This is a genomic window from Olivibacter sp. SA151, from assembly GCF_054130995.1.
This window is the reverse complement of the sequence record NZ_CP096391.1, coordinates 4093609-4554981: the sequence shown is the minus strand read 5'-3', so window position 1 is coordinate 4554981 and position 461373 is coordinate 4093609. Positions and strand designations below refer to the sequence as shown.

The window sequence follows — 461373 nt, the reverse complement described above, 5'->3', positions numbered from 1 at the left end:
GCCGTTATTTGACGTATCTTGTTTCCGTCCATATCATAAAGATAAAGATGGTTGTACCCGTCGTGTTCGCTTGTTAATAAGAATTGCTTGCCATTTCGTAGGAAAGTGAGGTCGTCATTGACATTAATATAGTATTTGTTTTCCTCCGTGAGTACCACTTTCGAAGTGCCGGTGGTTACATCCGCAAATAGGTAGTCGAGCTTATTTTGGTGCCGATTCATGCGCAACACGCAAAGCAAATTCGGGTTTTGCGTCCATTTTATGCGAGGAATGTACTGATTTTGCTCATTCCCAACATCAATGCGTGTTGTCTTCCCATCTGCCAATTGATAACAATGTATGCTTACAAGCGAATTTTTCTCTCCTGCTTTTGGATATTTATATTGATACTCGTGTGGATACAATTGCTCGAATATCGTCATCGAGTATACCGGCACCTCGGTTTCATTGAATTTATAATAAGCAATTTTTTTGCTGTCAGAACTCCAGAAAAAGGCCTTTGCAAAAGCAAACTCTTCTTCATACACCCAGTCAGCCCCACCGTTTATTATCTTGTTGGAAGCCCCATCTTGGGTGATTTGCACTTCTTGTAGGTTAAGCAGGTCTTTAATAAAAATATTATTATCACGTACAAAGGCTACTTTACTACCATCCGGTGAAAAAGTCGCAAACTGCTGTTTTCCTTTTGAAGACACTTCCGTAATTTTCTTTGAAGCTAGATCAAAAACATAGTAATTGGCTTTTGATGATCGGCGATAAATCGGTTCACTATCGGCAGCAATCAGCACTTTCGTTTCATCCTGATTAAAATCTGTACTGAGTGGCAGCTTTTTGCCTTTAAATATAATATCCTTTTCGATATAGATCGCTTCGACAATTTTACCGTCGCGGTAGTTGCTTTTGGCTACATAAGCGATTTTAGTTTCCGGATTGCTTTCTATCGATACATATGTTTTTCCGTCTCGAAGTGAACGTAAGCCGCTCACCGTTTTGGTATCAAAGGTGCCCTTCTGAAAAATATCCTCAAGTGTTATGTTTTTAGGAGATTGGGCAAGCGCTGTACTTCCCATAAGCATCAATATGATTAAAGGTAGTTTCATTTTATGGTATTATAAATATGTAATTTGTCTTTGCAAGGTTTAGTATGCTATTCTGAGTTCTTTGCTATAGCGGTGTTATTAATAGATATTGTTTTAATGAGACAGCAAACATGGCGTCTAAATTACAAAATATCATAGGAAATCTAATTATTGTAATAGCATTGTTGAATTTATACCAATGCAAAGCGTTTAAAGAACGCTTAGTTTTCATTCTTCAGTGGTAAGTCCTCTTCCAATATCAGGTAATCGGTTTTGATCTTCCATGCATCGTAGCTCATGTCAGGGCCATAGTGCTCAAATTGCCCCTTCAAGGATGGTGTGGCTGGTGCTAGGTGATCCATTACGATCCGATCTTTGTCCTTTTCGTACTTCATTAACATCGTAGCACGGGCATTATAACTATAAATCAACCGGGAGGCCGTAGCAAATGCAGGGTCTTTGAAAATTTTCTTACCAAATGCAACGGAAGATTCAGTAAGATGAAGTACATCAATTACTTTCTGTGTCACCTTAGGTGTTGTGCCGCGCCAACCCAATAGTAGGTAATGCTGAGGTAAACCCTTAATAGGAATTATATCATAATATTGGGCCCCGTACCAATTGTTATTGTCTAGAGAGGCTTCCTCCGGTTTATCTATAAGAGGAGATTTGTCAACCAGTGCCTTTAAACTGAGCGATCCATCTTTTGTTCGCCATTGGATTGCTCCGTAATATCTATAGGAGCCGTCATTTAATCGGATATGCCATGAAAAAATGCGGAAATTGTTTTTCGGCTCTCTTCGAATGGCTATCATCTTTAAGGTATCCAGGTTGGTATCGTCGATCGAATGCGGACTTTTTAAGTATTGGACTAAGGTTTTAATGAATATGTAATTGGCTTGCAAACGCTCCGGTTCGTTGGTTTCGTTATACATTTTGTAACCCAAGTGGTTCAAGCTATCGAGTAACACATGATTGACTTCGATCGTTTGAGCCCTTAGACCTGATATGTAAATGATTGATATAAAAAATAAAAGTAGCGGTGCCCGTTTAGCATTTAGTCGCATATTTTCAATTTCAAGCTTTACTATTATGACAATCGTTCAATTACGAGTGCACTCGCACCGCCTCCGCCATTACAAATTCCTACAACGCCGAGGTCTCCGTCTTCCTGTCGCAGAACTGATAGCAGTGTTACCAAAATACGGGCACCGGAGGCACCCAGTGGGTGCCCGAGCGACACAGCACCTCCATAAATATTAACCTTTTCGGGATCAAGTTGAAGAAGCTGATTGTTTGCGATCGATACCACAGAAAAGGCTTCATTAATCTCATAATAATCAACTTCCTTTGCCGATACCCCGGCTCGTTCTAAAGCTAGTGGAATTGCCTGTGCCGGGGCGGTAGTAAACCATTCCGGATCTTGCTGTGCGTCCGCATAGCCTAAAATACGGGCCAGCGGTTTAACACCAAGCTGTTCGGCCTTTGCTTTGCTCATGAGCACCAGTGCCGCAGCGCCATCGTTTAGTGTAGAGGCATTGGCTGCCGTAACGGTGCCTTCCTTCTGAAAAACGGGTTTTAATGAAGGAATCTTGTCAAAAAAAACATTGTTTATTTCTTCATCGGTGTCAATAGTTGTTGAATTTCCTTTTTTATCGGTTACCTCAAGAGGTATGATCTCCTGTTTGAACTTGCCATTCCGTTCAGCTTTTTGAGCTCGTTTATAAGAAGTAATAGCATATTGATCCTGTTCTTCTCGGGAAATTTTACAAGAAGAAGCACATAATTCGGCCGCTGACCCCATATGGTAATCATTATACACATCCCACAGACCATCTCTGATCAAGCCATCAATTGCCTGTTGATGGCCTAATCGATACCCTGTTCGAGCTTTATCTAGATAATAGGGTACATTGCTCATGCTCTCTGTACCGCCGGCAATGATGATATCTTGATGACCTAAAGCTATGTTCTGAGCAGCGAGCATTACTGCTTTTGTTCCGGATGCACAGACTTTGTTGACCGTTGTTGCAGGAATATTTCCCAGTCCAGCCAATTTAATGACCTGGGTAGCCGGAGCCTGCCCTAGATTGGCTGATAATACATTACCGATATAAGCTTCCTGTATGTCGTCGGCTAATAGGGAGGCTCTTTTTACCGCTTCTTTTACGGCAAGCCCCCCCAATTGTGTAGCTGTAAAGCCGGCAAGACTGCCTCCGAAACTACCAATAGGCGTTCGAGCAGCAGAAACAATGTATACTTCGTTTGTCATGTGGAATGTATTGGTTATGAAGACAAGATAGTCAAAATCTAAATTTTTTGCTAGTCATCCGAACTTTTATTGGTATCATTGGTTTTTCGCCGCATTTTTTTCCGCGTGCGGAGTGCTTCGTGTAATATATACTCGATTTGACCATTGGTGCTTCGAAATTCGTCGGCGGCCCAAGCTTCTAATTCTTTCAGCATATCCGAATTGATTCGTAAAGCAAATGCCTTTTTATCTCCCATAATACATCAGCTGGCGAATGTCTCGCTACTTTTAATTATAAAGTGTTCCGGTATTGACTACCGGAGAAACGCTCTTCTCTCCACATAATACAACCAGTAGATTGCTCACCATGGCTGCTTTACGTTCCTCATCAAGTTGCACGATATCTTTAGCAGATAATCTTTCCAATGCCATTTCAATCATTCCTACAGCGCCCTCTACGATTTGCTTTCGAGCAGCTACCACTGCGGTAGCCTGTTGTCTTTGTAGCATGGCACTGGCTATTTCGGGCGCATAAGCCAAGTGTGTTATCCTTGCTTCGATAACGTCTATACCGGCCCTTTCCAGTCGTTCGTTAAGTTCTCTTTCGAGCATTTGGCTAACCTGTTGTGCGCCATCTTTTAGCGTGATAGTTGCTTCTTCGTCTTCAAAGTTATCATATGCAAATAAATTGGCCAAATGTCGTACTGCAGCTTCGCTTTGCACTTGAACGTACTGAATGTAATCGTCAACTGCAAATAACGCTTTTGCGGTATCTTTTACCATCCATACTGTAACGGCTGCTATTTCTATCGGATTTCCCAATTTATCATTTACTTTCATTTTATGCCCGTTTAGGTTGCGCGCTTTTAGTGATACTCTCTTCCTGACCGCAAACGGATTGATCCAAAAGAAGCCTTCCTTTTTCACTGTTCCGATATAATCTCCGAAGAGAATCAGCACGTTTGAGTCGTTCGGATTAATAACCGTAAGACCTTTAAGGATCGCCAACGAAATCGGAATGCCAAGAGCAACCATCCAAGTGTTATTGTACACGACGCCGGCAAAGATCGCAATTGCAACTATCAAAAGCACAACAATAGCTATATAGCCTGATACCGCAGTAGTAGATTTTTCTTCTTTCATGATTTTCATATTTTATAATGATATCACAATGATATCAAAATAAAATGATAAAATCAAAAAAGAGCTCGCGTTAACAGGATAAAATATTCATAAGAATAGACCAAAAAAAACCTTCGTTAATATAAGTCTCTTGTTAAATGTCTTGTGTTTGGCGCGCAAAATTTTATGGGCATCGCCCTATATAAAACAATTTTCTATAAGTTTGTATTAGGTTTTAAAGAAATCAAATCAAAAAAGTGTCAAAAAATAGAAGGACTCCATCTGTATATTCAAATAACCCGGCCGTTTTTAAATATGGGATGATGGTGCTCAGCGTCATCGTTATCTGCATATTTTTACCAAAACAACCGCGGTTTAGGTTTGAGTACGAAAAGGGTAAAATATGGATGCACGAAGATTTAATCGCACCCTATAATTTTGCCATCCTTAAAACGCCGAACGAGATAAGGGCAGATCGGGAACAAGTGCTTGAATCTGTATATCCAGTTTACGATAACCATACAGAAACCAAGGGGGAGGAGACTGAACGCTTTTTAGCTGAATTTGAAGGAAAGTGGAAGGGAAGTGGGCAGGAAGATCGGGAGATGGGGCTCTATAGTCAAACAGTCACGCAAATTTTAGCACATATTTATGATCGTGGAGTTATTGGACTGACTAAAAAGTTCCAAACAAAAGGAGAGCATTATAATTTTAATCTGGTAACGAATAATATAACGGAAAAAAAGAACACAGCGGAAGTATATACGAGAGAAACTGCCTTAGCCTATGCCAACAGTATCATCGATTCTAAAAGCAGTATAACTGAAAAAGATTGGTTAAAAAGCTTAGTAGGCGATTATATACAGCCCAATTACGTTTACAACGAGCGTCTTACGGATAAACTGATTGCCGAGGCTATTAATAATATATCTACTACTCGGGGGATGGTTCAACGCGGAGAGTTGATAGTAGCAAACGGCAGTATGGTGAATAACGAAGTTTTTCAGAAGGTCGAATCGTTGCGAATGGCTTATGAAGAAGAAGCAAAGATAGGTGGGGATAGAAATGTGGTGGTGATCGGGCAATTTCTAGTAGTAGGATTGGTTGTCACCTTGCTAATGGTTTTTCTTTATCTCTTTAGGATTGACGTATTTTCCAATAATCGTCTATTGTCCTTAATTTTATTGGTGGTTACCGGAATGTTGATCGTTTTATCATGGTCCCTTAAATTAAAGCTGTCAAGTTTATACTACATTCCGTTCTGCATCGTGCCGATCATCGTTCGCATTTTATTTGACACGCGTTTGGCGCTCAATATTCATCTTCTCATGGTGTTGGTATCGGGTTTCTTTGTGCCTAACAGTTTTGAATTTGCCTTTTTACAAGTAACTGCCGGGATGGTAAGTATATATAGCATTAAGACATTGATTAAAAGAGAGCAATTTCTGATTTCATCGGTGATTATTTTGCTTACCTATTTTGTAGCGTATCTTGGTATAATCTTAATCCGGGATGGTTCGATCGAAGATGTAGGTTATGCTTCGTTTGTTCCATTTATTGTCAGCGTTGGCTTGACCTTGTTAGCGTATCCGCTTATTTATGCATTTGAGCGACTATTTGGTATCACATCGGACGTAACCCTTATGGAGCTCACCAATACCAATTCTTCCCTATTGCGTGAATTATCCTATAAGGCACCGGGTACTTTTCAACATTCATTACAAGTTGCCAATTTAGCCGAAGCGGCCATTTATAAAATTGGCGGAAACGCCTTGTTGGTAAGAGCAGGTGCCCTCTATCACGACATAGGTAAAATGCAAAATCCGCAATATTTCATTGAAAATCAGACAAAGGGATATAATCCCCACGATGGGCTAACCTTTGAGCAAAGTGCTCAGATCATTATTTCACACGTAAGTAAGGGCATCGATATGGCGCATAAACACCAACTGCCGGAGTCGATCATTAGCTTCATTCGGACACATCATGGAACTACCCGTACCGATTATTTCTATAATGCTTTTATTAAAGCGCATCCTGATAAAATTGTTGACGAGCAAGTTTTCCGTTATCCCGGGCCCATTCCTTTTTCAAAAGAAACGGCGGTTTTGATGATGGCTGATTCGGTAGAGGCGGCTTCCCGGAGTATTAAGGAGCCTGATGCAGAAAATATAAGTAACTTGGTCGATAAAATTATTGATGGTAAATTAGCGCAAGGACAGTTGCGAAACAGTAATATAACGCTACAGGAGGTAGAGGCTATTCGAGCCATATTTAAGCGAATGCTGATGAGTATTTACCATGTGCGGGTAGATTACGATGTGAAAAAGACACGGGAAGTGGAATAAAGAAGATTATCACCTTGAGCTCCAAAATGATAGCGATTTAATTATAAAAATCTGTGGTTTTGCCATGGAGAAAATTTGAAATAATAATTTTTTGTATTAGGTTTGCAGTCCCAAAAGGGAGGTGAGGTGCCTGAGAGGCCGAAAGGAACAGTTTGCTAAACTGTCGTACTGGAAACGGTACCGCGGGTTCGAATCCCGCCCTCACCGCCAATCTTGTTAACCAACAACATAAAGGCCTGTAAATCCTATTTACAGGCCTTTATGTTATTGGCATTACGATTAGGCTAATACCGATATGCTCAAGATGAAAGCTTCACGTGAACGTTATGACAAGCCAGTAGCTGTATGAATACCTATTATTTACCTGATGATATTTTAGATGACTCTGCTACCAGTGCAGATGAGGTAATCATCCGTTCCTATACCTCGATGCATGATTCTGTTAAGAACAGGATCGTTTTAAATCAAAATATGATCAACCTGTTGGTTAGCGGTACAAAAACCGTAGTTTACCCGGATGCTACGGCCGTAGTGAACGCTGGTGAACTGGTGGTATTATCAACCGGAAACGTGCTCACTTCAGAACTTTTAATAGGGGGCCGGCAGTTTAGCAGCATCCTGTTTTACTTCAGTAACGAGTTGTTTAATAGGTTTCTAATCAAGTATGACCATTTGCTGCAAAGTGTCACTCCGCTAAGCGGTAAACAACCTTTCCTCATTTTTAAGCAGGATAATTTTGTGAAACAATTTATTTCTTCGATACAGGCATTAATAAATGCGGAAAATCAGTTACCAGCTGCGATAAGACAGATCAAACTCGAAGAACTGCTTTTGTATCTTTTACATTCCGATCCTGTACGCTTTCGGGCTATTCAGATCATTACGAAAGATAAGGAGCAATTGCAGGTAAAGAAAGTGGTAGAAAGCCACATCGGCCAACGGATAACGGTCGATGAACTGGCGTTCCTTTGCCATATGAGCACCTCCACTTTTAAAAGACGGTTTAGCGAAATCTATCATACGACTCCTCAAAAATGGTTGCTCAGCAGAAAAATGGAACTGGCTGCCGAACTGCTTAGATCGGCAGATGAGAGCCCCTCGGACGTTTATCTGAAGGTTGGTTACCAAAACCATTCCAGCTTTTCGGAGGCTTTTCGTAACCACTTCGGTAATACACCAAGCGATTATCATTTACAACATTTGAACGTTGCACCGTAATATCTGAACGTTTGGCCCTAACTTGCATCCGCCGCATGCCGGTACATTTGTTTCATCAAAACAATAAAAATTGAAAACGATGATAGTAAACAATAAAACTGTGGTGCGTCGCTTTAACAAAGAAGTAATTGAGCAGGGAAATGTCAACAGTTTCAAGGCACTAATAGACGATAAGTTTGTAAACCGGTCGGCCCCTGCTGGTATGGACAACGGGCCGCAAGGCATGATCTACTTCTTTAATGAGGTCTTACGTCCGGCCATACCGGATGTAAGCGTGACCATACATGACCAGGTAGCGGAAGGCGAAATGGTCGCCACCCGTAAAACCATCAGTGGTACGCAAACGGGTCCGTTGTTAGGTGTTCCCGCGACTGGAAAGAAAGTGAGTATTGAGGTGATCGACATAGTAAGGGTAAAAGACGGCAAATACGTTGAGCACTGGGGCATTACTACATTACCTGAACTTCTTGCTGCTTTATCAAAAATCTAAGCAAAAGCCATGCTTGCAGGAAACTTGAACAGAGAAGTCTATTTTCCGTTGCAACGTGAAAGATCATAACGGAAAGAACTGTTGGACGAAAAGCCAGGATATCCTAGAAAGTTTCCCAATTGCCAAAAATAATTAAGAGTAAGCAAGCGAGGTTTAAGTTTTTGGATCAATATTGAACATTGACGACGATGTGGCAGGAGTTGATCCCTCTTACTGAACGGTAACTTAATCACTAAATATTTTTTAAAATGATTTGGTGTCATTACTAAAAAAACTATTTTTGTGGCACATTCAGGGAAATTAGCTCAGTTGGTTCAGAGCACTGCCTCGACAAGGCAGGGGTCACAGGTTCGAGCCCTGTATTTCCCACTTATTATTATTTATCGTTCTCTTCTTTGTATCCTCCTTTCACTGAAAGTTATTGAACACATTTTTTGACTGTCGCTATGCATGAATATGTTTTTTGCGATAGACTAGAAAAAGTGCTTTAATAAATGTTAAATAGACATCAAAAATAGTCGTTTCTATAAATTTAGCCTACCTTTGTGGCAACTAATCAAGAGAATGCATATGGATATAAGCCTTTCCCCAATTTATAAAAGCCTTTCGTTCGTTTTATTTTTATTAGCTCCCTTTATCGCTTTGGCCCAAGATACAGAAGGGAATCTCTTTCCTGATGGAACAAAAATTCCTAAATGGTTTTCTGATACTTCCAAGGTTCCGTTAGAAAAGTTGGGAAAGCCCTATGTGATCACAGATTTTGGTGTTTCTGCGGATAGCACGATTGTACAAACGAAAGCTATTCAGCAGGTGATAGATCGAGCAGCAGAAAACGGTGGCGGTGTTATTATAGTCCCTAAAGGAACGTTCATGAGTGGTGCGTTGTTCTTTAAGCCTAAGACCCATCTGTATGTTGCTGATCGTGCTGTTTTAAAAGGCTCTGATAATATTGCCGATTACCCTAAGATTCCCTCAAGAATGGAAGGACAAAACCTCGATTATTTCGCAGCGTTGATCAACGCTTATGGAGTAAACGGCTTTACTATATCCGGAAATGGGGTGATTGATGGGAATGGACTTAGGTATTGGGAAGCATTTTGGAAAAGAAGGGAAGAAAATCCAAAATGTACTAATTTAGAAGTTTCACGGCCTAGATTGGTGTTTATTTGGAAGTGCAATGATGTGCAGGTACAAGATGTCAAACTGAGAAACGCCGGTTTTTGGAGCAGCCATTATTATCAATGCCATAATGTTAAAATTTTAAATGTACGTATTACTTCTCCGCATGCGCCGGTCAAAGCACCAAGTACGGATGCCATTGATTTAGATGTTTGCACCAATGTGCTAGTCAAAGGGTGTTATTTGTCGGTTAACGATGATGCCATTGCGCTGAAAGGAGGGAAGGGGCCTTGGGCTGATCGCGATCCCGGTAATGGCGGAAACTACAATATCCTTATTGAAGATTGTGAATTCGGTTTTTGCCACGCTGCTTTAACTTGTGGAAGTGAAGCTATTCACAATAAAAATATCCTGATGCGGAATTGCAGCGTGAACGATGCCAAAAGACTGTTATGGTTGAAAATGCGACCGGATACGCCGCAAAAATACGAATTTGTGACAGTGGAGAATATAAAGGGAAACGCTTATAGTCTGATTTATGTAAAGCCTTGGACGCAGTTCTTCGATCTGCAAGATAGAAAGGATGTACCGCTGTCATATTCGGAAAATATTACCTTACGGAATATAAATTTGACTTGTGAGGTCTTTTTTGATATAGACGTAAATGAATACGATAAATTATCAAAATTTACCTTTGAACATCTCAATATCACAGCGAAGGATGCGAGCTATAACAAGGGCTTGGTTCAAGATCTTTCCTTAGTCGATGTGAAAGTAAACGAGCAGACGATACGTTAATAGATAGTAGAGAAATTTAACCTTGCTAATAATGCCGCGGACTTAGGTGCGTCCAAGTGGAATGTATTTTAATACAACACCATAACGTGTAGTAAAGCAAAATCCCTGCTAATTAATGCTTATTTATATTGGATATTTCAAAGACTTTTGTAACTTTGTAATTCAAAGTACTTTTATGAAGGAAAAAGACCTGATGGCGGAATTAAGCTCCATCCGCAGCTTAATGGAACGTTCTGCCAAATTTATATCGCTCCATGGTTTATCCGGTGTGCTAGCGGGCATTTACGCGCTTATCGGTGCATATATCGGATACCGATTAGTTTATCGGACCGATAACGGCATGACTTATGACAATTATTCCCTACACGATCAGGAAACTATTAGCAAGCTTGTGGTAGTCGCCGTCTTGGTACTCATACTGTCAATTACCACCGCGGTCGTATTGAGCGCACGAAAAGCGCAACAACGTCATCAGAAGATCTGGAATACGGCAAGTAAGGCCTTATTGCTCAACGCAGGTATACCTTTATTAACGGGGGGGCTATTAATTCTGATTTTATTATATCGAGGCTATTTCGGAGTGATCGCGCCAGCTTGTCTTATTTTCTACGGCTTGGCATTGATTTCCGGTAGCCATTATACATTTAACGATGTGAAATGGTTGGGTATACTGCAAGTGATTTTAGGTCTTTTTGCAGCAATGATGCCTGGATATGGGTTATTATTTTGGGCAGGTGGCTTTGGGGTCCTTCATATAATTTATGGTTCGGTAATGTATGCTAAATACGATAGGGCAAAATAGTGTTAGAACAATTTAATAAAGCATTTGAAAGTCGTATACGCTTGCAGATCATGAGCGTATTAGCAGCAAATGAAAGTTACGACTTTAGTTCGCTCAAAGACTTATTAGAAGTAACAGATGGTAATCTTGCTTCGCATTTAAAGGCGTTGGAAAAGGAAGAATACATATCCGTTAATAAAAGCTTTATTGGGCGCAAACCCAATACTCGTTATGAGGCAACGCAAAGAGGGATAGAAGCCTTTAAAAAGCATTTGGAATCACTGGAAAAGCTTATTAAACAACAAAAATAATTTTTTTTATCTATTCACTTTGAAATACAAAGTACTTTTAATCTAAAAAAATGGAAAATCAAAAAGAAAAAAATGGCTTACTAACTTGGTTAAGGAGGTCTGCAACAGCAAAATTAGCAATGGTTGGTTTCCTCAGTTTGCTATTACTTATCCCTTCTTCATGGGTAACTGATCTTATCCGTGAACGGCAAGGGAGGCAGAAGGAAGTCATGGACGAAATAGCAAAAAGCTGGTCAGGTAACCAAAATGTAATCGGTCCTATTTTGGTTATACCATATACGGCATTTCAACGGATCAAAGATGATAAAGGCAATATTACTATTGAAGAAGTTAAACAACATGTATTTCTAATGCCTAATAATCTCCACGTCCACGCAGACGCTCTACCGCAGCTTCTACATCGCGGAATATTTGATGCGGTCGTTTATAATGCGAAAGTATCGATTAAAGGCGACTTTGAAGAATTGGACTTAAAAAAATTAGGTATTGATCCGCAACATTTATTATGGGATAAAGCCCAGCTTTTGGTAAATGTACGAGATGTTAAAGGGCTTAAAGAGATTCCAAAGATTAATTTGGGCGATACAACGGTTGCAATGGAACCCAGCTTTTCTGATGTACGTGTCTTCAAAAATAGTCTCGCCAGCGCTATCGATTTAAGTAAAAAGAGAAGTACCCAACGTTCTTTTAGCTTTGAACTCCAGCTTAGAGGAAGTGAAGGGTTTTCTTTAACACCTATTGGAAAGAATACCCATTTTGAATTAACCGGGAAATGGAAAGACCCTAGCTTTATCGGTAGCTATTTGCCCGAAACACGGAATATTTCTGACTCTTCTTTTGCTTCCCAATGGAACATTCCTCATTTTAATCGTCCTTTCCCTCAGCAATGGGTGGATAATGATGGCGCTCGCTTAAGCGACGCTGAATCCGGAAATAGCTGCGGGGTAAATTTCCTGTTACCGGTAGACCAGTATCAGAAAAACATGCGTTCTGCAAAATATGCCATGTTAATTATTCTGCTTACGTTTGTATCACTGCTATTTACCGAGTTTATAACAAAAAGCTTTGTGAATATTGTGCAATATGTGTTGATTGGCTTGGCGATGGTGGTTTATTATACATTGCTTTTATCTTTTAGCGAGCAGCTTGGTTTTACATGGGCCTATATCATTGCCTCTTTGGCTACTATTATATTAATTGGTTCTTTTATTTCCACTATTCTTAAAAAGGGGAAATCTGCTATGCTGTTAACCGGTATTCTTGCAGTTTTTTATATTTTCATATATGTTATAATTCAATTGCAGGAAATGGCTTTGTTAGTAGGAAGCATTGGCTTATTTATTGTAATAGCCATGCTCATGTATGCTTCCTCCAAGATTTCTTGGGAAAATAATGATTAGCGGTGTCTAAAGGTACCATCGAACCGTTCATTTCGATCATAGTGCCTGTCTGCTAAGGCAGGCAGGCACTATGTTTTTCAACCCCATTCCGTAGGCTAGTATCCGCGGGATGATATTCGGAATGATATGAAAGAAGATGACGTTTTAGCCCTTTTAATAGTTAAGCTTATGAATTGCCGTAATGGTCCCGCCCTCTACTTTTAAACCTTTTTTAGCCGTTGCCAAATTTGCGTCAAACACATATACGAAGCTGCCTTCACTCGCTGTAGTAATGCCAATATAACCCCGTATACCGTCTAAAGGGACAAAATTGTTAATGGTAGTTACACTGGTAATGTCCTCCGGTGTCCCTGTAACCCATTTAAAGGATTTATTGCTGACATCTGCAATGGCAAATTTTCTGGCTTGTCCGTCTGTGCTATTGGGTTCGGCATATAGGGTAAGTATGAATTTATTTTCGCCTAAATAGGTCCAAGCGGCAATGTGGTAGCCACCTGAAACTTCCTCCACATTGAAAAAGTAATTTTGGTCGAACTCTTCCGTGGTACGGTTAATTCGTACAATCGCGGAAGGATTCGTTGTTGTAAGCTGCGAATTGTTTGTAGCAGCGGCAGGGGAAAACGCATACACTTCACCTAACTCGGTTTCAACCAAACCATTTAGAAAGTAATCGCCAATGTAGCTGGTGCGATTATCTCGGATAACTTTTTCCACCTTTAACTCCGGGTAAGACAATACGGCTACCCAACTACTGTCGGGAAAAGCTGTTCCGAAAGCATCACCGCAACAACCCTTGATACTCATATACGGCGCGTATATTTTATTACCAACTTGGGTTGCCCAGGTAAAATGTGCCCGTTCGCCATTTCCAGCCAGTTGAACAATGTTTACCTGCTCTTCACCAACTACACGATATTGTCTGGCATCTACGCGATACATTTGCGAAAATTCATTACCGGATCGAGGCACTTTCATGAGGAGAATGTCGTTTTGTGCCGGTGCAAAAACCTGTACGGTTTCCGATTTAAAGTCGGAGACCTTAACTAATTTGCCCAATGAGTCGAGGCGGTACGTTGTTACGGCACCTGGATTCCCTTGTCCGTATAACAAGCTAAAAAATCGGTTTCGATGAGTTACATAATAACGATACGACCCATCCTGCTCTATACCATTTCCCTGCGTGGTTATCATGCCGTTCTCTAAGTCATCTGCCAGCAATAGGTAATCAGCGACGCCTTGCGTGCCTACCGGGGTAGCAGTCACGACATATTTAGACTTGCCTGTCAGCACATCGTCCCCGTCATTTACATTAAAATATTCGAGCGGTTCATCACATGCCGCCAATTGCAAGGCAGCAAAAAAGAAAAGTAAAGATTTATAGCGTGTTTTCATCGTTTGATCAGTTTTAATATTTATTAATAAAATAACGCAGTTTAACATAGAAGGCCCGGCCTGGTTTCTGTAGCGAGAAATTGTCGTATAGTCGGTTGTTAACGATGTTTTTGCATTCTAAACCGATATTATATTTTCCATTCGCTAAGGTGTAGGTTACATTTACATCCTGATTCCATTGCCGCGGAATATCACGTTTTGTCTGGGTATCCCCCTGGCTTGGCCAGGATAAATAATAAGCGTGTACATAAAGGATATTATACCCTAAACTAAGCGTATTGCCTTGTTTTCCCACATTATTAAAGAATAAGGAGGCGTCGCCATTGCCAAAAAGATAAGGCATATTGGGAATTCTATCACGGTATAGCGGACTTTCCATGGTGTATCCGTCTTCATATTTTGTATTATTGCGTAAATTCTGATAAGTCATATTTACGCCCGCCGTAAAAATATTCTTAAATGAATAACGTACTTCACCATCAACGCCCAAATTGGTGACATCTGCCAGGTTTCCTAAGAGTTGCTTCGTTTCGTTCGGATTTAAACGTGGTCTGATAAAATCTTTCGCATTGCGATAAAGTAGATTTCCGTCGAAACTAAAACGATGAACTTGGTTGATATGCGTTTGGTAGCTGAAACCAACGTTGAAATTATCACTTTTCTCGGGTTTCAAGTCAATATTACCCTCTAAATTCAGTAAATCACCGAATAACTCTTCTGCTTCAGGTAGTCGATAACTGCGTTCGTAAGACGCCTTCAATTGTAGATTTGGAAGAATAAAATAGGTGCTGGCAATGCCATATCCTATTTTATTGATACTGTTGCTCAATTGATTATAGGCCACATCTCCCCAACCACCACTTGGATTATAACTCTGAGAATAATCAGTACGTTGGTAAAAGTGCTTAGCAAATACAGAAGTATTCCATTTTTCGTTAGCAGCAAACCGATACCCAAAGCCAAGTACATTCTTTCGTGTCTTCCGTGGTTGATCATAATTCTCATCTTCCGGAAATAATTCATCCGAGCCTTTGCGATTAAAGGTGGTTACTACATTGTTTAGGTTGAAAGAATGTTGCTCGTTCAATCTGTAGGCTAGATTCGCCGTTACGATCCCATTGTTGTTTTTATATTTATACATGGACCGTTGCCTTTCGCTGCCCTCCCCAGGGTATTCTTTAAACTGCCCAAACCAGTTATAACGACGATATGCCGTATCAATGTTCTGTTCTTCTCCGAGATTAATATTTCCGGTAATTCGTAAATCCAAACCTTTAAGAAACAGATCCTTTTTTATGTATTTAACGCTTGGCATTACAATGTTTCCTCGCCGATGCCAAGCACCGAAAACACTTTCCATGCGGGCTCCCGTCTGCACTTCGGAGAAGTTTTTACCTAGCGTCACGCCTAATAATAATTGATCAGCGAATGACTTGTTTACCACACCTGCATTGGCAATGACTGTCTCATTGTGATAATTATCATGAAAACGTCTTACTTTAATGTTTTGGTAAATTTGTTGGGTATACAAATCCGTTTCGGTCACGGTTACTTTGTAGTCGTTATCTGAATAGTTCTGAAATGCATTTAAGCGAAAAGTAAAACCTTTAGGTGACGTATATGCCAAATTAACGGCAGATCGATGCGTATTGAAAGAGCCATACGAATAGGAGGCGTCTAGGTAGTTCTGCTTACTGTTGTCGGTCACGATGTTTGCGGCTCCTCCTAAAGCATCAGATCCCAACCAAACAGGCACGACCCCTTTATAAACTTCCACGCGTTCAGCAAGGTTGATCGGGATATTGTTTATCTGAAAGGACGACCCGAAATTATCCATCGGTATGCCATCAATAAAAAACTTTACTTGTCTTCCGGTGAAGCCGTTAAGTGAAAAATTAAAGGTCGATCCTACGCCGCCGTTTTCCCGTACACGCACACCGGATACCCGATCCAATGCATGAGATAAATCTAACGTAGTATTGTGTAATTTGCTAGCATCCAAAGATGTCACATTGTAAGCCTGTCGATTGATCTCTTGATTGGAGGTGCGACCGATTACCGTAACTTCTTCCATTTGATTAATGTCTGGAGTTAAGCTAAAATCGACAACTAGATCGCTATTATTAAGTTGTATTGTTTTTTCTGCCTTTTTGAAACCAACTACCGATACAATTAAACGATGTTTTCCATTTGCTACTCGTTGAAGCAGGTAAATACCCTGTCCGTCGGTATGTGCAGCTGGACCATTAGTGATTTGAATGGAGGCGCCTACAACAGGAGCCCCGTGTTCATCCATGATTTTTCCCGAAATGGAAGGTGCCTTTTTTTGTTGGGAATAGGTTGAGAAAAACAGGAGGCATAAGCTTCCCATTAGCAAAATTTTCTTAATTTGCATTGCTTTTAATATTGACTAAGTGTTAAAAGTTACCTGACAAAATGTTAGGAGGCTATACAGGTGCGAACTGTATGGCCTTTATTTTTGCCAAAGATAGCATCTTATTTAGAATAATTAAAAATAAATAAAATCTTTAATCAGTCGCCATCAACAGCTGGTGTTCTTTTCCCCATTTTTCTAACATTCCAAGTATTGGCTTCAACCGCTGTCCGCTTTCGGTTAATTCATATTCAACACGAGGCGGGACCTCCGCGTAGACGGTACGTTTCACCAACTTATTTTCTTCCAGCTTTCGTAGTTGTAAAGTCAACATACGCTCGGTAATGTTCGGAAGTTTCTTTTTTAGCTCACCGAAGCGTAGTTTTCCATTAATTAGATAGCAGCATATCGCTAATGTCCATTGTCCACCAATAAGGTTTGCTGCATATACTTCCATGCATTCGGAGCTTAGTGCTTGTTTATTTTCGAAATTAGTTGAGCTTTCCTTTATTTTCGTCATACTTACATTTTTGTTGGTACCAAACAATGGGATGCTAATATACCAAATCGATAGTTACCACGCTATTTTTGTGTGAAAGATATACAAGCGATATGAAAACATTAATAATCGTAATTCATTCTGATCTTAAAAATTCGGTTATCAACAAACGCTGGTTGGAAGAATTAGCAAAGTATCCCGATCGGTATGTTGTGCATGACTTACACCAGGTCTATCCGGATGAAAAACTGGATATTATAAATGAGCAGCAGTTAATGGAGGCTTATGATAAAATCGTATTCCAATTTCCGTTTTATTGGTTCAACTGTCCACCCCTTTTTAAGAAATGGTTAGACGAAGTGTTAACTCATGGATGGGCATATGGCAAAGGTAGTAGTTATAAATTACAAGGGAAGAAGCTGGCCATGGGCATTACGGCAGGTATTGAGGCGGAAGACTATCATCCTGCCGGAAGGTATAAATATACACTGGAACAGTTAGTCGCCCCGTTTGAGATAACGTTTGAATATGTACGGGCCGATTACCGATCTTTCTTTGCCTTTTATGGAGCAGAACATCGAGCCATCCCTCAACGAGTGGAACAAAGTGCCCTCGACTATCTTGCTTTTATTGATGCTTTGTAAAGAGAATGCGTTGCTAATTAATAAAGTTTAACCAAGACAGGTTTGTGCGACCTGTCTTGGTTAAGTGAATAAAAAGCAGAACCCTCTTTATTTCCAAGTAAGTCTGGATGTGATATGCCTCTTAATACTGCTAGAAGGCATAACGTAGTCCTAATTGCACTTGAAAAGGATTGCCATTTAAATTAGACACACCGGTCGTGCCATTCATGTTATAGACATACTGTAATGCATCCGGGTCGAAACTCTTAATGCTGTAAATGTTCTGTTTACCTAAGTTATGTCCTACGCCCCAGTTTTTATTGAACATATTGGCAATGTTGAAAATATCCACAGACACTTCCAGCCCATGTGTTTTATAGAAACGAAACATTTTGGCGAGGCGTAAATCGAAAACCCCATAAAAGTTATTGATACCACCATTACGTTCTGCAACTTTGCCTAGGTTTTTATTAATATAATCTTTTACGCTTTGTTCAGCTTCCGGATTATTTAAGATGGCATTGATACCGTCACGAATATATTCCGGTGTATTTGGGCTATTGGGATTATAAATAAAGGCAAGATCGTTCGATGAAACGAAATCGCCGTTCATGTTGCCGGCTACAGCAAGTGAATAACGTGTACCGCCAATGCCACTAAAACGTAGACCAATCGTGATGCCATGGATACTCGGCGCCGTACCGTAGAAGACGACCTTATGGCGGAATTGGTTGTCAGAATAGGCCATGCCACTTAGGTTTCGAGGATCGTCGCGCACCATCAGCGATAGCGTGGCGGTATTAGCAACATTACCATTATATGAAGTATTGTCTTTTGTATCGTTCCAAGTGTAGGAAACATTGATTTGCCCATCCTTATAGTAGCGATAGGTTCCGTCTACAACAAAGGTATAAGAGTTTACTTTGCCATCGCTATTCATTTCCAAAACACGCCCTAATTTAGATGTTTTTCGGCTATTTACCCAGTTGGCAGCACCGTTGTCTTCCCGGATACTTTCTGCAGGTACGTAAACCCCTCTATTATCCTCCGCAGCAATCCTAAAATAAGGTTGATCAACCATATTACGATCAACGTACATATAATTGTTCCGTGCCCATGTTCCATAGGCACTGATGCCTATCCGCAGTGTCGGTGTGAAAAAATGGTTGATGGAGAGGTTTGCTTTATAAACTGTTGGTACTTTAACGTCTGCGCTGTTTGTGTTAATAGTGACAAGCTTTTCTATGCTAGAGTTGTTGATTAAATCACGTCCAGGGGCAGTGTTTGGATCATTACGGTAATTGGGGAAGTTTACCGTAGGCATCAAGCTTGGATCGGTAATGTCTACACCCGCTATACGAGTACCATCAAATAACATATTGTTCAACATGGAGTAAGGATTCAGGTTGGAACCGAAAATACCCGCCCCGAAACGAATAATGTCTTTTCCTTCATCGTTTATATTCCAATTGAATTGGATACGTGGTTGAATTTGAAACGTATTGATACCGTTGTCGGTAGCAATACTCAACTCATCGTAAACGAGCTGATTGAAATTGGCTTTTCGTAAGTAGCGGGTATTATCAAATCGGATACCTGCCACCAGATCCAAGCCCATTGCTAGTCGGGTTTCCATCTGCCCGTATATCCCCGCGGCCAAATTGTTCACTTTTGTATTTTCATGATCGGTCATATACACATCGCGTGCATAACGATAAGGCGCTAGGTCGTTGAAATTGTCAAGTCCGGTAAAATAGAAACGACCGTTCATTTCACTCCCGTACCTGAAATTCATGTCTGTGTACATAATGTCAGCACCGAATGTATATTTTATCTTCTCTGTGTTATAATATAGATTGTTCACTAATTGGAATACATTGCCTTTAAACCATTCGGGAGCAAAACGTTGTCCACCCATTTGAATGGAGTTATAATATTTCTTATCACCGTCGATGGATTCTACATTCTCAACAATAACTCGTGGGATACTTTGGTTTTTTCCTATACCATCCACATTATGCATAACCTCCGTACTCTCATAGAAGTGTTGTACTTTCAAATCATTTGTAAGCTTCGAGTTGACGGAGCTACGTAGCGAGGCCATCAAACTATTGTTGATGTTTTTACGATTTACGTAAGATTCGAAAGCGTTGATGCCCGAATTATCACCCTCTTGCTGATTATCCATATCATAGATAAAATTGTTTCGGATGGTCAGCAAGTTTTTTTCATTTAACTGCCAATCCACCCGCGCAAATGCCGCATCGGTTGTTTTACTCTTATCAAAGGCACCAAAAAGAGCATTGGAATTAAACCCATATTTTTCTCGGGCTATACGGGTAAATTCATCCAGCGTTGGCTGTGTCACTTTGTATCGACCGATATCCGCAGGATTTTGGATGTCCGCTATATAAAGTGGACGCGAATCCGCCTGATGATCCCAAGCAACAAAGAAGTGCGCTTTATCCTTAACGATCGGTCCTCCTAAAGAGAAACCATATTGATAAGTCGAAAATTTTTGGGAACGAGGGGTCCCATTTAAGTTGTACTTACTCGATAACCAGTCGGTACGTACAAAAGTAAACGCACTTCCCGAAAGCGTGTTAGTGCCTGATTTTGTAACGGTTGTAATACTTCCACCACCACTTCTTCCATTCGTTACGTCATATTCATTCGTAACCACTTTGAACTCCCTGATCGCTTCCATAGAAATAGAATAGGCTCCACCACTATTGCCGCCCGCAATGGTACTTCGGGATGTCATACCATCTACTGTATAGTTGGTTGAAGACGCAATCTGACCAGCCAATGTATTTCCGTTGCTTACAGGAGAAAGATCGATCAAGGACGAGAAATTACGTCCGTTTACCGGTAGTTTAGTCAGTTCGGTGGCGGTTACTGCCGTGGAAGCTCCTAAAGTTTTAATCGCATTTCTCATATCGTTACCTTGTACAACCACTTCGTCTAATTGGTTGGAGCTAGCGGCTAATTTGAAATCGACTACTAGCTCATCGCCATAATTGAGTGTATAACCCGTTTTTTTCTGCTCTGTATAACCAATGTAGGTTGCTGTAACTGTATAAGGAGACCCCAAGGGTAATTGTTGAAAGGTATAATTGCCTTTTTCATTCGTCATTGTCGTTACTTTAAAACCGGTCGATTCATTTTTTACCGTAATGGATACACCGGAGACGGGACCTTCGGTTTCTGATACGGTACCTAAAATAGTAGCTTCGGTTCCTTGCGACCAAGCGTGCATCATGGGTAATAAAAATAATGCTAACCATGTAAAAAATGGGATAGATTTTGCGTTCATTTGTCTGTCTTCGAGTTTACTTGCTAATAGTGGATAATTGAAAAATTGAGATGCGGATCATCGTTATGCATTTTTACCGATTGTGTTGCCGGCAAAACTAGTATGCAAATGTTTGGACTTCGTTAAGAAATGATTAACCTTTGTTGATCTTAAAGGTAATTGAAGACAGGGACTAATAGGTGAGGGGATTGAAAAGCTATTCGAAGAGAGCGGGTCGGACACCCGATTGAAGTGGGTGGATTAATTGGGTTTGGATCGACAAGCTTATCGCCTATTCTATCACTGTTCGGGAACCAATAGGTTTTTAAGTAAAGATAGAAAATGTTCATTGGCAGTATAAAAATACCGATAATTAATAATGAGATAAAGAATGCCGGCATAACCATATCTGATCCGAATAGGCTTCCAAAAAGCGCCAAAATTCTTTACTGATGCAGGTGTATAATGCTCATCAAAACCGTAATACAGTTCTTCAATATTGCTTAATGGAATGCGCTTGTATTCACTCCCATCTAAAATTATATCTGCGTCAGTTAGGACGATATGTCCTTCATGTTTGGCAAGCGGAGGAGTAAATGAAAAATGTCGTATGGTAAATCGTTCGTTGTAGCCCATTTGTTGGATCTCAAAATCATGTATCCATAATGCACGCCCTTCGAAAAGTAGTCGTTGGTTCATTGTCGATAAAATTACAAATTAATATACACGCCGTTCCATCATGTTTTCAGGATGGGCTAGTGGTTTAAAACCGTACTTTTTATATAACCCGTGAGCATCCTTGGTTCCCAAAGCCCATCGTTTTATTTGCTGAAGATCCGGATGTTCCATAATCGTAGTAATCAGTTTTTTACCTAAACCGAGGCCTCGATAATTGTCGAGAATGAAAACATCCAATAGCCAGGCGAAGACGGCATAATCTGTTATGACACGTGCAAAGCCAACTTGCTTATCTGTCGAGTCCAAAAGCGTGAAGCAGAGCGAGTTTGTCACGGATCGTTCGACAGTCTCCCGAGACCGGCCCTGTGCCCAATATGAATCGTTATGTAAAAAGTTAAAAACGATCTCCATATTTATGAGTGATTTATCCGTTGATATATAATAAAGCTCGTTTTTCATCAGAATATCTTCTTTAACTTCTTAAATATAATAAATTTACGCTTTTATCATTCGGGAAAAATCAAAAAAAGGGTGGCAGGAATAAACGTAGTTTAATCCTGTCACCCTGAACTTAAAAATTGGAGCAATTTATTCTTTGGGTATCTTACAACATCATTCCTCCTGAAACCTCAATGCGTTGACCATTGATCCATTTAGCATCTTCAGTACATAAAAAGGCCACTACACCGCCGATATCGTCAGGTAAACCGACTCGTCCTAAGGCAGTAACACTAGCGACATGGTCATTGATTTCTTTATTATCCCGTACACGACCGCCACCGAAATCCGTTTCGATGGCGCCTGGTGCCACAATATTGGCGGCAATACGGCGAGGACCCAGCTCTTTCGCCAAGTACCTCGTAAGCACTTCAATTGCTCCTTTCATAGAGCCGTAAGCAGAAGAACCGGGAAAAGAAACCCGGGCCAAACCGGATGAAATATTAATAATACGGCCGCCATCGTTAATAAATGGTAAAGCCTTTTGTGTTAAGAAAAAGACCCCTTTATAGTGGATATTCAACACCTCATCAAATTGCTCTTCTGTTGTTTCTGCAAAGGGAGCATAAAGTGCGGTTCCGGCATTATTAATAAGAAAATCGAAATGCTTGTTCCCATTCTGTTCTGTCAAATAATTGCTTACACGCAGCAAAAAATCGTCAAAGGATTTGATGTTACTGGTGTCCAATTGAAAAGCGATTGCCTTTTGGCCAAGCGATTGAATTTCTGCTACCACATTGTTTGCCTCGCTTTGATTGCTGTTATAAGTAAGAATCACATCAATTCCTTTTTTAGCAAGATTAATGGCCATATTTTTGCCTAGTCCGCGACTGCCGCCGGTTACCAAGGCAATTTTACTTTTTGTTGTCATTGTTTATCTCTTTTTATTTGATAACACAAAGATCTAGCAAAACGTGAGGAGATGTTTGCAAACATCAATCGGCTCTTTGCAAAAATCAAATAAGATAATTACGATCGGAACGTCAATGGCGCTAAGGAAGTTTGCTTCTTAAAAAAGTTGGAAAAATGCGCCACCTCTTCAAAACCTAAGCTGTACGCAATTTCTGAAATGTTCCAGTCTGTTTGTTTGAGTAGTATTTTTGCCTCTTGTGCTATACGACTGCTTATAATGTCGGTTGTTGTTCTACCTGTATGTTCTTTCAGCACCTTATTTAAGTGATTTACATGAATGGCCAGCCTCTCTGCATATTCTTTCGCAGTGCGCAACATCAAACGCTGATGGGTCGAATCAATAGGAAATTGGCGTTCCAATAATTCAATAAACAAAGAAATAATACGCGTGGCAGCGTTTTGATGAGCGTGGAGGATAGTAGCAGGTTGTAATTTCTGTCCGTAATGAATCAATTCCAATACATAATTGCGGATTAAGTCATACTTATATGCGTAATCAGACGCAATTTCTTTTTGTATTTTTTTGAATATATAAGCTATCTCTTCAGCCTCTTCGTCCGTTATTTCAAAAACGGGATAACCTCCCACTTGAAAAATGGGCAATTCGTCTAGCACAACACCCGATTTGTTTTTTATAAGGAACTCGTCTGTAAATACGCAAAAAGATCCTCCCTGCTTTTCATCCAATGGAATCCAGTGATAAGGTACTTTGGGCGTCGCGAACAGTAAAGCATTTTTCTCGACGTTAATTACTTTATCTGCATATTCGGCCCGATTCTTACCTTTAATAAAGCTGATTTTATAATAAGCCCGACGATTATAGGGCATAACTTGTTTTTGTTTTACCTGTTGAATTGTTTCGGCGATATCAAACACATTAAAATGGCCTATTTCTTTATTAATGCCTCGAGGTAAAAGCGTTTGTATTTCCCTGCCGGTAAACTTGGCAGCCTCCCGATAAAATTCATCGAGCGATGTGCTTTTAATGTTCTTTGCCATAAGAAGGTATTTGCAAAATTCAAAGATAGCAAAGAAGAAGTTGGATTGCAATTTATTCCTTTATAAAGACACCTGCCTGCCGGCAGGCAGGTAGGTGTCAAGACATAAGTATCAAGACAAGTAGTGCAGCCTTTGCTTGGAACGTATAACTAGAGCCTATAACTGAAGGAATAGTAAATAAATTAATGTAAACTTAATACGCTTTGCGTCAGCCAAAGCCTAGTTATTTTTTAGTTTTGTTGCCCGAGTGCAATATGGCATTAATACCATGGTCAACCCACCGTTTCAGGAGGACAAAAAGCTTCAAATCTCAGAGGAAAATTATACCTCTATTTTCAATGCACATTGGAAAAAGCTCTATATTATTGCTTACAGAAGATTACAAGATGTAGCGCTGGCTAAGGATATGGTGCAGGAAGTATTTGTTTATTGCTGGCAACAACGTGCAACTATCCAAATAAATACCAGTATTGATACCTATTTGCGAACGGCATTGCAATATCAACTGATTGCTCATTTCAGGAAAATGGATATTCAGGATCGTGCATTCAGCTATCTTTATCAAAGGATGGTAGAAGTACATGGTCAAATGCCAGACCTTTTAACGCAACACGATCTACAAGCAGCCTTGAATCGTGAATTGCATCAAATGCCGGATACCATGCGCGAAATTTTTAAGCTTCGTATTCAGGATTATAGTGTTGACGAGATTGCAAACTCACTCAACCTCGCCGAAAAAACAGTCAGAAACAATATCAGCAAAGGCCTCCATCAATTACGAAAAGCACTTGCCAAGGACTTTCCGGAAGACTTATCCGCTATTTGTTTGGTTCTTTACATTTTATTAACCTAAAGTTAATTATTTATTAATCGATTTTATCGGGACGGATGAGCCCTAAGTGCTACTTACTGGTAGAACACGGGATTTACCCTGCTCTTATTTTCGCATGGATAAAAATGAATTCAAACGGTTAATGGATGGTTATCTTCAGGGTAAGCTGTCTACCGAGAAGCGTGAACTCCTGCAACGCTGGTATGACTCTTTTGGAGAGTCGGAAGTGGGGGTGCCCGGTATGGAAGATCAGGAGGGCATGACTGCGTTAAAAGAGGAACTCTACGGACGTATTCATGGAGCTATTCAACCGAAAAAGATGCCCCTCCGGAAAATAGCTGTTTTTCGCTGGGCGGCCATCGCAGCGCTGTTCGTACTGGCATTGGGAACTATGGTTTGGCTTTATAGCCACCAAAACGATAAATTCGGCGAAACTTCCACTCATGTTGTAAGTGCATACCATCAAATCAGAACAGGAATCAAGCAAATAAAGAAAGTCGATTTACCGGATGGTAGCATGCTCTATGTCAACGCGAATTCTACAATTCGGATTCGTGAACCTTTGTTGGCGAATAAACGAGAAATATTTCTTGACGAAGGTGAAGCTTATTTTGAAGTTGCACGAGACAGTCTCAGGCCTTTTATTGTTCACACACCAAGTTTAAAGATGGAGGTTCTTGGTACAGCCTTTAATGTGAAATCATATAAGACCTTGGACGATGTGACGATAGAAGTGCAGCATGGAAAAGTACGTGTAAGTGATTCGCAGCGAGTTCTTGATGAACTTACTGCTTTTAAGGGACTTAATTACCGAAAGGCGAATGGACAGACAGAACGTATCGGCTTAAATAACGATGAGGTTAATGCATGGGCAAGAGGAATTGTTGTCTTACAAAAAGCGGACTTTAATGAACTTGCACAGACCTTATACAATCTTTACGGTGTGCATTTGGAACACGGGGAGGGAAGAACCGCGAATCATCATTACAATTTAACCATACATGCAGACCGATCTTTAGAGGAAACCATGGCCATCATCTGTGGTATCCATAACACCAAATATAGGAGGAAAGATAATGTAGTAACGATATATCCTTGAAGAAAACAGGCGTCAAAGTGGCGCCTGTTTAATGATCTACGCTATGCACTAGCTTGAGACCCTACGCATAGCTCCTTAGCCCTATTTTTTAACTAAGAAATACAAACTTATGAATAAAAACGCACTGTTCATACGGGAAGTTATGCGCATTACCATTTTAATTTATACCGTTATCATCTCGTTTTCGCAACTTTTGCTTGCGGAACCTTCTAATGGGCAGGTCCTGGAGAGGTCGGTAAATATCACCTTTAAGAATAGCACATTATATGCGGCGATTCAGCACCTTCAAATGCAAAGTCAAGTCGAATTTGCCTTCGATGAGAAATTGTTAAAACTGGAAAAAATCGATGTTAAAGCGAAGCATTTTCAGGCCCGGTCTGTAGCGCATGTATTGGACGTGTTATTAGAAGGTACACCCATTACTTACGAGGAGCGAGACCCTCATACGGTAGTCTTACGCAAAAAACAACAAAATGGCACTGTCAGCGGCCGCGTAATCGACGGTGAGGGATTGCCTTTGGCGGGCGCCAATATTCGAATCTTGGAATTGAATAAAAGTGTGAGCACAAATGAAGAGGGGCATTTCTCCCTCAGTATACCTCCAGGAGCCTATACCATCCAGGCATCCTATATAGCCTATCGGCCGCAGCAAAAAGCGCAAACAATTGTGGCGGCAACCAACGTGCTGATAAATTTTACCTTAGCAGAAGATGTGGCTGCGTTGAATGAGGTGGTCGTGGTTGGATATGGAAAGCAACGAAAAGCAAATCTAACGGGTTCTGTATCGACTATTGACAGCGAACAGTTGGAGAGACGGCCAATTGTTTCAACTTCTACCGCATTACAGGGCTTGGCACCAGGTGTCACCGTCACTTCACAAACAGGCTCGCCGGGAGGAGATGGCGGACAGATACGCATACGTGGTGTCAACTCATTCGGCGGATCTGATAGCTCACCCTTGGTTTTAATCGATGGTATAGCCGGTTCCATTGATATGGTAGATGTCAATTTAATTGAATCTATTTCTGTATTGAAAGACGCCGCATCGGCCGCTATTTATGGTTCTCGCGCTGCAAATGGTGTCATCTTAATAACTACCAAGAGGGCTGCTGACGGCAAATTCTCACTTAATTATAAAGGATATGGCGGTTGGCAAAAGGCTACACGCATACCGGAAGTGACGGATGGCTTAACATTTATGAACGTTTTTAATGAAGCTAACATGAATGATAATGGCTACGAATTGTATAGTGAAGAGGCCATTGCAGCGTTTCAAGAACAATATACGGCTGACCCTGATAATTTTAATTGGCAAAAAGCTATTCTTAATGGTTCCGGTTTTACAAATAATCATTTTGTGTCATTGTCGGCTAACGCCGGTAAAATTCGGGTTATGCCTTCGATAGCTTATGTAAGCCAAGATGGGATTATTAAGAACACCGGGTTTAGACGTTATGTGGTACGGAATAATATGGACATTGAGCCTAATGATAAATTATCTGTTAAATTCGACATCTCGCTCACCAATAGTAATAGACTCCAAATTGCAGATGAAGGAGATATATGGAACTACCTTGGTCGAATGCCGACCAATATTCCAATCAGGAGAAACGGGTTGTGGTCAGAAGGTTGGGTAAACAAAAATCCCGTTGCTTTTATCGAAGAAGGAGGAAATAGAAAGGGAAACACGTTGGAGCTTATCGGAAATTTCAATATCAGCTACCGACCTGTAAAATGGCTCTCTTTAACGGGGATCGCAGCCCCGCGTTATCGAACAAGAAATTCGCATGTGTTTGTAAAGAGCGTGATGACCTACAATGACGACGGTACGGAAGCGGGTGCTGCCAATACCTTTACTTCCTTGACAGAAACTGCTTATCGCTACTTCTTCGGAAATTATCAATTTCTTGCCTCAGCAAATCATTCTTGGAACAATCATAACTTTAAACTCCTGATGGGAGCATCTCGTGAAACTTATGATGAGAAATATCTGATGGGCTATCGGCGGGATTTTACGTATGATACCTACGAAGTTTTAACGGCCGGTGCTGATAACGAAACAAAAGATAATAATGGTACCCATGACCAGTGGTTGTTGGTTTCTACCTTTGGAAGGTTCAACTATGATTATAAAGATCGTTATCTTTTTGAGGCGGATTTCCGTTACGACGGGACTTCACGCTTTATAAAGCGGAATCGCTGGGCCTTCTTTCCGTCATTTTCAGCGGGATGGAGGGTTTCAGAGGAGTCATTTATGGGAGATACAAAAAGTTTCCTTGATCAACTGAAACTACGGGCCTCCTGGGGGAAACTGGGCAACCAAAACATAGGTAGCTCCTATTACCCTTTTACCGAAACACTAGCTGTGGGCAGTATTTCCATGGCGGATAAGATTTATCAGCTTGTCACTTTAAATACCATGTCGAACCCAGACTTAAGATGGGAAGAAACAACGATGACAGGTGTGGGTTTGGATGCAACCTTGTGGAAACGCTTTTCATTTACTGCCGATTGGTACAAAAAAAATACGGACGGCATTCTGCTCACTTTGTATACTTCTCAGTTAACCGGATTAAATGCTCCTTATCAAAATGCGGCGAAGGTACGCAATACGGGTTGGGAATTCAGTAGCCGCTACGATAATCAATGGGGAGATTTCAGCTTGGGGGTCGGTTTAAATATCTCCGATGTTAAAAATGAGATCATGGATATGAAAGGTCAAACCTCTGGAACTTTGCTACGTCAGCAGGAAGGCTATGCCGTTAACTCCATCTATGGATATGTTGCTGACGGCCTTTACCAGTCGCAGGAAGAGATTGATGCCGGTCCCACACAGTTCGGAACCTTACATCCCGGTGATATCCGGTACAAGGACCTTGCCGGTGCATTCGACGAGCAAGGGAACCCCATTCCTGATGGCAAAATAACCGATGATGATAAGGTCGTTATCGGTAGCACTATTCCTCGCTATACCTATGGATTCAACTTGGATTTCGGTTGGAAAGGCCTCCGATTGAATGCCTTTTTTCAAGGGGTAGCTAAGGTAGATGGGTACCTCAATTCGCACTATGTTATACCTACTGTTAATTCAAGTGCTATTAAACCTTGGCAATTGGATTATTGGACGGAAGAAAATCGAGATGCGGCTTTTCCGCGCTTGTCCATTACATCGGCTAATAATACGCAGAATTCATCTTTTTGGATGCGAAGCGCCTCCTATTTGCGGTTGAAAAACATACAACTCGGTTATACGGTGCCTAAAAATTGGCTAAAAAGCATAGGCGTGAGCGACTTGTATATCTATGTAAATGGACAAAACCTGTTTACTTCAACAAATTTTTGGCAAGGATATGATCCGGAGATTGCATATGATGCCGGTGCGGCCGATGGTGTATCCCTAGGAGGGGCAGCCTATTATCCTCAGGTTAAAGTTTATTCATTTGGTATTGATGTCAAATTCTAAAAAAATGATTGCTATTAAAAAAATATTATCGACCGCGACATTAATAAGTGTTGTACTTTTTTCGGGCTGCGAACTGGATAAGTTCCCCTTAAATGGCCCAACAACAGGCACTTTTCCGGCGACGGAAGAAGAAGCAACAATGGGCTTATATGGTGCCTATAAAGGCTTGACCTTGTTGGATGCAGCCAGTACGCCCATCTGGCATGTGATGGATAATATAACCGATATCGGCTATGCGCGTCCGGGGAATAACTATACGTCGCCGATAACCAGTTCATTAACTACTGATAATGCCTTAGCCATCAAACCTTGGGAGGCGCATTATAAAACGATTGCCCGATGCCATTCGGTACTTGACAACTTAGAAAATATAAAAGTGGAAATGCCGGAAGATAGCTACTATCAACTGGATGCAGAGTTAAGGGTGATCCGCGCTTATTGTTATTCACAACTAATTGAATTATATGGGGATGTGCCACTTGTATTACATGCACTTGGCTTAAACGATACCAATCTGCCCCGCACCGCTAAAATGGAAATTCAGCAATGGATTATCGACGAAATGACAGCGGTGGCTGATCGTCTTCCGATAGCGCAAACGCAATATGGAAATGTACGGGTTGGAAGGGTAGCCGCTTATATGTTAAAAGCACGCGTGGCCTTGTATAGCGGCCAGTATACGGTTGCTGCTGAGGCTGCGGCCAAGGCCTTGGAACTGGCAGAAGGTGTTTATGAGCTCACGGCATTTGATGCTTCTTTGGATTATTGTAACAAAACCCATGCGGAAGGTGAACCGGCTTGCTCCAATATTTTTGGATATGCAGGCTATCAATCCAGTAAAGAATGGATTTGGGTGGCCGAGTATAACCAAACCATCAGCGGTAATACCCATAATCAAGGGTATTATATGGCTTCGCGATTAGGGAAAGGCGCAAGTTATTGGGGGCCTACACAAAACCTGATCGACTCTTTTCAGGCAATCGATGGGCTTCCCATTGATGAATCTCCTTTGTATGATCCGGCCAATCCGTTTGTCAATCGAGATCCGCGACTGGATATGTACTGCGCTCGCCCTCATGCGCGCTTAATGGGAATACAGTATGAACCGAACGCAAACTTCGCGAAAGTGAATAACTATTGGCCCGTTATAGAGGGGCAAAGCAATACACCTGCGGTAGTGAACAATACCGATGCAACGAATGCTTATCGTTCCTTTAGCGGTTATTTGTGGAGAAAGCATACAGATAACGCGGATTATGCGATCAACTCAGCATCCGGCGTGTCTGATTTGAATGTTGGTATTTTTCGCTACGCTGAATTGCTGTTGATTTATGCAGAAGCTAAAATAGAAGCGAATGACATAGACGAATCCGTTTATGAGGCTATCAATAAGATCCGTTCAAGGGCACACATGCCGCCGATTGCGTCAAATTTATCACAGTCTCAATTGCGTACGGCACTTCGTTACGAACGTAAAATTGAATTGTGTAACGACGGTCTTCGCTGGTATGACATCCGACGTTGGAACTTGGCTCCTCAAATCATGAACGGTTATCTTTATCTAAATCGATCCGCCAATACGTGGACGAAAGACGTTCTTGTGGATATTGACGAAAATTACTCACCCATATATAACCATGGTAAGGCCTCCCGGTATTTTAATACCCAGGAACTTGTTTATCGCGAAAATAAAGATGAACTATGGCCCATTCCACAAGCCGAAAGGGATGCGAATAAGAGCTTGACCCAAAATCCCGGTTATTAAACGATTACTAATTTTAAAACAAATAAAATGAAAAGAATTTTTTCTATACTGCTAGCCCTAAATCTGTTTTTTTTCATAAAGGTTGCTACAGCGCAAGAAGCTTACCGTAAACCTGCCTTGGAAAAGAAGGATTCCTGGTCTATGATTATGATCCCCGATCCGCAAAACTATGTGAAATGGAGCAGAAATCAACCCATACTGGATTTAATGATGGCCTGGATCGAAGAAAATATCGATACCCTAAACATTAAAATGGTGATGTGCGTTGGCGATTTAGTCGAACAGAACGATATTATCAATAGAGGTGAAGACGGTAATCAATCTGCAGAACGGCAGTGGGAAGCAATCGCTAGATCATTCGGTAAATTGGATGGCAAAGTTCCATATATTACAGCAACAGGAAATCACGACTACAGCATTGACCGGGAAGGCAAACGTTCATCACAGTTCAATAAGTTTTTTAAAATTGATAAGAATTGGATGAACAGAAAGATCATAGCACAAAATGGTACAAATGAAATAGGCGAACCGACTTTGGAAAATTCAGCTTACGAGATGCGTTCACTGAATGGGAAAGACTATTTATTTCTAACTATCGAGTTTGCGCCACGGGATACCGTGCTGACATGGGCCAAAACGATTGCCAATATGGAACAATATAAGAATCATCGTATTGTATTGATGACGCATGCTTACCTGAACAACAAAGATGAGCGAACAACGGGCAAACCAAAATGGTTTGTCTATGAGCCTTATTCCATCCATAATCGCATACAAAAATCACCAACCATTGAGCTGCCTTCTGCCAATAATGGAAAGCAGATATGGGAGAAACTGGTACAGCCGGCATCAAATATTGAGCTTGTTTTTTGTGGCCATATTTCGGGCGAAGGTTATCGGGCTGATAAGAACACAGCCGGTAAGAAGGTGCATCAGATGTTGTTTGATGCCCAGTCAATGGGAGGAGGCCATCGTAATGGAAATGGTGGAGATGGCTGGTTACGTATCTTGGAATTTTTTCCTGATAATAAAACCGTAAAAGTGAAGACCTTCTCGCCATTTTTTGCCGCTTCACCAACCACACAGCAATTTGCCTGGAAAACTGATAGTAGGAATGAATTTATTATCGAATTTGATTAATAAACTTAAAGGGGGCGATCCCCCTTTTTTTCTTGACCATCGTTAAGTAAACTAACGCATTCCAGACGAGATGTTTCAGCTAGACAGATTGTAATTTATTCTTTTTTGCGTGCTGAATAGAAAGCGAAATTTGGAAGATCATACCAAGGATAATCACGAGCATACCACTAAAACCGTAGAGATTTGGTAGAGAAGCGTTGATTAACCAAATTTCACCGATTAATGTGAAAAATATTTCGAAGACCTGCGTAGCTTCTACAGTCGCTAATGCTATCGGATCGTGCTTCACCATCTGAGTAGCTTTATAAAAACCTACTCCACCCAGAAAACCGGAGAATATGGCTGAGTAAAAAGATGCCTGCAATTGGGGTCCGGGAGCCATACCTACTTGCGAAAAGGCATAGGTGGCAAGTACTAACCACAAGGGAAGAGAACCTACCGTTAAACCCAGCACTCTTTGCATGGCATTTAGCGGCACCTGTCGGCTATCCAGTTCTATTAATAATTTGCGATTGGCAAGTGGCCAGACAATGGCTCCTACGAGCACCAAAACGAAGCTGATCATCAAGGAGCGTCCGTCATGCAATTGTATAAGTTTATCAAGTTGCATGATCAGCACGCCGAATACAACTAATAAGGAAAGTGCCAAAGCTCTAACTGGAATTTTCTTTCGATGATCGTTATAAAGAAAGGGTGCTAAAAGCACGCCTGCTAAGATGTTAATCTGAAAGGTTGCTGCAACTAGCCAACCGGGAATAAGCAAAGAAGCCAATGCCATACAGGTATATAATCCCCCAAATCCGATGCTCCCCCATTTAAAAAATAAAAGAGGATAACGCTTTATGGCCTGCCAGAAAGTTTTGAATTTCTTTGTAACCAATAACGGGAGAAGCATTACAGGAATCATAAATAAGCTTCTTAAGCAAGCTGTCCATGCCCAATGACTACCGGTATGGGCTAATAAACTATTGATGGTAAATGTAGAGGATAAAAATAGCGCGGAGATAATGCCTATTATTATTGCCAAAATTGTATTCCGTTGTGCCTTCATAGGAAGGCAAAAATACAAGTCATGCGAACAGGGCTATAGTGATTTCCTGTTAATGTCCGGTACTTTTAGGCACTGTGTATCGCTCTATACTTAAGTGGTGTGAATCCGGTGACACGCTTAAAAAAGCGGCCGAAATAAGCGGGGTCATTGAATCCTAGATCAAAAGCAATCTCTTTTACGCTGTTCGAAGTGCTCAACAGCGCCATTTTTGCTTCTGTTAAGAGCTTATCTTCGAAAAGTTCATGAACCGTTTTCCCGGTTGCTTTCCGACAAATCCTATTGAGTGTTTTCGCTGGCACATGAAGCATATTAAGGTAAAAATTAATTCCATGTGCATCGCGGTAGTGCTTTTGGATCAATTTCCGCAAATCCAAGAGGACTTTACGCTCCGGATTCGATAAAATCACCGACTTTTTCTCAGAAGCATGTTTGGTGTTCAATAGTAATAAGAGGCTAGCTGTTAAATGAAAAAGCATATTCTTACCTAGCGGTTTTTGATTCTGCTCTAACAAAAGAAGCTGAATAATATGTCTAAGAAAGCGTATTGTATCTTCATCCATATCAACAAAAGGCTGCGTACTAAATGTATCAAAAAGGCCTTTGCCTTCTTCCTGTGGATGTAAGCTGAAAAAGTATTGCATTAATTCTTCACTGATCAGAAATATCCACCCTGAGCGTTCAAATTCCGGGAATTGGTGCACCTGCCCGAGCTGAAGGAAATATATACGATTCCGTTGAAGCGGATAGGGCTTAAAATTAATAAAGTGTTCACCATCCCCTAGGGCCCAAACCAGTTCGTAATGATCATGGCGATGCGGTGTGGCAGATAGATTTTGATAGTCTTTCTGTAAGCGTTCGATCCTCAGGTAATGTTCTCGAATAAGTGTCTGTACCGGTAATTTTTTGAATTTTTGCATGCAAACTGTTCCTGTATCATTGAAGTTTGATGTCAACGAAAATATGAAAGTCGACGAGTGAAAAAAAATCGGTTAGTAAAACAAATCTGATAAAAATGCGTTATTGAGATAAGGTTTAGGTTGATTATAATACACAAAGGCTGTCGTTACTCAAAACGCAGCCTTTGTGATTTCTCGATTTCTTCTAAATCGTTATTCTCCAAGCGCGTGTACAATGGCATTCCTTTGTACGGTGTCTTTTTCTTGAAATTGTATACTACGTTTATACGTATCAAAGGTGAAAAAAACCTCACCGGGGCTCGCTGTGTCATCATCAAAAAACAATTTAAAACTGTTCGTTGAAGGTTTGTTGGGATCAAAAGACTTCTTATTCGACGAAAACGCCAAGGGCTGAATAGGGGCTGCTTTCATTTTCCGAATGCCATCTACTTTCCATAAGCTCGCTAGCGCAGTTACAAATGCGTCACTCGGCGCTCCGGCACTTTTAAAGGTGATGCTTCCTTTTTTAAAGCCATCTTTCTGATTAACAGAACCATCTTTGTTAATGCCGGCAGGAATGTTTTTACTAATCTCAACTAAAAAACTGACGGTGTCGTTTTGATAAAGCCCTTTGGCGGTATACGCAATGGACGTATCACTATCTTTTTTGTCTGTTAAGCTGAGATAGATTACAGACGGATTATCTGGATTGCTGGCTATTGGAAACAATCTAACGGTTTCAGTTTTAGTCGCGTCTGCGCTTTTAGGCTTATTGTTGCAGGAAGTAAGCAAAGTAATTGCCGAGAGCATCACAAGGGGCCAACCCAATTTGTTATATGTATTCATTATATAAGCGTTTAGAAAGGTTTTATTCTATTTTTAGAAACGTTGCAAGTTACCTTTTGTTTTTGATTCTTACTCCGTTTTTAAAGCACCTGACGTGCAAGCTTTCAACGAGTTATTTCCATGTTATAAACAAAATATAAAATAAGCTATAATAAACATAAAACAGATCTTATATAAAGATTCAATTTTATCGTTTATTAACCGTTTTTTTATCGTAAAATCATCGTATTTTTTATAGTAAATTTACGATGAAAAAACGATGATATTACGATTATTTTGGATATTTAACCATTTTCATATTCTTTTTTCTATGTCTTTATAACCTAAGTTATGGTAAAGAACTGGTTACAGTGGGTGAAATAACATGAGACCCTGTTACCTATATCCGGTACGAGGTTAAAGATTCAAGGCGGTATAGATTCGAGAAAGGTATTAACGATTTTCAGGCTTCAGCGTAAATTTCTTTCCGATATCATTTTATAGTTGGCAATACTTTCTCTTAGTGCGCCGATTTTTTCATTTAATTCTTGATCAAAATCTTTATCGCGTCCCAACTGGGCTCTATGGGTTGGGTCTGTTAAAGTTTCCAATTCTGCAACCCGCTTGGATATCTGATCAAGCATTTTAACCGATAGTCCTTTTTCACTTAGCGTAAGTTCTGTTAAACGGGGCAATAAGGCAATCAATAAGGTAAATACAGAAGCTAAAATGAAGTAAGCGTAGGTCTGTCCCTCTGTGTGCTTATCATCGCGAATAAGGGCATAGACGAAAATGAATATAGGAAATATTAATAAAATCCGGTTATCAATTTTTTTCATGATCGATTATCTTTAAACCTCTCTTTTTAGTACCAGCTTTTCCGTACTGATTTCGCAGATAGTATATTGCTCTTTATTATCGGTATCAAAACGTAAAATGAGTTTATCTTGCTCCAGCTGCCACGATCCCGTGTCAGATCGGGGTACATCATCGCGGCCGGGATGTGAATTGACCAACTTCCCGTCTTCTTCCAGGTTGATTTTATCACGTCCTCTAGCCAGGGGCAATGAAAACCCCTCAGGTCGATAAACCATTTCATCGCCGCTGTCCTCTTCAAAAGAGTGAACCCATTTCCCTTTTAAATATTCTTTATTCATTGTCTTCAATGGCTGGTTTTGTCGCGAGTAACGAGGCGCGCGGGCCGAGCAAAGTGGCTTTCATCCTAGCGGCTTGTCCCTTTGTGAACATAAACATACTGTCGTCATCCACATAATCCATGTAGTTCATAAACATGTCGCCATGGGGAGCATTGTTACAGGAAATTTTCGGAAAAGTAGGCTTTTCATAATTAGGTCCCAATTGGTTTGGCGTATCTTCTACATAATCGGTATCTTCACAGGAATTGCTTCTTCCGTCGCCGAAGATATGGGAAAGATTCAGGTAGTGCCCTACCTCATGCGTGGTAGTCCGCCCCAAATTGAAAGGTGCTTCGGCTGTACCCATGGTACCAAAGGCCCTGAAATTAATGACAACGCCATCTGTATCACTTGGACCGCCAGGAAATTGTGCATAACCTAGGAGACCTTCCTGTAGGTTGCAAACCCAAATATTTAAGTATTTGTCGGTCGGCCAGGCGTCAATGCCACCCATCTCGGTGCTTTTCACTGCATTGTCGGTGCCAAAAGAGGCCACTTCGGTCTGTGTTCTCGTAATGCCGTCAGGAGCCAGTTCAAAATCAATAAAACAATCCGCGGCCAATTCTTCCCATACGGAGGGTACTTTTCCCTTATCCGTATTCTGTCGGCGAAAATCGGCGTTCAACACGTTTATTTGACTTCTTACTTGCTCATCCGAAATATTTTCCGTTGGTGTATGATAAACGATATGCACAACGACCTGAATCTTAGCGGGAGCAGCAAACCGTAAGGTCTTGCGTCCCTCTAAAACCTTGTCGATATCACTTTCAATAAGTGCTTGCGCCCGCATATACTCGGGGAAAATATTAGCTTGGCGATGAAAAACTTCCATCGTGGCGCAGTGCCGTCTTTTTTTGTCTTGCTTCATTTTAGGTCTTTTTTTATAAAACTTTTTTTTCTCGTTTTAGTTTCAACAATAGGTTTAAATTTTTGTTAAATGCAATGAGCCAATATCTCATGTATGAAAATGCTTTCTCTGTTCCTAGACCAAATTCAACGCGTTAGTGATCGGCAAAAAGATAAAAAGATCTCATCGGTTGAGAAATCTTCCGAGATAAAAAATAGGCCGTTAACAGCGGTCAATCCATTAGATCTAAGCAACTATTTAAAACAGCATGATCTTTCCGTCGAACAATTTATCAATGATCCGAATTTTCAGGAGCGGATCATCGGACGGAACGATTTATTGAATGTCCATTATTTACGCAAGGGAGCAAAAGCAGCGCAGTCGGTTTGTCGAATTCATATTACATCGGACGTCGGACCTGCAGGTTTTGGAACCGGGTTTTTAATTGCTCCGCAAATTCTGCTAACTAATCATCATGTTTTGCCTACAACCGAATGGGCGCGATATTCCAGTGGCGAGTTTAACTATGAGGAAAACGAAACAGGTGCAGTTTTACGAACAAGTCAGTATCGTTTTGATGCTGATAAGCTGTTCTATACCAATGAAGTCCTCGATTTTACAATTGTATGGGTGGATCACAACGATAGACAGGGAGTAGTCCTTTTACAGCAATTCGGTTTTCTACCTTTGCGCAGTGATTTAGGCAAAATTAAGGAGGGTGATTACGTATCCATTATTCAACATGCTGACGGTTCCCCAAAACAAGTCGTGTTACGTGAAAACAGTGTGACGGATTTATCGCTCACTCAATTTGTTCGCTATGTTGCCGACACAAAAAGTGGTTCTTCCGGAGCCCCGGTTTTTAACGACGATTGGGAAGTGGTAGCCCTTCATCATGCGGGTGTTCCCCGTTATAATACAGCAGGTCAGATTTTAAACCTTGCCGGAACGGTATGGGACAGCGCGGAAGGAGAAATGCAGATCAATTGGCAAGAGAACGAAGGCGTACGCGTCAGTAGTATTATACATGACATCAGAAGCCATGCTATTAAGCAATTTTCCTTTTTAGCTGAATTTTTTGCGCCGCTTTCTGATCTGTCTATTATAGAAAAAGAGTCGGGAACCCAACCGGTCGAGTTAACCGACGAGCTTTATTATCCACAGGCTGACGATGAAGAAGACAAAAAGAGATATTATCGAGAAGTTGGCGATGTGGGGAAGGCGGATTATAACCGATTACAACGACTGTTGGAAAGTAGTCATACGAATCCCTTATCCTATCAACCGTCTAAATATGTGTATCCAAAAGTAGATATATACCCTGATGGGCTGTTAAGAAGTATCTATTCGGGCAAATCCTTCACCATAGAGGAGTTGCAATTGGCTGATCAACGTATTGATATCGAACGTAAGCTTCGGTTTATAGAATGGAGTAAAAAAGCCGGCACAATGAACCGTGAGGATTATCGGAGCGAGCTTAAGACAATCGAGAAGGCCCTGCCCTATAATTGCGAACATGTTGTTTGCCAATCTTGGTTTGATGCACGTGAACCAATGCGGGGCGATTTACATCATCTGTTTGCCTGCGAACCTCGGTGCAATAGTTTTCGAAACAATCATCCCTATTATGATTTTGAGGGATACAAACCAATACCATCGCAAATGGAAAAAGAAATGGCTACTTGCGGCTATATGGAAGATGATCAATTTGAACCCGAAAATAACAAAGGAATTGTGGCCCGGGCTACTTTATACTTCCTGCTGCGGTATCCGAATGCAATAAGTGTTTATAAAGACGACGATATTGTGCTATTGAAGCGATGGGCAAAAGAACAAGCCGTTACGCTTTACGAGAAACATCGTAATCGGGAGATATTTTTGTTGCAAGGCAATAGGAATCCTTTTATTGACTTTCCGGAGCTGATAGATTCTATAGACTTTCAAGTGTCTGAAAAAATACTAGCGGCAGTACCTCACACTGCGAGAGAGGTAAAAAGTAGGAACTTGGCGGCGGATGTCAAACGAGCGGTTCTAATGCGTTATGGTTACGCCAATCCGGATCCCTCCGTTGTAGAAGACACGAAGGCAATGACCGATTTTGAATTCAGTGATAATCAATATTTGATGCTCACCGCGTCATTTAACGATATAGCCGTCAGGTATCGCGCCAAGCCTCGTAAAATTACCGTCAGCGAAGTACAGGCGTGTGGCAGTATAAAAGATTGTATTGATTTAGTGTATGCAGCAATTGCTTAATCAAACTTTGAATACGATGAGGAAAACAATCTTATATTACTTCTTACTATTTGGAAGTAACGTGGCCTTTTCACAACCTTTAGACCGGTCAAACTGGTTTGAAAGGAATATCAAAATTAGGCAGTCGATGGAAACCGCCGAATTTCGGGAAGTACCCGCGCAGTTTCAGATAACTTTGCCAAAAAGTGATAGCAGCTCTTGGTTGGTGAACGTAGGTGTATCGATGAACCTCAGCAGCAAAAGTACCCGTTGGATTTCCTCGTTGATTGCCGAATACCACAAAAATACCCTCACAGCGGTCGAACAACACAATATGCAAGCTGCTTATGGCTTCTCGGGATTAATAAAACGGGGAGCAAAAAAGTCATGGTTTCTCAACGGCAATGCCGGTTACACCTATGATGAGATAAGTCGTAGTCATTCATTGATGGGTAATTTTCTGTTTACGTTTATGGGTGATCGTGGCCCAATCAACACCTATAAATTTGCCGCTGATACCGGCAGTCGTTTTTATATTTCCCCATTTTTAGGATTCCAGATACAGGAAACTATGCAAGCCTTTGATGAGGCTAGTCAAGGGTTACTTTTGCGTCCTTTAATTACCCTTTCCGCTTACTTCGATATTATCCGAAAGAAAACGCTTACACCGGATCCTTTGCTGCGTATTGCCGTTGACTATACCGGGCGTACCGATTTAGTTAATTCAACGAATATTGACGAGGGTTATACACAGTTATTGCAAAGTGGGGTTGAGTGGTTTCTGGTTGATAAACCGATTAGAGTGAGCTTGGGTGGTTCTTTCAATTACGGTTCCGATCCACTAAGGGGCTTAGCGAAGCAACAATATTGGTTATTGTCTTTAAATCTCTATAAGTGACTTGCTGGCTACTCATCGCTTAAGGCTTGCATAAAAGCGACGATATCCCGAATTTCCTGCTCGGATAAATTCAATTTTTGATCCGAAAGTGTTTGGTTGTCTAAATGAATACCAATCCCGGCACCGCCTCCGCGGTTATAAAAGTCCACTACTTCTTCTAACGTTTTATAAACCCCGTTATGCATATACGGAGCCGTTTTCGCAATATTTCTCAGTGTCGGTGTCTTGAAAGCGTAAGCGTACTGTTCGTATGGATTTAACAAATACCGACCCATATCCTTATCTAAGGTTGCATGCAGTGTATCCGGTTTTTCCGGGACACCCAACACTTCTGCCTCTGTCTTATCGAATAGAGGTGCCGGGCTTCCGTTGAAAAGTGGTATAAAATGGCAAGTAGCACATTTGGCTTTTCCCATAAACAAGTTGGCGCCTATTTTTTCTGATTCATTTAATTGTTTAAGGTCGCCTTCCATATATCGATCAAACTTTGAGGTGAAAGGCGCCAAAGAGCGAATATACGCAGCAAGTGCATGTTGAATCTTCCATGGATTGATCTTTCCGGAACTAGTACCGTAAGCTCGGTCAAAAAATGCTACAAACGTGCTGTCTTTCTGCAGTTCCTCAGCGGTCATGGTCAATTCACCTTTCATTTCCATTTCATTGTGTACTACATCTAACGCTTGGTCCTCCAGTGTGCCTGCTTTATGATCGTAAAAAAATGCTCGTTGAAAACCGGCATAGGTAAGGGTGGGTGTATTGCGAAGTAAGCTCTTTTTAGTGTCAATTCCCCTTGCTTTTACCAGCCCATCTGTAAAGGCCTTATCAGCATGATGGCAACTGGCGCAACTTTTCCGGTTTCCGTTTGATAGACGGACATCGTTAAAGAGAGCTTTACCAAGTGTCGCCTTTTCGTTAGAAAAATAGTCGTTTTTATTGCTGACAAACTTGTTTACGTTTAAAGCTGAGCTTCCGAAAAGACTGTTGGCATCGTCATTCAGCGCAGAAAGACTCGGTACGGTAGGCAAGCCTAATTGTTTGCGTAATTTTTGTAGAGACGCATTGAGTGGATTCAAGTAGTCCGTAATAAAGGTCAGACGATCAAAGCCATTAAAACTATTATGGTCTTCTAAATAGGAGATATGGTCTTCTAAATAGGAGATTGACCGGTCGATAGCTGTTAACACGTCATCATGTTTTGTATAAAGGGAGAGCGTGTTTCGTAAACCTTCCAGAGAGGCAGCGGCTTCGGGGAGAGACTCTAAAGATAAGGGAGCGTCAAATCCGGTAATGCCTAATGCGGTGATCCGGAAAATCTCCAAGCGCATCGCATCAAATACTTGCGCACTAGTAATGGTATAATCTAACTGATATTGCTGTATCCGTTTGAGCGCTACACTTAATTTTTTGATTTCATTAATCATTTCGGCACGAGCGGCGGTATCTAATTCATTATAGAGATAATCTTCAATGACCTGAAATCCTCCTGGAGGCTCTATTAAATTTTCACCAAGTTCAATCTCCGCTATGGGAGGGCCATTCAAGGCTTTCACCGTCGTGGGAAAAAAATACTCCAAGTAATATTCAATTTTCTTGAATTGTCTTCTACATGCCAAAAAAGATCTTTTAACAGCTGTTATGTCCTTGCCTTGTTGAGCTAAGGGCATCAATGAATCATTTACAAGAACGGTAAGCTTTTGTATCTCTATTGATGCATAATCCTTACTATTTGCAGCTGTATCTGTTGCATTGGGCGAACAAAGCGTTGCCAAAAAAATGAGTGCGACAAGCAAAGTCGATAGAATAAAATGCCGATGCGCCATAAGCGATATAAAAACTAAAATACCCTTGTAGCAAGGCTACAAGGGGAAAACAGGTAGATGTGATGAAATTAGTTATTTAGCAATTCCTTGTACAATGACCACTTGTCCGCCTTCTTTGTTATCTGTCAATCGGGCTTCGCCTCCATCTGCATTTAAGTATTTGTCATCTTTCCACGTGTGCGGGTGAATATTGACGATAAAGGTATTGGGTTTACCGATTAGATCAGATATATCATACATAGCCCCATACTCCCAAGTGCTCAACGTTTGAACGTTATCCGGATTGTATTTTGCGTTAAAAGCTGCTTCATTTCTTCGGTGGTTCATTTGAAGCATCGGTTTCAACTCTTTTGTTGCTATGGCGTATTGCCAAATCGTTCCATCATGTTTGTTTTCTTTATAGAAAGAGTCGCCGTCCTCCTGAATGTATACGAAATTCTCCGTTACGCACAGGTTATCTGGATTTACGATGCTCTCACCTGGGTTATCGATGCCGTCAACAGCTATTTCCAATTTTCCTTTCAGCGGGTTGTCTGCGTCTAAAACCAGTTTATAAACGCGGCCCCACATGGTTTTCCCTGTTACAGGTGTCAATTTATCAGACTGACTTACGCCGGTAGCGGTAAAGTAAACCTCCCTGCCATTGGCTCCTCCACCTTTTTTATAGTCGATATCCTCTACGCGGGCAAACATAATGGCGTTTTTTTCCACGGTTTGTTGTTGTAACTGCGCACCGGTGCTGGATTTTACGTTATCGAGTTCAACAAACTCTACATCATAGCTGTTCCCTTTCTCGATATCCGTTTCAACAGTGTTATTGTCACTTCTCTTTAGTACATATAGCTTGCCATCTTCCAGGTTGCCCTGATTATTCGATACGTACATGGCCACCTGTCCATCCCCTTCATCTTCGCCAATGAGGACCACGGTTTTTCCTGAATAGGCATCTTTAGGTAATGGTACAGCATTCTCAGCGCTCCAACGACCAAAGGCAAGATTTGTACGTTGCGTGTTTTTTTTATCAATCGGCCCTAATGGGTCAATCACATGGATTAAAGATTCAGCGCCGCTTTCCCCCGCAGTGAGGAATAACGGTTTTGAAAAGCCGTGCTCTTCCGGTGTTGCCAAGGTTGCCGAACATAAACGGGTCATGCCCCCATCCGAATCTACAATGTATTCGCCTTTGACCGGTCTTAATTCGTTGTTTAAGTATACTCTTGAAACCGATTGCAGTATCTCATGATTATTGATAAGAATGTAGCCGCTTCCATCCGGATTTTTAAGCATGCCTGCACCATCAGGTTGCGCACCAAAGATAAAGTCCGGTGATTCCGGTAACACGTCATCGCTGCTAATGAGCGTAGTGATTTTTAGATTGTCGAAACCCGCAAGGGTTTTTATTAAGGAAGGATTAACCGACTGATCAACAATTTCCAATTCCGGGTTTGTTTCATTGTCATTTTTGTCGTCGTCTTTACTACATCCCCCTATCAATGCGGTTGAAAGTACAAAGGATGTTATACCTAATCGTAAAGCATATTTAGCGTTTATGTTTAGCATAGTCTTCAATATTGATTTGCTATAAAAATAGTTGGTCAATATGAGCTAAGATTTAAGACTATGTTAATTCTTGGTTGATAAAAAAATGGATTCTTTTGAAGAACGTTTATTCAACTACGCGTACAACTACCGGTTCCCCGTTAGCCATACCACTTACATTACCTGCATTATATTGAATCGTATAGGTGCCTGGTTGAGTAATGCCATATCCTTTCATGATCGAAAAGCGTATACTGTCCGATGTGGAAGGCGCCACCGTACAATAGCTCTCGGCGGGAGGGGGCATCACTCTTTTCGCCATAGCACCGAGATAAGGCACTTCTGTTCCTTGTGTATTGGTAATGGTGAGAAAATTGCTTATAAAGCCTTCAAACGGTGTATGGTATTGCGTAAAACGCAAGGTATCCTTTGTGGGGTTGTATACTTTGAACACGATGGGAAGGCTATCCGATAAACGGACAACGCTATCGATTTCCAATACGGCAACCAGCGTAGTGTCTCCATCCATCATCGATTCCGCTTGTTTGGCCCGAAGGCTTTCAGGTTCTTCGCCCTGCTTAGTTGCATTTTGTTGGCACTGAGTGAAGGTGAGCAGTAAGCCGGTCACTAATAGGGAATAACAAATACTAAATTTCTTCATCATATACCACAAAGGTAAGTTTTTTAAATTAACTACAAGTTCCTGAACTAATACGTAAACAAAGTTATGGGTTAGCGGGAATGATGGTCTAATGACAATGCAGTCAGGTAACGATGCACTACTGTTTGTTAAGAAGTGCATCGCTAATTTTAGCATTAGGCTGCTGAAATTGAAGCAGGTCCAAATTCCTCGAAGTGTATCGAATCTTTTGAGATTCCGATAGACAAAAGGTAATTATAGTGTGTTTTTATGAATGGGCCAGGACCGCAGATATAATATTGGGCCTGCCGATACAAGAACTCCTCCGGAATCTTATTAAGGGAAACCCATCCTGGCAGGATATCTCCTGTTTTCGAGTCGCTAACAACGTCGTAAAAGATATGCTGTTGTAGCTTACCGTGTTGTGATGAGATATGATGTAGATGTTGTTTAAAAGCGTGTACTTGCTCGTTACGACATCCATGAATCCACGTGATTGGTACCGGAGACTTCCGGTCGACTAAATGTTCTAGCATGGATAGGAGGGGTGTTTGACCAATTCCGCCACTAATAAACACTTGTGGAGACGTTTCTCCTTGCTTCAAAATAAAATTCCCCGAGGGTGCTGAAAGATCAATAATAGCACCTTCTTCAATATGTTGATGCAGACGATTACTGATCATGCCATCCGGTTGTTTCGCTCCAATTTCTTTTTTAACAGATATTCGATAATAGATACCGTTTGGTTTGCAGGATATACTATATTGTCTGGGCTGCAATAACCCAAGTTCAGGAAGGAATAAACGTAAACTGACGTATTGGCCTGGAAGAAAATCTGCCACTGGTCCGTTGTCAGTTGGGTAAAGATAAAAGGAGGTGATTTCTGCAGATTCCTTTATTTTTTTCTCCACTCGGAAGGGACGCCAGCCAACCCAGCCACCGCTTTTTGTTGATTTTTCTTTATATAGTTTCTGTTCGTGTCCGGACATGAGCTGTGCAAGTTCATGATATGCCTGCTCCCAAGCTTTCAATAAATCTTCTGAAGCTGCATCTCCCAGCACTTCTGAAATAGATGCAATGAGGTGTCCACCCACAATGGCATATTGTTCCGGCCTTATGTCGAGACTGGTGTGTTTCTGTCCAATGCTATCAACGACTGGCATCAGTATACCGGGATTATCGATATGCTCGGCATAGGCGAGCACAGCCATCGCAAGAGCCGTTTGTTGTTTTTTATTTTGCTGATTCCCCATATTGAATACGTGTTTCAACTCGGGATTGTGCTTAAACATCCTTTCGTAAAAGTGAGTAGTTAGTAGTACTCCATTCTCTTTAAGTACCGGTACGGTACCTTTTACAAGTGCTTTCTGTTGTTCATTCATTTTTATTTCAGTTGTTAATAAAAGACTTTAAAGTCTTTTATTTGGGTAAAAAAACTATTTATTTAATGTAAGCTGCCCTTTGATAAGTTCTGCATTGAACTGACCAATGGTCGTGTTGCGTAACATCAGCGTGATCTGATTTCGAACTTTTTTAAATTCGCCATGTAAGGGACAAGGATATTCTTCCGAACAATAAGATAGACCCATTCCACAACCTTTAAAAATCGTGTCACCTTCCACCGCTATTACAATGTCTGCTAAAGGGCGACTAAAGCCTGAGGTATCAATATAAAAGCCCCCATTAGGGCCTTTAACCGATTGAATTAGCCCTACTTTGCTTAATTTTTGCAGTATTTTCGCTAAAAAAGCTTCCGGGGAATTTACAGCATCAGCTATCTCCTTGATACCTGTACGCTGCCCTTCGTGTGATCTTTGTGCAATGTAGAACACAGCACGCATTGCATATTCTGCCGTTTTAGAAAAAATTCCCATAGCTTTCGTGTTCTTACAGTTATCCTGTGACAAATATAATGCATGTAAAATAAAAGACAAAAATATCTTTTATTATTCCGCTAACTTTTAATATAAGTTCCAACCCGTTTTGCAAGATTGTTGTTTTCTGCATTACCTGTAGGCGTATAGGTTGATGAATAAAGATCAGCATAAAAAGCAAAGATGACTGACTAATAAATGCCGAATGGTGATTACCTTTGAGTTTCATCAAATAGGCCAGTTATGCAAAAATCAGGATGTATATTGTCTACACTTTTCGTCACTATATACGTTTGGATGGCGGGGATGGGTGTAATACGTGCCCAAGATGCTCCCTATCCATTAGAACATGCTAAGCGAATATTGTTTCTCGGCAATAGTATAACTTATGGTGGAGATTATGTTTCAATATTTGAAACATCATTAAGCGTTAGCTACCCAGCTAATAATCCCGAAGTTATCAATCTGGCTTTACCAAGTGAAACGGTTTCTGGTCTTAGCGAGCCTGATCATGCTGATGGAAAATTTCCGAGGCCCTGCCTTTTTAGCCGAGTAACCAGCGTGCTTCAGAAGAGCAAACCGATCGATATTGCTTTTGCCTGTTATGGAATGAACGATGGGATATACTTGCCTTTTGACATGAATCGCTTTGAAGCGTATAAACGAGGTATGATTAGATTACGTGATTCGTTAGAAGCGGCGGGGGTTAAACGTATCATTTTTATGACACCGCCCATACATGATGATAAAGATAAGGGTTTAGGAGGCTATAATCTTGTTTTGGATAAATATGCAGAATGGTTGTTAGCTCAGCGGAAAGCGAGAGGATGGGAGGTAATTGATGTACATTTTCCAATGCGTGCTTATTTGGAAAAAAAGCGTCAGAAAGATGCTGACTTCAAACTTGCTGAAGACGGCGTGCATCCGGGCAAAGAAGGACACTGGCTAATAGCAAAGGCTCTGTTACAATATTTTCATTTACAAGGAGGATTAGTTAAAACATTAAACGATTTTCTGGAAAGTCAGCCTTATATTGTTAATTTATATACATTGATAGGTAAACGGCAGTCGTTTATGAAAGACGCATGGCTTACCTATACAGGGCACGAACGGCCCGGGATGCCCATTGGCTTGCCGATGGAGGAAGCGGCGATTCAATATGAGCAGCTGGAAAGAGAAATATTTCAATTGAAACGTAATTAGTTTAGCTGATTACTATCCGGACTCCACGAGTTTTTTGTTATAGGAAGTATTTTTCCTTATGTTTGTTTTTTACCACGGCCTATCAATTGTAGACAGTATGAGGTGGACTTACTTTATTCGGCAAAAGCTTAAAGTTGCTTTTTTGTTGTTCTGTATTATGGCATGTTCGGTGTTAATCAGGGTATTAGAGGACAAGAATGTGAAAAGTATTAGCAATGCGCTTTTGTCGATGTATGATGACCGATTGGTGCCTGCATCCGATATTTTTTATATGACGGAACATCTTTATGCCAAGAAATTCCTGATGCTTCAATTCCTTAATGATACAACACCTTCCGCTGTCAGTATAGAGCAGTTAGCGGGACGGATGAAGTACCATAATCAATTTATCGACTCACTGCTAAATAAATACGAAAAAACCTACTTGGTTGATAAGGAAAAAATGTATCTAGAGGGATTCAAAAAGCAGCTTGCACACTATATGTCCTTAGAAAATCATTTATTGGGAGTTTCTGAGATCGGTTTGCAACAACGTGTAACAAAATACCGGGAAGGCGGCGAGGATGCGCTTGATAGAACCATTGCAGGGCTTTCCGCGCTAGAAAGGCTCCAAACTCAGGTAGGTCGCGAATTAATGGCGGATGCACAGTTTGTCATATCAGGTACCCGTTTCTTTTCCACATTGCAGATTATCTTATCTATCGTAATCGGAATAATGGTAGTGGTACTTGTGTTAGCATCCAAAAGTGTGATAAAGAAAAAACAACCGTTTAATTTAAACTAGCTTTTAATCAAGATACTTCCGATCATCTTCTGAAAGATTGGAACGGTAAGGGTCAGTTAACTCTTCTGATTTTGTATTCGTGCTTGTTTGAAAGTTTTGTGATGGGGGATTCAATTTTTCAGTTTTTCTCCTGGGTCGTCCTAAAAGGAAGCCAACAATAACGCCAAAAGCAAACATACTACCCAAGATAGCAAGTTTAGGAATGTAACGGTCACCGAAAATCCAAAAGATTACTTCATCCGTGTTTTTCATTAAAATAATGGTAACCAAAACCGTTAAAATAATAATGAAGATAGTTTTTGCGCTCATAAGCTTATTTTTTGAACTAAAATAACTCTTTTCATAATAAGATCAACTAATATGCCAACTTATGGAACATGTAAGTGTTCTATTTGTTTGTTTTTCAATAGGTATAGCTTACCCCGTACGTGAATATAATATTTTTTGGGCTTGCATCATTAACATAAATAGCGCGTACACCGGCATCGAAATTTGGTAAATAGAACCGGAGAATATTTAGGTCGGCACGTAATTCTATACCTAAGGTGCGGGGAGAGAATTGATTTTGTCGCCCAAAATTTTCGAAATCGGCAAATACTCCTGCTTTAAGTCGCTTAATAAAAGCAAGTGGACTAATGTCCCAATCAGGATAAGCAATAGGAAATCGATAGTCCAAAAATAAAGTATTATGTACGTCGGTAGTGAGAAGTTGATCATATCCGCTAACCATCGGAATATCGTTAGATAAACGGTAATCACCGTTCCTTTCCTGAAAATTAAAACGTGCCTGGAGCGAATGGTTGTTTACTAAACCGGGAAAGTAAAAAGTAGATTTCATGGAAAAAAGGTTTCCCGATAAACGTCGATCAAAAACCATACTTCTATAGATGAAATTCAGGTTCTGTCCCCATTTTGGCGCAAGATCCAGCAAACTCCTTCTGCTGTTTCTGTTGAAATAGTACTGCAGAAGAAGCGGAAATCGTACCTGGGAAAAATTCGGTAAAGAAATGTTCTTTAAACTGATGTCATAACGCCAGGTATAACTCGTCCCAATGGATACACCGGTGTTATAAAGCGTGTTCAGTCGGTTAAAAGTTAAAGGGATGGTGGTTTTAAGCTCGGTATGGTGTTCTCTCCATCGGAGAGGGACGCGCTCATTCGGGTTGTTCTGAAGCCTAACACTGCTTAACTGCGCTTGATTGCGATACTCAACGGTGAATTTGGGAAACCAGCGTTTCAAGGAAGCACTGACGTAGTAGTCGGTACGACTGGTATTCTGGTCATAATTAAATCCAATTCGAGTGGAAAGCGTGTTCAGTAAGTTGTCAGACATCAGTTGCAAGCCTAGATCAAAATTGTCTATACTGGAGATGTCATCGCCCACCGGAGAAATGCTGTGAAAATTAAAAAGGTGCTGAATGTCTTTATAAGGCCTTGAGGCAAAAGTTTTCGTTGGAATGAAGGTAGATGTGTCTGTTATATTTTCTTGCTGTATAAGCGGCTTAAAATAGCTTATAAAGGAATCTCCGCTAGGGGTAATGGACTGACTTAAGGCTTGCCCCAAATTTAGCTTGCTAATCATATAGCCATTTACCTGATAATTATTGAAATAAATGCTTCCTGAAGATTCATCAAAGTAAGGGTTGGTTGCGCCAAATTTGATATTGGTGATTTGTTGGGGGGCTTCTCCTGAATAAGGTAACAGATAAAGGTTGTCGATACCATTGTAATGAGCTTTGAATAAGATGCCTTGCGGAATATAGATCGGTCTTTCTAACTGTTGCTTCTGCCACCCCATCAATAGTCGGCTTTCGCCCGTTTGGAGGTTAACTTCAAGCAACGTGGCACCCTGTTGTTGAACGGCGGTAGTAATGACCTTTGTTCCGCTGCCGTCAAAAGAAGGAGTTTGGACATTGAGGTTTGCAGGCAGAGCAATCCGCCTTTCTTCTGCGCCGGTCGTGCTGTTTAAGATAAGTAGCGATGCCCTGTTTTCGAGATTGATTTCTATTGTGGCAATATGCATCCCATCGGCGCTCAAAGCAGGGGAGAACAGGCGTGTTTTAAAGGTCAGTTGTTTGTATTTTTTACTGGCTAGGTCATATACATTAATGACATGAAAATTTCTTTTCAAATACCGCTTATCATAGCGAAGCTCGTCCCAGGTAATCTTGTTGCCACCATAAGAAAAATGTGGCTCGGTTTGTATTCCGGTTTTTATGACCTCTTCTATCCGGTTATCTGCTGTGATCGAAACGATCTTTGGTACACTATGGTTGCTTATTTGTAAGGCTATTGTGTTACCATTTGGAAGTGCTTTTGGAAACAAAAAATCAATTATTTCAGACCGACTTTCCGGAAAAGATGTGTAGGTTAATGGGTTGGTTTTTTTCAACTGATCCCGCCATAAGCTATCAAGCTCTTCCACTGTTTTCTTATGCCAGGATTCCGTGTTGTAACCCGTTAATGTCTTTAAGCTGCTACTGAAATTGTAAGGTCTAATTGGGTTCTTGGCAATCCGTGTCATCAGGTCTTCTAGAAAATTTTCACCATAGTCTCTTCGCATCTTCGTCGTCATAAAATACCCAAGTTGATAATAACCCGGAGTGATATGTTTTAGCGATCCTAAGAAGTCTTTTTGATAGCTATATTTTTTACCACTTAGTGTATTTGTTCTAAATGGAAGTTCCCATGAAGGCAAGCGACCTCGACCGGCGGTGCTGAGGGTTGTCTCGATTCCTACAGCGTCGCCCTCATAGAACCAAGGTGGGAGTGTGATGCCGAAAATAGCTAGGGCTAGTTGTTCAAAAAGTGGCGCTTTTAAATACCCGGAAATCTTATCGAATTGCACCACATGACGAAGCTCATGCACGGCCAAACTATTGAGCCAATCCTGGTAATCCATTTGCTGCGGTGGGGTAGTGCTGAATTCAGAACGGCGCGGCCCGAGTTGTACAAAACCATTGGAAACCACGTCTCGATTTTGCAAAATAATCGAAATTTTTCTTGGTTTTTTACCAATTGATTTGCTGACTTTGGTTAGGACTGATTCTAAGACATAGGTTAGACGCTGGGCTTGATTCTCAAATTCAGCAGGAAAAATAACTTGGAATTCGGGTGTTTGTATTTCTCTCCACTTTACACTTGGAGGGTTTTGGTAGTCGTCGAAAATCTGTGAAAATGCCAATGATGAATAAAAAAGTGATATTGTTAATGATAAAATGCTGATAAGAAGTGCTTTATATTTATTTTTTTGAGTCATTATAACAGATTGCTAAAAATATTAGTTTTTTATTGGTTGGTTAATTGTTTGATATATTTATTTTTTGTTAATATAAAGTTTAAAACTAATTGATTTTTAATTTTTTATTATTTATTAAGGTGTTTGAATAAGTGCTATATGTCTTGTGTTTTTTTACGAATTTAAGCGAACAGTAGCCTCTTTGTGTGTATTTCGTAAATGTATTTAATTTTTTTTACAACGCTACACTATCTATAGTTTTTTTTTGCGTGGCTTCTCTTCAAATGTTTGATCTCGACTCTTCCGGGTTTTCGCATCATCGAGTTGTAGGCTTCCATTTGTTACGTGTAGTTTCTTTCATAATCTTTGAAAAGTACTATTTATTTAAAAGCATGGTAAGCTGGAAAAAAATGCTCCTATATCGAAACAAAAAAAGATCTTATGGTGTGGGTGGGCCTTCTTTTTGTGGTGTGATCAATAGGGTTAATTGCCTGTTAAGAAGTTCATATCGAGTGCTGTTTTTTTTTCGAGAAGATCGGTTCCTTTTTTTCTCGCTCTTTTCATTTTGTTTTAAAGTTACAGAAGTTTGTGATGTAGGTGCAGGAGGATCGTTTTTTTAAAATATAGCGATTAACCCGAGCGTGAATTGTAATCTTTTTTTCTTTCTTTTTCTAATACTTAGTGTAATTTATGTCTTATTTTTTTGAGTGTTTTATTCATATTCACATTGCTTGAATAAACTGGCAGCTTTAAGAATCCTCAGCAAGATAATAAGCCGGCTATAACCTTAACTAGTAAATACAAAATCATCCCTTTTCAGCGGAGCTTTTGTTGCCTATTCAAATTGCTTGGTCTATATGATTTTTTAATTCGGTTAGCCATTTTAAATAGCTCTGCCTCCCGTAATAGAAACCCAAATCAATTTTCTCTTTGGATCCATTTGTCTATGAGCGCTAAGTGGTATTATCTAATTTCTCCATTTTCATTTTCGAGCAATAATAAAGACGCACGCGGGCTAGGTTTAGTGGTCGTTTTAGGATGGCATTGCGAAAATTTTAGCAAGCCAATAAAATACACTAAGCCTTGTCCGGCACAGATGGCACATGGAGTAAAAATCTGTCGATGCTGATCTTATACCCGTCGCCTTGTTGCCTTAAAATGCATACTTGACTTTCAATAGTTAGCGCACTTTGCAATAAAGAGACTGCTTTTTGACGCTTTTAAGGGCTGAATAAGATTTTAACCTTCTTTGTGGCCGCTTTGGGTTTTGTTTTCTTAAAAGGTCTGAAAAGGGCTTAAAATCGAGTCTGTATTTTTCGGCTAAGGTCTTTTCCTTTTTTATACTTTCAAAAAGGCATAAAAATGTTACCTTTGCGCTCCCCCATTTTGCAATTAAATATGTTGAAATTGTCGAAAATCGTTTTCTCTTTTCTATTACTTTTTACGGTAGCTACCCACAAATCATGGGCCCAATTTCACCCCCGGTATTTGTCTCTATCAGATTCTTCATCAATAAATATTAGTGAAAAGAAGCATTTCGTGATTCAACTGGAACACGAAAATGGAGGCGTATTAACGGGTAATGAACGAGCGAAGGAATCCTTAAGGGATGCCTATTATAATGCTTTTAATTTGAAAATCGGTTGGCAAACCAAGCATGGAGGAGATGTTTACCACCAGCTTTACAATTACCCCGTATATGGTGTAGGGTTGTATTCCAGTACTTTTGGACTTGATCATGTTGGAGATCCCTATGCTGTTTATGGCTTTGTTTCCATCCCCATTAAACCGCGCGTAAACCGTCGGTGGAACTTCAATTATCGCATTTCCCTTGGTCTGTCCGGTAGATTTAATCCCTATAGCGAGGACGAGAATCCCTTCAATTTAATTATTGGTACAAAGAACAATGTTTTTATTGATTTCGGCGGTCAGGTTAACTATACATTGAGTCGGCATTTTCAGATCGGAGCCGGTTTGGCCTTCCATCATTTTTCCAATGGGGCATTAAAACTACCTAACACAGGTATTAATCTGCTTCCTTTCACAGCTGCCGTGACTTATGTGCCCAATGCGAAAACCTTCGATTTTCGCAAGCAATATATTGCCCCGAACCCGAAAGAAGACGAACTTCAGTTTAGCTATGCATTTGGTTTTAAACAATTGGATGAGGATAATGAGCGAAAATACTTTAAATCGACTATCGGTGTCTTTTGGAGTCGCTATTTAGGATATAAATGGCGTCTAGGACTCGGCGCTAATATTTTTTATTCTGCCTCTGCCAACGATCCGGAAGTGGCAGGCGATAAAGAAAGCTCTTTTAATGCCTTGTTTTCGGGAGGGCCGGCATTCTATATCGACCATTTGTTGACATCCAAGTTGTATTTGAATGGGAACGTAGGTTACTATTTGCATCGAAATGAATTTAACCGGGAAACAAAGCCGATGTATCTGCGGATAGGTGGCCGATATTATGTTTATAAAGACTTCTTTGCTGGTGTATCTATTAAGGCGCACGCAGGTAAGGCAGATTTTATCGAGTGGACCACCGGTTATACCTTGGATCTTCGTAAAAGGAAATAAGCCATAAATTGACGTCTGTTTTAGATCAAAATCGCCATCAATGAAAATAGAACCTATTTAGGTGCTTTATAAAGAAGATAAAGGCCCACACCGAGAAAGATCAGACTGGGGATAAAAGCCGCCAAAAGAGGAGGGAGGCCTCCCTTTAGTGAGAACATATTGGCAAACTGAATAAACAGAATATAGGTAAAACTAAGCGCTATTCCGACGCCGAGACTTAAACCGATCCCGCCACGTACCTTTTTGGATGATAAGGAGACTCCCATCAAAGTAAGAATGTAAGCAGAGAACGGATAAATAAAACGCTTGTACTTCTCCAGCTTGAGGTCGGTCATTCTACCGGTACCTCGTATTTTCTCTTTCTCAATATTTTCATTTAACTCCTGGGTGGTCATGGCCATAAATACGTTGTCGCGAATTTCAAAATCTCTCGGTGACATATCCAAGGTGGTGTCCTTGGATGTACCCTTTATCATTTTTTCGTTTAAGCCATTTACTATACGAATTGTATAGTTCTCAATCTTCCAATTGTTTTTGACGGAGTCCCAGGTAATCCGGTCGGCAATCAATTTTTCCTGTAATTCTTGCCCCTTAAAGGTTTCCAAAATAAAATTGTAACCTACTTTGCGGTCGTTGTCAAAATTGTCGATATAAACAAAGCTGTTTTTGTCTATCTGCATATGGGTGGAACTCTTACTGTTATTGTCGATAGGTTTTACATAAATATTCTCAAAACCTATTTTCAGTTTGTTGGTTCGCGGAATAATATAGATGTTAAAAATCAGTGTGACTAGGCAGATTATCGAGGCTGCTATAAAATAAGGTCTCAAAAAACGCCGGAAACTCATACCACCATTTAAAATTGGCACGATTTCGGTTTGATCAGCCATTTTAGCGGTAAAGAAAATAACAGCAATAAAATTGATCAACGGACTGAGGAAATTGAGATAAAATGGAATGAAGCCGGCATAGTATTCGAAAACAATCTTAGAAAGCGGCGCATGGTTTTTGAGAAAGTCATCCATGCGTTCCGAGATATCAAAGATAACGGCCACAACAGTGAAAATAGCCATCGTAAACACAAAAGTGCCAAGGTATTTTTTTATTATGTATTTATCGATGATGTTCACTTGAAAATTGAAAAATCAAAATTAAAAATTAAAAAGCTCATTGGCTAATTAGCTAGATGGGGTTTGCGCTACTCGTAACCAAGCCAATAACGGACAACCAACAACCAATAACCAATAACTAATAACGAGCAACCAATAACTAACAACCAACAACCAACAACTAACAACTACTATAACCGTTCTCCCAACTGTTTAACCATTTTGTTTTTCCATTCGTAAAACGTTCCTTCCAGAATTTTAGTACGGGCCTCCTGTACTAACCAAAGGTAGAAATGCAGGTTATGTAAAGTAGCTATCTGAGCGCCTAAAAGTTCCTTCGAGTGAATTAAATGGCGTAAATAGGCCTTACTATAGAACAGGTCGGTATGCAAATCGCTATCCGGATCTATTGGCGAGAAATCCGCCTCCCATTTCTTGTTTTTGATATTGATAATGCCATTTCTTGTAAATAACATGCCATTTCGGGCGTTGCGTGTAGGCATAACACAATCAAACATGTCAATACCCAAAGCGATATTTTCTAAAATGTTAATAGGTGTACCCACTCCCATTAGATAGCGTGGTTTGTCAAGAGGTAAGATTGCGTTTACCACCTCTGTCATCGCATACATTTCCTCGGCTGGTTCACCTACGGATAATCCTCCAATAGCATTTCCGTCACGACCGAATGAAGCGATCGTTTCCGCCGATTTTTCCCGAAGATCTCTATATACCGATCCTTGCACAATTGGAAAAAGTGTTTGCTCGTAACCATATAAGGGATCAGTGTTATCAAATCGATCGCAGCATCTTTTTAACCAGCGATGTGTCATATCAAGCGATCTTTTTGCATAGCGATAGTCACAAGGGTAAGGAGTGCATTCGTCGAAAGCCATGATGATGTCAGCGCCGATAATGCGTTGCGTATCCATTACATTTTCAGGTGTAAAGAGGTGTTTCGATCCGTCAATATGAGAACGAAACGTGACGCCTTCTTCTTTGATTTTCCGCACCTCGGTAAGGGAATATACCTGATAACCTCCACTGTCGGTTAATATGGGCTTGTCCCAACCATTAAATTTATGTAATCCACGGGCAGCCTGTATGACATCAAGACCTGGCCTCAAATACAAATGATAGGTGTTGCCCAAAATTATTTGCGCTTGTATATCTTGTTTCAGTTCGTGTTGATGGACACCTTTTACTGAACCGGCCGTGCCAACGGGCATGAAGATAGGTGTTTGAATCGTACCATGTGCGGTGACTAATTCGCCGGCGCGAGCCTTCGAATTTTTATCAGTGGATTGTAGTGTAAATTTCATTTAAGGAATTGCCCTTAGCAAAAAATATTTAGTTTGCAAACTTAGACAAAATGCAATGATTATGCAATCTCTTCGCGCAGGTCATTTTTTGCTTGAGTTCATTTGATTGCGTATGCTACCAATTTTATCTAAGTTTGCAGCCACATACTACTATAATCAGATACTTTGGAACAATATTTACACCTTGTTTTACCGGCGTTGTTGAGCGCTTCCTTGATTATTCAACTGTACCACACATTCTTTGTTCAGGGACTTTTAGGGCGTTATCCCGTGGATGATTTAAAAAGAGATACAATATATCCCCCTTTGTCCGTTATCATTTGCGCGCGGAATGAGGAAAGTAATCTGCGTCTATATCTTTCGGAAGTATTGGAGCAAGATTATCCGCAATTCGAAGTAATTGTTGTAAATGATGGATCAAGTGATGATTCTAACTGGGTTTTAAAAGAATTTCAGGCCCGTTACCCATACCTACGTACCGTGGAGATCCGCGACCAAGGTCGAAATCGACAAGGAAAGAAATTTGCCGTCACCTTAGGCGTCAAGGGTGCTCAGTATGAACACTTGGTATTGACGGATGCCGATTGTTTTCCGCAAACTGATCAATGGCTAAAATGTATGGCCCGGCAGTTTAGGCCCGGTATAGAGATTGTGTTGGGATATTCACCCTATACACGTGCTTCCGGTTTTTTAAATAAGTACGTTCGATTTGAAACTTACCAAACGGCATTGAATTATTTGTCGAACGCGTTAAGAAAGAATGCTTATATGGGAGTTGGAAGAAACCTTGCCTATACAAAATCCCTGTTTTTTAAAAAGAAAGGCTTCGCTTCTCATATGCATATTCCTTCAGGAGATGATGACCTTTTTGTGAATCAAAATGCTACGAAAAGTAACGTGGCCATCTGCGTAGCACAGGAGGCGCATGTTTGGAGCACACCTAAGAGCACTTACAAAGACTACCAGCGTCAGAAAAACAGACATTTCGGTGCTGGAAAAGCTTATAAGGGCAAACATAAATTGATGCTTACTTTCCAAGCTTTCAACGCGGTGGCGTTTTATTTGCTTATAATCCTTATATTGGTTTTACAGCCTCGCTTTTGGCTTCTTGCCGTAAGCGTCTATTGTTTCCGCTTACTATGCCAATTACTCGTTAATATCCCAATCATGAAACGTTTGCAGGTAAAAGACCTCATATGGTGGTATCCGCTAATGGATCTTTTACATTTTATATACATCTCAGTCATGGGCGTTTTTGCTCTATTCAAGAAAAATGTTCAGTGGAAATAAGGCTCTAAAAAACGACGAATATGGAAAATACATCTCCCGCAATCATCTATAAATACTTCAAAGAACTAACAGCTATTCAAAAAGAGCAAATTGATCGTTTACAGGATTTATATGCCTTTTGGAATGCGCAGATTAATGTAATTTCCAGAAAAGACATCGATAGTTTGTATGAACGACATGTGCTACATTCCCTAGCTATTGCGAAATTGGTTTCTTTCAAGGCTGGAGCAACCATTCTAGATGTAGGCACGGGAGGAGGCTTTCCGGGTATACCTTTGGCTATACTGTTTCCGCAAACACAGTTTCTTCTAGTGGATTCGATTGGGAAAAAAATTAAGGTGGTGAAAGAAGTGGCGAATGCTTTAGGGCTTACGAATATACAAACGAGTCATTCACGCGCTGAGCAAACTCCGGGTAAGTTCGACTTTGTCATTTCGAGGGCAGTTACCCGCTTAGGCGAATTTTATCCGTGGGTGCGGAATAAATTTAAGAAGGACTCATTACATGCCTTTCCCAATGGAATTCTGTATCTAAAAGGAGGAGATTTAACAGAAGAAATTGCCGAGTCAAAATTACATACTGAATTGTTCCCAATCGCTGACTTTTTTGATGAGGAATTTTTTGAAACGAAATATGTGGTTTATATAGAAGGTTGATTTTTAAGAGTTTCACGTGGAATGTTTGATGTTCAAGCCTTTTTTTCTATTTTAGGCTTTTACTAAAAACCTATCAATTCATGAAACTCGTTTATCAGTTGGCACTGACCCAAATTAAAGGGGTTGGAAATACCCTAGCTAAGCAATTAATCGATCATTGTGGAAGTGCAGAGGAAGTGTTCCGATCATCTAAAAAACAGCTGATGCTTATTCCCGGGATCGGAGAGCGAGTCGCCGGGAATATTCTTCATAAAGAGGTGATGAACGCAGTAGAGAAGGAAGTTGCTTTCATTGATAAACATAAAATCAAGGTTTTGTTTTGGTCAGAACCGGAATACCCGGTCAAACTAAAGCAATGCATTGATGCACCGGTCTTACTATATTTTAAGGGGAATGCCAATCTTCAAACCAAAAAAGTAATAAGCATTGTAGGTACCCGTAATGCAAGCGAGTATGGCAAAAGCATCTGTGAAGAATTTGTGGCATCCTTTAGACAAGAAGACGTACTTGTCGTAAGTGGCCTAGCGCACGGCATTGATAGCTTCGCTCATGAGGCTTGTCTAAAAAACCAGATTGCCACTGTTGGGGTACTTGGGCATGGCTTGGATCGTATCTACCCCGCAATTAATCGGACCTTAGCTACTGACATGTTAAAAAATGGAGGATTATTAACAGAATATCCTTCAGGCACCAATCCAGATAGACAAAACTTTCCCTCGCGCAATCGAATTATCGCGGGATTGGCAGACGTCACGGTGGTTGTCGAGGCAACCATTAAGGGAGGGGCATTGATTACTGCGGAGATTGCGAATGCCTATAATCGTGACGTATGTGCATTTCCAGGAGATATCAAACGGCAATCTTCCTCGGGTTGTAACCATCTCATCAAAACCCATCGTGCCCATCTCATCAGTTCGGCGAAAGATTTAGCTTATTTAATGAATTGGGACCTCACTAGCGAAAAAAAAGAAGAGAAGCAGCTAAGTCTTGAAATAATCCTGAACCCGGAAGAAAAACACGTATTCGATATTGTGAAAGAAAGTGGGGCTATAGGGATTGATGCGCTAGCCTATAAAACAAATCTTACCCAGAGTAAGCTGGCGATTCTTCTATTAGAACTGGAAATGAAAGGGGTCTTAATCGCTTTGCCGGGAAAGATGTATAGAACTCCCTAGTCTGATAAGGACGTTTTACAATGAATTAATCAGCGTCCAATAACGCCAACCTAAAATGGCCTTTTGAATCTTATTCAATTGACCGGGATCTTTATGAACCAAACTCGGTAAGATCAATTTATTGACACCAACCAGTACTTTAAATATTCTTTTTCTGAGTCCCATACTGAATAAACAAGTTGACTGGTACATTGTTTCCAGATCAACACTTTACTTGGATATGCTTAAAGTGCAAAGGAATCTCCTTTTGACGGTATCTCAACCTGATAGCCTTTTCCAACGAGATCCGCCTCCAGTGCTTGCATACTGCTCAAATCGCCGTGTACCAAAAAAATCTTCTTCAAACTCTGATTATCGTGTGCTGAAATCGTATTCACCAGATCATGATGATCCGCATGTCCGCTTAAACAATCTGTTTGTTTGATCGATGCAAAAACGGAAAGTTCCCGACTTCTTATCTTTACAATGGAATCACCTCGAAGCAAGCGATGTCCTAAGGTCCCTTTGGCGCAGTATCCTATAAAAAGGATAGTACAATAAAAATTTTGAATATTTTCGTATAGGTGATCCTGTATTCTTCCTCCTTCCAGCATACCCGCAGATGAAACGATAATACAAGGATCGTAATAATTCGAGATATCCTTGCTTTCATCCAGGTTTTCAACATATTTTAGATTTTCAAAAGAGAATTGGTCGCCTTCTCTTGCATAAAAACGCTGTGCCTCTTCATTTAAAAGGTGGTAGTATTTTCGATAAACTTCTGTCGCATAATTGGCAAGCGGACTATCCACAAAGATCTGTACGGGAGGTAAAAGTCCTTCTGAAAAAATGCGATTAAGACTGTATACCAATGCTTGTGTCCGACCTACACTAAATGCGGGTATAATCAATTTACCGGGTGTTTTAATACAGGTCTCTTTTATTGTATTGATTAAAACTTCTGTGAAATCCTGATCGGTATGGTGGCGTCCGCCATAGGTAGACTCGCACACTAAATAATCAACTGGCGGAAGGGGTTGGGGATCCGGCAATATGGGATAGTTTTTTCGACCCAAGTCTCCTGAAAAAGCTATTTTCTTTGTCTGCCCGTTTTCCTCAATCTCTAGAATTGCCGCCGCCGCGCCTAATAGGTGCCCCACAGGAATCAGGGTTAATGTAATGTTGCCTGTTATTCGAAACGGTTTATGAAAAGGAATCGTCACAAAACGTTCGACAGCATCCATTACATGCTTTTGTAAATACAACGGCTTATTATACCTTGTAAAGGTTTTCTTTCCTCGTTTTACTTTTCTCTTTTCTTGTTTAAGAAAGATATTTACGGAATCCAGCATAAGTAATTCGCTTAGTGCTGCGGTAGGAGAGGTGCTTAGAATCTGTCCTTGAAATCCCGAACGGATAAGTGTAGGAATATTTCCCGAATGATCAATGTGCGCATGTGTTAATATAAGGACATCAATTTCGGACGGATGGAAAGGAAAGTGCTCGTTATCTTCCAAACTGACAGAAGGTTCGTAATTCAAACCGCAATCAATCAGTATTTTATAACCTTCTATTTCTAAGAGGTGCATGCTTCCCGTTACTTGTTGAGCCGCACCCCAAAACGTTAAATTCATATTTTTAGCAGTTCAGACTATCCGTTCACTTTTTCTTGTTGAAGATGGCTAAGATAACGATATAATCCTGTTTCACGTTGAATAAGTTCGCTGTGCGTACCGCATTCAATTACCCGGCCCTTTTCGATAACAATAATCTTGTTCGCTTCCCGTATGGTGGAAAGACGGTGAGCAATAATGATCGAGGTACGGTTTTTCATCAGTTCTTCTAAGGCGTTCTGAACTAAGCGTTCTGATTCGGAATCGAGCGATGAAGTGGCTTCATCCAATATAAGAATGGCGGGATCTTTCAACAGTGCCCGCGCAATGGCTATACGCTGGCGCTGCCCACCGGATAGCTTCACACCCCTTTCTCCCACCAAGGTATCATAACCTTCTGGGAAACCCATAATAAAATCGTGTGCATTGGCACGTTTGGCGGCGGCGATTACTTCTTCTGCGTCAGCCTCTAACTTACCATAGGCAATATTTTCACGTATAGATCCTCCAAAAAGCAAAACATCTTGTGGTACAATGGCTACTTGATTTCTTATATCGGTTAACCGATAACTTTCTGCTTTTTTTCCATCAAACAAAATATCGCCTTCCTGTGGTTGGTAAAATCCAAGGATAAGTGATGCCAACGTAGATTTACCGGTACCGCTTGGGCCCACTATGGCTATTTTTTCACCGGCATGGGCGCTGAAAGATATATCTTTTAGAACCGTAATTTCGCTTCTTGAGGGGTAGGCGAACTGTACATGGTGAAACGCGAGATCACCTTTTATACGTTGTTTTATCTCGTTTTCCTCTGGAATTATAGAAACGTTTTCCCTCTTTTCTTCTAACAATTCGATAACGCGCTCTGTGCTGCCTACGGCTTTTTGTACATTGGCGTACAATTCAGGAAAGCTGCCCATAGAACCTGCTACAAATAAAGAAGAGATAATATAGGTAGTAAGGTTTCCAACCGAGAGTTCGCCGGTAGCGATGAGCGAAGAGCCATACCAGATAACACTTACGACTGCACCGAAAATACAAAAAAGAATAAAGGAGGCAAATAAACCGCGATAACTTGCTCCTCGTAGGGCTAATTGCACAACGGCTTTCAGCGAATTCTGATAACGATTCGCTTCATAAGCCTCATTGACAAAAGCTTTTACATTGCTGATACCCTGGAGTGTTTCTTGAACGATGGTGTTCGATTCGGCCAGCTTGTCTTGTGCCTTCCGTGATAAATTACGGATAAATTTACCGAAAAAAACTGCGATGATGACGATAACAGGTAAAATGGATAGGTTGAGCAAGGTGAGCTTGACCGATACAATAAATAAAAAGCTTACGCCGCCAACCAAGAGAATGCTTTGTCGGATCATCTCTGCAAAGGTGGTGGTCATAGTATCCTGTATCTGTGACAGATCAGCTGATAATCGACTATTCAATTCGCCTACTCTTCTATTGGCAAAAAAATCCATCGGAAGCGTAATCAGATTAAAATAAGTATCACGCCTGATATCGGCCAAGGTCTTTTCGGCAACTTCTACAAAGAGCCGGATACGAAAGAAAGATACAAAAGATTGAAAGAACAAAATGGCGAATGCAATAAGACCGATCACTTTAATACTTGCAGGAATAAAGGCTAAACCCTGTTTTCCCTGAGCCGCATCTACCATACCGCCCATGAGCGCCGGGAATGCCAACAAGGAGATACTGGACAAAAATAGAAAAAACAAACCCAGAATAAACTTCAAACGATAAGGTCTAAGGTATCTTAAAAGTTTCTTTACGTTGCGGAGTGATGTTTTGTTGATTTTTGTTTTAGGTAGTTCATCGGTAATTCCGTTTCCACTATTTAATCGAGCACGTGCCATTAATCGAATTATCGGTTTTAAAATAACTTAACATGCAAAGGTAGTGACATAAAAGGGCATGCCTATCACTGTAAAGTCAATTTTTTTTTCGCTTAACTAATAAAAATGATACCGTTGCCAGTGCTAAAAAAGCAATGATGAGCACATTGAGATAGACACTGTTCTGTCTTTTTAAAACATTTACTTCTTCCAGGAGCTGTTCTTGGCTTTTCCGGAGTTTACTGATGGTATTGATATAGCCGGTAATGCGAGAGCCGGATTCCAATGCTTTATTTTCTACTGTTTGCTTTTCAATATCTTTGAAATCCAGTAATGCTTTGGTTTCTTTAAATATATTGTTATCCGTCTTTACAATTTCTTTGAGTATATCAATGGATGCTTGCATATCTTTCTTGGTTTTCAATCCAAAAATGCCTGATCGGGCCCGTAGGCTAGCATCAAATTCACCGAAGCGTTGGCTTCGTTGATCCAATAATCGATTTACCTTTGCCCTTTGTCTTTCATAGGCTGTGCTATCTTCTTGAAGGGACGCAAAGCAATCGTTCATGCTGAGCGTAAATACTAAAATTGTGATTAATTTGTATTTCATTTTCGTTAAAGTATATCAGGAAGTCGGAATAAACTCATACCCGATTAATCTATATGTCTTTTAGCTTATCACGTAAAGCCTATTGCCTTACCGGCTTAAACTCTATGCGAATAATGTCTCCCACCTGTAGACCGAGAAGGCCGCTAGCATTTCCTTTATTAATTGCGATTTCAAGATGATTGCTAATTCCAAAAAGACATAATTTTTCACCCTCCGGTACCTCGTTATAATGCCAGCTTAAGTGTTTTATGGATTCATTGCGACGAAAAAATAGCTCAAAATCCCGATTTTGCTGTATTTGGTTGAAAAGCTCTTTACTGATATTGGTAATAACATTTTGAAAAGAATCGACATAAATAACACTTCCTCTAATGGTGTCGCCGTCTATAATGGGTTGAATAATAACTCTTTTGACAAGCGAATTCACAGGATCTCCGATGTCTTCCATAGTTCCGCCCTTGGCTAAATGGGTTGCCGCTTTGGCGAAGATATCGGTAAGAGGAAAATGTAGAAACTTTAAATCCTGCATGATATTAAGTTCAACGGCCTTCTCCGGATCACCATCGAGTAGCAAAGAAAATATACCGTTATCAGCCCCCACAAAGTAGTGGCCTTTATACTTGACGGCTAAATATCGTGTATCTTTATTAAAGACGGAGTCAATACCGATTAAGTGAACGGTGTCTTTTGGGAAATATCGGTATGCATTTTTTAAAACAAAGGCGGCTTGTTGTATATTGAAGGGAGCGATATCATGGGACACATCTACCAACCTGACAGTGGGGTATAAACTGATAATACTCCCTTTTAGTGCAGCTTGGTAAAAGTCTTTATGTCCTAAATCTGTGGTTAACGTAATGATGCCCATATCTAAATCTCAGTCCGCTGATAAAATCCCATTTTGCTCCGGAAGGGAGTATTTTAGTATGATTACTATTGATGCAAATACTTTTTTTTATGCACTATAATTAGTAATCTTGCGTAGGGATTTTAAGGTGCAAACCTAGCATGAATTTTTCATATTTAGTTGTGAATATTTCCAAAAATATAAAAAATCCGGTAAGCAGTTATCCGCTAGCATAAAAAGAAAGAGCGCTTAGGAAAAAAGCATAAAAAACAAATAAGGCAAAATTTGAACGAATTACGAATTACATTGGAACAGGTGGATCCAGCATTGTTATGGGGCCCCCAGAACGAGCATTTTGAATTGATACGCAAGTACTTTCCGAAATTGAAATTGATAGCTCGTGGCACTGAACTGAAGGTTCTTGGCGATCCGGAAGAGATTAATATCTTTAAAAATAAGTTTGAAGCGATCATCGGACATCTGGAAAAATATAACCATATCAATTACAACGATATCGAGACGGTGTTGGGTGCGACGCCGGCTGTGGTAGAGAAGGAGAGTATCGTAGAGAAAGCAGCTGCTCCTTTTGGAGGAGAACCTATTGTATTCGGTCCCAACGGTATTGTTGTCAAAGCTCGGACCGCCAATCAGCGTAAAATGGTAGATAGTATCCTCAAGAACGACATCCTTTTTGCCATTGGTCCTGCCGGAACGGGAAAGACCTACACCGCAGTGGCCTTGGCTGTGCGGGCGTTGAGAAATAAAGAGGTGAAGCGCATTATATTAACACGTCCTGCCGTTGAAGCCGGCGAAAATCTGGGCTTCTTGCCGGGCGATCTAAAAGAAAAGGTGGATCCTTATTTGCGGCCGCTTTACGATGCGTTAGATGATATGATCCCGGCCGAAAAACTCAAGATGTACTTGGAAAATCGAACAATAGAAGTTGCGCCATTGGCATTTATGCGTGGAAGAACCTTGGACAATTGCTTTGTGATTTTGGACGAAGCTCAAAACACAACGGAAATGCAATTGAAAATGTTCTTGACCCGGATGGGCCCGACGGCTAAATTCATCGTAACGGGCGATGTGACGCAAATCGATTTACCAAAAAAGCAACAGTCGGGTTTGCATAATGCCCTAAAGCTTTTAGATGATATAGAAGGTATTGATATCATCCATTTGAGTGGGGGAGACGTGGTTAGGCATAAACTGGTGAAACGTATTCTGGAAGCTTACGGAGATATCTAGTCAATTAGTCTACTTGTTACTAGTTGAGTTGTGGAGCAGTTGAGCGGTGAATTAGGTAATACATCAATTAGCCGATTAGCCAGTGGAAATGAGCATAAAGCCTTGAGTGCTCCTCGTTCCCAACTTGAAGAAAGAAGTTTTATGCCAGGCAGGCCATCCCTCCGGAGGCAGGCTTTTGAATTTTGAATTTTTACTTTTTAATTGAATAACAGTGAATGCGATAAAGGAAACTCATTTTACTTTTCCAAAACAAACGGCTTTTTATAAAGGGAAAGTTAGAGACGTTTATACGATAGATAATCAATATTTAGCCATGGTAGTATCCGATCGGATATCTGCCTTTGACGTTGTATTACCGAGAGCGATTCCGTATAAAGGGCAAGTGCTCAATCAGATTGCCGCTAAATTTCTGAAAGCCACCGAGGATATTTTGCCGAACTGGGTAATTGACGTACCGGATCCGAGTGTTACTATTGGAAAAATCGCGGAACCCTTTAAAGTGGAGATGGTTATTCGTGGTTATTTATCCGGGCATGCTTGGCGTGAGTATGCGGCGGGGAGACGATCTGTTTGCGGGGAATCATTGCCGGAAGGATTGAAAGAGAATGATAAACTTCCGAAGCCAATTATTACGCCAACCACCAAGGCGACCGTAGGGCACGATGAAGATATTTCTCGGACCGAAATTTTAAAGCAAGGCATTGTAAGTGAGGGGGATTACGTGAAATTGGAGAAATATACCCACGCTCTTTTCGAAAGAGGCACAGAAATTGCAGCTGCTCAAGGACTGATTTTAGTAGACACTAAATATGAATTCGGGAAAATCGGAGATCAAATCATTTTAATTGATGAAATCCACACACCTGATTCCTCACGGTATTTTTATAAAGAAGGCTATGATGAGCTGCAGAAGGAAGGAAAGCCCCAACGCCAACTTTCGAAAGAATTTGTAAGGAAGTGGCTTATTGAAAATGGCTTTCAAGGGAAAGAAGGGCAATCTGTTCCCATGATGGATGATGAACTCGTGGCATCGATATCCGAACGGTATATCGAATTGTACGAACATATTACCGGTGAAAAATTTATTCGATACGAGATACAGCATATCGAAGAACGTGTAGAAAATAATATTAATAAAGCCCTCGACAGGTTATTGGAAAGGGGATAAAACCAATAGGTATGAAGTTTACAATTGATAAACATGAGCGTTATGTAGTAATTACCCCTCATGAGGAAGTGTTGGATGGTGTTACGGCACCTAAAATTAAGTCGGAATTTGTATTGTTGAATACTGACGGACAACGGAATATTGTGTTGGATTTAACCCATGCGAAAAGCGCTGATACATCTGGCTTACGTTGTGCGCTGACAGCACATAGGCTGTGTCATGCCGCGGGGGGTGTTTTTGTAATCTGCTGCGCGAATAAGGAAATTATGCAGCTTATCGAACTGTCTAACTTGAAAGAAGTGCTAAATGTGGTGCCTTCTTCTAATGAAGCAGAAGATCTCATCTTTATGGAAGAATTGGAAAGAGAGTTTAGGGGACAAGTGGCGACCGATGAAGAATGAGATTTGAGGTAACAATTCTTGGAAGCAATTCAGCTACACCTCTGTTTGGGCGCCATCACACGGCACAGATTCTGAACTGCAACGAGATTGTCAGTTTAATCGATTGCGGTGAAGGTACCCAATTGCAGCTCCAGCGATATGGGATCAAAGCCAACCGTATCAAGTATATTTTTATTTCGCATCTACACGGGGATCATTATCTGGGGCTTGTAGGTTTGATATCTTCTATGCATTTAAATGGAAGAAAGGAAGATTTGCATGTTTTCGGCCCGGAGGGGCTTAAAGAGATAATTGATCTCCAACTTCATTATTCTGAGACTTCTCTGCGATACAAGCTCGTTGTTCAGACGACCAGTCCGCATACGGCGGAAACGATTCTGTCTGATGCGAATTTTGAAGTGATGACTTTTCCTCTGAGTCATCGAATTAATTGCACTGGATTTTTATTTCGTGAAAAACAGCGGCTTCCACGTATAAACAAAGACGCCATTGCCGCATTGAACATCCCTACTCCTTATTATCCCTTGTTAAAACGAGGTATTGATTATACCGATAATGAAGGTAAGGTTCACCGCGCCGCAGACCTTACCACGCCTGCTCCTGTACCGCGTAGTTACGCATTCTGTTCAGATACGGTGAATATAAAAAGCTATTGGCCTTATATCGAAAAAGTTGATCTTTTATATCATGAAGCTACCTTTTTGCATGATATGTTAGAAAGAGCCGTAGAGACCTTTCATACTACCGCCTTACAGGCCGCAGAAATTGCAAAAGCCGTAGGTGCACGAAAGCTGGTTATTGGACATTTTTCTGCAAGGTATAAAGATTTACAACCGCTTTTAGATGAAAGCCGTACCGTATTTTCCAATACAGAATTGGCTATAGAAGGTGAAACTTTTGAAATTTAGCCCTTATTTCTTTTTTGATTCTTCCTTACCGTCTTTGTCCTTTTTTCCGAACACAGAAAAATGAACATACCTACTGGGATGCTCCCGCAGGTCAATCATCAAACAATCCAGATTTTTGGATGCATTATTTAGATTGTTGTAAAGCTCCTCGTCATTCAACAGCAAACCAACGGATCCTTTGCCGTTATTGATATTGTCAACAATATGTTGTAAATCAGCCACTGCTGCATTTGCATTTTGGATAGTTTGTTGAAAATTTGCTTTAGCCACTTGATCCGTGACACTTTCCATATTCGTTAGAATGGAAGTTATGCGCTCTCCATTATTTTTAAAATTAGCGGAGATGGATTCCACATTGCTTAAAATATTCGAGAGTTTGGTACGCTGCGTGCCCACGATCGCATCTACTTGTGCAGTTGTATGTTCTAACGTATTCAAGGTGTTAGCGATACTAGCAATGCTTCTGTTAAAGTTGCGTTGGAAATCCGCATTTATTGTGTTGTTTATCGAACTCAATACCGAATCCAAAACGGCAACCACTGCCTCTGCCTTTTTTTGTACCGGTTCCACCTGTTCCAAAATATTACGCTGAATGTTTGCCCGGAGCGTATCCCCGTCTTGGGCGTAATCCTTACTGTCTCCGAGTTCAAACACAATGGCTTTACCTCCCAAAAGGTCCGTGCTGGCAATCCTAGCTATCGTATTGGCCGGAATGGCGTAATCTTGATTGATCTTAAATTCAGTCAAGATCTCTCCGTTGGGTTGGAGACTCATCTTTGACACCCGGCCGATTTGATATCCATTTACCATAACCGGTTTGGAAACGCTCAATCCGTCTACTCGGTCATAGGAAGCATAAAATTTATTTTCACTGGTAAAAACATCATTGCCTTTTAGAAAACTGTATCCAATAATTAATACAGCAATGGCTACAGTAGCTAAAATGCCTACTTTGGTTTCGTTAGATATTTTCATTCAAATAATCTTTTTAAGGCAATGAAGCTGAGATGAGCTTTTGATTTTTTACGGTAGCTCATGCAGTTTTCATTGGGTAATGGTCTTTTTCGTTTTATATTTCGTGCCGCTCAATCATGTTTAACCGGCCAGGCTTAAAGCGACGAAAATTGTACACACTCTACCATGAACAACAATCCCCGCCAATTTGTTTAGTTTTCTGCCTGCCTCTTATAGCTTTTTATAGCGTTTAGTAAATTGGCTACGATTTCCGATTGACCTTGCGCAGAATTTAAATAGCGCTCTTCATCCGGATTACTGATAAAACCTACTTCGGTTAAGACCGCCGGCATACCAGCTCTTGCTAAAACGGCCAAGCTTAATTCTTTTACGCCCCTGCTGCCCCTCCCTGATTTCACATATTCTCCTTCGATAAATGAAGCTAATTTAATACTTTGATCCCGATAAGCATTCTTCATAAGTGAAAAAATAATATAGCTCTCCGGATCCTTCGGGTCGAAGCCGTCATAATTTTCCTGATAGTTTTCTTCCAACAACATAGATGCATTTTCACGAATTGCGGCGTCTTGCTCAGCCAATCGACCGGATCCCGATACAAAGGTTTCCGTCCCGCGGGTAGTGGTATTGGGAGTGCTCACGGTTTTGTAGATAGGCACCCTTTTACCGTTCCTTCTACGATAACCCGTCACGATTCGTTTTTTAATCGAAGGCATGGAATTGCAATGAATGGAAATGAACAAGTCGGCCTTTTTCTCATTGGCTAATCCGATTCGCTCATAGAGAGGGATAAAAACGTCCGAAGTACGGGTATAGATCACTTTCACATCTTTTAGCTCGCTTTGAATGGAACGTCCTAGTTTTAGCGCAATCTGGAGTGCAATATCCTTTTCCACCGAGGTTCTGCCTCGTGCGCCTATATCGTGTGCTCCATGACCCGCATCAATGACAATGGTCTTGATCCGAAAATCTTGATTTTCCGTGTTTTGCTGTAGGTCGCCAAGATAAAATTCGGCAGACCGCACGTTGAAGACGATAAAAAATGTGAAAAGGATAATGGATAATAGCTTTCTATACATTAGTTTTCAATCTGTTTTTTATAGTTTTTTATTGCGTTAACTAGGTTTTCGACAATTTCGGCTTGCCCTTTAGCCGAATTCATATAGTGTTCTTCTTCCGGATTACTTATAAAGCCCATTTCCGTTAAAACCGCAGGCATTCCTGCACGGGCAAGCACTGCCAAACTTTGCTCCTTAACACCGCGATCCAATCGCCCGGCCTTAATGTACTCATTTTGAATGAAAGTTGCCAGTTTTATACTCAAATCTCGGTACTGATTTTTCATTAAGGAAAATATAATATAACTTTCAGGATCTTTTGGGTCAAATCCGTCGTAGTTTTCCTGGTAGTTTTCCTCCAATAACATGGAGGCATTCTCCCGCATGGCAACATCCTGTTCGTCCAATCGTCCGTAACCGGAAACAAAGGTTTCTACACCGCTCACGGAAGTGTTTTGCGAACTAATCGTCTTATATACCGGTACACGTCTGCCCCGCTTATTTCTAACATATCGGGAAACCACCCGTCTGCTGGTATGTGGCATGGAATTACAATGAAGTGAAATAAAAAGGTCCGCCTTATTACGATTGGCAATACCGATGCGTTCATATAATTCTATAAAACTATCATCCGTTCGGGTATAAACGACCTTTACACCCTCAATCTCTTTTTCTATCGCTTTTCCCAATTTCAGGGCAACGGCTAAGGTGATATCCTTTTCCTTTGAAAAGGAACCATGTGTGTTTCCATCCCTCCCTCCATGACCGGCATCAATGACAATTGTTTTTATTTTATAGGTGTTATCATACTTATTTGTCGAACTTTGCGTTGGTATGTGTAATGAGAGTATTAAACAAATGGTTGCCGCAAATCTTGTTACAAACGTAATCATCCAAATCCGTAATCTTGTTTAAAATATATAATGCTATAAAGTTAATCTTATTGTATTAAATTGCTAATAAATGCTTTTATTGAAAACAATTGTAGCAATCGTAAATAAAAAACTGTTAAGTGAAGGAATAGCTATTGCAAGCTGCTATTGCTTTCACTAATTTTGGGCGCCTTAATTTTTTTATACTGCAAAAATAATATTCGTTGTCAAATTTGAAGTCTGTTAGCATCTTTTTTAAAGTTATTTTATTCCTCGCAGGCACAGCGATGCCATTATGGGCATCCGGACAGCAATTTATTGTGCAGGACAGCTTAGGCAGACCGCTAAATTTAACGCAAGATTCTGTTCGCCAAGACAGCATAAAACAAGACTCAGTCCGCCAAGATACGGTAAAAAAAGATGGTGAAGCAGGCGGACTCACTTCCGTGGTTTTGAGTAACGCCGAGGATTCCACTCGAACCGATCGAAAAAATAACCAACTTCATTTATATGGCAATGCGAAAATAAAGTATGAAGACATGGAGCTTACGGCTGACTACATCCGGATAGACAATAATACGCGTACGATGTTTGCCAGTGGTATGATCGATCATAATGGAAAATATAAAGGACGGCCTATTTTTAAAACGGCTACGGATCCACCCGTTACCGTCGATTCGTTAATCTTTAATTTCGATAGTAAAAAAGGTAAAACGTATGGGGTCTTTACCGAAATGGACGGCGCGTCCATTCAGGCAAAAGAAATAAAGAAGAATGAATATAATGAGCAGTTTATCAGACATGGCTTTTATAGTACCTGTAATTTGCCCTTTCCACACACGCACTTCGGTATTCAAATGAGTAAGGTTATCCTCACGGAGAACCAGGTAGTGTCAAAAAGTGCCTATATGGTGGTAGAGCAGGTCCCACTACGTTTTATCATGATTCCTTTCGGCTTTTTTCCAAAAACCAATAAAAGACAGTCGGGCATTTTGTTCCCAACTTTTGGAGAGGATTTCAGCAGGGGTTTTTTTATGCGCGATGCCGGATATTATATAGGAATAAATGATTATTGGGATGCTGAGCTACGAGGGAACCTGTACTCAAAGGGATCCTGGGAAGCTAACGCCCGTGTGCGCTATAAGAAAAACTATAAATACGATGGGGGATTTTCACTGCGCTACGCTTACACAAAAAACGGGGAAGAAAATACGCCTGGCTTTTCTCGTGCTAAAGACTTCAATATCACCTGGAACCACTCGCAAAGGCAGGAAGCTAATCCGGGTACAACTTTCAGTGCCAGTGTAAATGCCGGAACCGGTAGTTACTTTTCGAATACGGCTGCCGGCGGATCATATGATTACAATCAGATCACGCGGAATAACATGTCTTCCAGTATCGCTTATGGAAAGACTTTCGCCGATGGAAAAGTGAATTTCACTTCGTCCTTAAGCCATCGACAGGATATCAGTACCGGTGCTGTCAATCTCGAACTGCCAACTTTCAACTTAAATGTGGCTACCTTTAATCCTTTTGATTCAAAGGATCGAGTGGGAGAACAGAAGTGGTATCAGCGTATTACCATGGGCTATAGTATGCAGGGAAAAAACTCGATTAATGCGGGGGATAGTGTTCTGTTCACAAAAGAAACCTTGAAAAAAATGCAAAACGGAATACAGCATAATATTCCTATCAGCATGTCGCTCAATGTCGCCAAGTACTTTCAATTTAACACCAGCGTGAACTATACTGAACGTTGGTATTTCCAATCCATCCGTAAGTTCTATGACAATACGCCACAAGGTTATGAAGAAGTTACCGATACGGTGCAGGGCTTCAACAGAGCTTATGATTATAGCTTTTCCAGTGGATTTTCTACCAAGGTATACGGCCAAAAGAATTTTAAAGGAAAGCTGGCAGCCATTCGTCATGTAATTACACCTTCGATCAATTTTAACTATCGTCCCGACTTTTCTGAATCGAAATATGGCTTCTATCGTGAACAGCGTTATGCTGATGGTACACCCGTCTTGGATAATCAAGGTAGAATTCAAAAATATTCTATTTTCCAGAATGCAATTTACGGAACTCCCAGTGCGGGTCGATCAATGGGTATTGGTTTTTCAGTGGACAATAATATCGAAGCTAAAGTACGTAGTGAAGATGACACCACCGGGACGGGGTTTAAAAAGATCCGGATTTTACAAGGTTTGACCTTTAGTGGAAATTACAATTTTGTGGCCGATTCATTTAAGTTGTCTAATATCAGTTTTTCGGGTAGAACTGCACTTTTTGATGATAAACTGGGGCTGAATTTTAACGGTAGTTTTGATCCTTATCGCTATGAAACATACACAACGCCTGGGAGCTCAACAGTGAGTTATCGAAGGATAAATGAATATGCCATTAAAGGTGGACAGCTGGCAAGGCTTACTCAGTTTGGTTTATCGATGGACTTTAGTTTTAATCCGGCAGCTGCGAAAAGCAGAAATAACAACTTGGATGAAATGAATAAAAATAAAACCAATATGACGCCTGAACAACAACAGGAGTTGGCCCGAATCAGTTCTGATCCAAACGCTTTCGTCGATTTTAACATTCCCTGGAATATTGCAGCTTCTTTTAGTTTCCAATACAGCAAGCCTTTTGCAGAATCGCGTATAACCAGTACCATCAATCTGCATGGTGATTTTTCCATTACTCCGAAATGGAAGGTGCAATATAATACCGGTTATGATTTTCAAATGAAAAAACTTGCTTTAACCCAATTTAATATTTACCGGGATTTGCACTGTTGGGATATGTCTTTTGGCTGGGTGCCATTCGGTACTTATCGAAGCTATACTTTTAATATTCGGGTAAAAGCATCTATTTTACAAGATCTAAAATTGACCAAACGTAACGACTATTATAATAGCTTTTAGGTGTTAGCTGTTAGGATTTAGGCAATAAGCTCTAGGCTGTAAGCGATAGGAGGCTAATTAGGTGTTAGTTAGCTGGAGGTAAATATTGGTTAGTAGGGAGTGAAAGTTGTCAGTTGCCAGTCCCCTTTTTTTAATTTTGACTTTTTAATTTTTAATTTTCGAATTACGTCATGACAGCAGAGATTATAACCATAGGCGATGAAATACTGATTGGTCAAATCGTGGATACCAATTCCGCCTGGATTGCCCAACAATTAAACCGTATCGGAATCGCACTGGTGCAAATCACTTCCATCGCAGATCAAGGGGATGCGATTAGGCAAGCGTTAAGTTCGGCTACCTCACGTGCCGATATTATACTATGTACAGGCGGTTTAGGCCCCACAAAGGACGATGTTACCAAGCAAACGTTGGCGACTTATTTTAATACTACCTTGGTTCGCGATGTTGACGTTCTTGCCCATGTCGAATCTATATTTAAGAAGTTCAATAGGCCAATGCTGGAAGTCAATAACAGGCAAGCAGATGTTTTGGCCAACGCCCGGGTTTTGCATAATGAAACGGGCACGGCTCCGGGTATGTGGATTGAGGAGAACGAAAAAATATACATCATTATGCCAGGGGTGCCTACCGAAATGAAGTACCTGATGCAAAACGAGGTGCTACCCAAGTTGCAAGGATTACCTAACCAGTATGCTATTTCCCATCGCTCTATATTAACTGCGGGAATCGGCGAATCTTTCCTTGCGGAGAAATTGCATTCATTTGAAGAAGATTTACCACCACATATCCATTTGGCATACTTACCTAAATTCGGACAGGTGCGTTTACGGCTAACGGGCAGTAGCTTAATGGAGCAGGCTCTCGAAAAAGAAATGGAGGCTTATAGCAGTACACTAATGGAGCTTGTAAAGCCTTATTTTGTTGGAGAAGGCGATGTCTTATTGGAACAACAGCTATTAACGCGTTTAAAAAATCATCAATTAAGCTTATCTACCGCGGAAAGTTGCACCGGTGGCTACTTAAGTCACCTGATTACTAGCCTGCCCGGGAGTAGTGCGGTTTTTAAAGGAGGCGTGGTATCTTATAGCAATGAGTTAAAGGAACAGGTTCTTGGAGTACGGGCTAGCACCTTAGCTGCCTATGGCGCTGTAAGTGAGCAAGTAGCTTTGGAAATGGCGTTAGGAGCTCAAAAAAACTTCAAAACCGATTATAGTATGGCTATTACCGGAATTGCAGGGCCGGACGGTGGAACGGATGATAAGCCGGTTGGGACTGTTTGGATTGCCGTTGCAGGCAAAGAAGGGGCCAAAGCAAAATTATTTAACTTTGGGAAAATACGGTTGCCTAATATTGAACGTTCAGCCGCAAATGCCCTGGTTATGCTTTTTTATCTGCTGAAAGAAGAACTTGTTGACTAGTTATTTGGTTGAGTAGTTAAATAGGTAAGTTGTTGATACCAGTATGATAACCGAACAAAGTGAGTTCATGAACACTTTGGAAATAAGCAGCTAGTGAATAAGCATTGAGACCGGTACCCGCAGCCGGCAGGCAGGTGTCCTGTGCTCGCAACGGCAACTCAGCGCAATGGGAACCGGTGCAACTGATAGTTGATTTCTGAAGCCCAATAGCTTAAAAACAAATAACGAGTAACTAATGGCTGTTTTTAACGAATTTTATTCTGTTCTGTTTTATTTTTTTAGATATTGTTGTAACTTACGACGCTTAATGCAAATTAATTAGATATCACATTATGGCTAGATATAATTTACTCCTTCCGGCGATGGGCGAAAGTGTGTCTGAAGCAACTATAATAAATTGGGTAAAACAACCTGGTGATATAGTAAATGTCGACGATATCATCGTAGAAATTGCAACAGACAAGGTCGACTCTGAAGTGCCATCACCCGTAGCCGGGAAATTGATTGAGCAGCGCTTTCAACATGACGAAGTGGTTCAAGTTGGAGATGTCCTTGCCGTTTTGGAGATGGAGGGGGATGATGAAGAATCGGCGATGAGTGCAGCCACATTAAATGAGCCTTTGATAGAAGAAAAAATTCCTTCTATTAGCACGGAAATTCCAGGGATGCAGCAATTAGTAACGGATGATCGGGTGAAGGAAGAGGAACCGGTAGGGGATGCGGGTCGTTTTTACTCACCCTTAGTTCGCAATATTGCCCAGGAGGAAGGCATATCAACAGACGAACTTGAGCGTATTCAAGGTACGGGATTGGATGGTCGTGTCACTAAGCAAGATTTACTGGATTATCTGGCCAAACGGGCTAGTCAAACTGATCAAGAGGGGCAGGTTTCCGATGAGGGAGTAGGTTCTCCTAATCCGCCCGAGCCTGTGAAAAATATCGAACCGGCAGCGGTGAGCGTTTCGGGAAAGGATGAGATTATTGAAATGGATAGAATGAGGCGGCTTATTGCTGAGCATATGGTTCATAGCGTACAAACAGCTCCGCATGTTTGCTCATTTGTAGAAGCAGACGTTACCAATTTGGTGAATTGGCGAAATAAGATCAAAGATAGTTTTCAACAGAGAGAAAATGAAAAGCTCACTTTTACGCCTATCTTTATCGAAGCTGTCGTAAAAGCAATTAAAGATTTTCCCATGATTAATATTTCGGTGAAAGGTACTCAGATTATTAAAAAGCATGATATCAATATCGGTATGGCGACAGCCCTGCCAAATGGCAACCTGATTGTACCTGTCATTAAAAATGCGAAGGATTTAAGTTTGGTGGGAATCACGAAATCGGTTAATGATCTGGCTTTTCGTGCTAGAAATAATAAATTAAAACCTGACGAGACCCAAGGAGGTACTTTCACCTTAACTAACATAGGTTCTTTCGGAAATGTAATGGGAACGCCTATTATTAATCAGCCACAAGTCGCTATTTTAGCTGTAGGGACGATCACGAAAAAGCCGGCAGTTATTGAAACTGAATTCGGAGATGTCATAGGCATTCGACATATGATGTTTTTATCCTTGTCCTATGATCATCGCGTCGTAGATGGTGCCCTGGGCGGCATGTTTGTACGCCGTGTAGCGGACTATCTGGAGAAATGGGATATGAGTAGAACGGTTTGATTCGTTGCTTGTTAATCGTTGTTGGTTGTTCGTTCTGGCAGGAACAACCAGTAACCAATAACGAGTAACCGGTAATTAACAACTAGTAACGAATAACTAGTAACGAATAACTAAATAAAACGTTAGATTTTTCTAATATTTTATTCATTCCGACAAAATTTTAATAGCTTTGATAATTGATTTGTGCAAACGGACTTAAATTTTATTAGGTTTGTTTGGCTGAAATAGAGACTATGATGTTAAGTTCAATTTTATTATTTCTCAATATAGGTGGATCTGAAATGATGCTGATTTTATTGGTTGCATTGTTTCTGTTTGGAGGTAGAAAACTTCCGGAATTGGCAAGAGGCTTAGGCAGAGGGATTCGAGAGTTTAAAGATGCTTCCGAATCTATCAAAAAAGATATTAACGATCAGATTAATAATTTCGGAAAAGATCTGGATGTTTCGGATACCGGCAGCCAACAGGAAACTACCCGGACGAAGGCGCCAACGGAGCAAGTGGATGATTATAGTGATGGGGGGCATCGTCAACCCGAATACTATGGCAGTCAAACCAATTATTACGGCGGTACCTCTGTCGATCCAAGTCCATCGGGAAATTATAGTCCCATAGCTTCCCCTTCAGAGGATACTTCAGCAAAGCCTGAAGAAAATGAAAATAAAAATAAGGATGAACAAGCATAAAGCCCTACATAAGGGCTTTTTTTATATCCTCTTTCTTTCCACCTCCCTTGCTTCTTAAAGTAAAATACCTCAATTTCGCAGCAGTAAAAAACCGAGCCTAATAAAGGTAAGGTAAAACAAAATATCTATTAATCATGCTAACACACGAACAGCGTATTGCCGGCGATCTGTCTTTAAATGATAGACAGGTGCGGACTACCATTCAACTTTTGGACGAAGGGGCTACCGTTCCGTTTATTTCGCGTTATCGGAAGGAATTGACAGGTAGCTTGGACGAAATACAGGTGGCAGCCATAAGAGATCGAATAGGGCAGCTACGCGATCTTGATAAGAGACGTGAAGCGATTATCAAATCACTTACCGAATTAGGCAAGCTAAGCCCCGAGCTGCAAAGCAAGCTGGAAGAAGCAGAAACGATGGCTGTATTGGAAGATATCTATTTGCCGTACAAGCCAAAACGAAAAACCAGAGCTTCTGTCGCTAGAGAGAAAGGCTTAGAACCATTGGCGGATTGGTTGCTGAAACAGGAACAAAGCAGCGTCGAAGATTTTGCTGCAACTTTTGTTAATGACGAGAAAGGCGTAAGCTCTGTAGAGGAAGCTTTAGCGGGGGCACGTGATATATTGGCGGAAACAATTGCCGAACATGCGGAAACGCGCGCTCAAATGCGTGATTTTTTCATGGAAAACGGCTCTTTTGCTTCTAGAGTAGTGCCCGGTAAGGAGGAAGAGGCCATCAAATATAAAGACTATTACGAGTGGACAGAACCTTTAAAAGCGGCCCCTTCTCATCGCATATTGGCTATGCGACGTGGAGAGAAGGAACAAATGCTGTATTTGGATGTTGAAGTACCGGATGATGAGGCAATCGCGCTTATCGATAATCGTTTCGTTAAGAATGCAAGTCCTGCCGCTTTGCAAATCCGTTTAGCCGTTCAAGATAGCTTTAAGCGTTTGCTTAAACCATCTATGGAAACAGAAGTTCGTTTAATTACCCGCAAGCGAGCAGATGAGGAAGCGATTCGTGTTTTCGCCGAAAACGCCCGCCAATTATTGTTAGCGGCTCCTATGGGAAGTAAACGGACATTAGCTATCGACCCTGGTTTTCGGACGGGTTGTAAAGTCGTCTGCCTGGATGAACAAGGGAAATTGCTTACCAATACTACGGTTTATCCGCATAATGGCACTGCAAAAGAAGCTGAAGCTGCTCACCAAATCCAGCTGCTCGTAAAACAATATCAAATTGAAGCGATTGCTATTGGAAATGGTACGGCTGGTAGGGAAACGGAAGATTTTGTTCGAAAATTGCAAATACCGGATGTGATCGTCGTGATGGTCAATGAAAGCGGAGCGTCCATTTACTCAGCCTCCGAAGTAGCGCGAGAAGAGTTTCCGGATTATGATATTACCGTTAGGGGAGCCGTCTCCATCGGCCGCCGATTGATGGATCCTTTGGCAGAATTAGTGAAAATCGACCCCAAATCAATTGGCGTTGGTCAATACCAACACGACGTTGATCAAAATAAATTACAGGAATCGCTTGCAGATACCGTTATAAGCTGTGTAAATGCGGTTGGAGTGGAACTGAATACCGCTTCAAAGCAAATCTTAGCTTATGTTTCCGGATTAGGTCCGGCACTGGCCCAGAGCATTGTTGAATACCGGAATCAACATGGCGCTTTTAGAAGGCGCGCTGATTTGAAAAAAGTGCCGCGACTGGGTGAAAAAGCCTTCGAACAAGCAGCTGGGTTTTTACGTATCAGAGGAGCAGAGAATCCCTTGGATGCAAGTGCAGTTCACCCCGAACGTTATGCATTGGTAGAAGAGATGGCTAAAGACTTGGGGCATGAGGTGAACAGCTTATTAAAGGACGAGAAGCTAAGAAAAAGTATTCCCCTGAATAAATACGTGTCAGAAGAGGTCGGTTTACCAACGTTGAACGATATTTTAGCTGAGCTTTCTAAACCGGGCCTCGATCCGCGTGAAAAGTTTGAAACGTTCTCCTTTACAGAAGGCGTTAATACGGTAAATGACTTAAAAGTAGGGATGAAACTTCCGGGCATCGTTACCAATATTACCAACTTCGGGGCTTTTGTCGATATCGGTGTGCATCAAGACGGCTTAGTGCATTTAAGTCAAATGGCTAATCGCTTTATCAAGGATCCAAATGAAGTAGTAAAAGTACATCAGCAGGTAGAAGTGACGGTTATCGAAGTGGATGCAAATAGAAATCGGATTTCTTTAAGTATGAAGACCGAAGAAAAAGCACCACAAGCTAAAAAGCACGACCGCAAGGGCGTCAAGCCGGAAAAACGTCAGTCGCCTGAAACGGATATGGCTGCTAAGCTAGCTGCACTGAAAAGCAAATTTTCTTAATAATGTTTGGAAAAACCACTACTTTCGTGTTGCATGAACATACAAAGTAGTGGTTTTTTTAAAAACTATAGCAATATCCTTTTATTGCTATTAGGCATCATTACAGGAAGCCTGGTTGGGCTTTTTTCTCCCGACTTTGTTGTTCACCTAAAACCTATCGGTGATATTTTTCTTAACCTACTTTTTACAGCAGTCATTCCGCTTATCTTTTTTGCGATTGCATCGGCCGTGGCGAGTATCGATCAAGGGCAAAAACTCGGACGTATTTTGTCGACCATGATGCTTGTCTTTTTGATGACGATTATCATTGCAGCGGTTTTCACTATCTTTTGTGTCTGGCTGTTCCCCCTAGGCAACCAACTTGCTGATACAACACATGCCAATGTATCCCTCAACAAGGGAGACCAAGAAAGTTGGGGAGAACGCGCCGTTTCTTTTGTGACGGTAAACGAATTTAACCAATTACTTTCGCGTGAGCATATGCTCGCGTTTATCATCTTCTCTTTTTTAGTGGGTATAGCTGCATTGCGATCGGGAGCCCCGGGCGAGCCGTTTCGTCGGTTCCTTTCTTCCGGCAATGAGGTAATGAAAAACCTGTTGGTTTATGTGATGAAATTGGCTCCTGTGGGTTTGGGTGCCTATTTTGCTTATCAAGTAGGTACTGTTGGGCCGCAACTGTTCGGACTGTATGCGAAGCCTATGGCTGTTTATTATGCCGGCGGACTGGTTTATTTCTTCGTTTTCTTTAGCATTTATGCATTTATAGGAGGAGGAGGCCGCGGTATTAAACTTTTCTGGCGGAATAATATTTTGCCATCGCTTACTGCAATTAGCACCTGCAGCAGTATTGCTGTGATTCCACCGAATTTGGATGCAGCCAAACGGATTGGCATACAAGAGCCTGTGGCAAATGTAGTGATACCGCTCGGGGCGTCATTGCATAAAAATGGCTCGTCCATGTCCTCCATTATTAAAATTGCGGTAGCTTTTGCGTTGATGGGTAAGCCTTTTATGGAACCGGGAACTTTATTGTTAGCGATTGGCCTAACGGTTTTGGTCAGCATCGTTGCCGGCGGCATCCCCAATGGCGGATATATTGGAGAGATGCTCATGATTTCAGCCTATCATTTACCGATCGAGGCAGTGCCGGCCGTAATGATTATTGGCACATTAGTTGACCCAATGGCTACCTTGCTGAATGCTACGGGGGATACCGTCGCGGCGATGATCGTAGATCGATGGGTCAAACAATAGGCTGTTGACTTAGGACGATGATACTTACGTCCTATGCCTTAGCCCTGTATTAAAATCTGTTCACTTTGTTCATTTTCAGTCTTTTTGTTGTTGCTGGTAGTTTAATCTCTATTTTTAAGTAGACCTAAATGATTTTTGAAGATGGAATTTTCAGAAGATGTGCTTCACTATATCTGGAAGTATCGTTTGTATAAACACATTAACCTAACAACAAAAAGTGGTAAGCCGTTGATTGTTCTATCTCCCGGAATACTCAATAAAAATGCAGGACCCGATTTCGAACATAGTCGATTGATTATCGACAAAACCGAATGGGCCGGCACCATAGAGTTGCATCGAAGATCGTCTGATTGGTATGTGCATCAACACCAACAGGACGGTGCTTATAATAATGTTATTTTGCACGTTGTATACGAACATGATAAAGAAATCAGGCTACCGGATGGCACCATTCCTGAGACTTTGGAATTAAAACCCATTATAAATAATGAACTATTGGCCAAATACAACGCACTCATGCAGAGTAAAGCTTGGATCCCCTGTCAGCAATATATGCCCAACATTGACTCTTTCATAATAGAACAGTGGCTGGAACGATTGCTGACCGAACGTTTGCAAGAAAAATCCGATGATCTGCGTAAACTTTTGATAGAGAAGAAAGACGATTGGGAAGAAGTAACTTATGTTTTATTGGCACGGAACTTTGGTTTCAAAGTGAACGCAATGCCTTTTGAACTTTTAGCAAAAAACACCCCTTATAAGCTTATTAATAAAAACCGGCACCAGCCAAAAATGATTGAAGCACTTTTATTTGGTCAAGCAGGTTTATTAGAAAAAGACCATTTTAATGATCCTTATCCCAATGCTTTAAAACAAAATTATAGCTATTTACAACGTCAGTATTCATTAACCCCTCTTCCTGTTTCTGTATGGAAATTTCTCCGTATGCGGCCTGCTAATTTTCCGACGATTCGCTTAGCTCAATTTGCCGCATGGTGTGCTCGCGAGAAGCACTTATTTTCAAAAATCCTTACATTGAAAAGTGTTGAGCAGTTTCGGTGTCTTTTTCGGGAGTTGCCTATTCACGATTACTGGTGCGAACATTATATCTTCGATAAGATAACCAAGAAGCATAATCCAAGCCTCGGATTGAACTCTGTTGATAATATTATTGTGAACACAGTCGTAACAATTTTGGTCGGCTATGGCAAATATGTTGGAAAAGAGACGTATCTTTACCGAGCAATTGGTTTATTGGAGCAGCTTGCAGGTGAAAGAAATCGTGTCATGAACCAATTTGAAGAGTTAGGGCTTCAAGTTAAAACCGCAGCGGTTTCGCAAGCTTTGCTGCAATTGAAGCATAAATACTGCGATCGATATAGATGTTTGGATTGTGGAATCGGGTTACAAGTATTTAAACAAAACAGGACGTTATGATACAGCGCATAATGGTTTTTTTTGAACAACGCTCTTTTGGGGTATGTGCATACCTGGGAGAGAAGTTAGGTGTTTCTATCTCGAAAATTCGCCTTTTCTTTATTTACTCTTCATTTTTAGCCGTGGGATTTCCTATCATCTTTTATTTTCTAGCAGGAGTTGTACTGGACGTGCGCAATTTTGTTAAGCGCATGAGGCATCGGCTGTGGGATTTTTAAAAGACCGTTTTCGTTCCGCTTTTTCCTCTTCTTAGCTTAGTATCTTCGCTATTTCTATATAACCCTTATCAGCGGCTAGGTCAGCTGCCGTTTTTCCAAAGTCGTTTTTGATATCCACCAAAGCACCGTTCTCCAGCAGTAAGATGAGCATTTCAATATTTCCGTTCTGAGCGGCAATATGCAATGGTGTAGTTCTGGCTGCCTGTAATACATTTACCTCTGCGCCGGCTTCCACCAGCATTTTGGCAATGTCATCAAAATTAGCACTTATGGCAGCATGAAGCGGATAAACTTGATAACCGTTTTGCGATGCTAGATTTGGGTCAGCTCCCTTTAAGAGCAAATAACGAACAATTTCTATGTTACCGAAATGCGTAGCCATACCTAAAGCCGTAAAACCGTGTTCGGAAAATGCGTCTAACAAGCCGGGAGATTCCTCCAATAACTCATTTACCACCTCCGTTAAACCGGCGGCAGCAGCTTCCCAGATCGTGATTTCTTGAATATGCTGTAAGATAATTTTTACAATCTGGCTTTTATTGTAATAGCAGGCCAATAGGAGGGGCGATATCTCATGGCTGGTTTTTTGCTGACATAGGGCCGGATTGGTATGCAGTAAATTATCTATAGCTGCAGCGTTTCCTGATTCTATATATTCTTCTAATAGCGTTAGGCTCATCTTGTTCCCCTTAAATTATTCTATTTTGCAAACCTAATATAAAAATCATTATTACAAAACTTCAAAAAGCTAAAATTATTTTCGCTAGAACGTAAGTTTTTGTTTGTGATGTAAATATAATGCGTTATTTTTGTACTGCCTTGCTTAAGGCATGTTTTTCATAGGTAGATGTAGGGTCGGATACTTGTATCCGGCCCTTTTTAAGACTTACACGGATTTTTACCTTACATTCCGATATGTTTAATCGAAAAGGAATTCTGCTTTCAGTCATTGCAAAGTTCATGCTTTTGTACTTTGTACTAGCTGTTGTTCCTTTAGATTTCTATCATCACCACGACTTATCGCTGTCGCCAAAGCCAAAAAGCGCAACTTTTAGGATTAACCATCATACGGAGCACACGGCGAGTCTTTCTTCTTATTGTTTGATATGTAACTTACATATCAATCAAAAGTACGATGTGCCGATATTTAGTTTTAGATTCATACTCTTTGCTAAGTTGACTTATCAGTCATTCGGTCTTATACATTTTTCTCATCAACAGTCCATTCAGGACATTACCTCAAGAGGGCCTCCTTTGCTTACTTAACAGGTGCAATATAAAAGAGTACTTTCTCTATAGGTTAATTTTTTCATTATCATGACTATTGTCATGCATTCCATTTTTATGTATAAGTTCATCACCATGCTGTTTGCATGTTTAATGCTCAGCAGTTATAAAAGTTATTCGACGGAAACAATAGCCGTTGGTGGAAAAGTAATAGATGCGACAAGCAAACAGCCTTTGTCGGGGGCGACTATTACGATTCCCGATTTACGAATTTCTGTGCTCACTGATCAATCCGGTAGGTTCCGTTTACGAAATGTTCCAGCTAGGGGTAGTTTTTTAATAGAGCTTAGATTTGTTGGCTATGAGACGCTTACGCGTGTTATGGACCTTTCTAAAGAAAACGATTGGCAATTTGAGTTAAAGCCAACACTTATAGAAACGCAGGAAGTGGTTGTTACCGGTACCCTTTCTTCCGGTAGCAATAAAAGAAATAGTACAACAGTGAACATCCTCAATAAAGATAAGTTGCTGCTTCCATCGAGCAACATTATCGATGCAATTGCCAAAAGTCCGGGTGTATCGCAGGTAAGCACCGGCCCCTCGATTTCAAAACCCGTCATAAGGGGTTTAAGTTATAATCGCGTAGTGACCATTGACAACGGTATCAAACAGGAAGGACAGCAATGGGGCGATGAACACGGAATCGAGATTGACCAATTCAAAGCAAATCGGGTGGAAGTATTAAAAGGGGCAGCCTCTTTGATTTACGGTTCAGATGCCTTAGGAGGTGTTATTAATCTTTTGGAACCCATTCCTGTTCCTGAAGGAGAAATAAGTGGAGAATTTCTGACAAACTACTCCACAAACAATGGTCTTGTCGGATCATCAGTTATGTTGACGGGTAATCAGAACGGTTTCGTTTGGAGAGGTAGAGGCACTTATAAAAATGCTTATTCATTTAAAACACCTGTGGGCTATTTTCCCAATTCCGGTTTTAATGAGACAGATTTCAGCGGTATGCTGGGCCTGAATAAGTCGTGGGGATATACCCACCTCAACTTTTCGAGTTTCCGGAATAATATAGGTTTTTATGAGCCTGCGTTCGATTCAGAAGGTAATTATGTGGACGAAGAAGGAAACCGCTTCTTTCATGACGACTTTAAGAGTAGGACTTTACAGTATCCTAAACAAGATATTCGCCATTACAAAATATCACTGAATAATAACTTACTCATCGGAACAGGTAACCTAAAACTGAATCTAGGTTTTCAACGAAACCAACGACGGGAGTTAGAGGACGGGCCCGACCCTTCCCTTTATTTTAATTTGGACACCTATACCGGTGACGCGCGCTATTATATTGGGCAGAAAAATGGTTGGGAACCGGTTTTTGGCTTCAGTACGGAAATTGGACATAGCGAAAACCGAGGGGAGGAATTTTTAATCCCTGCTTATGACACGTATGGCGTAGGAACCTTTGCCTATATTAAAAAGAACTGGGAAAATAGTACTTTTAATGTAGGCGTTCGTTACGATTTCCGTAAAAATATAGGAAAGCCGTTAGAGCAGGATGGAGAATTCCTGTTTCAACGTTTCAGTAATCAATTTTCTAATGTGAGCGGAGCCATCGGCTTTACGCATCAATTTACAGAGAGACTCAATTTCAAAGCCAATGCGGGTTCTGCTTTTAGAGCGCCTAATCCAGCCGAATTGGGATCAAATGGCGAACATGAGGGCACTTTCCGTTACGAAATTGGAAATCCGGGTTTGCAGCCGGAGAGGAGCTATCAGGTAGACGCTGAATTATCATACGACGGGGATTTTGTGAATGCCAGCGCCACGCTATACAATAATTATATACACGACTTTATTTATGCTGCCCACCATGGCGAATTCATTGATAATTTGCCTGTTTATCAATATGGACAGGTCAATGCTAATTTGTATGGAGCGGAAGCAAGTTTGATCTTGCATCCCGTTCATTTCATCCATTTTGAGAATACTTTTGGCTATACACATGCGCAGAATACAAGCATGAACAGGCCCTTGCCATTTATTCCCGCTGGAGTATTGCGAAATGAGTTACGATATGAACCGGAGATTAAGCATTTGCAGGAACCTTTTCTTTCGGTTGGCATGGCTAACTATTTTGCACAGAATCGCGTAGATGAAGAGTTTGAGACACCTACAGCAGGTTATACCTTGGTAAATGCAAGTGTAGGAGCCACCTTTTTTGCCGGAAAGCAGCCAATCAAATTTTATGTATCGGCTAATAATTTGCTGAATAAGAGGTATTATGATGCTTTAAGCAGGTATAAACCAGGGCGATTAGATCAAAGTGATTTGAACTTAGGTGTTTATAATCCTGGCAGAAATATTACATTTGGCGTGTATCTGCCTTTTGTGCTTAAACGTAGTAATTAACGATCAAATGGATAGATGGGATAGAAGGAGCTCGAGAGCTTTATACGAGCTCCTTCTATGAAAATCAATTAATGATCGTGCCCCACAGCATGAAGCTCAAACGTCAATTTTAACACATCCTCTCCGGCAAATCTGCTCGCATAATCGTCATGATTCCAGTCAATGCGTTCAATCTTTCCTTTAGTTGTATTGTCTGAGAGTTTTCGCAGTACATAAGATACATCGGTATCTGCGCCCTCATTTGCTTCGCCCAAAGTAAAATAGGCAAGAATACCGGTTGTTTCGTATTTACCGTTTACTTTGGTGCCGTCACCATACGTTTGTTCCCTTGGTTGAAAAAGTGCCCCGTTTTCGGCCTCACCCGTTTCCGGATTTAAGGTGAAATTACCACCGACTATAAAAGCTTTGTAAAAGTCGGCTACTGTTTTGCTTGTAAGAAATTCCTCCTGTACTTCCTTGCCTTCGCGATTATAGGCATAAAGTTGCAAACGATAGACTTTGTGAGGGTCTAAATGAATATGGCCACTTTTGGCAACACCAAACTGATCAAACTCGATGGCAACACTATCTTTTTCCCCGGTGATTTCTGCGAGATCATGAAAGTGATCACCATGAGCATGTCCACTAACTTCAATGAAATCCAGACGAGCGGATACAATCGCGTTGGGATCTTCCGGAATCACGGGGTCATCATCTTTACTACAGGCATTGAAAGTAAGTGCAAAGGCGACGAGCAAATACGATAAGTTTCTTAATTTGTTCATAAATTGTTTTTTTATTTTAAAATATTAGTGAAAAAGAAATATAGAGTGCATAAAATAGCCCTCCCTTTAAAAAGGGCTATCTTGTTTTCAATCTTTTTAGTTCAACCGGTTTATTTACTCATGGTCGTGTCCTTCATCCACCGGATGCAATTCAAAGCTCTTATTGAAATCGTCCGATCCACCCGCTTCACGATAGTTGGGACTGTTCCAGCTTTGTGCGGCAGGCTGCGACTTGTCCAAGCCATGTCGCAAAACAAGTTGCAAATCAAAGCCCTCTGATGCCTTGTTAACCGTGAAAACACCTTTAAATCCTACTCGGTTATCAGTGTAGGTATAGTCGAGCACGTCAGCGGGTGCTCCGAGGAAAAACCACTGATGTTCATTTTCGCCGAATTCAGCCGTTGTATTTTGCCCATTTTTGAACATGGCAATATCCAATTGGTATTGCTCGCCGGCATGTAGATGCACATGTGACGGGTAAGGCCGGTCGCTACCTCTTATAAAACGTACCTGCAGGGTGTCGCCTTCGGCATGGAATTCATCATCATGATAATGGCCCTCGGTAAATGTTAAGATCGTGCCATCATATTCTTCCTGGTCTATTTCCGGAACAGGATCGTCTTTCGAACAGGAACTGAAAGAAACCGCTGCTAAACTTACAGCAGCAATCATAAAATAGTTACGTAAAATGTACATGTTTGTAGAGATTAAAAATTAAAAATTAAAAAATGTAGTTTAGCTTCAAGGTGACATTCCGTCCCATATCATGTGCGTAGTACCGAAATCGGTTCATGTATTCTTTGTATTCCTTATTGAGCAAATTGTTTATACCTAGTTGAAAATTCAAACCCTGTTGGTTGAAGCGAAAGCCAAGGCCTCCCATTACATTCAATAAACCATAAGCAGGAGGTGGCGGTGCAAAATCAGTATTTGGTTCGTACCGACTTTGCCGAGTCACAAATTGATGTTGCACTTGTATAAATGTATTATTGAGATGTCGCTTTTGGCGGGATTTCGTCCATCGCAGGGCATTTTCTACTCGGTCAGAAGGTATCCAGGGTAAATAGTTCTTTCGGCGAGTGTCTTTTGCTCTGACAAGCGAGCCCTTGATTGTATAGCGGAAGTTTTCGGTCAACTGATAGCTGCCAGTTAAATCAAGCCCCCAAAAGAAGGCATTCGTTTGTTTGTAATGGAAAACAGGGAAAGCCCCTCTTAAGCTCTCCCAAAATTCGCCGGTAGACTGTAAGTAGATGTAATTTTTTATATAATGGGCATAAGCATCTAATTCAAGATCAAAGTCTGGTAATTGAAATTTTACGGCATTCATCCATTTTAAACCCTGTTCACTCTTGAATTGATCGTTGCCAATTTCAACCGCTGCAGTTCCATGATGTAATCCATAGCTAAACAGTTCACTTACCGATGGTGGTCGCCAAGCTAGGCCGATATTGGATTGTACATCTAAGCTCTTATGAGCATGCCAGGTAGCTCCCAGTGAGCCTGAAAAATTATGGAAGGTTCGCGTACCGGCGTAGTAGATTGAGTCTAGACGATAACCCGCCGCATCGAAATATTTGTAATCATAGCGTATGCCCGCTTCTATTTCGTACGTTGGCTTTACCCACCTTTCTATTATAAATAGCCCTGCATTATAACTATCATAATTCGGAATCAAGGGGGTAGCAAAAGTGCCCGGGATGTTGTTGTTTACTTGCATCGCCAGATTAACACCGATAATACTTCGCAAGCCGTTTTCTTTTAGGTGGTCGTAGGTGATATCCAAATTCTGAGAAGTAAGTTCCAGATCGAGCGACGGAATGCCCGTGCGTCCGCCTCGCCGAATGTCGTACTCTTTACGCAAGTTCCTTTGCAATCCATATTGGATGTCCATTTGGGCACCGTTTGTAAAATCCCGGTGGGCTTTTAGCTTCAGTAGGTCGTGCTTAATCTCTTGCCGCGGGGCCTCTATGGTGTGCGAGAAAGGATAGGTAATGAACGGTTTGCCATTTTCAATACGCGATTGCAGATCTTCCACGCTTCCTATATGTGAACCGTTGAAAATACCTAATTCCGTCTCGAAATGACTATAGTAAGCCTCGAACTGTGCCGAACCTGTCTTATATCCTAGAGATGCTGAATAGTTAATTTCTTTAACACCGGTATTATTAAGATAATAATCAGCCGATTTGATGTCACCAAGTCTCTTAAAACTACCCTGTGCACGCCAGCTAAAGCCCGGTATTTTTTTTAGACCACCATTTAACATAGCCGATGTGATGCCACCGCGACCGTTACTTTGTCCTACCACATCAATTTCTCCATGAATTTCCGGATTTATCGGTAAGGTCGGAGGCTCAACAATGATAACGCCTCCAATAGCCTCTGCACCATAACGAACTGATTCGGCTCCCTTGATAACGCGGATATTCTTGGCAACAAAAGGATCTATTTCGGGTGCATGCTCATTTCCCCATTGCTGTCCCTCTTGCCTGATGCCGTTATTAAGCATCAGGATGCGGTTGCTGTGCATCCCATGGATAACGGGTTTGGCTATCGTAGCTCCGGTTTGCAACATAGTCACACCTGGGATCTCCTTAAGCACTTCCGCAAGCACACCGCCTTTGCTTTCCCTTAACTGCTGCTGAGTAAGCGAATTTACGACGGATGTAGTTTTCAGGTTGTTTTGGTGCCCAATAACCTCGACGTCGTGGAGTACTATGTCACCATGCTTTAAGGCGATGTGAAGGGTTTCATTCTTTGTTATGTTCAGCGTCCTACTTGTCTCTTCAAAGCCTAAGCTTTCGAAGCTAAGTGTATAGGTGCCTTCACAAAGCGAAGAAAGCCTATAAAAGCCATGGCCATCGGTCTTTACGGTTCTATTGGCCGGCATGATGCGAACCGTAGCTCCAGCAAGTGGTAATTGTGTGTCCGAATCGATGAGACGTCCGTTAATCATAAAATTGCAATCATTGTTTTGCGCGTAGCCTATATGACTACATAAAAGCAAAAGCAACCAGGTAAACTGCTTTTTAATAAACATGAATATGAAAGGTTTTAGCTTGTTTTGATGTGATCAAAAGCAAGAGACAAGAATTGCTCCAATACATTTAGCTTATACAAACGCATTTGCTTCTTTTTACAGGAAAAAACAGCATTATAATGGCTTTGCTTTTGCTAAGAGAAGAGCTGATTAGGCCAATGGTGGCCCTTTATTGAAATAGCTGGATAGGGGAATCTCAAATGGTATAGCTAGATCCAAACGTTGAATCAGTATAGGTTTGCTCCTATATACTTCACTTAACGTGAATAGCTGACCGGGCAACTGTTGGCCTTGTTTGACATGTAGGTAATCACATATCTTACAATTGATTTCCTTTTTTACTTGAAAGGAGGTATGGCTTGTTTGCTTTGTATTGTCATTATGATGGTAAGCATGTATTAATTGCACGCCTTGTATGTAACCTATTGTTACAAGCAAGCAAAGCGCAATCAGCCTATAGATGCTTTTTAATGACAATCCTTCTACCATTTACTGCAAAAGTAGCATAAATGCAGCTATATTGCAAGTTCGAATAACATTATCTAGGCACGAGGGTGAAATTCGATCATTACCGAGCGAAGGTAGTCCCGATCTAAATGGGTGTAAATTTCCGTAGTACTGATGCTTTCATGTCCAAGCATATCCTGTACAGCACGTAAATCAGCTCCACCCTCTATGAGATGTGTTGCGAAAGAATGACGGAAGGTATGTGGGCTGATGGTTTTTTTCAAGCCAACTTTTATCGCCAATTCTTTGATAATAAGGAACACCATTACACGGGAAAGGGGAGAGCCTCTTCTGTTTAAAAACACATAATCTTCCATTCCTGGTTTTTGCGGCCCCTCTTTCCTTGTATGTTGCAGATAAATCTGTAAATGTTTGATAGCTGAATGTCCAATGGGGATGAGCCGTTCTTTGTTGCCTTTTCCGGTTACGCGAATAAACTCAATCTCCAAGAACAGATTAGAAATCTTTAAATTGACAAGCTCGCTAACCCGTAATCCGCAGCTGTAGAGCACCTCTAACATCGCCTTATTGCGTAGCCCTTCCGGTGTCGAAAGGTCGATAGCATCTATAAGCGCATCAATTTCCACAATACTCAATGTATCGGGCAGTTTCCTGCCCAAGCGCGGTGCTTCTATTAAGGCTGCTGGGTTGTGCTCCATAGCTCCTTCCAACGTTAAATAATGATAAAAGGTTTTGATGCCGGATAAGACCCGTGCCTGCGAGTGTGCAGACATTCCAAGCGAATAAATCCATTCCAGGAAATCACGAATATCTTGCGTGAGGATCGCATTGGGATCCTTTTTATGACTATAAAGTGCGTGCTGGCGTAACTTCTCTACATCATGCAAATAAGCTTCTATCGAATTTTTTGCGAGTGAACGCTCTAACCTTAGATATTGCTTAAAATCCTTAATTGCTGATTCCCAATCCATTTTGTTTTTCCTCTATTCAATAGAACGATTTCGGGCTAAGTTAAGAAAAACAAAAGCACAAAAAATGATAAAAATATTTGCGCTGTGTTGGTTTATTATATATCTTTGCCTCACTAAAAAACGGTGGTTTTAGCTCAGTTGGTTAGAGCGCCTGATTGTGGTTCAGGAGGTCGTGGGTTCGAGCCCCATATTCCACCCGAATTAAAAAGCCTTAGATTACTAAGGCTTTTTTTGTTGATAGAATTTGCTTCAATCCTGAGCTTAAACCAGTCCCTCGTTTTCATTTCGTAAAAGCTTTAAAACATGACTTTCATCCACCAGCCCAAATTCTGCTGCAATTTCCTTTAATCGATAACTGCCGCTCTCGATTCGTTTCTTAATCAGCTGATTCCGGTATTGCCGTATATAATCTCGCAAGGTAATTCCTACATGACGCTTAAAATACGGGCCAATATAATCGGGTGTCCTGTTAAAATGGTGGGCTATTTCGACTGCCTGGAGTTTAGCGGGACAATATATATGTTTATGGATATAACAGAAAAGAGCTTGCATATCCTGACTTCTGTTTGCCGTTACGCGCAACTCGGGCATATTACGTTGTAAAATGACGGCAATGGAAAACAGCTGTAACCTAATGACTTCTTCGTATACCGTTACTTGATGCTGAATTAAAGAGAAGGTGTTGAAAACGTTTTGGATGAGCAGCTGTTCTTCTTCGCGAAGTAAAAAAACAGATAAATGGGTTTCTCTACTTTTAATTAAATACTCCAGTTTTTGCAGATACAAATGATCAGCCTGAACTCCTCGATATAAGTGGAGATCTGTGAACTTTACGTAAATAAATCGAGTAGCATTACGGATATCGAAATAGTGATCATCCTCCGGACCTAATAGAAATAGACTTCCACGGCAATACAGGGTACTCTTGTTTTGTATAAAGTGCAAGCCGTCGCCCTGTTTAATATAAATTAATTCATAATGATTGTGCTTGTGCAGAGCATGCTTCCAAGTATTCGCTTCAAATTCTTCGATAACAAAGGGTTGATACTGTACATAACGCTTCATATCGGAAAGGTACAATAAAATCGTAGAAATATACCAATAATAGTGAATCGATCTCTTGAACTTTGTGGAATCAAAGAATTTCATATGGAAACAAAATTGAAAGGTACGGCTTTGGTCGTAGGCGCCAGTGGCGTAATAGGAAAAAAGCTTATCGAATTTTTATTGGATAATGGCGCATGGAACGTGATTGGTCTTTCCCGTAAAGGTGGAGAAGGTAGTGGTCGATTAAAAAACTTGGCGATCGATTTGCTGGATCGTGAAGATACAGAAGAAAAACTGCGAAATTGCAATTTGGTTACTCATATTTTTTATGCGGCATATCAAGACAGACCAAGCTGGGAAGCGCTTGTACAACCGAATCTGGATATGCTTATTAATCTCATGGATGCGGTTGAGCCAGTGGCGACCAATTTACAGCATGTTAGTTTGATGCAAGGTTATAAGGTATACGGAGCTCATTTGGGGCCTTTTAAAACGCCTGCCAAAGAGGAAGACGCCGGGTTTATGCCACCTGAATTTAATCTGAGCCAACAGCACTTTCTTGAAGAAAGGCAGCAGGGCAAAAATTGGACCTGGTCCGCAATCCGTCCATCAGTGGTTGGAGGTGCAAGTTTAGGTAACCCAATGAACTTAGCCTTGCTCATTGCCATCTATGCATCTATTTCAAAGGAATTAAAACTGCCTCTTCGATTTCCCGGTAAGCCGGGAGCTTATCATTCCTTGATGGAAATGACCGATGCGGGATTGCTGGCAAAGGCAACTGTTTGGGCCGCAACGGAGCCCGCTAATGCAAATCAAGCCTTTAACATTGCTAATGGTGATCTTTTCCGATGGAAGGATTTATGGCCTAAAATAGCGCAATACTTTGAAATGCCGGTAGGAAGTCCGTTACATCTTCCGCTGCAGACGGTTATGAGTGATAAAGGAAGTCTTTGGGAAAAGATGCAAAGTAACTATAATTTGCCTCGACTCAAGTATGATCAATTGTCAAACTGGGCTTTCGGAGACTTTGTTTTTTCCTGGGATTATGATTTTTTTGCGGATAGTAGCAAATCAAGGAGATCTGGCTTCCATGAATATGTAGATACTGAAAAGATGTTTCTCAAACTTTTCGATGAATTTAGAGCCCAAGGGATTATACCGACTTATTCGTAGTGACAACTAAAAGATACCTGAAAAACGCTATTTGAATTCAATGATCTAATATTGATCTTTCCAAGCTCAAAGAGTTTTTTATTAATAAAGCAGCAATCGATGAAAACGCAATTTATCTTGTTTACTTTATCCGGCATTATGCGTTTCCGGAAAATAATCTTTCTTTTTTTTACCGTCACCCCGGGGTTTGTTTACGGACAGCTTGTTTCTACTGAACCTTACGCCTTGCAAGATAAAACGGTATCTTTTATGCATCGATTAGAGAAGGAGTTGATAACTTTCGTTGAGCAAGCCGATAGTGTTTCTAATGCTAGCATGGAGGAAAGAAATACATTATTGCAAAAGAGTGTTTTTTTTCGCAAGATAAGTAAATATTTGGATGAAAATCGGTTTGCTTATGAGAGCGTTCGTAGACAGAGCTTTGAAAAGTTAACGCCTCCGCCTATAGATTTGGAAAAAGCCTTACGCCTTACTCCGATAGTAGACTCATCACTTACTATCCTTTGGAAGGAGGCCGATTACGCCCGATTATTAACTTTTCAATCTTTTACTGCTGAGGCAATTATGGGATTAATCGCGAATACGATGCTACCGGTCATTGTAGAAACTTCGTCTAACATTTATGATGATTTGATGCTCGATTCACAAATTGGGCCTTTAATATACGGGCTACCGGTTTTGCGGGATAAATGGCAGCTTTTTATGATCACTCGCCATTATTGCATTGCCGTTGATTTTAATCTCACCACACAAGACGTAGATAATGTGCGATTTGCTACACTTTCAGATAGCAGTCCTGATTTATCCAATTTGGCTGTATCGGGAAACCCGAAAACAACAGTCGATTCGCTAAGTCAAGGTCTTCAGAAAATAGGTTGGAGTATATTGGCTGATACAGCGTACCTTCGCGCATCGCATACCGAGATACTGCAGACCTTGGCAGTGAAAAAACAACAGTTCTTTTTGGAACACCTTGATCAGTATACACAAGTGAGAAAAACGCTGTTGTCTAGATTTCCGGCAACAGGCGTGTTACCAACTGAATATAGGCTTAAAATATCGGGAGAAGAGCTTGGTGACACTTTTTTACAAAGTATTTCTATCCTGAATCCAACTGTCTTTTCCGTCGAAACCATTACAACTCAGCTTGCTAATTCAATCGCAGGGCAATTAAGTTGGAGTGGACGCCCTGATTATAAAGCGCTTTCATTGAAGGCTATGATGGGGTATTTACACCGGGTAAAGCCCACAACAAACCATCATATTTGGCAGGTACAGGCCTGCGGCTATCAAACGTTGATTGAATACCAATGGGATATAAGTACCGGAAAAATTACTGATCTAAAATACTACGAAAGAATATAATCTGTTATGTCGCATCGTATTTATCTTTATAATTTTAATGATGGCAGCCGCATTGAACCAAGTCGGCAAAGCGGCTTGTTGAAAAACCCTTTAGATTTGCTTTCCGTTTATGGCGGAAATGAGGATGGTAATTTGATGATGATCGAATGGGGATACGAATTGCCCGTCTTTTTTTATCCCTTGTTTACCGATCATCCATTTTTAGGAGCAACACGCTACAATAATCCCGAAGGCGGTATTTTCGCACCTGCGAAGACGGGGGTTGAACTGTTTAAAGCGCTCTATAACTTTATTGAATTACATGCTGATAAGTTAGTAGAGGACGTTCCCTCTTTCTTGGAAGCCAAAAAGAGGCTGTTTGATTATTTTGAACGGTATGTTAGATATGCTTATTTTCATTTAGATGCATCCGACGTCTTTAATATGAACGAAAGCTCACATTATGAACAGGGGCAAGCGTTGCTTTCGCAGATTAAGAAGACTAATGAAATTATACGAAAAGCAATCACAACGAACGATCCTTCGCTACTTAATCAATGCCCGGATATTCAAGATAGCATCTATGGTTATAATACTTTCAGACAATATTTTAACGAACCTGTATATGCTTACGGCTGGGAGGTTATTTTTCCGATTGATGAAGATATGCCGGAAATCGAGGAGTTTCCAGAAGGTCTGGATATACGCGTTTATCAGCGCGATAATAAATTCGGTTTTGTTCATCGGAATGGGCATGAAATTACCCCGGCAATCTATGATTTGGCATATGACTTTAAGCGAGATGAAACGAATGTAGCTTTGGTACAGCGTGATGGTAAATGGGGAATGATCGATGAAAACGGAGGGGAATGCATAGCTTGTATCTATGATGAAGCCTATGAGTTTCCCGACGGTGCATCTTACGCTGTGGTTTGTAAAGGCCAAAAGTGGGGCTATATCGACAGACAGGGCAGGCAGCCGCTTCCGCTGATTTACGATAATGCTTTGGATGCCTTGGGAAACATAGGCACGGTACAGGAGGGGGGGCGATATTTCCTGATCGATATCCTATCAGGGGAAAAATGCTCGGCCGAATATGATGAAATCAACATACTAAGTTATGCACCACCACTATATGAAATTCGGCAGGCTACGAAAAAAGGTTTGTTAGCTGTTACCGGAAAAGAGACGGTAGCGCCGGTTTATTCAAGGTTGGAAGCTTTCACTGATGATGCTTTTTTATTAAGCAGTAAGAAAAACAAAGCGTTATTTTTACTAAATACCAACGTCCTCGTAGATGGCTGCTTACAAATCGATGTAGTGGATTATAATTTTGGGATTTATCGCTTTTTCAAGAATGGAGCCTACGGCCTTTGTACCCGTGAAGGCTTACTGCTTAAGGAGCAATTTGATTCAATTGTCCCCTATGCTAAACACGAAACAGATAAAGGATGGGAACTATTTGCCTTTAAGCAGGGTGAGGCGGTCTCTATCATTGCGGATGGAACGATAGAACCATTAACGGCAGCGCAATGCATTGATTATCTTGGTCATGATTGGTCTTATGTTATCACCGAACAACAAAAAGACATATTGGAACATCAATGCGGAGCGGAATTACCCGTGGAACAACTTTTCGATAAGGGATCGCGATTGCTTGAACAGGGCAAGGTGGATGAAGCTTATGTATTACTGAAGCAAGCGGCAGATCAAGGTTACGCGGATGCAATGAGTGATTTAGGGTACATACATACGACTTTTGAGGAGTTTCTGGATGATGAAAAGGGGTTTCATTGGTATCTTAAAGGGGCAGAACTAGGCTCAGCGTATGCACTTAATGGTTTGGGATTATGTTATCAGCATGGTTATGGCACCGATCAGGATTACGCAAAAGCCTTTGCTTATTTTAAACAAGCGGCCGAGGCAGGTGTTGTTTATGCTTATGTTAACCTAGGCATGGCTTATACCGATGGAATTGTGGTGGAGCAGGATATGAAGAAGGCATATCAATACCTAAAGCGAGCCGAGAATCTTGGAAGACCCGCCTATGATTACCTAGGCTATGTGGCAAAAGAAACGGGATATTACGATGAGGCCTTATCTTATCTTAGGCAAGGTAGTAAGGAGGGGAGCGCTTATTGCACCTACCTCTTAGCTATCATGTACCAAGACGGCTTGGGCTGTCGGGCCGATAATCGAAAGGCCTTGTCAACTTTTAAAAAAGCGAACGAGATGGGCGATATCAATTCTATACTGGAAATATATAACATTTTAAGATCGGATGAAGAACTAAAAGATGAAGAGCAAGCCAAGGAATGGTTAAGTAAGGCAAGAGCGCAGGGATTGGAAATTCCATAGACCTAAATCGGTTGGCTAAAACACATGTTCTTGTCGCGTTTTCGCTAATCATTTCGTTATATAGTCAGTTGGATTAAAAATAGCAAGGGCGTCGTATACTCAAATGCGGGGCCCTTACATCTTTTTAGCGTACTGTTTGTCCGGAATTTATACAGTACAGATGATTATACAGTGCGTTAAAGACAACCATTTCTTAACACTAAGCTAATATTGTCGGTTTTACTTTTGCTGATAAAAAAACAACAATGAACCGTAGATCATTATTAAAGAGTTTGGGAATTGGCACGCTGTCCAGTTTAGTCTTGGGCAAATCTGTTTTTGCCGAAACACCAAGTACCCATTTGAGTAATGGAAAAATAGCCAAGCGTTCTTTGCGTTTTGCACATTTAACAGATGTTCACATGCAACCCGAATTAGATGCGCCTAAAGGTCTGGCTAGCTGTTTACACCACGTTCAGTCGCAAGCAGATAAGCCTACTTTAATCGTTAATACGGGCGATTGTATTATGGACGCCCTAAAGCAGCCGAAAGATCGGGTTGTTACACAGTGGAATCTTTGGCACCAGTTAATGAAAGATGAAAACAGTTTACCTATCGCATACTGTATTGGGAACCACGACTGCTGGGGGGCCGCTGAAAAAAACGATCCACTTTATGGTAAGAATTATGCTTTAGAAATGATGCATCTAGAAAGGCCCTATCGTAGTTTCGATCAAGCTGGATGGCATTTTGTCGTATTGGATAGTATACAAGTTAGGGCAACGGACGGGCAATGGTATGCTTGCCAGCTGGATGATGAGCAGTTTGAATGGCTAGGGCGAGACCTCGAGGCGAATAAAGATAAACATACGGTGATCTTATCGCACGCACCTATCTTATCAGCAGCGCCTTTGGTTGTTGGTCATTTAGGCAAAGTGGATACCGGTTATCAGTTGGGTGGTGGTGCTATTTTAAATGATGCAGAGCGTGTTGTCACTTTGTTCACCAAGCATCCACAGGTTAAATTAGCTTTAAGTGGACATATTCACCTTAATGATGAAGTAAAGTACCAAGGTGTTACCTATATTAGTAATGGCGCGGTAAGTGGTAATTGGTGGAAAGGTGATCGCTACGCTACAAAAAACGGATATGCCATAGTCGATTTATACGAAGATGGTACTTTTGATAATGTGTACGTTCCTTACGGCTGGAAGGTATAAATTGGCGTCCCTAAACGTATTTCGTGTTGATGTTTTTATTTGACAAAACAAAATATTAAGAATGCTGTTAACTAGATAAGGTTTAGGTTGATTATAATATGCAAAGGCCATTGCTTCCCAGGCAAGGCCTTTGTCATTTCTTCTAAACATTAGCCAGCCGACGGCTATCGATAGTCATTTAAATTTTACATGACTAATCCGTGTATTTGTTCCGTTCATTCTTAATTTTATAAAAATTCATAATTATGAAAAGCCTAAAAAAAGAAGATGTAAAACAGGAAGTTTTTGATCTATATGATGATTATGCGCACAATCGTATCACTCGGCGCGATTTTATGCAAAAGCTTTCGGTTTATGCGGTTGGTGGAGTTACCGTTACGTCGCTAATGAGTTTTCTAATGCCTGATTATCAGGATGCTATTCAGGTGCGAGCCGACGATCCAAGAATCACTTCAAGCTACATCGATTACCCATCACCCAAGGGTGGCGGTACTATAAAAGCGCTTTTAAGCATGCCTAAAAACAATGCAGAAAAATTGGGCGGTATCGTTGTAGTGCATGAGAACAGAGGGCTTAACCCACACATAGAAGATGTTGCGAGACGTGCTGCATTAGCAGGCTTTGTAAGTTTGGCTCCTGATGCCTTAAGTCCGCTCGGTGGTTATCCAGGTAATGATGATGAAGGCCGCGAATTGCAGAGTAAACGGGATAGAAATGAAATGCTCGAAGATTTTATCGCAGCCTTTAATTATCTAGAAAAGGACAAGTTCTGCAACGGTAAGGTCGGGGTAGTTGGTTTTTGTTTTGGGGGCTGGATTGCCAACATGATGGCAGTCCGAATTCCAAACTTGGCTGCGGTGGTTCCTTTTTATGGTGGCCAAGCTCCTTTGGATGAAGTGCCGCAAATAAAAGCGCCTTTGCTGTTGCATTATGCAGCACTCGATACCCGCGTAAATGAAGGATGGCCAGCTTATGAAAAAGCATTAAAGGAAAATCATAAAGATTATAAGGCTTTTATATACGAGAATGCCAATCACGGGTTTCACAATGATACCACGCCCCGGTACGACAAAGAAGCTGCGCAGTTGGCATGGAAACGTACCATCGACTTCTTTTCTCAAAAGTTAAAGTAAGGTAAAAGTTTGTAAAAGGATACCTAATAAATAAAAGCGGGTATTCCAACTTCTTTCCAGAATTTAACCCTATACTTGCCGTAACGAAAAATTACGTATAGGTGGGTAAGGACAGCTTTTCAGTGGTCCCGAAGTTGATGACGAACAAATGATAACTAGATGAAAATCTTGATTATTGAGGACGAGGAAGATCTATTGGACGCTATTACTTCTTCGTTGCTTAAAGAATACTTTTTAATTGAGTCAGCTAGCGACTATCATACGGCCATGGACAAGATCCAGATGTATGACTATGATTGTATTCTGCTGGACATTATGTTGCCCGGTGGTAGTGGACTTCAATTGTTGGAACAGCTGAAACAATCCGAAAAGTCAGAGAACGTTATCATTATTTCGGCAAAAAATTCGTTGGATGATAAACTAAAAGGACTTGAACTGGGAGCGGACGATTATTTAACTAAACCTTTTCATATTGCGGAACTCAATGCACGTATCAAAGCAGTTTTAAGAAGAAAGAAGCTGGACGGCAAACATACGATCGAAACACGAAATGTTGTGTTAGACTTAAATGAGCGACAACTTTTAGTGAATGGGGAAGCGGTTGCACTCAATCGAAAGGAGTTTGACATACTCAATTATTTTCTACTAAATACCAATCGTCTGGTTACCAAATCGGCTTTGGCTGAACATGTTTGGGGTGATAACATTGATCAGGCAGATAACCTCGACTTCATTTACTATCAAATTAAAAACCTTCGAAAAAAATTACAGCAAGCTAATGCAGCGATTGAAATCGAATCGGCTTACGGAGTCGGTTATAAAATGGTAGAGAAATGAAGCTGCTCAATAAATCACTGAAATATCTTTCCGTTTCGATTTTACTCATTGTAACCATCTGGTCAATCATTTTTTACATCAATATGCTCGATGAAATTCATGATAGCATTGACGATGGCTTGGAAAATTATAAAGTGCTGATTCTTCAAAAAGCAGATACAGACTCTACCATATTGAAGAAAAACTATTTTGATGAAAGTAACTATGCCATTCGGGAAGTGGGGGAAAAACTTGCGATTAAAATGAAAGATCGGTATTCGGACACGCTTATGTATATGCTGGATGAAGACGATTTAGAGCCCGTGCGCATGCTTACAACTGCATTCGAACACCAAGGACATTTTTATGAGTTGAGAGTCATCAATTCAATGGTAGAAGAAGATGATTTAATTGAAGATCTTTTTTGGTCGGTGTTCTGGCTCTATGTCATTTTGGTCGTGAGTATTATTCTTATCAACAACATTGTTTTACGAAAATTATGGCAGCCTTTCTATAACTTCTTAAACCAGGTTACTAGATTCAGGTTAGGACGTAGTAGGGAGCTACCTGATATAAATACCGATGTGAAAGAATTCAGTATGCTGAAGGATGCCGTTAATACGTTGCTGCAGCATAGTATGGAAACTTACCAACAGCAAAAACAATTCATTGAAAACGCTTCCCATGAGTTACAAACACCCTTAGCGATAGCTACGAGTAAATTGGAGTTACTGCTTGAGAAGGGAAATATAGAAAATGAGCAAGCGGAAAATATTGCGCAAGTACTGCAAATAATCGAACGCTTAGTTCGTCTGAACAAATCCCTGTTACTTTTAACAAAAATCGAAAACAAGCAATTTTTTGATCAGCAAAATATATCCTTGAATGAAGTGATAAAACAAACCTTACTAGATTTAGAGGAGTTTGCAACATTTAAAAATATAGCAATAGAAGTACATGAAGAGGCGGATTTAACCGTGGAAATGGACCCCGCATTGGCTAATATTATTGTTTCTAACCTCATTAGGAATGCGATTTTTCATAACATGCCACACGGGCAGGTTCGTGTTGAAATAAAGACTGATGCGCTAACCGTAAGCAATACAGCGAAAAGCGGGCCACTCGAAGCTGATAAAATATTTAATCGTTTTTATAAATCGACCGACAAAAAATCGGAAGGAACCGGCCTGGGCTTAGCCATTATGAAAGCTATCTGTAATCTGTATGATTTTAATGTTTCGTATTATTTTTTTGACAGCAAACATTGCTTCGAGATTCGATTTAATAATGTAAAGTGAAAATGCCGTCTATTCTGAGACAAGAACTAGTCGCAGGATCACACCAAACAAACGCTTATACTTGCAATACCTTTTCCTTACTGTTTCTATACCCTTCGTTTACCTTTTCTTTACCTCTGACTATACCTTTCGTTTACCCTTTCTTTACCCCCTGTTTAGAGAAAGGGTAGAACTTTAGTATGATAAACGGATGAAGAAACTAATGCATAATAGGCGAATATTACATTTGTGTCTTTGCGTTTTGTATTCCAGATTTTTTCCAGAATTGACCCATTTCTTTGTATTAAATCAATAATTAAAAGAACATGGAAAAGAGTATGTTAACCGGTTTTTTCGCATTGCTGATCAATGCCGGTGTTTCGCTTGGACAGGATATCCAACCAAGCCAGGTTCCGTCCGTCGTGGTAAACAGTTTCAATAAAGCATTTCCAAAAGCTTCGGACGTAGAATGGGAGATGCAGGGCGATCTATACAAGGTTGAGTTTGAGACAGGTCTCTTGTCTGTAGATCATGATGTATGGTACGATAAAGGAGGGAAGTTGATCGAACATAAAGAAGAAATTTCCAAAAAGGATTTGCCTTCAACGGTGTTAGCAACGATCAAAAAAGACTTTAGTAAATATCGTATAGAAGATGTGAAGAAGATTACGAAAGCGCAACAAGTTGTCTATACACTTGAACTGAAAAGTGCTGCCGAAGAACTAAAGGTGGCTTTTGATACGAATGGGAAGGTGTTGAGCAGCGCGTTGGATTAACATGAAAAAGCTCCTTTTGCTTCTTTGCTTTACCGCTTTTTGTTTATCAAGCGCAACTTATGCTCAGATTAGTCCCCCTGGCTTAGGGGAAGCAAACACCGCCGGTTGGTTTGCGTTTGGATTAAGGCAAGATTTAGGTGTCTCAAAAAAATGGCAATCGATGTCTTATATCGGTTTAGGGCGTAAAAGTAATCCGGACAATTACGCCCTATTTTTTAAGCCTGCTATTCTGGTGATAAATCAGGAATTTTATCATCGGTTTCACCCGCATTGGCAATACTCAATCGCTTTGAGTTATCGGAAGCAAGAGGAGTATAACGATTTTGCTCCTTATAGACAAACAGTTGCGGGTTTTGAACGGGAGTGGAGATTGTACGGACGAATGGCCTATACAATTAAAAATGAAAGGCTAAAATTCACCACTACTTTTCGGCAAGAGCTTCGAACTTTTGCTCAACCTTTTGAAGAAGCATCTTCGGAAGATCTTCAACTTCGGTCACGTTTAAAATTACAACTTGCAATCAATTTAGATAAACACAAAATTCATAAGCTTATTGGTGGATACGAATCCTTATTTTCAACAAGTAGAAGTGCTTTGTCTGAAAGGTGGTCGAGCTTCAAATATCGGGAAAGCAGATTCACTTTTTATTATTCGATATCACCACAGGAGTTACCGTTCACCATTGATCTTGGCTATATGAACAATTTGGTGGGATCCCAGTCGCCTTTTTCTGCACACTACTTAGCACTGGATGTAATCTATAATAATCCCTTTGGTTTGCTAAGACATAAGCAGAGGAACTAAATGAGTCAATACCTTTTCGTTTTTTGTAACTTTTCGCTGATATTGTCTGTTATAGTATCTAATGAAAGTCTATAATGTTTATTTTTGAATAAAAAGTAATAGTTTGTGTCTTCCCTCTTACGCGACAACATAATAATCAGAAAGCGTTTTTCTCTACTACTACTGTGGTTGAGCATACTCTTTCCTTTTTTTCTGCTTTATCAAAACTTGCTTTTAAATACAGGAAAGGAAGTGCAGAGCGTACTCGTCCAAGAGACGCTGTTGGACGATTTGGAAATTGGGCCGGGAAAATACATCCATGCTGAAAAAGAAAAGAAGGGACTCGAAAAGTACAAGCGAATTGATGCAGAGTCGGTAGTATCTGTTAATCAAAGCATTACGACCTTTTTCCTTATCCATGGGTGCTGGCTAAAGCCTTCCTATTATACTTTTTTACACATCTATACCTTGTTCTGACGGACCATATTTCATATAACTTCTAATTGTAGGTTCCCCGACAAGCGGGGGACAAATGAACATGGAAAAGCGAGTGTAGGTTTGCTATGTCGTTAAACCTGTTCAATTTTAATTAATAGATACTGAGTTGAATCCTAAAAAAAGTAGTAAAATGAAATGTCCGAATTGTAATGAAACTTTACTGATGTCCGAAAGATACCAAGTGGAAATAGATTATTGTCCAAAATGTCGGGGGATTTGGCTCGATAAAGGAGAGCTTGACAAAATTATCAATTACGTTGATAATGGGCAAAACGATGAGCCTTCTGAATCATATAACAGCTCAAATCAGTGGAACGACTATAAAGACAAATCCGACTATCGTGATAAGCGTTATCAACAACGACCACATAAAAAGAAATCGTTTTTAGGTGATTTATTTGACTTCGATTAATCCCTGACGCCCTATGGAATTTGAAATCCCTAATTTTGCCGATCCCGGAGTTTGGATCAGCCTGATTACTTTATGCTTTCTTGAGATTGTATTAGGTATCGATAATATCATTTTCATCTCCATTGTTGCAGGAAAGTTGCCGGAGAAATTACAGCGCAAAGCACGTAATCTTGGCTTGACCTTGGCGATGGTTTTCCGAATTGCCTTATTGCTTTGCATAAACTGGATTATCGGACTGAAGGACCCGGTTATGACCTTAAGTTTATTTGGTAAGGAGGATATCCCGCTTAGCTACAAGGATCTCATTCTGATAGCTGGTGGACTCTTTCTGATTGTGAAAAGCACCTTAGAAATCCATCATAAATTGCAAGAACAGGATGAAGACCTACACCAGAAAAAAAGTCCGGTTGGCTTCGGTGCGGTCTTAGTACAAATAGTTTTGGTTGATGCTGTTTTTTCCTTCGATTCAATTTTAACCGCAGTAGGCTTAGTTGATTACGTACTGATCATGATTATAGCGGTTATTATATCCATCGGTGTAATGATGGCTTTTGCCGGCCCTGTATTACGGATTATTAACAAACAGCCTACCTTGCAGATGCTTGCTTTAACGTTTCTGGTTGTCATAGGCGTAGTGTTAATTGCCGGAGGTTTCCATCAGGAGGTAAGTAAAAGCATTATTTATTCTTGTTTGGGTTTTTCGTTAATTGTCGAATTATTGAATATCCGACTTCGAAAAAAACGAACCATTAAACTAAACGATACGCAGTTATAAAACGGGAGAATTGATCAAAATCCCGTGAGCCTGAAATGCCGCGGGATTTTGCTTTCTTATTTTTATGACGGGAGAAAATACCAAATTATCATTCAGCTGACCAAATAACGTCAGTGAACCATTTTTTACTGTCAAACAGTTGATCAATAAATTTAAACCCGGATTTATCGGCTAAGTCTTGAATCTGCTCGAAGCTGAATTTTTGTGAGATCTCCATAAAAATCGGCTCATTCTCAGCGAAGTGAAAGACCTCTTCACCTATTTGTACGGTCTGATTGTCAAGGCTGATAAGATAACTTTTGCAAGCCCCGCTTTCCGGATCATAGGTAGCGTAATGGTCAAAACGGCTTATAATAAAATTGCTATTGAGCTCGCGATTAATTCGCTCGAGTAGGTTCAGGTTAAAACGTTTTGTGATACCGCTTTTATCATTATAAGCCGCCAAGATCGTCTTGGGATTTTTCTTTATATCCATCCCCATAAGTAGGCGGTCGCCCTTAGATAAATGCTTGCGGAGTTTTTTGCAAAATTCGGTCACCCTGTCTACGGGCATATTGCCGATATTTGATCCTAAGAATAAAACAACTTTAGGCCTATTTGATAACGAGGTCGCTTTTTCCAGCATCTCAAAATACTCACCGTTCAGACCCGTCAGTTTAAGTCGAGGTAGTACTTTAGGTAAACTTTCGTTAAGATTCTCAATTACATTTGCCGATATATCAATGGGGATGTAGCGAAAATCCATCTGCTGCCCTGACAATTCTTTTAGAAGGTAGGTCGATTTTGTTGCATCACCGGCACCTAATTCAATCAGATCAAAACTATCCCGGTCACGGCTAAGTGCCGCTGCAAGCTCGACAGTCTTCTCCGAAAAAATTTCGAGTTCGGCCCGGGTAAGATAATATTCAGGGCAGTTCATGATTTCGCGGAATAGCTTGTCGCCCGCCGCATCGTAGAAATATTTAGAATCCAAGTGCTTCGGGTTCTCCCGAAGGCCTTTTATAACATCGTTATAAAAAAGTGCTGTTTTTGTATTAGCGGCTTCGAATAGGTCATCCATTAAATCTGAAATATTTTTGTTCATGCTCTTTGTCAATTATTTTGCTAACCGAATGCCCGTAAACTGCCAGCGTAGATTGGTCTGGAAAAAATTTCGATACGTGAGACGACTGTGCCCGGGTGAGGTAACCGCAGAAGCTCCACGTAATACCTTTTGGTTAACCATAAATTTACCATTGTATTCACCGATCGCGCCAGGGGCCTTTTTAAATCCAGGGTAAGGTAAGTAGGCACTTTCTGTCCATTCCCAGTTTTCTCCCCAGGTAAAACTTGGCGCAGCCACCTCCCATTCAAATTCAGTAGGCAATCTTAAACCCTTCCAAGCCGCATAAGCATAAGCCTCGAAGTAACTTACATGTCGTACAGATGCTTCTAAATCAATAGGTTCCAGACCCCGAAACGTATAATGATACCAACTATTGTCAATGAAATGCCAATAGAGGGGTGCCGTTATTTTTTCGTTTCTGACCCAGTCCCAGCCCTCGGCATGCCAATGGCGAAAATCGCTGTAACCACCATCATTTATAAATTCAAGATATTCGGCATTACTTACTAAACGGTTACTTATTTCAAATTCGTTAAGATAAGCCTTATGTCTACCAAGTTCGTTATCAAAGCAAAAGCCATCCCCTTTAAACCCAATTTCGTAAAGTCCTTCCTTAATGCGAATAAAATCATTAGTTGATGTTGATTTCAAAGTAGGTGGTTGATACGTGACATCATAGGCTGGAAATAGGGGATTGTGGCCCAATATATACTTAATGTCCGTATATAAAAGTTCCTGATGTTGTTCCTCGTGATGAATGCCCAATACAATTAGATCGCTTACTTCCGGCTCGAGAGGAGCCGAAAGTATTTTTAACATGGCTTCGTCCACATGTTGGCGGTAGCGATAGATATCATCAACGGTTGGTCTGCTAAGATTACCTCTATCTGTACGGATGACCCGATTGCCGATGGTTTCGTAGTAGCTGTTAAAAACGTAATTGTAATCCGGATTAAATGGCTGATATCCCTGAACATGAGGGGTTAAAATAAAGGTCTCAAAAAACCAGGTGGTATGTCCAAGATGCCATTTAGGTGGACTCACGTCTACGATCGGTTGGACGACATAATCTTCAATCGCTAGCGGACGGCAAATATCTTCTGTTCGTTGACGAAGACTTTTATAACGAGTGTATATATCCATATGACTATTGATTTTTTAAATACTCTTTGAGATTTGATATGGTTTCAATATGAAAGGTTTCTGCCTGCTGTTTCCGCATCATGAGTGCATAGGCGTTATTAAAGCCGATAGGCTTCAGCCAGCTAATTCTGTATTTTTTTTCGAATTGGTCCTTGACATAGGCGAAGGTTTTATCTTTATCGCCACCTAATGAATCAATCGTTTGTTGAGGTGGCTTCAGAATGGCTAGGAGGCCTGTTCCTGTATATTCCGGGTAAAGATCGATCTGATCATTCACCAACGCATCGAAACAAATTTTGGTGCCGCCTAGGCCGGTTTTGGCAACTACATCATAATCCGTGAAACCTTTTATTAACTGACTGTACAGGCTGACCAAGATGTATTGTTCACCAAAGATTTTAGAACCCAAGCGTACTGTTCCCTTCTTTTTTCCTCCTCTTTCTCTCCACAGGCCGTGTGCTTTCAGAAAGTCATGTGCCACGCGCTCAGGTGATTGATGGAGATGATCAACGCGGTAATTTAGATCGGTCATCACGCTATCGTTTATTTTTCCTACCAGCAGATTCAATGTTTTTTCGAGCGAAGGGAATTTTTCCAGCGCTTGATTTCGAACAATGGGCGCTGCATAGTAAGGTGGGAAAATACCCTTATCATCTTTTAAAACAACCAGGTCATATGCTTTTAAACGACCATCGGTCGAATAGCCGCTAATGACGTCCAATTGCTTTTCATAGGCGGCTTTATACATGACCGCATCATTGATGACCACCGTATGAATTTTTAAGCCATAGATTCTTTCAAGCCCCACATTCCCATCCTGTCGTCCCATAAATTCCGGCGTAAAGCCGGCAACGAGCTTTGTTCCGTAGGCCGTGGGAACAAAATAAAGCAGACTTAATAAAATAAGTAATACCGGCATAGCAAGGGTAGCTCGGTTAAGCGTTTTAATATTCAATTTTTGCAAACGGGAAAGTAAAAAATCAAAGAGCAAAGCGAGTAATGCGGCCGGTATAGCACCGCCAAGTATCATGTTTGTATTGTTTAAAGAAATTCCGCCGAAGATGAACTCGCCTAAGCCGCCGGCGGCAATATAAGAAGCCAAAGTAGCCACTCCGACGTTAATGACGGTAGCCGTGCGTATACCCGCTAATATTACGGGCATTGCGAGTGGCAATTCAACCTGTAGAAGTAGTTGTTGTTTGTTAAGTCCAAGCGCTATAGCGGCTTCCTTGACAGTTGGGTTAATGCCCGTAATACCTGTATAGGTGTTGCGGATGATCGGAAGAAGAGCATAGAGAAATAAGGCTACAATAGCTGGTTTAGCACCTATACCAAGTACGGGGATTAAAAATCCTAGTAGGGCGATGCTTGGTATAGTTTGCAAGATACCAACAGTACCTAAAACAATTCCGGATAAATTTCGATTTCGTGCAATTAAAATACCCAGCGGTAGTCCCAACAATACCGCTATTAACAAGGAAATGAAGGTCAGGCCTATATGCTGTAAGGTTTGGACCAGCAGCTTATCTGCCTGTTGCCACATAAAGTGCCAGAGCGTTTGCTGTTGTTCGTTCATGTAACGATGGTTTTTTTATAGCGGTAAATAGCTGACATTAACTGCTCAAATCCTGCTGTTTTTGCTTCTTTTTTATGGTCGACGATTTGAAGTGTTTCGGTTTTATTCTGCTGAAGGCATTCCAGTGCATCCCATAGTGTGGATTGGGACGAAAGAGTGATATGATCATCTGTTTGGTCCGCTGTGGGTAGCCAAGGCCATAACGCTGCCAATAGAATTGTCTTGAACTCGAGTTGTAAACGTTGCTCCTGTAGAAAGCTTGTTACCAGCGAATGGGACGGTTTAAATAACAGATCCCAAGGCTTGCCTATTTGGACAACTGCTCCCTTATCCATTAAGCAGATTTGGTTACCTAGTGTAAACGCTTCTTGGACATCATGCGTAACCATAACGATGGTCTTTCTTTTTAATTCATCTAAAGCTTTAAATTCTTCCTGTATTTTTGTCCGAGTAACGTTATCCAAGGCCCCAAAAGGTTCATCCATGAGCAAAATCGGAGGATGTGCTGCCAATGCTCTGGCAATTCCTACGCGTTGTTGTTGCCCACCGCTTAATTCGTGCGGATACCTGCTTCGATAGGAGTTGGGAAGGTGTAGTTTTTCCAATAGCTCATCTACCCTCGTTTCTATCCGTTTTTTATCCCATTTCAATAAGTGTGGAACGATAGCAATGTTTTGAGCGACTGAATAGTGGGGGAACAGGCCATTATTTTGTAAAACATAACCGATATTCCGTCGCAGGTCGATCGGAGACTGGTCCTGAATGTTCTTGCCATTAATGAAAATTTGTCCTTGATCTGGTTTAATCAGGCAGTTAATCATTTTAAGCGTTGTCGTTTTACCGCAACCACTCGCACCGAGAAGGATCAAATTTTCTTCTTCCTTTATTTCCAAAGACAGCTCATTCACTGCTTTTAGGCTATTGTACGATTTACTTACCCCTTGTACTTTGATCATAAATTTTAATCTTCCAATGTCATAAAAAGATTATTTAATGATTCGGCATAAAGCGGATGTGCAAACACGCCATAGCGAATGCGGTCGTAAGTGATTTTACCTTCCATAGCCATTTGTAAGATGGTCATGATTTCGCCGCCTTGCGCTGCAAGAATAGAAGCCCCTAGTATTCGTTTACTTTTGGCATCTACAATGGCTTTCATAAAACCACGGGTATCGCCTGTTTCAACTGCGCGGGCCACAGCGGTCATCGGCAGCTTCGCTACCTTTATAGTTAAGCCCTGTTTTTTCGCTTCTGTCTCACTCAGGCCGATGCGTCCGAGCTGCGGGTCGGTAAATACACAATAGGGTATCGATCGGTTACGTGTTGTATAATTCGTGTTTTCCAAAAGATTACGATAAACAATTGTATAATCATTATATGAAATATGGGTAAATGCAGGTCCGCCCTTCACATCACCTAAGGCATAAATGCCTTTTACATTGGTTTCGAGTTTGCTGTTTACCTTTATGTATCCTTTATTGTCGAGTTTTACACCGGTGTTGTTTAGTTTAAGCGGTCCAGTCTGTGGAACACGGCCTGTAGCGACCAACACGTGACTACAACTAATTTTTTGCTTTTTTCCGTTGGTATGGATGGTCGCTACAACTTTTTCAGGTCCCTGCTTGTCGAAAAAGGTGGTTTCCGCATTGAGCAGGATGTCGATTCCTTCCAGTTTCAGTAATTTGCGCATTTCTTCGGATACATCCGGATCCTCGCGAGCCATAATTCTTGGCGATTTTTCCACAATCGTGACTCTGCTGCCAAAGCGACGGAACATTTGGCTGTACTCCAGGCCAATATAATTGCCGCCTATAATTAGCAAATGCTCAGGCACTTGATCCAATTCGAGTATGCTGGTAGAGGTAAGGAAATTAATGGCGTTGAGGCCCTCAATTTCCGGGATAAATGGGACAGCACCTGTGTTCAAGAAAAATAAATCTGCCTTCATTATCTGTTGAGACCCGGTATCGGAAGTCACACCGATCGTTTTGAAATCCGTAAAAGCGGCTTCACCAAAGATGACATCTAAGTTTTTAGTACTCTCCAATGCTTTTTGATTTCCGCTCCGTGCATTTTCGACGATTTTGTCCTTACGCTTTTTTATAATGGTCATGTCAATTTTAGCGTCTTCTACAAAAACGCCGAGCTCAGTACTTTTGTGGGCATCATACGCTGCTTTTGCAGAAGCTATCCATGTTTTAGTAGGCGTGCAACCGTCGTTCACGCAAGTTCCGCCAATCCATCGCTTCTCAATGATGGCTACTTTTTTTCCATGGTTCGCAAGTTTTTTCGCTAAGGGAACGCCCGCCTGTCCGGAGCCAATAACAATGGCATCATATTGTCTAATCTTCATATATATTGGTTTCTAGGTGTTCGAAGGTCCGCAAGCACCTTAATTCCTAACAAGAAAGCACTTAAATGGTTTGTGAATGGAGTTCACTTTTAATTTTCTCTGACACCTATCTAACACAATTTCCCTACATTTGATGTAAAGAAGGTTTCTAAAAGGTGATGATCACCTAAAAAAACGCAGATTGCTTCGTCATTCTTCCTCGCAATGACAACGATGATGGGCATTTTAGATTCTTTCCTTAAACTTGTGTTTTAATTTATTTCTTTACTATGTCGAAGCTTTTCAGTCCACTCCCGTTGAATGGAATTACCTTAAAAAATAGAATAATAGTTTCTCCGATGTGTCAATATTCCGCCGTAGACGGATTTGCCAATGATTGGCATTTAGTGCATTTGGGAAGTAGGGCTATTGGGGGTGCTTCGCTAATCATCGCTGAAGCTACCGCTGTATCGCCCGACGGCAGAATCTCACCTGACGATTTAGGTATTTGGAATGATGCCCATATTGAGAAGCTATTGCAGATTACCCAATTTATTAAAAATCAACAATCCGTGCCTGGGATTCAGTTATCCCATGCGGGGCGTAAGGCCAGCACGGCTGCGCCTTGGAAGGGTAGAGGGAAAGTTAGTATTGAAGATGGTGGCTGGGTGCCGGTGGCCCCTTCTTCAATTGCTTTCTCCGATAATTATGCCGTACCTGTCGAATTGAATATAGAGGGGATTCGTGCCATCGTAAGTAATTTTAAGTCAGCGGCCGAGCGTGCATTGCGTGCCGGATTCGAGCTTATCGAAATACATGCGGCACATGGGTACTTGTTGCACCAATTTCTATCGCCTTTGAGTAATCACAGGCAAGATGAATATGGAGGCAGTTTCGAGAATCGCATCCGGTTGTTACTGGAAGTTATTGATGCGGTGCGAAGCGTGGCACCGAAAGAATTGCCTTTATTTGTAAGAATTTCAGCTAGTGATTGGGCGGAAGGTGGATGGGATTTGGATCAATCAATCCAGTTAGCGTCCATTCTCAAAACCAGAGGTGTCGATCTACTGGATGTATCTAGTGGTGGACTTGTTCCTTATCAAAAAATCCCTGTAGGTCCTGCTTACCAATTGCCTTTTTCTTCAAAAATAAAGAAAGAAGCGGGTATTCTCACAGCAACCGTTGGGCTGATAACCAATGCTACGCAAGCCGAAACCATTCTTGTTAATGGCGATGCCGACTTAATTGCCATGGCGCGTGAACTTTTGCGCAATCCTTATTTTCCGCTACAGGCTGCTGATGAGTTGCGGGATTCGATTGAATGGCCGATTCAGTATGAAAGGGCCAAACCGAATTAATCGCTTGTATAGTAGGGATCCCATACACAGGGCTATATTTAAAGGCTAAAGCTAATACGTTCGGTTAAAAGTATGAACCGTTGGCTTTCGGAGATGACGTTGTTTATTCGTTCTTTTTAGATATAATAAAAAACCGGTGATGCTTAATAAACCAGGCGTTAAACCAATGAATACATATAATATCCGAACAGGCAGACCACCAAAACTACCGGCATGAAGGGGTAGAACCAGTGTGCGCAGTTTTTCGGAGAAATCAAGTTTATCGGATTCTTTTATAGCTTCGACCGTTCCGCTTTTGACGTCTAACGTAACGCTACTTGCCTGTCCAAAAAATGGATTATCACCCGGTAAGCTACCGCGAATGGCGAAGCCGCGACCGGGTTGAGTGGGCATATATACGGAATGGACTTTAAGCTGCGGCAATGCATGGGAAGCTTTCTTATAAAGGCTGTCAATTGAGAGGACATCTGCTCGATTGGGCGGATTTACTTGCATTTTACTGTGCCATGCACTCGAGTCAAAGGCAAAAAGATTCAGCCAAAAGCCAGTGAAAAAGATAACCGCATTAAACAACAAAGACCAAATACCGACGATACGATGCAGATCGGAACTTAGCATCCTTCTATTGTGCCATCGAATCGGTTTTTTAAAGCACAAAACTTTCCATACCTGTTTTCGATAAATCAGCACGCCCGTAAGAATAGATATAAGCATAGTTATTCCGAGTACAGCGGTTAATAAGGTACCCGGCATGCCAAAATGAAAGGAGAAATGAAATTGAAATAACCACTGCATAAAGCCGGATTGCCATTGATCATAACGCCCTTCGCGTATAATACGACCCGTGTAGGGATCAATGGTCAATACGGCTAGATCGTAGGTATGGATTTTACCATCATTTAGGTATAAACGATAATTGTAAGCTTCGGTGGGAGCTGCTTGCGGATTTAACCAGGCGATGCCGCTAAGCCGAGGATATTGAGCGGTAATGCGATGATAGATCGTATCAAGCGACATTTTGGCCGCGGTTTCTTTTACTTGAAAAAGGTGCTTATTGGTATAGTGGTCCAACTCTTCCATAAAAACCAATGCTGATCCGCTCAATCCCAATAAGATTAGAAAAATACCTGTTATCAGCCCTGTTACGCCGTGTATTCTAAATACCCAGCGTAGTAATCTGTTCTTTATTGACATCACTATCGAATCAGGTAATTAATACCTATTCTAAAATTAAAAGGATTACCCAATGAGGCTGTAACCGTACGCGAATTGCCGCCTAAAAAATAGCGTTCATTCGTAATATTGTATACATTGAATTGAATGTTATAGCGGTTACGTTCATAATTAAGCATAGCGTCAAGTACAGTGGAAGCTGGTATCAAAAAATTTTGTGCACTTACAAAACCTACCTGGTTGCTGGTGTACCTGCCACCGATACCGATACCAAGCCCCTTTGCAAAACCAGTTGATAAATTGTATTTGATCCAGGCATTGGCCATATGCTTGGGAGCATTTGCAAAGTGACTACCTTTAGCTCCTAAGGTATTATCGGATAATAATACATGATCGTTGTACGCATATCCAAGTATCAGATTGAAATGATGAATGTTCCCTTGGGTAGTGGCCTCAAAACCTTTGCTACGTGTTCCATCGATGGCGATTTGTCTATTTGGGTTTTCATCTGTTGGCGCGGCTGCCAGAATATTGGCGTAATCGATCTGATAAGCCGCCAATGTCAATGAAAATTGATTCTCGAACCAAGACGATTTGCTGCCTATTTCAACCTGCTTGGCTGTTCTTGGCGGGAATGGCCCTCCGTTTCGTACTGAATTGGAAGTTTGTGGATTGAAGGATGTGGTGTAGCTGCCGTAAAAGGAAAGCGCATCAATAGGCGAATAGACTAATCCTACTCGCGGAATCCAGGCCGAAGCATCCGATTCGTTTCCTTGCTCATTATCACGCGCTGATAAAGGGACGCGTCTCAAGCTGTAATCATCATAGCGCAAGGATAGCAACAAAATTAAATCTTTATATTTTATCTGATCCTGCACATAAGTGCCAATTAAATGAATACGCTCTTTATTGTCGTCGTAATAATCGACTTCCGGGTTGGGGGCTGGAGGGTCGAGGCTATAATCGGGATTAAAAATGCTAATGCGTTGCGCCGGTGAATTTCGGTAGTCATTTTTATGCCATCCATAATTGTTATAATCGATACCGGTTAAGATATTATGGGTTAATGGCCCTGTTTTTAAAACATAGTCGAGGAAGGCCGTGGTTTGCCAGTTAAATTGGTCGTATAGCCAGTCTTGATACGATCTACTGATCGAATCATGCTGAATCAAACCGGTTACAATATGGTCGGTATAATCGAAACGACTTCGCACATAACGTTGCACCAAGGTAAGTCGGAGCTGATTGCCCAATTGTTGATCGTAACGCAGATTGACGGATGTGTTATGCGTTTTTCCATAGTCACTCGGGCTCTGTGCTGTTAGGTTATTCGGATAATAATCAAAATCAAAGGTGCCATCAGGGCGAGTGAAAACATAAGAACCTCGGTCATATTGCTGCACGGCTTTCTCGTAGGCGTAGTTTACTTCCAGCAACAGTTTGCCGGTAGAATTGAATTCATAAGAGAGGGAAGGCGCTATCAGTAAATTGCGAACATCCTGATAGTCGCGAAAACTATTTCCTTGGTCGTACCCGACAATACTACGATAAAGCAGTTTTTTATTCTTAGTTAAAGGGCCCGTAGCATCCAAAGAAAATCGTTTAGCATTCCAGCTGCCATAAAATGCACTTAGTTCCAGCTGCGGCAGCGATAATGGTTTTTTAGTGGTAAAATTTATGGTGCCCCCCGGTGCATTATTACTGAAAAGAACCGAAGAAGGTCCCCTTAATACTTCAACCTGTTCTATATTGTAAAGTAGCGGTTGTTGACTCCATAAATATAAATTTCCCCGTATGCCGTTGAAGGTGATGATGCCTGCATCAAATGGATTGTAAAAGGTAAAGCCTCTTAAGCTGTAATATCCCATACCGTTATTGGCCTTTACGCCTGTTAAGGTATTCGTTAAATCGTTTAGCGTAAATGCCTGCTTGTCGCGAATGACCTGTTGGCTAATCACTTGTATGGATTGCGGTGTTTGCTGCAACGAACTGGGTGTGCGCGTAACATTGGTTACACTATCAATCTGATAGCGCTTTTGTCGTGCACTGATCAATACCTCGTCGAGTTTACGCGTGGTGTTCGTATCGATCGAAATGGTTTGTCCTTGCGTTACTGCTATAGAAAGAAGCAATAACACAAAGAGACTACTTATGAATCTCATTGTTAAAGCATAATTTAAAATCAAAAAAGAATGCATACCGAATCTTGCTAAAACGGTTGATGCCTATGTCTGAAAAAGATTTTAAATTACACCCTGGGTGGTTTCAATAAAGAAGTATGGTAATTAGTTGGCCTTCCTTGGGTATAGGCAATCAGAAAAGATTGCTTAATGTTGTAAGTAGGAATTGTATTAAGTTGAGCAAGTTGGGGCGTTTGTAAATAGATGATTTCAGCCAGCTGCTTTATCATTTCCTGCTGCTGGTCATGTTCTCTTTTTTCGAGCTCTTTCATTTTTTTCATCAAAACACATTGCCCGTTACACTGTAATTCGGGCCGATCTCGATTAATACAGAGCTCCGTCGCTATATACTGCTGATTTAATTTAAAAGATACGAATAACCAAAATCTGCCGAAAGGCTGCATTAATACAACCAATATCAAGAAGCAAACAGTAAGTTTTGATTTCATCGTACACATGGGTGCTGCAAAGCTAAAAAAAAGTGTAATGCAAAAAAAATTCTTCTTGTTTTTCTCTATAGATAAATTAGCCTTCCAAATTTTTATAAGGATAGCTAAGATGTTATAGTAAGAAGATAATAAAGGTCAAAAAAAATGATGCATTTGCATAGATATTTGTTTAACTAACCAATATTAGATGGGACAAGAGCGTAACACCTCTACATTAATTGCGAATCAATTTTAATTTATGATGAAAGCATCAATTACAGCAATCACACTGGGTATGTTGGCATGCTCAATAGGTGTCACAAAGGCGCAATACCCGGTTATACCGAAAGCAATAGAAGATTCCGCAAATGCGGAGATGGCCAAATTTCAAGCCCATGAGGAGGCAGCTTGGGCTAAAGCACTTCCGGTTATCGAGAAAGAAGCGAAAAATGGGAAGCCCTATATCCCTTGGGCAAGTAAACCCGAAGATCTGCCACAGGCAAAAATACCTGCCTTTCCCGGCGCTGAAGGAGGTGGTGCGTTTTCTTTTGGCGGGCGTGGTGGTAAAGTATATGTGGTTACGAGTTTGGCAGACAGCGGCCCGGGGACCTTTCGCGAAGCCTGTGAACAAGGGGGTGCACGTATTGTCGTATTTAATGTAGCTGGTATTATTCATCTGAAAAGCCCCGTTAGTATCCGAGCGCCCTATATTACCATTGCCGGGCAAACTGCCCCTGGCGACGGTATTTGTATTGCAGGTGAATCGGTATGGATTGATACGCATGATGTCGTGATTCGCTACATGCGTTTCAGACGGGGAAGTACCGATGTTAACAGACGAGACGATGCCTTGGGAGGAAATGGTATCGGGAATATTATTATTGATCATGTATCAGCGAGCTGGGGCCTCGATGAGAATATGTCAATGTATCGTCACGTATATAATAGGGGAGATAGCACGAAACAGGAAAAACTGCCAACAGTCAATGTAACTATACAGAATTCAATCTTTTCAGAAGCCTTAGACCGTTATAACCACGCTTTTGGAAGCACCATTGGCGGACTCAATAGCACGTTTATGCGAAACCTTTGGGCGTCTAACATTAGTCGGAATCCTTCTATAGGTATGTACGGTGATTTTGGTTTTGTTAATAATGTTATCTTCAATTGGTGGAATCGAAGCGCTGATGGGGGCGATCATCGTTCGCTTTTCAATTTTATTAATAACTATTACAAACCGGGGCCAATCACGCCGATTGATAAACCTATTGGGCATCGTATACTGAAGCCGGAAGGAAATAGAGATCGGGGGCATGAAAATGAATATGGAAAAGCTTATGTTTCGGGTAATATCGTGGAAGGGAATGCAACAGTAACAGCGGATAATTGGGCCGGGGGTGTACAGATTGGAAACAAGCCCAATGCGGAGCCTTACACCGCACAGATTCGTGTCGACAAACCATTCCCGATGGCTAAAGTTACCTTGATGTCCGCAAAAGAAGCTTATGACCATGTATTAAAGAACGTCGGAGCAAACTTGCCGAAACGCGATGCAGTAGATGAGCGGATCATTAAACAGCTCGCAACGGGTAAGATTATTTATAACAAAAACAGTAAAGCTGACGTAAGCAGCCCTTATGTTAATCGCCGTCTACCCGCAGACTCCTATAAAATGGGCATAATCGCTGATCCGGAACAGGTTGGTGGTTACCCTACCTACAAGGGAACTCCTTATCAGGATACAGATCAAGACGGTATGCCGGACGAGTGGGAAACTGCACATGGTTTGAATCCAAAAGATGCAGGCGATGCGAGCTTGGATCGGGACGGCGATGGATACACCAATATTGAAGAATTTATAAATAGTGTGGTTCCTAAAATATTATAAGAAACGATAATAGAAGGTTTGAACGTGATGTAGAGCTACCTCCCGTTCCTTAAATTAACTAGGGACGGGAGGTGGTACGATGCATGTTTAACGACCGGGAGATCGATTAACCCTTCAGCAAGGCTAAACGTTCCTCCTCTAGGTCAAGGTAATAGAGATGTTTCCGCACAATCTCCTCGTCAAGATTTTGTTCTTTATTACTATGTATTAGCAGCCAGGTCCGTTGTTCTTGTATAATCGCTAAATAAATCTCTTTATGTCGGCCGCTTATATTTTCTTCCGGAGCATCTGTACGGGTCTTATGCTCCCATTTGTAAACGAGTTGCTTTAACATCCCATCACTTTCCAAATGATCTTTATAGGAGGTTTGTAGATGTCGCAGAGCCTGCGTTGCCAATTGCCGTTTAATCCATTTGTCGGCTTCCTCCTCCGGTAAGGTGTCGCCGAAGTTAGGAAAGCCTATCTTCTTAATTAAATAGGGAAGGGTTAATCCTTGCACCAGCAAGGTTACGAGAATGACTACAAACGTAATAAATAAGATAAGATTGCGTTGCGGAAATATTGTTCCATTATCAAGCTGCACCGGAATCGATAAGGCAGCAGCAAGTGATACTACACCCCGCATACCCGACCAACCGAGTAAAAAAGGCGTTCTTGCTCCAGGGTTTCTTTTGTCGGCTACAGTGATAAAGTTTCGGGCGATTAACGTAACGAGCACGGCTCCATAGGCTGCAAGTATCCGGCCGATAATAAGCACTGCACTTATTAGTAAGCCATAGCCTATAGCGGATGATAAGCTCATACCACCTAGCTCGGCAGTGATTTCGGGCAATTCCAAACCAATTAGCATAAATACCAGGCCATTTAGCACAAACACCAAGCTTTGCCATACGTTGAAACCTCTTAGTCGCGACTGGCTACTTAAAAAATTATGGCGCTTGTTGGCTAATAACAGACCACCGCAAACTACCGCCAACACGCCTGAACAATGGGCTTCCTCTGCTGCAATATACATCACGTAGGGTGTTACAATGGTCAGTACAATATCGATCTGTGGATCGGTGGGTAGTAACTTATGAGCCTTCATAAAAATCCACCCAATGGCCAAGCCAATTCCTACGCCGCCAGTAACCATCCATCCAAAACTGAGCGCCGCTTCATGCCACACAAATTGCCCGGTAGCAACCGCAACGAGAGCAAATCGGAAGATGATCAACGAAGAGGCGTCGTTCATTAAACTTTCGCCCTCCAGAATGGAAACCATTCTACGTGGTACTTTTACAAATTTTAGGATTGCAGTGGCGCTAACCGCATCCGGTGGCGAAACAATACCACCGAGGACAAAACCTAGCGCCAGCGAGAATCCGGGTATAAAATGATTGGCTACCAAGGCTACCGAGAGGGCTGTTAGAAATACTACGACAAAAGCAAAGCTTACGATAATGCGCCGCCACCGCCAAAGTTCTTTCCAGGAAGTTGCCCATGCGGCTTCGTACAGCAAAGGGGGAAGGAAAATCACAAAGATAAGCTCGGGCTCTATATGGACACGAGGTAGACCCGGAATAAAACTGATAAGCAGGCCGGCAATAACTAGTACAATTGGATAAGCAATACGCAATTTTTTTGCAAGCATGATCAGAAGCAAGATCACAATCAGTAAGCCTATGTAGAAAGGAAAGTGGTCGAACATCTTAAGGTTTTTTGGAGTACAAATATAGGATCAAATTTAATGCTAAATTAGCCGTACGGAGCATGCTCACCTGCTATTTATTTGGATACCGGATGGACGTGATCGTTATCTTTTTGTAAAGGCCATTTTAATGCCCATTAAAAGATACACACAGCCCGTTATTTTGTTGAGCCAGCTACTCAGTTTCAAATTTTTCTTTAATTTGGCAGAGAACAGTGAAGAACAATAAGCAATAAGTGAAAGCCAAATACTACCCAATAGCGCGAAACTTGCGCCAAGGGCTATAAAAGGACTAGGATCATCCATATACGCTTTGTTAATAAATTGGGGAAAAAAGGAAAGGAAGAACAATGCTACTTTTGGGTTGAGAATATTGGTAATAAAACCGGCATAAAAGTTCTGAAAGCCACTTTTACCTTTGGTTATTTCTATATCAAATTGCAATTCCTTTTTTGAGCGAAGTGAGGAAAGCCCAAGAAAGATTAAATACAGTGCACCTACGTATTTAACAACAGAGAACGCCATGGCCGACTGTGCAATAATCATGGAAAGGCCAAGCGAGGCAAACAAAGTGTGTGCTATTATTCCACAAGTAATACCTAACATCGAATGCACACCCGCCGCTCTTCCCTCCGCAATGGATTTGTTTAACACAAACACGGTGTCAATCCCGGGTGTCATAACAAAGATTATTGTGGTTGCTAAAAACAGGATATAATTTTCAATTCCAGCCATAAAAAGAATAATGATTACGAATATAACATTCATTTTTTAAACGTACGCAATAAGTATTCTGTCGCTGATACTCGGTAGATTTCTTCTTGTAAACAAAAAAATAAAGCTAGCAAAACAAAAAAGCAAAATATGCGTTTATATAATAAGGTTTAGGTTGATTATAACATACAGAGGCCCATGCTACCCAAAGCAGGGCTTTTGTTGTTTTTGGCTATTTAAAAGAAAACCTATATTTTTAAGTAGATGGTTAGAAAATTAAGTGCCAAGCTGGAAAAGACGATGCATAAATTTGTTGCTGAAATAAATATCATTGGTATTAATCCTTTTGTATTTGTGCCTGAAAAAATCTTACAAGATATTTTTAAAGAAGCAGGAAAGGAAAAGGGAAAAATTCCGATTCGAGGATCGATAAATGGGAATCCTTATAAACAAACATTAGTGAAGTATCAGGGGGACTGGCGTCTGTACGTTAACACATTGATGCTTAAAAACTCTCCGAAAAGAATAGGAGAGGTCGTTGAATTGACGCTTGAATTCGACCCCGGTGATCGAACGATTAAACCCCACCAAAAGTTAGTGGCCGCACTTGGCGAAAACCAAGATGCCAAAGATGTCTTTGATAAACTAAGTCCGTCGCTACAGAATGAAATTATTCGATACATTGCCAATTTAAAAACGGAAACAAGCATCGATAAAAATGTAATAAGAGCGATCGACTTTTTGCTGGGAAAAAGTCGGTTTATCGGACGAGATAAGCCCTGAATTAGGGTCCGTTATGAATAGGTTAACTGCCATCGTCAGCTCAGTTGCATATTTCAATGCGCATTTTTGAGCCGGTTTGACTTTGATTGGTGTTCATATCTCAATATCTATTGTTATTTGTTCGCGCCAAACAATTAAGACGAAGTGGTCGTGTGTCAAAGGTACCTAATTGAATTAGAAGCAAGGCAAATTTGACACTTTCCTTGAGGATACCATCTAACAAAAGAATGGAATAAACGATTACAAATCGTTCTGCGCCTTTTTTATGATTTTATTAAGTTCTATTCCCTTTCCAAGTACTCCTTTGAAGAGATCACCAGTCTCTTTCAACCGATCATAAGCATTGTGAATAGTAAAGTCGCTCATTTTTAAACCACGTTTCACTTCGTCCCAGGCAAGTGGCATCGAGACGGTTGCTCCCGGCTTTGGTCGTAGGGAGTAGGGGCCAGCTATAGTAGCTCCGGGCCGGTTTTGCAAGAAGTCTAGATACATCTTTCCTTTTCGATCACTTACTTTTCGTTTTAAGGATGTGAAATCGGGTAGTTGCTCGTGTACCAGACTGACGATGACCTTTGCAAAAAGCTGCGATTGCTCATAAGAGTATTTCGCTCCCAATGGGATGTAAATATGAATACCGGTGGACCCTGATGTTTTAGGATAGCTCGGTACGCCTAAAGCGTCCAATACCTTCCTCACTTCCTGAGCGGCTTCGATGACCTGCTCGAAGGTGTTTTTATCAGGATCCAGATCGATCACGCAATAATCCGGATTATCGGGCGACTGCACTCTGCTAAACCAAGGATTCATCTCAATACAGCCTAATGACGCCATCCATAGCAAGGTTGCTTCATCGTCGCCAACCAGGTATTCTTTATGTTCACCCTCGCTGGTGGTGTATGGGTAAGTTTTGCTTACCCATTCCGGCACTTTTCCCTTCACATCTTTTTGATAAAAGCTTGGACCTTTAATGCCATTTGGGAAGCGGTTCAGAGACATCGGACGATCTTTCAAGTAGGGTAAGATAAATTCGGCTATTCTGTAATAATAGTTGAACATGTCTCGTTTGGTAATGCCGTCATCCGGCCAATAGACCTTGCTGAGATGCGTAAATTTCAATTCTTTACCATTAACTTTACGTGTTTGCGTCTCTTCACGTGGGTTCAAGAGGGTACGCCTTTCGGTTTTAGCGGGCTTGATTGCATGTTTAGTCCCCTTGTCTTCTTCTTCCACCTCGGCCACGGTGGATTCTGTGTCAGCCGCTTTCTCCAATACGACATCATCGGCTTCTTTGTCCTCCCGCATACCTTTGAAAGATGCCTGCCGGAAAATTCCTTCGCTGGTAACTTCGGCGTAGTTCACTTCGCATACTAGTTCCGGTTTCAGCCATGTAGGTTTTGCGCCGAGTCGTTGTGGACGAAAACGGGATGGCTTGTCCACGTCAGGTTCTACATCGAAGGGACTTCTGTCGGTGATCAGCGGTTTGAATAGCTTCATCATTTCCTTCTGCTTGCTGTCCGAAAAACCGGTGCCCACTTTACCCGCATATCGAAGTTTCTTTCCGTCATACACCCCCATGACGAGGGCACTGAACGCTTTGGACGTTCCCTCATTACGCGTAAACCCAGCGATCACTACTTCTTGTCGCCGTTGCACTTTGATCTTAAGCCACTCTTTCGATCGAAGGTCAGAGGTGTACTTACTATCAGCTTTTTTTGCTATAATACCTTCAAGCCCGACCTGCTCTGCCGCGTCAAAAAAGTCGATCCCCCTTGCGGCGAAAACCTTACTTTGGCGGATACGGTCATCATCAGTAGGTAATATGTCCTGAAGGATTGCCTGCCGTTCTACCAATGGCAATCCCATCAGGTTTTTGCCCTCATACCATAAAATGTCAAAAACGTAATAAACCAAGTTGCCATCGGCTTCGCTTCGCCAATTCTGTAAGGCCCCAAAGTCGGACAGCCCTTTTTCATCTAGCACAACAATTTCTCCATCAATTACGGCATTGATACGCCATCCTTTCAAAAGGTCGACAAGCGGATAGTATTTATCGAAAGGAATATTATTCCGAGAAATTAGTTTAACATCTGTCTTACTGACCTTGGCAATGGCACGATAACCATCCCATTTTACTTCGTATAGCCAATCCGGATCATCAAAAGGTTCGTCAATAAGGGTAGCCTTCATCGGTTTGATTGATTTCGGAATAGTGGATTCCGGTGCTTTTTTTAGCAAGCTGGGTACATCCATCTTCTGCGGCTCTCCGGCTTCATTTACATCATCTGCCAAGTGTTCATCAGCATTTTTGCTTTTTTTTGCTTGTGTGGTCTTTCTAGACTTTTCAACGGTTTTCTCACGGCCGTTTTGCCATACCTTATTGCTGCTTTTTTCAATCTCTTCCAATGCTTTGTCAGAAAGCACCGACTTGTCTTTTTTAGTGATATCAGATTTACTGGCAAATTCGTCTTTGTGTTTGATAAGGAGCCAGCCGTTTTCACCCATCCCTTGTGTTTTTACCAGCGCATATTCGCCTTTTAGTTTATGTCCATGTAGCCGGATTTTGAGTGACCCTTTATGAAGCTGCTCCAATAAATGTTTTTCTTGTGCCTTCTTACTCTTCAGTCCTTCTATTGGTTCATAGGTGCCTTCGTCCCAAACAATTACCGTACCGCCGCCATATTGTCCTTTAGGGATAATCCCCTCAAACTGCCGATAGTCCATGGGATGATCTTCCACCATCATCGCCAAACGCTTGTTCTGCGGATCAGTGGATGGGCCTTTAGGCACAGCCCAGCTTTTCAGCACCCCATCCATTTCTAAGCGAAAGTCGTAATGTAATCGCGAAGCTTTGTGTTTTTGCACCACAAAAGTGAGTTGTTTCCGGTTCGGACTCTTACCTGACTTCGGTTCACTGGTCTTTTTAAAATCTCGTTTGTTACGGTATTGATCAAGCGGCATAGCTAACCTAGCCCTAAAGGGCCCTCCATTTTTACTGAAAAATATTGATTCTTCGTCCTTTCAACATGTTTTTGATTCCTTCTATCACTCGTTCCATTGCCTGGCCAGCCTCTGTAGCGCCATCGCATCCCTTGCATGTTTTTTATTAACAAAAGAAACATCGATCAGTTTTATATCCTGTATTTAATCCGCAAGAACACTGGCATAACAACTAAGTTTACATTGACAAGGCTAGGTCGATTCGCTATTTTAGCGATGTACTGCGAATTTCGGCTTCCTAGTTGTTTATTGACCTCAATTTTATATTCCTGAACCATCCATCAGAAGAATTTCCGGTCCAAAAGCCCACCCAGCCGGTATTAGTTTTACTAAGTCTATCCACAGATAGTGTTGGCACGTTACTGTCATTAATATAAACATCAACCGTTGATTCTTTAACGTGTATCCGAACATGGAACCAGTCATCTGGTTTGATATTCATATTCAACGCTGCTTCATATTTTCCGGGATTGTCACTGCGGAGCTTATTCCATGTATAGGTAGGATGAGCAATGTATTGGACACTGTGCGATTTCCGTTCCTGATTCTCGAAATTAAAAGGACGAAAATAGACTGCCTCAAAGGTTTGATCATTACTTCCATGGAAGGCGATACCTACAAAGCTTCGCTGCGGGGTATTACTTCCTTTTATGTCAGCTTCTATGACCCCTTGCCGAAAGTTTACACCATTTATCCGTAAATAACCATCACCCTCTTTTGCTGTCAGATAAATATCGTTCCTTTCAAACGTAACCGTCCGATTTATCGCCACGGACCGGGTTTGTATTACTTTAGCATCCAGCGTGATCGAATCCTGTGCATAGGCTATGGATAAGCCGAAAATACTCATAAATAGCGCGATAAGCTTGGTTACCTCCTTGTTGTTTTCTAAAATTGTTTTCATGCGATTTAAATGATTATAGACGTATAACTGGGTTAACTTATTGAACAAATGAAAAAAATTCAGTCGGATCTAACAAATTCAATGCAGTTCAAAATCGTTCAATTGCGTTCCAAGCCCAGCCAATTTTTCGGATTTTCTCTCGGGTTGTAAATCAACCTTCATCGTCTTTAATCAACTTTTAGGATGTTTTCTAGCAAATTTCATTCACTGAATGTGCTTATTCGAATAGTTTAGTCATTCATTAGCAAGCACTTTGTAGAAATTGGGCGGAATCGTCTAAGCTATTAGTCGATTTCTGAAACCATTTGATGAAGCGAACTGTTCTATCAGCAGATATCATTTTATGAATAGAAACCTATGAAAAAAGGCCTTGTCAGGAAATTTCCAATAATCATCATCCCATTCATGGCAATGAACGTCATCGCATTTTTGTCCTGTAGTAATCAGCAAAAACGAATGAATAGCGAAGACATGGTGAATGCCCATACCACAAATAGTGATGAGCTAGAAGTTCCTTATGTATTAGCTGAAAACTATTTTGTCCGAAACGATTTTGATGAAACCAGTTTATCAACACCTAAAATATCAAGTCGTGAAGAGTTTGATAAAATTTTTGGAATGGCCACAGTTATGGGGGATCAGGGGAAACCGACCCCGATTGATTTTACAAAGCAATTTGCTATTGCCGTTATTTCACCTGCAGATGAACTGGCCGTGAAGATGAAGGCGGTCTCCCTGCAAAAAAAGGAAGGTCATCTCCTCCTGCGTTATAAACAAGATATTGGTGCTAAACTAAGCATGAAGATACAGCCATTTTTATTATTGGTCGTTGATAAAAAGTTTGACGGGCAAGTCGCGGTAGAAGAGGAAAAGTGAACATTGCATTTTTATATATTCCCTAATCCCAAGAGCGTCCTCGGGACTAGGGAATACGTATTTTTACCACTTATTTATTGTAATCCGGATAGGGGGCACCCTTACCGGTTTCGCAAAGGCGCTTCAGACTTCTGAAGAAAAGCGCCCAATCATAACTGCAAGAGGCAAACTCGGGCGTGTAGTTTTTCCATCCATCGTGATGGAAGAACAGTATACATCCTTTTTTATGCGGTTCGAGCTCAAAAGTAAGCCTTGTGCCTATCCATTCTTCATAAGCGCTAACACAAAGCCATTTTATCTTACTGTAGGGTTTAAGCTGCTCCACTTTCATTTCTTTGAAATAGTCAGGGCCGAAAGAAAAGCGTAAGATACTTCCAATGGTTGGTTTTGCCAGGGTATCCGGCGTCCACCACCCCGCTAAACCTTCTTGGGTAGTTAGGGCCTCAAAAACTTTTTCAACAGGTGCTTCAATAAGCAATCGATGACGAATGCTTTTGTTTCTTGTTGTGTCACTGTTTTCCGGCGACTCTTTCTCCAAATCTTCGGTTTCATCATCTCTGGGTGTCGCACTCCCTTTCCCGGTTAAGATTAAATCCTTTAAGCTGTTCTGGACGTAATGTGTCCATGCGTCGTGGCAAATTTGGAAGCACTCATAGGCCGGAACCAAGCCCTGATGTGTAAATCTCAAAGTTGTTTTTCCGTCTTTTTCGGATAACTCAAAAATTACATAGGTATCTTTCCATTCCGTTTTTTCTTGCGCGAACTTGAAATAATTATCAAGCACATGCCAAACTACTTTTTCATTCGGCACCATTTCAGTGATTTTCATTTTCGCCCGGTGCACATCTTGATAATGGTAAGAAAATTCACTATGGAGCTTGTCTGTATCGCCGTTAATATTTTCTGACCACCAACCACGAACGTTGTTAACCGCCTTAAAAACTTCCTGTGGTTTTGCGTTGACCACCAGCGTGGTGCTAAAACTTTTATTTTCACTTTTCATTTTATTTTGATTTTATTCTTTTTCGTACTGTCTTAAGTCAAAGTTAGCGATCCAAGTACATCAACCGGGGGTGTCAAATAGACTTTATGGCGGGTTGATTTAGACATATGAATTGGTTAACTTTGCATATAACCGTCGTAAATCCGAAGCAGATGAAACACCTTACCATATTAGTACCCAATATACAAACGGCCAACAGTACCATCGCTTGCATTGTTGGCGCGTACCAAATTTTTACCGGTGCCAACAGCTATTGGGAGAAAAAAGGGAATAAACCATTATTTAAAATCGAGACGGCGGGCGTAGCAGAAGAATCTGCATTTATCAATGGACTGCTGACTATAAAGCCACAGATCAATATATCGGCGTTAAAGAAGACCGATCTTGTGTTAATTCCTTCTTTAAACCCTGAATTCAAACAAGCAATGGAAGATAATATGGTGTTGATAAACTGGTTTCGCGAGCAATATAAAAATGGCGCAGAAGTGGCTAGTATGTGCACGGGTGCGTTTATGTTAGCCTCCTCGGGATTACTGGATAAAAGGAGTTGTTCTATTCATTGGAATTCAGCAGACAATTTTAGGTCCTTATTTCCGGAAGTACAGTTAAAAACCGAAAAATTAATTACGGATGAAAACGGTATTTACACTAATGGGGGTGGTTACTCATTTCTGAATCTACTTTTGTATTTGGTTGAGAAGTATTATGATCGGGAAACGGCCATTTATTGTTCCAAAATCTTTCAAGTAGAGATTGACCGTCAAACGCAATCTGCTTTCACGATATTCACCGGACAAAAGTCGCATGGCGATGAAGTTATAATAAAAGCGCAGCAATATATAGAAGATAATTTCAATGAGAAAATTTCCGTAGAAGATCTTTCGAGAAAACTTGCTATAGGTAGGCGAAATTTTGACCGACGATTTATAAAAGCGACCGGTAATACGCCTATTGAATATTTGCAGCGGGTAAAGATCGAATCGGCCAAAAAAGCGTTTGAAACAACGCGTAAGACCATCAATGAAGTGATGTACGAAGTAGGTTACTCAGATGTAAAAGCTTTCCGTGAAGTTTTTAGAAAGATAACGGGACTATCGCCTTTAGATTATAAAAATAAGTACAATAAAGATGCCGACAGCATGTTGTCGGATTAAACACTTGGTTCACGTCTTTAATAAAGATACGTTTATTGTGTATCTTGCGCATACAAAAAGACAGTATTACGATTTAGACGGTTCATGATGAATGGGGGCTAAAGCGCTTATTGCAGGTCCCTCAATCACCTCCCCATCTGTCGTAAAGCGACTGCCATGGCAGGGGCAATCCCAAGACTGTTCACCACTATTCCAATGGACAATACAGCCCATATGGGGGCAGACCGCTGAGACAATGAATAGGTCTCCTGTTCGATTTCGGGATACGGCACATTTTTGCCCTTTAATCTCCATAATCTTACCTTCCGTTGGCTTTATTTCGGAGAAGTGGTCCACATTTTCTTTAAATAAATAATCTTTAATTAACTCATAGGTAACAGAAGCATTGGCTTTTATATAATTGGCGGCCGACGCAATGGGCGTAATGCGCGAAGCATCATACAGCTTATTCCATGGGTTTGGATTGCCGATGATTTCAGCACTGATAATGATAGCAGCGAGGGTCCCATAAACTAAGCCATCGGCCGAGAAGCCCGTAGCGATATAGGTTTTCTTACTACCGGAGCTCTTGCCAATGTACGGGATACCATCCGCCGGCTTATATTGTTGAGCGGCCCAACTGTAAACAACGGAATTAACATTAAAACGTTCGCGGAGGAAATTCTCTAGATTCCGGAAGCGCGACTCGTTGTGTTCCTCTGTACCAACCTTATGCTTCTCTCCCAATACCATCAGCACTTTGCCATGGGCCGTATCGTAGGTTCGTATAGAATAATGCTGTTTCGATATCATATCCCAATAAGTTCCATTAGGAGGGTAGTTGTCATTTAGTGTGGCTGCAACGGCATACTCCCTGTAAGGCTCCATAGAAGAATGGACGAAATAGAGGCCTTTGGGTGTGTGTGTTGCCATAATTACTTCTGTTGCCGTTATCTTACCTCGATCAGTTATGACGGTACAGGGTTCACCTTCTTCATAACTCATCATTTTGGTGTGTTCAAAGATTAAACAGGAATCTGACTGAATATGTTGAGCCAGTGCAACCGTATATTGCAAAGGGTTAAATTGAGCTTGATTGGCGATGCTGAAACCGACACTTGGCTTTATATCAAATGGAATAAAATCCGATGTTGTTAGGCCAGCTCTTTCCACTGCTTCTCTTTCTTTTTGGATGTAAGAGGCACTTTCCCCTTGTTCGGAGAATAAACACCAAGGGACATGTACAAAGCCGCAATTGATATTGAACTCCTGTATACGCGCTTCGATAAAATCAATGGCGGCTGCCCGCGATTCAACTACTTGCCTCGCGTGCTCCTTACCCCACTTCTTTTCAATGGTATGCAGTCCTTCGCTACCCGGTATGGCATAAAGATTCCCGGTAGAAAATCCTGTGGAGCCTTCGCCAATAGCACGGGCTTCTAGTACGGTTACTTTTTTTCCTTGCTTTGCCAATAAATAGGCAGCGGTAATACCCGTAATTCCGCCGCCAATGATTGCAACGTCTACGGTAAGGTCCTGATCGAGAATAGGAAAGGAGCCTTGCTTCGAGTTATCTTTCCATACAGAAGTTATGTTTACCATAATCAGCAGATTTATCTTTTAAAAGCAACACAAGGCCCCCTTCATTTGTTTCAAAAGAAAGTGGGAAGGATCATACACTTAAAAATGCTTTGTACCTCGTAAGGAAAAAACGGATAGAAAAAAATGAAGTAAGAAAAATGTTTTTATTTTTAAAGAAATTAAAAGAATGAAGAATATTATTGCTAAAGAAATTCTCGACTACAACAGTTTTCTTAAAGGTGAAGACCAAGCTATCTGTGAATTACTTGCCAAAGAAATCAGTAGCAACTTACCTGAAGCGGAGAATAAGATATGGCACCGTCATCCCGTTTGGTTTTTGGAAGGCAATCCTATTGCCGGCTATAATAAACTCAAAGCCGGTGTGCGACTCATGTTTTGGAGCGGGGCCGATTTCGGAGAAGAGGGGTTAAACCAACGAGGAGGTAAATTCAGAGACGCCTCTATCTTCTATCATTCAGTTGATGAAATTGATACAGACGATTTGCAACGCTGGCTCGCAAAATCAAGAGCCATTCAATGGGATTATAAAAATATTGTAAAACGTAAAGGCAAACTGGAAAGGCTAAAATGAAACATACAATACTTCATAGCTTCTTGCCGCAGCCTGTCCTAGTGTAATTCTTTTGAACCCGGAGGTTAGAGAATGTAAAAAGATTCCGGATTCAGCGGCGCCGGTGTTTTACTTTCTTTCAGTAAATTACAGGTATTAATATGGATGGTTCGTGCAACGGCAGTAACCGGTGTATCCGTTGGACGATTATCAAAAGGATCCTGGAGATGAGTGGCTGTTCTTTCGAGCAGTAGAAAACATCCGGATATGACCACCAGTAGCGGTATTTCATATATACTATCAATTTCACCCAGCGAAATGGATAAAGTAACTACAAAAACGTAAATCATAAAATGCAGAAACAAGCGATAAGTAACCGGGAAGACCGTGTTTTTTATACGCTCTGCCATGCCCATCGCATCCGAGAACTTAACTAAAGTTGTGTTTAATTGAACATGATAGAATTCGGTTAAATGTCCATCTTTCTTTAAATTCGCAATTTGTAACGCATTCATTTGCAACAGCGCTAGCGGTTTGTTACTATGGTTATCCATTTCTCGCATATCCTCTGTATTGATTAGATCCTCTATGTTTTTTTTCGGATCCAAACCCCGTAAATTCTGCCCTAAACTATAGCACCATGCAACATGCCGAAGCGCTATCTGCCGGATAATGGCTTGCTTTTCTTCGCTTACGAAGGATTGTAATTGAAGAACCAAACTTCGACTGTCGTTAACAATCGCGCCCCAAATTTTCCGGGCTTCCCACCAGCGGTCGTACGATTGGTTTAGATTAAAAGATAGTAGAACCGAAATCGCGGTGCCTATGAAGGCCGGTATAGCTATCGGCATTTGAGGAATGAAATCAATGAAATAAATAGCAATAGATTTCACAATCAGGCCGATGATAATAACATATACTATTTGTACGCGAATTTTTCTAAATATATATGCAATTGGAATCTTGGTATTCGTCAGCATTTTTCCGTTCTTATTATTTTGCCATAATCTGTTGCATAATAGGTGTTTTTCATTAAAATGGCATTAGAAAGGGACGGTTTCTGCAACACAATCTTCGGTTCAAAGGGCTGTATGTAGGGGCCTCTTTCGGGGTATATTCGCCACATATCCACGGTATATCCACGGTATATTCGCCTTTAGGGTAGCAAACGTGAGCTTTTAGCGGTAAAGTAGCGAGTAGGTAGCGGCTAAAGAGAGGGTGAAGCAAAGAGCGCCGAACCGTAGCCCGGCACTCAAACCAAACACCATATTATATCGATTGTGGAAATACATCTTCCCATAATTTGTCTTGCCAATTTTGAGCTTCGGCATCTGTGAGCAGGCAACCTTCGATTTCTTTCAAACATTTTTCCTTATTAAGGTACTGGCCAATAAATACCAGCTCGTTCTGACGATCTCCCCATTTTTTATTCCATCTCTTCTCAATTTCTCCTTTGTATTCATGATAGGCTGCGTATCGAATTCTTTCTTCATAGGGCATGCTGCACCACCAGTGGCCCGCACTTTCTATGCGAAGGCTGCCGCCGGCCTGACTGAAGTTAATCGCTTTGTCAGGTCTGGAAGCCAGCCAAAACAGTCCTTTAGCGCGGATGATCGAATTGGGGTAGTCTTGATTAAGATAGTTATACCATCTCATCGGATGAAAAGGCTTCGGCGATCTGAACACGAAGGAAGAGATGCCATATTCTTCCGTTTCCGGTATGTGTTCATCTTCCAGTTCTTTCTTCCAGCCAGCCGCATTTGAAGCTTCTTCATAATTAAAGAGACCAGTATTTATAATAGTCGCCGGATCGACCCTGCCAAAAGCGGATCGAATGATGCGTGCATCGGGATTTAGTTGTTTGATTGCCGCTTCCAATGTACCTATTGTATTTTCTGAGACAAGATCCGTCTTGTTGAGGATGATGACGTTTGCGAATTCTAATTGATCTGTAAGTAGATTAACAATGGCACGGCTGTCATATACGTCGTCAGTGAGCGAGCGGTCAAGCAGTGTTTCCTGTGTGCTAAAATCCTGAAAGAAATTAAAACAGTCTACTACGGTTACCATGGTATCAATGTAACTGAACGAGCTGAGGTCGATACCTTGCTGTTGATCTACATAGCTCCAGGTTTGCGCTACGGGTATCGGCTCCGAAATACCTGTACTCTCGATAAGTAAATAATCGAATCGATTCTCTCTGGCAAGCTTTTCCACTTCGACAACCAAATCTTCCCGCAGTGTACAACAGATACAGCCGTTGCTCATCTCCACGAGTTTTTCCTCCGTTCGTGATAGTACATTTTCGCGACTTACCATTTGAGCATCGATATTGACTTCGCTCATATCGTTCACAATCACAGCAACTTTTAGGTTCTCCTTGTTGTGCAATACATGATTTAACAGGGTCGTTTTTCCGGCACCTAGGAAGCCGCTTAATACCGTTACAGGAAGTTTTTTTATTGTCATATCTAATTGTTCTTTACGTGTCCCAATTTGGGGTATACGCTTTGTTTAAAGGGTTACCGTTGTTTTTCGACTATTTCGAGCCAGGATACAATTTTTCGATAATGATCAAGACCATACAACCGGATAAATTCAATGGTTTCGGGATGCTTGTCTTGTTTGTAAATAGCCAACCGTCTTTTGGCAAAATCGGCACAAAGAGGTATGCCGCACATTTTAGTGATACAGTAATGCCAGGCTTCGAAATCTTGTGGTATCATTTTGATGCAATTAAGTTGCAAATGTAAATACTGTTTTGTTATTTTGCAACTTAATTGCATTTGTTAATTATTAAATAATGAAAGTCATGAAAGTAACGTTACTGGGAAAAATGGACAGGGTTGGTATGACGGCTTCCGCTTTATGTGCTATCCACTGTGCATTGATGCCATTTGTAATAACCTTGCTGCCTCTAGTTGGGCTCGAATTTCTGTCCAATCCCTGGGTGGAAGTTGCTGTAATTGCTTTATCGGTGCTTGTCGGTATGGCTTCGTTGATTCCTTCTTATCTCAAGTATCACCGTAAGATGTTACCGCTTTTGATGTTAACCATAGGCTTTATACTGATTTTTGGAGCCCACTTACTTGGTTTTCACGAAATGGAACCGGTCCTTGTGCCCTTAGGAGGGTTCACCATCGCGGGTGCCCATTTTTTAAATTGGAAATTCAACAAGCCTTATCATTGCGCTGCTTGCATCGCCGAAAATAAAAATGAATCTAGATGAGTGTGCTTATATCTTATAGCGATCTCGAGGTGCGGTATAAGAATGGCATTGGTTTATCGTTTCCGGCATTTGGAGTCGACAAAGGGATGCATTGCCTGATTCTTGGAGATTCGGGCACGGGAAAAACCACCTTGCTTCATGTCTTATGTGGTCTTATGAAACCGTCGTCGGGCATTGTAACGGTAGCAGGTGTCGATATTTATGGATTATCTCCGAAGCGAATGGACCAATTCCGCGGACAGCATGTTGGGCTGATTTTTCAACAGGCCCATCTTATCAAAAGCCTAACGGTCCTTGAAAATCTCAAAATGGCTCGCTGGCTGTCCGGATTAGCAGAAAACACGAGTGAGTTATCTGCGATATTGGAGAGATTAAATATGGGCGACAAAATTAAAAGTTATCCCCATGAGCTAAGTCAGGGACAACTACAGCGCGCTGCCATTGCTAGGGCTCTCGTGAACCGACCTCGGCTGCTGATAGCCGACGAACCCACTTCTGCGCTGGACGACCGTAATGCGGAGGCCGTGATTGCACTTTTATTAGAGCAGGCACAAAGTTACGGTGCAACTTTGCTAATTGCCACGCATGATAAAAGACTAAAGGACAAATTTTCTAGCACCTATATATTGTAAAGAATGAAGCTATTCCGCATTGTCTGGAAGACTATTATTTATAATTTTTCCTCGTCGGCACTTTGCATACTTCTGTCTGCATTGGGAACGGCGATTTTGTGTCTGGTTTTGCTGCTGTCGTCGCAGATCAATCGGCAGATCAGCTTGAATGGCAGCCACGTTGATCTGGTAGTTGGTGCTAAGGGAAGTCCTTTGCAGTTGATTTTAAGCAGTATTTTTCACGTCGATTATCCTACGGGAAATATTCTGTTAGATGATGCGCGCAAAATAGCGGCTCATCCATTGGTTAAGTTGGCCGTGCCACTATCTATAGGAGATAATTACCAAGGATTCCGGATTGTCGGGACTGACAGCCGCTTTCTCGACCTGTATGGTCTTCATTTAGTTTCGGGTAAATGGGGAGCGAGCGACTTTGAAGCGGTGATAGGTCATGAAGTAGCCAAATCAGAAGGACTTAAATGTGGGGATAAAATTGTCGGAGCGCATGGTCTGGCCGATAGTGGAGATCTTCACGGTGATCATCCTTATACTATCGTAGGGATCTTGGAGGAGAGTCGTAGTATAGCGGATCGCTTGGTACTGACGAATTTGTCAAGCGTTTGGCATATGCATGAACATGAGCATCAGCATCAGGAACATCAGCGTCAACATCAAGAAAAGGAAGAGCTACATGACTTGTTGAATATGAATGTACAAGGAAGAGAGATTACAAGTATGTTGATTCGTTATAAGAATCCTACGGCCGTCGCTATGTTCCCACGACTGGTTAATCAGACTACCAACATGCAGGCTGCTTCGCCGGCGATAGAAAGTGCTCGCTTGTTTTCAATGATGGGAGTCGGTTTGGATGCGGCGAGCGTTTTAGCTGTGGTACTTATGCTAATGGCTGCTGTAAGTGTCTTTGCCAGTCTTTATAACTCGTTTAAAAACAGGAAATATGAGCTGGCGATCATGCGGTCTATGGGTGCCGCTAAAAGCGTCTTATTTAAGCTGATGCTACTAGAGGGGATGCTGATTACAGCAATGGGCGCTATATCCGGTGTTCTATTGGCTCACATTGCCGCCCTTGCCATCGCTGTAGAGGAAGGTGGATATTTTGTCGATGCCTATGGTTTCGGGATCGAAGAAATTTCCGTTGTGCTGGCGGCTTTATTGCTGGGATTCAGCGCGGCCTTGATACCTGCAGCCAAGGCCTATTCTACTCCAATTTCGGAAACCTTAGCTAAATAATATATGTTATTTCGACGACTGTTTGCATCGATTTTTTTGTTGGCTTTCACCGCACAGGCTCAAACGCCCGATCATCAGCTGATGATGAATGAGGTTTGGGAGGCCTTTGATCAGTTGATGTACAAAGTTACAACAGAAGATGACGGTACTACCGTTTATACGCCTCACTTTCCCAAGGTATTGAAAGATTTGGATCATACGACGGTAACATTACCCGGTTATATGGTGCCTTTTGAATTGGGACGAGATCATCATATGTTTATGCTATCGGTTCTTCCCGTGATGCAGTGCATGTTTTGCGGTCAGAATGGGATCCCGCCACTGGTGCAGGTGACCATGAAAAGTGGAAAGGCAAGGTTTTCCAACAATCCGTTAAAAATAAGGGGAAAGGTGTATTTAAATACCAATCTCGAGAAAGGTGCGGAAATACAGATTTTGGATGCCGAAGTTGTTGAACAGGACTAAGCTTGAGGAACAATAACCAATCATTCGGAAGCCATTCAGCCCCTACTATTGTCATCCAAATGTCGAATCGACTTAATAAGTTAAATTGTTGGCAAAAATATTTTGATGTGTGTACTTTTTACACTATCTTTGTGTCATCATAATTTAGGTTTATAATTGGTTAGTTAAAAGTCTTCAATCTCCCCGGTTGAAGACTTTTTTTATTTCATGTTTAGCAATATAGCGATACGTTAGCAAGTACAAAACAGGCTTCGATATTACCGACTATTCCATAAATACACTGGGTTCTTTTTTATTGTCTAAAAACTCTTCAGCCATAGGTATCCACCAGCTGGCCCTTGCCATCATACCGATATGTGTAGTACCTGGTAAGATAGCCATGCGAGAAGTAGACATTTCGCCGAAGTCGCCCATTTTAGCACCACCCTTCATGCGCATCAGCTCATTGGCATGTTCATAGCGAATACCGTCCGCATCACCTAATAACATGAGGATAGGAATATCCATTTTACGAACGTCTTCTGTCCAATCGTAAGGTTTTAAATCAATGCTCATTGTCTTGGTGAAAAACTCATTAAATTTCTCTGGATGAGGAGAAAGGGCTTTATAAGCATCTTCTAATGGCGAGCCTTTAAACATATTTGCAGTCATCGTTGCGAACGTTTTTTCCGTTTCGGGCCACCAACCATCGTGTTTATAAGCACCAGATACAATCACTAGTTTTTTCACTTGTTCCGGATGGCGGATACCCATTTGGAAAGCAACTCCGCCACCCATGCTATAACCGAGTATGTCAGCGCTATCGATGTGAAGGTGTTTAAGTAACTCGCTAATATCATCCGCCATATTTTCGTAACTGAGCGCACGGGGAATGTCAGCTGTACGGCCGTGCCCCTGCATCTCTGCTACCACAATTTTTCTGTTTTTGAAAAGAGGAATAATTTGTTCCCAGTTCATCGGAATGGTCATAAACGAACCGTGAATCAGTACAAGCGGTGTTCCCTCGCCGTGCACTTCATAATACATCTTTAAACCATTTATTGGCGCATAACCCGTTTTGTTCTGAGATGGCTGGGCATAAAGTTTTACTTGGAATCCTTGTGAGACGACAATTAGTGCAAGGATGATACATGTTCTTAACGATTTCATATTCTTTGTTTTAGATAATAGTTGCAAATAGAAAAATAACTTGTTGTGTTTTATATAGCGCTTTATAAAACAAAGGTACGGGCCATTGCCTTATGAGATGAGGGGTGAAATTGGCAATGTGAAGGGGGGATTACGACAATGTGATGGTTGGGTCAACGAGTCAATTCATCGGTAGTTAGGTTACTAAGTTAAATGATACACGGTTGTTGTTCGTGAAGCTGCAAAACAAAGCGATGAAACATCCATCGCTTTGTTTAAACTATAGTTATTACTTGAGATCAAAGCGATCTGCATTCATCACTTTGGTCCAGGCGGCAACGAAATCTTTCACAAACTTGTCTTTCCCATCCGAACTTCCATAAACTTCGGCAATGGCTCTTAGTTCCGCGTTTGAACCAAATACCAAGTCGGCGCGCGTGGCTGTCCATTTGGGCTGCCGCGTTGCGCGGTCGTAGCCTTCATACAGTTCCTGGTCCGGTGATGACGCTTTCCATGCTGTACGCATATCGAGCAAATTTATAAAGAAATCGTTCGTTAATACACCGGGTGTACTTGTAAAAACGCCGTGTGCGGATCCGTCGAAGTTTGTGTTCAGTACACGCATACCGCCTACCAGTACCGTTAGCTCCGGAGCCGTAAGTCCTAACAATTGTGTTTTATCGATTAGCAGTGCTTCGGTAGGTATGGAGGATTTATTCTTGCGATAATTACGGAATCCATCAGCGGCAGGTTCTAAAAAGGCAATGGATTCGACATCAGTTTGCTCTTGCGAAGCATCCATTCGCCCCGGGTTAAATGGAACCGTGATGGCATGCCCCCCATCCTTCGCTGCCTTTTCGATGGCGGCGCATCCTGCCAACACAATCAGGTCAGCGAGTGATACTCTTCTTCCTCCCGGTTGCACGTTGTTGAATTCCCTTTGAATATTTTCCAAAGCGTGTAATACCTTTGTGAGCTGAGGAGGATTATTTACCGGCCAATCTTTTTGTGGTGCTAGGCGAATGCGAGCGCCGTTGGCACCCCCGCGTTTATCTGAATTGCGGAAAGTAGCAGCGGAAGCCCACGCGGTGGAAATTAATTCCGATACACTTAAGCCGGTAGCAAGAATTTTTGCTTTTAACATAACGATATCATTGGCGTCTACCAACGGATGGTCAACAGCGGGGATCGGATCCTGCCAGATTAATTCTTCTTTAGGTACATCCGGGCCAAGGTAACGACTACGGGGTCCCATATCACGATGAGTCAATTTAAACCAGGCACGAGCGAAGGCATCTGCAAAAGCATCCGGATTTTCCAGAAAACGTCTTGATATCTTTTCAAAACCAGGATCAAGCCGTAGCGCAAGATCTGTGGTAAGCATGGTGGGCTTCCGCTTTTTTGTTGGATCAAAGGGGTCAGGAATAATGTCGCCCGCATCTTTCGCTACCCATTGATGCGCACCGGCCGGGCTTTTCGTTAATTCCCATTCAAAGGCAAAAAGATTTTCGAAAAAATTATTGCTCCACTGCGTTGGTGTGGTTGTCCATATCACTTCCAATCCACTGGTAATGGTGTCTGGCCCTTTACCGCTACCATAGCTGTTATGCCAACCTAAACCTTGCGATTCCAATCCTGCAGCTTCGGGTTCTTTTCCTACATGGGTTGCAGGTGCTGCCCCATGCGTTTTTCCAAAGCTGTGGCCTCCGGCAATCAGCGCAACAGTTTCTTCGTCATCCATGGCCATACGGCTAAAAGTGTCTCGTATGTCTTTTGCGGCGGCAATAGGATCCGGATTGCCATCTGGACCTTCAGGATTTACATAGATCAGTCCCATCTGTACCGCTGCCAGCGGTTTTTCTAAGTCACGCGAGTGGATGTCACCATCCGCATCATCATCTGAAACCAGTACGCCATGACCTTCCACGACACCTTCTGACCCGTGTGTATAACGTACGTCACCACCCAGCCACGTCGTTTCCGCTCCCCAATATACATCTTCTTCGGCTTCCCACATATCTTCGCGCCCACCCGCAAATCCAAAAGTTTTAAAACCCATTGATTCCAAGGCAATATTTCCGGCAAGGATCAATAAATCGGCCCATGAAATGTTACGACCATATTTTTGTTTAATTGGCCAAAGCAATCGACGGGCTTTATCTAAGCTCACATTATCAGGCCAACTATTCAGTGGCGCGAAGCGCTGTTGTCCACCCCCCGCGCCACCGCGGCCATCACCTACACGGTAAGTGCCGGCGCTGTGCCAAGCCATACGAATAAATAAGGGCCCATAGTGGCCAAAATCAGCTGGCCACCAGTCCTGTGAGTCGGTCATGAGAGCATGTAGATCCTGCTTTACCGCTTCGAGGTCCAGACTTTTAAATGCTTCGGCATAATTGAAATCGGGATCCATCGGATCGGATAGGGAAGAGTGTTGACGTAGAATGTTTAGTTTTAATTGATTAGGCCACCAATCTTGATTTCTGGTGCCACCGCCACCAACTGCTTGTTTTAATAATTTTTCGCCGTGAAATGGACATTTACTGATGTCTTTTGATTCCATGTTAGAGATTTTGCGTTGAGAAAATAATTATTTATCACTTAAGTACTCGTACAAACGGACTACAGCTACTGGTTTCTTGTGGCTTGTTTATGTAATTGGCTAATAAAGTACGTGTCGTTTTCGCTGTAGCGCTAACAAAATTTTTAATTAAGTTGCGAATAAATATTTAAAGTAGCAAGTGTGTCTTTGGTTTTTTGAGTTGTTGAAACGTTGTGTGGCGACTAGTAGCCTGTGGTTTCTCAAATCACTTGTTGAGATGGAGATACGAATAGCCACATGCCGAAATCCAATTGCTAGTAGCAGCCAATATTGTCATGAAAATGTCGAATCGATTACCGGGTATAAAGTTTCGGTGAAAATAGTTTGTAATGTGTACTTTTTACACTATCTTTGTGTCATCATAATTTAGGTTTATAATTGGTTAGTTAAAAGTCTTCAATCTCCCCGGTTGAAGACTTTTTTGTAGTATCAATTTGCCCGAGTCACTATCGAAATAAGAACAATCTAGATAAAGTCCGACTAGCTAGGCACATATTAAGGACATCTGAATATTACAGCGCTTATAGGGTGAAACGTGACCGCTAATTTTTTGGAAACCTAACTTATAATATAGATTAATAGCAGGCTTAAGGATCGTATTGCTTTCTAAATAAAGAGCTTTTGCGCCTATTTTACGCGCTTCGTCTATTGCCGATTGGCCGAGTAGATAGCCAATGTTCTTCCCTTGGGCTTTGGGAGATACCGCCATTTTTGCGAGTTCATAATCATAGTCTGGATCGTTCATTTTAATCAGTGCGCAAACACCCACCGGCTCGCCATGATATAAAGCTACGAAAATCTTACCTCCCGGGTTCAGGATGTATTGATCCGGATTTTCCAGCGCTTGGCGATCGGCTTCTTCAAGTTCAAAATAAGTGGAAATCCACTCTTCATTGAGTGTTTTGAAGGCAGTATGATAAACGGGATTATATTTTACAATCGTTACATCTTTGCTTTCACGAATTTTTTTTTGCTCTATCACCCGTTTGTAGAGTGACTGCTGATCTAGCAGAAATTCCCACTCTTCCATGGCTTCCCATAAATTATGCTGTGCAGTTGAAATCAGCGTGTCAATAGCAGCATTGACATCCGCATACTGATCTTTTATTTTGACGCCTAGCAGTCTTCCTTTTTTTGTCAGCGCGACTACATTTCTTCTTTTGTCGTCTGTTTTGCGGTTTTCCAATATCAAACCTGCAGCTGTCATCTCGCGGATAATTTTGCTGACCGATGGTTGAGAGTGGCCGATTTTGTTAGCGATCTCACTAATGGTATTTTCACCTTCTTCTGCTAAGATGAAAAATACCGGAAACCACTTCGGTGCCAAATCGACGTCATATAACTTATAAATGCGAGCGGCATCTTCAGTAACTTTTGCTGTTAATAATCGCAGACGGCTTCCTAGCGCCATCTTTCCCGTTTTTTCGAATAAATCCATTTTGAATAACTAATTACATAACCAGTTATGCAAATATAAAGAAAGATTTTTTAAAATTAATAATAGGCATGCTTTCCGATCTGAAACTACTGCTGAAAATGTGCTGCTTCTTCTACAATATCTCCGAATTCGCAAATGACGACTTTCTTACCAAGCTTATCATCGTTAATGAAACGAAATGTTAAGTCTCTTTCCTTCATAAAAAATAAACCTTCAGTTTCTGGATAGATTTCGAAACTTTTCGAACCGATTGTTAAGCTCAAATGCTTGTCTTTCACACTAACTTTTATCTCGCCACTTTGCGGTCCTTTATAAGTGCCTTCGTATGATTGAAGCATTTTGCGTGTTAATGTGATTTCTTTTCTCCTATTGATATATTTCGCTGGCCCGTGGTCATAACTTAAAACTCGACTCATAAGCCACTTCCCATCGCGTAATAACCATAAATTGGCAAAAAGGGCACGTCCGTCTAGGTGCTCATTTTTGTTTTCTTCTTTTAGATAAAAGATATGTTCTCCCGTAATCAACGCACCATATATCGAATCGACAGAACGTAACAGATGGATTTGTACGGTTCCGTCAATCGGCTCGCGCCGCAATCTAAAAGTTGAACTACAGAGGTTATTCTTTATGCTTGCGATCATGGCTGCTTTTCCCAGCGTAACGCCACCTTTATCATGATAAAACTCGATATCATCACTGATCAGTTGGCTTTGAAGTTTAATGTCACAGGTATTATATCCATGCCAGAAAAGACTATCTTGTTTAAGTATCTGTATTTCGATGTCTTTTGCCTGATTCTGAGCAATTGCTTCTTGAAACAAAAGGACAAGTAAAATAAGAAAAGATACAAGCGTGATGTTGTGTTTTAGGTATTCCATATTCTTGACTGAAGTATTGCTTATAGACTCCTGTATTATTGATTTGTTTCAATACCAGTACAGTTAGTAATCGGTTTTTATTTATATGCCATTAACTGCAATGGAGACTATCTAAAATGATTTTCATTTTACATAATAAACAAAGTAAATACTTTGTTTATTATTCTTTTGTCTATACCTTTGAGGTCATATTGAATAAGGGAAAAAAATGAAATAACATGGAGTACACTTACCATATTGGCATGGCTGGAATAGTGCTTGCCTTGCTAAGTGGCTGCGGGCAGGGCAGCCAATCTACTACCCCTGCCACATTACAGGAATTTGATGTGATGACCGTTGCACCGCGTGATGCTGAGTTGTATTTTGACCACCCGGCTACGGTGCGAGGCCAGCAAAATGTGGAGATTCGTCCTAAAATAGATGGTTATATTGCGGAAATACTGGTAGATGAGGGTGCGCAAGTAAAGAAAGGCCAGCTATTATTCCGTATCAGCAACCCGCAATATGAGCAGGAAGTGCTTACTGCCCAGGCCGCTGTTAAACGAGCCGACGCTGCCGTTAATACCGCGAAGATGCAGATTGCAAAAACGGAGCCTTTAGTGAAAAAGGAGATAATCAGCGAATACGAGCTGCAATCAGCTCACTTAGAATTGGAAGCGAGGCAGGCAGAATTGGCCCAAGCAAAAGCATCGCTGCAAAATGCACAAACCAACCTCGGTTATACAATTATCCGCAGCCCTGCCGATGGTGTTATCGGCACACTTCCGTACAAAATCGGAAGTTTGGTAAGCAGTACCAGTGAAGAAGCGTTGACGGTACTGTCAGATATTTCCAATATTCATGTTTACTTTTCCTTCTCCGAAAAACAGTTTCTTGAACTAATCGATAATCCTAAAGATCAACCTATTATTCATGATGTGTTAAAACGAATACCTCCTGCGCAATTAATATTAGCAAATGGACGTGTTTACACAGAAAGGGGTAGTATAGAGACCACCGGCGGTTTGATCAATACGGGCACAGGTGCCATTGCCATGCGTGCACTTTTCCCCAATAAGGCCGGAATGATCCGCAGCGGGAGCAGCGCTACGCTTCGTATTGCCCGCCTAATAGAGGATGCACTTATTGTACCGGCAAAGGCCACCTTTGAGGTACAGGGGAAAAAGTTTGTAATGACCGTTGATAGCGCCAATACGGCACACTCGGTTGAAATCACCGTGAATGCACTGCCTGTTGGTGATGCTTTTGTTGTAAACAGTGGTTTGCATAGTGGAGACCGCATCGTAATGAAAGATGTAGGGGCAATTAAAGACGGTGATAAAATAAAACCTAGAAATCAAGTAGCTATTACAACCAAGCGATAAAAAAATGTCGCTTTTTTGGGTAACGGCATCCTTAACAGCATGCCCTAGCCACTGCTTTACCTTTAAATTTTGAAATCATGTTAAAGAAATTTGTGGACAATCCGGTGCTATCGACCGTTATATCCATTATCATAGTTATACTCGGACTGTTGGGATTAACTACGCTTCCAATTTCACAATATCCCGAGATTGCGCCGCCAACGGTGCAGGTAACGGCTTCTTATCAGGGCGCCAATGCCGACGTAGTTATGAAAAGTGTTATCATTCCTTTGGAAGAACAGATCAATGGCGTAGAACATATGACCTATATGACTTCCAAAGCGAGTAACGATGGAACGGCCGTTATTACCGTTAATTTTGAACAGGGCACGGATCCCGACCTAGCGGCCGTGAATGTACAGAATCGGGTGGCAAAGGCAACGGGTGTAATGCCGGCGGAGGTGATCAAAACGGGAATTACGACCACCAAAAAACTGAATGCGGAGATCTTCGGTTTTTTGATTTACAGCGAAAACAACTCGTACGATGTCAATTTTCTTGATAACTATATGCGTATCAATATTGTACCGGAGCTGAAACGTATACCGGGCGTCGCCGATGTGCAAGTATGGAGCGATCAAACTTACTCGATGCGTATTTGGTTAAAGCCGGATGTCATGGCTTCTTACGGATTGGTACCGGATGATGTATTAGCAGCCCTCGCTGAACAGAACCTAGAGGCAGCTCCCGGAAAGTTAGGTGAAAACAGTAGTAAAACCTTTGAATATGTACTCAAATATACCGGGCGATTGGAAAAACCGGAACAATTTGAAGATATTGTACTGCGAGCAACTCGGGATGGACAGCTGCTTCGCTTGAAAGATGTTGCTACCGTTGAGCTCGGTGCCTTTAGCTATAATACCGATCTTACTGCCCACGGTTTCCCTTCGTCAGGTGGAGCTATTAGCCAGACTGCAGGTGCGAATGCGCACGAGATCAATGAGCGGATTGTTGAGATGCTCAAAAAAGCGGAAGCTGATTTCCCTTCGGGGGTTAAGTGGACGACTTTTATTAATGTGAACAGTTTTCTGGATGCCTCGATTGCTAAGTTGGTTCAAACACTCGTAGAAGCCTCTATCTTGGTGTTTATTATTGTTTTTATTTTTCTACAGGATTTTCGTTCAACATTGATCCCGGCAATTGCCGTGCCTGTAGCGATTATAGGAACGTTCTTTTTCTTAAAAATATTTGGCTTCACCCTGAACTTGCTTACTTTATTCGCATTGGTGTTAGCCATTGGTATTGTCGTGGATGATGCGATAGTTGTTGTGGAGGCGGTTCATGCCAAGATTGGTCAGGGAGCAAAGTCGGCACGAAAGGCCACCTTACATGCGATGAACGAAATTAGCTCGGCCATTATCTCCATTACACTGATTATGGCAGCCGTTTTTGTCCCGGTTACTTTCATTCAAGGATCTGCGGGCGTATTTTATAAACAATTTGGAATTACCTTGGCTGTCGCCATCATCATTTCCGCAGTGAATGCACTGACTTTAAGTCCGGCACTTTGTGCCTTATTTCTAAAATCTCATGAAGTAACAGATGAAGCGCATACAAAAAGAAATTGGTTGCGGCGTTTCTTTATCATGTTCAATACTGCTTTTGCGGCGTTAAGCGATCGATATATTCGTTCTGTAAAGCTGCTTATCAAGCATAAGTGGCTTGCCATAAGCGGTATCGTATTATTCTCTACGCTGCTCATCTTTTTTTTGAAAACCACGCCAACAGGATTTGTTCCTAACGAAGATTCGGGTGCAATCTACGGCGATATTATCTTACCGCCTGCATCGACACTAGAGCAGACAACTAGGATAGCCAACGAGGTCGATAGCATCGCACGAAGTATGCCCGAAGTGGAACTTAGCTCCCGTTTGGTAGGCATGAACCTAATAAGTGGGACTGGAGGCTCTTATGGTGCAATGTTTATCGCACTTAAACCTTGGAAAGAACGGACCGGTGAAGGCCAAGACATCAACAGCTTGGTAGAAAAGTTATTCGCTAAGACAAGGCATATTCGTGGAGCAAATATCATCTTCTTTGCGGCTCCCACCCTACAGGGTTTCGGTAATAATAGCGGTTTTGAAATTCAGTTACTGGATAAAACCGGCGGTACCTACGAACATTTTGGAGCTGCTGCTGGTAAATTTATGGCAGGCCTGAGCAAGCGCCCGGAGATTATGTATGCTGCCACACCCTTTAATACCAATTTACCGCAATATCAGGTGAAGGTTAACGTTCCTTTGGCTAAGGAGGCAGGGGTAGATGTTGGCGGTTTATTAAGGACTTTGCAGGGATATATGGGCGGAATCTATGCATCCGATTTTAATCGTTTTGGTAAACAATACAAAGTACTCGTTCAATCCAACCCCAGTTACCGTGCAGAGGAAGCAGATCTGGAAAAAATCTACGTGCGAAATGATAACGGAGAAATGGCGCCTATTTCCACGTTTGTAACGCTAGAACGTACCAGTGGCCCGGAGTTCATTAATCGTTTCAACTTATACACTTCGGCTACCGTAAATGGAGCTCCCAATCCCGGTTATAGTTCAGGTGACGCTATTCGCGCCATACAAGAGGTCGCTCAGGAAACACTGCCGAGGGGGACTGATTTTGATTATAGTGCCTTGACGAGGGAAGAGATTAATAGTGGTAATCAGACACTGATGATATTTGGGCTTTGTCTCATTTTTGTCTACTTTCTGCTCAGCGCCCAGTACAAAAGCTATATCCTTCCATTTGCTGTACTGTTATCCCTACCAATAGGTCTGGCAGGAGCCTTTTTGTTTGCACGCCTAGGAGGGCTTGATAATAATATTTTTCTTCAGATCAGTCTAATTATGCTTATTGGATTGTTGGCTAAGAATGCCATTTTGATCGTGGAGTTTTCCGTCCAGCGTCGTAACAGTGGTTTAAGTTTAGTGCGTGCAGCGATATCGGGTGCTTCGGCTAGGCTACGGCCTATTCTGATGACGTCTTTTGCCTTTGTTTTTGGATTATTGCCTTTAATGCTGGCTTCGGGAGTGGGGGCTTTAAGCAATCGGTCCATTGGCACTGCCGCGGTGGGAGGTATGTTGATAGGTACCGTGTTCGGTATTTTCGTGATTCCGACACTGTTTGTTATGTTCCAGGCGTTGCATGAGCGCCTTAGCGGACGAACGATCAGGGAACAAAATGAAGACAATTGGGAGAAAAAAGTGATGGAAGCGCCATCGTTATAAGTTTAGGGAATTGATAATAGGAAAATCATGAAATACAGAAATAAAGGGCTAATTGTTGTGATTTTGTCAATAATAGCGTCTTGTAAGGTGACTCAAAAATATGATGCACCCGACGCGAAGATAATATCGAGCTACCGAAGCCAAACGCAAGCTGATAGCAATACGGTTGCTTCGAAAAATTGGTCGGATTTTTTTACAGATACTGCTCTTCGAAAAATAATAGCCGATGGGTTGGAAGAGAACTTAGACCTTAAAATGGGAATACAACGCATTGTTGCCGCTGAGGCAGCCTTTAGTCAAAGTCGACAAGCCTTTTTTCCCGAGATAAATGGTACGGCGTCTATTAAACGGTCGAGATTGGCTTTTCCGCAGGGTTATGGTTTAATCAATAATGCTACCCAATATGACGCGGGCCTTACCATGGCATGGGAAGCAGATATCTGGGGACGTCTCAAGAGTAGTAAAAAAGCTGCATTAGCCAATCTGTTGGCCACGGAGGCCGCACAGCGGGCAATACGAAGCAAGTTGGTAGCTGACATTGCAACCAATTATTATGCACTTCTTGCGTTAGACCAGAAACTGAAGGTGTTGGAATTGACTCTTGAAAACCGCAAGAAGGACGTCCTGACGATGCGGGAGCTTAAAGCTTCGGCGGTGGTTAACGGCGCAGCAGTAGTGCAAAGCGAAGCGAATCAATATGCAGTAGAAGTGCTCATCCCAGATATTAAACGACAAATTAGGGAAACTGAAAATGTTCTATGTCTGCTCCTTGGTCGACCTTCCGGAGCTATTGAGCGAACGGCTCTTTCAAATCAAAAGCTACCGCTTGACCTATCGGCCGGTATTCCCGTTCAATTATTACGTTTTCGTCCGGATGTTGCCGAGGCGGAGCTGGTATTCAGAACTGCCTTTGAACAGGTCAATGTTGCGAAAACCGCTTTTTATCCCGGTTTTAATATCACTGCCGCCGGAGGGTTTACCAGTTTTGACATTTCTGAATGGTTTACTAATGCAGGCCTGTTTGCTAATATTATGGGCGGCTTAACACAGCCTGTCTTTAATCGTGGTGTAAATAAGGCCCGTTTAAAGACGGCCGAGGCTCAGCAGCAGGAGGCTTTTTACAACTTTAATAAAACATTGTTGACGGCGGGGAAGGAAGTTTCGGATGCCTTGTTTTCTTTGGAAAGCGCTTCGTTAAAAGAAACGAGCAGACGTAACGAATTAAGATCGCTCGAAAAAGCAGTTGATTTTACCAAAGAGTTGCTTCGGTATAGTTCTGCAACGAATTATACGGATGTGCTATTATCTGAACAGAACCTTTTGAATGCACAGATGGACAGAATTGATGATCAATTGCAACAATGGCAAGCAGTTATAGCACTTTATCGTGCAGTGGGGGGAGGTTCGCAGGAATATGATGATACCGAGCGCTTTGTAAATAATCAAAAAAATCATTAATTTACTTTGATGATCAAGGAAATAGCTATTGACGGTTTGCATATTCATGACATTGCTTCGTTTTATGAGGAAATCAATCGGGTCTTTATGTCGGATGAAGATTGGAAGATAGGGAACAGCCTTGATGCGTTTAACGATCTGTTATATGGTGGCTTTGGGGCTATGAAAGATTGCGAAAAAGTAAGGTTTGTGTGGAAAAACGTTGAACGAATGCAAGAAGCTTTAGGTTATAAGGCGACTAAGGCCTACTATGAAGATAAGCTTCAACAAGGTGCTCTCTTTAATAAAGAATATTTTAGGGAGAAATTAATAGCGCTTGAAAACGGCACCGGGGAAACCTATTTTGAGATGCTCAAATCCATTGTAGCTGCGCACAAAAATATTGATTTGGTACTTGTTTAAAATCCCCGCAACGTGCTTTGCGGGGATCTGTTGATTTATATAAACACTGTCTGTTACGACTTCTCGAGTTCTTGTACAAAATCCTTGCCCCAGTATTCCACGTCGAAATGAGAAACCGCTTCAAAGGAGCGTTGAATACGGATCGCTTGTTCCTGTTCATCCATCATCAGTGCTTTTAGCAGCGATTCAATCATACTTTTCCGATCGTAAGGATTCGTTAAAATAGCATAAGGTAGCTCCACAGAAGCTCCTGCGAACTCAGATAACACCAATGCTCCACTGAAGTCGTTTAATAGTCCTTTCGTTGCAATATATTCTTTCGCAACTAGATTTAACCCATCTCGGAGCGGTGTAATCCAAGCTATATCACTTATACCATAATAAGTAACTACTTCATCAAAAGGTAGTGAACGGTAGAAATATTGGATTGGAAGCCAATCCATGGTAGCATATTTACCGTTAATCTCACCAATGGCTTGATTCAGTTCATCTCGAACTTGATCGTAAATCTTCATTCCCTGCGAAGGGGGCGTACAGATATTGATCAACGCTACCTTTTCCCGGTATTCCGGGTAATCTTCCAGGAACTCACCAAAAGCTTTTATCTTTTCCAAGGGCCCTTTTACATAATCCAAACGCTCTATCGAAAGAATCGTTTTGATATCTTTCTTATGCTTCGCTACTTGCATGCGTTGAATATGCTGTTTTACTTTTGGAAAGGTTAGTGCGCGCTTGATGCTTGCCATGTTTACCCCAACGGGTTGGGCTCCTAAGCGAATTTTGCGACCTTCCACCTCGATAATTTTTGTCATGCTTTCCACACCCAAGGCACAGCTATAAGTAAGAAATTGTTTGGCAGCATTGATTGTTTTAACCACCCGAAACGGCACGTGACTTCGGAGTACGTCAACAAAATTTTCTACATAACGCGGGATATGAAAACTAATGAAATCGCACAACAGCAGCGAACCGATGATTTCCCTCCTCCAGGGAAGGATATTAAAAACATCAGCACCTGGGAAGGAGGTGTGATGAAAAAAGCCAATTTTCAAGTCAGGTCGTAAAGGCTTCAAATAGGCAGGTACCATCCAGAGATTGTATTCGTGAATCCAAACAAAAGCACCGTGATCGGCTTCTTTTGCTACACGATCGGCAAAAATTTTATTGATACGAAGGTAATGGTTCCAATCTTCGTGATTGAATCTTGCTTTATCTACAAAGGAAAAAATAGTTGGCCAAAAGGCCTCCTTGGAAAACACCCGATAAAACTGATCAATATCTTTTTTGGATAAAGAAATGGTAGAGCTCCACAGCTTTGGATATTTCTGCGCGTCGATCAATTGATTACCTACTTCTTTTCCGTCTTTTTGTTGCGCTTCTTCGCCTACCCAGATACCGGCACGACCATTTTCAAAAAGTCCGAGCAAGGAGGGAATAATACCGTTGGGACTTTTTGGTGCGTGGCGTACGCTTTGGCCCTTGATCATTGATTTTTCATAAGGGAGTCGGTGATAGACAATAACCAATTGATTTTTAGTGGCTTTTCGCTTTACTTTTGCGGTCTTATTTGCCGGGAATAGCTTACGAAAAGAGTCGAGTCGCTGCATGGCTTCCAAGATGCCTCCGGCCCCTGGCTGTTTGGCGTGGTAAACATCTTGGTTTTTAGCAGTGGTATCGAATAAAGCAGCCTCTGATGCTCCGACGACAACACCTTTACAACCAATTTGAAACATGGCGAGATCGTTCATTGTGTCGCCTGCCACGAGCACTCTTTCATCTGCTACACCTAACATATTAATAAGTTTGCGAAGTGTAGAACCTTTATTTACGCCTTTAGGAAGCAAATCCAAATATTTATCGACGGATGTAATGACGTCCAGATTTTTCTTTTCGGCTATATCCATCACTTTCGTTAGATCAACTCCGTTTGAATAATAAAAAGAGCTCCGTCGCTGCTGTGGTACTTCTTGCGGCTCAATGCCTTCAATTGTTGCAAGTGCTTGCCGTAAATCAAAGACTTCCGTCCAGTTGCGTTCTATTTCCGATTGGATCGGTTCAATCTTATCCAACGTGTGTCCATTGACGATGGTAGCTCCTACATCAGCGATGATATAATCGGGTGTAGGAATTAGCGGGTCGTTTAATAGGGGAATGACTGTTTCGAGGCCTCGACCTGTGACGAAAACCAGCGTAAAGTCTTTCGCCTCTTTAATAAGGCGATAGAGTTCCATTCGCTGGTTCATTTCACCGCCTAAGAAAGTTCCGTCTAAGTCTGTTGCTAGTATCATGCTATGTTAATTTTTGTTCCAAAAGTTTAAACTCAGTTAATACAGGCATATACTTAAATAATACACGATAAGCCGTTTGTAAGATCGGTAGCTTCAAGGGAAAATTCCGGGTAGTCTGATAGAGCCCGCGTGTTGCTCCATAACCTTCAGCTACCATGTTCATGGAATCTTTTGCTTTATCGACGCTATAGTCGCGGCCGATCATCTCACCAAAAAGACGGTTACGACTGTGAGCCGAATACGCGGTCACTAAAAGATCGCCTGCATAAGAAGAACTGAGGATTTCGGCATTACTGCCCATATGCCGGAGAACTTCTCTCAATTCCGCCAAAGCGTTGGCCACTAAAACAGCGATAAAATTATCACCGTAACGTAACCCCTTAGCCATTCCGGATACCAGACCAACTACATTCTTGTAGATCGCGGCCCATTCGATTCCCGTAATATCTGCATTTATACGAACGTCAAGATAATCTGCTGAAAAGCAGGTTTGTAACATTTGCTGCCAATGGGGATCAACCGCGCCGATTGTCAAGTAAGTTTTTTTTCTATGGCCGATTTCTTCAGCATGACAGGGGCCTGCCAAAATACCTTGAAGGTTATTCGGTATAATTAATTGCCTCGATATATAGGCGCTTGGTAGCTCGTGCTCTTCACCGACAGTTCCTTTGACGGCGCTCAATACAGCTTTGTTATGGATCCATTTTCTATCAAAACCAATCAATAAATCAGAGAGACCATCACTGGGAACGGCGAATAGAATAATAGTACTCTTTTGTGCTACAAACTGCTTCTGAGAGCTGCACTGTAAATATTCCGTATTTAAAGTAACAAAGTTTAGGTAATCAGGATTACTGCCTGCATTTTGTATTGCCTCTGCTTGCTCTGTCCGTCTTAAATACCAATTAACTATTAGTTTATTGTCTGTTAAAATTTTTACTAGAGCAGTAGCCCAGCTGCCACCGCCAAAAACACCAAATTCAATCAAAACAATTGATTTTTAGATTACAGAAAAAGTGGCTAAGTAGTCGTATAGCCAAATCGGAGCACAAACGTACAAATTTTTGGAAAAATAAACAACTATTGGTTAAGTTTTACTTTTGTTTTGGTTATAAGGTATTAAAATTAAGCTTCTTATGTTAGGCGTCCTACCTGTTGTATAAACTGGTCCAGCTGATCATTCTTGTCAAGGCCAAGTTTTTGTTTAAGGCGGTATCTTGCCATGCGGATGCTCTTTGGTTCGATACTTAAACGGGTCGATATTTCCTTATTCGAGAGCCCCATTAAAATATAAGAACAATATTTGAGGTCTAATCGGGTAAGGGTATGATTCGCTTTTTCCTGTAACTTCTCAAAGAACTGCGATTCGCTTTCAAAAAAATCGGTCTTATGACCTTCAAATTCCTTATCCATTCTTTTCTGCTGCTGGACGATTCGCTTAATCTGTTCATCAACAGAAAGATGACCTTTTTCCGCGATTTTATCAGATAGCATTTCCAGTAAACCATTTTTTTCTTCAATCTGCAGCGTTCCTGCAAGAATCTCTTTCTGTAAGCGCTCCTCGCGTTCTTTTAACAGCACTTGTTCGGCATGCAGTCTATTGGCCTCTGCCTCCTTTAATTGCGCTTTTAACTGAGCTTCTTCTTTTTCCCGATCAATAAGGGCTTGCTTTCTTGTTGAAGCTTTTAGTTTGTAATTATAAGAACTAAGTAGAAACAATAGTGTAAGGATACAGGATAGACCAATGATCAAGTATAGAAAGTTCCGCTTCTTTAGATAACTTATTTCCTGTTCTTTTTTGGCCATACTGTACCGGGCTTCCATTTTCTGGATATTGGTTATTTTTTCTTCATCAAAAGCCTCTTGATTGTATGCAATATGCTGTTTTAGGTAGCTTAAGGCAGTCTTCTCTGAACCTTTTTTTTCGGCGATTCGGGACAAAGCAAGAAATATGCGTGCTTTCGTTACCGGCATTTTAAGGACATTACCTTCAAGTGCAGCTAAACCGTTAAGCAGCGTCTTCTCTGCTTCGTCGTATCTTCCCTCGCGCAGCGCGTACTCACTACGAATACCATAGCAATTCATAAGCACTTCATGTAAGTTTGTCCGCTTTGCGATTTCAATAGCGAAATCGATGTACTTGTCTGCACTGTCTTTATAAGTATTGGGAAAATGTTTGAAATAGCTATTTGCAATGTTCAACGCCGCTGCCGCGGTATTACTTTGTGCGATTAGACGTCCGCGTTGAATGGTAGACAGTCGAATAGACCGCTTGTTATAAATCAAGGCAGAGTCGAGCAGATCATGCTTGGTTGTATCCAGTTTAAAGCGGTCATAGAAACTATGTCCTACCGTGAAGTAAGCTGTGTTTAAGGCGTCCACTTGTCCACTTTTTTTAGCACTTTCAAAGCTAAGACGCGCATAGGCCAATTGTTTATTGACATCGTTGCCATACCCATAGATACTGGCGAGATAGTGATAAATAGTGGCTTCGTATTCATAAAAATTCACTGTTTTGAATAAATCGAGCGCCTTCAATAACTTAGTGATGGATTTGTCACTTTCCCCGTTCACTAAGTCAAGCCACCCATTTCTGAATTCAACAAAGCCTTTTGCGACCGGGTCACTCGTTCGTGAGGCATAATACAAAGCGCTATCGAGGCTCTCATAGGCTTGTTTTATATCGTTGGCTTGTATATAGAGATAAATGAGCGTCGCAAAACCAATGGCGGGCCCTTCATAAGTGTTTAGCTTATGTCCGATATGAATCGCTTCCCGCGCTTGTTTAAACGATTTTTTTAGATCCTTTTCGGTATTGGCTTTCGCCAGCTTACATAAAAGGAGCGGTTTTTCCTGCAGCGTCGTGCTTGGTTGCGCTAAAAGATGCGCTAATGAGTCGATATAAATTTCCTGCCCTTTTGAGTGATAAAGGATAGTAAAAAGCGAAATGCAGATAAGAAGTAGGGACTTGTTTAACCAATGCATGTTCAAAAATAGAAAAAAGATGGGGTTCAAAAAATGGGAATAATTGGCTAAAATATTGACAGGCAGTTTCTTTTGAGGTTTTTGTAGACGCTTTGTAGTCGAATGTTTTTTTCTTGTAGACGGTGTATAGGTCTCTGATTTCAGGCATTATTGTCAATTCAAGCTAGTTTTGCCCTGTTCATTTTTAAACAATTATTATTATCATGACGAACAAAAATATGTCAATTATAGCCTATCTGACAATCATCGGATGGGTTATTGCTTACCTGAATTATCAAAAATCGGAAGAAAAAAGCAGTTTGGTGGGCTATCATCTAAGTCAAGCGCTCGGTATATTTATTTTTCATATTATATTGAGCATACTCACCACAGTGGTGTTAACTCTCTTACCTAGCTTAGCTACCTTATGCTACCTGATCCTTTTGATTCCATTGATTTTATTACTGTTAGGTATCATTACGGCTTTTAATGAAGTAAAGAAGCCTGTGCCATTCATAGGAAAGCTGTTTGAAGGAAAATTTAATTTTTAAACAACGAAGATTATCCATCCTATGAATAGGATGTCGCTTTATAAAAAACAGAAAAATGAAACAAATTTTTTTTAATACTTTTTTTTGCCTTGTCTTAGTGCTTTCCGCATTTGGACAACAGGGAGATCGTACAATTCGACTGAAATTAACGGATTCGAAAAGCAAGAAATCTCAGAGTTATTTATTGAATAGTTTTGCTTACTCGTGTACGAAACCTAGGGGCGACGGCCCCTCAATGGGATATTCTGCTTATGATGCTTATATCGTGAGTATTGATTTTCAACAAAATACCGATGAATTTCTATTAAAATGGATCGGTGGACAAATGGATAAAGCGGATGGTGTGATCACTGTGGAGGCGACCGGGGAAAAGAAAACTTTAAGAACTATTGCTTTTAAAGATGCCTCGGTAGGCGCAACCTCGGAAAGTTTCGCATCTGGTGACGGCTATGGCTATGCCAGTACACAGGTTTCTGTATATATTGATAATCTAACAATCGATAATGTTCCGATTCGTTATACGGCGACTAAAACAAATGGAAGTCGGTAGAAACTAATTTTTATGATATGATCATTTTTGGAACAGGGAAAAGATTAATACGGGCCGGTAAGCCTAAGTTCGATTGCACCTATTGCGGTTCTGAACAATCAGTAGGACTCCATTTTTATGTACGCTATTTTCATATTTTTTGGATACCGATGTTTAGTTATCGAACAGAGTCGCTTAGTCATTGCACACACTGCCGTCAAACCTTGAGCCGAAAGGAGATGCCGTTAAGTTTAGCACAATCTATCCCAGGCGAGAAGCCGAGTATACCCTGGAAATATTTTAGTGGACTTTTACTCGGTGTAATCCTGATAGTGTTCATATCTATTGCCATTGTGAACGAAGATAGGCAGACAGCCAACTATTTGCAGCGACCACAAGTTGGTGATGTATACGGTATTAAACAATCAAATGGGTTCTATACCTTGTATCTGCTTAGCCAATTTAAAGGAGACTCCCTTGGGTTTCGCGTCAATGATTATGAAGTGCCTGGTGCATCTAAATTGAGTGTCATTCGCCGACATCATGCGAAGGACTATGGCAAAAGTATCGTTTTCCTATCAAAAACAGACTTAAACGAATTAATGAAAAACAACCATATCATTAATATCCGTAGAGATTAATAATGATTTTTCAACCGATTAATAGGCTATGCAAACAATTAGGACAAGTTTATTTGAAATGACAGTGCCGGATATTTTCGAGAACCCTGGAGTTGTGCTGGAAAGTATTCGTGCAACGTATAACAAGGGTGATGAATGGGTGACGATCGGCGTGAGTCCGATTGAAAATTTTTCTGGCCTTTATGATATCGAATTAGAAAAGCAGTTGAGTTACGCGCTCGTGGAGGAATATTGGGAGCCTTATAGGGAGGGGATCAGATCATTAGCCTTTGCATCTGTGGCATTAGAAACCACAGATCCGGATGATTATTCCGATCGAGGGAATACGAGATTTGGAGGATTGCCTGACTTACCATGTGGCATTACATATCCCGTTTTTACAACCTATGATAATCGTGTAATGGGATATCAGTTCATTGCACAAATAAATTGTAAAGAACTTGCCTCATATCAAAATTACCTTCCTCGGCAAGGGCTACTCTATTTTTTCATCACGGATCAGGAAGATTTTAACGCCAAAGTGATTTATGCTCAGGAAACGGATGTATTAATTTCGGCTGCCGAATTAGAGATAGAAGATGATTTTATTTATGATGACCACGGTGTTTTTGCTCCCTATCGTGTAAAGGTAGGTAAATATGTAAGTGTGCCTCATTTTTATAATGATGACAGTCTGTATAAAGGGAAAGCCGCCAGCTTATCGGCCCTGGAAGAAGAGTACGAACAAACAGAGAATTTGAGAAGACAATTGGAGGAGCACACCTTATCTGTAAAACCGGTACATAGCATGAATAGTTATGTATTCAAACAACATGATTCTCCGCAAATTGAGGCAGCCGATCAGCTACGAGGAAATGCTAACGACTTTACGGTGTTACTCAAGGTCAGCTCAGATAGATTACCCGGATTTTGTTTCTGGGATGCGGGTGAGATTTATTTCGTTATTCACAAAAGTGATTTAGCTAAAGCAGATTTTTCTAATGTTTATTGTGGCTTGGAGAGCAGTTAGGTAGTTGAATAGTTGAAACGTTGAGTAGGAAAGTGGTTAAGTTGTAAAATAGTGGCAGTTGCGATGGTACTGTGTAACAAGCTCTCCACTGGTATTAAGCCCCTAAGTAAAAAGGCAATTGCTGTCGCAGTTCATCCTGACTGATTAATTCGGGATCCTGAAATTGCTTTCGAAGTAAATACATAGGAAATCTCAGCTGTAAATAACTAGTCTCAACAACAGCGTCTTCTGTTGAGAAGTAATGGCTTTTGTATTCGCCAACTAAAGGGTCGATTTCTTGCAGACGGATGATGAGCTCATGAATGACAAAAACCGGTATTTGTATATTGCTTATTTTCTTCATATTATTTAACAAAATAATGCTGTTAAATTAATACAAGTTTAACCATTTAATTTGGCTTTTCGAAATATAGCGTCTTGTCATTATTTTATTATTACGAACTGAAGAGCGGACTAGTGAGTTTCCCTTCGACTATCGTCCGAAATAAGTAATAAAAGCATGAACTTCGTCTAAAAGTATACTAGAAGAGACTTTCGATATTTTCAAAAGCCTAAGTAGCCACTTTGTGTATCAAGGGAAAGAAGATGACAAACTAGGCAAATTAGCTTCTTCGACATCTAAAACCAAGAGCCAATCGTGATTTTTTCCGCTTGTTGGCGGAACAAATGTAAGTAGTTGTGATCCTTTAGATAAAGGAATCGGAATGATATAGCCATCTTTGGGTCTATACCAATGGGCAATGAGTTTGCCGCTAAATATTGTCGAATTGATAGTAAATTGTTGGCCACGGGCAGCATAGACTAACGCAAAACTGTTGCCTTCTGCACGCGCAGCGCAGAGATAGGTGCTATCGTTGTTATTTTTGCCTAGAATTAAGCTGTTATCGGGAATGAGCTGTGCGAAGTTTCGTGCTGTCAGGATCTTTTTCAATGGTAGCATGGAAGCTGCACCTGGTCGTTTAAGGGATGCTTTCCACTCTTGGAGGCAGGGGATGTCGAACGTATCGTTTGCTGAGAAAAATTGCCAAATTGCATGATGACCATACGTATATCCGCACGCACCTGACAAAAAATTCCAGTAGGCGTGTACCCGAACGTCGTAATCCGAAAAATAGCCATATTTAAAAAAATTTTTATCCTTGATCAGTTTCTTGTCATCTAGTATATGTGGTGGCACACGTTCTTTACCGGTCCAGTCAATAAATTCCCAAAAACGGATTGGAATATCTTCGTAGGCGGGCTCCGCGTCGATCACGGGTTTTATCGGTTGTAAGGCATAGTCTCGAGCCGCAAATTTATAAACAGGGAAATAGGGATATGCATGGCCGGTTTGATAACTGTTGAAACCAAGCCAAGATGCCTGATGAAACCATTGAGATGATGAAGATTCTCCCGCCGGATGATAGGTTATAAGTTTCGCGTGTTTACCTTCCGCCTGTAAGCCTTTGGCCATTTGTGCCCAAATCGCTTTTACGCTGTCATTCAACACGTTTCTGTCGCCTCCAAGCATCCAAACGACAGGGCTATTGGCGTAACGTGTGCCTAAAAAACGACCGTATACGTATGCATTATCGGTATTGAAAACAACGGGGCCTTTGCCAGGTCTGTCAGATTTAACTTTGTCGGCCCAAGTTGGTAAAATGGCGAGATAGAGGCCTAACTCCCTTGCCATATTGATAATGGTGTCTACATGTTCAAAGTACGCTTCATTTGGTTTTTTTGGGTCGAAGTCGTATAAGGGGAGATCACCGTAATAGTTTGGTGTTCGCAAGCCGTCCTGTTCCGCTAATAAAACAGCTTGGATTACCGTGAACCCTTGTTTAGCTCGAGTTTGCAAATAATACTTGGCGTCTTCACGGCTCAGCTTATGGAAAAGTTCCCAAGCAGTGTCGCCGATCCAAAGAAAAGGGCGTCCGGCTTCTTCAATATAGTGCTTTCCCGGACTAATATGCAATTGACCTACGCTAGTATGATAGCCTAAGTGAAAGAGAACAATAAATAGATAGATGGTTGGTTGACGCATTTTTGTTCAGTTTATTTGGCTAATATAACGCACGCAAGCGGAGAATAAAAAAAGGGTTAAGAAAACACCAACATTGGCCTAAAAAGTATTATTTGACAGGCAATTAAAGCAGTAGCTTTGAAATCATCCATTCATAATTGCTTGAATCACCATGTTAAAAATGATGAAAAAAATTACTTTTTTGTTTAGCCTTTTTCTTTTGTGTTCTGTATGTTTTTCACAGACTCGGCCGACGGCACCATTTGGACTTAACTTGGCAGGGGCCGACTTCGGAGAAAATTTTCCTGGCGTTTACGGAGAAGATTATTACTATCCAACAGAAATGGAATTGGATTACTTTGCAGCAAAAGGGTTTAAATTATTTCGATTACCTTTTAAATGGGAGCGTATTCAACCGGTAATGGGCGGGCCTCTTGATACGGCAGAACTGAAAAGAATAATTGATTTTATTGATCATGCTGCTCAAAGAAATTTGTGGATTATTCCGGATATGCATAACTATTGCAGGAGAAAAGTGGGGGAAGTTTATGAACTTGTGGGGACAAGCAAGATCTCAACAAATTCTCTTGTAGATGCATGGGTGAAAATCGCGAAAGCGTTGCGGTATAAAAAGAACATTTGGGGTTACGGATTGATGAACGAACCACATGACATGCCATCAACTGATTCTTGGTTTCAAATAGCACAACAATTAATAACGGCGATTCGGATAGTCGATAGTGAAACACCTATCATAGTAGGGGGCGACGCATGGAGTTCGGCCGCGAAGTGGTTGCAATTTAGCACTCATCTCAAAGATCTGCAGGATCCTGCGAATAAAATCATTTACGAAGCCCATGTTTACTTTGACAAGGATGGTAGTGGTGCTTATAAATATTCGTTTGAGGAAGAAGAGGCCACTGAACAAATAGGTGTAAATAGAGTGAAGCCTTTTATAGATTGGCTTGCGAAACATAAAAAAAGGGGTTTCGTAGGTGAATATGGTGTGCCTGACGATGATGAAAGATGGTTGGAAGTACTTGATAAGGTATTAGCCTATATGCAGCAAAACGGCGTGTACGGCACCTACTGGGCGGCAGGACCCAGGTGGGGAAACTATAAACTGGCGGTTGAACCTATTAACGGAAAAGATAAACCTCAACTAAAAATCCTGGCTCGTTACTTGGAAGCAAATGAACGAACGAAATAACAGGCAGGTGCCGGATTCCTGCTTTACTTTTTTAATGGATGGCAGTGAAAAAAAAGCGGCAACGGATAAGATATTAGAAGGGAGTCTGCATTACTAGGAGAGGTTTCAGGGCATGAATTTAGCCCTGAACTGAGTCGGTGTCAACCCCTCCGCCTTTTTGAAAAGCCGATTAAAATTTGAAAGGTTCTGGAAGCCACACTGAAAGGCGATCTCGTTTACGCTTAAAGAAGTTTCGACGAGCAAACGTACGGCGCGATTAATTCGTATATTAGTGAGTGTTTCTATGAAGCTTTGACCAGTCTTCTTTTTGATGAAACGACTGAAAGCACCTTCTGTCATATTAACCAAATCAGCCAAATTCGCAAGACTAATGTTTTGCCCATAGTGCTGTTTCATATAAGCCAGAGCTTTCTCAGTACGTAGGCAGTTCGCTTTTATTGCGATATGTTCCTGATACAATCGACGTGATAAGGTAGTGTTCTCGCGATCTAACGCCAGTTGATGTAATAAACCGATGAGCTCGAGGAAGGTGTCAAAATTATCAGACCATTGAATGCTTTCGATTCGTAGCCGAACAGCTTGTATGGTAGGTTGACTAAAGGCAAGTCCTCGATTAGAGCGATCCAGTAAATGCCGCAAATCGGAGAATTGGTGTCGACGAAGCAGCTTGTCATCGAATAAATCGTTAGGCCATTGGATGGCAAACTCTTTGATGGTTTTTTCACCGCCCCGCACACGATCCCATCCATGCGGTAGATTAGGCCCAATAAGGACAAGCTCGTGGTCAGTTCTCAATTCGCTGACATGATCGCCCACCCGTCGCGTGACTCCACGCGCATTGCTAAGAAAGACCAATTCGAAATTTTCATGATAATGTATGGGTTCGTTCAAATGATATGTGTCTGTGGAAATAATCCGGAAACAATCGTGTTGGCGAAAAGGTACACTTGTTCGTATAATTGTTTTCGGATTATTTTTGTGTTGACCGATCATAGCATAAACATGATGAAAATACTGCCTGTAGTTAAGTCGCGCTACCGATAATAGTCTATATTAGTTTTCATTAGTATATCCAAGGGCATAAAATAAGCCTTTTCGATGGGTCGTTTCAATACGAGATACTCATATAAAAGTTTGATTCCCAAATATGCTTGATATTGAGGTTTCTGATTAATAAGGAAATTGATCACACCTTTTTTTAAATAAGCAACATTTTCTTCGATGAGATCGTAGCCAATCAATTTAACATTATGTATACCTTCCTCTTCAAAGATTGAGGCCACTTTATGTATAGCATTGCTGACGAATATGCCCTTTACACGGTTATGCGTATTTATAAAGTGTACTAAAGCGGCCTTTAACGCTTTGTCGTTTAGGTTCTCTGCCGCATAATGGTGGATGATGCGGTTTTGACGTCGAAAAAAATTATTAAAGCCTCGTTCTCTTGCTAAAAAATGAGAATGGTTGTCCTCTTTTTCGACAATGCGTACTACAAGGAGTTCCTCTTCGGGGTCTAGGCAATGATGTAGTATATCAGCTGCTAGTTTGCCACTGTCATGCGAATGTTGACCGATGAAGCTGAGAGCATCTACCTCTTGTAAATTGCTATCGAAGAAAATAACCGGTATTCCCTGGTCCTTGCAATGCAGAATCAAACGATCACTTTGTTTACGAAAGATCGGAACGATCAGAAAGCCGTCGAAATTACCGGCAATCGCTTTGTCAACAGCTTGTTTGAACGATTGCTCCTTATTCTGATAAAAATGGAAAACCTCTATTTGAATGCCATATTGCTCTAGCTCTTTAAGTGCGCGGTCAAAACCTTCTTGGTGTTGCTGCCAAAAGGGTATTTTTTTGGTCGCCTTCGGTATTAGGACGGCGAATGTGTACACCTTGCCCGATTTTAAACGACTGGCCAGGATGTTCGGTTTATATCCTAATTCCTCAATCGCTTTTAAAATGCGTTGCCGAGTAGCTTCGGATACGCCTCCTCGATTATGCAGTACACGATCTACCGGCCCAATGGATACCTGGGCATGTTCTGCAATATCTTTGATTCCGATGACTTTATTCTTGGTTTTAATGGCTTTGCGTTTTTTTTTTCAAATGTATAGAAAGCTGAAGGAATAAAACAAAAAAATATTAAAAAAATTTGCAATGTTTTTAATAATATTATAGTTTTGTCTCTATAGTTAACGTTAACTATTTCTATAAAGAAAAAAGTTAACGTACACCATTATAAATTTGTAAACCTAAAATAATGCGTATTATGAAGATCGGTATTGATAGTTACTGTTTCCATAGGCTGTTTGGAGAAGTATATCCTATGCAGGATGCGCCGGATCAACGTTTGTCTTTTGAAACTTTTTTAGCGCAATTGGATGAGTTCGAAATTGATGGGGTTTCCTTAGAATCCTGTTTTATTCCTCGGTTTAACCCGGAATACCTAAAAGCGGTGAAGCAGCAATTGGACAATTTAGGATTGGATAGGGTGTATGCCTGGGGACATCCGGATGGTTTAGAGGGCGGTAAGAATTTGAAGGCATTGGACGAGCTGATAGAACATATTGAGTATGCACATCAGATAGGCGCGTCCGTGATGCGCGTAGTGGGGAGTAGCCTTCAATTCAGATTTGAAGACCATCGGAAGCAGCTAGACTTACTCACCGAACAATTCGAACAGGCAGTAAAGGTGGCGAAAAAATATGATATAAAACTTGCTGTTGAAAACCATATTGATTTCAATGCCGAAGAAATACTGGAACTGGTTAAGCGGATTGATTCCAAGTATTTCGGCGTAAACTTCGATACAGGAAATTTTCTTCGTGTGCTGGACGACCCGATACAAGCAATGCAGAAATTGGCTCCATATGTTTATGCTACCCATATTAAAGACCTGTTACCGGTAAAGGGTGTGCCGGTTAATGAGTGGTATTTTTTCTCTTGCGTGCCGACGGGAGAAGGACTAATAGATAACGCTGCTCTCGCACGTATACTACAGGCTCAGGATTATCAAGGATTTTTAGCAGTCGAAATTGATTGCTTGCATCCAAAATATACCAATAGGGAAAGAGAAGTGGTGAACCAAAGTATCGAAACGTTAAAGCATATTACTAAACAAATCATTTATGGATAAAGCACTTTGTATTGGGTTGATTGGTTATAAGTTTATGGGCCGTGCACATAGTAACGCATGGAAAAAAGCTCCTTTGTTTTTTGATCTGCCCTGTAACCCCGTGTTAAAAACGGTGTGCGGACGGCATGCGGAAGCCCTTGGGGCGTTTGCCAAACAGTGGGGCTGGGAGCAAACGGAAACCGATTGGCGAAAGCTGGTTAATGATCCCACTATCGATGTTATAGATATTGCGCTACCGCAGCACCTTCATCATGAGGTGGTAATAGCAGCAGCAAAAGAAGGGAAGCATATATTTTGTGAAAAACCCCTAGCCATGAGCAGCAGGCAGGCGGAAGAGATGTGGCGGGTATGCGAGAATCGGGGCGTGGTGCATTATCTGAATCATAACTATAGACGGGTGCCCGCAATTGCATTGGCGAAACGGCTGATCAATGACGGAAAAATTGGGCGAATTTTTCATTGGCGCTGTGCTTACCAGCAGGATTGGATTGTAGATCCTATGTTTCCGTTAACTTGGCAACTCGATAAAAACGTGGCACAGGCGGGGCCGCAATGGGATTTAAATTCACATGCGGTCGACTTAGCCCATTATCTGGTGGGGGAGATAAAATCGGTAATGGCCCTTACAGCAAACTTTGTCAAGGAACGTCCATTGGCAGATGAGTCATCTACAGGCAACCTACAGGGCAAAGCACGGGGGAATCAAATGGGCAAGGTCTCGGTGGAGGATGCCGCGCTTATGCAGGTACAATTTGCAAATGGAGCGATTGGATCGTTCGAAGCGACACGTTTTGCAACCGGAAGAAAAAACAGCCTGACCTTTGAAATATACGGTAGCGACGGGAGCCTGACCTTTAACTTGGAACGCATGAACGAACTACAGTTCTTCTCCCGCCAAGAGGAACTTGTACAGCAAGGCTTTCGGAGAATTCTAGCCACTGAACCTGTTCATCCTTATACCGATCATTGGTGGCCGGCTGGACATATCATCGGCTATGAACACACTTTTGTCCATGCGGTGGCCGACTTTATGGAAGCAATCGTCAGTAAGGGATCTATTGAACCAAATTTCAGGGATGGTTGGCAAACCCTTCGCGTGTTAGAAGCGGGACTGGAGTCTGCAAAGACTAAACAGCAGGTATTACTTTAACATATTTATAGGAATGACAGCTAAAGAACAATTTGAACAGGATGGTTACCTTATCATCGATGTATTGAGCCAGCAGGAAATTGACGATTTTCGTATGCTGATGGATGAATTAATTAGTCCAAAAATTAAAGCCGACGACAGTCCGGCGCGTACTGCTGCTTTTCAACACTTGGGAGACGAATTGAGCGATTTCGGCAAAGAGGCGCGACAGTACTATTTCCATTTGCTCACGAAGCCAGGTACTGAATCTATCCACCATGCCTTTCATCATCCGGTTATTCTTGACACAGTCGAGAAGCTAATCGGGCCGAACTTAATCATTAACAATGCTTCCATATTGGCCGCCAATGAGGGCACCTCTTACTCATTGGGATGGCATCGGGATGTGATTCAGATTCCGCAGAATGAAATAGAAGACTGGCTGTTCTCTCCACAACGTTTTCATAACAGTGTACAGATTAACTTGCCATTGGTAGCGGAAAATTCTCTATGGATCGTTCCTGGTAGCCACAATAGACCCAATACCGAAGCAGAGAAGGTAGCTTTTGGAGGGTCAAAGCACTACGCACCCGTTGGAGCGGAGATGCCGGGCGGTATTCCGGTAACCCTCAAAGCCGGACAAGCAGTACTATACAATAATAATCTGATACATCGTGGTTATACCGAAAAAATGAACGTGCCACGCAGAACTCTGCACATGGGATATCACAGTGCAAATTACCCACCTACCTGGCATTTTTATCTCTTAAATGCCAATTTGTTAACGCCTGATTATCTGAAACGCCTGACCCCAACTATGAGAGAGATGATGCAAGAATATCTGGATTGTCGCCAACGTTACCCTAATATGGAAGACACCTGGAAATGGGAGTATAATTTTCCAGACAGCCCTTTAACATATCAACCAACTATTTAATCCTTTATCCTTGCGCAAACATGATACCGCTACCCAATAATAAAGATGTTGCTCTGTATTATTATATTTTGCTCTTCTCCTGTGTATTTCTTACTCATTGTGGGAAGAAGGAATCAAGGAAGGAATTCTCTACTGATTGGGCCTTTGCAGGAGGGGACGCAGGACAGCAGAAATTTAAAAAGTTGAGCAGTATCAACCGTTCCAATGTGCATTTGCTTCGGGAGGCGTGGGCATATCATTCGGGCGATTCTTCCGGAAATGTGCAATGTAATCCGCTCGTTATAGAGGGCGTTATGTACGCTACGACACCAGCGCAGCACTTAATAGCAGTGAATGCGGAAAATGGAAAAGAAATCTGGCGCTTCAATCCAGCTCGTAGAGGGGAGAAATTTGGCGGAATCAATCGCGGTCTGGCCTGTTGGCGCTCAAAAAATGGTGATGATGAGCGCCTATTTTACACAGCAGGCGGTTTTCTGTATGCTGTAGCTAAAGAAACCGGAAAGCCAGTGCTCAGTTTTGGCGATCAGGGACGAATTGATTTGAATGATGGACTGGTAAAGCCGAAAGAACAGATGGCTATTACCGCTCCGGCAGCCCCCATAATTTTTAAGGACCTTGTGATCGTAGGTACCATGAGCTGGAGCTCGCCGGCTAACGTTAGCGCTTATGATGTATATAGCGGTAAAAGACAATGGTTGTTTAATACCATTCCACATCCCCGTGAGCGAGGGTATGAGACTTGGGGTGATTCTTCTTTTTATCGTAAGGGTGCCGGGGTTAATGCGTGGGGTGGTCTTGCCTTGGATGTTGAAAACAGTATGGTTTACTTTGCTACCGGTCAACCTAAGGACGATTTTTATCGTGGGAATAACAGGGGGCAGCAGCTATTCGGAAACTCTGTTGTGGCTCTAGACGCTGGAAAGGGAAATTACAAATGGCATTATCAGGCGATACATCATGATCTTTGGGACCTTGATTTACCCTGTGCACCGATTCTTTGTATGCTTGAGGTGAAAGGGGAAAAAGTGCCCGGTCTTATTCAGCTCACAAAAACCGGTCATGTACTTTTATTTAATCGATTGACCGGCGAAATCCTATCCAAGGTAGAGGAGCGCCCGGTTCCAGGCAGTAGCTTACCGGGAGAGCATGCCTACCCGACGCAACCCTACGTTTCCTGGCCGGAGCCTTTTAGTAGGCAGATAGTGACGGCAGAAGATCTTACGGACCGTACGAAAGAGGCTAGGGAGTATGCGCAAAGGATATTTAAAAACGCTGATGCGGGTTGGTTTGTTCCTCCTTCTGAAAAAGGCATCATTTATTACGGAATCCATGGGGGAGCTGAATGGGGTGGGGGAGCGGTAGATGAGTCGAACCAGTTGCTTTTTGTGAATGCAAATGAACTGCCTTGGGTTATTCATATGCAGAATGTGAATCAACTAAACAATACCGAAAGCGATAGGCCTATCAGCGCGGGTAATGCAGTGTATCTGAAGATGGGATGCCAAAGCTGCCACGGTGGGGAAAGAAAAGGTCAAGGTGGCATTCCGGCACTCACTAATTTATCAAAGAAATACGATCAAAAAGGGCTTAGTGAAATTATCCGATCCGGTAAGAACGCCATGCCGGCTTTTGCACAGATTGAGGAGAAGGATATGCAGGATTTAACCAGCTTTTTGCTCGACCGGCAGCAGCAAAATCTACTGTCTGACAAGAAACAGCTGATCTTTCGCTCTTTAGGATATGTTAAATTTTTGGATCCGAATGGGTATCCCGCCGTTAAGCCGCCCTGGGGAACTTTAAATGCTGTTGACTTGCGAAGCGGAAAGATTAAATGGAAAGTACCTTTGGGTGAATATCCGGAGTTAACGGCGGCCGGTTTCCCGATTACAGGAAGAGAGAATTTTGGAGGCTGCATTGCAACCGCCGGTGGGCTGGTGTTCGTGGCCGCTACCGGTGATGAAAAACTGAGAGCTTTCGATCGAGATACCGGTAAACTACTATGGGAAACGAAATTGCCTTTTGGTGGGTACACAACGCCAAGTACCTACGAAGTAAAAGGAAAGCAATATGTATTGATTCCAGCTACCGGCGGTGGAAAGCTGGGGGGGAAAACCGGAGACGTTTATATAGCTTACACACTTCCTTAACTAAAAAAACTAAACGATGATTAAACTAAACAATATTGTGCTGTTGAGCTGCTTGATATTTGCTGTTTTTACGCCGAGTTGGGCGCAACAGGTTGGCAAATCGAAAGGCGAGCTTAATTTGTCGCTTTTTGAGAAGGATAACCTGGTTGCCTGGTGTATTGTGCCTTTCGATAGTAAAAAGCGTAAACCTGAAGAGCGGGCATCCATGTTAGACCAGCTGGGCTTGAAACGCCTAGCTTATGATTGGAGAAAAGAGCATGTGGCTACTTTTGACGAAGAAATACAAACCCTAAAGCAACATGGTATCAAGTTACAAGCTTTTTGGTTGTATGCAGGGGGCGACCCTGAGGGAGAAGGCGACTTGAAATTGATCACCGAAGCTTTAAAAAGGAATCGGGCTAAAACAGAGATCTGGGTATGGGTGAATGGTATTGAAGGACTCGATAGCTTAAATCAGGACGAAAAAGTGAAGAGAGTGGCAAAGTCGGTGCGCTATATTGCCGAAGAAGCCCGGAAGGTAGGCTGTAAGGTCGGTTTATATCATTACGATGGCTGGTTTAGTGAGCCGGAGAACCAACTAGCAGTTATCAACTATCTCAAAATGCCGAATATCGGGATTGTATACAATTTTCACCATGCACAGAAGCACCTGGAACGATTCCCCGATTTTTTTCCGAAAATCCTCCCCTATCTTATGGCTATCAATGTGGTTGGGCTGAAACAAGAGGATGATTTAAAATTGGTGCCCGTAGGTTGGGGCAACAGGGAACTGGAATTACTAAAGCTGATTGCGTCGAGCCCCTATAGGGGTCCCATCGGTATTATCAATGACGGTTTGGAACAAGATCCCGAAGTGGCGTTAAAGAAAAATCTCGAAGGATTGGAGCGTATAAAAACACAATTAAAAAAATCAACACATAGGCCATAGATATTTACTATTAAAGCCTAACTAACCATTTACTAAACAAATCTAAATGTATGAAGACACAATTAAATGATGTCAGCCGGGGACCGCTTTGCCTAAAAAGTGGACGCAAGTCGTCCTGCTGCGCTAAGAAGGTTTTCTTCTTCTGTCTATTCTTCATGATATGGGCAGCAACCGCGGTGGCACAGCAAGCTACAAGGGTAATAAGTGGTACTGTAACGGATACCAACGGGGAGACCTTACCTGGGGTAAGTGTCCGGTTGAAAAATACCGGTACAGTCGTTCAAACAGACGCAAAAGGTAGCTTTCGCATGCCAATTCCTAGTCAAGGTGGAATATTAATGTTCAGTTTTGTGGGCTATACTTCGGTGGAACAGGTTGTCGGAAATAGCGCTACTATGAACATCAGCCTTTCCCTTGCGAGCACCATGCTTGATGAGGTGGTGGCCATTGGTTATGGTACCATTAACAGAAGGGACCTTACGGGCGCGGTAGCTTCTGTAAAAGGTGATGAGTTAACGAAAGCAATTCCTTTTAGCGTAAATGAGAGCTTACAAGGACGTATTGCAGGGGTTAATGTCAATCGGAACGATGGAGCCCCGGGTGCCGGCATTAGCATTACCATTCGAGGCACCAACTCATTTACGGGCAGTGAACCGTTGTATGTTGTAGACGGTATTCCTTTTACTTCGGCCCAGACACCGGCAGGAGCAGAAGATAATTTCCAAACTATCAATCCGTTGTCTTTTCTTAACCCGCAGGATATAGAAAGTATTGAGGTGCTTAAAGATGCATCGGCGACGGCGATTTATGGCTCAAGAGGTGCCAATGGGGTGGTGTTGATTACAACGAAAAAGGGAGCCGCCGGTGTAGATAAGGTAGAGTTTATTTCCAATACCTCATTAGCTAGTGTTTCCAAACGTGTAGACATGTTGGATGCTTATCACTATGCGCTTTTCCAAAATGAAGCGTATGCAAATTATAGTACTTATGAAGGTACCGCGTTGACGGTTCCCTTCCCCGGGGAAGTTACGTTAGATCAGGTAACGGGTAGAGAGGTTTATACACCTAAACCGGAGGATTATTTAACCGGTTTACCGGAAGGGACCGCTTATCCGACGGGATTTCGTGGTACCAATTGGCAGGATCAGATTTTCCATCATGCCGTATCACAAGATTACACATTACGGTTTTCAGGAGGAAATGATAAGGGTACTTATTCCCTTTCAGGAAATTACTTGAATCAGAAAGGAATTATCATTAATTCGGGTTTTAAGCGGTATAATGCGCAACTAAATGTAGAAAGGAAGATCAATGATTTCTTATTGGTAGGAACTAACAACAATGTTTCTTATACAACCTTTCAATTTGGCAAAACAAATACCTCAGGTGCACAGCCAAGTTTAATCAGCTCTGCGTTGTATTTTCCACCTACCTATCCTTTGGATGATCCGAATTCGGATCTTCGGGAAAACGCAATCAATAATAGTAATCTCGCTAACCCCTATAAAACCTTACATTCTTCGCGAGATATGACCTATTCTACCCGTGTGTATACAGGTGCTTACATTCAGCTCAACTTTACACCGTTTTTGAATCTCCGTGAGCGTATTGGTTATAATTACAATACCAATAAAAGGGAAACTTATTATGGTAGAGATATCAACGAAGGGAGGGCGCCTATTTATGGAAGAGGTTCTATCGGTGACAATAACTATAAACAGTTTACCTCGGAGGCCATATTGAGTTTCAATAAAGTATATGATGAGAAACACAGCATTAATGCCATGGGGGCATTTACTTACGAGCAAGGTGACGCGGATTACCAAACCATGAGTGCCACGAATTTTCCGACGGATATCACCAAAAACTTTAACTTACGTGCCGGTTTGGTGCCTTCTCCCTTGCAGAATGGTCGGCAGGAAAACTCGCTGATGTCTTTTCTTGGCCGTGTTAATTACAGCTATCTGGGTAAATATCTATTTACCGCTTCTTTTCGGCGGGACGGATCGAGCAAATTTGCGGAAAACAACAAATGGGCCAACTTCTCTTCTTTTGCTTTAGCGTGGAATGCGGGGGAAGAAAGTTTCGTAAAAGAACTGAATGTTTTTTCGAACTTGAAGCTGCGCGCCAGTTATGGACAAACGGGAAATCAGGGTATTGGCCCCTATGGAAGTGTATATAGCACCGTAGTAAGTAACGTGCCTATTAACGGCTCTATTCTCAGTGGTTTTTCAATTGATGAAAACAAGGGCTTTGTCGATGAAAATATTAAGTGGGAAACAACCACTCAGTATGATGCAGGAATGGATATGGGGTTTTGGAAAAACAGAGTGAATGTAACGGTTGATGTATATTTAAAAAGGACAAAAGACCTGTTGCAATCTATACAAATTCCGATGAGCTCAGGCTTCCGTACGATGTTAACCAATTTTGGGACCGTTGAAAATAAGGGGTTGGAAATCACCGCAGATGCTTCGCTGATTCAGGGTGCGACCTTTAAGTGGGACGTTTCGGGCAATATTGCCTTTAACCGAAATAAGATTTTAGATTTACCTGCAGATCAATACGCAAACAGGCTATGGTATCCATTTGATCAGATATTTTTACAGCGGAATGGCCATGCGATCGGAACGATTTTTGGCTTGAAAGAAGACGGCTTCTACGATTCAATCGAAGAAGTGAAGGCCGACCCGCAATATGCATCGCTTTCTGCTGCGGAACAACTCGCTAAAGTTGGTGAGATCAAATACCAAAATGTAGATGATGATCCTTCCGGTCTTTCTCAAACGACCGACCGTGCAATTATAGGAAACACCAATCCCAATTATATTTTTGGCCTAACTAATAATTTCAGTTATAAAAAGTTTACCTTGTCGGTTTTTGTCCAAGGTTCAGTTGGAGGGGATATTCTTAATTCTAACCTATTAAAGGTAACCATGAGCCAATTGGGTAACATTCCGCAGTTTGCTTACGATACACGTTGGACGCCAGATAATACAGAAAATGCAAAATGGCCGAAAGCAAACGCGTCAGCCTCACGAGCTTACTTATTCTCAGACCGTTTCATTGAGGATGGAACCTTTGTACGCCTGAAGAATATTAACCTGGGTTATACCTTTACACCGCGATCAAAATACCTTTCTGCTTTAAACCTTTATTTCTCCGTTAGCAATGTATTCACTATATCCGATTATAGCTGGTTTGATCCGGATGTAAACTCTTTTGGTGGAGACGCCTCGCGTAGAGGTGTAGATATGAACTCCTATCCTAATAGCCGTATGTTTACTTTAGGACTAAAGGCATCACTTTAACTAGCAATGGATAACTTATAAAACTAAAAATAATGAACGCTACAAAATATATCTTATTGCTCAGCACAGTTCTCATTTTAAATGGAGCTTGTGAAAAGGCTTTAGAAGAAACGCCTTATGATTTCGTTTCGCCTGATCAACTGGGTAAGAGCTCTGAACAGGATGCTAATTTATGGGTAAATGGCGCCCTGAATACTTTAAACAGCGGCAATTTTTTTGCCTACGCTGTATGGAATCGTCCACACGAAATGGATTGCGATGATATCACCGGTAAAGATTGGGCGTTTTCGAACTTAGGCGCCGGCAACTTCTTGGGTACTTCTGCTAAGAACGATTTACGGACGTATTGGTCAGGACCTTACGCACTGATACAACGTTGTAATGTGGCCATCAAAAGGATAGAAGAGATGACTTTTGATGAGGCTGCAAAAAACAACGCGCTTGGGCAACTACATTTTCTAAAAGCCTGGGCTTATTTTGTGCTGGTACAGGCTTTTGGTCCGGTGCCTATTCATAAAGAATCGATCGTCGATGTGGGGGTAGGGAATGTTGCTTTGCCAAGGTCTCCGGTAAGCGATGTTTACACTTATATTATAGAAGAATTGCAATTGGCAGAAACACAGCTGTATTCGAAACAGAATAGCAAGCACGAGATCGGTCGTATTAGCCAAGAAGCGGCCAAAACCATGTTGGCGAAGGTTTATACCACCATGGCATCAGGAGCACTTGCAGGTGCACAGCTAACGGTAATGGGCGGTGCGCAAACAGCAATGGTAAATGGAGTGCTTACTCGCATTCCACCCGTTCCGCTAACGCATACAAAGCAAGTTGTGGCGGGTTATGAGTCTTTTGATGCCGCAGCCTACTTTAAGTTAGCGCGGGATAAAGCTAAAGAAGTGATTGACGTTGCCAAAGCGGGAGGGAATTTTAATTTATTTCCAAGCTACATGGATGTGTGGTCTATTGCCAACCGAAATAGAGGAGAGCACTTTTGGCAAATGAATGCAACCAATAGTGAGGAGTTTGGCAATTTTCTTTCGTATCAATATGTCGGCGTGATCTTACCACATGGTTCAATCGACGGAGGGCATTGGGCGTTGTCTGATCATTGGTATGATCTATTTGAAGAACAGGATGAACGTATCCGAAAAGGAGTCATACATCGTTATCAGCTTTTCGCTAACGCAGCTTGGCAATATTATCCCGGGAAAGATAGTTTAAAGGTAAAGAACAGTGCAACGGTGCCAACGGAAGAAGGTTATCAACCAACAGATAATTATGCGCCTGATAACTGGCATGTTGCTATGGCCGCCAAATATGCACAGGTTACCGACCGTACACTCTATCGAGCCGATATGCCTTATCCTTTCTTACGCTATGCAGAGACTTTATTGATTTTTGCAGAGGCAGAAAATGAAGTGAATGGTCCTACATCAGAAGCCTATGAAGCACTCAATGCTATTCGTCGGAGAAGCAACGCCTCTTTGCAATCGGTAGGTAATATGGATCAGCAACAATTCAGGTCTTTTGTTTTGGAAGAACGGCGTCGTGAACTCCATTTGGAAGGTGTACGCGCTTGGGATTTACGCAGATGGGGGATTTATTTGCCGGTGATGAACGCCATTGGCGTGGATGCAAATAATATCATCAAGCGTCGGAATAACGCACATTTACTTTTTCCTATCCCCGAAGAGGAGATCAATTCAAATCCTGGTATGGTGAATAACCCTGGATGGTGATGCAGAAGTCCCACTTCCTTTGTTTTTTCTTAGGAAGTGGGTTTGTCTTGATGTAAATCAATCTTCCGATGATTAAAAGCGATATCAACACAGCGCAGCATCTTTTTAATATATTACGCGCCACAACGACTGTTCCGATATAGAGCTTGCCGACTGGATAATAAGACGACAGGGATTCTAATCGTTTTTCTGTGTATACCAAATGTCTTGATAAAGCTCAGGATAACGTTTAAATTGGCCGTGCACATAGGGGCACAGAGGCACAATTTTTAAATTGTTCTCACGGGCGTACTCGACTAGCTTGCTTAACAGCAATTTTGCATAACCCTTGCCTTCATATGCGGGATTAACCTCCGTGTGATAGACCGTCAGTTGTCCGTTATGAACGGAAATTTCCATTTCACCTACCTGTTGGTCATCGACGAGGAGCTGGATTTGGCCCCGATTGTTTGCTAGTGCTACTTTTAACTGTTCCATAAGTTGCCTTTATTAGTTTAAGTACTTTCTATTTTGTTTATTTAGTCGCAAAATTACGGCGTATTTCCACTAGGGCTGTTAATCTAGACTAAGAAAAGTGACTGAAAGTGTGCTCTTGTCTGTAGCCAAATGCGGTGCATTGCGAAAAACTTTACTCAAGATAACCGAATTTACCCATATTAAAGTCCGTAATTGCCTGCCTGATTTCTGCGTCTGTATTCATAACAAAGGGGCCATAGCTGGCAATCGGTTCGTGGATGGGCTCACCGCTTAATAAAAGCGCAATGCTCTTTTCCGGCGCATGTATACTTATTTCTTCACCCTCATTTTTAAATAATACAAAGCCGTGTTCAGCCACTTTTTGACCATTTACTTCGATCTCCCCATTTATGGATAAGACAGCTGTGTTGTGCGAACTGGGCGTTGAGGTGTGAAAGGTTCCTCCACTGTTCAACCGTATGTCAAAAAGATTGAGCGGTGTGTAGGTCGACGCCGGCCCATGCACGCCCTGTGCGCTACCTGCAATGACGTTGACAATGCCCTGATTGTTTTCGAGCACGAGTTTACCCATATTTTCGGCAAGAAGAGCTTGGTAATGAGGTGTTGCGGATTTGTCTTTTTGGGGAAGGTTCACCCACAATTGTACCATTTCAAATAATCCTCCTTTTTTCGAAAATGCTTCTTCATGGAATTCTTTATGCAATATCCCGTCTCCGGCAGTCATCCACTGCACATCGCCCGGGTTAATAACGCCACTATTACCGGCACTATCATAATGGGCTACGCTACCTTTGTAAGCAATGGTAACCGTCTCAAATCCTTTGTGAGGATGTACGTCAACACCGCGCACATGATCGGAAGGGCCAAAATCATAAGCGGCATTAAAATCTAACATCAAAAAAGGACTCATTCGCCTTTGCGTAATAACACCCTTCGGAAAATAATTAAACACCCTAAAACCATCGCCCACCATTCCGGGTCTAGTTGGCTTAGACACAATGTTCTCAATTAGCTTTTTCATGATTTCTTTTCCTTTCTACAAAGGTACAGGTGTCTTGAGGCGAAAAAATTGACCTATGGTAAGAAAGATCGCTTTGGTTTAAACACGACTATTACGCCTGGCCAACTCTTTGCGTACCCGGCTTAATGATTCGGGTGTGATGCCAAGGTAGGAGGCAATCATGATTTGCGATATGCGCAAAGTCAATTTGGGATAGAGCCGTATAAAGTCCAGGTATCTTTCTTCGGCGGTTGCAGCTAAAAGCTGGTTGATGCGACGTTGCATATAACGAATGCTATTGTGCAGAAGATAAATATGATATTTTCCGAATTCGGGACAAATTTCAGTAGCATGCTCCATGAAATTTTTGGTAACAATCACTACCTGTGTCTCTTCCAACACATCAATGTTGAATGCTGCCGGCTCATGAAAATAAAAACTATTGCGATCACCCAGCCACCAATCTTCAGGAGCAAATTGGATCGTATGTTCCTTGCCCTGGCTGTCGAGCGTGTAGGCCCGAAGCAATCCACTGCATACAAAATAGCCAAGGCCTGTTGATTCCCCTTCCCTTAAAAGAATTTTTCCTTTTTGATAGGTTTTTTCTTTTAATTCCTGCTTCAAAACGCTAATTTGTTCTCCTGTTAGAGGCGTATGGCGTTTGAGATAATTTTCGAAAGCTTGCATGTGCCAATTTAGTAATTTTATACATCATCGAAAAAGCCATGGCAAAAATTGTTCTCCTCTCAGCCAGTATCAGACAAGGGCGAAATAGTCACCGGGTTGCCCTCTATTTTAAAAATTATATCGAAAGCAATCAGTTGGCAGATGTAGAGATGGTCGATCTTGATATTTATGATTTTCCGCTGTTTGAAGAGCGTTTACGCTTCTTAAAGAATCCGTCCGAAAAGATTTTGGATTTTGCAGCAAAAATAAGGGAAGCAGAGGGAGTTTTGCTGGTTACTCCGGAGTATAATGGAGGATATCCGGCTAGTCTAAAGAACGTAATCGATCTGCTATATGATGAATGGCGTAAAAAACCTATTGCGCTAGCTACGGCATCGGCCGGTAATTTCGGCGGTGCACAGGTCATGACATCCCTGGTGTTCAGTCTATGGAAGATCGGCTCCATACTTGTACCAGCCATGTTTCCGGTTGCCAAAGTACAGGAAGCTTTTAATGAACAGGGTGAACCGTTGGACAAAGCGCAAACAGATAAAAGAGCGCATACTTTCGTAAGCGAATTGCTGTGGTTTATCGAAGCAAAAAAAAGAATGCATAACTAAGGAAGCGGAAAACATAAATCGCTTATTACAAGGTAAGATAAACTTTGCTTGCTACAAGCAGGCAAGGTTTTATTGTTATTAATGAAGTGTAGTTGTCCAATTGCTGCACTAGTATTGGCCATGACCTATAACCTATAACTGAAAGCCTACAACTCAAGCAATCTTTCGTTTTCGAAAATAAAAGCCTTTCAATTTTTATTATGATTTTTTATAATCTTTGTTTATTTTTGATTTCGAAAATAAAACAAAAATAAACGAAAACATATGTCAGAAACGGTAATGCCTAACCAACGAAGGGAAAAGATAATCGAGTTGCTTAAGGAAGACGGTTTTGCCAAAGTGATTAATCTGGCAAAAATCTTCAAAGTAACCGAAGTTACGATTCGGCAGGATTTGGAGAAGCTTGAAAAAGAGGGCGCTCTGGTTCGGGAACATGGAGGGGCTTATTTGAAAAATATAGAAGATAAAGTAAGAACCTTATCACTTAGTAACCAGGACAACCTAGATAAAAAGGAAAAGATAGCGAGTAAATGTATTGAATATATTGAGAGTGGTGACAGCATTATTCTTGATTCCGGTTCAACCACAACGGAAATTGCCAAGAAGTTGAAGGGTTTTAAGAACCTTACCGTTATTACCAATGCCCTGAACATAGCCATGATGCTCGGGACCGAACCGGGTATTGACTTAATTGTTACAGGAGGTGAATTTAAACCACCTACCTTGTCGCTTACCGGACAAAAGGCGGCTGATTTTTTTCAGGGTATTTATGTGCAGAAACTTTTTCTTGCTACAGCCGGACTCTCGTTGAAGGCTGGTTTGACCTATCCCAGTATCAGCGATATTGTAGTGAAAAAAGCAATGATTGATGCCGCGGAAATAACGTATTTGGTGGCAGATTCAACAAAAATCGGAAAAAGCTCTTTTGCCAGCCTTGGTGCATTATCCTTAGTGGATTATGTCATTACAGACTCTGATATCAATGAGCGTGACAAGAAGGTGTTTGAAGAAAATGATATCGAAATTCTACTTGCTTAAAGCATAAACTAAACTAACATATAAACATTCGATATGAATAATAAGGGGACTTTAGGCGTTATTATCGGAAACCGCGATTTTTTTCCGGATAAATTGGTTTCAGAAGCACGCCTTGAGATTATGGAACAGCTCGAAAGGTTGCACATAAATTACGTCGTGCTGGACGAATTTCAGACAAAATTAGGAGGCGTGGAAACTTTTAAAGATGCCCAACGATGCGCCGAACTGTTTAGGAGACATGCTTCGGAAATAGTGGGCATATTAGTGGTATTGCCTAATTTTGGTGATGAACGTGGTGTGGCCGAAACCCTAAAATTGGCTGGTTTGGATGTCCCTGTTTTAGTACAGGCCTATCCGGATGAATTGAACAAATTGGACCTTGCCAGGCGACGTGATTCATGGTGTGGGAAGATTTCGGTATGCAATAATCTATATCAATATGGAATAAAATACACCCTTACGAATCAACATGTGTTGCATCCAAAGGATCCCGCTTTTGCTCAGGAAGTGCTTGATTTTTTAGCCGTCTGTCGTGTGGTAGGTGGATTGAAACGTTTAAGGATTGGTGCTGTGGGAGCTAGGCCTGGCGGGTTCAATACGGTTCGGTATAGCGAAAAGCTTTTACAGCGCCATGGTATTTCAGTCATTACCGTCGACTTATCCGAGATCTTAGGTAGAGCCAATCGTTTGACTAAAGAGGATGCATCGGTAAAAGAGCATCTCGACAGAATTAACGCTTACGCTTCACAAGGGAAAACCCCTGATGAAGCAATGATACAGATTGCCAAGCTGGATGTGGTATTAAATCAGTTTATGGTAGAACATGATTTGGACGCTACAGCAATCCAGTGTTGGACGTCGCTTCAAACAAACTATGGCTGTAATGTATGTACCAGCATGAGCATCATGAGTGAAAACATGCTACCAAGTGCCTGTGAGGTGGACGTGACGGGAACATTAAGCATGTATGCGATGCAGTTGGCTTCGAGCTCGCCGAGTGCTTTGGTCGACTGGAATAATAACTATGCCGATGATGCCAATAAATGTGTGCTTTTCCATTGTGGTAATTGGGCAAAGTCATTCCTGCCTGACGTTGAAATTAGCAATGCCCCCATTTTAGGTACTTCCGTTGGTGTCGAAAATACGTATGGGGCGCTCGACGGTCGCACGCCGGCTTCTCCTTTGACGTATGGACGTATTAGTACGGATGATCCTAAAGGCATCATCAAAGCATATATTGGAGAAGGAACGCTTACAGACGACCCTTTGAATACTTTTGGAAATCGTGCGGTAGCACAGATTCCGGACTTACAGCGTTTGATGCAATACGTGTGTCGTAACGGTTTTGAGCATCATGTGGTTATGAATGCCTCCAACACGGCGGGCATCTTGAAAGAAGCCTTGGGGAATTATATGGGCTGGGAAGTTTATCAACACTGTCCCGAAAATTAAATCGTAAAGTTATGATAGTAAGTGAATTAATTGCGAAGTCAAAGGAGTATCGTCAAAAGATTTTAAAATATATAGTGGGCGCAAATGCCGGTCATACGGGAGGGAGCCTATCATGCATTGATATTCTAAATGTACTGTATAACGTGGTGTTAAATGTTAGTCCGGACAACTTTGAATCGCCTGATCGAGATCGCTATATTCAGAGTAAAGGGCATTGTGTAGAAGCCTTATTTGTAGTATTGGCCGATAAAGGTTTTTTTTCGGAAGGAGATTTAAATACACTATGCCGTTACCAATCACACTATATAGGACATCCTACCCGTAAGGTAAATGGCGTAGAACAAAATACGGGGGCACTTGGACACGGTTTGCCGATCAGTGTCGGCACTGCATTGGCAGCAAAAATGGATGAAAAAAACTACCGGGTATTTACCTTATTGGGTGATGGCGAATTGCCTGAGGGATCCAATTGGGAAGCAGCCCTGACGGCAGCACACTATAAGCTTGATAATCTATGTGCCATTCTAGATAAGAATAATTTACAAATTACCGGATCGACAGCGGACGTTTGTAACACCGATCCCGTGGATCTGAAATTCGAAAGCTTCGGTTGGGCGGTTAAACATGTGGATGGCCACGATTTAGCGGCAATAAAAGATGCATTGGAAAGTGTACCTTTTGAGGTAGGAAAGCCTAGTATGCTTATCGCTCATACGGTGAAAGGCAAAGGTGTGAGTTTCATGGAGCATAATATTAGCTGGCATCATGGTGTTCCGAATGAGGAGCAATATGCGCAAGCAGTAGCGGAACTAAGTGCATAAACATTATGGGAAATGTATTAACAGACGATTTGCAGGTTACCAAACCGAATTTGGAAGTGTTTTCTGCGACTTTGCAGCATTTGGCAACGGGCGACCGCAATGTCGTAGTGATTACCAGCGATTCCAGGGGGTCAGGTAAGCTTGTGCCTTTCGGTAAAAAATATCCGACCCAAATGGTAGAGGTCGGCATTGCTGAACAGAATTTGGTTGGGGTAGCTGCAGGTTTGGCTTCTACGGGTAAAAAGGCTTTTGCGGTGTCTCCCGCCTGCTTTCTAACGGCAAGAGCCTTGGAACAGATTAAAAATGATGTCGCATATTCGGATAATCCGGTGCGCCTCATCGGTATCAGTGCGGGCGTCAGTTATGGAGCTTTGGGCTCCACTCACCACAGCTTACACGATTTTGCAGCACTTAGAGCCATTAACAACTTGAAAATTGTGGCACCGGCTGATAATTATGAAACGGAACAAGCTATTTTGCAAGCTTATCACCTGGATCAGCCCATCTATCTGCGTTTTGGAAAGAAACCTATGCCTTTGCTGACAGAGGATTCAACTGACAGCTTCACTTTAGGAAAGGGTAGGGTTGTTAGAAGGGGACAAGATTTGGCTTTTATCGCTACGGGGGAAACTGTTTATCCGGCTTTAATGGCCGCGCAAAAACTGAAGAGCGAGCGGAACTTGGATATTGCCGTGGTAAGTATGCATACCATAAAGCCATTAGATACCGAATTGCTGCAATACTTTGCAGCAAATGCAAAGGCGATTGTGACGGTAGAAGAGCATAGTATAAACGGAGGACTTGGGGAAGCCTGCGCATCTTTTCTTCTACAACATGATTATCGAAAACCTTTTAAAATTGTTGGGATACCAGATGAATATACCGTTACCGGATCACAAATTGAGATTTTTAATCATTACGGTATTTCGGAAGTAGGTTTAGCGGATGCCGCTTTAACCCTACTGAACACGATGACATAAGAAACACCTTATACATCGGCATTTATAAACTAACACAAGCCATTTTATGAACCATCTAAAAGTATGGGCCTTATTGCTGCTGCTATGTTTTGGTTGCGGTGGTAGGAATAAAGATAACCAAAAGAAGCAAATCGCGATCGTAGTTTCTACGCTCAATAATCCATGGTTCGTCTTTTTGGCAGAATCTGCCGCGGAAAAAGCACAAGCTTTGGGTTATACCACTAAGATTTTCGATTCTCAAAATAATACAGCTTTAGAAACGGATCATTTTGAAAATGCAATAGCCGCCGGCTTTGATGCTATTTTGTTTAATCCCACGGATGCGGAAGGCTCTGTCGTAAATGCAACAAAGGCAATGGAAGCCAACATCCCGGTTTTTTGCATGGACCGGGAGATTAACTCGCGATCTGCAGCCACTTCACAGATCCTATCGGATAGCTATGCGGCCTGTGTACAATTGGGTGAATTATTTGCCAACGATTTGGAGCGACGGGGGAATTATGCGGAAATATTGGGTATTGTTTCGGATAACAATACCTGGAATCGCTCCAAAGGTTTCCATAGCGTAGTGGATAATTTCCCCAATTTGAAAATGGTAGCTCAACAGAGCGCTGATTTTGATCGCAATAAAGCCATGGAAGTAATGGAATCCATTTTACAGGGACATCCGGATATTAAGGGTGTTTTTTGTGGAAATGATGCCATGGCAATGGGCGCTTATCAAGCAACGGTCGCAGCCGGAAAGCAAGATCAGATAAAAATATATGGCTTCGACGGTGCCGAAGATGCCGTACATGCAGTTGCAGATGGCCGTATACAGGCTACCGCCATGCAATTTCCTAAAGTAATCGCTGAGAAAGCGGCTAAGTTTGCAGATGCTTACTTCAAAGGAGAGCGGACATTTCGTAAGAAGCTACCGATTGCAGTGGATGTTGTGACGCAGGAAAATATCAACCAATATATTGCTTATGGCAAAAAAACTAAGTAATATGATGAAGCGCGGACTTAAATATGTATTCATGGCCCTTATAGGTGCCACTTTGATTTATCATTCTGTTTACTTCAAAAGCCTTCAGAGGGTTAAGGCAAGTGTCAAGGATCTTAATATTGATAGTTATGCTAAGAATTACTTGTTTAAGCTTATTCCTAACGCCAAGTCTGAATTTGTGGATATTACTCTGCTTCGTAGGGCGCTGATGGAAAATGCTTCGCAAGCCTTTGCAAGCTATTCTCATGCAGTAAGCGATGGAGACCTTCGGTATTTTATGGTGACAGGCGCCGGTGTGGTTGTGCAAACGGACTCCGATTATATATGGAGCCGAAGTGACACAAAGCCAGCCATTAAGCTAGCGACAAAATACATATACGGAACGGCAGCAAGAGACGCAGCCGGCTTGATAGCGGTAGACTCGTTTGATAATACGATGGTGTTCAATGAGCTCTCTGAAAATATTAATGAGTTAGTTCGTAAGGAGATAGTGCCTATCTCGGAGAACTTCAAGCCCGGTGATAGCCTTCGATTTACAGGTGCCCTTGGTTTAAGCACAAAAGCTCCGCAACTAACAGAAGCAACTATTATTCCTCTACAGCTGGAACGATTGGAAGCTAACGATAAAAAGGATCAAGATGTTAGAGACCGTTAATATTACCAAGAAATTTGCAGGAGTAACTGCGCTTAATAATGTTAACCTTCAGTTGATGCCGGGGAAAGTTACTGCACTTATCGGTGAAAATGGAGCTGGGAAGTCGACGCTTATGAAAATACTTTCAGGTGTATATACCTCCTACGAGGGGCAGGTTGTATACAAGGGGCGTGAAATGCATTTTGCAAATCCAAAGGAAGCGCAGAATAGCGGCATCGCTATCATTCATCAAGAACTTAATTTGATTCCGGACCTTTCGATTTTCGAAAATATTTATTTGGGAAGAGAGCTTATCGACACTTGGGGGTTTGTTGATCGGAAGACCATGCGTAAGCAAACCCAAAGTCTACTGCAAAGATTGAAACTTGATCTTAGTGTGGATTGCCTCATACGCGATTTGAAGGTTGGACAACAACAAGTGGTAGAAATTGCCAAAGCTTTACTGACAGATGCCGATGTCTTGATTATGGATGAACCAACCTCGGCTATCAGTGAACAGGAAGTGGACGTGCTTTTTGATATTATTGAAAGACTTCGAAGTGAAGGTAAAACGATTGTCTATATCTCTCATAAATTGGATGAATTGTTCAAAATAGCAGATGCTTACATTGTGTTACGTGACGGTTGTGTGGTTGAAAGTGGCGATATATGTAACGTGAATCATGATGTATTGATCAGTAAAATGGTGGGTAGGGATATTCAGTTATTGAAAGTAGGAACCAGGGCCCTGGCTGAAGAGGTAGTGTTAAAAGTTGATAATCTGTGTTTGTATGATGTCCATTCGAAACAACGCCTCGTCGTCGATCATGCTTCTTTTCAAGTTCATCGGGGTGAAATATTAGGTCTGTTCGGTTTAATGGGAGCAGGTAGAACGGAACTGCTGGAAACTATCATCGGTATGCATGACACCCGTAAAAGCGGCGAGATTCTGATGGACGGGCAGACGCTTCGTTTAAAATCTCCTCAGCAAGCCATACAGGCAGGGATCGTTTTAGTACCCGAAGATCGGAAGAAAAATGGTTTGGTTTTAGGTCTTGACATTAAAACAAATGTCAGCCTCAGTCGACTGCAGGAAGTGAGCGAGTTCGGCTTTATCAATAAGAGAAAGGACTTAAGTCTGGCACAGCACTATGTCGATTCCTTAAAGATCAAGTGTTCTTCGCCCACCCAACAAACAAAAAATCTCAGCGGAGGGAATCAACAAAAAGTGGTGCTAGCCCGATGCCTTGTAACTAAACCCCGTGTATTGTTATTAGATGAGCCCACACGAGGTATTGACCCCCACGCTAAAAACGAAATATATAAACTGATCTTAAGTTTAGCCGAACAAGGGATGGCCATTGTGGTTGTCTCCTCTGAACTACCGGAAATTCTGTGTCTATCAGATCGAGTGATGGTAATGAGCGAAGGCCGATTAACTGCCACTTTTCAAGCCGCGGAAGCCAATGAAGATAATATATTAAAGGCAGCCATTCCGAAAACTATCTAATTAAAAAGAGAAAAATGATTCACCAGCGTATCAAAATCGCCAAATTTCAATCGCTTATTGCACTGGTACTAATGTGTGTAATATTGTCTTTCCTCTCCGATAAATTTCTTACACCTGCCAATGGATGGAATGTGCTGCGACAAATTTCAGTTAATATTTGTATTTCTGTAGGAATGACCCTGATAATTTTAACAGCCGGTATTGATCTATCCGTGGGTTCAATTTTAGCTTTTAGCGGCGCAGTTGTAGCCGGTCTGTTGAAGTTTGGAATAGAAATGCCTTCTTATGATCTCTATGTGGGATTTACACTTTTAGGTGGCGTATTATCCGGGTTGTTGGTGGGAGCTGCCTTAGGGGCTTTTAACGGCTTGGTAATTACGAAATTCAAAGTACCACCTTTTGTAGCGACCTTGGCTATGTTAACTATTGCAAGGGGCTTTACCATGCTTTGGACCAAGGGGTATCCAATTTCTTCTTTGGGTAAGGAATTTGCCTATATCGGTACCGGTTGGTTTTTAGGTGTGCCCGTTCTTGTTTGGATTGCAGCACTGATTGTGATTGGAGCGATCATATTGACGAACCGAACGGCCTTTGGTAAATACATTTATGCCATTGGCGGTAATGAGAATGCTGCGAGGTTATCGGGAATTAATATCAACAGGGTGAAAATTTGGGTGTATACCTTGGCTGGAATTTTAGCAGCGATAGGAGGTATTATGGTGACGTCGCGTTTAAATTCGGCCCAACCGAATGCCGGCTTAAGTTATGAGCTGGATTCCATTGCAGCTGTAGTCATTGGTGGTACTTCGCTCGCCGGAGGAAGGGGCACGATCGCAGGGACGGTACTGGGAGCGATGATAATCGGTATATTGAATAATGGCTTGGTACTGATGGATGTTTCGCCCTTTTGGCAACAAGTCGTAAAAGGCGCAGTTATCCTCTTAGCAGTTATGATTGACAAAGCAAATCATAAAGAAGAATAACATGACAGCAAGTTCTTGTATTTTAGCGATCGATCAAGGCACTAGCGGTACGAAGTCGCTTGTTTTTGACAGTAAAGGGAACATTTGTGCAGAAGCAACAATCCCCTTAAAAACAAGTTATTTTGGCGAGGGCTTTGTAGAGCAGCATCCGGAAGATATTTATAAAAATGTTTTACAGTCTGTTCGTGCTTGTTTGCAGCAGTATCAATCTACCGGTGCCTCTTTGTCGGCGATCGCTTCCTGTGGTATTTCCAATCAACGCGAAACCTTTCTTCTTTGGGACGAATTTGGTTCACCTTTGTGCAACGCGGTGGTATGGCAATGTAAGCGATCGGTTGATGTTTGTTATGAGATGCAAAGTCTGGATTTAGGTAATGTTATACATGATAAAACGGGTTTATTCATTGATCCTTATTTTTCAGGCACTAAACTGATTTGGTTATACCGCAATAATCCCGAAATCCAAAAGGCTATTAAGGCGGGTAAAGCTTATTTTGGGACGGTTGATACATGGTTGCTCTATCGTTTAACTAAAGGAGAGGCTTATCTTACCGATTATACCAATGCTTCGCGTACCTTGTTATTTAACTTAAATACACTGAGTTGGGATCGGGAATTAATCGCTCTTTTTGGCTTGGAGGGCATCCGATTGCCAGAGGTTAAACCTTCGTCCTATGCATTCGGATCGAGTCATTTTGAAGGATTGTTCAAACGAGCACTTCCTGTCCAGGCAATGATTGGTGATTCGCATGCCGCCGCTTTTGGAGAGGCATGCATCTATCCGGGTACCGCCAAAGCCACTTTGGGTACAGGTTGTTCGATTCTATTCAACGTAGGAACCGAGCGCCGAAATTCTAATTCCGGAATGGTTTCAACCATCTGCTGGAGTACGGAGGATCGGGTAGACTATGCGTTGGAGGGTATTATCGTATCCTGCGCCTCACCTTTGGCATGGTTAAAAACGGAACTTGGGTTGCTTACTGATTTCGCGGAGACGGAAAACATGGCAACATCGGTAACTGACAACAATGGCGTTTACCTAATACCCGCTTTTAGCGGTTTAGGCGCTCCTTTCTGGGATATGAACAGAAAAGCCTCTTTGGAAGGTTTAACGTTTTCGAGCAATAAGAACCATATCGTGCGTGCAGCGTTGGAGTCCATTGCCTACCAAATACAAGATGTGTTATCTGCCATGAAACAAGATACGGGTATTCCTATTCAAGAACTTATGGTGAACGGAGGTGCGAGTAGCAATAACTTCGTTGTGCAGTTTTTAAGTGATTTACTGGAGGCAAAAGTCATCAGGAACGAAAATAAAAATGTATCCGCTTTCGGTGCCGGTTTTCTGGCAGGCCTCAAGGCGAACATTTTTCCTGACCTGGATAGCGTTCAATCTCTTTATCATCGGCATCCTATTGCGAAGACTACGCAAGTAGCAAAGGTAGCCGAAGCTTATCGTGGATGGCAACGATTTATACATGCGACAAAGTCCTGATTTTGTCTAGTTCATCGTTGACTTTGTCCAATTCACGAGATTCGTTCTTATCTCAGTTGCTAACATTATCTACTTTTAACCTATATCAAAAATATAGGTTATGAACACATTAAAAATAATTGCTTCTGCCGCGGGCTTGGCAGTTTTATTGGTGACAACTGCCGCATTTATCGACTTCAGGTATGAAAAGGAAATAAAAAAAATACAATCGCCCAAAAATGAAGGAGGTTTTGCCGTTGTTGAGCTATTTACTTCTGAAGGTTGTTCAAGTTGCCCTCCCGCCGATGAATTGATGGAAAAAATCCAAGCGGAAAATGAAAACAAACAGCTATACATTTTAGCTTTTCATGTGGATTATTGGGATCATCAAGGTTGGAAAGACCGATTTAGCGATCATGAATTTTCACTTAGGCAAAAGCAATATGCCAATTGGATGAAGCTCCAAACTATTTATACCCCTCAGGTGATTGTGAATGGCTCAGAGGAAATGATCGGCTCGGAAGCAGGTGCCGTATTCAACGCAATCAAACGGCAATTAGCGCAAAAGGCTTCATCGTCCCTTCGTTTAAGTTGCAAAATACAAAATAAAAGGGCGGTAATACATTATCAAGGTGTCGCTGACCAAGAAGAGGCCGAATTGGTACTTACACTTGTTCAACAATCAACAGCCAGTAGTGTAAAAGCTGGCGAGAATGCAGGTCGAAACCTGACACATGTACAGGTAGTAAGGAAATTAGCACGTAAAAGCTTAAATGGAAAAAAAGAGGTTGTATTTTATTTACCTGACGATTTCAATGAAAAAGGATGGGAACTGGTTGGATTTGTGCAAAACCTCCGGAACGGTCATATTTCACAAGCAGCGCGTTTTGATTTAGATGAGAAATGAAAAAATTGTCACACTATTAAAACAATGACAAAGTAAAGCCGGCCATTTCTTTGATGAAACAGCTGGCTTTGTTTTTTGGGTTTTTGAACCTCGAAAAAACAACTCAGATTGCTAATGTATCTACGGCCTTTTCAAAAGCATTTTCTTGTATACCAGGAATAGCAACACCCTCGACACGATAAGTGGTGATGTCATTTAGGCCAATAAAATTGAGCGCCTTCGTGAGGTAGGGCTCGGTAAAATCAAAAGACCGCATCGGTCCTTCAGCATATATGCCACCCGAAGAAATGGCTAAATAGACTTTTTTACCTATTAGCAATCCTTCAGGCCCTTCAGCTCCGTATTTGAAGGTAACACCTGCGCGCATAACATGGTCGAGCCAAGCTTTTAAAGTGGAATGTATACCAAAATTATACATAGGAGCGCCTATAACGATGATGTCGGCTTTTTGCAGCTCGGCAATGGCCTCATCCGAATGTTTGATTGCAGTGGCCTGTGCTTCGGTCCTTTTGGACGGCTCGGTCATGAAGGCATGGAGATGCGCCTCTTCTAAATGTGGAAAGTGCGTCTCTGTTAAGTTATGTACTTTTACATTGCTGCCCGGATACTTAGCGGAAAGCCTTGTCACAATTTCATTTCCAAGTTTGATACTGAAAGAGTCCTTGCCTCTAGGACTAGAGATAATATGTAATATATTCATCGTTTTAAATTTTTGTCAAAAGTAAGCAGTGGTACTTTCAAAAAGATATGACTATACCAAAGGATAGTGCTATCCTTTGGTATAGTCGCAATTGCTATCTTTGTTTTATGGAAGATCACGTATACACTAAACAAACGTGCACTGAAAATATTCAGGCAGTTAGAGATGCTTTATATGTACTGAATGGAAAGTGGAAATTGTTGGTGATTATTGCGCTAACGGAGGGGGCTTCACGCTTTACAGAAATCGAAAAGTCAATCGGTGAAATTACGCCAAAGGTACTTTCGAAAGAATTGAGAGAGCTGGAACTGAATGAGTTTATAGAAAGAAAGGTGCTGAATACCGTACCCGTGCAAATCCACTACGAGTTGACATCACACAGTGATTCATTGAAAGAAGTGATTAACTCCCTAGCTATTTGGGGTAAACAGCATAGGGAATACATACAAAATAAAAGAAAGCTCATGCAATCGAACAAGAGCATCTAGCTGCTTTTACGCATCACGATGCGTTTAACCAGATAAAGCAATAGCAACGATATGCAACTAACACAGGCAACGACGATTCCTACATAATTGTATCCTGCCAATACACTATCTTTACCTGCCTGGCTTACCAACATGCCTGCGATGGTGGCACCGACGCCACCGGCGATCTGCTGCAAGGAAGAGTTTATGCTCATAAAGGCACCGCGATCTTTCTGCTCAGGTACGGCACTAACAAGTGCGGTAGAGGGTACCATACGGCCTATTACGGTAGTAGTGATGAGCACGTTGAAGACAAGCACCACCCAAAATGGTGTGGGGCCAAGTTGCGTATAAAAGATACTCATGAACATCAGACCAATACTGGCTATCGCAAATAACTTGTATTTATCAATCCGGTCACTTAATTTTCCTAAAGCAGGCATCATCACCAGCGAAAAGCAGCCCGAAACCATGAAAAGGACAGGAAGTTGTTCGTGCGAAATACCTAGATTATTAACTGCAAAAACAGTGGCGTAGGGCATCAGCATAAAGCCACCTATCGACAGCAGTGCCGTAGCTGCCATGCCAATACGATAATCTCCATTGGCAATTGTTCGGTAAAGGTGCACGAGTGAGTTTTCCTTGCTCTGCAAGGCAAGGTGTTCAGTAACCGGCCGCAGCCAGCAGGCAATGGCAATAACGATAAGTATAGCCAATACGGAGATCATAAAGAAAGGCATTTCCCAGCCCCACCTATTTGCTATGAACAGGCCGATGGGAATACCCAACACTTGACTGGCACCGAAACCCATTTGTACAACTCCCATGACACGACCACGTTTCTCCAAGGTAAAAAGGTCCGTAATAATAGCCATGGAAATGGCACCAATAACACCGCCAAATAAACCGGTAATAACACGCGCGGCTACTAAGGTAAAGAGTGTATTGGCTAAACCACAAAGGAGTGTTCCGATGACAAAACCAATGTAGAAAAACAGCAGTAGCTTTTTACGATCGTATTTATCAGCAAATCCTGCCGTGAGAAGGCCTGATGCGCCTGCGCTAAAAGCATAGGCCGAGACAGCCAGTGCAAAGGAATTGGCTTTAATGTCCATGGCTTTGATCAATATATCGCCTAGAGGCGACATGACCATAAAATCGAGTATAATGGTGAATTGTGTAAAAGCCAGTATTAAGATTACCAATCGTTCATAGGGTGTAAAGGGGGCTTTTTTTTCCGTTTGCATTTGTGCTAGCTTAGTATTTCGCATTCAAAACCACATCCATGTACCAACTCCATAATATCGTCGGAGGAAAGGGTAGGACTCACTACCCGTAAGACATAATCCTCGTCGCTTAAATCAACCGACCAAGTTTCTATGGTTCCTAGCTGATCAAGCACTCGAGCAACTTTATGCTTGCAGTTGCTATCTTCAATGCTTGTTTTGAATATAAGTACGTGTTCAAATTTTTGCATAATGATATCACTCATATTTGGGAAGTCTATTTTTTAAATGCCTTCACTACCAATTCAAAAGCTTGCCAGAGCATTTCCTCTTTTAAAGTAAAGGGACGACCGTTTAAACTTACACCATCATTATGGAATTTCACGAGCCCATATAAAGGACCAAAGGCGACGGACCAATAGACTTCCAGCGGAAGATTTGGAATGTCTCCTCGATCGACAGCATGCTGAACGAAGGCGCCCAAAATAGGCTCGGCTTTCTCTGTGAAAGCTCCCATGAAACGGTTATAATATAAAGTACTTCTAATTTGTTCGAAAAATAAGCTAAGGGTCTGATTATTGAGCATTTGCCGATAGCGATTCGCCCATTGTGTCCTCAAGCCTTGCTCAAAAGGAGCGTCCGGATCCAAGCCCCGTACAAGATCGTCGGCCATTGTCTCGCCCTGTTCCGCCGCTAGTCTGCTGATCAGATCATCTTTATCCTTATAGTAGATGTAAATAGTAGCGACAGAAATCTTACACTCCTTCGCCAGCTTATTTATACTAAAGTAATCCAATCCGCCCTTTCCGATCAGTTCTATTGCCTTTTGCTTTACCAGTTGCTCTTTTTCTATATCCCTATTTCTCATGTGGTATACATAATGGCTGCAAATATAAGTGAATATTCATTTATTTATAAATTTTATTTTGATTGTTTCGAGATTAGGATAATGAAAGCAATAGGGGGATTGATGTAAAAAAGGGCAATACAGACCCATAAGGTCCGTATTGCCCTTTTTTTAATTATAGCCGGGGTTTTGAGGAAAACTGGATGATCCACCCTCAGTTCGATCTATCTGATCTTGTGGAATGGGGCGTAAAACATGATAGTCCTTGATGTTTTTTCCGCCGTCGGGGTTGTAAGCTTGTACCCGTGTTACCAATTGATGCGTTCTTACCAAATCATACCAGCGAAGTTGCTCACCCAGCAATTCTCTGCCACGTTCTTCCAGTATGAAATCAATATTCAGGTCGGCGGCGGTAATTAGCATTGCTTGACGATGGGTTGCATCCTCGGCTTCATCCGTGCCATTGTACGCGGCCCTTGCTCGGACCATATTCATGTAAGTAACCGCCTTATCCATGTCTCCACTGTACATAAAAGCTTCCGCCGCGATCAAGCAGGTTTCAGCAAGCCGAAATGCCAGAAAGTCGCGAGAGCCGAACTCATAATTAATATCCGGGCGTTGTGGATCTAAAAATTTAGTTAATGTCGGGTATAGTTTCTTGGTATACGACTGTGGCTCGATAACCATGAAATTTTTCGAGGCCTTTACCACAGGATCCAGCTGGTAGCCTGGTAGCCAGATAGCGGTATCTCCCAAGGCGTAAGTTACTTGTTTCCCGTTTACATTATAGGTGCCTGGTTTACTGCAATAGAATACATCCTTAAAGCTTTTTTTATAGCGTGTGTCATTCACGCGATCGGCAAACAAAACATCAAGTGTATAATTAGTTGGCATAAAGCGTTTCCAAGGTTGCCCATCCTGTATATTCCTGTTCATTCCCGGTAAAACGTCATATTCCATGAGGAAATACCGGTGTGCGGAATTTCCTGTTCCGTCGGCGTCCGCATCTGCACCATTCGTGATGGCATTTTTAGTATATTGAACCGCCCATATGACTTCCTCATTTCGCTCGCCGGCTCCTTGCTCAAAAACAGCAGCAAAATCTTCCAGTAAGTGAAAATTATAGCCGGTAATTACTTGTTCAGCCAGGACGGCCGCATCTCGGTAATCACTGTCTTTTGCTGCTTCAGAGCTTGCTCGGGTAAGTAATACCCGAGCAAGCAAATGTTCGGCAGCGGGTTTTGTAGCTCGACCATAATCGGTTTGTTCGGCCGGCAGATTTTGAATAGCAGCTCTTAGATCATCTTCTATCAATTGATAAATATCAGTGAGCGGAGCACGTGATGCCGTTGTTGTTGCTTCTTTCGTTTCGCTGGTTGTAAGATGGACGGAACCGTACTGTTGCACCAATGTGAAATAATAGTAGGCCCTGAGAAATTGTGCTTCACTCCTGCGGATATTACGTTGTTCTTCCGGCATATCCGCAACATCGGGGGCGCGATCAATTACGGCATTACAGGTATTGATACCGACATATAAATTGTTCCATAAGTCGCGCACGTAGGTCGTACGGGGGTCAAATTGGGATGTATACTCATTGATGAATTTGTAAGAGCCGTCAGAACCCATCGTATAGGTATCCGTTCCGAAAACAGTCATCGTCATGCCCAGCTCATTAGCGTGGAAAGTCCGAAGGGTAGAATAAGCCGCTTTAACGCCGTCTTCAAGCCCTTCGGGTGTTGAAAGGTATTCATCGCTAACTTGCGAACGGATTTCCTCATCCAGCATGCGTTTGCAAGAGGTACATAGGGCAAGCGTCAATATAGATAGCATTAATATTGTTCTCATGTTGTTAAAATTTAACGTTTAAACCAAAAAGCCAAGTACGAGTAGGGGGGGTGTCAACGGGTAGATTTTCAGTATCTGCATTGAAATCGATTCCTTCTGGATCAACGCCTTGATGTTTATTGATATAAGAAGAGAAAATCAAAGGTTGCTGAGCACTTACATAAAGGCGAAGTGATTCGGCACCAATTTTAGACGCCCAGCTTTTTGGAAAATTATAACCAAGATTGATATTCCTTATTTTAAGGAATGAACCACTAAAGTAGGCCATACTAGTATTATAAACGGGCCGCTCTTGGTTTTGGTTGGGCCTTGGATAAGCATTTGTTGGATTATTGGGCGTCCAATAATCTACGTTTAAGTTATTATACCTGCCAAACAACGTGTTATGTACTTCATGAAAGGTACTATAGATCATATTACCTAAATTAAAATAAAGGAAAACGGATAGATCAAAACCGTGGTAGGCGAAACGATTGGTCAAGCCGCCTGTAAGCGTGGGTCTATTATTCCCTAAGATAATACGGTCTGAATCATTGATCACGCCATCCCCATTTTGATCCTTGACTTTAATCTCTCCCGGTACCCTTCCGTATCGGGCGGCCTCATCCACTTCATTGCTTTGCCAAATGCCAATTTTTTCAAAATCATAATAAACTTGTATAGGGTGCCCAATAAACCAACGGTTTCCAACATCATCTTGCTTCCCCCCGTACAGTTCGGTGATACTTTCTTTATTCGTAGCGAAGTTCAGGTCGGTGTTCCAGCTAAAACCTTTCTCATCCTTGGGTTTGATGTTCACGGAAGATATACTAAATTCGAAACCGGTGTTTTTTGTTGACCCGACATTTTCCATAATGGATCCATAGCCGGATGTAAAGGGAAGCTGTCTTTCCATCAATAGATCACGCGTCTGCTGCGTATAGAATTCAGCTGCTCCTGTGATACGGCCACCCAGCACGGCATAATCTAAACCAATATTGAACTGACGGGTGGTCTCCCATTTCAGGTTGTCATTTCTCAATTGGTTTGGTCTGAAACCAAAACCGGCCGTCTCATCAAAAGCGTAAGTCGTCCGTTGCAAGAGCCCTTGTGTTCCATACGGATCTATACCTGTATTACCTGTTTCGCCATAGGAGGTCCTAAGTTTTAGTAAATCGAAAACGTTATTACCTTCCATGAAGGACTCATTGCTTATTGTCCAACCCAAAGCGACAGAAGGGAAGAAACCGTAACGGTGATTTCTTCCGAAACGAGACGACCCATCTATACGAGCGGTTACAGTGGCCAAAAATCGATCATCGAATATATAATTGACGCGTCCCATGTAGGATACAATGTCCCAGCGTTGGAAATCACTTCCCGTACCCAAGATTTCTTCCGCTGCACCGAAATTAAAATATTGCATTTCCTCCACCGGAATACCTCTTACACTGATATCGGTTGCTTCGAATTGCCGATGTTGCAAGCCAAATAAGCCTGTAAGTTCCAGTGCGTGTTTTTCGGCAAATGTTTTATTGTATTTCAAAATGTTCTCCAGCGTATAGTTGAAAACCAGGTCCTCATTTCCTTGTGCGGCAGCAGTACCTCCCAGACGGGCATTCGTATACCTTCCTTGAAAATCGCCGACCCGATTTTGAATAAGATCCGGGCCAAAGTTCAAACGGAAAGTAAGTCCTTCAGCTAAGGTTGCTTCTCCGTAAATGCTGCTAAAAAGACGCATGCGTTTGTTTTTGTTGAGTAGGGCCCCCGGTACCAATTCACTCAAAGGATTACTCCGTAATCCATCTGTTGTTGGCCGAAAGATCAGGTTGCCTTGATCATCATAGGGAACACCTAAGGGGTTTTCCAGTAACGCATCGTCATACGGATTTAAATCTTGTCCGTTGGTAATACTGTAGTTACCGAGCATCGAAGTACCAATACGTATCCTATCACTGATCTGGTGATCTAAGTTCACCCGCATCGCATAGCGGTTAAAATCTTGTATAGGTATAATTCCCTTGTCTTTCATGTAATTGAAGCTGACATTGAAGCGCGTCTTCTCCGAGCCTCCTAGAATACTTAAGGAATGATTCATGCTATGGCCTGTCTGCAACATGAGATCTTGATAATCGGTGCTCCGTCCCTGTGCAATAGACGCCAGCTCCACGGCGTCGAATAAACCGGGCGTATTTTGATCGGCGTTTGGATCACTGTCATCGTAGTTCCCGGTTGCCCGTCGTGATTCTCTTTTAAATTCGGCAAACTGTTCACCGTTCATCATGTCGATCTGCTTATACGCACTGGAAAAGCCAAACCAATTATCGTAGCTTACTGTCGTTTTTCCCACTGTTCCTCGCTTTGTGGTTATAATTACCACACCATTGGCTCCCCGGGAACCGTAGATAGCAGTGGCAGAGGCATCCTTTAGCACTTCCATCGAAGCGATATCCTGGGGTGGGATATCCTCCAAACCTCCGGTAATGGGAATTCCATCGATGACATATAGCGGATCGTTACCGGCAGAAAATGAACGGTTTCCACGGATACGAACCGTAGCAGCACCCCCAGGCTTATTGTTTGTATTGGTTACAAAAACACCTGCAGCCCTTCCTTGCAAAGCCTGTGATGGTTGTGTTACGGGCACTTCGGCAATGGACTGTGCACTGACTGAAGACACCGCTCCGGTTACGTCCTGTTTTCGTTGGCTACCATATCCAACTACGACCACTTCGTCCAAGGCTGTGTCGTCATCTGGTTTGAGTGTAATTATAATTTGTTCTGCTTGTCCCTCCCGAAGCATTTGTTCTGTCGGTTCATAACCTATAAAGGAGACCACCAATACATCAGACGCTGCACTGGATTGGATAACAAATGCACCGTTTTCATTCGTAGAGACTTTTTTGGTACTTCCTTTGATGGCAACAGTAGCGCCTGGAAGCGGTTTCTTGTTTTCATCGAGCACACGGCCCTTAATTTCCCGTTCTTGGAAGTCTTTCGAAAGGGCGAGTATTTCCGATGTTTTGGCTACTGTGATCGAACTCGGCAGTAACCACGGGGAATACAGCAGAGACATGAGTAAAACTCCCCGCCTCAGTTGTGTTTTAGCTAAACTGTTTTTCATTGAATCATTTGTTTTTGTTTATAATCGTTTGGTTTCTTCGGTTGCCTGACAGGCATAGCAATACAGACAGGTGATCGAATAACCTTTACATGTGCACTACATAGAGAATAAACTCCTCGGAAAGAAACTTAACTCTTCTGTGATCGGTTCTATAACAGGTAAGACCTGTTAGCGTGGTTCTTTGGAGTGATATCGAACAATACAGAGCAAGATACATCTTCAATAATCGATTCAACGACTTTACGGCTCATAATTAATCTATTTAAGTTACATTTAAGATTGGTAGTAATCAGTTATAATCCGAGCGAAGCCTGGCTTCATCAGAACTACTTATTGATAATCAACGGCAAAATACGGTGAATATGTTTTGAATGAAGGGCAAAACGGCCTGTTTTTTTACGATAACGTTATCGTAAAAAATAAGCAGATAAAAAGTAGCGGTTTAAATGAATGCCCTGGCAAGAAGTAAAAAACCGGGTAGGTTGAAGGCTATAATTTATCTTCCGGATCTAACAAAAAGTTAGATCCGGAAGATAGAAGTTCTAGAACTTAATGTCGTCTACAATACCGTTTGCGCCTGATTCACTCGAAAATCGTTCACTGTATTCCTTCTTTTTTTGGTCTTGATAATCTATCATTTGAGCCATAATATTAAAATCGTTCATCCATTGTGTACCTGCACTGTTAACTTGTGATACCGTTAGACCGAGTTCATCAATGAGCCATTGAGCACCGTCTATTCCATTGTCGTAGGCTGCCTGCATAGCCCCTTGAATTTCAAAAAAATAATACTTGTCAGTTTCCAGACGTTGAAGATTAGCCTTCGCAGTTTCTGATTCCACTTGTGTAGCGGGCGCGTTATCAGGCTGAAGTACGCCAAGTTTCTCATGTTCTTTTACCATACCAAAATATTTGGAATAAACACTAACTACGTTAAAGGATTTGTCATCTCGCATCCGATTATTCCAAGTGACTTGTGCCTCATCCCACATGGGTCTTTCTATGCCAAGGGCACGACAAATCTGTTCTTCGGTACAACCCTCTCCGAGCTTTGCGGCACCTACGGCATAGTCGAATATCGTAACGCCATGCACGGGTTGTAGTTGCGGATCATTCGGGTCTTCTGTTGCGGTGTTCATGGTTGAATAACCCGCCGAAGCCGCGCCTGTGTCAAAAGCTTTCTGATAATTGCCTTGCATATACGCATCAAACAAGTCTTTGTTATTATTGGTGTTTGAATTTTGCTGTTCTGTCACCGCTTTCTTCGCCATATCTTCCAGATTGTCGGTGAGTCCTTTGAAAAGTTTCTTAAACATGGTTATTGAATTTTGATAATTAAAAATTGTTTGATTATCTACTGTTATCTAAATTGCTCGAAGCGCTCATAATCGCTTAATAGGCGATCATAAAAATTCTGATGTTGAGCAGTTAGGCCGGGTAGTATACGATTCATTTCATCTATAAGCGCCTGAAGATATAATTGATACTTCTCTTTGGCGCTGTCTGTACCAAATGCACGACGATGCTCTTGATAACGCTCATAGAGCTCATTGCAACGCAGCTCAGCTAATGGGCGCGCTAAATGTTCCACCAAACGAACTTGGGTGCCTGGATCAAAGGTGTTTTGTGTTCGACAATAGGGGCAAGCGATATAGGTTGCTGTAAAATAGAATGTTGAAATTTCCAATTTACCTCCGCATTGTTTGCAATGAAAATGATCTTTATAATGTGTATATGTTTTCATGATATCAGCATACTCTTTTTCCAGATCGCGTTCGCTTATCTGGTCAAAGGCGGAAGTCATCATGTTCAGAACGCCAACGTGCCAGTCGTTAAAAATCTGGGAGATTTTGACCAATTCCATAGTTGACACTTTGGGTATAACCTCCTCTTGATAGGTATTAGACCCTTTTTGTATAATGGCGGTGAATTGGGCTATCATACCCGCCTTAAATTGTAAAAAGCTTCTTTTAAAAGGATCTTTGTCTGCATCAGCAATGCGTTGTCCGGATACCTGTATTTCCGAATGCATTTCTTCTGCTCTTTGGTATAGTTTACCCAAAAATGTTTGTAACCTTTGAACTAAGGGTGTGTCGGCGTCAACTTCATTTGCGGTATTTGTGTTGGTAGTACTACTTTTGTTCTTTTTATAAAGATTGAAAAAGTTCATCACAGTCTTGTTTATTTTGAATTGTCGTGATCCTTTAGATGAATCCCATTACTTAGTTTTTGCGTTAAAAATTCAAATCCACAGTAGGCACATCGGGTAAGACCATCCTCTTTGGCCCTTCCGCTTCCACAATTCGGGCAGATAATAATTGTTACGCCTGCCTCTTTTTCAGTAAATTTTTCCCGTTTCTGTTGAAGGGCAAGTTGTTCCATGCGTTCAACAATTGATAGCGGTTTCTCCATATAGAATTGTTGTTTACAACTTGGATAGTATTTCTGCTTTTTTTGCTTTATACTCGTCTTCGTCAATTAAGCCACTTTCGAAAAGAGTTTTAATCTTTTTCAATTTCACGACCGATTCATCTTGCGTTTCGGAAGAGTTTACGGTGTTGTCTTGTGAGTTTATTTTCGAATTTGTTTGATTTTGCTGCGTTGCCTGCATTTGTCCCATTAATATGCCCATTGCAATTCCCTGTAGTGCCCCTTGCTGAGCAGGGCTGCTTTCTTGGCTAATAGCAATCGCGGTATTGAATTTTTGGAATCTATCTACGTCACCGCTTACCATATTCATACCCGTTACTTTATCATAATATTGGGTAACTTCATCTGGCAAGGTAGCGGACGTAACGGTAAATTGAGTGATTTCAATGCCAAAAGTTTCAAAATATGGCTGAATCAGTGGGGCGATTTTTTTATTGAGTAAGGAAATATTGCCAGCAATGTCTAATACAGAAATATTAGAAAGTGCTAAAGCTTCACCAAACTGGGGAGCAATAAAATCACGGAGTTGTCGCTCAAACTCAAAGACCGTAAGCTGGTGATAAGTACCTGCATATTCTTTAAAGAATCTTGTAATGTCTGTAATACGTACATTATATGTGCCAAAGGCGCGAATTCGTACCTGCCCGAACTGCGCATCGCGTAGCATGATAGGCGCTGGAGTACCCCATTTTAGATTCACAAATTGTTTGACAGAGAAATAATAAACATCCGCTTTGAAGGGGCTCTCGAATCCATATTTCCACCCTTTAAGGCGTGATAACACAGGAACGTTTTGCGTATGGAGTGTATAAGTGCCCGGCATAAAAACATCAGCAATAGTCCCCTCGTTTATGAATAAAACTGACTGACTTTCGCGTACAAGTAGCTTAGCGCCATTTTTTATTTCTTTGTCTCCATCAGCAATCTTCCACATCATCATATTGGGATCCTGTTCGGCCCATTCAACGATTTCTAAGAAGGGTAATTTTGACGTTGGATTGCTCATTTTCTGTTTTATTTAAAGGGTCTATTGGTTTTCACCATTTTAATCCAGTGTTTTTTAAACGGGGCGATACCAAAGCTACCGCTGACAACCCTATTTCAAAAGTTAAGAACGTTGCAAAGTAACTACATGTTGCAAAAGTAGCGACTACAAAGTGACTACAAGGTTAATTGTCTTTGCATTAAATGATTGATAATAAGGATGATGTGTTTGTTGCTTGCCAAACAATAGCACCTAGCCCAATTCTTGTAAGAAGCGATCTAGATCGGTGTCTTTGTCCAATCCGATTTTTTGTTTGATGCGGTATTTGCTCACACGTACGCTTTTAGGTTCAATATAAAAAGCCGCGGCAATTTCTTTCGTGTTTAGTTGGAGCCGTAAGTATGCGCAATGTTTCAGTTCAAGAGGGGTGAGCTTATCATTGGATATTTCTTTTAGTTTACTAAAAAACGCAGGGTTGATGCTTTCAAACTCTTTGGCAGATCGCTCAACAGTTTCCTCCAAGCGCATCTCTTCCTTGATGATTTTTTCTACATAACCCCTGTTTTGTTCCGTTTCCAGTTTTTGTAGCTTATCTTTCATTTGAAGGAGGAGGCGGTTTTTACGCTCGATTTGCAATGCATCAGCCATGGCTTCTTTCTGCATCTGGTCTTTTTGTAATAATAAGAGTTGCTGTTCGGCTTGTAAACGCGCTTGCTCTTCTGCCTGCATTTTCAATCCGAGCTCGGCATTACGCTCGGCGTCCTGTTTTTCTTGTTGTAGACGTCGAGATTTTTCTTCCTGTAGTTTTGTTTTGCTTTTAAAGGAGTTTACCAATAAGCAGATACTAATCACTAAAAGAAGACAAATACCAGTTAATAAAAGGTTTTGTGTCCTCTGACTGTCCGCCTTCTGAGCAGCTATTTTTATATCCTCTGATAGTTTACTGTTCTCATACTGCGCCTCCAGTTTTTTTGCTTGGAGCATCTTTCGCTCATCAAAGATTTTGTTAGTAAAAACTTCTTTTTTCTTTTGATAGAATAAGGCTTTTTTGAAATCTCCTCTTTTAGCGTATAAATCACTGAGTCCTTGTGCTACATTGGAAAACGTATAATACGAAGGAGTTGCCGCTTTTGTGAGCTGGGTATAAGAATCCATTAAATAAGTCTCAGCGAGTCGGCTTTTACCTTGTAAACTGGCTATTTCTGCCAAAAGACCGTTTACATTGCCGGTAATCGTGTAGTTTTTATCAGAAGCTTTTGCAAGCTTTTTGGCAATATCTGCATAAAAAAGAATACTGTCCTGAGTAGATTGCTTATGGAGCGGCTGGTATTCAAAGAAATAATTAGCCAGATTAATATTAGCTATCGAATAAGTACGGACACCTACCTGCTCCGGTGATTTTTTATAAACGCTTGCCGATTTATGAAGATACAATTTCATGCTATCCAAATATTGGCGCTTCTTTGTCTTTTCATAATGAAATTGCATCGCCGTAGCATAGGCAGTATATGCATTGGCAAGCATCTCATTGTCGGCATTTTCCTTTGCCGTAAGAATGGTAAGTTGTGCATACTTTTTACTCAATACCTCATCATCCCAACTGGAATAAACACCATATAAGATGTAATAAGCTCGGGATTTTAGCGAGTAATCCCAATTTTTAGCTAGTTTTAGGGCTATTTGGGCATTACTTACGGCCAAGTCCCCAATGTCGAGGTAATTATAATAGGTTGCAATTGCAAGATACCCGTAAGCTTCTACCGTTCTATTCTTGATGCGTTGGCCGAGCTGTAAGCATTTATTTGCATACTCCTTAGCCTTACTATAGTCGGCATTCACAAGATATTGCTTGCTAAGTTCTGTATTAAGTTTAGCTAACAGAACCGGATCCTGTGGATGTCCTTTCAGTTGTTCGGCTTCTTTTAAGGTGCTAAGATTCAGATCGTAATTGGCCTTTAAACGAGCTGTATACGCTTTTTTTAAATACTCGGCGAGCGAATTTTCCTGCGCGGATAGACTAAGTAAAAAGCTGCAAAGCAATGTCCACAAAAAAATGCATCGTTTTATCATTTAGGGCTATCTTCTCTATTAGAATAACTGAGTTTTTGAAACAAATTGGCATTGCCATTAATTGAAATCGAGCTCTGCCGCGTTTAAATATAAACAAACTTAGATAAATTGCTCAAATATGCAATATAGCCTTGCATATTAAAGCGATTTGACAATTCGTTAAAAAAGACCGCTTATTGATCTTAAATTAAACATTTTTGCTAAAGGTTTAAACAATACTCGCCAAAGTGCTCAATCACCATTGTTATCTTTAGCTAGCTAATACGTGACCTTGATAAAGAGGCCTTTGTATAGGATGAAATTTTAAGTTGAGCAAGCAACAATTACCATTATAATATAAATAAACTAAAGTATGAAACAATTAAAAAAAATGTGGACAATGATCGTGGTGTTAGCCATCTTTAGCACGGCGAAAACATCTTTTTGTCAAGTAATCAATATAAGAACTGTCGAACAGGGGGGGACAGGAAGGTATAGCGCAGTGATGATTACAGAAGCGTCGTTGCCAACGCATACCATCTTTAGACCGAAAGATATGCGTATATTTAATGAAAGGAATAAATTGCCGATCATTGTTTGGGGTAACGGTGCCTGTTACGATTCTCCTTGGGAACATATAAACTTTTTAAATGAAATCGCTTCCCATGGCTTTTTAGTTATTGCCATTGGTACCATGCCCAAAGAAACAGGGGAACAGGTAAAGCGTAGGTCACAATCATCAAAACTATTGGATGCGATTGACTGGGCCATTACGCAAAACGATAAGGAGAAGAGCCCTTATTATAATAAATTGGATACAACCGAAATAGCTGTAAGTGGTATGTCGTGTGGAGGTCTGCAAGCATTGGAGGTTGCTGACGATCCGCGTGTTACTACACTAGTTGTCTGCAATAGCGGTATTTTTGACGATCCGAAGAAAGGGATGCCCGTGCTTCCGGTGTTAAGTAAAGATCAGCTTAAGAAAATACATACGCCCACTCTCTACTTGTTAGGTGGTGAATCAGACATCGCTTATCAGAACGGAATGGATGATTTTAAGCAAATCAATCATGTACCTGTTTTTGTTGCAAACATGGACGTCGGACATGGCGGAACTTATAGCCGACCTCATGGCGGCGAATTCGCACGGGTGGCAACCAATTGGTTCAAATGGCAGTTAAAAGACGATCGTGAAGCAGCCAGGTTATTTACGGGCAATCCATCAGGGCTTTCTAAATCACCTGCCTGGACAATAGACAAGAAGAATATGCCTTAATTGTTAAGGAATAATTTTGTTTCCTTCTTTTACATCAAAACAATTTCTTGCGATTTGAATACAATGGTTTTAATCGTGCCTTTTAAGCCTGTTTAAGCGATTCTTTTATTTTAATTGTTTGATTTACAATTATTTGATTTTTATGTAACATTTAAAGGCCTTTTTGTAACATAAATTTTCAGCCTTTTCTTTTTTCTTAAGTACAATTGCCTAACAATTATAGCTGAATGCCATAAATTACAGCAAGGGTATTCTTTTCCTAATTATAAACCAATATCAAGGAGGTACTATGGGACCATAAGTAACGCTTTCATTTAAGAAGGTGCACCGATATGAATAATGCTCGTGTGCCTTAATTAGCTATTTATCATGACAATCAATTAAAATCACATGACAAAAAAAGGCATACCCATCGTGTTCTTTATTATAGGATGTCTCTTCCTATCAGCATTTCTTATTGCAACCCTGAAAGGGTCTCATAGCTTCGGCGGCTGGCTGCTGATGGGTTTTTTTCTCTCAGTCGCTTTTGGACTGCGTTATTATTCCTTGTTAAAAGGCTATTCCTTTACCGTAATGATATTTGCTGCAGTGAGCGTATCGATGTATTATCCGCAATTTTTTATCCGTGTAGGAGATTTTCGTCTTTCAGCGCTTATCGTGCCACTCATGCAGATTATTATGTTTGGAATGGGGACAGGGTTGAGTGTAAAAGACTTTGTCGGTGTTGTTAAAATGCCTAAAGGTGTAATTGTAGGAGTACTATGTCATTACATAGTAATGCCCCCGGTAGCTTTTGCCATTACCCGTATCTTCAATTTCCCAGCAGAAATAGCGGCCGGAATCATTTTGATTGGCAGCTGTCCAAACGGATTAGCTTCTAATGTGATGACCTATTTAGCGCGCGCAAACCTCGCGCTTTCCGTGACGCTCACCGCTGTCTCGACGCTGTTGGCGCCCCTAATGACACCCTTATTTATGCAGTTGCTTGCGGGGCAGTATGTATCGATTGATTTTTGGGATATGGCTTGGGATATTACCAAAATTGTCATCATACCTGTATTGGCTGGATTGTTATTTAATCGATTTCTACACGGGAAAGCGAAGTGGTTAGATGATATTATGCCTGTATTATCCATGGCTGGTATTGCACTGATCATCATTGTGATTACCGCTGCTGGCCAAAAGGACCTGTTGATTGTCGGGCCTGCCTTGGTGTTGGCGATGCTCTTGCATAACACGAGCGGGTATGTGCTTGGTTATTGGCTTGCGCGTTTGTTGCGGATGGATGAAAAGGACTGTCGCACAATTGCAATCGAAGTTGGTTTGCAAAATGCAGGCCTAGGGTCTAGTTTAGCCTTGGCAATGGGTAAGTTATCTACGGTTGGCTTAGCATCTGCCGTATTCTCACCGATTATGAATATTACCGGTTCGTCACTTGCCCTATGGTGGCGTTCACGCCCCCTGAAGAATCGGCGTACCGAAATTGACAATCAATAACAAACCTTTAAACAAAACAGTTTATGAAGCACTTTAGCATATTAATACTGACAGTTTGTGTGAGCATCTTTCAGGGACATTCCATCTTTGGACAGCAAATCAGCAAAGGGGAACTAATATTTTTAACACCGGAATGGCAAGGCGAGCGTTTTGAGGACGGACGTCCAAAAGTTTCCGACGAACTTTTAGATCGCATGAAATTGGTTACCCTAGAAGAAGCTTGGGCTGTATTACGCAATGAAAACTATAACTACCAGTACGAGGACGGTTGGTTGAGCATCAATCCGGATAGCGTGTTGGTTGGTAGAGCGGTGACTGCCGTTTTTGTTCCGGGACGACCGGATATCCATCGTGCAATTGATGAACGTGGACATAATCAGGATGGTCGGATAAAATCGCAAAACTCCTGGACAATAGATCTACTTACTAAGCGGGATGTGTATGTGGTTGATCAATTTGGTGCCCATATTGATGGCCCAACAGTAGGAGACAACTTAGGTAACTCCATTTATGCAAAAACCGGAAATGGTGTAGTGTATGATGGCGCGCTACGTGATATCGGAGGTTTAAAAGAGATCGGTGCTTTTACCTCATTCTACCGATCATATCACCCTTCTCATCACCTTAATGATCCAAAGGGGCGATTAAATACCACCTTAGTGGGAATAAACATACCTACTCGGATTGGTAAAGCAACCGTTATGCCTGGAGATGTGGTGCTGGGTAGGGATGGAGGAGTTATATTTATTCCACCCCACTTGGCCGAGAAGGTTGTCCGTACTTCAGAAGTGGTTCGTTTACGTGATATGTTTGGTCATCAACGCTTACGCGAGCAGAAATATACCCCTGGTGAGATTGATACGCGTTGGTCGGACGAAATAGAAAAGGATTTTTGGCAGTGGCTTGATGCGAATGCTGATAAACTTCCCGTACCTAAAGAACAGATAAATGAACTACTCAAACAGCGCACTTGGTAGGCGCCTTATTCACCTTAATTTTAAATAACGATGTCAAATAAAACAAGAAGAGCTTTTTTTAAAAAAGCCATGGTAATGGGAGCTGCCTTAAGCCCTTTATCGGATACTTTCGGAAGTGCACTCCTGCAATCGGCGGAACGATCGTCAAGAGAATCGGCGCCCTCCTCCCTTAAAATTACCGGAGTAGCATGCGCCTTTATAAGGTATGGTTCCGGGCTTTTTGTCAAAATAAAGACGGATCAAGGTATTTATGGTTGCGGAGAAGGGGTTGATGCGGTGCCAGGGACCTATCATTTCGTAAAATTGCTCGAGCGCAGACTCGTTGGGAAAAACCCACTTAATGTACACAGGATTTTTGAGGATCTGCGGAAATCAGGCATCTTTCAGGGTGCTCAGGCAGGGATGTACATCGCTGTTTTATCTGCCATTGAAACGGCACTCTGGGACATTACTGGAAAGGCGCTCGGCGTGCCGGTATATCAATTGCTTGGTGGCAAATTCCGGGATAAAATACGCGTGTATTGCGATACGGCGCTTTACCAACAAAATTTACCAACACCGCAAGATTTTGCGAACGCAGCTTCCAAAGCTAAAGAAATGGGCTTCACAGCGATTAAATTTGATCTTGACCAAGGAAATGATCCCAATAAATACGATCAGTATAACTGGACAGCTAGTCCTAAAGAGTTACAACGTATGGTCGATCAGGTGACCGCGGCTCGTGAAGCTGTTGGTCCGGATATTGATATCTGCTGTGATATGCATGGACGTTACGATTTGGTTACCGGGCAGCAAGTGGCGAAACGTTTGGAACATTTAAATCTCATGTGGCTGGAAGAGCCTATACCTGCCGAAAATGCGGAGGCTTATAAGCTTATTGCCGATAGTACATCGACTCCTATCTGTGCGGGTGAAAATCTCTATCTGGCTTATGGTTTTAGGCGCTTACTTGAGCTGGGTGCAGCGGATATCATTATGCCGGACCTTCAAAAAGCAGGGGGGCTTGGAGAAGGTCAACGAATTGCTAACTTGGCCAATCTTTATTACGTTCCATTTGCTCCGCATATGGTGGCGTCTTTCTTGGGGGCAATGGCCTCATGCCATGTCTGCGCATCGGTACCGAATTTTATGATTTTGGAATGGCAGAGCTACTTTCATACCGACCCAATGTTTAAGGATATTGTCACTTTTGACGGATCGATGGTAGAAGATGGCTTTATCAAACTTCGGGAGGTTCCCGGTATCGGTGTAGATATCAACGAGGAAGGGATGAAAAAATATGCCACGCCCGATTATCCCTTTTTTACTTAGTATAAAAAAACCGATTGTATTATGGATACATTAGATGCTGTTAATCATTACAGACCAAAGAACTGGGCAGCAGTAGAACAGGATATCGAAAAAGCGGCTTCCGCATTTGAGGTTTACCGATGTTTGTCAAATCAGTCGAGAGAGGGTTTCCTTCGACAGATCGCCATAGAACTTGCTAATGACCGCGAGAAGTTAATAGAAACCTGTAGTCGGGAATCTCATCTTCCTGAGGTTAGGCTCCACGGTGAATTGGATCGGACCTTATTTCAAATTCAGCTGTTTGCAGATCTGCTAAAAGAAGGATCTTGGGTCAATGCTATTATCGATACGGCTATTCCCGATAGGACGCCTGTTGCAAAACCGGATATTCGACAGATGCAGGTTCCGCTAGGACCGGTTTGCGTTTACGGGGCAAGTAATTTTCCTTTCGCATTCTCAGTAGCAGGTGGCGACACGATCTCGTCACTTGCTGCCGGTTGCCCGGTGCTCTATAAAGTTCATTCAAATCAACCGCAAACCGCGCAGCTAACCGCTGCATGTATCGCAAAAGCAGCACATAAGACAGGAATGCCTGACGGTGTTTTTGCCTCTTTATGGCTTACATCGCAAGCTATTGGAATAAAGATCGTGAGCCATCCTTCAGTCAAAGCAGTCGGTTTCACGGGTTCTTATACAGGTGGTATGGCTTTATACGAAGCTGCTACGCGCCGCGCTGCTCCGATCCCTGTTTACGCAGAAATGAGTAGTATTAATCCTGTGTTTCTATTACCGGGTCGATTAGCTGAACAGGGTGAAAAAACAGCGGCGATGCTGGCCGCATCCAATCTGCTTGGAGCTGGGCAATTTTGTACGAATCCGGGATTGCTCGTGTTGATTGATTCGGAAGATACGGCGAAATTTTTGAAATTTTATGCTGAGGAGCTTCAAGGACAATCGTTGCATCGTATGTTGAGTGCCGGTATTTATCAAGCTTATTGCGAGGGTATAGCACAGTTGAAAGCTGCAAAAGGAGCTTTTGTACTTGCTGGTGGAAACGCAGAAGTAACGGATACCGAACAACCGGTGCCAACTGCGATCCAAGTCAGTGGTAGCAATTTCCTTTCGCAGGCTTTATTCAGCAAGGAGTACTTTGGCCCGGCATCCATATTGGTAATTGCAGCAAACGAAGAAGAATTTCTACAAATTGCCGCTTCGTTAAGCGGACAGCTAACGGTTAGCGTATGGTGCACGGAGGAGGATACCAAAAACTCTAATAGACTTTTTCAGGTGTTGGAAGAAAAGGCTGGCCGACTGATTATCAATGGTGCTCCAACGGGTGTGGAAGTGTGCCATGCTATGGTACACGGGGGGCCATTTCCAGCCACCACAGACGGTCGGAGTACCTCGGTTGGCACACAAGCAATTTACCGGTTTACACGGCCTGTTTCCTATCAAAATTATCCGCAATCTTTGTTGCCGACAGCGTTGCAAAACAAAAACCTGGAGTCTATTTGGCGCCATGTAAACGGACAGCTAACGAAAGCCGATATTTAATGTTGATAACACGTATTGCTTATGAAATATCCATGTGGCACAGCTTACTCGAATACCGGTGAAAATAAAGTAAATATTCCACCTGCCTGCCGGTAGGCAGGTATGGCCTTTAAAAGATAAATATTTACATATGAACCTCTATAAAACGAAAACAGAAAACATATTGAAGGTAGACAACAGTTATCATGTCATACCTGGCAACTGGGATCAGTTGATCAATAGACAGAATCTCTATGGCTATTTGAAATCACAGCTTAACACCGCACCCGCAATAGCAGAAGGAAAGGCTAAAAACTTATTGGAGGAAGGTGTTTTGGCGCCAATAGGTTCGCAGGAAGTCTGGGCAGCGGGTGTCACTTATTTAAGAAGTATGGAAGCACGGATGGAAGAAGCGAAGGATTCCGGTGGGGCCGACCTGTATGATCGGGTATATCATGCCGAACGACCTGAGCTGTTTTTTAAAGCCTTCCCACACAAAGTCTCCGGACATAAGGGAGCTGTCAGCATCAGGAAGGACTCCGTATGGAACGTTCCCGAACCCGAACTGACCTTGTTTATTAATTCATATGGAACTATAGAAGGTTACACTGTTGGGAATGATATGAGCTCGCGTAGCATTGAGGGAGAAAATGCTCTGTACCTGCCACAGGCAAAGGTTTATGACCGAAGTGCTGCACTGGGGCCTTGTCTGTATATTCCTGCTTCACCGTTAGACCCCGGTACATTAATCGAAATGGATATCTTAAGGGAAGGAAAACTGATGTTCCGCGATTCGGTGGCGATAAGCCGAATAAAACGCCCCTTGACGGAGCTCGTGTCCTATCTTTACAGGGAATCTACATTCCAGGACGGCAGTTTTCTCATGACAGGTACCTGTTTAGTGCCCCCAAGTGATTTTACACTACTTCCGGAAGACGAAATTCTTATTACAATTGAACCGATTGGAACGTTGCGTAATACGGTTGCGTATAACCCATCCGTTTAGCACGTAGTATCTTATTGTTTTACTTAGGCAATTCGTGGTTTCTGATTTTATAAGTGTCAAAACGATACTTAATAAAACGACCACCTGCCTCCGTAATTAGCAAAGCATAAACCTCATTGAATCAATCTTAAAGGATCTCCTCTTTTTGTTTGTCCTTCTAGGTTAAACCTCCACAATATTATAAACCAATTTAAAAATGATGAATAACAGTAACATTAAACAAAGAAATCGACTTCCTATAGGGGATAGGGTGTCGGTTTTTCTCAAGGTGCTCACCATGGTGGGCATGATGGGAATTATTCCTGCCTTTTTGCAGGGACAAGAAAAACCGGTACGCGGTCAGGTAAGGGATTCTGAAAGTACACCCTTGGAAGGAGTTACCGTACAGGTTAAGGGCACCCGAACCGCAACGGCGACCAATGCAAATGGCAATTTCAGTATCAACGCATCCAATGGCGATATTTTGGTGTTTTCATTGATCGGATACCAGCCACGGGAATTAACGCTGCAGAACCAAATAGTAGTTAACATACAATTAACCGCCGAATCAAGGAGCATGGAGGAGGTTGTCGTTACAGCGCTTGGGATTAAGAAAGAATCAAAGAAACTGGGTTATTCGGCGGAGACGGTTAAACGCCAGGATTTGCTACAGAACAGAACAGTCAATGTAATGGAGTCTTTGGAAGGCAAGGTTGCTGGATTGGATATATCTCCGCCAGCTGCCGGTGCCGGATCCAGTACTAAAATACGCTTACGGGGGCAATCAGCGTTTGCGGGTGCTGCAAACTCTCCTCTCATTGTGATCAATGGACTACCGATGGATCAGGGAGCCCGTAGTTCGAACGGATGGCAACCAGCTTACGATCTCGGCGATAACATGCAGCAGATTAACCCGGACGATATTGAAAGTATGACTGTCTTGAAAGGTGCTACGGCTGCAGCGATATACGGCTCTCGAGCTGCTAACGGTGCAATTATTATTACCACGAAAAATGGTCAACGTGATCAAGGGATAGGTATCGAATATACGTCAAATTTCACGGTTAATAGCGTGTTGGACTTTACTGATTTTCAACAGGAATTCGGCCAGGGACAGGGTGGACAGCGACCTACGGATGTGGGTAGCGCTATTTCAACAGGTATGTTAGGCTGGGGGAGTAGGATGGACGGAGAGCCAATTGTCAATTTTGATGGGGTTATGCGTCCGTACGCACCAAACCCAAATCGCATCAAGGAGTTCTACAGGGATGGTACAGTGTTCACTAATACCGTTGCGTTGTCAGGGGGGAGTGATAAAGGTAATTTCAGAGCATCTTTTTCCAATTCAGGCGCAAAAGGCATTACCCCCGCACCCGATAATCGGTATACGAAACGCATCTTCAATTTGGGTCTAAATCACGATCTAACTAAAAAGCTGCATTTCTCCTTCAACGCGAATTACACAAAAGAGGATAATGAGAATCCACCACAAGTAGGGGCACAGGGGCCGGGAGCACCCAACTTTCTCACCCGAATGTCTACATCTATCCCGCTTGCAGCCTTTCGGGAGAGCGCAGTTGCCGAAAATGGAACCGAGCGACAGACGTCCGGATTTCAAGGCACCTTATTGAACCCCTATTTTGCCAAAGGCAGGGAGTTTATCCTAAACGATCGGGATCGCTTTCTCGGAACAGCAACCTTGCGATATGATGTTATGGATTGGTTATATGTGCAAGGAAGATATAATTACGATTATTCCGTTTCTAAGCTTGAATTTAATACGCCTACCGGAAGAGGAACTTCTACACCATTTAACAATAACGGGCAAGGACCGGGTTTTAATGGGATGTATCATATTGAGCAGGCGAAAGGTACCGAAATAAATACAGACTTTCTTGTAGGTGCAAGTAAGGAATTCGGCGATTTTTCAATTGATTTAAGCGTCGGGGGAAATATTTTTAAACGCGATGTCGGAACTTTTATTGATGAAGTAGAGGATTTTACGGTTAGGGACCTCTATTCTATTCAAAACGGCATTAATAAAACGATTAATAACTATACCATCTTTCGTGATCAAACCAATTCGCTCTACGCATTTGCAGAATTCGGGTATAAAGGCATGCTATATGTTAATTTGACAGGTCGGCAGGATTGGTTTTCCGTGTTGAACCCAGAGGCGAATAGCGAGTTTTATCCATCGGTATCCGGCAGTTTCATTTTTTCTGAACTAATGAAGGAGCAGTCGTGGCTTTCTTATGGTAAGCTAAGAGGATCTTGGGCCCAAGTAGGTAGTGCTAACGGAATCCCTCCTTTTTCCAACCATCTTTTTTATGATATATTACCTAATCAGTTACATGGAAGGACATTGGGTACCATATTAGGTACGCGCTCGCCAAATGCGTTATTGAGACCTTTCAGTGTCGAAGAACGAGAACTTGGTCTTGAGTTGAGGTTCTTTGATAGCCGGTTAAGTTTTGATATCGCTGCTTATGAAAAAGTGACAACCGATCAGATTTTACCTGTGCAGATTTCCAATGCTTCCGGTTATACAGACACGCAGCAAAATGTCGGTTCGCTGCAAAATCGGGGTATGGAGTTTATGTTAGAAGTAATCCCTGTGAAGCGGGATAATTTCCGATGGACAAGTTCCTTCAACGCATCATTAAATACTACGAAGGTGCTGTCTATCGCTCCTGGTACCGACCGATTTGTAGCTCAACGTTTTGAAGGAAATGAATTTATTGGAGCCTTGGTGTATGAGGTAGGATTACCCTTGAATCAGCTGTCAGCCAATACCTATCTAAGAAACGAAAATGGCGAAATACTTTTGAATGATAACGGACGCCTGCTTCAGGGACCGGTTGTAAATTTTGGAAGCGCCCTCCCAAAATGGGTTGGTGGTTGGACCAACACCTTTACCTATAAGAACCTGAGTCTTTCCATGCACTTCGATTTCAAAGCGGGAGGAAAGGTATTGTCCTCAAGCGCCTTGAACGGCTTGCGACAAGGGCACACCAAGGCATCACTGATTGGTCGTCGCGAAGGCGAAAATGGTGTTGTATTTGATGGTGTGTACCGGAATGGCGAAAAAAATACAATTGCAGTTAACCCTCAAGACTTTTATACCGATTATCGCAACCTACAGATTGCAGATCCTTTTATTTTCAAATCTGACTTTATTAAGTTCAGAAATATTGCGCTAACCTATAACTTAAGTGACTATGTGAAAAATAAATTCGGTTTTATCAAAGGTCTTACGTTGACGGCTTCGTGTCGAAATGTCGCACTTTTATATAAGGACTTACCAGATTATGATCCGGAGGCATTCGCCTCTTCGGGCGACAATCGAGTGGGGTATGAGCAAGCAACCGTACCCACGACACGAAATTATGCTTTCAACTTAAACATTATATTCTAACCATTATGAAAAAGATAAAATATTTAACCCTTTTAGGAACGATATGTTGGGCTTTAAGCGGGTGCGATAAGAATTTCGAAACAGTAAATACCAATGAATATGGAGTAACCAATATCGATCCGGCCCTATTGTTTTCCAATGCCGAAAGGTTAACTCACGTTGGCGCTTGGGAAGGCGAGCAAACCATTGTTCAACAGTTTGTGAATGCATATAACCTGGGCGCCACAGCAGGTTTCAACTTCAATGAAGACAATAACAATTTCAATATCCCAAAGTGGAATAGTTGTTATGAGAATGCGGTTAAATTGTTAGTTGAAGCCATTCAAATAGCGCAAGAGATGCCAGCGCGAGTCAATTTGATGAGCATGATGCGCATATGGAAAGCTTATGTATTTATGACCTTGGTGGATACTTATGGGGATGTACCATATAGCGAGGCCGGAAAAGCCTATCAGCAGATTATTTTTTACCCAATTTACGATGACGACAGGGCAATCTATGAAGACCTTTATAATGAATTGAAATCCGCTATTGCGAGTATGGACCCGGCAGCTGATTACGTTACTGAAGATTTTTTCTATGGAGCCACGGGCTCAGCTGCAGCACAAGTTGCAAAATGGCAACGTTTGGGAAACTCCTTATTGTTGCGACTTGGAATGCGCTATACAAAAGTTGATCCGGAAAAAGCCCGCTCAATCGTGCAAGAGGCGGTAGATGGTGGTGTGATGCAATCGAATGAGGATGATGCCTATATGGTCTTTACAAATGCCTACAACAGTACACTTAACGATGGGCCGGTTGTGAATGCCTACTATTATTACTTGGCGGAACCCTTCGTTAATCAATTAAAGTCCACCGAAGATCCTCGCGCTAAGTATATTGCGGGTAAATATGCGGACCCGAATGCCGTACTTAGTTCGGTACCCGACGTAACGCTTGCTAACCAGTTCGGATTTCCTGTCGGTTATGATCAAAATAACGTGGCTCAACATCCAAATTTCCGTGGTCGGGCAGGTACAGGCTTTAATTATTCACAGCTTAATTATGCTATTATCGGCAATCCATTCGCGCCTCTTTTTTATATCACGCATTCGCAAACAAAATTGTTGATGGCCGAAGCGGCCCATCGTAATTGGATAAATGGTTCGGCCCAAGCCTATTATGAAGAAGGGATTCGTGCCAGCATGGATCAGTGGTCGCTCTATCCAAACACACCTGATAAAGCGATTAGCGAGCAGGAAAAGGAGAGCTATATTAATCATCCGCAAGTTGTATTTAACACAGCTAATGCATTGGAGCTTATCAATACGCAATATTGGATCTCCAATATAGGAAATGGAACCGAATCCTTTGCAAACTTTCGAAGGAGTGGTTTTCCAGCATTGACACCTAATCGATATAATAATAACCTTAACGGTGGTTTTGTAAGGCGGATGGCTTATCCAGACGATGAAATGTCAGAGAATCCAACGAATTATCAAGCTGCGGTTGCTGCCATGGGAGGCGATAATTTATCGGTTCGCGTATTCTGGGACATCGAATAAAAATATACGTCATCAGACTTGCAGCGTTTATGCGAAGTCTGATGACGTTACATATTACGTATTTTTCTGCATGGCAAACTCCTTGGGTACGAGGCCATAAAGCGTCTTAAAGGCAAGCGAGAAACTATTAACATCGTTGTATCCAACGGCATAGGCTACTTCAGATACCGTTAGTTTTTTAGAGCTTAGTAAAGCGGCTGCCTGTTTCAGACGGATGCTTTTTATCAGGTCTTTGGTTGTTAAATGTGTAAGTTCTTTCAATTTTCGATGTAGGTGCACTCGGCTAATGCCAATTTCAGATGCAATCATTTCCACACTTAAAGAAGGATTAGCGATGTGCTCTTCAATTAGTTGGTGCACTTTCTCTAATAATTTCTCATCCGAGCTCTTCAGATTGACTTTTGAAATATAGGTGCCTTGCAAATGTGCCTCACGTTCATTAACACGAACAATCTCCCGGTTTCTAAGTAAACTCTTAATGTTTTCAGTCAGAACATCCATATTAAATGGTTTAACGATATAGAGGTCTGCCCCCAGTCCCAAACCCTGTAATTGGTGATTGTCTTCGCCTTTCGCTGTCAGAAGTACAATCGGTACATGATGCGTCAGCGGATTTTCACGTATTTTTTTGCAAAGGATCATTCCATCCATAATAGGCATCATAACATCGCTGATTACCAAGTCAGGAACCGCATTTAACATACTTTTATAAGCGTCTTCGCCATTGGCATAGGTGTTAACCAAATAAGCCGGAGAAAGCTCTCGTCTCAAAAACTCACGGATATCAATATCATCATCTACAACAAGGATCCGTTTAGCAGTTTTAGCTATCTTTCTTCTTTTTCCGAAGGGCGAAGTTAATACAAATGGTTGTGGGCGATTGCCAGGCGTATGTTCTTTAATATGTACGGTACTTTCTTGATCCGAATCGAGTGGGATTTCAATGACAAAGGCATAACCCCAATCCGCTATGTTTTCTACACGGATACTCCCTTTATGCATTTCCACCAGCTGCCGTGTTAAGTGCAATCCGATGCCCGTACTATATCCCTGATAAGTTTTTGAATTTTCCGCTTGATAGAAGCAGTTGAAGATACGTTCAAATTCATCATCGTTTAATAGCTGACCTGAGTCAGCGATTTCAATGCGAAGCATTGATGGTCTACCCGGCACAGCGCTATGTTTTTTTGTCATAGTCATTCGGATTTTGCCATCATTCGGTGTAAATTTACAAGCATTTGATAAGAGGTTAATCAACACTTTATCAAAATTGCGTGTGTCAACTTGCGCATATATCTTATTAGACTGATTGAATACTTGAAATTTTATCCCTTTAATTGTAAATTCCTCATTGAATAAGGAAGATACAGATTTAACAAAACCGACCATTTCCACACGGGTAATGTTTAAATTCATTTGACCGTTTTCAATTTTTCGAATATCCATTAATTGGTTAACCAGGTCCAACATCCTTTGAATATTATGGTCGATAATCCGATACAGACCATCGTGATTGCTCACCTCTGTTCGGGCTAAAAGTTTCTTTAGCGGGTTTATAACTAATGTTAAAGGAGTTCTGATTTCGTGTGCAATATGTATGAAAAACTGAAGTTTTGCCTCATTGATTTCTTCGGCATGACGATGGGTCAACATTTGTTTTTTAAACCGTTGCCGATTTTGCAACGTTTTAAAAATCCACAAGGCACTAAGTATGGTGAACAATGCGTACAGGATTTTAGCAGGAAAAGATAGAAACCACACTGGATTTATTATAATTTGAGCTTGCTGTATAGGTGAATAAGTTTCATTAACTTTTGCTCGATAGCGCAAGAGATGTTTACCTGTTTCTAAGTGGTCAAAAGTAACACGGTTCAAGCCTGGTCTCAGTGTGATCCAATCATTATCATTTATCTGATATTCGAATTGTACACGTTCGGATTGGCTGAAATCCATGGTTGAAAACTCAACGGTGAAAGAGTTGTCGTTATGTGCTAAATTAAATACCGTAGCCTTTGTAATCACCGTATCAATTATTTGGTATCTACCCGATTTCATCCCTTTCTTTACCGCTTTGTCATGGATATAAAAATCTACAATGTTGACAGACAGTGATTTTGGGCGCACCTCAATTTCCAACGGATTGAAATAAGATATACCGTTTATTCCACCAAAATATAACTCTCCAGCTGTAGAACGCAAGGAGGCCCCTCTTGTAAATTCATTGCCTTGCAGCCCGTCATCTGAATAGAAATTGATGAAACGGTTATCGTGGATGTCCATTTTGGCTAATCCACGATTTGTGCTTAACCAGAGATTACCTTGTGAGTCTATTTCAATCGCATAAACGGTATTACTAGGGAGTCCATGATCAATCTGATAGTGGCGAGTTTTTCCGGTCTCCATATCTAAACGCATTAGGCCCTTTGAAGTTCCGACCCATAAATTACCTCGTTGATCATCCAACAATGAATATACGACACTACCGGCAAAGAGTTTGTCGGTGCCGAAAGTGGAAATAAAACTTTCATCACTGAGATCTAAACAGGCCAATCCGTCATAGGTACCAATATATAACTTGTCTGATGGCGCAATAAGTAAGCAATTGATCCAGTTGTTGGGCAGATAACCTTTTCCTAGATAGGGAGTTTTAGACTTGACGAAGCAGAGGTTTTTTATAGCACCGGATTTTTTTTCCAGGCAAAACAATCCTGCACCCATACTTCCGATCCACAATCGGCGCCGTTTATCTTCACAAATGCTGTGAATCAGTTCCACATGATCGCCATTTTTATCCGTTAATCCGGGTATCGCTCGGCAAATACCGGTTCGGCGATTTAAATTGATAAGCCCTTCCTTACTTCCACCTAACCAAAAATCACCGTCGCTGTCTTCAAATATCGCCATAATAGACGAAGGAGGTTGGCACTGGCTGATGGCTTTATACCGTGTACTTTTCGTACGGTTGCGGTCTAATAGATATAAACCATCGCGATCGGTTCCTACCCATAATCGTCCTGATCGTTCCTCAAGCATGGATGTGACCGCATGATCGCCAATGAAATCTTGTTTGCTGGAACGGCTTCCTATGTAGCTGAATCGGTTTTTATATCTATGTAAAAAAAACACACCTTTCTGAGAGACGCCTATCCATAGATTGCCTGCCTGGTCTTCCAAGATAGCATTCGTCTTAGTAGTAGAAAGACTAAACGTTGTGAACGCCGGATTTAGATCAATCAAGGTATTTGTTTCCGGATGATAGATTTTCATTCCATAGCCCTCTGTTCCTACATAGATGTGATTATCTACTCCCACATAAAGATCTAAAACGGTCGAGTTTGATAGGTCGGATGAAGGAATCTGATCAAATGTATTGGTTGACTCATTGTAGCGGTGTAGACCACCATTTAACTTACCCACCAATAGTGTACCGTATTTATCCTCACAAATGCTCATAACTACATTTTTTTGACCTTTTTTGTTGGCGAAATAACATTGTCTTTCCTGACCGGAAAATTTGAATAGTCCACGATTTTCCGTTGCAATCCAAAGCTCTTGTCGGTTGTTTTCAAAAAGACGGACAATGAAATTGCTGGGTTCAAAATTTATCAATCGTAAACCATAGGGTTGACCGTTTTCACTACGATGTATTTCAAAGATTCCGTAACCAGAGGTACCAACCAATAATTGTCCGTTTTTCCGTTGCAAAATACATGTTACATGAGGCTCCGAAAGTTTCCCTTTATCGGTCCAAAGTGGTACAGTAAAGAAAGAATCACTTGCTTCATGATAGTACTGCAGTCCGTTCAAGTATCCCACATACATAACACCCGTTGCGTCTGCTCCTAATGTCGTTACCATATCACTTAAGACCGAACCAGGTACGTTTTTGTCGACCCTGTACAACGTGTTCTTAGCGCCATCGAAACGATTTAATCCATCCTCTGTAGCTACCCACACAAATCCATTACAGGATTGATGGATGTCAGTTACCATGCTGCTGGATAGACCGGATTCAACTGTAAATAATTTGCCCGATTGCGCTCCAACATTGTTTATCGCTGTAATCAGTATATATATGAGCAGAATTAAATTTTTGATTTTCATCACAATAAAGGGTTATTAGCACTTCCCGGAAAGCTGTCGCCAACGGTCAGCAAGGTGTGATCCGAAAATTTATATAATTGATTATTTATTCGCTAGTTTGTGGGAAGGTAGTTTCTCCGGTTTGTTTTCTATTCTTCCTATTATCGTACTAACAAAGCTAATAAAGATAGATTTAAAGGGCGAGTAAATTTGTTTAAAATGATAGTAAGTATGTTGAATAGGAATGGTGATCTATTATAGGGGGTGTTGCATATACGTACTAGCCTTTGGAATATTTGTGCAGCATAACCCATGTTAAGTAAAATAAAATCCGTTTAATCCTTCTTCCATTCAGATAGTTTCCTTTTTAAGTAAACGGCCAAGGAAATGTCGATAAAGTGCAATTTTTTATCGAAAATGAACACACATTGCCTACTATCCAATGAGTACATTTGTTTTCACGTAAGTTAAACCATCTAATAAACCATGGAAATACAGAGAAATCGGCAAAACAGGTATGAAAGCATCTAACCTAAGTTATGGTGCGTCTTCTTTAGGGAGGCATTCTTTAAAAGAAAAAAAGGAGATCAATTCAGTAATATTGCCCATCACGGGTTATAAAATTGAATGGTGCGGCCGCGTGGTTTAATAATAAGGATTTCAAAACAAAAAACAAACTTACTATGGTAAAGAAGACTATAACACTAGTCATATTAACAATATTTGTATCGACATTAAATGTAAAATCGCAGGAAGTCAATCGTTTTTTTCCTGAAAAGGATTTGATCACCACTGGAATATACTACTATCCCGAACACTGGAAGGAAAGCCAATGGGAACGAGATATCAAGAAGATTGCTGATATGGGGTATGAGTTTGTTCATCTGGCTGAATTTGCCTGGTTTAAGATGGAGCCAGAAGAAGGGGAATTTGATTTTGCCTGGCTTGACAAGGTGGTGGCTCTTTGCGTTAAACACAAACTTAAAGTGCTTATGTGCACACCTTCGGCAACTACACCTGCCTGGATGCGGGTAAATTATCCCGAAACCTTTATAATGGATGGGCATTATATCCGTGCCGAACACGGAACACGGGGGCTCGGTTCAATCGTTAATTCCAAATATCGCCTGTTCGTTGAAAAGATTGTAACCGAAATGGCCAGGCGCTATGGGCAAAATAAAAATGTGATTGGATGGAAGCTAGATAATGAGCCCGATGCTAAACCCGATTATAGTCCATCCTCTCAAGATGCCTTCAGGCAATGGCTAAAAAACAAATACAAAACGGTTGAAGCGTTAAATGAGGCCTGGGGTACTGCTTTCTGGAGCCAATGGTATAACGATTTCAACCAGATTACGATCCATAACACCAATCTGGTAGGTTGGTGGGGAAATAATCCACATGCTTTGCTTGATTTTAAACGCTATTGTGCAGATGCGCAGGCAGAATTCCTTGACTTTCAGGCCGGCATTTTGCGGAGTCATATTTCAAAGGATCAATATATCACCACGAATTATACAGCTGTTTCTCCCGGGGCTGACCCGCAGCGAACCCAAAAACTCGATTTTGCGGCTTATACGGCCTATCCTAATGGAGGCAGCGATAATATTGGCGAACTTGGATTCAGGTTGGGCGATAGCAGAGTAATCCTTTTTGCGTCAGCATATTTTAAACATTTGGGAGGCGTATCTGGCGTAATGGAAATTCAGCCAGGTCCGGTAAACTGGGGCAGCTACAACCCACTTCTATTACCAGGAACAGTGCGCATGTGGTTGTACCATACATTTGCTGCGGGCGGAAAATTGGCCTGTTCTTATCGGTTCAGGCAAATTATATATAGCTCAGAACAGTACCATGCGGGCATTATACAAACAGATGGGATAACACCTTCGCCCGGTGGTGAAGACTATACGCAGTTCATGAAAGAAATAAAGGAGCTGCGGAAGCAGTATAAACAGGGCGTTAAGATGCCGGAAAAATTGGCGGCGCGTTCAACGGCCATTCTCTGGAACCTCGAAAATTACTGGACGATAGACAGGCAAAAGCAGACCGCCCAATGGGAAACATGGAATTACCCGGTTAAGTTCATGGAGACGGCCAAGTCTTTAGGAGCCCCGGTTGATGTGATACCGGAGACCAGCGATTTGTCGAAATATAAGGTGGTCATTATTCCTGCATACGAAATGGTGGATTCGACTTTAGTAAAGAAATGGAATAATTATGTAACCAATGGTGGACAGTTGATTATTACCTGCCGTACAGCAACTAAAAATCGAATGGGACACTTCTGGGAGGGTAAGTTGGCAGCGCCTATTTCGGGTCTTATAGGAGCGCAGGTTACGGCAACAGACATGCTTTCGGCTTATGGTAAAGGAGAAGTTCAAATGGGATCCACCCACTATGCTTGGAATAACTGGGCGGATCTGCTAAAGCCTTATCAAAATACGGAAGTGCTTGCAAGCTATGAAAACCAGTTTTATAAGGGAGCAGCGGCTGTTGTAAAACAGAAAATTGGTAAAGGATCCGTTACTTACATAGGTGTAGCTACGGACGATTTTAAGCTCGAAAAGGATTTGTTGCGTAACATTTATACGCAGGCAGGAGCAACTACTGAAGATTATCCTCCCGGTGTGTATGTCTATTGGAGAGATGGTTTTTATTTGGCTGTAAATTATTCTTCTACCGATTATACCATGCCTATTCCGGAAACCTCTACCGTTTTTGTTGGCGAGAAAACATTGAAACCTGCAGAGGTATTGGTTTGGAATGAGTAAAGGGCTTTTCTAGCTGAATCGGATTTTATGTTCATGTAAAATACAGCTTTCTGAGAGACCCCTATCCATAGATTGCCGGCCTGGTCTTCCAAGATAGCGGTTGTTTTTGTAGTAGAAAGACTAAACGTCGTGAACGCCGGATTTAGATCAATCAAGGTGTTTGTTTCCGGCTGATAGATTTTTATTCCATAGCCTTCCGTTCCCGCATAGATGTGATTATCTGCCCTTACATAAAGGCCTAAGACGGTTAAATTGGTAGGTCAGGAGAGGGAATCAGTTCATGTCGAATGTATTAAACAACAGCTTATCGCCATATAGCCATCTTTTGAACACTATTGTAATAGTTAACAAAATAGGCCTAAAATATTAACAAAAGCGGTCCCTGCTTATAGAGGCTTTCTGCTAGCTTTGTGTCACTTGCTACTTTATAAATCACCCGTTACAACATGTAATTTATTTTCAACGTAAATAATAGACCAAATCACTATGACCCGAAAATTCAGTTTCTATTTTGTCTGCACACTTCTTTTCGTTTTGCCCAAAGCCCTTATTGCCCAGTTAGGGTATAAAAACCCGATATTACGTGGCTTTAATCCAGACCCAAGCATTTGCCGGGTTAATGATGATTTCTATTTGGTTACGTCATCGTTCGAATATTTCCCGGGGTTACCGATCTATCACAGCAAGGATTTAATAAACTGGCAGCAGATAGGACACTGTCTAACACGCGAATCTCAGCTTCCCTTACATAAGGCATTTTCTTCCGGTGGGCTTTTCGCTCCATCTTTAAGGTACCATAATGGCAAATTTTATGTAATCTGCACCAATGTATCAGGTGGTGGCAATTTTTATTGCACAGCTGATAATCCTGCCGGTCCTTGGAGCGACCCGATATGGGTGAATATAAAAAGTATTGACCCGGATATTTTTTGGGATGATGATGGCAAAACATACTTTGTGACGCAGGGTAATGAGGGAATACGGATTACGGAAATCGATATTCAGACCGGGAAAACGCTTTCACCCGAACGCTTAGTTTGGGGTGGTACAGGGGGACGTTTCCCTGAAGCACCCCATGTTTACAAAAAAGATGGTTATTATTACCTGTTACTTGGCGAGGGTGGAACAGAGTACGCTCACAGTGCAACCATAGGGCGTAGTAAATATCTCTTTGGTCCTTATGAAAGCTGCCCGTTAAACCCTATCCTATCCCATAGCAATCGAATGGGACAGGGAAGCCAAATACAAGGAGTGGGGCATGCTGATCTTATTCAAGCAGCTGACAGCTCATGGTGGGCAGTTTTTTTGGGCTTTAGGGTTACGCAACCTTATTCATATTATCATATATTGGGTAGAGAAACATTTCTTGCTCCGGTAGACTGGCCTAAAAACGGATGGCCACAGGTTAATGGAAACGGCACCATAAATATTGATATGCAAGTGCCAACTTTGCCGCTCCAACCGTTTGAAGAACCGGTAAGTCGAACCGAATTTGACGAACCTAAATTAGGCTACGAATGGCAATACCTTAGAAACCCTGTTTCAGCAAATTATTCACTCACCGAACGAAAAGGATTTTTACGGATAAATGCTTCGCCTTTTAAGCTTAATGAGCTGGAGTCGGTTAGTTTTATTGGCCGACGACAAACTGAACACGATTTTACGGCAGAAACTAGTTTGGAAATAGTGTCCACCAAAGAAGAAGAGGAGGCCGGTTTAACCCTTATACAAAACAATACGCATCATTACGATCTTCTGCTTAAACGTAAAGGAAAAAGATTTGCTGTACAGCTTCGCGTTGTAGTTGGCTCGCTTTCCTATCTCGCCGCAGAAGAGTTGATCGATGAACCGACGGTTCGTCTTCAAGTAGTAGGAAAACCTTTGAATTATACCTTTAGCTACTTCAATACAAAGGCCGGTAAGTTTGTGGAATTAAAAAAATTGGATACGAGGTATTTAAGTACGGAAGTGGCAGGTGGCTTTACGGGTGTTATGATCGGACTTTACGCGTCCGCTAATGGACAGAAAACTTCATCAAAGGCTTATTTTGATTATTTTGATTACCGTGTTTCAAAACCGTGAAATGATCAAAAAATCAGTTATTAGATAATCCTTTGCTCGCAATTTATGATTAAATTAACCATTCCATAAACACGGTTATGAACCGTCCATGTTTAAAATTCATTTTTATCACACAGGGAAATGTAAATTTATTCACGGATTTTAAATATTCAATTGTGTTCATAAGCCCGTCGGGGTTTTAACATGATAAGCTCCATCTGACCGATGGATAAAAAAAATCGCTTTGCGGTTCATGAGTACCTTAAATGTAAAACACAAACGAGTAATTATTTACAGATGAAACAAAAATTAGTAAACTACCGTACTGTAGTATTTAATCTCAGCAAATGCGGTCTACCGGCAATACTGATCTGTCTGCTCATTTTTCAGGCGAAAGCACAATATCGTTTTGATAATGTACTTTATGGTGCCGCTTATTATCACGAATATATGCCGTTTGCCCGTTTGGATGAAGACATACGCTTGATGAAGGAAGCCGATTTAACAGTCGTGCGGGTAGGTGAATCGACTTGGTCGTTGTTTGAACCGCAGGAAGGTATTTTTGAGTTCGCCTGGATGGATACCATCCTCAATAAAATGCATGCTGCCGGTATCAAGGTTATTCTAGGCACACCCACTTATTCCATTCCGGCGTGGATGGCCCATAAATACCCCGAGGTGTTAGCAGCACATACCGGGGGAAGAAAGACCTATTACGGTATCCGCCAAAACATGGATATTACCAATCCCATATATCGCAAATTATCTGAAAGAGTGATCCGTAAAATGATGGAACATTTTGCCAAACATCCGGCTGTTATCGGCTTTCAGGTAGACAATGAAGTAGAAGCAAGAGGGATCAACAACCCCGGGTATTTTCAGGGTTTTGTTGATTATATAAAAAAGAAATTCAACGGAGACCTTAAATTGCTGAACAAGGAATGGGGATTGAATTACTGGGGAATGAACATCAATACCTGGGACGAATTTTACCCACGTGATGGGGCGACCAACCCGTCGTATAAAAACGAATGGGAACGATACAATCGGTATCGCGTTGCGGAGTTTCTGAACTGGCAGGTTGATATCGTAAACGAGTATAAAAGAAGAGATCAATTTGTTACCCATTGTTTTATGCCGTCTTTCCAAAACATAGATCAACCGGAGAGCTTCAGGCAAATGCAATATCCAGCAATCAATGTTTACCACGACGTACAAGATGGACAAAATGGGCAATTCATTGCCTATTCAGGCGATTACATGCGTACGGTTGCGAAAGGGAATTATCTAATAACTGAAACCAATGCACAGGCTACGGGATGGGATGCCAAAAACCAAAAACCTCCATATGACGGACAACTAAGGCAAAACGTATTTGCCCATCTGGCCTCAGGTGCCAACATGGTTGAATACTGGCATTGGCATACCCTGCATTATGGACAGGAAACTTATTGGCGCGGCATATTAGGGCAAGACCTACAGCCTAATCGAGTTTATAAGGAGTTCGCTGCTACGGCCAAAGAACTCAAGCATATTGGTAAAGACCTGGTCAATCTGAAAAAGGAAAACAAGGTAGCCATTCTGTTCAGTCATGATTCTTATCACGCGTTGAGTTTTATGCCCTACACCGATAAGGACCATTATCCGGCAGGATTCGTTCATCGTGCATTATACAATCAGAATATTGAATCGGATATTGTTCCCTGTGATGAGCAGGCGGATTTTAGCAAATACAAAATGCTGGTTATTCCTCCATTGTATGTAGCGAGCGATCGTTTATTGGAGAAAATCGATGAATTTGTAAAAAATGGCGGCTATGTGGTTATGCTCTATAAAAGCGGATACACCAATGAGCATTCCGCCGTTCGCGCAACACTTGCTCCGGGACCATTGCGAAAGGCCGCAGGCTTTTATTATCAGGAATATGCCAATATTCCCGCTTTATCTCTAAAAAAGAGCGTTTTTGGATTAAGTGGAAAGGAGATAAGCGAATGGTATGAGTTTTTAATACCCGAAGCGGCAAAGCCCTTGGCCTATGCCGATCATCCTTTCTATGGCAAATGGCCTGTTATTACCGAAAACAATTACGGAAAAGGAAAATTGGTATATATCGGCACCTATCCTTCACAGGAACTGCTGGAAAAAATTGTCTTACAAACGGCAAAGGATGCAGGCGTCACCACGGTCGCAAATAATTACCGCTTTCCCATTATTGTCCGTTCCGGGAAAAATCAATCAGGCAAAACGATTCATTATATATTCAATTACAGCAATAAAAGTCAAATGGTCAATAATCCTTATCCCGGTGGAAGCGAGCTCCTTTCTGGCCATCAAACCGGTAAGGAAATTGCACTCGATGCATGGGATGTGAAAGTTATCAGTGAGTAAACGGAACATTATACGAAAAAATAGTTCGTTACAAGCTTCTGGCGATAAACTATTGGATAGGGTTAACCCGTTACCCTATCCATAGTTCTTCTCAGATATTCCTGCGCACCTCCTGAGTTTGTCTCAACGGCTCATATTAAGAGGATAATTACCATTTTATAGCTCCTAAAAGCAACAGGTGTTTGCTTTTAAAAATGGAACGTTTTCTTTAGTCAAATTTGTCGTGTTCTTTTTGTCTTAACACAAAAAGAACCAAAAAAGTCAAGGCAGCACATCCTTCGCTAAAGATTTAGGTCCGTCGCTCAAATCATGTGGAGCCGCCCCTCCCTTCAATCTATGCTTCGCTTTTCACATGATTTTTTTGCCCTGGCTATCCTAAATCTTCTTAACGCTCACGCTGTGAGGCCGTTCTTTCCGGCCCACGGTAGTTCCTTGCATAACCGTTCCGAAGGACGTCAATGGCCTAGTCTATGGAGGCGGCAACCGGCAGTCAAAGATGGCCCATCTCTATTATTAAGCGAAGCATCCAGTAATCAGTGAATCGACGAACGAAGGGCTTAGCATTGCGCGAGAGGGTGGCTCCGATTCACGGATGGACATCTGACCACGGGTTGCAACGGAATAGACAAGCCAAGCACCTTGCCCCACTTGGGTGCTTCCAAGTGGGATGTATAAAATAAACGTTCTTTTAATATAAACCTCTTTATCTGTATGTTAAAGGCGAAACCGACCAACGGAAGTTCATCGAAGGTAATCCCTGTTTTAGAGAGAAAAGCCGATAGTCATAATTTTTTTATTCGGAGACGTATTTCGTGGTTTCTGTCGTTATCCATTTCGGATAACGACATTTTTGAGGGAACTTCCTGACTACAGGCATATAAAGTGCACAATATAAATACGTCTATTAGCGGTTGTTTCATAATTTCTTCTTGAGTCTAAAGTGTTTTATCTAAGGTGATCAACTAATTTTTTATTTGGTGATATCAACAATTCTAAAATTATCAAAGTACACATCAACATTTACATCGGCATTGTCCGACTTATTTTTGGTGAAAATGCCGAGGCCGGTATTTGCAATTGCCGCAAAACCCGCATAGTCTGTTGCTGCTGTGAATTTTGATAAAGCGATATCACAGGTTATCCATTTACCCGTTACTGCTTTGTTTGAATTTTTATCTCTGGGTAGGTAATCCACTACCATCTGATCCCCGTTGCCTTTCAATTGAATTTCGACTGAGGCGGGAGCTAAAGATTCACTCATATAACATTCAAAACGAAGGACAAGATTCTCTATGGGTGTGTTGGCAGGTATGATATTGGTTGTTGGATATACGCCATCATTGGAAAGGTTGCCCCACCAATATTGCCAAGCGCCGGGCTTACCGAATATCCGGTAGCAGGTCCCGGTTGAAACGTAGGGGATCTTAGACCCATCGGCAACTACCGCTTCATTATTGTCGCCCCAGCTATACGCACCTATATTGTCCCAGTTGAGCACCACATTTTCAATGGGATAAAATGCTTTGGGTGAATTCGAATTTCCTCCAGCAGCTGTTATCGTAACGACACCTCCTTTGCTAGGTGCTTTAGGTAATCGGAAATATAGTGTATCATTACTATTTGAAACTAGGAGATCAGATGCCGGTATTGTAAATTCACCATTGATATTGAGACTTGTTACATCAATGAAGTAATCCCCTGTAATATAAGCGAGATCGCCTATGATGGGCATATCGCTACTAAATGTTTTAATCGTCGGGGGAGCAACATTGGTTGAAAACGGAATACTCACCGAGTCGGTATAGCAATATACCACTAAGCGGCCGTCCTGCACCCCTGGCGGTATGGTCAAATCAATGATATTATAATCGTTGCTAACGGTGTAATCCAATACCCCAACACTGGTTCCCCTTGTACTTTCGAAAACTACTTTCTGTATTTCATAAAAATTAGCTCCGAAAATTTTTAAATTTTCGCCAGGTGTTGCCGGATATTTCAACGTTATGCGGTGAATTTCGGGTGCCGGTGAATATATATGAAACGCATACTTAGCTACACCCCGATTGGTTTCGATACGGATTTCATTGGAAAGTTCCGGATTGGTGCCTGTCAATATTAAATCGCCAGGAATGGTAAAGATTGCACTGGTAGCGGTACAATAGTTAGTATTGAAACTAACTTCTTGGTCATTAATATATATCTTTTGTATACCTCCCAAGTTGTTTCCGATAACGGCGATCATTTTTCCCGGGAAAGCGCCCGTAAATGTGCTGTCTGCTTTTGTTGGATCAGTAAGCCTTACGCTATAAATTTCAGGCGTTCCACCTGGGGCGTCTTTTTTACTGCAAGCTATAAATGCCGCTATCCCAATTAAAGCGATCCACAGCAATATATGTTGATGGAAAAAATTGAACGTTTTCATCTTTTAGCATTTTATTCGTTAAAGGTATAAGGTTGAGGTTCTTCTTTTAATCGTGGGTTCTGTATCAGATCATTCTCCGGGTACGGAAAGAAAATATTATCTTTGGTAACGACTACCGGAGTAGCAGGGGGTGTTGGTTCTTCAAAAACAAGGTTCCCGTCTTCATCTTTTGTTATAGAAGCGGTAGTCCACCCACGTTGCTGATCGTTAAAATATTTCAGCATTTTTTCCGGTTTATAACAATACCAGCTCACCATATCGTACCAATTGTTATATTCCATCGCGAATTCAATGCGTCTTTCGGTTATGATATCGTCCAACGTAATAGCAGTCTTTCGTCCGATTTTAGCGCGCTCGCGTACTTTGTTGAAGTATGTTAAACCCTCCCCGCCGTCCAGGCTATTATTATTGCCGAGACTTGCCTCGGCAAACGTTAAGTATACATCTGCTAAACGCAGTATATACGTGTTAAGCGGAGAGTTCATCGATTGAACATATCCATCATTATCGTCATTAGGACCGCCCACAACTCCTTTCTTAATAGACGATCCTGTTCCCGTGTAGGTGTAGCCCCCCTTGTCGATACTTATGTATGGATAATGAGCGTACTGTGTGAAATAGGTGGCATTTCTTCGCAAAGAATCAGAACGTTCGTATAATTTCAACATATCAATGGTTCCATTTAATCCTCCTCCCCAAACATTTACGCCTCCGGTTACATCTGATGAAAAGGCTAAATCGGCCAAGAGCGTATTACATACGCCCCAATCTCCTAATGGTACCCATTGCATAGCAATTAATGATTCGGGATTGTTATTGTGTTTGTATTTAAACAAATCTTCATATTTCGGATACAAGACTAACCCGCTATTCATGCATACATCACCTGCGTATTCGCGTGCCTTTGCCAGATCCGCTTCGTCACGCGTTCCTCCTTTTTTCCAACCGGAACGGGCTAAGTAAACTTTTGCTAACATTCCTTTAGCTCCCCAGCTGTTCGCACGCCCTTTATCCCATGTCGGTGGCAGGTTCTCCACGGCATATGAGAGGTCATTAATGATAAATTGGAAGACATCCTCTTCACGATGGCGGGGCAATAAAGGGTTCTTGATCACTTCTTCATTGCTTTCAATCAGAATAATCGGTCCCCAAGTACGAAGTAAATAGAAATAAGAGATACCTCTCATCAGACGAGCTTCTGCTATTGCTAGATTTTTTTGAGCGTCCGTGACATTCTTGGCCTTATTGTTAATGGCTTCGATAGTTGCATTGGCCATCGTAATGACTCCGTAGAAAGATTTCCACGAGTCGGACAGCCCATCATCTAATGATGTTACAGTAAACAACGTATAGGAAGGATTCATCCAAGGGTTATAAGCATCGTTTGCCCGTAGGCTGCCAATAGCAACGGCAGGCCGTTTATTATAATCAAACCAGGCCCGATTGTATAAAGGGGCGGTTGCAGCTTTGAGGGCTTCAGGCGATGTGTAAAAAGTTGCGTCAACGTAAGAACCTTCCGGTTCCCGATCTAGAAAGCTTTTACTGCATGAGACAATTAACAGCGCTGACATAAACGTGGTAAGTACATATAATCTTTTCATCTCTTTATTTTTTTATGACTGACGAGTATTCGGTATAAATAATTATCCTATTATTACGTCGCTCGATTTTGTGATACTAAGTGTGTTTGCTAGAAGGTTAGGTTCAATCCAAATGTGTAAATTCTTTGAGCGGGGTAACGTGCATAATCAATACCGCTGAGTAATACACTTTGGTTATACGATCCGATTTCCGGATCATATCCTTTATACTTGGTAAAAGTGTATAGGTTTTGGATATTCATGTATACTCTTAGATTTTCAACCTGTAACTTAGATAGTAGTTTATTCGGTATTGTATAACCCAAAGAGACATTTCTAATTCGTAGATAGGAACCATCCTCAACAAAACGATCACTCATGCGACTGTTGTCATTTGCGTCACTCACTGTTATGCGTTGTATCGTAGCATCTGGATTTGCAATTCTGACATTTGCGATATCCTGATCAGATCCGTCCGGATTTATTCGTTCAATAATCGCTATGCCCGTCGTTTCTTTCAGCATGCCCGAATTATTCATTGGATTGGTGAAATCTTTACGAAGTTGATTGTATATTTTATTTCCAAATACACCGTTAATAAAGATGTTTAGATCAAACCCTTTATAAGAGAAGTAATTATTGACGCCGAATAAAAATTTAGGCTGGGGGTTTCCAATAAAATCGCGGTCTTGCTCATCAATCTTCCCATCTCCGTTCAGGTCTTCGAAGATGAAGTCGCCTACCCAAATACCGTTTACATCGATGTTTTTGTCTTTAGGGAGTGCAATAGGTATTCTGTTACCACTTTCATCTAGCACAAAATTGTTGTATTGATCTTTCTTATAAAAATCGCTTTCGTCCTGAAACATGCCGATTACCTTGTAGCCATAAAACTGACCAACAGGGCCACCCACCTTGGTATAGGTAAAAGTTTCAGCACCGATCTTTCCCAATATGGTCGCAGTTTCCGTATATAAATCGGTTACTTTATTTCTATTCAGTGAGAAGTTAAGCCCCGATTTCCAGAAGAAGCCTTTTTTATTGATATTGATGGTATTCAACGTAAATTCCAACCCCTTGTTGGTCATTGATCCTGCATTCACCCAAGGGGCAGCAATCAGCCCACTGATGTAGTCGGGAAGAACTGCTTGCATAAGTAAGTTATCGATCTTCTTCAAATAACCATCGGCAATGAATTCGATCCTGTTTTTGAAAAGATTAAGATCTAAACCGATGTTATAAGCGTTAGTTTTTTCCCATTTTAAGTCAGGATTAGCAAAGTTTCCCGGATAAAAACCCGTTCCCCATATAGACGCCGCAGTCGCCATCGTTACACCATAGGCATAGGCGCTTGCCGCTTGATTTCCCACTAAGCCCCAACCGAGCCTTAATTTTAGGTTATCAACCGCATTGGCATTCTTTAAAAATGATTCATTTTTCATTTTCCAAGCAGCTGCTAGAGAAGGAAAAGTTCCCCATCGGTTGTTTCGGCCAAATTTATCGGACCCATCTCTACGAATGGTAGCTGTTACTAAGTAACGATCGCGGAATCCGTAGTTTAACCTTCCAAAATAGGATTCAATGGCTCCAGACGACCGCGAACTGCTATTTCTAGCCGTTTTTGCATCCCCTGCGTCTAACTCATGCACAGAGTTTAGAAAGTAATTGACGCGGCTCCCGGATAGCGACTCCCATCTGTTCTCTTGTGTTTCATGCCCTGCCATTATTGAAAGGTTATGCCAGTCATTGAAATTTTTCGAGTAGGTTAAATAGGTTTTGAGGTTGGTAAAGGACGAGTTACTAGCAGACCGGGAACCTGAAGATTGCTGCTTAAAAGTCCCATAGTCATACGAAGGTATAAATTGATAGGAATTATTGTAATTGAAGCTAGTATTTCCTTCTATTCTAAGAACTAAATCTTTCAATGGGGTAATATCAGCAAAAGCGCTTATATTGGTCTGTGTACCCTTCGTGTAGTTTTCTCGTGTAAGGGCTTCTTCTACCGGATTTGCAAAATAAGTTCCATACATGTTCTCTTGTTGCGAACCCCAACTCCCGTCTGGATTTCTGGCAGGCACTTCAGGTAGTTGCCTAATAGCCAATGATATAATTCCCCAGTTGTCAATCGTATTTACATTTTCAAGTCGAGCAGTATAGGCACTCACGCCGGTGCTCAACCATTTGTTTATCTTGGAGTCGAAGTTCATCCTTAGCGAATAGCGTGTGAAATTTGATCCTAATGCAATACCTTCTTGATTGAAGTATCCTCCGGTAATAGCAAAGCGATTATTTTCTGTGCCACCGCTAGTGCTTAATTGATGGTTGTGCATCATTGAAGTACGGAAAATTTCTTTTTGCCAATTCGTTCCTTCTCCCAAAAGAGAGGGATCCATGAACTCTTCCCTTTCGCCAAATCCGATGACGCTGCTGCGCAAATTCTGATAGGTGGCGTATTCCCTTAAGTTTAACACGTCTAAGGTCTTTGGTAATTGTTGTAATCCCAGGTATCCTTCATAAGCAACTTTTGTTTTTCCTGCTTGCCCGCGTTTGGTCGTTATCATCACAACACCGTTTGCAGCCCTTGTTCCATAAATGGCTGTAGCTGAAGCGTCTTTGAGAATTTCCATTGACATGATATCTGCGGGGTTAATTGAAGATAATGCGCTGGAATTGTCGCGCGTGTTACCATCAATAAGCACACCATCAATGACGTATAAGGGTTCATTGCCACTAAATGAGTTTGTTCCGCGAATGCTTACCGATATACCTCCGCCTGGAGCACCCGAGTTTTGTGTAACGGCAACTCCGGCAACTCTTCCCTGCAAGGCCTGGTCTAAGGAAGTATTGACGGATTTGCTTATATCGTCGGCAGTAACGGTAATCACAGATCCAGTGAGATCGCTACGTTTCATCGTTCCGTATCCGACAACAACAACCTCACTTAATGCTTGTGTGTTCTCTTCTAAAGACACATCAAGAACAGGGTTCGTTACCACTAATTCTTGTGTAACATAACCCAAATAAGAAAATACCAATGTTTTACCTTGAGTGATTTCAATAGCATATTTGCCATTTTCATCGGAACGTGCACGATTAGTAGTACCCTTAACAAGCACAGATACACCAGCAAGTTTCGCTCCATTGCTTCGATTGGTTACAATTCCTGTGACACGCAGGTTGTTTGTATTTTGCGCTAACAGGGGCGTTAGGCTCAAATAAAAAAACAGATACAGGATCGTCTGTTTCCAAGGCCTGATTACAGGCAAAAAACCTTTTTCAGGTAATTTGTTTAAGTTCATCGTTAATTAAGTTTATAACAGTTTTGGTTTTATTGTTACCCAAGTTGGGTCGGTAAAGTTAAATACAGGATCAAATACAGGAGGGTATAGAATGTTATAGATATGATGCGGAAATGTTAATTTTAAATTTTATCAGCTCTTGCATACACTGGTTGGATGCCAAATTTTCAAATCGGGTTCAGTACAATAAGCCTGTACTATTAATCAATTTTCTAAAGTCCTTTAAGCGCATAACGCCCAAGGTTTTTCCTTGGGCGCTGATAAAATTTAACATTTAATGGATGTTAAAATGGATATCTACCCGCATTTGCTCCCCACATCAAACCATAGAAGATATATGGATCAATTACCGCCATATTGTTGCGACGATCTAAAACTCCCCCTACATCCCACAGGAACGGTGTAAATCCGGCATTTTTCGCCTCTTGAGCCACGCACGCATGAAAACGGTTTCTGGATTCATCGTGCGCTTTCTGGATAGTCGGATCGCTAAAGGTCCTTCTAACAGAACAAAATTCGCCAACAATTCCCGGGATGCCCTGATCGGTAAATCTGCGCTTCATTTTACTGAATTGTTCGCGTACATAATCTTCTCCGCCCCAGTTTGCCCAACGGCCCTCATACTCACCCACCGCGTAATTTTTAAATTCCTCGCCCCAGAAATAGAACATTTTACCCCAATCTTCATCCTTCGGCATCAGACAGAAATTATAAGGAGCATAATAATGTACTTCCATGATCATTCTACCTGCTCCTGTTGGATCATGGGGCAAAGTCATCAGTTCGTCCGATAAATCAATGTTTGTGGCAGGGCCTTGGACAATTAAATTTCTATAGGTATTTCGGCCTCCGCTATTGCGTACCGCGTCAACAAATGTTTGATAATAGGAGTGAAGGACGGCCATCTCTTGACTGTTTTTTACATCGGGCTCGTTACTGCTTGCAAATAGTAAATGCTCATCATAATCACGGAAATAAACGGCAATCTGCTCCCATAAGGCTTTTTGTTTTTTATTGACCGATTCTTGCATTTCGGGCGTACAATTTTTTTCTAACCATCCCTCATCCCAATGGATGTTTAATATGGCATACATATCGTTGTTTACACAATAATCGACTACCTCCTTTACACGCGCTAACCAACTTTCTTTTATTTTATAAGTTGTTTGATCCTCTAAGTATTGATTCCAGGAACAGGGAAGGCGGACAGCGTTAATTCCCGCACTTTTAACGGCCCTAATCATGGCTTCCGTAGTGAGCGGATTTCCCCAATAGGTTTCTCCGCCAATCGCTTCCAATGTATTACCGAGATTCCATCCCACATGCATCTTGGAAACTAGTTGAAAGGCATTACTACTCATTCCGCTCATATCTGGCGGTATTTGCTGCTGACGCGTTGACGCAAGTTTAGACGCTACCGCTGTTTTATTCCCAGGAGAAGCGGTTTCATGAATTTTGGCGCAGGAAAGCATTAAGAATACCGGAATAATTCCGCATAGAATTTTTCTCTTCATAAGTTAAGAAATTAGATTAAAGAATGTTTATAATTGGGAGCTTCACGATACCGTGTATAGCAATCGCTTTAAAACCATCAAGGCTCCTTTGAAACAAAAATAGCGGGAGATAACCACGAGCAGATGATGAAATGTATGCAATAGGGGATCAGTATTTCTCTGCAAGGGGATCATATGTTTCTAATTACAGGATAAAATGATTAGCTGTCGATTTACTTGATACTATTTGTTTATTTTGCGTACGCTATTTACCGAATCAGCTAACCGATGAGGAAACCGACATTTTTATTAATAATATTTTTATTTGAATTTGTATTCACCTATGCTCAACCTTATGAGTTCGCTCACTTTGATAACAGAAATGGGCTGTCTGGTAACGAAGTGCTTAGTATATTTAAAGATAGTAGAGGCTTCGTTTGGTTCGGCACAAGTACCGGTTTAAATCGCTTTGACGGTATCGCATTTAAGACATTTAATAGTGATGTAAACGGCACTAATAGCTATCTATATGAGAACCTGAGCAAGATTGTCGAAGACGCGAATGGCAATTTATGGCTACAGGGAAACACTTTCCTATTCTATAATTGGCGTACGGAATCATTTACGAGCAATATCGATTCTGTTTTAAACAAGATGGGATTACCTCCATATCCTATTTCCGTACAAGTGGATAAAGACAAAAATTTTTATGTAGCCTACTTCGGAAAAGGAATTTACAAATACGACGTAGGAGCAAAGAAGATATCGCTTTTTAAACAATCACCCTATGCAAAAGATCTTGTTCCATCTCCCATTACTGATATGAAAATTCAAGATTATTTTATGTGGGTATTGCACAAGGATGGTGTTTTAGAGCGGGTCAACACAAAGACTGCAGCAGTTGAGATCCGAAATACCTATATAAAAGAAAAGTTAAAAAGTTCTATCATACCCAAAAATATTTTCATAGACGCAGATAAAGACATTTGGGTATACCCTGGAATTAATGATAAAGGAGCCCTATTCTTCAATTTGAAACAAAATAATTGGACTTTATTAGGCGTGGACACCAACCCTGCACTTTCTCATAGCTTCGCAAGATGTATTATACAAGACTCGAAGGGTATGATTTGGATAGGTACTGATCATGGGGGGATAAATATTTATGATAAAAAACGTAAGACAATCCGTATCGTTGAAAATAATGTTTATAATAAATATTCGCTGAGTCAAAATTCGATTATCAGTCTTTATTGTGATAATGATGGTATCGTATGGGCAGGCACCTATAAAAACGGTGTGTCTTACTATCATCCCAGCATGTTTAAATTTTGGAAATCGCCCCTATATTACCTATTTATTCGAAATGCAGAAGTTTTTGATTGTAGCAGCCTTTATAAAGATCAGCAAGACAATTTATGGGTTGGTACCAATGGTAAAGGCTTGATAAAATATAACGAACAATCCGGAAGTATGCAACGCTTTCGTGCCAACTCGAACGATGAACAAGGTATATCGTCTGACATTATCACCTCGATTTTCGAGGACAGTCAAAGAACAATTTGGATTGGTACATTTTTAGGCGGCTTAAACGCATATAAGAATCGAGGTTTTAAACAATACCGATTTGATAAAAACAATTCCAATTCTTTATCCAACCAAAGTGTGTATGGTATAGCGGAAGATCATGATCATAATTTATGGATAGCCACACTTGGCGGGGGAATCAATCGTTTGAATCCTGAGCGAAAGGTGTTCACACATTATAATAGGGAGAATAGCCCACTACGTTCAGATTTCATCCTGTCAACTTTTACCGACGCTTCTAAAAAGATTTACTTTTGTTCAGACATAGGCATCTATCGGATTTACAAGAAAAATGAAATTGTTCCTTTTTTTGCCGATTCTAAGCTTCAGGACTCGGTTTCGAGAACGCCTGTACCTCAATTGATGACTGATTCCGAGGGTTTGGTATGGACGGCAACTAAAAATGGAATTAACATTTATGATCCCAAGGTAAAGACGTTTTATCGCATAACCACTAACAATGGCTTGTCAAGCAACGATGTGCGATCCTTGGTGGAAGATGGTGATGGAAATATTTGGGCCGGAACAAGTAATGGACTGAATCGTATCTATTTCAACCGTAAAATGCCGGAGCTTAAACCAGCTATTATTTCTTTTGACATCAATGATGGGTTGCCAAGCGCTAGTTTTAATCCCAATGCTGTCTTTAAAGATAAGAAGGGCATAATTTACATGGGTACTACCCAGGGTTATATAGCATTTAACCCACGAGATATCCCGGTAAACAATTTTGTTCCTACACCTAGATTCACGGATCTTTTAATAGCCGGTCAAGTGATCAAGCCCCATGTGTATTATAACGGGCGCATCATTATTAATAAATCAATAGTCGATCTAGACGAGATCATTCTTAAACATGATGAAACCAATTTCACTGTTCAGTTCTCCGGCCTCAGCTTTATCCATCCTGAAAAAAATAAATATAAATACATGTTGGAGGGCTTAGAAAAGCAATGGAGAGAGATAACGAATGGTGTTGGCGCAGCATCATACTCCAATCTCAATGCAGGTACCTATAAGCTTAAAGTATACGCAGGAAACGAAGACAATATTTGGTCAGAAAAACCAATAATCCTAAAGATCATTGTTAGACCGCCCTTTTGGTTTTCCTGGTGGGCGTGGACTATTTATGTCGCTACCGCCGGCCTTTTAATTACATTATTCATAAAACATAAGCTGAACAAGCAAAAAGAAAAATTCGAGCACGCACAAAGGCTGTTGGAAGCAGAAAAATTACATGAGGTCGATCAACTGAAACTTAAATTTTTTACAAACATTAGCCATGAGTTTAAAACACCGCTTTCATTAATAATCAGCCCGTTGGAAAAGCTCCTGACGTCTACTATAAGTCTAGATGAAAAGTCGACTTTAAACATGATGTATAAGAATGCGCGAAGGCTTTTAGATATGGTAAATGAAATACTTGATTTTAGAAAGCTTGATCAAAATCAATTGGCCTTGAATTTATCTAAAGGAAATATTATAGAATTTGCTAAAGATATTTGCGCGTCTTTTTCTCCACTGGCTGCCGAAAAATCTATTAAACTCACCTTTACAACTTTTCAGAAAGATTTGTCGATGCAGTTTGATAGGGAAAAAATGTATATGATCATTGTAAACCTAATTTCCAATGCGTTTAAATATACACGTGAAGGACATATCGATGTCAGCATTTTTCTTTCCGAAAAAGTTAGTAATAAAGCGATAGAAAAGCAGCTCTGCTTTCAGGTGTCAGATACTGGGACGGGCATCAAACCGGAATATCTCGGTAAAATTTTTGAGCGTTTTTTTCGTATCGAGAGTGCTGAGGTACATGGTATTCCGGGTACGGGAGTAGGATTGCATCTCGTTAGCGAATTCGTAAAGCTTCATGACGGTGAAATATATGTTGAAAGCGTTGTAGGAAAAGGGTCCGTATTTACGGTATTAATTCCTATGACAAATACCACATTGGACATCTTGAAAAACCAAGATGTCATCTATCCCGGAAGCGTAAAAAATGAAACATCCTTGGATGCTATGGCTGATTTGAATAAATTGCCACAAAATAACGGCTTGCCATTACTTTTGATTATTGACGATAATCAGGATTTCTGTAGCTTCTTAACCGGTCTGTTTTGTAACGATTATCGTATTGTTACAGCTAACGATGGGGAAGAAGGCTATGGTATAGTGCTTGATCAATGGCCTGAAATGATTCTATGTGACCTAATGATGCCGAAAATGGACGGATATGAGTTTTGCAAAAAAATAAAAGAGGATATGCGTACTTCACACATCCCCGTTATATTGCTTACCGCAAAATCATCCGACGAAAACAGATATTCCGGCATTGAAGCGGGAGCAGACGACTATATTTCTAAACCATTCAACATTGAGATTCTTAAACTGAAGATCGTAAAGATTATTGAGAAGCAAAAACTATTGCAAAGCAGGTTCAAAGCAAAGGTTGATATATCCCCTGGCAAAATCGAAATTGTCTCAATGGATGAGAAATTCGTAAAGAAGGCTGTATCTATAGCGGAAGAGAATATAGGAAATCCCAACTTTTTAGTGGAGGATTTATGCAAAGAAATGGGAATGAGTAGGGTTAATTTCTATAAAAAGATAGTGGCATTGACCGATAAGACCCCATCCGAATTTATTCGATTTATTCGCTTAAAACGAGCCGCAGATTTACTCGCAAAAAGCCAGCTATATGTAAGCGAAATTTCCCTTTTGGTAGGATTTAATGAAGCCAAATATTTTAGAAAATATTTTAAGGATGAATTTGGTGTTACACCCAATGAGTATAAAAAGAACTTGTTAAAAAGAGACGAGAAATGATGCGCTAAACAGAAGTTCGAAATCAGGGTAGTAAGAACTACAGGTCATTACCTTTAGCGTATTGTTGTAGATAGAGAAATCGGTAAAGTGCAATAATAAGTCGATAAGCAACAAAGGGCAGCATGCTAATTTGTGTATCTTTGGCACTCGTATAGAAACCAATTAATGCCACTAAAAGCGTAAAGCGACGTAGCTTTGTAGCGGTCATTTTAAAGTGACTGGAAAAGAAAACAATTGAAATGAAAAAATTTTTCATCTATCTGGTGATAGAAGTACTCTTAACAATACAAATAAAGGCGCAACTTAAAAATCCTTTTGGTAATCCCTTAATACCTGATATGATTGCGGATGCAAGCGTCCAGGAGATAGATGGTATGTTTTATTGTTATGCGACAACAGATGGTTATGGCCAAGGACTTGAAACTTCGGGGCCACCGGTTGTTTGGAAGTCACGGGATTTTATCCACTGGAGTTTTGAGGGTACTTATTTTCCTTCTGCGGTCAAAGAAAAATACTGGGCACCTAGCAAAGCCGTATTTGCAAACGGCAAATATTACATATACCCAACGATTAACGGCTATATGTATCCAGCAGTGGCAGATAGTCCTGTTGGCCCATTTAGTCTGGCCCGTGGAAAAAATGAGTTCAATGAGTCATTTACCTCTTCGACATTACTGCAAACCATAGATCCAAGCGGCATTGATGCCGAAATATTTGTTGATGATGACGGTCAAGCTTATGTGTTCTGGGGGCGCAGACATGTGGCCAAGCTGGGTAAGGATATGATAACCGTTGACACTACCGTACATGTCATTTCCACACCTCATAAAGAGTATTCTGAGGGGCCTATTTTCTTTAAAAGGAAGTGCATATATTATTATCTATATACAATTGGAGGAGATGAAAAATACCAATATGCGTATGTAATGAGCAAGGTTTCTCCTTTAGGACCATTTGAATATCCGGCACAGGATATAATTTCCACTACAAATTACGAAGAGGGAATTTTCGGTCCTGGACACGGAAGCGTTTTCAATCTTCAGGGAACGGACGATTATTATTTCGTTTTTCTAGAGTTCGGACGGCGGAGTACAAATCGTCAAACTTATGTAAACCGACTCGAATTCAATGAAGATGGAACTATCCGTCCTGTAGACCTTACAATGAAGGGAGTGGGGGCTCTGCGAGGAGGGAAACAGGAAAAGAAGATACAGATAGTTAAGGTTTATGCTTCGAGCGTTTCGGAACCATTAGCGATCGAGCCAATGAAAGACTCCCTATTTCAACGAACGGAACATTTTGTTCCTTCTTTTGCTACCGATGGAGCAAATGGCTCACGATGGATGGCAAATGAAGGGGATTCTGCGAAATGGATTGTTGTGGATTTGGCATCGGTCCAACAGATCCGTCGCAGTGAGGTGTATTTTGTACGCCCTACTGCGGGTCACGCTTATCTGCTTGAAGTCTCAACGGATGGTAAGGTCTGGGAGAAGTGTGGGGGAAGTGAAGAAGCAAGAATGCAGTCACCTCATACCGATTTAATTGATAAAAGATGTCGGTATTTGAGGATTAAAATACTAAAGGGAATTGCTGGCATTTGGGAGTGGAACATTTACTAATTGCAATAAATTATGAAACATATATTAGCCGTCCTATCTGGTGTATTTTTCAGCGTTCTTTCTTTTGCTCAACAACACAAAGAATGGGGCGATTGGCGAAATTGGGGAGATCAGGGCGATGGAACTTACGTTAATCCGATCATCCCATCAGATTACAGTGATATCGACTGTATCCGAGTTGGTAATGATTACTATGCTATATCCTCCACTTTTCAGTTCTCTCCTGGAATGACAATCCTTCATTCCGTTGACCTTGTGAATTGGGAAATATGTGGAAATGCAATAGCCGATCTAACTCAGGTAAGTGAAGAACTGAACTGGACACGCATGAACCGCTACGGTAAAGGTGTGTGGGCAGGGACATTGAGATATCATAACAAGCGATTCTACTTGTTCTTTGGAACCCCCGATGAAGGATATTTTATGACATCTGCTTCGCATCCGAAGGGGCCATGGGAGCCACTGACGCATTTGCTCTCCGATAAAGGTTGGGATGATTGTACGGCAATGTGGGATGATGATGGGAAAGGATATTTTGTTGGCACCCATTTTTCGGACGGGTATAAAACCTATCTTTTCAAGATGTCGTCAGATGGAAGAAGTATAGATCGGAAATCCGCGGTCCTGATCAACTCCGGTAATGGGAGGGAAGCCAATAAGTTAATAAAGGTTAACGGATGGTATTACTTGATCTTTAGTGAGCATAAAGAGGGTATTGGGCGTTATGTGATGGCAAAGCGATCAAGAAAAGTGACCGGGCCTTATCAAGAGGAAAAGCAGCTTGCATTGCCCAACCTGGAAGCGCTGGAACCCAACCAAGGCGGTATCGTTTTAGGACCAGACTCAGCTTGGTATTTTCTAACACACCATGGTACCGGTGATTGGAGTGGGCGTATTGTGAGCCTTTTGCCTGTCACTTGGATAAATCAGTGGCCGATAATTGGGAAGGTGCTCCCACAGAAAATTGGAACAATGACCTGGGGCGGCCGTATTCCCGCTGGAAAAAACGAAAAATTAAGTATCAAACGGAGCGATGACTTCGATCGTGACGAATTAACACCACAATGGCAGTGGAATTACCAACCACGAAAAGAGAAATTTTCGTTATCCGAACGTCCGGGATGGTTACGCCTAAAAGCTTATCGTCCATTGCAGCTAAATAAACTGATGTATGCAGGTAATACCCTTACCCAACGGAGTTTCAGAAAGCTAGATAATAAAGTTATTGTCAAAATGGATGTTTCGAATATGGCAGAAGGGCAAAAAAATGGTCTTTGTCATTTTTCCTCTCAGCATGCGGCTATCGGTATCGTGAAGGAAGAAGGTAACTGCTATCTAGAATATAGAAAAAACGATCGTGTTGTAAAAGGTCGGCAGCTTTCATCACAATTCATCTGGCTTAAATCGGAGTGGAGATTAGATGGTATGTCCCGGTTTTCCTATAGTTTTGACGGTACTGACTTTATCCCCTTTGGAGAACCGTATCAATTGGTCTGGGGTAATTACCGGGGCAACCGCTTAGGTATTTACTGTTTTAATGACATAACGGAAGAGGGGTATGTGGATGTTGACTATTTCTATTATAAATAGCGCTTTATGTAATCATTATCTCGACCGTGGTGGCTCCTTGGGTGCCAACATGCGGCGTTGCATCTTTCCCGGGGTTTCGCCCGCTATTTTTTTGAAAAGACGATTGAAATAGGATATGTTTTCAAAGCCCAGTTGATAGGCAAGTTCTTTGATGCTGATGTTCTTTACCAGCATTAGCAGTTGTGCCTGCTCGATCTTTTTCTGATTGATGTATTTTCCAGGCGTGCATTGCATCTGTTTGCTGAAAAGGCGAATAAAGTGATCTTCCGTCAGGCAGGATATTTGCGCCAGTTCTTTAATGCTTATTGGCTTGTCTATATTGCCGTGAATGTATTGAATAACCTTCAAAATGCGTTCATCCAGCCCTAAGTTTCTGTCAGAAGCCGCTACCAGAAAGCGTGATAAAATCTGTTTCAGGATACCCTCCGTTTCCATCTCTGCCCCGGGATGGTTTTGTGTATACTGACTGATGTTTTTTATCAACGTTGGCGAATTATCATAATCTTTCGGATCATAGGCTTGTAGTTCAAGCTTGGGATTGATAGCCGCCAAGCGTTTAATAAGGAAGACGAGTAACTCATCGGCTTTAATCTCAACGGGAAAATCGAGAATATCGAAAATACTCAGCTGTTTGCCTAAAGTTTCATAGATATGAATATAGTAAAGTGACAGCTTACCGGTGCAGCTATAACTATGTTTGGTGTGGGGTGGTGTTAGGTATAAGTGTCCCGCTTTTAGTGTATAGGAGTGATCTTCACGTAGAATTTCGGCCGATCCATTTTCGATGAAATGAATACGGGCAAAAGGACTGTGTATGTTTTTCCAGTTCCAATCCGCATGATGGACGGCCCGCCCAACATTCAATAAGATAAATTCTCGTTTAATCTTCTTCTCATCCATACGATCCTTATGTTTCCTAAATATAATAAGAAAAGTCGATAAAGTACAGCTTCCAATATGAATAAAGGATGAAATATGAGAACTAGGGTAAAGCTTAACGTAAAGCAAAAATCGATAAAGTGAAATAATTTGTCGATAATAGACATTGTGGATAGCCTCGATACCCTTAACTTTGAAAGGCGTTGTGACACCATATTGTAAAACCATCGAAAACAAATTTTTAACATTCACCTTCATATCAATAAAAATACTTAAGACAAGAAATTAATGGAAAGAAGAACCGTAATAAAAGCCCTTGGAATGGCCATTCCCTCACTTTGGTTGAGTAAATCAATTGCTAGGTCGACCTTTAACACCTTGCATCCCCATGCACCGATAGCGAAAGTCGATTTCAAACCGGAATGGAAGTCGTTGGAACAGTATCAGGTTCCGGATTGGTTCCGTGACGCGAAATTCGGTATTTGGGCACATTGGGGCCCTCAATGTCAACCCGAAAGAGGCGATTGGTATGCAAGAGGCATGTACCAGGAAGGGAGTGATCAATATAACTACCATGTGGAGAAGTACGGCCATCCTTCTAAGTTCGGCTTTAAAGATGTAATAAACGAATGGAAAGCGGATAAATGGGATCCTGAAATGTTATTGGACCTATATAAACGTGCCGGAGCACAATATTTTGTGGCGCTAGCTAATCACCATGATAATATGGACCTTTATGATAGCAGCCATCAGCCGTGGAATTCTACCAAAATTGGTCCAAAAAAAGATTTGGTTGCGGGTTGGGCTAAGGCTGCCAAAAAACGTGGATTGCGCTTCGGCGTAAGTGTGCATGCCGCGCATGCCTGGACCTGGTATGAAACTTCCCAAAGAGCCGATAAAAATGGCCCGCTCAAAGACATCCCTTATGACGGAAAACTCACGAAGTCTGACGGAAACGGAAAATGGTGGGATGGTCTTGATCCGCAAGAGCTGTATGCGCAGAACCACCCTTTGAGCGAAAACAGCGAAGACCACAACATGATCCACCGCCAATGGAGCTGGGACGTAAGCTCGGGAGTGAGTGTTCCTTCCAAAGCTTATTGTGAAAACTTTCATGATCGGACGGTTGAGCTAATCGATAATTATGACCCCGATCTGGTTTATTTTGATGATACGGTACTTCCGCTCTGGCCAATTGATGATGCCGGACTGCGTATTGCAGCTCACTACTACAACGCTAACCAACAAAAAAATAACGGAAAGCTGGAGGCGGTTATCAATGGTAAAATCTTGAATGAGCAGCAACGGAAATGCATGGTGTGGGATATTGAGCGAGGACAAAGCGACAAAATCGAAAAAGAGCCCTGGCAAACCTGCACCTGTATAGGTGCCTGGCATTATGATAGACGAATCTATGATAATAAAAGCTATAAAAGTGCCAAAACGGTAATCCATATGCTGGTAGATGTCGTTAGTAAGAACGGTAATCTCTTGCTGAGTGTGCCGCTTCGTGGTGATGGTTCCATCGATTCGGAGGCACGGAACACAGTGGAAGGAATTGCTTCCTGGATGAGCGTTAACAGTGAGGCTATCATTGGGACAAGGCCTTGGAAGGTTTTCGGGGAAGGTCCGGCGATGGAAGGCGTTGCTCCACTGTCCGGCCCTGGTTTCAATGAGGATAAGAACAAACCGTTAACCGCCGCCGATATCCGCTTCACAACGAAGAACGGGGTAATATATGCCATTTTAATGGGATGGTCTGAAACCGGCAATGTTTTGATTAAAAATTTGAGGGCAGATAGCCATAAGGTAAAGAAAGTAACTCTTTTAGGTACAAGCAATAAACTAAAATTCGAACAAACCATAGCTGGGCTAGCAGTGACATTGCCTGAGATCGCCGAAAAGGACGAACCGGCTTATGTACTTAAGATCACTTAATATATCGTAAAAAGTTCTATATAAATTATTGGTTATTGGTGAAAGTGTGCCCCGTAAGGGGCATCTTTTGTTTTAAGATAATCAAAATCGATGCCTGTATTATAAAGCGCTCTCGTTTGTTCTGTGTGAAAAGGAGTCCGTCAAATGATCAGACCTATTCCCGTCAGGAAAACGCATTAATGCTAACGTTGGCGTTAAATAATGCCTGAATCGACTGCTTTTGTTGAAAAATGATGTTTTTTGACATCTGATTAAACATTTTTGCTAGGAATGTCAACATTTTTATAGGTTGTTCCTGAGCCTGTATAAATATTTTTGTCTTGCTGTGATCATCAAATTTAGTATAAGTCAGCCTAATAAGTCGTCGATTTTTTTGCAGAATATTTTTACCGATCGTTGAATTTTATTAGTCGGGCTTTAAAAACGCTGTTCACAATTTAACCTATGTTATAAGCTAACAATTATTTTATGGAACATCCAATTTTACAAACTTATGTTATGGGGCAATGGCGCGGACTGAAGCATTACGGTCTTGCTTTTATAGTCGCCCTTTGTATGCTACCAATCATGAATGCACAAGCGCAGCATGCGATAAAAGGAAGGGTAGTTGATGAATCCGGAAAAGGCTTTCCCGGTGCTAGTATTCAAGTAAAAGGCACTTCTATCGGAACTAAAACCAACGAAGATGGGTATTATTCCCTGAATGTACCCGATATAAATGCCGTTTTGGTTTTCTCTTATATCGGTTATGTGTCGAAAGAAGTAAAAGCAGCTGGACAAAGCTCACTAAACGTAGACCTTTCTCCAAATGCTGAAGCGCTTTCTGAAGTCGTAGTGGTAGGCTATGGTACGCAACGAAAAGAGTCAGTGACAGGTTCCGTGGCATCAATTAGCGGAAGCGATCTAAACCAGGTACCTACGCCGAATATTTCACAAGCCTTGCAAGGCCGTTTGCCAGGCGTCCAATTAGCACAAACATCCACCCGGCCAGGGGCAACAATGCAGATCCGTATCCGCGGTACCCGTTCTTTAACAGCAGATAATAATCCACTGGTTGTTTTGGATGGTATCCCGTTTCCAGGCTCACTTGGAGATATTAATCCAAATGATATTAAAAGTATAGACGTGTTAAAAGATGCCTCTGCGACAGCTATATATGGTTCGCGAGGTGCAAATGGGGTGATTTTGGTTACCACCAATAAAGGTCGGCAAGGTGAGCAGGCAAAGTTTAGCTATAACGCTTACTATGGCGCGCAAACCTTATTTGCCAGATACCCCATGATGAATGGGGAAGAATTTGTAGCCTTACGTAAAGCTGCCGGTATCTTTTCAAATGGTGTAGATGAGGCCGATAACGTGAACACCGATTGGCAGGAGCTGAATTACCGGACCGGAGCAGTAAATAGCCACGATATCGGAATTTCCGGTGGTACGGAAAAGGGGAGCTATAATGTTGGGGCTGCATTTTATCAGAACCAGGGCTTGATTCCTACGCAACAATATAAAAGATATTCGTTACGTAGCTCAATTGACCAAGGGATTGGTAAACATTTTCGCGTGGGATTCACAACGAATAGCAATTATAACATCAGCGCTGGTAATCAACTTGGCTTATTTGGTGTATTGGCTGCCTCGCCGATCCTCAACCCTTATAATGAAGATGGCACGCTAAAAAGAACCGTGAACGCCTCTTTAGGCGATAATTATGTGTTGACCAGAAAGGTGGTAGAGGGGCTACATGACGACGGAATGTGGATCAACGAAACCAGAGGCTTTGCAACCTATAATTCGATGTATGGTGAGGTGAATATCCCTTGGGTGGAGGGATTGAAATACCGTGTTAACCTTGGTCTGGATTTTATTCAAAGTAATAATGGTAATTACACGGGGGAAGGAGTCAATAACGTAAATCCGCAAACAATATCTACTGCGGGAATCAGTAACGCGCATACTTATCATTGGACCGTGGAAAACCTGATTACTTACGATAAAACAATAGCAGAAAAACATCATTTGAATTTCACCGGACTTTATTCTGCGGAACGGCAAAAGTATAATTCTTCGGCAATGTCCGCGAGGGATATTCCTTCTGAAGCTTTCCAGTTTTATAATTTGGGGCACGCCACCGGAGAAATTACCATCAATCCGGATCAACAGAATTATACCTTATGGGGCTTGATGTCCTGGATGGGAAGAGTCATGTATGACTATGATAATCGCTATATGCTATCAGCTACCCTGCGCTCGGATGCTTCTTCAAGGTTAGCCCCCGAACATCGCTGGCATACATATCCCGCGGTATCTGCTGGATGGAATGTTGCCAATGAATCGTTTATGAAAGGGATTGATTGGATAAATATGTTGAAGTTACGGGTGGGCTATGGACAAACATCCAATCAAGCCATTGCTCCTTATGCTACATTGGGGCGTCTAAGTACGCGGCCTTACAATTTCGGTGAGGAAAATTATGCCGTTGGATATTATGTGACTCAATTGCCGAATAGCAACTTGGGCTGGGAATTTTCGGAAACGTGGAACTACGGACTTGATTTTTCGCTGCTGAGTAATCGTTTATCAGGAACAATTGAATATTATACAACGCATACGAAAGACTTACTGCTCGGTGTCGGTTTACCGCCAACATCCGGCGTGCAGAGTTATACGGCTAACATCGGACAGACGCAGAATAAAGGGATCGAGTTGACATTGAATGGGACTATCTTAGCCGGCGGACGAGATGGTTTAACTTGGGATCTTGGGGTCAACCTTTATGCGAACCGAAATAAATTGACCGCGCTTGCATCAGGTGCCACACAGGATGTGGGCAACTCCTGGTTTGTTGGCTATAACATCAATGCAATCTATGATTATGAAAAAATAGGTCTGTGGCAAGAGGGCGATCCTCACTTGGATATTTTGGAACCGGGTGGTAAGGTCGGGATGATTAAGGTGAAGTATACCGGCGGCTACAATGATGATGGTACGCCTGTCAGGCCTATTAATGCGGACGATCGACAAGTGATGAATGTTGATCCGGATTTTGAAGGCGGTTTTAATACACGATTGGCGTACAAAGGATTCGATTTAAGTGTGGTGGGCTTTTTCAAAAGCGGCGGACTACTGGTAAGTACTTTATATGGGTCAGGAGGGTATTTGAATACACTTACTACGCGTAATAATAATGTGAAAGTCGACTATTGGACTCCGGAGAATACGGATGCGAAATATCCTAATCCAGCTGGACCGCTTAGCGGCGATAATCCGAAGTATGGTAGCACATTGGGTTATTTTGACGCTTCATTTTTGAAGCTACGTACTATTTCTTTGGGGTACGACTTTAATCGAAGTTTAATTAAAAGCCCGAACATGCGCTTACGTGGATACTTTACCGTTCAAAATCCCTTTGTTATGTTTTCACCTTATCATCGTGAATCAGGCATGGATCCGGAAACGAACTCATTCGGTGACGAAAATTCAGCTGTATCGTCTTATCCGAACCGGATTTTGACAATTGGAACGAATGCACCTGCAACCCGCAATTATGTGGTAGGGCTCAATCTTGTTTTTTAATGCCTTGACGGTTAACCATTAAAGAAATAAAAAATGAAAGCGATTATAAATATAAAAAGTTTTCTCGGTACTGCCTTGGCGGTATTATTAATGACTGGTTGCTCAAAAATTTTAGACGAGCAGCCGCGCAGTATTTTTACTCCCGATTACTTTTCTACCGAAAAAGGTGTTTTGGGTGGCATAACGTCTATGTATGCACATTTACGCTATTTATATGGCGAGGCCTACTATTATAACTCTTGTATTACCGGTACGGATGAAGCGACCTATGCGCAGAGTGCGGATGGGAACTTTAGAGATATGGACCTGTCGGGTGTCGGTCAGATTAGTGCCACAAGCCATCCTACGAGTTTTGTTTGGAATGTAAGCTTTCCAAATATAAACACGGCAAGTGGAATTATTGAAAATGCAGCTAATGTAGGGGTGGCTGAATCAATTGTGGCAGAGGCTCGGTTCTTTCGTGCATTTGATTATTTCTTGCTGGTGCAAACCTATGGGGGAGTACCGTTAGACTTAGGAGCCGGTGAATTGAAATTTAATACCAATCCGGTTCGTTTTTCGGTTCGTAATACCGTGCCGGAAGTGTATACGAAAGCGATTTTTCCCGATTTACTCTTAGCGGTGGAAAATCTACCGAATGCCGGACGGGTAACGGGTGGTGTAACGAAAACACTTGCTCGACTTTATTTAGCGAAAGCCTATCTTACCTATGCGTGGTGGCTCGAAAACCCAAATAATATCCCTACATATCCCGAAGTTGGTAGGACAGACCCCGATGGACACGACGCTCAGTGGTATTTTCAGCAGGCTTATAATATAGCCGTAGAAGCAATTGACAACCCGGGACCCTTTAGTTTACAACCAAGCTATTATGACATACATATCGGATCAAACGATCGCAATAGTGAAATTTTATTGTATGCGGATCATACGGAGAAGAGTGCATTTTACAATGGAGGAAGCTTAGAATATGGAAGCGGCGGTGCACCTGATAATTTCGCTGTTTGGATGTTTACCTGGAATTATACCCTCCTTAGAAGTGGTAGCGATGCTTCGTGGTCGAATGCCGTGAGCTCCGTGCAACGCGAGGCCGTGCAGTCGTTGGGCCGCCCATGGACGCGGATGGCGCCAACCATTGACGTCATAAAAAATACCTTTGCGGATAAAACCAATGATTCGCGGTATGATGGTACTTTCGTGACCGTTTATCGTGGGAACTGGCCAAAGGCCGGTGTTTCCCAAGCGGTGTTATACAATGCGAATAACTTGCCTGTTAATCCGGGGGATCCGATATTGACTTTTTTGACGGAAGAACCTGAAACGCCAATTGATTATGCTAACTGGGCCTCAAAAAGTAATGTAGGAGCCGGTGCATTACCAGGACGGGCAGATTTCGTTATTTCTCCCGAAGGGGTCAGTAGGCTAAGGTATCCGGGCCTTTGGAAGTTAGGAACCTACCGCACAGATAACGGCGACGGTTTAGGTCAACCTAATGCGGGAAGTACTCGACCTTTTAATATCGCTAAATTTTCTGAACTTTACTTTATTGCAGCTGAGGCAGCTGTCAAGGGGGCTGCCGTACAGGGTGGTAAATCGGCCAGAGAACTGATTAACGTAATACGGGCGCGTGCAGGAAAATGGACATTCGATAATGCGGGAAATATGGAAAAGATAGCCGATTACAGTGCGCAGATGACGGCAGCTACGCCTACTACGATTGATATTAACTATATTTTGGCCGAACGTTCCCGGGAGTACTATGGAGAAGGTTACCGTTGGTACGATTTGGTGCGGACACAGAAATGGGCTGAATTGTCGGCTAACTATCGTATAGGAGGCAATGGTATTGGCGATCATACGCCGATGACCGTGACACGGAGCATCCAGCCTTTCCATTATTTGCGTCCTATACCGCAAGGTCAATTAGATGGTATGCAAATGACGGAAGCGGAAAAAGCTGCGTATCAAAATCCGGGATATAACTAGGAGTAGAATAATGAGAGACAGCTCATGGTGGGCTGTCAATAAAAATAGACCATGAAAAGATTGTTCCTTTTAAGTGGGGCGGTATTGATGATATTGATGCCTTTAAGTAGCATAGCCCAAAATGCAAAAGCTCGAAATCCTGTTATTTTTTCGGATGTGCCGGATATGTCAATGATTCGTGTTGAAGATACTTATTATATGAGTAGTACTACCATGCACATGAATCCCGGGCTACCTTTGATGAAATCCAAAGACCTCATCAATTGGGAGCTGATTGGCTATGCTCATAAGGCTTTGGCCGATAGGGATGAACTCAATCTGAATCATGGTAAAAATACTTATGGTAGAGGTTCTTGGGCCAGTAGTCTTCGATACCACAAGGGGGTTTATTATGTAAGTACATTTGCGCAGACTACCGGTAAAACCTATATCTATATGACTAAAGATATAGAAAAAGGTCCTTGGGAGGTAAAAGAGTTCAAGCCGATGATGCACGATCATACCCTCTTTTTTGAAGATGATAAGGCTTATATGATTTGGGGCAGTGGCCAACTGCATATTGTTGAGTTATTGCCGGATTTTTCCGGCATAAAGCCTGAAACCCAACATGTGTTGATCGACAATGCAACGTTGCCAAGTACACCGAATGGAACGCAGGGCGGATTGCCGGCAGAAGGTTCTCAGCTATTTAAGGTAAACGGGAAATACTATCTTTTTAATATATCCTGGCCTCCGGGAGGCATGCGTACGGTCATTGTTCATCGCGCTGATCAGTTGATGGGACCTTATGAAGGGCGGGTGATGTTGCAAGATAAAGGCGTAGCACAAGGGGGCTTGATTGAGAGCACTCATGGCGAATGGTACGCTTATCTGTTTCAAGATCATGGTGCGGTTGGTCGTATTCCGTTTTTAGTACCCGTTCAATGGAAAGATGATTGGCCGATATTGGGCATTGATGGTAAGGTACCCCAAGAGCTAAATTTACCTGCAAGTAAAGGCTTGGTTCCAGGCATCGTTAATTCGGACAATTTCAGTCGCAAAAAAGGAGAAATAAAATTACCTCTAGTATGGCAGTGGAATCATAACCCGGTGGATACGCTTTGGTCCGTGACCGAGCGTGAGGGATACCTCCGGTTGAAAACCAGTCGCATTGATACCAACTTCTTACAAGCAAGAAATACATTAACACAGCGGACAATAGGTCCTGCTTGTAGTGCGAGCATTGCCATAGAAGTGGACAAAATGAAAGATGGCGATTTTGCCGGCTTATCTCTTTTACAAAAAAATTATGGAATAGTTGGCGTCCAATCAGTGGGTAATCAAAAATATTTGGTCATGGTTAATGCTTCGACCGGTAGTCCTAAGGAGTTTGCAAAAATTCCCTTGGATCAACAACGCGTATATCTGAAAGCTGCATGCGATTTCAGGGATAAGAGGGACGTTGCCAATTTCTTTTTTAGTCTAGACGGGGAAAAATGGATATCGATTGGAACACCTTTGAAAATGTCTTATACCTTGCCCCACTTTATGGGTTATCGGTTTGGATTGTTCAATTACGCAACTAAAAATACCGGAGGATATGTAGACATTGATTTTTTTGACTATAAGGATAAATGATAAAGACAAATAACATGATAGCGATTCGGTCTATTTTTAGAGCTTCGTTACTTACGATTTTAGCACTGCAGATAAGTTTTTCGTTGATTGCTGCAAGCGTTGATATACCTGCATATATTGACTTCACTGAACAACCGGGCTACTTGCCTCTGGTAAAAGGCGGCAACGCAATTCCCATTATAGGGGGAGGAAACGAAGATGACGCGGTTGTCTGGGCAATAGATCAGTTGCGGCAAGATTTTGAAAAGGTAACCGGTGTTGAACCCATAGTGACACCCGATCACGTGTCGGCAGGGAGTAAAACGCTGCTTTTAATAGGTACCTTGGACCGGAATCCATTGATCGATCAATTAGTAAAACAGAAGAAGCTTGATGTATCTGCAATCCGTGGGCAGTGGGAAGCATCGCTGACACAAACGATAGACAATCCATTACCTGGTGTAGAAAAAGCATTACTTATTGTGGGAAGTGATCGGCGTGGAACGATCTATGGCATTTATGAGTTATCTAAACAGATGGGCGTATCGCCTTGGTATTGGTGGGCGGATGTTCCTATTCAGCGGCATTCCGCGGTGTATGCCCGCTCGATAAAGACAATCAGCCAACCGAAGGTTAAGTACCGTGGTATTTTTTTAAATGACGAAGCTCCTGCATTATCCGGTTGGGCTAAAGAAAAGTTTGGTGGCTTTAACCATGAATTTTATGAGCATGTTTTTGAGCTTATTCTGCGTCTAAAAGGCAATTACCTCTGGCCGGCTATGTGGGGAAGCGCTTTCTATGATGATGACCCCGAAAATGCAATTTGGGCCGACAGAATGGGAATAGTTATGGGAACATCGCATCATGAACCACTGACCCGAGCTCATGATGAATGGCGCCGTTATGGTAAAGGACCTTGGGATTATCAGCAGAATGCCGAGAACCTTCGGGATTTCTGGCGAAGTGGCATTCGTAGGATGGGAGCTAGAGAAAGTGTTGTCACCATCGGTATGCGTGGCGACGGTGATGAGCCAATGAGCGAGGAGAGTAACATCCAGCTGTTGGAACAAATTGTGAACGACCAGCGCAAAATTATTGCCGATGAGACCGGCAAAGCTGCGAAAGAAACACCTCAACTTTGGGCCTTGTATAAGGAGGTGCAGGATTATTATGATAAAGGAATGCGCGTACCCGATGATGTAACCCTATTGCTCTGCGACGACAACTGGGGAAATATACGGAAGCTACCGGATCCGGCTGCAAAAAAAAGGAGCGGCGGTTATGGGATTTACTATCATTTCGATTACGTGGGCGGTCCCCGCAATTCGAAGTGGATTAATGTCAGTCAGGTGCAACGCGTTTGGGAACAGATGAACCTGGCTTATCAATATGGAGTGGACCAGATATGGATTGTGAATGTAGGTGATTTAAAACCGATGGAATATCCGATTTCATTTTTCCTGGACATGGCATGGAACCCAAATCAGTTTAACGCGTCCAATTTGCTACAGCATACTGAAAGCTGGTGTGCACAACAATTCGGTGAACAGTATGCGAAAGAATCGGCCCGTTTGATCAATACTTATACAAAATATAATCATCGGATTACACCTGAATTGTTGGACGAAAACACCTACAGTTTGGAAAACTATGGTGAGTTTGAACGCGTGGTTGAAGACTATCGTAATTTATTGATCGATGCCATGCGACTTTACTACATATTGCCTCAACAGTATCGGTACGCTTTTGACGAATTGGTCCTGTTTCCTATCAATGCATGTTCTAATTTATACGAAATGTATTATGCAGTAGCCAAAAACCGATTTTTCGCGAACAAAAATAATGAGCGAGCTAATTATTGGGCCGATCAGGTTAAGCGCTGTTTCGAACGCGATTCAATATTAACCGTACATTATAATAAAGATATAGCGAATGGCAAGTGGTCGCATATGATGGATCAGATTCGGATTGGCTATAAGATTTGGCAAGAGCCTCACAAAAGCACGATGCCTGATGTAAGTTATTTGCCTATGACGAAGCCGAAACATAAAATTTTTATAGAGGCCGACGGTTATGTATCGATGGAGGCTGAAAATTACCATATCGCTAGTGGGAGCGACAAGGTTGCATGGACGATCATACCGGATCTAGGAAAAACGCTTTCCGGTGTAACAACCGCTCCGGTGACCAATACCCCCGATGAACAGGTATACCTTGAGTATAAGATAGATCTCCGGGCGACAGGAAAAGCAAAATTGATTGTTTTAACTTCGCCAACTTTAAATTTCAATGCGAATAAAGGTTTACGTTATGCCGTGTCTATGGACGGAGGGGCTGAGCAGGAGGTGAATATCAATGGGCATTATCGGGGAGAGCTCGGTGAATGGCAGGCGAAACGGATCATAGAAACCGCTACTACACACCTTATCGAAAAGGCGGGGCTTCATACGATTCGCATCCGTCCGTTGGAACCAGGTATTGTGTTTCAGAAGATTATTTTGGATGTAGGGGGATTAAAACCATCATATTTAGGTCCCCCACAAAGTGAGTACAAAAGAGATGATTAACGCTTAGCACCTGAAGATGAGAACAAAGGATCATACAGACAGAAGACGAAACAATAATAGAATTATATGATGAAGAAAATTAAAGGCACACCGTTACGCTTTCCGATCAGTCCTATTTTTTTAATAGTATTTTTTGCGCTTTTACCTTGGCCTTCACAAGCACAGGTAACCAATAGTTCAGCGGATCCGTTCGATTCCGCTCCGCTTTTCACCTATTTTAAGTATGAGGGAAAGGATGAAGTTTATCAAAAAAATCCGCTGAAGGCAAATGAATTCTATACACCAATATTACAGGGGTGTTATCCAGATCCGAGCATTACGCGTAAAGGTGATGATTATTACTTAGTGAATTCGTCTTTCGCATTTTTTCCGGGTGTTCCTATTTTTCATTCCAAGGATTTGGTTAACTGGAAACAAATTGGGCACGTTCTTGATCGGCCTTCGCAGCTGAAGGTAACAAATGCGGGTATGAGCGAGGGAATATATGCACCAGATATTAGCTACAATCCTCATAACGAGACCTTTTACATGATCACAACACAATTTGCGGGGGGGATAGGAAATATGGTGGTAAAAACGAAAGATCCACTGAAGGGATGGAGCGACCCGATCAAACTCGATTTTGAAGGAATTGATCCAGCGCTGTTTTTTGACGACAACGGAAAAGCTTACGTGGTTCATAACGATGCACCCGAGAAGGGTAAGGAGCAATATAATGGTCATCGGGTTATAAAAATATGGGATTATGATCTGGAACGTGATCAGATCATACCGGGTTCAGATAAGGTGATTGTTGACGGAGGTGTAGATATCAGTAAGAAGCCGATCTGGATAGAAGGCCCGCATCTCTATAAAAGAAATGGGCGGTATTATTTGATGTGTGCCGAAGGTGGTACCGGTGATCAACACAGTGAAGTTGTTTTTGTTAGCGATAACCCTAAAGGACCTTTCGAACCAGCACCTAAAAATCCGATTCTGAGTCAACGGCATCTGCCAAAGGATAGGAAAAATAAGGTCGACTGGGCCGGACATGCCGATTTGGTGGAGGGTCCCGATGGGAAATATTACGGCGTTTTTTTGGGTGTTAGGCCTAATGAGGCAAACCGTGTGAATACGGGACGTGAGACTTTTATATTGCCGGTAGATTGGTCAGGTGTGTTCCCGGTGTTTGAAGGGGGGCTCGAACCGATGCCTGTGAAATTGAAAATGCCATCAGGTGTGGTCACCAAGACCGGAAAAAATGGCTTTCTACCTAATGGGAATTTCGCGTTCATTGATGATTTTAAGGGAAAGACCTTGGATATGCGATGGATCGGCGTAAGAGGCCCTCGGGAAAACTTTGTCCAAACGGGCAAGGAAGGACTACGAATAACGCCTTTGGAAACCAACATTAATGAAATAATGCCCACATCGGCCTTGTTTTATAGACAACAACATAAGGATTTTTCGGCGACAGTTCGTATGACCTATCAACCGATGTCCGAAAAGCATTTGGCAGGGATTACTTGTTTACAAAAGGAAACGTTTCATTATGTTTTTGGTATTACGAAAAAAGGACAACAACATTACCTGGTTTTACAGCGTACAAGGAATGGCCAGTCCGAGCTTATCGCGCAAGAACGAATTGACACAAGTAAACCAATTGAACTGCAAGTTTCGGCGCAAGGAGATCGCTACCAATTCAGCTATGCTTTTGATGGAAAGAATTTTAAAAATTTGGGTGGAGCTGTTTCGGGGGATATCCTGTCAACAGATGTAGCCGGTGGTTTTACCGGTGCACTCATCGGACTATATGCGACGAAGGCAAATGATATAAGCCCTAAAAGCGATTGACCGCTGAAGACGGCATGATGCTTATAAAAGCAAGCAAAAAATGAATAAAAGAAAATAATTGGATGAAAACAACAAGTTGTACTCTTTTAATTGGACTAATTGCATTGACATGCAGTTGTTTAGCACAGGATAAGCTTGGAGCTGCCCCGGTGGATTTCGATAAACCGCAGACCAATATTCCACATGGTAAAATTGATACCCTATCTTATCCGTCTGCCGTGGTTGGTAAAGATCGCAAAGCACTCGTATATACGCCCCCCGGCTTTTCAGCTAACAAAAAGTATCCGGTTTTATATCTTTTGCATGGCATTGGTGGTGACGAAAAAGAATGGTTTGTTAATGGGCAACCGCATATCATCTTGGATAATCTATACGCAGAGGGGAAAATAGAGCCAATGTTGGTTGTACTTCCGAACGGTAGAGCAATGGAAGATGATCGTGCTATTGGCAACGTTTTCGATAGTGTAAAGGTACAGGCATTTGCTCGATTTGAACAAGACTTGCTCCAGGATTTGATTCCTTTTATCGAGCAGAATTATCCGGTGTATACCGATCGGGAGCATCGTGCATTAGCAGGGCTTTCAATGGGAGGCGGGCAGTCTTTAAATTTCGGCCTTGGCAATCTCGAAAGCTTTGCTTGGATAGGTGGTTTTTCGTCGGCTCCTAATACTAAAACACCTGAAGAGCTGGTTCCTGATGCCGCTTACGCTAAAAGCAAACTGAAACTTTTGTGGATTTCCTGTGGAGATGAAGATCGCTTAATCACCTTTAGTCGCCGACTGCACGATTACTTAAAAAAACACCAAGTGCCCCATATTTATTATGTTGAATCCGGTGGGCACGATTTTAACGTATGGAAGAACGATCTCTATTGGTTCAGTCAAAAAATATTTAAATGACCATTGTGTCTCGCAGAAAGTTGTTGAGTTTAAATAAAAATGATTATCGGAAAGCTATCGGGGATATAGCTTTTAAAAAGAAACATTTTCTTTAGTCACTTTTTTCCGCAAAAAGTGACGCAAAAACTCGTCGCTTTAAAATTTACAGGAACGACAGTGCCTCCCAGTACTACTTGTAAATTTTAGAGGCGACATATTGCAGAACGGTGGGTTTTTACTTTTAACCGAACGTATTATCTTTAGTCTTAAATACAGTCCCGCGCTAGGAAAAACGGCCTTGGAGGATATCGACGCAACGAGCAGTAAAGCATTTGCACCCTCGCTCATATTGCAATCCCCAAGCGGATTGAGGAAGTGAAACGGCTCCAATACGCGCCAGTGATGCTTTGCCATCGGTTGCAAGGTAGCCTACACATGCCTTGACTTTTTTGGTTCTTTTTGTGTTAAGACAAAAAGAACACGATAGATTTGATTAAGAAAACCTTCTTTTAATATAAACACCTTCTTCTGTATATTAAAGCGAAACCCTTGTTTAAGTGCAAAAAGCCGATGGTCACATATATAAATTATAATACTTATCTCTTGTGAATACCTGTTAAAATTGCCAACGTTGGTTATTTTTGTAATCTATTAGTAATGAAACAGTTATTTTTAGTGTCGCTAAAACGTTTATCGCATATTTTTATGTGAAAATCCAATTCTATTTGCTTACTTTAGCATCAACTAACTAATTAATTCAGTTTTTCTGAAAGGAGCCTGTTATGATGCGAAGTATTACTGGTCATTACGTTATACTGGTCTTTTTTTGCCTATGTTGTTTTTGTGTTGTAGGCGGTCATGAACTACCTACAGGGTTTAAAAGCTACTCCACCAAAGACGGTCTTTCATCTAATACGGTATATGGTATTTGGAAGGATAGTTTTGGTTTGTTATGGCTGGCTACCGAGGATGGCCTTAATCGCTTTGATGGAACAAATTTCAAAGTATATCGACATAACCCCCAGGAAGAAGAAAGTCTTCGAGCAAACCACATTACGGCTTTATACGAAGCTTCGAATGGATGTCTTTGGATTGGAACCAATGGCGGGGCATTAAGCTTTTACGATCGTAGCAAAGACGCCATCATTAACTATAGGGGACAACCGCTCCGTAAAAAATTCAGTACAGCTATTACGAGCATCGGAGACGATAGTCGAGGGAATATTTGGGTTGCTTCGTATGGGGCTTTATATATCTTTAATCCCCATACGAAACACCTCGTTGATCATGACGACTATGCTAAATTGATGGACACTTTTTCGGGAAAGAATACATTGGTGATTTTTAGAGATAAAAAGCAACAAATGTGGATAGGTACCGATAGTGGTCTGTACGTTTATAACCATAAACTCGAATTATTAGCGACCTTTAAACATCGTGAATCCGACAAGGGAAGCCTGGCAGACGATTATGTAACTGCCATAACAGAGGATGGGATGGGACAACTCTGGGTTGGAACAATGGGAGGGCTCGGTATGCTAGAGAAAGGAAAATGGACGTTCAGAAATTATTATTCAACCTCGGCTCCATTGAAAATCAGTAGCGATAAAGTATACGCTTTGGCGCCTGACGGCGTAAATGGTCTTTGGGTAGGTACGGATGAAGGTTTAGATGTACTCGATGTGGCCTCTTTAAAAATCCGGAGCTTTAGACCGGATAAACGGAATATGCAGAGTTTAAGCAGCCGATCAATCCGTTCCATCCTTATTGATAAAGCAGGAATATATTGGGTGGGCACTTATCAGGGCGGACTCAATAAATATGACAAAAACCTGAGTCAATTTAATTTAAAGGAGTGCAATATCTTCGACCCTTATGGATTACGTTCGCCGATTGTAACGGCTTTTGCCGAATATGGCCAAAATGTATTTGTAGGCACCGATGGAGGTGGTCTGCATCTATATGACCGTTCCTCGAATTTGTTGCAACATATAGAAATACCCAAGCCAAAACGTGATTGTGCGCACGATCTGAGTGTCTTGGCCATGGAAATGGGACATAACAATCGTTTGTGGTTGGGAACCTATATGGATGGCTTATTTTCATACGACCCCGAGAGTAAACGTAGCAAGCAATACATAAAGGGCAAGGGAGCGAAGCATTTAAACCATGCCGATATTTTTTGTTTAAAGGAAGACAGAAAAGGCAATCTCTGGATTGGAACAAATGGAGGAGGGCTTAATTTGCTACATGTCGACGAGGAGCGTATTGAGAAATTCGTCCACACAGCTATACGCGAAGATGACCCGACACAGCCTGCCAGTAATTACATTCGATCCATTGAAGAGGATCGAGGTGGTTGCATTTGGATCGGTACCTTTGGCTCCGGCATCTCCATCTTTAATCCTGAAAATAAGAGGTTTTCATTTTATAATAAAGCCAATAGTGGGTTGCCGAGTAATTACGTGTTAACCATTAAGGAGGATCGAGAAGGAAATATTTGGGTTGGTACAGCTGGCAACGGGATCGGATATCTAAAGAAAGGAACCGGGAAATTTATCACCTTGTCAGAAAATGATGGCTTGATCAATGGCGTGGTTCAGAAAATTCTTGAGGACCACTCGGGTAAATTGTGGTTCAGTACCAACAAAGGATTAAGTTCATACGATATAAAGGAAAATAGTTTCAAAAATTATTCTTATCATGCCGGTTTACAGACGGGATCTTTTGTATTGGGCTCCGGTTTGTGTCTTAGTGATGGTGAAATTTTCTTTGGCGGACAAAAAGGATTCAACCACTTCAATCCTTCCCAACTAAAGATAAATAAGAATGTGCCACCCGTAATTTTAACAGACTTAAAGATCGATAACCAGCGCATTTCACCTTCAAAGGAGGGCCCCATTCGCAGTTCCTTATTAATGGCGAAGGAAATTCAATTAAAATACAAACAGAACTTTTTGATCTCCTTTGAAGCATTGAATTTTACAGTAGCAGAAGAGAATCGATATCGATACAAACTGGAAGGATTTGACAAAAATTGGATTATTGCGGGTAGGGAACATAGTGCTTACTATACAAATTTGGATCCGGGAGCGTATACATTTCATGTGCAAGCAAGTAATAACGATGGGGTTTGGAATAAAGAAGGTAGGTCCATACGCGTGACTGTCGCACCACCTTTCTGGCGTACTATATATGCTTATATGGTGTATATGATAGTGATTGGAGGTGTTTTATTGTATATACGTCATCGGGGCATTAAAAAACTGGAGGCAAAATTTGCCTTGGAGCAGGAGCGTCTGCAGGCTAAACAGCTATTAGAACAAGAGCGTAAGGAAGCTGAGCATCTACATCAATTGGATCGGATGAAGATTAAATTTTTGACCAATCTGAGCCACGAATTTCGCACGCCAATTTCGCTCATTATGGGGCCTGTTGATAATTTGATAGCACAGACACAGGAACCAGGGCAATCTAGCCAGTTGAATTTGATTAAGCGAAATGCTCGTCGATTACTGAATCTGGTGAATCAACTGCTTGATTTCAGAAAAATGGAAGAGAAGGAATTACGGCTGCAATGTACACTGGGCAATTTCGTTTCTTTTATAGAGGAGATTAGTGATTCTTTTAACGATCTGGCCAGTCGAAAAAAAATCGATTACGCATTTTATACCTCCTTATCGTCGGTTTCCGCTTGGTTCGACCATGATAAGATTGAGCGGATCTTATTCAATTTACTATCCAATGCTTTCAAGTTTACACCAGAGGGAGGGGCCATATCTTTAAATTTAGAAAAAATTGAAAGTGGTGCGAACAATGAATTCGTATCATTACATGTTGCCGTGAAAGATTCCGGCATTGGTATTCCCAAAGAAGCTCAGCAACGGATATTTGATAGTTTTTTTCAATATGATTCAGGTGCAACGATACTGAATCAAGGTACCGGTATTGGCTTATCCATCGCGCGGACTTTTGTAGATATGCATGGTGGTAAATTGCAAGTAATAAGCGAGCCTGGTAAGGGAAGCATTTTTTCTTTTGATGTAAACCTTAAACGCGTAACGTCAGATTTAGACGAAACAGTGTCGGCAGCATATGAAACAAAGCCGACCACACCTTATGACAAGACGCCCATGGAAAGTGAGCTGCTTACGTCGCATGCTTCCGTTTTGATTATAGAGGATGACGATGATTTCCGCTTTTATATTAAAGATAACTTAAAATCCTACTATAGAGTGTTTGAAGCCGCAGATGGAAAGGAAGGATGGCAACGGGCTCTTTTTCACCACCCGGATATTATCGTTTGTGACATTCAAATGCCGGTGATGAATGGGCTGGATTTAGTTCGGAAATTGAAGTCAGATAAGCGAACGAAACATATTCCGGTTGTTTTGCTAACGGCATCAAATGAAGAAAAAGGATTGTTGCTTGGTTTGGAATCCGGAGCGACCGATTACATGACTAAACCTTTTGACTTTGCTGTCTTGCAGACTAAGATAGCTAATTTGTTGTCTTTAAACCAGGCATTTAAAGATGCCTATTCTAAACAAATCAGTATAACGGTTCCTGAAGACGAAGTGGTATCCGAAAGAGAAAAATTCTTGCAGAAAGTGGTTGCCTATATCCACGAAAATATGGGCAACAGCCAATTATCAGTCGAAAGTGTGAGCGCACACCTTTTTATTAGCCGAGCATCTCTATACAATCGATTATTGGAGTTTACCGGTATGACCCCTGTAGAATTTATACGTGCCGCAAAACTAGAAAGAGCAGCCTATTTACTGGAGAAAAGCGATATGAACGTTGCTGAAGTTGCTTATGAAACGGGCTTTGCCAATCCCAACTATTTTACCAAAGTTTTTAAAGCAAAGTATCAGCTGACACCTTCAGAATTTATTCAGGCAGTTTCAAAGGGCAGGAATGTGATGATGCAGGAGGAGAAATAAAGGAAGGGGACGCTCCCTATTTTCGTCTTTTCAAGGAGGGACGACGAAGCAATCGCTGGATTTAAACATTTTTATCTCTTTTTTCTCGATTAGCATCGGCGTAATCATTCGGTTAACGGATATTTTTGATAAATACTTCTTGTCAATAGATCCATAACTGAAATATTATAGCCATATGTTATATCGGAAATCAAAAACAAACGCAATCAATTCATCTCCTACAAACGCCATTTGTTTATTCTTATTCGTGCTTTTATGTGTGCAGTCGCTGATGGCACAAGATAACACAAAAGGATTGAAAGACTATTATCAAGAATTTTTTCCTATAGGCGTAGCGGTCAATGGGCGGTCGCTTGCAGGACAAGAGGCCCATTTATTACTACAGGAGTTTAATAGTATTACGCCGGAGAACGCCATGAAAATGGAAGTGATACACCCCCGAAAACTGGAATATAATTGGGCTCTTGCTGATAGTATCGTTGCCTTTGCGCAGAAAAATCGATTGCGTGTTAGAGGACATACACTGCTTTGGCATGAGCAGGTCCCTGATTGGTTTTTTCTTGATGATCAAGGAGCTCCTGTGACAAAAGATACTTTATTAAAAAGGCTGAAAGATCATATTACTACGGTGGTTGGGCGTTACAAAGGGAAAGTTTATGCTTGGGATGTGCTGAATGAAGCTATCGATGACAATCCGAAGCAGTTTCTGCGTCAGTCTAAGTGGTTGGAGATTGCCGGTGAAGAGATACTGGCGAAGGCGTTTGAGTATGCGCATGAAGTTGATCCGGATGCGCTCTTGTTTTATAACGATTATAACAGCGAACGTCCGGAGAAGAGAGAGCGGATATATCGTTTGGTGAAAAAACTAGTGGATGACGGTGTCCCTATTCATGGGATCGGGTTGCAGGGGCATTGGTCAATTTTCGAGCCTTCTACTTCTGATCTGGAACAAGCCATTGAACGTTATGCTTCACTTGGTTTGCAACTGCATTTTACCGAACTGGATGTGTCCGTATATCCTTGGGAAAAAGAAAGAAGAAGGAAGCGTCCGGGTGAGATCGATGCTTTAACCCCAGCGCTTGAAGAAAAGCAAATAGCACAGTATGAAATGATCTTTTCCGTTTTCAGAAAATATAAAAGTCATATTACCAGTGTGACCTTCTGGAATTTATCGGACCGTTATTCGTGGTTAGATCATTATCCTGTACAGGGTAGGAAGAATTATCCCTTGCTATTTGATCGCAATCTTGAACGTAAAAAAGCTTACTATAAAGTCGTTGATTTCAAAAACTAGTTTGTAAATCGATATTTATCATACGCATTTAGACCAAAAATGCGAAGCTATCGTCAAGGAACAATTGTATTCATTCTATTCCTTCATTGTGATAGAAATGGCTAAACCCTGTCAAGGAGCTTGTTTACTTAAATCGATCTCAAATGGCGAAGCAGGTAAACCAGCAGTATTGTAAAGTCCCGCGATGGGATTGTCTGCCCAAGCATATCGAACTTTTGCTGGTTGTTGTATCGCTGGAGCGGAAAGAATGATTGTGTTGCCACGAACTTCGGTTTTAGCCCAAACAAATTTACCATCCGTGCCGGCTAATGTAAAACCTAATAGATTGTTTTCAGGTCGCAAATCCAAGGCAGCTCCTTGGTCATCAAAGTTAAGTTCGACTCGATTGCCCTTTACTTTCCATGATTTTAGTATAGGGCCTGAAGCCACCATTCCTTTCTGATGATATACATTTTTCAAGGCTAATAAGGCCAGCCGCTTCCCTATATTTTTCTTGTCCAGAGGATGTATGTCATTCCATTCTCCCAAATCAATGGCCACAGCCATGTTGGTATGAGCAGTTTTTAAGCCAAGTCGTTGCGCTTCGCGTAAATTTGCCCAAGCGCTCTCGGTAGGTTGTTGCTGTTTGGGATTATAGTTTGGTAGTTGCACATATAGAAAAGGCAAGTTCTGATCTTTCCATTTTTTTCTCCACTCATTGATTAAATCCCTAAGCAAAGCAGTATAACTTTGATAAGTTGCGATATTCGATTCACCCTGGTACCATAATATGCCTTTGATGCTATACGGAAAAAGAGGGGCTGCCATTGCATTAGATAGCCCGGTTGGTTGGTATTGAAAGGTGACAAGATCTGCTGGGAAGGCTTGTGTAAGGGCACCGACTTGAAAGCTCCAGTCTCCTTTTAGGCTGATGGTGTCAGAATAGGTTGTTAGCGCATAATCTTTATCCGGTATAAATTCACCATGCTTGCTTTGAGTTACTACACGAACCACCAAGGTGTTTTTTCCCGGCTTTAAAAGCCCGGGCGGGATCTTATAGCGCCGTGGTGGGTATTGATATCCGGTAGAGCCAACTAAAACACCATTGATATAAGCTTGGTCGCTATCTACAATTCTTCCTAAGTGGAGCATTGCTTCTTTCGTAAGAAGAGAAGATGGCACGTTAAAATCTTTTTTTAACCAAACGCTTCCACACTCATCCCATTTCCCCGGTATTTGAATAACCTGATCTGTTTGAAACGTATAGGAACTTTCATACCATTTTGGAACTCCCGTTAATCCTTTATCTTTTGCATCCAAAGTCGCATGCCAAATTTCGGTTTTTCGTTTATCGATTTTTTTTATACTATCGACTAATAAGCTGTCTTGATATCGTTGTGTTTTGGCCAATAAATCAGGATATTTCTGTATAGCCTCTTCCGATAACCAAGCCTCAATCGGAGAGCCTCCCACAGCACAGTGAATGATGCCAATGGGAACTCGTAGTTTTTCTTGCAAATGTTTAGCAAAGAAGTAGCCAACAGCTGAGAAGTTGAGTACTTCATCCGGCGTAACTGATTTCCAGTTCCCCGACGCAACGTCAGTTGCGGTAATATTAAAATCATAACGTAAAGGCACTTTGAACTGGCGAATAGTAAATGACTCGGCCGTATCGATTTCCCGCTGATATTTTGGCGCTACCCTTGAAATCGGTAGTTCCATATTCGACTGGCCAGAGCAGAACCATACGTCGCCCAATAAGATGTTTTTCAATTGGATGGTATTCTTGCCCTGAATAACCATGTCATAAGGTCCACCTGCCGGCATTGCGGGCAGGTAGACCTGCCAATCACCCATTGAGTTGGCTTTTGTTGTGCGTTGATGACCTCGGAAGTTTATTTCTATCAATTCTCCAGGATCTGCCCATCCCCAAAGATGAATGGGATGATCGCGCTGAAGCACCATGCTATTACCAATGAGCCTCGGTAGTTTAATTGCCGCCTCTGATGTTAAGGATATGAACGTCAAGAAGCTAAATAAGCTAAAAAGGAGCCGGTATTTGCCTGATATACGACGGTTGTGCGCTTCATGTACTAAGATGTGATTCACGATATGTTTTTATTGATTCAGGGCTGTATTGGCTTTAAATGGATCGATCATTCCCAATGTTCCGTCTGGATTGTGCTTAAGCTCCGTTACTTTTATATTCCGTAAATGTGTTTTTCCCGACAACTCCGTGTCATGATAAAATATATACCATTTTCCTTTGAATTCTATAATGGAGTGGTGCGTCGTCCAACCTTGAACAGGCTTCATAAAATGACCGGCATAAGTAAAAGGGCCCATAGGAGAATCGCCTATCGCATAGGCTAAAAAATGGGTGTCGCCGGTAGAATAAGTGAAGTAATATCGACCTTTATATTTATGCATCCAGGCACCTTCGAAGAAACGTCGATCATGATCGCCTCCTAAAATAGGCTTCCCGGCACTGTCGATAAGCATTGCTTTCCCAACGGGGCGGTCAAATTCTGTCATATTTGATTTGAGTTTTGCTACGCGGCAGCTAATAGCGGGTGCATCATCCTGCTTTAAGTCGGTCAATGAGCCGTTTGCTTGGTAGGTGCCGGTTTCCCAACGTTGCAGTTGCCCTCCCCAAATACCGCCAAAGTACATATAGGCGGTGCCGTCATCGTCTACAAATACGGCTGGATCGATACTACAACTTCCTGCTATCGGTTCTTTGAAAGCTTTGAAAGGGCCCGTCGGCTTTGTGGCTGTTGCTACACCGATCCGGAAAATATCTTCTTTATCCTTTGCGGGGAAATATAGGTAATAGGTGCCGTCTTTATAAGCGGCATCCGGAGCCCACAGCTGTCGCTTTGCCCAGGGAATATCTTCAACCGATAGGGCAACACCATGATCGGTTACCGATCCATTGATACTATCCATCGATAAGATATGATAATCACGCATGGCAAAGTGGTCTCCATTATCATTTTCAGTCGTTCCCGCATCAATATCATGTGAAGGATAAATATAAATTTTACCATCAAAAACATGGGCAGATGGATCGGCCGTGTAAATAGAATGAATCAACGGTTGGGATAAGAAGCTTTGCTTCTTCTGTTCTGCTTCGTCGCTTTGTTGTGATTGCTGTTGTTGATGATTTCCGGAGCAAGCATAGATAAATGGAACGGCTAGTAGCCAAACGGACATCTTTTTTCTCATATTTATTGATTTCTTTTTTTTGTTTAAACGGATATTAGTAACCTGGGTTTTGATTTCCACTGATTTGTGGGTTGTTGTCAAGCTCGGCTTGAGGGATGGGCAATAACTCATCTCTGCCTGGACGGAAATAAGTGATGGGCTCGACACTAAAGTATCCCTTTGGCCGCCAACGTAAGATATCGATATTGCGTAACGATTCGTTTGATAATTCAACGGACTTTTCGTGTATAATGGCTTTGATTACATCCTCCTTGGTAGCGACCGGGAATTGAGCGGTAGGGTAGGGAGGCATTGCAACACTTGCTCTGGCGCGCACTTGATTTAAATAGCTCACTGCTGCAGTCAAGTTGCCCAGTTCTGCTTCGCATTCTGCTAAATTGATCAATACTTCGGCGTAGCGAATAATTCGCTGGTTATTGCCGCCCGGATGATAACTAGCTCTGCTTTTACTTTCCTTGTAGATAATCATGAACTTTCGAAAGCTAACCTTTTTCCGGACGCCGTTTACAATGGACGAATTGTTGTTTTGATCGGCATCGGTAAGTATATCGGCTCCGTTATTATATCGATCACCTGTTTGATAGAAGCTGTAAGAGAATCGCGGATCCGTTTTTTCGGCACCTGTTTCCGCATTTTCAAATTCATTTAACAGCTTGTTCGAAGGAATTAAGTTGCGCCACGCAACGGGGTTATACTCTTGATTCCGTATGGTTGATTGAGCCGCATTTGGTGTGTCATCAGTACTCCAATTAAAATCATTGTCGCCTTTATCGACATAAACAATTTCGAAAATCGATTCACTGTTAAATTCCGTTTCCTCTTCAAAATTATCTAGATAACGATCGGTTAAACGATAACCATCTGCACCGGCAGTTGGAATTTTGAGAAGAGCTTCTTTAGCACCGGTATAGTCGCCCTGTTGCATCAGCACGCGTCCGAGTAAGGCATTGGCTGCTGCATGGGTTATTCTGCCGTTTTCTGTACCGGATTTACCTGGTAATATATTCGCAGCCTCTTGTAGGTCCTGCACGATAAATTGATACACGGCGCCAACTTCCGCTCGTGGTTGATAATCCGAAGGCGACTTAACGGTTTCGGTGTACATGGGCACAGCCCCCCACTTCGATACTAGTTCAAAATAGGCCCAGGCGCGTAAAAATTTAGCTTCTGCTAAACAGCGATCGCGCATTGCCGGATCATCGCTTACATTAGGTCCGTTTTCAATAACGGTATTGGCTCGATGAATAACGGTATAAAGTCCATTCCAAACAGCATTCATCACACTATTGGTGGGGTCGACGTTTCCGTTTAGTATCTGCGCTCTGGGAACTTCTAGTTGACTGCCGCCGGCAGCAACGTCATCACTACGTAGATCATGAAGAAAATACCATTCGCGGGCAACCAAATTGATACCTCTTACGGTGGCATAGATCGCATTGGTGCCTGCTTGCAACTCGCCGGCTGTTTTAAAGTATTGATCGGTTGATACCACATTTTCATTGTTAGTGTTCAATGCGTCTTTTTTACACGCATATAAACTGAACCCTATTGAAATTGCAAGGAATTGTATGATTCGTTTTTTCGTCTTCATCGGATTATAATTAAAATGATGCCTGAATGCCTAATTGAAATGAGCGCGGACTTGGATATTGTCCATAGTCGACACCGTTGGTCAGCGTACCGTTTTTGGAACCGATTTCCGGATCCAAGCCGGTATAGTCTGTTATCGTGAACAGGTTTTGGGCGGATACGTAAAAACGAAGTTGGCTGATGCTTGTCCAACCGAGTCCTTTTATCCATTGTTCAGGTGCAGTGTAACCAAGCATAATATTTTTTAATCGCAAATAAGATCCATCTTCAATCCAGCGGGTAGAAGGCCGTACGTTTTGATTAGGATCTCCGTTTACGGCGCGCGGAATGGAAGTGTTGGTGTTTTGCGGAGTCCAAGCGTTCAAGACCGATTGATCTGCGTTGAAAAGTCGCGGCATACCTTCACGAATAATGCGGGCGGCATTAAAAATGTCGTTGCCTTGTACACCTTGAAAAAATAAGGCAAGATCAAAATGTTTATAGTTGGCCGAAAAATTCAATGAATAACTGAATTTAGGCATAAAGCTGCCAATAAAGGTTCGGTCTCCATCATTGATAACGCCGTTGCCGTCTAAATCTCTGAACTTCAGGTCGCCAGGTGCCGCCCCATTCTGCCTGGCATGTGCTTCAATTTCTGCTTCGTTTTGAAAGATACCGTCTACAATATATCCGTAAAATGATTGGACAGGCTGGCCAACAACGGTATTGGTAAGCGGACCACCCCCTCCAAAGTCGGCATCCCCACCTGCTGTGATCGACGCATTTTCGCTATTTAGCCGTAGAACTTTATTACGGATGATGCTCATTAAGCCGGTTATATTCCAAGTGAAATCACCGCTGGTTTTATGGTATCCCAATTGAAATTCAAATCCTTGATTTTGCATGGCCGCTACATTTGCTAAGGTGCCTGTACCGTTAAAACCAAAGCTGGTGGGGGTGGGCACCGTCAGAATCAGGTTGTCCGTTTTCCGTTTAAAATACTCGGCTACTAAGGTGATTTTGTTGTCTAAGAAACCTAAATCTAAGCCAATATTGGTTTGTTTTGTTTTTTCCCAAGCTAAATCCGGATTACTCAAACCGTTATAGAATGATCCATTGCCATTTACAATGGTTCCATTGAACGGATAAGTGGCCTGATTGCGTTGAATAGGTTGTAAGTAAGGGTAATTGCCGAGTAAGACGCCGTTGATGCCGGTGATACCATAACCTCCACGCACTTTAAATTCGGAAATCCAAGGTGTGTTCTCCATGAAGGATTCGCGATCTACCTTCCAGCCAGCGGAAACGGCCGGGAAGTTTTCATATTTGTTGCCGGGAGCGAAAACAGATAGTCCATCCCGTCGGATGGAAGCGGTGAATAGGTATCTTCCATCATAGTCGTAAGTTACGCGGGCCAACATAGAGCGGATCAAATTGGTTTCGTATAAACTATTTGCCGTAACATTGGTAGCTCCGTTAAGTGTTTTGACGAGATTGGTGCTTTGGTTGCCGCTGGCCGTTTCGTTGCGATAACGTTGTCCTTGGCTTTCATAAACAAGAGTAGCACCTAGGTTATGGTTATTGAAAGATTTGTCGAAACTCAGCTGTTGAGTGAAAAGATGCGTAGTATATAATTGTCGTTGATTTTCAATCGTAGCGATATTGACAATGGAGGTACCTCCGTCGTTATGTATAGGGGTGTAATTTTGTATAGCAATGTTAGAATGATCCACGCCATAAGTAGACGTAAATTTCAACCAAGGTGTGAGCGTCAATCTTATATAAGCCGTTCCCAGGATACGAGTGGTATTGTTGATGTTTTCAACCAGATTGGCTATTTCTACGGGATTGATCGGATCGGATGCATCGAAGCTGTTTTGGGGGCCCATGAAACCGCCGAGATTGTGGGGATTATACACCGGTAGGTACGGTTGCATACGGATCATGTTCACGATGGGGGTACGATTGCCGGCAGGTACATCAAAACGTTGCTTGGATTGACTCACATAGAAGTTCTCACCAAAAGAGAAAAACTTGCTGATCACATGTTCGGAATTAAGCCGATAATTAAGCCGTTTATAATAGAGGCCTTCCGCAATACCCTGTTGATCGAAATAACCGGCACCTGTGTAGAAATGCGACTGCTCATTCCCACCATTCAGTGAAAGGTTATACTGCTGAAGCGGTTGATTGTTGCGGAAATAAGCATCCTGCCAATCCGTATTTGTTTGCGCAAAAGTTTGTGTAGCGCCATCATAGATTGGTTGATTAAAATTTTCGGGTTCCAAACGGGGGGGAAGTGGTGCATCGGCTCCGTTCAACGCCCGTTCATATTGTAAATACTGTGCGGTATTTAATAAGTTGAATTTTTTACTGGGACTTTGTATACCGAAATACGAGTCGAAATTTACCTGTAATCGATCGCGTGCTGCGCCTTTTTTGGTTGTAATCATCACTACACCATTGGTTGCACGAGAACCATATATTGCAGCGGAACTAGCGTCCTTAAGGACGTCAACTGATTCGATATCCCGGGCGTCGATGTTGGAGATAGCAGTGGGGAAACCATCCACTACGTAAAGTGGATCGGAAGCAAAACTAATTGAACTAATACCTCTTATCGCAACAATAGGAGAGGTTCCGGGCGAACCATTATTGGTGACCGTTAAACCGGCAACCCGTCCTTGTAAAGCCTGGTCCGTGCTGGCTACCGGTAACTCGGTGAGTGTTTTGGCACTTACAGAAGATACCGCACCGGTAATGCTTGATCGCCGTTGGGTACCGTAACCAACCACTACAACTTCACTTAAGGCCTGTGAGTCACTCGTTAGTACAACCTCTAGACTTGTTTTTCCTGCTATCTGCACCTCCTGAGTTAAAAAACCTACATAGCTAAATATCAAAACGGCCTGATCATTGGATGCGCTGATGCTGAAAGATCCATTTTGATCGGTGCTTGTACTGTTGTTAGTTCCTTTCAGTGTAACACTAACACCGGCAAGCGCTTGTCCGTTTTCATCACTTACCTTTCCTGTGATTGTTTTTTGGACGGATTGCGCTACGGTCGCAGCTGAGGATAAAAATTGACTCGACGTCGAGCTAACGGTCATTGCTTCCCCTGTTATCGAGGCAATTGTTTTTACCGGCAACCCAATACCAAGCGCATAAACTGCGACGGTATAATGCACTATTTGTACAATGTGTTTCTTCATCTGCGTGAATTTTAGTTTATTATATGGTTTTTGTGGTTTTGATTTGCTTAAGGACGGTTGGGATCGTTTCGATAAATCATTCACCCGATATAAAGTCACTTATGTCAAAGCTAAGTCTGGAATGATTTATAGGGGTAGTAAGAATGTTGAAAATGTTAGCAATAATGTCTATAGGCAACACGACTTATGATGTGGCGGTCGGTTTAAACATATTTGTTGTTTTTTTTGCGATTATGACACCATAGCGATTGATGTACTACGGTAAATTTGTGCTCATTCACTTGAAGGAAATTGATGAAAGCGCATAATATGGCATTCCGTCTAGAGAGTTTAGATCGATATTGTTATTCTTGGATTGTTGCTGAATCTGATAAAGGTTACTTCCATATCGTAGTACATGTGAGTTGTCCTAGCTTCATTTAGTACGCGAGGTTGGTTGTTGGTTTATATTGGTTATACTCCCGGTTTGGTCTCCGGGAGTTTTTTTATGGACTGTTTATTGTTTTTTGCGACTGACAGCAATACCCGAGCTGCTCGTTTTGTCGATAGTTGTTTCATAATCGGGTTGCTTTTTGAGAAAATCTAAGTATTCACTGATACCGGACATATCTTGAAGTACATTATGGGCCGTAAAGGTTCCTCCTTTTTTAAGTTTAGGATCTATATCCTTAAAATACTGAATGTACCAATCTTTGTCGGCATCGGAGAAAACAAAGTCAAAGGGGCCTTTCAACTCCTTGACAAGTTGATGGGCATTACCAAGTTTAAAATCAACGATATGAGATAGGCCTACTGTCTTTAGGTTTTCGATGGCTTCCTTTTGGCGTTCCTTATTTAGCTCGATCGTTGTCAGTTTACCGCCGGTTTTGCTAAGCGCCCATGCAATCCAAATAGTAGAATGCCCTGTGGACGTACCGATTTCCAAGGCAGACTGATAATTGTTTTTTACAATGAGATCATGCAATATTTGACCGTCTTCATACGGTACGTTTAGATTATGCCATTGCTGCTGTTTCTTTTTTAGAAATTGCTGTACTTGCTTATCTAGTTCTTCTTGCTTTGTGGTTTGTGCATTCGCTTTCGTGAACAAACTGAATAACAAGATATAAAGCAGCATCGTTTTAAATAGGACGATCGTTTTCATAATATGGGTATTAGTCCTATGATAAACAGCTGAAAGTACTTTTTGTTATAATATAAGTCTGTTCAGCGTTTTAAATGTAACACATTTGCTCCTAAATCTTTTTCAAATACCCGTTCCAATTTTTTATGGTGTGTAATAATCATGATTTCTAAGGACCCTGTACCCACAGTACCATCAAGGATGTGTCCGCCATAAGCCACAAAATCTTTCCCGGCTACTACACCATGTAAATGGATACTGGGTTTGTCATCTTGCCAAGCTATGCTTCCATGCATGCTGGCCAATTCGACATCTTTAAAGTGCTTCGGATTAAACTTCTTTTTGGCTGAATCGAAAAAACCAAAAGTCACATTGACGAAGCCCATACCAGTAAAATTGGCGGAAGGAATTTGTTCAGCAAGCGCAAAATGCTCAAGCTGGGGTATGATCTCGTCTCCTTGGCGTAATACCATTAAATAACCATTGGATACCCTGGTGTACCTTATAGTGGAATCTTTTTCTTGTGCCGGTAATCGATTGCTGATAATGGTTAAGCAGCCAATCAGCGGAAGTATGATGAGTAATTTAATGGTATTCATAGCTAAACAAAATTTTAATCAGCTGTCTGACTTTGGAGCAGCTGATTATTATTGCTACAATTTTTCCAGCGCTTTGTTTATCGTTTCTAAATCTTCTGCAGATAAACTGACTTGTGCAGATTGCGCATTTTCCTTTGCTTGTTGTGCAGTGCGAGCACCGGCCAATACTGCGGTAATACTTGGTTGCAAACTAGTCCACCGTAAAACCAGCTGAGATAGGGTCACTTGTTTATCAATAGCAATAGGCTCAAGTGTTTGAATTAAATCCTGAACCTTGTCTAAATTGAATTGCGTAAAGTAACCCTGTCGATGATCATTTTCTTTTAGCTTACCACCACGAAAATACTTGCCACTTAGTAATCCTCTTTCCATCGGACTGTAAGCGATGATGCCGATGTTGTTTGCAAGCGTATAGGGAACTAATTCTTCTTCAATTTCGCGATTCAGCATACTATACGAAACCTGGTTACTGGCAGGTAATAAGGTTTCTGACGCTTCCTTTAATTGCGCAGTGTTGTAGTTACTTACGCCAGCTGCACGGATTTTGCCTTGTTTTATCAATATTTCCAAGGTTTCCATTGTTTCTTCAATGGGCGTTGTTTGATCTGGCCAATGCAGCTGGAGAAGGTCAATGTAATCGGTACCCAACCTTTTTAAACTTTCTTCAACTTCTTTAATAATATTCTCTTTTCCAGCGTATCGGTAAACCGGAATTTTTTTCCCGCTTTCCTCTGCATCGAAAAAGAAGACACCTTTTCCCTTATTGCTACCATCCCATACCAAACCAAATTTGCTTAGCAGTTGAATGCTTGTACGGTCTCGTCCCTTGATCGCTTCTCCTACTAATTCTTCGCTCAAACCAAAGCCGTAAAAAGGAGCGGTATCAATAGCGCTTACACCATGATCAAGTGATGCTAAAATCGAACTGATTGAGTCTTGCTTATCATTCCCACCCCACATATTTCCACCAATAGCGAAGGCACCATGCGTTATAACGGGTAATTTTAAATCGGTATTTCCTAATTTACGATATTCCATTCTTATATTAATTTTGTTTTATAAATGAGTGGTGTCTCTTGAAGCGCTTTTTCTGCCAGCAGTTGAAAGTCCTGAATATAAGGCTGCTCGTTATGCAAATCCAAGCCGCTTTCATCTTGCCAGATTTCATAAAAAATAAACCGCGAAGGATCTTCAAGATCTTGATGTAAATCATATTGAAGGCAAGCTTTTTCCTCACGTGTACGGACAACCATGGTTTGCAATTGTTTTTTTACCTCATCTATATGTGCAGGCTTGCTTCTGATAATAGCTATTAAATGAATTTTCATTGGGATAAATAGTCTGTCAAATTAATAAAAATTAGGAAGCCTTTAACTCGCACGTAGCTGATCCAAACACGTCCTGAAGATGAGAGCGATAGCGCGCCATGTCGCGATCAATTTGTGCATTCTTTTCCACGTCATGAAAATGAAAACTTTTTAGAGGCTCCATACCGGTGAAAGCATTCATACGATGAAAACCAAAGAGTGGGCCATCGTCGACACTATGTTGTTTAAAGAATTCGTTAGGAAGTGTAAACGCCGTTTCCGGTGCATTCCAGCTAGTAGTTAGCATGTACTTTCTGCCATGAAGCATTCCACCTGTACCATAATTGATTTGGGGATTGTCTGCTTTACGACCATCACTGCGGTAGATTCCACGCTGATGCCCTTGAGTGAAGACTTCATCTATATATCTCTTAAATCCGAAAGGTACCTGGAACCACCAAATCGGCGTGTGATAAACAACAAGATCTGCCCATACATATTTATCCACTTCTTCTTGAAGATTATAACCATCTGCGATGTTAGTAAGTTGTACCTCTGCGCCACGATTACGGAAAAATTCGACGGTTTCTGACGCAAGGGTGTTATTAAAACGTCCACCGGAGTGGCCAAAATGTTGTGCTGCATTAATGATGAATATTTTTTTCATGTTCGCTTTCTTTATTAACAGCACAAAAGTAGGGTTCAATTATTCATTATAAAAATAATATAAGTTTTGTTTACCTATAATAAAAATGATGATATTCGGTGGTTTTATTGTAAGCGATCTTTATTAGCGATCACGTTTAAGTAGTAACGAATAAACTTAATTGGCTAAAAGCCTCGCACCTGCTTTATAATACAATTCAGCCAATGCCTTATTATAGGTTGTAATCAGATCCTCTTTTTTTATTTTCATGTCAATCAGTTTACTCTCCCGACTATTAATAATGAACAGCGTGCTTTCGCCCAGATCGAATTTTTGTAATTCCCCGGATAAGAGCACTTCCTGATTGTCAATACTCGCTACTTGTAACTTAAGTTGAGCGCTATAGGCAGTAAGATCGTTGTACTTAGTAGTAATGTCGTTTTTAATATTACGACCGGTTATGAGCAAATCATATTGTAGCTGTTCTTGTTTCAACTTCACTTCCTTCAGTTTCCCTCGTTCCGCGCGAAGGAAGAGGGGAAAGGCAAATTCAAGTCCAAACTTGTAGTTGCTCCAATTGAAGTCATAATAGTGCGGGATATATTCATTGAAGTTTCTGCGACTGGATATCAACGTACCTGAAATGTTTAATTTCGGTTTCAACATTTCTTTTCGATAGCGTTCCTCGATGCGTAGTTGCTGCTCTTTGCTCCAAAGTTTCGATAGTTCAGGATGTATATCACTCGCTTGCTCTAATAGATTTCCGAGCATCGTTGGGGATGGTGACAGCTTTACGCTGTCTATAGTCGTAGGTACTGCATTATCGGGTAATTCCATTGGCTGCTCATATTCATTCCATAAGTGGTTAGACAAAATCAACCGACTGTTTTTTAAGGCGATTTCATATTTGGCCAATTGCATTTTTCTTTCCTGGACAGTAATGGCGGCTTCCACAGAATCAATGGGCGGCTTGTCGCCCAGACGCGTTTGCATACTAATCGCTTTAAATCGCTCTTCAGCAAGTTGGACACCCTCTTTCAGTAGTGTATACTGCCGAAAGGCATAATACCAATCCCAATAATCTTTTACGGCCGTGAACCAGATAGCATTTATTTGTTTCAACTGTTCAGCTTCCGCGTAGGCAACCATTACCTTGGCTTGTTGTAGTGTACTGCGTCTGTTATCAATGATGAGGCCTTGACCAAGGGGAATGCTGATGCCTAGCCCCGACAAACCCGCTGTAGACGTGGTAGTTTCCGGATTCGTATAAGCTCCGACGTTCCGATCGTAAGCTAGTTTTAAATCAGCTCCTGCTAACCATAAGGGTATTTTCAGCTCGCTGTTCCAGTGATTATAATAATCGGAATTACCGAAATATTTGTTATTGAAAGCCGCTTTCAAGGCCGGGTCGAATTTTCCGCGCGCCTGTGCAACCTGGGCTTTTGCTGTTTCACTTAAGAGTTTGGCTTGTTTCACTACCGGATGATGAGCCATTAAAAGGTCTTCTAAGTCCTCCAATGTAAATTCCTTCAGTTCAGAACCACTCCTGTTCTCCTGTGCTCGGCTTATTGACAATCCGAAGCAGATGGCCAGTAAAACGAATATCTTTTTACTTGTCATAAATCACTACTTTCCTTCGGTTTTTGGTTCTTTTTCTAAACTCGGCGGGAAACCGTTAAGTTGGCGCCATATTTCATACCAGAGTGGTACCGCATTTAAAATAACACGTCCGAATGCTCCTGAGCCTAAACGCAGTTGTTCCGGCCATGGTTCGTCCTTATCAGGAACGGGTGTAGTGGGTTTTATGAGTAAGCGGTATTTGCCATCGGCACTGCTAACCTTGTCGATGACCGCTACCTTACCGGCAAAGGTACCAACAGCTACCGAAGGCCATCCCGAGAACTGTACAGACGGCCAACCTTCAAATTGCAGACGTGTATCGCTTTCACGAAGAATCAAAGGTACATCCATGGCATCTACATACAATTCAACAGCCATCACCGTTACCTTGGGCTGTAACGTAGCGATCGATTCGCCCTCTTTAATATTCTCACCTATGCCGGCCTTCAGTGTCTTTACGATATATCCACTTTGGGGAGCCCTGACAACGTAGTGATCTCGACGTACCTCAATATTGGCAATTTCATTTCTTAACTTGGCGATGTCCCCCTGTGCCGAGGCTTTGCTGGAAAGCGCTGAACCTAGATCGGACTGTGCTTTGGCTAACGATTCATTGTACTTAGCTTGAATATTGTCGAGATCAATAGTTGCATTGATCAATGTTTGCCGTGCGTTGGTCAATTTATTTTGAGCACTTACTACCTTTGCCTCGTCATTTTGCAGATTTAAGCGGCGAGTTTCAATATCAGTAAGCGAAAAAAGCCCGTTTTTGTATCCCTGCTCGTAACGCAGCAATCGTGCCTTGCTGGTTTCGTAGAAGCTTTGCATCGCAACCAGATCGGCACTGTCTATTTTTACTACGTTTCTAGCTTGTACAACCTTATTGCGTGCGGCCTCCAGCTGATAACGTAAACCGGCAGTCAGCGCGTCAATTTGGGCTTTTGTTGCCAGCATTTTCTGATCGGCAGCCTGCTCGCTACTCTTTTTTGCAGTTAATTGCTCGTTTAACCGTTGGGGCAATTCGGGATCAAAGTAGGAGGGGGCTGTTTCGGAAATCACCAAAATAGTGTCGCCTGCCTGAACTTCATCGCCATCTCGTACTGCCCAGTGTTCAATACGGCCACCTATTTGATTTTGAATGGTTTGTGGGCGTTCTTCCGGTTTTAAGGCGGTGACGGTTCCCCGGCCGGGGATAGTTTGCCGCCAAGGTAAAAATAAAATTACAATAAATAGGATGGCAGCAAAAAGCAATATCCTACCTAGGGCCATCATACCTCGCTTTTTTAATAATTGATCACGACCTGCGACGGAAAGGTCTTCCCATTTGATCGTTGACAACAAACTATGTGCTTTATTTCCCATAATCAATGGCCTCCTCCTCCAATTCAAGGTCTGTTACACTGGCTAACTTAACACTACCCGTTAACATATCGAAAATGGTATCCAGATTTGTCAGTAACTTTTCTACAGCATAGCCAATCTGGACAATCACAACCTCTGCTGCTACGAACTGACCGAAAGTCATCTCCCTTTCAACTACAAAATAAGAGCCGAGTAATAGCATGGCACCGAAAAGAATTGTTCGGATTAATACAGAGCCTGCAAAAAAGCGTTTTAACACTTTGAAATGCTCATTCCGGGAAGCAAGGTATTTGCTTGTAATGTAATCTGTGTCAGCAATTACTTTTTTCATCATTTCCCGATTGCCTCGGTATTCATCGATATGATTCGCCACATCTTCCAAATAGGCGACGGTTTCATATTTGTGAGCAGATTCTTCAATACTCGTGTTAAGTCCACGTTTGTAGTAGATAGCGAGAACAACCGCTACCGCCACTATTACCACGAGACCGAAACTTAAGAAGACCGGATGGTAGAACGATAAAAGTATAACACTAAAGAAAATGGTAACAACAGCTGCCATAATATCGATCAGTAATTTTATAATACCTTTTTGAATGATGATGACATCAAAAAAGCGATTTACAAGTTCAGGCAGATTCTCGCCATCCAGTTCCGAGCGCTTGATTCGTGGAAGACGGTATGCAAACTCGAGTGACGATTTTAGAAAGATTTTCTGTTCGAGGTATTCTACCAAGCTCAATTGGCCTATGAGTAAAGTGCCTCCAAGTACAACGCCTGCAATAACTGCGGTAATAAGAATATAGGTAGAGCTGTACATGGCTCCATTACTGAGCAAATTGAAAATGGCTGTAATGCCTATCGGAATACTAAGACTAAAGATTCCGATGATAATAGCGTATAAAAATATGTAGTTTATGGTTTTACGTTCCGGATGCAGCATGCCGACAAGCCGCTGCAAGGGCGTTGGCGCCGAACCTGCGTGTTTTTTTTTCATAAGAAGTAATTAAAATAAAATGTTAGGGTGATTTTCTCTGTGAAATGGCATTAATAGATGCGGTCCGGAGGGGGGGATGGAACCGTACCGAAATGCGGAATACAGTAAGCAAAGCGGTGAGTACCTTCTGCATTTCCGTCTCTCTTTTTTAAGATTCGGGAATCGCATTCATCGTTCTTCGCAAAAAAATCAACGGTTTTTTTCTGTTGTTTCTCAGGATCTTTCTTTTCTTCTTTTTCCGACTTCTCTGAATCGTTGCAAATCTTAAAGTTTGAAAGATGTTTATCTTTTATAATCGCAGTGACAGTCCCAGCCATTTTTAGCGTAAATAAGCTAATTAAGAAGAATCCGATAGTATAACGTAAAAAGGCACTTCTAAGGTGTTGCAACATGTTACAAAATTAGCGGCACTATTATACGAAGATGTCAGCAAATTGTTAACCTTTCGCAACTAACGTGATGTAATTTTAATGGTATTCTAATGAATAAAGCGATTTTCTTTAGGTTTTGTGTGTAATCTATAAAAGTGGTAGATTTTATATATATTTGCCTATTATTGATTTAGTAAAAGAAAATAACTGGATGAAAACAATACGATTGACGTTAATTGGGTTTTTAATGGGCCTCACATTTAACGCGGCTGCCAGGAGTGAACAAGATACATCTCAAACTAAAGATGCTGATCGCGGCTATATCGTTCAGGTAGGAGATCAGGCGCCGGATAATTTCGAGTTGGTGTTGCATGACGGCAGTAAGACTTCTTTAAAAGAATTACGGGGAAAAATTGTTCTTTTGCAATTTACGGCCTCTTGGTGTGTTGTTTGCCGAAAAGAAATGCCTTATCTCGAACGCGATATTTGGCAAGCTTATAAGGATAAAGATGTGGTATTGATTGGCGTGGATCGCGACGAGCCCTTAGAAACGGTGCTAAAGTTTCATCGGGATATGAACATTACCTATCCTTTAGCGCTAGATCCTGGAGCTGGTATTTTTCAACAATTTGCTGATAAAAAGGCAGGAGTGACCCGTAACGTTCTTATTGATCGTACCGGAAAAATACGATTTTTAACACGTTTATATGATGAGGCCGAGTTTGCCCAACTGATTCAGGCAGTGGATAATTTAACAAAAGAACAACATTAATCGGAAACCGTTACCGAGTCAGCTATGCAAGTACACTTCAACAAAGTATTGCCTATTCTCATCCTTTCTCTTACTTTCGGATTTACCATACTTAAAGCGCAACAGGAAGAACCACTGGAAAATCGCTTTGACGCTCTTTTGCAGAAAGAGAGTATTGGACGGAATATCAAGAATTTGTCGGCGTATCCCCATCATCTTGGTTCCCCAAGAGGAAAAGAGGTTGCTAACGAAATTTTAAATTGGTTTAAACAATATGGATGGGATGCTCAACTGGAAGTTTATCACGTATTATTTCCTACGCCGATTGAGCGACAGCTTGAACTATTGGCACCAAGCCACTATCAAGCCATATTAAAAGAAATGCCGGTAGAAGGTGATCCAGTAGCGCATCAAGAGGGGCAGCTGCCAACCTATAATGCATGGGGTGCAGATGGAGATGTGACCGCACCGCTGGTTTTTGTCAACTATGGCTTACCAGCCGATTATGAACAACTGGAACGATTAGGGGTGGATGTAAAAGGAAAAATCGTGATAGCAAAATATGGTAATAGCTGGCGCGGAATAAAACCCAAGATTGCTTATGAGCACGGTGCTGTTGGTTGCATTATTTACTCCGACCCGAAAGAGGACGGCTATTTTCAAGGCGCGGTTTATCCTGAAGGGCCTTTCAAGAACGAGTATATGGTGCAACGGGGTTCGGTAATGGATATGGTGGTTTATCCAGGGGATCCTTTAACTCCCTGGATTGGTGCAACGAAGGATGCAAAGCGCTTGACGAAAGAAGAAGCTGCTACCATTTTAAAGATACCGGTGTTACCGATCAGTTATCACGATGCGAAGCCTTTATTGGAAGCCCTCGACGGTCCGGTAGCTCCAAACGCTTGGCGAGGTGCACTTCCTATAACTTATCGGATCGGCGGTGGGAATCAGAGCAAAGTGCATTTAAAAATTAAGCAAAACTGGGATATTGTGCCTGCTTATAATGTAATCGCCAAGATCAAAGGCAATGAATTTCCTGACGAGTGGATTATTCGAGGAAATCATCATGATGCTTGGGTCAATGGAGCTGATGATCCGGTAGCGGGACTATCCGTTTTATTAGAGGAGGCAAAAGCAATTGGAACCATGGTTAAAAACGGCTTCAAACCGAAACGAACCTTGGTTTACTGTGCTTGGGATGGCGAAGAACAGTCGCTGCTCGGCTCAACCGAATGGGTAGAACATCATGCAAAAGAATTGAAACAAAAGGCGGTAACCTATATTAATACGGATGGAAACGGGCGGGGTTTTTTGAGTGCCGGCGGATCCCACGCATTAAAGGATTTGGTAACCGACATAGCAGGTGATGTACAGGATCCATTAACAGGTAAGTCGATACTCGATCGAAAATTGGCCAACACAGTTATATCGGCGACCTCTCCGCAGCAGAAGCAAAAGTTGCTCGCAAAAAAAGAGTTTGCTTTACAAGCGTTGGGAACAGGTTCTGATTATTCGGCCTTCTTACAGCATTTAGGAATACCTAGTCTTAATTTTTCTTTTGGAGGAGAAAGTGAAGGAGGGGATTATCATAGCATTTATGATTCGTATAATCATTATGTCCGATTCAAAGACCCCGATTTCAGTTATGGGCTTGCGCTGGCACAAGTTGCCGGTAGAGCTGTTTTACGATTATCCGAGGCTGAGATTTTACCTTTTAGCTTTGATGGCCTGCAAGAAGCAATCAATACGTACGCAAATGAGGTGCAAAAGCTTGGTGAGGATCTTCGTCTGTTCCATGCTGTTGAAAACCAACTGATAAAAGATTCTTTATATGCCTTGGCAGCCGATCCGAAAGAGCCCTATGTACAACCGATACCAAAAAAATCAGTACCCAATTTTTCATTTGCGGGATTGCAAGAAGGTGTTGATAGCTTAAGCAAATCCATTCAAGCGCTTAAAGAGCGGCGGCAAACATTTAAAGGAAACAAAAAAGCTTTAGCATTGGTAAACAAGCAGCTTTTTCAAGCGGAGAAATCGTTGTTACTGGAAAAGGGATTACCTAGGCGTCCATGGTATAAGCATAGTATTTATGCACCGGGATTTTATACCGGTTATGGAGTCAAAACATTGCCCGGCATCCGAGAAGCCCTGGAAGAAGGGCATTATCAAGAGTTTGAAGAGCAGCTACAATTACTGATCGGTACGATCCGAAAACTTAAAACCGCGCTTGATCGTATTTTCATATAATGAAACTATTGATATTAAAGAGGGATGTCTAGTCAATTTTTATTACACTTGTAAACTACTTTTGTAAGACTTCATTGTTTTTTAATTTTACCATTACCCGCATAACATCATCTTTGGACCAGATTCGTAGCATCTTTGCTGTGTAAGCACTCAACAAGTAGATTGTCTCCAGGGTGAGTCCAGGTTTTTCCTTAAAAACCTGGACTCACCCTGGAGACAACGTGGACTCATCCTGGACTCACCTCGAAGAAAGACCCTGTCAAAACGCTACTTTGTCTTATCCACCTATCCAGTCGTACCTTCTTTTTTCGAATACGTTTGTTCCATTGTCGAGCAAAATGATTAAATCGAAATTCATAATTTTGTATCTTTGAATTAATTAACTTATATGCAATGGAGAAAGCGGAGACTTTACAGGAATACTATAGAAGAACGTGTAGAAAAATGCCGCCGGATTTGATAGAAGGTGGTGGTAATAATGCCCACTTCAATGTCTTAAAACGAAACAATTGTTATGCAAGCTTACATTTTTCCCGCAAGGATTATTACAAAATCTGTTTAACGCTGGGAAGCGCCATATTGCATACTGATAAAGGCACAATTTCCATTGATAAACCGGCGATTTTCTTTTCTAATACCAATGTGAGATTTGGTTGGGAAAACACATCCCCGGCTCAGAAAGGCTATGTTTGCTTGTTTAACGATTTGTTTATTGGTAATGAATTGCGGAAGGCCCTGTCTAATCTATTTAACCTGTTTCGAAATGACGTATACTCCTTTATCTTTCTGAGTGAAGAGCAATACGATTTACTGTCTCAATATTTTGAATGGATGCTTAAGGAGTATAATAGTGAATTTGTTTACAAAAAGCAGATCATTGAAGACTTTTTACGATTGATTACTTATACGACAGTTAAATTACGGATGGAACGGGGTGCGTCAGAGAAGCGAATTCCGGATAGCGACCTAGTCAATCGATTTTGTGATCTACTGGAAAAGCAATTCCCTATCGAGTCTCCCGATAATGCGCTGGTTCTTAAAAGCCCGGCTGATTATGCACTACAGCTGCAGGTTCACGTGAATCACTTAAACTACAGTTTGCGTTCCTATTTTGGTAAAACTACCAGCGATCTTATTCAAGAACGAATCTTACAAGAAGCGCTCGATTTGTTACAATACAGTCATTGGCGTATTACCGAAATCGCATTCAGCCTAGGTTTTGAGTATCCTCAGCATTTTAATAATTTCTTTAAACGGAAAACCGGTAAAAGTCCAAGAGAATATCGGAGTCTGCTGTTAAGCGATATTTGATTTCATTAACTAATATTTGATTTGCTTATTTTTCGATAACGAATAGTCCGCTAGTTTTGTAATGCTAAAAAACAGGGTATTATGAAGCTATATAATAGCAAATTTGAGAAGATCAGTACGATTTCTACCTTTATTTTAATTCCTTTATCAGGGCTCGTAACCGATGTTTATATTCCATCTTTCCCAGAGATGCAATCGGTTTTTCAAACAAGCGCGGCAGGTATTCAGTTGACGCTTTCTTGCTTTTTGATCAGTTACGGGATTACCATGTTTGTTGCCGGGAGTGTAGTTGATAGTTTTGGAAGATATCGAATTATATTAGGCGCCTTGTTGCTATTTGCATTGAGTAATTTTTCGATTGCTTATGTGCATAATCTTTACTTCCTTTATGCTATACGCGTTTTACAGGGAATATTGACCGCGCTGATCGTGGTGGCCAAGCGTGCCTTTTTAGTTGATATCTATACAGGCGAAAAGCTCAAACATTATATGGGGTTGCTGTCGGTGGTCTGGTCGCTCGGTCCCATTACAGCTCCCTTCTTGGGTGGGTACCTGCAATCTTATTGGGGCTGGACATCTAATTTTATTTTCCTAGGTGTTTATGCTTTGTTTTCTTTTACCTTGGAATATATATTCTGTGGGGAAGCAATGCGCCAGGCCCAGGCCTTCCGTATGCCTACTATTATTGCAAGTTATCGTAAGGTGTTGGGAACGAAGGAGTTTTCACTAGGGCTCTTCGTGTTGGCAGCAAGTTATTCGATGGTCCTGATTTTTGGTATGACGGCTCCTTTTATTATCGAAGAACAATTCCATTTATCATCGGTGGTAACCGGTTATTGTGCGCTCATTTCCGGTTTAGGCCTTTTTGTAGGAGGTATGTTGGCTAAGCAATTAACCAGTCGTCCGCTGCTAATGAAGTTACGAATCGCTAATTTTTCTGAATGCATGATTGCGCTATTGATGTTTTTCGTTGGTACGTTGTTTACGAACCTATACGTATTAATGTTATTTGTATTCAGTATGCATGTTTGTGCGGGCTTTATGTACAACGTCTATTTCACTTTTTGTTTAACACGTTTTCCGCAAAACGCGGGTATATCCAGTGGTATTACCAGCGGAGGTTCTTATCTCATAACCTCGGTGCTAAGCTATAGCACGATTAGTCTGGTAAAAGTGAGTAGCCAAAGTACGCTTGCCATCTGTTATTTTGCAATGGCCGTTGTGACATTTTCACTATTGCAGGTATTGAAAAAGATTCGGATGAGTGGGGCAGACTAAGCATTCAAAGAGATTAATTGCTATCTTGCCATGCTTTTTATCCGCCCATCTAGATGAAGTAGTGTCGGAAAAATGCAGCGTACTCTCCGGTTGCAAGTAGAAAATCATGCAATGAAGAAGCTATTAAGGATATTAAAATATATGATGGTCGTTATTCTCAGTGTATCCGTTTTGTTAGCGATTACGGTTTTTTTTTATATTCGACAAGATAAATTTGGTCAAGCACCTTCCGGTAAGCGACTAGAGCGGATAAAGCAATCACCCAACTACCGAGATGGACAGTTTCAGAATCTACATTTTACACCAACGATCACCGAAGGATACTCTTTTATCGGTGTACTTTATAAGTTCTTTTTCGGTAAGGATCCGAGAAACCGACCGACTGATCCACTTCCTACTGTTAAAACAAACTTACAGCAACTGGACCCGAATGCTAATCTTCTGGTTTGGTTTGGGCATTCTTCCTATTTATTACAGCTAGACGGCGTACGCTATTTGGTGGATCCGGTATTTTGTGGGAATGCATCACCCGTTCCGGGATCGAATAGAAGTTTTAAAGGAACCGATATCTATACCGCAGTGGATATGCCATCGGTTGACTATCTCTTGATTACACACGATCACTATGATCATCTTGACTATGAAACGATTGTGGCGTTGAAGGATAAGGTGACTCGGATAATTTGTGGTTTAGGGGTAGGTGCCCATTTTGAACATTGGGGATATGAAGCCGATAACATTATTGAAAAAGATTGGAATGAAAAGGTTGTCGTTAATACCCAAACAACCTTGCATACCTTGCCTACCCGCCATTTCGCAGGTAGAAGTTTCAGCAGAAACAATACACTTTGGCTCTCATTTTTGTTGGAAACCCCAACCAAAAAAATCTATTTGGGCGGTGATAGCGGTTATGATACCCATTTTGCGACGATAGGCAAGCAATTTGGTCCGATTGATTTGGCGATTCTTGACAATGGACAATACAACCCCGCCTGGCAAGCGATTCATATGCTTCCGGAAGAAGTTATAAACGCTTCGAAAGACTTAGGAACCAAACGTCTTTTTCCGGTACACTCATCAAAATTTGCGCTTTCTCTGCATGCCTGGGACGAACCCTTAAAAAGAATAAGCATACTCGCTACATCGGAGAAGTTGCCTTTTATTACGCCCATGATAGGGGAGGTAGTCCGCCTCGATGATCCTGCCCAGACCTTTACAGCATGGTGGAAAGGTGTAAAATAACCATATTTTATTTTCGCTGAAACATTTCAGTAGGCGGTTTGTTAAAAGGTAGTTACATTAGTAAAATCAGTGCAAAATGGGATTATTTAGAACAATACTACTAGGCGCAGCCGCTTATGGTGCCTATAAATATGCGACGAAGAAAGATGCAAATGGCCGATCGATGGTGGATGATATTAAAGAGAAGGCACCGGCATGGAAAGAGAAAATAATGCGTTTCAAAGACGATATGGAACGGGAACTTAAACATCGAACATCCGGTGAGTATAAGTAACCTTCGTTTAAAAACCGAAGATTACTTATACTGAAAGACAAGCTGCTTTTAAAAGTTGTAAGAGAGATTCATCGTTAGGGTGGCCCCATTTCCACGAACGTACTCGGCATCAATTGCGCGATATTGGCTAACCACTGGATAGTAGGAGCTGTTTAACAGATTCTCTATGCCCATCCCTAGGGAAAACTTGTTGTTGATTCGGTATAAAGCAGAGAGATTAAGCAAGCTGACAGCGTCTACCGGTCCTTCACTGTTAGCATATAACCCGTTTGAGCGTGGCTCAAAGCGATTCCTATCGCCCGTATATACCCAATTTAGCTTAAGATCGAACACAGAGGAAGGACGGAAAGCAACATAAGCCGTCGCTTTAGGCGGGGCGATGCGAATACCATTCATATATACTTTTGTACCGTCTTCCTGCTCTGATTTGCCTTCTACAAAGGAGTAACTTGCTCCAACCGTCCATTGCGGACTAAGAAAAGCGTCAGCTGTTACTTCATAACCATATACGCGTTCCGGCTCACGCTGCGGTACCAGGTATCCGCCAACATCAACTAAGTTCGCGCCAAACTTGGAAGTGCTAATATAGTAAGCAGCAGTAAGGTGAAAAATATCGAAACGACTGCTGATACCCAGCTCATAATTGTTCGTAATAATCGGATCCGTTTCGATACTTTCAAGCGTACTTTGCGTAGCCCTACGTAGGATACGTCCCAACTCATTGATGGCGAAGCCCTGCGAAAAGCTAATGAATGGATTTAAGAAATCGTATTTGTTATAGCGCAAACCAACATTGAACATGGTGGCGTGATACGGGATTTTACCCCCCGATACGGCTATGCTTCCCTCACCATTAGGACCTGTCGCGATGGTATTGAAATCCTTTACTTTTACATTGGCATTCTCGTAGCGCACACCTCCTTTCAGCACCAAATGATTCCATAGGTCTAACTTAAGCTGTGCATAAGGTGCCAGATTAACCATGTCCATATCCGGGATGTAAACACGGCCATCGGTTAGAATTTGATTTGTTCGGTCGTTTAGCAGATCGAGCCCATAGGTAAGCTCTGCTTGGAGGTCGTCATGTATAGCCCAAGGTGTATTGAGGTTTAAACGCAAACCCTTTTTAAAAGATTGAATTTTTGTTTGTCCGGGCCCGTACCACGCGGTTCCTTGTTCAACATAACGATTCATGGAAACGAAGCGATTATAATAAGCCGTTATATCGAGTGATGTACGGTATGGCAATGCATCGTGGTGATAAGAAAGGAAAACGTTATGGTTATAAGGTGTACCCGCCGGTTCACCTGGATCATCTCCTTTGACCCCAGTGGAAGGCCTCTCACGGTATTTTCCAACAATATTGACATAATCACTGTGTTGAACACTTCTAAACAGATTGTAGGATGCTGTAAAGGCGCTATGCTCATTCGGCTTATAAGCAAGCTTAATAAAGGTGTTGTAGAGATTATTTTCCCCTAGACCGTCAGCCTGTGCGTTTACTTCGCCTTTAGCATCTTTTAATACGCCGGTGTAATTGTACGTTCCACTTACAACATAAGAGAATTTATCAATCGAGCCTTCGAAGAGCTGTGAAATCCGATAGCCAATCGTCTTGGATGGGTGCACTAGATTTCCGCTCGTTCCGATACTGGTCGTTCCTCCAAAACGTTTTCCCACTGCCGGTGTTTTGGTAATGAAGTTAATGATACCTCCCCCGGAGCCATTGCCGTAAATTGAAGTTGCTCCCTTGATCACTTCCACACGTTCGATGACAGCTGGGTCAAGCGTACGTATATCCCGGGCCCCATTCATCAAGGGTGTCGATTGTGGAATCCCATCGATAAGCACCAATACCTGCCGACCACGTAGGGTTTGTCCGCTATTGGTGGCCTTGTTTGTTCCTGTACCGAGTCCCGGAATCGTATTTCCTAAAATAGTAGCTATAGAGGGGTTGACGTTGGTTTGTTCTTTAACCTCTTGGGCATTGAGAATACTAATAGATGAGGGTACTTCGTCGATACTCTCCGGCTTGCGGCCAGCGGTAATAACCACCTCATTAAGGGCGATATCCTGACTGAGTATAAACTCAATCTGTGTCGCGGTGTTCGTTGTGAGCTGGACTTCTTTGGTTGTTTCTTTATAGCCTATGTAGCTCGCTATCAGCTTGTAATTTCCTCCTGGTAGCGTATTTGTAACAAACTGGCCCCGTTGATCCGTTTTTAAGATGGTTTTTCGAACACCAATGCTGTCGAGGACCTTAATGGTTACATCTTGTAGCGGCGCACCTTTATCATCAGTAATTAATCCTTTTAATGTGACCTTTTGCGATTGTGCAAAGGAGAGGGATAGAGTAAGTAGGCATAAGCTTGCGAAAAGTAGAAGTTGCTTCATTGACGTCTTTTGTAAGATGGTTGAATTTAATCGGCACAAATGTATAGTTATTTAGACCTATTAAAAATAACAAATTACGGGATGACAATAATATGACAGAAGTGGGATTAAAATTCTTTGTTTCCAAATTCGCTCTCCGGAAGCTTGAGTTTATTCTTCAATTTATTTAGTTGAAAACTGAGGTTTAAGAGTAGAATATCTTTTTCGTAAATATAGTTAGTAGTGGTATAGAAATCGGAACCAAAGGTTGTAATCCGTTGCTCATTAGCCTGGATAAATCCCAGGTCGATATTTTGCCACTGTAGTTGCGCACTGAACCGGCCGTTCATGAAAGTTTTTTTCAGTGCGAGGTTAGGTGATATAAAACGAGAATCTCTTCCTTGAGCTGTTGGACGAGCCGACAAATAGTTAAGATTTCCTTGAACGTTAAGTGTGGAATTTATTTTATAGTCTGTGTTAAAATTGATGGCATAGACCCAATCGCTATTGGCTACATCGATCTGTTCATCGAATAACGTCCCTTTTATATGGTACTTATATAGATTGGCGCCTAAATAAATTTGCCATTGCTTGGTTATCTGTGTATTGATGCCCGTTTCCAGACCATAGCTATAGGCCTTGCCCGCATTCGTATAGATACGATTTAAAATCGTATCCGTGTATACGCTATTTACCCGTTGAATAGGGTTTTTAATATCTTGATAGTATAAGGTGGAGAAAAATGACCCCTTTTTGAAAGTTTTGATAAGCCCTAGCTCTGCCAGGTATATAAACTCGGGTAATAAATCAGCATCTCCCTGCTCCAAGGTTTCTGAATGTTCACGCTCAGGTATAGGATTCAATTCAAAATTATTGGTTCGCTGCACTCTTCTACTGACGCCAGCTTTTGTTTGCCACCCGCTGCTAAGTGTATAAAGTATATTGGCTGAAGGGAATAAATTGTCCAAAGTAAGTACATGAGGTGCCTCTTCCCCTCGCAAGTTTACATTACGATTTGCATGTTCATAGCGTAAGCCGCCCGTATATTCGAACTTTTTATGCTTACCGGCGTATTGACTATAAAGTGAATGAATGGAATTCCGAGCGTCTATTAGACCAGAAAATTCCGGATCAACGACGAAAGTATCTCCCTGTTTTGTTGAGTAAATAAAATCTCCGTTTTGCTTGTCTTCCCTGAATTGATAGCCACTTTCCCAGCTTCCTTCGCCAATTTTTACCGAATAATCCAATTTAGCTCGTAATCCTTTGAGCGGGTTTTTATAAGTGTTAAGAGTATGTTGAACGGTCGTATTCCCTTCTATATTTTTATTATCTGTAGAACCGTATAAGTCGGCATATTCGTAGAGTAGCGAAAGAGACAGGTTGGATCGATCATTAAATTGATGGGTATAACCAAAATTTCCAAGTACAAAATTACCTTGTTTTGTTTGGAGATTGGCATTAAAATAGGAAGTCTTTCCTATAACTTGCTGACTTTCCAAATCTATTTTGGTATTGTTATAGTAAATATCAGCCACACGATCCTGAAATTTGTGTCCTGCAAAAAATCCGATTGAAAACGTGTTCTTCTCATCTGCTTTAAATTCGATATTAAAGCGTCCGCCGTAATTGTACTTATCAAAGCTGCGCTCACCATTCGACGGAAAGGTAGTTTTAATTTGATTGATAATCGTATAGACGTCGCCCTCTCTGAACCCGGCGTTATCATTGCGAAGGTAGTTAGCACTTGCCGTTAAATCCCATCGGTTATTTTTATAGTTGAAGGAAATATCAGTGCCATAACGTTTTTGACTTTCTTTATTATTGTAATCGTTAAAACTGGGAAAGCCAGTTTGTAGGTTTATCGCAAGAAAAGATCCGTTATCCACTCCTGTTTTTGTAGTGATATTGATAATACCACCTTTACCATCCGGATCGTATTTTGCTGATGGGGCGGTAATCAGTTCAATATTTTCCACGACATTAGCGGGAAGTTGACTTAATATCGTCTGCACATCCGTTTGTACCGCTTTACCGTTTATCAATACCAAAAAGCCACTAGACCCTCGTAATGTAATTTCTCCCTGCCCATTGATCGCTATTGATGGCATATTTTTGATAATATCGATAGCAGTTCCACCCTTTGCCGTCTCAAACTGGTTTGCTTTGTACACTTGCTTATCTATCTTATGATAATTTAGATTGGGTTGAGCTGAAACAACCACCTCGTTTAAAAAGGTAGCGGATGGTTTCAATTCTATTGCTTTTATAGCTAAATGTTCGCCTGCATGGAGCGGTGTCAGTTTGATTACCTGCGTTTCATAACCTAAAAATCGTATTTTAAGCAGGTATTGTCCTGCTTTTAATTTTGCGAGTGAGAAAGCGCCGCTTTCATTTGTCATAACGCCATCTACAAAAGCTGAATCATGATTGTTTTGATGTATGCTTACACTTGCGTAGCTTATTGGGCTATGGCTTAACGAATCATATACTTGGCCGGAAACTTGAGCTTCTTGAGCCAAAGCGGAAGATGAAAGAAAAAATAATAAAAAAGAAAGTACGTACAGATTTTTCATACTTGCGCTAAGCTAGGATAGTTATCGCGATAAAAATGGTGAAAATCGATCTATCTTTGGTAATTTATGATAAAGCACGAAACTGATGCGGTGTTATGTTCGTGTGCTTTTTGAAAAACTTTACAAAATAGGACGGATCGTTGAATTGCAGTCGGAAAGCAATTTCGCTAATGGTAAGGTTGCTGAACTGTAAATAACGTTTGGCTTCAGAAAGGGTAAAGGCTTCGACAATCTTCTTTGCTGATGTTCCAGCCACCTTATAACAAATGTCATTAAGCACTTTCGACGGAATGTTTAGCTTTTCAGCATAAAAGCTTAGATTTCTATTGGTTCCCTCGGTTGTCGAAATCAGATCAATAAATAATGCATATAGGTCTAGGTATCTATTGTCAATATCCTGCTTGAGCCCCTCTTGTAGTAGGGTGCCTAAAATACTCTTCAATAAGCCCTCGATAATTAAATCCTGAAAATGCTGCTCTTGCGAATATACATGGTAGAGGCTTTCGAAAAGGTTTCGAATCGGTTGAATATCGTGCTGGAGGGGCAGATGTTCAATTCTCCAGAACAAATGAAACAGGGCTTTTAGTTCGGTGTCTTTACTATGGTTTATAAATTCATCCTTTATAATCAGAACAAAGCCTTCGGGTTCGCTGACGATATCCCAAGCGTGGATTTGGTTCTTTTTTAGGATGAAGATAGCGGGTGCAGCGATAGGATAGGCGGTACTATCTATCAGATGCACACCGTCACCCTTCCATAGAAAGATGACTTCGAAATAGTTTTTATGCTTGTGGGGTTCGGTATTCCGTATATGCTTTCGAAAAGGTGCTATTTTAAATGTTTTGTCTAAACCTATTTTCTCTTTTATCTTAAATGCCTGCATTCTTCATCGCTATATGATTCGTCTATAAAAATAAGAAGGGTCCACTTAATTTCTGCAATTATTCTCTATAAAAATAGTAGATTATTTGTTGTGGGTGTAAGCGTATAAAGGTTGTCGCATCAGTCGGATACCGTCTATACAAAAGCTCTTAATAGGATAGGGTCTATTTATTACCATAATGCCCCTTAGCGGAAACTACAGTAACAATTACTTGTAAATCGTTTATTTTATAAATAAGTCTGTCTTTTGAGTTAATACGCCTTGACCAAAATCCTGATAGTTCATATTTCAATTGTTCAGGGTTTCCTGCTCCCCTCTCAGGATGCTCTGCTAATTCCGCAAAAATGGTCTCTAATTTCTTAATATCAGCTTTATTGCCAGACTTATAAATTTCGATCAGCTGTTTTCTCGCCTTTTTCTCAACGTCTATAGAATATCTGCCCATATGTCTTTGGCATCTTTAATTCTTGTGACATTACCCTTTTTTGCCGATTTTTCAGCATTTAAGATTTGTTTTACAAATTCAGGATCGTAATGGTTTTCGGTTGCCTTGGTTTCAAAATCCATCTTCAAAGCTTTGGCGAAGGCTTTCACGGCGGCCAATTGCTCTTTATTTTTTGGATGAATCACTACTGCTTCCATAATACAAATTTAATAAACGAATTTCATAAAAGCAATTTGATATCAATTACTCGAGTGTTCAAGGAATTAACAGTTACAGTATAGAATACCGTGCTACCCTAATCGGATCTAAATGATAATTGTGAAAAAATATGAGGTATGCTAAACCACTCATCGTACCAGCTTCGTACGTTGTTCGCGTAGATAAGGATCTATTGGGAATCAACAGCGAATCACCTGGGAGTTTGAAGGGGTCGCGGTCGGATAGAAGTCCCATCTGATTCGCTGTTGATGCGATTTGAGACCAACATGGATAGAGCTAGATGCCTACAGATTGAAATATGATCGCGAGGCAGAAAGGATTAGTAATGACAGCGCCTGAAATTTATGTTTTAAATTTCAGGCGCTGCAAATTGTTGGCGTGTCAGGAAACGCTATAGATTGTCGTTAATGTCAACGACTTCTATTTCAAATACTAGAGGAGAGTTGGCGGGTATTTTTTCGTTAGCTTTATCATCGTAGCCCCAAGGTGATGGGGTTACAAAACGGATCTTAGATCCTTTTTTCAATCCGGAGCTTGTCAACCCAAAGGTCGGCAAGTTCTGACCATTATAAGTAAATGAGCTTGGTATGAAAGCATATACCCAGGCACGGATAATATTGGCGCCTAAATTGGTTTTAAAGGTTTTTTTGTTGGCTAAAGAATCACTGGTTTGATCAAATACAGTTCCATTAAGCAGTTGTCCCTTATATTTTACTTCAATTGTAGGTGCTACAATTTGACCCACTGAATTCAATTTATAGGTATAAGAATCAGATTGCCCCGGCTCCAACACCTCGTACCAAATACCGGTACTATCACTGCGTCTGGGGTTGGTCCACCCGTTCGCTGGATTTTGAACATAAGCTCTTAAGATCGGTTCTTGTTCGGCAAGGACTTTGCGGATACGCGCTTGCGTGATGGAATCCTGTCTTTCCTGTTCCCTTCTTATTTCATCGAAATCAGTTTTATTACAGGCTGAAAAAGCAATTAGCACCCCAAAAAGTAGAAATAGAATTTTGTTTGTGTGTTTCATTTGTATATACGTTAATTTTTTCCTTGGTATTGTTCAGGTTGATTGATAACATCTGAATAATCCTTGTCGATCTTTTAACGTTTATAGACTGGCTTTCGCTACAATAAATTGTTTTAGCGGAAAATTGATATTGATAGCGTCGAATAAATCTAACCTGCCTGATTAAAAATTAATGGTTTTCTGCGATTGAAAAAGAACGGATAAGATTTTAGCTTAGCGAAAACTCTACAAATAATAAAACATATGAAATTAATAATAAGCAGTTTGTGTTTTCTGCTCATTGCGGGAGTCTTATTTGCACAAGGAAATGAAGTGCAGGAACAAAAAGAAAATTTGTTCATTGAAGTAAATTCCAAAAATGAGCAAGTGCTAAAAACAGCCGACGAATTGTCGGAGCGATTGAAAGAATGGAATTATTGGCATCTGGTCTCTGCACCGGAACAGTCGGATTTGCAAATGCGCGTTCATATAGAAGCTTCTAAGGGAATCACAGCAACTTCATGGGGAGGTACATCATACGCATTGAGTGCAAAAATAATTGACCAAAAAGGAGAGGTACTTTGGGAATCCACTACCTATAAAGCCAGTCCTAATGGAACGAATGGCTTCAATGCAGGAAAGGCTGTGGTGAAGAAACTGATGCGTGATTTGAAAAAGAAATATCTGCAAAAATGACCCGACTGTTCTAACCTTCGGCGGAAACCCCAAAGATTTATTTTTATTGATTCTAAATAAGAGGAAGATATTTTTATATTTGCCTCTCTTTAGAATTAGTTTAAATAATATCAAATGAAATATCAACTTTTCCTTTTATTCAGTTTCCTTTCTTTGTCCATTAGCACTAGGGCCCAATCCAATCATACGCAAAACAAACTTCAAGGTGTTGTAAAAGATCCCAATGGTAATTCATTGGCGGGTGTGACCGTTTGGCTAAACGATAAGATGACGCTAACTAAAACGGATAGTGAAGGATACTTTCAATTCATGGCAAGACCTGGCGAATATATATTGCACCTAAGTTTTGTTGGCTACAAACATTATCAAGCAAAAGTGTCTGTTAAAGAGGGGGAAGGCCTTTCATTGGATATAGTACTTGAATCAAGTCAAGAAGCATTGCAATCGGTAGAGGTGATAGGGCGCAAAGAAAGCGGGTACAAAAACACCAATAGTTTTAGCGGAACGAAAACAGCGACTCCTATTAAGGAGACTCCGCAATCCATCAGTTATGTAACCAAAGAAACCTTGGACGATCAGCTGGCCTTTAAAACCAGTGATGCCATCAAGAATGTGAGCGGTGTGAACCAGTATTCGTATAATAATAATGATTTTGTATTGAGGGGCTTCCGTGCAAGTAACACCCTAATAAACGGCCTGCGTATTTCAACCCGTGGTTGGGCACAGAACCTGCTACCTTATGTCGAGCGCATTGAAGTAATTAAAGGACCTGCTTCTGCACTTTTTGCCAATACCGATCCGGGAGGTACTATTAACACGGTCACTAAAAAGCCCTTAGATGAGGCGCGTAAATCAATCAATTTTACAACCGGGAGTTATAACACTTATCGAACCACGATGGATTTTACAGGTCCGATGAACGATAGTAAAACGCTATTGTATCGGCTTAACTTGGCTTATCAGAATGCGGAATCCTTTCGTATACTGCAAGATGGTTCAGCACTGGTATTGGCCCCTTCTTTTTCGTTTATACCAAACGATCGAACACGTGTTAACTTCGATTTGGTATATCAATATAATAAAGGTCGACTCGATCGAGGGCAACCGATTTTTGGGGCCTCTTCCGGTACGGATCTGTATTCGACACCGATATCCTTTGCCATTGGACGGAAAAATGATTACCAAAATGAGTTGAATCTATTTTCAACCATTTCGTTACAACATCGGTTTTCTGACCATATCACTTTTAACGCATCTTATCTTAAATCTTTTTATGATGAAGACTTATTGGAACATCGTACATCGAATCAATATGCAGTAGATTCATTGGGAAATCAAATCCCTACATTAATGGGCATGCAAACGATACGACGTCTGCGGAAAAATTATATTGATAATCTTAGCACTTATTTTAATTTTGATTTCAACACCGGGCCTTTTGAACATAAACTCCTGATCGGTTATGATCATATCCAGGAAACCTTTCCAAAAGGAAACTCTACCTATAATGCCAGTGGCTTTTTAAGCAGCGATGGAACGCGAACCTATAGTACTTATGATCCGCAGCATCCGGAACGATATCAGTTTGCAAATGGGATTCCGGTGCCTAATGTGCCTTATTTCGATTTAGCAAATCCGGATTATTCTATTTCAGAGATTTCGCAATATATGAATGTATCACGCGAGGAAACGCCGACTAAGTATTTCGTAAACGGGGTATATGTACAAGAACAATTGAAATGGAATAGGTTGCAAATTTTATTGGGCTTTAGACAGGAATTCTATACAGATATACTCAATTATACAAAGGCTGGTGAAAGGCATGTGCAACAGCAAGCCTTCATTCCAAGGCTTGGCATCGTGTATACACCAATTGAACCTGTAAGCTTTTATGCAACCTATACGGAGGGCTATCAACCCCAAACAGCGAGTACTATAGGCGATCCGGAAACTTACGGTGGTCCTTTTGACCCACTGATCAGTAATATGGTAGAAGCTGGTGCAAAAATGGAATTCTTTCATAAAGATCTATCAGTTACTACGGCGGTCTATCGCATTGAACAAAACAATATCTTAGTTAATGCAGGAGCGGAAGGAAATCCGGACCTACTTCGACAAATAGGGCAACAGCAAGCCAAGGGGGTGGAGGTGGAAGCGTATGGAAGCATAATGCCTAACTTTAGTATAACCGGTAATTTCTCCTATAACATAGCAAAGATAACCCAGAGTGATGATGTGAGTGAGATTGGTGAAATGATGCCGAATGCGCCGAAGAGCCAGGGAAATATTTGGATAAAGTATAATTTTATGAGGGGTGCGCTCAATGGAATCGGTGTAGCTCTTGGCGCAAATTATGCGACACGTAGAAATACAAACAGCGATATCTTGCAGTTACCCGCTTACTGGGTTGTTAACGCTGCGTTGTACTACCGTATTGATAAATTCAAAATACAAGCGAATTTTAATAATCTTCTCGATAAAACGTATTGGGTGGGTGGTTTCGACTTCAATCGACTTTTCCCTGGAGCACCTCGGAATCATTTGGTGTCAATTGGTTATACCTTCTGATTGTAAAAGCAATTAGTGCAATAAATGGTTTTAGAAGAGCGGGTCAACTCGCTCTTCATTGTGTAATAGTGAGCAAATGCGACAAAAGCGTATCATTCGCGTTCCAATGGATTTTTCAGTCTAATAATTTGGTAATTTAGTTTGTCAGATTAAAAAACCTATTATGCACAGTAGAAGGATAAACCATAATCAACGAAACAGTAAACGAAGACCTAGGCATGGAATTACATTCATTGAAAAACAAAGTACACTTGATTTTTCAAGCATTTTACTGTTTTCTTTCATTATTGTACTATTGGTTGCAATTTTTTCGGTTGATGATACGGATATTGTAACCTGGCTGAACGCCTTTACCAAACGATGAGCATCAGTGTTTACCGGTGCTCATCGCTTGTCTTTAATCTTTTGATCTTTAAAAAGGAAAAGAAATAAAACGAATACGAGCGAAGCAATGATTGCGGGAGAAATCCATAATTGCTTCCAAAAATTAACCACTTGTTGTTCTTTCAAATATTCGGTAATATATCCTGCAACCCAAAAACCAATTAGCATACCCACACCGTACATAGCGATGGTAACCAGCCCTTGGGCAGATGATTTAAAGCGATCACCGGCAATGGTATCGGTATAAATTTGTCCAACAACAAATAAAAAATCATAACAGACTCCATGCAATAAAATAGCCGTTATCAACATGAAGGATAAATTATCGGCGTTTCCATAAGCGAAGAGGAGGTAGCGTATAATCCATGCCGCAATACCTATAAGGATTGTTTTTTTATAACCTAATCTGGAAAAAAAGAAAGGGATAAATAATAAGCAAATAGCTTCTGAAAATTGTCCTAAAGCCATTTTGGCGGTTGGATTCGGTAGACCGATAGCGGTTAAAAAGGGATTAGCATTCTGGTAGTAAAAAGCTAGCGGTATACAAATGAGGATGGCTGAAGTAAAGAAAATTAAAAAATCTTTCTGTTTTAGCAACTGTAGCGCATCTAAACCTAAAAGTGATGCCATGCTCTTGTTTTTTTCAGTCTTAACAGGCGGCGTAGCCGGTAAGGTAAAACTAAATAAGCCCAGGAGTAGGGATGAGAAACAGCCTAAAAGAAAGGTGTATTTAAGGGCGCCTGAGGCAATAGCCTCACTTTTATCCCAATGGAAAATATAACTGATGGTTATCCCCGCAATAATCCACCCAATAGTTCCCCATACGCGGATTGAAGGAAATTGTTGGCGTGGATTGGGTAAATGCCTAAAGGAAATGGCATTGCTGAGTGCTAGCGAAGACATATAAGCAATAAAATAAGCCAAAACATAAGGATAAAAATCACTTGCTTGAGTGGCTTGGTACATTAAAAATAACAAGAAGGCCCCAAAAAAGTGCAATATACCGAGCAGTCGCTCCGCTCGAAAATACTTATCGGCAATCAGTCCGATAAAGAAGGGGGCAATAACGGCACCTAACGAGTGTGTGGAAAATATATTGGCCATTTCAAACCCGGTGGCTTTTAAGTTGCTTGTTAGGTAAGTGCCTAATGTGACAAACCAAGCGCCTTTGATGAAATACTCTAAAAACATCATAAAGGACAGTTGGATGCGGAGCGAAAAATTCATGCAAGTTTCAGTGGTTTTTTTCCTAAATTAGTGAAAGTTTAAGAATTTGTTGAAGAATTTTTTAAAGAACTACCATATAGATCCTAATGTATTTGACCCTCGAGCATGACAAATGACTTCTAATTTACCTAAACATGTTACCATAGATGCTTTCGTATTAGCGGGCGGGCAGAGCTCCAGAATGGGAGAAGATAAGGGGTTGATACCGCTGAATGGCAAAGCTATGGTGTCCTATATTATCCAAACGCTGCAAAAAGCAAGGCTATCGGTAAAGTTAATCGCTAATCATGCTGCTTATCGAAATTTCAGCCTTCCTGTATATGGTGACGTGGTCATTAATAAGGGGCCGATGGGTGGTTTGCTAACCGCTTTGGAGAATACCTCGGCAGATTTGGTACTTTTAGTAGGGTGCGATATGCCGCTTATATCAGTTGAAGCAATAGCATACTTAATCTCATCCATTGATCGTGGGCACTTAATTGTTTCCATGATTAATAATAAACCCAATCCCTTATTTTCATTATATCCGAGTAGTTTAAAAACTGTGGTCAGAGAACATGTTATGGCGGATCAATTGAAGATGACCGATTTCATCCTAAATAATAAAACAACCCTATGTAAAACTTTTCCTGGACACATGAGTGGGTGTTTTCAAAATATAAACGATAAAGCAGCGCTGCTTGCGTTAGAAACAAATTGGGAGAAAGCAAAACTTGATATCGTAAAATTTTGATAAGCGTAGGCGCTACAGTTCTTTGTTTTTTTTATGTAAAAAAATAAGGAATTTGACTGCTTGACTTTTATTGTGAAAAATAAAAAAGAGTCGACATAAACGTAGTTGAGCTGTTATTATTTAGGTGAATGTGTAGTGCTGAATGCTTTGCGGCAAGTTTTGCGATTCGGTTTATGGTGATGATCATGTTTTTTGTGCTTAATCGGAAAAATAAATCTTAAAACGGATGCGTGGCTAAGTTTTCAATTAAACGAAAGTTTATCTAAGTTTGTGCGCTAAAAAATAATAAGAACATATGGATTTTGCAATAATTGCTGCAGGTGAGGGCTCTCGTTTAGCGAAAAGCGGTTATCCTTATCCAAAGCCTTTGGCTAGGTTAAATGGCATACCCTTGATAGAGCGCTTGATCACTACTTTTGTAGCTCATGGCGCCGATACAATCCATATCATCGTTAATGAAGAATCAACGGAGCTGGCTGAATCGTTGCATTCAAATCGCGAGAATACGCAAATACGGGTTGTGCAGAAAAGCACGCCAAGCTCGCTGCACAGCTTTTACGAATTACTAAAGGAAGTACCGAATATAGAAGAGTTATGCGCAACTACGGTAGATACGATCTTTAAGGAGGAAGAATTTGGCGCTTATTTAGAGGAATTTAGGCGCAATACCTCATTGGATGCTTTAATGGCAGTTACCCCATTTGTAGAGGATGAGAGTCCTTTATATGTGAGAACGAATGCAAGTGGTGATGTAATGGCCTTTACTGACAAAAACGAGGACAGCACGAAGATACTTGTATCTGGCGGGATTTATGCCTTGCGGCGAAAGGCTTTAGCTTGTGTGCCTAAGGCAATTGACAATAATATCGAACGTATGCGCAATTTTCAGCGCCTACTATTAGAAGAGCACTTAAACGTGAAGGCATTTACCTTTGATAAAATAATAGATATTGATCATTTAACGGATTTACAATTGGCTGAAACATGGTTAAATGATTAAAAATATCTCAATAAATAAGAAGTGAAAAATATTAAAATATTAGGCGTTCGACGAGGAAGGACCTTTTCTCCAAACCACATAGGAAATGATGAAGCTATTTTCTTGTTAAGTGTAGAGGCATTAAAAAAAGAAGGATACGATGTTCATATCTACACCGAGGAAGAGTTTCTTCAGGATGAGACGATTACTGCTGATACTTATATCGTTTCGATGGCTCGTGAGAAAGCTGTTGTAAAGAAGCTACAAGATTTAGAAGAGAAAGGAGCTTGTGTAGTCAATTCAGCTTTTGGAGTGGAGCATTGTTTTCGGACGAATATGACTAACCTCCTGTTAGAAAATAAGATTCCCTACCCGAAGAGTATTATTGTGTCGACTGATTGTCGCGATGAGCGCTTATTTAACGAGTTCCCACAACCGGGGGTCTGGATCAAACGTGGCGATTTTCATGCCATCCATAAAGAAGATGTTACTTTTGTTTCCTCAAGGGAAGAAGGTTTGGAAATTTTGAGGGAATATGCATTAAGAGGAATTCCCGATGCTGTTATCTCGAAACATTTGGCCGGTGATTTAGTGAAATTTTATGGCGTTAGAGGAACCGACTTTTTCTTTTGGTTTTACCCCTATGAACATAATCACCATAAATACGCGCATTACGAACAGATAAATAGTAAACTGGTATATAACCCCTTTGATGAGAATAAGTTGAAACAAATAGCACTGGATGCAGCGGCCGTTCTTAATGTACACATCTTTGGTGGAGATGCAATCATTGATCCACAGGGAAATATCATAGTCATCGATTTAAATGATTGGCCCAGTTTTGCTCCTTGCCGGGAACAGGCTGCATCTGCTATAGCCCAACTTTTAACAAATATCTTCCAGAAACAGTTAGATGGAATCATTGCAAGTGAAAAATAAAAAGCAAGAGAATAAAGACATTTTTGAGAGTTCATTAAAATCTAATGATACCGAAGAAAAAATAGATATCTATTTTTATCGGCCTATAGGACTTCAAATCGCTTTTTTCTGCCAAAAAGTAGGTTTAACACCAAATGCTGTAACTATTATCAGTATCTTTTTTGGGGTAGCGGCGGGTATTCTTTTTTATTATCCTTCGCTAACTATTAATGTGGTTGGCATGTTACTTTTAATGTTCGCAAACTCACTGGATAGCGCCGACGGACAGTTGGCGCGTCTCACAAACAATAAGAGTAGATTTGGCAGGATTCTTGACGGTTTCGCAGGCGATTTCTGGTTTGCTTCTATCCATATCGCGATATGCCTCCGGGCTATGAATGAAGGTTGGTCTGCTGCTATTTGGATTTTCGGTATCCTCGCGGGTGTATCTCACTTGGTTCAATCGGCCATGGCAGATTATTATAGAAATGTGCATCTTTTTTTTATAAAAGGGACTAACGGAAGTGAATTAGATAACAGCAAAGATTTGCAGGAAGAGTATGATCAGATGAGCTGGTCTAAACAGGCATGGACTAAATTTGTTTCCAGAGGGTATTTGAACTATACCAAAATGCAGGAACGTTTCTCTCCCAACTTACAAAAGCTGTTAGGTATTATCCGTAGCGACTTTAAAGAGGGCTTACCTGCAAAACTAATTCATGATTTTCGGCAAATGAATAAGCCACTGATGAAGTACACGAACATTGTACAATTCAATACCCGTGTTATTTTTCTTTTCTTGTGGCTCTTTATTGATTATGCTTGGATTTACTTCTTTTTCGATTTGTTTGTCCTAAATCCTATTTTGATCTATATGTGCAACCGGCAGGAAAAAGTAAGTGCACATTTTTATGAGCGCATTAACGAATATAAAGCGTAAATGGCTAGCAAAGTTTACAAGATACTTTTCTTTGTTATAGGTATTGCAACCCTATGCTACATGGTATACGCACTGGGGGTGGATGTCATTTGGGATAATATAAAAAAGACAGGCTGGTGGTTTTTACCCGTCATCGGTAGTTGGCTTCTTATATACATATTGAATGCCATCGCTTTTAAAGCGATTATTCAAGAACCCCGAATCCCGGCAAGTAATCTTTCCTTTGCATCAGTACTAAAGCTGACAATTAGTGGCTATGCCATTAACTATATTACACCTTTTGTTGCGTTGGGTGGTGAACCTTATCGTATTATGGAATTGAAACCGCGACTGGGAATTCAAAAAGCGAGCTCGTCTGTTTTGCTATATAGTTTAATGCACATGTTCTCTCATGTGTTGTTCTGGCTGGCGTCCATTATATTAATCCTGATTTATGTTCCTATCAATGCCATTATGGTAATCGGATGTTCCGTCATGTTCATCACGGGCGTTGTTTTGTGTTATTGGTTCGGACGGGTTTATAAAAAAGGATTTACCTTAAGTACTTTTAAGGTATTAGCCAAAGTCCCTGGCTTGAAGCGTAAGGTGGGCGACTTTGTTGCCGAAAAACACGATAGCCTTAAAGAAATTGATAACCAGATTACAGAATTATACGCACAGAGAAGAGAACGTTTTTTCAAATCATTAGCCTTTGAATTTATCGCCAGAGTAGTCGGTTGTCTCGAGATTTTTTGTACAGCGAAAGCGATAGGCTTGAATATGAGTATAGTGCAGTCCCTTATTATTAGTTCAGGTTCATCTTTATTTGCCAACCTTATCTTCTTCTTTCCGATGCAATTGGGTACTAGAGAGGGAGGGCTGGCCTTAGCACTGAAAAGTGTGGGGATGCCTGCATCGGCCGGGATTTTCATTGGTATTATTATGCGTATCCGCGAAGTCGTTTGGATTATTATCGGATTGGCACTCATGCGTATATCTAAAACCAACACCGAAGCGAACGAAACATTGGAAGAGATTAACAATAACATCAATATTCAGTAAATATGATTAAAGGCTTATTATTTGATTACGGTGGAACAATCGATACGAACGGTCGGCATTGGGCAAATGTGATTTGGAAGGCGTATCAGGCCGCGGGTGTTGAAACAAGCTTTGAACAATTTATGGAGGCTTATACCTTTGGCGAAAAATCGTTGGCTATTCATCCGATTATTAAGCCGCACCATATTTTCAGTGAGGTGTTACATTTAAAAACTCAGCAACAATTTTCTTACCTTAAATTGGCGGAGGGTGAGTACTCAAAAATAGAAAAAATCGTTAGCCACTGCATGAAGTTAGTTCTTACGACGGTAACAGAGGCTAAGAGAACACTCGACTTATTAACTGAAACATATCCGATGGTGTTGGTGTCTAACTTTTATGGAAACATCCAGTCGGTATTGGCCGATTTTGGGTTAGCTGACTATTTTAGTGACATTGTGGAATCAGCTATAGTTGGGGTACGCAAACCTAATCCGGCGATTTATCAGCTCGGAGTGGACCGAATCGGTTTAAATTCAGCAGAATGTGTTGTTATAGGCGATTCTTTCAAAAAGGATATTATTCCTGCTAAGGAAGTTGGCTGTAAAACCATTTGGCTTAATGTCGACGGCATTCAAGAGGACCTCTCGGTTGTTGGAAATGAGTTTGCTGATGTGCAAATTACCGATTTTGCTCAGCTTCCCGAGGCTCTTCAAAACATAAATACACAATTTGTTATATAAATAGCTTAACCTCTGTGTTCTCCCACGGAGAGAGCCGTAACATTGCCATTTATCATATATACGGTAAAGTAACTAAAACATTTATTTATTAAATTTGATAGCTGGAATAAGTTTGCCGCATAAAAATGGTAAATTGCTATCTAATTATGAATAAATAGATTGTGATATATAAGTTACGATCTAAACCACATACCGATTATGATAGAAAGCTTGATTAAGCAAAAGATTAGAAATTTATTGCCAGGCTATTTTGCAATGGTTATGGCGACGGGTATCATTTCAATTGCTTCGCTTTTAGTTGGTTTCGGCGTCTTAGCTTGGTTACTATTCTATTTCAACATTTGTTTTTTTTTCGCTTTATTTTGGTTATTCATTTATCGGATTCTCTATTATCGTGCTGAAGTGTGGCAAGACTTTAAGAGCTATCAAAGAGGCCCCGGCTTTTTTACTATCATAGCAGCCTTGTGTATTATGGGAAATCAGCTTATCTTGTTTTATCAAGCTTTTACGCTCGCTGGCATAGTACTTTTATTGGCCTTACTCATTTGGCTATTGATAGGTTATGGATTCTTTTTCCATATAACAGTAACGGAAGAGAAAAAGCCGCTAAAAGAAGGAATTAATGGTACATGGCTCGTATTCATTGTGGCTATACAAGCCTTATCCGTACTTATTTCTTTTATTGCCAAGGAATTAGGAGAACTAAGCTATGTTGGTTTGTTTATAGCTTTATGTTTCTTTTTGTTGGGATGTGTCTTTTATCTCTACATCATGTCACTCATTATATATCGTCTGTCTTTCTTTTCTTTACATGCCACTGAATTTGGTGCTCCCTACTGGATCAACATGGGGGCAACAGCCATTTCGACGCTGGCAGGATCCATGCTTATTCTGCACGCAGGTGATTTTGCCTTTCTGTCTCAGATTCTTCCCTTTTTAAAAGGCTTTACGTTATTCTATTGGGCTGCAGGTACTTGGTGGATACCCTTATTATTGTTATTGGGTTTTTGGCGACATGCGATCAAGCGCGTACCCGTTCCGACCAGTGCAAAGGGTTATGATCCTACCTATTGGGCTATGGTTTTTCCATTGGGTATGTATACGGTTTGTACGTATCGATTAAGTGAAGCCTTATCTATTACATTTCTTAAATTCATTCCAGCTGCCTTTATATACATAGCATTATTTGCTTGGGTTGCCGTCGCATTAGGATTTATCAGGTATCTATTGTCTCTTGTTCAAAAAGAAACACAAACATAAAGTGGTTTAAATCAGTCACAAAGCAAACAATTACCGGAAAGGATTGTTAAACGGGAGGTGACGTTTGAGTGAAGCGAATCATTTCATATTTACTTAAATTATGTATAAACTCTTCCAAACCTTAAATCGCCGTGCTTTTGTTAAAGCGTTATTAATGACGATTTTAGTGATCGTTTTCGTTTGGGTCGGGTCGCGCAAGCTTCAAAATTTTGATCCGGCACTAATAGCTTATTTAACGGGTACCATCTTTGCTGTTTTTGGAACGACCTATCGGTATGCGGTCTGGATCCAGCGGCCACCTACAAAACTTTATTGGCGTAGAAGTGTTGGATTTCTCTTCAGCGTACATTTTTTTCCTTACTTATGGAACTCCATCCGATTGTTTTTTCGAAATATTCTTTTTCAACGATTTATAGCTTATCGGAGTAAAACTAGATGGTTTGGTCATTTTCTACTGGCGAGTGGCTGTTTGATGGCCTTTGCCATTACAATACCACTTACTTTTGGGTGGATACATTTTGAACTAAAGCCAGGCGATGACACGACCTATCATGCGATGCTGTTCGGTTTTGAGGCAGGAACGTTCAGCCTGGGATCTCCTTTAGCTTTTATCGCCTTTCACTGTTTGGTGTGGTGCTCTGTCTTGGTTACTATTGGTGCAGTGATTATGATGAAGCGCCGATTTACAAATGGTGGATTAATTGCTACGCAAACTTTTGATGATGATTTATTGCCGTTGATTTTGTTGATCGCCATTTCGGTTACGGGATTAGGAATTTCTTATGATTATACGTTTTTAGAGGGTAAAACATACCAGTTTATGGCCGTTACACATGCGATAACGGTAATATTATTTTTGCTGTGGCTACCTTTTGGAAAATTCTTTCACATTTATCAGCGTTTCGCGCAATTGGGCGCTAACTTATATAAAATTGAAGGGAGGCGGCGAGGAATGGCTGTATGCCCACATACTAAAAAAGAATTCGCATCGAAAACACATATCGAAGATTTGAAAAAGGTAACACAAGAGCTCGGATTTGACTTCAGCCAGCCCGATGGTTCAAGTCATCTTGATTTGAGTCCTGAAGGTAAACGCGCCGCTTTAGCAAGAGCGCATTTTCAAGTGAGAAAGGAATCAGGAAGCTTCTTTGGTTAATTAAGAGATAAGCTAAATGGCAACACTCCCTACAACAATTGATGAGATAATCGCCCAATTCGGCCCGCACAAAGCATATGCTCCCCAAGCCGGTTTTTACGGCTCTCACGAGCCTGACAGCCTGGTGAAGACCCATTGCTGTTATTGCGGCATGCAATGTGGTATCCAATTAAAAGTGAAAGAAAATAAAGTAGTTGGATTTGAACCTTGGATGGAGTTCCCGTTTAACGAAGGACGTTTGTGTCCAAAAGGGGTAGAGCGTTATCTTCAGAATAACCATCCGGATAGATTACTAGCCCCTTTAAAACGAGTGGAGGGAAAGGGCTTTCAACAGGTGTCTTGGGACTATGCGATGGATAAAACCGTGGGAGAAATCAAACGCATACAGGAGCCCTATGGTAACAACGCATTCGCTATGTTAAGCGGTGTTTCGCTGACAAACGAAAAAAGCTATATGATTGGCAAATTTGCCCGGGTAGCTCTAAAAACTGCTAATTTGGATTATAACGGTAGGCTTTGTATGGTGAGCGCGGGAGCCGGCAATAAAAAAGCGTTCGGATTGGATCGAAGCTCCAATAGCTGGGCTGACCTAGCACATGCGGAAGTTATCATTGTGGCGGGGGCCAATATCAGCGAAACCTTTCCTACATTGACCCATTATATTTGGCGTGCGCGGGATAATGGTGCCAAATTGATCGTTGTAGATCCGCGTATTATACCCTTGGCACGTACGGCCGATTTACATTTAAATGTAATACCAGGAGGAGACTCTGCTCTTTTTGGAGCAATGCTTAAGATATTGGTTGACAATGATTGGCTCGATCACGAATTTATTGCCAATTATACAAGCGGTTTTCAGGAAGCAATAAATGCCGTAAGGGATTATGACTTGGACTGGGCGGAAAAGTATACGGGCGTAGCTAAAGAGAAAATCTTTGAAGCGGCACGCCTTTGGGGGAAGGCGAAGACTAGCTTTTTGCTTCATGCTCGCGGAATTGAACATCACACAAAGGGGGTAGATAATGTATTGAGTTGTATTAACCTGGTATTGGCAACGGGACGTATAGGTAAGCCTTATTGCGGTTATGGCACGATTACTGGCCAGGGTAACGGTCAAGGTGGACGGGAACACGGACATAAATGTGATCAGCTGCCAGGCAACCGTGATATTACCAACCCGGAACATCGTCAATACATAGCTAACGTGTGGGGAATCAGCGAACAGGAGTTGCCTGGTAAGGGGTTAACCGCCTATGAGCAAATCGAAGCTATTCATCGTGGCGAAATTAAGGGACTGATTTCTATTTGTTTTAATCCATTGGTGTCGTTGCCTAATAATAATTACGTGCGAGAAGCTTTGGAGAAACTGGAGTTCTATATGTGTATCGATAGTTTTCTGAGTGAAACAGCCCGATATGCCGATATTATTATGGCGGGGTCTCTGCATGAAGAAGAAGAAGGAACCGTTACAACTGCGGAAGGACGGGTGGTAAAGATTAATGCAGCGGTGACTCCTCCAAAAAATGCTAGAAAAGATGGCGAGATTTTAATGGAATTAGCGGGGAGACTGAATGAAGGAGATAAATTTAGTTTTGACTCCAGTGAGGCAATTTTTAATGAATTAAGGGTGGCTTCAAAGGGAGGGACTGCTGACTATTTTGGCATTACTTACGAGAAAGTAGTGAATAACATGGGGGTGTTTTGGCCGTGCCCTTCATTAGACCATCCGGGAACACCAAGATTATGGGAAGATAGGAAATTTAAAACACCGGACGGAAAGGCCCATTTCAATGCAGTTAGTTTTAAACCGCCATCAGAAGTGATCGATACGGATTACCCGGTGGTGTTGACAACCGGTCGGGTGGTGTCGCAATACTTAAGTGGTACCTCTACTCGACGGATCGGGAAGTTGGTAGATCAATATCCCGAGCCACTTTTGGAAATACATCCCGAACTGGCGCGCCGCTATAATATTAGGAGTGGAGATATTATTCGCGTAAAAACACGAAGGGGTGAGGCCGAATTTCCGGCTCAAGTGGTAGAGACGATTCGGGAAGATACTGTATTTATTCCCTACCATTGGGGAGGCAAGCACGCTGCAAATCAGCTAACGATTGGAAATCTTGACCCCATTTCGAAGATACCGGAGTTTAAGGTTTGTGCCTGTCAGCTTATTCCAACCGGTGAGGTAGCATCTGAAAAAGTAAAAGAAACGGCTTATCAGAGTCATTTATGATGTTAACAATTAAAGGTCAATAAACTGAATATTATGCCGGAAACAAATTACAATATGGATATGGCGTTCTTTGTAGATATGCAACGCTGTATTGGCTGCCATGCTTGCGAAATGGCTTGTGCAGAATGTGAAACCAACGGACAGGAGAGTATGATTCATGTCAATTACGTCGATCGAGCAGTAAGTGTACAGACCACGGTGCAGGTTTGCATGCACTGTGAAAACCCAGCCTGCGCTAATGTTTGTCCAGCGGATGCCATTCATCAAGATGACTTTGGCGTTGTTCATTCGGCAAATACCCCAAGGTGTATCGGATGCTCGAATTGTGTACTGGCCTGTCCCTTCGGTGTTCCCAAAAAGATGGAGGAGGCTGAGTTAATGATGAAATGTAACATGTGTTATGATCGAACCAGTGCAGGTAAAAAGCCGATGTGTGCAACAGTTTGCCCTAGTCAAGCACTTTTCTATGGCACACGAGAAGAGATTGAACGGATGAGACCTAATAGTGTACCGGTGAACTCCTTTAAATTTGGAAATCAAGAAGTAACCACAAAGGTGTTCGTGATGATGCCGAAAGGAACCACTCAATTAGTAGTTAGTTGATCAAATAACTATGACGCAAAAAAACACACTTCATGACTCCGAAAATATGCCCAATTGGAAAAGGGATTTTCCAATTCAACAAAAAAAGGCGACACATGTAAGTCGTCGGGAATTCGCGAAATTTTTAGCCTTATTTTCGGGCACACTTGCTTTGGCTAATGGCATCATTGTTATACGATCTTTGCTTTTTCCGTCCAAACCCCTGGAAGGTGAGCATTTCGTTTGCCGGGAAGAAGATGTACCATTGGGGAAAATGTTTCAGTTTGAAATTGAAGGGAGCCGTGTCGTTCCCTATATACTGATTCACTTGGCAGAGGGTGAGTGGAGAGCTTTTGAGCAGAAATGCACCCATCTTACTTGTGCAGTGCGTTATAGAGACGACTTACAGAAGATCGAATGCCCCTGCCATCATGGCTTTTTCAGTGCTGATACCGGAGAAGTACTGCAAGGGCCGCCACCAAGGCCGCTCCCCCAGTTAGAAGTGTTAGTGCGAGACGGAAAGGTGTATGTAAAACAAGATGCTAGTTAATTTAATAAATATGAGTGATTTTAGAACTTCACAGAACGAGGCGCATCCTAATAAAACGAACACCTTAATGCTAGGGATCATCTTACTATTGGTTCTTTTTGTAAGCATACAGATTTGGTTTCTATTCGGTGCGCTTAATAATGCGCTTCAAGATAATATCTACTTTGCCATTACCACCTTCGTTGGTTCTCTTTTGCTGGCCATAGCATCTTTCCTGCTATTGCGTTATTTACCGGATCCGTTGAAGCCGACCGATAGAAAGAAAAATAATAATTCGTAAGGAGCCGTTAAACGATGTCGCTTTGTTCCAGATCAAGTAAACGTTTCCATTCCGGGTGCCTTCTTATAAATGCAACTACGGCCGGGCATAGAGCCACTAATTTATAACCATATTGCTCTATGTAAGTGAGCGTTTTTTCTATAAGCGCCGAAGAAACGCCCTTTCCTTCCAACGCTGAAGGCACTTCAGTATGTATTAAGTAGATTTTTTTATTACGCTCCTTGTAGTCAATGAAAGCTGTTTGATTTTCTACAAGAAGTTCAAAGCGACTATTTGCTGTGTTTTTGGCCAGTTTAAGGGGGCTGAATTCTTCTTTCATTCGTTTGGGTATTACGTCGTAGACTGATTTTTGGCAAAATAACCTTTTTCCTTTCAGCCCTTGTTTTGCCTACAAATGGGCTTAGCTTCACTTAACACCACACCTTTCAACTTCCTAAACAAATCTACAATTTTGGCAATTGTTTTTATAATTATTTTCGCTCGATGGCGATAAATATTACAATCGACTGGCTTACATTCTGTAGTAAGCTATGCTACGTTCTGTCCCGCAGAAAGCGGTTGTTTTGGAATGCGGCGCATTTTACCTAAGTTTGTTTGATTGACTCTTAAAACCATTTGCATGTACAAAGGATTACTCATTGCGTTGGTATCTCTTATATCACTTACCAACTTATCTGCTCAACAGCGTAGAGATTTCTCGGTTATCGCTTATTATACAGGGAATGATAAACAAATAGATCAGTTTGAGATCAACAAACTAAGTCATATTATTTTCAGCTTTTGTCATCTTAAAGACGGAGAATTGCATGTGGATAATGCAAAGGACTCTACCACGATTCAGTATCTCGTTTCTTTAAAGAAAAATCACCCTAAACTGAAAATAATGTTGTCTTTAGGGGGGTGGGGCGGCTGTGAACCGTGCTCGGAAGCTTTTTCCACGTCAAATGGGCGAACAAAATTTGCTCGTTCCGTAAAGAAAGTGAATGACTACTTTGATACAGACGGTATTGATCTTGATTGGGAGTATCCAACCATTGAAGGTCATCCCGGCCATTTATATCAAGCACAGGACAAACAAAATTTTACCGCTTTGATTCAAGAACTGCGGCAAGTATTGGGTAGCGCCAACGAATTAAGTTTTGCTGCAGGAGGTTTTCAAAAATACTTAGATGAGTCGGTAGAATGGGAAAAAATTATGCCACTGGTTGATCGGGTGAATATTATGAGCTACGATTTAGTAAATGGTTATGCAACTGTTACAGGACATCATACACCTATCTTTAGCACGCACGACAAGGAAGAATCAACCGATAGGGCCGTACAATTCTTATTGAAGAAAGGTATTCCTGCTAATAAGTTGGTTATTGGTGCGGCTTTCTATACGCGTGTTTGGGAGCATGTTAATGATGTAAATAATGGACTATACCAAGCTGGAAGACATAGGAGTGGTTATGATTTTAAATCGTACGCCACGAATTTAACTACTCAGAATGGATGGGCCTATTTTTGGGATGAGAAAGCACAGGCTCCTTATTGGTATAATAAAAAACAAAAGCTATTTGCCACCGGTGATAACCTTACTTCTGTAAAAGCTAAAACCAAATACGCTTTGGACAATAAATTGGGAGGAATCATGTTTTGGGAGCTTACTTTGGATACCTTTAACGACGGCATGTTAAATGCAATCGATCAGGTCGTAAAACAATGAAGAAACTGCAATTGAGAAATGTCGATGTGGTTCGCTATGTAACGCCCTTAAGAGAGGGGGGCTCTATGCCTGCAATTGTAGAAGCGGATGACGATTTTTTATATGTATTGAAATTTAGGGGTGCCGGTCAAGGGACAAGAGCTTTAATAGCAGAACTGATTGGAAGCGAAATAGCCCGCGTACTTGGTTTGAAAGTTCCGGAATTGGTATTTGCCCATTTGGAAGCTGATTTTGGCCGCCTGGAACCAGATGAAGAAATTCAGGATTTGTTGAAATTTAGTGTAGGATTAAACCTCGGTGTGCATTATTTGTCCGGTGCTATTACCTTTGATCCGGTGATTAATACAGTAGATCCCTTATTAGCTTCAAAAATTGTTTGGCTGGATGCTTTGTTGATGAATGTTGACCGTACCGCTAAAAATACGAATATGCTCATGTGGCATAAAGAACTATGGCTGATTGATCAGGGGGCTTCTTTATATTTCCATCATAGTTGGCATAACTGGAAGGAGCAAGCGCTAAAACCTTTCGTTCAGATTAAAGATCATGTATTGTTAAGACAGGCGACGCAGTTAAATGATGTTGATCGTTTTGCAAAGGAATTGTTGAATGAGGATTTTATACAAGAAATCGTATCGCTGATTCCAGACGACTGGTTAGGAAATGAGCCGAATTTCCAATCAACTGCAGAGCATCGTCAAGCTTATGCTTACTTTTTGAATGCACGGATAGCAAATTCTGAAATTTTTATCAATGAAGCTAATGAAGCAAGAGCGGCACGTGTTTGAGTATGCGGTGATACGCTTGGTGCCACGCGTAGAGCGCGAGGAGTTTCTGAATATTGGTGTAGTTCTCTATTGTGCTAAACATAAATTCTTGGAAATGCGGTATCATGTGGATATTGAAAAGTGGTACATGATGGATAAACAGGTGGAAGTTGATGAGGTTATTGCTCATCTAAAATCTTTTAAGGAAATATGTATAGGCGGGCAAGCCGGAGGTACGATCGGTCGATTGGATCGACCCGATCGATTCAGATGGTTGACAGCCACTCGAAGTACCATTTTACAAACCTCAAAGGTTCACTTAGGTTTATGTGAAGACCCCCAAGCCACGTTGAGCCAGCTATTTGAGCAATTAGTACTTTAAATGCAACTGCATCTTTTTATAAGAGTTGCTAAAAATGTACCTTTGTCATCAATGATCAGAATTATCACAAACAGCCTTATTACACCACCTTGATTCACTTCTTTAGGCTTCTAAAGGTATATGGTGCTTTCTTTTAAGAAAGCATAAGCTTCAATTCATATAATTTGTGATTTTTTCTTTTTAATTTCCTTATGTTCTTACGCTTATTCGATTTTAACCAAAAGGTTAACTATAAAAATGAAATATTGGCAGGTTTAACCGTTGCCATGACGATGATTCCCGAGTCGCTTTCTTTCGCTATTCTAGCTGGTTTTTCGCCATTAACGGGATTGTACGCGGCTTTTATTATGGGATTTGTGACTGCTATTTTTGGGGGGAGACCCGGAATGGTATCGGGAGGAGCCGGTGCGACCGTGGTTGTATTAATCGCCCTGATGCAATCACATGGTATGGAATATGTCTTTGCTGCGGTCGCGTTGGCAGGCGTACTGCAATTATTAGTGGGTGTTTTTAGGTTAGGGAAGTTTATACGTCTGGTGCCGCAACCGGTTATGTATGGATTTGTAAATGGCTTGGCCGTTATCATTTTTTTGGCACAGCTGGAGCAATTCAAAATAGGTGCGGGTGAAGAAAGTGCTTGGCTCGGTGGAACCGAGTTATATATTATGCTTGGATTGGTGCTACTTACCATTGCCATTGTTTGGCTCTTGCCTAAATTAACAAAGGCTGTTCCTGCATCCTTGGTTGCGATTATCGTCGTATATCTGTTGGTGTTAGGTCTTCAGATAGATACGAAAACAGTGAAGGATATCGCTTCTATCAGCGGCGGATTCCCTCCATTTCATATCCCTGCCGTGCCCATAAATTTGGAGACATTAAAAATAATCTTTCCCTACTCGTTGGTGATGGCAGGTGTTGGACTTATCGAGACCTTGCTTACTTTGAATGTGGTTGATGAAATTGTCGGAAACAGAGGGAAAGGGAATAAGGAAAGCGTCGCACAAGGTACTGCCAATGTTCTGAATGGGTTCTTCTCGGGTATGGGTGGCTGTGCAATGATTGCCCAAACCTTCGTTAATCTTTCTGCGGGTTCCCGAGCTCGCCTGTCAGGTATTATTGCATCACTTACTATTCTTGTAGTCGTCCTTTTTGGTGCCCCTGTTATCGAACGTGTACCCATGGCTGCTCTTGTGGGCGTGATGATGATGGTAGCCATCGGAACCTTTGAATGGGTAAGCCTGCGAATAGTGAATAAAATGCCGAAATCGGATATCCTGATAGGCGTATTAGTGGCTATAATTACCGTGGTACTTCACAATTTGGCTTTGGCGGTTTTAGTGGGCGTTATTATAGCTGCGTTGGTATTTGCTTGGGAAAGTGCTAAACGTATTCGGGCAAGAAAATATGTAGACGAGCAGGGGGTGAAACACTATGAATTGTATGGTCCCTTATTCTTCGGTTCTACCATGGCCTTTATGGAGAAATTCGATATAAGTAACGACCCTAAAGAAGTGATCATTGATTTTCGGGAAAGTCGCGTAGCAGATATGTCGGGTATTAATGCGCTTAATAAATTGACAGAAAAGTATAAGCTGGCAGGAAAGACGCTGCATCTTAAGCATTTGAGCGAAGATTGCAGAATGCTTTTAAAAAACGCAGCCGATGTAATTGAAGTCAATATTCTGGAAGATCCTACATACCGCGTGCCCTCTGATCAATTTTAGCTATACGAAAGTAAAACAAGAGCCGATAAAGAAACCAAAAGCGAACAGCACTGGTGGTGGTTTGCCAGCCTGTTCGTTAGCTATTTTGTAACCGATAGTTAGTGTTATAATGAAGGTGTTCGGCCTCCATCGACGGGTATATTAATTCCGGTTATATAGGAGGCTGCCGGAGAAGCAAGGAAAGCAATCGCGTGGGCCACCTCTTCGGCCACACCAAACCTCTTCATCGGAATATTTTTTAGCATCTCTTCTTCTACCTCTAAGGCAGTCTTTTGTTCTACCTTCGCACTTTCTTTTATAAGACTTGATAATCTCGCGGTTCTAGTGGCTCCCGGCAGCACGTTGTTTACCGTGATATTAAACATACCCAATTCATTCGACAAAGTTTTTGCCCAAGAAGCAACGGCTGCGCGAATGGTATTGGAAACACCTAAATTAGCAAGCGGTGCTTTAACTGAAGTGGAAATAATATTGATAATACGCCCATATTCTGCGCCCTTCATGCCTGGAACCACAGCTTGTGTTATGAGCTGGTTACAGAGGACATGCCTGTTGAATGCATCGCGAAAGTTCATTGAAGACGCTTTCAGAAGTGGGCCGGGAGGTGGCCCGCCACTATTATTAATTAGGATATGTATGTTAACCTCTTCTGTGAGACGGTCGACGGCAATTTCCACTTCTTCCAATTTGTTGAAGTCAGCCACGGCATAGCGATGTTGTTGACCGGGCTCGATTTGAAGACTCGTTAATGCGGTCTTTAATTTGACTTCATTTCTTGCAAAGAGAATGCAGCTGGCTCCCAAGCGGGCCAGAACCTGCGCTGTAGATAGGCCTATACCGTCACTACTGCCACAAATTAAAGCAGTTTTACCTTTCAACGAAATATCCATAATATCATTAGCTAAATTGGGATTGATAGCAGGGGAACATCCAATCCGGCTGCCATCATCCTTGTTTTACTCCTATGTACAATCGATGACCAAAAACCATACCGATTGGGTACCATAATTAATAAGTCGGGCTGATAATTTACGACCTCATTTCTTATTTCTTTAATGATCGTATTGGAAGCGACGTTTTTATAAAAGTATTGAATCCCGGTCATTTCATCTTTTAAGAGGTCCTTTGTGAAAGACGGATCTTCTTGTAGTTCCTCTATTTTCTCCTGTACATTAAATACTTCTATTTCCGCATTCCAAGACCGAGCGATATCCTTGATACGTTCCAATATTGTTTTATGTATGCCACGAACAACATCGCAAGCATATAAAATTCGTTTTACCGGTTTAAAGGTCACACCCTCAGGTACTGCCAGCACAGGAAATTTAAGCTTTTGAATAACATTAGTTGTCGTATTTCCTAACAGATCCTGCTCAAGCGACCGTTTGGCCATGCCCATGATAACCATTTCGGCATCATATTGCTTCATTAGGCGTTCTACCTCGTCCTCAACATTCAATAAGCTGGAGTCGACCGCTACTTCAATATCGTATCGTTTGATTAAATCGTTAGCCCTCGTTTCTAACTTAAGCTTGTTTTTATCGATCATACTTTGCACATTTTCCACAGAAAGGATGGTATTTGAAGCATGCAACGGTAATTTGAAAGCATTGAATAATACAATCTTGGCATCTATGATACTTGCCCCCGTAGCCGCATATTCAACAGCATTTTCTGCTATGTCTGAAAAGTCAGTAGCAACAATAATTGTTCTCATATATTACATTGTTTGAATGCTAAATTTACAGTTTAAACCGGTTGATGATAAGAATCTGGATGGTATTGTGTATAATATTACTTAGCCATAACAATGTTCTAACATCTAATAGATTTCTTGTGATCAAAAGTCAATTTTTACCCTTAAAATAACCGGTTATTACCCGTTTTGATCTATCCTTTCTGCTGAACTTTATTCCTGACCAATTAAAAAAAAACATGAAACCACAACTTCTTAAGCTCATGAAGGGCCCTGCTCAGTCATTTAGCGTAAGACGCGATATGGAGCCTCGTAATACCAAATGGCATTATCATTCGGAGTTAGAGCTGCTACATTTCTGCAGGGGCGAGGGGACGAGCTTCATTGGCGACAGTATCCAGCGGTTTAAGTCGGGCGATATGGTGCTTGTCGGATCCGGGTTGCCGCACTATGTAAAATTCGATAATGCTTTCGAAAGTAAGATAGCTGTAGAAGGTATAGATGTGCGGGTTGCTCATTTTGAAAAGGAAATTTGGGGGAATGGATTTTTAGATCTTCCCGAAAATAAGATGCTAAAATCCATTATGGAAAAAGCAGGACGAGGGGTGACGATTCTCGGTAAACATAAAGACTATGTTGCCGAACTACTGGAAGAGATGTTGGGTGCCGATGGATCAGAAAGGATCATTATCCTGATGCAGATCTTGGTTCAAATCGCAAAATACTGCAAACTCGAACCGCTTTCATCCATTGGTTTCAATGGTATTGCCTACGAAGAGTTTAAGAACGACAGAATAAAGAAAATATACGACTATTCTTGCGCTAATTTTAAAGATAAAATTCAATTGGATGAAATTGCTGAAGTGGCTAAGATAAGCCCACATTCTTTTTGCAGGTACTTTAAAACACAAACAAGAAAAACATATTCTCAATTTTTGACTGAAATAAGAATCGGCCATGCCTGTAAACTATTAGTAGAAGATAAGTTAGATATAAAGCAAGTCTGTGACGACAGCGGGTTTAATAATTTTACAAGTTTCTTTAAATGCTTCCGTAAAGTAACAGGGAAAAGTCCCTTAACCTATAAGCGTACATTTATTTCAATGCAGACTAGTTGATGCGTGCCATGTAAATGAGGCTTAATATTAAGCCAATTTCGTTCACAAAAAGGTGCTATTTTCTTCCTTTCTTGCAAAGCCAATTTTATCCTAACCAATGTAAGCCAGGATATAATCGTGTGTAATGTTTTGATTAAAAAACCTAAGGACGAAAAATGAGAATCTTTTATCTAAAAACAACTTGTTTAGTAATGATCATTGGTGCCTTGCTAAGTGCCAATGTATTGGCACGAGAAAGTACGGTTGCCAAAAAAATGGATAGACAGGAGGAGAGTGTGCGAAAAGGGAGGGTATCGGATAGTGATGGACCACTAGGGGGTGTGAGTATTAAAATAGTCGGCATAAAGAGAGGCGTTGTTACAGATGCAAACGGTATGTTTACCATTAAAGCAGCCGCCAATCAAACTTTAATGGTATCTTATTTGGGTTATGTAACGCGAGAAATCCCGGTTCACAATGAGACCTTGTTTGAGATTACATTGGTGCCGGATGCAGCTGCATTGGATGAAGTTGTCGTCGTAGGATATGGGACACAAAAAAAGGTTAATTTAACCGGCGCGGTAGCAGCAATCTCATCGGAAGAACTGACAACCCGGCAGGCACCCAATACCACTTCATTACTTCAAGGTAGGGCACCGGGAGTGCAGATAACACAGAATTCCGGGCAACCAGGCGCAGAGAACGCTAATATTCAGATTCGTGGAATGAGCACGTTTAGTGGGGCTGGTAATAATCCGCTGATTCTTATCGATGGCGTAGAAGGGAACCTCAATAATTTAAATCCCAATGTAATCGAAAATATATCGGTTCTAAAAGATGCTGCGTCCGCTTCCATTTACGGATCAAGAGCGGCCAATGGAGTTATACTGGTAACCACTAAAAGCGGCAGGGCAGGCAGGTTAAATATCGATTATAGTTATAACTACAGTCGACAAAAAGCAACTTCCATGTATGATCGCGTTACGAATTCAGTTCAATTTATGGAATTGTTAAACAAGGCCATTAATCATACAGGTACAAGTAGCAATCAGCTCTATTCAGACGAGCAGATAGAGGCCTATCGACAAGGTTCGTCAATCGATCCGGACCGATATCCCAATTATGATTGGATGGATGCGGTTTTCAGAACAGCACCCATGCAACAACATTTTTTAAGTGTCAATGGAGGACAGGATGGGACAACCTATAATTTTGGATTGGGCTATCTCAGTCAGGAAGGAATGTTGATAGCAACGGGTTATAAGCGATATGATGGACAACTGAACTTTAAAACAAATTTGGGTGGTCGAGTTACCTTTGGTACCAATATTTCGCTTTCCAAAGGCGGTCGATATGAAACTGCACTCAATGGTAATTTTGATGGTAATACCACGGAAGACCAAATTTTGAGTGCATTGGCAGCAAACCCGACCTTTAAGCCTAAATTGCCGGATGGGAGTGGGCGCTATGCCTCGAAGGCTTATATCTTTGAATCGGGTAATAAAAATCCGATTGCTATTGCAGAAAACGGTGGAAAGACCACTGACAATTATTATGCTTTAGCCTCCTCTTATATTAATGTGGATATCCTCCCTGGGCTAAAGGGGGAGTTAAAGGGAGCCGTGAGGTATCAAGATGGACAATCAAAAGTGCATGTTGTTGGAATACCTGCCTATTTATATCAACCCGATGAAAATGGGGAATACATTTATAACACCCAATATAACGGCACGGTAGGGGAGAACAACTTAACCGTTCGGGGCGAAAGAGAATTGCAGCTAACTTACTACTTGAATTTTAATTATACCAAAAGCTTTGATAACGTTCATAATATAAGTGCATTGCTCGGCTATAACCAAGAAACCTTTAAATATGATCGTTTACAGGGATTTAGAAGAAACGCGCCTACTGATAATTTGACGGAGCTGGATGCCTATTCGTCGGCTGGACAGATCGCAGAAGGGCAGGCTTATGAGTGGGCTATCAAGTCGGTGTATGGTCGATTGAATTACAATTATAAAGAGCGATACCTCTTTGAAGCAAATTTCAGATACGACGGTACCTCTAGGTTACCGACCGGACGAAGATGGGGATTTTTTCCGTCTGCATCAATCGGGTGGCGGTTGTCAGAGGAAAGCTTTTTAAAGAGTACCGAATGGGTCAATAATCTAAAGATGCGTTTTTCATGGGGACAACTCGGCAATCAAAATATCGGAAATTATCCCTATCAGGCAATCCTAAGCCCAGTTGAATATAATATAGGTGGCGCACTACAGCAGGGGATGAGCTTGGAGGATCTTAACAATACGAATCTAAAATGGGAGACCACGACGGCAACGAATATTGGGCTGGATTTTGACTTATTTAAATCAAGTGTATTTGGTTCAGTAGACTGGTATACCAAACGTACGACGGATATACTACGTACGCTACAAGTTCCAGATTTTATAGGATTGAATGGGCCAACGGTAAATCGCGGTGAAATGAAGAATAGCGGTTTGGAAGTCTTACTGGGATATCAGAACAGGCTAAATGCACTTAATTACAAAATTCAGGCAAACTTCGAAACGTATAAAAATGAATTGGTAAAATTTGGTGCACGTGAAATAGATAATGGAAGTGGATTAATACGACAAGAGGGATTGCCGTATAATTCTTACTTTATGTATGTTTTTGACGGTATCTATCAGACACAGGAAGAAATAGCGAATGGCCCAACCCCTATCAGTGCCTTGACCAAACCGGGCGATATGCGTTACAGGGATATCAGTGGTCCGGGTGGCGTACCCGACGGTAAAATTGATGCCAACGACCGTACAGTGGTAGATGGAGCTTTTCCTGACTTTAATTATGGTCTTACTTTTAGCGCCGATTATAAGGATTTCGACTTTAGTTTTTTCGTACAGGGGGTGGAAGGACGAAAAATCTATGTGAGGGAATGGGGAATCGCTCCTTTTAGGCAGTCCAGTCCGCCACCAAAATTTTGGTTGAATGCTTGGGATGGACCGGGAACATCAAACACGATCCCTCATATATTTAATGAAAATTACGCACCCAATACGCAAGTTTCTACCTGGTGGTTGCAAGACGCGTCTTACTTAAGAATAAAGAATATACAGGTAGGATACACCTTGCCCAACCAGTTGGTAAACAAAATTGGTTTCCAACGGCTACGCATCTATCTTTCGGGGGATAATCTGTTTACGTTTACGAAATTTTTTGATGGAGGCGATCCCGAACGGTTGGCGGCCAATTCGCGGATGGCTATTTACCCGCAGGCAAAGATTTATACCATGGGAATTAAGGCTATTTTATAAAAAATATCGAAGATGAAAGCTAACAAAACAATATATGGGTTATTGGTACTCACGAATATGCTGATATCGTGCTCCAGTGTATTAGACAAAGATCCACTCACCAACCCAAGTACTACTAATTATTGGAATACGGCGATAGAAGCACAAAAAGCATTGATCGCCTGTTATGCAAAGCTTAAGGAACCGCTGTATTCCGGTGGCCCGAATCAGAGCGGAAATAGTTTATACTGGGAAGCCCTTTCAGATAATGCGCTGAATACGTCCGGATGGGAAGGTTTTGATGTTATTATGCGGGGCGACTTTGATCCCAGCACAACAGCAGGTGTAGTAACCAAGACGTGGCAGTTTGCTTTTCAGGGAATTGCGAACTGTAATTACTTTTTGGCGAATGTAGACAGAGTAAGCGCTTTGTCTGAGGCTGAAAATAAGCGCATGAAAGGCGAGGCATCGTTTTTAAGGGCCTACTATTACAATGATCTTGTTCAACTGTTCGGAGACGTGCCGCTAAATCTAAAACCGGAGGCATTAGATGGAGATTTTCAACGCCGGCCACGTACGACGAAGGCAACGGTAGTAGCGCAAATATTGCAGGATCTGGATTTTGCAATTGCTAATCTGCCTCAGATGGCCTATAGTGACGGCCGGGCCGTTAAAGGTTCTGCAATTGGATTGAAGACGCGTGTTTTACTCAATAACAAAAGATATCAGGAAGCAGCGGAGACCGCTTGGAGCTTAATAGGCGATGCGAGCAACCCGTTTAGTTTGCATCCAAACTATGCCGGGATTTTCTTTGGTGAACAAAATAATAATAAAGAAATCATGTTTTCGGTTTTATTTGCGGCACCTACCGATTATCATTCCATGGATCAGGTAATTGGCGGACGGATGTCTGTATTTCCTACAACAGATTTGAAAGACGCTTATGAATCCAATGATCCGCGAAGAAAAATGACCATCTTTGAGGAAGGGGACTCTTGGGCGTATAATCCAAAAGGATTTATGCAAGCGGGAAGTACAGCTGAAGGGCAGATTCCATTTAATAGTATGGCTTTTAAAAAATATGTGGATACCGCTGTAAATAATGCTTCCGGAGCAACCTTGAGTGATCAGCATTTTGTTAAAATTCGCTATGCCGACCTCTTGCTGATGTATGCAGAAGCTATGTTTGAAAGTGGACAAGGTACTGACCCACGAGCATTAAAAGCGTTAAATGATGTTAGGACTAGACCCGGTGTTAACATGGCGCCTCAAACAATGTTAACGCAAGCAGTTATCAGAAATGAGAGAAGGGTAGAACTGGCTTTCGAAGGCTTGCGATACAACGATTTAATTAGATGGGGAATAGCGCATGAAGTGATTCCGCAGATTACCTACGATAAACAGGGAAATAAGCGTCGCTTTAAGGCTTACCTCTTTCCAATTCCGCTTGCGGAAATGGATAGAATGAACGGCGTTTGGCAACAAAACGAAGGTTATTAATTTATCTTTATACGAATGGAGTGTAATGGCTTACCATGAAATCGGTAAGCCATTACACTATTAACAGCTAATCCCTCAAAAAAGCAGCTGCACACCATAATATAGGTGCTTGTCCGTGCATATCTCCTGTAATTCGCTTTCTATCTAAGTAGTATTGACGATCATTTTTCTTGTTTGTACCTTCGCAAACGTTCTGAATGTCATCGTTGTCATCGATGTAACTGATAAGTGCTAACCATGCTTTACGCGCCGCAGGGCCATAGATGGTTTTATCCAACCAGCCGTTTTTTACACCCGTTATCATCGCATAAGCAAACATACCTGTTGAAGAAGTTTCCGGCCAGGATGCGTCATCGTTAATTAATTGTCGCCAGGTACCTTCTTCACTTTGATGTTTTAGTAAAGAACTCATCATCAATTGATAACCTTCCATGATTCTCTTATAGTAAGGGTTCTTTTTCGGTAAAGAGCGTAGCAGTTCAGCCATCCCTGCGGCCATCCAACCATTTCCCCGACCCCAAAAAAAGGGCACGTCAGGAGCGTGATAGAAGAGTCCGTTCGGTTTTTGAAGCTCATCTAAATAAAAAACCATTTCTTTCGCCGCTCGATTAATGTACGTTTCGTCTGCTGTAACGCGGTAAGCCTGTGCCTGGAGGGCTGTAATCATGTACATATCATCAATCCACAGCCGGGTTTGCCAGGTTAATCCCATCTCATAAAATTTATGCGATTCCGGTGTAACCCTCGGTCCTTCAGGGGGTCCCCATTGCTTATCGGCAATCCGGATACCTAAATCGTAATAACGTTGTTGGTCTGTAAGACGATAAAGCTCTAACGGAACGGAGCCGAATACCGCATAGTCTACATGATCAGGAACAGGAATCATAGACGTTTTAGAAGAGAAAAGCGGTTCGAACCTTTCTGCTAAGGCTTTTATCAGTTTCTCATCACCGCTTTCCCCTGCAAACATTAATGCCCCGTACCAAGTACAGCTTTCCGGGTAGGTAATTACTTTTGGGGGCGTATCTTTTCCAAAGTTTGGATGAGGTGTCTCGATAAAATGCCAAGCAATCTTGCGACCTATTTCTTCCGGTGATTTCTTCAAAGGCCATTGGTCTAAATCTGTCTGGGCATAAGCCACGTTTAAATAGGTCGTAGTTACAAGAATTAGTGCAGTTATTTTCTTCATATGGATTGTTTTTGGTTAACATCTTTTGAATGGACTATAAAGCCCCTCTTATTTTGGATGATAACTGCAAGAAAGTAAATTTAAGCTGATGATTTGTATACAAAATTGGCCAAGCTATCAACTATTTTGGCGCAACAAAAAGCACGTGGTTTTATGTTTTATTGTAACATAATTGTTGTATTTTTAATCAGAATTTCAAAGATATTATTTACCAATTATAAATATCGTTATGAAAGTTATCAAGGGTTTATTACTTATTGTACTGGTGCTCATAGGTATTGCACTCATTACAGCTTTGTTTGTTAAAAAGGAATATTCAGTAGAACGGGAAGTAGTCATTAACAAACCGAAACAAGAAGTTTTCGAATATATAAAGTATTTGAAAAATCAGGACAATTATAGTAAATGGAATCAACTGGATCCCGGGATGAAGAAAAGTTATCACGGAACAGACGGTACACCTGGGTTTATCTATAGTTGGGAAAGCGAACAAGACAATGTCGGTAAGGGGGAGCAGGAAATCAAAAACATAGTAAAAGGTGAACGAATCGATTTTGAAGTGCGGTTTAAAGAACCATTCGAATCAACTTCACCTGTTTATATGACTACGGAACAGGTAAGCGATGGACAAACGAAAGTCAAGTGGGGTATGAAAGGAAAGATGCCCTATCCAATGAATCTTATGTGTCTGTTCATGGATATGGAAACAATAATTGGGAGTGATTTGGAAACAGGACTAAGCAACTTAAAACAGGTACTTGAGCAGTAGTTTTACATGTCTGCTTTAAATTCGTTTTCGCAAGCCTTGCACTTATAAACATTTCTGTAGTATATTGGAAAGACGCCCATTAGGAAAGATAATATGGCGGACAGAAACCCTTTGGCTCCCTTCATGGATTTATAATTGGCGTATAATTCAACTGAGCCACACTGTGGGCAAACAAGCTGCCTGTTGTCTTCGGTTAATAAAGGCCTGTTGTCAATTTCCTTGATAATTGAAGAAGCTGCCTCTGCGTCGGAAGCATGGATAACGAGCTTTATTCCTCCAACAGCATAGTTATATAAGGGGTTGAGCGAAACAATATGCTCATCCTGAAGGAAACAAGGAATGCCCTCACTTTCAAGCTTTGTTTTGAGTAAATGAGCTTCTACAGGATTGTCGAAAACTTTCACTGTTACAAAATCCATCTTTAAAGATATGAAAAAGCGAATTGATTTTAGGAATTTGTTATGTTGTTTGAGCAATTTATTGTGGGTGATGCATTTAACTGAAGTGGAAGCTCACCGCCTTTATAGAATTCTGTAAAGGAATACGACGAATAGCATGACGCTTATGAAAGCCCTAAAATCCAGGAATTGGCATCCAATGAGTGGGCTTAAAAAGATGGGTGGCTTTAGCATGCAATGGACGAAATAGGCCGTTCTTAACATGTACCCCGTGTAGGATGGGGGAGGACACGGACGTGCGTTCCGTGTTTTCGAATTTGGTGAATAGACATTCCTGCATTTCGTCGGGAATCTGTTTGCTAAGGGATATCCATGGCTTTGCTATTTCTTTAGATGCTGCATCTCGTTTGTCAAGAAAAATGTACCGGGTTCTATACGGTAAAGAAGGGGGGAGGAAGGGGTTGAATGCGTCGACATTTACCCATTCAGTATTTAATTCCGCTTGAAGGACTTTTATAACCTGATCTGAAGCCACTATATCACCCTCATCTAGCGTTAAGTTACCGATATATAGGTGATGTTGATCAACGAGATCGGCCCGACGGAGATAGGTCCCCTCCGTTTTCTTTACAACGATATAAGTAAGATTTTCATTCACAATGTGATATAAATATGCTAATTATTTCTTACATAGGTAACGATTGAAGTGAAATATTTGTTGTGACTAAATTCATCTAAATCCGGTAATGCCAAGGGGCCGGAAATGATGGTTAAGACATCATTTCCCTTAAATTCCAAGGTCATTTCCGCTTCTTTGTCAATATTTTCTATTTTCGTTATAAGTTTGTTGTCTACTATCTGATACTGGCCTTTTTGATCTTCAAGTCTTACCACGGTGATAGAATCAGCGTCTGTTGTTGCATATTTGCCGGACGACTTAAAACTTCCATCGGCATGGAATTCCATCATGCTACCATTATATTCGTCGGAAGCATGCATATATGATTCTTTCATATCTCCATCTTCATACAACTGGGTAATCGTATTGGTACTTCTCCAAGAACCAAGTATTTTCTGTTGCACCGTATTATCCTTCTTTCTACAAGAGGTGATAAGAATGATAATAAGTACTAAAGTATAGAATGTTTTATATGATACTGCTTTATGCATTTCAAATTGCATATTAATAGGTTGTAGGCCAAGAATAAATCGCTTGTTCTGAAGAGAACAGTAAAAATCGGAGAGTCGACTACAATCGTTTATTATAAAACGGCTTTTGAAATGCCTTCGGGCGGAACTGTGTAAATATCTCTTGAAGCATGAAAAAAGTGCAATTAATTGCGATAAAGATACACAAAGTTGTTAATTGAAAATCTAATTTTTTTGCAAATTTTTATAAAAATGTGAAGCGCTCTTTTCCTTTGTACTGACTGGTTTCAGCAAGCTCCCATTTACCCTTGCGTCACTTTACCCCTACATTGAATGGAGTCTTTCAACGAGAAAAGGTACGTTTGCCGGTATTGCTCGAATTGCGTGGTAATTCAGAACATGGTGATGTGTAGCTAACGGCTATGCAACCGTAAGGTTTCTCGCAAAGGATACTCTTTAAGGGTACCTAAATGACCATCTAAAAGGGTTATCGAACGGATAGCGATTATTGTGTCTTTGTCATATATAGTAATACAATCAGCTTCCAATTTGCGATTGATCTCAACATGATGGTATCGGTAAACTTCATTGTTATTTTTGATGTGTGAAAAAAACAAGGGGATCGGTATATTGAAATTACCGGTGTTTACCTTGATCACCAATAAACCATTTAATTGCGGCAAGTGCTCATTGTTCGATTGTCGTATCACCTGTTCTGTACTAAGGTCATACAATAAGACAGACTGTATATCATTTTTGGAAGTGAAAATGAAGCCAGTATGGATTACCATGGAACTTATTTTTTGTTCGAAATGCTTGGCTTCCAGTGAATGGTTTATAATGTGTCGAATCTCGTTACGATTTTTGCTATACAAGGCTTCGGCAACCTCCTGATATTTCATGAGTATAGTTATTAACTATGTTGATTTAGACTTTCCGTCGATTTATTTACACCGTATTTTAAGTGTAGCAAATCTCGATAATAAAAAGGATGTAATCTGAACTTCAGCCATCTTGTAACTAAAAGATGTAATTCGAGAAAGAATGTGTTCGCACCAACTTGCAAAAACTATTTAAGATAACTGTTACGGGTTGCTTCATGTTAGGGCGCTTTGATCTTAACACCTTGTTGAATCAGTTGATTGTAAATAGTTTTTGCCAGCAGCAGGGCTTTCTCATGATCACCGTGTATACATAAAGTATCTGCTTTGATAGCGATAGATCTTTGATTTGTTGATAATACTTGTTGTTGGGTGATCATAACTAAAGCGCGCTTCACTGCCTGTGTTGTATCGGCAATAATGGCATCATCCTGACTTCGGGGTGTGAGTTTACCATCATCTTGATAGTTTCGATCAGCAAAGACTTCAGATGCAACAGGAAGGCCTATTTTGTGCGCTGACAAAATTAGTTTGCTACCAGCCAGTCCATATAAATAGAGTCGCTTATCAAAATCATAAACTGCCTGTACAATCGCTGTTGCCAAATTTTCATCTCGAGCCGCCATATTATACAAAGCGCCATGGGGTTTAACATGATGTAGTTTTCCCCCAGCGGTTTTTACAAATCCATAAAGAGCGCCAATCTGATAAAGCACCATATTGTATATTTCCTTCGGACTCATGTGAATTTCTCGTCTTCCAAAGCCCTGTACATCGTTGAAGCCGGGATGTGCGCCTATTGCTACACGTTTTTCGACTGCTCTTGCTACCGTACGCTGCATTACATCTGGATCACCGGCATGAAACCCACAGGCAATGTTCGCCGAGCTGATATAATCGAATAGCATATCCTGTTCCGGGAGTGTATAAGCACCAAAACTCTCTCCAACATCACAATTGATATCAATATAATACATATATAGTTTCCTTCACGTGTTAAATATTGTAGATCTCGGCAATTTACGAAATAGACATATGGATTTTAGTTTGTGTTTCTAAATGATCATATTTAGCGCAACAGCAAGCTTTTTAAGTTCGTTTTCTCTATTCATGTATAGCTTTTCAGCTTCTATACGACTAATGGCCGAAAACTGAATAGAATCTCCGGGCTTTAATTGTCCGCAAAGTGGTAAATCAACTTGTGCTATCTGTGCAATACGCGGGTAGCCACCCGTTGTTTGCCCGTCTGACATTAATAGAACGAGGGAGCCGTCGTGTGTTACCTGTACAGTGCCCGGTGCAACCGCTGTGGAAAGTAGTTCAATTTGGCTGGAACGCTGCAATAGAGGCCCCTCAAAACGATATCCCATGCGGTTGCAATCACGACTCAAGGTATAACTAGCAGACAAAAAATTTAGCAAAGAATCGGCTCGAAACCAAGTAAACTCTTTGCCCGGAACAATCCTGATCATTCTTTTGTCAAGCGGCAGGAAGTGCTCTTTATCAATGCTCCAGTTAGGAAAACTGATTTTCGTACTTTTTAAGTGTGATAGTAGGCGCAAAGTCGATGTAGTTAAGTTGTTTGCGTTTTTAAGCGAATCTTGCTTTTTTAAAGCACGTCCCATCAAGCCTCCGAATCTGCCGGTTATATAAGTGCTTTTGCTTCCCAAAACAATCGGAACATCCCAACCTCCCGCGATGGCTAAGTAGGTCCTTGAACCCGAACTGTGATGCCGAAATGCTAAATTTTGTCCGGCTGGGACAAAAAGAGGGCGATTATCAGGTAAAACTTGATCCGAAGCATAAAGAATGGACCCCCCGCCGGAATATGCGATTAAAAGATCGGTTTCGGCTTCTAACAATACATCCGCGTACGTTATTTCTATCACAGCCGCATCAATCGCATTAGCTAAGCTAAGATTTGCTAGCCGCATAGAAAGTGAGTCCATCGCTCCGGCAGAGGGAATTCCTTGGGCACGATAAAAGTTTCTCCCCAAATCTTGTACAGTGCTGAGTATGCCGGGTTTTAAAATCTTAACTTTCATTGCTTCTCCTCAGGCGTTTAAATTCGCGTAAATCAATTGTATCGAAAATAACCTCGTCGCCGGCTCGCAATAGGCTCGGGGAAGATCGGTTAATATCGAAGAGACGCAGGGGGGTGCAACCAATGATTTGCCAACCTCCGGAAATTTCCAGAGAATAGATGCCCGTCTGCTTCCCTGCTATGCCGACTGAGCCTGCCGGTACTTGCTTACGCGGAACCTTCTTTCTTGGTGTTTCCAATAGTGAGGGGGTGCCGCCTAAATAAGCGAAGCCGGGAACAAAGCCGATCATATAAACCTTATAGGTCGTGCTACTATGTAACTTGATAAGCTCCTGAGTCGATATATTGTGATACGAAGCTACATATGCTAAGTCCGGTCCAAGTTCTTCCTCATAACATATGGGTAAATGAATAGGTTCCTTTTTTATTTCATTTATCGGAATTGCCTGTTGCTGCAACTCAATTAAGTAATTGGAAATTCGTTCGAAACTATTCAGGCCGTAAAGCTGTTTTGCTTGGACAACCTGTATAGTATCATAGAAAATAGCTAATGAAGTATAGGCAGGGACGGTGGCAATAAAACCTTCGAATGGTAAACGATTTACTAGCTCATCGAGTTGGTGAACTCGGTTAAAGGTTATTTCATCAATTTCTTGCCCAAACTCAATGGTAACGGCACTTTCTGATAAAAAATCAATATTGAAAGAAGGTGTAGACGAATGGCCGGGCCTGCCAAATGGTACTCTCATGTGTAAGTTTTTAATTCATCGCTCAAGCGAAGGTACTAAACCAAATTTATAAAGAAGAAAATGTATATTAGCAAGAATCGTTTTGTTAAAACTTATTGATAACAGAACGAATAACAGCTAACATAAACTACCGCAATAAATTATGGCCGAATTTGATCTTAGTGATTTAGAAAAAATCAATAAAAGCGAGGAAATACTGGATTTTCTAGTCGCAAACGATATCATCAAGGAGAAGAAGTTCAGGAAGCAACTCGCCTACGAAAAAGAACTTTCTGCTTTACAGTTTGAGTTGCTTCGCTTGCAGCAATATGTTATCGAAAATAAAAAACGATTACTGCTAATTTTTGAAGGACGAGATGCCGCAGGAAAAGGAGGAACAATCAGCAGAATGATCGCTAAACTGAATCCGAAAAAAATACGTGTAGTTGCACTTCCAAAACCGACAGAAGAGGAGAAAGGCCAATGGTATTTCCAACGATACGTAAAACAGTTGCCAACCAGCGGAGAAATCGTGTTTTTTGATCGTAGCTGGTATAATCGAGCCGTTGTGGAACCTGTATTTGGTTTTTGCTCTGACTTACAATACACCTCGTTTATGGAACAAGTAAGTTCGTTGGAACACCTACTCATCGATGATGGAATCATTATGATGAAAATTTTTCTTACGATTTCAAAGAACGAGCAACTGGAGCGACTGGAAGATAGACAAAAGGATCCGATGAAACAATGGAAGGTTGGGGATCTGGATGAAAAGGCACAAGAAAAGTGGGATGATTATACCCATTATATAAATAAAATGTTGAAACGATCCGGTACCAAGAAGTCCCCTTGGGTCGAAGTAGTTACAGATGATAAAAAGCAGGCCCGATTGGAGGTTATTAAATACGTCCTTTCAAATGTGACAGGTTTTACGAGTAAACAAGACTCAAAGGTAGACGAGAAACTTATAAAGATTCATGGTTAGGCAATTTTTATTCTAGTCATTCAGTACCTTTGGTGTATAATGAGGATTGCTATTGTAGGAGCAGGAATTGGCGGCTTATGCACAGCCGTGGCGCTGCAAAACCTAGGCTTAGATGTTAGTATTTATGAAGCTGCGCCAGTGATTAAGCCCGTTGGAGCTGGTATAGGACTCGCAGCCAATGCTATATTGGGATTGAAGAGATTGGGAATAGAACAAGCGGTTGTTAGTAAAGGACATCAAGTCACTTCCCTTCGTATGCTTGATACGAAGGGAAAAATTATAACTAATCAGGATACGGAATTATTAGGACCGGACTTTGCAAATGCAAACTTGGTGATTCACCGTTCGGAGTTGCATGAAGTGCTTTTAAGTAGATTGTTGCCCAACTCATTACATTTAAATAAAAAATTGCTTTCGTTCAGGCGGAAAAAAGAAAACCTCATTCTTTATTTCTCGGACGGTTCTAGCTCGGTTACCAACCTGTTGATCGCAGCAGATGGTATCCGCTCAGTCGTAAGGCAACAGCTTATACCTGATAGTAAGCCGAGATATGCAGGTTATACCTGTTGGCGTGCGGTTATTGAAAATCCGAACATTCCCTTAAATAAAATGGCATCTGTGGAAACCTGGACGGCTGCGGGAAGAGTTGGTATGTCTCCTTTGTCTCACAATCGTATTTATTGGTATTGCTGTATGAATGCGAAAGAAAACGATTCTTGCATGAGAGAAATGAAACCCAAAGATTTGGCAGACAGTTTTTTAAACGCGCATACTCCAATAGCTGAAATTATTCGCAGTACAGCTCCGGAACAACTTATTTGGAGTGATGTATTTGATATTAAGCCGCTTCAGCATTTCGTCTACGAGGATAATATCGTTCTTTTGGGAGACGCAGCACATGCGACAACGCCTAATATGGGGCAGGGCGCCTGTCAGGCGATTGAGGACGCGGTGGTTTTAGCCCAATGTCTTGCCACGCAAAGCGACCTCCCCACAGCACTTAAGCATTATGAAAAACGAAGAGTTAAAAGAACTAAACGCATCATATGGCAATCGAGGCTACTTGGCTGGATGGCGCATTGGGAAAGCCCATTTTGGTGTAGGTTTCGTAATGGTATATTACGGTCTGTGCCTAAGATTGTTACAAAAAAACAGATTGCCTGGTTATTCAAAGTTGATTTTTAAAAAGCGTCTGACAAAATTATTACAACGCTTTCCTCTTAACTCAAGTGTCAGCTTTTAGCTGAGCGGATGCGATCGCTTGCATTTCGTCTAATATCTTAAATCGCATAAATGTATTTTAGAATGGTTATAATTGCAAACGTAAGCGCTCATTTTTACTTTTCAATACGGACGATTCACCATGAAAGAAAATAAGTATGATGATCCTAACTTCTTTGCGAGCTACGGTTTGATGCCACGTTCTACAGCCGGTCTTGAAGCTGCGGGTGAGTGGCCTGCTTTCCGAGCCTTGTTGCCGGATTTGGCTGACAAAACTGTGCTAGACTTAGGTTGTGGTTATGGATGGCACTGCCGCTATGCAATGGAACAGAAAGCGAAGCGGGTCACCGGAATAGATCTGTCTAAGAAAATGTTGGAAAAAGCGAAAGAACTGACGCAAGATCAGAATATCCAATACGAGTGCGTAGCCATTGAGGACATAACATTTAACGAGGCTACCTTTGATGTCGTCATTAGTTCGCTCGCACTTCATTACGTGAGTGATTTTCAACAGGTTTGCGGGCATGTTTATCATTGTTTAGTACCTAGCGGTACTTTTGTTTTCTCTGTCGAACATCCTGTTTTTACTGCCATGGCTTCTCAAGATTGGTTTTACGATGAGCAGAAAAATCGGATGCACTGGCCCATCGATCATTACTTTAGTGAAGGGCTCAGGAAGACTAGGTTTTTAAATGAAGATGTTATAAAATACCATCGGACTGTTGAGACCTATTTATCAAATTTATTGGATGCTGGTTTTACAATTAATAGACTTTGCGAACCAAAACCATCAGCATCCGTGTTAAAAAATTATCCAGATATGGTTCACGAATTGAGGCGTCCGATTTTTCTTTTATTTTCGGTGTCTAAATAAAAATGCCTTAAGTTTTTACAATGGTTGAAATAGGGAGATGAAACATTATAAAGTTGTTGCGGCGGTCATAGAGCATGAAGGAGCTGTTCTTTGCACGCAAAAAGGTGAACACAATTACCCGTATCTAAGCTATAAATATGAATTTCCCGGTGGAAAAGTAGAGCATGGTGAGCGGGACGAAGATGCGCTGATTAGAGAAATAGATGAGGAGTTGGCATTATGTATTAGGGTAAATAGAAAAATAGCTGTTGTTAATCATCAATATCCCGATTTTATGATCACATTAACTGCCTTTCACTGTAATTCAACTTCACGTGACGTTACGTTGGTGGAACACCTGCATGCAGTATGGTTACCAAAAGAAAAACTAAAGACGTTAGCTTGGGCGGCTGCTGATCAGCCCATCTTGCAATATTTGTAGTGTCATTGGTACTATTTTCTGCAGCATTATAATTTTTTTATTTCAATTTATGAAAAATGTATCTTTTTAATAAATTAGCTGCCGCATTTCAAATCTGACTCATTTGGCAAGCTCGGCTAAATGGTTGGTCTAGCTCGGAGCCCACGATTTGAAAGCCTAACCACTTTGTACTGTTAGTGTTAAAAATTATAAATTTTTTTTTATGTTAGCGCGTGCAAAACGATTGTATTCATTTTTTACCATTTTATTTTTCCTGTTGGGGCTATTGCCTTATAGTTTTTATGAAAATTGCCTCGCCCAAGGTCTTTCATTGTATACGCCGTATCCGAAAATTTCAGTACCACCCGGAGAATCGATCGATTATTCGATTGATTTAATTAACAACAGCAATGCAATAAAAACCAGTGATATTTCAGTTGTCGGCTTGCCAAAAGATTGGAGCTATGAACTGAAATCCGGAAATTGGGATGTGGCGCAACTTTCTGTTCTTCCGAAGGAAAAGAAAAGCTTTAACTTAAAGGTTAATGTTCCGGTGAAGGTTAACAAAGGCGCTTTCCAATTTCGGGTGCAAGCTAAAGGATATGCTTCTTTGCCATTGACTGTGCTGGTATCGGAGCAGGGAGGCTATAAGACCGGGTTTTCGTCTGATCAAAGAAATATGGAGGGGGCAGCCAATTCAATGTTTACCTTTAATGCGACCTTAAGAAATCAAACCGCAGATAATCAAGTTTATGCCTTAACGGCGCAAGCACTTCCGGGATGGAATGTGTCCTTTAAGGCGAATGGCAAACAGGTTTCTTCAGTAGATATGGTAGCTAACCAAACCCAAAACATTACGGTTGAAATAGATCCGCCTGATGAAACGAAGGCAGGTTCCTACAGAGTACCTGTTTTGGCGACTACAGCGAATACATCAGCTAATTTGGAATTCGAAGTAGTGATCAAGGGATCTTATAAAATGGAACTGACCACACCGACCGGCTTACTAAGCACTGATGTTACAGCCGGTGAAAGTAAAAGGGTGCAGCTCGCACTAAAAAACAGCGGTTCGGCTGATTTAAAAAATGTCGAAATGAAGTTTTCTGCTCCGGCAAACTGGGATGTCGTTTTCGAACCCGCAAAAATTCCTTTGCTAAGACCTGGGGCAACCGTAGACGTCTTCGCAACGATTAAAGCGGATAAGAAGGCCATTGCGGGTGATTATGTGACGGAATTGGAAGCAAAAACACCGGAGATATCTTCGAAAGCCTCGTTTCGTATATCCGTCGAAACTTCTTTACTGTGGGGATGGTTAGGCATTATGATCATTTTAGCGGCTATTGCTTGTGTATATTACCTAATTCGTAAGTACGGAAGGAGATAGGCGGTGGAAGAAGTTATCGAATTAAAAGGCGTTACAAAATGTTACGGTTCATTGAAGGCCGTTGATAACTTGGATCTCGCGGTTCGAAAGGGAGAAATATATGGCCTTTTAGGACCAAATGGTGCCGGTAAGTCGACGACAATTTTAATGATGCTGGGACTGACTGAGCCAAAGACAGGAACGATTAAAGTTTGCAATATCGATTCCACTGTCAATCCCATCGAGGTAAAAAGACGAGTCGGTTATCTACCGGATAATGTCGGGTTTTATGATAATCAAACCGGATTGGAGAATCTGATTTTCACCGCTAAACTTAATCGCGCAACGTGGACTGAAGCAAGAGACAGAGCTTTAGATCTGTTGAATCGAGTAGGGTTGATAGATGCGGCTAATAAAAAAGTTGGAACCTATTCTAGAGGAATGCGCCAGCGACTTGGCTTGGCAGATGTTTTGATTAAAAGACCGGAAGTAATTATTTTGGATGAACCGACACTCGGTATTGATCCGAGTGGTGTCAAAGCATTTTTAGACTTGATTGTTCAGTTAAGTAGAGAACAGGGGCTTACTGTTTTGCTCTCATCTCATCACTTACATCAAGTACAACAGGTATGTGATCGGGTAGGGATCTTTGTTAATGGCAAATTGATTGCCAATGGCACTATACCCGAACTTTCAAAACAACTTTTTAGTAGCGAAGTGTTTACGGTGGAGGCAGGTATCGCTTGGCACGAGTTGGAAAAACCACATCAATTGATAAACGACCTGGGGAAGATCGATGGAATTAATAGCGTTAAGTATGAGCAAAATCGATTATTGATTGGGTGCTCAACGGATAAAACGGCTGCTATAGCACGTACAATTGTCCGTTCAGATATTGATCTGACACACTTGTATCAGCGACAATATGGTTTAGACGAAATTTATCAGCGTTATTTTGAAGGAGAACAGAAGTATGTATAAATTATTGAATTTGAACCTTATTTCTTCGAATCGGGAAGAGAGAAGACCTGCTCACCCTTTCAGAGTTTTGGTAGCCAAAGAGGTCAGTGACCATATTAGAAGTTGGCGCTTTATCATTTTACTTTCGCTTATTCTATTAACCTGTGTTAGTTCGTTATATACATCTATGAGCGGTATCAGTAAGGCTGTTGCTAAACCGGGTGACCCGGAAAGCGCCTTTCTGTTTTTAAAATTGTTCACACTTTCTGATGGATCTTTACCTCCCTTTCATGTATTTGTTGGTTTTTTGGGCCCTCTTTTGGGGATTAGTCTGGGTTTTGATGCCATTAATTCTGAACAGAATGCCGGCACTTTGAGCCGAGTTATGGCGCAGCCTATTCATCGCGATTATCTAATTAACGCGAAGTTTGCAGGGGCTTTGATCGTAATCAGTACACTTTTTTTTGCATTGGGTCTGGGAGTTATGGGGTTAGGGATCATTATTATTGGTATTCCGCCAACTCCTCAGGAACTCCTCAGAATCTTTCTTTTTCTTTTTCTCAGTATACTTTATGTGGCTTTTTGGCTAAATCTGGCCATATTTTTTTCCATACGATTTAGACAAGCTGCAACATCTGCATTGACCGCCATTGCCGTTTGGTTATTCTTCACTGTTTTTTATCAAATAATTATTAGTCTTATCGCTAAGGCAATTATACCTACCGCGGCAGCCGACACTTATCAAAGCCTAAGCTATCAAAAGCTGATCAGCGATTTACTGCGCATAGTACCTAGCCAACTCTACAGCGATGCAACAACGACGCTTTTGATGCCTTCTGTTCGCAGTTTGGGTCCATTAACAATGGAACAGGTTTACGGTGCAATACCAAGTCCCTTGCCGATCGGTGAAAGCCTTGCCATTGTGTGGCCACAACTTACCGGTTTAGTAGCTGTCACTATATTATGTTTTGCCGGTTCCTATTATTTATTTATGAGAAGGGAAATAAGATCGCGCTAATGCCAGATAGAGAAAATGAATACCCTTGTATTATTTCTTCTCAAGGTTGAATTTTAAAGCTTGTATGCTTTTATGGCGCTTTTTATTTGCTCTTCCTCTGTTGTGTCAGGATATAGGATGTAGCTGGGAGCAAATATCGGCTTGGTCTTTTCTATTTGGACAGAGATAATATTGTTTATTGGGAACTTTCCTTTGGTCATTTGAGTTAAGGGTTGTAACAACAAATTAAAATGTAGATGACCTGAATCAATAATTGTGGCCTTTCCCTTTAATTGCCATCCCTTCTGTATCAAAATGTCAATAAAGCTGATGCAGACATTATCGTTTTCCATAATGTTTTTAATAGATTGGGGAGATGCAATATCAGCAATTAGCAGGTTTTGCCCATAATGAGTAAAGATCTCTTTCGGAGAAACATTAGGAACTCCTTCTCGTGAGGCCGTGGCAAGCCAACATAGGACGCTTTTATCAATATAGCGTTTTATTTCATCTGTAAGCATATGGTAAAGCTAACTATTTTTAGCAATAAAGAGACCAACTAACGTTATAACAACTAAATATGACATGTGAATATTGCTCTTGTCAGGCACGTTCAAACGCCGTTTTCCTTCCAACAGGATGGCTTTCGTTGCTGCTTTTTCCAAATTGTTTATATCGAAAATAAGAAATGAAGGCAATCGCAAAAATTGATGTTACCGTGATGTATACCCACGATGGGATGGGAACGGGATCTCCTTTTGCATACGAATGTAAGCCCGAAAGGTAATAGTTAACCCCAAAATAGGTCATGATCACGCTCGAAAAGCTTAGCAAAGAGAGCAAATTAAACAAAAATTTACTTTTTAATCCAGGAATTAAACGAACATGCAAAACAAAAGCATATAATATTATGGAAATAAAAGCCCAAGTTTCCTTCGGGTCCCAGCTCCAATAGCGGCCCCAACTTTCATTTGCCCATATGCCGCCCAAGAATGTACCTATAGTTAATAAGAACAGTCCGACAGTGAGGGACATTTCGTTTACAATTGTTAGTTCGTTTAGGGATGCACTGACCTTCAAAGCTATTTTTTTGTTTTTTATAATATGCAAAATGAGCGTCACAAGACCAATCAGCGCGCTTAGGCCGAAAAATCCATAACTGGAAGTAATGATAGCGACATGTATCATTAGCCAATAGGATTTTAAAACGGGTACTAACGGTGTAATCTGAGGGTTCATCTGTGAACCCCCGTGTGCAAAGCCCATTAATATCACAGCTATAAGACATCCTGCTGCCGGGATAAAGGCATTACTATTGCGATATAAGATAAGGCCGGAAAGTATCCCAATCCAACTAATAAACATAACCGCCTCGTAGCCATTACTCCAGGGCTCATGACCGGAGATGTACCATCGGATGCCTAGGCCAAGTGCCTGTAAACTGGCCGCAATTGTTACAACAACGAGTAGAAAAGAAATTAATCGACTCACAAATCTGGCCTCCGAGAAAAGCTTAACAAAGGCTAACGCAAGAATTAGACTTCCCAATAAGGCGTAAGTAATCATAAGCTTAAAGAAGATATTCCATGAATTGTATCGGATTTCCCAGTTAATTTTTGCTTCCGATGGAATAATTTCTTTGCCTATTTCTTTTTGCAACGACTTTAATTTTTCTAACTGTTGATCGGCTTGCTGCCAATTTTGTGTGGTTTGTGCATAGATGACTTCTTTAAGATAGGCCGCGAAAGGATTTTTAACATCGGTATTATGATTTGCATGTTCATTACCCCAAGCAACCCAAGTATTGTTCGGATCATTCGGGATAGGTAATACCCGTAGATATTGCCCACTGATCAGGTACTGCATAACCTGTAATTTATCATTCAGTTCAATAAGCTCTTTGTCATAGCTGTTTTGGTCAGCAGGCTTTTTCGCGAATGCTTGTTGGTATTCATCTTCTAGAACGAAGGTCGCTTTATTATCCTTGAGCGTGATTAAGTTAAGTAGCGATGTATACCCCTTAGGGTCCGCTTTTACACGATTTAACAGCTCCGGCCCACCTTTTGCATTTACTTTAATTAACGGGACTTGTGCCCAATCAAAAGGTTGTGTTGATACAGACAAAAGGAATTGATTGGCATCTAATTCGTAAAACTGATCTTTGTGATGAAGTTTCCGCAAGATTTCCAGTGCCAAGGTATTGATGGGTTCTATTCTTCCGTCAAAATTTTGTACTAGAAGGCTTCCGAAATTAGCTGCATGTGATTTGCTTAGTTTTACCGACGCTGCGAATTGAGCAGGGTCTTGTATTTTGCTAGGTACAGGCATTGAAAGATCGGGCCGGTTTTCTGATTGGACAGCCGAATCATGCGTATGTACATGGTTATGCTGATGTTGATGCCTCTGTTCGTCGCTTTTCAATAGCTGATCTCCCCTGGACGGACCATGCATGTCTATTTCCTGTGCATAACTTGCGCCAAATGGCATAAACAAAAGGAGTAAAAGCGACGCCTTTTGCTTCGATAAAGCGCTTAACTGCTCATTTAGCTTAGAGAAGCGAGTTCCCTTCCAAAACAAAGTAACAAACATGGCTAGAAATAGAAATGTGTAACCTATATAGGTGGTGGTAGTGCCCCAAAAATCATGATTAACTGACAAAACGGTGCCTTTTTCGTCCGGGTCAAAACTTGATTGAAAGAAACGGTAACCTTGGTGATCCAACACATGGTTCATATAGATAGTATATGGTGTCTCTGACTGTTTTTCTACAATTGCTAAATCGGAGGAATAGGAGGCAGGACTATTACTTCCGGGGTATTTTTCCATTTTGAATTTGCGAAGTTTAAGTTCAAAGGGTGTGTAATATATTTTTGAGCCGTAGCCTATGGACACGGTTAGACCACCTATTTCGGACTGATGTTGAAAACTGGTAATACCTTTTCCTCCATAAAATGATACGGTATCGGTGGTATTATTGGTTGAGAGTTCCAGTTTAACCAGGTCAGCCTCGTTTTCATGCGTACGCTTATCGCCCTCAAAATGGATAATCTCACCTTTGGATGGTGCTTGAGGTATAACAAAAGTTAAACTTCCTAGTGTGTACAAACTACGAAGATGAAAAGGTTGTTTCTGTTCTGCTTGGAGTTCACCCTTTTCCTGTGACGCCATAATCATATAGCCACCACCTACCGGCGAATTGATAACTAGATTTCCAGCTTCTTCTTGAATGTTTACTGCCCCCGGTGTTTCCTTGTTATAACTGACTAGCATATTCTGGATCAGTTGTACACTACCCGAAGGGATATATTTGTTCTCTCTTTTACCTTCGATCAAGGTCACGAGATGTAGTATGTTCTTGCCTGTTGGCGACGCTACCAGCGAATCTTGGGCTCTCGGTGTGTAATCCAAGACACGCATTTTTAAACGTTGTCCCATAAAATCGTACTCTGCAGCATATTCCTTTTGAAAAGGCTTTAAGTAAAAGGGAACCTGACGAGATGTTAGAATGACCGGTACATCTTTATAGGCTAAGGCTTCTTCACCATTTGTAATTTGTACCTTAAAAAATGAAGCATCGGAAATAATTTCATTATTGGACTCCCCCTCACGGATATGCATAGAACCTTCAAAGCTAATATAACGGGTAATCGCTCCGCCGACGAAGATTAATATGAATGCCAGGTGGAAAACTAATAATGGCCACTTTTTCCGCTGAATTAATTGATAGCGTTTTATGTTTCCGATGAAATTAAGCACGAGTATGACCATAATCAACTCGAACCACCAACTGTTGTAAATGAGGGCTTTTGCCACAGGCGTGCCGTAATCATTTTCGACAAATGTAGCTACCGCCATCGAGAAAGCGTATAACAACAACATAAAACCCATGGTTCGGGTAGAAAAAAGTATCTTTCCGACGAAATTCATTAACAAATATTTATAGGTGAGTAGCAGACACTAAAAAATAATTCCTTATGGGGATTTGCGGCAAATATCTTGCTTTTTAGAGGGAGAAAAGTAAAACCAATATAATTTTTTTGTAAAAAAAGAATAGTGATTGACCTAGAGCCATGGCTCGCTATAAATTTCTCCATAGTTGTTGGTTTCAATCAAATTGATACCGATTCCTCGTAAAAATTGAATCTTACCAAGATTTCGGTCGTCCGGTTTTTCGTTTTTAGGAGCAATATACCAGGCCTTTTTTCTTCTGCCGGGAAATTTTCGGTAGTATTTTGCGCGTTCTATTAAAAGCCATCGGATGAAAATTTCATTTTCTTCCAACCCTAAACCGAAAATACATAACTGCTTATTAAAGAAGACTTGGAGCCATGTATTACCTCCACTCCAAATCTTTTGACTGTTATTGTTAAAGAGACTGCCTGTGCGACTTTTATAGATGTAATTTCTTGCTTTTTCAATGGATCCCATATAATGAGAAAGACCTAGACGAATGCTTCTATGGTAGCTGACAAGTCCATTAATAAACCATATTCCGAAACCTTTCAACGGATCTTTTAACTCGTGATCCGAGAAATAGGTTGACCAAGGATAAAAGTCAGTGAAAGACGTCGTTTTAAAACGGTATTGCTGCATGAAGGGCAGTGAAGAAAATGTAAGATCAAAATTGGTGGTAAGAATAGGTGCTTCATGCTGCCTGGCCCACTGTACGAATGAAACATGATGATCGAACGGCTGCCAACCGCTCAGTAGACGACTTACTTCTTTCTGAATTTGAAATGGGCTGTTAGCGGTTTCTATGCTAGCTAAGTCCAGCAAATCATAAAATTCAGTGGTTGTAATGCCTTTCGGGACGAAGTTAAAGACGTCTGGAGAAAACTTATGCCATAGCTTAAGAAGTAATTCCTCCCAAGATAACGCTTTTGGATTGTTAGGATATCGATTGATGCCGTTGCCAATTACAAAGGCGATATCTTGTTCCTGTCGGATTAACTCCTTGAATTTCATCGTATATACTCAATGATGAGCGGAATATTTAGAGGGCAAGCTACAAAAAATATAACAAAAAGTGGATAGCAAACTAATGTTTAGCAAGTTGTATGCGCGTATTAATACTATAGGTCGCCAATAAAATCAACCCGATCCTGAAAAAACTCGATGAAAATGCCTTCGTTGTAATAATAATAGGATACAATAAATACATCCCCATTGTAATATGAATCCCGATCGTCGGGTGGTCCCCAATATCGCTCAACCATATCTATTCGGTGCCCTACCTGGGGCCAATAGTTTTCAGGATTGTAATTATCTTTTTCGCAACTGAAAAAGGTGAAACTAATAACTATCAATAATAGGATCGCCAGACTAGCTCGTATGATGGAGTGAAATAAAAAAGCTCGGCTATGCATAGAAATCAAAATTTGGTAACGCGCGGACAAATGTATAATTTTATCTTCCATTTTTCGATCGATATTGACTTTGGGTGAAGAACAATAAGCAATTACCAAAATATTTTTATCTGCAAGACGACGTGCAGTGGGTTGCGCAGCAACTCTTGGGAAAGGTTATCTACACTAATATTAATGGCCTTGTAACCGGTGGGATTATCGTAGAGACAGAAGCCTATAATGGTATAACAGATAAGGCCTCCCATGCTTATGGCAGACGTTTTACCGAAAGAACAAAAGTAATGTATGGGGAGGGAGGTGTATCGTATGTATATCTTTGTTATGGGATCCATTATCTCTTTAATGTTGTAACCGGTCCAATCGATGTTCCACAAGCTGTTTTAGTGAGAGGTATTGAGCCAATTGTTGGGCTCGATTATATGTTAAAGAGACGTAATATGGAGGTACTGACTCCACGGCTTTCTGCAGGCCCGGGAACGCTGACGCAAGCTTTAGGCATTGCAGGAAATTTCAACGGAAAAAGCTTATCCGGTGACGATATTTGGATAGAGGACGTGGGGATCTCGTTGGATGAGCAAGATATTGTTGTTTCGACAAGGATTGGTGTAGAATATGCAAAGGAAGATGCTTTATTGCCCTGGCGCTATTATATAAAGGGAAATCGTTTTGTAAGTCGAAAGTGAAAACATAGCAAGCCTGCTATGTTAATTGTTCAAATATTCCCAAGCGCTGTAGTAAGCATGTTCTTTTTCTGAATAGGTAATTAAATCGGCATAGAAAGGTAGCTTTGATAGGGTAAGGCTATCACCTACCATCACTAATTTCTTTTTTGCCCTTGTCATCGCGACATTCATGCGCCTAATATCGCTTAAGAAACCAATTTTTCTTTCTTGGTTACTTCGTGTAAGGCTGATAATAACAATGTCTCTTTCTTGACCTTGAAAGCCGTCGATGGTATTGATCGTAACTTTATCTTTATATATGGAAAGAGGGTCGGCTTCCAACAACGCTTTGAACTTATCGACTTGCGAAGCATAAGGAGAAATAATAGCGATGCGAGGATAATTTTCGGGTGAATAGTGTTGGCTAAGCGATGTACTCAACATTGAAAGGTAATGTAAAACAAAGGAAGCTTCTTCTAAATTGTATATGCTGCCTTCATCGTCTCTTTCATCAAACCCACACCCCACCGTATCGATAAATTGCAAGGGCTGATCATTAGGAAACAACAGCGTATTTGCAACGGAACTGTGTGCAATTAGCGAGCTTTGGTAAAATTTTTGGGAGGAAAAGGACATGATGGATGTATGCATTCGATACTGTTCCTGAAGCATAACACCTGATTGCGGATATAAATGAATGCATTTTTCCAGTAATGTTTCCTTAAGTCCCTGATTAGCAGCAGAAACGGATTTGATCGTTGGAGGCAACTGCTGATGATCGCCTGCTAATATTAATTTCTTTGCTTTTAATATGGGAATCCAACATGCGGGTTCTAGAGCCTGTGCGGCTTCATCGATTATGACTGCCTCAAAGCAAATGTTTTTTATTGAGTAATGGCCGGCTCCCACCAATGTTGCTGTAATTACCTGCGCATTTTTGATGACAGATTCTGTAGCATACTGCTCTAAAGCATCGGCTTCCTTTATAAGCTTTGCTGCTTCGGCAAATAATGTTTGTCGCTGGATTCGCTCTTCTTTGCCGAAGTTACGTTTATACCTTCGTGCCATTTCACGAAATTGATTTGCTCGCTTTCTGATTTTTTTAACTTCTTTTATTGACGAAGTTTGGCTGATCTGCTCATCTAATGTCGCATGTAGTAACTCAGGTGTTACACGAGAGGGGCTTCCGATTCGTGTAACATTGATTTGTGCTTTGAGAAGTTGATCTGTAAGAAGATCTACTGCAGTGTTGCTCGGTGCAACCACCAGTAACTGACAGTTTCTTTCTTTCAGTAAAACCTTGCAAGCTTCGATGATGGTTGTAGTTTTGCCAGTGCCCGGGGGACCATGAATGATGGCTATATCATTCGCAGATCGAATTTTTTCGATGGCTAGCTGCTGATTGGCATTCAACCTATCTAATAAAATAGGGGTAGCAGAAGAAAAGAACACAGGTTGCCTTTCTCCTGTTAACACCTGAATAAGAGGGTTTTTGCTTGCTTTTGAAGCTTCTAGCAGTGCATTTTGCATTTGCTTATAGCTATACTCATCAAATAATAAATCGATGCCAAGTTTACCATCGTGAATCCAGTCGGGAAGCTCATCAAGACGCAGCATAACTTTCATTCTGTTTTCAACAAGATAGGACACTTGTCCCACAATGCGGTGATTAACCGAATCAAGATTAGAGAAAAGAGCAACTGACGCCCCGGATTTAAAATGATGTATTGCTTCTTGATCGTTTGAACGTTCAATTTCAACAGAGATGTAGTCGCCTCTTTCGATAGTTGTTTTTTTTATATGTACCGGGAACCAAGTGTTCCCATTTTTTTTTCGCTGTGTAATGGACAGGGTAGTTAGCGAGGTTTGAAAGGAATTCCTATCTTCTATTTGTTCTAATTTTAATAACGCTAACAAATTGCCAAAATAATCCATGCGGCAAAGATAAGAAGCATTTTAATTAAAATTTTTTTGTTATAAGGATGAGATGGCTGCGTAGTTATGTATGCATAAGTAATAAAATAGGTAGATTAGTGTTGCCTGTGTGTAGGAGTGAAAAAAAAGGATTTGATTTCCAGTTTGTTGTAAAAAAAGCTGTGGTCCGGGGCGCGAAACATTTGGGGGAACGGGGGAAATTCGTACCTTTGCCATCCCGTTCGGAAGGCGGGCACTCCGCAAACGAAGGGATGCGGTTGTTTTTTGAGGTACGGAGGTGAACAGCGGGGAGGAGGAAAAAATATTTTAAAAAAATATTTTGGAGAAAAGAAAAAAGCTGTTACCTTTGCACTCCCAATCGGGAGAGAGGGGGCGACGGAACGGGCGCGATGCCCGGGAAGGTGAAAGAAAAAAACAGGAAGTACCGGAGGGGAGACCCGATGGATACGGCGGAGGCCGAAGCGTGAGCGGAGGCGTTTAAAGTTCTTTAAGAAATCAGATTCATGTAGCGTAACGGACGGCCTGTTTTTTGGCGAGAGTCAAAAGGACAGGCCTGAACGGTCCGTCGGCCGGAAGATACAAAAAAGATCGGAAGGCTGCACTGAAAGAAGTGCGAATGCCGAGATCGGAAACTTAACATTATACAATGGAGAGTTTGATCCTGGCTCAGGATGAACGCTAGCGGCAGGCCTAATACATGCAAGTCGAACGGGATCGGGGGCTTCGGTCCCCGTGAGAGTGGCGCACGGGTGCGTAACGCGTGAGCAACCTGCCCGTCCCAGGGGGATAGCCCGGAGAAATCCGGATTAATACCGCATGAGAATGCAGGTCCGCATGGGCCTTCATTTAAATATTTATAGGGGACGGATGGGCTCGCGTGACATTAGCTGGTTGGCGGGGTAACGGCCCACCAAGGCGACGATGTCTAGGGGCTCTGAGAGGAGAAACCCCCACACTGGTACTGAGACACGGACCAGACTCCTACGGGAGGCAGCAGTAAGGAATATTGGTCAATGGGGGGAACCCTGAACCAGCCATGCCGCGTGCAGGAAGACGGCCCTACGGGTTGTAAACTGCTTTTGCACGGGAATAACCCCCGGTATGTATACCGGGCTGAATGTACCGTGAGAATAAGGATCGGCTAACTCCGTGCCAGCAGCCGCGGTAATACGGAGGATCCGAGCGTTATCCGGAATTATTGGGTTTAAAGGGTGCGTAGGCGGCGCGCTAAGTCAGGGGTGAAAGACGGTGGCTCAACCATCGCAGTGCCTTTGATACTGGCGCGCTTGAATGTACCTGAGGTAGGCGGAATGTGGCAAGTAGCGGTGAAATGCATAGATATGCCACAGAACACCGATTGCGAAGGCAGCTTACCAAAGTACGATTGACGCTGAGGCACGAAAGCGTGGGGATCGAACAGGATTAGATACCCTGGTAGTCCACGCCCTAAACGATGAACACTCGATGTCGGCGATAGACTGTCGGCGTCCAAGCGAAAGCGTTAAGTGTTCCACCTGGGGAGTACGCCCGCAAGGGTGAAACTCAAAGGAATTGACGGGGGCCCGCACAAGCGGAGGAGCATGTGGTTTAATTCGATGATACGCGAGGAACCTTACCCGGGCTTGAAAGTTACTGAATTGTCCAGAGATGGACAAGTCCTTCGGGACAGGAAACTAGGTGCTGCATGGCTGTCGTCAGCTCGTGCCGTGAGGTGTTGGGTTAAGTCCCGCAACGAGCGCAACCCCTATGTTTAGTTGCCAGCACGTAAAGGTGGGGACTCTAAACAGACTGCCTGTGCAAACAGAGAGGAAGGCGGGGACGACGTCAAGTCATCATGGCCCTTACGTCCGGGGCTACACACGTGCTACAATGGGGGGTACAGAGGGCAGCGACACCGCGAGGTGAAGCCAATCTCAGAAAGCCCCTCACAGTTCGGATCGGGGTCTGCAACTCGACCCCGTGAAGTTGGATTCGCTAGTAATCGCGTATCAGCAATGACGCGGTGAATACGTTCCCGGGCCTTGTACACACCGCCCGTCAAGCCATGAAAGCCGGGGGTACCTAAAGCATGTAACCGCAAGGAGCGTGTCAGGGTAAAACCGGTAATTGGGGCTAAGTCGTAACAAGGTAGCCGTACCGGAAGGTGCGGCTGGAATACCTCCTTTCTAGAGGGCCCTCGGGCCGTTCGGTTACGCCATGAAGATTTCTTGAAAAAAGAGAAAGAGAAAAAAGAGGAAAGTGCCACAGTGCCCCTTCGGGGTCACCGGTGCGGAAGCGAAGCAGTCCCGTAGCTCAGTTGGTCAGAGCACTACACTGATAATGTAGGGGTCAGCAGTTCAAATCTGCTCGGGACTACCTGAAAGAGGGAGGCCGTCCGGGAAACCGGAGGCGGGCGGTCCTGTCCACGTAACGGGGGGAATTAGCTCAGCTGGCTAGAGCACCTGCCTTGCACGCAGGGGGTCAACGGTTCGAATCCGTTATTCTCCACGCTTTTCAAATTAAAAAGTAAAAATTCAAAATTCAAAAACCCGGTACGCCGGTCGTTTTTACTTTTTGATTTTGACTTTTTAATCTGAAAAAAAGGTTCTTTGACATATCGGAAGAAAAAACACAAGAGAAGACAACAGCAGAGACGTTTCTTTCCTACGGGGAAGGGACATGACACAAAAGCATCCCCGTACGGCAAAAGGGTACGGGGAGAAGAAAGTAAGAAAGGGCACACGGGGGATGCCTAGGCTCTCGGAGGCGATGAAGGACGTGATAAGCTGCGATAAGCGCCGGGGATCTGCAAATGAGATGAGATCCGGCGATTTCCGAATGGGGAAACCCGGCATGTTGAAGACATGCCGTTTAACAACGCGAACGCGCCGAACTGAAACATCTAAGTAGGCGCAGGAAAAGAAAATAAGAATGATTTCCTGAGTAGTGGCGAGCGAAAGGGAAAGAGCCCAAACCGGATATGTTACGGCATATGCGGGGTTGTAGGACCGCAATGTGGTACAGTCGGAAGAAGTGGAAGGGTCTGGGAAGGCCCGCCGTAGAGCATGAGAGCTGCGTACACGCAATGAAGACCGGCCTAGTGAGTTCCTGAGTACCGCGGGGTCGGAGACGCCCTGTGGGAATCCGGCGGCACCATCCGCCAAGGCTAAATACTACCGAGAGACCGATAGTGGACCAGTACCGTGAGGGAAAGGTGAAAAGAACCCCGAACAGGGGAGTGAAAGAGAACCTGAAACCGTGTGCTTACAAACTGTCGGAGCCCTTAATGGGGTGACGGCGTGCCTTTTGCATAATGAGCCTACGAGTTACACTTCACTGGCGAGGTTAAGCGGTTAAGCCGCGCAGCCGAAGCGAAAGCGAGTCTGAACAGGGCGTACAGTCAGTGGAGGTAGACGCGAAACCTTGTGATCTACCCATGGGCAGGTTGAAGGTGCGGTAACACGTACTGGAGGACCGAACCGATAAACGTTGAAAAGTTTCCGGATGACCTGTGGGTAGGGGTGAAAGGCCAATCAAACTGGGAAATAGCTCGTACTCCCCGAAATGTTTTTAGGAACAGCGTGGACATTGAGTCTTCCGGAGGTAGAGCTACCGATTGGGTGCGGGGGAGTCACATCCTACCAAATCCAGACGAACTCCGAATACCGGGAGATATGGTCCGCAGTGAGGCGCAGGGTGCTAAGGTCCTGCGCCGAGAGGGAAAGAACCCAGACCACCGGCTAAGGTCCCCGAGTGTACGCTAAGTTGAACTAACGAGGTCCGGTTGCCCAGACAGCTAGGATGTTGGCTTGGAAGCAGCCATTCATTTAAAGAGTGCGTAACAGCTCACTAGTCGAGCGGCCGGGCGTGGATAATAAACGGGCATGAAGTGTACCACCGAAGCCGTGGGATAGAAATATCGGTAGGGGAGCATTCCGGCACGGGAGAAGCGGTTACGTGAGTATCCGTGGACGTTCCGGAAAAGCAAATGTAGGCATAAGTAACGATAAGGCGGGCGAGAAACCCGCCCACCGAAAGACCAAGGTTTCCTGATCAACGCTAATCGGATCAGGGTAAGTCGGGACCTAACGCGGACCCGAAAGGGGCAGCGGATGGCCAACGGGTAAAGATTCCCGTACTCTTGTATGCTGCGAAGCGGGGACGGAGGAGTGACACCGCCGCGCACTGACGGAATAGTGCGTTGAAGGCCGTAGGTAAACGTGACCCAGGCAAATCCGGGTCGTGTGCCGAAGGCCGAAAGTACGGCAAACCTCCGGGGGCGCCGATAGCGCGGGTAACCATACTCCCGAGAAAAGCCGCTAAGCTCCAGGCATATAAGACCCGTACCGCAAACCGACACAGGTGGTCGGGGAGAGAATCCCAAGGTGCTCGAGTGAATCATGGCTAAGGAACTCGGCAAAATGGCCCTGTAACTTCGGGAGAAGGGGCGCTTCCTCCGGCGACGGAGAAGCCGCAGTGAAAAGGCCCAGGCGACTGTTTAACAAAAACATATGGCTTTGCCAAATCGAAAGATGACGTATAAGGCCTGACACCTGCCCGGTGCCGGAAGGTTAAGAGGGGATGTCAACCTTCGGGTGAAGCATTGAATCGAAGCCCCGGTAAACGGCGGCCGTAACTATAACGGTCCTAAGGTAGCGAAATTCCTTGTCGGGTAAGTTCCGACCTGCACGAATGGTGTAACGATCTGGGCGCTGTCTCGGCCATGAGCTCGGTGAAATTGTGGTACCGGTGAAGACGCCGGTTACCCGCAACGGGACGGAAAGACCCCATGAACCTTCACTATAGCTTAACATTGGGACTGGGTGCAGGATGTGTAGGATAGGCGGGAGATTGTGAAGCGGGTTCGCCAGGATCCGCGGAATCGTCCTTGAAATACCGCCCTTTCTGTATCCGGTTCCTAACCCCCCTTGGGGGGGGACATTGTTTGGTGGGTAGTTTGACTGGGGTGGTCGCCTCCAAAAAGGTAACGGAGGCTTTCAAAGGTAAGCTCAGTACGCTTGGTAACCGTACGCGGAGTGCAATGGCAAAAGCTTGCTTGACTGTGAGACATACAAGTCGGACAGGGTCGAAAGACGGACATAGTGATCCGGTGGTTCTGCATGGAAGGGCCATCGCTCAAAGGATAAAAGGTACTCTGGGGATAACAGGCTGATCTCCCCCAAGAGCTCATATCGACGGGGAGGTTTGGCACCTCGATGTCGGCTCGTCACATCCTGGGGCTGGAGAAGGTCCCAAGGGTTCGGCTGTTCGCCGATTAAAGTGGCACGCGAGCTGGGTTCAGAACGTCGCGAGACAGTTCGGTCCCTATCTGTTGTGGGCGCAGGAAGTCTGAGTGGGGCTGACCTTAGTACGAGAGGACCGGGTTGGACCGGCCGCTGGTGAATCTGTTATGCCGCCAGGTGTACGGCAGAGTAGCTATGCCGGGAATAGATAAGCGCTGAAAGCATCTAAGTGCGAAACTAGCCACGAGATGAGACTTCCTTACAGGGCCGTGGGAGACTACCACGTCGATAGGCGGCAGGTGTAAAGGTAGAGATACCACAGCCGAGCCGTACTAATAGCCCGAAGCTTTCTCAAGCGCAGCAGGCTGTTGTCTTCCTGTTTTTTTTCTTCCGTTATCAGTCAAATAAAAAATTGAAAGGTAAAAGGTAAAAAGGCCGGTGTGCCGGATTTTTGAATTTTGAATTTTGAATTTTTACTTTGAAAGGTATTCAGGTGCCTATATCGGCGGTGTCCACCTCTTCCCATCCCGAACAGAGAAGTTAAGCCCGCCAGAGCCGATGGTACTGCAGTAACATGTGGGAGAGTAGGTCGGTGCCGATCTTTACAGAAGGCCGCCGTGCATTGCACGGCGGCCTTTCCTGTTTTGGTACCCATCGGTTTGTAATCATGTCGGAGCAGCTTATCGTAAGCCGTCAAAGTTACCGTCCGCCGCGGAGAAACTTCCCATGCCGCAGGACTTGAATCTATTAACCTGAAAATCCTTTCCCAGTTGATTATAAAGGAAAAAAGGATCGGCACGGAATTGATGCCAATGCTGTAATAATTGCTTTTCTATGAAATCAATTTTCTCTTGATAGCTTTTCGTTAATTGTTGATAATAGGTGGATCCGGATTTGCTTACTGTGTTTTTTAAGCGGTATATATATTCGAGTAAATTATAGCAGGTAGTATATTGACCACATGCAATTAGAGCGGCAAGGGTTTCTTCTTCTTGTGATTTTGCATCAAACCATAAAGTTGTTGGCATTTCAAAAGCTGCCTGAGCGACGATCTGTTGAGCTCGTGATGGAGTTAAAAAAGGGAGATTTTTTCTGTTTCGATTAAAATCGTTCGAAAAAGATAAGTCATACACATGATTGGTTTTGATTTTGAACCGATACTTACCGCTTTCATAAGTTTTGTTGTATAGAAGATAACGTATCCGTTTAAGAAAAACATCATTGTTCAATATCAATACAGAAGCGAAACGTTCTTTGATCATTCTATAAATAACTACAATAGGGGTAGAGCCAAAATGTTCGAAAAGATTGGTAACAATATCAGGCGAGAAGTTCTTGTTTAGATTTAAGCCCCCTAGGCGGTTCGTATCGCCTTCAATGAATTTCCGTAGTATAGCCAAAATCAATAGAAAACATAATGATAATACACATATAGTTGTTCCTATCACGACATTCAACTGTATACCACCTAATTGGAAACCTAGCGTTTTACTAATCATTATTAGTCCGAAAAGGAAAAATAGACACAGTATAACAATTAAGTTATTTATGGAAATAGCTCCGATTCCTTTATAGTTTTTATTCTCTTTGGGTAATTTATACGGTTCCATGTAATGGCTGCCCACATCATTAATTAACATTAGATCAAAAGGTGAAAAGGCCGTTTTCTTTTTGATTCTTCTCTTTTGTGCATCCAGCATACTTTCCAAGGCTTGGTTATCGGTTATTCCTCCATCCATCATTCCGATTTTGAAATCATCGGCTAATTTTTCCTTGGAAAAAGCCTGTCTTAATTCCATAATAGAAGGTGTTTTTGTGAAATCGGCAAGTATGTCGTCCACTTTAGCTTGACCAAATAACTTTACCAATTCACTCCGGCTTATTTCTTGTAACGCTATAGATAAGCCATCAAGTAAATTACGTTTATTTAAGCTTGTGAGTTCGCCTGTAGCAGCGATGGGCAAATCTACATAGGTAAAGTCGTCAGGAAAGATGACAGGTTCGAAGCCAGCGGGAAAACAAGATGATGCGGCGAGCAAGTCTGCTATCTTTAACTTGCCTGCCGTTGTTTGTCCCAACTTTATATTAAAATTCCCAAATCTAAATTGGATATCCTCATGTGATTTAACATCCATTTTCATTTTAACCTGTTGCCTAAAAACCAAACCTCGATAAAACTCAGTTGCATTAAAACAAACCTCTTCTAAATGTTTATTATGATCGTTAGGATGTAAATCTGACAATAGTGCACGTTTGAATAATAGATCGTCGTACGTAAGTGCAAAAGCATTGATAATATTTCTTCGCTTATACGGGTTATCTGTCCACTCCTTATCGTTATTTAATTTTTCAAAAACAACATTCATTAAAGCCATTCCGGACAAATGCTCGGTTAAATTTTTATAAAATTCTTTAAACGATCGACCTTGTGCTACGTGTAATGCATAGAAGGCATTGGTTATCGAGCCCCCAGATGCAGAAGAAATAAAGGTTACATTGTCAAGTAGTACTTGATCGTTAAGCGTATGAATAACATTCAGGTAACTCAAAACTCCTAAACTAAAAGACGCAGCCCGAAAACCACCTCCCGAAAAGGCTAAGGCTATATGATCAAAAGGAGTTTCGCTAATCATCGGCACCTCATCTTTCTTGCTAGTTGTGTTTAACGCATTTGGCATGTTTTTTATTTCAGGTTTCGAATAATACATATATAGGGGTTAATTTCTCTCGCAATGATCTTCCATTGCTTATCGAGTCGAATTAACTTCTTCCTGATAGAATCACTCTCGTTCCCTCCAACCGTTAACACGTAATTGCCTTTGGCATCGGTTCCCCTTTCAACGACAATAGCAGAGTGCGATTCATAAGCCTTGTTCTTTTTTGCAAATTCAAAATCATAACGCTTGTTACCACGATTATGATGAATGATATCACCAAGACCAGGTTCAATAGCTTGATAAGGGTAAGCACGGAAAACTCCGGTATCTTGAATCGCATTTTGGATGGCGGCGTGAACAAATCTCGCATGCGCCGGGTTAAACAAAAATTCTTCTCCTGTTGCGCCAGCCTTCTTAATACACCAAGAAATAAATATAGCCGACCAAGCCGTTGTCACACCAGGAAAGGAAAAGCCTAGGTCTGTCCAATACTTACGTATCTGCTTCGATAATTCTACATCACTCTCGCTCTCGAGATGATAGCTGTTATATTGCTCTTCGGCAATTGTAACTAACTTTTTAACGTACGCCGTAGCCATTTTTTTATTTAGAATAACAATGTTTTAGTAAAAAAGTCAACAAAAACTGACTGACTAAGAACATTCTTTGACATCCAGATTTATCGCATAACAAGATTACTAAATTTATTAGTAATTCGAAAACAAATGTTAATTAAAAAATTTTTATTCAATATTCATGTAACATAGTGATTATAATGTGTTTTTCTATTTTTTTACTAAAAATATTAGTATATTTACCTCGAAGAATATAATAGTTGCTATGAATAACAAGGTAAGTATCAATAACTATAGTGTAGAGTCAGCTGGCATTACGAAAAGTTATAGGGAGGCGATATGTGAGTTGATTTGGAATGGATTCGACGCAAACGCATCCCTAATCAATATTGTTTTTAAACCAAACAACATCGACTATATAAACGAGATACAGATTATCGATAATGGCACAGGGATCCCTTTTGCCACATTGCATCAGACTTTTGGTTCATTTCTGGACTCTGTAAAAAGAGAATCGTTCAGCCGATCCTCCTATATACGTGGCAAAAAAGGAAAGGGGCGATTCTCCTTTATGGCTTTAGCCATGCAAGCTGTATGGTCCACTACTTTTTTTGATGAGCAATCTAAAAAGATACTTGATTATGATATAATAATAAATGCGGCTAATAAGGATATTTATAAAGATAGTAACAGAAGAATCTCAAAAAGGAACAAAACGGGTACCATCGTGACCCTGTCTAATTTATTTGGGGTTTCCGGTTATTCCTTCAGCTGTTCTGCATTTTTGAGCTATTTGAAAAACGAGTTTGGGTGGTTTTTACTTCTTAATCGAAGTAAAGATTTCAAATTATGCCTGAATGGCAGCCCTGTCGAATATGACGATATAATCGCCGACAATGAAGTGTTTCATCGGATAATTACCGACACACAGAATATTGAGTACACATTTAGAATTACGTATGTCCGGTGGTATGAAAAGATCGGCGATAAATTTTATTACTATTTCTTAAACACCGCACAAAAGGAACTTTTTAAACAGCTAACATCATTTAACAATAATGCCATTGGCTTTTATCATAGCGTTTATGTCGAATCGTCATTCTTTGATGACTTTATACCCAGTGACGGAGTGAATGCAGAACGCTTATTTGGAGCAAATTTAAATAGCAGAGTATTCAAAGTACTTATAAAAGAACTGCAACAAATTGTTGCCGATAAGCAAAAAAGTTTTGTTAGATCAAAAGGGGCTGATAAACTAATTGAGCACTTCGATCGTAAAGGTGTTCTTCCAAATTACAGAAACAATAAGTATGAGCAAGAAAAAAGAAAAGATTTAATGGCAGTTATTAAGGAAATATACTGTATACAACCCAAAATTTTTAAAGGCTTAAATGAAACCCAAGAACGAACGAGCGTTGCTTTTATCAATTTGTTGCTTGAGTCCGACGAGCGGGAACATATTCTGTCTATTTTAGATGATATCGTCAATCTTACTCGAGAAGAAAGAGAAAACTTGGCTATATTGCTAGGAAAAACCTCTCTAAACCGTATTACAAGAACGATTAATTTGATTGAAAATAGGTTTGTTACTATCGAGTTATTAAAGAGGATGGTTTTTGATTTAAAGCAGTTCACTACAGAGCGAGATCATATTCAGCATGCGATTGCTGAAAATTATTGGTTGTTTGGTGAGCAGTTTCATTTAGTGACGGCGAACGAGAGTTTTGAAAAACTACTTTCCAAATACCTTTATATTCTTGATGGTGAAGGATCAGGAAAAATGAATGCGATGACAATGAAGGACCGGGAGAAGAACAGGCGGCCTGATGTATTTATTTGCAGACAGCGAAGCATTCCCGATCCTTTTTATCAGGAGGAAGAATTGGAGGAAAATATCATGGTTGAGCTCAAAAGACCTGTAGTTGTGATAGGTAAGCAACAGCTAAGGCAAATTGAAGACTATATGGATTTTGTTAGCCGACAGGATGCGTTCAATTCGCAAATGAGGCAATGGAAGTTCTTTGTGGTAAGTAATCGGGTTGACGCATATATATTGAAACAGTATGAAGAATTTAAGAATAGGGGCAAGCGATTTTTAGTTAAGTCTTGGGGTAATCTGGAGATCTTTGCCATGACCTGGGATGACATATTTCGCGTTTTTTATACAAGGCATAAATACTTGTTGGATAAATTGGACTTTGATAAAGAGGCTTTAAAGGACGAGCTACAATCAAAAGGAGTTGTATTAACTGCCGCAACAGAACGAAATCCTTTTGTAGCGTGTAAAAACAATGCCTGATTCCAGCTTATGCGTGCACTTCATTAAAGTTTTCGTTTTTTCGATATTTGATCCTAAAGTAGTAGGCAGAAAACATGGTAAGCAATAAGCCTAGAGCAGAAAGGGCTAGCACGCTGTTGGAGAAGAACGACACCCAACTTAACTTGATTTTTAAAATTTCTTTGGCGAAGAGTATGCCCACACTGCCGACATAACCGAAGGTATCTGCTAAGTATATAAGAAAACCGACATTTCCGGTATGCTTAAAAGTAGCAATCATTCGTTCAAAAAAAATTGCATTAAATGGAATATAGACCATATAGAGACCTAGGCCCGTCAAAAGCATCCAAATAAAGGGGGAAACTTGTTGGAATAAAAAGCAAATGGTTGAAATACCGGCTAGCAAAAAGCCAAATGCCACAAACCCATGCACAAGGATAAATGCCCGATAATTGTTTTTTATAAAAACCATACTGCCGATAGAAGCCAAAACAATTAATGTAATAGGTACTTCGGTCTGTGAAAAAATGATCGGTTGATTATAAAAACCCATTTCCTTCCACATTTCAGCGCCGAAGTTGTCCCGAATATCACGGAAAATCGTCGCGAAGGTATATATCAGCAAACATGTTGCCAGGCCGGGTAAAAACTTTGCCAAAAATAGATGCCGTTGCTGTCTATCCATAGGTCTTCTTTCAGTTCTTTGTAGTATGTCATCCTGATCTGGCAAAGGTATCTTTTCCATTAAGTGTACCAGAAAAACAAGAGGCAGGGCAAAAAGAAGTCCGGTAAAAAAGGGAACCCAAAACTCAGATAAACCAAGCGCTAACATAATCCATCCGCCGGCAGAGCGGGCGAATCCTGAAGCAAAGATAAAACTGACTGCCAAAGCAGCGCCAATGAAATCGGTTCCTTGTCTTCCCTCAACATACGAGAACACAATTCCCCATAAAAGTCCCAAAGGGAAACCGTTTACAAAGAGAAAAATGGCATTATACGGGACGGGTGTAAGCGCGAAACCAAGCCAACTTAACCAAGCAATACCTGTTAGTGAAAGAATAAGTTTGCTTCTTATCGCTCGTTTTAATTCAGCAATATATTGCACACCATAAAATTTAGCCAGCATATACCCTAATACTTGACTAATCACGAGCACAGTTTTATAGTTATAACCGCCAACGGTTATTCCTTCAAATGTCGCAACCGTGAATGCCTTTCTATAGCCGAAAATTAGCGTATAGGCCGAAAACACAACAAAAGCCGTGAAAATGTTTATAATCAATTTACTTCCTTTTAAATGTTTTGGCCGTAAGAAAGACATTATTCCTCCTAATATAAAGCAATATAAGGATTGCCCGATTATTTTCGATATATGGTGTTATGTTTGTTAATGGAGTCAGTCGACGGACTTAAATAATAATAATTTTTCAATACTTGGGTAGTTTTATCTAGTTGCATTGGCTATCTTGCGAAGTTTTCCAAATTTCGCCAATCCTTAATAATTGAAGGTTAACATTATGATTACCTTAAATGTTTTGCAAACGCTTGTACATTATAGCTTACATTTTCTCTTTCCTGGATTACTTGCGAGGTTGTTTTTCAAGAAAGAGTGGAAAAAGGCTTGGGCAATTATGGTAGCTACAATGCTCGTTGATCTAGATCATTTACTTTCAAAGCCGATATTTGATGCGAATAGATGCAGTATCGGGTATCATCCGTTGCATACTAATTATGCTATTGCGTTTTACATGATGCTACTTTTTTTTCCGAGAACTAGAATTGTGGCGGTTGGTTTACTTTTTCATATGCTAACAGATTATCAGGATTGTATGTGGACAGAGTTCCTTTCGCGTTAATCTTTAATGTCTACCAATAACTCCTTAGGGTGTGCTGCTTTACGTGCGTGTAAACCAAGTATTTGTGGTATCTTTGTTGTTGTAAAGTGGGATAAAAAAGTCGGCGATATGGGTAAATTTAAACTGCATAACATTAATGTAGAGGCAACCAAGAAAAAGCTGAAAGGAAAGGTATACGCCCTATCCAAAGAAGGTTTAGAGCAATTATTTAACAAAATTGACCAGTTAAGCGTAAAGAAAGGTGTTGATCAACTCGGGCTTGAAAAGTTTATAAATCAATGCGCCATTTTCGCCGCAGGCTCAGGCGTTATTAGCGGAATAGGCGGTGTGGGTGTTATGGTTATTGGGGTACCCTTGGATACGATTAATGTTTTGGCTCAACAATTTCGCGTTACATTAGCAATAGCTTATCAGAAAACAGGAAATTATGAATTTCGATTCGATGATTTTTTTAAGTTACTTGCCAGATCGATAAAAGGAGAAGCAAGTATAGTGGTTACTAAAACAGCAATGGAAGAAGTTGCTCAAAAATTGATGATCAACATGGGGACAAGAGCTTCCAAAAGACTGGTGCCTGTTGTGGGAGGGATTATCGGGGGCACCGCAAACTACCTCTATATAAAACGAGTAGCTGAGCATTTAAGAAAATAGGAGTCGTGCGTTTTAATCGTTGAAACTGTGCAATTATTGTGAATTAAAAAATAAAAAAGTTTTTATTCATTTGTAATGAATTTTTTTCAACTTCAATTTTATTATTAGAAATGAAAGCTCTACCCCTGTGGTAGGGCTTTTTTGATTCAATTTGATTAGATCTTTTATGTTTGCTTTAATATAAGAACCGGACGATTCGAATTGTGAGCTATTGCATGCGTAATACTGCGATGCGTTATTTTCTTGAAAAAATTGTACTTTCCCGGTAGAGAGACTATTAAGTCGACATCTTTTTTTTCTGCAAACTCTAATATCCCATCCAATATATCATCATTGTCCGTATAATCGACCGAGAAGTTTAAATCCGGTAGTAATACAGAAAGTTTATTACGGTCTTCCATTAAATCGCGTTGCTGTTTTTTTATGCTGAATACATGCAATATCAACTCATCTTTATAAGTTGAAAATAGCGGATGCAGGAAGGCTTCAAGACGGTTCAGTTCTTCGAAATCCATAGGTAATAATACTTTACGGATTTTTCTATAGGTTGCGTTGGAAGGAAGGACAAGTACAGGGATTTTACTAATTGTTACCAACTCGATAAGATTATCGTTGATATATCCTTCTTTGCTTTCCTGGCTATTACCTAATATGAGTAAATCGGGTGATTCTTGCCTGATAAGTTGCACAAGGGCTCTAGTGAGTGGTAACTCGCTTATCGCATGATCTATAGTGACTTCTTTTAATACACTATTGGCTAGCTCTTTGGTCACTTTATCTAGGTACTCAACAGATTCCTTTCGGCCAGCTTCCAGCGTATCGCCGTCTAGACAGAGATATTCTGCGGTAGATATAATGGGTTGAAAAACTGACGTATAAGTGCTTTTTAGCAAGATTAGACGAATAAAAAAGAGGTTTTGATGAGCAGCAGATACATACCGCAGCGCATTTTGTGTCCCCGAAGCGTAATCTAATGGAATAAGAATCGTATTCATACCCGTTTTAACATTTACATAACCATAAAGGTAATTCTTTTGTTTGTCAATGATTATCGAAACAAAGTAAAACAATATGGATAAAGGTTTTAACGAACAGGTAGTCTAAAGAAGTTGATCGTGGAAATTGCCTAATAGAAAGCCTTATTGGTTGCGACGAGTTATGATAAAAGGGTGAAAAGATGTTAAGAACAATAAAATCGGTCTATGCTATTTCGATATAATTTCTATCTTTGCCGCTGGAAAGTTGGCAGAGTGGTCGAATGCGGCGGTCTTGAAAACCGTTGTCTGTAACAGGACCGGGGGTTCGAATCCCTCACTTTCCGCTAAACAGCAAAACCAGGTCATAGCCTGGTTTTGCTGTTTTTAGACTTTACGATTTGATCCGATAAAAGGTACAATAACAAAAGATAACATGAACGATTTTGCCTTCAATGCCTGATACTATTTGAGATATTGAGTACAATAAGGTTTTTTTACTCTATTGACCTTGGGTGTTCTTATGATGTTTTTTGGGAGCTCTATCGCGAATTTTAAGTGCTTTTAATAATTCTCTTCTTTTAGCTACGCATAAAAAAATGCTACCCTTTTTGTGTAGAAAGGAAATGACCAATGTGTCGCCATTTTTTGCCATTGCTTGTAATTTGGGGTCTATGATTAAATCACCGCAATGACAATCTTTAGAATTATAGATCATAAGAACAAATAGCAGAGAACAGGCTATTAGCCCATATAGACTTATTTTGCCCAAATTCTTACTTGATGTAGCCGTTTTGTGGTTCATAATGGAAAACTGGTTGCACAGTAAAATTACAGTTAAGATTCTTTTGTCTCAACAAAGGGTTAGTTTTTCTCTTTTTCTAGGTGTGATCGTATGTGAATATATGTGCAAATAAGAGAAGTGATGTGTTCTTTGTTGACTGGCCAACGCTCAAACGCGATACAGAATTTAAGATTTTTTTTTTCAGCTGACATACTGTTGTCACATGGTCAAAATACTTTTGCTTAAGTAACTAAAAGCAATATATTATGGATACAGTAACATCAGCACAGGTAATTAATAAGGATGCTTTATTAAGGCATTGGCTCGGGCATCGTAATCTAACTCGACGCGTCATTGAAGCTTTTCCCGAGAAAGAACTTTTCGGTTTTTCTATAGGCGGAATGCGTCCATTTTCCCAATTGGCTATCGAATTATTGTCTATAGGCGGCCCGGCAATGGAATCCATTGTAAAGGGCGAGCCACTTCCCTATAACGAAGAGGCACTCAGATTAATCACAAAGGAGCAAATACTGGCAAAATGGGACGAACAAACCGACGTTATTACCAGGTACTTTAATCAACTGCCTTTAGAACGGTTTTCGGAAACTTTCAATTTGTTTGGCCAATATGAATTTCCCATTATTGATAACATCTTTTATTTTATTGATAATGAGATTCACCATCGAGGTCAAGGTTATGTATACTTAAGAGCTTTAGATATAGAACCTCCGATGTTTTGGGAACGTGACTAAGTATTAAGCCCTTCAGCAATCATCTTTGATTTGAAGGGCTTTGCCTTCCTCGTTGATCTTTGCCAGATGTTTAGTCAGCAGAAGCCGAGCTTTCTCTTTTAATGTTGAAGGTTCCAGTATGGTGGCTTTATCCGCGAACATTAGGAACCAGCGTACAAAAGCTTCTTCAACATCGCGCACTTCAAAATTCATGATTACTTTGTCAGCATGTCGTTCTTCCGAAATAAAACCATAAAAATTGCGGTCCCATTGGAGATATCTGGCCATATCTTTCTCAACAGCAAGTTGGACCTTCGTGACCGGTTGTTGCTCCTTCGGTGCCAGGTAAAAGTCCAATGGTTGGTGCTTTCGTTCAAAAGGTAACTCGGTGTTTTTGATTTCTTCTATTCGATCCGTCCTAAATTGCCTATAATCTTTTCTTAAGTGGCAAAAGCCGATTACGTGCCATGAATGATGCTGATGAAAAACACCAACCGGTTCTATGAATCTGCGCATCGCTTCGGGCGCATCAAGTGCCCGATAAAGAAGCTCAACTTGCGTTTTCCGAGCTATACTTTCAAAAAGAGTGGCTAATGCATGTGGCGCTTTTTCACTGAATTTAATTTGCAAAGGTTGCATAACCACTTGCGATTCGATACTTGATACCCATTCCTTATCAACAGTCTTTAATGCGGTTTTTATTTTGTACATCGCCGAAGAGAAATAGTCACGGATGCTTTTATCGCTGAATTTCTGCATCAGTTTTTCAGCCGCTACTAAGCTGGTCGCTTCTTCCTTATTCAACGATAAAGGAGGGAGACGATAACTTTCAATTAAAGAGTAACCAACACCGGCTTCACTATAAATCGGAACACCGGAAATTTCCAGTGCTTTTATATCCCGATAAATGGTCCGTAAGCTTACCTGAAACCGGTCAGCTAATTCCTGTGCTTTGACCACTCGTTTAGACTGCAGCTGAATAAAAATGGCTACGAGCCTATCAAATCGTTTGAAGTTTTCACTATCCATCTTTTGATATTAAATAAAATGGTGGATTTTACTTGCATAGATAAGTAATTTAATCAAAAAGAGGAGTATAAAAGTAAAAAAGTTGAACTGGGATAAAAAATGCTGTGAAACAGAATAAATATTGGCAGGTAGGTCAAAGCGTAGGGATGTTTTGGCCCATATCGCCTTCAAAATGAGAAAAGGCATTGTGATAATAGAGTTTTTGATAAATAATATTTGTTTATTAAAGAAAATTGCTACCTTTACCACATTATGAGACAAGAGAGTGTCAAATATTTTACCATTGTTATAGCGTAAACTTTCAAGGACGCTATTGTTAGCGCTACCGTTTCGTGTAGCCTATATTGCATACTTTTATTCTTTTTTGCTTATACACGTACGAGAAAGGTATTAAACCTCACCTTAATCCTTATCGACGGCTTTATCGAATAATCTTGTAAGCGGAGTTGATTTTCGGGGTGTCTAATAAAGTCTATAATTGCTGTTGAGCGTAAACCAGAATAATTGTTCTCAATACATCTTGCATGTATTGAGAATATGTAGAAAGCCTGTGAGGTGCTGATATCTTCGGTAGCTGCACTAGGCAAATTAAATGATTGATAAATTTTTTTGCAATCTTGAAATGGAACAGGAATTAATTCAAACAATTGTTGATTTTTTTAAAAATAATGAGAGGCAAGGACCCGGATGCGAGGAAGCTACGCTAAAAGCATTAGGTTTGGTAAGCGAGAGCCATTATTTTGAACATATACTGGATATTGGCTGTGGAACAGGAGCACAGACGATGACACTCGCACGAAAAACAAATGCACAAATTTTTGCCGTTGATTTATTGGCTGAATTTTTAGATGTGTTGACGGAACGTGCCACGCGATGGGGCTTGCAAGATCGAATAACTGTACACAAAACATCTATGGACGATCTCCCATTTCCAAGGAATTTTTTTGATATGATTTGGAGTGAGGGCGCAATTTATCATATTGGATTCGAAAGAGGATTGAAACAGTGGGGCACGTTGTTAAAAAGAAGGGGGTACTTAGTGGCGTCCGAAATTTCATGGACAAGTAACGAAAGGCCTCAGTATCTTACCGATTATTGGATGGCAAGCTATCCCGAAATCGATTTGATTTCGAATAAAATGAAATTAATCGAAGATTGCGGCTATATTCCCGTTGGATGTTTTACACTACCCAATGCCGGATGGGACAACTATTACCATCCAATTATCAAACAGGTTGCTTTATCGATAGCTCAACCAATAAATGATTCGACAAAAAAATCGTTCATGGAAACGATCATCGATGAACTTATCATTTACCAAAGATACCGGGAGTTTTATAACTACGTGTTTTACGTGATGCAAAAAAAATGAAATAAAATCGTTTCTAACCTTTTACGGAATCAAGTGCAATTCCGAGAGGATGCCGGCAGCAAGACTGCGAGTCTTGCTTTTGTAATGCCGCGTTGTTGCAATATATGACAATTCAATGTCTCAGAACTGAGAAAAATTCTTCAAATTTGTATGATGGGAATTACGAAAGAAACGAAACAAAAGATTGTTGATGCCGCAATTATAGTATTTAATGAAGACTTTTCTGCTCCCTTAGAGCGGGTTGCAGAAAAGTCTTCGATAACTAGGAGAACACTTCATCGCTATTTTAAAGATAGGGAGGCGTTATTGGCCTATTGTGAGAAAGACATGCAGCAAAACTGTAAAAAAGCGATGAACGATGCTATGGAAAGTTCAGATCTGCCTTTAAAGAAACTGGAAGAAATGCTTTATGCTGCTATCGACTGTGGCGCGAAATACGCCTTTTTCCACAAACTTCATCACCGTGATGGTCACAGACACAATCAGAATGATCGAAACTGTGCGACTTACGAAGCGATTAACAACCGTTGCCGGCAATTGATTTTGCAGTTACAGGAGGATGGTTATATTAGCAAAAGACTGACAGTGGATTGGGTTTTGGCTTTTTTGACTAGTGTAGTAGCCACGACAATAAATACCGGGCTTTTGGGTAATCAGACGAAGATAAATTTAAAAGAATGTGCTTGGTTTTCATTCAGCAAAGGAATAGGGGTATAAAAAAATTTGCCTATATATGTCTCGATTTTGAGACATTTTTATTGATGATTAATCTCAATAGACATAATAAGTGAAAATATAAATAAATGATATGGAGAAGAACAACAAACACGACGTTATAATAGTCGGTGGTAGCTATGCCGGCCTTTCGGCCGCTATGTCCTTAGCTAGAGCGATAAGAAATGTACTGATCATTGATAGTGGTAAACCCTGTAACCGCCAAACACCCCATTCCCATAATTTTTTAACGCAGGACGGTAAGCCGCCGAAAGTAATTTCATCTATCGCTTTGGAGCAAGTGCTTGCGTATGATACCGTGAATTTCTTGACGGATGAAGTACTATTTGCCGCCGGGAAGAATGGGGCTTTTTTTGTTAGAACCGCTTCCGGCAAGCAGTTCGAAGCAAGCAAACTTTTGTTTGCTACCGGGTTAAAGGATATACTTCCAACCGTGAGTGGAATAGCAGAATGTTGGGGAATCAGCGTGATTCATTGTCCTTATTGTCATGGATACGAATATAGAAATCAGTCGACGGGACTGTTGCTAAACGGCGAATCTGTTTTGGAGAAGGCAAGGCTAATTCGTAACTGGGCTTCAGACCTTGCGGTACTTACTAACGGGCCATCTACTTTTGATAATGCGGACAAAGAAACACTTTCCAGAAATAACATACAGTTGATAGAAAAGCCGATAGCTTTGTTGAAACACTACGAGGGTCAGCTTGACCATATTATATTTGAAGATGGTACTGAAATTTCTGTTAAAGCGCTTTACGCACCTCCTCGCTTTGAACAACAAAGTCAAATTCCGAAAAATATAGGTTGCGCAATAACAAGTACCGGTCATATTGAAGTCAATAACTTCCAGCAGACTTCTATCCCCGGAATTTATGCTGCAGGCGATAATGCTACCATGTTTAGAAGTGTTTCTGCAGCTGTAGCTGCCGGCTCGATTGCAGGAGCGTTTATAAATCACGAATTAATAGGAGAGGGGGTGTAGATTGCGATAAAGAAGCACTTTTTGAAAAATCCCGTAAAACCGTTATTTAAATGCTCCTTCCGTGTCTTAGGGTATATGTCTATGAACAGATTCTTATTGATAAGTTTGCTGTGTTTAAAATTTAAAGGAAGGACTTTCTGTTTTTCGAGGCTAAAGAAATAGAAAGGAATGCGAATCCATTAAAATAGAGGCTAAGAAATTTAAGAGAATTATTCGCCTATTATACTTATATAAAGGCAAGCTTTCGGCAAAAGAGTGAAATAAATATTAGAGAAGTCGATTCTAAAATTGACAAAAGTTCTTAAAAGAATATTCCCAAACGCGTAAAAAGATGTCGTATGTTTATGAACTGATTACCGGTTTTAGAACAGTGACTAGCAATGGTTGTTTGACAAGTTTCACGCTCGTGGAGGTTTGATTCGGTAGTAGGTTTATTCCGCATCGGAAAAGAGAGTAATAGCCCGAGCGCAATCATTATAGGCGTTGTGCGGAGTGAAAGAGTGTTATAATTCCTTGTACTGGTTACAATTTTGATGCGAGCGTTGTTGCGAAGCATAATATACAATATTTCCAGTAGTAATCATAAATATAATGCCTTTTTATTATCTTTCTAATTTTCAGCAATTTATGATTTTTTATTTATTGAATGAGTGTTCGAAATCGGACACTTTGTGTCCGATTTCGGACTTTTATCACTTTTTCTAAATCTGAGAAAAAATTGCTTATGTGTATTTTATACACTATCTTTGCGCTATCATAATTTAGGTTTATAATTGGTTAGTTAAAAGTCTTCAATCTCCCCGGTTGAAGACTTTTTTATATTAAAAGCTATAGTGAGGACGCGAAGATTTGTGCTATATTGTTGATTTCCTTGTCACTTAAGTGTTTTCCGGATTGTATAATGATTTGGTATTTGAAAGTGACGGATTTTCCTGCATCCAAAGAAAAGTTCAATTCTTCTTTTCCGTTACTCATGGCTTTCTGCCCCAATGGATTAGCTGCAAATAAACCATAACCCCTAGCGTGCCAATAGGTGGGATAGCCTACGTTTTTCGGATGGTCAATGATCACTATTGATATCGCTTCACGTCCTATTTTTCCATCCAAATTGACCCACCTACCACGTGTACCCCATACCTGATCACCCTCTTTTCCCTCACTACTACGGTACTTTCCGGTGACTTGGTTATTATCTAGCTGCGCAACTTCTGTGATGTTGCCGTTAGCATCTGTGAATTTGGCTGACTCATCTGAAGGATGTTCCAACTCCCGTGCCAAGCGAATTCCTAATAACCCTTCTTTGTTGTCTGTAAATAAAACATTTTTTTTCAGTGCTGTTAATGTTGTAGTGAGCTCGATCGTACGTCTACCACTGTCAGTAGAAAATAAATACTGTGTGTTCTCTTGTAAGATGGGGCTGCCGGTAGGTTCTTGCCAATATTTCGTTACTTCCATTAAAGCATGGTCGTTCGCAGTCTGAATCTTATTAACTTTGGCATGCTTAATGGTCCCGTATTGATTCTTTTTATCCGAAGGTATAGCGGTCGAATTGTTCCAGAAATCGAGACCATTTACGTCGCCGTAATTAAACCATAAACCGACATGGTGCGGATGATCCACCCGCTCCCCGGGTCTAGGATCGAATGGCCATCCTCTTGTGATAAAAGTACCTTCTGACGATCTTATAGGATAGAGTACCGGCTTCATCAATTCATCCGGATAAATATACGAGGTGAAAATCCGACCATCAATGCTAATATCTATTCTTTTTTCCTTTTTGTTCTCAACAATAGAAAAGCCTTTTTTTTCAACTTTGAAGCTGCTAACTAAGGCAATGCCAATAAACGCTAAAATGCTGATTTGTTTATTCATGATTAAGAATTTAACCGACCACGACTTCTTGTTTAGCGTCATCAAAGGAAACTCTTTTGCCTGTCTCCAATGCTATTCGCGCCATAATATTGGCCACACTGTGATTGTAACCGGCTTTAACAGATGCATTTGGTGTTTTTCTGCTACGTACACACTCCATCCAGTTGAGCATATGAAGCGAAGTCATTGGGTCGCTTCCGGTATTGGCAGCTGTTTCTATCTTGGTTGCGTTGGACAAGGTAAATGGTTGAAGCAAATTCGCTTGCATGCCCATTTCTGCAGCCATTTTAGCCGTTAATCCTCCCTCATCAGTCACTTGATTGGTGTCAAGATTTAACATGCCTGCATTAGAGTAATAAAGCTCTTTAATGCCGCCCGCCGAATTTGTAAAACGCGAGGAATAGAGCACCTGGAAACCTTTCGTTGGATCGTTCGCCGGGCCGTAATCCATGACAGCTGTAACCGTATCCGGATTTGTCCTGCCATCGTTCCACATGTAGATCCCCCCGTTGGCTGATACGCTACGCGGATGTTCGAGCCCGGTAAACCAATGGACCGTGTCAATTTGGTGAGACATCCACTGGCCAAAGATGCCCGATGAATATGGCCAAAACAACCGATACTCTAAATATTTTCGGGGATCCCAAGCAACCTTGGGTCTGTTCATTAAGAATCGGTTCCAGTCCGTATCCTGTTCGCGAATTTCTTTAATTAGCTGTGGCAACCTCCACCGTCCCGGTTGATTTACATTCCAGGTCATTTCTACCATTTTTATATCGCCAAATTTACCTGATCGGATGTATTCATTGGCTGAAATATAGTTAGGAGCGCTTCTTCTTTGCGAACCCACTTGTAAGATTTTTCCGGTTTCATTGACGGCCTGTAGCACAACTTTTGCATCTTCCAAAGTTTCAGCCATCGGTTTCTCTACATATACGTCTTTTCCATTACGTACAGCCTCGGCTGCCATCAGCGCATGCTGAAAATCCGCGGTACTAATAATGACGGCATCGATATCTTTTTGTGCGTACATTTCGTCATTGTTTCGATAAGTTGCGATCGACGTGCCCGCTTTTTCCTTTATAAAAGCAACGGCCTCATCTCTCCTTCTATTCCAAATATCGGATACCCCTACAAATTCGAAATTTAGTTTTTTAGAATGATTCATAAAACTCGGAAATAAGGAGCTTTTAAAACGATTTGAAAACCCTACAATGGCAACGCGAACGCGGTCGTTTGCTCCCAAGATCCGCCCATAGCTTTTTGTGCTGAGTCCCATTGATGAAAGGCCTATTATCCCCGCACCGATTGAGGCCTTCTTAATAAATTCACGCCGGGAATTTTCATTTTTTTGTACCATAAGTTTATTGGTTAGTAATAATTAATATTGATCAATTCTCAGACAAGAGCATTCGCTCTTTTATTTTCCTTTCGTAGACTAATAAATGCGCTGTAATGGTTCATAATTTTTGGTATACCTAACGAAAGCCGCCTAAGTATAGCGATTCAGTAGTCTTCAATACAAGTATAATAACCTGTTCTCTTTAAAAAGAATATTCCGTGTGAAAAATCTACGCAAACGATATCGTTCATATTACCGGGGGATTAAGCAAAGATCACGACTTTGTTTGGCACCGAATTCTTCTAAGTCTCTAAGTCAGCTTGTGTGTAAAAAAAGTATGACAATTTGGGATTAAGGTGTTTAAACACTATTTTTGTTGAATCATAATTTAGGTTTATAATTGGTTAATGAAACCTTCAGTCTCCCCGGCTGAAGGTTTTCTTTTTGTCTATCTGTAGTCATTAAGAAAATTGGATATTCAGATTTCTACACTTGTCTTGTTCAGCGAAGACTTGCCTCGATTTGATACGCAAACGGCGCGAAATAATGCTGAAAGGGAGCGAATAGCCATACACTGTTCTTTTTTGTACTACATATTTTGATTAAATTTTGCATCTTGCATAATGGAAAAGTCGAAACCAAATACTAAGCACCTTGCATTTGATTTGCCAAAACTCCATAACTTAACCATGGCAGATCAAGTAGAACTTAAGCTGAGAGAATATTTTAAGAAAAAGGCCTTTAAACCAGGCGACTTATTGCCTAAGGAGTTGGAAATCGCTGCTTCATTAGGTGTTAGCAGAAACATTGTTAGAGAAGCACTCAGCAGATTGAAGGCGCTTGGCCTAATTGAAACAAAAAAGAAGCGCGGGATGGTACTGGCTGAACCCGATATTTTGGGGTCTTTTGAAAAAGTGCTTGATCCATTGATTATGCCCGATAGCACCCTTTACGACATTTTTGGACTACGGCTGGTTTTAGAAATGGGATTAGCTGATGTTCTATACATGTATAAAACAGATCAGGATATACAAGAGCTTGAGAAAATTGTAACAAAGGAAAAGCCTGACAGTGAAAAATTCAGAATAAAAAATGAGATAGCTTTTCATGGTAAGCTTTATGCCATGACGAACAATCATACGCTTATGCGTTTTCAGAGCCTGCTTTTGCCGTTATTTGACTATGTGGTTGCCTTTGAGAAAGATCACTATAAACCTGGAGGAGTGTCTCATGCCGATCTGTTACAAATTCTACGGGAGGGCACTGTGGAAGATTTTAGAAAGGGAATGCGTCTCCATCTTGAGCCGCATTTTGCTTGGTTAGAGCATCTCAAAAATAAGTAAGTAGGCGAACGACCGGCATAAAACGAAATACTTAGATCGGATTTACAGCTTGGCTCTTATGGATATAAGTGTAGCGTTTCTTCCAACAGTAGATCCGACTCCTATTAACAATTTTTAACAAGTACCATGCTAAACCATTCTTTTCCGTTTGACTCTATACGTATAAATAAAGTGATTATTAAAATTTATTGAGTATGAAAAGAATGATTCTAGCTTCCCTACTATTCCTCAGTATGGGAACCATCGCATTTGCCCAGCAAAATCATCGTAAGAGGGAATTTAAAACGGCAGAAGAGAGAGCAAAAAGGCAAACCGAGCGACTTGCTCAAGAACTTTCTCTATCAGAGGAACAGAAAAAAGAGATCTATGCCATCAATTTGGATAATATGAAGAAGGTTGATGCCGAGCATAAAGAACTTATGCAAAAAAGTATGAAAGAGCGAGATGAAAAAATAAGTGAGCTCTTAACGGAGGCACAAAGATCAACCTATCAGAAGCTTAAAAAGGAAAGATTTCAGAAAAGGAAACATCGTGAATCACATAGGGGCATGGGGAAGTCTGCAGAAGAAATCCCGCAATCATAGTTGAAGTCATAACATAAATCAATGGCTTTCGATCAGAAAATCGAAAGCCATTGATTTATGTTATCTGTATAGTTGACAAAGTCAACTATATTTGGCTATATTTGTAAAAAAAGCTCATGCAAACAAGCATTATAGAAGAAGTTCGTGTATTTAATCGTTTCTATACAGATTTTATAGGCTTATTGAATCAGTACTTACTTGACAGTGCTTATTCTTTGACAGAAGCAAGGATAATATACGAAATATTTACAGCAGGAAATATACAGGCATCGCAGATTATGGAGATCATGCATATTGATAAAAGCTATTTAAGTCGGATCTTGAAACGATTGGAAAAGGAGGGGATTATTGAAAAGAGGAAATCAATACAGGATGCTCGAGGGATAACGATCACACTTTCGAAAAAAGGAAGACAAGTTTTTGAGCACTTAAACCGGGCTTCGAACGAGCAGGTAGAAAAGCTGCTAACTCCACTTAAAAGTACAGAGGCTGAGGCCTTAGCTTTTCATATGAAAGCGATTGTGAAAATCCTGAAAGTACATTCATAGTAATCGTATAAATGAATAGAAACATAACGATCAGAACCAACTTATTGCCAGGTGATTTAGGATATATAGCTTATATGCATGGACAGCTATATGCTCATGAAATGGGCTACGGATTAAATTTTGAAGCATATGTTTTGGAGGGCCTGAGCGAATTTGCTAAACAATATAATCCTGAAAAAGATGGTATTTGGATTTGTGAAGATGCCGGTAAAATAGTAGGATTTCTGATGGCCTTCGTCCGACAAGATAAGGTGCAATTGCGCTATTTTATCTTAGCGCCCGCCTATCGAGGTTTGGGATTAGGTCAAAAATTGATGGATTTGTTTATAGAATTTATGATGAATAACAATTATAAAAAGGCCTATCTATGGACAACCGATGAACAATTATCTGCGATCTCACTCTATATGCGTTATGGCTTTGTATTAACTGAAGAATTTTCTTCAGAGACCTTTGGTAAAAAACTGATAGAGCGCCGCTACGATTTAAATTTGATGGTAGTTAAAGAATAATCATAGTTGTTTACATTAAATGAATAGCTGTGATTATTCTTGTTCCTATTGAATAATACAAACGGACAGGCGCCTCCATTTTTTATCGACCTGTGTTCCTTTTTCCCGAATGTGAGAAATTTTTCGTTGCTTTTGTCGTTCTTTCGGCTTGTTAACAATCCGTTAACAATGTTTAAAGTGTTGTTTATCAAATGATTACTTTTATTTTTTCGTGGGAGCCACTTGCAAGCCTTGTAAATCACAAAATTATTACAGTTGTTTGTGGTGTGAATGTCAAGGCGCAATAGTTTTGAGATTTGTAAAGAACCTAAAATAAATAACATGTAACCTAAAAATTATATTATGAAAAAAACATACATTTTATACTAAAGCTAAATCGTTTTAATTATCAGTTATTGTATTGACCTAATTTGTGAAGCTTATCAACCTTGCTGGAATCGTATGGATGTTGTCATCATACTGACTGATTATTAATTCACCACCGAAAATTAAAATTGAAAATTCAGTTCACTGGGTCTGCTATGGTTTTTCCAAAGCAGAAAAGGAACCATATGGCCAATATTTAAGTGATATAACCTAAATAATACATTATGCCAAAAACAATGCATGTGAGATGGTATTATAAAGTAGCCATTTTCTGTTATAGCATTCTTTTCACCCTAAGCGAGGGATCTGCAATGACTATTCAGGATAGTCTAGCCGTGGATAGCGTTAAGGCCTCTATTGACACGGTGCATCGAGAAACATCTGTCGAATTTACCGATCGTGCAGTGAAAACCGTTGGATCTACTATGAAAGAACTTACCGTATATCCTGCTGTGTCGCTTCAGCAATCTTTGAAGGGACAGGCACCGGGACTATACATTCAAGAGACGAGCGGAGAGCCTGGAAGTCTTCAGCAAATGTATGTACGAGGTGTTCCTATGCCCATACTGTCGGCAAAGGAAATTTATCAATCACAACCTTTGATTGTATTGGACGGTATTCCACTAATTGGAGAGCATCCTTTCGCTTATGATATCAAACAATATGATTTCAATCGAATTGGTCCGGCAACTAACCTGCTCACCAATATTGATATGAATAATATTGCTTCTGTACAGGTATTAAAAGATATGGCCGGCATGGCCTTATATGGTCCAATGGCTGCAAACGGAGTAATTTTGCTGACTACTAAACAAGTAGGGAGTAAACGTAAGATAAGCGCCAATGCTTACTTCGGATTTGCACAAAGGCCGAATGTGACGACGATCAATGGAGAGTATGAGAATGCGTTTCGGCAGCAATTTTACGATCTATATACGACAACAGGTAAATATTCCGCCGATGACGTCTATCCGCTATATCTCAGCGATTCATTGAATATGGATTACTATGGTCCTTCCAATTGGACAGACACCTACTATCAAAATGGCTTGCAACATGCGATTACAGCCGATATCTCAAGAGGATCGGATCGCGCAAATTTTAGATTTTCGCTAGGCAATTTGCGGAATGAGGGAATTGCAGATGGAACTGGCTTGGACCGCTATAGCGCTATGTTTCATCTGAATATGAAGCCGTTGAAATGGTTATTGTTTTCTGCCATGATTAATGGGAATCGTTTGGATAGACAGCGTAATCACAACATGCGGGATCGTTTTGCTGAAATCGGGTACATGCCCGATTTGCAGGCACCTTTGGCACCCAATAATGACGTCTATAGTCAGTATACAAGTCAGTATGATAAAGGTTTTGATAATAATTATACTAATATCATTCAGGGTAACGCCAAATTGGTATTCGACTTTAATAAATTCAAGTACACCACCCGCTTAGTAGTGGATTACAACGAAGGTTATCGTGATATATTTTATCCACGACCTTTGTTAGAGGGAAACAGTTATGCCTCTAATTACTATGGTTTCAACCAGCGGTTGATTTATGACAATTTCGCGAGTTTTGACTGGCAAATAGATGATCATCAGCAACTTTTTCTGCAGGCAGGAAACGTCTTGCAATGGGATACCTATAAGTATAATTACGCCTATGCCTATAAAGGGGTAAATGATTTTATCAAGCTAAATTTACTCAATTCCGATCCTAATAGCGACGACTATTTGTTGCCAACAGCCTTTCCGCGACAATTAGTTTATAAATTTCTAGATCGTACCAAGCAGAATCTGGTTTCTTTTTATGGAAAAGCTTCCTACAAATACGATGCTTATACCCTGTCTTTATTACTGCGAACCGATGGCTCATCGAATGCACAACCTACTAATCGCTGGTTGTTTACACCCGCACTTTCATTGGGATGGAATATCAAAGAAGCTTTGCTGGAGAACGATCTACGGTGGTCAACTTTCAACATGCGTCTAAATGCAGGCCGTTTAGGGCGACTGAATGCCTTTGACAATTTTTCACAAGGGCCATCGTATACGGCTGACGTGACTTTTACCGGCAATGTAACTACACCTGGATATAATGCTTTTGCGGTTTTAACGAGACCGTATAATTTTGGCTGGGTAGGCTATGGCATACCCTGGGCCTATACAGATCAGTTGAACCTAGGGCTTGATATCGGTTTGTTTAAGGATCGGATTACCGCGTCAATCGATGGTTATATTAAGGAAGATAAGAATCAACTTTTAGGTATTCCCGCCTATGCAGAATACGGTTATAATCTGTCGTACGAACCGGGAATGACCGTACGAAATACAGGAGTCGATGTTCTTTTGAGTGGTGAAATTCTAACGAAGGCGAAACAGAAATTAGGTTGGTCATCTTCCCTCAACTTTAATTTCAACCAAAATAAGCTGAAGGCTCTGCCGAGAGGTTTGGACAAGCTGATTATCGGTAATCGATTACTTCAAGTTGGGGCTCCTGTAGATCAATATTGGTTGTTCATCAATGATGGTATATATGCTGCCAATCAAGACGTACCACAAGTAGACGGTATTACGCGCACGTACAACGGGATTACCCTTCAGGGAGGCGATCCGAACTGGCGGGATTTAAATGGCGATAACCGAATAAATGACGAAGATAAATCACTGATGGGGAATATCTTTCCGAAAGTAGTTGGTGGATTTAATAACCAATTCAGCTATGGAAACTGGTCGCTCGGTGTTAATTTCTATTTCAATTTAGGAAGAAAGGTAGTTAACGAAGAAATGGCTAACCGTTTTAACTTTATTAATAGAGAAGGCGTTGTTGGTGTCACTTCTATAAAGGAGATTACCTTTTGGGAAAAGCGAGGTGATTATAGTAAATATCCGCTTTATAATCCCTGGAGTACGGTCATTCCATACCACAGTAATCAAGATCTTTTCCTCGAAAACGCTTCATTCTTAAAATTGAGAACGGTGTCGATAGGATATGACCTGAGTGATTGGTTAAAGCGGAGATCTTCAAAGATTGATCATTTATATATCTATGGGACTGTGAATAATATCTTCACCATCACCCCATACAGTGGGCGCGATCCGGAACTGATCAATTACACAGGATACGACTCAGGGTATGGTATGGCTATCCCCTTAACTTACACCATTGGACTCAAAGTAGATTTATAACCTAGCTAAATAGTGATATGATTTGGAGAAATAGAATATATAGAAACGTGCTAACGCCGCTCTTCCTAACGATTTTACTGGCATCTGGCTGCAAAAAGATGTTAGATGTGGATTCGACGCGTGTGGTAAATGAAGAGAATATGTGGAGGAATATGGAAGATTCCAGAGCAGCTCTGATTGGTGTTTACGGTTTGGTTCGGGCTGCCTTGGCTGATTATAACGCTTATTGGATTTACGGTGACGTTCGTGCCGGTGATTTTGTTGCACCAACGCGGCAGGATCTAAAAGCAATTATCGCGAACCAACTGACGGCTTCATATCCTGCAATTGAAGCCATGTCAAATTGGAGAAGATGGTATGCTGTTGTTAATGCTGCCAATGTTTTTTTGGAACGTATTCATGAGGTCAAAGAGAATGACGAGCGTTATTCCGATAATAATATGACTGTCGATATTGCGCAAATTAGATTTCTAAGGGCCTTCGCGTATTTCTATATGGTTCGTATTTGGGGGGATGTGCCCTTAATTATTTCATCTCATGACGGTGACTTCCAAAACAAAGCCCGTGATAATCAGGACAAAGTACTCACTTGGGCAGAACAGGAAATGTTAGCTGCAGCTGCAGACCTACCCTATCTCTATAGCTTAAGCGATGAACAACAATTAGGCGACTATTACAATGAAAGTGCTGGTCGCTGGTCCGGCGCACTCGCGCGTAAACTTACAGCTTATGCTTTGCTTGCGCATTTAGCGGCTTGGCAGGGAAATTATCCCGATGTGGCCACCTATACCAAGTTTATTATGGATAATTATTCCAAAGGGCGTATGGGATATACAAGCACAGGCGATTTGACCAATGCAAACGGTTTTTTCTTCGGAAAAAGAGATAATCATCTTTTCGGTTTTAATTTTGACTGGGGGCATGTAGACGCCTCGTTTACCGGGCATTTAGAAGAACTTACGCTTGCTGCCCCGGTTGTAAACAAAAGTGTACCGGATATCTACTTAACAAAAGATTCCATCTTATCTGTTTTTAACGAAATTGGAGACGAACGATTTAGTTTAGATACCTTAGGCAATCCCCTTACTGAAAACTATTTTACCAACTTCAATGGTAAATACCCCATTTTCAGTAAAGTAAAATGCATCATGGGCGGTTCAACGGCTGATCCTAGTTTCCGAATCTTTTCAAGTGCCATTGTTTTAACTCGATTGGAAGATATTACGCTGTTAAGAGCTGAAGCACTGGCGGTGTTAGGCGAAAGAAATGAAGCCGTTGAACAATTAAATGTAATCCGTGAATTACGTGGACTTGATCTGTATAATGAAACAGCCAATGGCAGTCTGATCGACGCCATTTTTAAGGAGCGAAAGCGGGAGTTGATAGGCGAGGGGCATCGATGGTACGATTTAATTCGCTATAACCGCATTCGCAATAACGATCCTGCATTCGCGAAGCTTATTAATGAAGGGGGGATTTATTGGCCTATTAACAGGTCGCTACTATCACAGAACGATCAACTGGAACAGAACGCTTACTGGAAATAAGTATAATCATATGAATAACGTTAAGAAAGCTTATTTTTTCATATTGGCATTAGGTATTATGAGCCTTATGTGGGCTTGTAAGCAAGAAGACGGCTATTACGATCCGATTATTGCCGATAAAGGGTACGATGGGGATGTTTACGATTATTTAAAAAGTAAACCAGGTGTTTATGATTCGCTGTTAAAAGCGGTAGATCGTTTACAATTGGAGCGTACGTTGCGCGATAGCGATATTACACTTTTCGCTTTATCCAACGCAAGCTTTCAATTGGCCCTAACCAATTTGAATAACCTCCGTAAACTAAATGACCGCCCGAGTGAATATTTATCAAGCGTCGATGGCAATCAGTTGGATACAATGCTTAGCCAATATATCATTCGAGGTAAATATATTTCTGATTCACTCGCTACGCAGGATGGATTACGACTATATGGCGTAAAATACGGTTACCCTATGCATGGGCGATTAATTAAGACCACATCGTCCGGTTATGTAAATGGTGGCCCTACTGTCATTCAAATAAGTGACACAAAAAGAAGCCAATTTGAGCGTAACTGGGTATCCACCACAACAGGTTCAATTAATTTAAAGACCAAAAACGGTATTGTGCATGTAGTGAGTGCCGATCATGTTTTTGGGTTTGACGATTTCGTTAGCCGTTTAACCTACGTCCCCCCACCTCCAAACTTATTTAAAACCATTGGAGGTAAAGACACTGTTTCAAGGGAAAATAGTGGAGGACCCAATGCTGTGGAAGCATCGAAATATGCGTTTGATGGCAATCCCGAGACTAAATACCTAATTGGTGATATGGGAAGCGTATGGTTGCGTTTTGAATTAAACGAAGCTGCTGCAGCAAATGCCTACACCATTACATCGGCAAACGACTTCTCGGAACGAGATCCAATCGACTGGAGCTTGAAAGGTTCAAACGATGGTACAAATTGGACCATCTTAGATTCACGAGCGGGCGAATTATTTGATCAGCGATTCCAACTACGTGTATTTAGGATTTCCAATAAAGTGGCTTATAAGTTCTATCAATTGGATATTACCCGTGTTAGAAGTGGCGGTACGATGCAGATGGCAGATTGGAGTGTCAATAGAGAAGAAGTCAAGTAATCAACAAATAAAGATACCATACATGGATAATTTGGTTAAAAAAGTAAAATTACAATGGGGCAATCCCCTGTATTCTGTGTTGGGAATCATGATAGTAGCCTTTGGTTTGCAGGGTTGCGAGAAGTTATATGATTTACCGGAAGAGCAAGAGTTTCTGAGTCCGAACATCAACTATCCCAGTCAGATTTTTGAGCCGATAATTGGACGTACCAGCGAACTGGGAGCTCCAAATACAGATAACTCTACCAAACCATTAAAGTTTGAAATCGTTAACGCCCGATATGGTGATGGGCGTCCGGTAACGGATATTTTTCAACTACGGCCTACCTATGTGTGGACGGGGGAGTACACAGGTATTGAAACTTCTCTGGAAGAAATTGAAGCAAAGCGAAAAATAGAAGAAAGACCCTTATTTGAGGTTCAGGAATCCGGGAAATTCGTGCTTTGGGGGGCATCGACTAACGAGTTGATCACTCCTAGGCCAGCAGATAGCAGTAATCTCGTGCAAGACAGACGTTACTTTGATTTAAAAATAACGAATGTAGGTGGAGAGCGAATTATCCGCGATTTTCAATTGATTCCTTGGCGGGAGCTACCATATGAACCAAATAATGACATCAATCGGTATACCGGAGGTGTAGCACCTGATCCAAAAGATCCCAGGAACCCTAATAAAAGGGACTACATCCGTCCTTCACTTACAAATGTCATCGGCGCAGAGAGCAACCGTAATCTGGTAACTAATGATGATCAAAAAGATGTGGTTGTTTATATCCGTCCTTTTGAAGGTGGCAATGGGCATAACCTGCGTTTCTCATTTTGGGGCCCCGACTCTACGGCAATCAATCCTGCTAAGTTTAATGAAACGCGTTGGAACGATTTGGTACATGGCTTTAATCGGGTTAACACAACTGAATATGTGCAGTACGACGTGGCATACCCTATTCCCTTGACAACAGTGGCTACAAAATACACTACAGGTGGTAGCGCAAAATTGGAATTTGCTTATTCAAGATTAGGTTTTAATAACGTCCGTACAACTGCTTACATCGGACTTAATTTTAAAATTTTTAGAGAAGGTGACTGGGAGATCATCTTCCACTTCAGACGCGAGCTTCCAAAATTCGAAGACGAATAAATCAGAATAGGAATCATATGAAAAGTTTTACGCATTATCTTATACGCTATATTACCGGTAAAATGTTATCGGTAGCTAAGCAAACTTTTTTGACGGTAACCCTATTCTTGGTAAGCGGGTTATTTTATCAACTCTATGCCCAAACAGTCGTGTCCGGAGTAGTTTACGACCAGAAAAAAATTACCATTCCGGGAGTAACTGTTATAGCTGGAAATCCACCTAAGCCCTTGGCGTCCACAAATGGAAGAGGAGAATTTAGAATAAGTGTTCCGAATGGTTCAACCCTGGTATTCAAATTCATGGGATACATAGAAAAGAGGGTAACGCTTAAACCGGGACAAACAACGGTAAGTGTGGTGATGGAAGAAGATCAAAGTGCTCTTGAGGAAGTAGTGGTCAGGGGATTTGTCTCCCGTTCGAAGCAGCTAAGTACAGGGTCATCTGTCACCATTAGCGGAGACGAAGTAAAAGATGTTCCTGTAGCCAATGTGGAGCAACTACTACAAGGAAAGGTGCCGGGACTTAATATTCAGGTAAACACGGGAGCCCCTGGTTTTCGCGGATCGACGCAAATTCGGGGTCTTTCTACGTTAACGGTATCGGGGAGTGGCAATGAATCTTTCCTTCAGCCTACCTCACCCTTATATGTAATTGATGGTGTACCCTTAGATGCAGATGGTGCTTCTGAATTTGGTTTTCAACAACAAGGGCCTGGGGTAAGTCCTTTATCCATGATTCCACAAGAAGATATTGCCAGTATAGAGATCCTGAAAGATGCGCAGGCTACTTCCCTTTACGGTTCCATGGCCGCTTATGGAGTAATTATCATCACAACGAAGCGTGGTAATTCAGAAATCCCTCGAGTACGGTATACGAATAATACCTTTATGAAAGCGCCACCTGCCTTAAGAGCTACATTGGGAGGAAATTTGGAAAGGCAGTTGAAGATTCAGCAAATCTTGGCTAATGCAAGAGGCGAAATTAATCTTGACGACTTAATAAAAACGCCGTTTTTGTCAGACAGCTTAAATGCTTATTATAATAATTCAACAGATTGGCAGTCGCTTTATTACCGTACTACTTATAATCAAAGCCACAATATAGCGATAGATGGTGGAAATCCAACCTTCAACTATAAAGCGAACCTTGGTTATTTTACAGAAAAGGGCGTTATCAGAAATACCGGATTCGATCGCTATAGCGCCAACCTCCGTATGGAGTATGCACCGAATGAGAAATTTAAATTCACTGGACAGATCAATGCGCAAATAGGTAAGCAAAATAAAGGAGATGGGGCCGGACTATTACAAACAGGTGTCGCCGATGGGGGAGCAACGTCCACTTTAATGCCCGGGCCTTCCTTCTATCAAGCAAACGCCGATTATGTTGGGTCTTTACGAACAAAAAATAATAATGACGTTCGTGTGATCCGACCCGTCGCCGAAGTGAGTTATAGCATTTTTCCCGGCTTTCGTGCAACCACTTTTTTTAGCTACGAGTTTAAGTCGTCTAATGAAGATACCTTTACACCAGCGGCCGCTAATAATCAGTTTGCTAAAGTCTATGCTTTTAATGGCCGTGAATCAAACCTTTATAGTCGTACCAATTTAACTTATGCCAAAACCTTCGGGGATAACCATAATATTTTCATCAATGCTTTCAATGAGATTCGCAAAGGCGATCGTCAAAACTCCATCACGCAACAAGAACGTACTCCCAACGATCAATTTCAGGGGCCATTGGGTTTTGATGGCTATTACTCACGAGGAGGAGGAATTTTGACTAATTTCTTAGACGAACGTGCGGTGTCTTTTGCTTTAGCTACTTCTTATGATTATCAAAAGAAATATGTCGTGGACCTATCTTACCGATTGGATGGATCGTCAGGGAATGGTTTTGACAACCTATACTCCAGAAACCCAGCTATTGGTCTACGGTGGAATTTTGATAAGGAGGAATTTTTAGACAATTGGGATTGGCTAAATATGGGGGCTTTACGCTTAAGCTGGGGTATTAATGTGATTCCGAATGGCACACTCGAAAGAATTTATGGAAAGTATGATATTACGGGTAATTATAACGGGCAGCAAGGGATTGGGTTAAATTTTGATCAGATTCCCAACCCAAATCTAAAACCAACCACCACTACACAGTATAATGCCGGGCTTGATTTTTCTTTATTCAATAATAAAGTAGATGTAATTTATGACACCTATTATAAGAAGGTAGATAACTTATTGTTTGAAGAAAATCTTTCGAATACTGTTGCTTTTGGTAAATTAATTAGTAATGACGCCGGTATTGTGAACTACGGACACGAACTATCGTTTACTATCCGCCCCTTATCGCCCAGTAGTCCCTTTAACTTAATGGTTACGGTCAACGGAGCCTATAATCGGGATGTGCTGCTCAAATTGCCTGCACATTATGGCGGACAGTTTATACGGTTCGAAACCAATAGTGGCAATCGAGAGACTTATTTACAACACAATGTATTTCGTGTAGGCACGCCATCCCTTTCCAATTATTTGTTGATTAATGAGGGGGTATATGCTACAGATGATGATGTGCCTATTAATCCGGCTACCGGACTACGCTATAGCGTTAACGGACAACCTTTTCGTGCGGGGGATCCCATTATCAAAGATCTGAATGGAGATTATGTGTTAGATGCAAATGATTATGCACGTACAGGCAACGCCTCTCCCTTGTTTACCGGCGGTTTGGCAACCAATATTACCTACAAAGGTTTTGGTTTGAATATCAATGCTTCTTTTACAGCAAAACGTACGATTTTAAATAATGCCTTAGCCGATCGTTTTAACTTGATGAAAAATCCATTTGGATTAAAGGCAGTTATTCCGTTAGATGAATTCGATATGTGGCGTCAACCTGGTGATATAGCGAAGTATCCTTATGCCTATGACTATAGCCGTATTGAAATTGTTAACCCTTATCGCTATGACCAAACCCTTTGGGCAGAAGATGGCTCCTATTTAAAGATCAATAATGTTGTGTTGTCCTATATGTTTGATAAGAAACTGGTTCGGAGTTGGGGCATTAACAATTTAAGAGTATACGTATCAATGGATAATGTTTACACTTTTAGTGGTTATTCAGGTCCGAACCCCGAAAATGTAACGACCATGGGGCGCGATATCTCCGAAGGTTATCCTGTACCCCGTACCTATAATATTGGATGTAATCTAGAATTCTAAACCGATCGTTATGAGAATGCTTAATATAGTAAAGATGAGTAAAATAGGTTTGTTGACAATGCTGATTATAACGGCTTCAGCATGCAAAGACTATTTAAATGTGCAGCCCTTAGATCGGCTTACAGGTAATAATTTTTACCAAACAAAAGAGGACGTTGAGGCAAATATTGCGAATATGTACAGCACATTTTTTGATAAAATCAACGAAAGCTGGGTTATCGGAGCGATTGGTGAGGCGCGAACAGGCGAAATTGTAGCCAGTCCGGGAGGCAACAGTTACAATGAAAGAAGAGTAGTAGAAGTGTTGGGTAGAAATCAATTGCTTACGGCAATCAATAATGCTCCCTATGCAGGTTTTTATAACTATTATCGCATTACGGATTGGTCGGGTTATTATCGTGTTATTCAAAGCGCTAATATATTAATAGACAAATTAAATGAGGGCATCGCCGCGCTAAGTACTTCGGATACGCAACGGTATTTGGCCGAAGCAACTTTTATCCGCTGTTTTACTTATTTCTGGATGGTACGGCTATACGGTGACGTTGTTTATTATACCGCTCCTTATCAGGCGGATCCCCTTCCGAGAGAGGATATGGTGTCTGTCCTAAATAAATGTATTGCCGATCTAGAGCCGCATAAAGATAATATGCCCTGGGTGTTTCCTGATGCGGCACAACGCGGAGCACGAGCCAGCAAAGGAAGTATCGTTGCACTCCTTATGCATATGAATATGTGGAATGCAGGGTTTGATCCAGGGCGTGCCACAGCTTACTATCAAAAAGTGACTGCTTTAGGTCAAGAGTTGGTAAATAGCGGTGCTTATCGCTTGCTTGACATGGATGATGATGGTTGGGCCGCTGTAACGAAGGGGCGTTCGGAAGAGAGCTTATTTGAATTTTACCGAAGTATAAATTACGGCGATAACGTCTCTAATTTAGCACCTTTTGGCGATCATTTTTTGCGCTGGCCTTATAAATTCCCCCGATTTAATAATCAGTTAAGTCATTGTTACTATCTATCAACCTACATGCAAAAGCTGTTTCCTACAAGCGATGCAGATAAACGTAAAGATATTTGGTTTGAAGACATGTTGGCGGATAATGGACAATTTGTAGCAAGAAAGTTCGGTTTGAATGTTTATGCTTCCGGTAATGAAGATGAAAACCCGGATAATACTTTTTTGATTTTCCGCTATGCCGACGCCATATTGTTATGGGCGGAAGCTTTAGCCAACTTAGGTAATGAAGGCCAAGCGATTGAGGCGGTGAATATGATCCGTACGCGGGCCGGAGCCTCTTCCTATGCCGGCATGAGTGGCACTGCATTGAAAGACGCCATTTTTATGGAACGTAATAGGGAGCTCTTTGGCGAAGGGCACCGCTACTTTGATTTGGTGCGTACACGACGTATTATGAGCTCTGCATGGCTTGCATGGCCGCTTAACCAAGATCAATTTACGCGGAGAGCTTGGACCTGGCCTGTTAGCACAAACGCACTGGTAAACAATCCTTATATGGTCTTGAATGAATATTGGCTGCCAGGTGGTGGTGGAAATTAATCATATGTTGTAATAAAGCTGTCTTTAAAATGAAAAATTCTTGCATAAGATCAATCAAGCATATTGCTTACTTCTTGTTGACACTCTTAATTGTCACAGCCTGTAATAAAGATGATTATTATACAGATGGAGGCTTGGCTAATCCCCATTTTAATGGCACGATTATGCAGTATCTTGATTCTAAACCCATGGAATTTGATACCATCGCGCAGATTGTCCGTTTAGCGGGATTGGAAGAAACTTTTAATACAGAAGAGTTCACATTCTTTTGTCCTAGAGACCGCGATGTCAAGGAGCTGATTGGCGATTACCGCAACGGCGGAGCGAATACAGAGCTCTATACGTTAAATCGTGACACGATAAAAACCTTAAGCGATGTCGATTCTTTGATTTGGCGCAAATACATGCTCCGTTATATGTTCAAAGGAAAAAATCTGCTGGCAGACTATCCGCAAATTGATTTTAATGTCCTCAATATTTATCCGGGACAAAATTATTATGCCTATGATAATTCCGTATGTAATATAGGAGTTGTGTTTAACGACGCTGTGAGCAGCGATGGAAAGTCGGTGTTAAAATATATGGGCTACCGGCAATTACATATCTGCTATATTCCGAATTTGTCTTATCCGGATGTTTGGATAGTTGCTAAAGTAGCTTCGTCTGATATACAGCCAACAAATGGTGTAGTACATGCGCTGGACTATACTTCTTCGCTATTCGGTTTTAATTCACTTGAGGTAATAAACGATATCGTTGAAAGCAAGCGATAGATGAAGAGTAGATTAAATTAAAAAATAACATGATCATGAGTTCAACTATCTACAAGTTTAAAGTTTGGTATACATTCTTTTTCTGCTTTTTCGCTCTCGCTTGCACAAAGGAGGCAGAACAGTTCAGTGAACCTTATCCCGATGGAAAAGCTGCTTTAGGAATTACTGTCGATCGTGCTAAAACGCCCTCACCAGCTTCCGGATTACCGGGCATAGAAGTGAATATTGAGGCTAAAGGTTTGCTTCCTCATAAGGATCAACTGGTTTTCCGATTTAATGGTGAGCAGGCCGAGATTAAAGAAGTGACGGATGCCGGAATTTCAGTAGTGGTGCCTGATTATGCCAGTACGGGCATTACCACCATTTCCGTGGGCGATGTGGTTGTCTTTGGGCCTGAATTTACCGTGGAAGGTAAAATTAAGATTGATCCGACCTTTGTTGCGACACAAGGGGCAAATGGTGCGGTTGGTGATATTTTATTTACAAATAATGAGAAAATGGTGATCGTAGGCGGTTTCACTAACTACAATAATAAAGGGATTATCCGTCCCATTAACCGCATTGCACAGGCCTTTTTAGACGGCACTTACGATGCAGGCTTAAAATCAGGTACCGGTGCCAACGGCTATATCAGTGCCATTACACAAGTTAACGATAAATATTTTATTGGTGGCAGTTTCTCCGGTTATGCACAGCGAACCAGTAACATTAGCAATTTAACGATGCTTAATAGTAATGGAAGCGTTGATACGATGGGCGTGCATACATGGAGAAGGCCTGATCAAAATGATACCATACAATACTTCCCCCGATTTAATGCAGGTTTTGACGAAGGTGGAGTTAATCGTATCTATAGTGAAAATGGCAAGTTGTTAGTGACCGGTAGTTTTCGTTATTATGTCAGTCGGCAATATGATAAACCGAATTTCTTAGAGACCCGAGATACCATTATCGTTGATAGCACAGAAGTGAGACAGTTTGCCCGATTGAATTTAGACGGCACATTGGACAAAACCTATCGTTTTGATATCGGTACCAACAAAAGTTTAACAGGTGGTAACGGATCCATAGATACCTACTATCATCAGGAAGGTCTATTGAAAGGTAAAATGTTAGTCTTTGGCAATTTTAACCAGTTTGATGGCGAACCTGCTAACTATATCCTTCGCTTAAATGCTGATGGTACCATTGATCGAACATTCAATGCAGGCGGTGCAGGTTTTGATTTTCAGACCTATTATGCCAGCTATAATAACATAACCCATAAATATGTGGTATGTGGCAATTTCAGAACCTATAACGGGCAGCCGAGGGTAGCCATGGCCATGCTAAACGATGATGGTACATTAGATGAAGCCTTTGTTCCGAGGGTATTCGAAAACGGTTTACCTCGCTTTGCTAAACAGCTTAGTGATGGGCTGATCGTAGTAAGCGGCACATTTGTTAAATACGATGGTAAAACGAGAAATAGTTTCATGGTGCTGAATCCCGATGGTAGTTTGGCTGCTGGTTATAATGCCGTCGGAACCTTTAGTGGCGACCTATACAATGTATTTGAAACGGAGTCGGCCGACAAAAAACGAGCCTTATTGTTAATTGGTAGTTTTTGGCAGTTTGATAGTAAAGATGCTGCTAACATAATTAGGGTGCTTATTGAATAATTAGTGCCAACATACGAAGTCAAATTTGAAAACATTATGATGGAATTAAAAAAGATACTTTCAGGGATAAAAAAGGTGCTCTGGCCCTTATCTGTATGGAGCGTATTAGCTATTTTGTTAACTAGCTCTTGCCAGCAGGAATTTGAGAAGACAATTCCAGACAAGATGCATAATGACTCCGTTGATGTAACTTATGGTAAGCCCAAAGTTTTATACATCATAGCAGATGGTATAAGAGGACAATCAATACAGGCGATCGAGGCCCCTAATATCAATGGGTTATTAAACCACGCTATCTACTCTTGGGTTTCTTTGGCTGATGAACAAGCAACACAGCCGGGAACTAACTGGGCTAGTTTGTTTACAGGGGTGGCAAAAGAGAAACATGGGGTGATAGATAATGATTTCAGTACCAATAACTTTGATACTTATCCCTTAATTTATGAGCGAATAAAACAAGCCGATTCAACCACGAATATTCGCGTATTCACTACCTCAAGCGTGTTTAAAGATAACTTAACCACTGATACGGATGAAAGTCAGCTAGTTGCCGACGACGATGCGGTCAAATCTGCGGTCGTTACCGCTCTGCAAGCGGAAAATGTAGGGTTTATTACTGCGCACTTCAGCAATCCTGATAAAGTTGGTTCGGCGGTCGGATATGATGTATCAAAACCAGCTTACAGAGATGCTCTTATAGCTTTTGACACTGCATTGGGAGATATGTTAAATGCGTTAAAAGAAAGGCCAACCTATCAAGAAGAAAACTGGCTTATTGTTGTCACATCAAGTATCGGGGGGGAATATCCAATATCGGAAAATGATAATACTGTATTTAGTAACCCTGTAGCGAATACATTTACCATATTCAGCGCATCTCGCTATAATCGACGGTTTGTTAGCAAACCTTTTATCGGTAACCGATTTCAGGGTGACTTTGCTCGTTTTCAAGGACAACGTTATGCGGAATTGGAAACAGGTGATAATACAGTGTACAATTTGGATACTGGCGCTTTTACTATTGAGTTGAAAGTTAAAAAGAACAAAGCGATCAAAAACATTTACCCAAGTGTGCTCGGTAAGCGCCCGGAATGGTCATCGGGATGGGCCTCCAATGGTTGGGTCGTTTTCTTGGAGAACGATTACTGGATGTTCAACGCCCGGGGTACAGGGGGCGGTGACCAAGTGAAAGGAGGCACACTAGCTGATGCCAGTTGGAGCAGTGTGGCGGTAGTGGGAGTTGTGCGCGATGGAGAACGCTTTGTCCGTACTTACACTAATGGAGCTTTTAATACCGAAGCTAGCATACAGGGTTGGGGTAACCTAGATACGAATGCACCCCTAAAGATAGGTTATATTAACGGTAATGGCCACGGAGAACCGGACGTTTACGTAGCCGATGTGCGAGTTTGGAAAGCGGCTTTGCCGGATGACGTGATTGCACGCTATGCCTGTGAAATAGGCGTCGACGAAAATCATCCTTATTATGATTACCTGGCCGGTTATTGGCCCGTAGCCAATGACACAGATGGTACCGTCCGTGATGAAGGGCCTTTTGGCAATCATTTAACAATGACATCAGACGATTTTAGTTATGATCGGTTAAATGAGTATCTGTGTGCGCCAACTACAGCCGACTTAGGTTCTCAGGTACCAAGAACTTTTGATGTACCGACACAAATCTATACATGGCTTAAAATATCACGGCAAGAGAATTGGCAGCTAGATGGTAGAACTTGGTTAGATCAATAGACTGAACCTTTTCAATAGAACGATTTTAACGATGGAAAGATATGAACAAAAGATACAAACTTACTAAACCACTTGTGTTTATTGCTTTGCTTTGCACGATGTCAATTTCCTGTAAAAAGGAGGGACTGGATAGTTTTGCATTAAACCGCAATGTTGCTACGACAGTATCTGCGGGTGAAATCGCAGGTGAAATCGTGAAAAATAGTGATGAAGTGACTATCCCGATAAAAGTTACTTTATCATCCCCGGCGACAAAAGCTTTTCAGGTTGGTCTGCAGTTAAATGCAGATACAGTGATCCAATTAGTAGAGAGCGGTAACCTGACCGATGTCTACGTATTACCTTCAAATGCGATTACCTTACCGAACGCGGTAGATATCGCTTATGGAGCTAAGGAAGCTACTTTTGAGGTGAAAATCGGCCTTTCCGGCCTCGAGCGCTTTTTTGGTCATAAAGTAGCATTAGCTTACGACTTGGTTAATCCCGGTAAAGGAAATACGATTGGTTCAGATAAATCAGGAATAATTGTTTTTAATACCAACGATATTCTAAAGGAAGAGGATATCCATTACGTGTCTATTACAAACGGAGGTGGCACGGTGTTGGAGGTGCGCAATCGAAGGAATTATAATGTTACCTCTGCCGGGATAAATATTCCACTGGGAATTAGTTTAGCAGGGACACCAGGGAATTTCTTTACGGTAACAACCGGTGTCAATACAGATAGTATAGCAAGCTTAGTTGGCCAGGGTATTTTACCGGAAAATACCATTGCCCTTCGTCCGGATCAATATACACTTAATGAGACCTATCAGGTGGGTAGTAACCTCAGCCGCGCTGCTATGGATTTAATTGTTCCATGGTCTACCATTGAAGAAAATGCCGATCGTACTTTGGCATTAGTTGTTAAGTTAGCGGCAACATCTAGGCATCTCTTAGATCCAACGAAAAGTCATGTTGTTGTGCTTGTCCATCCGCAATATGTAAGAGAAGTAGATGTAACTGCTACGGGTACCTTAAGTGTAGACCACGATAATTCAAATGCCAATGAGAACGCGGCAAAACTGATTGACAACAACATTAATACGAAATTTTTACAGCCAGGTTTTGTGGGTAGCAGTTGGTTTCAGCTAACTTTTTCGGAACCACAGCTTATCGGTGCATATACGATTACCTCAGCTAACGATGCTGCGGATCGAGACTTAAAAGATTGGAATCTGCAAGGCTCGGACGATGGGTCGATCTGGATCACTTTAGATACGAGAGCAGGGGAGACCTTTGCGAATCGCTTCTTAACCAAGCGTTACGATTTCGAAACAGCAAAAGCGTATAAATATTATCGATTGAATGTTACCAATAACAATGGCAGCGGCGTTATTCAGTTGGCTGAATGGCGGCTTATTCGAGTTCCATAGCGGACGCGTGTTCATGTTATCGACTAATATAAAAAAACAAAGGAATAGCTATTGATTATGGAAATACAATTCAGGAATTTGCTGGGGACAATTTTCCTCGCTGTAACACTGTGTGCGGGTTGTAAAAAGGATGAGAAAGAGATTGCACCTGAACCAGAGGGACCTAAGCCTACCGCAAGCTTTACAGCTTCGCAGGTAGCAGATGATGATCCGTTTACTTTTGATTTTGAAAATGAGTCAACGAATTTTTCAGTCGTTCGTTGGGAGTTCGGAGACGACAGTAGCTCTGTCGAAACCTCACCGGTACACACTTTTTTAAAAACGGGAACATTTACCGTTTTAATGCGTGTAGAGAATGAAGAAAAATACTGGGCTCAACGGGAGAAAATTATCCAAATAAACCCAAACCGATTGATGGAAATGGACACCCGTCCTACGGGAACCGGAACCTTGGATTTGGCAGTTAATACCGGAGTAAATTTAAGCGAAGTCAGCTGGTATAACGGAGCAACGGCTACAGGTACTCCTATTTCAACTGAACGCGAAGTCAGCATCCCTGTGGAGACAGGAAGGTTTGATTATTATACACTACAAGGAAAAACACCTAAAGGATCGGTTTTGCAAATTACGCGCTTGTTAACTGATTTGGGCATTGTTAGAGACGTAACGGCAGATGGCGTGCTTTCTGTTTCAAGAGATAATAATGGCGGGCCCGATGGGGGAGAGGGATCGAAGAAATTGGTGGACAATGATATCACGACTAAATTTTTGCAGTCGGATTTCTCGGGTGATCTGTGGTTTCAGCTGGAATTCTATAATCCTGTTGTGCTAGGTGGTTATACCTTTACATCAGGCAATGATGCAGATGGTCGCGATCCGCTTAATTGGCGTTTAGAAGGATCAAAAGACGGTAGCAATTGGACCGTTTTAGATAGACGTGAAAACGAAGATTTCCCCGGAAGGAGAGAAACAAGGACCTTTACTTTTGCTAATTCAACCGCTTATAATTTTTATCGTATATATGTGACGGCGGTGAATTCAGGTTCCCTCTTCCAACTATCCGAATGGCGGGTATTATCGTTGCCGCAAACTTAAAAGTTAATGCTTCAGATTCCTAAACAATCTTGATATGATTAAAAATTTCGTTTCCCGCGTTTTGCTGTATTTATTGCTTTTTAGCCAGAGCGCTATTATTGCAAACGCGCAGGATAGCGTGGAACAAATTTTAAAACCACTTGAGGCTTGGGCCAAAGAATACCCGTCAGAAAAAGTATACGTACATATAGACAAGCCTTATTATATGGCCGGTGACACGATTTGGTTTAAGACGTATACCGTCGTAGGAGCATATCATCAACTCTCTTCGTTAAGTGGAGCCGTTTATGTCGATCTTATTTCTTCAACTGATTCGGTAGTTTCTTCACTTAAGTTACCACTCATTGCCGGTATGGCTAAGGGCAATATTAGTTTGCCTGTAGAATTAAAAGCAGGAAACTATCGTTTAAGAGCATATACGCAGTGGATGCGGAACACTGACAGCGATTACTTTTATGACCGGATCTTATACATCGGTGCCATAAGCCCTTATGGAATTCAAACCCAAGCAACTTTGCAATTTGATGAAACGGAAGAAAAAAAAATTAATGGGATGCATATCCGGTTTTTAGATGGAGAAGGGAGACCTCTGGTCGATAAATCAATCGAATACTTCATACGGACGGAGGCTGAGTTATTGAGCCAGCGAAAGGGTAAAACGGATGAAGAGGGACGATTAATGGTGCCATTGAGTGAAAGAAGTTTACGTGATTCAATTACGGCTTTTATTGTAAGTGAAATTCGGCTAGATAAAGAGAAAGTAACGACAAGCATTTTTCCGATAAATTTACAATATGATCGGGCCGATGTCCAGTTTTTTCCTGAAAGTGGTGATCTAGTGGCGGGTGTTCCCAATCGGATCGCTTTTAAGGCAGTAAGTGTGAATGGCCTGGGTGTCGAGATAAAAGGTGAAGTGTTGGATGAAAATCAGCAAATTTTAACAACATTTAATAGCGTGCATGCGGGTATGGGGCAGTTTATGTTTACTCCCGAAAGTGGAAAGCAATACAAGGCTCAAGTTGTATTTCAGGATGGTAGCACAAAGCAGCTTTCGCTTCCCAAGGTAAAGACTTCCGGATATGTGCTGTCGGTGTATTCGCAGGCTGCAACGGATACAGTGCTTTTACGTATTATGTGCAGTAACGATCGATTGAAACAACCGATAAGTATTGTTGCACAAGCAGATGGAGAAGTGTTTTATGCAACCGATTTAAGCCCTAATCGTCCACTAAACAATTTATATGTGCCGTTGACACAAGGTGTTTCAGGAATTGTCCAATTCACTTTGTTTAGTCAAGGGCAAGCTTTGAATGAACGGATTGCTTTCATAGAGCGTGGCGATAATTTAAATATATCCATAACGAATTTAAAAGATAGTTATAAGCCAAGAAGCGAGCAAAACTTTAACTTAAGCGTGCTCGACAATGAAGGACTGCCGGTTTCAGGAAATTTTTCCTTAGCTGTTATCGATGAAAGCCAAGTTCCTGTTAAAGAAGAGCAAGAAACCACCATTCTCTCTCAATTATTATTACAAAGTAATTTAAGAGGATATATCGAACAACCAAATTACTATTTTACCAATATAACTGATGAAAAGCGCGATCATTTGGACCTGTTGCTGATGACGCAGGGGTACCGACGTTTTCTTTGGTCGGATTTGCTGGACGACAAGTTGAAAAAACCGATTTATCCTCCCGAAAAAATGGTATCCTCCATTAGCGGGAAATTGCTTACACTCCAAGGTAAACCGGTTGTTAATGGTAAAATAACGTTGCTTTCCGTGGCTGCAAATATTACACTCGAAACTATTACAGACACAGAAGGTGTGTTTGTGTTTGACAGTCTATTTTTAGCCGATAATATAAAATTTACCATACAAGGGCGTTCCGAGAAAGGGAGTGATAAAGTCGAACTCGTTTTGGAAGGGATTCCAAGTTTAAGCGTAACCTATAATAAGAATACAGCCGATCTATCACTAAATGTTAATCAACAACTTGATACATACTTTTCGAGTACAAAAAAACATGATGATGCATTAGCCAAGGTGGGACTTGAAAGTAGGCTCATTAAATTAAATGAGGTCATTGTAAACGCCAAAACGGCTAAATCATTGCCGCGATCTTATAATCTTAACGGTCCGGGTAGAGCTGATCAGATAATATCAGCGAGCGAGCTAGGGACTTGTCCAACGCTAAGGGCCTGTTTGGAAGGACGCCTACGAGGCGTTGTGTTTAGAACAGAACAAACTAGCATCGGGCCTGTCACTTTTCCTACCTCTACCCGGGGTGGAAAAATGCAGGTTATTATTGATGGGCGCATACTTGATCTTCATAGCGACGGAGATTTACAGGACTTGGTAGGTATTTTTGAACAAAATTTAATAGATCCTACTCAAATTTTAAGCTTGGAAGTACTGCGATCACCCTCGCTCACTAATATATATGGAGGCGGGGCTGCTACCGGAGTCATCTTAATCAATACTAAGGGATGGTCACCAACGGAACGTACCGATTATAGTACGAAGCTCTATGCACCGAAAGGTTTTACATCAACGCGTGAGTTCTATTCCCCTAAATACGGTGTGTCAGAAAGAGCGGATATCTTGGCTGATCAACGTAGTACCGTGTATTGGAGTCCGGTAGTATCGGTTAATAAAGAAGGTAAAGCAAGTGTAAGCTACTTTAACACCGGTAACGAGGGTAAATATCGAATAGTAATAGAGGGAATTGGTGCTAATGGGCAACTGGCGAGAGGGGTTTTTCACTATCAAATAGCGAAATAATATAAAAAAACTTGACAAAGTGTATTTTGTACACTATCTTTGTCTCATCATAATTTAGGTTTATAATTGGTTAGCTAAGGTCTCCAATCTCCCCGGTTGGAGACCTTTATTTTTTAGTCAACACTGCATTAATTTACGAAGCATTCTTTTCTAAACCTTTACTTCTTAAACCTTTTAACATTTTGATTAAAACCGGAGCGGTAGCGATAAGGACAATTAAGAAAATGATTTTCTCCAAATTGTTTTTTATCCATTCATTTTCGCCCAACAGGTAACCTGCTGTTACTAAAACACCCACCCAGATAAAACTACCGGCAATGTTGAAAATTGAAAATTTTCGTAGGTCCATCTTAACTATACCGGCCACAATTGGAGCAAAAGTCCTCACAATAGGCATAAATCGAGCTAAAATGATGGCGCCGCCGCCTTTCTTCTCATAGAATTCTTGCGCCTGTACGATATACTTCTTTTTAAATAAAAAGCTGTCCTTTCGTTTAAGAAGTACACTTCCCGAGCGTTTGCCTGTCCAATAGCCTAAGAAATTACCTAAAATGCCTGCGATGGATATTAATAAAATCCAATATAAAAGGCTCCATATGGAATCTACATCCGGAAGTGTATTGTTTGCTAAAATCATCCCGGTTATAAAAAGGAGCGGATCGCCGGGAAGAAAAAATCCGAGTAAAATCCCTGTTTCTGCAAATACAATAAATAATAAAAGATATAAGCCTCCGTTCTCCATGATCCACTCAGGATTTGTGAGGTTTTGGAAAAAATCAAAAATTTCTGTCATGAACGTAACTTCTAAAAATCAGTTTTCAAATAAGCACTATGGGTCAAGAGAAGTAGTTTTACGTTTTCTCTGAGCGTTAAAAGTTTCGCTTGTTAAAATAATTTATATAGAGAGAGAAAATCGTAATAGAATGGTTTATACCATATTGATGTATAAAAAATCGAAAGCGGATGTATAGGAGTTAGTATAGATTCCTGAAAAGAACTTAAACAATTCAGTATGGTATTTCTATATTCTTTGTGGGCTTGTTTTTTTGTCTGCCGGGAGGGTGTTATTACGTCATCAAGGGCATAGTCCTGTATAACGAATCCGCTAAACTGATTTACGCTTTGAACAGGTGTTTTATTATAAAAGAAAAAAGAGCTTAATAAGAAACTGGATACGCAAATAAGGATTAAATAAAGTTCCCTTTTGCAAACAATTTTTTCTCTCTGGAGCAACATTCCTTTCTAACGCAAATTTTATACGCTGCGAATATAACAATACTTTATGAGATTATGTTTGTATGCGTGAATAGAACTGTCTAATAATCGTCGTACTTGCACACGGTGCCAGGCAGTAGCTGGTTAATAGTTAATGTAAGGTTAATGACGGTTCACACTCGTTTTGTAAAGAATCATCTGATGGCAAATCGTTACTCACAATTTACTAAGTACTTGCAATTTTATCTAGAATGCTTTTTTTTGTAAAGCAATCAAACAAAAAACGGATTTAGAATGTAGTCAAAATGTTACGGATTCCGGGTTATTCCGGAAAGTCGATTTCGCCTTCGGCAAACTTACATAACTGATCAAGCATGTCGCTTAGTTTTGTACCGGATTCTGTTAGTGAATACTCAACACGTTGCGGAACTTCGTGTATGTTATTACGACGGCGAATCAATTTGTAATGTTCAAGATGTTTTAATCGATCTGCTAAAATATTATCGCTTATGTGCTTTAAATCTTCTTTTATGCTCGAAAACCGAGTGTTTCCTTCTTCGATGCTGAACAGAACATCAGTCAGCCATCGTTTACTTAATAAATGTAAAAGTTCATTCAAGGCGCATTTTTCCTCTAGATAGGTCTGGTTGTAATAATTTGTTGAGCTCAGTTTTCTCATAAAATTATTTTTGAAAGCTAATATAGGGTTTTTGGTAGAAGTGGCTATGATAGTAGCTGTAACAAAACCGCTAAGAGTATTTATTTTCTTTATAACACACATATAAAATAGTAGACAAAAAATGAAGTACAGAAAACTTGGAGAGACAGATTTAAACCCTTCAGTTATAACTTTCGGTGCTTGGGCCGCCGGGGGATGGATGTGGGGAGGAACGGAAAGAAAAGATGCAATAGATGCCATCAAGGCTTCCTACGAGTTAGGTGTAAACACGATTGATACGGCACCGATTTACGGGCAGGGAACAAGCGAAGAAATCGTAGGCGAAGCCATTCAGGGATTACCGCGGGATAAGGTCTTAATTCTTACGAAATTTGGCATGCGATGGGATTCGATACAGGGCGACTTTGCCTTCAAAAGCAAGGACAATAGTGGGAAAGATATCGATATTTATAAATATGCAGGTAAAGAGAGCATTGTGAAAGAATGTGAAGACAGCTTGCGTCGGTTACGAACCGATTACATTGATCTTTACCAAATTCATTGGCCTGATAAAACCACAGCCATCGAGGAAACGATGGAGGCTGTTGCCCAATTGATAAAAGACGGGAAGGTTCGGCATGCCGGTGTTTGTAATTACAATGTTCCGCAAATGGAAGAAGCCGAACGTACATTGAAACTTGCTTCTAATCAAGTTCCGTATAGCATGGTGAAGCGGGATATTGAGCAAGAGATTATTCCGTACTGCCAGCAGCATCATAAGTCCATTATTGCTTATAGTCCACTAGAACGTGGCTTGTTAACCGGTAAGATGAAGCCAGGTCATATTTTTGGTGAAGGGGATCATCGTGCAGGACTTCATTATTTTCAAGAGGAGAATTTAAAAAGAACAAATGCGTTTCTAGAACGTATCAAACCCTTGGCAGATGATAAACACATTTCTTTAGGGCAGCTTGTTCTCCTTTGGACATTAGAACAGCCAGGCATTACCATTACCCTGGTCGGGGCTAGAGATACGCAGCAAGCGGTTCAAAATGCAAAGGCTGTCGATAGCACGATTTCAACCGATGAACTTGCATTTATTACGGAGAAATTGAGTCAGTTACAGCTAGCCGTTTAATGATGTTAATAACGTCTGTAGTAAAGACCCCTACAGACGTTTACTTAATTTAGGTGTTTTAACCGCAGATTTCCTTGAAAATGTAGCTTATTTGCTCTACAAATTTTTTGGTATGCAAACCCGAGGGATCTAGGTCCGGATCCAAAATAGTAAGTGTCATTCCGGCAACTTTTGGACTATCGAGCAAAGGAACAAGTAATTCCACTAATTCTTCGTAAGCCAAACCATCAGGGCTTCTACTGTCTACTGCTGGCATCAACTTGTCGTTCAGTACATCGACATCAAAATGAATCCAAAAACCGGACAATTCTTCTTTTTCGACATGATTTAAAAAGGAGGCAACACAAGATTGAATGCCCCTTGACCTTAGTTGGTACAATGGAATATAAGTCGCCTTTGATTCAATAATGGCCTGCTCATACCAATCTACGTATTCTCTATTTCCCACGCACCAAACATGTTGCTCGTCGATGTAGGGTTTCAAACTTGATATATTGGTCATCTTTTCGGGCCCACGACCCGCAGCGAAAGCTGCCGCCATGCCACCTGCACCGCCAGTTTGCGATAAAGAAGGCCAAATAAAGTCAGTATGGCCATCTAAATAAAATAATGCATGGTGGCCCCGTTCAGCCAAAGCTAATAACGGCCCCAGTAAAACGCTGCAATCTCCACCTAGAACGAAAGGGAATACGGAATCTTTAATTTCCTTTTCAAAAAAACGCTTTTGAGTAAGTGCATAATCGACGATAGCATCGGCATTGCGAATCCCGCTTTCCCTATCTAAATTCATCGTGTAGGCCGGAGCCTCAAGCCTAGTAACCCGTATGCTGGGAATGCTGTCGTATAAACCCCATTGTTTTAACCAATCGGGTAACATCCTTACCCCAGGCTCGCGCCCCGGATAAGGTTCTTTGAGCCCTAAATTAGAAGGACATTCAAGAATATAAACGTTTTTCATTGAATATTCTAAACGGTAATGAAGTTATGGTGTTATCATACAAATCCATGTCTCTTTTGTATTTGCTTACTTAAGTTAAATGTAAATAATGTTAAGTTTGTTTTTTATGGTTAATTATTTTAAAATTGTATCAAGCCTAAAAATCTGTATTAAACTGACTGTTGGGTATAAAAAAGAGATGAGAATTTTTTATTTCTGCCATCTGTCAGGGTTAGCGAGCGATGAACTAGTGTTTAGAAGCTGTTTTAAGAACTGGTCGTTTTTATTTAGGCAGTTACTGGATAATGATACATAAATATAATTGCTCCTCAAGCATAGATGGACATTGAAAATCAGGTAACTTTTCAAATCAGCGTAAATTGAGTAAGATATAATGAATTACGGTAAAAAAAGATGCTTCCTTTTCCTGCTATTCTTAACCGTAACGGGGAAGGTGTTGGCACAAGCGATTCCTGTGCCAAAATCACACTTTGGATTTTCAATCGGTGATGATTATCAACTGGCAACTTATCAACAATTGGAAAAATATTTTCAGCTGATCGACAAACTTTCGGATCGGGTACAAACGTTGGAAATCGGGAAAACCGAAGAAGGGCGAAGGCAGTATATCTGGGTGATTTCATCTCCTGAAAATTTAAAAAAACTCAGCCGATATAAGGAAATTTCACAAAAAATGGCACGCGCCGAAGACCTTTCCTGTGAAGAGGCAAAAAAACTAGCCATGGAAGGTAAGCCGGTGGTATGGATAGACGGTGGGCTGCATGCCAATGAGACGGTTGGCACTCATCAGCTGATCGAGACTTTCTATCAGTTAGTTAGTCGCAATGATGCTGAAAATAAAGCCATATTGGACGGCGTTATTATTCTACTTTCGCAGGTAAATCCGGATGGACAAGAATTGATGAGTACCTGGTATATGCAAGAGCAGGATCCCAAAAAGCGTAACATGCATATCCCGCGATTATATCAAAAATATATCGGGCACGATAATAACCGCGATTTTTTCATGATGAACATGAAAGAAAGTACGCATATTGCGCGCCAGCAGTACATTGAATGGATGCCTCAAATCGTTTATAACCATCACCAACGCGGACCCGAAGGTTCGGTTTTAGCGGGCCCTCCTTACCGTGATCCTTTTAATCACGTATTTGACCCATTGATCATAACCGGCATAGACGGTGTCGCGGCGGCTATGAACAATCGGTTAAATGCGGAGAACAAACCTGGTTATACACGTCTAAGCGGCTCTGTATTTTCTACTTGGTGGAACGGTGGACTAAGAACAACTCCTTACTTTCATAATATGATCGGGATATTGACCGAGATTATTGGCAATCCGACACCCGAAGAAGTGCCGGTAATACCAACACGTTTGATACCGAATAATGCAACTCCCAATCCGGTTACCCCACAAACCTGGCATTTTAGGCAGTCAATCGACTATTCACTTTCGTTAAACTACGCCATCTTGAATTATGCGCAGCGGCATGGAGATGAACTGCTTTATAATATATACCTGATGGGGAAAAATGCCATAGAGAAGGGAAGTAGAGATAATTGGACACTCTTGCCACGTTACGCAGATTCTATTGCTATGGCTTATAAAAGAGACAAAGGCGAGAAGCAATTAAAAGGCGATACAATTCCTAGGCACTACTATGACGCTGTTCTGAAAAATCCTGCCTTTCGAGATGCACGAGGTTATATTATTCCAGCTGATCAATCAGACTTTCCTACAGCGGTGAAATTTGTTAATGCGTTAATCAAATCAGGTGTACTAATACATAAGGCAAAGGCAGATTTTTCTGTGGGTTCAAAGCGCTACCCTGCAGGCTCTTATATCGTAAAAACGGCACAAGCCTTCCGCGCGCATGTGTTAGATATGTTTGAACCGCAAGATCATCCGAACGATTTTCAATATCCCGGTGGTCCACCGGTAAAACCATATGATGCAGCTGGATGGACTTTAGCGTTTCAGATGGGAGTACGCTTCGACCGAATAACGGATGCTTTTGATGGGCCATTTGAACGTATTGCTTACGGTTTGTTACAAGATCCACCTGTCAAAGAGCTTGCTTCTTCCAAACAGGGGTATTTGTTGGATGCTAACGTAAATGACTCCTTTACCGCCGTTAATGATTTGCTGAAAGAAAATATAAAAGTTTACAGAACACAGGCCGTCACGGTGGGAATGCCTGCCGGTTCTTTCTATGTAGAAACAAAAGAAAGTGCTTTATTACAGAAAGTGGTGAGTAAGTATGGCGTCACGGCTAAAGCAATTCCTATAAAGCCAAAAGATCTTTTGAATATAAAACCCGGTCGAATCGCTCTGTTCGATTATTACGGTGGCTCCATACCTTCCGGTTGGGTGCGTTGGATCCTGGAACAATTTCATTTTGATTTCCAACTTGTTTATCCGAAAGATATAGACAAAGGTCTGCTGCACAGAAGATTTGATGTTATTTTGTTCGTCGGAGGTGGAATGCCTCCTTTACCAACTATAAAGAATAGCAGTCGATATCTACGAATGCCATCAAAAGAGGAGGTACCCGTGGCTTATCACCATATGTTGGGAAGCTTAAGTGTAGATAAATCTATTCCTCAACTTAGAACCTTCCTGAAGGAAGGAGGTAGGATTGTTACCGTCGGCAGTGCAACTAATTTAGCCTACCATTTTAAACTGCCCGTAGAAAATGCCTTAAGTGTAAAAAACGATAACGGGGAATCGATGACCTTATCAGGTGATAAATTCTATATACCAAGCAGCATTTTAACGGTTCGTGTTGATACCACGCAGATACCCAATTTTGGCATGCGCTCCTATGTTGATGTGGTTTTCAACAATAGCGAAACATTTAGGATCAAAAATGAGGGGTTGAATCAAATAAAACCTTTGATGTGGTTTGATACCGATAAAATACTTAAAAGTGGGTGGGCTTGGGGACAGGCATATCTTAAAGGAGGTATTGCTGCGTTTTACACCACAGTAGGAAAGGGCTCTTTTTACGCTTTTGGGCCGGAAATTACCAACAGAGGGCAGGCACATGGTACTTTCAAATTATTGTTTAATGGGTTGTATAAGTAGTGCGCGTAAGTGTTCAAAAATCGTTTTGCTTTAATCAATTATAAAAATGTATACCTTGCTTCAACAAACTCTTATTTTAATCTCGTTTTAAAAAAAAGAAAATAGGATTTAACATAAAGTAATTCGTGAAATCGGTCCGTTGTTTCGCTTTTTTCTGAGGATTATTTTGTGGCGGATCAAAAAATAGTATATTTGGTTTCTCCAATTATATAACCATGACCAAAAAAATACGTGATTTAACGTCTTTGGTTCACCAAATGGCGATTGCTAATACCGAAGGTGTCTATATTGAGGTATTTAATATTTTATTTGAACCGATTAGAAAATTTTCTTTCGGTTTTCTGAAATCATGGGAATTATCAGAAGAAGTGGCAAGTGATGTTTTATTCATGCTGTGGGAGAAGCGCCAGCAACTATTGGAGATAAAGAATGTGAAGCATTACGCTTTTGTAGCTGCAAGAAATAAATCACTGAATGTATTGAAGCAACATACGGGGCGCGAGCTCCTGTCACTCGATGAGGTGGATTTTGATATTCAAATAAATACGCCAAGTCCTGAAGCTATATTTATTCAGGGAGAGATGAAGGCAAAACTAGAACAAGCTATTGCTTCCTTACCAAAGCAATGTAAATTAGTTTTTCAACTTGTGAAAGAGGAGGGGTTTTCCTACAAAGAAGTAGCTGATATTCTAGGGTTGTCCACAAAGACGGTGGATGCACATTTGGTAAATGCCATGAAAAAATTAGCTCATATTCTTAAGGCCGAATTTAAGCTGGCGTAATCCGTTATAACCTTCAACCATTTCGTCACTAATCTACTATCCGCGTTAAGCAATAGGGTTACGCTTTAAGCATTTACTTGCCCTGCTTTTGTACTATTTAATCATGTGACGTTAACAAACCGGAGATCGCCTCGCATTGTGGTCCCATCCCTTCGGTTGGCCTATCCATAAGTCAAGCATGCAATAACGAGTTGGAGTATGTTAATATTATTGCTACTGTCACTATTCGTGATGCAACAATCCAACAATTTCCAGATCGTTTATACGCAAAAGTCATAGTTTCATTAGGGATTATTCAAAGATTTCTTGTCTATAGTGAATATATAAGTTATAAACCGTATACGATTAAATCATTTTCATGTCAATTTTGAAACCTTGTATCCAACTATTATGGATGACTATAACTGTACTAGCATTCAGTTGTAACAACGAAGACAGAAACGACCAAACCGGCGTTGACTGGCCGGTATATGGGGGGAACAATTTTGGGAATCGGTATTCGCCACTTAATCAAATCAATACAGAAAACGTGCAATACCTCAATGTAGCGTGGGCGTATCAAACGGGAGAAAACAAATCAGGTGAACGACCATTCGAAATCCAATGCCAACCTATCATAGTAAATGGCGTTTTATACGGAACCACGCCTCAATTGAAGGTTTTTGCACTAGATGCTGCAACAGGAAAAGAAATATGGGTTTTTGACCCCTTTAAAACAAGCGAACCGCAATATCATGCCAATCGAGGTTTGAGTTTTTGGGAAGGAAAGGGGGCGAAGCGCATTCTTTTTACTGCCGGCTCATTTCTTTATGCGATAGATGCCTATACAGGTCTACCTGTTACTGAATTCGGCGAGGCTGGGAAGGTAGACCTACATAAAGGCTTAGAAGAAAATTTATCACATGATATAAGTAACCTATTTGTAATTGCCACATCACCTGGTATTATCTACAAAAATACCATTGTTATGGGATCGCGCGTTTCAGAATTTGGCGATGCCGCTCCTGGACATATACGTGCGTATGATGTATTATCGGGAAAAATTAAATGGATTTTCCATACAATACCGCAACCGGGAGAGTTCGGTTATGATACCTGGCCGAAAGATGCCTATAAAAAAATAGGTGGGGCAAACTGCTGGTCGGGTATGGTGTTGGATAGCAAAAGAGGGGTTGTGTATTTGGGAACGGGATCTCCGTCCGTTGATTTTTATGGAGGAGATAGACATGGCACCAACCTCTTTGCTAATTGTATTTTGGCTTTGGACGCGGAAACCGGGCGTCGTATTTGGCATTTTCAAACAATCCATCATGACCTTTGGGATCGTGACTTATCGAACCCTCCTAATTTGGTAAGGGTTAAACATCAAGGTAAATTAATAGACGCTGTTGCACAAGCAACAAAAGACGGAGTGATTTATGTGTTAGATCGTGATAGTGGGAAACCACTTTTTCCGGTAGAAGAAAGGCCTGTACCTACCAATGGGGCCATGCCAGGTGAGCAGCCTTGGCCTACACAACCATATCCTGTAAAGCCTAAGCCCTTTTCCAGGCAATTTTTTACCAAAGAAGATTTCAATGATATGACAATGGAAGGCTACCAATTTGTTAAAAAGAGATTTGAAGAAACGCGATCAGGAAATAAATTTATACCACCAAACAGTGCAGGTTCAATAATTTTTCATATAGGAGGAGGTGCGGAATGGGGTGGAACAGCTGCCGATACCGAAGGCATATTGTATGTTAACGCAAACGATATGCCGTGGGACTTAAAAATGATGGATCTGGCAACCGGTATGGCGCAACAAAAAGAAGAGAAAGTAAGCAGAGGCAAAGCGTTGTATCTGGCCAATTGCGCCGTATGCCATGGTGTTGACCTGAAAGGCAGCGGGAATAAAAGCTACCCAAGCTTATTAAATATAAGCGAACGTGCTAATAAAAAAGACATATTTGATATTATGAACACTGGTAAAGGAATGATGCCTTCGTTTCGACATATCAATGCGCCGAAACAAGCGGCCATCGTCAGCTTTTTACTGAAAGACAATATAGCTGCCCAATCAGAAGACTTACATCAACAGTCAAATTTAACAAATAAGCAAGCTGACGAAAAAAGCGTATTTCCGTATGTCGCCCCTTACGTTAATAACGGACAGGTCCAGTTTCGTACACCTGACGGGTATCCGGCTGTAAAACCTCCTTGGGGAACTTTAAGCGCAATTGATCTCAATTCAGGAGAATTTTTATGGCAGGTTCCACTGGGTGAATATCCTGAATTAAAGAGAAAAGGAGTGGCTCCAACCGGCACAGAGAATCATGGAGGCCCCATTGTCACAGCAGGTGGCTTGCTTTTTATTGGAGCAGCACAAGACGAGCTTTTTCGCGCCTTTGACAAAAAGTCCGGAAAGATTCTTTGGGAGTTTAAATTGCCCGCCGGTGGTTTTGCTACTCCGGCTACCTATGAAGTTAACGGAAAGCAATATGTTGTAATTGCTGCCGGCGGTACAAAATATGGAAAAAAACCAGGTGGCTCATATATTGCATTTGCGCTTCCCGATTAACTTCTTTGCTGTTAGGTATATACATAGTCGCCAAAGTTGTAGTAGCGATGCAAACGTTAGCTATTAAGTTGACAAATAGTTAGGTAGTTATAGAAATTGATAGCCCCTGCTTTTTAATATCAAAAGTTATTAGGGAATTTTTAAAAATTTATTGTCTTTAATAGTAAGAACCAATAAACAGAACTAAAGAACTAATCATAAAACCGCAAGCTTTAAAAAATGGCATGCAACAGGATGAATAAATGTATTGTTAACTATTATAAATTAATAACTATGACAAGATCGGAATGATAAAAAAATGAGAAGTGCGCCAACACCTCTCATTTGACTCCTAGAACTAGCTTAACACTATTCTTCAGATTTTTTAACAATTATGACCAAAGCTATGAAAAAAAAAGAACTAAACGAAAGAGTTCTTCCTGGAAGACTTTTTGTTTACTTTTTTACAAAAACCAAATGTTTATTACGTTTTTACTGTTTTTTTCTTCTCTTGCTTTTTTCTCTAAACAGTATAGCCAACACTGATCATCAAGGAGAAAAAATTGATCTGGTGGTGCAAAATGTAAAGCTCAAAAATGTGTTTCCATTACTTGAAAAAAAGGGTAAAATACGGCTTATGTACAGCGAAGAGAACGGCGTTTTCGAAAAGCCGGTTTCTATCAGTGCAAAAGATACGCCTGTTATGGAGGTGCTGGCTCGTCTGCTGCTTAATACTGATTTAGAATATATGGAGTTGAAAGACAACCTTGTCGTGGTGAGGAATAAGTTGCATCAGCAAAAAACAATCAGTGGGTTGGTCAAAAGTGCTTCCGGCCAACCGCTTGCAGGTGTAAGTGTGTTAGTAAAAGGGGCGCAAGGGAAAGGGACACGGACTGCTGCTGATGGCTCTTACACACTTGTCGTCCCAGCTAATGCCGTCCTTGTATTTACCTATCTGGGTTATGTCTCACAGGAAATCAGTACGACCGCGAAAAATAGATTGGACGTTATATTGCAGGAAGATGCGCAACAACTGGGTGAAGTTATTGTAACCGCCTTGGGAATTAAGCGCGAAAACAAAAAATTGGGCTACTCGGCTTCTGCTGTTGATCCTGAACAGTTAACTGAAAATCGGACAACTAATTTTGGGAACAGCTTGTCGGGAAAAGTGGCGGGATTAAATGTCTCTCCTTCTCCAACCGGACCTGGAGGCTCTTCCAAAATTCGTTTAAGAGGACAATCCTCATTTGGAGGCAATAACTCGCCTTTGATCGTTGTAAATGGAGTACCGATTAATAACGCACCGCAAGGCGGAGCAAATGGAGCAAGTGGCGGTAATACCGGTGAAATGAATACCGATTTAGGAGACGGCCTACAGAGTATTAATCCGGATGATATTGCCTCGCTTACGGTATTGAAAGGAGCGGCTGCGGCCGCGTTATATGGGTTCAGGGCTAAAGATGGAGCGATAATTATTACAACAAAATCCGGGAGCGATCAACAAGCCGGAATCGGGATCAGTTACACCTCAAGCTTTCAGGCAGACCAACCATTAGATTATACGGATTTTCAATATGAATATGGTCAAGGTGAGTATGGTATTCGCAACGTAACCTTAGCGGACGCTAGACGAACCGGTGTCTGGAGCTTCGGTCCTCGATTTGATGGGCTCCCTATGATGCAACATGACGGGATCGAACGCCCTTACCTTCCTTACAAAAACAGGATTAAAGATTTTTACGATATGGGTAGGACTTTCACCAATTCGTTAGCCGTTTCGGGAGCCAATGAGAAAGGTAATTTTCGAGTTTCTTTTGCTAATACCAAAGCGAATAGCATTGTTCCTAATTCTGATTATAATAAAAAAATATTTAATATTGGCCTTAACTATAACCTTAATAAAGAGCTTTCTGTTCAGGTAAATGCCAACTACTCCAATGAATTTAACAACAATCCGCCTGTTGTTAATCAACAAGCTTTTAATGTTAACCAAACCGTTTATACGCTTGCAAACAGCATTGATATGAAATGGTTGGAAAATGCTTATAAAGACCCTGTCACCGGGAATGAAATCAACCCCGCGCGATTTACGGATAGAACCAATCCTTATTGGTCTATTAATGAGCGATTTGAGACACAAAAGCGCGATCGTTTATTCGGTAATATTTCTTTGCGTTACCAGTTTAGGTCTTGGTTGTGGGCTCAGGGACGGGTGGGACAAGACTATTTTACCAATGTGCGGCATGCTAATCGGCCAACGGGAACGGCCATGCTTCCGGTAGCACCCACCGGGTTTAACGGCAATTATTTTCAAAACACCAGTACCTTTCGCGAACGGAATATCGACTTTTTGGTCGGCTTGAACCACCAGATAGGCCAGTGGGGAGTCGATGCTACTTTTGGTATGAATTCAATGGATCAGAAATCGGAGGGAATGGGAACATCTGTCACCAATTTCTTTATTCGCGATCTTTACACAATCGATAATGGGCAAATAAAGAATCCGGTTTACTCACTATCACACAAAAGAGTCAACTCCGTTTTCGGTACGATAGACTTTTCTTTTGATGAGTTTTTGTTTTTGAATCTGACCGGTAGAAACGACTGGTTTTCTACGTTAAATCCCGCCTCCAACAGCGCATTTTATCCTTCCGCCAGTACTAGTTTTGTCTTTAGTCAAATTTGGTCGTCCAAACCTATTTGGCTGGATTTTGGAAAGCTTAGAGCGTCATATGCTGAAGTAGGCGGCGACACCAATCCATACACCAATAGTCTTTACTACAATATTGAGAATAATCTCTTTAATGGCGTTCCTTTAGGTATTATCACATCAGCCATAAGTCCCAATGCCAATCTACGTCCTCTTACCGTCAAGGAGACAGAATTTGGTATTGATTTTAAGCTTTTTGACAATCGTTTGGCGGTAGACATCGCCGCTTACAACAAGTTAACCGAGGATGAAATCTTAAATGTCGATATCTCCAACGCATCGGGATATGGGCAGACACTTGTCAATGTTGGTAAACTACGAAATCGGGGGCTTGAAGCGTCTATTACTGTAACTCCGATTCGAAAGGAGCATATTAAGTGGGAATCCATCGTGAATTATGCCTACAATAAGAGTAAAGTATTGCAATTAGCGGATAATCAAACTCGTTTTGACGTAGGTACTGGTGAGTATATTGGTATCGTTTCCCATGAGGTTGGTATGCCAATGGCCTCTTTACGCGGGGTAGACTATTTGCGGAATGCCCAGGGAGAAATTATCACATCGAACGGTCTCTTTTTACCCGGAAGCATTGTAACTTATGGAAGCGCTATACCACCTCATACCGGCGGATGGCTAAATACAGTAACCTATAAGGGTATCCGCTTTTTTATGCAAATCGATTTCAAGGCGGGCCATAAAATGATCTCGAATTCAAACTTCAACTGGACGCGCCATGGCCTGCACAAAAATAGTTTAGTCGGCCGTGAAGGAGGTGTTGTTTTTGACGGTGTAAATAACGATGGTTCACCTAATACTACTGCTGTGGAAGCGGAATTGTTCTATAGCCAATATCGCTCCGGAAACATAGCAACCCCCTTTGTTTATGACGCAGGTTTTATACGTGCGCGCACACTTTCCGTTGGATACGATTTTAGTAAGTTTTTGAAACATACCTTTATTAAGTCGATTAATGCCAACGTATTTATCAACAATCCTTTTATTATCCACAAGGCAGTGGATAATTTGGATCCGGAAACACAGTATTCGGCATCAGATCTGAATTCCGGATTAGAAACACATGCCTTGCCAACCACGCGTACTTATGGACTGAATCTCAATGTTAATTTTTAAATGAATTCATTTTATGAAAAAGATTTTAGTACATCTTCTAATGACGGCCGTTTTGTATGCCAGTAGCGGATGTGATAAGAATTTTGAAGAGATCAATACAAATCCTTCGCTGGCGAGTGATTTAGAGCCAGCTTATCTTTTCTCAAATGCACAACGTTTATCGGCTATTGCATCTTATCACTACCAGGGCGAAATCGTGCAACAAATTAATACACCTTACGGGGGACTTTTAGCAGCAGGGAATCGGAATATTATAAATGATCAACACGCTAGTGAAGCCTTTAATACCATCTACACAGGGCCAATTAGATACTTAATCGAGGTGACCAATAAAACAGAAGGAAAGGAAGAGCAACACAACTTGTATCACATGGCACGTATTTGGAAAGCGTATTGTTTTCAGCTACTTGTGGATACTTATGGCGATGTGCCTTACACGGAAGCGGGGCTGGGGTATACACAAGCCGATTATTTGCCTAGATATGATCCGGCTGAAGCGATATATGATGCGATTATGAAAGAATATATCGAGGCAACAGATGCCTTGGATCCGACCAGATCGAGTATTGGTTCTGCTGATTTGTTTTACGGAGGTACAATAGATCGTTGGAAGCGATTGGGAAATTCTCTTTTGCTTCGCCTAGGAATGCGTTATACAAAAATAGACGAAGAAAAAGCGAGATCGATCGTTGCTACAGCAACTGATCCTGTGAGGGGAGGTGTTATGCAGTCGAATGAGGACAATGCGTTTATTCAATTTAATGCCGTGTATACAAATGGTACATCAAACGCTTTATTAGGAGGAGAGCGTGCTAATTATTACATCGGCAAGCCGTTTGTGGATTTTTTAAAAAATAATAACGACCCGCGACTTCGATATATAGCAGTGAAATACGAATTACCTGCGAATCCACTGGCAACGGCCGGTGCTGCTAATACAAATCCGGCAGATCAACAGGGCATGCCTTACGGTTATGACGAAAGCTCCATTGAAACAGCACCGGATTATCCAGGCAAAATAGGATCAGCATGGAAGTATTCTCAGTTTAACCGTTCCACGGTAATGCGTATAGACGCACCTGAATTCTTGATCTCTTTTTCACAAACACAGTTGTTATTAGCGGAGGCGGCTACTAGGGGATACCTTCCTTCCGATAATGCGCAACAATATTACGAAACCGGTATTAATGCGCACATGGAGCAGGAGCCTTTATTTGGGAATATGCCTAGTATTACCGCAGAAGAAAAAGAAGTTTATCTTCATAGTCCGAATATCGCTTTTACATCAGAAAGAGCGCTTGAACAGATTAATGAACAATATTGGGTCAGTTCCTTCCGAAATTGGTCAGAAGCCTGGGCGAATTTTAGACGAAGTGGCTATCCTCGGCTTAACCCTGTAAACTTTCCTTCCCAAGACCCATCGATCCCAGGTGCCGGAGGATTTATTAGGAGGCTTGTATATCCATTGCGGGAAATTTCTGTCAATGCAGTGAATATACAGGAAGCAATTAACAGAATGGGGGGTAATAGTTTGGGAACACACATTTTTTGGGATCAAGGTAATTAAAGAAATCACAAAATCTAGGATAAAGTAATAACCGGAATTATGAAAAATATCATTCAAGAAATCAAAGAACAAACACGTATTGCTGAATGCACACAACGACAAAAAGCACTGGTAGAAAGTAAATCACTCCCAAAGGAAGAACCTAGACGGGATTTTTTAAAAAAAATGGCATTGGGTGGCCTAACTCTAGGTGGTTTAGTGAGTTTGCCAATAGAAGAAACCTTGGCACATACAACCTCACGGGTAAATAGAAATTCGGCACCTTCAGATTTAAAGATAACTGACATGCGTTACTGCGTAACCCGTGTAATGGGACGTACAGCCATCATTCGTATTGATACCAACCAAGGCATCTATGGTTTGGGCGAAGTGCGTGACGGTGCAGATGAGCGCTATGCTTTATTTTTAAAAAGCAGGATAATAGGCGAAAACCCATGCAATGTAGAAAAGATATTCAGAATGATCAAGCAGTTTGGAGGAGATTCGCGACAAGCAGGAGGCGTTTGTGCCGTAGAAATGGCCCTATGGGATATTTGTGGGAAGGCCTATAATGTTCCAGCCTGGCAGTTGTTGGGTGGTTTATACCGAGATAAAGTGCGGTTGTATGCTGATACACCGGAAGCCAGCTCAGTGGAAGAACAGAAGAAACTCATCCAGTATAGGATTCAGGAACAGGGTTATACCTGGCTAAAGATGGATGTATCCATAGGAGAACTTAGGGGCAAACCCGGCACCGTAGTAAACAGTAAATTCTGGGAAAATAACCAAGGACGATTAGCCCAATGGGGAGATAATAATTACATGGCGTATGCTAATCGCATGCATCCCTTTACTCAGATTCAGATAACAGATAAAGGCCTGGAAGAACTTGCAAGGATTGTAGAAAACGTGCGCGGTATGGTTGGTTATGATATTCCCATATCGACGGACCATTATGGCCATTTCGATTTAAATAATGGTATTCGTTTAGGCAGGGCGTTGGAGAAATACCGATTGGCTTGGTTGGAAGACGTGGTGCCATGGCAATATACCGAACAATGGAAGTCAATCACGGAGGCAATAGAGACCCCGACCATAACAGGGGAGGATATCTATTTGCTAAGTAATTTTAAAAACCTAATCCACAATCGAGCCGTAGACTTAATACACCCGGATTTAGCCTCTTCGGGAGGTCTTTTAGAGACAAAAAGGATAGGTGATTACGCGCAGGAATTCGGAATAGGTATGGCCATGCACCAGGCGGGTACGCCTATTTCTTTCATGGCTAACGTACATTGTGCCGCCGCTACAGAAAACTTTTTGTCGCTCGAGCATCACTCGGTTGATGTGCCTTGGTGGGAGGATTTGGTAAAGACAACGGATGGAAGAAAATTAATTGAAAAAGGTTACGCTAATGTGCCTTTAAATGCACCTGGACTCGGGATTGAGTTAAACGACGAGGTAGTAAAAGAGCATTTAATCGAAAAGGATAAATCTTATTTTGAACCAACGCCACAATGGGATGACCGAAGGTCCCATGACCGCACTTGGAGTTAGTTAATTTGTTTGTTGTTGAATAGTAGAATCGTTGGGTGGTTATACAATACCACTCAACAACTATACTATACAATGTCTTTACATTAAGAAAAAAATAAATACGCTTTAGGGAGTTTTAACGAAACCATTGTCTTTATAATTGAGAGCGTCAATTGGTATGCGTAAAGATGCTCCCGAATTTTATGAATGACAATAGAATCATTGTGCTATTGACCCGTAAGATGGCGGGCGAGATTAACGAATTAGAGCAGGAAGAGCTAACGAAGTTGTTAAGTGAGAGTCCTGAAGCAATATACTATGACGAATTTGTAAAAGAGTTATGGTCGCAAGATACCGTTCAAAATAGCGATCCGCAAGCATTTTATCAAAGGCATAAGGCAAAGCACCAGCACAAATTCGATTTTGTTGCGGAAAAAGATGATGAAAATTCATTTAATACCAAGCTGGAAAAACGATGGTCACTTAGGAGAAAATGGTTTTTTTATAGTGCCGCGGCTTCTGTAATAAGTGTCTTGTTGATAGGTTTTTTTTGGCGTCGATATTCTGACCAAGATGCCTTGGGTAATCGAATCGAAATTGTGGCGGAAAAGGGCATACGTAAGCAGTGGATTTTGCCTGATGGTACTAAAGTATGGTTAAATGCAGATAGTCGTTTATCTTATAATGATTTTAAGGATGCGAGGCGTCGTTTGGTAAGTTTGGAAGGAGAAGCGTACTTCGACGTGGCTAAAGATAGAAATAAACCGTTTATAATCAGAACCGAAGAAATATCTATCCGGGTATTAGGCACGGCGTTTAACGTAAAGGCTTATCCAAATGAACAGAAAACGGAAGCTACATTGATTAAAGGTGCGATAGAGTTATCTGTCAATAAGAGGCCGAAAGAACGAATAGTGTTAAAACCGTCAGAGAAAATAGCTGTAATAAATTCTAAGCAGGCAATGGGGGCAAGGGATAAGCAACCGAATTCCGTAATTGTGACAATAGGAAATTTATCAAAAGTACACGTGGAGGATAAGGAGTATATTCAGGAAACTTCTTGGATTGATAACAAGCTGATCTTTAAAAATGAAACGATGGAGGAGTTAATTCCAAAATTGGAAAGATGGTATAATGTGAATATCCAGGTCAGTGCTCAAAAAGTAAAGAGTTATCGTTATACAGCGAACATTGCCGGAGAAAATATTACCCAGTTGTTAAATGCAATGCAGTTGATTAAACCATTTCAATATAAAATAGAAGATGATGAAATAATAATCTATTAATATATGGAATGACGGGAAATGTACACACTTCTAACTTATTCCTCCATGTATGTCCAGGCCTTCGTTAGCCGATACACTGGGATTTTTAACCACAATGTCCTAATGTTATAAAAAATAAAAGGCGCTATGAAAATGGTTTTCTATAGATGCTTTAGTGCCGGGTTTATAATTCTTTAACGGCTACTCGCAAAAAGGCTCACATCGTTTTACTATTAAATACAATAATTTAAACAAACAAATCCTTTTTATGAAAAAAATTATCTTAAGCTATCTAGCATTTGTTTTTTTTGTTTCAACGGTATTCGCTCAACAAGTTGGATCGTCTCCTGAATATATCACCGCGTTAACTTCACAGTGGAAGGGCGAGCGGTATCCCGATGGACGTCCAAAGATTCCTGATAATCTTTTAGAAAGATTAAAAAAAATATCCATGGAGCAAGCTTGGGGATATTTAAGAAGCCAGAAATATAATAACCAGTTTGAAGCCAATTGGGAGCTGATTATGTACCCTGATCAGGTAATGGTCGGAAGGGCTGTTACCGCACAATATATGCCTGCCAGACCCGACCTTGTCGAACAGATTAAGCAGCAGGGATTGAAAGAAAAACGATCTACTCAAGGAGGTACAAATACTTGGCCCATTGATGTACTCGTACCGGGTGATGTGTACGTTGCCGATAGTTATGGTAAAATTATCGATGGAACATTGATTGGGGATATGCTTGGAAATACCATTTATACCAATTCAAAAAATGGTGTTATATTCTGGGGTGCCGTACGAGATATGGACGGGTTAAGTCAAATAAAAGGTTTCAACGTCTGGGCAAAAGGACAAGATCCCTCGTATATCATGGAAATGACCTTAACAACTATCAACGCACCCATTCGGATCGGCAGAGCAACGGTACTTCCGGGAGATGCCGTTTTGGCGAATAAATATGGAACTATATTTATTCCTTCGCATCTTGTAGAGGATTTAGTAATCAGTTCTGAATTTACCATGCTAAGAGACGCTTTCGGCGCCCAACGATTAAGAGAGAAAAAATACCTCTCCGGACAGATCGATAGTAAGTGGACAGACGAAATTAAAAACGACTTTATCAATTGGCTGAAAAACTTATCAGGTGACGAACTGCCAATGTCTAGAGAAGAATTGGATGCCTATTTAAAAAATCGGGATTTTTACTAAACTGCTTTCGGACAAGTTAAAGGAAAAAAAATGTATAGATATCTGATAATATCGGCTATGGTTTTGATGAGTTGTTCAAATAAGGCTAGGCAATCTAATCAGTTAGCCGTTAAGGAGGCCGTAGAGGATTTTCGTCAAACCATGCTTCATCCCGATCAATCGAAGTTTGAGGCATTAACATCGCCACTGCTAACTTATGGACATTCGAGTGGTTTAATTGAGGACAGAGAAACTTGTATCGCTTCTATGGTGAATGGAAAATTCAAATTCTTGCAGATTGATTTAACGGAGGAAAAAATTGACATAGAAGATAAAACAGCGATTGTAAGGCACCATTTCTTTGCCCGTACGCATGACGCGGGTAAGTCGCCCGGAACAGTTAATCTGAAAGTACTCCAGGTCTGGCATTTGCATGAGGGGCACTGGCGTTTACTGGCCAGACAGGCTGTGCGAATATAATGGCCTCTGTTAGAACGTATATACACAATCGGGCGAATTCCCGTTTCTATAGTATTCAATTATAAATCCTACTCTAATGATTAACACATTGGCTCCCTCTCGCTGGTATCGAATTATTCCGATTGTCTTTATCACCTACAGTTTAGCTTATCTCGATCGTGCTAACTTTGGCTTTGCAGCCGCCGGTGGTATGGCAGAGGACCTGAAAATTACACCTAGTATATCATCCTTGTTAGGGTCGCTTTTCTTTCTCGGTTATTTTTTCTTTCAGATACCGGGGGCACATTATGCAGCACATAAAAGTGCAAAGAAATTAATTTTTTGGTCGCTTATCCTATGGGGTATTCTGGCAACAGCCACAGGCATGGTTAACAATGTAAACTTACTCATTGTTATAAGATTTATGTTAGGTGTGGTAGAAAGTGCGGTAATGCCCGCTATGCTTATTTTACTAAGCCAATGGTTTACAAAAGAAGAACGTTCAAGGGCAAATACCTTCTTGATACTCGGAAATCCGGCAACAGTTCTTTGGATGTCGGTACTTTCAGGTTACCTTATCCATGCCTTGGGTTGGCGGTGGATGTTTATTCTACAAGGCGCACCCGCCATAGTTTGGGCTTTTGTTTGGTGGAAAATGATTGACGAAAAGCCAAACGAGGCAAACTGGCTAAATACTGAAGAGAAAAAGAGTATTGAGAGTCGTTTGCAAGAGGAACAGCGAGCTATAAAGCCGGTAAAAAACTATTTAGAAGCATTTAGATCAAAGACCGTTATCTTACTATGCCTTCAATATTTCCTTTGGAGTATGGGTTTATACGGCTTTGTCATGTGGTTGCCTTCTATTATTAAAGCAGCTCCGGACATGGATATTGTGACAACGGGATGGTTATCGTCCGTGCCATATCTGTTAGCGATTGTGGCCATGCTTGCAGCCTCCTATGCTTCTGATAAAAGCATGAATCGAAGACTCTACGTTTGGCCCTTCTTATTAATCAGCGCTTTAGCTTTTTATGGTTCTTTCCTCATAGGCACCACTAACTTTTGGGTTTCGTTTTCTTTGCTGGTAATTGCGGGTGGATCTATGTATGCTCCTTACGGACCTTTTTTTGCGGTAATCACCGAAATTTTACCCAGAAATGTATCAGGGGGGGCGCTTGGTCTGATCAATAGCATGGGAGCCTTAGGTTCTTTTGTTGGCGCTTACATTGTTGGATATCTAAATGGAGTTACACATGGTTTTGGGGCTTCTTATATTCTGATGGCAGGTACATTGTTGTTATCTTCTATCTTGACACTAATAGTCATAAAACCCGTCAAAAGTATCTAAAAGGCACAATAGTAAGAATTAGAAAAAAGGCAAGTTAAATTGAGGTGACCTGTAAATAAAGGCAGGCCTTACTTCTACTGTAAATATTTTTATTTTATTTGTTAGATTAACCTAACTTTTATAGTTTTGTGATTCAAATTACAAACAATAGGTATATATGAAGCACATAACCCTTTTTCTCTTTCTTCTCTTGACGAGAACAGTTATTATAGCGCAAACGGATACTGCAATAGAAGGTCGTATTTTCCATCTTGGCGCACCATTAGAGGGTGCTACAATTAAAATAGAGAATACAAAAAGGGGGACTGTAAGTGACAGTACCGGCCAATATATTTTTGAGGGGTTACCTGATGGAACATATCGGCTTTTGGTTAGCCGTTTAGGCTTTGTGAGCCAGTTGAAAGTTGTTCAGGTTGCGGGTCAACAGGATATTAGGTTGGATTTCAATATGGAGGAAGAAGAAGGTGGATTGGAAGAAGTGGTGATTACCGGTACGATGAAAGAAGTGAATAGATTGGAAACTCCCGTTCCTGTAGAAGTATATAATCATAACTTTTTTAAAAAAAATCCAACGGCAACGGTATTCGATGCGTTGCAAATGGTAAACGGTGTCCGTCCACAAATAAATTGCAATGTGTGCAATACAGGTGATATTCATATTAACGGATTAGAAGGTCCTTATACTATGGTTCTGATCGATGGTATGCCTATTGTAAGTGGTTTATCAACCGTTTATGGTTTGTCGGGGATACCTTCCTCTCTTATAGAGCGGGTGGAAGTAGTAAAGGGTCCGGCTTCTTCCTTGTACGGTTCGGAGGCGGTTGGAGGGCTGATTAATATCATTACCAAAAAGCCTCAACAGGCTTCAAGATTATCTGCGGATATCTTCGGAACAAGCTGGCGGGAATACAATGCAGATCTTGGTCTTAACCAATCTATAGGTAAGAAGGCGAATGTATTGACCGGAGTAAACTATTTTAACTTTACCGATAAAGTAGACCATAACCACGATGGTTTCACGGATATGACGCTGCAGAATCGAATATCCGTTTTTCAGAAATGGAATTTTAACCGAAAGGAGAATCGCTTGCTCTCGCTGGCAGGAAGATATTTATATGAAGATCGTTGGGGAGGGCAAACAACTTGGAATAAATCGTTTAGAGGAAGTGACAAAGTGTATGGCGAGAGTATCTATACTAAAAGATGGGAAGTTTTGGGGAACTATCAATTACCCGTAAAGGAAAAAATGTTTTTTATGTTTTCTTATAATAACCATGATCAGAACTCAGTTTACGGTGATGAATGGTATTTGGCTAAACAGCGCATTGCTTTTGGACAACTGACTTGGGATAAGCGACTGGGTAAACATGATTTATTAATAGGTGCCGCCTTGCGATATACCTACTACAATGACAATACTGCGGCGACTGAACTAGTTGGAGACGACGGCGAAATCATTAATGACGCCAGTAAAATGACTATGCCAGGTGTCTTTCTGCAGGACGAAATAAAATTGGCCGATAAACACAGTTTATTACTCGGCATGCGCTATGATTATAACTCGGATCATGGGGATATTTTTACGCCGCGAATGGCTTATAAGTGGAGTATAACGGACAATGATATCCTTCGATTAAATGCCGGAACAGGCTTCCGGGTTGTTAATCTCTTTACAGAAGATCATGCCGCCTTAACGGGCGCTCGCGATGTAGAAATTGAAGGGGATTTAAAGCCCGAGCGGAGTGTTAATGTGAATTTGAATTATATTAAGAAATTACAACTTGGGGATGGAAATCTATTGAGTTTTGAATCATCCGCATGGTATACCTACTTCAACAATCGGATCTTACCGAATTATGACTTGGATCCGAGAAAGATCATCTACAGAAACCTGGATGGCCATGGTGTTACACGAGGTATTAGTCTAAATGCAGATTTAGCGATGTATAATGGTCTGAAATTAACCGCCGGTGGTACTTGGATGAATGTTTTCAATAAAGAAAGAAATGAGGCTGGGGCAATGGAGAAATTCCGTCCCATCTTGACCGAAAATTGGACGGCTACCTGGGCTTTGTCTTACCATATTAAGACGCTGAATCTGGGAATAGACTATACAGGAAATATATACGGCCCGATGCGCCTAGCTTTGCTGAGTGAATTAGATCCTAGACCGGAGTATTCTCCGGTATGGAGCATTCAGAATATTCAGTTTACTTGGCATGGAGGCGACAAATGGGAAATATACGGAGGAATTAAAAATTTATTAGATTGGACGATTTCGAAAAGTGTGCCTGCCATAGCCGAAGGGGAGGGGGCAGGTATAAAATCACCGATTGCGCGATCTTTTGATCCATTTAATAGAGGGGTGGTTTACGGCAGTGATGGCTGGATTGTGCCAACTTCAGATAATCCATATGGTTTACAGTTTGATCCTGATGGTTACGCGTATGGACCAAACCAAGGGATTAGAGGATTTCTTGGTGTCAGAATCCGTATTTAACGAAGTCGTTGAATAGTTAAATGGTTGAGTATGGAAATCGTGAATGAGTCGCCCAACTCACGTTAGCAGAGAAGAAGGTTCAGTGCAACTGAAGGGCGACGGTTGATCTCTGATAGCTAAAGAATGAAAAAAGGAACAGTTTTATGTTTGCTGGTTTGTACCATCGTGCTAAGGGTAACCGCATTATTTGCAGTACCCTTAGATACGGTGTCTTTTGATCGATTGCCCTATCTACAACAAAAGCAAAAAAGATTGGTCCTTATATTAATTGGTACGGATTGGTGTAGGTACTGCAGAGCGATGGAGCACTATCTCGGGGATGATTGGCCAATCGGTATTAAACAAGGGTATTATTTCCTTCAATTGAATGCGGAACAGAAAGAGCCTATAAAATTCAATAAGAAGACCTTTCACTATAATCCAAATGGAGCCTCGACAGGCTTACATTCGCTGGCGAGTTATATCGGTGCTGATGAAGCAGGAAAGATTTCCTTTCCAACCATTTGCATACTGAATGAAAAAAATGAATTACTGTTCCGATATAATGGTTTTCTTCGAAAAAAAGACCTCCAACGTATTATGATAGAGATTCTACCGAAGTAAAGCTGCCTTTGGATTCCGGTTCATACGTTTTTCTAAAAAATGTTTTTATGTCTTTTATTTGTACTAAATCTAAATAGATGTATATTTGTTGAAACCTTAGCCTCACTTAAGCAAGGCTATGTTCACTACATTAAACGAATTAGATTCATGAGAATTTTAAAAGCTACCTTATTAGTATGTTTATGCTTCTTCACTTATATACAAGTGCAAGCGCATGCTTTATGGATTGAAACTGCGACCTATGGCAAATTGGGAACGGCCCATGACGTGAAGGTTTTTTACGGGGAATTTGCCCTCAATGAACGGGATGCTCCCGAAAAATGGTACTCGGATGTAAAGGATTTTACGCTTTGGCTTGTCGCTCCTGATGGAAAAAAGAGCCAGTTAAAAACGATTCCGGGGCAAGCGTATTACAGTAGCAGCTTTACCCCTGAAAACGAGGGCGTATATACGTTAATGGTAAGTCACGAGGCGGCAGAACTGGGGGGTACAACCAAATATCACTTCGTTTCTTCTGCCTATGTAAGTATTGGCAAATCCAGTAAAGTAGACGCTGGTTTAAATGAAAATGGATTAAAGCTATATGCTGATAATCATGAAATTTTTGCCAAAAACAAACCGGTTAAATTATTTGCTTACTTGAATGGGAAACCCCTTGCTAACAAGCCTGTAAACGTGGCCTCTCCGGAAGGATGGTCGAAGGAAGTGATGACAGACGAAAATGGTATGTTAAGTTTTCTCCCTTTGTGGCCAGGTCGCTACGTGGCTGAAGCGCAGAATTTTGAAAAAGTAACCGGAAATCACAACGGTAAAGATTTTGATGCAGCTTGGGTTGGATCAACTTTTTCCTTCGAAGTAAAATAAGTCAGCAGGTGTCTTCTATTGCTTTCAAGATAGAAGACACCTCTATATTAAATTGAATAGGCAATCAGGCCCGCATCCTTTAATTCGTTCCAAACACACATATCTACGCGTTGATCAATCATTGCTCTATTTCGTTCAACATGGTGGGGTTTGGAAGTGTTTAGCGCAATGCTGTTAATGCCAGGTAGCTGCAGGCCAAACTGAACACAAACAACGGCAGGTTGAAGTTGGTGTCTTTTACAGATTTCGAAAAAAAGCGTACGCCATTGATGCAGTTTCTGTCCTCCTTCTGACTCCCTGTTCACGTAACAGTAATTATAATAATTACTTCCCACTAAAAAGCCGCCGTTGAATACAGCCGAGTTAATAACGGTAACTCCTTTGTTTGATAACTCAATAATAAAATCCACTAACTCTTTCGGATGATGATGCACGGTTAAGCTATTTGCAATCATCACCCAGTCCAGTTTGATTAAAGGACTGATTCGTTGGATAATCCTCCAGTTTTTTGCACCAATGCCTACCGAATGAACTTCGCCTTTTGCTTTCAACTCATTAAGTGCCTCGTATGCTTGTAATATTTTCTTAAAACGCTGCTCTTCTTCTTTGATCCCGTCCGCTGCTGCCAAATATTCGTCAGGATCATGCACAGAAACCATCTGAGGTATAAAACCGTTAAGCAGCTCGTTACCCTGATAAAAGCACTCCAATATACCCTGGTAGCTTATCCTTTGTACGGCATCGTGCCGAATATCTTTCCACACGTCTTTCTCAAAACTTGGTTGCTCACCTTTAGCTAAAGGAATACGATACCATCCAAGTTTATTGCTAATCAGTACTTTTTCATTCGTTAAGCCAAGCTTTTTTAAACTCGTTCCAAGTGTTTCCAAAGCTAAGCCGGCTCCATACTTTCCCGCACAGTCAAATACGGGGATTTCTTTAGCGTTTTGCACACATGCCTTGACAATTTCATGCTTAGTTTCAATATCTAATGCTTCATATAGGTTGCCTAAACTGCTTGTACCGTAAATAAGACGTGGCAATTTTATCATAACTAAAAAAATAAATGTAATGTATACGTTTACAAATTAGCTGCATTTTAATCGTATTTTATTAAAGGTTCTTAACATTTAAATTCAGGATTTTAGCAAATTTTAGACGCAAAGCTTTTTGCTTTTGTAATTTTTTATTGTCTAATATTTAGATTTTGATTGAAAAAGCCATAATTTAGCTCTATAGATTAAGCTAACGATAAACCTAATTCATGTTGTTACCAAAACTGCAGAATGAGCGTGTTTTATTGCAAAGGATTGCAAAAAGTGATGAACAAGCTTTTAAGTATCTGTTCTCCGTGTATCATCATGAACTGGGTGCCTTTGTACACTCCCTATTAAATGATCGAGAAAGCACCTTAGAAGTCGTCCAGGATGTTTTTTTGAAAATATGGCTTCACAGAGCTAAACTTCCAGAGATAACCAACTTTACATCTTATTTATTTATTATTGCCAGAAATCATACCCTTAACAAAATAAGACAACTTACGCAGACACAAGAGAAACACAAACAATACTTAAACGCGTTGGAAAGCGAGATTTTATCTGAATCTGAGAGCCCGAACGACCCATACGAAGCGCTCGATAAAGCGTTGAGTAAATTGCCACCTCAGCAACAGCGTGTTTTTGCCTTAAGACAGCAAGGACTAAAAAATCCTGAAATTGCAAGTGTTCTCAATATTTCTACAGCATCAGTTGCTAAGTATCAGCAATTGGCTATGCAGTCGCTCAGCGAGTTGGTGAAGGTACATCACTTTATTTTGCCTTTATTATACATGCTTTTTAACATCATAGATTTGGGGTTTCATAGTCTATAAAGACCTTCATTTACTGTTCTGTATTATTTTTTAATTTTTTTTAAATAAGACATCCATAAATGGATGTTGCCGGTGTCTTTATAAGAAAACTAACTAATAAAACGGATATCCGTTTTAAGACGCCTATATGAGTCGAGCACGAATTACCTTTTTATTTGATAAGGCGATGCGTAAAGAAATTACGCAAGAAGAACGCTTGGAATTATATGAGTTGCTAAGTGACAACTCATCTAAAAAGGTAGTTGAAGACCTCTTTTTACAGGCACGCCTAAGCTTCGAGCATGGAAAAACTTTCTTTAATGAAGAAGAATCATCCCAAATGATTCATAAAGTGCTTGGAGGTAAAGAACAACCAACAAATAACACGAGGAGGGTTGATGTATTAAAGTGGTTAGTTGCCGCCATTGTTCTAATCACATTTAGTGTCGGAGCTCTTTTTTATTATGACCGAAAACCGAGTCATATACAACCTGTGACTTATGCAGAAAAAGATGCAATCAAGTCCGTACGCAACCGAGCGACTTTGCTTTTGGGTGATGGTAGTCTAGTTGATCTGGAGGCCATTGACAATAAAACGGTTAAAGAGGGGGATATTACCATTAGTAAGACGAAGGATGGACAATTAGTTTATCATGCGGCAAAAGCGAATGCCACAGGGGAGATTAAACAAAACATACTTAGTACGCCACGGGGCGGACAGTTCCAAGTTCAGTTGCCCGATGGTACACATGTTTGGTTAGGTCCAAGCTCTTCTTTGAGCTACCCAACCCGGTTTGAGGGTGCAAAAAGGGAAGTTCGCCTCGAAGGAGAGGCCTATTTAGAAATTGCTAAAAATAAGGAAATGCCATTCGAAGTACAGACAGTAGATGCTACTATTCATGTGATGGGAACGAACTTTCTGATCAGTGCTTATGAAGATATGGAAGAAATAACCACTACACTTGTTGAAGGAAAAGTACGGGTGTCGGCAAAAGATAATTCGTCTCGGACCCCCACCGCTAAAATTCTCAACCCTGGTCAGCAGGCGCGTATAAATAAACAGACCAAGGCAATTTCACTAAAAAATGTCAACCTAGAAGATGCTTTAGCCTGGAAGAACGGTTATTTTGTCTTTCACGGTGATGATATCCAACAAGTGATGAAAACAATTGCCAGATGGTATGATGTTGATGTCACATACCAGGGTGACCTGACAGGTGAGACATTTATTGGTACTGTATCCAAATTCGATCGAATAGAAAAATTATTACAAACGATCGAGCTAACCGGAGGTGTTCATTTTAAAACAGAAGGGAGGAAAGTTATTGTAATGAAGTAGCCAAAAGTATAAAAAGGAAAAAGAAGCTATCAAAGGCGGTGCAACGCCTTTGATAGTACAGGCATAATGCCAGATTAAAGATAGAATCAAATTACCAATTCTTTAACCTAATCAAATGTATAAAATAAATGCTGTAATATGGCATAAAGGACAGACCTATGCCAAATTTAAACCTATATTGATCATGAAGTTATCACTTATCTTGATCTTAATTGGTCTATTGGAAGCAAAGGCAACGGCCTTTGCTCAAAAGCTAACGCTGCATAAGAAAAATGTTTCACTTCAAGAGGTTTTCGACGAAATACGTAAACAGTCGGGCTATAATGTACTATATACAGCAAGCGTTTTGAAGAATACAACGCCAGTGAATATCGATTTGGAAAACGTATCGGTGACCCATGCAATAGACGCTTGTTTGGCCAATCAGGGCCTGAGTTATAAAATTGTCGAGAAGAATATTGTTATCTCTAAAAAGAATTGGGCTGTTGTCGCCCAGGAAGAGGTAACTTTGACCGGAAAAGTCACCGACAATAACGGGAAGGCGCTCGCCGGTGTTTCTATAAGCATAAAAGGGCTTAATAAAAGAGGAACTCAAACAGATGAACAGGGTTTTTTTACTTTAAAAACGCCTCCGAACACGACGTTGGTAGTTACCTATATTGGATTTCAACGCCAAGAATTAAAGCTTGTAAGCGGGCAAACTACCGTGAACGTCCAACTCGAAGCTGAAGATGCTGCATTGGATGAAGTTGTTGTAGTAGGGTATGGTACGCAACGAAAAAGCGATTTAACCGGATCGGTTTCCTCGGTTTCCGCCGAGAAAATAGCGGCTTTTCCCGTAGCAGGTACAGCTCAAGCACTCCAAGGGCGATCGCCCGGTGTGGCTGTATCCAGCGTCAATGGAGAGCCCGGTAAAGCGCCACGCGTGCGAATTAGAGGGGGGACTTCGATCAATGCCAGTAGTGATCCTCTTTACGTAGTGGATGGTTTTGCCGGAGGAACGCCGCCCCCTCCCGAAGATGTAGAATCTGTCGAAGTACTAAAGGATGCATCAGCAACTGCTATCTATGGATCTAGAGGGGCTAATGGTGTTATAATGGTAACGACCAAAAAGGGAAAGGTTGGGCGTCCTATTATCGACTTTAATAATTCTTACTCCATTCAAAAGATCGGTAAACGACTCGACCTTTTGAATGGACAGGAATTTGCCGAATACATTAATGACGTTTACAGAAACAGTGGTAACTCAAATGTTCCATATTCAGACCCTTCGTCATATGGTGAAGGTACGGACTGGCAAGACCTGATTTTTAGAACCGGAGGATTGATCAATAATCAATTATCGGTTTCAGGAGGAAGCGAAAATATCCGTTATTATACCTCACTTAGTCATTACGGGCAAAAAGGTACAGTGATCAATTCTGACTTTAGAAGGCTTTCGGGAACTTCTAATTTAGACATAAAGGTATCTGATCGGGTTCGTTTAGGCACTAAACTTTTTTTTATTAGAAATGACCTTGACGGTGTGCGAACACAGGAAACAAGTAGTGGAACATCCGGAGCAGGTGTAATTTCAGGCGCGTTACGCTTTGATCCACTGCAAGGAGTATACGATGCAAATGGAAAATATACGTTGAAACAAGTGGGCGACCCTCATGACAATCCGGTAGCAGTTGCACGCGAAAGAAAGAATGAGCAAATAAACGATTTGTTTCAGGGAAATGCCTATGGAGAACTTGAGTTATTACAGGGATTAAAGTTTCGAAGCACGCTGGGGGTCCAGATCAGTAATCAACGGAATGGGAGCTATGTGACGCAAAATTTGGTAGAGGGACGTAACTATGGTGGTTCTGGAAGTATTATAGGCCGCAAGAACACAAATGTAATCAACGAAAACTTCTTAACCTATACCAAGAGCTTCCAAGATGTCCATAACCTTGAGGCAATGGGCGGTTATTCATATCAATCTTCCAGAAATGAAATGTGGGAATCACGCAATCGGAATTTTGTGTCTGACAATTTCTCATTTTGGAATTTAGGAGCGGGTTCGAACTACCAGAATGCGGCTTCAGAGCTAATAGACTGGGTGATGTCCTCTTTTTACGGAAGGATAAATTATAACTTCAAAGGTAAATATTTGCTGACAGTTACGGGCCGGTACGACGGCTCATCTCGATTTGGTGACAATAACAAATGGGCATTTTTCCCTTCCGGTGCCTTGGCATGGAATATCAGCCAAGAACCGTTTATGCAATCGGTGAAGGCAATTTCAAATCTTAAAATTCGAACCAGCTATGGAGAAACCGGAAACACCGAAATAGGCTCTTATATGTCATTGGCCCGATTTTCTCCAACGCTTGCGACTATTAATGGAACACCAATTAAGGCGGTGCGGCCAACCAATGTCGCGAATCCTAATCTTACATGGGAAACTACCAAGCAAACAGATGCAGGTTTAGATATTGGTTTTCTGAATGGTCGGATCAATCTCTCTGTAGATTACTATTATAAGAAAACGGTTGATCTGCTTTACGAAGTACCCCTGCCGATATATTCCGGTTATACGGTTTCTCTGCAGAATATTGGAAGTGTAGAGAATAAAGGTTGGGAATTCGCGCTCAATACAACCAATGTTAAGGGCGAAAACTTCACTTGGACAAGTGATTTTAACATCACTTTTAATCGCAATAAGATTCTTCAATTACCTGGAGGAGATATTCGCTATAATACGATCCCAGGTCATATGTTGTCAACTGAATCCCAAATTCTTCGTGTGGGCGAGGTAGTGGGCGCTTTCTATGGATGGCAATTTGATGGATTGTATCAAGAAGGCGATGATTTTTCTGCGGCTCCTAATAAAAAGCCAGGAGATGTCAAGTACCGCGATATCTATGGACGTGATGCTAATAATAACTTAACCGAAGGTCCGAATGGTGTTATTAATGCGGATGATCGTACCATTATTGGTAATCCCCATCCGGATTTCATCTACGGTTTTAATAACGATCTGCGTTACAAAAACTTTGACCTAAATATCTTTTTTCAAGGAAGCCAGGGTAATGATATGTTAAACATCACTCGAATGGAACTCGATTGGATGGCCGGAAAGGGAAATGCTACCAAAGATGCATTGAATAGATGGACGCCTACCAATACAAATACAGACATTCCTCGGGCAAGTGCTTCGAATAATCCAGAGGTCTCATCGCGATGGGTTGAAGATGGCTCATACTTGCGGTTAAAAAATGTAGCCTTGGGTTATAACTTTCCGAAGTTTATGCTAGGTAAGCTACAGGTGAGTAAACTAAGGATCTATGCTAGTGCACAAAATATATTGACGGTCACAAACTATAAAGGTTATGATCCGGAAGTAAGCTTTCAGGACTCAAACCGAAATGTCGGACTTGACTATATGGGATATCCAAATGTCAAATCCGTTACCTTGGGTATAAATGTTGGATTTTAAGTTAATGGAGAAACAGACAATGAAAGAGTTTTCGAAATATATTTTTTTGTTCGTATTGTTTATTGCTTCCGCTTGCACTAAGTTGGAAGAAGAACCGGTAAGCATTTTAGTTCCAGGGCAATATTTTAACACCGAAGCGGATGCAGAAGCAGCTGTGATGGGATCTTATGCCTTGCTGAGTAGCGATAATTTCTATGGTAGACGGTTAACCATGGTGTTACAGCTACTGGGAGATGATATTGACATTGCGGATATCGGAACACAATCCAGTCGCATACAGCTGAATGGTTTTACGCACGATGCCAGCAACCAAGATATACTTGCGGTCTGGCGCTTGGCTTATTTGGGTATAGGAGCCGCTAATGCCGCAATCGACGGCATCCCGAATGTTCCGATGGAAGAAGGAAAGAAAAATGCACTTATCGCCGAAGCGCGCATGGTGCGAGCCCTAAATTATTATCATTTAGTGCAATTGTTTGGTGATATTCCTTATATAGGGCAATTTGTTACAGATCCGAATACGATTAAAGATATTAATAAAACTCCTGCGAGTGAAGTATATCAGCATATTATAGACGATTGCGAATTTGGTATAAGTTATTTACCCGATGCCTTTCCGGGTAACATTAAGTCAAGAGCTACTAAAGGGGCTGCCCATACGCTGTTATCTTCCGTATATATGGTTTTGCAGCAATGGGACAAAGCAGCGGAGCACGCGGAAGCGGTTATTAATGATGCCGGTAAATACCATTATGGTTTGGTAAATGACTATCAAGATTTATGGAAAGCCGATCTTGGTCATCAATTGGAGCATGTCTGGGTCGTGGATTTTATGGGGGGGATCACCGGAGAAAATGGTACAAATCAGGATTATACAGCTCCTATGACCGGGGTTCGCGACGCGGATATGCTGGGTTGGAGCGTCTTAGTTCCATCTCCAGGTATGTATGGAAGTTTTGATAATAATGACTACAGGAAAGAAGTGAGCTATTTGACAGAAACGCCTATAAAAGGAGTGATGACCCCTTATCAACAATGGCGATGGCCACGCATACATACGGCTAAATGGTGTTTATACCCAGGAGCTAATGCCAATGCAGAGGGGGCCGACTCAGATATAAAACATGTGATTTTCCGTTATGCCGAAATTCTCTTAATGGCTGCAGAGTCACTCAACGAGAGTAACGGTGGACCCACCGCAAAGGCTTATGAATATTTGAATGCGGTTAGACAACGCGCCCGTAACACACCTAACGGGGTAAGAACCTTCCCAACGGATATCCCGGTTGGGTTAAATCAAGCAGCATTTAGGGACGCAGTAAGAGAGGAGAGAAGAGTAGAGCTAGCCTTTGAATGGAAGCGCTGGTACGACTTGAAGCGTTGGGATATCGTTGTGGAGGCCTTTACAAAAGAAGGCGCTTATGAAAAAAGAGAAAACATAAAACCATCTCATAAACTATTGCCTATTCCACAGGAAGAGATTGGTAGAAATGCAAATCTCTTACCGCAAAATGAAGGTTATTAATATAAGACGAAAGCGAAAATGAAAAATCGTTTAAATGGATATATGCTGTTGTTTTGCGTGACGGTTTCGGTAAGCGTCGCGAAGGCACAATACACTCTTAAAAAAGACTTTATCGAAAAGAATCTAAATGAAGCGATAAAGCAAATAGACTATTTAGGTTCTAACACTCCAAGCGAAAAACTTCCACGAACTTATGAAGCAGGGAAATCAATATCATCCGGTACGGGATGGTGGACCTCGGGATTTTATCCAGGTACACTTTTGTATTTATATGAGTACAGCGGTAACGAGGAACTCCTGGATAGAGCAAAACAGAAGTTGAAATTACTGGAAAAGGAAAAAAACAATACGACTACCCATGATTTAGGCTTTATGCTCTATTGCAGTTTTGGTAATATTTTACGCCTTACCGGGGATAGTAGTGCTTACAAGGACGTTCTTTTGACCGGAGCCAATTCGTTAATTAGCCGCTTCAATCCTGTTACTAAAACAATCCGTTCGTGGGAGGGGTGGACTTATCCGGTAATCATCGATAATATGATGAACCTCGAATTTCTGACGCAAGCCAGTAAAATTAGCGGTGAGAAAAAATATCAAGATATTGCCATTACCCATGCCAATACCACAATGAAAAATCATTATCGTAACGATATGAGTTGTTATCATGTAGTAGATTACAATCCGCTAACAGGCGACATCGTGGCAAAAAAAACAGCGCAAGGTGCCTTTGATGAATCAGCATGGGCACGTGGGCAAGCTTGGGGTTTGTATGGTTATACAATGATGTATCGGGAAACCAAACGGAAGGAATACTTGCAATTTGCGGAGAAAATCGCAACATATATCCTAAATCATCCAAATATGCCGGATGATGGCGTACCTTTTTGGGATTTTAATGCGCCTGATTTGCCGGCAAGCAGCCCATATGCCAGTCAATATAAGCAGTATCGTGATGCTTCTGCCGCGGCTATTATCGCTTCAGCCTTACTGGAGCTGAGCACTTATGTCAAGAATACCAAGGCGAAGGAGTATGTAAATGCAGCTGAGAAGATGCTCGTCAGTCTTTCATCGGATTCCTATAAAGCTCCTATTGGAAGCAACGGCGGTTTTATTTTGATGCACAGTGTCGGCTCTATACCTCATAAGAGTGAGATCGATGTGCCCTTAACCTACGCAGATTACTATTATGTAGAGGCCTTGCTTAGATACCGAAATTTGTTAAGGAATTAAGACGAAGGGGAGGAAAATCCCTCCCCTTAGCTTGTTAACGCGAAAGTCATTTGTCTACAATTGCCCTAAAAGTTAGGTTAATCCTTGCTTCAACTAATTTTGGCACCTTGGGTAAGCTATGTTGCCAATGATCTTGTATGGTACCTTTCATGACCAGAAGACTTCCCGGCAATAAATGGATTTTAACACGTAGTTTTCGATCTCGATAATGCCGGAACAGAAAAGGTCGCGATGCTCCAAAGCTTAAGGATGCAATGGTTGGATTCTTGCCCAATGACTTTTCGTTATCTCGATGCCAGCCCATGCTATCGGTTCCATTTCGATAATAATTAAGCAATACCGTGCTAAATTTAATATTCAAAAAGGTTTCCACCTTCTCTTTCACAAGTAATAGTTCAGGAAACCATTGCTGCGGTTTCATCGTTATGCCCGAATAACCATACGGTTTGTGGGTATCGCCGTAAAGAGCCGTTAGACGCGGTTGCAAGATCTCTTTACCCATAATTTTAACAGGCTCCTGACGCCAAGTTGTTTTTTGTTTAAGTACATCAAATAGATGATGCTCTTCTGATCGCGTGAAGAAATTTTCATAGAAATAAACTTCTCCATCCTTTGGCAATAAATTTCCATGCATAGTCTATGGTTTATTTCTCTACCTGAAGTTCCGCGCGAACAGCTTCCCAACCAATAATCGCTTGCTTTCTCGAACTCCCCCAATGATAATTGCCGGTGTCTCCGGTTGATTTAATTACACGATGACAAGGTATCAACAAGGCTACCGGATTCGCCCCAACGGCACTTCCTACTGCTCGTGAAGCTAGCTTGTTGCCAGTTCGTTCAGCCAATTGGGCATAAGTAGTAAGCGTGCCTGTGGGAACTTGCAAAAGTGTTTCCCAAACTTTAATCTGGAATGGGGTGCCTTTTAAATGTAATTTAATCTCTTTTATTTTGCTCCAATCTTGATCAAAAATAAAGAGTGCATGCTGCTGGAAATTGTCAACCAGCTGCTGATAGCGTGCATTTGGAAAGGTAGATCTCAAGGTATCAAATCCGATACCCCTTCCTTCATCTGCAAATGCCATATAACAGATTCCTTTATGCGTAGAAGCCACGATGATATTACCAAATGGACTCTCGGCAAAACTATAATTGATCGTTAGCGAAGCACCACCATTTTTATACTCGCCAGGTGTCATCCCTTCGATGTTTATAAAAAGGTCATGTAATCGGCCAGTACCTGAAAGTCCGCTTTCGTATGCAGTGTCGAATAGCGTCGAGCAATTTTCCTTAAGCATATTTTTGGCATGCTCAATCGTAAGATATTGTATGAATTTTTTAGGCGAAACTCCTGCCCAATCCTGAAACATTCGCTGAAAATGGAATGGACTCAAGTGGACATGTTCGGCGATTTGTTCCAAACTCGGTTGGCTTTTGAAGTGTTCCTTGATAAATGCAATGGATGCTGCGATCCTATTAAAATCTATTTGCTGTTGCGTTTCCATAAACAATCTATTTTCTTCAAAAGTAGTCAAAGCCAACCGGTGACGAAACCCGAATCTTGCGCGTTTAATAAAATTCAAAAGTAAAAATTCAAGACTAGAAAATCAGAAAATTCAGCGCATAATGCGATGTTATTTATCAAGGTGTTGCTTGAAGAATAAAATATTTCGGTTCAACACGTCCTGCATGGGGGTTGGTTGAATAGTTTCATACCAAGGGTGTTTTCGTCCAAAAACATGATCGGATGAAACGGTTACCATAACCGCTCTGCCATTGGCTTCTTTTAAGTTGTATGCATGATTTAAAGGTACGTTTATATCTTCGGTACCATGACAAATCATCCAGGGGATATTGATAGAGGAGGCAGCTTTTATAATATCCAATCGTGTGCCATTATTTAAATAATCCTCATACAATTGGTAATTTAGTGGCATTTTTTGTCTTGTACGACCATTTACATAATAAGCAACACCCGTTTGTTTCCAATCGCTTATTTTTTCTTTTGGCCAATCGCCCCAGGGTGTTTTACAGAAGGCAATTGCCGACCAGGTTACGAGTGCTTTGATCCGAGCGTCTTCTGCCGCCTTGATCACACTGATGCCACCGCCCATACTATGGCCGATTAAGCCGATGCTTTTTTTGTCGATGCAACGTCCATATGGATTGCAGTTATTTTGGACCCAATCTATTACCTGTTCAAGATCATGCAATTGCTTGGTGTAGTTGTTTTCACTAAAAGCAGTTAAATCAACAAAATTCTCCGGTTGATCCGGCGAGGTGCCATTGTGAGAAAAATTAAACTTTATAAAGGTAAAGCCGGAAGCAAGGAATTGTTCAGCGATCAGATCAAAGTTGCCCCAGTCTTTGAAGCCGTTGAAACCATGTGCATATATAATGGCGGGTTGATAAGGCCTTGATTCGTTGAAAAAAATATCAAGAACAATAGGCCTATTATTACTACCTCTGATCATTATATTTTTCACTTTTGCCATGAGCCCCCCTTTTAATCCTATAAAGTTACGAAAATTGTGATTAAAGCGGGTAGGCGTTGAGGTGTGGTGAATAAAGTTAGGCAAGAGAATTAGGTCGCTTTACGCCTAATTACCTTAGAAATCCCTGAAATCAGTTAGTTATTAACCATATCCTTTCTCTACTTTTGTTCTGCATAGTAAAAAGAGAAATGACCTTAAAAAATCGATGCCTATATGTGCTGCTTTTTTTTAGCACAATTAGTTTGAGTGCTTGTTTTGAAGTGATTGAAGAGATCAACGTTCATAAAAATGGTTCGGGAAATATGACGGTCACATTAAATTTGAGTCAAAGCAAGACAAAGCTTTCGTCTGTGATGCTATTGGATAGCATAAACGGTTATAAAGTTCCGGATAAGGTTCAAATCCAACGAAATCTAAACGAAGCCGTTGCGATACTGAAAAAAACGCCGGGAATAAGTAGTGTTAAGCATCGGGTAGATTTTGAGAATTTTATTGCCTTTGTCAGTTTTTCTTTTGAAAAAGTAGATAATCTGAATCATCTCAGTAAAATCATTTATGAGAAATTAAAGATAAAACCCACTGGAAAGTCTTTATACAATTTCGATACGAGAACACAATTATTTTCCCGCAACTATACTTATGCACAGGAGGCCAAAAGTGCTTATATGAAGCTTAAAGAAGCTGATAAGCAGGTGTTTAAGAATGCTTCATATACCTGTATTTATCGTTTTGATAGCGTTGTTAAGCAATCAACCAACAAACAAGCAAAACTATCAGGTACAAAGAAAGCGGTTATGCTTCACACTTCTATATTGGACTTGATCAACGGCAGGGCCAATATCACCAATCAAATACAATTAGTTAATAATTGAGAACAAAAATATGCAGAGAACTAAACTTTTATTGAGCTTTCTAAGCCTATTCTTTTCACATAATATAATAGCACAACGGCTTGCTCCGAGGATTCCGAAAGACGCTTTCGCAGTGGCGACTATTAATGGGCGCAATTTTTTTGATTTGATAGGTATCGATCAATTTAATCGGTCGAAAATAGGACAGGCACTGATTGCCAAATTGAATAAAACAAATAATGGCAATCTACAGGGATTGGAAGATTTAGGTTTTAACCTAAATGCGCAGGTATATATTTATAGCACCAAAACAGATAGTATACGTTACTACGGTATGTCAATCCCCCTTAGGAGTAGTACTAAGGTGGGAGACTTCCTGAAAACTCTTGGTCAGCCCCAAAAGCTTCAGAATGGTCAGTGGATTTTAGATCTTAACGAAAAAAAACAATTGTTGATCTGGAATGAGCAAACTCTTTATTTACTTAGCGGAGAGTTGCGAAACAGTTTTTTTGAAGATGAAAAGACTGCTGAAAAATACGGAATAGTAAATAAAAAATTAAGTGATGAATATGATGAAGCTGCGCTTGATCCGGCACCCTTAATGGACTCAGTGGATGTCGAGTGGGACGCTGTTGATTCTTTGAATAAAGACGACTTCCCCTTGGATTCAACTGCTGTAGACAGTTATAATTTGGCCCCACCTGTGGCAGAACATGAAATAGCTGATGCGGCTCGCGACTCAATGTACGATGCTTACTATGCAAGTATTGCGGCAGATGATTCGATAAAAAGCAGATTGTTGAAAGAATGGCTGTATCAGGAGGCTGTACGATTGGTCGAATCGCAAGAAGCATTCGGTAATCCGTCTTTTAAAAAATCGTATCGGAAAAATGCAATGGCAAGTCTTTGGCTTAGAGATATCAATGAACTCTATCAAGATTTGCTGCCTGGTGTGCATAGCGCTTATGCTTCTCTTCTGGGGGTAAAGACTGAAAAAGTTGGCACTGGCTTTGAAAGCGCTAATGTTTATTTAACCTTTGATAAGAACACTGCAACACTTGATGGCTCCATAGGGCTTTCGAATAACCTTGCCGAAGCCTACCGTAGGATATATAATCGGAAACTGAATAAAAGGTTCTTTAAATATTTGAGCAAAGATGCCATTGCCTATACATCAGTAGCAATTAATACAGAGAATTACTTAAAAGAGCTGCCAATATTAATGCAACAATATTACGGTAATTTGCTTGGTCGATATGAAAAGGAAATAGATCTAGGGTCTTCTATATTTTCACTTTTACTAGACGAAAAAGCGATTGGCAAAGCAATTAAGGGTGATGGTATCTTCGCTTTAACTGCTATAAAAGAACAGGAAGTGAAATATACGACCTACGAGTATGACGAGGATTATAATTCCGTTGAGGTTGAAAAGACTAAAAAAGAGAGTATACCCGCATTTTTGGCTATGTTTTCTTCTACTGATATGAACCTGTTCAAAAAAGCACTTGCCCTTGGGGTTGCTAGGGCCAAACTGACGGAGAATGAGGGTATTTATACAATTAGCGGACTAAAAGGGCCGCTGGAAGTTCATGTTTTATTAAAGGACGGTATCATATTCTTTGGTACGGCACTAGATGATTTACGGAACATTCAATACAATCGATATGAAAGTGACTTATCTTCCAAACACAAAAAATTGCTGAACGATAATAAGTTTACTCTTATTTTCAATAGTAAAAAAATGGTAAAGGCAATTAATTCGTTGGAGATACCCGCCACCAAACAAGCCTTGGCGCTACAAGACAAAATTCAGGGCTTAGGCGACTTTTATTTTACTTCAAAGGGTGTTAAAGGTAAAAAAATGGTTGGCAGCTTCCGGGCCGAACTTCCAGGCTCGAAGAGAAATGCCTTACAATATATATTGGATGTAGTCGAAAGTACGGCTTTTAGACCTTAATTTATTAGTAAGTTTGGGTATGAAGAAAAAAGTACTGATCGGTGTGTTGGCTATTCTTGGCGTGGGATTAACATGTTGCGGTTATTTGGTATATCGTCAAAAGCAATCTTACCAACAGTACATCCCAAAAAATGCGTCCACTTTGTTTCGTGTAAATGTGGATGCATTATTACGGTCAATAGCTTGGAATGCGGTTTTAAATCCCGGATATTATTTTGACTCAGATAAGAAAAAGCACAAGAAATCTTTTGATTTAGGAGATTCGGGACTCCATATTCCGGCTAATATCTTTTTCTTTACGATAGAGCCTGATGACGCCACATTTTTCTCGGTATTCAGTATCGATGACTTCGATGAACTTCAATGTTATACGAAAAACATATTAGGTATTTCGAAACTTCAGACTGTGGATTCACTTGTTTTCCAAGGAACTGCATTTAACGGAAAATTATGCTTGATGTTCACAAAAGACCGATTAGCACTTTGTGTCTCGGCTTCCAAGGTAGAGAAATTCAACCTGCTTCGGAGCCTTATCCGACAGGAGGGGAGCATGACAACTGTTGAGCAGTCGCCTTTTTACGAAGCAATTAAAACACAACATGAGCTGGTCTATACAAACGGCGCTTCGATTATAGATGCGGATTTTGGACGGGGATCCTTATCACTTAGTGGAGATATCAAAACGGCTTTGGTTAAAGGTGTAAAGCGCTTATATCCAAAGCAATTTGAATCGAATAGCTTAATCAAATTCTGGCTAGCAGCAGACATTACGCCGCTATTGGCGCGGCAACGAAAATTTTTTGAAAAACATCACATCCCTGTCGATACCTTATTACGCTATTACGGAACTTATATGGATCTGGAATGGAAAAAGAATCTTACTCTTCAGCAGGATACGATTATTACTTACGACTATAATGACAATTTCGAAAGGGTAGAGCAGCGAGTAGTTCGCAAAGAACGTGTCCCCGAAATCTATCTTTCGTTTCAAGCATCACCCCATTTAGCAAATTATCTCCCGAAACAACTTTTTTATAAGTTTCAGCACGAAAGCCGAGCTGATCGTTTGTTCTTTGGCACGGGCAGAAAATACCAACAAAGTAATCCTGATCATCTTTCTAATGATTTTTTTTATTTATATATAGATAGTAAAGGTTTGAGGAATCAAGGAAACTATCCGTTGTTACCCCCATCTTTTAAGCGTCTTGAAAAAATGGAATTTAGTGCTCAAAAGTTGGCTGATGAGCATATTCATCTAGACGGAAAATTGCATTTTGAAAATAGCTCAGTCAATGGCCTGGTACAATTGCTTCGGGGTAATTAAATTAAACCTTTCGCAGCCTATCCGTCTCTCTATCTTGCGCGAAGTCTTTTTTCAGCAGATATAATACCGCAAGGGCTGCTAGCAGCAAGAGGAGTGTCATTGAGGCAATCAACTGCTTCTTTGTACTTGGAAATATCGTATTTAATTGCATAATCAACGATATCAATGATAAACCAATGCCCGACCCAAAAAAATAAGACGTAGTGTTGACGCCTGAGGCCACGCCCTGGTGGTCAACAGGGATTTGATTTAATGCCATAACGGTTAAGCTGGGGATTGATATGGCCATGCCCGCACCTGTTACGCAGGCAATCGAAAATACCAAATAAACAAATAATTGATAATGCATGCTGACGATTAACAGTAATGCTCCAAAAAACATCAATGACATTCCTAATCTGGCGATACGAATAATTTTAAAACGTTTGATTAAACAGGGCAATAGAAACCTGGATATCAAAGCGGAACCGACGCTAAAAGGAAAGAGTAGTAAGCCCGCCTTGGCAGCTGAAAATCCCAAAATTTCCTGTAGATAAAAGGAAAGAACAAGTAAATAGCTGAGAAAAAAAGATCCCAATAGAAAAATTGCTTTATTGCCTATTTGTACATTGCGGCCCTTAAGTAGTGCAAAGTTTATTAAGGGATTTTTGTGATGTCCGGATCTTTTTATAAAATACACTAGGCTTAAAGTTATTAAGCTTAGCAATACAATAACCTGAATTGGTTTGTAGATAAGCGTTGGAATCGCGTGTATAAAATACGAAAGAAGGACAATGCAAAAAGATAGTATGATACCCGATAAAAAATCCGGTGGGATCGTATCGGTTGTTTGGGTGTCCGATTCCAATATGATAAAGGCTAGGATCAAGCTCATACTTATAATGGGAACGTTTATAAAAAAGATCCATTGCCACCCTAAGGAAGAAGCAATGATGCCGCCTAACGACAGCCCACAGCCCGATCCAATGGCAGCGAACGAACTGAATATACCCAGCGCTTTGCTTCTAGCAGCCTCAGTTACAAATGTATTTGTAATGATTGCCATGGCGGACGGCATGAGAAGGGCCGCACCTAAGCCTTGGATGGCCCGAAAAAAAAACAAGAATTCGAAGGAGTTTGCTTTGCCCGCGCCAATAGAGGTTATTAGAAATAACAAAGCACCGGACATAAAAACTTTCTTTCTTCCCCAAATATCCGCGAGCTTACCGCCTATAATTAGAAATCCGCCGTATAGAAGAACATAAATGGTTTGCAGCCATTGTGATTGCTCTTCTTTTAGATGAAAGTGTTTTTGTATTAGAGGGAGCGCAAGATTCATGATGGCAAGGTCCAAAGCTTCTAGAAAAACTGCTGAACAGGCAATAAATAATATAATCGAATTTTTGTTTTTCATAAGCGGTGTTCTGATGCAAAAGTATGTGTTTTAAATTTTAAGTTGTTTTAATTGTTACTTTTGGGTAAATTTTCTGTTTTATTTGCTATATATAGAATATTGATCTTTTAATATGTCGTTTACTTAATGGAAAAAGAACAAGGCGCGAAAGCATCGGTAAATTTGGATGCAAAGGATTATGAGATATTGAAACTTTTGCAGGAAAATGCAAAGTTGACAATTCGAGAGATAGCACATAAGATTCATTTGAGTGCTACGCCCGTTCATGAGCGGATAAAACGCCTGGAACAGAACGGGGTTATTAAACGGTATACTGCTTTGTTAAATCAGCGTGCTCTGGGAGAAAGTTTAACAGCCATTTGCTACGTTTCGTTAAAAGAGCACACCAAAAAGGCTGGCGCTCTTTTCGTTCAGGCCATTGCTGGCTTAGAAAGGGTCATCGAGTGTTATAATATCTCAGGCGAGTTCGATTTTATGCTGAAAGTCATTGCATCAAATATGGCGGACTATCACCGTTTTCATGTTGATGCATTAAGCGAAATACCGGGAGTTGGTAATATTCAAACAGTGTTTGTGATGGACGTTATTGTAGAAAGGGAATGCCTACTCGTAAACAGCTTCATGTAATCAGACATCTTTAGTTTTTGTGTCTAATTTTTTCTTCAAATAGTCAACAAAGGAAGGGCTTACTTTATCTTCTTCCATATTACTTAACTCCAGCTCAAGGGCTGTTGTACTTTTCTGTATTTCAATCAATGAAATAATAAGTGATATAGTAAAGAAAATTAAACTGAGTCCGAAAAGCAGTTCGGCCCAAAACAACCATTTCAAAAATATGAATAGCATACATACAACACAGGCTACAAAGCTTAAAACACCATAGGCCTGCATATATTTAATCAAGCGTAATCGGTAGCGTAGATTTTTTATTTGACCATGAATGACACCACTTCGATTGTTTTCGAGATATTTGGCATGTAAACTTCTCACTAAGCTGGCGAGCGCTAAAAAGCGATTTGTGTACGCTAACATAATCAGGCTGATAGCTGGAAACAGCAGGGCGGGTGTGGTGATCGTAATCATTATTATTGTGTTTTTTTCTATACTAAATTGCAGGCTTATTGTTTTATAAGCCTTGACTCCTCTAAATCTAGATTGTGTTCCAATTGCCTAATGACATGATCATCATACTTTTTCTCTTTACGTAATTTATTAAGTCCTTCTCTTCGATGGGTGATTAGTTCCAACATGATCCGTCTGTATAACATCCGAACAGAAATCAGTTTTTCTTTCTTCTCCTGTTCTTGCAACGAGCTTTCGGTGGCGTCGATACTACGCTGTAGCTGTTCCTTGATTCGTGCGATGGTGGGATGTTCTTCCATCTCACGATCATACTTCCTGTCAAGATATTTGATACTTGATTTGGCCAATTGAAGACGAATGGCTTCCAACTGATCTTCCGTTGGAACATATTCATCTATCTCTTCAATCTTTAAAAGTTTTAGAAAAAAGGGCAAAGTAAGTCCTTGGAAAACCAAGGTGATAAGGATGACTACAAAAGTAATGAATAAAATGAGGTTGCGATGAGGAAAAGCTTCACCATTTTCAAGTGTAAGTGGTATAGCTAATGCAGAAGCCAACGATACTACGCCACGCATGCCTGCCCATCCGATGGCAAAGGGCAATTTAAAGCCGGGGCTTGTTTCTTTATCGCGTATTCTTTTGCTGACAAGGCGGGGTATAAAAGCAGCTAAATAAACGAGTGTAAGACGGAGTAAAATTACGACGGCACTAATAATTAGCGCATATTGAATTGCCTCTTTCTTAGAATAACCCTCTAATCCATTTACGATCACGGGAAGTTCTAAGCCAATTAGAATAAAAACAAACCCATTTAAGAGAAATCCGACAGTAGCCCATACTTCGGTGGCTTGTATCCGCGTATGATAGTTTAGGAAGTCTTTGGATCGAAAAGACAAGAACAGACCGCCACTTACCACGGCTAGGACGCCCGACCACTCAAAGGATTCGGCCACAAGGTACATGAGGTAAGGAGCTATTAATGTGATTGGTGTAGTTATATTGGACGATTTTGCTAAGTAGCGAAGCACGAAGTACAAGATATGAGCAATGGCTAAACCAACAACAACACCCATTATCGATAACGTAGCAAATTCCAGAAGGGCTTCCTGCAATATAAAATGTCCGGTTAGAACAGCCGCTAAGGCAAAGCGAAATACCGTTAATGATGCTGCATCATTTACAAGGCTTTCTCCTTCAAGAATAGCAAGACCTCTTTTAGGCATGGTAACTCCTTTTAATACGGAGGTAGCAGCTACAGCATCAGGAGGTGAAATGATGCCCCCTAATAAAAAACCCATAGCAAGTGTGAAGCCAGGGATAGTCATAACAGAAATGTAGGCGACGGCCAGAGAGGTGAATAGTACTAAACCAAAGCCAAGTAAACCAATGGAACGTCTCCACTTCCAAAACTCATTCCAAGAGGTATACCATGCTGCTTCGAAAAGCAAAGGTGGTAAGAAAATCAGAAATACCAAATCCGGGTTGATGCTTATCGCCCGTACGCCGGGAATAAAACAAATTCCCAAGCCACCGATAACTAATAAGATAGGATAGGAAATTTTTAGGCGTTGACTTAACAAGTACAACATGGCCATGGCGAAAAATAAAGCCAATACTAAAAGCAGTTTCTCATGAATCATGTAGTAAAAATAAAAAGAAATTTCAAGGAAGGTAGGGGATGATGTAAGAACCGTTGATCGGCATGATGCCGCAATCGGATTTATATTGGCGCAAGAAATTCACTTACGCCAATATACGTATCTTCTTAATGCGAGCTTATTTCTTTCGGAAATTTATCGGCAATTAAATTTAAATTGATATTGTGCTCTAAGTAAGCTTTTAGTCCATCTAAAACGGTGGTGAAACCGCCTGTATTGTCATTCACCGCCTGTACCAATTCGTTCCCTGTCTGCGGGAATCCGTAGTTTTTAATAACAACGTAAGTCCTGTTTTCATCGATCGCCGTAAAAAGAAAATCTACGGTTGTTGCGGGCTCGTTCCATACAATGGATATTTTCTCGTTTTTAATTAATTCTTTTACCGTAACATCGCTTGAAACGTTGTACATTTCCCATTCCCAAGTAACAGTCTTTCCCACTTCTAACGGTCCGCTCGCTTTCGTAAACCAAAAGTTCTTAGTGATAGCCGGATCAATGAAAGCTTGGTAAACTGCTGAAACAGGTCTTCTTATAAGCATCTGGACTTCAACTTGCGCTCTTTGATTTTCCATAACGTTTTTATCTATAATTCGGTTAATATTTCAGTATACTCCTTTTCCATTTGGTTATGTACACCCCAAAAACCTGCTGGTTCGCGTCTTTCCAATCGAGCAACAAGAATGCCAAGATGGGTATGCCAACCGCTAGCTACGCTGATGCGTGCCTCAACAGCTTCTAAGTGACGATGGGTTAATATTAATAATATCTTTTCTTCTTGTTTGTGAAGTTCGAACGTCACTTCCGAACCATCTCCCCATGTAAAAGTCAATAGATAGGGTGGTGTACACTGAATTACCGTGCCACTGAAGCTATTGCCGTGTTCATAACACTTATATTTGTCGGGAGGTGTCTCTTGATAGGATGATAGATTGGCGTGAACAAAATGTAAATTGACCTTACCGCCAACTTTTAAGTCCATTTCGCCGCTGGCCAGCCACTTTTCTCTTTTATCAGATTCAGTAATGTAAGCCCATACACGTTCAATGGGGCCTGGCAGTAAACGCTCAAAGCGAATAGTGCCTGGTGCAATGATTTTTCCATAATTTTCCATATTCGTATCATTTTTGTTTTAATTCTTTTTTACAAATTGAGCATCCTGCCTAACTTGATATCATAGGTTCTAGATAAGAAGACAGCTAGATCCAAATCATAGACTAATGAGCGTTGCTCGTGTTCATTTTTTCCAGATAATCTACTCGTTGTTTAAAAGATCCTCTAATGTATCCAAGCGATCATTCCAGAACGTACGATACTTTTCTACCCACTCCGATACCTCTTTTAATGAACGCAAATTTGCGTTACAAAAGCGCTCCCTGCCTTTCTGATGAATTGTTATCAAGCCACATTCCCTAAGAATGCGGATATGCTTTGAGACGGCCGGCCGGCTAATGTCAAAACGGTCAGCCACCGTATTCAAATTAAGTGGCTGTTTAGCTATCAATTGAATAATTGCACGTCTCGTAGGATCGGCTATTGCCTGAAATACATCTCGTCTAGTTTCCATGTGTTCATTTATATGTAACCATTTGGTTTCAAATTTAAAAAGAAACCAAATGGTTACCAAATGTTTTTTACTTTTTTACTGATTATTTTTGTTTTGCCGGATGCAATGTAATAACAGACGATCTATATATTCGTTTTTTACCCTTAGAATGTCGCTTTTCTACCCGGTTAGCTATCCGGTTACCTCCTACCTTTGTAATAAACACATTGGATTATGTTAGTTGACAAAAAGAAGTTGTCGAATTCATTAAAGAAAACGTTCGACACGTTTATAGAATCGATCTCAAAGTTCGATCGTCAGGAAATCAATCACCAACAGAATATGGGTGAATGGACAGCGGGACAAGTGGCCGATCATGTCATTAAGGCTACTGGCGGTTTACCTGATAGCCATGTAGAGAAGTCAGTACGCGAAGTGGACTTATATGTGGAATCCTTACAAGATATTTTCCTAAACTTTGAGATAAAAATGGAGTCGCCGGATTTTATTTACCCGGAAAATGGACCTTTTAATAGAGATGAATTGATAACCGATCTTGAACTTAACAAGCAGCGATACGTTGATATTATTCAGAATGAAGACCTGAGGGTCGTATGTTTAGATTTTGAATTTCCAACTTATGGCTTTCTTACACGTTACGAATGGTTGATGTTTATACAGTTCCATACCCAGCGACATAACCATCAATTGATGCAAATATTTAAGGGCCTTTGACAAAAAGGCGCTAAGCTATTCATTACCGATAGGTTAGCGCAATGAAATTACGGATTACGAAGATACCAGTCACGTATAATCACTTTAATAGATGAATCTTTTTCGTTTACGAGCTGCTTATAACTGAATATGTCGCTTTTTCCATTTTGACCTCTATAGTGATAAGGATAGACCATTTTCGGTTTAAATGCAAGGGTGGCTTCGGCAGCTTGCTTAACGGTCATGGTGTAAGGTAAGTTCATGCAGAGGAAAGCAATGTCGATATCCTTTAACTCACGCATTTCCGGAATATCTTCAGTATCTCCGCTTATATAAATACGTTTGTTGCCCAGCGTAATAACATAACCATTTCCCCTTCCTTTTGTATGAAATGCGTCTGCAGATTCGGGGAGATTATACATAGGTACGGCCTCGATTTTTATATCATTTAGGTCGACAGTTTCACCGTTCTTGATCAGATGCGATTGTTTTCTTAAGTCGTCTGGCAATTGCTCGGCAACAACAGGGGGAACAATGAGTATTGATCTCGAAAGATCAAGATTTTTTAGACTGGAAATATTGAAATGATCACCATGTATATCTGTTATAAAAATAAGATCAGGGCTCTTTACTTTATTTAACTTTTCTTTTTCTGTGCTTGGATCAAATAGAAGCGTTTTTTCCTTCCAAGTTATTGCAAAAGTTGCGTGTTCGATAGGGTAAATGGTAATATCGTCAATTTTATCTTGGGCTTTGACCGATCTGAGTGCTGAGAAGCAGATGTATATAAAAAAGATATATTTAATCATTTTGGATTAGCTTTAATTTATTCTAAACTTAGAAAAAATACATGGTATACGCAACTAAACATGCATGCTTTTCTTAATATTAACAACGCGATATCTTAATAAAGGTATAATACTTGCTGTGTACATTTGCATTAGTCGGAATGGAATTTATAAGTTGATGTGTTATGACAAATGTTAGGAGGCAACCAGTACTACTGGGAAGTTTGATAGATGATGCTTTTAAAATTAAACCTTTACCTGCTCCAAGTGGGAAATGGCCATATAGATTGAAGTTAAAACAAATTCTCCCGGAAATCGATGAACAGACAGCCACCATGAGCTTTCATGTGGTTGGAGATACCGGAAGTATGAAAGAAAGGACATTTCAGCATAAAGTGGCCCGAGAAATGACTAAGCAGCTTCTTGCAAAAAATAACTCGTGTACACCCGTTTTTATGTTGCACATGGGCGACGTCGTATACAATTACGGTGAGGCAAGCGAGTATCCGGCGCAGTTTTTTAGACCATACGAACAGTACCCGGCACCCATATTTGCCTTGGCGGGTAATCATGACGCGGATATTAATCCGGAATCTTCGGAGGGATACGATAGTTTAGAAGCTTTTACACAGGTTTTCTGCGCGAAGACAAGTGACAAAATTGCTTTCTCCGGTGGAAGTAATCGTTTCAGTATGATACAACCTAATGTCTATTGGACTTTGGTTACGCCGCTGGCTAATATCATTTGTTTATATGGGAATGCTACCAAATACGGCTTTATCACAGAGCAGCAAGAAGCATGGTTTATCCAAGAATTATTGTCGGCACACACAGAGCGTCCTAAAAAAGCCATCATTGTTTGTATTCATCAAGCTCCCTACTCGGCTGATACGAATCATGGCTCCAGTTTAAATATGATAACTTTTTTAGAACGCGCATTTCATGCAGCGGGAGTCAAACCGGATCTGGTGCTTAGTGGTCATGTGCATAATTATCAGCGATTTAGTAAACGATACGCCGATGGTTCTGTGATTCCTTATGTAGTATCTGGGGCAGGGGGATACGCTGATCTGCACCGCATAGCTGAACCGGGTAATCCTTTAGTAGTAGATAATTTACCTATTATGAGACAGGTGCAACTTGAAAATTATTGTGATACCCATCACGGTTTTTTAAAGATTACACTTAGCAAGCAAGAAGTAGGTATACTGATTTCATGCGAATATTTTACCTTCCGGCAGGACGCACATGGGGATGAAGCCACATTATTTGAACGTTTCTATGTGCCTGTTAGCTATCCCGAATATCAAGTGTCAATCCATTAGCAAATTCAGGCCTTCTATAGATCGGTTCAGTTTTTTATCCCAAATGGCCTGTTGCGCTCTATTCATCATATGCTCAGTCTCCGCGTCATACCGGAGCTGCATTGCCTGGTATTTATTGGAGACTTTATTAAAAAGAGTAGCGGCCTCCTGCTTATAATGTGAGGTGTATTTTCGTGCATTGAGCCGGCTAATTAATTCATGCTGCATGAGTAAACCTATTTTAAAATGGCCCTGTTCATGGTTTAATACTTCGGCGAGTACTTCAGGTGTTTTGATTTTGTCGAATTTTATCCAAGACTCTCTTGGGTTTATATCTAAGAAAACGTGAAACGTGACTTGATAAGAATCTACGCGTTTAAGTGTGGTTGATTGATAGCCGATACGTAATTTCACATGCGATATAAAGGGACTTTTTGGATCCGCTTTGCCTTTAAAATCAGAAATCGTCAATTGACGATATCCTTGGGCGTTTGCTTTATTGCAACTGGATAAAACGGTTGCAAATAATAAGAGTGAAAGTGAGCAGATATATACGAGATTCTTCAACATAAAAAAGAGATCAATTTGCGTATTAAGCAAATGTAGTTAAAGCGCGTTAAACGACAATGATTCGGCCGAATCATAAAAGCAGGTACATATTTCAGCTGCGGCATTGATGACGGATAGCATAACTATGAAATAATAAAAAGGGCAGTAAGATTGAAAGAATAATTTATAAGGTGTGAATATTTTTCTCACTTTTTCTCGTTTTGGAAGTAGACGATATACAATTGTACTTTAGCTGTCAAATGATAGGAGGTGTATCTCTATCTTTGTGATGAAAAAACTTTTTGCTGTAAATAACTGTAATACTGATTTTTTAGTATTGTTAATACCATTGTCGGAGAGATTTTAATCCAACCGTAGCCCAAAGTAGGTATTTAAATACCTATTTTAGAGAAGTGTACGCCCGTTATATATAACGGGCGCTTCTCTTTAAAACAAAAAATATATAGATCCAAAACTTAATACATATAGGGCTTTATTGTTTTTTTCACAATTTTTCACACAGAAACCGTATAGAATCATCATTAAATTATCATTTATATAATTATAACATAAAAAAGTAGAAACTATTATATACTTTTGTACACTCCATCCCAAAGATCCGGATGGGTTCGTAGAAAAGTAATTGGACGTTCTGTATCGCGCTGCGATACCATGACATAAGATCTTCTACAGTTACGGTTGGATACTTTTAAGTGTAGAGAACCACCTGCTGATTCGTCAGTAGGTGGATTTTTTATTGAAGCATTTTCAGTTCTGTCAAAATTCTCTTGGTTATCTCTTTCCGGCATTTAGCAAACTGCTTATTTATGGTTTTTCGGTCTTTGATGAGACGAGTAGCGAAAAAATAGACATTTTTTTGTCGTTTTTGCTCTACATAACCAATCCACCAACCGGTATCCTTAGCACCGTCTATTGTCCAACCTGTCTTTGCTCTTAATAGATAATTTGCTGTCTCTTCTTCGACCATCATTTTTTTCAGAATCCTGTAAGATCGTCTTGAGAATGGTAGTTTCTCCTCGTAAAGATTGATTAACATCTCAACCTGATTCGCCGGAGAGATAGCAAAAGCTCCGTAATTCCAAAAGTCAGGATCATTGATCGACACGTCAGCATTTCCATAATGGCATTTGATGAGGTAATCTTTGTATTTCGCTTTTCCTACTTTTTTCGCTAATTCCCGATATACCCAGCCTGCGGATACTTTGAAAGCTTCTTCCATATCCATGTTATGGTAAATATCCGGCCTATAACCATATTTAACCGTGTCAGTTGAACCGGGCCATGCGACGATTTCTTTTTCGCTTTTTACAACACCGGATTCCAGTAAAATAAGTGTATTCAAGATTTTAAAGGTCGATGCCGGTAATGAAGGTTGATAACTATCTTCAATGTCGCTACTTATCCACTTTTTTTGATTATAGTCGTATATGGTGATACTGCCGTTAATATGACAATCTTGAAATGGTTTTTGCAGGGATGACTGGCCATATGAAATGTAGAAACAAAAAATCAATATGGATAACAGTAGCTTTTTTTTAATCATAAGGCAAAATTGGTTAACAACTATCGGATAAAGCGAGAAACGTTCTACCCGATAGTTGACACACTGTTTTAATGATGACAAAACTAGCCAAATTTCTGACCAAAAGAAAGTAGCATACTCTTCAATTGCCCCTGAAATATACTAATTCTTAAAAACTTCTTAGAGCTTTCTCAATGTCTCTTCTACGCTTCCGCAGTTAAGCATTTTGTCTCCAAAGTATGGGTTTTTAATACTTTTTGTCGGACTTAACCAGTTGGCACCTTTGTCATTGAAGGCCATGGGACAATGTGCTACATAAAACTCGCCTGTTGCTACACCATGTGTTTTAATAAGTTCTATAAGTGCATTACTCAGTGAAGAGAAAGCGTCTCGCTGGCTGTCAATATTTTCTGCTGATAAAACCTGTGAGGCAGCTTCTTGAAGATCCTTAGCGCCGTCGACATGTTTACCGGCTTCTTCTACTAATAAGCCAGCTTCCTTTGCTTTACTTATGTCGCCGGCAACGAGTGCCTCCTGCAAAGCAAGATAATGAGGATAAAGCGCATCCAATGCCTCATTTTTTGTTTTAGGAGCTTGGGGATTGTCTCTTTCTGCTACTGTTTGATGCTGACTATGATCATTCTCGGTTTTTGATGACTGACTTTCCCCGTTGCAGGAAGCCAGTATAAATAAAGCAGCTAGCGCCGCTATACCAATTTTAAAATCTGTTGTTTTCATATTGTTTTGTTATTTTATTAGTTATTAAAATAGATCCGTTTTTTAATGCAGAAAAACATGGATAATCGAACATAGTGAGCGCATAAATACCATTGAAGTGAAGTTAATAAAATTCGTTTTTACTGACTAATTAACAAGCGCTCCTTTCTTTAATACGTACTCGCTATACAAAAGGTAAGCTCCACTCACTACAACCTTTTCTCCAGGGGTAAGACCGGCAATAATTTCAGTGTCGTCAAAAGATTCAGTGCCCGTTTCGACAAATCGTGGTTCGAATTTCCCGCCACCACTAGCTATCCACACATGGCTTTGATTCTCTTCGCGGATGATTGCCTTGCTGGGCACCATTAGAACTTTGTTTTGTTCCCCCTTTGGTAACAAGATGGTGGCCGGCATACCAACTTGCAATAGATGACCTTTGTTTGATATTGAGCCTCGTAGTTGCATAATTTGGGTGTTGCTCTGATAATTTGGGGTAATAAACTGCACTTTCGTTGTCAGTAAATTATTTGGGTCACCGTTTGCAAGCACTTTCAATTCCTCTCCTTCCTTAATATATGCTGCTTCTCTTGGATAAATATCAGCTTCCACCCACATCGTGTCGTAGCCCTCTAAGCGGAGTATAGAGCTGCCTTCGTCTAGGTATTGGCCTTCGGTAACGAAGAGCTCCGCTACAATGCCACTGCTTGGCGCATAGAACGTTATATAAGGCGATGATTTCCCATCCTTAAGCAGGGAGGCTAATTGTGATTCAGTTTGTCCATATAATAGCAGCTTTTGTTTTGCAGCTTTAAAGATATCGGCGAATCGTTGATCGTTGGAAAACTCGATTGTTTGCTTATGGGTCATTAGGAATTCTTCTTGTAAAGCTAGCAGTTGCTCACTATATAATCGGAAAATTGCCTGACCTCGTTTAACGGGAATACCGGTTTCTTTAATGTATAAATCCTCAATCCTGCCTGCGTTTCGGCTGCTGATATAGTTTGTTTGTTCTGGATTAACGGTAAGCCTTCCACTTATAGCCGTGTAATTATTTAAACTACCGATACCAACAGCCATGGAGGTTATATTCGCTAGTGCTTGTTGATCAGCACTTAAAGTGAGAAATTTATCTTTATTGTTTTTATCAAATGGTACTAAATCCATTCCGCAAACGGGGCAGGTGCCAGGATGGTCCTGTACAATCTGCGGGTGCATGGGGCATGTAAAAGTAGCTTCGACTGCTGTTGTCTGTTGCCCCTTTTGCTTGTTGCATGCCACCCATAAGAGTGAAGGCATTGCTGATGTCAACAATAAGACCTGTATAAATTTTTTTCTATTCATATGTGAATGATTAGTCCTTGTTAATGGCCGCATAGATATCCATGAATACTACTCCTTTCGTCTTACTGTATTTATTCACCCTTGGATAACTCATTGCCAGGTGTTTTATTTGCTATAATAAAATCTTCGCTGTCTACTAAATAAGCACCGTGTTTGGCAATTTGCCAAGACGCGATATGCGTGAGTATCTGCACCTTTTCCTCCGTACGAACTCCCACTTCTACCGGGACAGGAAGGAATGTGTTTGCTTCTTGTTTAAAAATAATACTTTTGTTTCCCAAGGATACTACGGCCGTTTTAGGCAGCCAATAACCATGGTTTTCCGTAACGGCAATGGTTCCCGTCAGAAGTTGACCTACTGGGAATTTGCTGTTTTTTAAGTATATTCTTGCCACAGTAAAATTTTCGCCATTATTGAAAGTTGGCTGGATAAGACCAATAGTCGCTTGATATAATAGATCAGGGTTGTCTATACTTTTGAATAATATTTTTTTGCCTTTATTAACTTTGAGCGCCCAAAAAGGCGGAATAGCAAATTCAGCTAGCAGTTCATTGTTTTTATAAATGGTAAAAATAGCTTGTCCGGCGGTGACATATTGCCCTTCGCGCATCAGTAAGGAATTCGATGCCTGCTGCTGACCTGTATTGGTAGGAGCGCTGGGAGTAGGAGTGGATCCCATATTGGCCATGGCGCTTTCCTCCTTCGTTACAGAAGTCAGACTGCCCGCATTCGTAATGGGCACCGTTCCATTTTTTTCGACAATATAACCGCTGGCAGGACTGTAAATCGGCACGCGATAGGCTACCTGTTTGCTTTTAATGAGCTGCTGTATCTGCCCAAAAGTCATTCCTAGATATTGAAGCTTTTGAATAGCAGAAGATTGTAGTTTCTGCTCTTCCGATTTCTGCAATAACAAAAGCTCCCGTTGCGCGGCTACCAGTTCAGGAGAATATATTTCAAAGAGTAGCTGCCCTTTTTTAACTGGCTGAAAGTTATATTTCACATATATATGTTCCAGCCGACCAGCTACCCGGCTGCTGACAGCAGTATTATTTTTGCTATCATAGTTCACCCGCCCTGTTATGTGTACCGGGAAAACTTTCATGCCCGCTTCTGCTTCCACGGTTGCTGCATGGGTCACTATTGCTTGATTAGTAGGCCTTGTCAGCTCACGGATACCCGAGTCTATTTGTGAATGGCCATGCGAAGCTGCGTGACCTGTTTCTCTTTGTGCTGACGAACAACCTAAAGTAAGCAGAAACAGGCCCAAACTGTATAAGTTAATTAAAGAGTTCCTTTTCATAGTTTGCAATCATTAAATACAGCTTTAGTTGCTCATCTAACAGGGTGTTTTTCATCATGTTCAGTGCTTCCCAGTCTGCCAGTACTACCGGAAGATCTTGTTTGTTTTCGCGATAGGACTGAAAGTTAGCTTCCATGGATCGTTCAAGTGCCGGGATTATCTTTTTCGCAATTCGATCAATTCGTTCCTTCATTGTTTTGATCTCTGCCTGCATGCCATATAACATCCCTTGGCTCTCCAACAACATGCTTTTTCGCTCTGCTTGCATCGCGTCAAGTTCAAATTGCATAGCCTTCGTTTCGTTCTTATACATTTTACTGCTCCAAGGTGCAATCGGTATGCTTATCATTCCCATTACACTATATGCGTTGGGCATCATTTTTCCTAAAGGGCTCATGTGATCAAAACGGATTTTGAAATCAGGTTTTCTTTCTTGTTTCATCGCATCAATCCCATACCGCATGGTTTGCATATCGGCATTCATCTTTTGTATGTCCTGTCGACGTGTCGCTAGTAGTAAGGTGTCGAGGAGTGCTACAGGCTCAAAAGTGGGAGTCGAGTTGGTATCAATTTTGAATTTGATATCTCCTGGAACGTTCATCAAGCTATTAAGCCAAGCCCTAGAACGTGCAATTTCTGCTTCTTGCATGCGCAACATATTCCGGTTCTCTTCCAGTTGCGCATCCGTTTTAAATACATTGCCCAATTGCGATTGGTTATATTCATAGCGTATCGCTTCCAGTTGTTTCATGCTTTGAATGATCTTCTCGTTATCGTTGAGCAACTGTATGCGTTTTTCGGCAATTAGCCACGTATAGTAGAGGCTTTTTGCTTGCGCTCTCAAATCGTTGAGATTGACTGCCCGTTTGGCTGTCTCTGAAGCGCCTTGTGAGGCAATATATCTACTATTTGCCTTTTGCTTGCTTGGATTAGGGATCTCCTGTTCAATGTTAAACATAATCGAACCTTTGTCACTATCTTCCATGATTTGCTGCCCGGGATAAGGTGTCATAAAGGTTCCTGCGCCTACCATAGGTGCCATCCATCCAGTTGATGCCTTGGCACGATAGGAAAAGCCCTTACTTCTTAAGTCGTAAGCTCTCAGTTTGATGTTCTGTTGCTCGATACGTGTTAAAATAGTGTCTAAAGACAATATTTCAGCTTGTGCCGTTTGCCCACGAGTTTTATTAATGAGAAAGCAAATTATCATACTTAACAGTATGACTCGCTTTTGGTATGTCGATATTTTAATGCTTCGCATCATAAATTTCCAATTTTCCATATTTGCGTAACTCGTATTCTTTGGTCATTAAAAATATGAGTGGTGTAACCAATAAAATATGTGTCGAAGAGGTAAGTACGCCGCCAATCATTGGTAGTACAATCGGTCGCATGACGTCCGTGCCCACCCCTGTTGCCCACAACACGGGTAAAAGTCCGAAAAGCGAAACGCATACTGTCATGATTTTCGGACGAAGTCGTTTTGCTGCACCCTGTATGACATATGTTCTTAAGTCCTTGTTTGTGATAGTATCACGGCTATTGCCTTTTTCTTTTACCAATTGTTGCATAGCATCATTGAGATAAATGACCATCACAATTCCCGTTTCTACAGCAATACCAAATAAAGCAATAAACCCCACAGCTACGGCCACAGAAAGATGAACTCCCCAGAAATAAATCATATAGGCGCCACCTATGAGGGCAAAAGGTATAGTTATTAGACTTAGAAAAGCCTCTCTTAAAGAGTGAAAAGCGAAATACAGAGCGAAAAAGATAATAATGAGTACAATTGGTGCAATCCATAATAATGTTTGCTGTCCGCGTATCAAATTCTCGTATTGTCCGCTCCATTCCAAAAAGTATCCCGTTGGCAGAATACCTCCGGAAGCATTTAGTTTTTCAACAGCTTCTTTAACCGTGCTTCCTAAGTCGCGGTCGCGTACATTAAACATAACGGCTCCACGAAGTAAAGCATTATCAGAAGTAATCATCGGAGGGCCATTTTCGAAACGAAGATTGGCTACCGAACCTAACGGTACGTTGCCGAAAGAACTACTTTGCAAAGGCACTCTATTAAGTTGGGCTAAACTATTTCGATAATCTTGCGCCAATCGAATATTGATACTGAACCGCCTTCTCCCTTCGATGGTTTGGCCAATAGTTGCCCCCCCGATCACACTTTCTACCGTTTGATTTACATCGTCAACAGTGAGTCCGTAACGAGCTAAGGCATCACGTTTGATGTCAATGGTGAGGTATTTGCCGCCCGTTACCGGTTCCACATATAGATCCTGAATGCCCGAAGTGCCTTCCAGTACGGCTTTAACTCGCTCGGAAACCGCTGCAATGGTGTCTAGGTTTTGTCCGAAAACTTTGATGCCGACATCTGTGCGGATCCCGGTGGACAGCATATTGATGCGGTTGATGATAGGTTGAGTCCAACCATTTACTACGCCGGGAATCTGCAATTTCTTGTCCAGTTCCTGAATTAGTCGATCTTTTGTCATCCCTTCGCGCCATTGGTCCTTTGGCTTTAGCATGATAATCGTTTCAATCATACTTATAGGTGCATTGTCCGTTGCTGTATTAGCCCTCCCTGCCTTACCGAGTACTTTGTCAACTTCGGGGATGTTTTTTATTATTTTATCTTGCACCTGGAGGAGACGTTTTGCTTCGCTGTTGCTGACATCGGGAAGTGTAACTGGCATGAAAAGAATACTCTGCTCGTCGAGCGGGGGCATAAACTCGGTACCTAATTTCTTCAAAAGAGGAATGGTAATTAGCAATGCTATCATATTAATGGCCAAGGTGGTCTTACGCCAAGTGAGTACTTTTTCTATGATCGGCTCGTATATTTTCTCCAGAAACCGGTTGACAGGGTTTGCCTGGTCGGGTTTGAACTTTCCCTTCATAAAGAAGGAAATCAAAACCGGCGCTAACGTGATAACCAATAAAGCATCTACCAACATGATGAAGGTTTTGGTGAAAGCTAAAGGATGGAAGAGTTTGCCTTCTTGCCCCGTAAGCATAAAGACGGGCAGGAATGAGGTAATGATGATGATAGTTGCAAAGAACACACCTCGACTGACTTGCTTGCTGCTTTTAGCGATAATTTCAATGCGTTTCTGCTCCGATATCCATAGCGGCGTACGTTTAAATAAATTTTTTATCCAGCTCATGTTATTATCTTTTCTTGTTTTTCGTAGCGTATTCCTCTGCGAGGTGTTTGTAAGCATTTTCACTCATAATGATCCCATTGTCGACTATGACACCGATGGCTAAGGCAATGCCTGTCAAAGACATGATGTTAGAGGAGATATCGAAAGCATTCAACAGGATAAAGCTGATAGCTATAGTAATGGGGATTTGAATGATAATACTCAACGCACTTCGCCAATGAAATAAAAAGAGTATGACAACCAGTGAAACAACCGCCATTTCTTCAATAAGTGTATGCTTGATTGAATCTACCGATTCCTGAATTAATTCACCACGATCATATATAATATCAAATTTTACACCCTCGGGTAACCCCTTAGCTACCTCTTTCATTTTTTCTTTTACACGTTCGGTCACAACAGCCGCGTTTTCACCATAGCGCATCACTACAATACCACCTACGCGCTCACCCTCTCCATCTTGATCAAATATGCCCAAACGCGCTTCGCCGGTCATTTGTACGACACCGACGTCTGATAAGTAAATGGCGTTACCTTGCTGGTTACCTATAGGTATACGTTCAATATCTTTTACAGACTGAAGGTATCCGTTGGTCTTGATTATATAACCGACGTCACTCATTTCAAATTTTCGTCCCCCGCTTTCGTTATTATTTGCCCTGATCGCATTAATCACTTGAGCAGCAGAGAGCTTATAATACAGAAGCTTATTAGGGTCGATTGTTACTTGATACTGCTTTTGAAATCCTCCGAAAGATGCAATTTCACTTACACCGGGAACATTCTGCAAGGCAAATTTTACATACCAATCCTGAATTGCACGTTGTTCCCCTAAGTCGATATTGGGGGCCTCTAAGGTGTACCAAAGCACATGTCCCACCCCCGTACCATCTGGGCCTAAACCGGGCGTAACACCGTCAGGAAGGGTATTGCCTACTGTGCTGAGCCGCTCCAGTACTCGCTCGCGTGCCCAATATATATCCACGTCGTCTTCAAAAATGACATAGATAAAACTCATGCCGAACATCGAACTTCCTCGAACGTATTTGATTTGTGGTAAGCCTTGAAGGTTAGTCACTAACGGATAGGTAATTTGATCCTCGATCAATTGAGGTGAGCGCCCCATCCATTCGGTGAACACTATTACTTGATTTTCAGACAAATCAGGGATGGCATCGATGGGGTTCTTCTTTACGGCAAAAACACCCCAAACAAATAGACCCAAGCTTAGAATTAATACAATAAAACGGTTGCGTAACGACCAGTCGATAATGCGATGGACCATGGCAATATAGTTATGAATTATAAATGATGAGTTATAAGGGAAAAATAGCCGTTTGCAGAACTAATGCCAACAGCTTATCGAATGGAAGGTTTAAATTAGGTATGTGCAATTCAGCCTATACAGCCTAGTATAAGCCTTATTGGGTGGGGCATGGCTAACGGGATGTCCTGTGATTACATTAATCACAGGTTTGTGCATCGAAACGTCATAAGCAGGCGCTGGTACAATCGCTTGAAAAAGTTTAAATTGTTTATAAACAACTTGAGAAGCTTGGTGTTTTTTCTCGAGTTTAACCTGCTTGTGTTCTTCTTTGCAGCAGTTTTTCTCGGAAGCTTGTTTGCTTTTATTCATGCCGCAAACACCGCATTTGCTCATATCCTTTTTCCATAAAGAAGTTTCCACATAACGATCCATGCAATAATGGCTGTATGTGCTGAAACCTGTGGCAATGCCGAGGTACACAAAGGTTAATATGAAAGCAAATAACTTTTTCACTTCTGCAAAGCTAAGAAAAAAAATATTGGATGTTTTATATTACGAAAGAATGGATTTATATAATTTTTTAAAACGCTTGGATACGAAGGCTGGAAACAGCGTACTTAAAATGATCTATTGCTTAGGCAACCAATTCTTGTAAAAGAGTAATTGTGTGCTTTTTTGCTTTGTTTAAAGTATATTGCTGTCTATATTTACCTTTTTAAAAGCTTTTCGTATGATAAAATTAGGACTCCCTTTCTTTTTTATTGTTTTTTTTCTGTTCAATAGCGTTTTTGCGCAGCAGCATGAGGACTCGCTTTATATTCGGGCGCATTATACTAAAATTGAGCGTTATATTCCTATGAGAGATGGCGTGAAGCTGTTCACATCAATCTATATTCCAAAAGACACAACCAAAAAGTACCCTTTTTTGATTAATCGTACACCCTATACAGTTGCGCCTTATGGGGAAGATAATTACAAAAATACCTTAGGGCCAGATCCCTTGTTTATTAAAGAGGGTTTTATATTTGTTTATCAAGATGTAAGGGGAAAATGGATGAGCGAAGGCGTTTATGAGGATATCCGACCGCATATCAAAGAAAAGAAACAAAAGCATCAAATAGATGAAAGCAGTGATACCTTTGATACGATCGACTGGCTATTGAAGAATATTGACCATAACAATGGGAAAGCCGGCCTCTATGGAATTTCTTATCCAGGTTTTTATTCAACTGCGGCCTTACCTGGTGCACATCCGGCATTGAAGGCCGTTTCTCCACAAGCACCGGTAACCGATTGGTTTAGGGGAGACGATTTTCATCATAACGGTGCGTTGTTTTTGGCAGATGCCTTTAATTTCTACAGTAGTTTTGGTGTTCCAAGACCAAAACCGGTTACACCGGCGAATGCTCCACAGCGAGTTAAATTTAATATGAATGATAACTACGGTTTTTTTATGCAAATAGGTGCTCTGAAACATGTTAAAGAGCGTTATTTTGGAGATAGCATTCGATTCTGGAATGATCTTATGGAACATGGAACGCTGGATACATTTTGGCAAGCACGCGAGATTGTTAACCACTTAGACAATATCAAGCCAGCGGTTATGGTTGTAGGCGGTTTTTTTGATGCGGAGGATACATATGGTGCCCTTCATACCTATAAAGCGATCGAAAAACGCAGTCCGAAGGCAAATAACCGGCTCGTCATGGGGCCTTGGTTTCATGGAGGTTGGGTGCGGTCCAAAGGTGACTTTTTCGGCGATATCCATTTTGGACAGGAAACTAGTACTTGGTACCAAAAGAATTTGGAATTACCCTTTTTTACTTATTATTTGAAGGGAGTAGGTTCGTTTGATGTAGCAGAAGCAACTGTTTTTGTGACAGGAACTAATAAATGGAAACATTTTAATACTTGGCCTCCGAAAGAAAGTACCAATAGAGAACTTTATCTGCAATCTAATGGTAAATTAAGTTTCCATAAACCAACAGAGCAGCATAGTTTTGACGAGTATGTAAGTGATCCAAATGCTCCGGTTCCTTATCAGGACGGAGTTAACCAATCAAGGAGTAGAGAATACATGATCGACGACCAGCGTTTTGCTTCCAAAAGGCCTGATGTCATGGTTTATCAAAGCGATATTTTGACCGAAGACATCACGTTGGTAGGCCCTTTAATGGCGAAATTAAAAGTCTCTACCTCCGGAACCGATGCAGATTACGTGGTGAAATTAATCGATGTTTATCCGGATGATACGCCAAATCCGGAACCTAATCCGAAAGGAACCTTACTAGGTGGTTATCAAATGCTAGTTAGGGGCGAAGTTCTAAGAGGAAAATTCCGTAATAGTTTTGAGAAGCCCGAACCTTTTATACCGGGAGCGGTTACGGCGGTCAACTATACGCTGCCTGATGTGGCACATACATTTAAAAAAGGGCATCGTATCATGATCCAAATCCAAAACTCGTGGTTTCCTTTGGTCGATCGTAATCCGCAGAAATTTATAGATATTTATAAAGAGGCAGAGAACAAGGATTTTCAGAAAGCCACTCATCGGATTTATCATGACGAAAAGCATCCTTCCAGTATTACAGTCGGTGTATTATAAGAAAAAGAGGGTCTCCTACCATTTGCTTGAAACAAATATAGGAGACACCTACTTCAGTTTTTATTCTGTAAGCTGTTTTGCGAAATTCTTATTTCTGTTTCGGCTATCAAATTGCTCTGCTAAATCGCTAGCCTGTTGATAGTAATACTGAAGCAAGTCGTTCACTAAATAATGTTGTTTTTCGTTGTATAGAGGATGCTCAACAGGAAGCTCGATGGGAGCGGTTTGGTCGGAGGAGAGTTGTTTTAAGCCTTCTGTCATATACTTTGCAAAAAAGAAAGTACGGTTTCTGTCGCTTTCTAAACTCCATGGTAGATATTTTTCTACATATTGCCATGCCAGCGATTCATCTACATGGAACAGGTAGGTAATAAGTTGGCCGGTAGGTCGTACTAAACTGGTATCGCTGATTGATACTAAAGATTCTTCCGCCAATTTAAATTGTTCCAAGGCAATCTCTTTTGCACCGTATTTTATGCCGTAATAAGCCAAACTGCAATGGGTGACAAGTGGCACATGTGCGCAGGAATACTGCTTTGCCAATAGAGGTTGCGCCTTATCGTAAGCTGCCCTAAAATCGCCTGCATTTAACAGTGCTAACACTTCGGTATCCATTTCACAGGCTTGACAATCACTTAAGTTATCCCGCGGGACGCTATTTACTAAATCGAGGTAGTAACGTGTTCGCTCTACATCCTTCTGGTCTAAAGCTTCGTGCAATTGTTTAGTATAATATGCTCTCAACCCGTAACCTTCTGCTTCTATACGTCTTTTGAAATCAGCAAGTATTTGCTCTGTTTGTTCGAGACTGACGTCGGGGTTAGAATACACTTCGTCAATAATCCATTTATATTTCCAAAGGAGTTCTTCTGCATCGAATAAATCCGGATTATGATCATAAGCATCTAACAGCCATGTAAAAGTGGGAATAAAGTGTTGCCGATCAGCTAGTCCCCATTCTGCATCTAACAAGTCGATTCTCAGTTCGAAAGCCCATTCCACGTCGTCGTTTTGATCGGCTAAACGGATTGCCTGTAAATAATGTTTAATCCGATCTTTGGAATGTGGAGGGAGTTCCTCCGCTAAATTTAGTAACTTTTGTATCTGTAACGTGTAACGCATTTCTGTCAATTAAATGTTTATAAAATTATCAATCCCCATAATCAGCATATTATGAAGTCCTTCATTGAAAAGATTCATTTCTTTATCACTTACCGGATATTTGCCTAAAAGAAGTGATTGGACATATAAAATATGAACAATCGAATTAACTACATACGAATCTCTAATCGGAAACACAGCCTGAATCAAGCTATTGTCGGCATTGAAACATAATTGTGGTTTTGTTTCATTCGTCCGTGTAAATGCTCCTAATGTGGCTGCCAGGGGATTGTTTGCAGATGCTTTGATATGGCTGCTTTTTCCTGTATGGTTCACATTCGAGGCGATGTAGATTGCCGGAATATCGGTTGGTTGAAAACGTTTAACGGTGACTTCACAATTTAGAGTCTCTAGAATTTTCCGCGCTTTTTCGGTGAAGTCCATATAGGCGTTTGCTGACACCTCGTCCAAATCCCGGAAACTCTTCAACAAATGAACAGGAGAGATCTCTTCAATGGACAAAGCGCTGTCCAATCGTTGCATTTTTTTTAATAATTCTTCTTCAAATGTATAAGCCGCGTTGAGGACCATCAATCCCTGCGACTCGGCAATTCGTCTTAATTGCTTAAAATCGTCAATATTGGCCGTGTAGTAAATGTTTTTCTGGTAGGTTCTAATGCTTTTAAAACTTCTTATCCCTTTGCTGGTTTCAAAAGGTAAATCATCCATGAATGCCTTCAGTAAATCGACGTCTTCTGCCGCAATCGCTTTTAAGTGAAGGTAATGCGTGCTGATCAGCTTATGATAGATAGCAGGATCAACCACCCCGATCGTTTTTAGATAGGATTTAATACCTCCTGCAATTTCCTTCTGTGTCGCCTTCAGTTCGCCGTTCACCATAAGAGACTCTCGTGATGCAGTGGCACTTAATCCATCGGTATTAATAATACAGCGGATGAAGAATGCCCATTTCGGAAGCAGTCTACAGTCATCCTCGCTCAAAAACATACGTTTTAGGTATAATTTGTGTTGCTGCTTACCGCTGAATTGTGTTTTGTATGGCAGCACGTAAGCGACGGCCTTTAATTTTCCACTTGGAGCATCTATGCGAAAGGCATCGATAAAATTAGTATGAAAAGTGCTTTTACCCAACTCAAGTAGCTCGTCTTTCGTGTAATCATCGTTTAACCACTTTCCTGTATGCTCATTAATTAAAATAGCCTCATGGCCATTCCTAAGTGTAATCGGTATGGGGAGTAGATCTCCATAAAAACGAAGATTCTTTTCAAAGGCCGAAGTTGTAAATAGATGTGCCCATTCTTTTTTTGCCTGTAGAATGATACGCGTACCAATCGGTCGTTCTTCTGTAATCCTTTCCAATTGATAGGTTCCATCGGCTTTGCCTGTCCATCGAAGCACTTTGTCTGCCAAGGCTGACCGCGTCTCTAATATAATTTCGTTACTGACAACAAAGCAGGACAACAGACCTATACCGAACTTACCGATAAAATCATTCGCTTCAAATGCTTCTCGCTTGGAGCTTTCACCGATAACTGCAATGAATTTATGGATTTCATCCTCTTTCAGACCAATGCCATTATCTTCAAATATTGCTTCATTGCGCTTTTCGTTCAGGTGAACCTGTATACTGCCAATATGTTGTTCGTCCAAAGTTTTGATCGCCGTAATGGCGTCTACACCATTCTGTAAAAGTTCGCGAACAAAGGTATTAGGGTTGCTATATAGGTGTTCAGACAATAGGGAAATCATTCCCTTCAAATTCACTTGGAATAAATATGATTGTTGTTTATCCTTCATTTGACATCATCTTCTATTACCACCCACAATTTTGATGGCGCGTTCATGTCCCTTTTCTGCTGCTTGCTCAAACCAATACATCGCATTATCTTCATTTTCTTCTAGGCCGTCACCCATCAAGTAGCAATTACCTAATTCATATTGTGCAGCAGCATACTGCTGCTCTGCTGCTTTTTGTAACCATTCAATACCTTCTTCCTTATTCATGGCTACACCTTTCCCTTTCAGCAAAAGCTTTCCTAATAGATATTGAGAAGGAACATTACCCTGTTGTGCCGCATTAAAAAACCATTTGTATGCTTCTTCCGGTTGTTCACTTACTCCATTACCATTTAAGTAACAATTTCCCAATCGGTACATGGCACCAATGACGTTCTTGTTCGCTGCCATCTCGTAATACTTGAAAGCTTCGCTCATACTATAATCGATGCCTATACCGTACTCATAACAAACGCCTAATCCTTCTGCTATTACATCCTGTTCGGAAGCTTTTTCATAGAATGCAAAAGCTCTATCCGCTTCATTTAGATTATCATAATCCCATAAATAATAATCTCCGAGTTCTACATAGGCATATGGATAACCCGCATCTGCCGCTTTGTTAAGCCACATAATTGCTTGTTCAGAATTGATAGGAACCTGTTCGCCCAAGCTGCCATGCATATAATATACCCCCACTTTATATTGCGCGAAAGCGTAGCCTTGTTCGGCAGCTTTTATCATAAGGTTTAAGACCTTCTCAGCATCGAAATTTACACCATATTCATATTCGTAACAAAGCGCTAATTCTACCAACCCACGGGGATAACCGGCATCGGCTGCCTGTTGATAATAATACAGTGCTTGATCGGGGTTTTCTTCTACGCCGAGACCATAACGATAGCAGCGACCGGTTTCATAAATGCAATTGACTTCCTGAAGCTCAGCCCCCTTTTGAAACCAATAGAAGGCTTGTTCGGGAGCTTTTTCTCCATCATTATAGCCATTTTGTAGATATTGGCCGTAACAGTACATCGCGTAAGCACTATTCCCTTCGGCTGCTTTGCCAAATAGTTCAAAAGCTTTTTTATAATCTTGAGCTAAGGTACCATCTTCATACATGAACGCCAATTCTGTTATTGAAAAGGGGATGTTTTGCTCGACTCCCTTTTCAAAGTAAGCCTTTGCTTTTTCTATATTTATTTCTCCGGCTATACCATAACGATAGATGCGTCCCGCGTTACTATAACCGTATGGATGGTCTTTTTCGACGGCCTTTTCATACATATCTAAAGCTGTTATAGCGTCTTTTTCACCGTCCGGGCCGGCACCGATTTCATAAAGATAGCCTAATCGTACGTAAGCATAAGGAGCATCTTTTTCTTTAGCAGCTTTTTGAAAAAGCTCAAAGGCCGTTTTTTCATCCCGCTCAATTATTCGACCTTCTGTATAGATCTCTGCTTTCTCAATAAGTGCATCTAGCGACCCTCCTTCTATGGCTTCTTCTAGCAGACGAAAGCCAATAGCCTTCTCTTCCCAACCTTCAACATAAAGCCTGATAAGAGCTAAACGGTAAGCAGCGTAAGCATTGTTGTACAAATATCCAAGAGAAAACCAACGAACGGTTTCAGTATAGGCTTCTTGGGTATAAATTTCCGGAAAGGTGTTGACGCCAAGATAATTCATCGCTTCTATAGAACCTAGGCTGGCAGCTTCTTTCCAGAGCTTCATGGATGCTTCTTTATGCGTATTGTCTAGCATGTGTTTTATAAAGGCGACTCTAGTTAATGAAAACGCAGAATAATCGCTCTTATATGATTGTTCAAAAACCGATAGCGCTTCTTCCGGCTTCCCAATCGCCTCTAAGTAACTACCTTCTAAAATCAATGCATTCTTTTTTATCTTTTTGTCACTGCTGCTTTTTAATTGCTCAATAACAGCAGGCAGAAATTCAAACTGCTTCTCGTTCAGTTGGATATAGGCTTGATAAAGTACACTCCAGTCACCACTATCTTCACGGAAGAGCTGACTGGCTCTTTCTTTGTCTTTTTCTGTATTGATTCCATAGTAATAAAAATAAGCTGCAACCGCTTTGGCCACGGGAGCATTTGTTTCAATAGCTAAGTTGAGATAATAATGGAATTTAGCATTGTTGCGATACATACGACGGGTCTCATTGTATTGGAAAGCAATTTGCGCATAAACCTCTGTATGATGGATAGCGAGTGCACTTAAAATCGCCAATATCTTATCCCAATAAAATGCGTAGTCCATCTCGTCTAACTCATATGAGGCTTTAAAGTCCAAACCTTCTGAAAAGAGCTCTTCATATAAGTCAACGACTTCCTGTTTTTGTTGGGGTAAATTATGGACAGCTATTTCCAAGGTGGCCAGTCCTTCAAACCAGGTTTTTTGATGGTGTAGTGACGAACGATCATAAACTTTTGGATTGAGCGAGTTTTGGCTGATGTTATTTAGAATAGTTGAATATTGCTGTTCTAATGTCATATTATGAATGAAATTAATTTAAATAGGTGTTGCGAATATGCTAATAATTAGCGTAAGGAAACTGGATTTATTGTTTATTTTGACTTAAAAAAAGCAAAAATCCCTGATTTCAGGGGTGCTATTAATTTGGGTCGTTATTGCTTATCATTAGTGTCAAAACACGGGTGTCCAGTATCAAAACAGTTGTCTAAGTAGCAACGTAATACTTCAAATCTATAACTTAAAACTTAATGCTAATAAATAGCCTAGATCTTGCTTGCAGAAACAGGGGCCCATTGACGCCGGTTGTTGATAACAAACAGTAGATTAAATTTTTTTAATTTAGAGGGTGATATATTGATTTTTTTATACACATCTCAATAAAAACGAAGAATATGGAAATATCAGAGGCGTGTGAAGAGCACGTAATTTTTTCAAAGGATTTGTTTACAACATTCTACCGTGAGACTTTTCCCTCGGTTGCTAAGTACATCAGTAAAAAAGGTGGAACATTGGAGCAGGCAAAAGATATATTTCAGGATGCGCTCGTAATATACTATGAGCAAATCGTATGTAATAGACACCTTATCAAAACTACCGCTCCAGCCTATATTTTCGGTGTTGTTAAACATCTTTGGAACCATCAATATAAGCTTGGACTTAACCATGAACCACTATCGGCTGATGTAGAAATGATGGATGAAGATACAAATAGACAAATGTCTGATGAACGTTTGCTGGCCTTGCTGACAAAAGTCGGAAACCGTTGTCTAAATTTGCTAAAAACTTTCTATTATGATAAAATCTCCATGGGAAAATTAGCCAAACAATTTGGCTTTAGCAGCGAACGTTCGGCAACTGTCCAGAAATTCAAATGTCTGGAAAAAGTTAGGGCTTTCATTAAAGAAAAATCGCTACACTATGAAGACTTCCTTGAATAATGTGTATTTACTCGATGCTTATTCACATAATGAGCTGGATACAGAAGCACGGTTGCTGTTGGACGCGCGACTAATAATAGATTCAGCGCTAAAAGATGATTTCTTTTGGCAAGAGAAAACGTATAAGCTTATAAAAAAATATGGGCAACAGGAATTGCGTAAACAACTAAAAACGGTAGAGCACGATTTTTTTCATAATCCTAAACATAAAACCTTAATTCAGCGGATTAAACGCTATTTCCAATAGGTTGATAGGGGTTGGCCGGATTGAAAAACAGGAGAGAAAGAATTAGCCCATATGGAGGACGTTCTGCCGATTGCTAATTACACAACTAAAGACTAATAACAGATAAAATATGGATTTTAGAAAATTTGCTGTATCCCACTACGGGATGAGTGGGAATACCTTTGACCAATATGAAAGGTGGTTTAACCGGAATGTCTATGCTTCCATGACACCGTATATAACGGAGGAACGGCAGCTGAATGTAGCACAGATGGATGTATTTTCCAGGTTAATGATTGACCGTATTATCTTTTTAGGTGAAGCCGTAGATGATCGAGTGGCTAACATTATTCAGGCCCAATTGCTTTTTCTGCAATCAACCGACCCTCATAAAGATATTCAGCTGTATATCAACTGCCCGGGAGGTTCTGTCTATGCGGGGCTAGGGATTTACGATACCATGCAGTATATAACTCCGGATGTCGCTACAATCTGTACAGGTATAGCCCTTTCGTTTGGCGCTGTTCTTTTATGTGCCGGAACTGATAAAAAGAGGGCGGCGTTGAAGCATGCTCGGGTAATGATTCACCAACCTTCGGGAGGTATGCAAGGAACGGCAGCTGATTTGGAAATTAATGCACGCGAAATACTCAAACTTCAAAAAGAGCTTTATCAAATTATTGCCGACCATAGTGGCCAGTCTTATGAATGGGTACATACCTCTTCAAATCGCGACTATTGGATGACGGCGGAAGAGGCCAAAGGATATGGAATGATTGATGAAGTGTTAGGAAAGGTGATGTCCTGATACAGAAGCTAATGTTTATGAGCAAGCTTGCCTGGCCATCGGAAGGAGTACGCAAATAAAAAATCCTGCTAGCGGTTAACCTAGCAGGATCTCAGTTTAATATATATGGTTTAATATATATTCTATTGAACTCGACCGCTTTGACGGTCTTTCTTTCGACC

At 41.2% G+C, this 461373-nt stretch carries 359 protein-coding genes, 6 tRNA genes, 3 rRNA genes and 1 pseudogene (2 of these 369 cut by a window edge); 205 read left to right on the top strand and 164 right to left on the bottom strand.

All coding sequences use genetic code 11. The features are described from left to right. The 5 genes from M1D52_RS18720 to M1D52_RS18700 form a co-directional block, all read right to left on the bottom strand. Positions 1-1100, bottom strand: partial view of a S9 family peptidase gene (locus M1D52_RS18720; protein ID WP_437393299.1) — the 5' portion only. 1078 nt of this gene lie to the left of the window's left edge; only the first 1100 of its 2178 coding nucleotides appear in the window; its start codon is at positions 1098-1100; its stop codon lies off the left edge, out of view. A 200-nt stretch (positions 1101-1300) separates the two neighbouring features. After that, positions 1301-2014 (bottom strand): hypothetical protein, encoded by a 714-nt coding sequence (locus M1D52_RS18715; RefSeq protein ID WP_437393300.1) that lies wholly within the window; start codon positions 2012-2014, stop codon positions 1301-1303. 155 nt (positions 2015-2169) lie between these two features. Beyond that, complete coding sequence (locus M1D52_RS18710; RefSeq protein ID WP_437393302.1) at positions 2170-3351, bottom strand: acetyl-CoA C-acyltransferase; 1182 nt, start codon at positions 3349-3351, stop codon at positions 2170-2172. Between the two features lie 50 nt (positions 3352-3401). After that, a complete protein-coding gene (locus M1D52_RS18705) occupies positions 3402-3587 on the bottom strand; it encodes a type II toxin-antitoxin system antitoxin (RefSeq protein WP_013665751.1) in 186 nt (61 codons plus the stop codon). Positions 3588-3618: 31 nt separating this feature from the next. Next, a complete protein-coding gene (locus M1D52_RS18700) occupies positions 3619-4473 on the bottom strand; it encodes an SPFH domain-containing protein (protein ID WP_437393303.1) in 855 nt (284 codons plus the stop codon). Between the two features lie 236 nt (positions 4474-4709). Between M1D52_RS18700 and M1D52_RS18695 the strand changes: the two genes are divergently transcribed. The 9 genes from M1D52_RS18695 to creD all read left to right on the top strand — a co-directional run bounded on the left by M1D52_RS18695 (position 4710) and on the right by creD (position 12917). Next, entirely contained in the window at positions 4710-6800 is a 2091-nt protein-coding gene (locus tag M1D52_RS18695) for an HD family phosphohydrolase (protein ID WP_013665753.1), read from the top strand. A gap of 120 nt (positions 6801-6920) precedes the next feature. Continuing rightward, positions 6921-7010, top strand: a tRNA-Ser gene (locus M1D52_RS18690). 135 nt (positions 7011-7145) lie between these two features. After that, positions 7146-8018 carry a helix-turn-helix transcriptional regulator gene (locus M1D52_RS18685; protein WP_437393304.1) on the top strand — a complete coding sequence of 291 codons (873 nt, stop codon included), beginning with the start codon at positions 7146-7148 and terminating at the stop codon, positions 8016-8018. A 79-nt stretch (positions 8019-8097) separates the two neighbouring features. Beyond that, positions 8098-8508, top strand: coding sequence for an ester cyclase (locus tag M1D52_RS18680; protein ID WP_437393305.1), 411 nt, complete (start codon positions 8098-8100; stop codon positions 8506-8508). 294 nt (positions 8509-8802) lie between these two features. Then, positions 8803-8877: transfer RNA gene (locus M1D52_RS18675), tRNA-Val, on the top strand. Between the two features lie 201 nt (positions 8878-9078). Next, positions 9079-10425, top strand: coding sequence for a rhamnogalacturonidase (locus M1D52_RS18670; protein ID WP_437393306.1), 1347 nt, complete (start codon positions 9079-9081; stop codon positions 10423-10425). 175 nt (positions 10426-10600) lie between these two features. Continuing rightward, on the top strand, positions 10601-11227 hold the full coding sequence (locus M1D52_RS18665; RefSeq protein ID WP_377612271.1) for a hypothetical protein: 627 nt from the start codon (positions 10601-10603) through the stop codon (positions 11225-11227). Then, positions 11227-11517, top strand: coding sequence for a winged helix-turn-helix domain-containing protein (locus M1D52_RS18660; protein WP_013665757.1), 291 nt, complete (start codon positions 11227-11229; stop codon positions 11515-11517). The genes M1D52_RS18665 and M1D52_RS18660 overlap by 1 nt, the downstream gene beginning before the upstream one ends. Positions 11518-11567: 50 nt before the next feature. Continuing rightward, positions 11568-12917 (top strand): cell envelope integrity protein CreD, encoded by a 1350-nt coding sequence (creD, locus tag M1D52_RS18655; RefSeq protein ID WP_013665758.1) that lies wholly within the window; start codon positions 11568-11570, stop codon positions 12915-12917. A 153-nt stretch (positions 12918-13070) separates the two neighbouring features. Here the strand turns inward: creD and M1D52_RS18650 are convergent, their stop codons facing one another. From M1D52_RS18650 to M1D52_RS18640, 3 genes are all read right to left on the bottom strand, one after another. Then, complete coding sequence (locus M1D52_RS18650; RefSeq protein WP_130856984.1) at positions 13071-14309, bottom strand: DUF4374 domain-containing protein; 1239 nt, start codon at positions 14307-14309, stop codon at positions 13071-13073. Positions 14310-14322: 13 nt separating this feature from the next. After that, positions 14323-16704 carry a TonB-dependent receptor gene (locus M1D52_RS18645; protein ID WP_437393307.1) on the bottom strand — a complete coding sequence of 794 codons (2382 nt, stop codon included), beginning with the start codon at positions 16702-16704 and terminating at the stop codon, positions 14323-14325. A 133-nt stretch (positions 16705-16837) separates the two neighbouring features. Continuing rightward, entirely contained in the window at positions 16838-17203 is a 366-nt protein-coding gene (locus tag M1D52_RS18640; RefSeq protein WP_013665761.1) for a winged helix-turn-helix transcriptional regulator, read from the bottom strand. Positions 17204-17295: 92 nt separating this feature from the next. On the opposite strand from M1D52_RS18640, the gene M1D52_RS18635 reads away from it, so the two are divergent. Next, positions 17296-17826 (top strand): NAD(P)H-dependent oxidoreductase, encoded by a 531-nt coding sequence (locus M1D52_RS18635; RefSeq protein WP_437393308.1) that lies wholly within the window; start codon positions 17296-17298, stop codon positions 17824-17826. Positions 17827-17956: 130 nt separating this feature from the next. Here the strand turns inward: M1D52_RS18635 and M1D52_RS18630 are convergent, their stop codons facing one another. The 5 genes from M1D52_RS18630 to M1D52_RS18610 form a co-directional block, all read right to left on the bottom strand. Continuing rightward, the gene (locus tag M1D52_RS18630) at positions 17957-21121 is read right to left on the bottom strand and encodes a TonB-dependent receptor (protein WP_437393309.1); all 3165 of its coding nucleotides are present in this window, start codon (positions 21119-21121) and stop codon (positions 17957-17959) included. 279 nt (positions 21122-21400) lie between these two features. Further along, positions 21401-21799 (bottom strand): hypothetical protein, encoded by a 399-nt coding sequence (locus M1D52_RS18625; protein ID WP_437393310.1) that lies wholly within the window; start codon positions 21797-21799, stop codon positions 21401-21403. Positions 21800-21817: 18 nt separating this feature from the next. Then, on the bottom strand, positions 21818-22237 hold the full coding sequence (locus M1D52_RS18620; protein ID WP_013665764.1) for a GNAT family N-acetyltransferase: 420 nt from the start codon (positions 22235-22237) through the stop codon (positions 21818-21820). 145 nt (positions 22238-22382) lie between these two features. After that, positions 22383-23147 carry an SDR family NAD(P)-dependent oxidoreductase gene (locus M1D52_RS18615; protein ID WP_013665765.1) on the bottom strand — a complete coding sequence of 255 codons (765 nt, stop codon included), beginning with the start codon at positions 23145-23147 and terminating at the stop codon, positions 22383-22385. Between the two features lie 98 nt (positions 23148-23245). Then, on the bottom strand, positions 23246-24187 hold the full coding sequence (locus M1D52_RS18610) for a helix-turn-helix domain-containing protein (RefSeq protein ID WP_013665766.1): 942 nt from the start codon (positions 24185-24187) through the stop codon (positions 23246-23248). Between the two features lie 268 nt (positions 24188-24455). On the opposite strand from M1D52_RS18610, the gene M1D52_RS18605 reads away from it, so the two are divergent. The 5 genes from M1D52_RS18605 to M1D52_RS18585 all read left to right on the top strand — a co-directional run bounded on the left by M1D52_RS18605 (position 24456) and on the right by M1D52_RS18585 (position 32486). Beyond that, entirely contained in the window at positions 24456-25040 is a 585-nt protein-coding gene (locus M1D52_RS18605) for an RNA polymerase sigma factor (RefSeq protein ID WP_013665767.1), read from the top strand. Between the two features lie 94 nt (positions 25041-25134). Next, positions 25135-26118: a FecR family protein gene (locus M1D52_RS18600; protein WP_437393311.1), complete on the top strand. Its 984-nt coding sequence runs from the start codon at positions 25135-25137 to the stop codon at positions 26116-26118. 109 nt (positions 26119-26227) lie between these two features. Next, a complete protein-coding gene (locus M1D52_RS18595) occupies positions 26228-29581 on the top strand; it encodes a SusC/RagA family TonB-linked outer membrane protein (protein ID WP_437393312.1) in 3354 nt (1117 codons plus the stop codon). 4 nt (positions 29582-29585) lie between these two features. Next, positions 29586-31346 (top strand): RagB/SusD family nutrient uptake outer membrane protein, encoded by a 1761-nt coding sequence (locus tag M1D52_RS18590; RefSeq protein WP_377612254.1) that lies wholly within the window; start codon positions 29586-29588, stop codon positions 31344-31346. 27 nt (positions 31347-31373) lie between these two features. Then, positions 31374-32486 carry a metallophosphoesterase gene (locus M1D52_RS18585; protein WP_437393313.1) on the top strand — a complete coding sequence of 371 codons (1113 nt, stop codon included), beginning with the start codon at positions 31374-31376 and terminating at the stop codon, positions 32484-32486. 79 nt (positions 32487-32565) lie between these two features. Here the strand turns inward: M1D52_RS18585 and M1D52_RS18580 are convergent, their stop codons facing one another. The 6 genes from M1D52_RS18580 to M1D52_RS18555 all read right to left on the bottom strand — a co-directional run bounded on the left by M1D52_RS18580 (position 32566) and on the right by M1D52_RS18555 (position 37322). Next, positions 32566-33513 carry a DMT family transporter gene (locus M1D52_RS18580; protein WP_457941579.1) on the bottom strand — a complete coding sequence of 316 codons (948 nt, stop codon included), beginning with the start codon at positions 33511-33513 and terminating at the stop codon, positions 32566-32568. An 89-nt stretch (positions 33514-33602) separates the two neighbouring features. Next, positions 33603-34454, bottom strand: a complete 852-nt coding sequence (locus tag M1D52_RS18575) for a helix-turn-helix domain-containing protein (RefSeq protein WP_013665778.1) — start codon at positions 34452-34454, stop codon at positions 33603-33605. Positions 34455-34646: 192 nt separating this feature from the next. Continuing rightward, positions 34647-35279, bottom strand: a complete 633-nt coding sequence (locus M1D52_RS18570; RefSeq protein WP_377612244.1) for a hypothetical protein — start codon at positions 35277-35279, stop codon at positions 34647-34649. Between the two features lie 449 nt (positions 35280-35728). After that, entirely contained in the window at positions 35729-36097 is a 369-nt protein-coding gene (locus tag M1D52_RS18565) for a hypothetical protein (protein ID WP_437393315.1), read from the bottom strand. 12 nt (positions 36098-36109) lie between these two features. Beyond that, entirely contained in the window at positions 36110-36415 is a 306-nt protein-coding gene (locus tag M1D52_RS18560) for a lipocalin-like domain-containing protein (RefSeq protein WP_377477958.1), read from the bottom strand. Next, on the bottom strand, positions 36408-37322 hold the full coding sequence (locus tag M1D52_RS18555; RefSeq protein WP_437393316.1) for a zinc metalloprotease: 915 nt from the start codon (positions 37320-37322) through the stop codon (positions 36408-36410). Before M1D52_RS18555 ends, M1D52_RS18560 begins: the two co-directional genes overlap by 8 nt. A gap of 93 nt (positions 37323-37415) precedes the next feature. On the opposite strand from M1D52_RS18555, the gene M1D52_RS18550 reads away from it, so the two are divergent. Continuing rightward, entirely contained in the window at positions 37416-39557 is a 2142-nt protein-coding gene (locus M1D52_RS18550; RefSeq protein ID WP_437393317.1) for an endonuclease, read from the top strand. Between the two features lie 16 nt (positions 39558-39573). After that, positions 39574-40434, top strand: a complete 861-nt coding sequence (locus M1D52_RS18545; RefSeq protein WP_437393318.1) for a hypothetical protein — start codon at positions 39574-39576, stop codon at positions 40432-40434. A gap of 8 nt (positions 40435-40442) precedes the next feature. Here M1D52_RS18545 and M1D52_RS18540 read toward each other — a convergent pair whose 3' ends face one another. The 5 genes from M1D52_RS18540 to M1D52_RS18520 form a co-directional block, all read right to left on the bottom strand. Then, positions 40443-42254, bottom strand: coding sequence for a cytochrome-c peroxidase (locus M1D52_RS18540; RefSeq protein ID WP_437393319.1), 1812 nt, complete (start codon positions 42252-42254; stop codon positions 40443-40445). A 72-nt stretch (positions 42255-42326) separates the two neighbouring features. After that, entirely contained in the window at positions 42327-43814 is a 1488-nt protein-coding gene (locus M1D52_RS18535) for an alkaline phosphatase PhoX (protein WP_437393320.1), read from the bottom strand. Positions 43815-43920: 106 nt separating this feature from the next. After that, complete coding sequence (locus tag M1D52_RS18530; RefSeq protein ID WP_049794995.1) at positions 43921-44457, bottom strand: hypothetical protein; 537 nt, start codon at positions 44455-44457, stop codon at positions 43921-43923. 152 nt (positions 44458-44609) lie between these two features. Beyond that, positions 44610-45815, bottom strand: a complete 1206-nt coding sequence (hmpA, locus tag M1D52_RS18525) for an NO-inducible flavohemoprotein (protein ID WP_013665784.1) — start codon at positions 45813-45815, stop codon at positions 44610-44612. Between the two features lie 54 nt (positions 45816-45869). After that, positions 45870-46307, bottom strand: coding sequence for an RrF2 family transcriptional regulator (locus tag M1D52_RS18520; protein ID WP_013665785.1), 438 nt, complete (start codon positions 46305-46307; stop codon positions 45870-45872). Between the two features lie 243 nt (positions 46308-46550). On the opposite strand from M1D52_RS18520, the gene M1D52_RS18515 reads away from it, so the two are divergent. Both M1D52_RS18515 and M1D52_RS18510 read left to right on the top strand, forming a co-directional pair. Further along, positions 46551-47510, top strand: a complete 960-nt coding sequence (locus M1D52_RS18515; protein WP_013665787.1) for an SGNH/GDSL hydrolase family protein — start codon at positions 46551-46553, stop codon at positions 47508-47510. A 97-nt stretch (positions 47511-47607) separates the two neighbouring features. Beyond that, positions 47608-48294 (top strand): MCP four helix bundle domain-containing protein, encoded by a 687-nt coding sequence (locus tag M1D52_RS18510; protein WP_041387335.1) that lies wholly within the window; start codon positions 47608-47610, stop codon positions 48292-48294. A gap of 3 nt (positions 48295-48297) precedes the next feature. Here M1D52_RS18510 and M1D52_RS18505 read toward each other — a convergent pair whose 3' ends face one another. Both M1D52_RS18505 and M1D52_RS18500 read right to left on the bottom strand, forming a co-directional pair. Then, the gene (locus M1D52_RS18505) at positions 48298-48603 is read right to left on the bottom strand and encodes a hypothetical protein (protein WP_013665789.1); all 306 of its coding nucleotides are present in this window, start codon (positions 48601-48603) and stop codon (positions 48298-48300) included. Between the two features lie 94 nt (positions 48604-48697). Next, positions 48698-51553, bottom strand: coding sequence for a TolB-like translocation protein (locus M1D52_RS18500; protein WP_437393321.1), 2856 nt, complete (start codon positions 51551-51553; stop codon positions 48698-48700). Positions 51554-52894: 1341 nt separating this feature from the next. Between M1D52_RS18500 and M1D52_RS18495 the strand changes: the two genes are divergently transcribed. Next, positions 52895-54112, top strand: coding sequence for an acyloxyacyl hydrolase (locus tag M1D52_RS18495; RefSeq protein WP_377612223.1), 1218 nt, complete (start codon positions 52895-52897; stop codon positions 54110-54112). Between the two features lie 53 nt (positions 54113-54165). Here M1D52_RS18495 and M1D52_RS18490 read toward each other — a convergent pair whose 3' ends face one another. Next, a complete protein-coding gene (locus M1D52_RS18490) occupies positions 54166-55242 on the bottom strand; it encodes an LptF/LptG family permease (protein ID WP_013665792.1) in 1077 nt (358 codons plus the stop codon). A gap of 170 nt (positions 55243-55412) precedes the next feature. Next, the gene (gene tgt, locus M1D52_RS18485; RefSeq protein ID WP_377612221.1) at positions 55413-56543 is read right to left on the bottom strand and encodes a tRNA guanosine(34) transglycosylase Tgt; all 1131 of its coding nucleotides are present in this window, start codon (positions 56541-56543) and stop codon (positions 55413-55415) included. Between the two features lie 165 nt (positions 56544-56708). Between tgt and M1D52_RS18480 the strand changes: the two genes are divergently transcribed. From M1D52_RS18480 to dprA, 3 genes are all read left to right on the top strand, one after another. Further along, complete coding sequence (locus M1D52_RS18480) at positions 56709-57833, top strand: glycosyltransferase (protein ID WP_437393323.1); 1125 nt, start codon at positions 56709-56711, stop codon at positions 57831-57833. Positions 57834-57853: 20 nt separating this feature from the next. Beyond that, on the top strand, positions 57854-58489 hold the full coding sequence (rsmG, locus tag M1D52_RS18475; RefSeq protein WP_013665795.1) for a 16S rRNA (guanine(527)-N(7))-methyltransferase RsmG: 636 nt from the start codon (positions 57854-57856) through the stop codon (positions 58487-58489). An 80-nt stretch (positions 58490-58569) separates the two neighbouring features. Next, a complete protein-coding gene (gene dprA / locus M1D52_RS18470) occupies positions 58570-59664 on the top strand; it encodes a DNA-processing protein DprA (protein WP_289553665.1) in 1095 nt (364 codons plus the stop codon). Between the two features lie 15 nt (positions 59665-59679). Here the strand turns inward: dprA and M1D52_RS18465 are convergent, their stop codons facing one another. From M1D52_RS18465 to M1D52_RS18445, 5 genes are all read right to left on the bottom strand, one after another. Continuing rightward, a complete protein-coding gene (locus tag M1D52_RS18465) occupies positions 59680-59829 on the bottom strand; it encodes a hypothetical protein (RefSeq protein WP_165447021.1) in 150 nt (49 codons plus the stop codon). 59 nt (positions 59830-59888) lie between these two features. Further along, positions 59889-61277 (bottom strand): MBL fold metallo-hydrolase, encoded by a 1389-nt coding sequence (locus M1D52_RS18460; RefSeq protein WP_013665798.1) that lies wholly within the window; start codon positions 61275-61277, stop codon positions 59889-59891. A gap of 17 nt (positions 61278-61294) precedes the next feature. Then, positions 61295-63127, bottom strand: a complete 1833-nt coding sequence (locus M1D52_RS18455; RefSeq protein ID WP_130857034.1) for an ABC transporter ATP-binding protein — start codon at positions 63125-63127, stop codon at positions 61295-61297. A 76-nt stretch (positions 63128-63203) separates the two neighbouring features. Then, complete coding sequence (locus tag M1D52_RS18450; protein ID WP_437362646.1) at positions 63204-63716, bottom strand: hypothetical protein; 513 nt, start codon at positions 63714-63716, stop codon at positions 63204-63206. Positions 63717-63795: 79 nt separating this feature from the next. Further along, entirely contained in the window at positions 63796-64584 is a 789-nt protein-coding gene (locus tag M1D52_RS18445; RefSeq protein WP_130857036.1) for an SAM hydrolase/SAM-dependent halogenase family protein, read from the bottom strand. Between the two features lie 264 nt (positions 64585-64848). On the opposite strand from M1D52_RS18445, the gene M1D52_RS18440 reads away from it, so the two are divergent. The 4 genes from M1D52_RS18440 (at position 64849) to M1D52_RS18425 (ending at position 68288) form a co-directional block, all read left to right on the top strand. Further along, positions 64849-65811, top strand: a complete 963-nt coding sequence (locus M1D52_RS18440; RefSeq protein WP_013665802.1) for a PhoH family protein — start codon at positions 64849-64851, stop codon at positions 65809-65811. Between the two features lie 211 nt (positions 65812-66022). Continuing rightward, a complete protein-coding gene (locus M1D52_RS18435) occupies positions 66023-66979 on the top strand; it encodes a phosphoribosylaminoimidazolesuccinocarboxamide synthase (protein WP_013665803.1) in 957 nt (318 codons plus the stop codon). A gap of 11 nt (positions 66980-66990) precedes the next feature. Beyond that, positions 66991-67380: an STAS domain-containing protein gene (locus M1D52_RS18430; protein ID WP_013665804.1), complete on the top strand. Its 390-nt coding sequence runs from the start codon at positions 66991-66993 to the stop codon at positions 67378-67380. Beyond that, entirely contained in the window at positions 67377-68288 is a 912-nt protein-coding gene (locus M1D52_RS18425; protein WP_149105397.1) for a ribonuclease Z, read from the top strand. Before M1D52_RS18430 ends, M1D52_RS18425 begins: the two co-directional genes overlap by 4 nt. Positions 68289-68291: 3 nt before the next feature. On the opposite strand, the gene M1D52_RS18420 is transcribed toward M1D52_RS18425, so the two are convergent. From M1D52_RS18420 to M1D52_RS18410, 3 genes are all read right to left on the bottom strand, one after another. Then, on the bottom strand, positions 68292-69263 hold the full coding sequence (locus tag M1D52_RS18420) for an MlaD family protein (RefSeq protein WP_013665806.1): 972 nt from the start codon (positions 69261-69263) through the stop codon (positions 68292-68294). Between the two features lie 191 nt (positions 69264-69454). Further along, a complete protein-coding gene (locus tag M1D52_RS18415; protein WP_013665807.1) occupies positions 69455-70339 on the bottom strand; it encodes an N-acetylmuramoyl-L-alanine amidase family protein in 885 nt (294 codons plus the stop codon). Further along, positions 70339-71211: an N-acetylmuramoyl-L-alanine amidase family protein gene (locus M1D52_RS18410; protein WP_437393324.1), complete on the bottom strand. Its 873-nt coding sequence runs from the start codon at positions 71209-71211 to the stop codon at positions 70339-70341. The genes M1D52_RS18415 and M1D52_RS18410 overlap by 1 nt, the downstream gene beginning before the upstream one ends. A 203-nt stretch (positions 71212-71414) precedes the next feature. Between M1D52_RS18410 and M1D52_RS18405 the strand changes: the two genes are divergently transcribed. From M1D52_RS18405 to M1D52_RS18370, 8 genes are all read left to right on the top strand, one after another. Further along, a complete protein-coding gene (locus M1D52_RS18405) occupies positions 71415-74114 on the top strand; it encodes a putative LPS assembly protein LptD (protein WP_377612211.1) in 2700 nt (899 codons plus the stop codon). Positions 74115-74284: 170 nt separating this feature from the next. Continuing rightward, entirely contained in the window at positions 74285-75535 is a 1251-nt protein-coding gene (locus M1D52_RS18400; protein WP_437362653.1) for a competence/damage-inducible protein A, read from the top strand. A 332-nt stretch (positions 75536-75867) separates the two neighbouring features. Next, complete coding sequence (locus tag M1D52_RS18395; protein WP_013665811.1) at positions 75868-77211, top strand: dihydrolipoamide acetyltransferase family protein; 1344 nt, start codon at positions 75868-75870, stop codon at positions 77209-77211. A gap of 233 nt (positions 77212-77444) precedes the next feature. Beyond that, on the top strand, positions 77445-77897 hold the full coding sequence (locus M1D52_RS18390; RefSeq protein ID WP_437362657.1) for a Sec-independent protein translocase subunit TatA/TatB: 453 nt from the start codon (positions 77445-77447) through the stop codon (positions 77895-77897). Positions 77898-78031: 134 nt separating this feature from the next. Then, positions 78032-80272, top strand: a complete 2241-nt coding sequence (locus tag M1D52_RS18385) for a Tex family protein (protein WP_013665813.1) — start codon at positions 78032-78034, stop codon at positions 80270-80272. A 33-nt stretch (positions 80273-80305) separates the two neighbouring features. Further along, a complete protein-coding gene (locus M1D52_RS18380) occupies positions 80306-81526 on the top strand; it encodes a dicarboxylate/amino acid:cation symporter (RefSeq protein WP_013665814.1) in 1221 nt (406 codons plus the stop codon). Between the two features lie 141 nt (positions 81527-81667). After that, positions 81668-82963 (top strand): DUF2851 family protein, encoded by a 1296-nt coding sequence (locus M1D52_RS18375; RefSeq protein WP_013665815.1) that lies wholly within the window; start codon positions 81668-81670, stop codon positions 82961-82963. Next, entirely contained in the window at positions 82960-83181 is a 222-nt protein-coding gene (locus M1D52_RS18370; protein WP_013665816.1) for a PspC domain-containing protein, read from the top strand. Before M1D52_RS18375 ends, M1D52_RS18370 begins: the two co-directional genes overlap by 4 nt. 31 nt (positions 83182-83212) lie before the next feature. Here M1D52_RS18370 and M1D52_RS18365 read toward each other — a convergent pair whose 3' ends face one another. Next, the gene (locus M1D52_RS18365; protein WP_013665817.1) at positions 83213-83860 is read right to left on the bottom strand and encodes an ankyrin repeat domain-containing protein; all 648 of its coding nucleotides are present in this window, start codon (positions 83858-83860) and stop codon (positions 83213-83215) included. 638 nt (positions 83861-84498) lie between these two features. Between M1D52_RS18365 and M1D52_RS18360 the strand changes: the two genes are divergently transcribed. Then, positions 84499-86832, top strand: coding sequence for a TonB-dependent receptor (locus M1D52_RS18360; RefSeq protein WP_457941578.1), 2334 nt, complete (start codon positions 84499-84501; stop codon positions 86830-86832). A 68-nt stretch (positions 86833-86900) separates the two neighbouring features. On the opposite strand, the gene M1D52_RS18355 is transcribed toward M1D52_RS18360, so the two are convergent. The 5 genes from M1D52_RS18355 to xerD all read right to left on the bottom strand — a co-directional run bounded on the left by M1D52_RS18355 (position 86901) and on the right by xerD (position 92075). Continuing rightward, entirely contained in the window at positions 86901-87596 is a 696-nt protein-coding gene (locus tag M1D52_RS18355; protein ID WP_437393326.1) for a hypothetical protein, read from the bottom strand. 114 nt (positions 87597-87710) lie between these two features. Further along, complete coding sequence (locus M1D52_RS18350; RefSeq protein WP_130857053.1) at positions 87711-88292, bottom strand: hypothetical protein; 582 nt, start codon at positions 88290-88292, stop codon at positions 87711-87713. A gap of 25 nt (positions 88293-88317) precedes the next feature. After that, on the bottom strand, positions 88318-90636 hold the full coding sequence (locus tag M1D52_RS18345; RefSeq protein ID WP_457941577.1) for a TonB-dependent receptor: 2319 nt from the start codon (positions 90634-90636) through the stop codon (positions 88318-88320). Positions 90637-90786: 150 nt separating this feature from the next. After that, on the bottom strand, positions 90787-91125 hold the full coding sequence (locus M1D52_RS18340) for a hypothetical protein (protein ID WP_013665822.1): 339 nt from the start codon (positions 91123-91125) through the stop codon (positions 90787-90789). A 53-nt stretch (positions 91126-91178) separates the two neighbouring features. Then, complete coding sequence (gene xerD / locus M1D52_RS18335; RefSeq protein ID WP_437393329.1) at positions 91179-92075, bottom strand: site-specific tyrosine recombinase XerD; 897 nt, start codon at positions 92073-92075, stop codon at positions 91179-91181. A 122-nt stretch (positions 92076-92197) separates the two neighbouring features. On the opposite strand from xerD, the gene M1D52_RS18330 reads away from it, so the two are divergent. Further along, positions 92198-92273 (top strand) — tRNA-His (locus tag M1D52_RS18330). A gap of 63 nt (positions 92274-92336) precedes the next feature. On the opposite strand, the gene M1D52_RS18325 is transcribed toward M1D52_RS18330, so the two are convergent. Next, positions 92337-93140 carry an AraC family ligand binding domain-containing protein gene (locus tag M1D52_RS18325; RefSeq protein ID WP_013665824.1) on the bottom strand — a complete coding sequence of 268 codons (804 nt, stop codon included), beginning with the start codon at positions 93138-93140 and terminating at the stop codon, positions 92337-92339. 84 nt (positions 93141-93224) lie between these two features. On the opposite strand from M1D52_RS18325, the gene M1D52_RS18320 reads away from it, so the two are divergent. From M1D52_RS18320 to M1D52_RS18265, 12 genes are all read left to right on the top strand, one after another. Further along, positions 93225-94295 carry an SDR family oxidoreductase gene (locus M1D52_RS18320; protein WP_437393330.1) on the top strand — a complete coding sequence of 357 codons (1071 nt, stop codon included), beginning with the start codon at positions 93225-93227 and terminating at the stop codon, positions 94293-94295. A gap of 99 nt (positions 94296-94394) precedes the next feature. Beyond that, positions 94395-95660, top strand: a complete 1266-nt coding sequence (locus M1D52_RS18315) for a hypothetical protein (protein ID WP_437393331.1) — start codon at positions 94395-94397, stop codon at positions 95658-95660. Positions 95661-95666: 6 nt separating this feature from the next. Further along, positions 95667-97997, top strand: coding sequence for an SEL1-like repeat protein (locus tag M1D52_RS18310; RefSeq protein WP_437393332.1), 2331 nt, complete (start codon positions 95667-95669; stop codon positions 97995-97997). A 245-nt stretch (positions 97998-98242) separates the two neighbouring features. Beyond that, positions 98243-99196, top strand: coding sequence for a metallophosphoesterase family protein (locus tag M1D52_RS18305; RefSeq protein ID WP_437393333.1), 954 nt, complete (start codon positions 98243-98245; stop codon positions 99194-99196). A 245-nt stretch (positions 99197-99441) separates the two neighbouring features. Then, entirely contained in the window at positions 99442-100329 is an 888-nt protein-coding gene (locus M1D52_RS18300) for a dienelactone hydrolase family protein (protein WP_013665829.1), read from the top strand. Between the two features lie 159 nt (positions 100330-100488). Next, complete coding sequence (locus M1D52_RS18295) at positions 100489-101166, top strand: response regulator transcription factor (protein WP_437393334.1); 678 nt, start codon at positions 100489-100491, stop codon at positions 101164-101166. Continuing rightward, positions 101163-102443, top strand: a complete 1281-nt coding sequence (locus M1D52_RS18290) for a sensor histidine kinase (RefSeq protein WP_437393335.1) — start codon at positions 101163-101165, stop codon at positions 102441-102443. Before M1D52_RS18295 ends, M1D52_RS18290 begins: the two co-directional genes overlap by 4 nt. Positions 102444-102748: 305 nt before the next feature. Further along, complete coding sequence (locus M1D52_RS18285; protein ID WP_013665832.1) at positions 102749-103198, top strand: PepSY-like domain-containing protein; 450 nt, start codon at positions 102749-102751, stop codon at positions 103196-103198. Position 103199: 1 nt separating this feature from the next. After that, positions 103200-104003 (top strand): DUF2490 domain-containing protein, encoded by an 804-nt coding sequence (locus M1D52_RS18280; protein WP_437393336.1) that lies wholly within the window; start codon positions 103200-103202, stop codon positions 104001-104003. Between the two features lie 105 nt (positions 104004-104108). Then, positions 104109-104459, top strand: coding sequence for a hypothetical protein (locus M1D52_RS18275; protein WP_013665834.1), 351 nt, complete (start codon positions 104109-104111; stop codon positions 104457-104459). A gap of 184 nt (positions 104460-104643) precedes the next feature. After that, complete coding sequence (locus M1D52_RS18270) at positions 104644-104892, top strand: TFIIB-type zinc ribbon-containing protein (RefSeq protein WP_242627290.1); 249 nt, start codon at positions 104644-104646, stop codon at positions 104890-104892. 13 nt (positions 104893-104905) lie between these two features. Next, positions 104906-105667: a TerC family protein gene (locus tag M1D52_RS18265; RefSeq protein WP_013665836.1), complete on the top strand. Its 762-nt coding sequence runs from the start codon at positions 104906-104908 to the stop codon at positions 105665-105667. Positions 105668-105755: 88 nt separating this feature from the next. Here M1D52_RS18265 and egtD read toward each other — a convergent pair whose 3' ends face one another. From egtD to M1D52_RS18240, 5 genes are read right to left on the bottom strand one after another with little or no spacing between them, the layout of a single operon-like run. Beyond that, positions 105756-106751 carry an L-histidine N(alpha)-methyltransferase gene (gene egtD / locus M1D52_RS18260; protein WP_377612181.1) on the bottom strand — a complete coding sequence of 332 codons (996 nt, stop codon included), beginning with the start codon at positions 106749-106751 and terminating at the stop codon, positions 105756-105758. 12 nt (positions 106752-106763) lie between these two features. Then, complete coding sequence (egtB, locus tag M1D52_RS18255) at positions 106764-107915, bottom strand: ergothioneine biosynthesis protein EgtB (RefSeq protein WP_437393337.1); 1152 nt, start codon at positions 107913-107915, stop codon at positions 106764-106766. A 4-nt stretch (positions 107916-107919) separates the two neighbouring features. Beyond that, positions 107920-109491: an ABC transporter permease/substrate-binding protein gene (locus M1D52_RS18250; protein ID WP_437393338.1), complete on the bottom strand. Its 1572-nt coding sequence runs from the start codon at positions 109489-109491 to the stop codon at positions 107920-107922. Then, complete coding sequence (locus M1D52_RS18245) at positions 109488-110447, bottom strand: ABC transporter ATP-binding protein (RefSeq protein ID WP_437393339.1); 960 nt, start codon at positions 110445-110447, stop codon at positions 109488-109490. The genes M1D52_RS18250 and M1D52_RS18245 overlap by 4 nt, the downstream gene beginning before the upstream one ends. Before the next feature lie 5 nt (positions 110448-110452). After that, complete coding sequence (locus tag M1D52_RS18240; RefSeq protein WP_437393340.1) at positions 110453-111844, bottom strand: mercuric reductase; 1392 nt, start codon at positions 111842-111844, stop codon at positions 110453-110455. A gap of 269 nt (positions 111845-112113) precedes the next feature. Here M1D52_RS18240 and M1D52_RS18235 point away from each other — a divergent pair, with 269 nt between their 5' ends. Beyond that, the gene (locus M1D52_RS18235) at positions 112114-113181 is read left to right on the top strand and encodes an NADH:flavin oxidoreductase/NADH oxidase (protein ID WP_377612171.1); all 1068 of its coding nucleotides are present in this window, start codon (positions 112114-112116) and stop codon (positions 113179-113181) included. 51 nt (positions 113182-113232) lie between these two features. Here M1D52_RS18235 and M1D52_RS18230 read toward each other — a convergent pair whose 3' ends face one another. The 3 genes from M1D52_RS18230 to M1D52_RS18220 form a co-directional block, all read right to left on the bottom strand. Further along, on the bottom strand, positions 113233-114375 hold the full coding sequence (locus tag M1D52_RS18230; protein WP_437393341.1) for a PepSY-associated TM helix domain-containing protein: 1143 nt from the start codon (positions 114373-114375) through the stop codon (positions 113233-113235). Positions 114376-114377: 2 nt separating this feature from the next. Beyond that, on the bottom strand, positions 114378-116516 hold the full coding sequence (locus M1D52_RS18225; RefSeq protein WP_437393342.1) for a TonB-dependent siderophore receptor: 2139 nt from the start codon (positions 116514-116516) through the stop codon (positions 114378-114380). Positions 116517-116602: 86 nt separating this feature from the next. After that, complete coding sequence (locus M1D52_RS18220) at positions 116603-116806, bottom strand: hypothetical protein (RefSeq protein ID WP_437393344.1); 204 nt, start codon at positions 116804-116806, stop codon at positions 116603-116605. Between the two features lie 418 nt (positions 116807-117224). Here M1D52_RS18220 and M1D52_RS18215 point away from each other — a divergent pair, with 418 nt between their 5' ends. Then, positions 117225-118850, top strand: coding sequence for a pectate lyase family protein (locus M1D52_RS18215; RefSeq protein ID WP_437393447.1), 1626 nt, complete (start codon positions 117225-117227; stop codon positions 118848-118850). A 106-nt stretch (positions 118851-118956) separates the two neighbouring features. Here the strand turns inward: M1D52_RS18215 and M1D52_RS18210 are convergent, their stop codons facing one another. Further along, positions 118957-120540: a Na+/H+ antiporter gene (locus tag M1D52_RS18210; protein WP_013665847.1), complete on the bottom strand. Its 1584-nt coding sequence runs from the start codon at positions 120538-120540 to the stop codon at positions 118957-118959. Positions 120541-120645: 105 nt separating this feature from the next. Further along, positions 120646-121308: a LysE family translocator gene (locus M1D52_RS18205; RefSeq protein ID WP_437393345.1), complete on the bottom strand. Its 663-nt coding sequence runs from the start codon at positions 121306-121308 to the stop codon at positions 120646-120648. A 210-nt stretch (positions 121309-121518) separates the two neighbouring features. On the opposite strand from M1D52_RS18205, the gene M1D52_RS18200 reads away from it, so the two are divergent. Then, positions 121519-122037: a YdeI/OmpD-associated family protein gene (locus tag M1D52_RS18200; RefSeq protein WP_437393346.1), complete on the top strand. Its 519-nt coding sequence runs from the start codon at positions 121519-121521 to the stop codon at positions 122035-122037. Between the two features lie 240 nt (positions 122038-122277). Here M1D52_RS18200 and ligD read toward each other — a convergent pair whose 3' ends face one another. Both ligD and M1D52_RS18190 read right to left on the bottom strand, forming a co-directional pair. Then, positions 122278-124995, bottom strand: a complete 2718-nt coding sequence (ligD, locus tag M1D52_RS18195; protein ID WP_437393347.1) for a DNA ligase D — start codon at positions 124993-124995, stop codon at positions 122278-122280. A gap of 277 nt (positions 124996-125272) precedes the next feature. After that, positions 125273-125938 carry a family 16 glycoside hydrolase gene (locus M1D52_RS18190; protein ID WP_437393349.1) on the bottom strand — a complete coding sequence of 222 codons (666 nt, stop codon included), beginning with the start codon at positions 125936-125938 and terminating at the stop codon, positions 125273-125275. Between the two features lie 357 nt (positions 125939-126295). On the opposite strand from M1D52_RS18190, the gene M1D52_RS18185 reads away from it, so the two are divergent. Beyond that, positions 126296-126814 (top strand): hypothetical protein, encoded by a 519-nt coding sequence (locus M1D52_RS18185; protein ID WP_377612155.1) that lies wholly within the window; start codon positions 126296-126298, stop codon positions 126812-126814. A 70-nt stretch (positions 126815-126884) separates the two neighbouring features. Here M1D52_RS18185 and M1D52_RS18180 read toward each other — a convergent pair whose 3' ends face one another. Next, complete coding sequence (locus M1D52_RS18180; RefSeq protein ID WP_437393350.1) at positions 126885-127817, bottom strand: SRPBCC family protein; 933 nt, start codon at positions 127815-127817, stop codon at positions 126885-126887. A 107-nt stretch (positions 127818-127924) separates the two neighbouring features. Between M1D52_RS18180 and M1D52_RS18175 the strand changes: the two genes are divergently transcribed. Continuing rightward, positions 127925-128971: a GlxA family transcriptional regulator gene (locus M1D52_RS18175; RefSeq protein ID WP_404273972.1), complete on the top strand. Its 1047-nt coding sequence runs from the start codon at positions 127925-127927 to the stop codon at positions 128969-128971. 66 nt (positions 128972-129037) lie between these two features. Here M1D52_RS18175 and M1D52_RS18170 read toward each other — a convergent pair whose 3' ends face one another. After that, complete coding sequence (locus M1D52_RS18170; protein ID WP_437393351.1) at positions 129038-130552, bottom strand: FAD-dependent oxidoreductase; 1515 nt, start codon at positions 130550-130552, stop codon at positions 129038-129040. 166 nt (positions 130553-130718) lie between these two features. On the opposite strand from M1D52_RS18170, the gene M1D52_RS18165 reads away from it, so the two are divergent. After that, positions 130719-131123 (top strand): DUF1801 domain-containing protein, encoded by a 405-nt coding sequence (locus M1D52_RS18165; RefSeq protein WP_013665857.1) that lies wholly within the window; start codon positions 130719-130721, stop codon positions 131121-131123. 65 nt (positions 131124-131188) lie between these two features. Here M1D52_RS18165 and M1D52_RS18160 read toward each other — a convergent pair whose 3' ends face one another. The 3 genes from M1D52_RS18160 to M1D52_RS18150 form a co-directional block, all read right to left on the bottom strand. Beyond that, a complete protein-coding gene (locus M1D52_RS18160; protein WP_437362862.1) occupies positions 131189-132082 on the bottom strand; it encodes a bestrophin family protein in 894 nt (297 codons plus the stop codon). A gap of 289 nt (positions 132083-132371) precedes the next feature. Next, positions 132372-133571, bottom strand: a complete 1200-nt coding sequence (locus M1D52_RS18155) for a GTP-binding protein (RefSeq protein ID WP_437393352.1) — start codon at positions 133569-133571, stop codon at positions 132372-132374. A gap of 53 nt (positions 133572-133624) precedes the next feature. Continuing rightward, positions 133625-133828 (bottom strand): hypothetical protein, encoded by a 204-nt coding sequence (locus M1D52_RS18150; RefSeq protein WP_041387347.1) that lies wholly within the window; start codon positions 133826-133828, stop codon positions 133625-133627. Positions 133829-133914: 86 nt separating this feature from the next. On the opposite strand from M1D52_RS18150, the gene M1D52_RS18145 reads away from it, so the two are divergent. From M1D52_RS18145 to M1D52_RS18130, 4 genes are read left to right on the top strand one after another with little or no spacing between them, the layout of a single operon-like run. Further along, a complete protein-coding gene (locus M1D52_RS18145) occupies positions 133915-134331 on the top strand; it encodes a MerC domain-containing protein (RefSeq protein ID WP_013665860.1) in 417 nt (138 codons plus the stop codon). Next, complete coding sequence (locus M1D52_RS18140; protein WP_437393353.1) at positions 134328-134963, top strand: ABC transporter ATP-binding protein; 636 nt, start codon at positions 134328-134330, stop codon at positions 134961-134963. Before M1D52_RS18145 ends, M1D52_RS18140 begins: the two co-directional genes overlap by 4 nt. Before the next feature lie 3 nt (positions 134964-134966). After that, entirely contained in the window at positions 134967-136193 is a 1227-nt protein-coding gene (locus tag M1D52_RS18135) for an ABC transporter permease (RefSeq protein ID WP_437393354.1), read from the top strand. Between the two features lie 3 nt (positions 136194-136196). Next, on the top strand, positions 136197-136658 hold the full coding sequence (locus M1D52_RS18130; RefSeq protein ID WP_013665863.1) for a hypothetical protein: 462 nt from the start codon (positions 136197-136199) through the stop codon (positions 136656-136658). Positions 136659-136922: 264 nt separating this feature from the next. On the opposite strand, the gene M1D52_RS18125 is transcribed toward M1D52_RS18130, so the two are convergent. From M1D52_RS18125 to M1D52_RS18110, 4 genes are all read right to left on the bottom strand, one after another. After that, complete coding sequence (locus M1D52_RS18125; RefSeq protein WP_437393355.1) at positions 136923-137807, bottom strand: alpha/beta fold hydrolase; 885 nt, start codon at positions 137805-137807, stop codon at positions 136923-136925. 268 nt (positions 137808-138075) lie between these two features. Continuing rightward, positions 138076-140349: a catalase/peroxidase HPI gene (gene katG / locus M1D52_RS18120; protein WP_437393356.1), complete on the bottom strand. Its 2274-nt coding sequence runs from the start codon at positions 140347-140349 to the stop codon at positions 138076-138078. 523 nt (positions 140350-140872) lie between these two features. After that, the gene (locus tag M1D52_RS18115) at positions 140873-141826 is read right to left on the bottom strand and encodes a bifunctional helix-turn-helix transcriptional regulator/GNAT family N-acetyltransferase (RefSeq protein ID WP_457941576.1); all 954 of its coding nucleotides are present in this window, start codon (positions 141824-141826) and stop codon (positions 140873-140875) included. A gap of 86 nt (positions 141827-141912) precedes the next feature. Further along, positions 141913-142707 carry a nuclear transport factor 2 family protein gene (locus M1D52_RS18110; RefSeq protein ID WP_013665867.1) on the bottom strand — a complete coding sequence of 265 codons (795 nt, stop codon included), beginning with the start codon at positions 142705-142707 and terminating at the stop codon, positions 141913-141915. Between the two features lie 218 nt (positions 142708-142925). On the opposite strand from M1D52_RS18110, the gene M1D52_RS18105 reads away from it, so the two are divergent. The 4 genes from M1D52_RS18105 (at position 142926) to M1D52_RS18090 (ending at position 149188) form a co-directional block, all read left to right on the top strand. Further along, positions 142926-144071 (top strand): efflux RND transporter periplasmic adaptor subunit, encoded by a 1146-nt coding sequence (locus M1D52_RS18105; RefSeq protein WP_013665868.1) that lies wholly within the window; start codon positions 142926-142928, stop codon positions 144069-144071. A 77-nt stretch (positions 144072-144148) separates the two neighbouring features. Further along, positions 144149-147328: an efflux RND transporter permease subunit gene (locus M1D52_RS18100; protein WP_437393358.1), complete on the top strand. Its 3180-nt coding sequence runs from the start codon at positions 144149-144151 to the stop codon at positions 147326-147328. A gap of 27 nt (positions 147329-147355) precedes the next feature. Continuing rightward, positions 147356-148786, top strand: a complete 1431-nt coding sequence (locus M1D52_RS18095) for an efflux transporter outer membrane subunit (RefSeq protein ID WP_437393359.1) — start codon at positions 147356-147358, stop codon at positions 148784-148786. Positions 148787-148795: 9 nt separating this feature from the next. Then, positions 148796-149188 carry a barstar family protein gene (locus M1D52_RS18090; RefSeq protein WP_013665871.1) on the top strand — a complete coding sequence of 131 codons (393 nt, stop codon included), beginning with the start codon at positions 148796-148798 and terminating at the stop codon, positions 149186-149188. Between the two features lie 53 nt (positions 149189-149241). Here the strand turns inward: M1D52_RS18090 and ggpS are convergent, their stop codons facing one another. From ggpS to M1D52_RS18075, 3 genes are all read right to left on the bottom strand, one after another. Beyond that, positions 149242-151476: a glucosylglycerol-phosphate synthase gene (gene ggpS, locus M1D52_RS18085; RefSeq protein WP_437393360.1), complete on the bottom strand. Its 2235-nt coding sequence runs from the start codon at positions 151474-151476 to the stop codon at positions 149242-149244. Between the two features lies 1 nt (position 151477). Further along, positions 151478-152464, bottom strand: coding sequence for an NAD(P)H-dependent glycerol-3-phosphate dehydrogenase (locus M1D52_RS18080; protein ID WP_437393361.1), 987 nt, complete (start codon positions 152462-152464; stop codon positions 151478-151480). Positions 152465-152610: 146 nt separating this feature from the next. Then, positions 152611-154461, bottom strand: a complete 1851-nt coding sequence (locus M1D52_RS18075) for a helix-turn-helix transcriptional regulator (protein WP_013665874.1) — start codon at positions 154459-154461, stop codon at positions 152611-152613. Between the two features lie 203 nt (positions 154462-154664). Here M1D52_RS18075 and M1D52_RS18070 point away from each other — a divergent pair, with 203 nt between their 5' ends. From M1D52_RS18070 to M1D52_RS18055, 4 genes are read left to right on the top strand one after another with little or no spacing between them, the layout of a single operon-like run. Beyond that, positions 154665-154991: a hypothetical protein gene (locus M1D52_RS18070; protein ID WP_013665875.1), complete on the top strand. Its 327-nt coding sequence runs from the start codon at positions 154665-154667 to the stop codon at positions 154989-154991. Positions 154992-155046: 55 nt separating this feature from the next. After that, positions 155047-155541, top strand: coding sequence for a type VI secretion system tube protein TssD (gene tssD, locus M1D52_RS18065; protein WP_130857126.1), 495 nt, complete (start codon positions 155047-155049; stop codon positions 155539-155541). A 17-nt stretch (positions 155542-155558) separates the two neighbouring features. Then, positions 155559-156161, top strand: a complete 603-nt coding sequence (locus M1D52_RS18060; RefSeq protein ID WP_377478004.1) for a hypothetical protein — start codon at positions 155559-155561, stop codon at positions 156159-156161. A gap of 28 nt (positions 156162-156189) precedes the next feature. After that, positions 156190-157170, top strand: coding sequence for a YwqG family protein (locus M1D52_RS18055; RefSeq protein ID WP_437393362.1), 981 nt, complete (start codon positions 156190-156192; stop codon positions 157168-157170). A gap of 94 nt (positions 157171-157264) precedes the next feature. On the opposite strand, the gene M1D52_RS18050 is transcribed toward M1D52_RS18055, so the two are convergent. Together M1D52_RS18050 and M1D52_RS18045 are read right to left on the bottom strand one after the other, a co-directional pair. Continuing rightward, positions 157265-157513 (bottom strand): hypothetical protein, encoded by a 249-nt coding sequence (locus tag M1D52_RS18050; protein ID WP_013665879.1) that lies wholly within the window; start codon positions 157511-157513, stop codon positions 157265-157267. A gap of 228 nt (positions 157514-157741) precedes the next feature. Continuing rightward, complete coding sequence (locus tag M1D52_RS18045; RefSeq protein ID WP_437393363.1) at positions 157742-159193, bottom strand: glycoside hydrolase family 140 protein; 1452 nt, start codon at positions 159191-159193, stop codon at positions 157742-157744. A 160-nt stretch (positions 159194-159353) separates the two neighbouring features. On the opposite strand from M1D52_RS18045, the gene M1D52_RS18040 reads away from it, so the two are divergent. Further along, the gene (locus tag M1D52_RS18040; RefSeq protein ID WP_377610305.1) at positions 159354-160382 is read left to right on the top strand and encodes a glycoside hydrolase family 5 protein; all 1029 of its coding nucleotides are present in this window, start codon (positions 159354-159356) and stop codon (positions 160380-160382) included. A gap of 105 nt (positions 160383-160487) precedes the next feature. Here M1D52_RS18040 and M1D52_RS18035 read toward each other — a convergent pair whose 3' ends face one another. The 3 genes and pseudogenes from M1D52_RS18035 to M1D52_RS18025 form a co-directional block, all read right to left on the bottom strand. Then, positions 160488-161273 carry an AraC family transcriptional regulator gene (locus M1D52_RS18035; RefSeq protein WP_377610307.1) on the bottom strand — a complete coding sequence of 262 codons (786 nt, stop codon included), beginning with the start codon at positions 161271-161273 and terminating at the stop codon, positions 160488-160490. 143 nt (positions 161274-161416) lie between these two features. Beyond that, positions 161417-162274 (bottom strand): substrate-binding domain-containing protein, encoded by an 858-nt coding sequence (locus M1D52_RS18030; RefSeq protein ID WP_437362892.1) that lies wholly within the window; start codon positions 162272-162274, stop codon positions 161417-161419. A 42-nt stretch (positions 162275-162316) separates the two neighbouring features. Next, a pseudogene (locus M1D52_RS18025) lies at positions 162317-162430 on the bottom strand (helix-turn-helix domain-containing protein); the annotation flags it as partial. A gap of 221 nt (positions 162431-162651) precedes the next feature. Here M1D52_RS18025 and M1D52_RS18020 point away from each other — a divergent pair. From M1D52_RS18020 to M1D52_RS17990, 7 genes are read left to right on the top strand one after another with little or no spacing between them, the layout of a single operon-like run. Beyond that, positions 162652-163518, top strand: coding sequence for a sugar phosphate isomerase/epimerase family protein (locus tag M1D52_RS18020; RefSeq protein ID WP_437362894.1), 867 nt, complete (start codon positions 162652-162654; stop codon positions 163516-163518). After that, a complete protein-coding gene (locus tag M1D52_RS18015; RefSeq protein ID WP_437362896.1) occupies positions 163511-164668 on the top strand; it encodes a Gfo/Idh/MocA family protein in 1158 nt (385 codons plus the stop codon). The genes M1D52_RS18020 and M1D52_RS18015 overlap by 8 nt, the downstream gene beginning before the upstream one ends. 13 nt (positions 164669-164681) lie before the next feature. Continuing rightward, entirely contained in the window at positions 164682-165584 is a 903-nt protein-coding gene (locus tag M1D52_RS18010) for a phytanoyl-CoA dioxygenase family protein (protein WP_377610315.1), read from the top strand. Between the two features lie 20 nt (positions 165585-165604). Next, positions 165605-167731, top strand: coding sequence for an outer membrane protein assembly factor BamB family protein (locus M1D52_RS18005; protein WP_437393364.1), 2127 nt, complete (start codon positions 165605-165607; stop codon positions 167729-167731). Positions 167732-167747: 16 nt separating this feature from the next. Further along, complete coding sequence (locus tag M1D52_RS18000; RefSeq protein ID WP_377610319.1) at positions 167748-168659, top strand: sugar phosphate isomerase/epimerase family protein; 912 nt, start codon at positions 167748-167750, stop codon at positions 168657-168659. A 50-nt stretch (positions 168660-168709) separates the two neighbouring features. After that, positions 168710-171970, top strand: a complete 3261-nt coding sequence (locus M1D52_RS17995; protein WP_437393365.1) for a SusC/RagA family TonB-linked outer membrane protein — start codon at positions 168710-168712, stop codon at positions 171968-171970. 32 nt (positions 171971-172002) lie between these two features. Then, on the top strand, positions 172003-173709 hold the full coding sequence (locus M1D52_RS17990) for a RagB/SusD family nutrient uptake outer membrane protein (RefSeq protein ID WP_437393366.1): 1707 nt from the start codon (positions 172003-172005) through the stop codon (positions 173707-173709). A 177-nt stretch (positions 173710-173886) separates the two neighbouring features. Here M1D52_RS17990 and M1D52_RS17985 read toward each other — a convergent pair whose 3' ends face one another. The 3 genes from M1D52_RS17985 to M1D52_RS17975 all read right to left on the bottom strand — a co-directional run bounded on the left by M1D52_RS17985 (position 173887) and on the right by M1D52_RS17975 (position 175873). Continuing rightward, positions 173887-174186, bottom strand: a complete 300-nt coding sequence (locus M1D52_RS17985; RefSeq protein ID WP_130857130.1) for a GNAT family N-acetyltransferase — start codon at positions 174184-174186, stop codon at positions 173887-173889. 151 nt (positions 174187-174337) lie between these two features. Continuing rightward, positions 174338-175207: a pirin family protein gene (locus tag M1D52_RS17980; RefSeq protein ID WP_013665882.1), complete on the bottom strand. Its 870-nt coding sequence runs from the start codon at positions 175205-175207 to the stop codon at positions 174338-174340. 78 nt (positions 175208-175285) lie between these two features. Further along, on the bottom strand, positions 175286-175873 hold the full coding sequence (locus M1D52_RS17975) for a Crp/Fnr family transcriptional regulator (RefSeq protein WP_013665883.1): 588 nt from the start codon (positions 175871-175873) through the stop codon (positions 175286-175288). Positions 175874-175911: 38 nt separating this feature from the next. Between M1D52_RS17975 and M1D52_RS17970 the strand changes: the two genes are divergently transcribed. The 11 genes from M1D52_RS17970 (at position 175912) to M1D52_RS17920 (ending at position 187259) form a co-directional block, all read left to right on the top strand. Beyond that, the gene (locus tag M1D52_RS17970) at positions 175912-176472 is read left to right on the top strand and encodes an NADPH-dependent FMN reductase (protein ID WP_013665884.1); all 561 of its coding nucleotides are present in this window, start codon (positions 175912-175914) and stop codon (positions 176470-176472) included. Between the two features lie 264 nt (positions 176473-176736). Continuing rightward, positions 176737-177510, top strand: a complete 774-nt coding sequence (locus tag M1D52_RS17965) for a DeoR/GlpR family DNA-binding transcription regulator (RefSeq protein ID WP_013665885.1) — start codon at positions 176737-176739, stop codon at positions 177508-177510. A 33-nt stretch (positions 177511-177543) separates the two neighbouring features. Further along, complete coding sequence (locus M1D52_RS17960) at positions 177544-178962, top strand: L-fucose/L-arabinose isomerase family protein (protein ID WP_149105504.1); 1419 nt, start codon at positions 177544-177546, stop codon at positions 178960-178962. Positions 178963-178973: 11 nt separating this feature from the next. Then, entirely contained in the window at positions 178974-179783 is an 810-nt protein-coding gene (locus M1D52_RS17955) for a transketolase (RefSeq protein ID WP_130857132.1), read from the top strand. 5 nt (positions 179784-179788) lie between these two features. Then, positions 179789-180763, top strand: coding sequence for a transketolase family protein (locus M1D52_RS17950; protein ID WP_013665888.1), 975 nt, complete (start codon positions 179789-179791; stop codon positions 180761-180763). Positions 180764-180809: 46 nt separating this feature from the next. Beyond that, entirely contained in the window at positions 180810-181751 is a 942-nt protein-coding gene (locus M1D52_RS17945; protein ID WP_013665889.1) for a D-ribose ABC transporter substrate-binding protein, read from the top strand. After that, positions 181732-182406: a DUF2291 family protein gene (locus M1D52_RS17940; protein ID WP_437393367.1), complete on the top strand. Its 675-nt coding sequence runs from the start codon at positions 181732-181734 to the stop codon at positions 182404-182406. Before M1D52_RS17945 ends, M1D52_RS17940 begins: the two co-directional genes overlap by 20 nt. Then, positions 182390-183895 carry a sugar ABC transporter ATP-binding protein gene (locus tag M1D52_RS17935; protein ID WP_437393369.1) on the top strand — a complete coding sequence of 502 codons (1506 nt, stop codon included), beginning with the start codon at positions 182390-182392 and terminating at the stop codon, positions 183893-183895. The genes M1D52_RS17940 and M1D52_RS17935 overlap by 17 nt, the downstream gene beginning before the upstream one ends. 14 nt (positions 183896-183909) lie before the next feature. Continuing rightward, positions 183910-184878 carry an ABC transporter permease gene (locus M1D52_RS17930; RefSeq protein ID WP_013665892.1) on the top strand — a complete coding sequence of 323 codons (969 nt, stop codon included), beginning with the start codon at positions 183910-183912 and terminating at the stop codon, positions 184876-184878. A gap of 1 nt (position 184879) precedes the next feature. After that, the gene (locus tag M1D52_RS17925) at positions 184880-186373 is read left to right on the top strand and encodes an FGGY family carbohydrate kinase (RefSeq protein WP_437393370.1); all 1494 of its coding nucleotides are present in this window, start codon (positions 184880-184882) and stop codon (positions 186371-186373) included. Positions 186374-186473: 100 nt separating this feature from the next. Then, positions 186474-187259 carry a DUF1223 domain-containing protein gene (locus M1D52_RS17920; protein ID WP_437362919.1) on the top strand — a complete coding sequence of 262 codons (786 nt, stop codon included), beginning with the start codon at positions 186474-186476 and terminating at the stop codon, positions 187257-187259. A gap of 103 nt (positions 187260-187362) precedes the next feature. Here the strand turns inward: M1D52_RS17920 and M1D52_RS17915 are convergent, their stop codons facing one another. Then, on the bottom strand, positions 187363-187959 hold the full coding sequence (locus M1D52_RS17915) for an FMN-dependent NADH-azoreductase (RefSeq protein ID WP_013665895.1): 597 nt from the start codon (positions 187957-187959) through the stop codon (positions 187363-187365). A 47-nt stretch (positions 187960-188006) separates the two neighbouring features. Between M1D52_RS17915 and M1D52_RS17910 the strand changes: the two genes are divergently transcribed. After that, positions 188007-188447 carry a winged helix-turn-helix transcriptional regulator gene (locus M1D52_RS17910; protein WP_013665896.1) on the top strand — a complete coding sequence of 147 codons (441 nt, stop codon included), beginning with the start codon at positions 188007-188009 and terminating at the stop codon, positions 188445-188447. Here M1D52_RS17910 and M1D52_RS17905 read toward each other — a convergent pair. The 10 genes from M1D52_RS17905 to M1D52_RS17860 all read right to left on the bottom strand — a co-directional run bounded on the left by M1D52_RS17905 (position 188444) and on the right by M1D52_RS17860 (position 200935). Continuing rightward, the gene (locus M1D52_RS17905) at positions 188444-189673 is read right to left on the bottom strand and encodes an MFS transporter (protein ID WP_437393371.1); all 1230 of its coding nucleotides are present in this window, start codon (positions 189671-189673) and stop codon (positions 188444-188446) included. The genes M1D52_RS17910 and M1D52_RS17905 overlap by 4 nt on opposite strands. Positions 189674-189678: 5 nt before the next feature. Further along, the gene (locus M1D52_RS17900) at positions 189679-189918 is read right to left on the bottom strand and encodes a hypothetical protein (RefSeq protein ID WP_130857141.1); all 240 of its coding nucleotides are present in this window, start codon (positions 189916-189918) and stop codon (positions 189679-189681) included. Positions 189919-189929: 11 nt separating this feature from the next. Then, on the bottom strand, positions 189930-190520 hold the full coding sequence (locus tag M1D52_RS17895) for a TetR/AcrR family transcriptional regulator (RefSeq protein WP_013665899.1): 591 nt from the start codon (positions 190518-190520) through the stop codon (positions 189930-189932). A 150-nt stretch (positions 190521-190670) separates the two neighbouring features. Beyond that, positions 190671-192347: a RagB/SusD family nutrient uptake outer membrane protein gene (locus M1D52_RS17890; protein ID WP_013665900.1), complete on the bottom strand. Its 1677-nt coding sequence runs from the start codon at positions 192345-192347 to the stop codon at positions 190671-190673. Positions 192348-192351: 4 nt separating this feature from the next. Beyond that, complete coding sequence (locus tag M1D52_RS17885; protein WP_149105506.1) at positions 192352-195450, bottom strand: SusC/RagA family TonB-linked outer membrane protein; 3099 nt, start codon at positions 195448-195450, stop codon at positions 192352-192354. Positions 195451-195992: 542 nt separating this feature from the next. Further along, entirely contained in the window at positions 195993-196766 is a 774-nt protein-coding gene (locus M1D52_RS17880) for a DUF6620 family protein (RefSeq protein ID WP_130857145.1), read from the bottom strand. A 44-nt stretch (positions 196767-196810) separates the two neighbouring features. Beyond that, complete coding sequence (locus M1D52_RS17875) at positions 196811-197620, bottom strand: hypothetical protein (RefSeq protein WP_437393373.1); 810 nt, start codon at positions 197618-197620, stop codon at positions 196811-196813. Between the two features lie 11 nt (positions 197621-197631). Then, on the bottom strand, positions 197632-197862 hold the full coding sequence (locus tag M1D52_RS17870; RefSeq protein ID WP_130857147.1) for a hypothetical protein: 231 nt from the start codon (positions 197860-197862) through the stop codon (positions 197632-197634). 13 nt (positions 197863-197875) lie between these two features. Then, complete coding sequence (locus M1D52_RS17865; protein WP_437393374.1) at positions 197876-198886, bottom strand: SPFH domain-containing protein; 1011 nt, start codon at positions 198884-198886, stop codon at positions 197876-197878. 231 nt (positions 198887-199117) lie between these two features. Next, the gene (locus tag M1D52_RS17860) at positions 199118-200935 is read right to left on the bottom strand and encodes a helix-turn-helix transcriptional regulator (RefSeq protein WP_437393375.1); all 1818 of its coding nucleotides are present in this window, start codon (positions 200933-200935) and stop codon (positions 199118-199120) included. 352 nt (positions 200936-201287) lie between these two features. Between M1D52_RS17860 and M1D52_RS17855 the strand changes: the two genes are divergently transcribed. The 8 genes from M1D52_RS17855 (at position 201288) to M1D52_RS17820 (ending at position 213434) form a co-directional block, all read left to right on the top strand. Continuing rightward, entirely contained in the window at positions 201288-202190 is a 903-nt protein-coding gene (locus M1D52_RS17855; protein ID WP_437393376.1) for an alpha/beta hydrolase family protein, read from the top strand. 390 nt (positions 202191-202580) lie between these two features. Next, entirely contained in the window at positions 202581-203687 is a 1107-nt protein-coding gene (locus M1D52_RS17850) for a bile acid:sodium symporter family protein (protein WP_377610332.1), read from the top strand. A gap of 23 nt (positions 203688-203710) precedes the next feature. Then, on the top strand, positions 203711-204664 hold the full coding sequence (locus tag M1D52_RS17845; protein ID WP_130857151.1) for an RraA family protein: 954 nt from the start codon (positions 203711-203713) through the stop codon (positions 204662-204664). 30 nt (positions 204665-204694) lie between these two features. Continuing rightward, on the top strand, positions 204695-205975 hold the full coding sequence (locus M1D52_RS17840) for a mandelate racemase/muconate lactonizing enzyme family protein (RefSeq protein ID WP_041387356.1): 1281 nt from the start codon (positions 204695-204697) through the stop codon (positions 205973-205975). A gap of 21 nt (positions 205976-205996) precedes the next feature. Then, a complete protein-coding gene (locus tag M1D52_RS17835) occupies positions 205997-207508 on the top strand; it encodes an aldehyde dehydrogenase (NADP(+)) (protein WP_437393377.1) in 1512 nt (503 codons plus the stop codon). A gap of 130 nt (positions 207509-207638) precedes the next feature. Then, positions 207639-208493: a fumarylacetoacetate hydrolase family protein gene (locus M1D52_RS17830; protein ID WP_437393378.1), complete on the top strand. Its 855-nt coding sequence runs from the start codon at positions 207639-207641 to the stop codon at positions 208491-208493. A 196-nt stretch (positions 208494-208689) separates the two neighbouring features. After that, the gene (locus M1D52_RS17825; RefSeq protein ID WP_437393379.1) at positions 208690-211890 is read left to right on the top strand and encodes a SusC/RagA family TonB-linked outer membrane protein; all 3201 of its coding nucleotides are present in this window, start codon (positions 208690-208692) and stop codon (positions 211888-211890) included. A gap of 5 nt (positions 211891-211895) precedes the next feature. Continuing rightward, positions 211896-213434, top strand: coding sequence for a SusD/RagB family nutrient-binding outer membrane lipoprotein (locus tag M1D52_RS17820; protein WP_437393380.1), 1539 nt, complete (start codon positions 211896-211898; stop codon positions 213432-213434). 54 nt (positions 213435-213488) lie between these two features. Here the strand turns inward: M1D52_RS17820 and M1D52_RS17815 are convergent, their stop codons facing one another. Further along, a complete protein-coding gene (locus tag M1D52_RS17815) occupies positions 213489-217538 on the bottom strand; it encodes a hybrid sensor histidine kinase/response regulator transcription factor (protein ID WP_437393381.1) in 4050 nt (1349 codons plus the stop codon). Between the two features lie 662 nt (positions 217539-218200). On the opposite strand from M1D52_RS17815, the gene M1D52_RS17810 reads away from it, so the two are divergent. After that, positions 218201-220291 carry a beta-galactosidase gene (locus M1D52_RS17810; RefSeq protein WP_437393382.1) on the top strand — a complete coding sequence of 697 codons (2091 nt, stop codon included), beginning with the start codon at positions 218201-218203 and terminating at the stop codon, positions 220289-220291. Here M1D52_RS17810 and M1D52_RS17805 read toward each other — a convergent pair. Next, positions 220204-220446 carry a hypothetical protein gene (locus M1D52_RS17805; RefSeq protein WP_130857156.1) on the bottom strand — a complete coding sequence of 81 codons (243 nt, stop codon included), beginning with the start codon at positions 220444-220446 and terminating at the stop codon, positions 220204-220206. The genes M1D52_RS17810 and M1D52_RS17805 overlap by 88 nt on opposite strands. 331 nt (positions 220447-220777) lie before the next feature. Here M1D52_RS17805 and M1D52_RS17800 point away from each other — a divergent pair, with 331 nt between their 5' ends. Both M1D52_RS17800 and M1D52_RS17795 read left to right on the top strand, forming a co-directional pair. Then, complete coding sequence (locus M1D52_RS17800) at positions 220778-222373, top strand: glycoside hydrolase family 43 protein (RefSeq protein WP_437393383.1); 1596 nt, start codon at positions 220778-220780, stop codon at positions 222371-222373. 276 nt (positions 222374-222649) lie between these two features. Beyond that, positions 222650-224740 (top strand): beta-galactosidase, encoded by a 2091-nt coding sequence (locus tag M1D52_RS17795; protein WP_437393384.1) that lies wholly within the window; start codon positions 222650-222652, stop codon positions 224738-224740. A gap of 970 nt (positions 224741-225710) precedes the next feature. On the opposite strand, the gene M1D52_RS17790 is transcribed toward M1D52_RS17795, so the two are convergent. From M1D52_RS17790 to M1D52_RS17775, 4 genes are all read right to left on the bottom strand, one after another. Beyond that, the gene (locus M1D52_RS17790) at positions 225711-227162 is read right to left on the bottom strand and encodes a glycan-binding surface protein (RefSeq protein ID WP_437393385.1); all 1452 of its coding nucleotides are present in this window, start codon (positions 227160-227162) and stop codon (positions 225711-225713) included. 11 nt (positions 227163-227173) lie between these two features. Further along, positions 227174-228763, bottom strand: coding sequence for a RagB/SusD family nutrient uptake outer membrane protein (locus tag M1D52_RS17785; protein ID WP_437393386.1), 1590 nt, complete (start codon positions 228761-228763; stop codon positions 227174-227176). An 89-nt stretch (positions 228764-228852) separates the two neighbouring features. Further along, complete coding sequence (locus tag M1D52_RS17780; RefSeq protein WP_437393387.1) at positions 228853-232041, bottom strand: SusC/RagA family TonB-linked outer membrane protein; 3189 nt, start codon at positions 232039-232041, stop codon at positions 228853-228855. 284 nt (positions 232042-232325) lie between these two features. Next, complete coding sequence (locus M1D52_RS17775) at positions 232326-233555, bottom strand: glycoside hydrolase family 5 protein (RefSeq protein WP_437393388.1); 1230 nt, start codon at positions 233553-233555, stop codon at positions 232326-232328. A gap of 267 nt (positions 233556-233822) precedes the next feature. Between M1D52_RS17775 and M1D52_RS17770 the strand changes: the two genes are divergently transcribed. Further along, complete coding sequence (locus tag M1D52_RS17770; RefSeq protein ID WP_437393389.1) at positions 233823-237947, top strand: hybrid sensor histidine kinase/response regulator transcription factor; 4125 nt, start codon at positions 233823-233825, stop codon at positions 237945-237947. A gap of 37 nt (positions 237948-237984) precedes the next feature. On the opposite strand, the gene M1D52_RS17765 is transcribed toward M1D52_RS17770, so the two are convergent. After that, the gene (locus M1D52_RS17765) at positions 237985-238155 is read right to left on the bottom strand and encodes a hypothetical protein (protein WP_437362968.1); all 171 of its coding nucleotides are present in this window, start codon (positions 238153-238155) and stop codon (positions 237985-237987) included. A gap of 31 nt (positions 238156-238186) precedes the next feature. On the opposite strand from M1D52_RS17765, the gene M1D52_RS17760 reads away from it, so the two are divergent. Further along, positions 238187-239566 (top strand): family 43 glycosylhydrolase, encoded by a 1380-nt coding sequence (locus M1D52_RS17760; RefSeq protein ID WP_437393390.1) that lies wholly within the window; start codon positions 238187-238189, stop codon positions 239564-239566. A gap of 12 nt (positions 239567-239578) precedes the next feature. Continuing rightward, on the top strand, positions 239579-241156 hold the full coding sequence (locus tag M1D52_RS17755; protein WP_437393391.1) for a glycoside hydrolase family 43 protein: 1578 nt from the start codon (positions 239579-239581) through the stop codon (positions 241154-241156). Positions 241157-241171: 15 nt separating this feature from the next. On the opposite strand, the gene M1D52_RS17750 is transcribed toward M1D52_RS17755, so the two are convergent. After that, positions 241172-242263: an AraC family transcriptional regulator gene (locus M1D52_RS17750; protein WP_437393392.1), complete on the bottom strand. Its 1092-nt coding sequence runs from the start codon at positions 242261-242263 to the stop codon at positions 241172-241174. A gap of 60 nt (positions 242264-242323) precedes the next feature. Between M1D52_RS17750 and M1D52_RS17745 the strand changes: the two genes are divergently transcribed. From M1D52_RS17745 to M1D52_RS17705, 9 genes are all read left to right on the top strand, one after another. Next, positions 242324-243973: an alpha-L-fucosidase gene (locus M1D52_RS17745; protein ID WP_437393393.1), complete on the top strand. Its 1650-nt coding sequence runs from the start codon at positions 242324-242326 to the stop codon at positions 243971-243973. 468 nt (positions 243974-244441) lie between these two features. Then, the gene (locus M1D52_RS17740; protein WP_437393394.1) at positions 244442-247543 is read left to right on the top strand and encodes a SusC/RagA family TonB-linked outer membrane protein; all 3102 of its coding nucleotides are present in this window, start codon (positions 244442-244444) and stop codon (positions 247541-247543) included. A gap of 33 nt (positions 247544-247576) precedes the next feature. Continuing rightward, positions 247577-249529 carry a RagB/SusD family nutrient uptake outer membrane protein gene (locus tag M1D52_RS17735; RefSeq protein WP_013665920.1) on the top strand — a complete coding sequence of 651 codons (1953 nt, stop codon included), beginning with the start codon at positions 247577-247579 and terminating at the stop codon, positions 249527-249529. A gap of 51 nt (positions 249530-249580) precedes the next feature. After that, entirely contained in the window at positions 249581-251146 is a 1566-nt protein-coding gene (locus M1D52_RS17730) for a glycoside hydrolase family 43 protein (protein ID WP_437393395.1), read from the top strand. 14 nt (positions 251147-251160) lie between these two features. Further along, complete coding sequence (locus M1D52_RS17725) at positions 251161-253692, top strand: glycosyl hydrolase 115 family protein (protein ID WP_437393396.1); 2532 nt, start codon at positions 251161-251163, stop codon at positions 253690-253692. A 66-nt stretch (positions 253693-253758) separates the two neighbouring features. Further along, complete coding sequence (locus tag M1D52_RS17720; RefSeq protein ID WP_437393397.1) at positions 253759-255525, top strand: glycoside hydrolase family 43 protein; 1767 nt, start codon at positions 253759-253761, stop codon at positions 255523-255525. Between the two features lie 62 nt (positions 255526-255587). After that, positions 255588-256424: an alpha/beta hydrolase gene (locus M1D52_RS17715; RefSeq protein ID WP_437393398.1), complete on the top strand. Its 837-nt coding sequence runs from the start codon at positions 255588-255590 to the stop codon at positions 256422-256424. Positions 256425-257185: 761 nt separating this feature from the next. Then, on the top strand, positions 257186-261349 hold the full coding sequence (locus tag M1D52_RS17710) for a hybrid sensor histidine kinase/response regulator transcription factor (RefSeq protein WP_437393399.1): 4164 nt from the start codon (positions 257186-257188) through the stop codon (positions 261347-261349). A gap of 175 nt (positions 261350-261524) precedes the next feature. Further along, a complete protein-coding gene (locus M1D52_RS17705; RefSeq protein ID WP_013665926.1) occupies positions 261525-262643 on the top strand; it encodes an endo-1,4-beta-xylanase in 1119 nt (372 codons plus the stop codon). A 111-nt stretch (positions 262644-262754) separates the two neighbouring features. On the opposite strand, the gene M1D52_RS17700 is transcribed toward M1D52_RS17705, so the two are convergent. The 13 genes from M1D52_RS17700 to M1D52_RS17640 all read right to left on the bottom strand — a co-directional run bounded on the left by M1D52_RS17700 (position 262755) and on the right by M1D52_RS17640 (position 278677). Beyond that, complete coding sequence (locus tag M1D52_RS17700; RefSeq protein ID WP_437393401.1) at positions 262755-264731, bottom strand: sialate O-acetylesterase; 1977 nt, start codon at positions 264729-264731, stop codon at positions 262755-262757. A 9-nt stretch (positions 264732-264740) separates the two neighbouring features. Further along, positions 264741-265850: a glycoside hydrolase family 43 protein gene (locus M1D52_RS17695; protein ID WP_437393402.1), complete on the bottom strand. Its 1110-nt coding sequence runs from the start codon at positions 265848-265850 to the stop codon at positions 264741-264743. 34 nt (positions 265851-265884) lie between these two features. Then, positions 265885-267441, bottom strand: a complete 1557-nt coding sequence (locus tag M1D52_RS17690) for a RagB/SusD family nutrient uptake outer membrane protein (RefSeq protein WP_437393403.1) — start codon at positions 267439-267441, stop codon at positions 265885-265887. Positions 267442-267451: 10 nt separating this feature from the next. Continuing rightward, complete coding sequence (locus M1D52_RS17685) at positions 267452-270631, bottom strand: SusC/RagA family TonB-linked outer membrane protein (RefSeq protein WP_013665930.1); 3180 nt, start codon at positions 270629-270631, stop codon at positions 267452-267454. 496 nt (positions 270632-271127) lie between these two features. Next, entirely contained in the window at positions 271128-271775 is a 648-nt protein-coding gene (locus tag M1D52_RS17680) for an O-methyltransferase (protein WP_013665931.1), read from the bottom strand. 62 nt (positions 271776-271837) lie between these two features. Next, complete coding sequence (locus tag M1D52_RS17675; protein ID WP_013665932.1) at positions 271838-272353, bottom strand: PPC domain-containing DNA-binding protein; 516 nt, start codon at positions 272351-272353, stop codon at positions 271838-271840. A 54-nt stretch (positions 272354-272407) separates the two neighbouring features. Further along, positions 272408-273391: an aldo/keto reductase gene (locus M1D52_RS17670; protein WP_437393404.1), complete on the bottom strand. Its 984-nt coding sequence runs from the start codon at positions 273389-273391 to the stop codon at positions 272408-272410. 2 nt (positions 273392-273393) lie between these two features. Continuing rightward, positions 273394-273681: a putative quinol monooxygenase gene (locus M1D52_RS17665; protein WP_013665933.1), complete on the bottom strand. Its 288-nt coding sequence runs from the start codon at positions 273679-273681 to the stop codon at positions 273394-273396. Positions 273682-273712: 31 nt separating this feature from the next. Then, positions 273713-274351 (bottom strand): NAD(P)H-dependent oxidoreductase, encoded by a 639-nt coding sequence (locus M1D52_RS17660; protein WP_437363007.1) that lies wholly within the window; start codon positions 274349-274351, stop codon positions 273713-273715. 132 nt (positions 274352-274483) lie between these two features. Then, positions 274484-275926 (bottom strand): TolC family protein, encoded by a 1443-nt coding sequence (locus M1D52_RS17655; RefSeq protein WP_437393407.1) that lies wholly within the window; start codon positions 275924-275926, stop codon positions 274484-274486. Between the two features lie 6 nt (positions 275927-275932). Next, positions 275933-277288 carry an HlyD family secretion protein gene (locus tag M1D52_RS17650; protein ID WP_437393408.1) on the bottom strand — a complete coding sequence of 452 codons (1356 nt, stop codon included), beginning with the start codon at positions 277286-277288 and terminating at the stop codon, positions 275933-275935. Beyond that, a complete protein-coding gene (locus tag M1D52_RS17645; protein ID WP_130857180.1) occupies positions 277278-278285 on the bottom strand; it encodes an ABC transporter transmembrane domain-containing protein in 1008 nt (335 codons plus the stop codon). The genes M1D52_RS17650 and M1D52_RS17645 overlap by 11 nt, the downstream gene beginning before the upstream one ends. A 50-nt stretch (positions 278286-278335) precedes the next feature. Further along, complete coding sequence (locus tag M1D52_RS17640; RefSeq protein WP_437393409.1) at positions 278336-278677, bottom strand: hypothetical protein; 342 nt, start codon at positions 278675-278677, stop codon at positions 278336-278338. A 190-nt stretch (positions 278678-278867) separates the two neighbouring features. Between M1D52_RS17640 and M1D52_RS17635 the strand changes: the two genes are divergently transcribed. The 6 genes from M1D52_RS17635 to M1D52_RS17610 all read left to right on the top strand — a co-directional run bounded on the left by M1D52_RS17635 (position 278868) and on the right by M1D52_RS17610 (position 285759). Then, entirely contained in the window at positions 278868-279428 is a 561-nt protein-coding gene (locus M1D52_RS17635; protein ID WP_437393410.1) for a TlpA family protein disulfide reductase, read from the top strand. A 24-nt stretch (positions 279429-279452) separates the two neighbouring features. Next, positions 279453-281654 (top strand): transferrin receptor-like dimerization domain-containing protein, encoded by a 2202-nt coding sequence (locus tag M1D52_RS17630; protein ID WP_013665940.1) that lies wholly within the window; start codon positions 279453-279455, stop codon positions 281652-281654. Positions 281655-282047: 393 nt separating this feature from the next. Next, on the top strand, positions 282048-282965 hold the full coding sequence (locus M1D52_RS17625) for a helix-turn-helix domain-containing protein (RefSeq protein WP_013665941.1): 918 nt from the start codon (positions 282048-282050) through the stop codon (positions 282963-282965). 81 nt (positions 282966-283046) lie between these two features. Then, on the top strand, positions 283047-284243 hold the full coding sequence (locus tag M1D52_RS17620; protein WP_013665942.1) for an MFS transporter: 1197 nt from the start codon (positions 283047-283049) through the stop codon (positions 284241-284243). Between the two features lie 111 nt (positions 284244-284354). Continuing rightward, entirely contained in the window at positions 284355-285485 is a 1131-nt protein-coding gene (locus tag M1D52_RS17615) for an MBL fold metallo-hydrolase (protein WP_437393411.1), read from the top strand. A 76-nt stretch (positions 285486-285561) separates the two neighbouring features. Further along, positions 285562-285759 (top strand): hypothetical protein, encoded by a 198-nt coding sequence (locus M1D52_RS17610; protein ID WP_013665944.1) that lies wholly within the window; start codon positions 285562-285564, stop codon positions 285757-285759. A 48-nt stretch (positions 285760-285807) separates the two neighbouring features. On the opposite strand, the gene M1D52_RS17605 is transcribed toward M1D52_RS17610, so the two are convergent. The 6 genes from M1D52_RS17605 to M1D52_RS17580 form a co-directional block, all read right to left on the bottom strand. Continuing rightward, positions 285808-288153: a TonB-dependent receptor gene (locus tag M1D52_RS17605; RefSeq protein WP_437393412.1), complete on the bottom strand. Its 2346-nt coding sequence runs from the start codon at positions 288151-288153 to the stop codon at positions 285808-285810. A 107-nt stretch (positions 288154-288260) separates the two neighbouring features. Continuing rightward, positions 288261-290708 carry a TonB-dependent receptor domain-containing protein gene (locus tag M1D52_RS17600; protein ID WP_437393413.1) on the bottom strand — a complete coding sequence of 816 codons (2448 nt, stop codon included), beginning with the start codon at positions 290706-290708 and terminating at the stop codon, positions 288261-288263. A 64-nt stretch (positions 290709-290772) separates the two neighbouring features. Further along, complete coding sequence (locus M1D52_RS17595; RefSeq protein ID WP_130857187.1) at positions 290773-291591, bottom strand: helix-turn-helix domain-containing protein; 819 nt, start codon at positions 291589-291591, stop codon at positions 290773-290775. 163 nt (positions 291592-291754) lie between these two features. Further along, complete coding sequence (locus tag M1D52_RS17590; RefSeq protein WP_013665948.1) at positions 291755-292036, bottom strand: Txe/YoeB family addiction module toxin; 282 nt, start codon at positions 292034-292036, stop codon at positions 291755-291757. Continuing rightward, positions 292018-292233 (bottom strand): DUF2683 family protein, encoded by a 216-nt coding sequence (locus M1D52_RS17585; RefSeq protein ID WP_013665949.1) that lies wholly within the window; start codon positions 292231-292233, stop codon positions 292018-292020. Before M1D52_RS17585 ends, M1D52_RS17590 begins: the two co-directional genes overlap by 19 nt. A gap of 413 nt (positions 292234-292646) precedes the next feature. Continuing rightward, on the bottom strand, positions 292647-293288 hold the full coding sequence (locus M1D52_RS17580; protein WP_013665950.1) for an FKBP-type peptidyl-prolyl cis-trans isomerase: 642 nt from the start codon (positions 293286-293288) through the stop codon (positions 292647-292649). Positions 293289-293531: 243 nt separating this feature from the next. Here M1D52_RS17580 and M1D52_RS17575 point away from each other — a divergent pair, with 243 nt between their 5' ends. Both M1D52_RS17575 and M1D52_RS17570 read left to right on the top strand, forming a co-directional pair. Then, the gene (locus M1D52_RS17575) at positions 293532-293963 is read left to right on the top strand and encodes a hypothetical protein (protein ID WP_437393414.1); all 432 of its coding nucleotides are present in this window, start codon (positions 293532-293534) and stop codon (positions 293961-293963) included. Positions 293964-294077: 114 nt separating this feature from the next. Beyond that, complete coding sequence (locus M1D52_RS17570; RefSeq protein WP_437393416.1) at positions 294078-296531, top strand: TonB-dependent siderophore receptor; 2454 nt, start codon at positions 294078-294080, stop codon at positions 296529-296531. A 384-nt stretch (positions 296532-296915) separates the two neighbouring features. On the opposite strand, the gene M1D52_RS17565 is transcribed toward M1D52_RS17570, so the two are convergent. Further along, the gene (locus M1D52_RS17565) at positions 296916-298142 is read right to left on the bottom strand and encodes an MFS transporter (RefSeq protein WP_013665954.1); all 1227 of its coding nucleotides are present in this window, start codon (positions 298140-298142) and stop codon (positions 296916-296918) included. 112 nt (positions 298143-298254) lie between these two features. Here M1D52_RS17565 and mobA point away from each other — a divergent pair, with 112 nt between their 5' ends. The 12 genes from mobA (at position 298255) to M1D52_RS17505 (ending at position 309539) form a co-directional block, all read left to right on the top strand. Then, positions 298255-298875 (top strand): molybdenum cofactor guanylyltransferase, encoded by a 621-nt coding sequence (mobA, locus tag M1D52_RS17560; RefSeq protein WP_437393417.1) that lies wholly within the window; start codon positions 298255-298257, stop codon positions 298873-298875. Between the two features lie 295 nt (positions 298876-299170). After that, a complete protein-coding gene (locus M1D52_RS17555; protein WP_437393418.1) occupies positions 299171-299875 on the top strand; it encodes a nucleotidyltransferase family protein in 705 nt (234 codons plus the stop codon). Positions 299876-299896: 21 nt separating this feature from the next. After that, complete coding sequence (locus M1D52_RS17550; protein ID WP_437393419.1) at positions 299897-300793, top strand: RNA methyltransferase; 897 nt, start codon at positions 299897-299899, stop codon at positions 300791-300793. Then, positions 300768-301712 carry a CDP-alcohol phosphatidyltransferase family protein gene (locus M1D52_RS17545; protein WP_013665958.1) on the top strand — a complete coding sequence of 315 codons (945 nt, stop codon included), beginning with the start codon at positions 300768-300770 and terminating at the stop codon, positions 301710-301712. The genes M1D52_RS17550 and M1D52_RS17545 overlap by 26 nt, the downstream gene beginning before the upstream one ends. Further along, entirely contained in the window at positions 301713-302753 is a 1041-nt protein-coding gene (locus tag M1D52_RS17540; protein WP_013665959.1) for a lysylphosphatidylglycerol synthase transmembrane domain-containing protein, read from the top strand. Between the two features lie 2 nt (positions 302754-302755). Continuing rightward, positions 302756-303475: an HAD family hydrolase gene (locus M1D52_RS17535; RefSeq protein WP_437393420.1), complete on the top strand. Its 720-nt coding sequence runs from the start codon at positions 302756-302758 to the stop codon at positions 303473-303475. Between the two features lie 198 nt (positions 303476-303673). Then, positions 303674-304735, top strand: coding sequence for a tellurite resistance/C4-dicarboxylate transporter family protein (locus tag M1D52_RS17530; RefSeq protein WP_437363038.1), 1062 nt, complete (start codon positions 303674-303676; stop codon positions 304733-304735). A 100-nt stretch (positions 304736-304835) separates the two neighbouring features. Next, positions 304836-305891 carry an MFS transporter gene (locus M1D52_RS17525; RefSeq protein ID WP_437393421.1) on the top strand — a complete coding sequence of 352 codons (1056 nt, stop codon included), beginning with the start codon at positions 304836-304838 and terminating at the stop codon, positions 305889-305891. Between the two features lie 16 nt (positions 305892-305907). After that, positions 305908-308127 (top strand): molybdopterin oxidoreductase family protein, encoded by a 2220-nt coding sequence (locus tag M1D52_RS17520; RefSeq protein WP_437393422.1) that lies wholly within the window; start codon positions 305908-305910, stop codon positions 308125-308127. 60 nt (positions 308128-308187) lie between these two features. Then, positions 308188-308730 carry a 4Fe-4S dicluster domain-containing protein gene (locus M1D52_RS17515; RefSeq protein WP_246860270.1) on the top strand — a complete coding sequence of 181 codons (543 nt, stop codon included), beginning with the start codon at positions 308188-308190 and terminating at the stop codon, positions 308728-308730. A 10-nt stretch (positions 308731-308740) separates the two neighbouring features. Next, the gene (locus M1D52_RS17510; protein WP_437393424.1) at positions 308741-309259 is read left to right on the top strand and encodes a QcrA and Rieske domain-containing protein; all 519 of its coding nucleotides are present in this window, start codon (positions 308741-308743) and stop codon (positions 309257-309259) included. 10 nt (positions 309260-309269) lie between these two features. Then, complete coding sequence (locus tag M1D52_RS17505) at positions 309270-309539, top strand: hypothetical protein (protein ID WP_130857200.1); 270 nt, start codon at positions 309270-309272, stop codon at positions 309537-309539. A gap of 7 nt (positions 309540-309546) precedes the next feature. Here M1D52_RS17505 and M1D52_RS17500 read toward each other — a convergent pair whose 3' ends face one another. Next, a complete protein-coding gene (locus M1D52_RS17500; RefSeq protein ID WP_013665967.1) occupies positions 309547-309858 on the bottom strand; it encodes a GNAT family N-acetyltransferase in 312 nt (103 codons plus the stop codon). A gap of 300 nt (positions 309859-310158) precedes the next feature. Between M1D52_RS17500 and M1D52_RS17495 the strand changes: the two genes are divergently transcribed. From M1D52_RS17495 to M1D52_RS17480, 4 genes are all read left to right on the top strand, one after another. Then, positions 310159-311247: a glycoside hydrolase family 18 protein gene (locus M1D52_RS17495; protein WP_437393426.1), complete on the top strand. Its 1089-nt coding sequence runs from the start codon at positions 310159-310161 to the stop codon at positions 311245-311247. Then, positions 311244-312035 carry a HipA family kinase gene (locus M1D52_RS17490; protein WP_013665969.1) on the top strand — a complete coding sequence of 264 codons (792 nt, stop codon included), beginning with the start codon at positions 311244-311246 and terminating at the stop codon, positions 312033-312035. The genes M1D52_RS17495 and M1D52_RS17490 overlap by 4 nt, the downstream gene beginning before the upstream one ends. Beyond that, complete coding sequence (locus M1D52_RS17485; protein WP_437393427.1) at positions 312001-312396, top strand: DUF3037 domain-containing protein; 396 nt, start codon at positions 312001-312003, stop codon at positions 312394-312396. Before M1D52_RS17490 ends, M1D52_RS17485 begins: the two co-directional genes overlap by 35 nt. A gap of 191 nt (positions 312397-312587) precedes the next feature. Continuing rightward, positions 312588-314120 (top strand): SulP family inorganic anion transporter, encoded by a 1533-nt coding sequence (locus M1D52_RS17480; protein WP_130857203.1) that lies wholly within the window; start codon positions 312588-312590, stop codon positions 314118-314120. Between the two features lie 104 nt (positions 314121-314224). On the opposite strand, the gene M1D52_RS17475 is transcribed toward M1D52_RS17480, so the two are convergent. Then, a complete protein-coding gene (locus M1D52_RS17475) occupies positions 314225-315010 on the bottom strand; it encodes an SDR family oxidoreductase (protein ID WP_437393428.1) in 786 nt (261 codons plus the stop codon). 11 nt (positions 315011-315021) lie between these two features. After that, complete coding sequence (locus M1D52_RS17470) at positions 315022-315837, bottom strand: universal stress protein (RefSeq protein ID WP_013665973.1); 816 nt, start codon at positions 315835-315837, stop codon at positions 315022-315024. A 218-nt stretch (positions 315838-316055) separates the two neighbouring features. On the opposite strand from M1D52_RS17470, the gene M1D52_RS17465 reads away from it, so the two are divergent. From M1D52_RS17465 to M1D52_RS17455, 3 genes are all read left to right on the top strand, one after another. After that, positions 316056-316934 (top strand): AraC family transcriptional regulator, encoded by an 879-nt coding sequence (locus M1D52_RS17465; protein WP_437393429.1) that lies wholly within the window; start codon positions 316056-316058, stop codon positions 316932-316934. A 155-nt stretch (positions 316935-317089) separates the two neighbouring features. Next, positions 317090-320230 carry a SusC/RagA family TonB-linked outer membrane protein gene (locus M1D52_RS17460; RefSeq protein ID WP_437393430.1) on the top strand — a complete coding sequence of 1047 codons (3141 nt, stop codon included), beginning with the start codon at positions 317090-317092 and terminating at the stop codon, positions 320228-320230. Between the two features lie 12 nt (positions 320231-320242). Next, positions 320243-321709: a RagB/SusD family nutrient uptake outer membrane protein gene (locus M1D52_RS17455; RefSeq protein WP_437393431.1), complete on the top strand. Its 1467-nt coding sequence runs from the start codon at positions 320243-320245 to the stop codon at positions 321707-321709. A gap of 67 nt (positions 321710-321776) precedes the next feature. Here M1D52_RS17455 and M1D52_RS17450 read toward each other — a convergent pair whose 3' ends face one another. Next, positions 321777-322898 (bottom strand): glycoside hydrolase family 88/105 protein, encoded by a 1122-nt coding sequence (locus M1D52_RS17450; protein ID WP_377610391.1) that lies wholly within the window; start codon positions 322896-322898, stop codon positions 321777-321779. A gap of 229 nt (positions 322899-323127) precedes the next feature. Here M1D52_RS17450 and M1D52_RS17445 point away from each other — a divergent pair, with 229 nt between their 5' ends. Continuing rightward, positions 323128-323667 carry an SRPBCC family protein gene (locus tag M1D52_RS17445; protein ID WP_377610393.1) on the top strand — a complete coding sequence of 180 codons (540 nt, stop codon included), beginning with the start codon at positions 323128-323130 and terminating at the stop codon, positions 323665-323667. Between the two features lie 2 nt (positions 323668-323669). Here the strand turns inward: M1D52_RS17445 and M1D52_RS17440 are convergent, their stop codons facing one another. The 7 genes from M1D52_RS17440 to pxpB form a co-directional block, all read right to left on the bottom strand. Continuing rightward, positions 323670-324086, bottom strand: coding sequence for a putative signal transducing protein (locus M1D52_RS17440; RefSeq protein WP_013665974.1), 417 nt, complete (start codon positions 324084-324086; stop codon positions 323670-323672). A gap of 154 nt (positions 324087-324240) precedes the next feature. Further along, complete coding sequence (locus M1D52_RS17435; RefSeq protein WP_130857212.1) at positions 324241-324723, bottom strand: DUF551 domain-containing protein; 483 nt, start codon at positions 324721-324723, stop codon at positions 324241-324243. A 17-nt stretch (positions 324724-324740) separates the two neighbouring features. Next, positions 324741-325235 carry a hypothetical protein gene (locus tag M1D52_RS17430; RefSeq protein WP_437393432.1) on the bottom strand — a complete coding sequence of 165 codons (495 nt, stop codon included), beginning with the start codon at positions 325233-325235 and terminating at the stop codon, positions 324741-324743. A 392-nt stretch (positions 325236-325627) separates the two neighbouring features. Beyond that, on the bottom strand, positions 325628-326116 hold the full coding sequence (locus tag M1D52_RS17425) for a hypothetical protein (protein WP_130857214.1): 489 nt from the start codon (positions 326114-326116) through the stop codon (positions 325628-325630). A gap of 200 nt (positions 326117-326316) precedes the next feature. Then, positions 326317-327072 carry a LamB/YcsF family protein gene (locus tag M1D52_RS17420; RefSeq protein WP_013665978.1) on the bottom strand — a complete coding sequence of 252 codons (756 nt, stop codon included), beginning with the start codon at positions 327070-327072 and terminating at the stop codon, positions 326317-326319. 78 nt (positions 327073-327150) lie between these two features. Next, the gene (locus tag M1D52_RS17415; protein WP_437393434.1) at positions 327151-328140 is read right to left on the bottom strand and encodes a 5-oxoprolinase subunit C family protein; all 990 of its coding nucleotides are present in this window, start codon (positions 328138-328140) and stop codon (positions 327151-327153) included. After that, positions 328130-328888 (bottom strand): 5-oxoprolinase subunit PxpB, encoded by a 759-nt coding sequence (gene pxpB / locus M1D52_RS17410; RefSeq protein WP_437393435.1) that lies wholly within the window; start codon positions 328886-328888, stop codon positions 328130-328132. Before pxpB ends, M1D52_RS17415 begins: the two co-directional genes overlap by 11 nt. Positions 328889-329030: 142 nt before the next feature. Between pxpB and ppk2 the strand changes: the two genes are divergently transcribed. The 7 genes from ppk2 (at position 329031) to M1D52_RS17375 (ending at position 335688) form a co-directional block, all read left to right on the top strand. Then, entirely contained in the window at positions 329031-329852 is an 822-nt protein-coding gene (gene ppk2, locus M1D52_RS17405; RefSeq protein ID WP_013665981.1) for a polyphosphate kinase 2, read from the top strand. Between the two features lie 39 nt (positions 329853-329891). After that, complete coding sequence (locus tag M1D52_RS17400) at positions 329892-331037, top strand: FAD-dependent monooxygenase (RefSeq protein ID WP_437393436.1); 1146 nt, start codon at positions 329892-329894, stop codon at positions 331035-331037. Positions 331038-331215: 178 nt separating this feature from the next. Beyond that, entirely contained in the window at positions 331216-331947 is a 732-nt protein-coding gene (locus tag M1D52_RS17395; protein WP_013665983.1) for a class I SAM-dependent methyltransferase, read from the top strand. 37 nt (positions 331948-331984) lie between these two features. Continuing rightward, on the top strand, positions 331985-332368 hold the full coding sequence (locus M1D52_RS17390) for a (deoxy)nucleoside triphosphate pyrophosphohydrolase (protein WP_437393438.1): 384 nt from the start codon (positions 331985-331987) through the stop codon (positions 332366-332368). A 202-nt stretch (positions 332369-332570) separates the two neighbouring features. Next, on the top strand, positions 332571-333731 hold the full coding sequence (locus M1D52_RS17385; protein ID WP_013665985.1) for a COG1470 family protein: 1161 nt from the start codon (positions 332571-332573) through the stop codon (positions 333729-333731). Between the two features lie 3 nt (positions 333732-333734). Continuing rightward, positions 333735-334691, top strand: coding sequence for an ABC transporter ATP-binding protein (locus M1D52_RS17380; protein ID WP_013665986.1), 957 nt, complete (start codon positions 333735-333737; stop codon positions 334689-334691). Then, positions 334684-335688, top strand: coding sequence for an ABC transporter permease (locus M1D52_RS17375; protein WP_437393440.1), 1005 nt, complete (start codon positions 334684-334686; stop codon positions 335686-335688). The genes M1D52_RS17380 and M1D52_RS17375 overlap by 8 nt, the downstream gene beginning before the upstream one ends. A 53-nt stretch (positions 335689-335741) precedes the next feature. Here the strand turns inward: M1D52_RS17375 and M1D52_RS17370 are convergent, their stop codons facing one another. From M1D52_RS17370 to M1D52_RS17355, 4 genes are all read right to left on the bottom strand, one after another. After that, positions 335742-336188 (bottom strand): pyridoxamine 5'-phosphate oxidase family protein, encoded by a 447-nt coding sequence (locus M1D52_RS17370; RefSeq protein ID WP_437393441.1) that lies wholly within the window; start codon positions 336186-336188, stop codon positions 335742-335744. A gap of 82 nt (positions 336189-336270) precedes the next feature. Then, a complete protein-coding gene (gene ccsB, locus M1D52_RS17365) occupies positions 336271-339594 on the bottom strand; it encodes a c-type cytochrome biogenesis protein CcsB (protein WP_437393442.1) in 3324 nt (1107 codons plus the stop codon). 135 nt (positions 339595-339729) lie between these two features. Next, entirely contained in the window at positions 339730-340632 is a 903-nt protein-coding gene (locus M1D52_RS17360; protein WP_377610415.1) for a hypothetical protein, read from the bottom strand. Positions 340633-340739: 107 nt separating this feature from the next. Continuing rightward, positions 340740-341084 carry a hypothetical protein gene (locus M1D52_RS17355; RefSeq protein WP_377610417.1) on the bottom strand — a complete coding sequence of 115 codons (345 nt, stop codon included), beginning with the start codon at positions 341082-341084 and terminating at the stop codon, positions 340740-340742. Positions 341085-341107: 23 nt separating this feature from the next. Here M1D52_RS17355 and M1D52_RS17350 point away from each other — a divergent pair, with 23 nt between their 5' ends. After that, entirely contained in the window at positions 341108-341716 is a 609-nt protein-coding gene (locus M1D52_RS17350) for a DNA-3-methyladenine glycosylase (RefSeq protein ID WP_130857229.1), read from the top strand. A gap of 21 nt (positions 341717-341737) precedes the next feature. On the opposite strand, the gene M1D52_RS17345 is transcribed toward M1D52_RS17350, so the two are convergent. Beyond that, a complete protein-coding gene (locus M1D52_RS17345) occupies positions 341738-343630 on the bottom strand; it encodes an AAA domain-containing protein (protein WP_377610420.1) in 1893 nt (630 codons plus the stop codon). A 319-nt stretch (positions 343631-343949) separates the two neighbouring features. Between M1D52_RS17345 and M1D52_RS17340 the strand changes: the two genes are divergently transcribed. From M1D52_RS17340 to rrf, 6 genes are all read left to right on the top strand, one after another. Further along, on the top strand, positions 343950-344111 hold the full coding sequence (locus M1D52_RS17340) for a hypothetical protein (protein ID WP_157622172.1): 162 nt from the start codon (positions 343950-343952) through the stop codon (positions 344109-344111). A gap of 162 nt (positions 344112-344273) precedes the next feature. Further along, positions 344274-345795 (top strand): 16S ribosomal RNA (locus M1D52_RS17335). Positions 345796-345911: 116 nt separating this feature from the next. Then, a tRNA-Ile gene (locus M1D52_RS17330) sits at positions 345912-345985 on the top strand. A gap of 58 nt (positions 345986-346043) precedes the next feature. Next, positions 346044-346117, top strand: a tRNA-Ala gene (locus M1D52_RS17325). A 213-nt stretch (positions 346118-346330) separates the two neighbouring features. Continuing rightward, a 23S ribosomal RNA gene (locus tag M1D52_RS17320) occupies positions 346331-349207 on the top strand. A gap of 134 nt (positions 349208-349341) precedes the next feature. After that, a 5S ribosomal RNA gene (rrf, locus tag M1D52_RS17315) occupies positions 349342-349453 on the top strand. Together the 16S, 23S and 5S rRNA genes with 2 tRNA genes alongside form the textbook arrangement of a ribosomal RNA operon. Positions 349454-349532: 79 nt before the next feature. Here rrf and M1D52_RS17310 read toward each other — a convergent pair. Together M1D52_RS17310 and M1D52_RS17305 are read right to left on the bottom strand one after the other, a co-directional pair. Next, positions 349533-351560, bottom strand: a complete 2028-nt coding sequence (locus M1D52_RS17310; RefSeq protein WP_437393119.1) for a patatin-like phospholipase family protein — start codon at positions 351558-351560, stop codon at positions 349533-349535. After that, positions 351536-352108, bottom strand: a complete 573-nt coding sequence (locus M1D52_RS17305) for a DUF2272 domain-containing protein (protein ID WP_013665995.1) — start codon at positions 352106-352108, stop codon at positions 351536-351538. The genes M1D52_RS17310 and M1D52_RS17305 overlap by 25 nt, the downstream gene beginning before the upstream one ends. Before the next feature lie 241 nt (positions 352109-352349). Here M1D52_RS17305 and M1D52_RS17300 point away from each other — a divergent pair, with 241 nt between their 5' ends. Continuing rightward, positions 352350-354383 (top strand): ATP-binding protein, encoded by a 2034-nt coding sequence (locus M1D52_RS17300; RefSeq protein WP_437393118.1) that lies wholly within the window; start codon positions 352350-352352, stop codon positions 354381-354383. A gap of 7 nt (positions 354384-354390) precedes the next feature. Here the strand turns inward: M1D52_RS17300 and M1D52_RS17295 are convergent, their stop codons facing one another. After that, complete coding sequence (locus M1D52_RS17295; protein ID WP_437393117.1) at positions 354391-355644, bottom strand: DUF5690 family protein; 1254 nt, start codon at positions 355642-355644, stop codon at positions 354391-354393. Positions 355645-355879: 235 nt separating this feature from the next. Between M1D52_RS17295 and M1D52_RS17290 the strand changes: the two genes are divergently transcribed. Beyond that, positions 355880-356218, top strand: a complete 339-nt coding sequence (locus M1D52_RS17290; RefSeq protein ID WP_377609881.1) for a DUF6122 family protein — start codon at positions 355880-355882, stop codon at positions 356216-356218. Between the two features lie 108 nt (positions 356219-356326). Further along, a complete protein-coding gene (locus tag M1D52_RS17285) occupies positions 356327-356869 on the top strand; it encodes a hypothetical protein (RefSeq protein ID WP_041388252.1) in 543 nt (180 codons plus the stop codon). Positions 356870-357033: 164 nt separating this feature from the next. Here M1D52_RS17285 and M1D52_RS17280 read toward each other — a convergent pair whose 3' ends face one another. Continuing rightward, positions 357034-357864, bottom strand: coding sequence for a hypothetical protein (locus M1D52_RS17280; protein ID WP_437393116.1), 831 nt, complete (start codon positions 357862-357864; stop codon positions 357034-357036). 241 nt (positions 357865-358105) lie between these two features. Here M1D52_RS17280 and M1D52_RS17275 point away from each other — a divergent pair. Together M1D52_RS17275 and M1D52_RS17270 are read left to right on the top strand one after the other, a co-directional pair. After that, positions 358106-358190: transfer RNA gene (locus M1D52_RS17275), tRNA-Ser, on the top strand. A 703-nt stretch (positions 358191-358893) separates the two neighbouring features. Continuing rightward, on the top strand, positions 358894-359379 hold the full coding sequence (locus M1D52_RS17270) for a DinB family protein (RefSeq protein WP_437393115.1): 486 nt from the start codon (positions 358894-358896) through the stop codon (positions 359377-359379). Between the two features lie 12 nt (positions 359380-359391). On the opposite strand, the gene M1D52_RS17265 is transcribed toward M1D52_RS17270, so the two are convergent. Further along, positions 359392-360387, bottom strand: a complete 996-nt coding sequence (locus M1D52_RS17265) for a helix-turn-helix transcriptional regulator (protein WP_377609769.1) — start codon at positions 360385-360387, stop codon at positions 359392-359394. 622 nt (positions 360388-361009) lie between these two features. On the opposite strand from M1D52_RS17265, the gene M1D52_RS17260 reads away from it, so the two are divergent. The 3 genes from M1D52_RS17260 (at position 361010) to M1D52_RS17250 (ending at position 363476) form a co-directional block, all read left to right on the top strand. After that, positions 361010-361759: an SAM-dependent methyltransferase gene (locus M1D52_RS17260; protein WP_437393114.1), complete on the top strand. Its 750-nt coding sequence runs from the start codon at positions 361010-361012 to the stop codon at positions 361757-361759. Between the two features lie 150 nt (positions 361760-361909). Then, a complete protein-coding gene (locus M1D52_RS17255) occupies positions 361910-362476 on the top strand; it encodes a TetR/AcrR family transcriptional regulator (RefSeq protein ID WP_437393113.1) in 567 nt (188 codons plus the stop codon). Between the two features lie 91 nt (positions 362477-362567). After that, positions 362568-363476: an NAD(P)/FAD-dependent oxidoreductase gene (locus M1D52_RS17250; protein ID WP_377609765.1), complete on the top strand. Its 909-nt coding sequence runs from the start codon at positions 362568-362570 to the stop codon at positions 363474-363476. A gap of 828 nt (positions 363477-364304) precedes the next feature. On the opposite strand, the gene M1D52_RS17245 is transcribed toward M1D52_RS17250, so the two are convergent. Then, positions 364305-365348 carry a DUF6807 domain-containing protein gene (locus M1D52_RS17245; protein ID WP_377609763.1) on the bottom strand — a complete coding sequence of 348 codons (1044 nt, stop codon included), beginning with the start codon at positions 365346-365348 and terminating at the stop codon, positions 364305-364307. A gap of 10 nt (positions 365349-365358) precedes the next feature. Next, positions 365359-366708: a Gfo/Idh/MocA family protein gene (locus M1D52_RS17240; protein ID WP_013666008.1), complete on the bottom strand. Its 1350-nt coding sequence runs from the start codon at positions 366706-366708 to the stop codon at positions 365359-365361. 671 nt (positions 366709-367379) lie between these two features. Between M1D52_RS17240 and M1D52_RS17235 the strand changes: the two genes are divergently transcribed. The 16 genes from M1D52_RS17235 to M1D52_RS17160 all read left to right on the top strand — a co-directional run bounded on the left by M1D52_RS17235 (position 367380) and on the right by M1D52_RS17160 (position 391296). Beyond that, positions 367380-368033, top strand: a complete 654-nt coding sequence (locus M1D52_RS17235) for a FadR/GntR family transcriptional regulator (RefSeq protein WP_242627358.1) — start codon at positions 367380-367382, stop codon at positions 368031-368033. Positions 368034-368227: 194 nt separating this feature from the next. Then, a complete protein-coding gene (locus tag M1D52_RS17230) occupies positions 368228-368617 on the top strand; it encodes a hypothetical protein (RefSeq protein WP_377609761.1) in 390 nt (129 codons plus the stop codon). Positions 368618-368733: 116 nt separating this feature from the next. Then, positions 368734-369165 (top strand): MarR family winged helix-turn-helix transcriptional regulator, encoded by a 432-nt coding sequence (locus M1D52_RS17225; RefSeq protein ID WP_013666011.1) that lies wholly within the window; start codon positions 368734-368736, stop codon positions 369163-369165. An 11-nt stretch (positions 369166-369176) separates the two neighbouring features. Continuing rightward, positions 369177-369677 (top strand): GNAT family N-acetyltransferase, encoded by a 501-nt coding sequence (locus M1D52_RS17220; protein ID WP_377609759.1) that lies wholly within the window; start codon positions 369177-369179, stop codon positions 369675-369677. A gap of 590 nt (positions 369678-370267) precedes the next feature. After that, positions 370268-373231 carry a SusC/RagA family TonB-linked outer membrane protein gene (locus M1D52_RS17215; RefSeq protein ID WP_437393112.1) on the top strand — a complete coding sequence of 988 codons (2964 nt, stop codon included), beginning with the start codon at positions 370268-370270 and terminating at the stop codon, positions 373229-373231. A 17-nt stretch (positions 373232-373248) separates the two neighbouring features. Beyond that, positions 373249-374778, top strand: a complete 1530-nt coding sequence (locus tag M1D52_RS17210; RefSeq protein WP_013666015.1) for a RagB/SusD family nutrient uptake outer membrane protein — start codon at positions 373249-373251, stop codon at positions 374776-374778. A 10-nt stretch (positions 374779-374788) separates the two neighbouring features. After that, complete coding sequence (locus M1D52_RS17205; protein ID WP_013666016.1) at positions 374789-375901, top strand: fasciclin domain-containing protein; 1113 nt, start codon at positions 374789-374791, stop codon at positions 375899-375901. Between the two features lie 22 nt (positions 375902-375923). Continuing rightward, on the top strand, positions 375924-377039 hold the full coding sequence (locus tag M1D52_RS17200) for a DUF5007 domain-containing protein (protein ID WP_013666017.1): 1116 nt from the start codon (positions 375924-375926) through the stop codon (positions 377037-377039). 17 nt (positions 377040-377056) lie between these two features. Further along, positions 377057-380257 (top strand): SusC/RagA family TonB-linked outer membrane protein, encoded by a 3201-nt coding sequence (locus M1D52_RS17195; RefSeq protein ID WP_377609754.1) that lies wholly within the window; start codon positions 377057-377059, stop codon positions 380255-380257. A 10-nt stretch (positions 380258-380267) separates the two neighbouring features. Continuing rightward, on the top strand, positions 380268-381818 hold the full coding sequence (locus M1D52_RS17190; RefSeq protein ID WP_013666019.1) for a RagB/SusD family nutrient uptake outer membrane protein: 1551 nt from the start codon (positions 380268-380270) through the stop codon (positions 381816-381818). A 29-nt stretch (positions 381819-381847) separates the two neighbouring features. Beyond that, a complete protein-coding gene (locus M1D52_RS17185; protein ID WP_013666020.1) occupies positions 381848-382591 on the top strand; it encodes a hypothetical protein in 744 nt (247 codons plus the stop codon). Positions 382592-382626: 35 nt separating this feature from the next. Then, positions 382627-384252, top strand: a complete 1626-nt coding sequence (locus M1D52_RS17180; RefSeq protein ID WP_377609749.1) for a DUF5008 domain-containing protein — start codon at positions 382627-382629, stop codon at positions 384250-384252. A gap of 36 nt (positions 384253-384288) precedes the next feature. Next, positions 384289-386004, top strand: a complete 1716-nt coding sequence (locus tag M1D52_RS17175; protein ID WP_377609747.1) for an alkaline phosphatase family protein — start codon at positions 384289-384291, stop codon at positions 386002-386004. Between the two features lie 41 nt (positions 386005-386045). After that, entirely contained in the window at positions 386046-387419 is a 1374-nt protein-coding gene (locus M1D52_RS17170; RefSeq protein ID WP_437363133.1) for a discoidin domain-containing protein, read from the top strand. Positions 387420-387476: 57 nt separating this feature from the next. Further along, positions 387477-388514 carry a PKD domain-containing protein gene (locus M1D52_RS17165; protein ID WP_130857656.1) on the top strand — a complete coding sequence of 346 codons (1038 nt, stop codon included), beginning with the start codon at positions 387477-387479 and terminating at the stop codon, positions 388512-388514. 34 nt (positions 388515-388548) lie between these two features. Next, positions 388549-391296 carry a carboxypeptidase-like regulatory domain-containing protein gene (locus tag M1D52_RS17160; RefSeq protein ID WP_437393111.1) on the top strand — a complete coding sequence of 916 codons (2748 nt, stop codon included), beginning with the start codon at positions 388549-388551 and terminating at the stop codon, positions 391294-391296. Between the two features lie 133 nt (positions 391297-391429). Here the strand turns inward: M1D52_RS17160 and M1D52_RS17155 are convergent, their stop codons facing one another. Next, positions 391430-392089 (bottom strand): DedA family protein, encoded by a 660-nt coding sequence (locus M1D52_RS17155; protein ID WP_013666026.1) that lies wholly within the window; start codon positions 392087-392089, stop codon positions 391430-391432. A 744-nt stretch (positions 392090-392833) separates the two neighbouring features. Continuing rightward, complete coding sequence (locus M1D52_RS17150; RefSeq protein WP_013666027.1) at positions 392834-393190, bottom strand: winged helix-turn-helix transcriptional regulator; 357 nt, start codon at positions 393188-393190, stop codon at positions 392834-392836. 121 nt (positions 393191-393311) lie between these two features. On the opposite strand from M1D52_RS17150, the gene M1D52_RS17145 reads away from it, so the two are divergent. Continuing rightward, entirely contained in the window at positions 393312-394307 is a 996-nt protein-coding gene (locus M1D52_RS17145) for an aldo/keto reductase (protein WP_437393110.1), read from the top strand. A gap of 58 nt (positions 394308-394365) precedes the next feature. Here the strand turns inward: M1D52_RS17145 and M1D52_RS17140 are convergent, their stop codons facing one another. Beyond that, positions 394366-395265, bottom strand: coding sequence for an arginase family protein (locus M1D52_RS17140; RefSeq protein WP_437393109.1), 900 nt, complete (start codon positions 395263-395265; stop codon positions 394366-394368). Positions 395266-395638: 373 nt separating this feature from the next. Here M1D52_RS17140 and M1D52_RS17135 point away from each other — a divergent pair, with 373 nt between their 5' ends. From M1D52_RS17135 to M1D52_RS17075, 13 genes are all read left to right on the top strand, one after another. Further along, positions 395639-398353, top strand: a complete 2715-nt coding sequence (locus M1D52_RS17135; RefSeq protein WP_013666031.1) for a M14 family metallopeptidase — start codon at positions 395639-395641, stop codon at positions 398351-398353. A 215-nt stretch (positions 398354-398568) separates the two neighbouring features. Beyond that, entirely contained in the window at positions 398569-399135 is a 567-nt protein-coding gene (locus tag M1D52_RS17130) for an RNA polymerase sigma factor (RefSeq protein ID WP_437363142.1), read from the top strand. A gap of 358 nt (positions 399136-399493) precedes the next feature. Continuing rightward, positions 399494-401695, top strand: a complete 2202-nt coding sequence (locus M1D52_RS17125) for an outer membrane protein assembly factor BamB family protein (protein ID WP_437393108.1) — start codon at positions 399494-399496, stop codon at positions 401693-401695. 385 nt (positions 401696-402080) lie between these two features. After that, positions 402081-405515: a SusC/RagA family TonB-linked outer membrane protein gene (locus M1D52_RS17120; RefSeq protein ID WP_457941575.1), complete on the top strand. Its 3435-nt coding sequence runs from the start codon at positions 402081-402083 to the stop codon at positions 405513-405515. A gap of 13 nt (positions 405516-405528) precedes the next feature. After that, entirely contained in the window at positions 405529-407082 is a 1554-nt protein-coding gene (locus tag M1D52_RS17115) for a SusD/RagB family nutrient-binding outer membrane lipoprotein (RefSeq protein WP_437393106.1), read from the top strand. Between the two features lie 39 nt (positions 407083-407121). Next, entirely contained in the window at positions 407122-408618 is a 1497-nt protein-coding gene (locus M1D52_RS17110; RefSeq protein ID WP_013666036.1) for a mandelate racemase/muconate lactonizing enzyme family protein, read from the top strand. A gap of 182 nt (positions 408619-408800) precedes the next feature. Further along, complete coding sequence (locus M1D52_RS17105) at positions 408801-409883, top strand: FecR family protein (RefSeq protein ID WP_198140264.1); 1083 nt, start codon at positions 408801-408803, stop codon at positions 409881-409883. 247 nt (positions 409884-410130) lie between these two features. Next, positions 410131-411072: an RraA family protein gene (locus tag M1D52_RS17100; protein ID WP_013666038.1), complete on the top strand. Its 942-nt coding sequence runs from the start codon at positions 410131-410133 to the stop codon at positions 411070-411072. Positions 411073-411102: 30 nt separating this feature from the next. Next, positions 411103-411531 carry a nuclear transport factor 2 family protein gene (locus M1D52_RS17095; protein ID WP_041387380.1) on the top strand — a complete coding sequence of 143 codons (429 nt, stop codon included), beginning with the start codon at positions 411103-411105 and terminating at the stop codon, positions 411529-411531. Between the two features lie 76 nt (positions 411532-411607). After that, the gene (locus tag M1D52_RS17090; RefSeq protein ID WP_013666040.1) at positions 411608-412858 is read left to right on the top strand and encodes an MFS transporter; all 1251 of its coding nucleotides are present in this window, start codon (positions 411608-411610) and stop codon (positions 412856-412858) included. 157 nt (positions 412859-413015) lie between these two features. Beyond that, positions 413016-415358: a TonB-dependent receptor gene (locus M1D52_RS17085; protein ID WP_013666041.1), complete on the top strand. Its 2343-nt coding sequence runs from the start codon at positions 413016-413018 to the stop codon at positions 415356-415358. A 123-nt stretch (positions 415359-415481) separates the two neighbouring features. Then, on the top strand, positions 415482-415961 hold the full coding sequence (locus tag M1D52_RS17080) for a thioredoxin family protein (RefSeq protein WP_437393105.1): 480 nt from the start codon (positions 415482-415484) through the stop codon (positions 415959-415961). Positions 415962-416108: 147 nt separating this feature from the next. Beyond that, positions 416109-416825, top strand: coding sequence for a DUF4198 domain-containing protein (locus tag M1D52_RS17075; protein ID WP_041388269.1), 717 nt, complete (start codon positions 416109-416111; stop codon positions 416823-416825). A gap of 47 nt (positions 416826-416872) precedes the next feature. Here M1D52_RS17075 and M1D52_RS17070 read toward each other — a convergent pair whose 3' ends face one another. Beyond that, positions 416873-417877, bottom strand: a complete 1005-nt coding sequence (locus M1D52_RS17070; protein ID WP_130857640.1) for an aldo/keto reductase — start codon at positions 417875-417877, stop codon at positions 416873-416875. 212 nt (positions 417878-418089) lie between these two features. Between M1D52_RS17070 and M1D52_RS17065 the strand changes: the two genes are divergently transcribed. The 5 genes from M1D52_RS17065 (at position 418090) to M1D52_RS17045 (ending at position 426234) form a co-directional block, all read left to right on the top strand. Continuing rightward, on the top strand, positions 418090-418695 hold the full coding sequence (locus M1D52_RS17065) for an RNA polymerase sigma factor (protein WP_013666045.1): 606 nt from the start codon (positions 418090-418092) through the stop codon (positions 418693-418695). Positions 418696-418822: 127 nt separating this feature from the next. After that, entirely contained in the window at positions 418823-420013 is a 1191-nt protein-coding gene (locus tag M1D52_RS17060) for a FecR family protein (RefSeq protein WP_013666046.1), read from the top strand. Between the two features lie 115 nt (positions 420014-420128). Then, complete coding sequence (locus M1D52_RS17055; RefSeq protein ID WP_013666047.1) at positions 420129-423479, top strand: TonB-dependent receptor; 3351 nt, start codon at positions 420129-420131, stop codon at positions 423477-423479. Positions 423480-423483: 4 nt separating this feature from the next. After that, the gene (locus M1D52_RS17050) at positions 423484-425004 is read left to right on the top strand and encodes a RagB/SusD family nutrient uptake outer membrane protein (RefSeq protein WP_013666048.1); all 1521 of its coding nucleotides are present in this window, start codon (positions 423484-423486) and stop codon (positions 425002-425004) included. 18 nt (positions 425005-425022) lie between these two features. Further along, positions 425023-426234 carry a glycoside hydrolase family 88 protein gene (locus M1D52_RS17045; protein ID WP_437393104.1) on the top strand — a complete coding sequence of 404 codons (1212 nt, stop codon included), beginning with the start codon at positions 425023-425025 and terminating at the stop codon, positions 426232-426234. Between the two features lie 46 nt (positions 426235-426280). On the opposite strand, the gene M1D52_RS17040 is transcribed toward M1D52_RS17045, so the two are convergent. The 3 genes from M1D52_RS17040 to M1D52_RS17030 form a co-directional block, all read right to left on the bottom strand. Further along, positions 426281-426868, bottom strand: coding sequence for an alpha-ketoglutarate-dependent dioxygenase AlkB family protein (locus M1D52_RS17040; RefSeq protein WP_013666050.1), 588 nt, complete (start codon positions 426866-426868; stop codon positions 426281-426283). 10 nt (positions 426869-426878) lie between these two features. Then, positions 426879-427736: a methylated-DNA--[protein]-cysteine S-methyltransferase gene (locus tag M1D52_RS17035; protein WP_013666051.1), complete on the bottom strand. Its 858-nt coding sequence runs from the start codon at positions 427734-427736 to the stop codon at positions 426879-426881. A gap of 129 nt (positions 427737-427865) precedes the next feature. After that, the gene (locus M1D52_RS17030; RefSeq protein ID WP_130857636.1) at positions 427866-428726 is read right to left on the bottom strand and encodes an alpha/beta hydrolase family protein; all 861 of its coding nucleotides are present in this window, start codon (positions 428724-428726) and stop codon (positions 427866-427868) included. Positions 428727-428968: 242 nt separating this feature from the next. On the opposite strand from M1D52_RS17030, the gene M1D52_RS17025 reads away from it, so the two are divergent. The 3 genes from M1D52_RS17025 to M1D52_RS17015 are packed head-to-tail and all read left to right on the top strand — an operon-like array spanning position 428969 to position 432858. Further along, positions 428969-429598, top strand: coding sequence for a hypothetical protein (locus M1D52_RS17025; RefSeq protein ID WP_457941574.1), 630 nt, complete (start codon positions 428969-428971; stop codon positions 429596-429598). 10 nt (positions 429599-429608) lie between these two features. Beyond that, a complete protein-coding gene (locus M1D52_RS17020; protein ID WP_437363171.1) occupies positions 429609-431534 on the top strand; it encodes a DUF4836 family protein in 1926 nt (641 codons plus the stop codon). A 19-nt stretch (positions 431535-431553) separates the two neighbouring features. Further along, the gene (locus tag M1D52_RS17015; protein ID WP_437393102.1) at positions 431554-432858 is read left to right on the top strand and encodes a hypothetical protein; all 1305 of its coding nucleotides are present in this window, start codon (positions 431554-431556) and stop codon (positions 432856-432858) included. A 1-nt stretch (position 432859) separates the two neighbouring features. On the opposite strand, the gene M1D52_RS17010 is transcribed toward M1D52_RS17015, so the two are convergent. Then, positions 432860-434251: an MFS transporter gene (locus M1D52_RS17010; protein ID WP_013666056.1), complete on the bottom strand. Its 1392-nt coding sequence runs from the start codon at positions 434249-434251 to the stop codon at positions 432860-432862. Between the two features lie 126 nt (positions 434252-434377). Here M1D52_RS17010 and M1D52_RS17005 point away from each other — a divergent pair, with 126 nt between their 5' ends. Then, positions 434378-434878 (top strand): Lrp/AsnC family transcriptional regulator, encoded by a 501-nt coding sequence (locus tag M1D52_RS17005; protein ID WP_437393101.1) that lies wholly within the window; start codon positions 434378-434380, stop codon positions 434876-434878. On the opposite strand, the gene M1D52_RS17000 is transcribed toward M1D52_RS17005, so the two are convergent. From M1D52_RS17000 to M1D52_RS16980, 5 genes are all read right to left on the bottom strand, one after another. Beyond that, complete coding sequence (locus M1D52_RS17000; RefSeq protein WP_013666058.1) at positions 434879-435334, bottom strand: DUF2721 domain-containing protein; 456 nt, start codon at positions 435332-435334, stop codon at positions 434879-434881. A gap of 35 nt (positions 435335-435369) precedes the next feature. Beyond that, a complete protein-coding gene (locus tag M1D52_RS16995; protein WP_013666059.1) occupies positions 435370-436974 on the bottom strand; it encodes a Na+/H+ antiporter in 1605 nt (534 codons plus the stop codon). A gap of 125 nt (positions 436975-437099) precedes the next feature. Further along, entirely contained in the window at positions 437100-437564 is a 465-nt protein-coding gene (locus M1D52_RS16990; RefSeq protein WP_013666060.1) for an SRPBCC family protein, read from the bottom strand. 11 nt (positions 437565-437575) lie between these two features. Next, the gene (locus M1D52_RS16985; protein WP_437393100.1) at positions 437576-438103 is read right to left on the bottom strand and encodes an SRPBCC family protein; all 528 of its coding nucleotides are present in this window, start codon (positions 438101-438103) and stop codon (positions 437576-437578) included. A 141-nt stretch (positions 438104-438244) separates the two neighbouring features. After that, complete coding sequence (locus M1D52_RS16980) at positions 438245-438556, bottom strand: ArsR/SmtB family transcription factor (RefSeq protein WP_041387384.1); 312 nt, start codon at positions 438554-438556, stop codon at positions 438245-438247. Positions 438557-438769: 213 nt separating this feature from the next. Between M1D52_RS16980 and M1D52_RS16975 the strand changes: the two genes are divergently transcribed. Continuing rightward, on the top strand, positions 438770-439270 hold the full coding sequence (locus M1D52_RS16975) for a hypothetical protein (RefSeq protein ID WP_377609701.1): 501 nt from the start codon (positions 438770-438772) through the stop codon (positions 439268-439270). Between the two features lie 47 nt (positions 439271-439317). Here the strand turns inward: M1D52_RS16975 and M1D52_RS16970 are convergent, their stop codons facing one another. Beyond that, positions 439318-440058, bottom strand: coding sequence for an MBL fold metallo-hydrolase (locus M1D52_RS16970; protein WP_437393099.1), 741 nt, complete (start codon positions 440056-440058; stop codon positions 439318-439320). 164 nt (positions 440059-440222) lie between these two features. On the opposite strand from M1D52_RS16970, the gene M1D52_RS16965 reads away from it, so the two are divergent. Further along, the gene (locus M1D52_RS16965) at positions 440223-441362 is read left to right on the top strand and encodes a metallophosphoesterase family protein (RefSeq protein ID WP_130857625.1); all 1140 of its coding nucleotides are present in this window, start codon (positions 440223-440225) and stop codon (positions 441360-441362) included. On the opposite strand, the gene M1D52_RS16960 is transcribed toward M1D52_RS16965, so the two are convergent. From M1D52_RS16960 to M1D52_RS16920, 9 genes are all read right to left on the bottom strand, one after another. Then, positions 441351-441911 carry a DUF922 domain-containing protein gene (locus M1D52_RS16960; protein ID WP_289552691.1) on the bottom strand — a complete coding sequence of 187 codons (561 nt, stop codon included), beginning with the start codon at positions 441909-441911 and terminating at the stop codon, positions 441351-441353. The two genes, M1D52_RS16965 and M1D52_RS16960, sit on opposite strands and share 12 nt — an antisense overlap. Before the next feature lie 733 nt (positions 441912-442644). After that, complete coding sequence (locus tag M1D52_RS16955; RefSeq protein ID WP_013666068.1) at positions 442645-443454, bottom strand: serine hydrolase; 810 nt, start codon at positions 443452-443454, stop codon at positions 442645-442647. A 159-nt stretch (positions 443455-443613) separates the two neighbouring features. Next, a complete protein-coding gene (locus tag M1D52_RS16950) occupies positions 443614-444171 on the bottom strand; it encodes a DUF3347 domain-containing protein (protein WP_013666069.1) in 558 nt (185 codons plus the stop codon). Positions 444172-444297: 126 nt separating this feature from the next. After that, on the bottom strand, positions 444298-445494 hold the full coding sequence (locus tag M1D52_RS16945; RefSeq protein WP_013666070.1) for an efflux RND transporter periplasmic adaptor subunit: 1197 nt from the start codon (positions 445492-445494) through the stop codon (positions 444298-444300). Positions 445495-445565: 71 nt separating this feature from the next. Further along, positions 445566-446798, bottom strand: a complete 1233-nt coding sequence (locus M1D52_RS16940) for an efflux RND transporter periplasmic adaptor subunit (RefSeq protein WP_013666071.1) — start codon at positions 446796-446798, stop codon at positions 445566-445568. After that, positions 446776-448008: a TolC family protein gene (locus M1D52_RS16935; protein ID WP_437393098.1), complete on the bottom strand. Its 1233-nt coding sequence runs from the start codon at positions 448006-448008 to the stop codon at positions 446776-446778. The genes M1D52_RS16940 and M1D52_RS16935 overlap by 23 nt, the downstream gene beginning before the upstream one ends. Positions 448009-448045: 37 nt before the next feature. After that, positions 448046-449980 (bottom strand): efflux RND transporter permease subunit, encoded by a 1935-nt coding sequence (locus M1D52_RS16930; RefSeq protein ID WP_437393097.1) that lies wholly within the window; start codon positions 449978-449980, stop codon positions 448046-448048. Between the two features lie 4 nt (positions 449981-449984). Next, positions 449985-451265 carry an efflux RND transporter permease subunit gene (locus tag M1D52_RS16925; protein WP_289552696.1) on the bottom strand — a complete coding sequence of 427 codons (1281 nt, stop codon included), beginning with the start codon at positions 451263-451265 and terminating at the stop codon, positions 449985-449987. A 90-nt stretch (positions 451266-451355) separates the two neighbouring features. Continuing rightward, a complete protein-coding gene (locus M1D52_RS16920) occupies positions 451356-451760 on the bottom strand; it encodes an HYC_CC_PP family protein (protein ID WP_013666075.1) in 405 nt (134 codons plus the stop codon). A gap of 217 nt (positions 451761-451977) precedes the next feature. Between M1D52_RS16920 and M1D52_RS16915 the strand changes: the two genes are divergently transcribed. Continuing rightward, positions 451978-453852: a CocE/NonD family hydrolase gene (locus tag M1D52_RS16915; protein ID WP_437393096.1), complete on the top strand. Its 1875-nt coding sequence runs from the start codon at positions 451978-451980 to the stop codon at positions 453850-453852. Positions 453853-453912: 60 nt separating this feature from the next. Here M1D52_RS16915 and M1D52_RS16910 read toward each other — a convergent pair whose 3' ends face one another. The 3 genes from M1D52_RS16910 to M1D52_RS16900 are packed head-to-tail and all read right to left on the bottom strand — an operon-like array spanning position 453913 to position 459258. Then, entirely contained in the window at positions 453913-454974 is a 1062-nt protein-coding gene (locus M1D52_RS16910) for a hypothetical protein (RefSeq protein WP_013666077.1), read from the bottom strand. Positions 454975-454983: 9 nt separating this feature from the next. Beyond that, on the bottom strand, positions 454984-456771 hold the full coding sequence (locus tag M1D52_RS16905) for an HSP90 family protein (RefSeq protein WP_437393095.1): 1788 nt from the start codon (positions 456769-456771) through the stop codon (positions 454984-454986). Positions 456772-456777: 6 nt separating this feature from the next. Next, complete coding sequence (locus M1D52_RS16900; RefSeq protein ID WP_437393094.1) at positions 456778-459258, bottom strand: SEL1-like repeat protein; 2481 nt, start codon at positions 459256-459258, stop codon at positions 456778-456780. A 374-nt stretch (positions 459259-459632) separates the two neighbouring features. On the opposite strand from M1D52_RS16900, the gene M1D52_RS16895 reads away from it, so the two are divergent. The 3 genes from M1D52_RS16895 (at position 459633) to M1D52_RS16885 (ending at position 461212) form a co-directional block, all read left to right on the top strand. After that, entirely contained in the window at positions 459633-460178 is a 546-nt protein-coding gene (locus M1D52_RS16895) for an RNA polymerase sigma factor (RefSeq protein WP_013666080.1), read from the top strand. Beyond that, the gene (locus tag M1D52_RS16890; RefSeq protein ID WP_013666081.1) at positions 460159-460425 is read left to right on the top strand and encodes a hypothetical protein; all 267 of its coding nucleotides are present in this window, start codon (positions 460159-460161) and stop codon (positions 460423-460425) included. The genes M1D52_RS16895 and M1D52_RS16890 overlap by 20 nt, the downstream gene beginning before the upstream one ends. 109 nt (positions 460426-460534) lie before the next feature. Further along, entirely contained in the window at positions 460535-461212 is a 678-nt protein-coding gene (locus M1D52_RS16885) for an ATP-dependent Clp protease proteolytic subunit (protein WP_013666082.1), read from the top strand. Positions 461213-461334: 122 nt separating this feature from the next. On the opposite strand, the gene M1D52_RS16880 is transcribed toward M1D52_RS16885, so the two are convergent. Further along, positions 461335-461373, bottom strand: partial view of a YMGG-like glycine zipper-containing protein gene (locus M1D52_RS16880; RefSeq protein ID WP_013666083.1) — the end only. 450 nt of this gene lie beyond the right edge of the window; the window shows 39 of its 489 coding nt (coding positions 451-489); its start codon lies off the right edge, out of view; it ends in the stop codon at positions 461335-461337.

Bases quoted from the DNA above. Each gene is read 5' to 3' on its own strand.
- M1D52_RS18715 (WP_437393300.1), bottom strand. From the start codon at position 2,014: ATGTATAACGAAACCAACGAACCGGAGCGTTTGCAAGCCAATTACATA.
- M1D52_RS18710 (WP_437393302.1), bottom strand. From the start codon at position 3,351: ATGACAAACGAAGTATACATTGTTTCTGCTGCTCGAACGCCTATTGGT.
- M1D52_RS18705 (WP_013665751.1), bottom strand. From the start codon at position 3,587: ATGGGAGATAAAAAGGCATTTGCTTTACGAATCAATTCGGATATGCTG.
- M1D52_RS18700 (WP_437393303.1), bottom strand. From the start codon at position 4,473: ATGAAAGAAGAAAAATCTACTACTGCGGTATCAGGCTATATAGCTATT.
- M1D52_RS18685 (WP_437393304.1), top strand. From the start codon at position 7,146: ATGAATACCTATTATTTACCTGATGATATTTTAGATGACTCTGCTACC.
- M1D52_RS18680 (WP_437393305.1), top strand. From the start codon at position 8,098: ATGATAGTAAACAATAAAACTGTGGTGCGTCGCTTTAACAAAGAAGTA.
- M1D52_RS18670 (WP_437393306.1), top strand. From the start codon at position 9,079: ATGGATATAAGCCTTTCCCCAATTTATAAAAGCCTTTCGTTCGTTTTA.
- M1D52_RS18665 (WP_377612271.1), top strand. From the start codon at position 10,601: ATGAAGGAAAAAGACCTGATGGCGGAATTAAGCTCCATCCGCAGCTTA.
- creD (WP_013665758.1), top strand. From the start codon at position 11,568: ATGGAAAATCAAAAAGAAAAAAATGGCTTACTAACTTGGTTAAGGAGG.
- M1D52_RS18650 (WP_130856984.1), bottom strand. From the start codon at position 14,309: ATGAAAACACGCTATAAATCTTTACTTTTCTTTTTTGCTGCCTTGCAA.
- M1D52_RS18645 (WP_437393307.1), bottom strand. From the start codon at position 16,704: ATGCAAATTAAGAAAATTTTGCTAATGGGAAGCTTATGCCTCCTGTTT.
- M1D52_RS18640 (WP_013665761.1), bottom strand. From the start codon at position 17,203: ATGACGAAAATAAAGGAAAGCTCAACTAATTTCGAAAATAAACAAGCA.
- M1D52_RS18635 (WP_437393308.1), top strand. From the start codon at position 17,296: ATGAAAACATTAATAATCGTAATTCATTCTGATCTTAAAAATTCGGTT.
- M1D52_RS18630 (WP_437393309.1), bottom strand. From the start codon at position 21,121: ATGAACGCAAAATCTATCCCATTTTTTACATGGTTAGCATTATTTTTA.
- M1D52_RS18625 (WP_437393310.1), bottom strand. From the start codon at position 21,799: ATGAACCAACGACTACTTTTCGAAGGGCGTGCATTATGGATACATGAT.
- M1D52_RS18620 (WP_013665764.1), bottom strand. From the start codon at position 22,237: ATGAAAAACGAGCTTTATTATATATCAACGGATAAATCACTCATAAAT.
- M1D52_RS18615 (WP_013665765.1), bottom strand. From the start codon at position 23,147: ATGACAACAAAAAGTAAAATTGCCTTGGTAACCGGCGGCAGTCGCGGA.
- M1D52_RS18610 (WP_013665766.1), bottom strand. From the start codon at position 24,187: ATGGCAAAGAACATTAAAAGCACATCGCTCGATGAATTTTATCGGGAG.
- M1D52_RS18605 (WP_013665767.1), top strand. From the start codon at position 24,456: ATGGTCAACCCACCGTTTCAGGAGGACAAAAAGCTTCAAATCTCAGAG.
- M1D52_RS18600 (WP_437393311.1), top strand. From the start codon at position 25,135: ATGGATAAAAATGAATTCAAACGGTTAATGGATGGTTATCTTCAGGGT.
- M1D52_RS18595 (WP_437393312.1), top strand. From the start codon at position 26,228: ATGAATAAAAACGCACTGTTCATACGGGAAGTTATGCGCATTACCATT.
- M1D52_RS18590 (WP_377612254.1), top strand. From the start codon at position 29,586: ATGATTGCTATTAAAAAAATATTATCGACCGCGACATTAATAAGTGTT.
- M1D52_RS18585 (WP_437393313.1), top strand. From the start codon at position 31,374: ATGAAAAGAATTTTTTCTATACTGCTAGCCCTAAATCTGTTTTTTTTC.
- M1D52_RS18575 (WP_013665778.1), bottom strand. From the start codon at position 34,454: ATGCAAAAATTCAAAAAATTACCGGTACAGACACTTATTCGAGAACAT.
- M1D52_RS18570 (WP_377612244.1), bottom strand. From the start codon at position 35,279: ATGAATACATATAACAAATTGGGTTGGCCCCTTGTGATGCTCTCGGCA.
- M1D52_RS18565 (WP_437393315.1), bottom strand. From the start codon at position 36,097: ATGAAAAAAATTGATAACCGGATTTTATTAATATTTCCTATATTCATT.
- M1D52_RS18560 (WP_377477958.1), bottom strand. From the start codon at position 36,415: ATGAATAAAGAATATTTAAAAGGGAAATGGGTTCACTCTTTTGAAGAG.
- M1D52_RS18555 (WP_437393316.1), bottom strand. From the start codon at position 37,322: ATGAAGCAAGACAAAAAAAGACGGCACTGCGCCACGATGGAAGTTTTT.
- M1D52_RS18550 (WP_437393317.1), top strand. From the start codon at position 37,416: ATGAAAATGCTTTCTCTGTTCCTAGACCAAATTCAACGCGTTAGTGAT.
- M1D52_RS18545 (WP_437393318.1), top strand. From the start codon at position 39,574: ATGAGGAAAACAATCTTATATTACTTCTTACTATTTGGAAGTAACGTG.
- M1D52_RS18540 (WP_437393319.1), bottom strand. From the start codon at position 42,254: ATGGCGCATCGGCATTTTATTCTATCGACTTTGCTTGTCGCACTCATT.
- M1D52_RS18535 (WP_437393320.1), bottom strand. From the start codon at position 43,814: ATGCTAAACATAAACGCTAAATATGCTTTACGATTAGGTATAACATCC.
- M1D52_RS18530 (WP_049794995.1), bottom strand. From the start codon at position 44,457: ATGATGAAGAAATTTAGTATTTGTTATTCCCTATTAGTGACCGGCTTA.
- hmpA (WP_013665784.1), bottom strand. From the start codon at position 45,815: ATGAATGAACAACAGAAAGCACTTGTAAAAGGTACCGTACCGGTACTT.
- M1D52_RS18520 (WP_013665785.1), bottom strand. From the start codon at position 46,307: ATGGGAATTTTTTCTAAAACGGCAGAATATGCAATGCGTGCTGTGTTC.
- M1D52_RS18515 (WP_013665787.1), top strand. From the start codon at position 46,551: ATGCAAAAATCAGGATGTATATTGTCTACACTTTTCGTCACTATATAC.
- M1D52_RS18510 (WP_041387335.1), top strand. From the start codon at position 47,608: ATGAGGTGGACTTACTTTATTCGGCAAAAGCTTAAAGTTGCTTTTTTG.
- M1D52_RS18505 (WP_013665789.1), bottom strand. From the start codon at position 48,603: ATGAGCGCAAAAACTATCTTCATTATTATTTTAACGGTTTTGGTTACC.
- M1D52_RS18500 (WP_437393321.1), bottom strand. From the start codon at position 51,553: ATGACTCAAAAAAATAAATATAAAGCACTTCTTATCAGCATTTTATCA.
- M1D52_RS18495 (WP_377612223.1), top strand. From the start codon at position 52,895: ATGTTACCTTTGCGCTCCCCCATTTTGCAATTAAATATGTTGAAATTG.
- tgt (WP_377612221.1), bottom strand. From the start codon at position 56,543: ATGAAATTTACACTACAATCCACTGATAAAAATTCGAAGGCTCGCGCC.
- rsmG (WP_013665795.1), top strand. From the start codon at position 57,854: ATGGAAAATACATCTCCCGCAATCATCTATAAATACTTCAAAGAACTA.
- dprA (WP_289553665.1), top strand. From the start codon at position 58,570: ATGAAACTCGTTTATCAGTTGGCACTGACCCAAATTAAAGGGGTTGGA.
- M1D52_RS18465 (WP_165447021.1), bottom strand. From the start codon at position 59,829: ATGGGACTCAGAAAAAGAATATTTAAAGTACTGGTTGGTGTCAATAAA.
- M1D52_RS18460 (WP_013665798.1), bottom strand. From the start codon at position 61,277: ATGAATTTAACGTTTTGGGGTGCGGCTCAACAAGTAACGGGAAGCATG.
- M1D52_RS18455 (WP_130857034.1), bottom strand. From the start codon at position 63,127: ATGGCACGTGCTCGATTAAATAGTGGAAACGGAATTACCGATGAACTA.
- M1D52_RS18450 (WP_437362646.1), bottom strand. From the start codon at position 63,716: ATGAAATACAAATTAATCACAATTTTAGTATTTACGCTCAGCATGAAC.
- M1D52_RS18445 (WP_130857036.1), bottom strand. From the start codon at position 64,584: ATGGGCATCATTACGTTAACCACAGATTTAGGACATAAAGACTTTTAC.
- M1D52_RS18430 (WP_013665804.1), top strand. From the start codon at position 66,991: ATGAAGTTTACAATTGATAAACATGAGCGTTATGTAGTAATTACCCCT.
- M1D52_RS18425 (WP_149105397.1), top strand. From the start codon at position 67,377: ATGAGATTTGAGGTAACAATTCTTGGAAGCAATTCAGCTACACCTCTG.
- M1D52_RS18420 (WP_013665806.1), bottom strand. From the start codon at position 69,263: ATGAAAATATCTAACGAAACCAAAGTAGGCATTTTAGCTACTGTAGCC.
- M1D52_RS18415 (WP_013665807.1), bottom strand. From the start codon at position 70,339: ATGTATAGAAAGCTATTATCCATTATCCTTTTCACATTTTTTATCGTC.
- M1D52_RS18410 (WP_437393324.1), bottom strand. From the start codon at position 71,211: ATGATTACGTTTGTAACAAGATTTGCGGCAACCATTTGTTTAATACTC.
- M1D52_RS18400 (WP_437362653.1), top strand. From the start codon at position 74,285: ATGACAGCAGAGATTATAACCATAGGCGATGAAATACTGATTGGTCAA.
- M1D52_RS18395 (WP_013665811.1), top strand. From the start codon at position 75,868: ATGGCTAGATATAATTTACTCCTTCCGGCGATGGGCGAAAGTGTGTCT.
- M1D52_RS18390 (WP_437362657.1), top strand. From the start codon at position 77,445: ATGATGTTAAGTTCAATTTTATTATTTCTCAATATAGGTGGATCTGAA.
- M1D52_RS18385 (WP_013665813.1), top strand. From the start codon at position 78,032: ATGCTAACACACGAACAGCGTATTGCCGGCGATCTGTCTTTAAATGAT.
- M1D52_RS18380 (WP_013665814.1), top strand. From the start codon at position 80,306: ATGAACATACAAAGTAGTGGTTTTTTTAAAAACTATAGCAATATCCTT.
- M1D52_RS18375 (WP_013665815.1), top strand. From the start codon at position 81,668: ATGGAATTTTCAGAAGATGTGCTTCACTATATCTGGAAGTATCGTTTG.
- M1D52_RS18370 (WP_013665816.1), top strand. From the start codon at position 82,960: ATGATACAGCGCATAATGGTTTTTTTTGAACAACGCTCTTTTGGGGTA.
- M1D52_RS18365 (WP_013665817.1), bottom strand. From the start codon at position 83,860: ATGAGCCTAACGCTATTAGAAGAATATATAGAATCAGGAAACGCTGCA.
- M1D52_RS18360 (WP_457941578.1), top strand. From the start codon at position 84,499: ATGACTATTGTCATGCATTCCATTTTTATGTATAAGTTCATCACCATG.
- M1D52_RS18355 (WP_437393326.1), bottom strand. From the start codon at position 87,596: ATGAACAAATTAAGAAACTTATCGTATTTGCTCGTCGCCTTTGCACTT.
- M1D52_RS18350 (WP_130857053.1), bottom strand. From the start codon at position 88,292: ATGTACATTTTACGTAACTATTTTATGATTGCTGCTGTAAGTTTAGCA.
- M1D52_RS18345 (WP_457941577.1), bottom strand. From the start codon at position 90,636: ATGTTTATTAAAAAGCAGTTTACCTGGTTGCTTTTGCTTTTATGTAGT.
- M1D52_RS18340 (WP_013665822.1), bottom strand. From the start codon at position 91,125: ATGGTAGAAGGATTGTCATTAAAAAGCATCTATAGGCTGATTGCGCTT.
- xerD (WP_437393329.1), bottom strand. From the start codon at position 92,075: ATGGATTGGGAATCAGCAATTAAGGATTTTAAGCAATATCTAAGGTTA.
- M1D52_RS18325 (WP_013665824.1), bottom strand. From the start codon at position 93,140: ATGAAGCGTTATGTACAGTATCAACCCTTTGTTATCGAAGAATTTGAA.
- M1D52_RS18320 (WP_437393330.1), top strand. From the start codon at position 93,225: ATGGAAACAAAATTGAAAGGTACGGCTTTGGTCGTAGGCGCCAGTGGC.
- M1D52_RS18315 (WP_437393331.1), top strand. From the start codon at position 94,395: ATGAAAACGCAATTTATCTTGTTTACTTTATCCGGCATTATGCGTTTC.
- M1D52_RS18310 (WP_437393332.1), top strand. From the start codon at position 95,667: ATGTCGCATCGTATTTATCTTTATAATTTTAATGATGGCAGCCGCATT.
- M1D52_RS18305 (WP_437393333.1), top strand. From the start codon at position 98,243: ATGAACCGTAGATCATTATTAAAGAGTTTGGGAATTGGCACGCTGTCC.
- M1D52_RS18300 (WP_013665829.1), top strand. From the start codon at position 99,442: ATGAAAAGCCTAAAAAAAGAAGATGTAAAACAGGAAGTTTTTGATCTA.
- M1D52_RS18295 (WP_437393334.1), top strand. From the start codon at position 100,489: ATGAAAATCTTGATTATTGAGGACGAGGAAGATCTATTGGACGCTATT.
- M1D52_RS18290 (WP_437393335.1), top strand. From the start codon at position 101,163: ATGAAGCTGCTCAATAAATCACTGAAATATCTTTCCGTTTCGATTTTA.
- M1D52_RS18285 (WP_013665832.1), top strand. From the start codon at position 102,749: ATGGAAAAGAGTATGTTAACCGGTTTTTTCGCATTGCTGATCAATGCC.
- M1D52_RS18280 (WP_437393336.1), top strand. From the start codon at position 103,200: ATGAAAAAGCTCCTTTTGCTTCTTTGCTTTACCGCTTTTTGTTTATCA.
- M1D52_RS18270 (WP_242627290.1), top strand. From the start codon at position 104,644: ATGTCCGAAAGATACCAAGTGGAAATAGATTATTGTCCAAAATGTCGG.
- M1D52_RS18265 (WP_013665836.1), top strand. From the start codon at position 104,906: ATGGAATTTGAAATCCCTAATTTTGCCGATCCCGGAGTTTGGATCAGC.
- egtD (WP_377612181.1), bottom strand. From the start codon at position 106,751: ATGAACAAAAATATTTCAGATTTAATGGATGACCTATTCGAAGCCGCT.
- egtB (WP_437393337.1), bottom strand. From the start codon at position 107,915: ATGGATATATACACTCGTTATAAAAGTCTTCGTCAACGAACAGAAGAT.
- M1D52_RS18250 (WP_437393338.1), bottom strand. From the start codon at position 109,491: ATGAACGAACAACAGCAAACGCTCTGGCACTTTATGTGGCAACAGGCA.
- M1D52_RS18245 (WP_437393339.1), bottom strand. From the start codon at position 110,447: ATGATCAAAGTACAAGGGGTAAGTAAATCGTACAATAGCCTAAAAGCA.
- M1D52_RS18240 (WP_437393340.1), bottom strand. From the start codon at position 111,844: ATGAAGATTAGACAATATGATGCCATTGTTATTGGCTCCGGACAGGCG.
- M1D52_RS18235 (WP_377612171.1), top strand. From the start codon at position 112,114: ATGTCGAAGCTTTTCAGTCCACTCCCGTTGAATGGAATTACCTTAAAA.
- M1D52_RS18230 (WP_437393341.1), bottom strand. From the start codon at position 114,375: ATGTCAATAAAGAACAGATTACTACGCTGGGTATTTAGAATACACGGC.
- M1D52_RS18225 (WP_437393342.1), bottom strand. From the start codon at position 116,516: ATGAGATTCATAAGTAGTCTCTTTGTGTTATTGCTTCTTTCTATAGCA.
- M1D52_RS18220 (WP_437393344.1), bottom strand. From the start codon at position 116,806: ATGAAAGAGCTCGAAAAAAGAGAACATGACCAGCAGCAGGAAATGATA.
- M1D52_RS18215 (WP_437393447.1), top strand. From the start codon at position 117,225: ATGAAAGCATCAATTACAGCAATCACACTGGGTATGTTGGCATGCTCA.
- M1D52_RS18210 (WP_013665847.1), bottom strand. From the start codon at position 120,540: ATGTTCGACCACTTTCCTTTCTACATAGGCTTACTGATTGTGATCTTG.
- M1D52_RS18205 (WP_437393345.1), bottom strand. From the start codon at position 121,308: ATGAATGTTATATTCGTAATCATTATTCTTTTTATGGCTGGAATTGAA.
- M1D52_RS18200 (WP_437393346.1), top strand. From the start codon at position 121,519: ATGGTTAGAAAATTAAGTGCCAAGCTGGAAAAGACGATGCATAAATTT.
- ligD (WP_437393347.1), bottom strand. From the start codon at position 124,995: ATGCCGCTTGATCAATACCGTAACAAACGAGATTTTAAAAAGACCAGT.
- M1D52_RS18190 (WP_437393349.1), bottom strand. From the start codon at position 125,938: ATGAAAACAATTTTAGAAAACAACAAGGAGGTAACCAAGCTTATCGCG.
- M1D52_RS18185 (WP_377612155.1), top strand. From the start codon at position 126,296: ATGAAAAAAGGCCTTGTCAGGAAATTTCCAATAATCATCATCCCATTC.
- M1D52_RS18180 (WP_437393350.1), bottom strand. From the start codon at position 127,817: ATGAAAAGTGAAAATAAAAGTTTTAGCACCACGCTGGTGGTCAACGCA.
- M1D52_RS18175 (WP_404273972.1), top strand. From the start codon at position 127,925: ATGAATTGGTTAACTTTGCATATAACCGTCGTAAATCCGAAGCAGATG.
- M1D52_RS18170 (WP_437393351.1), bottom strand. From the start codon at position 130,552: ATGGTAAACATAACTTCTGTATGGAAAGATAACTCGAAGCAAGGCTCC.
- M1D52_RS18165 (WP_013665857.1), top strand. From the start codon at position 130,719: ATGAAGAATATTATTGCTAAAGAAATTCTCGACTACAACAGTTTTCTT.
- M1D52_RS18160 (WP_437362862.1), bottom strand. From the start codon at position 132,082: ATGCTGACGAATACCAAGATTCCAATTGCATATATATTTAGAAAAATT.
- M1D52_RS18155 (WP_437393352.1), bottom strand. From the start codon at position 133,571: ATGACAATAAAAAAACTTCCTGTAACGGTATTAAGCGGCTTCCTAGGT.
- M1D52_RS18150 (WP_041387347.1), bottom strand. From the start codon at position 133,828: ATGATACCACAAGATTTCGAAGCCTGGCATTACTGTATCACTAAAATG.
- M1D52_RS18145 (WP_013665860.1), top strand. From the start codon at position 133,915: ATGAAAGTAACGTTACTGGGAAAAATGGACAGGGTTGGTATGACGGCT.
- M1D52_RS18140 (WP_437393353.1), top strand. From the start codon at position 134,328: ATGAGTGTGCTTATATCTTATAGCGATCTCGAGGTGCGGTATAAGAAT.
- M1D52_RS18135 (WP_437393354.1), top strand. From the start codon at position 134,967: ATGAAGCTATTCCGCATTGTCTGGAAGACTATTATTTATAATTTTTCC.
- M1D52_RS18130 (WP_013665863.1), top strand. From the start codon at position 136,197: ATGTTATTTCGACGACTGTTTGCATCGATTTTTTTGTTGGCTTTCACC.
- M1D52_RS18125 (WP_437393355.1), bottom strand. From the start codon at position 137,807: ATGAAATCGTTAAGAACATGTATCATCCTTGCACTAATTGTCGTCTCA.
- katG (WP_437393356.1), bottom strand. From the start codon at position 140,349: ATGGAATCAAAAGACATCAGTAAATGTCCATTTCACGGCGAAAAATTA.
- M1D52_RS18115 (WP_457941576.1), bottom strand. From the start codon at position 141,826: ATGGATTTATTCGAAAAAACGGGAAAGATGGCGCTAGGAAGCCGTCTG.
- M1D52_RS18110 (WP_013665867.1), bottom strand. From the start codon at position 142,707: ATGGAATACCTAAAACACAACATCACGCTTGTATCTTTTCTTATTTTA.
- M1D52_RS18105 (WP_013665868.1), top strand. From the start codon at position 142,926: ATGGAGTACACTTACCATATTGGCATGGCTGGAATAGTGCTTGCCTTG.
- M1D52_RS18100 (WP_437393358.1), top strand. From the start codon at position 144,149: ATGTTAAAGAAATTTGTGGACAATCCGGTGCTATCGACCGTTATATCC.
- M1D52_RS18095 (WP_437393359.1), top strand. From the start codon at position 147,356: ATGAAATACAGAAATAAAGGGCTAATTGTTGTGATTTTGTCAATAATA.
- M1D52_RS18090 (WP_013665871.1), top strand. From the start codon at position 148,796: ATGATCAAGGAAATAGCTATTGACGGTTTGCATATTCATGACATTGCT.
- ggpS (WP_437393360.1), bottom strand. From the start codon at position 151,476: ATGATACTAGCAACAGACTTAGACGGAACTTTCTTAGGCGGTGAAATG.
- M1D52_RS18075 (WP_013665874.1), bottom strand. From the start codon at position 154,461: ATGCATTGGTTAAACAAGTCCCTACTTCTTATCTGCATTTCGCTTTTT.
- M1D52_RS18070 (WP_013665875.1), top strand. From the start codon at position 154,665: ATGACGAACAAAAATATGTCAATTATAGCCTATCTGACAATCATCGGA.
- tssD (WP_130857126.1), top strand. From the start codon at position 155,047: ATGAAACAAATTTTTTTTAATACTTTTTTTTGCCTTGTCTTAGTGCTT.
- M1D52_RS18060 (WP_377478004.1), top strand. From the start codon at position 155,559: ATGATCATTTTTGGAACAGGGAAAAGATTAATACGGGCCGGTAAGCCT.
- M1D52_RS18055 (WP_437393362.1), top strand. From the start codon at position 156,190: ATGCAAACAATTAGGACAAGTTTATTTGAAATGACAGTGCCGGATATT.
- M1D52_RS18050 (WP_013665879.1), bottom strand. From the start codon at position 157,513: ATGAAGAAAATAAGCAATATACAAATACCGGTTTTTGTCATTCATGAG.
- M1D52_RS18045 (WP_437393363.1), bottom strand. From the start codon at position 159,193: ATGCGTCAACCAACCATCTATCTATTTATTGTTCTCTTTCACTTAGGC.
- M1D52_RS18040 (WP_377610305.1), top strand. From the start codon at position 159,354: ATGATGAAAAAAATTACTTTTTTGTTTAGCCTTTTTCTTTTGTGTTCT.
- M1D52_RS18020 (WP_437362894.1), top strand. From the start codon at position 162,652: ATGAAGATCGGTATTGATAGTTACTGTTTCCATAGGCTGTTTGGAGAA.
- M1D52_RS18015 (WP_437362896.1), top strand. From the start codon at position 163,511: ATGGATAAAGCACTTTGTATTGGGTTGATTGGTTATAAGTTTATGGGC.
- M1D52_RS18010 (WP_377610315.1), top strand. From the start codon at position 164,682: ATGACAGCTAAAGAACAATTTGAACAGGATGGTTACCTTATCATCGAT.
- M1D52_RS18005 (WP_437393364.1), top strand. From the start codon at position 165,605: ATGATACCGCTACCCAATAATAAAGATGTTGCTCTGTATTATTATATT.
- M1D52_RS18000 (WP_377610319.1), top strand. From the start codon at position 167,748: ATGATTAAACTAAACAATATTGTGCTGTTGAGCTGCTTGATATTTGCT.
- M1D52_RS17995 (WP_437393365.1), top strand. From the start codon at position 168,710: ATGAAGACACAATTAAATGATGTCAGCCGGGGACCGCTTTGCCTAAAA.
- M1D52_RS17990 (WP_437393366.1), top strand. From the start codon at position 172,003: ATGAACGCTACAAAATATATCTTATTGCTCAGCACAGTTCTCATTTTA.
- M1D52_RS17985 (WP_130857130.1), bottom strand. From the start codon at position 174,186: ATGGAACAGTTAAAAGTAGCACTAGCAAACAATCGGGGCCAAATCCAG.
- M1D52_RS17980 (WP_013665882.1), bottom strand. From the start codon at position 175,207: ATGAAAAAGCTAATTGAGAACATTGTGTCTAAGCCAACTAGACCCGGA.
- M1D52_RS17975 (WP_013665883.1), bottom strand. From the start codon at position 175,873: ATGCAAGCTTTCGAAAATTATCTCAAACGCCATACGCCTCTAACAGGA.
- M1D52_RS17970 (WP_013665884.1), top strand. From the start codon at position 175,912: ATGGCAAAAATTGTTCTCCTCTCAGCCAGTATCAGACAAGGGCGAAAT.
- M1D52_RS17965 (WP_013665885.1), top strand. From the start codon at position 176,737: ATGTCAGAAACGGTAATGCCTAACCAACGAAGGGAAAAGATAATCGAG.
- M1D52_RS17960 (WP_149105504.1), top strand. From the start codon at position 177,544: ATGAATAATAAGGGGACTTTAGGCGTTATTATCGGAAACCGCGATTTT.
- M1D52_RS17955 (WP_130857132.1), top strand. From the start codon at position 178,974: ATGATAGTAAGTGAATTAATTGCGAAGTCAAAGGAGTATCGTCAAAAG.
- M1D52_RS17950 (WP_013665888.1), top strand. From the start codon at position 179,789: ATGGGAAATGTATTAACAGACGATTTGCAGGTTACCAAACCGAATTTG.
- M1D52_RS17945 (WP_013665889.1), top strand. From the start codon at position 180,810: ATGAACCATCTAAAAGTATGGGCCTTATTGCTGCTGCTATGTTTTGGT.
- M1D52_RS17940 (WP_437393367.1), top strand. From the start codon at position 181,732: ATGGCAAAAAAACTAAGTAATATGATGAAGCGCGGACTTAAATATGTA.
- M1D52_RS17935 (WP_437393369.1), top strand. From the start codon at position 182,390: ATGTTAGAGACCGTTAATATTACCAAGAAATTTGCAGGAGTAACTGCG.
- M1D52_RS17930 (WP_013665892.1), top strand. From the start codon at position 183,910: ATGATTCACCAGCGTATCAAAATCGCCAAATTTCAATCGCTTATTGCA.
- M1D52_RS17925 (WP_437393370.1), top strand. From the start codon at position 184,880: ATGACAGCAAGTTCTTGTATTTTAGCGATCGATCAAGGCACTAGCGGT.
- M1D52_RS17920 (WP_437362919.1), top strand. From the start codon at position 186,474: ATGAACACATTAAAAATAATTGCTTCTGCCGCGGGCTTGGCAGTTTTA.
- M1D52_RS17915 (WP_013665895.1), bottom strand. From the start codon at position 187,959: ATGAATATATTACATATTATCTCTAGTCCTAGAGGCAAGGACTCTTTC.
- M1D52_RS17910 (WP_013665896.1), top strand. From the start codon at position 188,007: ATGACTATACCAAAGGATAGTGCTATCCTTTGGTATAGTCGCAATTGC.
- M1D52_RS17905 (WP_437393371.1), bottom strand. From the start codon at position 189,673: ATGCAAACGGAAAAAAAAGCCCCCTTTACACCCTATGAACGATTGGTA.
- M1D52_RS17900 (WP_130857141.1), bottom strand. From the start codon at position 189,918: ATGAGTGATATCATTATGCAAAAATTTGAACACGTACTTATATTCAAA.
- M1D52_RS17895 (WP_013665899.1), bottom strand. From the start codon at position 190,520: ATGAGAAATAGGGATATAGAAAAAGAGCAACTGGTAAAGCAAAAGGCA.
- M1D52_RS17890 (WP_013665900.1), bottom strand. From the start codon at position 192,347: ATGAGAACAATATTAATGCTATCTATATTGACGCTTGCCCTATGTACC.
- M1D52_RS17885 (WP_149105506.1), bottom strand. From the start codon at position 195,450: ATGAAAAACAGTTTAGCTAAAACACAACTGAGGCGGGGAGTTTTACTC.
- M1D52_RS17880 (WP_130857145.1), bottom strand. From the start codon at position 196,766: ATGTTTAAGAAACTTTTCAAAGGACTCACCGACAATCTGGAAGATATG.
- M1D52_RS17875 (WP_437393373.1), bottom strand. From the start codon at position 197,620: ATGAACTTTTTCAATCTTTATAAAAAGAACAAAAGTAGTACTACCAAC.
- M1D52_RS17870 (WP_130857147.1), bottom strand. From the start codon at position 197,862: ATGGAGAAACCGCTATCAATTGTTGAACGCATGGAACAACTTGCCCTT.
- M1D52_RS17865 (WP_437393374.1), bottom strand. From the start codon at position 198,886: ATGAGCAATCCAACGTCAAAATTACCCTTCTTAGAAATCGTTGAATGG.
- M1D52_RS17860 (WP_437393375.1), bottom strand. From the start codon at position 200,935: ATGATAAAACGATGCATTTTTTTGTGGACATTGCTTTGCAGCTTTTTA.
- M1D52_RS17855 (WP_437393376.1), top strand. From the start codon at position 201,288: ATGAAACAATTAAAAAAAATGTGGACAATGATCGTGGTGTTAGCCATC.
- M1D52_RS17850 (WP_377610332.1), top strand. From the start codon at position 202,581: ATGACAAAAAAAGGCATACCCATCGTGTTCTTTATTATAGGATGTCTC.
- M1D52_RS17845 (WP_130857151.1), top strand. From the start codon at position 203,711: ATGAAGCACTTTAGCATATTAATACTGACAGTTTGTGTGAGCATCTTT.
- M1D52_RS17840 (WP_041387356.1), top strand. From the start codon at position 204,695: ATGTCAAATAAAACAAGAAGAGCTTTTTTTAAAAAAGCCATGGTAATG.
- M1D52_RS17835 (WP_437393377.1), top strand. From the start codon at position 205,997: ATGGATACATTAGATGCTGTTAATCATTACAGACCAAAGAACTGGGCA.
- M1D52_RS17830 (WP_437393378.1), top strand. From the start codon at position 207,639: ATGAACCTCTATAAAACGAAAACAGAAAACATATTGAAGGTAGACAAC.
- M1D52_RS17825 (WP_437393379.1), top strand. From the start codon at position 208,690: ATGATGAATAACAGTAACATTAAACAAAGAAATCGACTTCCTATAGGG.
- M1D52_RS17820 (WP_437393380.1), top strand. From the start codon at position 211,896: ATGAAAAAGATAAAATATTTAACCCTTTTAGGAACGATATGTTGGGCT.
- M1D52_RS17815 (WP_437393381.1), bottom strand. From the start codon at position 217,538: ATGAAAATCAAAAATTTAATTCTGCTCATATATATACTGATTACAGCG.
- M1D52_RS17810 (WP_437393382.1), top strand. From the start codon at position 218,201: ATGGTAAAGAAGACTATAACACTAGTCATATTAACAATATTTGTATCG.
- M1D52_RS17800 (WP_437393383.1), top strand. From the start codon at position 220,778: ATGACCCGAAAATTCAGTTTCTATTTTGTCTGCACACTTCTTTTCGTT.
- M1D52_RS17795 (WP_437393384.1), top strand. From the start codon at position 222,650: ATGAAACAAAAATTAGTAAACTACCGTACTGTAGTATTTAATCTCAGC.
- M1D52_RS17790 (WP_437393385.1), bottom strand. From the start codon at position 227,162: ATGAAAACGTTCAATTTTTTCCATCAACATATATTGCTGTGGATCGCT.
- M1D52_RS17785 (WP_437393386.1), bottom strand. From the start codon at position 228,763: ATGAAAAGATTATATGTACTTACCACGTTTATGTCAGCGCTGTTAATT.
- M1D52_RS17780 (WP_437393387.1), bottom strand. From the start codon at position 232,041: ATGAACTTAAACAAATTACCTGAAAAAGGTTTTTTGCCTGTAATCAGG.
- M1D52_RS17775 (WP_437393388.1), bottom strand. From the start codon at position 233,555: ATGAAGAGAAAAATTCTATGCGGAATTATTCCGGTATTCTTAATGCTT.
- M1D52_RS17770 (WP_437393389.1), top strand. From the start codon at position 233,823: ATGAGGAAACCGACATTTTTATTAATAATATTTTTATTTGAATTTGTA.
- M1D52_RS17765 (WP_437362968.1), bottom strand. From the start codon at position 238,155: ATGACCGCTACAAAGCTACGTCGCTTTACGCTTTTAGTGGCATTAATT.
- M1D52_RS17760 (WP_437393390.1), top strand. From the start codon at position 238,187: ATGAAAAAATTTTTCATCTATCTGGTGATAGAAGTACTCTTAACAATA.
- M1D52_RS17755 (WP_437393391.1), top strand. From the start codon at position 239,579: ATGAAACATATATTAGCCGTCCTATCTGGTGTATTTTTCAGCGTTCTT.
- M1D52_RS17750 (WP_437393392.1), bottom strand. From the start codon at position 242,263: ATGGTTTTACAATATGGTGTCACAACGCCTTTCAAAGTTAAGGGTATC.
- M1D52_RS17745 (WP_437393393.1), top strand. From the start codon at position 242,324: ATGGAAAGAAGAACCGTAATAAAAGCCCTTGGAATGGCCATTCCCTCA.
- M1D52_RS17740 (WP_437393394.1), top strand. From the start codon at position 244,442: ATGGAACATCCAATTTTACAAACTTATGTTATGGGGCAATGGCGCGGA.
- M1D52_RS17735 (WP_013665920.1), top strand. From the start codon at position 247,577: ATGAAAGCGATTATAAATATAAAAAGTTTTCTCGGTACTGCCTTGGCG.
- M1D52_RS17730 (WP_437393395.1), top strand. From the start codon at position 249,581: ATGAAAAGATTGTTCCTTTTAAGTGGGGCGGTATTGATGATATTGATG.
- M1D52_RS17725 (WP_437393396.1), top strand. From the start codon at position 251,161: ATGATAGCGATTCGGTCTATTTTTAGAGCTTCGTTACTTACGATTTTA.
- M1D52_RS17720 (WP_437393397.1), top strand. From the start codon at position 253,759: ATGATGAAGAAAATTAAAGGCACACCGTTACGCTTTCCGATCAGTCCT.
- M1D52_RS17715 (WP_437393398.1), top strand. From the start codon at position 255,588: ATGAAAACAACAAGTTGTACTCTTTTAATTGGACTAATTGCATTGACA.
- M1D52_RS17710 (WP_437393399.1), top strand. From the start codon at position 257,186: ATGATGCGAAGTATTACTGGTCATTACGTTATACTGGTCTTTTTTTGC.
- M1D52_RS17705 (WP_013665926.1), top strand. From the start codon at position 261,525: ATGTTATATCGGAAATCAAAAACAAACGCAATCAATTCATCTCCTACA.
- M1D52_RS17695 (WP_437393402.1), bottom strand. From the start codon at position 265,850: ATGAGAAAAAAGATGTCCGTTTGGCTACTAGCCGTTCCATTTATCTAT.
- M1D52_RS17690 (WP_437393403.1), bottom strand. From the start codon at position 267,441: ATGAAGACGAAAAAACGAATCATACAATTCCTTGCAATTTCAATAGGG.
- M1D52_RS17685 (WP_013665930.1), bottom strand. From the start codon at position 270,631: ATGAAGAAACACATTGTACAAATAGTGCATTATACCGTCGCAGTTTAT.
- M1D52_RS17680 (WP_013665931.1), bottom strand. From the start codon at position 271,775: ATGAAAACGATCGTCCTATTTAAAACGATGCTGCTTTATATCTTGTTA.
- M1D52_RS17675 (WP_013665932.1), bottom strand. From the start codon at position 272,353: ATGAATACCATTAAATTACTCATCATACTTCCGCTGATTGGCTGCTTA.
- M1D52_RS17670 (WP_437393404.1), bottom strand. From the start codon at position 273,391: ATGGAATATCGTAAATTAGGAAATACCGATTTAAAATTACCCGTTATA.
- M1D52_RS17665 (WP_013665933.1), bottom strand. From the start codon at position 273,681: ATGAAAATTCATTTAATAGCTATTATCAGAAGCAAGCCTGCACATATA.
- M1D52_RS17655 (WP_437393407.1), bottom strand. From the start codon at position 275,926: ATGACAAGTAAAAAGATATTCGTTTTACTGGCCATCTGCTTCGGATTG.
- M1D52_RS17650 (WP_437393408.1), bottom strand. From the start codon at position 277,288: ATGGGAAATAAAGCACATAGTTTGTTGTCAACGATCAAATGGGAAGAC.
- M1D52_RS17645 (WP_130857180.1), bottom strand. From the start codon at position 278,285: ATGAAAAAAAAACACGCAGGTTCGGCGCCAACGCCCTTGCAGCGGCTT.
- M1D52_RS17640 (WP_437393409.1), bottom strand. From the start codon at position 278,677: ATGTTGCAACACCTTAGAAGTGCCTTTTTACGTTATACTATCGGATTC.
- M1D52_RS17635 (WP_437393410.1), top strand. From the start codon at position 278,868: ATGAAAACAATACGATTGACGTTAATTGGGTTTTTAATGGGCCTCACA.
- M1D52_RS17630 (WP_013665940.1), top strand. From the start codon at position 279,453: ATGCAAGTACACTTCAACAAAGTATTGCCTATTCTCATCCTTTCTCTT.
- M1D52_RS17625 (WP_013665941.1), top strand. From the start codon at position 282,048: ATGGAGAAAGCGGAGACTTTACAGGAATACTATAGAAGAACGTGTAGA.
- M1D52_RS17620 (WP_013665942.1), top strand. From the start codon at position 283,047: ATGAAGCTATATAATAGCAAATTTGAGAAGATCAGTACGATTTCTACC.
- M1D52_RS17615 (WP_437393411.1), top strand. From the start codon at position 284,355: ATGAAGAAGCTATTAAGGATATTAAAATATATGATGGTCGTTATTCTC.
- M1D52_RS17610 (WP_013665944.1), top strand. From the start codon at position 285,562: ATGGGATTATTTAGAACAATACTACTAGGCGCAGCCGCTTATGGTGCC.
- M1D52_RS17605 (WP_437393412.1), bottom strand. From the start codon at position 288,153: ATGAAGCAACTTCTACTTTTCGCAAGCTTATGCCTACTTACTCTATCC.
- M1D52_RS17600 (WP_437393413.1), bottom strand. From the start codon at position 290,708: ATGAAAAATCTGTACGTACTTTCTTTTTTATTATTTTTTCTTTCATCT.
- M1D52_RS17595 (WP_130857187.1), bottom strand. From the start codon at position 291,591: ATGCAGGCATTTAAGATAAAAGAGAAAATAGGTTTAGACAAAACATTT.
- M1D52_RS17590 (WP_013665948.1), bottom strand. From the start codon at position 292,036: ATGGGCAGATATTCTATAGACGTTGAGAAAAAGGCGAGAAAACAGCTG.
- M1D52_RS17585 (WP_013665949.1), bottom strand. From the start codon at position 292,233: ATGGAAGCAGTAGTGATTCATCCAAAAAATAAAGAGCAATTGGCCGCC.
- M1D52_RS17580 (WP_013665950.1), bottom strand. From the start codon at position 293,288: ATGAAACACACAAACAAAATTCTATTTCTACTTTTTGGGGTGCTAATT.
- M1D52_RS17575 (WP_437393414.1), top strand. From the start codon at position 293,532: ATGAAATTAATAATAAGCAGTTTGTGTTTTCTGCTCATTGCGGGAGTC.
- M1D52_RS17570 (WP_437393416.1), top strand. From the start codon at position 294,078: ATGAAATATCAACTTTTCCTTTTATTCAGTTTCCTTTCTTTGTCCATT.
- M1D52_RS17565 (WP_013665954.1), bottom strand. From the start codon at position 298,142: ATGAATTTTTCGCTCCGCATCCAACTGTCCTTTATGATGTTTTTAGAG.
- mobA (WP_437393417.1), top strand. From the start codon at position 298,255: ATGACTTCTAATTTACCTAAACATGTTACCATAGATGCTTTCGTATTA.
- M1D52_RS17555 (WP_437393418.1), top strand. From the start codon at position 299,171: ATGGATTTTGCAATAATTGCTGCAGGTGAGGGCTCTCGTTTAGCGAAA.
- M1D52_RS17545 (WP_013665958.1), top strand. From the start codon at position 300,768: ATGGAATCATTGCAAGTGAAAAATAAAAAGCAAGAGAATAAAGACATT.
- M1D52_RS17540 (WP_013665959.1), top strand. From the start codon at position 301,713: ATGGCTAGCAAAGTTTACAAGATACTTTTCTTTGTTATAGGTATTGCA.
- M1D52_RS17535 (WP_437393420.1), top strand. From the start codon at position 302,756: ATGATTAAAGGCTTATTATTTGATTACGGTGGAACAATCGATACGAAC.
- M1D52_RS17530 (WP_437363038.1), top strand. From the start codon at position 303,674: ATGATAGAAAGCTTGATTAAGCAAAAGATTAGAAATTTATTGCCAGGC.
- M1D52_RS17525 (WP_437393421.1), top strand. From the start codon at position 304,836: ATGTATAAACTCTTCCAAACCTTAAATCGCCGTGCTTTTGTTAAAGCG.
- M1D52_RS17520 (WP_437393422.1), top strand. From the start codon at position 305,908: ATGGCAACACTCCCTACAACAATTGATGAGATAATCGCCCAATTCGGC.
- M1D52_RS17515 (WP_246860270.1), top strand. From the start codon at position 308,188: ATGGCGTTCTTTGTAGATATGCAACGCTGTATTGGCTGCCATGCTTGC.
- M1D52_RS17510 (WP_437393424.1), top strand. From the start codon at position 308,741: ATGACGCAAAAAAACACACTTCATGACTCCGAAAATATGCCCAATTGG.
- M1D52_RS17505 (WP_130857200.1), top strand. From the start codon at position 309,270: ATGAGTGATTTTAGAACTTCACAGAACGAGGCGCATCCTAATAAAACG.
- M1D52_RS17500 (WP_013665967.1), bottom strand. From the start codon at position 309,858: ATGAAAGAAGAATTCAGCCCCCTTAAACTGGCCAAAAACACAGCAAAT.
- M1D52_RS17495 (WP_437393426.1), top strand. From the start codon at position 310,159: ATGTACAAAGGATTACTCATTGCGTTGGTATCTCTTATATCACTTACC.
- M1D52_RS17490 (WP_013665969.1), top strand. From the start codon at position 311,244: ATGAAGAAACTGCAATTGAGAAATGTCGATGTGGTTCGCTATGTAACG.
- M1D52_RS17485 (WP_437393427.1), top strand. From the start codon at position 312,001: ATGAAGCTAATGAAGCAAGAGCGGCACGTGTTTGAGTATGCGGTGATA.
- M1D52_RS17480 (WP_130857203.1), top strand. From the start codon at position 312,588: ATGTTCTTACGCTTATTCGATTTTAACCAAAAGGTTAACTATAAAAAT.
- M1D52_RS17475 (WP_437393428.1), bottom strand. From the start codon at position 315,010: ATGGATATTTCGTTGAAAGGTAAAACTGCTTTAATTTGTGGCAGTAGT.
- M1D52_RS17470 (WP_013665973.1), bottom strand. From the start codon at position 315,837: ATGAGAACAATTATTGTTGCTACTGACTTTTCAGACATAGCAGAAAAT.
- M1D52_RS17465 (WP_437393429.1), top strand. From the start codon at position 316,056: ATGAAACCACAACTTCTTAAGCTCATGAAGGGCCCTGCTCAGTCATTT.
- M1D52_RS17460 (WP_437393430.1), top strand. From the start codon at position 317,090: ATGAGAATCTTTTATCTAAAAACAACTTGTTTAGTAATGATCATTGGT.
- M1D52_RS17455 (WP_437393431.1), top strand. From the start codon at position 320,243: ATGAAAGCTAACAAAACAATATATGGGTTATTGGTACTCACGAATATG.
- M1D52_RS17450 (WP_377610391.1), bottom strand. From the start codon at position 322,898: ATGAAGAAAATAACTGCACTAATTCTTGTAACTACGACCTATTTAAAC.
- M1D52_RS17445 (WP_377610393.1), top strand. From the start codon at position 323,128: ATGAAAGTTATCAAGGGTTTATTACTTATTGTACTGGTGCTCATAGGT.
- M1D52_RS17440 (WP_013665974.1), bottom strand. From the start codon at position 324,086: ATGGATTTTGTAACAGTGAAAGTTTTCGACAATCCTGTAGAAGCTCAT.
- M1D52_RS17430 (WP_437393432.1), bottom strand. From the start codon at position 325,235: ATGCATAAAGCAGTATCATATAAAACATTCTATACTTTAGTACTTATT.
- M1D52_RS17425 (WP_130857214.1), bottom strand. From the start codon at position 326,116: ATGAAATATCAGGAGGTTGCCGAAGCCTTGTATAGCAAAAATCGTAAC.
- M1D52_RS17420 (WP_013665978.1), bottom strand. From the start codon at position 327,072: ATGTATTATATTGATATCAATTGTGATGTTGGAGAGAGTTTTGGTGCT.
- M1D52_RS17415 (WP_437393434.1), bottom strand. From the start codon at position 328,140: ATGAAAGTTAAGATTTTAAAACCCGGCATACTCAGCACTGTACAAGAT.
- pxpB (WP_437393435.1), bottom strand. From the start codon at position 328,888: ATGAGAGTACCATTTGGCAGGCCCGGCCATTCGTCTACACCTTCTTTC.
- ppk2 (WP_013665981.1), top strand. From the start codon at position 329,031: ATGGCCGAATTTGATCTTAGTGATTTAGAAAAAATCAATAAAAGCGAG.
- M1D52_RS17400 (WP_437393436.1), top strand. From the start codon at position 329,892: ATGAGGATTGCTATTGTAGGAGCAGGAATTGGCGGCTTATGCACAGCC.
- M1D52_RS17395 (WP_013665983.1), top strand. From the start codon at position 331,216: ATGAAAGAAAATAAGTATGATGATCCTAACTTCTTTGCGAGCTACGGT.
- M1D52_RS17390 (WP_437393438.1), top strand. From the start codon at position 331,985: ATGAAACATTATAAAGTTGTTGCGGCGGTCATAGAGCATGAAGGAGCT.
- M1D52_RS17385 (WP_013665985.1), top strand. From the start codon at position 332,571: ATGTTAGCGCGTGCAAAACGATTGTATTCATTTTTTACCATTTTATTT.
- M1D52_RS17375 (WP_437393440.1), top strand. From the start codon at position 334,684: ATGTATAAATTATTGAATTTGAACCTTATTTCTTCGAATCGGGAAGAG.
- M1D52_RS17370 (WP_437393441.1), bottom strand. From the start codon at position 336,188: ATGCTTACAGATGAAATAAAACGCTATATTGATAAAAGCGTCCTATGT.
- ccsB (WP_437393442.1), bottom strand. From the start codon at position 339,594: ATGAATTTCGTCGGAAAGATACTTTTTTCTACCCGAACCATGGGTTTT.
- M1D52_RS17360 (WP_377610415.1), bottom strand. From the start codon at position 340,632: ATGAAATTCAAGGAGTTAATCCGACAGGAACAAGATATCGCCTTTGTA.
- M1D52_RS17355 (WP_377610417.1), bottom strand. From the start codon at position 341,084: ATGGAAGATAAAATTATACATTTGTCCGCGCGTTACCAAATTTTGATT.
- M1D52_RS17345 (WP_377610420.1), bottom strand. From the start codon at position 343,630: ATGGATTATTTTGGCAATTTGTTAGCGTTATTAAAATTAGAACAAATA.
- M1D52_RS17310 (WP_437393119.1), bottom strand. From the start codon at position 351,560: ATGTATTATTCGAAACCTGAAATAAAAAACATGCCAAATGCGTTAAAC.
- M1D52_RS17305 (WP_013665995.1), bottom strand. From the start codon at position 352,108: ATGGCTACGGCGTACGTTAAAAAGTTAGTTACAATTGCCGAAGAGCAA.
- M1D52_RS17300 (WP_437393118.1), top strand. From the start codon at position 352,350: ATGAATAACAAGGTAAGTATCAATAACTATAGTGTAGAGTCAGCTGGC.
- M1D52_RS17290 (WP_377609881.1), top strand. From the start codon at position 355,880: ATGATTACCTTAAATGTTTTGCAAACGCTTGTACATTATAGCTTACAT.
- M1D52_RS17285 (WP_041388252.1), top strand. From the start codon at position 356,327: ATGGGTAAATTTAAACTGCATAACATTAATGTAGAGGCAACCAAGAAA.
- M1D52_RS17280 (WP_437393116.1), bottom strand. From the start codon at position 357,864: ATGAATACGATTCTTATTCCATTAGATTACGCTTCGGGGACACAAAAT.
- M1D52_RS17270 (WP_437393115.1), top strand. From the start codon at position 358,894: ATGGATACAGTAACATCAGCACAGGTAATTAATAAGGATGCTTTATTA.
- M1D52_RS17265 (WP_377609769.1), bottom strand. From the start codon at position 360,387: ATGGATAGTGAAAACTTCAAACGATTTGATAGGCTCGTAGCCATTTTT.
- M1D52_RS17260 (WP_437393114.1), top strand. From the start codon at position 361,010: ATGGAACAGGAATTAATTCAAACAATTGTTGATTTTTTTAAAAATAAT.
- M1D52_RS17255 (WP_437393113.1), top strand. From the start codon at position 361,910: ATGATGGGAATTACGAAAGAAACGAAACAAAAGATTGTTGATGCCGCA.
- M1D52_RS17250 (WP_377609765.1), top strand. From the start codon at position 362,568: ATGGAGAAGAACAACAAACACGACGTTATAATAGTCGGTGGTAGCTAT.
- M1D52_RS17245 (WP_377609763.1), bottom strand. From the start codon at position 365,348: ATGAATAAACAAATCAGCATTTTAGCGTTTATTGGCATTGCCTTAGTT.
- M1D52_RS17240 (WP_013666008.1), bottom strand. From the start codon at position 366,708: ATGGTACAAAAAAATGAAAATTCCCGGCGTGAATTTATTAAGAAGGCC.
- M1D52_RS17235 (WP_242627358.1), top strand. From the start codon at position 367,380: ATGGCAGATCAAGTAGAACTTAAGCTGAGAGAATATTTTAAGAAAAAG.
- M1D52_RS17230 (WP_377609761.1), top strand. From the start codon at position 368,228: ATGAAAAGAATGATTCTAGCTTCCCTACTATTCCTCAGTATGGGAACC.
- M1D52_RS17225 (WP_013666011.1), top strand. From the start codon at position 368,734: ATGCAAACAAGCATTATAGAAGAAGTTCGTGTATTTAATCGTTTCTAT.
- M1D52_RS17220 (WP_377609759.1), top strand. From the start codon at position 369,177: ATGAATAGAAACATAACGATCAGAACCAACTTATTGCCAGGTGATTTA.
- M1D52_RS17215 (WP_437393112.1), top strand. From the start codon at position 370,268: ATGCCAAAAACAATGCATGTGAGATGGTATTATAAAGTAGCCATTTTC.
- M1D52_RS17210 (WP_013666015.1), top strand. From the start codon at position 373,249: ATGATTTGGAGAAATAGAATATATAGAAACGTGCTAACGCCGCTCTTC.
- M1D52_RS17205 (WP_013666016.1), top strand. From the start codon at position 374,789: ATGAATAACGTTAAGAAAGCTTATTTTTTCATATTGGCATTAGGTATT.
- M1D52_RS17200 (WP_013666017.1), top strand. From the start codon at position 375,924: ATGGATAATTTGGTTAAAAAAGTAAAATTACAATGGGGCAATCCCCTG.
- M1D52_RS17195 (WP_377609754.1), top strand. From the start codon at position 377,057: ATGAAAAGTTTTACGCATTATCTTATACGCTATATTACCGGTAAAATG.
- M1D52_RS17190 (WP_013666019.1), top strand. From the start codon at position 380,268: ATGAGAATGCTTAATATAGTAAAGATGAGTAAAATAGGTTTGTTGACA.
- M1D52_RS17185 (WP_013666020.1), top strand. From the start codon at position 381,848: ATGAAAAATTCTTGCATAAGATCAATCAAGCATATTGCTTACTTCTTG.
- M1D52_RS17180 (WP_377609749.1), top strand. From the start codon at position 382,627: ATGAGTTCAACTATCTACAAGTTTAAAGTTTGGTATACATTCTTTTTC.
- M1D52_RS17175 (WP_377609747.1), top strand. From the start codon at position 384,289: ATGATGGAATTAAAAAAGATACTTTCAGGGATAAAAAAGGTGCTCTGG.
- M1D52_RS17170 (WP_437363133.1), top strand. From the start codon at position 386,046: ATGAACAAAAGATACAAACTTACTAAACCACTTGTGTTTATTGCTTTG.
- M1D52_RS17165 (WP_130857656.1), top strand. From the start codon at position 387,477: ATGGAAATACAATTCAGGAATTTGCTGGGGACAATTTTCCTCGCTGTA.
- M1D52_RS17160 (WP_437393111.1), top strand. From the start codon at position 388,549: ATGATTAAAAATTTCGTTTCCCGCGTTTTGCTGTATTTATTGCTTTTT.
- M1D52_RS17155 (WP_013666026.1), bottom strand. From the start codon at position 392,089: ATGACAGAAATTTTTGATTTTTTCCAAAACCTCACAAATCCTGAGTGG.
- M1D52_RS17150 (WP_013666027.1), bottom strand. From the start codon at position 393,190: ATGAGAAAACTGAGCTCAACAAATTATTACAACCAGACCTATCTAGAG.
- M1D52_RS17145 (WP_437393110.1), top strand. From the start codon at position 393,312: ATGAAGTACAGAAAACTTGGAGAGACAGATTTAAACCCTTCAGTTATA.
- M1D52_RS17140 (WP_437393109.1), bottom strand. From the start codon at position 395,265: ATGAAAAACGTTTATATTCTTGAATGTCCTTCTAATTTAGGGCTCAAA.
- M1D52_RS17135 (WP_013666031.1), top strand. From the start codon at position 395,639: ATGAATTACGGTAAAAAAAGATGCTTCCTTTTCCTGCTATTCTTAACC.
- M1D52_RS17130 (WP_437363142.1), top strand. From the start codon at position 398,569: ATGACCAAAAAAATACGTGATTTAACGTCTTTGGTTCACCAAATGGCG.
- M1D52_RS17125 (WP_437393108.1), top strand. From the start codon at position 399,494: ATGTCAATTTTGAAACCTTGTATCCAACTATTATGGATGACTATAACT.
- M1D52_RS17120 (WP_457941575.1), top strand. From the start codon at position 402,081: ATGAAAAAAAAAGAACTAAACGAAAGAGTTCTTCCTGGAAGACTTTTT.
- M1D52_RS17115 (WP_437393106.1), top strand. From the start codon at position 405,529: ATGAAAAAGATTTTAGTACATCTTCTAATGACGGCCGTTTTGTATGCC.
- M1D52_RS17110 (WP_013666036.1), top strand. From the start codon at position 407,122: ATGAAAAATATCATTCAAGAAATCAAAGAACAAACACGTATTGCTGAA.
- M1D52_RS17105 (WP_198140264.1), top strand. From the start codon at position 408,801: ATGAATGACAATAGAATCATTGTGCTATTGACCCGTAAGATGGCGGGC.
- M1D52_RS17100 (WP_013666038.1), top strand. From the start codon at position 410,131: ATGAAAAAAATTATCTTAAGCTATCTAGCATTTGTTTTTTTTGTTTCA.
- M1D52_RS17095 (WP_041387380.1), top strand. From the start codon at position 411,103: ATGTATAGATATCTGATAATATCGGCTATGGTTTTGATGAGTTGTTCA.
- M1D52_RS17090 (WP_013666040.1), top strand. From the start codon at position 411,608: ATGATTAACACATTGGCTCCCTCTCGCTGGTATCGAATTATTCCGATT.
- M1D52_RS17085 (WP_013666041.1), top strand. From the start codon at position 413,016: ATGAAGCACATAACCCTTTTTCTCTTTCTTCTCTTGACGAGAACAGTT.
- M1D52_RS17080 (WP_437393105.1), top strand. From the start codon at position 415,482: ATGAAAAAAGGAACAGTTTTATGTTTGCTGGTTTGTACCATCGTGCTA.
- M1D52_RS17075 (WP_041388269.1), top strand. From the start codon at position 416,109: ATGAGAATTTTAAAAGCTACCTTATTAGTATGTTTATGCTTCTTCACT.
- M1D52_RS17070 (WP_130857640.1), bottom strand. From the start codon at position 417,877: ATGATAAAATTGCCACGTCTTATTTACGGTACAAGCAGTTTAGGCAAC.
- M1D52_RS17065 (WP_013666045.1), top strand. From the start codon at position 418,090: ATGTTGTTACCAAAACTGCAGAATGAGCGTGTTTTATTGCAAAGGATT.
- M1D52_RS17060 (WP_013666046.1), top strand. From the start codon at position 418,823: ATGAGTCGAGCACGAATTACCTTTTTATTTGATAAGGCGATGCGTAAA.
- M1D52_RS17055 (WP_013666047.1), top strand. From the start codon at position 420,129: ATGTATAAAATAAATGCTGTAATATGGCATAAAGGACAGACCTATGCC.
- M1D52_RS17050 (WP_013666048.1), top strand. From the start codon at position 423,484: ATGGAGAAACAGACAATGAAAGAGTTTTCGAAATATATTTTTTTGTTC.
- M1D52_RS17045 (WP_437393104.1), top strand. From the start codon at position 425,023: ATGAAAAATCGTTTAAATGGATATATGCTGTTGTTTTGCGTGACGGTT.
- M1D52_RS17040 (WP_013666050.1), bottom strand. From the start codon at position 426,868: ATGCATGGAAATTTATTGCCAAAGGATGGAGAAGTTTATTTCTATGAA.
- M1D52_RS17035 (WP_013666051.1), bottom strand. From the start codon at position 427,736: ATGGAAACGCAACAGCAAATAGATTTTAATAGGATCGCAGCATCCATT.
- M1D52_RS17030 (WP_130857636.1), bottom strand. From the start codon at position 428,726: ATGGCAAAAGTGAAAAATATAATGATCAGAGGTAGTAATAATAGGCCT.
- M1D52_RS17020 (WP_437363171.1), top strand. From the start codon at position 429,609: ATGCAGAGAACTAAACTTTTATTGAGCTTTCTAAGCCTATTCTTTTCA.
- M1D52_RS17015 (WP_437393102.1), top strand. From the start codon at position 431,554: ATGAAGAAAAAAGTACTGATCGGTGTGTTGGCTATTCTTGGCGTGGGA.
- M1D52_RS17010 (WP_013666056.1), bottom strand. From the start codon at position 434,251: ATGAAAAACAAAAATTCGATTATATTATTTATTGCCTGTTCAGCAGTT.
- M1D52_RS17005 (WP_437393101.1), top strand. From the start codon at position 434,378: ATGGAAAAAGAACAAGGCGCGAAAGCATCGGTAAATTTGGATGCAAAG.
- M1D52_RS17000 (WP_013666058.1), bottom strand. From the start codon at position 435,334: ATGATTACGATCACCACACCCGCCCTGCTGTTTCCAGCTATCAGCCTG.
- M1D52_RS16995 (WP_013666059.1), bottom strand. From the start codon at position 436,974: ATGATTCATGAGAAACTGCTTTTAGTATTGGCTTTATTTTTCGCCATG.
- M1D52_RS16990 (WP_013666060.1), bottom strand. From the start codon at position 437,564: ATGGAAAATCAAAGAGCGCAAGTTGAAGTCCAGATGCTTATAAGAAGA.
- M1D52_RS16985 (WP_437393100.1), bottom strand. From the start codon at position 438,103: ATGGAAAATTATGGAAAAATCATTGCACCAGGCACTATTCGCTTTGAG.
- M1D52_RS16980 (WP_041387384.1), bottom strand. From the start codon at position 438,556: ATGGAAACTAGACGAGATGTATTTCAGGCAATAGCCGATCCTACGAGA.
- M1D52_RS16975 (WP_377609701.1), top strand. From the start codon at position 438,770: ATGTTAGTTGACAAAAAGAAGTTGTCGAATTCATTAAAGAAAACGTTC.
- M1D52_RS16970 (WP_437393099.1), bottom strand. From the start codon at position 440,058: ATGATTAAATATATCTTTTTTATATACATCTGCTTCTCAGCACTCAGA.
- M1D52_RS16965 (WP_130857625.1), top strand. From the start codon at position 440,223: ATGACAAATGTTAGGAGGCAACCAGTACTACTGGGAAGTTTGATAGAT.
- M1D52_RS16960 (WP_289552691.1), bottom strand. From the start codon at position 441,911: ATGTTGAAGAATCTCGTATATATCTGCTCACTTTCACTCTTATTATTT.
- M1D52_RS16955 (WP_013666068.1), bottom strand. From the start codon at position 443,454: ATGATTAAAAAAAAGCTACTGTTATCCATATTGATTTTTTGTTTCTAC.
- M1D52_RS16950 (WP_013666069.1), bottom strand. From the start codon at position 444,171: ATGAAAACAACAGATTTTAAAATTGGTATAGCGGCGCTAGCTGCTTTA.
- M1D52_RS16945 (WP_013666070.1), bottom strand. From the start codon at position 445,494: ATGAATAGAAAAAAATTTATACAGGTCTTATTGTTGACATCAGCAATG.
- M1D52_RS16940 (WP_013666071.1), bottom strand. From the start codon at position 446,798: ATGAAAAGGAACTCTTTAATTAACTTATACAGTTTGGGCCTGTTTCTG.
- M1D52_RS16935 (WP_437393098.1), bottom strand. From the start codon at position 448,008: ATGATAATTTGCTTTCTCATTAATAAAACTCGTGGGCAAACGGCACAA.
- M1D52_RS16930 (WP_437393097.1), bottom strand. From the start codon at position 449,980: ATGAGCTGGATAAAAAATTTATTTAAACGTACGCCGCTATGGATATCG.
- M1D52_RS16925 (WP_289552696.1), bottom strand. From the start codon at position 451,265: ATGGTCCATCGCATTATCGACTGGTCGTTACGCAACCGTTTTATTGTA.
- M1D52_RS16915 (WP_437393096.1), top strand. From the start codon at position 451,978: ATGATAAAATTAGGACTCCCTTTCTTTTTTATTGTTTTTTTTCTGTTC.
- M1D52_RS16910 (WP_013666077.1), bottom strand. From the start codon at position 454,974: ATGCGTTACACGTTACAGATACAAAAGTTACTAAATTTAGCGGAGGAA.
- M1D52_RS16905 (WP_437393095.1), bottom strand. From the start codon at position 456,771: ATGAAGGATAAACAACAATCATATTTATTCCAAGTGAATTTGAAGGGA.
- M1D52_RS16900 (WP_437393094.1), bottom strand. From the start codon at position 459,258: ATGACATTAGAACAGCAATATTCAACTATTCTAAATAACATCAGCCAA.
- M1D52_RS16895 (WP_013666080.1), top strand. From the start codon at position 459,633: ATGGAAATATCAGAGGCGTGTGAAGAGCACGTAATTTTTTCAAAGGAT.
- M1D52_RS16890 (WP_013666081.1), top strand. From the start codon at position 460,159: ATGAAGACTTCCTTGAATAATGTGTATTTACTCGATGCTTATTCACAT.
- M1D52_RS16885 (WP_013666082.1), top strand. From the start codon at position 460,535: ATGGATTTTAGAAAATTTGCTGTATCCCACTACGGGATGAGTGGGAAT.